Raw genomic sequence first — 456617 nt, 5'->3', positions numbered from 1 at the left:
TGGACCGTTGTCACACTGTGGAGTTGTCCTGTCTCGGATGCCGGAGCGTCCGAGCATCCCAGAATACCACCCGGACGGCCGGCTCACTCCAAGAGGAAGTAGTCGCGCGCGAGCGGCGCGACCTCCAGCGCCTGCGCCTCCGCCTCGCCGACCCACCGGAGTTCGGCGATCTCCGCCGCGACGCGCGGCTCCTGGCGACCGAGGCGGACCTCGAACACGTCCGCGACCACCGTATGCCCGGCCTCGTTCGCTGCGGCCGCCCGGAAGACACCCCGGGATCGGAGGTCGTCGACGGCGACGTCGACACCGAGCTCCTCGCGCAGCTCGCGGACGAGCGTCTCGGCCGGGCCCTCCCCCGTCTCGGGCTTGCCACCGGGCTGCATGAAGGCCGTCGTGCCCGTCTTGCGGACCAGCAGCAGCCGTCCGGAGGCGTCGCGGATGACGGCGGCCGAGACCCGGATCGAGCGGTCGGAGGCGTCGTCTGCGGCGGTCACGCCTGAACGCTAACAGGCTCGGCATCCGACTCGACGTACAATCTCGTGTGCTTCCCGACACTCTCTCGTCCGACACGGCGATCGATCCCGCCGATCTCGCCACCACTCTCCGGGTGCTCGCGACCCTCCCCTCCCTCCCCCGGACGCACCCCGACTTCATCGCCGTCCGGCAGGCGAGCGCAGCGATGTTCAAGGCGGCGAAGAAGGAACGGCGCCGCGAGATCCGTGAGGCCGTCGCGACCGCCGACCGCGAGGTCGTCCACGCGACGGCGACGGGAGCGCCGGACCGCATCGACGACGAGACGCGCGGCATCCCCATCGCCGCCCGCACCGCGGCCCCCATCGCCGGCGTCCTCAAGAAGGCGCGCGGCTGCTACATCTGCAAGCAGCCGTACAGGATCGTCGACGCCTTCTATCACCAGCTCTGCCCCGACTGCGCGGCCCTCAGCCACGAGAAGCGGGATGCCCGGACCGACCTCACCGGCCGGCGGGCGCTCCTCACGGGTGGGCGCGCGAAGATCGGCATGTACATCGCGCTGCGCCTGCTGCGCGACGGCGCCCACACCACCATCACGACGCGGTTCCCGCGGGATGCCGTGCGCCGGTTCCGCGCACTGCCGGACTCGGCCGAGTGGATCGACCGGTTGAAGATCGTCGGCATCGATCTGCGCGACCCGGCGCAGGTGATCGCCCTCGCCGACGACGTCGCCGCTGCAGGCCCGCTCGACGTGCTCATCAACAACGCGACGCAGACGGTTCGCCGCTCCCCCGGCGCCTACCAACCGCTCGTCGATGCCGAACTCGCACCGCTCCCCGACGGCCCGCTGCCCGAACTCGTCACCTTCGGGCACACCAACGACCGGCACCCCGAGGCCCTCGAGCGGTCGGTGAGCGCGCACCCGATCCTCGCCGCGGCGGCCGATCGCGCCGACGTGCTCACGCGCGAGGCGATGGCCGCCGGGTCGACGTCGCTCGACCGTCTCGCCGCGGGGACGGCGATCGACGCCGGCGGTCTGATCCCCGACCTCGATCACACGAACTCCTGGGTTCAGCGCGTCGAGGAGGTGGATCCGCTCGAGATGCTCGAGGTCCAGCTCGCGAACACGACGGCGCCGTTCCTCCTCGTGTCCAAGCTCCGGCCCTCGCTCGCCGCGAGCCCCGCCCGGCGGACCTACATCGTCAACGTCAGCGCGATGGAGGGTGTCTTCGAACGCGGGTACAAGGGCCCCGGGCATCCGCACACGAACATGGCGAAAGCCGCGGTCAACATGCTGACCCGGACGAGCGCCCGCGAGATGTTCGAGAGCGACGGCATCCTCATGACGAGCGTCGACACCGGATGGATCACGGACGAGCGGCCGCATCCGACGAAGGTGCGCCTCGCGGAGGAGGGGTTCCACGCCCCGCTGGACCTCGTCGACGGGGCCGCTCGCGTCTACGACCCCATCGTCCGTGGCGAAGCCGGCGAGGACGTCTTCGGCGTCTTCCTCAAGGATTACGCGCCGGGCCGCTGGTGATCCCGTTCCCCGCTCCCGGGACCCGCGTAGTGGTGCGCTATCTGCTGCCCGACGGGCAGGCGACGGACGCCCTCGGCGAGCTCGTGTCGGTCGAACCCGACGTGATCGTCGTCGACGGCAAGCGCGGGCTCGAACGCATCGGCCGCACGGCGGTCATCGCCGCCAAGGCGGTCCCACCGCCCCCGGAACCGCGGCCACGGAGGCCGACGGCCTGAGCGTCACTCCCCCAGACGGTTGCGGCTGCGCATGGCCCGCTCGGCCTCGCGCTTGTCTTCGCGTTCGCGGATCGTCTGACGCTTCTCGTACTCGCGCTTACCCTTCGCGACGGCGATCTCGACCTTCGCGCGCCCGTCCGAGAAGTAGAGCTTGAGCGGGATGAGCGTGTACCCGCCGGCGGCGACCGCGTGGGAGAGCTTGACGATCTCGTCCTTGTGCAGGAGCAGCTTGCGCGTGCGCTTGGCGGCGTGGTTCGTCCAGTGACCCTGCGAGTACTCGGGGATGTGCACGGCGTCGAGCCAGGCCTGGCCGCCGTCGATGAACGCGTAGCCGTCGCTCAGGTTCGCACGCCCCTGGCGCAGCGACTTCACCTCGGTGCCGGTCAGCACGAGACCGGCCTCGTATGTCTTCTCGATGGCGTACTCGTGGCGCGCGCGACGGTTGGTCGCGATGACCTGTTCCCCGCGTTCCCTGGGCATGATGACTCCTCGACGCGGCCGCGCTCCGCGCGCGACCGGCCTGCCAGTCTAACGGAGGCCTGCGCTCAGGTGCGCAGCCATCGGCGGATGGCGAAGCTGGCCGACAGCGCCGCCAGCACGAGACCGAGGCCCACGATCAGCGGGATGACCAGCAGCGCATCCCGTCCGTCGATCCACGTCGTCACGAAGTCGATCTCGTCGACGAGGAACCCGTGCACGCCGTACTGCACGCCGAGCCAGACCGCGACGCTGGCGAGTGCCGAGCCGATGAAGGCGGCGAAGACGCCCTCGAGGACGAACGGCGTCTGGATGAACCGGTTGGATGCCCCGACGAGACGCATGATGCCGAGTTCCTTCCGCCGCGCGTAGGCCGACAGCCGGATCGTGGTGGCGATGAGGAGCACGGCCGCCACCAGCATGAGCCCGGCGATCCCCACCGCGAAGTACGTCGCGATCGTGAGCGCCGAGAACAGCGGCTGCAGATACTCCATCTGGTCGGTCACCCCCTCGACGCCCTGCGTTCCCGAGAACGCCTCGTCGATGACATCCGTCTGCGTGGGATCCACGAGGTTGACCCAGTACGTCTCGTTCAACTGGGCCGGGGTGATGAAGTCCTTGTAGTCCTCGCCCATGAGGTCGAGGACGTTCTGGTAGGCCTCCTCGCGCGTCTCGAACCGGACGCTGCGGACGATGCCCTCGAGTGCCGGGCTCTCGAGCTTCTCCTTGACCGCGGCGAGCTGTTCGTCCGTCGCCTCGCCGTCGCTGCAGGTGGTCTCCGTGGACCCGTCGCGGCACATGAAGATCGCGACCTGGGCGCGCTCGGCCCAGTACCCCTGCATCTTGGCGATCTGCATCTGCATGAGCAGGGCGGCGCCCACGAACGTGAGCGACACGAAGGTGACGAGGATGACGGAGATCACCATCGACGCGTTGCGACGAAGACCCGTGAGGGCCTCGCCGAGGACCAGGCGGACTCTCATGCGGTGGGCCCCACTTCGTCGTCGTCGCGGTGCCCGAGACCCAGACGGTCCGCTGCCCCGAGCCCGTCGATGTCGCCGAGGTCGATGTCGGCGGGGGTGATCGGGATGCCTCTGGTGCCCGTGTCCGGCTCGGACGCCGCCGCCCGGGCCGCGGCATCCGTCTGCACCTCGGTTACCGGGGGCGGGTCCTGCACGACGGGGACGGCGGGCAGCACCGTCTCGGGCTGCGGAGCGGGAGGTTCGATCGGGTCCGGGAGGGGCTCGACGCCCCCCGCGTCGCCGGTCGCGATCTGCTTCTGCAGTTCGAGGACGGCCGTGAGCGCCGCCGTGGCCGCCGCGCCCTTGACCGTCTCGGGCGTGAGGACGGGCAGGCCCGATGTGTCGCCGTAGCCGCCGTGGCGCTCGTCGCGCACGACCACGCCGCCGCGCAGCTCGATGACGCGGCGCTGCATCTGGTCGACGAAGCCCGCCTCGTGGGTCGCCATCACGACGGTCGTCCCGCCGGCGTTGATGCGGGCCAGCAACTGCATGATGTCGATGGACGTTCCCGGGTCGAGGTTTCCCGTCGGCTCGTCGGCGAGCAGGATCTGCGGCCGGTTGACGATGGCCCGCGCGATCGCGACACGCTGCTGCTCACCGCCCGAAAGCTCGTGCGGCAGGCGCTTCTCCTTGCCCGCCAGGCCCACCAGGGCGAGGGCTTCGGGGACGGACTGCTGGATGAACGCGCGACTCGACCCGATGACCTGCAGCGAGAACGCGACGTTCTGGAAGACGGTCTTGTTCGGCAGCAGACGGAAGTCCTGGAAGACCGACCCGATGTGACGACGGAAGTAGGGGACCTTGCGCGTGCTCAGACCGCGCACATCGCGTCCGAGGACGACGACGCGACCGTCGGAGGCGGTGTCCTCGCGGAGGATGAGGCGCAGGCACGACGACTTCCCCGAGCCCGACGCGCCGACGAGGAACACGAACTCCCCGCGCTGGACATCGAACTCAACGTCGCTGAGGGCGGGTTTACTGGTGCCGCGGTACTTCTTGGAGACCTTTTCGAAGCGGATCATGGCCAGACGAGCCTAAGCGGCGGGGCCGCCGCATCCGTCAGCGACACTCCCGCGCGCTCAGGGGGCTGACAGGGTTCCCCGGACGATCGAGTCGCCCGAGTGACCGGGATCCCCGTCGACGTCCTCCTGCGAGATGTCGACCACGGTGAATCGCGACAGGTCGACGTCGTCGGGGATGTCGAAGGAGCCCGAGCTGCCGTCGAGCACGCCGAGGCTGATCAGGTCGCTGGCGTCCGACGTGAGCAGCCACACCTCGCGGTAGCCGTCATCGGGGACGGATGCCGTCAGGTCGACCACGACGCGGTCGTGACCGTCGACACGCTCGAGCATCGCCTCGCCCTGGGCGCCCGCCCAGGTCGGGAAGCCGTCGAGCCGGGCCTCGGAGATGATCTCGGGACGCGGGGCGATGCCCCCCGCCATCCAGACACCTGCCACGATCGCCACGACGGCGACGGCCGCTCCCGCCATCACGAAGAACACCGGGCGACGACTGACCCGCCGACGACGTGCGACGTGCCGGGTGCCGGCCGACGGCGCCTCGGAGGGACGGGACGCCGGTTCGTCGGGCGTCGCCTCCGGTGCGGTCGACGGCTCCGACGGCAGAGCGAGTTCGCTGCGGATGGACTCCCAGACGCGGTCGGGGGGCGTCAGGAGCTCCTCGCCGGTGCGGGTCGCCCGACCTGCGGTGACCGCGCGCGCGAACGAGGCGACTTCGGCGGAGCAGTCCGCACAGGTATCGAGGTGGTGCTGCTCGTCGGCGGACGGCTGCTCCCCCATCGCCAGGAGGGCGGCGACCTCGGGGTCAAGATGTGACATGGTGCGCCTCCAATCGGGTTCGCAGGCGGGTGAGACTTCGTCGGATGTGGCTTTTGACGGTGCCGAGCGGCATCCCCAGTCTGTCGGAGATCTGCTGGTGGGTCAGATCCTCGTAGAACGCCAGCGCCAGGACGGCACGGGCGTCGGGCTCGAGCTGGGCGACCTCGTCGGCCACGAGCATCGCGTCGGAGACGTCGTGTTCGGCGACCTCGTCGGGGACGACCGCCTTCAACGCCTCCTCGAGACGTGCCGCGCGGGCACGGGCCTCGTGGGCGTCGGCGATGCGGCGACGCGCGATCGTGATGAGCCACGCGCCGAGAGGCGCCCCGTCCAGGCGGTACGACGACCGGGAGGTCCACGCCGAGACGAACGTGCGCTGTGTGACGTCCTCCGCCTCGGTCGTGTCGCCCAGCGAGCGGACGGCGAGGGTGTACACGATGCGCGACCACCGGTCGTACATCGCCTTCACCGCGGTCTCGTCACCCGCCGCGAAACGCTCAGCGAGGTGGGTGTCGTCGTCGACGGCCTGCTCCTTCCGTGCGGCGAGCCGAGGCGGGGCCGTGATGGTCACGACTGCGCCCTCGCAATGAGCACCACGTTATCGCTGTAGGTGCGGGTCTGCTGATCGAAATCACCACCGCAGGTGATGACGGCGAGGGTCCGCGGACCCTCACGGGTGAACAGATCGTCCACGGGGAGCTCCGCGCGGGGAATGTACGTGACCGACTCGGTGACGTAGGTGGTGACTGTGCCGTCGGCATCCGTCACCGTCACCTCGTCGCCCTCCTTCGCCTCACGCAGTCTGGCGAGCGGTCCCACACCGTACTCCCGGTCGTCCACGTGGGCGGCGATCACGGTCGTGCCTTCGGCGTCGGCGGGGGCCTTGCCGAAGCGGTACCACCCCGCGATCGACGGACGTTCCGGGATCTCCATCTCGCCGGTGTCCTGCACCCCGACCGCCTCCACCGGCATGTCGACGTCCAACGACGAGATGGCGAGCCGCTCCGGTGCCGGAGCGCGCACGACGGCCTGCGGAGTGGCCGGAGCGACCGGGACGGAGACCTGCGGCGTGGGAGCCGCCGGTCGAGGGGAGACCGTCCCGGTCGCGCCCGAACCGGTGTCGGAGGGGGGTGATCCCGCCTCCGACACCGGTGCACAGGCCGCCAGCATCAGGGCCGTCAGCGTGACGGCGATGATCGACAGGCGGCGCATGTCAGGACCTCAGCGGCGCCCAGCCGAGGTACGGGCGACGAGCACACCACCGGCGACGAGGCCGGCGATGAGGGCGGCACCGCCGACGATCAGCCAGCCGTTCGGGCCGTTCTCGGCGACGAGGCCCGCCGAACCCGTGTTCACACCGTCGGGGCCGGAGTGCAGACCGTCGATGGTCTGCGTGGCGAGGGCGAGGTTGCCGTCCTCGGCCGAGCCCCAGGCGTAGGCGATCGTCAGGACGCCCTCCTGGACCTCGACGTCGGCCGGGCCGATGACCGGGTCGGTCGTGCCCTCGAGCGCGACGGCCGCGCTCACCGTGCCGGCGGGCAGGTCGAGCGATTCCTCGTTGGGGTTGGTGAGGCCGGTGATGACCGCTTCGCCGCCGGCGAGCACGTCGACCGCGGGAGCGGCGGCTACGTGGCGCACCGTCAGACGACCCTCACCCGCAGCGGTCTCGGCGGTGTCGTTCGTGAACAGGTTCGCAGTGGGGGTGCCCTCGGCGTCGAGGTGCGCGACCGCGGTGTAGTTCATGCCGGCCTCGAGGGTGAGGTCGATGGGGCCGAGGACCGGGTCGGAGTCGTCGGTGGCGTCCGCGGCGGTCAGCGCGACCGAGTAGGTTCCGCCGGGAAGCTCGAGCGGACCGCCGAGGTCACCCGGCTGGAAGTCGTCGATCGTCAGGTCGCCGTTGACGTACACGTCGACGGGGGTGTCCGGGATCGCGTGGAGCACCGCGAGGTCGGCCGTGTCCGACGTGGCAGCGGATGCGGGGGCGAATGCAGCGAATGCCACGGCGGCACCGAGGGCGACGCCCGCTGAAAGTGTCTTGCGCATGGGAACTCCTTCTGATTCGGCGCGAGGTGTTCGCGCTTTCACAGAGGTATTCCCGCGGTCCACCGACTTTGGATGCAGGTGGATGGAAAAATCTCGAAGAGATTCCTCCGCGTCGACTCAGTCGTCGTCGTCCTTGCGCTTGCGCCAGCGGATGCCGGCCGCGATGAAGCCGTCGAGGTCGCCGTCGAACACGACCGCGGGGTTGCCCACCTCGTGTCCCGTGCGCAGGTCCTTCACGAGTTGCTGACCGTAGAGGAAGTACGAGCGCATCTGGTCGCCCCAGCTCGCGGTGATGGTGCCGGCGAGCTCCTTCTTCTTCGCCGCCTCCTCCTCCTTCTGCAGCAGCATGAGTCGGGTCTGCAGGACGCGCATCGCGGCCGCGCGGTTCTGGATCTGGCTCTTCTCGTTCTGCATCGAGACGACGATGCCCGTCGGGATGTGGGTCAGTCGCACGGCCGAATCGGTCGTGTTGACCGACTGTCCGCCGGGCCCCGACGACCGGAACACGTCGACGCGGATGTCGCCCTCGGGGATGTCGACCTCCTGGGCCTCCTCCATGACGGGGATCACCTCGACGGCCGCGAAGCTCGTCTGGCGCTTGTCGGCGGAGCCGAACGGGCTGATGCGTGCGAGGCGATGAGTGCCGGCTTCGACCGACAGCGTGCCGTAGGCGTAGGGGGCGTCGACCTCGAAGGTGGCGGACTTGATCCCGGCGCCCTCGGCGTAGGACGTGTCCATCACCTTGACGGGGTACTTGTGGCGCTCGGCCCAGCGCAGGTACATGCGCATGAGCATCTCGGCGAAATCGGTGGCATCGTCGCCGCCGGCGCCGGAGCGGATCGTGACGACCGCCCCGCGGTCGTCGTACTCGCCGTCGAGGAGCGTCTGCACCTCGAGCTGGCTGATGACCTTCTCGAGGTCGGCGATCTCCCGGCGGGCCTCCTCGGCGGAGTCCTCGTCGTCCATCTCCTGCGCGAGCTCGACGAGCACCTCGAGGTCGTCGAGCCGCTGCTCCACCTCGGTGACGCGCTTGAGCTCGGACTGGCGGTGGCTGAGGGCGCTGGTGACCTTCTGTGCTTTCTCGACGTCGTCCCAGAGGTCGGGGGCGCCCGCCTCTTCGGACAGACGGGCGATCTCGGCGGAGAGAGCGTCGACGTCGACGACCGCCTTGATCTCACCGAAGGTGGAACGGAGGGCCTGGATGTCCGCAGACGGATCGAATTCAAGCATGACACTCCAGAGTAACGTGGATGGGGATGACCGACCGCCCCGACTCCCCCGCTGCTCGAGATGTGCTCTGGCGATTCGGCCCCATGGTCTATGCACCGACCGCCCTGTTCGCCATCGGCGAGGGTGCGGTCCTCCCCCTCATCCCGAGTCTCGCCGGCTCCCTCGGCGCCGACGTCGCCCTCTCGGCGCTGATCGCGTCGATGCTCGTCGTGGGCCAGCTCATCGGGAACCTCCCCGCCGGCTGGGCCGTCACGCGCGTCGGCGAACGGGCCACGATGATCGCCGCCGGAGCCCTCGCCCTCGTGGTCTCCCTGACGGCCGCGCTCCTGCCGTCGCTGCCCGTGTTCGCCGGCGCCGTCTTCCTCATCGGGTTCTGCGCCGCGGCGTTCGGTTTGGCGCGGCACTCCTTCATGACGACGCGTGTGCCGGTGCTGTTCCGCGCCCGCGCCCTCTCGCTGCTCGGCGGCACGTTCCGGCTCGGCATGTTCACCGGCCCGTTCATCGCCGCCGCACTCATCGGATTGTTCGGCGACGAGCGGGCGACCATCTGGTTCTTCGCCGTCTGCCTCGCGGCCCTCATCGTTCTCGTCACCTTCGGTCCCGATCCGGAGAAGCAGTTCGTCGCGCAGCCCGCGCACAGTCATGACGCCGAGGACTCGGGCGAGCCGGTGACGGGATCGATCCCGGTGGCCGAGCGCATCGGCGTGTTCCGGACGATGTGGCGGCACCGGCGTGTGCTTTCGCGCGTGGGACTCGCAGCGGCGTGCCTGTCGGCCGTGCGTTCGGCCCGTCAGGTGGTGCTGCCGCTGTGGGGCGTGTCGATCGGCCTCGACGCGCAGACGATCGCCCTCGTCGTCGGCATCTCCGGGGCGCTCGACTTCGCCCTCTTCTATGCGAGCGGCCAGGTCATGGACCGCTTCGGACGCCTCTGGGCCGCGCTGCCCGCGATGATCCTGATGGGCAGCGGCTTCCTCGCCCTTTCCGTCACCCACGACGGAGCGTCCGCCGAGATGTGGTTCGCGATGTTCGCCGCCGTCCTCGGCGTCGGGAACGGATTGTCCAGCGGCATCCTCCTCACCATCGGTGCGGACCTCGCTCCGAAGGACGATCCCGCTCCCTTCCTCGGGTCCTGGCGGACGCTGACGGATGCCGGTGGTGCCACGACCCCGCTGATCGTGACCGGCATCACCGCGATCTCGTCCCTGTCGTTCGCCGCCGGGGCGGTCGGTCTGATCGGCCTGCTGGGTGCCGTCGCCTTCGTGCGCTGGTTGCCCCGTTTCCTGCCGCACGTGGACCGCCGCTCATGACCGGTGTCGTCGGTGCGCAGGCCGACGTGTGGCCGAGCGGGATGGCGCGGGATCAGGGCGGCGGTCTGCCTGAAGCCGGGTGAACAGTTCGACGGCGTGACGGGCAAGCTCCTCCGTAACATCATGTTGTCCATCGCGGAATGGGAGAGGGAAAACACGAAAGAGCGCGCAGCAGAAGGCAGAGCGGCCCGAGTGGCGAAGGGTGAGCGCAAGCCCCGAGCCAAGACTGCACTCACGCCCGAGAAGATCGCAGCAGCCAAGACACTGCGCGGTGAGGGCAAGACGGTGGATGCGATCACGAAAGCTTTGGGAATGAGCCGCGCGTCTGCTTACAGAGCATTCGGTAGCTGAGTATCTGTCGCGGTCGGTTCTGGAAGCTCGGTCCCACGGCAGGCTACGACGCCACTCCCCGGATCCTAGAGAGTGGCGTCGCGCGGCGGCGAATCAGGCCTTAGTTGTTCTACGCAGCTTGAGGATCGCCATCACAGCCCCGACCACGATGAGAAGTCCGCCGATCGCGCCGATCCAGCCTAGGACGGGATCGGTGGACACGTAGAGCAGGCCCGCGATCAGCAGTGCGACACCGATCACGGCGAGGATTACTTGCAAGAGGATGCTGTTCCTCATGTCCTACTTCCTGAATCGAGCGGTGGACTTCCAGAAATCTTTGCACGGACCGTTGATTGCAGCGTAGCCACTCAGGGCTCCACCGAGGATTGCCAACACGTTCTTGCCGAGGATACCGCTAGCGAGCGACGAGCCGCTTCCCGCAACTCGGAAGTAGCAGTCCTCTCGAAGCTTCTGCTCTTTCGATGTCAGCTTTGGTCCGACCGTTACGTACTTCGGTTGCTTGGTCTTCGGGTCGATGTAGCAACCCACTGACGATGAGCAATAGCTCGACGACGAGTTCCCCGAGCATCCGACTGAAGGCGAACAGTAGGACGACGCTTCGGCCGCGGTCGCTCCGCCGAACACCATCGTCAAAGCAATGACGACGCCCAGCAACTTCTTTTTCATTTGCCCCCCTGGCACTCTCGGATCGACTTCGCGGAGCCAACGCCCCCCGACAGGCCAGTTGTAAGCCGAGGCGCGCGCTACGAGCAACGCAAACATTCTTGGCTTGCGAAGGCCCGCTCGCCTTAGATAGATTCGATGTTCCTCCAGCCAGTGGAGTAAAACCCACAATGCACACAGAGCGATGTCACGATGCTTACAGGACCGCGTTGCTGTCTCACCTCGCCCAAGCTCTCCGAGAAAAACGCCGCAGTGCGGGGCTGAGTCAAACGGAGGTCGCTCAGCGTGCGGCCGTCTCTGTAGTCAGCTACCGAGCATTGGAATCCGAGACGAACTCGGCCACGAATCCGCGTATCGACACCGTCATCCGCATCGTTGCGGCACTCGGGTTGCCGATCGAAGTGATCCTCTCGGGCGTTCCGTCACGCGAATGTCGAGACGCCTACCCGCCATGCGGCTCGAGCGAACAACTAGTGAGTTCGGCCGGGACCTGAACCCGTAGGCGAATTCAGGCGTCTAGTTTGGGCCGAAGAGGTCGTCTGGTCCGCCAAGGGCTGAGGGGAAGGTCAGAAGGCGGCCCTCTGCTGTCGATGCTAAGAAGCTGGTGAGGACTGAGAAACGGGGCTCGCCCGCATCTGGGATCAATGACCCAGTAATCTCTCCGCATGGTCACTTATCTCGCAATCGACGGTTCCGTGCAGGAAGAGTCGGACGCTCTGACCGCAAGGCACTTCAAGGTTCGCTTCGATCTTGCGCCCGCAGTCGAGGTCGATGTGGACGAGACTGGGACAGGCGGATGGGCGATCAGCCGGCTGCAGCGAGGGATGAGGATTCACTATGGCGAAATAGCCACACGTGACTTTGCCTTCTTCAGGTCGGGGAGCCACCACAGCTACAACCACTTTCACGAAGCCGTGTGGGATGCGATCAAGCCCGCGGGAAGGACGACCACCTGAAAACACAGCGGTGTTCGGCTGGTGGCTCTGGGCATCGCCCCTTCAGTCGACTGAATTGGTGTCATCACCCTTGGACGCATCAATGAATGGATGGCCGGTTAGCGACGAGATGTGGTCGGCCCTGTCCTCTGACCTGCGGCGCTATGGGTGGTCTGTTGGCAGAGGTTCCGACTCGATGACCGGCCTGATGAGGCGCCTCGGTGATGTCCGCTTCGGGGGGACTCTGGTCCCGAAGGATGCGCGCAGCGCGCGCCCTGACTCTCTCTCCGGCACGTACGGCCGTGGGAAGTTCCCTTGGCACTCCGATGGGGCAAATGCGGCTTCACCGCCTCGGTGGCTTGCCATGTACTCCGAGGCGCCGTCAACTGTGAAGACGGAGATCTTGGATCCGGACGATACTTTGAAGAAGTTGCTGCGCCGGACGACTTTGATAACCCAGTCCCACTCTCACCCGCCCGTTCACAGGCTCGCGATGTTCGCTATCGGTGACGTCGAACGTATACGGTGGGATCCGCGTTCGTGTCCGCCGACGGACCCGTCTCTCGTCGATGTCGTCGAGAGCCTCCCCGCCAGCGGCAGCGTTGACTGGGTGGGTGACACGTGGGTTATCGTCGACAACTTCCGGTGCCTTCATCGACGGTTGGATGCCACGTTCGATCCTGGTCGCAAGTTGGTGCGATATTACTCGGAGTGAGCAAATGATCTGGGATGCCGAGGCATACCTTGCAAAGGCGCAGAACTACTTTCAGCGGGGCGCGTCCCGGCCGAGCAACGAGGAATCGCTGGTCTGGAGCGTTCTTGGCCTCGAATTTCTAGCAAGGGCAGCGCTGGCGAAGGTGTCGCCGGTCCTCAATGCGGCTATGGAGGGGCCAGCGATTCTCGATTCCCTCGGATTCCCGGACCCCCAGGGAAAGCGCATCCAATCGGTGCCGATGCATACGGTGCTTGTCAGGTTGCCGATTGTGGTTGCGGATTTTACTCCCGACCGGGTGAAGGATTTTGAGTACCTCCTGGAACTTCGTAACGCAGAACTGCACACGGCCGCGGTTCGCTGGGACGAGCCAGTCTCCTCGTGGTTGCCAAAATTGACACGCACGATCGAGCCACTTGCGCGTCACCTCGGCACAACTGTCGAGAACCTGCTCGGTGACGAACTGTCAGAACAGGGTAGGCAGTTTGTTGATTCCGACGACAAGAAACTGCTCCAAGAAGTACGGACGCGAATCAACAGCGCCCGCGATTTCTGGAGCCGGCTCACTGAAGAGGAGAAGGAAGCGCGTCAGCCTTCGGTCTTTGCACTCGGCGGGTGGAAACAGAAGTGCTCCGCCTGTGACAGCGCGATTATCGTTGATGCGACGCCGGTCCGATCATCCCGGCCCTACATTGACGACGACGGCGACACGGTTTCGAAGGTCGAGTACGTTATCACCGGGGCCTCCTGTAACGCGTGCGGATTGGTCCTGACCTCGACTGGCGAGGTGCACGCGGCTGGGATGCCTCAAACGTTCGACGAAATCGAGGTGCAGGAGCTAGCTCCGGAACAACCTGATTACGTCGATTACGACTACGGGAACGACTAGCAGGTACGTACGTTTTGAGTCTGGACGAAGGATGGAGCGCAGGGCCGCGCGGAGCACTCTGAACTCGCGCGAGTAACACGTGCCCGCAGTCCGCACTGCCATGATGACGCTATGGAACTTCTTCACGGGATTGGGTTCGGTGGGTACCGCAGCTTCCTGTCCGATCCGATCACACGGCTCTACCCGCTAGGAAAGATCAACCTCATCGCGGGTCAGAACAATTCTGGCAAGTCCAATGTGCTGCGGATCATTCATGGCATGTTGCAGAACTCGGAAGACGCGTTCAGCGACTTGGAGGTCACGGGCCCTTGGGACCGACCCTCTGGCGACAAGGAACACCGTCTTCGATTCGAACTCGCCCTGAGCGAGGCCTTCCTTAAGCGCACCGTCCTTCCGACGTTCGGTGACGCCGGACGCTACTTCGCGGACGTCATAGATGGTATCGAAGGCCTGTCTGAGGGGCATCCGATCTGGTTGGAACTGGAGAATCGATCGCTTTCCATCCGATCTGCATCACTCACGAACGAGAGGCAATGGGTCGAGGCCGTCTATGAGCGGATGAACGGGAGATCTCGGAACGCCGCCAGAGCCCTGTTCTCCGGCTTCTTTCACTCATTCGCAGGCGACTATCTGTCCCCTATCCACACGACCCTGAAGCATGCCCTCTCTAAGTTCGAATTCCCTGGCGTTCGGACGGTTACAGGTGTCCGCGAAGTTGGGAAGGATAATAACGCGCAACTATCGCTCACGGGCGCAGGCATCAAGGACCGACTCCACCGTCTGCAAAGCCCAGCGACAGATCGCCTGAGCGACCGCGAAGTCTTCAAGGCTATTCAAAGATTCACTCAGACAGTGATGGATGATCCTGACATCTCCATCGACATCCCGCACGACCTCAGCACGATCCACATTACCCAGGACGGGCGAACGCTACCCATCGAGAACTACGGCACGGGGGTCCACGAGGTTGTGATTCTCGCGGCAGCAGCGACCATCGTGCAGGAATCGGTCATGTGTATCGAGGAGCCGGAGGTCCATCTGCACCCCATGCTCCAGCGGAAATTGCTGCGCTATCTCAGCAGCGAGACAACCAATCAGTACTTTGTTGCTACCCACTCGGCTCATCTTCTGGATTCGTCGATTGGCTCCGTCTTCCACGTACAACGAGTCGAAGGCTCTTCGACCATCAACTACGCGGGAACCGCTGCTCATCAGAGTGCGATTTGTGCGGACTTGGGCTATCGACCTTCAGACCTCGTTCAGAGCAACGCCATTATCTGGGTGGAGGGTCCCTCCGACCGCATCTACGTGAAAGCCTGGATCGACGCCCTCGCTCCGAACGAGTTCGTCGAGGGTCTGCACTACTCGATCATGTTCTACGGTGGCAGGCTGCTGAACGGACTCAGCGCTGACGACCCGACAGAGGTCTCAGAGTTCATCTCTCTTCGGAGACTCAACCGGTACATGGTCGTAGTGATCGACAGTGACCGGGGGTCGAAGTACGCGAGGATCAATGACACGAAGAAGCGCATACAGGAGGAGATGGCGCAGGACCCCACTTCCAGTTATGCCTGGATCACTGCCGGATACACCATCGAAAATTACGTGCCATGGGAAAAGCTGTCCGAAGCAATCCGGGCGGTGCATCCGAAAGCGAAGCTTGGAAATGCGCCAGGCCGCTACGATAACCCGCTGTCGTCAGACGTGGTTGGCTTGAAGCAGCCCAACAAAATTGGCATAGCTCGAGAGTTGCAAACCTCGTGGTCGAACGAGGGTCCCTGGACTCTCAAGCTCGATAAGTCTGTGCTCAAAGTGATCGACATCATCAGACGTGCCAATCCCGTCGGGTGATACTACGCTCGGGGTCATGGCTCGTAAGAAGCAGACAATCATCACCTTCACCGACGATTTCGACGGGAGGGAGATTGCGAAGGAAGACGCAGTTTTTGTGAAGCTGTCATACGCCGGCAAGAGCTATGAGCTTGACCTTTCGCAGGAAAACGCACGCAAGCTGGATGACGCAATCGCACCGTTCCTGAAGAACGTCAGCCCCATTGGTGGGCGTAGCGCCTCCTCCAAGGTCAGCCGTTCGGGCAAGCGTCAGGACCTGGATGCTGTGCGGGCATGGGCACGTGCAAACGGACACACGGTTTCTGATCGTGGACGTGTCGCGCAGTCCATCCTGGATGAGTACGAGGCGGCGAACCGATGAGGGACGCATTCGCTACCTACGTCCAGAATGGTCAGGGTGTCGAGTTTGTTCTGATGAACAACGAGCGTATCCGAGCCCAAGTCGCTGACTGGGACACGGTTGGCGTCTGGTTCATCAACTCGAACCACATGAGCTTCTTACCGTGGACGAACATCAGCTTGGTCCACACCTTGCCTGCTGGCACGGACGCGTAGTCCATCTCAACACGGTGAAGCCCCTCAGATCGCTCTGGGGGGGCCTCCTGCGTGTCTGTGAGGCTGGTACCTCACAATCTCGCTATGGTCATGCGCGATGAGCTACCTATTTGACCTCCGCGTGAAGCTTCCAGAGCCGAGGCCAGCATGGAAAGTATTCGCGGACGCAGAACGCGTGATTGAAGCTTCGGTCGGCTCCGTGTGGTCCGACCTCAGGGTTGAGTACGTCGCATTGACGCCAGACTTCACCAAGTTCCGGGAGTCAGATTGGGTCAGTCTCCGGGCGACTGTCGAAGGGTATCGAGGTCCGATCCGGTCGTTGCGTATTCTCACTTCCGGCGAAGCCTTCACGATCACAACCGTGTGGCTAGACGAGGACGCGAAGGCGACAGGCGTTGAATTTCACGCAAGTATGGACAGCCGCGTTGACTCTGAGCGCATCGAATATGCCCTGGACGAAAACATCGAGGCACTAGGAAGGCGAAAAAGCTCCAACTGGTATGGTGCTACGTCGCGCAAGTCCCGTTCGCATCACGTGACAGCGGGTGAGTTGGATTCCGATGGACCGTCAGTCATCAGAGCCCGAAGCCTCCGGACCCGGTTCCGCAGACTGATCGTCATTTACAGAGACCAGATCATCATCGGCCTTGCTACGGGCTTTGTGGCGTCCATCTCCATCATCGTGCTTCAGCTTCTGAAGGTGATCCCGGTACCGAGCTAACAGTTATGTGTGTTTGACACATCCGGCCAGCCGGGCACGTCGCCCCGCTCGTCGTCGCGGACGTCCCCGAGCACGGCACCCCAGGCGGTGCGCACGCGGGACAGAGTGGAACGGATCATGATGTTCTCCTTTCGGTCAGGTGTCAGCCGACCCCGAGCCGCAGCATGACGATGCCGGGGAAGACGGCGAAGAGGACGCTCATCGGCAGCAGCAGGAAGACGATCGGGAAGAGCATCGCGATCTCCTTCTTGCCGGCGCGTTCGATGAGCGAGCGTTTGGCGTCCTCGCGGGCGTCGCCGGCCTGCGCCTGCAGGACCCCTGCCAACGGCGCACCGCGGTCGATGGCTGCGACGAGGTGCTCGAGCGCGCGCGACAGTGCCGGCACGTCGAGCCGCCGGCCGAGGTCCACGAGGGCGTCCGACAGGTTCGACCCGGTTCCGCTGTCAAGGACGGCGCGGCGGATCTCCGCCGTCAACTCCCCCGAGCCGATCTCTCCGACGCGGCGGAGGGCGTCGCAGAGCCCCTCGCCGGCGGCGAGGCAGAGCGAGAGGAACTCGAGGAGCGTCGGCAGCTCCTCCTCGACGCGCGCCCGCCGTCGATGCCCCGCCGACGTCAGCCGCAGATCCAGCACGGCCGCCGCGGCCGCCCCGGCCACCGGAGGCAGCAGGACGGCTCCCGGACTCATCCGGCCGACGAGGGCCAAGAGGACCAGGACGGCCCCTCCCGCCAGCGCACCCACCACGATCCAGGTGAGTTGCCGCGCACGGGACCCGGCGGCATCCTGCGTCCAGCCGGCCTGCCGCAGCCGCTGCTCGAGACGGGCGGCGCCCCCGAACGCGGCCATGAACCGATCGCGGCGCGTGCGCCAGTCCGTCCCAGCGGATTCGAGGGGGGTGAGACCGCGCGGGTCGGCGATGTCGCGGAGGTAGGGTGCGATGCGCCGCGACAGCGTGGGCGCCGCCAGCCGTGGCACGCGGGTCGCGACGAGCACGACACCCGCCGCGAAGGCGCCGCCGAGCACGATCGCGAGCGCGAGCTCCGTGAGCGCGCTCATGCGAACCACCTCCGAGGCTCCGGGAGGCGTCCGATGCCGACCATCAGTCGGAACGCGACCACCGAGACAGCGGCGCCGAGCAGGATCACCGCGACGCCCTCGGGGCCGCTGTAGGCCGTCGCTCCCTCGGGACGCAGGGCGAGCAGGCCGAGGATGATCCACGGCGCGACGACGCCGAGCACCGCGGCCCCGCGGATCCACGACTGACGCGCTTCGATCTCGGCACGCAGCGCCGCGTCCGCCCGCACCGAGGCGGACAGCGCGCGGAGGACGCTCGTGAGCTCCGCCCCACCGACCTGACGGGTCATCCGGAGCGCCTCGATGATGCGGTCGGCGACCGGATCGGCCAGCCGGGCCTTGAGGCGCAGCGTGCTCGAATCGAAGTGCCCCGACGCCGACACGTCCGACGCGAAGGCCGCGAACGCGGGGCGCAACGGCGGCGGCCCGACCTCGCCGAGCGCGGAGACCGCGTCGGGAAGCGACATCCCGGACCGTACCGAGGCGACCAGGAGGTCGCACACGTCGGGCCACAGCTGACGGCGGCTCTTCTGGCGCCGGCGGGCGCGACCCCGCAGCCACCCCGCGGGCGCGAAGAATCCCGCCACGGCTGCGACGGCCGCGAACGCGGGCAGGGCGGTGACGAGCCAGACGATCGCCCCCGAGAGCGCCGCCGCAGCACAGGACACCGCCGCGAGGTGCCCGGGCGTCGCATGGCCGAATCCGGCGCTCTGCAGGAGACGAGCAGATGCCGCATCGCGCCGTACGGGCGCCGGCGCCCCCGCGCGCGGTGGCCAGAGCCAGGGTGACAGGGCGAGCAGAATGCCCGCCGCGAGTGTGATGCCGAGGAGGACGGTCATGCCGGAGCACCCCCGAAGAGCGTGCGGGTCTCGACCACGCCGTCGACGACTCGGCCGGTCGGCGCGACGATCTCCACGACGGCGCGGCGACCGTCGGCATCCCGCCGGCAGTGGACGACCAGACCGACCGAGGCGGCGATCGCGGGCAGGAGGAAGTCACGGTCGATGTTCCGCCCGGCCAGCAACGGGAGCGAGCCGAGCTTGCGGAGCGCGTCGGGCGCCGAGTTGGCGTGGATCGTGGCGGCGCCCGGGACGCCCGTGTTCAGGGCGAGCAGCAGGTCGAGGGCCTCCGCATCGCGGACCTCGCCGACGACGAGGCGGTCGGGCCGCATGCGGAGCGCTTCCTTCACGAGCCGGCGCAGCGACACCTCGCCGGTCCCTTCGAGGCTGGGCTGGCGACCCTGCAGCGCGACGAGGTCGGGGCCTGCGCGTTCAACTCGAACGTCTCCTCGACCGTCACGATGCGGTGGTGCGCGGGTGCGGCGGCGATGAGGGCTCCGAGCAGCGTGGTCTTGCCGGCGTGCGTCGCGCCCGAGACGACGACGCTCGTGCCCTCGCGCATCGCGGTGCGGAGGATCGCCGCCGCCTCGGGGGCGACGGACCAGGCGGTGACGAGGTCGTCCAGGGTACGGAAGCGGGTGAGGAACTTCCGGATGTTCACCGCCCAGTGCCGGCGCGTGATGTCGGGGATGACGACGTGCGTGAGGGTCCCCCTGATACTGCCTTTGGCTAGCGGTGAAGCTACTTGTCGTCCGGTCTGCTGACTGAGCGAAAGTAGGCGGCTGCGGCGAGTCCGACCAGCGCGATCGCGAACCCGCCGCTGCCGAGCGCGACCCCTGTTGAGATCAAGCCTGAATCCGCTCGCACGGCGCCGATGATGACAATCACCACTCCAGCCAAGAGCGCCAGCACGCCGGCGCCGCCGCTAGCCGAAAAGTAGATCGCAGGGAGCCCTGACGTCGCGCGCCGTGTCCGAGCTGCACGGATTGTCGCCTGCCTACTGCTCTCTTGATCGGAGGAACCCGACGCACGAGCCGTCCTCCACATCCGCACTCCGCGGACTACACCCACGACCCCGGACACGATAAGGGCCGAGAACAGCACCCAGGAGGGAACCCCCCAGCGAGTCGTCTTCTCGAGGTCCAGGAAGAGTAGGCAAGCGATGCCTCCCAGACTGGCGAGCGCACTCATCACGATTAGCAACTGTGCTGTTGCGCGATCCCGAGGTGCGACGGGGTTGTATCCCATGCCAGAAGAGTAGAGACGGTCGCGACGAGAAGCCATCAACCGTTTCGTCAGTGCTAGCGATCCCCTGCCCGCAGGGCTACGACGAGGCAGCGCACCTGCCAAGCCAGACCGAGAACTGCCGGCAGGAACAGCAGCGCGACCACCAGCCACTGCGGTATTGAGAAACTCACACCGGTCGAAAGGGTCCAGATGAGCACTCCGACCAAGTAGACCAGCAGGAGAGCGAAGATGCAGACACCTATAGTGTGGAACCGAGGACAACGTTCAGCCATCGGATCGCTCATCGCCTGCGGCGCGACCCCAACCACGGCACCCTCGCTTGCCATACCGCGACATTCGCAGCATCGCTCCGGCCCGTCTAGGGGTAGCGCTTGGGTACTGTCGGCTCCGCAGTAGGACGTGCGTCCAGATCCCCGTGCTTCCGCGGCAAATGTGCGAGCAGGAGCACCGACGCGGGAACCCCGACTGCACCCGCAGTGCAGTGAGTTCCTCGGACCCGGCCCGGCTCGAACGGGCAGCCACCCTCTCCGAACTACCGGCTGGGCGCACCCTTGTCGATTAGACCGGCACCGTCTGCGGTGGGACCAGAAGCCAGCTCCGTCGACGCGAAGTCAAGGCGTTTGCGCACCTTCAACATCTCTAGTCCCATTTCCGTCAGCGACCAATAGTCAGCCTTGTCCGCGACCGGGTGACGTCGCTTAGAGGGCTCCATGAGGCCCAACATCACGAAGTCACTCAGCATCGCATTGCGGGTGTTCACAGGAATGCTGGACGGTTTGAGGTCTGCGGCGGCACCCTCCACTGGCGTGAGTCGCCGCGTGTTGACCCTGACGATGTCGTCGATGTTTTCGTCCGAAGCCTCGGTCACCATGTTCGGAGCCAAGAGCCGGAAGAGCGTTGAGTACGCGAGCGGGCGAGCCTCAACCCAGTCCGCATCCCCGGGGAAGCGAGCGGAGTAACTCCACTGGTTTCTCGCCATCTGAGCCCAGAGCTCCGTCAATTCCGCGGCCGCGTCTCGCTCTGCATCCTTCTCGAGATGAGAAAGCCTCGTGCGAAGCTCCGCATTCTCGGCACTGAGGCGAGAGATCTCGGCGGTCACTTCGGGGCCGAGCGCTGAAGATGCTCGGACCCAGCCGATGCGTGGCTGCGCGGTCATGGCTTTGACTAGCGCCACGCTCGCCTTCCCGTACAAGTCGTCAGCGTTAGACCAGAATCCGACGGGCTTAGAGCGGACTAGGCTGCGGAATTCTTCGAGAAGGTCCACGGCCTCCGCATCCTTCTCGAACCGATCCGCGGGCCAGGACGCCTCCGGGTCGATCACAAACCCGATAGTCGGTATACCTTCCGCGACGGCGTACTCGTACTCCTTCCGCGTGTAACTCATCGCGCCGTCACGTGATCCGTAACGATGCGCGAGGATCACGACGTAGTAGTCGCTTTCCCGGATATTGCGAGCAATTGTCTGCCACTGTTGTTCGTCGGCAGCGCTGAACATCTCCATACCGACGGGTATGTGACCGAGCTCGAGGATGCCTTGGATGACTCGGTCCCGCTCGGCTTTGAGATCTTCGTACGTGGAGCTCACGAAGATCTGATACTTAACGGCCACTTTCCCCCCGATCACTGCCTTGCGGGCTGAATCTATACGACCGCCCCGACATGCGCCCAGCTGACCAATAAGCACCGTTCTATCGGTTCGCGCAGGAGGACGTGCAGGCGCGACCCGTCCGGCAGCGACGCGTCGACGAACGGTTGGCTGAGGTCGACGCGGCGGCCGGTGGCGTGCAGCATCCGCTCGACCAGGTCGCGCACAGCCGCGTCGGTCAGGACGATCGGCGCGCGTTCGCTGCGCCCCTCGCGGGCGACGTAGACGCGGTCGGGCGCGTTGATCCAGATCTCCTCGACCTCCGGGTCGTCGAGGAGCGCCTGCAGGGGGCCGTACCCCGCGACGGTCGACAGGATGTCGCGGACGGACCCTGCTTCGTCCTCGATCACCTCCACGCCCCGCGCGAGGGCGAAGTCGTTGTGGCGACGCACCTCGGCGCGAGCGATGAACGCTGCGCGGTCGGGGTCTCGCGACGGGTCGACCTGCTCGCTGCGCAGCCGCTCGCGCACCCGCTCGGCGACCGCGGCGAGCCCGCGGGTCGAAGTCGGGGCGGACGCGATGCTCATGGCCAGGGATCCTCGCAACCCGACCCCGCCCGGCGCGGGAGTTATCCACACGCCACCGGCTCCAGGTGGACTGCGGACGACCCTTCGGCGGGAGGCGAGAATCGAAGGATGGACGAAACGCGACGTGTCGAACTGCCCGTGCTGTACTTCGGAACCCCGGTCGCGTTGATCACCACGGTGAATCCCGACGGGTCCTCGAACATCAGCCCGATCTCCTCCGCCTGGGCGCTGGGCGACCGCTACATGCTGGGGCTCGGCGCCGACGGCCAGGCGGTCGCCAACCTCCGCCGCCTCGGCGAACTCGTGATCAACCTGCCGTCATCCGACCTCGTCGGCGCGGTCGAGGCGATCGCGCCGACGACGGGGCGGAACCCGGTGCCCGAGGCCAAGAGACCCGCCTACCGCCACGAGCCCGACAAGTGGACCCTCGGGGGTCTCACCCCGCTCCCGTCGGACCAGGTGACGGCGGCACGTGTGGCCGAGTGCCCGGTGCAGATCGAGGCTCGTGTGGCGCAGATCGTCGGCATCGACGGTGGCGACGCCGTCGCCGTGGAGGCGCAGGTCCTGCAGGTCCACGCGCACGAAGGGATCCTGCGGGAGGGGCAGGACCGCGTGGACACCGACGCGTGGCGACCGCTGTACTACGGGTTCCGCCACTACTTCGCGCAGGGGCCGCATGTCGGCGCCAACTTCCGGGCGCCGCTCCTGGACGATCCCGCGCTGACCTGACCAGGTCCGCATCGCCGCGCGATTCTCGGGATATCCCTCTCAGGTGTCTCCCACCGCGCGCTCTAGACTGAACGCACCAGCGGGAGTGGTGAAATCGGCAGACACGCAGGATTTAGGTTCCTGTGCCTTCGGGCGTGGGGGTTCAAGTCCCCCCTTCCGCACGAGGCACCCGCGTGCCTCACACCTTGCGCCCATCCGTCGGCGGGCCCACCGCCGCGAATCGAAGGACCTCCGTGCACCCCTTCGCACTGCTTCCCTGGCTCGACCCCGAGACGATCATCAACGCGGCCGGCCCGTGGGCCCTCGTCGTGGTCTGCTTCATCGTCTTCGCCGAGACCGGCCTGCTCGTCGGCTTCCTGCTGCCGGGTGACACCCTGCTCATCATGGCGGGTCTCCTCTCCAACCCGGTCACCCACGCCCCGAATGGCGTCTTCGGGATCAACGTGTGGGTGGTCGGCCTGCTGATCGGCCTCGCGGCGTTCCTGGGCGGCGAAGTCGGCTATCTGATCGGTCGCAAGGGCGGACCCGCCGTGTTCGAACGCAAGGAGTCGGGCCTGTTCAGCCGTAGCAACGTCGAGCGCACCAACGCGTTCTTCGAGCGCTACGGCGGCGTGACGGTCATCCTCGCCCGTTTCGTGCCGATCGTGCGCACCTTCGCCCCGGTCGCCGCCGGCGTCGGCAAGATGGCATGGCACAAGTACTCGCTCTACAACCTGATCGGCGCCGTGATCTGGGGCTTCGGTCTGACGGTCGTCGGTTACCTCGTGAGCCTCATCCCGGGCGTCGGCGAGTTCGTCGCCGAGTACATCGACGTCATCCTGCTGGTGGCGGTCGCCGGCACGATCATCTTCATCGTGTGGCACTACTTCGCCGAGAAGCGCAAGGTCAAGCGCGAGATGGCTGCCGGACCCGACGGTGTCACCGACCGGGCCGAGGCGCAGCAGCTCGTCCTCGAGCCCGAGGCGTTCGACGAGCGCCCCGACGGGGAGAGCCGCCGCTCCTGATCAGGAGGCCTTCTTCTTCGCGGGCTTTTTCTTCGCCGCCGCCGGCTTCGTGTCGGCGGCGGCGTCTTTCTTCCCAGCGTCCGTCTTCCCGCTGCCCGCGCGCGCGGCGCGGCTCTTCTCGACGCTCGCCCGCAGGGCCTCCATCAGGTCGATGACCTCTCCGCCGGAGGCATCCGTCTTCTCGCCGAAGGTCTCGGCCGTGTCGAACGCGTCGCCCTTCTCGAGCTTCGCCTCGATGAGGGTGCGCAGCTCCTGCTGGTACTCATCGGTGAACTCGGTCGGGTCGAAGTTGCTCGAGAAGCTGTCGACGAGGGATGCCGAGAGCTCCAGCTCCTTGCTCGAGATCTTGACCGGCTCATCCAGCACCGGGAACGACGCCTCACGCACCTCGTCCGCCCACAGGAGCGTCTGCAGCACGAGCACGTCGCCGCGCACGCGGAGCGCCGCCAGCCGGGTCTTCTGCCGCAGCGCGAACCGGACGATGGCGGTGCGGTCGGTTTGCTCCAGCGTCTGCCGCAGCAGGACGTAGGCCTTGGGGCTCTTCGAGTCGGGCTCGAGGTAGTACGCCTTGTCGAGCGTCAGCAGGTCGATCTGTTCGGTCGGCACGAACTCGACGACTTCGATCTCGCGGCTGCGCTCGCTCGGCAGGGCCGCGAAATCGTCGGAGGTCAGGACGACGGTGCGCTCGCCGTCGTCGTACGCCTTGTCGATCTCGGCGTACGGGACGACCTCGCCGTCGATCTCGCAGATGCGCTGATACCGGATGCGGCCGCCGTCCGCGGCGTGCACCTGGTGCAGCGACACGTCGTGGTCCTCGGTCGCGGAGTACACCTTGACGGGCACGTTCACCAGGCCGAAGGTGAGGGCGCCTTTCCAGATCGCTCGCATCACACCAGTAGACACCCGTCACAGCCGGTTGCGACAGGGCTTGCGCACTACTCTGGGCCCATGCCAGCCGCACCGCAGGAGGTCGTCGTCGACGGACGCCGCCTGCGGCTGACGAATCTCGACAAGGTCATGTACCCCGAGACGGGGACGACCAAGGGCGAGCTCATCGACTACCTCACCCGCATCGCCCCGGCGATGCTGCCGCACCTCGCCGGTCGGCCGGTCACCCGCATCCGCTGGCCCGACGGCACCGGCGAGGGCTCGTTCTTCGCGAAGCTCCTCGAAGCGGGGGCGCCGCCCTGGGTCTCGCGGCGGCCCATCGAGCATTCGACCGGCGCGAAGGACTACCCGCTCGTCGACGGGATCCCGACTCTCGTCTACCTCGCGCAGGTCGCCTCGATCGAACTGCACGTCCCGCAGTGGCGCTTCGACGCCACCGGCGGACGACGGAACCCCGACCGTCTCGTCCTCGACCTCGACCCGGGCCCGGGCGCGGGGCTCGCCGAGTGCGCGGAGGTAGCGCGGTGGGCGCGCGCGATCCTGATCGACCTGGGGATGGACCCGGTGCCCGTCACGAGCGGCAGCAAGGGCATCCACCTGTACGCCCCCCTCGACGGATGCCGCACGAGCGACGAGATCAGCGCCTTCGCGAAAGAACTCGCCCGCCTGCTCGAAGCCGACCACCCCGACCTCGTCGTCAGTCAGATGTCGAAGGCCGCCCGTCCCGGCAAGGTGTTCCTCGACTGGAGCCAGAACAACGGCAAGAAGACGACGATCGCACCGTACTCGCTGCGGGGCCGCGACCGGCCGACCGTCGCCGCGCCGCGCAGCTGGGACGAGCTCGACGACCCCGATCTGCGCCACCTGCTCTTCGAAGAGGTCCTCGAGCGGGTGGGCGAGGTCGGCGACCTGTTCGCCGCCCTGGCGCCGACGGATGCCGGGCCGCTCGCCTCGTACATCGCGAAGCGCTCCGCGGCGAAGACGCCGGAGCCCGTGCCGGACTCCCCCGCCGGCGCACCGTCCGCCGGCACGGCGCGCTTCGTCATCCAGGAGCACCACGCCCGTCGCCTGCACTACGACCTGCGTCTCGAACGCGACGGCGTGCTCGTCAGCTGGGCGGTGCCGCGCGGCATCCCGGACTCCCCCTCGACGAACCACCTCGCGGTCATGACCGAGCCCCACCCGATGGAGTACCTCGGCTTCGCGGGCGAGATCCCGGCGGGCGAATACGGTGCCGGGTCGATGTCGATCTGGGACACCGGCACCTTCGCGCTGGAGAAGTGGCGCGACGACGAGGTGATCTTCACCGCGACCGGTCGCGAGGGCGGCCCGCTCGGCTCGGTGCGGCTCGCACTCATCCGCACGAACGGCGACGGCGAAAAGTCGCAGTGGCTGCTGCATCGGATGAAGACGGATGCGGCGCCCCCCGCATCCGCTCCTCCGGCACCCGCGTCGCCGCCCTCCCCCGCCACGCCCCTCCCGCCCCCGTCGCCGATGCTCGCGACGATCTCCACCCCTCCCCTGGCGCGCCGCGCGGCGGAACGATGGGGAGCCTGGGTCGAGTTCAAATGGGACGGCGTGCGAGCGCTCGGCATCTGGGACGGACAGGCGTTGCGGCTGCGGGCCCGCAGCGGCACCGACATCACGGCGCGCTACCCCGAGCTGACCGCGGCGGCGGCGTTCGGTCCGGCTCCCTGCGTGGTCGACGGCGAGATCGTCGCCCTCGACGAACGCGGTCGACCGAGCTTCTCCCTGCTGCAGCACCGGATGCACCTGACGAAGGCGCCCGAGATCGAACGCGAGGCGCGGCGGATCCCGGTGCAGTACCTGCTGTTCGATGTCCTCGAAATCGACGGGACGGATGCCGCGCCGCTGCCCCTCGCGCAGCGGAGAGAACTCCTCGAACGGCTCGCCGCCGATGCGCACGAGCCGATCGTCCTCCCCCCGATCGCGGACGACGTCGACGACGCCCTCGCCACGGCGCGCGCGATGGATCTGGAGGGTGTCGTCGTCAAGGACCCGTCGTCGGTCTATCGACGCGGTCAGCGCAGCGACCAGTGGCTCAAGGTCAAGCTCACCCTGATGCAGGAGATCGTGATCGGCGGCATCCGTCCGGGCAAGGGCGGTCGCGCGGGTGAAATCGGGTCGCTCCTGATGGGGATCCCGACGCCCGACGGGCTGCACTACGTCGGGCGTGTCGGCTCCGGCTTCGGCGACGCGACTCTCGCACGATTGGATGCGGCGCTCACCCCCCTGCGCACCGACGAGAACCCGTTCGTCGACGTCGGCCGGGAAGAGGCATCCGATGCGCTCTGGGTGCGCCCCGAGCTCGTCGGCGAAGTCGAGTATGCCGAGGCGACGCCGAACGGGACCCTCCGCCACGCCCGCTGGCGCGGTCTGCGACCCGACAAGACCCCGGACGAGGTCCGGATGGAGGACTGACCGGCGTCAGGCGTGGGCGTCGTGTTCGACGTGCCCGGCGGGTTCGAGCTGGAACGTGGAGTGCGCGACGTCGAAATGCCGGGACAGGCAGGACTGCAGCTGCGACAGGAGTGCTCCGGCGCGATCGTCGGCGAACCGATCGGGTGCGACGACGACGTGGGCCGTGAACACCGGCGCGCCCCGCGTGAGCTGCCACACGTGGACGTCGTGGACGTCGACGACCCCCTCGGTGCCGAGGATGTGGTCCCGGATGTCGGCGACCCTCGTCCCCGCCGGCGCGCGCTCCCCGAGCACGGCGAACACCTCGCGCAGCAGGGCGACGGCACGGGGCACGATGAGGGCGGCGATGAGGAGGGAGGCCACGGCGTCCGCCGGCATCCATCCCGTCAGCCAGATGACCGCGGCGGCGAGGATGACGACGACGGAGCCGACCAGGTCGCCCAGCACCTCGAGGTAGGCGCCGCGGACGTTGATGCTCGTGCGTTGAGCGGCGCTCAGGACGTAAAGCGAGACGCCGTTCGCGACGAGGCCGATGACCGCGACCACGAGCATCGGCAGCCCCTGCACCTCGGCCTCGGCGGGGTCGACGAGGCGCGAGATCGCCTCGACCGCGATCCATCCGCCCAGCACGATCAGGATGACGGCGTTGAGCAGCGCGCCGAACACCTCGGCCCGCTGGTAACCGTAGGTCTGGCGTTCGTCGGCGGGACGCGCCGCCACCGACGCCGCGATGAGGGCGATCACGAGACCCGAGCTGTCGGTGAACATGTGCCCGGCGTCCGCGAGGAGCGCGAGCGATCCCGTGAGGATCGCGCCGACGAGCTGGATGACGAGCACGGTCGCGGTGATGCCCAGCGAGACGGCGAGCAAGCGGCGGGGATGTCCGCCGCGGATGCCGGTGGGCGCGTGATCGTGCATACCTCGAGGGTAGGGCGGGGCGGCCGCCCTCCCGCCCGGTTCGGGCTACTCGGGAATGAGTCCGATTCTCAGGCTCAGCGGTGTGCGCGGGCGTGGGTCAGAGCGCGGCGAGGAGCGGCGCCAGCGCCTCGAATGCGCGGGCGCGATGCGACGTCGCGTTCTTCTCCGCCGCCGACAACTCCGCGGCCGTGCGCCCGCCGGCGTCGTCGGGCAGGAATACGGGGTCGTAGCCGAATCCGTTCCCACCCGCGGGAGCCGCCGCCAGCCGGCCCGGCCAGATCCCCGTCACCGCGTGCTCCTCGCCGCCCGGGACGACGAGCGCGATCGTCGACACGAACTGGGCCGTCCGATGCGCGTCGGCGATGTCCGAGAGTTGATCGAGCAGCAGCTCGTAGTTCGCGACGCCGTCCTTGCGGTGCCCGGCCCAGTAGGCGGAGAACACACCGGGCGAGCCGCCGAGCACGTCGACGCTGATCCCGGAGTCGTCGGCCATCGCGGGAAGCCCCGTGTGGGCGGCCGCGGCGCGCGCCTTGATCAGCGCGTTCTCGGCGAACGTCACGCCGTCCTCGACGGGCTCGGGTCCGTCGTAGCCGACGACCTCGAGGTCGGGCCGCGTCGCGGCGACGATCGCACCGAACTCCTCGACCTTGTGCGCGTTGTGCGTCGCCAGGACGATGCGGCTCACGCGCGCTCCTGCGCGAGGGCGGCGAGCTGGATGTCGCGGAGGTCGCCGCATCCGTTCACACCGAGGTCGAGCAGCGCGTCGAGCTCCCGCTTGTCGAAGGGTGCCCCCTCGGCGGTGCCCTGCACCTCGACGAACAACCCGCGACCGGTGACGACGACGTTCATGTCGGTCTCGGCGCGGACGTCCTCGACGTAGGCGAGGTCGAGCATGGGCTCACCGTCGATGATCCCGACCGAGACCGCTGCCACCGAGTCCAGGAGCGCCTTGGCGTTCTTCCCGACGAACCCCTTGGCCCGGCCCCATTCGATCGCGTCCGCGAGGGCGACGTAGGCGCCCGTGATCGCCGCCGTGCGGGTGCCGCCGTCGGCCTGCAGCACGTCGCAGTCGATGACGATCGTGTTCTCGCCCAGCGCCTTCGTGTCGACGACCGCGCGGAGCGCGCGACCGATCAGCCGGGAGATCTCGTGGGTGCGGCCGCCGACCTTGCCCTTGATGGACTCGCGGTCGTTGCGGGAGTTGGTCGCGCGGGGCAGCATCGCGTACTCGGCGGTGACCCATCCCTTGCCCTTGCCGGTCAGCCAGCGGGGGACGCCGTTGGTGAAGGATGCGGTGCACAGCACCTTCGTGCCCCCGAAGGAGATGAGGGCCGACCCCTCGGCGTGGGCGCTCCAGCCGCGTTCGATCGTGACGGGGCGCAGCTGGTCGACGGCGCGGCCGTCGGCACGGGTGGTCTCGGTCATGAGGTCTCCTTCGGTAGGTCGATGGCACCGGTCTGGACGAGGCGGACACTGCTCACACCGCGTCCCATCAGCCGGTCGGCGAGGCGGAGGAAGTCCTCGGCGGAATCCCCCGTCGCCTCGTACACATGCGTCGGTTCCGCGTCGGGTCCGGCCAGCAGGTCGCGCGACACGAGCTGACGGTAGACGTCCTTCGCGGTCTCGGTGTCGCTCGAGACGAGCGACACGTCCGGGCCCATCACGTAGCTGATGGCGCCCTCGAGGAACGGGTAGTGGGTGCAGCCGAGCACGAGGGTGTCGATCCCCGCGTGACGCAACGGCGCGAGGTACTCCTCGGCGACGCGCAGAACGTCGGGCGTGTCCGTGACCCCCGCCTCCACGAAGTCGACGAAGCGCGGACAGGCCTGGGCGAAGACGCTCAGACGCTCGTTGACGCCGAGCATGTCCTGGTACACCCCCGAGCCGATGGTGCCCGCGGTGCCGATGACGCCGATCCGCCCGTTGCGCGTGGTCGAGATGGCGGTGCGCACGGCGGGGCCGATGACCTCGACGACGGGCACGTCGTACCGCTCCCGCGCATCGCGCAGGAGTGCCGCCGACGCGGTGTTGCAGGCGATCACCAGCATCTTCACGCCCTCGTCGACGAGGGCGTCGAGTACCTCGAGGCCGTAGCGACGCACGTCCGCGATCGGTTTCGGTCCGTACGGGGAGTGCGCCGTGTCGCCGATGTAGAGCACCGATTCCCGCGGCAGCAGCTGCGAGACGGCCCGGGCGACGGTGAGGCCGCCCACTCCGGAGTCGAAGATCCCGATCGGTGCGTCCGTCACGATCGTCCAGCCTAGTCTCGCGCGGGGGTCCGCTCGCGCGTGGCTAGAGTGACGGCATGGGCATGTCCACGGCGCTGCTGACCGACCGCTACGAGCTCACGATGCTGGATGCCGCACTGCGCGACGGCACCGCCGACCGCCGCTGCGTGTTCGAGCTCTTCGGCCGCCGCCTCCCGGGCGGACGCCGCTTCGGCGTGGTCGCGGGAACCGGGCGACTGCTCGCGGAACTCGCCGACTTCCGGTTCGAGGAGGCGGAGCTCGCCTTCCTCCGCGACAACCGCATCGTCAGCGCCGAGACGGTCCGCTTCCTCGAGGACTACCGCTTCGGCGGGACGATCAGCGGATACCGCGAGGGAGAGCTCTACTTCCCGGGCTCGCCGATCCTCACGGTCGAGGGCTCGTTCGCCGAGGCCGTGATCCTCGAGACCCTCGCGCTCAGCATCCTCAACCACGATTCGGCGGTCGCCACGGCTGCGGCGCGCATGAGCATCGCTGCCGGCGACCGTCCGCTCGCCGAGATGGGGTCGCGCCGTGCGGCGGAGCGCTCCGCCGTCGCCGCGGCCCGGGCCGCCTACATCGCGGGCTTCTCCGCGACGAGCAACCTCGAGGCCGGGCGCACCTGGGGCATCCCGACCATGGGGACGGCCGCACACGCGTGGACACTGCTCCACGACACCGAGGAGGACGCCTTCCGGAGTCAGATCGACGCGCTCGGCACCGACACGACGCTGCTCGTCGACACCTACGACATCCGCCAGGGCGTGGAGACGGCGATCCGCGTGGCGGGCACGGGCCTCGGAGGCGTGCGCCTCGACTCGGGCGACCTCCCGACCGTCGCCGCGTCCGTGCGCGCGCAGCTCGACGAGCTCGGCGCCATGGGCACCCGCATCACCGTGACGAGCGACCTCGACGAGTTCGCGATCGCGGCACTGGCGGCATCCCCCGTCGACGCCTACGGCGTCGGGACCTCGGTCGTGACGGGATCGGGCACCCCGACCGCGGGCATGGTCTACAAGCTCGTCGCACGGCAGGGCACCGACGGCGGGTGGGTCTCCGTCGCGAAGGCCTCGACGTCGAAGGCCTCCGTCGGCGGACGCAAGGCCGCGTTCCGCACCCGCGTCGACGGGGTCGCGACGGGCGAAGTGGTCGCCGTCGCCGCCGGCTTCGACGAGCTCGACACGCCCGCCGCCCACCCCGACGCCCGTCCGCTGCAGGTCGCTCTGGTCCAGCACGGCGAAGCGGATGCCGCGCACCTCGGACCCGAGGGGGTCGCCACCGCACGGGCGCATCACCTGCGCGTGCGGGAGGAGCTGCCCGTCACCGCTCTCGCGCTCAGCCGCGCCGATCCGGCGCTGCCGACGATCTACGAGGTCAGCGAGGCGTAGATCTCCTTGCATGTGGGGCACACCGGGAACTTCTCGGGGTCGCGCCCCGGCGTCCACTTCTTGCCGCAGAGCGCGCGGACGGGCTTGCCGGTGATCGCCGACTCGAGGATCTTGTCCTTCTTGACGTAGTGCGAGAACCGCTCATGGTCACCCGGCTCGATGGACTCCTCGCGGATGAGCTCCTCGAGCTCACGGTCGAGTGTGGCGAGGCCGCCCTGATCCGGGCTGTCGATCGGCGTGCTCATTCCCCCGAGTGTACTGCCGGCGGGACCCTCGTGGACGGGGGTCAGTGCGTTTCGGCGAACTCCATGAGGCGGCTCGTGCGGTGCTCGAAAACCGCCCCGCCGACGGCGATTCCGACCGCCATCACCGTCACCCCCACGCCGATGCCGGTCCAGAAGGACGTCCACGCGGCGCCCTCGTCTCCGCCGAGCGCGAGCCAGCCCGACCACAGTGCGGGGACCGAGAGGATGATCGCCCCGAACAGCACCGACGCCTGGGCGACCGATCCCCCTGTGCGCTGCGGCTGTTCGAACGGTCCTTCTCCCGGACGCGAGACCGCGTAGGGCGCGGCCACGGACGCCACGGAGCTGAGGCCGAGGCCCGTCGCGAAGAGGGAGACGCAGACACCGACGAGGGCCGGGAGCACCGCCCACCGCCCGTGAACCCAGATCGAGAGGGTGATGGCGAGCGCCAGGAGCGGCACCCCGAGGAGCAGGACGGGGACGAGGCGCCCCACCCGGTCGGCGACGCCGCGGACACCGGCGGAGATGTGCAGCCAGATCCCGGTCGAGTCGTACGCGAGGTCGTTGTGCACGAGCCAGCCGAGGAACAGCGCGAGGATCGGCGGCGGGATCAGCGCGACCGTCGACAACGGCACACCCACCACCAGGAGCGGCAGCACGATGAGGACGGAGGCGATGGGGACGACCACGATGTTGGCCAGGTGACGAGGGTCGCCCGACCAGTACACGATGCTGCGCGCGGCGATCGCGCCGCCGGGGGTGCCGGGCATGACGGCGAACCACCCGAGTCCGCGACGTTCGCGCACCGGTACCTCGCGCTCCGTCGCGCTCATCATGATCTGGACGAGCAGCCGCCACGCACCCGCGAGCGCGAGCACCGTCACGAGGCCCACGAGGACCGAGACGACGAGGTCACCGCCGGTGCGCAGCGGGATGGCGACGGCTGCCCCGAGTGGCGTCGCGCCCAGCGCCTGCGCCGCCTCGGTGAGCTGCGAAGGCAGTCCCCCGGACCACTCGAGCGAGAAGGCGAACACGGCCACGGGGATGACGACGATCGCGGCCGCTGTGACCATCAGGCCCGTGAGCTGCGGGGATCTCCGCTCGCGGAGGGCGAGCGCGGAGACGGCCATCGCGCAGCGCGAGGCGAGGACGTTGGTCGCGACGAACAGCACCGCCGCGAGGACGGCGAGGGCGGGCGACGCGCCGTGACCGATCCACGCCACGGACATCGCGACCGCGACGGCGATCGTGACGAGTCCCGGCAGTCCGAAGGGGGATGCCGCCACCACCGACCACGCGACGATCCGAGGCTCGACGCCCGTCACGACGAACCGCCGGGGGTCGAGAGGATCGTCGGCGCCCGTGAAGAGCGGGACGAGGAGGAAGCCGCCGACGATGAGCGATCCGCCCACGACGACGAGCGTCGCCGCATCCGCATCCGGAACGCGGTCGAGCCGGACGAGCGCGACGCACACCGCCGCCACGGCGACCGCGAGGATTCCGAAGGCGGCCAGGCGGCGGACGAGCACGCCCGGGCGGGCGTTCAGCGAACCCGCGAGCAGCGCGAGCCTCAGTCGGAGTACGTGTGCAACCACTCCAGGCCTTCCACGTCGCTGAGTCCCCCGGACAGCTGGACGAAGCGCTCCGCGAGGGTGTGATCGCCGCGGACGTCGTCGACGGATCCATGGGCCAGCACCTGGCCGGCGACGATCACGGCGACGCCGTCGCAGACGCGCTCGACGAGCTCCATGCCGTGGCTCGAGAGGATGACGGTGCCACCGCGCGCCACGTATGCCGTGAGGATCTCGAGGATCACCTCGCTCGAGACAGGGTCGACCGCCTCGAAGGGTTCGTCCAGCACGAGGAGGCGGGGAGCATGGATCAACGCGCCCGCGAGCATGATCTTTTTCGTCATGCCCGCCGAGTAGTCGGACACCGGCCGCACGAGCGCCGCGGTCAGATCGAAGGCGCGGGCGAGGTCTTCCGTCCGCTCGGCGACGACGGCCGGGCGGAGCCCGCGCAGGACGCCGTAGTAGTGCAGCAACTGCCGCCCGGTGAGGCGGTCGAACGTGCGCAGCCGATCGGGCAGGACCCCCATCAGCGCCTTCGCCGCGCGCGGATCCCGCTGCAGGTCGACCCCGCCGACGATGATCGTCCCGGCATCGGGCCGCAGCAGACCGGCGATCATCGAGAGGGTCGTCGTCTTCCCCGCGCCGTTGGGTCCGACCAACCCGTAGAAGGTGCCCGCGGGGATCTCGAGGTCGACGGCGTCGACGGCCCGCGTGCGGCCGAACGACTTCGAGACCTTCTCCAGTCGCAGTGCCGGGGCGGGATCGGATGCGTCGGCGCCCGCCTCGGCGCCGTCGAGGTCGAGGACGGCCGTCGCCGTCTCGGGCGCGGCGGCGTCGGTCGCCGGGTCGTCGTCCGTCGCGGTCTCGGCAGCCGGGACCGGCTCGGTCTCCGGCGCGGGCTCGACCTCGGGCTCCATCGCGGGCTCGGGTTCGAGCTCGGGGGCGGTCCCGGGCTCGGCTTCCACGGCGGGCTCGGTTTCGACGCCAGCCTCGGGTTCGACCTCGGGTTCAGGCCCGGATGCGGCGACGGGCTCGGTCTCGGCCGGAGCCGCGGGTTCGACCTCGGGCTCGCCGTCAGCCTCGGGCTCGGGCTGAGCCTCGAGCTCGGGTTCGGCCTCGGGCGGCACCTCCTGCTCCGACCCCGGCTCCGACGTCGCGTCGTCCTGGTCGGCGGGTGCCTCACCCGGGTGGCGAGAGGCCTCCTCGAACCGCGCAGCGGCGACGGCGGCCGGCACCTCGGGCTTGGGCGGCAGGGCCTGCGCGACCTCGTCGACGGGTACGGGCGGAGGCGGCGGAACCGGGTTGTCGGCGCCGGACACGGGAGCCTTCTTGCGGGGCGGTCGTGTCTTGGGAGGCGTCACCCCTCAAACTTAGCAAGCCCGACCGGTGCGACTTCCGGCGCACGCCACAGGGGGTCGCACTATCACGAATGCACAACGTCGGGCCAGGATACGGGCCCTTTTCAGGTGACACCGATAGCATCGAGGCGGCACGAAGATGTGTCTTTCCGATGTACGGACAGTGACCACATCGTCAGGAGCACCCCGTGACCAAGATCGTCATCCTCGCAGCCGGCATGGGCTCGCGCCTCGGCCGCAGCCTGCCCAAGCCGCTGACCGCGCTGAGCGACGGCCGCAGCATCATGGGGCAGCAGCACGACAACATCCGCGCGGCATTCGGGCCCAAGGCCCACATCACCACGGTGGTCGGCTACCGTGCCGAGACCATCGTCGAGGCCTTCCCCGACGTCGACTACGTCTACAACGACCGCTACGACCAGACCAACACGTCCAAGAGCCTGCTGCGCGCCCTGAAGGCGACCGGCAAGTCGGGGGTCCTCTGGATGAACGGCGACGTCGTGTTCGATCCGCGTGTGCTCGGCCGTGCCCTGGCGCTCATCGAGGCGGACCAGTCCTTCGTGACGGTGAACACGTCGAAGGTCAGCGACGAAGAGGTCAAATACACCGTCGACGCGGACGGCAACATCGCCGAGCTGTCGAAGACCGTCGTAGGCGGCCTCGGCGAAGCCGTCGGGATCAACTACATCTCGCGCGCCGACAAGCCGGCGCTCATCGCCCAGCTGGGCCACGTCGACAACCAGGACTACTTCGAGCGGGGTCTCGAGCTCGCGATCGCCGAGAACGGCCTGAAGCTGCGGCCCCTCGACATCTCCGACCTGTACGCCGTCGAGGTCGACTTCGCGGAAGACCTCGATCGGGCGAACCTCTACGTCTGAGGCAGCGGACGATGCGTCCCGGCGCATCCTGAGATCCACCATGAGTGACGTCCCCCGCATCCACTCCCTTCCGAACGGGGCGCCCTGGGCGGGCGGGCTCCCCCCGGAGGGTTCCCCCGAGCATCCCTGGATGATCCGACTGCTCGACCGCGTGCTCGCGGTGCAGCGGCCGGCCGTCCTCGCGCACCTGCGGACGATCCGCGCGCGCCATCCCGAAGCGACCCCGGCCGAGATGGGCCGGATCCTCGAGCGTCGTTACCTCGCCACCGTCACGACCGGCGGTGCCGCGGTCGGCGCCACGGCCGTCGTGCCCGGCATCGGCACGGGCGTGACGCTCGCGCTCAGCGGTGCCGAGACCGTCGGATTCCTCGAGGCGACGGCGCTGTTCGCACAGTCCCTGGCGGAGGTGCACGGCATCCGCGTCAACGATCCCGACCGAGCCCGTGCACTCGTGCTGACCCTCATGGTGGGTCGCGAGGGTGTCGACCTGGTGAGCCAGTTCGCCCGCCAAGTGAGCGGCACCGGCCCGGCGCGCGATGCGTACTGGGGCCAGATGATCACGACGTCCCTGCCGCGAGCGATGGTCGGTCCCCTCATCGACCGCCTCAAGGGCGCCTTCCTCCGTCGATTCGCCGCGCAGGGCAGCGCGTCCCTCCTCGGGCGAGCCCTCCCCTTCGGCATCGGTGCCGTGATCGGCGGCGGCGGCAACCACATCCTCGGCCGACGGGTCATCGTCGGAGCCCGGCGCGCCTTCGGTCCGCCGCCGCTCGAGTTCCCGGCGGAGCTCACGGCCGTCGCTCCGCGTCGGCTGCCGCGATTTCGCAGGAAGCGACACGGCGACGACCCTGCCCTCAGCGGGTAGCGTGGCCGCGTGCTCCCCACCCTCGTGACCCTTCTGATCGCCAACGCCCTGTTCAACGTGCTCGTGTGGCCGACGTTCTTCCGTCGCGTCTCTCGCGACACACGGGCGCGGGACGCGCAGGGCCGACCGACCCGGTTCCTCGTCGTGCACGCCGTCCTCATCGGCGTCGCCCTGCTGCTCGCGGCGGCATCCCTCGTCGTCGGCGTCCTGGCCGCCACCGGCATCGGCAGCTGACCGTCGCGGGGCTGCACACCCGGCCCGGCGCGCGCAAGTGGTGTGGAGGCGGCGCCCGGACTGACTAGCGTTGTCGAGTGGTCACGACTCCCTCGCAGCAGCCGTCCGGCCGAATCCAGAGCTTGGACGGACTTCGCGGAGTGGCCGCCCTCGTCGTGCTCCTGCACCACTGGCTGCTGATCGCGGAGCCGCTGCTGGAGGGAACCGTCAGCTGGGCGGTCATCTCCCAGTCCCCCGTCAAACTCCTCACGGCCGGCAACGAAGCGGTCCTCGTCTTCTTCGTGCTCTCGGGACTCGTGGTGGTCCTGCCGGTCTTCAAGGAGAACTTCTCCTGGATGGGCTTCCTCTCGGCCCGCGTCGTCCGCCTCTACGGACCCGTCATCGCCTCGCTGGCCCTGAGCGCGATCCTGATCCTCTTGATCCCCCGCGACCCGTCGCGTATGCCGCCGGGGTCCTGGATGGCGGAGACGCACGCGGACAGCGTGTCGGCGGGATCGTTCCTGGCGCAGGCATCGCTCGTTCCGCGTCAGTACCCCCTCAACAACCCGTTGTGGTCGCTCCACTGGGAACTGCTCTACTCGATCGTCCTGCCGCTGGCGACGGCTCTGGCTCTGCTCGTGCGGCGGCACGCGCTCGCGGCGGTCATCGTCTGCTGCGCCCTCAGCGTCGTCGGGCGCCTCTTCGAGCAGAGCGAACTGCTCTACTTCCCCGTCTTCGTGATCGGGACGATCATGGCTGCGCGGATGCCGGACCTGCTCGCCTGGGTGGAACGTCCTCGCCCGCGCTGGTTCATGCCGCTGTTCACCCTGGTGAGCGTCCTCATGCTCATCGGCAGCTGGCTGGCGCGCCCGATCTTCCCCAGCGGCACCGACCTCAACCACCTGCTGTGGGCGTTCGCCGCACCGGGAGCCGCCGGCATCGTGCTGGTCGCGCTCGCGTGGGGGCCGGCGATCCGCCTCTTCGAGACACGCCCGATCCAGTGGCTCGGCAAGATCTCCTTCAGCCTCTACCTCGTCCACGTGCCGGTGCTCGCCACCCTCGCCTTCGCGTTCGGATCCGAGGCCTGGGGGCTCGTCGGTCTTCTCGGCATCCCCCTCAGCCTCCTGGTCGCCTGGGGGTTCTACGAGGCGGTCGAAGCTAGAATGCACAAGGCGGCGCGACGCGTTCACCGAGCAGTTGCGGCGCGAGCGCGTCGCCGGGCCGGAGAAGTCGCGCCCTGACCTGCCGTCGACGAGAGCACAGCACCCCTCATGCGTTCGCCCCTTCCGCCCGCCGTCACCCGTGCCATCCGCTCCGCCCTCACCCGCGCCAAGCGCGTGCCGACCTCCGAACTCATCGCCTGGTCCCGGTCGCGGCCGATCCGGCATCGGACGGTCCTCTACGAGTCCTTCGCGGGCAACGGTGCGCTCTGCAATCCCGAGGCGATCTTCCGGGCCCTCCTCGCCGATCCCGAGTTCGCCGACCTGACGCACATCTGGGCGATCAGTGACGCGGATGCCGCAGCCGCCCTCCGCGCGGAGTTCGCCGGCGACCGGCGGGTCGAGATCGTCTCCCGGGGCAGCGGCGCCTATTGGCGTGCGGTGTCGACCGCGGGGTACCTCATCAACAACGCGACCTTCCCGACGGCCTTCAGCAAGCGGGTGGGGCAGGTCTACCTGAACACCTGGCACGGCACCCCCCTGAAGCTGATGGGCTTCGACATGCCGGGCGGCGCGCGGGAGTCCGCGAACACCCTGCGGAACCTGCTGAACGCCGACTACCTCCTCGCGGCGAACCCCTTCATGGCCGAGACCATGTACGAGGACGCCTATCAGCTACGCAACGTCTACCGGGGCGCGATCATCGAAGAGGGCTACCCCCGCATCGACCGTCAGCGGATGCCCGAGGCGGAACGCGTCGCCCGGATCGCCGACCTCGGGAGCCGTCTCGGCGTCGACCTCGCAGGCCGGCGCATCGTCCTGTTCGCACCGACGTGGCGCGGCAGTTCTTTCCAGGCGCCGGACGCCGACCTCGCCCATCTCGCCGACCAGGCGGCGGGCCTGCAGCGACAGCTCGGCGACGACGCCGTCGTCCTCCTCAAGACGCACCAGGTGGTCCACCGCGCGGCCAGCGGCATCCAGGCACTGCGTCGCCTGCTCGTCCCCAACACGACGCCGACCAACGTACTCCTCGGGCTCGCGGACGCCCTCGTGACCGATTACTCGTCGATCTTCTTCGACTATCTCGCGACCGATCGGCCGATCGGCTTCCTCGTGCCCGACGGCGACGCGTACGGCGCCGAGCGCGGCACCTACATGCCGCTCGACGAACTGCCCGGTCCGGTGCACACCGACCCCGAGGCGCTCGGGCGCGACCTGGCCGCGCTCCTGGCCCCCGGTGCTCCAGCGCACCCGCGATACGCGGACTGGGCCCGCCGCTTCGTACCCCACGAGGACGGCGGAGCCACGTCGAGGGTCATCGACGTCGTGTTCCGGGGCCGCACCGCCGAGCGCCGGGTCCGCCCCGTGCGCCGCGACGAGCGTCCGCGCCTGCTGTTCTACCTCGGCGGCATGCGTCTGAACGGCATCACGACCGCAGCCGTCAACCTGCTGAACTCGCTCGACACCGAGAAGTACGACGTGACGGCGCTCATGGCGTTCCCGCGCGGCGCGACGACCACGCACAACCAGTCGCGGCTCGACCCGGGCATCCGGCAGGTCTTCCGCGTCGGCGGCATGAACGGGCTGAAGGCCCGTCAGATCATGCGGCGCGTCGCCGACGTCAGCACCGACCCGCTGCGAGCCCACCGGCGACTCGGCCACCGCACGCTCTGGCGCGACGAGTGGACGCGCATCTTCGGGTCCGCCAAGTTCGACTGGGTTGCCGACTTCAGCGGATACAGCCCGTTTTGGGCCCACCTGATGCTCCACTCGCCGCGCGCCGTCCGCGCCATCTGGCTGCACAACGAAATGGCCGCCGATCGCGACCGCACGGTCAACGGCAAGCAGCCGTTCCGCCGCTCTCTCGGCCGCGTGTTCGCGATGTACCGGGCCTACGACCAGCTCGTCTCGGTGTCGCCCGCCCTCACCGACCTCAACCGTGCCGAGCTGGCGGAGTACGCCCCCGGCGACCGGTTCGTCACCCTGCGGAATCTGCCCGACATCGTGTCCGCGACCGCACTCGACGAGCGCGACGAGGATGGCGAGGAGCCGGAGGAGGATGCCGCACTCGGCGAGACGCTCGACGCCGCCCTCGCGGTGCCGGGGATCCGCAGGTTCGTCACGGTCGGACGACTCTCAACCGAGAAGAACCACGCGCGCCTGATCCGCGCCTTCGCCCTCCTGTCCGCGACCGAACCCGACACCCAGCTGCTCATCGTCGGCGGCGGGCCCCTCCGTCGCGACCTGGAGCAGCAGGTGCGCGACGCGGGACTCACCGGGCGCGTCATCCTGACCGGGCCGCTGCGGGACCCCGCATCCGTCATGCGGCGGTGCGACTGCTTCGTCCTCTCGAGCGACTACGAGGGCCAGCCCATGGTCCTCATCGAAGCAGCGCAGCTGGGCCTCCCGATCGTCTCGACCGCCTTCGGATCCGCCCGCGGTGCGCTCCCCGGCGACGACATGCACATCGTCGACCGCGAGGACACCGCCCTCGCCGCGGGGATGGCGGACTTCCTCGCCGGGCGCGTGGCACCGGCATCCCTCGACGTCGCGGCCTACACCGCCGAGGTGCTCGCCCAGTTCGACGCTCTCATCCCCCGTACCCCCGGCGCGTCGTGACCGTCGACGCCCCTGTGCCGGCGCCCGGATCGGGAGTCACGTTCGTCATGCCCGTGCTGAACGAACGGGACTACCTCGAGCGCGCGGTGCAGACGGTCCTCCAGCAGGACGTCGACGGACCCGCGGAGCTCATCCTGGCGCTCGGCCCCTCGAGCGACGGGACGACGGAGCTCGCCGGGCGACTGGCCGCGGCGGACCCCCGCATCCGTCTCGTGGAGAACCCGCAGGCCGACATCCCGGTGGCCCTGAACCTCGCGATCCGCGCTGCGCGGCATCCCACGATCGTGCGGGTCGACGCGCACTCCGAACTCGCCCCGGGATACACGCGGCGCGCGCTCGCCACCCTCGAGCGCGCTCGCGCCGCGAACGTCGGCGGCGTGATGCGCGCCAACGGGCGCACCCCGTTCCAACGCGCGGTGGCGATCGCCTACAACTCCCCCGCCGGCCTCGGCGGCGGGGCGTATCACGTCGGGGCGCCGGAGGGCCCGGCCGAATCGGCCTACCTCGGCGTCATGCGACGCGAGGTGCTCGAGGAAGTCGGGCTGTTCGACGAGTCGATCCGCCGCGGCGAGGACTGGGAGCTCAACCTCCGCATCCGTCGCGCCGGCTACCGCGTCTGGTTCGACCCCCAGCTGGCCGTGACGTACTGGCCGCGCGAGAGCTGGGCGCGCCTGGCGCGGCAGTTCGTCGCAACGGGAACCTGGCGCGGTGAGCTCGTCCGCCGGTTCGGGCGGCTCAACTCGCTCCGCTTCTTCGCTCCGCCCGCGTTGGTCGCCGCCGTCGTGGCGAGCCTCGTGATCGCGGTGCTGCAGGTCACCGGCCTGGTGAGCGGTGTCGCCTCGGCGGTCCTGTCGCTCGTCCACCTGCCGATCGCGCTCTACATCCTCGGCGTCCTCGGCTTCAGCGTCGTCGCCGGGCGGTCGTTGCGGGAACGCGCCTGGCTGGCCCTGGTCCTGCCCACCATGCACCTCTCCTGGGGGGCGGGCTTCCTCGTCGGCCTCGTGCGGGGGGCGAAGGACACGATCGACACGTCGCGGTTGGATCGCAACACGCCCCTGCCGTGACGACGGCCGCCACGGCAGCGGTGAGGCGTCAGTCGCGCGAGATCATCCCCTGGTCGAACAGCCGCGCGACGACACGCTCGGCGGCGCGGCCGTCGTCGCGCGCGTTGAACCGTGCGCTCCAGGAGGCATAGCGCTCCGCGAAACGCTGGGGAACGTCCGGATCGTTCAGTCCTGCCGTCAGCTCGTCCTGCGTCGCCGCGAGCGGCCCCGGTGCCCGTTCGGCCAGGTCGAAGTAGAACCCGCGGAGCCTGCCGCGGTAGTGCTCCAGGTCGGGCACGAAGAAGTGGACCGGTTTACCGGTGGCGGTGAAATCGAACATGACGGACGAGTAGTCCGTGACGAGCGCATCGGCCGCCAGGAGGAGCGCCGAGATGTCGGGGTACCCGGTGACGTCGACGACACGGGGCCCCGTCGCATCCGCGCCCGGGAGGAGGGTCCGCGAGTGGCCTCGCACGAGGACCGTGGCCCCGGCATCCTGCGCCAGCTTCTCCAGGTCGAGGAAGTCGACCATCTGCTCGCGGTCGTCACGCCACGTCGGTGCGTAGAGGAGGACGCGCTCGTCCGGCCCGACGCCCAATCCGCGGCGGACGGCGTCGCGATCCCCGGTGAGCAGCACGTCGTTGCGGGGATAGCCCTCCACCCACACGGGCCGCCGGCCGAAGGCGTAGGCGGTGCGGAGGATGCGGGCCGCGTACGGGTTCTGCGCGAGCAGCACGTCCCACCGCCGGCTCTCGCGGACGACGGCGAGAGCACGACGAGGGTCGAACCCGGGCCGGTCGAGGGCGAGCCGTTTCAGCGGTGTGCCGTGCCAGGTCTGCAGGACGCGTTGGCCGGGACGCCGGACGAACCGACGGCGCAGCCAGTCGTTGACGACGAGCAGGCGCGCCGCACCGCGCGCGCGCCACCACTCCGGGGACCCCTCGACCACGGGGACGGCGCCGGGCGGCGCCTCGACCGACCGGTCGACGACGCTCCAGTAGCGGAGGACGGTCGGGGCCATCCGCGCGATCTCGGCGTCGATCGCCCGCGGGTTGCAGCTGGCGTTGCGGCCGTAGAAGCTCTCGAAGAAGACCGCGTTCTCGAGGTCGTCCGATCGGTCGGCGTAGGCCCGCTCGAGCGCAGCCTGCCCGGCGGGCGCGGCGTCGGCCTCGGTCAGCGGCGGGCCGACGATCACCTGCCCGTCCCGGACCTCGACGGCGAGAGTCTCCGCCACCGTGCGCGCCAGCGGAGCGATCTCCACAGAGCCCGGCGCGGAACCGTCGAGTTCGAGGCGGTAGGTGCCGCTCGGGAGCGCGAGCTCGGGCCTTCCCCACCGCGACACCCGCAGCGGGAGGAGGGCGCGCCAGCCGGCATCCGTCGTCGAGATCGACGCGGCGGAGACGGCTCGAGGCCCCGCGGTACGGAGCCCGGCAGGAGCGGGGCCGCGACCCTCGAACTGCAGCGCGTCCCCGGCCACCAGCGACACTCGGATCATCCTCGACCCCTTCCCCGGCGCGTGGTCGACAGTCCGCGGCGGATAGCGGCGTGGACGCGCTCGGCGTTGCGGCCGTCGCGGTAGGCGTGGACCTGGGCGCTCAGCGCCTCGGCACGCGCGACACGGCGCTCGCGCTCGCGGTCGTCGCCAAGCACCGCCGTGACCTGCGCCATGACACCCGTCCAGTCGACGGCGACGTCCTCGCCCGCGACGTCCCGGTAGCGACCGTAGAACCCGCGCTCGGCGGCGTAGCGGGCCTCGTCCGGCGCGAAGAACACCACCGGTACCGGCACGAGCGCCGTGTCGTAGACGAGCGACGAATAATCCGTGATGAGGACGTCGAGGGCCGGGAGGGCCGGGGTCACGTCCGGCAGCAGGTCGGAGCCGAGCAGACGGATGCGGTCGCCCGCCGCCCCGGCGCGGTACTCCCCCGCCCCCAACGGATGCGATCGCACGAGCAGCACGGCGTCGACGCGCTCGAGTGCGTGCGTGATCGTCTGCCACTCGCTCGCGGTCGGCACGGCCGGGTCGGGCTCGCCGTCGCGCCACGTCGGCGCGTAGAGCACGACTCGGGCGCCGCCGAGCGGCCCCACGAGCGACTCGACGTCCGCCCGGGCCTCGGCGGCAGAGCGCCCGCTCGAGAGCACGTCGACGCGGGGCTCGCCCGTGACGAGCACCTGGTCGTGACCGAGCCCGAACGCCGACTCCAGCCGTCCGCGGACGAGGTGCGAGGCCGCGGGGAGCAGACGGATGCGTCGCTGGGTCCGCCGATAGGCGGTCCGCAGGAGGCGGGCGAGCCCCGGGATCGGCAGGGGGGCGTGCGCCGTGACCTTGGAGTCGAGACCGAGTCGCTTCAACGGGATGCCGTGCCAGAGCTGCACGAGGTAGGACCCGGACGTGGCGTAACGGTTCACGTCACCGGCGCCGTGCGTGACGACTACGACGCGAGCGCGCGCGGTGAGCCAGAAGCCCCGCAGCCCGCGTTTGGGGGCCGACGGGATGCCCGCTCGGCGCGCGGCATCCGCGTCGGCATCCGACCCGGTGAGCCACACCGCACGTTCGCCCGCAGCGGCCGCGACGTGCCACAGCGCGAGGGCGCCCTCGCCGATCCCGACGGCGGAGCCGAAGACCCACAGGTCCCGGGAGCGCGGGATGACACGGGTGAGGACGAGCCCGAGGACGTGGAGCGGGAGCCTCATCACCTGGGCGGCATTGCCCGACGCGAACGAGAAAGACCCCACCCCGCGAGCCTATCGCGGGGTGGGGTCGTGACTCGGACGGGCTACTCGGTCAGCTCGCCGAGGGTGACATCGGCGCTCTGCGTCTTGCCGTCGCGGACGTAGACGAGACTGGCCTTCGCGCCCGCCGCCAGCGCACGGACCTGGGCGGTCAGATCGGTCGCGTCGCGGACCGGGACGCCGTCGAACTCGGTGACGACGTCGCCCGCCTTCAGACCTGCCTGCGCCGCGGCACCACCGGAGGTGACGTCGCTGATGAGGGCCCCCGCGACGGTGCTGTTCTCGGCGTCCGCGGCGTTGCCGACCATCGCGCCGAGCAGACCGTGGCTGGCGGAGCCGTCCGCGATGATCTCGTCCGTGACCCGCTTGACGATGTTCGACGGGATGGAGAACCCGACGCCGATCGATCCCGCCTCGCTCGAGGAGGACGAGCCGCCGCCCGCCGTCGCGATCGCGACGTTGATGCCGATCAGGTCGCCGGTGTCGTCGACGAGCGCACCGCCGGAGTTGCCCGGGTTGATGGCCGCGTCGGTCTGGATGACGGCGATCGAGATCGTGCCCGAGGATCCGGAGCCGCGCTCCTGACCCTGGCCGAAGTCGAACTGGAACGGCGACTCGCCGTTCTGGCCCTGGTCCTGCTGCTCACCGGAGTCGGGGACGGCCGAGGACGCGATCTGGATCGAGCGGTTCAGTGCGCTGACGATACCGGTGGTGACGGTGTTCGACAGGCCCAGTGGGGCGCCCACGGCGACGGTCGTGTCACCGACGTTGAGCTTGCTCGAGTCGGCGAAGGTGATCGGGGTCAGCTCGCTCGCCCCCGTCAGCTTGATCACGGCGAGGTCGTAGATCGGGTCGGTCCCGACGATCTTCGCGTCGTACACGCGGCCGTCCGACGTAGTGACCCGGAGGGCCGCATCCGAGCTCGCGCCGTCGAGGGTGACGACGTGCGTGTTCGTGACGACGTAGCCGTCGGAGCTGAGGATCACGCCCGATCCGGTGCCGCCGCCGTCCGACGACGTCGCACTGATCGTCACGACGCTCGGCAGGGTCTTGGCCGCGATCCCCGTCGTCTGGTTCACGTTGTCGGGATCGTTGACCGTGACGGTCGTCGATCCGCGCGAGACCGAGGTGCTGCTGTTCGCAGCGAACATGTCGTTGCCGATCGCGGCACCGCCGAGACCAGACACCGCGCCGACGATGGCCGCGGCGACGAGGACGGCGACGATCTTGCCGGAGCCGACCTTGGCCTCGGCCGCACGGGGCGCGTGAGCGTCGGGCTGGGGTGCGGTCGGCTGACCGGAGAAGCTCGTTCCCGGTGCGTGCTGTCCGCTCGCCTGCGAGCCATGCGAGAACCAACCGCCGCCCGCGTGCGGGGCGCCGGATGCCTGCGGGCCGGCGGCCGACGGACCGGCGGCCGACGGACCGGCGGCGCCCGAGTCGGGCAGCGGCGGACGCGGCGGCACGGGGGCGCCGGACGTGTTCGGGTCGGGGATGTTCGAATCGCTCATGGGACTGCTCCTTCTTCGAGGCGACTTCAGAGTGCTCCCGGAGTCTGTGGATCAGCTATGCCGACCCTCCGATCAGCCTATGGGAGTGGATGACGCCCCGGGTCGCGCCCGCGGAAGCTGCCCGGCGCCGGGCGATACGCTGGGCCGGTGCTGCACATACCCGGTGCCTGGCAACGCGCAGCCCGCGGCGCCGGCCTCCTCTCCCCCGACGGGACGCTCGCGGCGACGATCTTCGCGGAGATCACCGCCGCCGCCGTCCGCCACGACGCGATCAACCTCGGCCAGGGCTTCCCCGACGAGGACGGTCCCGCCGAGGTGCTCGCCGCTGCCGTCGACGCGATCCGTTCCGGCGTCAACCAGTACCCGCCGGGACGGGGGATGCCGGTGCTCCGAGAAGCCGTCGCGGATCACCAGCACCGCTTCTACGGCATCGACCTCGACCCCGAGCGGCAGATCCTCATCACGGCGGGAGCGACCGAGGCGCTGACGGCGACCCTCCTGGCCCTGCTCGACGGACCGGACGACGAGGTGGTCGTCTTCGAGCCCTACTACGACTCCTACGCCGCCGCGATCGCCCTCGCGGGGGCCCGGCTCGTCCCGGTGCCGCTGCGCTGGCCCGCCCTCGAACCCGACCTCGCCGATTTGCGCGCGGCGGTCGGCGAGCGGACCCGGATCATCCTCGTCAACAACCCGCACAACCCGACCGGAACGGTGTTCTCCGCCGAGGTGCGCGCCGAGATCGTGCGCCTGGCCGCACACCACGACGCCCTGATCGTCACCGACGAGGTCTACGAGCACCTCGTGATCGACGGGACGCACACGCCGATCGCGACGCTTCCCGGCGCCGCCGAACGGACCCTCACGATCTCCTCGGGCGGCAAGACCTTCCGCACGACCGGATGGAAGGTGGGGTGGGTGAGCGGCCCGGCTGACCTCGTCGACGCCGTCCTCGCGGTCAAGCAGTATCTGACCTATGTGAACGGCGCCCCCTTCCAACCCGCGATCGCCGTCGGCCTCGGGCTGCCGGACGCCTACTTCGACGACCTCGCCGCGACGCAGCGGGAGAGGCGGGACCTGCTCGGCGAGGGCCTGATCGCCGCCGGCTTCGACGTGTCGACGCCGGCCGGGTCGTACTTCACCGTCGCCGACGTCGGTCCCCTGCTGGACGCCGGAGAGGATGCGGCCGGGTTCTGCCGCACGCTGCCCGGACGGGTGGGGGTCGCCGCCATCCCCCTCACCGCCTTTGTGTCCGAGGGCCATCGGGCGGACTACGCGGGCCTCGTGAGGTTCGCGGCGTGCAAGCGGACGGACGTCATCGCCGAGGCGGCGCGGCGCCTCGCGGCATCCGCTCGGTGAAACCCGTCCGGGACCTCACTCCCGTGGCACGACCCGGTAGCGGCGCAGCGCGAGCGCCGGGTTGACCCGCCGCACGCGGTCGACCACCGCGGCGTCGACGGCGGCCACCGCGACATCGGTGGCGGTGCCGATGGAGGCCACCGGGACCCCCAGCGGATCGATGACAACGGAGTGCCCGACGCCGAGCGGCGGTGGGTGATCGGCGCCGGCCACGTAGAGGGTGTTCTCGATCGCTCGCGCCTGCAGGAGCGTCCGCCAGTGATCCTCCTTGAGCGGGCCCCGCACCCACTCGGCGGCCACGAGCACGACGTGTGCGCCGGTGTCGGCGAGGATCCGGGCGACTTCGGGGAAGCGGAGGTCGTAGCAGGTCATGAGGGCGAAGCGGATGCCGTCCACCTCGAACGTCTCGGGCGTCTCGATCCCGCCCGGCTCCACCCAGTCCGATTCGCGCTGCCCGAACGCGTCGTAGAGGTGGAGCTTCCGGTAGCGCGCGACGACACCGCCGGCGTCGACGGCGACGACGGTGTTGCGCACGCGATCGCTGCTCGCGGCCCGTTCGACGAGGCCCGCGACGATGTGGACGCCGTGGCGGGCGGCGAGGTCCGTGAGCGCCGTCACGAAGGGGCCGTCGAGGTCCTGCGCGTGCGCGGCGAGCGAGGCGTCGAACGGGTCGACGAAGTAGCTCGAGTACTCGGGGAAGAGGACGATCCGCGCCCCGCGCGAGGCGGCGCGCGCGACGAGGGCGGAGATCGTGTCGAGGTTGGCCGCGTCATCGGCAGCCGGCGCGAACTGCGCGACCGCGAGGCCGAGCGGGGTGACGGTCATGGAGTGCCTTCCGAGCGACGGCGCGTGACGAGCGGGACGATGAGCCAGAGGGCCGCGATCACGACGGCCAGGCCGACTCCCGCCACCCAGGATGCCGCACCGCCCACGACGACGTCGAACACGAACGCGACGACGCCGACCAGCAGGGCCGACACCAGCACGAGCGCGCCGATCATGCAGAGATGACCGAACCGGACGATGGCGGGCTTGGCGCGACGGGCGAACAGGATGCGGTGCACCGAGACGGGGGCCAGGGCGACCACGGCACTCAGGGCCGAGAGGATCACGAGCACGAGGTATCCGAGCCGCTGCGAGGACCCCAGATCGCCGAAGGAGGGTTGGAACGCGAGGGCGAGGAGGAAGCCGGTGAGGATCTGCGTGCCCGTCTGCAGCACACGCAGCTCCTGCAGCACCTCGTTCCAGTTGCGGTCGGCCCGCTCGTCGCGGGTCTCGTCCCGCCCGTCGGGCTGCGCGTCGGCGGAGGCATCGGTGTCGCGGCGGACCATGCGTCCCATCCTGCCGACAACGGGCCGCATCCTCGGACCGATTCGCGTGCCCGCGAAACCCGTGCTAGTGTTTTCTCTTGTGCCGCGGGGTGGAGCAGCTCGGTAGCTCGCTGGGCTCATAACCCAGAGGTCGCAGGTTCAAATCCTGTCCCCGCAACAAGAAGAAGAAGGCGTTCCCTCTCCGGAGGGGACGCCTTCTTCGCGTTCGGACGACGGATCGAGCCGTCACTCCGGCAGCATCGCCCGCTCCATGTCGGCGAGGAACCGCACGATCGTGCGCAGTTCGTCGTCGGAGTACGGTTCGGTCGCCTCCCGCATCCGCCGCAGCCGTTCCCCGAAGTGCTTCCGGAAGGTCGCACGCGCCTCGTCGGTGAGCGCGACGATCCGCGACCGTCGGTCGTGCGGGTGGGGCTTGCGGACCAGGTAGCCGTCGGCCGTCAGCCGGTCGAGCAGTTTCGTCGTCGATGCGGTCGAGATCGCAAGGTGCGTCGCGAGATCGTGGGGCTTCACGACCTCGCCGTGCTGCTCGCGGATAATGAGCATGCGGAGGGCCGCGAGGTCGGTCGTGTTCATGTCCATGTCGCCGCGCATCGAGGCGTACATTCGGTCCAAGGCGTCCGAGAAGGCCCGCACCGCCTCGAGCGCGCCGAGTACAACGACGTCGCGCTCGTTGGCCGGAATCCATGGTTCCGCCACCATTGGACACCTTTCCGGTCGGTCTGTAGCATGTCGATTGATCGCTAGATAATCTAGCAAATTACGGAGGAATCGTGTCGGACATCGAATACGTCGTTCTGCTGGACGACGACGGACGCGACATCGGCACGGCTCCGAAGGCTAGCGTGCACGGGACCGACACCGCACTCCACCTCGCCTTCTCGTGCCACGTCTACAACGATCGCGGGCAGCTGCTCGTCACTCGACGCGCGCTCAGCAAGGCCGCCTGGCCAGGCGTCTGGACGAACTCCTTCTGCGGACACCCCGCCCCCGCCGAACCCGTGCTCGACGCCGTCCACCGTCGGGCGGCGTTCGAGGTCGGCCTCACCCTCCGCGACGTCTCCCTCGCCCTCCCGCTCTTCCGGTACCGGGCCACGGACGCCTCGGGCATCGTCGAGCACGAGATCTGCCCCGTCTACGTCGCCTACACGGACGACGAGCCGCGACTGAATCCCGACGAGGTCGCCGAGGCCCGCTGGGTCGACCCCGCCGATCTGGATGCCTCCCTCACGACGACGCCGTGGGCCTTCAGCCCGTGGCTCGTGCTGCAGGCGCAGCAGCTCGAGCTGTTCGCCCCCCACGAGCAACGGAGGGCCTCGTGATCGGCCTGCCCCCCGCCGTCTGGCGGGAGATCGACGATGCGCTCGAGGTGGCGCTCGAGCGGCTCCGGGTGCGCTCGGCGGCGCTCGGCGAGGCATCGGCGGCTCTCGGGGACGCCACCGCGGCCTCTGCGACGGGGGGCAAGCGCCTCCGGCCCGCGCTCGTCGTCGCCGCCTTCGAGGCGTTCGGCGGTGATGCCGGCCGCTCCCCCGGCCTGTGGCGCGTCGCGGCCGCCTTCGAACTGCTCCACGCCGCCTTCGTCGTCCACGACGACCTGATCGACGGCGACGTCGAGCGGCGCGGCATCCCGAACGTCGTCGGCCGCTTCCGCGAACGCGCGCGCGTGCGGGGCGGGGACGAGGACGAATCGCGACTGCTCGGGTCGGCGGCGGCGGTGCTCGCGGGAGACCTGCTCCTGTTCGAAGCGACCCGGCTGATCGCGACGGCACCCGTCACGTCACCCCAGCGTGCGGCTCTGTTCATCCTGCTCGACGACGCGGTCCTCGTCTCGGCGGCCGGGGAGCTCGCCGACGTCGAACAGTCCATCGGCGCGGACCTGCCGCCGACGGACACGCTCCTGCGCACCGCGCGCGACAAGACGGCCTTCTACTCGTTCCAGGCACCGCTGGCCGCCGGCGCCCTGCTCGCCGGCGCGAACGACGACCAGCGCGCGGCGCTCGAGGCGGCCGGGTCCGCCATCGGTGTGGCGTTCCAGTTGGCCGACGACCTGATCGGCACCTTCGGCACCCGTGCCGAAGCCGGGCGCGAACCCGGGGCGGACCTGCGCGCCTCGAAACGGACCCCCCTCATCGCGATGGCGGCCGAGACCGAGGCATGGCCCCAGATCGCCTCGGCCCTGGCGATGGCGCCCACCGGCCCGATCGCGATCGAACACGCCCAGCGCGAGCTGACGGCGAGCGGCGCCCGGGAACGCACCGTCGAGATGATCGCGCAGACGCTGCGCTCCGCGCGGACCCTCGCCGCCGACGCCGCGCTCCCCCGCGACGCCGTCGTCCTCCTCGCCGCACTCGCTGCCGCCGTGGAGGACCGCATCCCCCGATGACCGACACGCTCTACGACGAGACGGCGGTCGCCGCCGCGGCATCCGTCATCCGCGCCTACTCCACGTCGTTCGGCCTCGCGACGAGCCTGCTCGGGCCGCGCGTCCGGCCGCATGTGCGGAACGTCTACGCCCTCGTCCGCGTCGCCGACGAGATCGTCGACGGCGCAGCCTCCGCCGCGGGAGTCCCGCTCGGCGAGCAGCGCGACGTGCTCGACGCACTCGAAACCGAGACCTACGCCGCGATCGAGCGCGGCTTCAGTGCGAACCTCATCGTCCACGCGTTCGCGCGGACGGCGCGGGAGTGCGGCATCGCGCGGCACCACATCGAACCCTTCTTCGCGTCCATGCGCACCGACCTCGAGCGCGCCGAGCACGACGAGGCGTCGCACGACGACTACGTCTACGGCTCGGCGGAGGTCGTCGGGCTCATGTGCCTGCAGGTGTTCGTGAACGCCGGCGCGGGAGTCCCCCGCGACCCCGATGCCGTCCTGGTCACGGGGGCCCGTCGGCTCGGCGCGGCGTTCCAGGACATCAACTTCCTCCGCGACCACGCCGACGACGCCGGGCGGCTGGGACGGGACTACCTCGGTGTCAGCGACGGCGCGACGCGCCGCCGGGAGGTGCTCGCCCGCATCGACGGGGACCTGGATGCCGCGGCCGCGACCATCCCGCTCCTCCCCGCCGACTGCCGGGTCGCCGTCGCCACCGCGCACGGCCTCTTCGCCGAACTCACCGAACGGCTGCGCCGCACCGAGGACCTCAGCGTCCGGGTCCGCGTGCCCACGCCGGTCAAGGCGGCGATCGCCGCCCGCGCGGCCGTCGCGCACCGTCGACCCCTCACGCCTCGCACGACACGACAGAATCGGAGAACCCCCGAATGAGCCGGCGTATCGCGATCATCGGTGGCGGCATCACAGGCCTGGCGACCGCGGCGCTGCTCGCCGACCGCGGTGACCGGGTGACCGTCTTCGAGGCGTTGGACGACGTCGGCGGGCGTGCCGGGAGCTGGGAGAAAGACGGTTTCCGGTTCGACACCGGCCCGAGCTGGTACCTCATGCCCGAGGTGTTCGACCACTTCTTCGCCCTCCTGGGCACGAGCGCCCGGGAACAACTGAACCTGGTGCGCCTCGAACCGGCCTACCGCGTCTACCACGAGGGCGAGCGGGAGCCCTTCGACGTCGTGTCGGGACGGGATGCCGCCGTCGCGGCCTTCGAGGCGCGCGAACCCGGCGCCGGCGCCGAACTGGCGACGTACCTGGACTCGGCGGGCGAGATCTACGACCTCGCCGTCTCACGGTTCCTTTACGACCCGTATGTGTCCCTCAAAGGCCTCGCCCACCCCGACGTCCTCCGCAAGCTCGGCACCCTTCTGCCGCTGCTCCTGCGCCCCCTCTCGACCCACGTCGAGAAGAAGTTCTCCGACCCCGTGCTGCAGCAGGTGCTGGGTTACCCGGCCGTCTTCCTCGGCGGATCGCCCTACGACGCGCCGAGCCTGTACCACCTCATGAGCCACCTCGATCTCGACGACGGGGTGCTCTATCCGCGCGGGGGCCTCGTGCAGGTGATCCGGGCGATCGCGCGCCTGGCCGAAGGCCGGGGCGCCGAGATCCGCACCGGCACCCCGGTCGAACGGATCCTCACCGAGGGGGGCCAGGCCACCGGCATCCGCCTGGCCGACGGCACCGTCGTCGCGGCCGACCACGTCATCTCGACGGCGGACATGCACCACACCGAGACGGTCCTCCTCGAGCCGGAGCTGCGCTCGCGCAGCGACGCGTGGTGGGACAAGCGCACGCCGTCGTTCGGCGCGCTGCTCATCCTCCTCGGCGTCGAGGGCGAACTCCCCCAGCTCGAGCACCACACCCTCCTGTTCACGAAGGACTGGAAGGCGAACTTCGACGCGATCTTCGGCGAGGGAGCCGCAGACGGCATCCCGGACCCCGCGTCGCTCTACGTCTGCCGCCCCAGCGCGACGGACGACGACGTCGCGCCGGCCGGGCACGAGAACCTCTTCGTCCTCGTCCCCATGCCCGCCGCTCCCGAGCTCGGCCGCGGCGGCGTGGACGGCGCCGGCGACCCCCGGATCGAGGCGGCCGCCGACGCCGTCATCGCGCAGATCGCCGACTGGACGGGCGTCCCCGACCTCGCCGACCGCGTCCGGGTGCGTCGCACGATCACGCCCGGCGACTTCGCCGCGGACTTCGGCTCGTTCCGGGGCGGGGCGCTCGGACTCGCGCACACGCTCCGACAGTCGGCGATGTTCCGACCGGGCCTGCGCTCGAAGGTCGACGGACTGCTCTACGCCGGCCAGACCGTGCTCCCCGGCGTCGGCCTGCCCATGTGCCTCATCTCGGCGGAGCTCGTCGTCAAACTGCTCGACGGCGACACCTCCACGGGGCAGCTGCCCACCCCGGCGCACGCGAAGGGCTGACCACGGTGGCGGGACTGTACCTCGTCGCCCTGATCGTCTCGGCGCTCGGGGTGCTCGCCGTCGACCTCCGGCATCGCCTCGCCCTCGGTGCCGCCCCCGGGAGGACGCTGCTGCTCATCGCGTGCGGCACGGTCTTCCTGCTCGTCTGGGACATCGCCGGCATCGCGAGCGGCGTCTTCGTCCGCGGCGACAGCCCGCTGCTGCTCGGCGTGGACCTCGCCCCGCACCTCCCGCTCGAGGAACCGGTCTTCCTCGCCTTCCTGTGCCACCTGACGCTCGTCGTGCACGCGATCGCCCTGCGTGTCGCCGCGCGGCGACGTGCCGGGCGGGAGGCGGCGTGACGTATCCGCTCCTCGTCGTCCCGTTCGCGCTCGTCACCGTCGTCGTGACCCTCGTCTCGGCGCGGCGCCCGGGTGCCAAGGCGCGCCTCACGGCCTCCCTGTGGACGGCGCTCGTCCTCATCGCCTTCACCGCGGTATTCGACAACCTGATGATCGCGGCCGACCTGTTCACCTACCCCGAGCAGCACATCAGCGGCATCCGCATCGGGCTCGCACCGATCGAGGACTTCGCGTACCCGATCTGCGCGGCGTTCCTGCTGCCCGCGATCGGTGCCCTCCTTCCCGCGCCCCGCCTTCGTTCGCAGCGGGATGCCGCATGAGCCCGGCGCTGTTCGTCCGTCAGCTGTTCGTCTCCTCACGACCGGTGAGCTGGATCAACACGGCGTACCCGTTCGCCGCGGCGTACCTCCTCAGCGCACGCGAAATCGACCTCGTGCTGGTGATCGGGACGATCTTCTTCCTGATCCCGTACAACGTCGCGATGTACGGCGTCAACGACGTGTTCGACTACGAGTCCGACCTCCGCAACCCCCGCAAGGGCGGCGCGCACGGAGCCATCCTCGACAAGCGGCTGCACCCCGCCGTCCTCTGGGCGTCCGTGCTGCTCTGCGCCCCGTTCGTCATCGCCCTCGTGATCGCTGGGCCCCCGGCATCCTGGCTCGTCCTCGGCCTGAGCCTGCTCGCGGTCGTCTTCTACAGCGCGCCGCCGCTCCGGCTGAAGGAGCGGCCGTTCGCCGACTCGATCACCAGCAGCATCCACTTCTTCTCGCCCGCGGTGTACGCGCTCGTCCTCACCGGCGCGATGTGGACGCCGCAGCTCGTCCTCGTGATCGTCGCGTTCGCCCTCTGGGGCGTGGCGTCGCACGCGTTCGGCGCCGTGCAGGACGTCGTCGCTGACCGCGAGGCGACGATCTCCTCGATCGCGACGGCGCGCGGCGCCGCGTGGACCGTGCGGTTCTCGCTCGTCGCCTACGCGGCCGCCGGAGCGCTCATGCTCGCCACGGAATGGCCGGGACCGCTGGCCGCGATCGTCGCCATCCCGTATCTCGTCACGGTCTGGCCGTACCGGTCGATCCGTGACGCGGATGCCGCAGCCGCCACCCGCGGCTGGGACCGCTTCCTGTGGCTGAACCAGATCGCCGGGTTCCTCGTCACGCTGCTGCTGATCTGGTGGTGGCTGCTCGTGCGCTGAGCCGCCACCACCCGATCGGTCGGGGTCACTCCCCGTCGAGCTGGATCAGTCGGTCGATGATGTTCGTCAGCCGCTCGTCCTGCTCGCCGTAGGCGGCCCAGTCGCCCTTCTGCATCGCATCGTCGCGGGCGAGCATGACCTCGCGCGCCTCCTGCAGCAGGCGAGCGGTCTCGTCGCCGACACCGGCCGGCGGCGTGGAGGTGCCGTCCGTCGGCTCCGGCGACGGGGTCGCGCCGGGTGTCGCCGACGGCGTCGGGGTCGTCCCGTCGTCGCCCGCGGTCGCGCCGGAGTCGCCGCCGAAGAGCTTGTCGAGTGCCTGCTGGAGGGTGTCCTCGAAGGCGACCTGCTTGCCGAAGGAGACCAGGATCTTCCGCAGCTGCGGCAACTGCGTTCCGCTGGAGGCCTGCACGAAGACCGGCTGCACGTACAGCAGGCCGCCGCCGACGGGCAGGGTCAGCAGGTTGCCGTTCAGGACGTCCGACTGGCCCTGCTGCAGCAGGTTGACCTCGCGGGCGACGCTCGCGTTCGAGCGGAACTCGTTCTGCACCTGTCCGGGACCGGGAACGGACACGTCCGCCCCGATCTCGAGCATGCGGAGCGTGCCGTAGTCCTCGCCCTTCTTGCCGGCCTCGGATCCCGCGTTCGAGTCCACCGCGAGGTAACCGAGCAGCACGTTGCGCTCGTCCTCACCGACCGAGGCGGGGATGAACGAGGTGAACATCGAGAACGAGGGCTTGTCCTGCCCCGGCATCTGCATCGTCAGGTAGTACGGCGGCTGCAGGTTCGCCGGCGTCACCGGGTCCTGCGGCGTGCGCCAGGCGTTGTCGCGACGGATGAAGGACTGCGCGTCGTCGACGTGGTAGGTCCCGAGCATGGCGCGCTGCACCTTGAACAGGTCCGTCGGGTAGCGCACGTGGCTCATGAGGTCGCCGGACATCTCGCTCACCGGCTTCAGCGTCGACGGGTAGATCTTCTGCCACGCCTTCAGCAGCGGGTCCTGGTCGTCCCACGCGTACAGCGTCACCGAACCGTCGTAGGCGTCGACGGTCGCCTTCACCGAGTTGCGGATGTAGTTGACGTCGTCGAGCGCGACGCGCGGCTGCGTGTTGGTCGTGTCCGAGATCGCATCCCGCAGGCTCACGATCGAGGAGTACGGGTAGTTGTTGCTGAGGGTGTAGCCGTCGATGATCCACACGACACGACCGTCGACGACGCTCGGGTAGGGGTCGCTGTCGAGCTCGAGGTACGGCGCCACCTTCTGCACGCGATCGCGCGGGTTGCGGTCGTAGAGGATCTGCGACTTCTCGTTGATGCCGTCGGAGAAGAGGATGTCGGTCGACTGGAACTTCAGCGCGTACAGCAACCGGTTGAAGGGGTTGCCGATGTTCGGGCCGCCGTCGCCCGCGAACGTCGTACGGGTCTGGTCGGCGCCGTCCTCACCGCGGGGGTAGTCCAGCTCGACGGGGTCGCTGCCCTCGGGAGCTCCGACGATCGAGTACGGCGGCGACGACTCGCCGAAGTAGATGCGCGGTTCGTACTCCTCATTCTGCGTGAGGTCGCCCGCGGTCGGGATGCCGCGCTCGAGGAAGACCGGGTTGCCGTCGTCCGTGCGCTCGTTGCCCTTGGCCGCGACGACACCGTAGCCGTGCGTGTAGACGAGGGTGTTGTTGTACCAGGACTGCGCGGTGCCCAGCTGGTCGAGGTTGAGCTCGCGCACCGAGACGACGGCATCCTGCGTCTTGCCGTCGATCTCGTACCGGTCGACGTCGAGCGGGTTCTGGAACTGGTAGTACGAGCGGTACTGCTCGAGCTGACGCACCGTCGGACCGATGATGGCGGGGTCCATGATACGGATCGACGCCGTGGTGTCGGCGTCCGCGCGGAGCTGCCCCTGTTCGGCGGTCGTGACCGCCTCGTACGGGGTCTTCTCGAGCCCATTGATGCCGTAGGCGAACTTCGTCGCCTCGAGGTTCCGCTCCACGTAGGGCGCTTCGTAGGTCTCTAGGTTCGGCGCCACCTGGAACTGGCTCACCGCCCACGGGTAGGCGACGCCCACCACGAGCGAGGAGACGATCAGGAGCGCGGTGCCGATGAGCGGGAAGCGCCAGCGGCCGATGATCGCGGTGACGATGAACAGCGCCGCGACGATGGCGGCGGCGACGGAGAGGATCGCAAGTCCCGGGATGACCGCGTTGACGTCGACGTAGCTCGCGCCGGTGAAGCGCTCGCCCTGCGTCGTGAGGGTCTTGTACTGGTCGAGCCACAGGCTCACGGCCTGCACGGCGAGGTAGAGCGCCGCGACGATGGCCAGCTGGATGCGGGCGGCCTTCGAGATGCGCAGCTCGCGCTGGCCGACGCGCACCGATCCGTAGAGGTAGGAGACGACGACGGTGACGAGCAGGCAGATGAGCAGGACGGCCGAGGCGAACCCGAGGACGACGCTGTAGAACGGCATCTGGAACAGGTAGAACCCGGTGTCCAGACCGAACTGCGGGTCCTTCTGGCCGGTGGAGACGCCGTTCGCCCAGAGCCAGACCGTCTCCCACTGCGCGGAGGCCGCGAACCCGGCGAAGAAGCCGAAGAAGACCGGGATGCCCCACATCGCCAGGCGTCGTAGCGGTTCGACGACCTCCTGGTAGTGGTCGAGCTGCGAACTGAGTCGCGCGTAGACCGGACGGAGCCGGTAGGCGAGCTGGATGGCCGCGAACACGGGCAGCGCCATCGCGGCGAAGCCGACGAGGAACATGACCACGCGGGCGGTCCACTGCGTCACCAGGACGCCGTCGAAACCGAGTTGCCGGTACCACTGCCAGTCGGTGTACAGGCCCGCGAACGCGAAGAACGCGATCACCAGGGCGACGAGCACGCCGACGGTGATGGCGATCGTGCGACGAACGGGGTTCGGAGGGGTGGACGTGGCAGGCCCGGCAGGTGTCGAGGTCACCCTTTCATCCTAGGCGGGGGTCATCGGGCGCGCGGCCGGGGCGCGGTGCGCTCTGGGCGGAATCGCAGGGGCGGGATGCCGCGCTCAGCCGACCGTGCACACGGGCAGGTCGTCGACGCCCTCCCCCGTGCGGATGGCGTCGAGGGCGGCGAGCGAGTCGTCCAGGGTCGCGACCGGGATGACGCGCAGGTCACCCGGGATGTGCCCGACGACCTCGTCGCAGTTGCGCTGCGGGGCGAGGAAGTAGTCCGCACCGGCATCCAACGCTCCGTAGAGCTTCTGACGGATGCCGCCGATCGGACCGATCGTGCCGGCCGAGTCGATCGTGCCGGTGCCGGCGACCTGTTCGCCGCCGTTGAGCTCGCCGGGGGTCAGGGTGTCGATGATGCCGAGGGCGAACATCTGACCGGCGCTCGGACCGCCGATGCGGTCGAGCTGGATCGTCACGTCGATCGGGAAGTCGAAGTCGCGGGCCGTCGTGATCCCGATGATCCAGACCGGGCCGTCCGCCGTCTCGCTGCGCACCGGGGTGACGGTGACCGTGCGCTCGGCGTCACCTCGTCGGATGACGAGCTCGACCGGGTCGCCGCCGCCGTCGTTGATCACGGAGCGGAGCTGCGCCGTGTCGCCGATCGGGGTCCCGTCGGCGCTCACGATCTCGTCGCCGACCTCGAGGATCCCGCTCGAGGGCGAGTCCTCCGTGAGGGCGCCGACGCCGACGTGCGAGCGGACCTCGTAGCCGAGCTGCGTGAGCGCCGCCGCCGCCGCCTCCTTCTGCGAGTCGACCATCAGGGCGGCGTTCTCCTCGTTGCGCTGCTCGGTGGTCGTCCCGGCGGGGAACACCTGGTCGATCGGCAGGACCGCCTGGGACGGGTCGAACCACGCCATCGCCAGCTCGAACCACGAAGGGGTGCGTTCGCGGTTGCCGGCGATCTGCACGGTGGTGAGGTCGAGGGCACCGGCCGTGGGATAGGTCTCCGCGCCGCGGACGGAGATGAGCGGGACCTCTTCTCCGTCGGTGTTCTCGGCGGAACCGAGGGTGTTGACGACGGGTCCCTGGCGCTGGATGACGAACCCGGTCGGGAGGAAGCTCAGCACCAGGAGCGCCACCAACGCGATCACGAGCGCCCAGACGCCCACGGAGAAGCGACGCGACCCGCCGGACCGCCGCGGGTCGGTGGAGCGCGACGGGGTGGCGGTGGCGTCCTCGAAAAGCGACACGCGCGTCCTTCCTCCGGCGCTCGTTCGCGGCCGGCGTACACGGGATGTCTCCCGCTCGGACCGGGCGGAGAAAACCTGCCATTAGCGTAGAACGAGACGTCTCCCCCCTGCTGAAAGGCGCCTGACATGACCGATGACGCGGACCGGACCGGCGACGATCTCCCCGGCGACGACGACCTCGCCGAGATGCTCCGCCGGATGCTGGGCGGTCAGGGCGGGATCGACCCCGACCAGCTGCGGCAGCTGTCGGGGATGGGGATCGACCCGGCGATGATGCAGAACATCATGCGCCAGTTGCAGGCGGCGATGGCAGGAGGCGACGGCGACGACGGCGTGGACTGGTCGGCGGCGAAGACGCAGGCGCTCCACATCGCCAACCGCGACGGACTCGGGATCACGACGGGGGCGCGCACCGAGTTCGACCAGGCCTTCGCGCTGGCCTCGCTCTGGCTCAGCGAGGCGACGACGATCGGCGAGCTCGCCCAGACGCCCCGCCCGATCACCCGTGGGCAGTGGGTCGAGGCGACGCTCCCCGTGTGGCAGGAACTCGCCGAGCCGGTGGCGACCTCGATCAGCGACGCCCTCATGGCGGCGCTCGAGTCGCAGACCCCGGAGGAGATGCGTCCGGCCATCGAGGGCGCCGGGCGCCTGATGCGCCGCGTCGGCGGGGCGCTGTTCGCCGGCCAGCTGGGCGCGGTGATCGGCAAGCTCTCGCTCGAGGTGGTCAGCGGCGGCGATGTCGGCATCCCGCTCATGCCCACCGGCGAGGCCGCGATCCTGCCGCAGAACTTCGCCGACTTCGGACGCGACCTCGAGATCGAGGAGGACCAGCTCGCCCTCGTCCTCGCCACCCGGGAACTCGCCCACGCACGCCTGTTCCGTCACGCGAAGTGGCTGCGGCTGCACGTCATCTCGCAGGTGACCGACTTCGCGCGCGGCGTCCACGTCGACACCGACGCGCTCGAGGACCTCGCCTCGCGGTTCGACCCGTCCTCCCCCGACGAGCTGAAGGCCGCGATCGAGAGCGGCGCCCTGCTGCCGCAGCGCTCCGAGGCGCAGGTCGCGGCCCTGACCCGGCTCGAGAACCTGCTCGCGACCATCGAAGGCTGGGTCGACGTCGTCACGGCGGACGCGACGACCCGCGTGCCCTCCGCCGACCGCATCGCCGAGGCGGTTCGCCGTCGCCGGGCCGTCGGAGGTCCTGCCGAGCAGGCGATGGCGTCGCTCGTCGGCCTCGAGCTCCGTCCGCGACGACTCCGGGAGGCCGCGGCCATGTGGCGCGCCGTGACGGATGCCGTGGGTTCCGCTGCTCGCGACGGTCTCTGGGACTACCCCGACCTCATGCCCACGGCCGAGGACATCGACGAACCGGCGGGACTCATCGCGCGACTGCAGGCGCGTCAGCGGGGCGAGGAGCCCGAGCGCGACGCGTTCGACGACGCGCTCGAAGCGCTGCTCGACGAAGAGGCCGGCGGACAGGACGACCCGTTCACGGGCGACGCCGCGGGCGGGGACGACGGTCCCACTGGGCCGCGCCCCGTCTGACCCGCGCCTCCTCCACAGGCCCCGGCCCGCGCCCATGGCACGACGGGCCTGTGGAGGGCACACCCGCCGGCGGCGGCATCACGGCCAGAATCGCGGCATGCTGCGTCTCGCCCCCTCCCACCCGCCGCTGTGGCGCACACCCACCAGCGTGCAACTCGGCATCGACGACGAGCGCCCGCTCACGGGCCTGCAGCCCTGGCAGGAACGTCTGCTCGACGCGCTGGTCGACGGCATCCCGGACGGTCGCCTCGTACCGCTCGCGCGGGAACTGGGCGCGGGCCCGGGTGAGGCGAACGCCTTCCTCAGCCGCATCCGAGACGCCCTGGTCGCCGACGCCGCGCCGGTCCCGCCGGTCCGCATCGAGCTGCCCGCCGACCTCGGCCACGACGACGAGACGACCCTCGTGGCGGGCCTCGCGGCCGCGGGTCTCGAGATCGCCGCGTGCGAGCGGTGGGCGCTGCCGCCCGGGCCGGGCCCGGTCGTGGTCGTCGCCGCCCAGCTGATCGATCCGCACCGCGCGGCGCGCCTCGCGGCGGAGGACACCCCGCATCTGCCGATCGAACTCGCCGGCGACCGTGTCGTCGTCGGCCCGCTCGTCGTGCCGGGCCGCACCGCGTGCATCGCCTGCCTGCACGCCGATCGGCGCGACCGCGACCCGGAATGGCCGCTCGTCGCGGCTCAGCTGCTCGCGCGCCCGTCCGTCGCGACCGAGCCGCTCCTGCTGGTCGAGGCGGCGGCGCTGGCCGCCCGGTTGCTGCGCACCGGCGACGCGGGACGGTCGGTCGTCCTCACCGCGGCGGACGGACAGCGCGAGACCCGCGCGCACCGCCCTCACGCAGCGTGCCTCTGCCGATCTCCTGAAGGAATCTGGAGCGCTGACGCTCCCGGTTCCCCGACCGTCGAGCCCACGAGAGCGACAGCGTACGCGCGGCCCGCGTGACACCCACGTAGGTCAGGCGACGCTCCTCGTCGATCTGCTCGAAGCTCGTCGCGTACGAGATCGGGAGCAACCCCTCGCTGAGGCCCATGAGGTGCACGTGCGGCCACTCGAGGCCCTTCGCGGCGTGCAGCGTCGCGAGAGTCACCGTCCGCATCGTCGGCTCGTGCTGCGCCTTGGCGCGCGCCGTCAGCTCGTCGGTGAACGCGCGGAGCGTCGTGCCCTCGGGCGCCTCCTCGGCGAGGCGGAGCACCGCGGCCCGCGCCTCCCAGGCGTCGCGCAACGCCCCGCCCGCCGGCGGCGCCTCGTCGGTCAGCCCCAGCGACCGAAGGACGTCGCGGACGGTCGCGAGGAACGATCCCGACAGCGGCGCCACAGAGGCGCCGCGCAGGGCGAGGAGGGCCTGGCGCACCTCGGGCAGGTCCCAGAACCGCTTGCCGCCGAGGACGGTGGCGGGGATGCCGCGGGCGGAGAGCGCGGCCAGCAGCGGCGCCGATTGCGCGTTCAGCCGGTACAGGACGGCCACGTCGTGCGGGTCGACTCCGGAGGCGAGCTGCGCGGCGATCCGCGCGGCGATACCCTCCGCCTCCGCGGCGTCGTCGTCGTATGCGGTGACCTCGGGGGCGGGCCCCGCGGGTGCGGGGGTCGAGAGCTGCAGTGCCCCGGGGCGCCCGCGCATCAGCTCGTTGGCGACCGCGAGGACCGCGGCATCCGATCGGTAGTTGCGCTCCAGGCGCACGACCGTCACGTCGTCGTCCCGCGTGGCGAAGTCCAGGAGGTAGCGGGGATCGGCGCCGGCGAAGGAGTAGATCGTCTGGCTCGCGTCGCCGACGACGCAGAGGTCGCGGCGATCGCCGAGCCACAGCTCCAGCAGCCGGTTCTGCACCGGCGACACGTCCTGGAACTCGTCGACCGTGAAGTGCCGGTACTGCTCGTGGACGGCGGCGGCGACCCGCGGCTCCGACTCGATCATGCCCGCGCACGCGAGCAGCACGTCCTCGAAGTCGAGCTGACGCCGCTCGTCCTTCAGCTTCTCGTAGGCGCGCTGCAGGGCGATGAGGGGGTCTAGGGCCAGACCCGGGATGCCGCCGGGGCGATCGACCGCGTACTGCTCGATCGAGCGCATCGTGACCTTGCGCCATTCGATCTGCGACGCGACGTCGCGGAGGGTGGAGGCATCCAGCCGCAGACCGATCCCGTCGGCGGCGTGCGAGAGCAGTCGCACCTTGCTGTCGACGATCGCGGGAGCGGTGTCGCGCGCCACCTGCGGCCAGAAGAAGTTGAGCTGCGCGAGCGCGGCGGCGTGGAAGGTGCGCGCGGCCACACCCTCGACGCCGAGGGCGCGCAGCCGGCCGCGAAGTTCACCGGCGGCCTTCGTCGTGAAGGTCACGGCCATGACGCGCTGCGGCGAGTACGCGCCGGTGTCGACGCCGTGGGCGATCCGGTGGGTGATGACCCGCGTCTTGCCGGTCCCCGCGCCGGCGAGCACGCAGACGTGCCCGCGCAGCGTCGACGCCGCTTCGCGTTGCCGCTCGTCCAGGTCCGCGAGGGGGTCGACGCTCACTCCCCCACCCACCGCAGGATGAGGCTGCGCGCGATGGACGCACGGCCGGGCAGGCGGATCTCCCCTCGGCCGGCGAGGGCGTCGCGGATCTCGTCGCGGGTGAACCAGCGGACGTCGAGGATCTCCTCGCCGTCGGCGCGGGCCTCCGCATCCGCGACGGCGTGGGCGGTGAAGCCGAGCATGAGCGAGCGCGGGTAGGGCCACGCCTGCGACCCGCGGTACACGATCCGATCGAGACGGACGCCGGCCTCCTCCGCGACCTCACGCTCGACGGTCGTCTCCAGCGATTCGCCGGCCTCGACGAACCCGGCGAACGTCGAATAGGTGGGGATGTCGCCCCAGGCCGCGTTCCGGCCGAGCAGCAGACGCTCGCCGTCGGCGCTCGCGACGGCCACGATCACGGCGGGATCCGTCCGCGGGAAGTGCTGCCGGCCGCACTGCAAGCAGCGTCGGGACCAGCCGGCCTGCTCGACGCGCGTCTCTCCGCCGCACGCGGGGCAGAACGGCGCGTCGATCAACCACCGCCCGATGCTCAGTCCCTGCACGAAGCGTCCGGCCTCGTCGGCGAGGAGGTCGCCGCCCACCGCGCGGAGCCCCGCCCACTCGACGCCCGGGATCACGGGCTCGTCCGCGGATGCCGGGAGCGCTGCGACGACGACGGGCCGGTGCGCGTCGTCGCGGCCGAGGAAGGCCCACACGGCTCCGTCCGGGACGGCGTCGGGGGCGACCCAGTGCAGCGTCGACGGGCCCCCGACGGGGGCGCGGTCGCCGTGCAGCAGCAGCACGCGGGTGTCGGCATCGGTACGGATGCGGTCGAGCAGACCGTCGTCGAGTCGCTCCTGCGCCGCGCGGTCGATGACCGCGCGCGCCAGGGGCGGCGGGACGTCCTTCGTCGTCATCGAGGACCTCTCTTGCGGGCGTGGCGCCGGTGCGCGGGGGCGTGCCCCGCCTACCCTGGGGGGCATGGCACGCTCTCCTCTCACTCTAGCCGCGGCTGCCACGGCGGCTCTCTCGCAGGCGACGGGTGTGCGCACGGCCATCACGGGCGCCGCGGCCCTCACCGAGGGAGCGGGCGGGCGTTTCGACAGCGCCGTCATCCACCTCGACGACGGCTCGCGCCTCGTGGTGCGTGTCCCCGAGAGCGACGAGGCCGAAGCCGAGGCCGTCCGGGAGACGACGGCGCTGGCCGCCCTCACGGCGGGGGTCCGCGCCATGCTGCCTTTCCTGGCTCCCGAGCACGTCGGACAGGCGCGCCTCGGCACCCGCACGGCCCGCGTGCAGACCTACCTGCCGGGCTACCGGGTCGACGCCTCACACGTCCCGCCGGGTCGCGGGGTGGCGACCGCCCTCGCGGCGGCGATCGCCGGCATCCACGATCTGCCGTCCTCGATCGTGCAGGGCGCGGGGCTCCCCGCCCGGACCGCGGCGCAGGTCCGCACCGACACCGAGCGTCTGCTCGACCGCGCCGAGGCGACGGGCCGTCTGCCGTTCGGCCTGCTCCGCCGCTGGAGCCGCGCCGTCGCCCTCGACGCGCTCTGGCACGTCGAGCCCACCGTGACCCTGGGCGGCGTCGACCCGTCCGCCTTCACGCTGACCGACGTCGACGGGGTCCCGACGGTCTCGGGGCTGCTGACGTGGGGCGGCCTGAGCATCGGAGACCCGGCCGAGGACCTGCGCTGGATCGCGAGCGCCCCCGACGCGGCATCCGACGTCGTCGTCGCCTACAGCGCCGCCGCTGGCCGCTCCCCCGACACCATGCTCGCCGAGCGGGCCCGCCTGCACGCCGAGCTCGAGTTCGCGAAGTGGCTCGTCCACGGACACGATTCCGCCTCCGAGACGGTGACCGCGGATGCCGTGGCGCTGCTCGAGTCGCTGGATGAGAGCGTCCGCGACGAACCGCCGATCGGCAGCGGGACGATCAGCGTCGACGACGCCATCGCCGCGCTCGGGCGCGTCCCCGCCGGCGCGGCCGAGGCCGTCGACACCTCGATGCACACCGACGCCTACGACCCCGGTCTCATCGACGGCCTCCTCGACGAGGACGCCGAAGCCACGGCCGCGCCGGCCGCGTCTGACGCCGTCGACCAGGAGACCGAGCCGATCGAGTTCAGCGACTGGCCGGGGACCGACGACGCACCCGCCGCCGAGGAGAGCGATCCCGACGACGCCGCGAAGAACGCGCTGCGCCGGTGGACGGGCACGGCCTGACCCCTCCCCGGACCGCCCACCGGTTCAGCCGCGCAGGATGAGGCCGTCGGCGACGTAGAACAGCGCGACGTCGATCCGCTCCGTCGGCACGCCGTGCTTCGCGTGGTACGCCCGCCGGTAGAGCTCGAGCTGCAGCATCCGCTCGGTGCGCTCCGCCGCGGTGCGGGGCGGGCGCCCGGTCTTCCAGTCCACGATCTCGATCCGATCGCCCCGGCGGTAGACGGCGTCGAGCTTGCAGATGACGACGTGCGGCCGGCCGTCGCCGAGCGGATCCGGTTCGACGAAGTCGATCTCGGTCTCGACCTCGATCGGCTGCAGGTCCCCCCACTCCGAGGCGAGGAACGCCTCGCGCAGCCGGTCGAGCGCCTCGGCGTCCGCCGGCGACGCCGAGGTCGCGTCCTCGTCGTCGTCCCAGAGGACGTCGTCGGCCGACCGCGCGCGGCCCACCAGTCCGGAACGCTGCTCGACCCACGCGTGGAAGAGCGTGCCCAGCCGCGTCTGACGGTAGGGTCGCTCGGGCAGCGGCCGGGCCGCCGCGATCGCAGCCGCGCCGTAGTCCGCCACGAAGTCCTTGAATCGGGATGCCGGGATGCGCGTCGGTGCGTGCGGCGACCGCCCCGCGGCCCGGGCGGCCCGCTCGGCCAGCAGGAGCTCGAGGTCGCGCGTGGGTGTCGCCGGGGCGGCCGCCATCGCCTGCCGCACCCGCGCCGCCGCATCCCGCACCCGCGCCGACCGCGCCCCGAGCGGGTCGATCGGCCACTCGAGGGTCGCCCGCGCCCCCTCGTACGGGTTCTCCGTCGTCTCCGACTCGGGCAGGGGCGCCTCGAGTTCGTCCGCGATCTCACGGACGAACCGGCTCACGACGCGCGGCTTCTTCGTCCCCGCCCAGGGGGACGCCGAGATGAGCAGGTGCTCGCGCGCCCGGGTCACCGCAACGTACGCGAGCCGCCGTTCCTCGGCGAGGTGTCGCTCGCGGATGCCGTCCTTGAACGCCGCGTGCTCCCGTTTGAGATCCTGCTGCGTCGGCGCGTCGTGCGCCGACCACAGGAACGCGGGCAGCCACTCGCGGTCGCCGCGGAAGGAGTACGGCAGGACGCCGAAGCCGAGCCATCCCTGCGCATCCCGGAGTGCGGCGGGCAGCTCGTCCTCGACGGCACGGACGACGGCGACGGCATCCCATTCCAAGCCCTTGGATCCGTGGATCGTCAAGAGCTGCACGACATCGTCCTCGGGCGGTTCGGTCCGGGGCGCGAACTCGTCGATGCGCTCGGCCCGGTCGAGCCAGGCGAGCAGGCTGGGCAGCGAGCCGCGCTCGTCGGTCTGCAGGAACCCGTGCAGCTCGTCGACGAACGCGCGGAGCTGATCGGAGGCCGTACGCGCGGGTCCGCGCGACTCGTTCGCCGCGAGCTCGATGTCGAGGCGGAGCTCGTTCTCGACGAGTCGCACGAGCTCGGGGATGGGAAGCCCCGCGGCCCGGCGCAGACCCGCGAAGACGGCTCCGGCGTCGCGCAGCCGCTCGCGGGCGGCGGGGGTGAATCCGGCCAACCACCCGTGGTCGGGCTTCTGCCGCGCGACGAAATCGAGCGCGGCGACGAGCGAGCCGCCCTCGTCGCCGGCGGAGGCGCGGATGATCTCGGCGAGCTCGGTCGGCAGCGGTTGCAGCGCGGTGTCGTGCCGCACCAGCCGCGCCGCGACCTGCGCGAGTTCGCGGAGGTCCGCGAGCCCCACGGACCACCGCGGGCCGGCGAGCAGCCGGATGAGCGCGGAGCCGGACCGCGGATCGCTGATGACCCGCAGCGCGGAGACGACGTCGACGACCTCCGGAGTCGAGAGCAGTCCGCCGAGCCCGAGGATGCGGTGAGGGATGCCGCGACGCCCGAGCGCGTCCGCGAAGCGCAGCATGTGCTTCTTGCTGCGCAGCAGGATCGCGCCCGTCGTCGCCCGTCCCGCGCGGTGGCGCTCGTCCCGGACGTCCGCGAACCACGCCGCGACGGCATCCGCCTCGGCGTCGAGGTCGTCCTCCACCACGATGTCGACCCGCCCCGCCGGCGCCCCCGGGCGGGGCCGGAGGGAGCCCACCTCGACGGGGGCGTCCAGCGGAGCGAGCACCGCACCTGCGGCGCGCAGGACGTCGACGCCGTTGCGCCAACTGGTGAGGAGCGCGTAGCTGCGACCGGCGGCATCCGGATCGAACGAACGGGCGAAGTCGCCCAGGTTCCCCGCGCTCGCCCCGCGCCAGCCGTAGATCGACTGGTGCGGGTCACCGACGGCCATGACGGCGGTGCCCCGGAAGAGCGTCGCGAGCAGGTCGGTCTGCACGACGGACGTGTCCTGATACTCGTCCAGCAGGACGACCCGGTACCGCTCGCGCAGCTCCGCGGCCACCGCCGGATGCGACCGGACCACCTGCAGCGCCCCGGCGACCTGATCGGAGAAGTCGATGAGCCCGCGGCGGCGCTTCTCGGCCTCGTACGTCCGCGCGAGGGCGACGAGCACGGACAGTCCCGACACCTTCTCAGCCGCCGTCCTCACCTCGGCGTAGACGGAGGTCCCGGCGCGCTGACTGGGACGCTCGAGGACGTCCTGGAAGGCCGTCGAGAACGCGTCGAGGTCGTCCAGCGCGACCAGGTTGTCGACGCTGTCGCGGGCGATCCGCAGCGCCGCGTCGATGATGGTCGACGGACGCTCGGCGCGATCGGGCAGCCGGGGGTCGTCGGAGGAGAGCACGACCTGCCGCATGAGCAGCCACGCCGCCGACTCGCTCATCACGACCGCCTCGGCATCGCGACCGATGCGGACGGCGTTCTCGCGGACGATGGCGTCGGCGAAGCTGTTGTACGTCGACACCGCGGGCCGCTCGAGCAGCGTGTCCGCCCCGTCACCGCCGGGCGACTCTGGTGCGAGGGCGTCGAGCGCCGCATGCCGAGCGGACTCGGGAGCACCGGACCGCTCGAGCTCGCCGAACACCGCGAGCCGCCCCTCGGCGTGGAGCCGACCGAGGTGCGGGAGCAGGCCGCGCCGCTCGAACTCCCCGAGGCGACGCAGCCGCGAACCGATCCGTTCCGCGAGTTCGCCGGCGGCCTTGCGCGTGAAGGTGAGCCCCAGCACCTCGTCCCGGCGCACGAGTCCGTTCGCGACGAGCCAGACGACACGACCGGCCATCGTCTCGGTCTTGCCGCTGCCGGCGCCCGCGACCACGAGCGCCGGCGCCAGCGGCGCGGAGATGACGGCCGACTGCTCCGCCGTCGGCGGGAACTGCCCGAGGGCCGCCGCGACGGCCTCGGGACTCAGGAGTGCGGGGGTCACGCCGAGCTCACCGGTCCGATCGTGTGGATGCGGCAGAGTCCGCGGGTGTGGTCGTCACGGCAGTGCTCCTCGAACGGGGCGACGAACGACGTGCCGCGCATGATCCTCACCGCCTCGTCGACGCGGCCCAGGAACGCGGCCCGCGTCTCGTCGTCGAAGGGCTCCTGCCGCGGCTCGGCGTACGGGCCGTGGCGAGTGCCCTTCAGGACGAGGAGTTTCGCACCCCCGGGCTCCGCTCCCGCCGCCGCGGGGATCGCACCGCGCTCGAACGCCAGCTGGTAGGCCGCGAGCTGCGGGTTCTCCAGGGCGGCGCGCTCACCCGTCGCCTCGCTGCGCCCCGTCTTCAGGTCGACGATCACGACGCGTCCGTCCCGGGTGCGTTCGACGCGGTCGATGTACCCCGAGAGGATCGCCGGGTGCGCGGCATCCGGCACCGGGAGCTCGACCTCGAAGTGCGGTTCGGCGCCGACGAGCGTCGTGCCCGCCCGCTCGGTGTCGCGCAGGTACGCGGCCAGCCGGGTCACGAGGTCCCGCGCGCGACGGCGCTCCGCCTCATCGATCCAGGGCGCCTCGAACTCCAGCTGGGACCAGCCGTCCTCGACGTAGGACCACAGCGCCTCCTCGTCCGCCGTCGCGACGTGCTCGAGCGCGCCGTGCAGCAGCGTCCCGAGACCGGCGACGGCGGTACCGGGATCCCCGCCGAGGTCGCCGATCGCCCAGTCGAGCTGGCACTGCTCGAGGGCGTGGATGCGGGAGGGCGACACGCGCAGCGGCGCGACGTCGAGATCGCGCAGCGGCGCGGTGCTCGTGGGTTCCGCGAGGCCGTACCACTGCGCCGGGTCCGCGCCCGGCACACCCGCCGCGGCGAGGAGCGCGAGCTGGCCCGCGGCATCCTCCCGGTCGGATTCCGACGACCGCGGGTCGGTGAGCCGGCGGCGGTGCGCGGCGACGAGTCCGCGCAGGGTGAGCGGGTGCTCCGCCGAGCGCGGCGCCGGAGAGGCGGGCGGGAGGAGGTCGAACAGGACGCTCGGACCGGTGTCGTCGTCGTCGACGGCGGTGACGATCAACCGGGAGCGGGCGCGCGATACGGCGCGGGCGAACAGCCGCAGCTCGTCGTGCAGCACCGCGCGACGTCGGTCGGCGGTGTCGAGGTCGGTGTCCTCCTCGGCCAACCGCGCCGTCTCGAGGAGGCTCCCCCGCAGCCGCAGGTTCGGCCAGACGCCGTCCTGCACGCCGGCGACGACGACGGTGTCGAACTCGAGGCCGAGCGCCGCGGCAGGCGTCGAGATCTGCACGCCGCTGGCGTCGGTGCCGGTGCGGAGGCGATCCTCCGCGACCTCGGAGTGCAGCAGCGCGCGCAGATGGTCGATCGGCGCGGTCCCGTCCTCCCGCTCGCCGTGCCGCTTGGCCGCTTCGAAGAGCGCCACGACGGCGTCGAGGTCGCGGCGGGCCTGGTCGGCCAACGGTCCCTGGCCGTCGGCCAGCGTGCGCAGCTGCCGCTCCAGCCCGCGCTGCTCCCACACGGTCCACAGCAGCTCGTGCGCCGTCGCGCCCGTCCGGATCTGCTCGGCGACCTCGGCCAGCGTGCGCGACAGTCGCGCGGCGCGCCGGGCCTCCGGGGTGTCCACGACGTCGAATTCCACGGGATGACGCACCCCCGACGCAAGCAGCTCGCGCGCGGACCGTTCGCCGCCGCGGCGCAGCTCCGCGTGCCGCAGCGCCGCCCGGAGCCGGCGGAGTTCGACGGGGTCGAGACCGCCGCCGACGAGCACGTCGAGCACCTCGTCGTCGCTGCGTGACTCCGCGGAGACGGCCGCGAGGTCGACCGCCCGGAGGAGATCCCGGACGATGGGCGTCTCGGCGAGGGCGCGCGCGGGCCCCACCGCCCCGGTCGGGACGTCGCGCGCCGACAGCTCCGCCTCGAGCGCCGTCACCTGTCGGGAGTCGTGCGCGATGACCGCCAGCTGCTCCCAGGGGACGCCGTCGTGGACGTGCCGTTCGCGCAGCAGGCGTGCGATGAGGTCGACCTCCTCCGCGCCGGAGCGGAGTGCGAAGGCGCGCAGGCTCTCGTCGGGTTCGACCCCGACGGGCGGATGCCGGTGGGCGACCAGTCCCGCGGCGCCGATGCGCGAGGTGACCTGGGCAACGAGGTCCCGCTGGGCGGGCGTGCCGCGGTGGATGCGGTCCAGGACGTGCGTCCGCGTGGCGAGACGGGCGAAGTTCTCCGGGCGCGCGCCGCGGAAGGATCCCGAGCCCACGTCGGGGTCTCCGAAGGCGAGCACGGCGATCCCCCGCCGTCGGCACGCCTCGAGCAGTTCCACGCCGCCGAGGGTCAGCTCCTGCGCGTCGTCCACGAGGATCGCCCGCAGTCCCGCCACCGCGCCGAGCGCCGGCGAGCCGGCGGGGGCGTTGCGGAGGAGCCCGACCGCCTCGCGCACGAGCCCCGCCGCGTCGCGGTGGGCGCCGCGCATGCGCGCGCGGACCGAGCGGTACTCCCGCGCGAACGAGGCGAGCGACGCCCAGACCGGACGGTCCGTCGCCGCCGCGCGCGCGGCGAGTTCCTCGGGCTCGATGCCGAGCGTCGTCATCTCGGCGAGGAAGGCACGGATCTCGGCCCGGAGCCCCGGAGTGCTGCGGATGTCGGCGGGCAGCCATTCCGGCCAGCGCGACGGGCCGTCGGCCTCGTCCTCGGCGTCGCCCGCCAGCAGATCGCCGATGATCCGGTCCTCGTCGGGCCCGGTGAGCAGCTGCGGCGGTTCGTCGCCCGCGTGGACCGCGTGCGACCGGACCACCTGGTAGGCGAAGGCGGGGACGGATCGCGCGAGCGGACCGCTCGTGGCGACGCGCACGCCGACCGCGAGCCGGTCGCGCAACGCGGTCGCGGCCGTCCGTGTCGGGGTGAGCACGACGACCTCGTCGGGACGCATCCCGTCGTCGATGAGTGCGACGACGCGGGAGACGAGCGTCGCCGTCTTGCCCGATCCCGGCGCACCGATCACGACACCGGATGCCGCCGGTTCGAGACCCACGACGGCCTGCTGCGCCGTGTCGAGGGCGAACGGCAGGTCGGGCATGGGCTCCACGCTAACCGGAGCGACGGACACCCGCCCCGCAGCGCCCCGCGTGGCGCCGACGGGCCGTTCGCCGACAGCGAGCGGCCCGCGCGTCCGGGCCGGGAGCCGGTGTCGTAGGCTCGAGACGCGCCCGGAGACCCGGGCCGGGAAAGGCAGGCATCACCGTGGAGATCCGCATCGGCATCGCGAACTCGCGCGAGCTCGGCTTCGACTCGAACGAGACGGCCGACGCCGTGAAGCAGACCGTCACCGCCGCTCTCGACAGCGGCGCGACCTACGTGACCCTCACCGATTCCAAAGGCGCCACCTACGTCATCCCCACGGCCGGCATCGCGTTCGTCGAGGTCGGGACCGACCAGTCGCGTCGCGTGGGCTTCGTCGCCTGACATGCTCGTCGTCCTTGCGCTGGTCTTCGGGGCGATCGCGGGGACGGCCGTCCACTTCGCCCTGCCGCAGCGCTCGCTCCGCGGCGTCGCGATCGGGCCGCTGCTCGGCGCCGCCCTCGGCACCGCGACGTGGACCGCACTCACCTGGGCGGGTCTCGGGCCGGATGCGGCGTGGATCTGGCTCGCCAGCATCCTCGTGCCGATCCTGCTCACCGCGGCGGTCCTCGCGCTCCTCACCCGCAGGCGGGCGGCGCGGGACGCCCGGACCCGTCACGAGCTCGGCATCGCCTGATCCCGGCGCACACCCGCCGCCCTCCGCGGCTCGCCGCCGGTCTCAGGCGTCGAGGCCGATGCTCGTCATCCGGCGCGAGTGGGCCCCCAGCAGCTGGGTGAACACCGGCTCAACCTGCTTCTCGTCGTCGACGTCGAGCGCTCCCGGGCGCTCGGTCGTGCTCGACCGCAGCGCGCCGCGCGCGACCAGGAGGGTGTCGCCGACGAGGCGCCTCCCCCACAGGCTCAGCAGGGAGCGCAGTTCGTCGTCGTCCGAGATCGCGTCGGTGATGATGCCCACGAGCGGGGCGCGGTCGGCATCCGCTCGGAGGATCGCGGCCGCACGGCGTCCGGTCTCGCCGTAGCTGCCGGACAGGGACAGATAGAAGTCGTCGAGCAGGCCCGCCGTCAGGTGGACCGACAGCATCGTCTCGAGGGGCCGCGCGCCGTGGGTGGCCCGGCGGAAGGCGTCGAGGGGCTCGCGGAACGGCAGCATCAGCTCGAGCGGGTCGTCGCCGCGGTCCCGGATGAGGGCGACGAGTGCCTGGTGCTTGAACAGCGCGGCGCCGGCCGCGCGGGAGAGCGACTCCTTGTGCCCGAGCTCGGGGCTGCGCTCGATGAGCGAGCTGAGGGTCTCGACGTAGCCGAGCTGCAGGTAGGCCGCCTGACCGAGATAGGTGGCGAGGTCGGGAGCGAGCTGCTCGAAATCGACGCGCCGGACGTCGCTCGCCTCGTCGCGCGAACGCAGCCGCAGGGTGCGCCCGGGGGGCCGCCGTCGCTGCCAGAACCACCTCACCACGGCACCAGCCTACGGGGCGCGGCGGCCCCCTCCGGTAGGGTGGTGGGGTCCCGGCGTCGGATCGGGACCCCGCGCCTGGGGCTGAGTGAAGGGCGTGGACCCCTCATCACGGCGGCATCTCACCGCCAGACAGGCACGGAAAGCATGACCACGTTCGCAGAGCTCGGCGTCGACCAGGACATCGTCGACACCCTCGCCGCCAAGGGCATCGTCGATACGTTCCCCATCCAGGAGCAGACGATCCCGCTCGGCCTCCCCGGCCAGGACATCATCGGCCAGGCCAAGACCGGCACCGGCAAGACCTTCGGCTTCGGCATCCCCGTCGTCCAGCGACTCGGCCTGAACCCCGAGCCCGGCGTCAAGGCCCTCATCGTCGTCCCGACGCGCGAGCTGGCCGTCCAGGTCTACGAGGACATGGACATGCTGACCTCCGGCCGGGCCACCAGCGTCGTCGCCATTTACGGCGGCAAGGCCTACGAGGGTCAGATCGATCAGCTCAAGGCCGGCGCGCAGATCGTCGTCGGCACCCCCGGTCGCCTCATCGACCTCAACAACCAGCGACTCCTCGACCTCTCGAACGCGACCGAGGTCGTCCTCGACGAGGCCGACAAGATGCTCGACCTCGGCTTCCTCCCCGACATCGAGAAGATCTTCCAGAAGGTCGCGCCCGTCCGCCACACCATGCTCTACTCGGCGACGATGCCCGGGCCGATCGTCGCCCTCGCGCGCCGGTTCATGTCGAACCCGATCCACATCCGCGCGAGCGACCCCGACGAGGGCCTCACGCAGGCCAACATCAAGCACCTCGTGTACCGCGCGCACTCGCTCGACAAGGACGAGGTCATCGCCCGCATCCTGCAGGCCGAGGGCCGCGGCAAGACCGTCATCTTCACGCGCACCAAGCGCGCTGCGCAGCGCCTCGTCGACGAACTGAACGACCGCGGCTTCAGCGCCGGGGCGGTCCACGGCGACATGAGCCAGGAGGCGCGCGAGCGCTCGATGGCCGCGTTCAAGGCCGGCAAGCGGGACGTCCTCATCGCCACCGACGTCGCCGCCCGCGGCATCGACGTCGACGACGTCACCCACGTCATCAACCACACGATCCCCGACGACGAGCAGACCTACCTGCACCGCGCCGGCCGCACCGGCCGCGCCGGCAAGACGGGCATCGCGGTGACCTTCGTCGACTGGGACGACCTGCACAAGTGGGCCCTCATCAACCGCGCGCTCGACTTCGGCCAGCCCGAGCCGCTCGAGACGTACTCGTCGAGCCCGCACCTGTTCGAGGACCTCGACATCCCGGCCGGCACGAAGGGCCGCATCACCGCGGCGCCCAAGGCGGCCCCCGCACGGTCGAGCGCCGCTCCCGCCCGCGCGGCGGACGCCGCCGCCGACGCGTCCGGCGAGGCGGGCACGCGCCGTCGCCGCCGCCGGCGTTCCGGCAGCGGCGAGGCGAAGGTCGGCTCCACTTTCGCCGAGGGGACGGATGCCGCGGCATCCGACTCGTCCTCGGCATCCACCGACGGCGCGGACCGCGCGGTCGACGGTGCCGGCACGCACGACGGCGCCGGCAAGGAGCACCACGACGGCAAGCCCGCACCGGCGCGCCGGCGGCGCCGCCGTCGGGGCGGATCGGGCGCAGGCGCGCCCGTCGCGGGGGCCTGATTCCGCTCGTCGCGCTACGGCGTGACGATCGAGCTGCCCGACCCGAGCGCGACGATCCTCGCGATCGCGTCCTCGGACGTCGTGTTCTCCCCCGGCACGTTGGGCTTGCCCCGGCCGTGGTAATCGCTGGAGCCGGTCGCGATGAGGTCGTGCTCGGCGACGAGGCGCCGCAGTTCCCCGAGCGCGGGTTCGACGTTCTCGCGATGGCCGAGCTCGAAGCCCGCGAGGCCCGCGTCGAGCATGTCCCGCACGAGCCGGTCGGGCAGGAGCCCGGCGCGGCCCGCCGGGTGCGCGATCACCGGGACTCCCCCGGCGCCGGCGACGGCTGACACCGCCGCGACCGGATCGGGCGCGTAGAGGGCGACGTAGTAGTCGCTCCGAGGGGACAGGATGCCGCTGAACGCCTCGCCGCGGTCGCGGACGTGGCCGCGGGCCACCAGGGCGTCGGCGATGTGGGGCCTGCCCACCGTCGCCCCCTCGGCGGTCTGCGCCTCGATGTCCTCCCACGTGAGGTCGTAGTCGCGGCCGATCCGTTCGGCCATGGTGCGCGCACGGGAGAGCCGGGAACGACGGATGCGGTCGGTCAGGGCGCGCAGGCCCGCATCGTCCGGGTCGACGAGGTAGGCCAGGACGTGCACGCTCCGCCATTCGTGCCGCGCCGAGAGCTCCATGCCCGGCAGGAACGACATGCCGAGCGACACGGCCGCGTCCGCGGCCTCCGCCCATCCCGACGTCGTGTCGTGATCCGTCAGCGCGGCGGTGCGGATCCCGTGACGGTGCGCCGCGGCCATGACCGCCGCGGGCGGCTCGGTGCCGTCGGAGTGATCGGAGTGCAGGTGCAGGTCGCCGGGTCCGAACGGGCCGGACGGAGCGGAGGACCCTGCGGACATGGACACGAGCGTACCGCGCGCAGAAACTCCCCAGCCTCCCCGCCTAATGTCGTGGTGTGCTGCGACTGACGGGGATCCTCTTCACGATCGCCACCGCCATCGTCGCCGCCGTCCTGACCTGGCCGCAGTTCTTCCGCCTCGAGCAGACCTTCCCGATCGCGCAGCTGGTGTCGCTGCGCCCGGTGCTCGCCGTCGGCTTCGCCGTGCTGGCGCTCGTCGGCCTGCTGATCTGCCTCGGGCGCCGCACCCGCGGCTTCGGCGCCGGACTCGCGATGATCGGCCTCCTCGCGAGCGGAGCGAACGTCGGCATCCTCGTCGTCCGCGGCGTCGGGACGACGGGCCTGCCCGAGAAGACGGCGGACAGCATCCGCGTCATGACGTGGAACACCGCCGGCCCCGCCACCGACGTCGATGCGATCGTCACGACCGCCATCGCGATGGACGTCGACATCGTCGCACTCCCCGAGACGAACGACGACACCGGCGAGGCGATCGCGATCGCGATGCGCGAGCGCGGCAACCCCATGTGGGTGCACGAGGAGAACTACCAGGGCTGGGACGCGACCTACACGACCCTGCTCATCTCCCCCGACCTCGGCGACTACGCCGTCGTCGAGTCCGACGCATCCGGCACCACCAACACCTCGGTCGTCCCCAGCGTCGTCGCGATGCCCGTCGACGGCGACGGTCCGATCGTCGTCGCCGTCCACGCCGTCGCCCCGCGCCAGGGCGACATGGACCACTGGCGCAGCGACCTCCGCTGGCTCGCCGACCAGTGCGCCAGCGACGACGTCATCATGGCGGGGGACTTCAACGCGACGGTCGACCACATGAGCCGGCTCGGAACCGACGGCGGCACGATGGGCCGCTGCCACGACGCGGCGACGGCGACGGGCAACGGCGCCGTGGGCACGTGGGACACCGCGTGGCCGGCGCTGGTCGGCGCGCCGATCGACCACGTGATGACGACGGATGCCTGGCGGCCGACCGGGTCGGTGGTCGTCACCTCGCTCGACGGTTCGGGCGGCGATCACCGTCCGGTCATCGTGCAGGTGGAGCGGGCGGGCTGACGTCCCGCGCGGTCGGTGGGAGACTGGGAGGATGACCACCGACGATCGCGACACCATCGCACCGGAGACCACCGAGACCGCGGCCGCAGCGACCACCAATCGCAAGCAGCCCTTCCCCGCCGGCTTCCTCGACTCCATCTCGACGGGCTGGGCTGAGCGTCCCGCGTCGCTGCCCGAGCAGCGCGCCGAGGCGCCGTACGCCGCAGCGCGCCGCGCGGCGGTCTCCGCCGCGTTCCCGGGCTCGCGCCTGGTCGTCCCCGCAGGCTCGTACAAGCAGCGCTCGAACGACACCGACTACCCCTTCCGCGCGCACTCCGCGTTCTCGCACCTGACGGGGTGGGGCGCCGACGCCGTCCCCGACTCGGTGCTCGTGTTCGAACCGACCGGCGACGGCCACAACGTCACGCTGTACCTGCGCGAGCGCGCCGATCGGACGACGACCGAGTTCTACGCGGACGCCGCGATCGGCGAGTTCTGGATCGGCCCGCGCCCCGCGCTCGACGCGGTCGCGGCGGACCTCGGCATCCCCACAGCGCACATCGATGCCTTCCAGAGCACGGCGGAGGACCGCACGGTCGAGGTCGACGACGAGCTCACCCGGTTCGTGTCCGAGCTGCGCCTCGTGAAGGACCCCTACGAGATCGCCCAGATGCGCCTCGCGGTCGAGGCGACCGGCCGGGGGTTCGACGACATCGTCGCCGAGCTCCCCCGCATCATCGACACGCCCCGCGGCGAGCGTGCCATCGAGGGCGTCTTCCACCTGCGCGCGCGCACCGACGGCAACGGCGAGGGGTACGACACGATCGCCGCTTCGGGTCCGCACGCCTGCTACCTGCACTGGACCCGCAACGACGGCGCGGTCGTCCCCGGCGACCTCGTGCTGATCGACGCGGGCGTCGAGGTCGACAGCCTCTACACGGCCGACATCACCCGCACCCTGCCTGTCTCGGGGACGTTCTCCGCCGTGCAGCGCCGAATCTACGACGCCGTCCTCGAAGCGGCGGATGCGGCCTTCGCCGCGGCACGCCCCGGGGTGAAGTTCCGCGCCGTCCACGAGGCGGCGATGGCCGTCATCGCCGCCCGCACGGCCGAGTGGGGCCTGCTCCCCGTGACCGCCGAGGAGGCGCTCCACGCCGACAAGGGCGGGCAGCACCGCCGGTACATGGTGCACGGCACGAGCCACCACCTGGGCATCGACGTGCACGACTGCGCGCAGGCGCGGCGGGAGATGTACTACGACGGCGAGCTCGAGCCCGGCATGGTCTTCACGATCGAGCCCGGGCTCTACTTCCAGATCGACGACCTCACGGTCCCCGAGGAGTACCGGGGCATCGGGGTGCGGATCGAGGACGACATCCTCATGACCGAGAACGGCCCGGTGAACCTGTCGGCGGACATCCCGCGCACCGCGGACGAGATCGAGGCCTGGATCTCCCGCGCCCGCTCCTGAGAACGCCTCGATGTCCGCCGCCGGGTACACCCCGCCGCCGTCGTTCACGACCCGCCCGCAGCTGACGGGGACGTTCGGCATGGCCGCGTCGACGCACGCCACGGCGACCGCGACGGCCATGGCGGTGCTCGAGCGCGGCGGGAACGCGTTCGACGCCGCGTGCGCGGGTGGGTTCGTGCTGCACATCGTGGAGCCGCACCTGAACGGTCCCGGCGGCGACCTCGTCGGTCTCTTCCAACCGGCGGATGCCGCGACCCCCACGGTCCTCATGGGCCAGGGCTCGGCGCCCGCCGGCGCGACGATCGCGCACTTCCGCGCCGAGGGCCTCGACCTCGTGCCGGGCGCGGGGGGACTCGCCGCGGCCGTGCCCGCCGCCGTCGACGCGTGGCTGCTGCTGCTCCGGGACCACGGCACGTGGTCGCTCGCCGACGTCCTGTCGTTCGCGATCGGGTACGCCGAGGACGGCCACCCGCTGCTCCCCGCGGTGTCGGCGACCATCGGCCGGGTCGCCGACCTGTTCCGGGAGCACTGGCCGGCCTCCGCCGACCTGTGGATGCCGGGCGGCGCCCCCGCCGTCGCCGGCGCCCTGCATCGCAACCCCGCCTACGCCGCGGTCCTCCGCCGCCTCGCCGCGGTGGGCTCGGGCGACGACCGGGGCGCGGCGATCGACGCGGCGCGCACCGAATGGCGCCGGCTCCTCGGCGACGCGTGCGACGTACTCGCCCGCCCGCACCGGCACTCCAGCGGCACCGACCACGCCGCGGTGCTCACCCGTGAGGACCTCGTCGACCCGCCCGCCACGTACGAGGAGCCCCTGTCGGCCTCGTTCCGCGGCCGCACGGTGTTCAAAGCGGGGGCGTGGACGCAGGGCCCCGCACTCCTCGAGGCGCTCCGGACCCTCGACCCGCTCCCCGACGACCGCCTCGATCCCGCGACGACGCCCGGCGCGCACACCGTCGTCGAGACGCTCAAGCTCGTCCTCGCCGACCGCGACGCCCACTTCGGCGACGGAGCGGATGCCGCGGCCCTCCTCGCCGACGACGTCCTCACCGCGCGTCGGGCCGACCTCGGTGATCGGGCCTCGTCGCAGTGGCGCCCCGCGCGCCTGGCGGATCGGGATCCGTGGCGCCCGCCGCTCCGACGCGACGGCGCCGCCGCCGCCGCGGGTACGGGGGAACCGACCGTCGCCCGTTCGGGAGCGACCCGCGGGGACACCTGCCACATCGACGTCGCGGACCGCTGGGGCAACGTCATCGCCGTCACGCCATCGGGCGGGTGGCTGCAGTCCTCCCCCGTCATCCCCTCGCTCGGCTTCTGCCTCGGGACGCGCCTGCAGATGACGTGGCTCGACGAGGACTCGCCCGCGGCGCTGCGCCCCGGCGCACGTCCGCGCACGACGCTGTCGCCGACCCTCGTGCAGGACGGCGACACCCGCATCGCCATGGGAACGCCCGGCGGCGATCAGCAGGACCAGTGGCAGCTGCCGATGCTCCTGCGCATGTTCGTCGGCGGCTACACCGCGCAGCAGGCGATCGACGCCCCCACCCTCCACACGACGGGCATGGTCGACTCGTTCTGGCCGCGCACGTGGGACCCGACGGGTGTCGTCGCGGAGGACCGTCTCGGCGACGAGGTCATCGGCGGCCTCGCCGACCGGGGCCACCGGGTCACGCGCGCCGGCGACTGGTCGCTCGGACGGCTCTCGGCCGTCGGGGTCGACCGGGCCACCGGCATCCTGTGGGCGGCGGCGAACCCCCGCGGTGTGCAGGGTTACGCCGCGGGGCGCTGAACCCGCTCGCGCAGCCACGGGAGCGCGGCCGACGCGGTCGCCGCACCCACTTCGTCCGCCGGCAGAGCGCGGCCGGCGACCTCGAACGAGTGCCGGGCACCGTCGAACCAGAGGATGTCCGCCTCCCGGCATGAGGCGACCGCGGCCTCCAGGTCGGCGAGCGGCTGCAGGAACGGGTCCTTCGTCCCCGACAGGAACAGCTGGGGCGCGGCGACGGCCGGCAGGTGCGCCGTGCGGGCGTTCTCGGGCTTGCCCGGCGGGTGCAGCGGATAGCCGAGGTACACGAGCGCGTCGGGGGCGATTCGACCCTCCGCCGCGGCCATCGACGCCATCCGCCCACCGTAGGACTTGCCCGCCGCCACGAACGGGATGCCCGGGGTCAGGCGACGGCAGAACTCCTCGACGGCGGCCCACGTCTCGATCGCGTGCGCGGCGGGCCCCGGCATCCGTCGTCCCGCCTGGCGGTACGGGAAGTCGAACCGCACCGTCGTGAACCCGGCGGCGGACCAGGCGGCTGCCGCGCCGGCGAGGAAGGGATGCTCGTGCCCCGCACCGGCGCCGTGGGCGAGCGCGACGATCGCCCCGGGCTCGGGGGCGGCGTCGATCGTCGCGGCCAGTTCGACCCCGCCCGTGGGCAGGGTGACCGGGATCATCGCGGCGCGTCGGGAGCGGGAGGCTGCGCCGGTGCGCCACCCTGCTGCGGCGCGGTCGGCGGCGGCGTCACGGGCGGGAGGGGCGCCGGGTCGACTCGCTCGCCGTACCGGGGCGGCTCGGCCGGGTCCACGTGTTCGCCCTGCGCGGGTGCCGGGGCGGGGTCGACGCGCTCTCCCGCCGCGGGGACGGGAGCAGCAGGGTCGACTCGCTCGCCGTAGCGCGGGGGCGCCGTCATGTCGGTCGGCGGTGTCGGCGGGGCGCTCGGGGCAGCCGCGGCGCCGAGCAGTTCCTTGGCGCGGCCGAAGCTACGGGGCAGCACCGTCACGTCGTAGTGGTCGGCGATGACCTGGGTCACCGAGGTGAAGTCGCGACGACGGCGCAGGATCGAGTAGCTGATGATGCTCATGAGCATGCCGAGCGCGATGCCGACGAGCATCACGCCGACGAACAACTGCAGCGCGGCGCCGGGGCTGCCGAGCACGAAGATCGCGGCGAACAGCAGACCGAGCAGGACGCCGTTGATCGCGCCGGACCGCGCCGCGGTCGCGTATCCCAGCCGACCGGTGACGCGTTCGACCGAGCGCAGCCCGCGGCCGACGATCGCGATGTCCTGCGCCGGGACGTCCGCGCCGATGAGGGTCGACACCGACTTCTGCGCCGCCTCGTACGACGAGTACTCCGCGACCGTCGCACCGTGTTCCTTCGGGGCCCCACCCATCATGCTCATGGCCTCAGTCTCCCACGCGAGCCTTTGCGTGGGCGCAGGGAGCGCGAGGGATCCGCCGACTACGCTGGTCGGGTGAGTACGCAACGGGTCTTCGTCGCGCGCCTGACCGGGTGCGCCGTCTTCGACCCCGCGGGCGACCGTCTGGGGAAGGTCCGCGATGTGGTCGTGATCTACCGCAAGGACGACCCCCCGAGAGTGGTCGGGCTCGTGGTCGAGATCCCCGGCCGACGCAACGTGTTCCTGTCCATCGGACGGGTCACCTCGATCGCCAGCGGCCAAGTCATCACGACCGGCCTCATCAACGTCCGCCGCTTCGAGCAGCGCGGCGGCGAGGTGCGTGTCATGACGGAGCTCATCGGGCGCAACGTGCACCTCACCGACGGGTCGGGCTCTGCTGTGATCGAGGATGTCGCCATCGAGCGCGACCGCCTGGGCGACTGGCAGGTGGGGCAGTTGTTCCTGCGCCGCCCCAAGACCAGCGCGTCGCCGTTCGCCAAGGGGCCGACGACCTTCGCGCAGTGGAACGACGTGCGCGACGAGCAGGTCGCGGGACAGACGCAGTCCGCCGAGCTGCTGGTCGCCTCGTACTCCGAGCTCAAGCCCGCCGACCTCGCCAACACGCTTCTCGACCTCCCCGAGGAGCGCCTGCTCGAGGTGGCCGAGGAGCTCCCCGACGACCGTCTCGCCGACGCCCTCGAGGAGATGCCCGAGGACGAGCAGGTGCACATCCTCGAGGCCCTCGGCGACGAACGCGCCGCCGACATCCTCGACGCGATGGAACCGGACGACGCGGCCGACGTGCTGGGTCAGCTGTCGGATGCTCGCGCGGGACAGCTGCTGGACCTCATGGAGCCCGAGGAGGCCGAGGACGTCCGCGCCCTCCTCGAGCACGGCCCCGACACCGCGGGCGGTCTCATGACCAGCGAGCCGATCGTGCTGTCCGCCGACGCGACCGTCGCCGAGGCGCTCGCCCTCATCCGCCGGCACGAATTGCACCCCGCCCTCGCGGCGGCCGTCTTCGTGACCCTGCCGCCCTACGAGACCCCGACGGGGCGCCTGCTGGGTGTCGTGCACTTCCAGCGGATGCTGCGCTACCCGCCGCACGAGCGGCTGGGCGCCATCATCGACGACACCGTCGAGCCCGTCACCGTCTCGGCCAGCGCCGCCGAGGTCGCCCGCCTCCTCGCGAGCTACAACCTCGTCTCGCTGCCCGTCGTCGATCAGGCCCGCCACCTCGTCGGCACGGTCACGGTCGACGACGTGATCGACTACCTGCTGCCCGACGACTGGCGATCGCAGGACGCGCCGCAACAGGGTCCGGAGGTGCGGCGATGATGGCACGCGCGCCGAAGTCCGGGTTCGAGGCGCCCCGCGGCCGGCGCACGAGCGTGCTCAGCCGCACCCCGCAGCCCTCGCGCGACCGCTTCGGCCGGTTCACGGAGTGGATCGCCCGGGCGATGGGGACCCCCGCGTTCCTGCTCATCCTGACGCTCTTCTGCGTCGCCTGGATCGTCTGGAACACCGCCGCGCCCGAGGGACTGCGCTTCGACGACGCGGCGCTCGGTTTCACCGCCCTGACGCTCATGCTGTCGCTTCAGGCCTCGTACGCGGCTCCCCTCATCCTCCTCGCCCAGAACCGGCAGGACGACCGGGACCGCGTGCAGATCGAGCAGGACCGACAGCGGGCCGAGCGCAACCTCGCCGACACGGAGTACCTCGCCCGCGAGGTCGTGGCCCTGCGGATGGCGCTCACCGACATGCAGGACGAGATGATCAGCCGCGACGTGCTCCGCCAGGAGCTCAAGGCCCTCATCGAGCGTCTCGACGAGCGCGACCAGCCGGGCGACGACGCCCGCTCCTCGTGAGCGCCTCCGCGACGGCCGACGACGTCCGCCGTGCCGTGTCCGCCGTCGTCGACCCGGAGTTGCGGCGTCCGATCGGCGAGCTCGACATGGTCCGGGAGATCACGCTCGACGCGGGGACGGCGCACGTCGGCATCGCCCTGACGATCGTCGGATGCCCCGCCGCGGACCGCATCGAACGCGACGTGCGTGATGCCGCGGCATCCGTCCCGGGCGTCGGCGACGTCCGCGTCGACGTGGGCGTCATGACGGCGGCGGAGCGCTCGGCCCTCGTCGAGCGGATCCGCGGCGCGCGTCGCATGCCGTTCACCGCCGACGCGCTGACCCGCGTCATCGCGGTGACGAGCGGAAAGGGCGGTGTGGGCAAATCCACCCTCACGGCGAACCTCGCCGTCGCCCTGGCGACGCGAGGGTTGGCCGTCGGGCTGATCGACGCGGACGTGCACGGCTTCTCGATCCCGGGACTCCTCGGCCTCATCGGCGAGGACGGCCGCCCGCCGCAGCCGACCCGCCTCGACGACCTCATGCTGCCGCCGGTCGCCCACGGCGTGAAGACGATCTCGATCGGGATGTTCCTTCCGGAGGGCTCCTCCCCCGCCGTCGCCTGGCGCGGGCCGATGTTGCACCGCACGGTGCAGCAGTTCCTCACCGACGTGCACTTCGGCGACCTCGACGTGCTCCTCATCGACATGCCCCCGGGGACCGGGGACGTGGCGATCTCCGTGGGTCAGCTCCTTCCGCACGCCGAGGTCCTCGTGGTGACGACGCCGCAGGCGGCCGCGGCCGACGTCGCCGTCCGCAGCGGCGTCGTGGCGCGTCAGACGGGCCAGCGCATCGTCGGCGTCATCGAGAACATGGCGGCCTTCGCCCTTCCCGACGGCACCCTCGTCGACGTGTTCGGCGCCGGCGGCGGGGCGGCGGTCGCCGCCGCGCTCTCGACCGACGACGCCGAGGTGCCGCTCCTCTGCTCGGTCCCGCTGAGCCCTGCCCTCCGCCGCGGCGGCGACGAGGGCGAACCGGTCGTCCTCGCCGATCCCGGTGATCCCGCGGCGCGTGCGATCGCGGCGGTCGCCGACACCCTCGCTTCGACCCGCTCCTCGCTCGCCGGTCGCGCCCTCCCCGTCTCCCCCGCCTGAGGAGGGACGGATGCCGCCGGTCAGGTGGCTTCGGAGTCGAACGGGACGACGCCCGCATCGACCGCATCGACCGCCGTCGTGACCTCGGGTGCCGGAGGCGCCGCGACCGCGGTCATCGCCGCCGCCCCGGCGGCGACGGGCTTCACGGGAGCATCGTCGATGAGCGCCTCGCGGATGATGCGCCGGGGGTCGTACTGCCGCGGATCGAGCTTGCGCCACTCGATCTCGTCGAAGTCGTCCCCCATCTCCTCCTTGACGCGGGTCCGCGCGCCGTCCAGCCAGTCGCGGACGCGGCGCGTCAGACGTGCGAGGGAGGCCGCGTAACCCGGGAGCCGCTCGGGCCCCAGCAGGAGTGCGGCGATGAGCGCGATGAGGAGGATCTTCTCCAGATCGAGCCCGTTCGACATGCTTCCCAGGTTACCCGTGCGCCTGAGGGTTGCGGCATGCAGGCCCGCCTAGGCTGGGCGGAGGAGGTTCACCACATGGGAGATCACGAGGCGGTCCGCAGGTTCGCTGCCGAGGCGACGGTCGAACCCGATGCCATCGCCCGGGCGCGAGCGCACGCCCTCGAGATCGGCGCGAATCCGATCAGTCCCGAGGTGGGCGCGCAGTGCGCGGTGATCGCCGCGGCGAGCCGCGCGCTGAACATCGTCGAGATCGGCACCGGAGGCGGCGTCTCGGGGCTGTGGCTGCTGCACGGGTCCCCCCGGGCGACGCTCACGACGATCGACAAGGAGCCCGAGCACCTCGCCGTGGCGCGGAAGGCGTTCACCGACGCCCGCGTCCCCGCCGCCCGCGCGCGCTTCATCACGGGCCGCGCCGCCGACGTCCTGCCGCGGATGAACGAGGCCTCCTACGACATCGTCCTCATCGACGCGGACCCGGACGGCGTCATCGAGTACGTCGAGCACGGCCTCCGGCTCGCCCGGGCGGGCGGAACCGTGCTCGTCCCGCGGGTCCTCGCCGGCGGCGCCGTCGCCGACCCGGTCCGTCGCGGCCCTCTCGAGACGGCGTACCGCTCGCTGATCCAGGAGACCCAGGCCTCCCCGGCGGTCCTCGGGGCCCTCTCGATCGTCGGCGAGGGACTCCTGCAGCTGACGACCGTCGCCGACGCGAACTGATCCCGACGCACGCCGGATACGCCGAAAGGCCGGTCCCCACGGGGACCGGCCTTTCGCATCGAGTCGGGGTCAGGCGGCGCCGACGACCCCGCTGAGAACACTGTGGAGTTCCTTCGCCTCGTCGTCGTTCACCGAGACGACGAGTCGACCGCCCCCCTCGAGTGGAACACGCACGATGATGAGGCGGCCTTCCTTGACGGCCTCCATAGGTCCGTCTCCGGTGCGCGGCTTCATGGCTGCCATTGTGGGGCTCCCTTTCGTCTTCGGCCTTCCCCATTAGTCTACCCAATGGGCTGATCGCCTTCGGCGCGCGCGCCTCTCAGCGGACGCTTATCGTCACGGAATCCGGTAGAACGTGTCGCCCAGCGCGAGCATCTCGTGGATCCACAGCCACTGCCCGCCGAGGCACAGCACGAGCATCCCGATCCGCCACCATCGAGAGGGCGGTACCGCCACGGCGGCGGCCACGGGCGTGAGGGGCAGCAGCAGCCGGAACACGCTCGACTGCGGGAAGAACACCGCGAGCAGGTAGACGAGGTAACTCGCGCTCCACAGCCGGATCTCGGGCCCGAGACGGCGCACTTGGGGCGCCCGCACGAGGAGCGCGGCGGCCCCCAGGACCAGGACGGCGAGGGCGATCGGTCCGAGCATCGGCGGCAGCCCCCAGATGCCGAACCAGAGCGAGGATGCCTGCACGAAACCGGCGAAGGGGACGAACCGCTCCTCGGAGCCGACCCAGCTGCGCCGCCAGGCGAGCTCGGTCTCGAGGTACGCGGAGGGATCCCCCGTCGCGACACCGGCGATGACCTGCCAGGCGAATCCCACGATCGTCGCGAGGGCGCCCAGGGCGATGATGTGGACGATGTGCGGGGTCGGCAGCGGATCGACGCGCCGCCGCATCCACCGATGGATCCCGTAGAGGCCCAGCAGCAGGGCGAACGCGAGCACCCCCGGCCGGGTGAAGCCCATCAGGACGACGAGCGGATAGATCCAGCCGAACCGCCGGCGCTGGAGCGCCCACAGTGCAAGGAACAGCCAGACCAGCAGGAGCGACTCGGCGTACCCCATCTGGAACAGTGCGGCGAGCGGACCGTTGGCGAAGAGCACCACCGCCCAGAGCGACGCCGTCTCGCCGAGGCGTCCGCGCAGCAGCACGAAGAGCACCACGGATGCCGCGTACCCGGCCACGAGCGCCAGCACCACCGCTCCCGCCGGGTAGCCTCCGAGGACGGCGCCCAGCGTCCGGGCGAGCACGGGGAACAGCGGCATGAACGCCCACGCGTTCTCGGTCACCTGCCCGGTGTCGTTCACCGGGAGCTCGGACGGGTAGCCGCGATCGGCGATCACCCAATACCACTGGGCGTCCCATCCCATCGCGAGCGACGGGATGGTGGCGTCCGCGCCGAAGCGCGAGGTGGGTCCGGAGAGGCTCGCCGCGGCCCAGAAGAACAGGGTCGTGACGAGGCGTGCCGAGAGGTAGACGGCGGCGACGGTGCCGGCGACGGAGGCTGCGGACCTCAGTCGCCGCTCAGCCATGCCCGCAGGCCCCGCTCGACGTCCTCGATCTGCGCGATCGGCACGCGCTCCTCGTCGTGATGGGCCAAGTGCGGATCGCCCGGGCCGTAGTTGACCGCGGGAACGCCCATCGCCGAGAACCGAGCGACGTCGGTCCAGCCGTACTTCGGCTTCGGCACCGCGCCGACCGCCGCGACGAACTCCCGCGCGAGCGGCGCGTCGAGCCCTGGCCGGGCCCCCTCGGACAGGTCCACGATCTCGACCTCGAAACCCGCCAGGACGTCGCGCACGTGCGCCTCGGCGGCGGCGGCATCCCGGCTCGGAGCGAAGCGGAAGTTGACGTCGACCTCGCATGCGTCGGGGATGACGTTGCCGGCGATGCCGCCGCGGATCGCGACGGCGTTGAGGCCCTCACGGTAGAGCAGTCCGTCGACCTCGATCTCGCGCGGCCGGTACTCGGCCAGCCGGGCGAGGATCGGAGCGGCCTTGTGGATCGCGTTCTCGCCGACCCACGCGCGGGCGCTGTGCGCGCGGACGCCGGAGGTGCGCACGACCGCGCGGAGGGTGCCGTTGCAGCCGCCCTCCACCTGCCCGTCGGAGGGTTCGCCGAGGATGGCGAAGTCCGCCGCGAAGAGGTCGGGACGGGATGCCGCGAGCCGGTTCAACCCGTTGAGGTCGGCGGCGACCTCCTCGTGGTCGTACCACATCCAGGTGATGTCGACGCGGGGATCGGTGAGCTCGGCGGCCAGTTTCAACTGGACGGCGACACCGGCCTTCATGTCGACGGTGCCACGGCCCCAGAGGTACGGCTCGCCGTCGACCTCGATGTCGCGGGTCGGGACGTTGCCGTTGATGGGGACCGTGTCGATGTGCCCGGCGATCGCGACACGCTGCGCGCGCCCGAGGCGGGTCCGCGCGACGATCGTGTCGCCGTCGCGGTGGACCTCGAGGTGCGGCAGCTCCGAGACGGCCTCGAAGATGGCGTCCGCGAGGACGGTCTCGTCGTCCGACACGCTCGGGATGTCGCAGATGGTCCGTGTCAGGTCGACAGCGGTGGAGCGGAGGTCGAGCCGGGGCATGACGTCGAGTCTAACGACGGCCCGATAGCCTGGAATCATGAGTGACGCACGGTGGGTCTGGGGCATCGGTCTGGCGACGACGAGCGAGGACGGCACCGTCCTCGACACCTGGTACCCCGCACCGGCTGTCGGCCGGGCGCCCGCCGAGGTGGACACCACCGACCTCGCCGCCCACGCCGGCGACGACGAGCGGCGCGCCGTCACCGTCGGTGTCGTCGTCGTCGAGATCGACCTCGACGCGCCCCCCGCGGGCACCTCCGACGCCTACCTCCGCCTGCACGCGCTCTCGCACCGCCTCGTCGCCCCGAACGAGCTCGACCTCACCGGCATCTTCGGGCACCTGCCGAACGTCGCGTGGACGAGCGCCGGACCGATGCACCCGCAGGATCTCACCCGTCTGCGCCCGACGCTGCAGCGCGCCGGCATCCAGGTCGCCGGGATCGACAAGTTCCCGCGGCTCACCGACTACGTCGTCCCCTCGGGCGTGCGCATCGCCGACGCCTCGCGCGTCCGGCTCGGGGCGCACCTCGCGCCGGGGACCACGGTGATGCACGAGGGGTTCGTCAACTTCAACGCCGGGACGCTCGGCGCCTCGATGGTCGAGGGACGGATCTCGCAGGGTGTCGTGGTCGGCGACGGCAGCGACATCGGCGGCGGCGCGTCGATCATGGGCACGCTCTCGGGCGGCGGCAGCCACCGGGTCTCGATCGGTCGCCGCACCCTGCTGGGCGCGAATGCCGGCATCGGAATCTCCCTCGGCGACGACTGCATCGTCGAAGCGGGTCTCTACCTGACTGGCGGGACCAAGGTCGTCCTCGTGGGCGAGACGCCGCGGGCCGACGGCACTGTCCCGACGGCGAAGGCCGCCGAATTGTCGGGGCGCAGCGGCATCCTGTTCCGGCGCAACTCGCTCACGGGCGCCGTCGAGGCCGTGCGTCGCGAGGGCGTCGGGGTCACCCTCAACGCCGACCTGCACGCCTGAGGGGTCAGCCCTTCAGGACGGCGGCCCGCGCCTCGCGGTGCTCCTCGTCGCTGATGATGCCGCGCGCCCGGAGACCGTCGAGTTCGATCAGGCGCTGCTCGATGGTCGGCACGGCAGGGGTCGGCGCGGCAGGCGGTGCCGCGACCGCCGGCTCGGATGCCGCGGGCGCGAGCGCGTCGCTGCGCAGCACCTTGGCGGCGATCTGCGCATCCACGGTCAGCGGGTCGATTCCCGCGTCGCTCAGGATGCGGTATTTCCGCGCGCGGATGACGAGCCCGAAGACCGCCCCGACGATGCCGAGCACCAGGACCAGGCCGAAGACGGCCGAGAACCCCGACGCCATCCCGTCCATGCCGGTGGGATCCATGACCCCGCCGTCGTCCATGCCCGGCGGCACGCCGATAACCCCGTCATCGATGTACCCGCTGTCGTCGACGAAACCCGAATCGTCGAAGGTCAGTCCTACCCCCGGCATCCACCCCATGGGCACACCCTAGCGGGGTGCGGGGCGTGCGTCAGCGGGAAACGGGGTAGTCCCGCTCCGTCGCTCCCGTGTAGAGCTGCTGCGGGCGACCGATCTTGGTCTGCGGGTCGTTCTGCATCTCGCGCCAGTGCGCGAGCCAGCCGGGAAGCCGACCGATCGCGAACAGGGGCGTGAACATCCGCGTCGGGAATCCCATCGCCTTGTAGATGACGCCGGTGTAGAAGTCGACGTTCGGGTAGAGGCGACGCTCCTTGAAGTAGTCGTCGTTGAGCGCGATCTCCTCGAGCTCGTTGGCGAGGGCGAGGAGCGGGTCCTCGACGCCGAGCTCGCGGAGGACCTCGTCGGCGGACTCCTTGACGAGCTTCGCGCGCGGGTCGTAGTTCTTGTAGACGCGGTGCCCGAAGCCCATGAGCTTGACACCGTCTTCCTTGTTCTTCACCCGCTCGACGAAGCGCTGCACGCTCTCGCCCGAGTCGCGGATGCGCGCGAGCATGTCGAGGACGGCCTCGTTCGCGCCGCCGTGGAGCGGCCCGTAGAGCGCGTTGATGCCGGCCGAGATCGACGAGAACTGGTTGGCACCGGTCGACCCGACGAGCCGCACGGTCGAGGTCGACGCGTTCTGCTCGTGGTCCTCGTGCAGGATGAGCAGCCGCTCGAGCGCCCGCGACATGACGGGGTTGATCTCGTACGGCTCGGCGTTGTTGCCGAAGTTCAGCTTGAGGAAGTTGTCGACGAAGCTCAGCGAGTTGTCGGGGTAGAGGAACGCGTGCCCGATGCTCTTCTTGTGCGCGTACGCCGCGATCACGGGAAGCTTCGCGAGCATGCGGATCGTGTTGAGCTCGACGTGCTCCGGGTTGTGCGGGTCGCTCTGGCCCTCGTAGTAGGTCGAGAGCGCGGCCGTCGCGGCCGAGAGGACCGACATCGGGTGCGCCGTGTGCGGCAGAGCCGAGAAGAAGTGCTTGAGGTCCTCGTGCAGGAGCGTGTGGCGCCGGATCTTCTCGTCCCAGCCGGCCAGCTCGTCCGCCGTGGGCAGCTCGCCGTAGATGAGGAGCCAGGCGACCTCGAGGTAGGTGCTGTGCTGGGCGAGCTGCTCGATCGGGTACCCGCGGTACCGCAGGATGCCCTGGTCACCGTCGATGTACGTGATCGCGGACTTCGTCGAAGCGGTGTTCACGAAGCCGTAGTCGAGCGAGGTGTGCCCGGTCTGCTTCGTGAACGTCGAGAAGTCGACGCTCGGCACCCCTTCGCTTCCGGCGACGAGCGGCAGCTCCGCGGTCGTGTCACCGATAGTCACGGTGGCCTTCTGAGGGGTGTCCGCGTTGGTCACGAAGCCTCCTTGCGGTCGTCGGGAGCGGTCTCTACAGCCTAACGGGGAGATGGCGCCTCTCCTGACGCGCCCAACGGATCGCGGCATCCGTGAGAGGAAACCTACGAAAGGCTACGATCCCGCGGATGCCGTCAGCCGCCCCGCAGCGGCGGCGATGCGCTCGTCGGTCGCGGTGAGCGAGAAGCGCACGTGCTGCGGGTGGTGCGCGCCGTAGAAGTGGCCGGGACCGGCCAGGATGCCGAGCTCGGCGAGCCGGCCGAGCGACGTCCACGCGTCCTCCCCCGCCGTCGCCCAGAGGTACAGGCCGCCCTCGCTGTGGTCGATCCGGAACCCGGCCGCCTCGACGGCGGGCTTCAGCACGTTGCGCCGCGCACGGTACAGCGCGCGCTGGTGCTCGACGTGCGCGTCGTCGTCCAGGGCGGCGACCATCGCGTCCTGGACGGGACCCGGGACCATGAGCCCGAGGTGCTTGCGCGCCGTCACGAGCCCCGCCACCAGGTCGGTGTCGCCCGCCAGGAACGCGGCGCGGTACCCGGCGAGGTTGGACTGCTTGCTGAGCGAGTAGACCGACAGGAGCGCGGTGAGGTCGCCCTCGGTGACCCGCGGATCGAGGACGCTCGGCACCGCGGCATCCGCCCACGGTCCGTCCCAGCCCAGCTCGGCGTAGCACTCGTCCGAGGACAGGACGGCACCCAGCTCGCGCGCGCGGCGCACGGCGCGGCGGAGCTCGTCCACGCGCAGCACCCGCCCGTCGGGGTTGCCGGGAGAGTTGAGCCACACCAGGCGGGTCGTCTCGGGCCATTCGCCCGGATCGTCCGAGGCGAGCGCGGTCGCGCCGACGAGGCGCGCACCGACCTCGTACGAGGGGTAGGCGGCGCGGGGGTGCACGACGGTGTCGCCGGGGCCGAGCCCGAGGAGCAGTGGCAGGAGCGCGACGAGCTCCTTCGAGCCGACCGTGGGGATCACGTGCGCGGCAGTCAGGCCGGGAACGCCGCGGCGCCGCGCGTACCAGGCGGCGATCGCTTCGCGCAGCGCCGGGGTGCCGACGGTCTGCGGGTAGGCGTGCGCATCGGTCGCACGCCGCAGCGCATCCGCCACGACGCCGGGCGTCGGATCGACGGGAGAGCCGATGGAGAGATCGACGATGCCGTCAGGATGCTGCCGTGCCCGCGCTGCGTACGGTGCGACGGCGTCCCACGGGTAGTCGGCGAGGTCGCGGACGCTCATGGACGCTCAGTGCGCCTGCGGCGGAAGACCCGCGATGACGGGGTGGTCCTTCGCGATCACACCGACCTTCGCAGCACCGCCCGGCGAGCCGATGTCCTCGAAGAACTCGACGTTCGCGGTGTAGTAGTCCTGCCATTCGGCGGGGAGGTCGTCCTCGTAGTAGATCGCCTCGACCGGGCAGACCGGCTCGCATGCACCGCAGTCGACGCACTCGTCGGGGTGGATGTAGAGCGACCGCTCACCCTCGTAGATGCAGTCGACGGGGCACTCGTCGATGCAGGCACGGTCTTTGACATCCACGCACGGGAGAGCGATCACATACGTCACAGGACGAGTCTAGTTCGTGGAACGGAGGCGGGATGCCGACGGCCACGCGACGACGAGCGCAGCCACGAGCGGCACGACGAAGGTCCAGATGAGCCCGGGCGTGATGGTCGCACCCTCCGGTGGCGCCGGGACGACGACCGAGCCGCCCGGCCCCTCGTTGGCGAAGAGGAGCGTCGCGAGCATGGCGCCCAGGCCACAGGCCAGAGCCGACGCGCGCTCCCCCGTGAGGATGCGGACGGCGACCAGCAGGGCGATGAAGCCGAGCGAGGCGACCAGCAGCCCGACGGGGACCACACCCCACACCGCCGCTTGACCGATGGTTCCGGCCACGCCGTAGACGACGCCGATGACGGCGGCGAGGATCCACGTGGCGACGCGGGCGAGCAGGGCGTTCACCACGACAGTCTAGGCGCGCACCCTGGGGCGATCACGCCGCCCAGCCCCACAGGCGCAGGAGCGCCGCGGTGGCGGCGGCCGCGACCACGACCACGAGGAACGGCGCACGGATCACGAGCAGGCCGGCGGCCACGAGAACGGCGGGCAGCCGCGCATCGACGACGACCGCCTGGCCCGCACCCAGCGTCTGCACGACGACGAGAGCGGCGAGCAGGGCGACGGTGAGCAGGTCGATCGTCCGCGACGGGCGCGGCGCGTCGAACCACGCCGGCGGCACGAGATACCCCACGGTCTTCAGCGCGACGCAGACGATCGAGGCGAGCAGGATGGCGTGCCACAGGGTCATGACGCGGCCTCCGTGGTGGTCTCGCGGGCGCCGAGCCAGTTCGTCCAGCCGACGACGAGTGCGACGACCGCGGCGACGAGGACGGGAAGCCCCGGCATGAGCAGCGGGGTCGAGATCGCCGCGACGACGGCCGCCGCCGCCCCCACCGCGATCGCCTGACGCCGGCGCAGACGCGGCCAGAGAAGTGCGAGGAACGCCGCCGCGGCCGCGGCATCCAATCCGTAGGTCCGGACGTCGCCGAGGACGTCGCCCAGCAGCGCTCCCGCGAGGGTCGTGAGGTTCCAGCCGAGGTAGATGCCGATGCCGGTCACCCAGAAGCCGATGCGGCGGGCACGGCCATCCGTCTGCGCCAGCGCGACCGCCGTCGATTCGTCGATCGTGAAGTGGGATGCCGCGGCCCGCCGCCAGAAGCCCGTACCCACGACCGGCGACATCCGCAGTCCGTAGGCGACGTTGCGCATGCCCAGCAGTCCCGCCGACGCGATCGCCGCGCCCGGGAGACCTCCCCCGCCGATCACACCGACGAACGCGAACTGCGATCCGCCGGTGAACATGAACAGGCTGAGGACGCAGGTCTGCCACACGTCCAGACCCGAGCCCACCGCGAGGGCGCCGAAGGACACCCCGTAGGCGCTGGTCGCGAGGACCACCCCGAGGGAGTCTCGCCACGCCCCTCGGGTGGGCTGCTCCTCCCCCGTCACCGCGTCAGGAACCGGCGTCCTGGCGCTTCAGGCGCGAGGCGGCGCGGCCGCGCTCGGTCGCGTCGAGCACGACCTTGCGGATGCGCACCTTCTCGGGCGTGACCTCGACGCATTCGTCGTCGCGGGCGAACTCGAGGCTCTCCTCGAGGGTGAGCACGCGCGGCGGCGTCATCGACTCGAAGGAGTCCGAGGTCGACGAACGCATGTTCGTGAGCTTCTTCTCCTTCGTGATGTTGACGTCCATGTCGTCGGCGCGCGAGTTCTCGCCGATGACCATGCCCTCGTAGACCTCCTCGGTGGGCTGCACGAAGAACGACATGCGCTCCTGGAGAGCGATCATCGCGAACGGCGTGACGACGCCGGCGCGGTCGGCGACGATCGAGCCGTTCTGACGGGTCGAGATCGCGCCAGCCCACTCGTCGTAGCCGTGCGAGATCGCGTTCGCGATGCCGGTGCCGCGCGTGATGGTGAGGAACTCGCTGCGGAAGCCGATGAGACCGCGCGAGGGGACGATGAACTCCATGCGCACCCAGCCGGTGCCGTGGTTGGTCATCGTCTCCATACGGCCCTTGCGGCCGGCCATCAGCTGGGTGATGGCACCGAGGTGCTCCTCGGGCGCGTCGATCGTGAGGTGCTCGAACGGCTCGGTGAGCTTGCCGTTCTCGTCGCGCCGGGTGACCACCTGCGGCTTGCCGACGGTGAGCTCGAAGCCCTCGCGGCGCATGTTCTCGACGAGGATCGCCAGCGCGAGCTCACCACGGCCCTGGACCTCCCACGCGTCGGGCTGGCCGATGTCGACGACCTTCAGCGACACGTTGCCGATGAGCTCGCGGTCGAGGCGATCCTTCACCATGCGGGCGGTGAGCTTGTGCCCCTTGACCTTGCCCATGAGCGGCGAGGTGTTGGTGCCGATCGTCATCGAGATGGCGGGGTCGTCGACCGTGATGGCCGGGAGGGGACGGATGTCCTCGGGGTCGGCGATGGTCTCACCGATCGTGATGTTCTCGAAGCCCGCGATCGCGACGATGTCGCCGGGGCCGGCGGACTCGGCGGGGTAGCGCTCGAGCGCGCGGGTCATGAGCAGCTCGGTGATGCGGGCGTTGCTCGTCGTGCCGTCCGCGCGCACCCAGGCGACGGTCTGCCCCTTCTTGAGCGTGCCGTTGAAGACGCGCAGGAGGGCGAGACGGCCGAGGAACGGCGAGGAGTCGAGGTTCGTGACCCACGCCTGCAGCGGAGCCTCGTCGTCGTACGACGGCGCGGGCACGTGCTCGAGGATCGCCTCGAACAGCGGCTCGAGGTCGTCGTTGTCGGGCAGCGAGCCGTTGTCCGGGCGCGTGCGCGAGGCGGCGCCGGCGCGGCCCGAGGCGTAGACGACGGGGACGTCGAGCAGCGCGTCGATGTCGAGGTCGGGCACGTCGTCCTGCAGGTCGGAGGCGAGACCCAGCAGCAGGTCGTGCGCCTCCTCCTCGACCTCCGCGATGCGGGCGTCGGGACGGTCGGTCTTGTTGACCAGGAGGATGACGGGGAGCTTGGCCTCGAGCGCCTTGCGCAGGACGAACCGGGTCTGCGGAAGCGGGCCCTCGGAGGCATCCACCAGCAGGACGACGCCGTCCACCATCGACAGGCCGCGCTCGACCTCGCCGCCGAAGTCGGCGTGACCGGGGGTGTCGATGACGTTGATCGTGATCGGCTGCTCGGTGTGGATGCCGTTGTACGTGATCGCCGTGTTCTTGGCGAGGATCGTGATCCCCTTCTCACGCTCGAGGTCGTTCGAGTCCATCGCGCGCTCTTCGACGTGCGCGTGCTCGCCGAACGAGCCGGTCTGGCGGAGCATGGCGTCGACGAGCGTCGTCTTGCCGTGGTCGACGTGCGCGACGATCGCGACGTTACGGAGGTCAGGACGGAGGGCGTGCGCCATGAAGGGAATTCCTTGCAGAGAGGGATGATGCCGGGATGCCGGCAGTCCACTTTACCGCAGCCCACGACACGCCGACGGGGCGAGGACCTATCGGTCCCCGCCCCGCCGTGCATCAGGTGATGCGGGTGAGCGATGCTCGGATCACTCGGTGTAGCCGACCAGCGACCAGTCGATGTTCTTGAACGTCGCCGTGCCGTAGTTGGCGAGACCCTCGTCGGTCGCCACCACCTCGGGGTACGGGTAGATCGGAACGCTCGGGAGGAAGTCGGCGATCACCTCGTTGATCTGCTTGGCGATCTCCAGACGCTTGGTCTCGTCGAGCTCGGCGTTGGCCTGCTCCCACAGGTCGGCGAGACGGTCGTCCGTCACGCGCGCGTAGTTCTGCGGCGAGTCCGCCGGCGTGTAGATCGTCTCAGCGGACGAGATCGGGAACAGCGTGCCCTGCCACCCGAACGTCACGGCCTGGAAGTCCCCGGCCTCGATGTTCGTGAAGTAGTTCTCGCTGGGGACCTCGTTGAGGGTGACCTTGACGCCGATCTTGGCGAGGGCGTCCTGGACGCCCAGCGCGCGGTTGATGTTCGACTGCGTGCCCGCGGGAACGGTGATCGCGAACTCGAGCGGCTTGCCGTCCTTCGTCCAGGAGTCGCCCTCCTTGGTCCAACCGGCTTCCTCGAGCGTCTCCTCGGCCTTGGCCGGGTCGCTGCCGATCTTCTCGTCGAAGACGTCGCTGTAGCCGGCCTGGCCGGGCATGAAGATCCAGTCGCCGAGCGTGGTCGCCGGGGCGCCCAGGGGCTCATTGGCGACGCGGGCGATCAGCTCGCGGTCCATCGCCATACCGATGGCCTTGCGGACGTTGACGTCGTCGAACGGCGCCGCGGTCGCGTTGAAGGTCAGGTGCGACCAGGTGACACCGCCGGAGCGGCCGACGACGGATCCTGCCTTGGCACTGGCGGTCTCCAGGGCGTCGGGCGTCTGGATCTCGATCGCGTCGATCTCGTCGTTGGAGTAGGCCTGCGGCAGGGTCTCCTGCGCGATGACCTTGAAGGTGATGCTGTCGAGCTTCGGCTTGTTAGCACCCCACCAGTTCGGGTTGGGGACCAGCTTGAAGATCTTGGCGCTGTTGTCGATCGAGTCGACGACGTACGGGCCCGCGGACGGGACGGCCTCGGACGCGAAGCCGCTGTTGAAGGCCTCCTTGTCCTTGGCGATGTCCGCCGGGAGCACCGGGGTCAGGAACAGGCTCGGCCAGTCGGCGTAGGCACCCTTGAAGGTGACCGTGTACTCGAAGTCGCTGACGACCTCGGCCTTGTCGATCGCGTCGAACACCGACGACGGGACCGTCTCGTAGCCGTCGGCGGCGCCGCCGGCGGCGGCGTAGGTGGCGACGTAGTCCTCGGCGGTGATCGGCTTGCCGTCGGGCCACACGGCCTTCTCGTTGAGCTTGACCGTGACGACCTGGGGCGACTCGCTCGTCAGTTCGATCGAGGTGGCGTAGTCGGGGTTCGCGGTCCAACTGCCGTCGTCCGCGACGACCCACATCGAGGAGAGCGTGGGCTCGAGGAGCCGCTGGACGTCGACGTTGGCCGCGAGTGCGTGGTTCGGGTTCCAGCTGCCCTCGTCCGTCGGGCTGCTCGTGACGGAGAGGTTGAGCGTGCCACCGTCGGTGAGGTCGCCGTAGTCCACCGTCTCGTAGCCGACCAGGGGAAGCGATTCGGGCGACGCCGAGGAGGACGGCGACGGCGACGACGTGGTCCCGCCAGCACAGGCGGTGAGCATGAGAGCTCCCGCGCTGAGCACAGCAAGACCCGCAAGTGCTGTCTTACGGATCATGTGCATCTACTTTCTTCTTGGGTCCGCCGGAAAAGACGGAGTTCAGGGGTCAGGTGACGACGAGGACGTTCTTCTCGACGTGGTGGCAGGCCACCTCGACGCGGCCGCGCCGCGCCAGATCGGGGTACTCGCCGAGGCAGAGCCGCTGGTCCTCTTCGGGAAGGAGACGGAACAGCGGGCAGCGGGTGCGGAAGCGGCATCCCTGGATCTCCACGGCCGGGCTCGGCAGGTCGCCGTCGAGCAGCACGCGTTCCCGGGTGCGCTCGATGTGCGGGTCCGGGATCGGCGCCGCCGACATGAGAGCCTGGGTGTACGGATGGCGCGGGTTGCTGAACACCTCCGCGATCGGTCCGGACTCGACGATCCGGCCCAGGTACATGACCGAGACGTCGTCGGCCAACTGCCGGACGACCGCGAGGTCGTGGGCGACGAAGACCATCGACAGTCCCAACCGGTCGCGGAGGTCCTGCAGGAGGTTGATGACACCGGCCTGGATCGACACGTCGAGGGCCGAGACCGGCTCGTCGAGGACGAGCACCTTCGGGTTCGTCGCGAGGGCGCGGGCGATGCCGATGCGCTGGCGCTGACCGCCGGAGAACTCGTGCGGGTAGCGGTCCGCCATCGCCGGGTCGAGGCCCACGAGCTCGAGGAGTTCGACGACGCGCTCGTCGCGCTGGGCCTTGGGGACGTCGTGCACGAGCAGCGGCTCGGCGATGACCTCGCCGATCGGCAGGCGCGGATCGACGGCGGCCGCCGGGTCCTGGAACACGATCTGGATGTCGCGGCGCAGCTCCCGACGTCCCTTGCGGGTCAGCGAGGCGACGTCCTTCCCGTCGAAGGTGATCCGCCCGCCCTGCGGGGCGGTGAGCTCCATCATCTCGAGGATGGTCGTGGTCTTGCCGCATCCCGACTCGCCCACGAGGGCGAGCACGCGCCCCTCGCGGAGGTCGAAGGAGACACCGTCGACGGCCTTGACGTCACCCACGCGACGACGGAACACGCCGCCCCGGTAGAGCGGGAAGTGCCGCTTGAGGTCGCGCACCTCGACGATAGGAGCCTCCGTCGTCTCGGCGACGACCTCGGCCGGCAGCGGCTCGGGCCGCGGGAAGATGTCGGAGCGCCGGAGGACACCCTCGGCGAGTTCGTCCGAGCGGTGGCACGCGGCGAGCTGCCCGACGGCCTTCCCGGCGGGGACGAGCTCGGGCTCGACCTCGTGGCACACCGCGATCGCGGCGGGGCAGCGTGCGGCGAAGGGGCAGCCCTTCGGGAGCGAGGCGAGGGACGGCGGGCGACCCTCGAGCGGGACGAGGCGTTCGGTGCCGGCGGTGCGGATGTTGGGCACCGATCGGAGGAGACCCACCGTATACGGCATGACGGGCTCGCGGAAGATCGTCTCGACGCTGCCGTACTCGACCATCTTCCCGGCGTACATCACGCCGACGTTGTCGGCGTGACCGGCCACGACACCGAGGTCGTGCGTGATGAGCGACACGGCGGCACCCGTGATCCGCTTCGCCTCCTCGAGCACTTCGAGGATCTGCGCCTGGATCGTCACGTCGAGCGCGGTCGTGGGCTCGTCCGCGATGATCAGCCGCGGGTTGTTGGCGATCGCGATGGCGATCATCGCGCGCTGCCGCATCCCGCCCGAGTACTCGTGCGGGAACGCCTTGGCGCGGCGCGGGGCGTCGGGGATGCCGACGATCTTCAGGAGCTCGACGGCGCGCGCGGCGGCGGCCTGCTTGCTGAGGGCCGAGTCGTGCAGTCGCAGTGCTTCGGCGATCTGGTCGCCGACGGTATACACGGGGGTCAGCGCCGACAGCGGGTCCTGGAAGATGATCGCCAGTTCGCGGCCGCGGATGCGGGAGAGCCGCCGGTCGTCGAGCGACAGCAGGTTCTGCCCCTGGAAGAGGATCTCGCCCTCGATCTGGGCCGTGTCGGGGAGGAGACCCATCACCGCAAGCGAGGAGACCGACTTGCCCGAGCCGGACTCGCCCACGATCCCGAGGAACTCACCCTCGTGGATCGTGTAGCTGACGTCGCGGACGGCGCGCACGGGTGACCCGTCGCGCTGGGGGAACGTGACGGAGAGGTTCTTGACCTCGAGGATCGGGCGGCCGCGTTCGCGGGCGCTCGTCTCGATCGAGTGCAGCAGTTCGTCAACCACGGTTGGCTCCGGAAGTGGGGTCGATGGCGTCGCGCAGAGCATCGCCGACGAGGCTCAGGCTCAGGAGCAGGACGACGAGGGTCGCCGCGGGGAAGACGAACAGCCAGGGTCGGGTGGCCGCGGCGGTGTTGCCGGCGGCGATGAGGGTGCCGAGCGAGACTTCGGGCGCCTGCACGCCGAAGCCGAAGAAGCTGAGGCTCGTCTCGGCCAGGATCATGGCGCCGACACCCAGCGTGGCGTCGATGATGAGGAGGGATGCGACGTTCGGGACGACGTGGCGGGTGACGACCGACCACGTGCCGAATCCCATGTAGCGGGCGGCCTTCACGAACTCGCGCTCACGCAGCGAGCGCGTCTGCGAACGGATCACCTGCGCCATGATCATCCAGCCGAACAGCGCCAGGAAGAAGGTCATGACGATCCAGCCGGACTCCCGGAAGAACGGGAAGAGCAGCACCAGGATGAAGAACGCGGGCAGCACGAGTAGCAGGTCGATGAACCAGGCGATGACCTTGTCGCTCCACCCGCCGACGTACCCGGCGATCGCTCCCACGAAGCCCGCGATGAGCGTGGCGAGCGGCCCCGCGACGAAACCGACGATCAGGGAGATACGCAGGCCGGCCATCGTCTGGGCGAACAGGTCGTAACCGAGCGTGTCCGTACCGAACGGGTGCGCGGCACTCGGCGCCTGGTTGAGGGAGAAGTAATCGCGCGTGGTGTGCGAGATCGGCCAGACGAGCGGACCGACGACCGCCCACAGGACGATCGCGACGAGGACGATCGTGCCGATCCAGAACTGCTTCGACGAGCGCAGGCGCTGCCAGATCAAGCGCGAGCGCGTGAGCGGCTTGCGGGTCTTCTGATCCGCGGAGACCGAGAGCTCGGCGACCTCGGCGGACTGTTCGAGAGGGATGACCATGATTACCTCCGCACGCGCGGGTCGAGGGCGGCGTACAAGACTTCTGAGAGGGTCGACGAGCACAGGATCAGGACCGCGACGAACATCGTCGATCCCGCCACCGCGTTGATGTCGTCCTGCTGCACGGCTTGGATCGTGAGTTCGCCCATCCCGTGCCAGCCGAACATGATCTCGAGCATCGTCGCCCCGGCGACCAGGGTGCCGAAGCTGTAGGCGAAGAACGTCGACATGGGGATGAGCGCGACGCGCACACCGTGACGCACGAGGGCGGACCCGCGGGTGCGGCCCTTCGACCGCGCGGTGCGGATGTAGTCCGCGCCGAGGACGTCGAGCATCGCGCTGCGCTGGTACCGGCTGTACGAGGCCGCTGCGCCCAGGATCAGCACGAGGGTCGGCAGCAGCAGGTGCGAGAGGCGGTCCCCCAGCTGCGGCCAGAACTCATTCGGGATGCCCGGCGAGTACTGACCGGTGAACCGGATGATCTGGGACCCCGCCGCCTGGTTGAAGTAGGTGGCGAGGATCATGAGGAGGATCGCCATGACGACGGTAGGGGTCGCGAACAGCAGGTAGGACGCCGCCGTGACGATGCGGTCGCTCGTGCGGTACTGGCGCACGGCGCCCCAGACGCCCAGGATCACGCCCAGGATGGCGCCGATGATCGAACCCACCAGCAGCAGCTGCAGGCTCACCCCGGCGCGGACGAAGATCTCCTCGACGACCGGCTGATTGCCCGTCGTGAGGCCGAGCGAACCCTGGGTGAAGAGATTGCCGAGCCACCGGAAGAGGCGGAGCAGGAGCGGGTCCTCGGGGTTCACACCCCAGCGGTCCAGGATGCCGTCGATCGTCGACTGCGGAACCGGAGGGTTCCGCTGCAGGAACCGTCGCTCAGGGACGAGTCCGATGCTCGCGAGCACGTACGCCAGCGACGTGGCGACGAGGGTGAGGATCGCGTAGTTCAGGATTCTCCTGATCAAGTACAGCGTCACGCGTCTCGGGTGTCCTCTCCGGCCGTTCCGGCGTCGAGGACGCCTTGCCTAACGGGGCTTCGCTGCCCCGCCCGCACAACGCTAACAAACATGCCCACAGATCCGTCGAAACGGTGAACAGTTCGTTTCACGATCTTTACTTCACGGATGCACAAGTGTCACAGAGGCGATCGTGAGGGCCGCGAGGGCGACTCCCACGAGGAGCGCGGGGACGTCCCAGCGCGAGGTCGCGACACGCTCGGAGGGCGTCGCCGCCTCGCGCAGCGCTTCCATGACCAGCGCCGCATCCGCCGACGGCTCGGGCGTCCGCGTCATCCGTCGGCGCGGGGGGAACGGTCCGCCCCAGCAGTCGATGCGCCGGCCGCCGACGAGGACGACACGCAGCTGCGCGGACTGCACGACCTCCTCGACCGAGGACCACGGCAGATCGTGGATCCGGAGCGCGTTGATCACCACGGCACCCTCGCGATCGGCCCTCACCTGCGACCGCCAGAAGAGCAGCCACGCCCCCCAGCCGATCAGCAGGAGCGGGGCGGTCCACTTCGCCAGGAAGAGCCAGCTCCCCCGCACCGCCGCGTCCCCCAGGAAGAAGGCGAGCATCGCGACGACCACCCAGAAGGACAAGAGGGTCGACGAGGCACGGAACACCCGAGGGCGGAGGAAGCGAGCATCGCGCCCGCCTCCCCCGCCCTCGGTGTGGTTCGTCACGCACGCCCCCCGAGCGGGATATCCGCACCGGGGATCGCGTCGAGAAGACGACGGGTGTACTCCTGCGTCGGCGAGGCGAAGATCTCGTCCACCGTGCCCTGCTCGACGACACGGCCCTGCTCCATGACGCACACGAGGTCCGCCGCGACCCGGACGACGGCGAGGTCGTGGGTGATGAACAGGTAGGTCAGGTCCAGCTCGGACTGCAGCTCCGCCAGCAGGCGCAGGATCTGGTCCTGCACGAGCACGTCGAGCGCCGACACCGCCTCGTCGAGGACGACGATCGACGGCTTCAGGGCGAGGGCTCGCGCGATCGCGATGCGCTGACGCTGACCGCCCGAGAGCTCGTTCGGGTAGCGCCACGCGACCTCGCGCGGAAGCGACACCTGCTCGAGCAGCTCGAACACGCGGTCGCGTCGGGACTTCTCGTCACCCACGCCGTGTACGCGAAGCGGCTCGGCGATCAGCGCACCGATGCTGCGGAGTGGGTCGAGCGACCCGTACGGGTCCTGGAAGACCGGCTGCATCCGGCTCCGGAGCGAGAAGATCTCCTTGCGACTCATGCCCGACGTGTCGGCGCCGTCGATGATCACGGAGCCGCTCGTCGGCTGCTCGAGCTGGAGCACCATCTTCGCCACGGTCGACTTGCCCGACCCCGACTCCCCCACCAGCGCGAGGGTTTTGCCCTTGGGGATCTGGAAGGAGACCTGGTCGACGGCCCGGAACGGTTCGCTGCGGAACCCGCCCGAACGGATCTTGTACTCCTTGACGAGATCGCGCACCTCCACGACGGGCTTCGCGTCGACGACCTCGCCGAGGTGCTCCACGCCGCGCCGCTCGGCCACGGCCTGGATGCGCTGCGACGCGAGGCTCGGGGCAGCGGCCACCAACCGCTGGGTGTAGGGGTGCTGGGGGTTCTCGAGGATGACCCGGCTCGGGCCCGCCTCGACGATCTCACCCTGGTTCATCACGACGATCCGGTCGGCGCGCTCCGCCGCGAGTCCGAGGTCGTGCGTGATGAAGAGGACGGAGGTGCCCTTCTCACGGGTGAGCGAGGCGAGGTGATCGAGGATGACCCGCTGCACCGTCACGTCGAGCGCGCTGGTGGGCTCGTCGGCGATCAGGAGCTTCGGGTCGGCGGCGAGACCGATGCCGATCAGGGCGCGCTGCCGCATCCCACCCGAGAACTGGTGCGGGAACTGGTGCATGCGCCGTTCCGCATCGGCGAGCCCGGCCTGCTTGAGCACCTCGATCGCGCGCTGCCGCGCCTGCCTGCGGCTGGAGGCGAGACCGTTGGCGCGCACGGCCTCCTCGACCTGGAAGCCGATCGACCAGACCGGGTTGAGGTTCGACATCGGGTCCTGCGGGACGTAGCCGATGTCGCGACCACGGATCGCCTCCATGTCGCGACGGCTCGCCTTCGTCAGGTCGACCCCGTCGAGCAGGATCGATCCGCTCGTCACCTTGCCGGTGCCCGGAAGCAGGTCGATGACGGCCGCGGCCGTCGTCGACTTACCCGAACCGGACTCGCCCACGATGGCGACGGTCTCTCCCGGGAAGACGTCGAGGTCGACCCCGTGGAGGACCTCGCGCTCCTTCTTGCCGTTCGAGAAGGCGACCTTCAGGTCGCGGATCTGGAGAAGGGGTTGCGACACGGCGCTCTCCTTGTGGCTACCGCGCAGCGAAGCGCGGCTGGACGGGTTCTCGGTGGCGCTCATCGCTGGGCCCTCGACTTCGGGTCGACCGCATCGCGCAGGAGCTCGCCGAGCGTGATGAACGCCAGGACCGAGACCGTCAGCGCGAGCGACGGCCAGAACAGCGCCAGCGGCGCGGTGCGGATCGAGGACTGCGCCTGGCTGATGTCGGCGCCCCACGACACACCGCCGAGACCGACACCCAGGAACGACAGCGTCGCCTCCGCGACGATCGCGGTGCCGAGGCCCAGGGTCGTCACGACGATGACGGGCGCCATCGAGTTCGGGATGACGTGCGTGAGCAGGGTGCGGAAACGCGAAAGCCCGATCGAAAGGGAGGCCATCACGTAATCGGACTGCTTCACCCGCAGCACCTCGGCACGCGCGATACGCGCCGTGCTCGCCCACGAGAACCCGCCGATCGCGAGTGCGAGGACGAAGACGTTCTTGTGCTCGGCGAGCACCGACATCACCACGACCGCCGCGACGATGTAGGGGATCGTGAAGAAGATGTCGCCGACGCGCGAGAGGAGTGAGTCGAGGAATCCGCCGTAGAAGCCCGCGAGGGCGCCCATGATGAGGCCGATGACAGTGGAGATGACCGTCGCCAGGACACCGACCGACATCGAGATACTCGTGCCGTGCACGACGCGCGACCAGATGTCGCAGCCCAGGAGGTTGAAGCCGAGCGGATGCCCCGGCTCGGGGCCGGCGTTGCTCTTGCCCAGCACGCATGCACCGCCGGACGGGCCGACGGACGTGAACAGGGTCGGGGCGACCGCCATGACGACGATGATGAGGCAGAACACGACCGAGATCCAGAACGTCGGACGGCGACGGAGGTCACGCCAGGCATCCAGCCAGAGGTTGCTCTTCTTCTCGCTCAGGCGGAGCTGGTCGACCACGACCGTCTCGGTGCGGGCGGGCGCCACGTAGTGGGTGGTGTTACTTGACATAGCGGATCCTCGGGTCGAGCAGGCCGTACAGGAGATCGACGACCAGGTTCACCAGCACGTAGATGACGACGAAGATCGTGACGAAAGACACGACCGTCGGGGTCTCATGGCGGATGATCGCGTTGAAGAGGGTGTTCCCGACGCCGGGCACGTTGAAGATGCCCTCGGTCACGGTGGCTCCCACCATGAGGACGCCGAACTGCGTGGCCGTGTCGGTCACCATCGGGATCATCGAGTTGCGCAGGACGTGCACCGGGATGACACGGCGACGCGACAGGCCCTTCGAGTAGGCGGTCCGCACCCAGTCCTGGCCGAGCGACTCGATCATCGAAGCGCGTGTGAGGCGCATGCTCGAGGCGTAGATGCTGAGGCCGAGGACGATCGCCGGCAGCCAGAGGTCGCCCCAGTCGTTCTGCCCACCGACGGTCGGCTTGAACCAGCCGAGCTGCACGCCGAGGAAGTACTGGGCGAGGAAGCAGAGCACGAAGATCGGGATGGCGATGAAGATCAGCGCCGTCACGAGGGCGCCGTTGTCGAAGATCGAGCCCTTCCACACCGCCGACAGGGCGCCGATGATGAGCGCGAGCACGAACGCGATCGCGACGGACATGATCGCCAGGCGCATCGTGATCGGGACGGTGCGGGCGAGGACGTCGTTCACGCTCTGCCCGGAGAACGTCGTCCCGAAGTCGAAGCGCAGGATACCGCCGAGATAGTTCGCGTACTGGACGATGAACGGCTCATTGAGCTTGTACTGGTCGCGGATCGCCTCGATGACGGCCTGCGGCGGCTGCTTGTCGCCGAAGAGTGCGGCGACGGGGTCGCCGGGGAGTCCGAAGACCATGTAGTAGATCAACAGGGTCGCGCCGATGAAGACCGGAATGACCTGAAGGATCCGTCGGAGGATGTAATAGGCCACCCTCGGCCCCCTTCCAGGGAAAAGACGTATCAGTGCTGACGCACGAAGAAGGGCCCCGCTGCGCGGTGCCCCTGTTCACCCAATACTCAGCCCGTCGGCTGTGAGAACGGTGAGATGGTCGGGTCACGCCGCGAGGCGGTGACGGGTGACCGTCACCGCCTCGCGTGAGGTGATGCTGTGTGCGGGTTACTTGGTGATCTCGTAGTAGAGCGGCACCGAGTTCCAGCCGAACTCGACGTTCTCGACGCCGTCGGCCCAGCCGCCGTTCACGTTCGAGTACCAGAGCGGGATGGCCGGAAGGTCCTCGAACAGGACCGACTGCGCCTCGAGGAGCGTGGCGTTGCGCGCCGCCTCATCCGTCTCGCTGATGCCCTTGGCGATCAGGTCGTCGAACTTCGCGTCCGAGTACTTGCCGTCGTTCGAGCCGGCACCGGTCGCGTAGAGCGGGCCGAGGAAGTTGTACAGACCGGGGTAGTCGGCCTGCCAGCCGGAACGGAACGCGTCGACCTTCTCGTTGTCGCGGGCGTCGAGGTAGGTGGCGAAGTCCGGGAAGGGCTGGCCGACGGCGGTGATGCCGAGCGTGCCCGAGATCGAGTTCGCGACCGCGTCGACCCACGTCTGGTGGCCGCCGTCGGCGTTGTACGAGATCGTGAAGTCCTCGCCGTTGTAGGGCTTGATCGCGTTCGCCTGGTCCCACAGCTCCTTGGCGAGCTCGGGGTCGTACTCGAGGACCTCGTTACCCGGGACCGAGTCGCTCCAGCCGTCGATGACGGGCGAGGTGAAGTCCTTCGCAGGCGTGCGGGTGTCCTTGAAGATGACCTTCGTGATCTCTTCGCGGTTGATCGCGTGCGAGATCGCGGCGCGGCGGAGCTTGCCCTCTTCGTCCGTCTGGAAGCCGTCGAGCCACTCCGGGATCGTCAGCGACTGGAAGATGGCGGCGGGCTGGTTGACCGCGCGACCGTCGAGGTCGGACTCGTAGGTCTCGAGCGCGCTCTCGGGGATCGCGTCGAGCACATCGAGGTTGCCGGCCTGCAGGTCCTGGTAGGCACCCTCCTGGTTCGCGTAGAAGACGATGTCGAGGCCACCGTTCTTCGCCTTACGCGGACCGTCGTAGTCCTCGTTCGGGACCAGGTCGATGCGGACGTCGTGCTGCCACGCGCCTTCCTCGGCCAGCTTGTACGGGCCGTTGCCGATCGGGTTCTCACCGAAGGCCTTCATATCGTCGAACGCGACGGACGGGAGCGGCGCGAAGGCCGAGTAGCCCAGGCGCTGCGCGAAGTCGGCGGCTGGCTTGTTCAGCGTGATGGTGAAGGTGTGGTCGTCGACCTTCTTGAGACCCGACAGCTCCGAGTCCTCGTCGTAGCTGAAGCCCTCGATGTCCTCGAAGAAGTACGACGAGTTCTGCTTGTTGGAAGCCAGCGCACCGTAGTTCCACGCCTTGATGAAGCTGTCGGCAGTGACCTCTTCACCGTTCGTGAACGTCAGGCCCTTGCGGATCTTGACGGTGAGCTGCGTGGGCGAGTCCGTGGTGATCGACTCGGCGGCGTCATTGACGACCGAACCATCGGCCGCGTAGGAGATGAGGCCCGCGAAGATCGAGTCGATGACCTTGCCACCACCGGTCTCATTGGTGTTGGTGGGGATGAGCGGGTTCTGAGGCTCGGAGCCGTTGGTCGTGATGACCGCATCCGTCGAACCGCCGGTGCCCTCGTTCCCGTTGCCGCTGCCGCCGGTGTTGCTGGCGCAGCCGGCGAGAACCAGGCTGGTGGCGCCGAGCAGGGCGAGGCCCGCGACGCCGATCTTGTTGCGCTTCAAAGTGTCCTCCATGAGACCTAATGAAAGCCCGGGTCGAGGCTTCGCGACCCAGGCGTGATGAGAAGCACACTAAGCAGCTTGAGCGCAATGCGACAAATCTCTCACAAGACCGTTACACAGCCTTTACTTGAGAAGCCGTCGATGAAGCAGTCTGATCGGTGGGCCCATCGGCATCCCACTCATACGAAGTCGTGCCATTCTGACCGGATGGCAGCGTTCACGGACCTCCCCACGGATTCCTCCCCGCGGCGGCGGGCACGCCTGTGGTGGGAGATCGCCATCGTCCTCTCACTCTCGCTGGGGCGCTCCGCGGTGTACTCCGTGCTCTCGCTGATCGAGGCGCTGACCCGTGCACCCCTGAGTGATCAGCAGACCTCGCTCAACCCGGGCGCCGCGCCGTCGGAGGTGTGGGATGTCATCTCGCAGTTCCTGTCGGCGCTGTTCGGTTTCGCGCCGGTCGCGCTCGCGATCTACCTGCTCTGGGAGCCCGCCCGGTCGGGCTTCGCGAAGATCGGCCTGACGTTCGAGAGGTTCGGCCGGGGCCTCGTCGGCGGCGTGCTGCTCGTGCTCGTGATCGGCGTCCCGGGCCTCGTGCTCTACGCCGTCGGGCGCGAACTCGGGATCACCGTGCAGGTGGATGCCTCGCCGCTGGACTCGTCCTGGTGGACCGTGCCGCTCCTGCTACTCGCCGCCCTCCGGGCGGGGCTGCTCGAGGAGGTCATCATGGTCGGCTACCTGTTCGACCGCCTGCGCCTGCTCGGCTGGAACACCTGGACGATCATCCTGTCCACCGCGGTGCTGCGCGGCTCATACCACGCGTATCAGGGGTTCGGTCCCCTGATCGGCAACATGGCCATGGGCGTCGTGTTCGGCTGGGTGTACTCGCGCTGGGGCCGCGTCATGCCGCTCGTCGTCGCGCACGTGCTCATCGACATCATCGCCTTCGTCGGGTACCCGCTCGCCGCCGCGTGGTGGCCCGGGGTGTTCGGCCCGCCCGGCGGCTGACGCGCGGCATCCCGGGCCTGGGTCTTCTTCCCGCGAGACTGCACGGGCGGGCCGAGACGGCGGCGTGGCGCCGCTGTCTCGCGCGTCGGGTGCAGTCTCGGGGGGGGATCGGTGAGGCGGGGCGGTTCCTCCACCGCGGGCGCGGGGGGCGGGGTGTCCACGGGGCGGAGCGCGAGCGGGGCGCTGCCGGGGGCGGGTCTGGAGCATCGGGGGTATGCCCGCGATCGCCCGCCCCCTGCCCTTCGTCCGTCCCGCGCCCGTCGCCTGCCCCGTGCCGCTCCTGCGGGCGCGGGACGTACCGCACGCCGCGCGCGTCGCGGCTCGCGGTGAGCTCGTGTCCGTCGTGCGCGGGGTGTACGCGCCGGCGGGGTTGTGGCGGAGGCTCGCTCCATGGGACAGGTACCTCGCGCGCATTCACGCGACACTCCTCACGCACCCGGGGCTGGTGCTGAGCCACGAGTCGGCCGCGGCGATCTGGGGGATGCCGGTGCTCGGCGACCCCGGCGTGGTCCACGCTCTCGGCGACCCGACCCGCACCTCGCGCCTGCACGCCGGCCTCCGGATGCACACGACGACGGGAGCGCGGGACGTCGTCGACCTGGGCGGGTTCGCCGCGGTCGCACCCGCGGACTGCGCCGTCGACCTCGCGCGGGCTCGGCACGTGGTGGTGGGGCTCATCGCGGCGGATGCCGCGCTGCGGCTGGACCCGGCGGCATCCGTCGAGTCGCTCGTCGAGCAGAACGAGCACCGACCGAGTTCGCGGGGGCGCCGCATCGCCCGGTGGCCCCTGCATCGTGCCCGGGCGGAGGCGGAGTCGACGCTCGAGTCCGCGAGCCGGGCGATCATCGAGCTGCTCGGCTACGAGGAACCCGAGCTGCAGACCGAGTGGAGCGGGCAGGGCGCGACCGACCGCACCGACTTCTGGTGGCCGGGGGCGGGAGTCGCCGGCGAGGCGGACGGCGACCTCAAGTACGACGGCCGATTCGGCGACCCCGGAAGGTTGTTGCGCGCGCGCCGCGAGCGGGACCACCGCCTTCGGTCACGAGGCATCCGATCGGTCGTGCACTGGGGATGGTCCGATGTCGCCGACCCCGATGCGCTGGACGGCATCCTGCGCGGCGCGGGCGTCCCGCGCGTCGCGCTTCCCGACGCGTACCGCCTCGCGACCGCCCGGACCGCCCTCGGCTCTCGCCACCCCGCCGCGAGACTGCACACGCGCGCCGAGACCGGGGTCTGAACCCGCTGTCTCGACCACCGTGTGCAGTCTCGCGGAAATGGGGGGCGCGTGGGTCAGGCGAAGGCCTCGATCGGCGGGCAGGCGCAGACGAGGTTGCGGTCGCCGTAGGCGTTGTCGATGCGGCGGACGGGCGGCCAGTACTTCGTGCGCACGATGCCGGGCACGGGGTACACCGCGGTCTCGCGCGGGTACGGGTGCGCCCACTCGCTGGTGATGACGGATGCCGCGGAGTGCGGCGCGTTCACCAGCGGGTTGTCGTTCGCCGGCCACTCCCCCGCGGCCACCGCATCCGCTTCGGCCCGAATCGCGATCATGGCCTCGACGAACCGGTCGAGCTCGGCGAGGTCCTCGGACTCGGTCGGCTCCACCATGAGCGTCCCGGCAACCGGGAACGACATCGTCGGCGCGTGGAAGCCGTAGTCGATGAGCCGCTTGGCGACGTCGTCGACCGTGATGCCGGTGGCCTCCTTGAGCGGGCGCAAGTCGAGGATGCACTCGTGCGCGACGAGTCCGCCCTCCCCCGCGTACAGCACGGGGTAGTGCCCCTCCAGCCGCCGCGCGACGTAGTTCGCCGCCAGCACGGCCGCGGCGGTCGCCTGCCGGAGCCCCTCGGCGCCCATCATGCGCACGTACGCCCACGAGATCGGCAGGATGGATGCGGAGCCGTAGGGCGCCGCCGACACGGGACCGCCGTCGAAGACGTGTCCGCCGGCGTGCTCGGCGCGCTGCGCCATCGGGTGCGAGGGCAGGAAGGGCGCGAGGTGCGCCTTCGCCGCCACCGGACCGACGCCGGGCCCGCCGCCGCCGTGCGGGATCGCGAACGTCTTGTGCAGGTTCAGGTGCGAGACGTCGCCACCGAGGTCGCCGAACCGGGCGAACCCGAGCAGCGCATTGAGGTTCGCGCCGTCGACGTACACCTGACCGCCGGCGTCGTGCACCGCGCCGGTGATGTCCATGACGTCGTGCTCATACACGCCGTGCGTCGACGGGTAGGTGATCATGAGCGCCGCGAGGTTGTCGGCGTGCGCGGCCACCTTGGCGCGCAGATCGGCCAGGTCGACGTTGCCGGCCTCGTCGCACGCGACGACGACGACCCGCATCCCGGCGAGGACGGCGGATGCCGCATTGGTGCCGTGCGCGGACGACGGGATGAGGCAGACGTCGCGGTGCACGTCGCCGCGGGAGTAGTGGTAGCCGCGGATGGCGAGCAGGCCCGCGAGTTCGCCCTGCGAGCCGGCGTTCGGCTGCAGCGAGACCGCGTCGTACCCGGTGACCTCGGCCAGCCACGCCTCGAGCTGCTCGATCATGACGAGGTAGCCGGCGACGTCGTCCGCCGGGGCGAACGGGTGCACCCGGGCGAACTCGGGCCACGACACGGCCGCCATCTCGGTTGCCGCGTTGAGCTTCATCGTGCACGAGCCGAGCGGGATCATTCCGCGGTCGAGCGCGTAGTCACGGTCGGCGAGCTGCTTGAGGTAGCGCATCATGGCGGTCTCGGACCGGTGCGTCGTGAACACCGGATGCGTCAGGTAGTCGTCCGTGCGGCGGAGCGCCTCGGGCAGGTGGGCGTTGCGGTCGCGCAGCGGCACGAACACCTTCGACGAGTCGACGCCGAAGACGGATGCCACGGCCTGCAGGTCGGCGACGGTCGTCGTTTCGTCGACGGAGATCCCGACCGAATCGCTGTCGCGGAACCATAGCTGGTAACCGCGCCGCCGCGCCTCGGCGATGACGTCCTCGGCGCGCCCGGGTGTGCGGACCACGAGCGTGTCGAAGAAGGCGTCGTGGAGCACGTCGGCGCCGGCCTCGACGAGCCAGTCCCGCAGCAGCGACGCCTTGGCGGTCGTCTCCTCGGCGATCCGCTTCAGGCCGTCGGGGCCGTGGTAGACGGCGTACATCGAGGCCATGACGGCCAGCAGCACCTGCGCGGTGCAGATGTTGGAGGTCGCCTTCTCGCGGCGGATGTGCTGCTCACGCGTCTGCAGCGAGAGTCGGTACGCCGAAGCGCCCGACGCATCCATCGAAACGCCGACGAGACGGCCGGGCAGCTGACGCTCGAGCCCCGCGCGCACCGCCATGTAGCCGGCGTGCGGGCCGCCGAAGCCCATCGGCACGCCGAAGCGCTGCGTCGTGCCGACGGCGACGTCGGCGCCCATCGAGCCGGGCGAACGCAGCAGCGTCAGGGCGAGCAGGTCGGCCGCGACGACGACGAGACCCTTGTGCGCCTGCACGGCCGCGATGACCTCGGACGGGTCCCAGACCCGCCCGGTCGCGCCCGGGTACTGGACGAACGCACCGAAGGCCTCGGGGACGTCGGCGAAATCGGTCTCGACGATCTCGACGCCGACGGCGGCGGCGCGGTGGTGCAGCAGCGCCTTGGTCTGCGGCAGGGCGTCCGCGTCGACGAGGAACACGTTCGACGCGGACTTCGAGGCCCGGCGGGCCACCAGCATCCCCTCGACGACCGCGGTCGACTCGTCGAGCATCGACGCGTTCGCCGTCGCGAGCCCGGTGAGGTCGGTCACCATCGTCTGGAAGTTGATGAGCGCCTCGAGCCGGCCCTGCGAGATCTCGGGCTGGTAGGGGGTGTACGCCGTGTACCAGGACGGGTTCTCGAGGACGTTCCGCTGGATGACGGACGGCGTCAGCGTGTCGTAGTAGCCGAGGCCGATCATCGCTCGCGCCGAGCGGTTCTGCGACGCGAGGTCGCGGAGCTCGGCGAGGGCCTCGGCCTCGGTCGCGGCGGGCGGGATGATGCTCGCGCGCTCGGCGACCTGGATCGCGTCGGGGACGGCGGTGCCCATGAGATCGTCGACGGACGGACGCCCGAGGACGCGGAGCATCTCGGCCTGCGCGACCGAGTCGGTGCCGATGTGGCGATCGCGGAAGGCCGAGCTCACGCCTCGCCGCCCGTCAGCGCGACGTAGGCGTCGCGGTCGAGGAGGTCGCCCGTGGGCGCGCCGTCCACGCGGATCTTGACGAGCCACGCGTCGAACGCGCCGGCGTTGACCGAGGACGGGTCGTCCACGACGGCGTCGTTGATCTCGACGACCTCGCCGGTCAGCGGGGCGTAGAGCTCACCGACCGACTTCGTCGACTCGATCTCGCCGCAGGTCTCACCCGCGGTGACGGTCGTGCCGACGGCGGGCAGCTCGACGAAGACGACGTCACCGAGCTTCTCGGCGGCGTAGTCGGTGATCCCGACGGTCGCGACGTCGCCGTCGAAGGCGATCCACTCGTGCTCGGCGGTGTAGGACAGGGCGGTCAGGTCGGTCATTTCTGTCTCCGGTAGAAGGGCAGGGCGGTGACGGTCGCGGGGATGCGGGTCCCCCGGACGTCGATGGTCAGGGCGGTGCCCTCAGCGGATGCCGAGGGGTGGACGAGGGCCATCGCGACGGGATGGCCGAGGGTCGGGCTGAGGGCTCCCGAGGTGATCTCGCCGACGGTGTCGTCGCCGGCGAGCACGGCGTACCCGGCGCGACCGGCGCGGCGGCCCTCCGCGACGAGCCCCACGAGGACCGGAGCGCCGTCGAGGTCGCGGGCGGCGAGGCCGTCCTTGCCGACGAACTCCTCCTTGTCCGTGACGACGACGCGGCCGAGCCCCGCCTGTGCCGGCACGATGTCGCGCGAGAGCTCGTGGCCGTAGAGCGGCATCCCCGCCTCCAGGCGCAGCGTGTCGCGCGCGGCGAGTCCGGCGGGGACGAGCCCTGCCTCGCGGCCTGCCTCGGTCACAGCCTGCCAGAGCCCCTCGGCGACCTCGTTCGGGACCATGAGCTCGAAGCCGTCCTCACCGGTGTACCCGGTGCGCGCGACGAAGAGGCTGCGGCCCTGGAACGAGCCGCGCGCCCACGAGTAGTAGGTCATGTCGGCGAGGGCGGGGGCGACGTCCGCGATCCCGGCGGTCGACTCGAGGATGCCGCGGGCTTCGGGGCCCTGCACGGCGATGAGCGACATCCGGTCCGTGAGGTCCTGGATGCGGGCATCGCCGAGGTAGACGGCGGTGAACGCGGCCGCGACCTCGGCGCGGTTGCCGGCGTTGGAGATGACGAGGAACTCGTCGTCGGCGATCCGATAGACGATGACGTCGTCGACGATGCCGCCGTCGGCGGCGAGGACGAGGGAGTACTTCGCCTTGCCGACCTTCATCGTTGACAAGCGGCTGGCCAGCGCGCGGTCGAGGAACGTCGCGGCATCCGGTCCGTCGATGCGGAACTCGGCCATGTGCGAGATGTCGAAGATCCCCGCCGCACGGCGCACCGCGTGGTGCTCGGCGAGGTCCGACGTGTAGCGGACGGGCATGAGCCAGCCGCCGAAGTCGGTGAAGGACGCGCCGAGCCGCTCGTGCAGCTCGTGCAGCGGCGATCGCCGCGGCTCGGTCGTGGTGTCGGTCATGCCGTCTCCGCTCAACATTCCACGACGCTGACCGCGAGGCCGCCGAGCGCCGTCTCCTTGTACTTGCTGCTCATGTCCCGCCCCGTCTCGCGCATGGTCACGATGACCTCGTCGAGCGACACGCGGTGGGTGCCGTCGCCCCACAGCGCCATCTTGGCGGCGTTGATCGCCTTCGCCGCGGCGATCGCGTTGCGTTCGATGCACGGGATCTGCACGAGACCGCCGATCGGGTCGCACGTGAGACCGAGGTTGTGCTCCATCGCGATCTCGGCGGCGTTCTCGACCTGGCGCGGCGAGCCGCCGAGGACGTCCGCCAGGCCCGCTGCCGCCATCGACGACGCCGAGCCGACCTCGCCCTGGCAGCCGACCTCGGCGCCCGAGATGGACGCGCGCGCCTTGTAGAGGACGCCGATCGCGGCGGCCGTCAACAGGAACGGCACGACCACCTCTTCGCGGGGGCGCGCCGGCGCGGCGTAGTGGGTCGCGTAGTGGAGCACGGCGGGGATGATGCCGGCCGCGCCGTTCGTGGGAGCCGTGACGATCCGTCCGCCCGACGCGTTCTCCTCGTTGACGGCGAGAGCCACGAAGTTCACCCACTCCTGCCAGAGCGCGGGATCGTCGCCGGTCGGGTCGTCGCGGCGCAGGCGCGCGTGCCAGGCCGGAGCCCGTCGCGGGACGCGCAGGCCGCCCGGCAGCATCCCCTCGCGCGCCGCCCCGGAGGCGACGCTGCCCTCCATCACGTCGGCGAGGTGGAGGATGCCGGAGACGATGTCGTCGTCGGTGCGGGAGACCCGCTCGTTGCGCCGCTGGACCTCGGCCATCGAGACGCCCTCGCGCTCGCAGTGGGCGAGGAGTTCCGCCGCCGTCTCGAACGGGAACGGCACGGGCGCCGGATCCGCCGTGCCGGCAGCCTCACCCTCGCGGACGATGAACCCGCCGCCGGTCGAATAGTAGACGGCCTCGTCGAGGAGGACGTCGTCCGCGTCCCACGCCTGCAGCCGCAGTCCGTTGGTGTGCGCGGGCAGGATCGTCAGCGGGTGCAGGACGATGTCGTCCTCGCACAGCGGCACGTCGCCCGTGCCGCCCAGCCGGACGCGACGCGCCTCGGCGATCGCGGCGGTGCGCTCCTCGACCTCGGCCGGGAGGACCTCCTCCGGCTGCAGTCCCTCGAGTCCCAGCAGCACGGCGGTCAGCGTGCCGTGGCCGCGTCCCGTCGCCGCGAGGGAGCCGTACAGGTCGACCCGCACACGCGCGGCGCGGTCCGCGTCGATGCGCGAAACGAAATCGGCAGCCGCGCGCATCGGACCCACCGTGTGCGAGCTCGACGGCCCGATGCCCACGGTGAACAGGTCGAAGACGCCGATGCTCAGGGACATCGTGTCGACCCGGCGGAGGGGTGAGGTGAGGGGAACAACGGAACTCCTGACGGCGCAGCGGGATGCGGGTGAGTTCCTCCCCCTCTGTCATCGGCCTGAGAGATTTCGCGGGCCATGCCCGCTTGCCCCGTCGGCGGGCACCACGAGGGTGCCGCTTTTCAGAGTGACCATGTCGGCTCGGTACGGGGGCCTGAGAGATTCCGGGGAGGGATTGCTCCTTCGGCAGCCACGAGGGCTTCTCCCGAGCAGACGCGATGGTCCGGTGTGCGGTTGTGAGCGCGAGCCTATCACCGGGGCCCGCCGCGCCGATACGGCCCGGTCAGTCCGTCGTGCAGGCGCCGGAGGAGACGGTCGCGTCGCCCGGCGAGACCTGGAGCGCGGGTCGCAGTTCGGCAGTCGTCATGGCGTACCCGCGGGTCGCGTCGTCCTGGCCGCGGGCGAAGACCACACCGGCCACCTCGCCGTCCTCGGTGAGGAGGGGACCGCCCGAGTTACCCGGACGCACGTTCGCCTCGAGGGCGTAGATCTCGCGCGGCTGCGAGCTGTCCTCGTAGATGTCGGAGACGACGGCGCTGCCGACCGAGAGGACGTAGGCCGCACTGCTCGTGAAGGGACCGCCCAGCGGGTAGCCCTGGACGGCGACGGGGGTCCCCGCCGCGACCGGGTCGACGATCTCGAGCGGTGCCGCGTCGAGGCCGTCGACGCTGATGACGGCGAGGTCGTCGATGGGATCGAAGTAGACGATGCGGCCCTCCTCGGCATCCCTTCCCGGCAGTTCGACCAGTGGCTCGTCGACACCGGCGACGACGTGGGCGTTCGTGACGACGAGATCGGGCGCGGCGACGAACCCCGACCCGGTGAGCGACGCACCGCACGCGTAGGCGTTGCCGCTGATGCGTGCGACGGATGCCGCGGCGCGCTCGAGCGCGGGATCGTCGAGCGAGACGGGGGGCGCCGTCGGCTCCACCTCGGGCGCCAGGAGCTCCCCGACGCGCGGGATGCCCTCGTCGACGATGAAGCCGCGGAACTCGGCGAGCGCGGAATCGACCGCCGGCGGGGTGAGGGCGTCGATGGCGCCCAGGACGCGGGAGGACGCGACCGCGGGGGCGACCACCGGCATCCCGGAGCCGACGATCGCGCCGCTCGTGAGCAGCAGCACGACGGCGGCCGCGGCGGTGTTCACGACGCCGCCGAGGATCCGGTCGAGCGGGGCGAGCCGCGCGCGGTCGACGCCACGGCGCAGGCGTCTGCCGACGGCCGTCCCGAGCGCGGCGAGGAGGGCCACGATGCCGAGGGCGATGATCGCCAGCACGAGGCTGCGATACTCCCAGCCCGTGAAGGCGGGCGCGATGACGGGGGTGAGCCATACGGCGACGACGGCGCCGAGCACGATGCCGACGAGCGTGCCGGCGGTGGCCACGAGGCCGCGCAGGAGTCCGCCGAACAGTGCGGCGATGAGCACGAGCACGACGATGATGTCGACGACGAGCACGACGGGCCTCCCTTGACGAGTCCGCCCGGGAGAGCCGGCGGTTCCTCCCAATCAGCGTAGGCCGCCGCTGCTGGGAAATCGGTTCGTGTTGCGGTTCTGGTCATGTCGACTCTAAGATCGACGTCGGCAGTTAAGGTCACCATGACAAGAACAACCTCCCCTCCCCCCATCGGCGTCGCCGTCTCGACCGTCATCTTCCGGTTGCGGCGCGAGGCCGACGACGCGCGCATCGAGCTCCCCCTCGTCCGCCGCACCCGCGATCCCCACGAGGGTCAGTGGGCGCTCCCGGGCGGCTGGGTCGACCCCGCGGAGAATCTCGAGGCCACCGCGTCGCGCACCCTCGCCGAGACGACGGGTCTCACGCCCAGCTACCTCGAGCAGCTGTACGCGTTCGGCGACGTCGGCCGCTCCCCCGGGCGCGTCGTGTCGATCGTCTACTGGGCGCTCGTGCGCGAGGACATCGCCCGGGCGACCGAGCAGCACAACGTGGCGTGGTTCGACGCGACCGCCCTTCCGGCGCTCGCGTTCGACCACAACCACATCGTCGACTACGCCCTCTGGCGCCTGCGCAACAAGGTGGGCTACAGCCGCATCGCGCACGGCTTCCTGCCCGACCGCTTCACCCTCGCGGAACTCCGCGAGGTCTACGAGGCGATCCTCGGTCGCCGGCTCGACCCCGCCAACTTCCGGCGGCAGGTCGAGGGGTCGGGCACCCTCATCCCCACCGACGACTTCCGCACGGGCAGCCACCGGCCCGCGCGGCTGTACCGCTACAACCAGGACGTCGAGCTGGCCGATCGCGGCCCGCTCCCGCAGTGAAGGACCCGAACCGACATGAGCGCCACCCCCGTCACCCTCCAGCCCCGCCCCGTGGACCCCCGCCCCGTGGACCCCAGCGTCGACCACGAGATCCAGGCGATCGTCGCCGGTGAGCTGACGACCGAGACCTGCACCACCGACCTCGCCGCAGGCCCCTGGACCTTCGACACCCGCCCCGGGTACGGGCCGGGCTCGTCCATGGGCGACGTCATCCCGACCGGGGCTCCCCGCCAGGGCGAGCTCCCCGCCGAGTACCGCGAGGCCGGCGAGGAGGAGCTCGCCGCACGGATCGTCGCCGCCAAGGCGACACTCGGCGACCGCGTCGTGGTGCTCGGGCACTTCTACCAGCGCGAAGAGGTCGTCACCCACGCGGACTACGTCGGCGACTCCTTCCAGCTGGCCAACGCGGCGCTCGAACACCCCGAGGCGGAGGCGATCGTCTTCTGCGGCGTCCACTTCATGGCCGAGACCGCCGACCTCCTCTCCCGTCCCGAGCAGTCCGTCATCCTCCCGAACCTGGCCGCGGGCTGCTCGATGGCCGACATGGCCGACATCGACCAGGTCGAGGAGTGCTGGGAGCAGCTCGCCGACGTCTACGGCGACATGGACACCCCGGATGCCGAGGGGCTGCTCCCCGTCATCCCGGTCACCTACATGAACTCCTCCGCGGCGATCAAGGGCTTCGTCGGTCGTCACGGCGGCATCGTCTGCACGTCCTCGAACGCCCGCACGGTGCTGGAGTGGGCGTTCGCCCGCGGCCGGCGGGTCCTCTTCTTCCCCGACCAGCACCTGGGGCGCAACACCGCGAAGGCGATGGGGGTCCCGCTCGAGCGGATGCCGATGTGGAACCCGCGCAAGCCCCTCGGCGGCTCGACCGAGGCCGACCTCGAGGACGCCCGCGTCATCCTGTGGCACGGGTTCTGCTCGGTGCACCGCCGTTTCACCGTCGCCCAGATCGCCCAGGCGCGCGCCGAGCACCCCGGCGTCCGCGTGATCGTCCACCCCGAGTGCCCCATGGACGTCGTCGACGCGGCCGACGAGGCGGGGTCCACGGACTACATCCGCAAGGCCATCGCCGCCGCGACCGAACCGACGACGTTCGCGATCGGCACGGAGATCAACCTCGTCCAGCGCCTCGCGGCCCAGTTCCCGCAGCACGAGATCTTCTGCCTCGACCCCGTCGTCTGCCCGTGCTCGACGATGTACCGCATCCACCCGGGATACCTCGCGTGGGTGCTCGAGGGTCTCGTGGCCGGCGAGGTGCGCAACCGCATCCACGTCCCGTCGGACGTCGCGGTTCCTGCGCGGGTCGCCCTCGAGCGGATGCTGGCGGCGAAGCCGTGACCACGGTCGTCGTCGTCGGATCGGGGATCGCGGGCCTCACCGCGGCCCTGGACGCCGAGGCCGCCGGCTGCCGGGTCACCCTCGTGACGAAGGCGGCGCTGACCGAGGCGAACACCCGCTACGCGCAGGGCGGCATCGCCGGTGCGCTCTCCCCCGCCGACCGCACCGCCGACCACGCGCGCGACACCCTCGTCGCGGGAGCCGGCCTCGCCGATCCGAGCGCGGTCGCCGTCCTGGTCGAGGAGGGTCCCGACCGCATCCGCGAACTGATCGCCGCCGGTGTCGACTTCGACCGCGACGAGACGGGAACCCTGCGGGGCGGGCTTGAGGGCGCACACTCCTTCCCCCGCATCCTGCACGCGGGCGGCGACGCGACCGGCGCCGAGATCCAGCGTGCCCTGGTCGCCCGGGTGCGGGCGAGCCGCGTGAGCGTCCGCGAGCACGCGTTCGTGACGGAGCTCGTGCGCGAGCACGGCCGGGTCGCAGGGGTCGAGCTCCACGGCGGCGAGCGGATCGAGGCGGATGCCGTGATCCTCGCCACGGGCGGAGCGGGCGAGCTCTTCGCGCACTCCACGAACCCGATCGTCGCGACGGGGGACGGCGTCGCGCTGGCGGCGCGCGCCGGCGCCGCGGTGCGCGACCTGGAGTTCGTGCAGTTCCACCCGACCGTGCTCGCGGTCGGCGAGGCGCTCCTCGTCTCGGAGGCCGTCCGCGGCGAGGGCGCGGTCCTGCGCGACGAGACCGGCCGGCGCTTCGCCCTCGAGGCGCACCCCGACGGCGAACTCGGTCCGCGCGACGTCGTCACGCGGGCGATCGCCGGCGCGATGGCACGGCAGGGGGGCCGGCCCGTCCTCCTCGACGCGACCGGCCTCCACAGCAGCGACCCCGACCGCCGCGCGGCCTTCCTCGCGGCGCGCTTCCCGACGATCGACGCCGCGGTCCGCGCCGGCGGCCTCGATTGGGCCCGCGAGCCGATCCCCGTCACCCCGGCCGCGCACTACCTCATGGGCGGGGTCGTGACCGATCTCGACGGCCGCACCGACGTCCCGGGTCTCTACGCGGTCGGCGAGGTCGCCCGCACCGGGGTCCACGGCGCCAATCGGCTCGCCTCGAACTCGCTGCTCGAAGGCGCCGTGTTCGGCGCGCGCGCCGCGGCCGCCGCGGCGACCGACGCGGGGCGCCTCTGGCCCGTGCCCACGGGAGCGCCGGCATCGCCCGTCGATGAGCCGGCGGCCGCCGGCATCCTGCATCCGCCGTTCTCGCGGCGTGCACTGCAGGACCTGATGTGGGCGGATGCCGGCGTGTCCCGCGACGGCACGGGGCTGATGCGCGCGGCCCGGACGCTCGCCGCGTGGCGGGCGGAGGCGCCGGCGCCGGTCACGGTCCGCGCTCACGAGGACGCGAACCTCCTGCAGGTCGCGCAGCTCGTCGTCGCCGCGGCGACCGCACGCACCGGATCCGTCGGGTCCCACCTGCGCACCGACGATCCCGCCGCCCTCGCCGCCCCGACCGCCCGCACCGACCTGGAAGGCGCTGCCTGATGCTCTCCCCCGCCGTCATCGAGACGACCGTCCGCGCCGCCCTCGCCGAGGATGCGCCGTGGGGCGACCTCACGAGCGAGGCGCTCATCCCGGCATCCGCCACTGCGACGGCGGAGCTCGTCGCGCGCGAGTCCGGCGTGTTCAGCGGCGGCGAGGTCTTCGCGGCGGCCTTCACCCTGACCGATGCGCGCGTGGCGGTCGACGTGCGCGCCGCGGACGGGACCCGGTTCGCCCCCGGCGACGTCCTCGCGGTCGTCACCGGCCCCGCGCGTGCGGTCCTCACCGCCGAGCGCATCGGCCTGAACTTCGCCCAGCGGATGTCGGGCGTCGCCACGCTCACGGCGCGCTACGTCGACGCGGTCGCCGGCACCGGTGTGCGCATCGCCGACACGCGCAAGACGACCCCGGGCCTGCGGGCGTTCGAACGCCACGCGGTCCGCAGCGGCGGCGGCGCGAACCACCGGTACTCGCTGTCGGATGCCGTGATGGCCAAGGACAACCACCTCGCCGTCCTGGTGCGCTCCGGGATGTCGGTGACCGACGCCCTCCGCGACGCGAAGACGCGGCTCCCCCACACGACGCACCTCGAGGTGGAGGTCGACCGCCTCGACCAGATCGAGGCGGTGCTCGCCGCCGGGATCGGCACGATCATGCTCGACAACTTCTCGCTCGCCGACCTGCGGACCGGTGTCGCTCAGGTCGCCGGACGCGCGACGGTCGAGGCGTCGGGCGGCGTGTCGCTCGACACGGTCCGCGCGATCGCGGAGACCGGCGTGGACGTCATCTCCGTCGGCGCCCTCACCCATTCGGCGCGCGCGCTCGACCTGGGGCTCGACGTCCGCATCGACGAGGCCTGACGTGCTCTACCTCGACCACGCCGCCTCCGGCCCGGTGCGCGCCGAGGTGCGCGAGGCGATGCTGCCGTTCCTGGGCGACCGGTTCGGCAACCCGTCGAGCCACCACACCGTCGGGGAGGACGTCGCGGGTGCGCTGGAGGACGCGCGGCGGCGGGTGGCCGCGGTGCTCGGCATGCGCCCGGGGGACGTGGTCTTCACGTCCGGGGCGACGGAGGCGAACAACCTCGCGATCAAGGGGGTCGCCGTCGCCGCCCTCCTGCGTCACGGACGCCCCGGCCACGTCGTCACCACCGCGATCGAGCACGAGTCCGTCCTCGCCTCGGTCGACCACCTCGAACGCGTCCACGGCGTACGGGCGACCCGCCTCCCGGTGGACCCCCACGGTGTGCTGGACCCCGCGGTCCTCGCCGGCGCGCTCCAGGACGACACGGTCCTCGTGTCGGTGGGGTACGCCAACAACGAGATCGGCACGGTGCAGGATGCCGCGGCCCTCGCCGCCGTCACTGCGGGCAGCCGCATCCCCCTCCACCTCGACGCGGTGCAGGCGGCGGGATGGCTCCCGCTGTCGGGGACCGGCGCCGACGCCCTGTCGCTCGCGGGCCACAAGATCGGCGCGCCCCAGGGGATCGGCGTCTTGGCGATCCGCGGTCGCGTCCCCCTGGAGCCCGTCCTCCACGGCGGCGGTCAGGAGCGCGATCGGCGCAGCGGCACGCAGAACATCGCCGGCGCGGTCGGATTCGCCCTCGCGCTCGAACTCGCCGAACGGGAGCGCGACGCCGCGTCCGCCCGGGTCGGCGCCCTCCGGGACGCCTTCGTCGCCCGCGTGCAGACGCTCGTCCCCGAAGCGGTCCCCACGGGGCATCCGACCCGTCGCCTCCCCGGCACCGCGAGCTTCACGTTCGCGGGGGTGAGCGGCGAGGCCGTGCTCCTCGAACTCGAACGCCGCGGGGTGGTCTCCTCGAGCGGTTCGGCCTGCGCGGCGGGCAGCGACGAACCGTCGCACGTCCTCGTCGCGCTCGGGATCGCCCCCGAGGTCGCGCAGACGTCCGTGCGGTTCAGTTTCGGCCACCATGCCGCGGGCGACCCGACCCGGATCGCCGACGCGGTCGCGGCCTCCGTCGCGGCGGTACGATCGCGGTGATGAGCTCCCCGACCGTCACCGTCATCGTGCCCGGCCGCGATGTCGGCGCCTTCGTGGACGAGGCCCTCGCCTCCCTCCGCGCCCAGACCCGCAGCGACTTCCGCGCGATCCTCGTCGACGACGCCTCGCGGGACCGGACGGCCGAGGCCTTCGCCGCCACCGCGGCGGCGGATCCCCGCTTCCGCCTCGTGCGCCACGAGGTCGCCCGCGGCCTCGGCGCATCGCGCAACGAGGCGCTCGAGCTCGTCGACACCCCGCTCGTCGGCTTCTTCGACGCCGACGACGTCATGACCCCTCGCGCGCTCGAGATCCTCGTGGGGAGCCTCGAGGCCTCCGGCAGCGAGGTCGCCGTCGGCGCGTACGTCCGACTGCGAGCGGATGCCGCGGGTCACTACGCCCCCGGGGTCGTGCAGCCGTGGGTCGCCGCCTCGACCTCCCCCGCCCGACGCGGCACGAGCCTGGGCGAACACCCCGACGTCTCGGGCAACATCGTCGCGTGGTCGAAGGTGAGCCGCCTGGACCTCTGGCGCCGCGAGGGCCTGCGGTTCACGGAGGAGAAGGCCTACGAGGACCAGGTCGTCGCGCAGCAGCTCTACACAGCGGCCCGCGGCATCGACGTGGTCCCCGACGTCGTCGTCCACTGGCGCGAGCGCGCCGACGGCACCTCCATCACGCAGCGCCGTCACGCGGTCCCCGTCCTGCAGGACTACCTCGACGGGATGAGCGGCGGCCTCGCGGTCCTCGACGCCGCCGGACGCACCGCCGCCGCGCGTTCGCGGGTGCGCCTCATCCTCGGAATGGACGTCCCCGCCCTCGTGCGGGTCGCCGAACACCACCCCGACGACGCCTACCGGAAATTCCTCGGCGCGTTCACCCGTGGACTCACCGAGCGCGCCGAGCGCGACGGCATCCCTCTCGACGAGGACTCCGCGGCGCTCCGGGCCGCCGCCCTCGCCTGGTGACGCGCGGGCGCGGTGCGGATCAGACCGCGCCCTCGATGCGACCCGCTGCGATCTGCTGAGCGGCGAGCTCCGCGTAGAGACCGCCGAGAGCGAGGAGCTCGGCGTGCGTGCCGGACTCGACGATGCGCCCGCCGCTCACGACGTGGATGACGTCCGCGGCGACGACCGTCGAGAGCCGGTGCGCGATCGACAGGGTGGTGCGCCCCCGCGCCGCCTCGTCGATCGCCTCCTGCACGACGCGTTCCGAGACCGTGTCGAGCGCCGAGGTCGCCTCGTCGAGGAGCAGCACGGGCGGGTCCTTGAGCAGCACGCGCGCGATGGCGATCCGCTGCTTCTCCCCGCCCGAGAGCCGGTACCCGCGCTCGCCGACGATCGTGTCGTACCCGTCTTCGAAACCCGCGATGACGTGATGGATGTTGGCGGCGACGCACGCGGCCTCGATCTCGGCATCCGTCGCCTCCGGCCGGGCGTAGCGCAGGTTGTCGCGGATCGAGGCGTGGAAGAGATACGTCTCCTGCGACACGATCCCGATCCGGTCGATGATCGAGGCGTGCGCGAGGGTGCGGACGTCGGCACCGGCGAACAGCACCGTGCCCGCCGCCGGTTCGTACAGACGCGGGGCGAGGTAGAGGATCGTCGTCTTGCCGGCCCCCGACGGTCCCACGAACGCGACGTGCTGGCCCGGCTCGGCGACGAAGGACACGCCGTCGAGCGTCGCGGGGCTCTGCGGACCGGCATCCGGGTATCGGAAGGACACGTCGCGGAACTCGATCCGTCCGAGCGGACCCGGCGCCGCCGTCACGTCGATCGCGTCGGGGCGGTCCGTGATCGCGGGGCGCAGGTCGAGGTACTCGAAGATGCGGGCGAACAGGGCGCGCGAGGTCTGGACGTCCAGCGCCACGCGCATGAGGCCCATGAGCGGCATCAGCAGACGCGCCTGCACCGTCGTGAAGGCCACGACCGCACCGGCCGTGATCGCGGGGCCGTCGCCCGAGATGAAGAAGCCCGCGACGAGGTAGATGACGGCAGGCACCGAGGACATGATGATCTGCACGACGGCGAAGAAGCCCTGACCGCTCATCGCCTGCCGCACCTGCAGGCCGATCTGCGTGCGGTTCTCGGCGGCGTACCGTTCGGACTCCGCGCGCTGGCGGTTGAACGACTTCGACAGCAGGATGCCGGAGACGCTCAGGGTCTCCTGCGTAATCGCGCTGAGCTCGGAGAGGGACTCCTGCGTCTGCCCCGCGATGCGCGCCCGCACCTGGCCCACCCGGCGCTGGACCAGCACGAGGATCGGCATCATCACGACGGCGATGATCGTCAACCGCCAGTCGATCAGCACCATCGCGACGAGCGCCGAGATCACCGTGACCGTGTTGCCGAGGATGCTCGTCACCGTGTTGGTGAGCACGCCCGAGACGCCGCCGACGTCGTTCTGCAGCCGCGACTGGATGACGCCCGTCTTCGTGCGGGTGAAGAAGCCGAGGTCCATCGCCTGCAGGTGCTCGAACATCCGCACCCGCAGATCGCCCGTGACCCGGTTGCCGACGGTCGAGGTGAGCCAGGTCTGCGCGATGCCGAGGCCCGCGCCGAGCACGAACAGCGCGATCATCGAGAGGACGAGGACACCGAGCAGGCCGAGCCTCGGCGACGAACCGTCGACGGGGAAGAGCGCATCGTCGAAGATCCGCTGCACGAGTAGAGGCGGGATGACGCCCACCGCCGCACCCGCGACGACGAGGACGGCCGTCACCGCGAGCCGGCGGCGGTACGGCCGGAACAGCGCGGCGACGCGGCGGCCGAGGTCGGGGACCTCGGGAGCCGACGCGTTGCGGCGGCGCTGGGCCTCCTCGTCGACCGCGCGGAACCCGCCCCGCCCGCCTCCGGGTCCGCCCATGCTCATCCCGTCACCATAACCCCGCGCCGGGGTCGCGGCGCCGGCGCGGGAATGCCCGGCTCACAGCATCCGTTAAGCTGAACGGCTCGCCCGGGCCCGGCACCTCCGCCGCATCCCGCCCACTCGAAGGATCCTCGTGCCCCTTTCGGACACCGCTTCCACTCCCGTCGTCCCGACCGATTCGCGACCCGCCCGAACCGGTCCGGTCATCGCACTGCTCGTCGTCGCCGCATTCGTCGTCATCCTGAACGAGACGACCATGTCGGTCGCACTGACCGACATCGTTGCGGACCTGGGCATCACCGTCGCCACGGGTCAGTGGCTGACCACCGGCTTCCTGTTGACGATGGCTGTCGTCATCCCGTTGACCGGCTTCCTGCTGGAGCGCTTCCCGCTGCGCTCCGTCTTCTTCGCCGCGATGAGCCTGTTCGCCGCCGGCACGCTCATCGCCGCCCTCGCCCCCGGTTTCGGCTTCCTTCTCGTGGGCCGCATCGTGCAGGCCAGCGGCACCGCGATCATGCTGCCGCTCCTGTTCACGACGGTCCTCAACATCGTCCCGCCGTCGCACCGCGGACGGATGATGGGCCTCATCTCCGTCGTCATCGCGGTCGCGCCGGCGATCGGCCCGACCGTCTCCGGACTGATCCTGTCGACGCTGACCTGGCACGCGATCTTCTGGGTCATGCTGCCGATCGCCCTCATCGCCCTGGGACTCGGAGCGGTGTGGGTCAAGAACGTCACCACCACGCGACCCGATGCGCGCTTCGATCTGCTCTCGGTGCCCCTGTCGGCCTTCGGGTTCGGCGGGCTGATCTACGGCTTCAGCGCGATCGGCGAATCGGCATCCGGTCACACCCCCGTGCCCGTCTGGATCCCGCTCGCCGTCGGCGCCGCATCCCTCGTCCTCTTCGTCCTGCGCCAGCTCCACCTGCAGAAGACCGACAGCGCCCTCCTCGATCTCCGGACGTTCCAGACGCCGGCCTTCTCGCTCGCGATCGTGCTCGTCGTCATCGTGTTCATGGCGCTGTTCGGCTCGATCATCCTGCTCCCCATCTACCTCCAGCAGGTCCTCGGCCTGGACGTGCTCGGGGTGGGGCTCGTGCTGCTCCCCGGCGGCATCCTCATGGGCGCGATGGCGCCGTTCGTCGGCAACGCGTTCGACCGCTTCGGACCGACCCCCCTCGTGATCCCGGGGATGCTGCTGGCCGCCGCGGCCCTGTGGGGCATGACGTTCTTCGGTCCGGACACCGGTGTCGCCTTCGTCATCGCGGTGCACCTCACGCTGAGCCTGGGGCTCGGACTCACGTTCACCCCGCTCATGACGTCCGCGCTCGGCTCGCTCCCCCGCCGGTTCTACCCCTACGGTTCGGCGACGGTGGGCACGCTTCAGCAGGTCGCCGGCGCCGCCGGCACCGCCGTGTTCGTCGCGATCATGACCGTGGTCACGGCCGGTGCCATCGCCGACGGCAGCGACGAGGTCATCGCCAAGGCCGACGGCATCCACGCCGCGTTCCTCGTCGGTGCGATCGTCGCCACGGCGGCGGTCGCCCTCGCCCTGTTCGTCCGCAAGCCCGCCGAGGGCGAGGTCGATCTCCCGGCCGCGGCGCACTGATCCCCGCCGCGCCTTGACGCCGCCGGGCGGGGAGCCGTCAGTCGATGCTGCAGCTGCCGCCGCCGCAGCACCCGGCGCCCTGATCGAGGATCTGGAGCGACGGCTTCTCGTCCGCGGCATCGGTCGTCGTGGGGACGGGCTGCAGGTTCGGGGTCGGCAGGTTCGAAGTCGCCATGTCGATCAGCCTACGCCGCTTAAACGCGGGCAGGGCCGCCGTCAAGGGCCCGCCACCGGCGCGGGCCGCGGCGTAACGTGCGGGCCATGAGCAGCACCGACGGAACCCTCAGCGGAAAGCGTGTCGCGTTCGTCGCGACCGACGGATTCGAAGACAGCGAACTGACCTCGCCCTGGCAGGCGGTGACGGATGCCGGCGCCACCGCCGTGCTCGTCTCCCCCGACGCCGGCAGCATCACCGGCAAGAACGGGCACGAGCAGCGGGTCGATGTGACGACCGAGGAGGCGGAGGCCGCGGACTTCGACGCCCTCGTCCTCCCGGGCGGTGTCGTGAACGCGGACGACCTGCGCCTGGACAAGGCCGCCGTCCGCCTCGCGCGCGACTTCTTCGCGCAGCACAAGCCGGTCGGCGCGATCTGCCACGCGGCCTGGCTGCTCGTGGAGGCCGACGTCCTGGGCGGGCGCACCCTGACGAGCTACCCGAGCCTGCGCACCGACCTCGTCAATGCCGGGGCGACGTGGCAGGACGAGGAGGTGGTCGTCGACGCCGGCCTCGTGTCGAGCCGCACCCCCGACGACCTGCCGGCGTTCGACGCCAAGCTCGTCGAGGAGATCGCCGAAGGACGTCACGCGGCGCAGACCGTCTGACCCACCGGATGCCGCACCCCCGCAGGCGCGCGGGGTGCGGCATCCGTCGTCTCAGCTCTCGTCCGACCGGGTCCGGCGACGGGAGAGGACGATGCCGACGACGACGGCGATCACGGCGACCGCGATCACCGAGCCCACGACGACCGGAAGCAGCGCACCGTCGTCGCCCGGGAGGGCCTCACCGGCGACGTCGTCGGAGGTGATGGGGGCGCCGCCGCCGACCGTGAACGGGATGGTCCCGCTGATGGGGTGCCCGTCGCTGGAGACGACGCGCCACTCGACGACGTAGCCGGCGGCCGGCAGCTCCCCGTCGAGCGCCATCGTGAGGGTGTTGGTGTCGATGGTCGGATCGCCCTGCGCCCAGTCGCGCCCCGCCGCGTCGAAGACGGCGACCGTCGCCCCCTCGGTCATGATGGCAGCCGAGTACGTGAGGGCGATCTCCGCGGGCGCCTCGGCCAGGTCGGCGCCGGCGCCCGGGGAGCTCCCGACGAGCTCGTCGTGCGCTGCGGCGGGGTTCGCGACGGTCAGGACCGCCGCCAGAGCGACGACGATGCCGGCGAGAACGGCGCGGACGGAGGCGGGGAGGGACGAGAGGACGCGCATGCCTCGATTCTCCCGCGTCCGGCTGTGCGGGAGGTCTGTGCGACCGGCGCTAGCGACCGCCCCCGTCCGGCGCAAGGCGGGCACGACGCGAGGGGCTGCGGGGTAGCGTTCACGGACGACACGACGAGAGGACCGGCGATGACCAACGACACCGCAGGAGTCGACAAGCCCGAGGACCGTGGCGCGCCGAGTGCCGAGTACGACGTCCGGGTGAGCGAGCACGACGGGGTGACGCGCATCGACATCGCCGACGACGCGATAGCCCGCCCCGGGCCCGGACCGGGTCAACCCGAGGCCGACGAGGACTGACCCGCGCGCGTCAGAGCCCGAGGAGCTCGTGGGGCGTCGTCCCGTAGCTCCGCAGGTGGTCACGGGTGAGCCCCGTCTCGGTGAACCCCCAGCGTGAGGCGATCTCGGCCACGGTCACCGTCCCGTCGACGGGGGCGCGCAGAATGTCGGCGTGCGCGGCATCCAGCCGGACCGCCGTCAGGTGCTCAGCGGGGGTGCGTCCCGGAACGGAGTGGGTGCGGAACGCGCGGTCCAGCGCCGCCGAGCCGACACCCGCCGCAGCGGCGGCGTCATCGATCGTGATCGGCAGCGAGGCGTGGTCCTCGAGGAAGGCCACTGCCGTCCGGTAGGCGGCCTGCTGCTGCGCGATCGTCTCGCGCCGGACGCGGGCATCCTCGACGGCGGCGAACGTTTCGAGGGTGGTGACCGCGAGCGAGCGGAAGACGGACGCGCGGACGAGGTCGTTGCCGAGGAGGGACTCGGTGTCGAACGCCAGCGCTGCGGCGGAGCGCCACGCCCGGGAGAGCGCCGGAGTGGACGGGGCGGTACCGCCGAATCGCAGCGTCAGGGTGTCGTCGTTGTACACCGTCCGCGCAACGTCCGTCAGGACCTCGACGGGGAGCGCGACGACACGGACCCGGGCGTCCTGGAGCCGGCAATCCAGTGTCCCCGGCTGGAACAGCACGGGAGCCTCGGCGGTGCCTCGGACGCCGTCGACCTCCCATTCGTAGCGGTCGTCACTCTGCACGACGATGACGGCCTCGAGCTCGCACGATGCGCTGTAGCCACCCTCCACCTGCAGCCGACGGAGGCCGAATCGCTCATCGCCGGTGCTCGATTCCTCGAACACGAGGTCGTCGGCGTCGAGCTGGACGTTCCCGTAGCTGCGGCGGATGTAGGCCTCGGCCTCACCGAGGTCCGCGGAACGAAAGTGCTCCTCGAGCACGGTCATGGGGTCTCCTCACACCGGTGCCTGCGTTCCATCCTATGATCCGCCCGCGTTCTCCGGGCCAGCGGGGTCGATGTGCGCAAAACGGATATCCGTGCGCATAATGGATACACCGCCGCAGAAGGAGCACCGTGGGAAAGTTCATCTACAACGAACGCATCCGTGTCGATTTCGAGGACCGGGTGCTCGCCCACCTGCAGGTGGTCATCACGACCAAACTGCGCCGCGGCGAGTCGTTCACGTTCATGTGGCGCAACGACCAGAGCCTCGGCGACGGCCGACAGGTCGTCTGGCTCCACCCGGGCGCCGACCTGAACTTCCAGTACTTCGGGAGCCGGCAGCCGAGCCTCAACCCCGCCTGGCTCGACGCGCTCAGCTACGTCGCGAACTCCCCCTCCGGCCTCTACCTCGTGCCCGAGCCGCAGGGAAGCGCCGCGGCCGGGGTAGGGTCATCGGAGCGGATCGGGTGATCCGGCGCCGGGTCGGCAGGAGAATGCGGCATGGGCGTTGACGTCGATCCGAAGGTCCGCGACGAGACCATCGTCGCGAGCGACGCCGCCGGAGTGCAGAGCGCCGTCGCGCAGCTGAGTACCCGGATCGCCATCCGCGACATCGGCTCCCCCCTCTCCCTCCGGCAGCGGATCGTCGGTGACGACCGCCTCCTGCTGACCTCGTTCGGCATCGACACCCACCTGCACGTCGAGTCCGCCATCACCGGCGCGGTCGCGATCGCCCGGCGCCGGGAGGGCGACCTCCGCACCGTCACCAACGGCGAGGAGGTCGACGCGGGCCGGCCGTTCCTGCTGCGGCCCGGGCGAGCCGAGTCGTGGTCGCGCGAGGTGACGGCCGACATCCTCAGCGTGGATCTGCCCGCCCTCGGCGCCTTCACCGGTCACGACGAGTCCGCACTGCACTTCGGTGCGACCCACATTCTCTCCGCCGAACTGCAACGGCACTGGGACCTCACGATCGACCACGTCACCCGTGTCTTCGACGATCCCGAGCTGCTGCACAACCCCCTCATCCGTCAGGCCGCCGTCGATGCGGTCTTCGCCGCGACGCAGCACGCGTTCGACATCCGATCGGTCGCGGACCGGCCCGACACCCGCGCCGGAACGGATGCCGTCGGCCGGGCGACCGCGTTCATCGACGCGCACCTGGCCGACCCCCTCAGCGTCGGCGACATCGCGCGGGCCGCGCGCCTCAGCGTGCGGGGGCTGCAGAACGCCTTCGCGCGCGTGCTCGACACCACACCGGCCGCGTACGTGCGCGGCGCACGTCTCGCCGCCGTCCGGGCGGAACTGGTCGCCGCCGAACCGCCGCAGACGACGGTCGCCGACGTCGCCCGGCGCTGGGGCTTCGCCCACCTGCCGCGCTTCGCGCAGCACTACCGCGCGGAGTTCGGCGAGCAGCCCAGCGAGACGCTGCGGCGCTCCCGCTGATCAGTCCCAGCCGAGGTAATCCTCGATCTGGAAGGCCGTCTCCCCCGGGTGGGTCATGGGGAAGAGGTGGCCGGCACCGGGCAGCCGCACGACGCTCGTGCGGTCGGCCGCGGTCGCCTGCAGATCGTCGCCGTTCGCCGGCGGTGTGATCGCGTCGTCGGCGCCCTGGATGATGAGGATCGGAAGGGATGCCGCGAGGGTCGCCCAGTCCGCGACCGGGGTGGAGGCGAGGGCGCCGCTCTGCAGGTCCTCGACCTCGAGGTCGCGCGAGCGGGCGAACACGTCCCAGGCCAGCGCGGTGTCGATCCCGGGGCCGACGAGGGTGCGGACGGCATCCGCGTCGGGGGCCTCGACCGGCGTGGCGAAGGCGGTCTGGAGAGCGCGGGCGGCGTCGTCTTCGAGCGGACGCGTCGACTCGACACCAAGGAGCAGGACTCCGCTGACCCGGCCGGGGTGGTCGAGGGCGACCGTTCGCGCGACCGCGCCGCCGAACGCATGACCGCCGATCCACGCCGCGGCGATCCCGAGGTGGTCGAGGACGTCGATGACGTCCTGCGCCAGGTCGTGCATCGACACTGCAGCGGGGCCGGGGCGGCGCGAACCGATACGGACGATCCGGAACCCCTCCTCCTCGAGGATGCTCGCGAGCCCGCCGAGGTAGGCCACGTCGAGGCCCTGAGCGGGGATGAGGACGAGGGCGGGACCCTCCCCCTCGTCGATGAACGGGATGGCACGAGCCTCGGCGTCGAACACCTGGCGCTGGATCTGTGACATGGGAGAGGTCCTTCAGTTGTTGAAGCGGAACTCGACGACGTCGCCGTCCTGCATGACGTAGTCCTTGCCCTCGAGGCGCGCCTTGCCCTTGGCCCGCGCCTCCTGGACCGAGCCGGTCGCGACGAGATCCTCGAACGAGATGACTTCGGCCTTGATGAAGCCCTTCTCGAAGTCGGTGTGGATGACGCCGGCGGCCTGCGGCGCCTTCCATCCCTTGCCGATCGTCCAGGCGCGGGCCTCCTTGGGGCCGGCCGTCAGGTAGGTCTGCAGCCCGAGGGTGTCGAACCCGACCCGGGCGAGCTGGTCCAGGCCCGACTCGTCCTGCCCGGTCGAGGCGAGCAGTTCCGCAGCATCCTCCGGGTCGAGTTCGGCGAGTTCGGACTCGATCTTCGCGTCGAGGAAGACGGCCTGGGCGGGCGCGACCAGCGCGGCGAGTTCCGCCTTGCGGGCGGCATCCGTGAGGACGGCCTCGTCGACGTTGAAGACGAAGATGAACGGCTTGGCGCTGAGAAGGCCGAGTTCGCGGATGGGCGAGAGGTCGATCCCGGATGCCGAGAGGAGCTCGCCGCGCTGCAGCGCCTCCTGCGCGGCCTTCGCCGTCTCGAGGACCGAGGGGTCGAGCTTCTTGCCGCGCACCTCCTTCTCGTAGCGCACGATCGCCTTCTCGAGGGTCTCGAGGTCGGCGAGCTGGAGCTCGGCGTTGATCGTCTCCATGTCGTTCTTCGGGTTCACGGCCCCGTCGACGTGGACGACGTCGTCGTCGGCGAACCCGCGGACGACCTGGGCGATCGCGTCGGCCTCGCGGATGTTGGCGAGGAACTTGTTGCCGAGGCCCTCGCCCTCGCTCGCACCGCGCACGATGCCGGCGATGTCGACGAACGACACCGTCGCGGGCAGGATGCGCTCGGACGAGAAGATCTCCGCGAGGGTGTCGAGCCGGGGGTCCGGCAGGTTCACCACGCCGACGTTCGGCTCGATCGTCGCGAACGGGTAGTTCGCCGCGAGCACGTCGTTCTTGGTGAGGGCGTTGAAGAGGGTGGACTTGCCGACGTTGGGCAGTCCGACGATTCCGATGGTGAGAGCCACGGGCATCCACTCTACGCGGCGGGCGCGCGGCGCCGCGCCCGCCGGTCCCGGTTCCCGGCGGCGCGCCTCCGCCGGGGCGGGCCTGCCGGCGGCGAAGGTGAGGGCATGCCCTTGGACTTCACCGCGATCGACTTCGAGACGGCGAATCCCTCCAACGCCTCGGCGTGCGCCGTGGGAGTGGCCCGGGTCCGGAGCGGTCGCGTTGTCGCCTCGGAGGGCTGGCTGATCCGTCCCCCGGCCGGCCACGACCGCTTCTTCGAGGTCAACGTCGGCATCCACGGGATCCGCGAGTCCGACGTCGCGACGGCCCCCACCTGGACGGAGCAGCTGCCGCGCCTGCTCGATTTCGTCGGCGACGACATCCTCGTCGCCCACAACGCCGGCTTCGACATGCGGGTCCTCCGCACCGCGTGCGAGGTCACCGGTCACGTCCCGCCGGAGGCCCGCTACCTCTGCAGCCTGCACGTCGCCCGCAAGACGTACGACCTCCCGTCGTACCGGCTCCCCTTCGTCGCCGCGGCCGCCGGCCACCTCGACTTCGCCCACCACGACGCCACCGCCGACGCGCTCGCATGCGCGCAGATCGTCATCGATGCGGCCGCCCGCGCCGGGGCGGGCGACCTCGTCGAGCTCGCGATGCTCCTGGGCGTCCGCATCCCGCAGATTCCCTCCGCCGTGCCCGCCACCGCCGCCTGAGACCCCTCGCCCGCGCGGCGCCGACGGATGTCGGAGGCCTGGGGCACCATGACGGACATGGATGCCGTCTTCTCCGTCGTACTCGCCGTGCTCTGCCTTCTCGCCGGCGCCGTCGCCGCGGGCGCGGTTGTCTCGGCTCGTGAGGCCGGGCGGCGGGGCGCGCTCCAGGCGCAGGCCTCGGCGGCCGAGGCGGCCCGTGACGCCCTGCAGGTCCAGCTCGACCAGCAGCGTTCGCTCCACCGCGACGTGACGGCCCGCATCCACGCCGAGCAGGCCGCGCGCGACGAGCGGGAACGCCGCGAGCAGACGGTGCTGCGCGCGCTCGCCCCCGTGCAGGAGACCCTCGCCGCGATGCAGCTGAAGGTCGATCACCTCGAGCGCGACCGGCAGGAGCAGTTCGGATCGCTGGCCGAGCAGCTGCGCCGCGCCCAGGAGTCCGACGAGGCGCTGCGGGCCACGACCGAGTCGCTCGCCGGCGCTCTGCGTTCCAACGGCGCGCGCGGTGTGTGGGGCGAGACGCACCTGCGCCGCATCGTCGAGTCCGCGGGTCTCACGCGGTACGTCGACTTCGACACGCAGACCTCGATCTCGACGGATGCCGGGGCGGGGCGCCCCGACATGATCGTCCGCCTCCCCGGCGACAAGGCGTTGGCGGTCGACGCGAAGGCACCGTTCGACGCCTATCTCGAGGCCAGCGCCATCCCCGTGACCGCCGTCGGCGAGGAGGCCGCACGGCGCAGCAGACTGCTCGCCCGGCACGTCGCTGCCGTGCGCGGCCACATCGACGCCCTGGCCAAGAAGAAGTACTGGGCCGGGATGCCGTCGAGCCCCGAATTCGTCGTCTGCTTCATCCCGAGCGAGTCGCTGCTCGCCGCCGCCCTGGAGGAGGACCCGACCCTCCTCGAGTACGCGTTCGGTCGGCGGGTCGCCCTCGCCTCGCCCGTGAATCTGTGGGCGGTCCTCAAGACCGTCGCCTACACGTGGACCCAGCAGGACGTGTCCACCGAGGCGCGCCGGCTGTTCGATCTCGGCAACGAGCTGTACCACCGGCTCGGCTCGCTCGCCGGTCACGCCGACGACCTCCGGCGCGCGATCGAGCGCACCGTCGACAGCTACAACCGGTTCGCCGGATCTCTCGAGACCCGCGTCCTGGTGAGCGCCCGACGGTTCCCGGGGATCGACGACACACAGCTGGAGGCGCTGCCGTCGCCGACCACGATCGAGTCGACGACCCGCCGACTCACGGCTCCCGAACTGCTCGAGGATCGCGAGCAGTCGGCCGATCTGGGTGAGCTGCGCGGACGCCTCGCGAGCGACTGAGTGCTCAGGAGGGGAAGAAGGTCATGAGACCCACGACGCCGATGGACACGGCGAGGAATGCGCCGATGAGCCACCACGCGTTCACTTCGTGCCCGGGGGGCATGCGACGGCGCAGGAGGACGTCGGGACGGCGCGCCGGGTCATCGACCACGGCGATCGGTGCTGTCACGGGACGCACACCACCGGTCGCCTGACCCACGATCGGGATCTGGCCCGTCGGGGTGACGGGGAGGTGACCCGTGAGCGAGAGCTGGCCCGTGCGCGGGTCACTGGATGCGGTCGACATGTGAACTCCTGGGGGCGGTGGCGAGTGCCGGGGACAACTGACACCACGGTCCATTGTGCCAGAGGGGTCGCGCCGGATCCTGGGTTGACGCTCAGCGCGCGTGTCCGCTATGACGTCTCGGCGACCGGTCGGGTCAGAGCCACTTCGAGGTGAGGTGCTCCGACGAGATCCGTCGCAACGTGCCCGAAGCCCCACGCAGGACCACGCTCTCGGTGTAGACGAAGTCGCCCACCCGGCGCACCCCCGCGACCAGTTCGCCGTTGGTGACACCGGTCGCGACGAAAAGGGTGTTGTTCCCGCGGACGAGGTCGTCCGCTTCGTACACGTGGTCGTCGAGCCGGAGACCCGCATCGATTCCCCGCTGCTTCTCGTCGTCGTCGCGCGCCCACAGCCGCCCCTGGATGTGACCCCCGAGCGCCTTGATCGCGCAGGCCGTCACGATGCCTTCGGGGCTGCCGCCGATCCCGACGCACATGTCGGTGCGGGCGTTGTGCCGCGCCGCGTTGATGCCGCCGGCGACGTCGCCGTCGCTCATCAGTCGCGTGCCGGCGCCGGCTTCGCGGATCTCCTCGACGAGCTTCGCGTGGCGCGGCCGGTTGAGGACGGAGACGACGAGTTCGTCGACGGGCTTGTCGAGCGCCTTCGCGAGGCGACGGATGTTCTCGGCGATCGGCAGGCGGATGTCGACCACCCCGACGCCGGCGGGGCCGGTCACGATCTTGTCCATGTAGAAGACCGTCGAGGCGTCGAGCATCGCCCCGCGGTCGGCCACGGCGATGACGGACAGGGCGTTGTTGCGCCCCTCTGCGGTGAGCGTCGTGCCGTCGATGGGGTCGACGGCGATGTCGCACTGCGGTCCGCGCCCGGTACCGACACGCTCACCGTTGAAGAGCATGGGGGCGTTGTCCTTCTCGCCCTCGCCGATGACGATGACGCCGTCGAAGTTCACCGTCGTGAGGAAGGCGCGCATGGCGTCGACGGCCGCACCGTCGGCGAGCTCCTTCTTGCCGCGCCCGATGAAGGGGACGGAGCGGATCGCGGCCGCCTCGGTCGCGCGGACCAGCTCCAGCGCGAGGTTGCGGTCGGGATGCAGCGGACTCATGTCGGCAGTCAGGCTCACCATGGGCTCAGCCTAGGCCCGGCCTCCCTCGTGCCCCGCGGATTCCGTGGTGACGGACACGAAGGAATGCCGATTCTTTCCATCGGTGAAGAGAGCGGCCCCGCGCGATGCGCCGGGCGACCCCGAGCCGGAGCGGATGCCGACCCTTCGATAGAGTTGGCCTGAATCCACACCCCTTCCCGAGGAGCTCACATGCCCGTCGCCACCCCTGACCAGTACGCCGACATGCTGGATCGCGCGAAGGCAGGCGGATTCGCCTACCCCGCGATCAACGTCTCGAGCTCGCAGACCATCAACGCGGTCCTCCAGGGCCTGACCGAGGCCGGCTCCGACGGCATCCTCCAGGTCACCACCGGCGGCGCCGACTACTTCGCGGGCCACACGGTCAAGGGCCGCGCCACCGGCGCCCTGGCCTTCGCGAAGTACGTCACCGAGGTCGCGAAGAACTACCCGATCACCGTCGCCCTCCACACCGACCACTGCCCGAAGGACGCTCTCCCCGGCTTCGTCCTCCCCCTCATCGAGGCCTCCGAGGCCGAGGTCAAGGCCGGTCGCAACCCGATCTTCCAGTCGCACATGTGGGACGGATCGGCCGTGCCGCTGGACGAGAACATCCAGATCGCGCAGGACCTGCTCCCGCGCATGAAGAACATCAACGCCATCCTCGAGATCGAGGTCGGCGTCGTCGGCGGCGAGGAGGACGGCGTCGCGCACGAGGGCTCGAACGACGCCCTGTACACGACCGTCGCCGACGTGACGAAGGCCGTCGAGGCGCTCGGCCTCGGCGAGAACGGCCGCTACATCTCGGCGCTGACCTTCGGCAACGTCCACGGCGTGTACAAGCCGGGCGGCGTGAAGCTCCGCCCCGAACTCCTGGGCGAGATCCAGGAGGGCATCGCCGCGCACTTCGGCACCGGCCCGAAGCCGCTCGACCTCGTGTTCCACGGCGGCAGCGGCTCGTCCGACGAGGAGATCGCCCTCGCGGTGAGCAACGGCGTCGTGAAGATGAACATCGACACCGACACCCAGTACGCCTTCACGCGCTCGGTCGCCGGCTACATGCTGTCGAACTACGAGGGCGTCCTGAAGCTCGACGGCGAGGTCGGCAACAAGAAGCTGTACGACCCGCGCGCCTGGGGCAAGGTCGCCGAGTCCGCGATGGCCGAGCGTGTCGTCGCCGCGACGCAGCAGCTCGGCTCGGCCGGCAAGTCGCTCGGCGCCTGAGCAGAGCGACCCCCACGACGAAACCCCGGTCCGCACGGACCGGGGTTTCGTGTCGCCGGGCTCAGTACTTGGCGGTGCCGAGGACGTCGCGCGGGTATAGGGCGTAGCGCACGCCGTCCACGGTGAAGGCGGTGTGCAGGTGGGGTCCGGTCGAACACCCCGTGGAACCGACGGACCCGATCCGCTGTCCGGCGGCGACGGTCTGACCCGTCTTCACCGAGAAGGCGCTGAGGTGGGCGTACACCTGCTCGAGCCGCATCCCGTCGACCGTCGAGGTCACGACGACCTCTTTCTGCTTCGTGGTGTTGGGCGCCCAGGAGGGGCAGCCGGTCCGGATCCACACCTCGCGCACCGAGACGGTCCCGCCCCGCATCGCGTAGACGGGCGTCCCGGTGGGCGCGGCGATGTCGTCGCCGCTGTGGCCCGAGTAGGTCGTGAAGGTGCCCGAGGGGCGCAGCGGGTACGCCCACCCGTAGCGGCCGGGCACCGACGGCCCGGCGGCCGTCGCGTCGGGCTGGGCGGACATCGCCGCGCTCGTCCAGAGGTCGTCGCCGTCGGCGTCGACGAGCCGGAGCACTCCGTCGTTGCCGAGGATCGCGGCCCTCGCCTCGAGCCCGGCGGTCTGGGAGGACCATACCGAGACGCCGCGCTCGTCGAGCAGGAGCAGCTCCCCGTCGCCCGAGAAGAGGAGGCTGGCGTCGAAGGTGCCGGTCGTCCGCGCGGTCCTCACGAGGGCGTAGTCACGCGTGAGCGCCACGTTGCCGTCGCCGCGCAGCCCGAACGTGTAGCGACCGTCGGGTGAGGTGAGCATCACACCCGGACGGAGAGTCGTCCCGGGGGTCATCACGGACCCGAGCGAAAGGGCCACGGCTTTGCCCGCCGAGGTCGTCGTGACGCTCCGATGATTCTTCTTGACGGCGGTCACCGAGACGCTGACCGAGCGGCCGGCGGCCCACGTCGGGACCTCCCAGCTCGTCCCGGTGGCGCCCTCGATCGCTCCGCCGTCGACCCGCCACTGCACCTTCAGCTGCTCGGGCGCCGGTAGCCACGTGCCCGGGCTCACGGTGAGCGTCTTACCCGCCGCGGCTGTCCCGGTGATGGTCGGCTTCGGTGTCGACGTGAAGGGGGCGAGCACGCCGATCCCGGCGGAGGTGCGAACGGCCGGGCTGTAGCCCGCCTTCGTGCCGGTGACGCGCACCGCGACGGTGGTACCGGCATCCGCTCCGACCAGACGGTACGTGCGCGCCGTCGCTCCCGCGATCGGGGCGCCGCCGCGGAGCCACTGGTACGCGAGTGCGGTCCCCGCGGGAGCCCAGGTGCCGGGGGCCGCCGTCAGCGTGGCGCCGACGGTGCCCGCGCCCGAGATCGTGACGGCGGACGGCGGCGTCAGAAGGCGCGCCACGACCACCCCCGCGCTCGTGCGCACGAGGGACGTGTACCCGGTCTTGGCAACGGTCACGCGGACCGACAGGGTCGCGCCGGCATCGGCGGTCGCGGGGGTGTACGTCGCCCCCGTGGCGCCGGTAAGCACGGCTCCCCCGCGCATCCACTGGTAGGCGACGGTGACGGGAGCGGGGCCGAACCCGACGACGGTCGCCGTGAGCTTCGCCCCGACGGCGGGGGTTCCGGTGACGGCCACCGTGCCCGCGGTCAGTGCCGCGGCGGTCGGCGAGGGGGTCGCGGCGGCGGGGGTCGCTGCGGGAGTGGATGCCGCCGTGGCGGGCCCGCCGGCCAGAAGCAGACCGATCGTCGCGGCCAGAGCGACGGCGGTGGAGGCGATCCTCCGGGGTGTGCCGGTCACGATTCCCCTCCCGAGATGACGCACGCGAGGGAACACCCGCAGCAGCCGTAAAAGTACCAGGTGTTAGGAACCGAGCGCGAGGCCCCGCACGAGGCCCGGGTCGCCGAAGATCGGGATCGCGAGGCAGACGCTCACGATCACGAACGTGACGATGGCGCCGACGAGCGGGATCCACCAGCTCGCGCGGCCCTTCGCGAGCGACCACCACGACAACCCCGCGGTGAGAACCCAGCCCACCGCGAAGACGGTCGCGCCGACCCCGCCCCACAGCGCGCCCTGCGCCGTGTTGGTGAACTCCCCGTCGACGCCGGCGACCTCCATCCAGGTCTTCGCGAACGACGTGAAGTCCACGAGTTGCGGGATCGCGCCGATGACGGTCACGAGGCCGTAGGCCAGGAGCGCCACGGTGATGATGCGGTCCGCCATCCGCGTCGGACGGGCCGCCACGGTCGTCGCCGGGGCGGTGGGCGGATGCGGCGGGTCGACGGGTGCCGCCGGTTCCGGCTCCGGCTGCCGGGTCGCGGCGCGCTGCTGCTCGGGCGTCGCGTACTCCCCGTACTGCGGTCGCGGTCGGGGGTCGTCGCTCACGGGCGGGTCCGTCCCCCGAGGGCACGGTCGTCGGGGCGGCCGGAGCGGTCCTGACGGAGTTCCTTCGGCAGCGAGAACATGAGGTCCTCCTCCGCCGTCTTCACCTCGGCGACATCCCGGTACCCCGCGCCGGCGAGGTCCTCGAGGACCTCGGTCACGAGCACCTCGGGGACCGACGCGCCCGAGGTGACACCGACGGTCTCGACGCCGTCGAGCCACTCCTGCTTGATCTCGTGGGCGTAGTCGACGCGGTACGCCGCCTTCGCGCCGTACTCGAGGGCGACCTCGACGAGCCGGACGCTGTTGGACGAGTTGGCCGAGCCCACGACGATGACGAGGTCGGCATCCCTCGCGACCTTCTTGATCGCGACCTGACGGTTCTGCGTCGCGTAGCAGATGTCGTCGGAGGGCGGGTCCTGGAGGTTGGGGAACCGCTCGCGGAGGCGGCGGACGGTGTCCATCGTCTCGTCGACCGACAGCGTCGTCTGCGAGAGCCACACGACCTTGTCGGGGTCCTTCACCTCGACGGTGTCGGCCTCTTCGGGCGAGTTGACGACGGTGACGTGGTCGGGCGCCTCACCGGCGGTCCCCTCGACCTCTTCGTGACCGTCGTGCCCGATGAGGAGGATCTCGAAGTCGTCGCGTGCGAACCGCACGGCCTCGCGGTGCACCTTTGTGACGAGCGGGCAGGTCGCGTCGATGGCCTGCAGTCCGCGGTCGGCGGCGGCGTTCACGACCGCGGGCGAGACGCCGTGCGCGCTGAAGACGACGTGCGCGCCCTCCGGGACCTCGTCGACCTCGTCGACGAAGATCGCGCCCATCGACTCGAGCTCGGTCACGACGTGGATGTTGTGGACGATCTGCTTGCGCACGTAGACGGGCGCGCCGTAGCGCTCGAGCGCCTTCTCCACCGCGATGACGGCGCGGTCCACGCCCGCGCAGTAGCCGCGCGGAGCGGCGAGGAGGACGCGCTTGGAGCCCTGGACGGGGAGGTCGACGAGCCGCCCGCGGGCTCCCGGGATTCGGGGCATCGGCAGCGAAACGGCAGGTGAGGTCACCCCTCGATTGTACGAAGCCCCGGCTGGGTGGGGGACGTGTGCAGCAAGATGGGTGTCCGTGACGACTTTCCAGACCGAGCCGGGCGCCGTCCCGCCGCCGGACGCCGTGCACCCGCGGGACTCCTCCCCCGACACCCCGACCTCGGTCTCCCGCCTGAACGAGACCATCCGCGACTTCGTCCAGAAGTGGGGATCGGTCTGGGTCGAGGGCGAGATCACGGCCTGGAACCTGCGGGGCGGTCATGTCTTCGGGCGCCTGAAGGATGCCGCCGGCGACGGCATGCTCTCGTTCCGGATGTGGTCCTCGACGCTGCAGCGCACCCCCGACGACCTGAAGATCGGCGACCGCGTGATCGCCTGCATCAAGGCGGACTACTTCACGAAGACCGGAGATTTCACCTTCACGGTCTCGTCGATGCGCCACACGGGCCTCGGCGACCAGCTCGAGCGGCTCGAACGCCTCCGCGCCACGCTCCGGGCCGAGGGACTGTTCGATCCCGCACGCAAGAAGCCCCTCCCCTTCCTCCCCCACGTGATCGGACTGATCACGGGCGAGCGCAGCGACGCCGAGAAGGACGTGCACCGCAACGCCGAGCTGCGCTGGCCGCACGTCGTCTTCCGCACCGTGTACGCCGCCGTCCAGGGCGACCGCTGCGTCCCCGAGACCCTCGCCGCCCTCCGCACCCTCGACGCCGATCCCGAGGTCGACGTCATCATCATCGCCCGCGGCGGCGGCGACCCGCAGTCGCTGCTGGGGTTCAGCGATGAGCGCCTGGTGCGCGCGGTGGCCGCGGCATCCACCCCCGTCGTCTCGGCGATCGGACACGAGAACGACCATCCGCTCCTCGACGAGGTCGCCGACCTGCGCGCGTCGACCCCGACCGACGCGGCCAAGCGCGTCGTGCCCGACGTGTCCGAGCAGCGCGCGCTCGTCCAACAGCTGCGCAGCCGCGCCCGCACACGCCTGACCCAGCGCGTGTCGCACGACATCGCCGCGCTCGCCCAGCTGCGCTCGCGTCCCGTGCTGCGGGACCCCGAGTCGATGCTCACCGGTCGCGCCCAGGAGGTCGTGGCGCTGTCGTCGCGCGGGCGCGACGTCATGCGACGGCGATGGGATGCCGCGGCCCGCACGACGGCGGAGCTGCGGGCGTCGCTGCGCGCCCTCTCCCCCGGTGCGACCCTCGACCGCGGGTACGCGATCGCGCACCTCCCGGGCGGCGCCATCGTCCGCGACGCCGCGCAGGCCCCCGTCGGCACGGACGTCGTCGTCACCGTCGGTCGCGGCTCCTTCGCGGCGCGCTCGTCCGGCGAGGTGTCGGAGGCCGGGGCGGAAGGCCCGTGACCCGCGAACTAGGATGGAGGCCATGACGACCGACGCCGGGGATGTGTCGACCCTCTCCTTCGAGCAGGCCCGCGACGAACTCGTGCAGGTGGTCGCACAGCTGGAGCAGGGCTCCCCCACCCTCGAGGAGTCGCTCGCCCTCTGGACCCGCGGCGAGGCCCTCGCCGCCCGCTGCGAGGAATGGCTGCTCGGCGCGAAGCGACGCCTCGACGAGGCGCGTCCCGACGGCGGAACGGCGCCCTGATGGCCCGGCCCCGCATCGTCGCCGAGCTCGGCCGACCCGAGACGCCGGAGGAGACCGCCGCGCGCAAAGCCGCAGCCTCCGAGCGCTACCGCTCGAGCAAGACCTTCCGCAACCTCATCGCCGCGCTCATTGTGTGCGTCGGCATCATGGCCGTCGTCTACCTCGGGGTCCCCCGCGGCACTCCCGCCGACATCCCCGAGGCCGACGTCCCCGCCGCCGCCGCAGAGGCGGAGCGGACCGCCGGGCACGGTGTGATCGTCCCCACCGCGCCCGACGAGTGGCGCGCGAACTCCGCGAAGGTCGAGGGCGGCGAATGGCGCGTCGTCTACGCGCCGTCGACCGGCTACGTCGAGGTGACGCAGGCCTTCGCCCCGCCGGAGGGCTGGGTCTCGCGGGAGCTCGGCGGGTACGCCCCGACCGGGACGACCACGATCGACGGCATCGAGTGGGACGTCTACGACCTCCCCAGCGCCGTCGACACCATCGACTACGCCCTCGCCACCACGGCGGGCACCGACACCGTCGTCATCGGCCTGGCCGCCTCCACTGACCGCGGCGCCGCCGAGACCGTCGCCGCGAGCCTGGGCGACCAGATCCGCACCCTGAGAGAGGAGCTCCGTTGAGCACGACGACCCCCGCAGACGTCTGGACGGCCATGCTGGAGGGCAACCGGAGATTCGTCGCCGGTGAGCCGCGGCATCCCCGGCAGGACGCCGAACGCCGTCACGAACTCGCACACGCGCAGCGTCCGACCGCTGCCCTGTTCGGCTGCTCCGACTCGCGACTGGCCGCCGAGATCATCTTCGACGAGGGCCTCGGTGACCTGTTCGTCATCCGCAACGCCGGCCAGGTCGTCTCCGACTCGGTCGTCGGCAGCCTCGAGTACGCCGTCGCCGTGCTGAACGTCCCGCTCATCGTCGTCCTCGGCCACGACGAATGCGGCGCCGTGCGCGCGGCCATCGACTCGACCGCGGCGGATGCGCCCGCCCTGCCCGCGAACATCTGGCGACAGGTGGCCCCCATCGTCCCGGCCGTCCGACGCGTGCTCACCGCCCACGAGGGCGCCACGGCGCATACGGTGGATGCCGAAGAGGTCGGCCGCGAGCACCTCCGCGACACCGTCGCCGGCATCCTGCGCTCGTCCGAGCTCATCAGCGAGGCCGTCGCGGAGGGTCGCGTCGCGATCGTCGGCGCCAACTACCGCCTCGCCGACGGCACGGCGATCCCCGACGTCGTCGTGGGCGACGTCGCCTGAGCTCAACACCCCGCACGACAGTCACTGAAACGAGGACGTGAACGACCATGACTGAGCCGACCGAGTACCGCATCGAGCACGACACGATGGGCGAGGTGCGTGTTCCGAAGGACGCGCTCTACGCCGCGCAGACCCAGCGCGCGGTGGAGAACTTCCCGATCTCGGGCTCCGGCCTCGAGTCGACGCAGATCGCGGCCCTGGCACGCATCAAGAAGGCGGCCGCGCTCGCCAACAAGGAGCTCGGCACCCTCGACGGCGCCATCGCCGACGCGATCGCCTGGGCGGCGGACGAGGTCGTCACCGGCGCGTACGACGAGCACTTCCCGGTGGACACGTACCAGACCGGCTCGGGCACCTCCTCGAACATGAACATGAACGAGGTGCTCGCCACCCTCGCGACCCGCAAGCTCGGCGCTCCCGTCCACCCCAACGACCACGTCAACGCCTCGCAGTCGTCGAACGACGTGTTCCCCACGTCGGTCCACATCGCCGTCACGCAGGCCCTGATCGACGACCTCATCCCCGCCCTCGACCACCTCGCCGTGGCGCTCGAGGAGAAGGCCGAGGCGTGGAAGAGCGTCGTCAAGAGCGGCCGCACCCACCTGATGGACGCCACCCCGGTCACGCTCGGCCAGGAGTTCGGCGGGTACGCGCGTCAGATGCGTCTCGGCATCGAGCGCGTGCAGTCGGTCCTCCCCCGCGTCGGCGAGGTCCCGCTCGGCGGCACCGCCGTCGGCACCGGCATCAACACGCCCCTCGGGTTCCCGCAGAAGGTCATCGCGCTGCTCGCGGCCGAGACCGAACTGCCGATCACCGAGGCGAAGGACCACTTCGAGGCACAGGCCAACCGCGACGGGCTCGTCGAGGCCTCGGGTGCCCTGCGTACCATCGCCGTCTCGCTGACGAAGATCAACAACGACATCCGCTGGATGGGATCGGGGCCGAACACCGGTCTCGGCGAGCTCCACATCCCCGACCTGCAACCGGGCTCGTCGATCATGCCGGGCAAGGTCAACCCGGTCGTCCCGGAGGCGACCCTCATGGTCGCCGCCCGCGTCATCGGCAACGACGCGACGGTCGCCTGGGCCGGGGCATCCGGGTCCTTCGAACTCAACGTCGCGATCCCCGTCATGGGCACGGCCCTGCTCGAGTCGATCCGACTGCTCTCCAACGCGATGCGGGTCCTCGCCGACAAGACCGTGTCGGGTCTCGTGGCGAACGAGGAGCGCGCGGCCGCCTACGCGGGCATGTCGCCGTCGATCGTGACCCCGCTCAACAAGCTCATCGGCTACGAGGCCGCCGCGAAGATCGCGAAGCACTCGGTCGCCAAGGGGATCACGGTGCGCGACGCGGTGATCGAGCTCGGGTACGTCGAACGGGGCGAGCTCACCGAGCAGCAGCTCGACGAGAAGCTCGACCTCCTCTCGATGACCCACCCTGGTTGATAATCGGAGCGTGAACAGCGCCGCCGCACCACCGCGACGGGGCACGCCGGGACTCGGGATCCTTCTCGCGGTCGCCGCGGCGGGCCTCGTCGGAGTGGGTGCGGCAGCGTTCGTCGTCGTCCTGCTCACCGCCCCGCAGGCAGCCGGCTGGACGGCGCTCGTGTGGGGCGCGACCGCCGTCCCCGCCCTCGCGGGCGTGGGCGTCGTGGGGTGGGCCGTGCTCGAACGGCGGGGTGCGGCATCCCTCCCCTCGGGTGACACGGTCGAGGGGGCGTTCGAGAACCAGCGACGCCTGCTCGACGACGTGCGTCACGAGCTGAAGACGCCCATCACGATCGTGCGCGGTCACCTCGAGATGATGGATGCCGCCGACCCCGACGACGTCGAGGCGATCCGCTCCCTCGGGATTGCGGAGCTGGACCGCATGACACGCCTCATCGGCGACATCGACGTGCTGGCCGCGGTCGAGGGCGGGCAGTTGTCGACGGGGGACGTGGACCTGGCCGCCCTCACGCAGCGGGTCTTCGAGATGGTCGGGGTCATCGGCGATCACGCGTGGCGCGTCGAGCAGTGCGCGGACGGGGTCATCCGCGCCGACGGCGACCGCCTGCTGCAGGCATGGCTGCAGCTGGCCGACAACGCGACCAAGTACTCCCCCGCCGGCACCGCGATCGAGATCGGTAGCGCCGTCCACGCCGGCGGCGCGCAGCTCTGGGTGCGCGATCACGGCCCCGGCATCCCCCCGGCCGTCCGTCACCGCATCTTCCGCCGCTTCGACCGCGGCACCGGCAAGCGCCACGTCGGCGGTTCCGGACTGGGACTCGCGATCGTCGATGCGATCGCGAAGGCGCACGGCGGGCACTGCGCCGTGGCGGACACCCCCGGCGGCGGTGCTACGTTCACCCTGGAGATCCCGACCGGCACCCGGGGCGCCCTGCCGTCCCCGATCCGCGCCGGCGACGTCCTCCTGCAGCGAGAGGCCACTGAATGACCCGCATCCTGATCGTCGACGACGAACCGCACATCGTCTCGCTCGTCTCGCGCGCCGTGCACGCCGAGGGCTACGAGGCCGTGGGGGCCGACGACGGCCCCGAGGCCCTCGAGATCGCGCTGGCGGGCGAGATCGACCTCATCGTCCTCGACGTCGGGCTGCCGACGATGGACGGTTTCGACGTCCTCCGCGAGCTGCGCGGCTCGGGCGACACGACACCGGTGATCATGCTGACGGCCCGCAGCGGCACGAGCGACACGATCGAGGGGTTGGATGCCGGGGCAAGCGACTACGTCCCCAAGCCGTTCGCGGTCGCCGAGCTCATGGCGCGGGTCCGCTCGCGCCTGCGCGACAGCGCCGCGAGCGCGCCGACCACCCTCACGCGCGGCGGGGTGACCCTCGACATCCTCGGCCGTCGCGCCACCGTCGACGGACGCGACGTCGAGCTGTCGTCCCGCGAGTTCGCCCTCGCCGAGCAGTTCCTGCGCAACCCCGGCGACGTCCTCACGCGCGAGGTGCTGCTGAGCCGTGTCTGGGGTCTCGACTTCGACCCGGGCTCGAACGTCGTCGACGTCTACGTGCGCTACCTCCGTGCGAAGCTCGGCGCCGACCACATCGTGACGGTCCGGGGCGAGGGCTACCGCTGGGAGTGAGCGACGGACACGGCGACGCCCCCGGCCGATCGGTCGGGGGCGTCGCCGGTGCGGACGGGGTCAGCTCAGCTCGCCGGCCTCCAACAGGTCGGTGACGAGTGCGGCGATCGCCGAGCGCTCCGACCGCACGAGGGTCACGTGGCCGAACAGGTCGTGGCCCTTCAGCGTCTCGATGACCGACGCGATGCCGTCGTGACGGCCGACCCGCAGGTTGTCGCGCTGCCCCACGTCGTGGGTGAGGACGACGCGCGAGTTCTGGCCGATGCGGCTGAGGACCGTCAGCAGGACGTTGCGCTCGAGCGACTGGGCCTCGTCGACGATGACGAACGCATCGTGGAGCGACCGACCGCGGATGTGCGTGAGCGGCATGACCTCGAGCATCCCCCGCGCCACGACCTCCTCGAGGACGTTGCCGGTGACGACGGACCCGAGGGTGTCGAAGACCGCCTGCCCCCACGGATTCATCTTCTCCTGCTGGTCGCCGGGCAGGTAACCGAGCTCCTGACCGCCCACCGCGAACAGCGGCCGGAAGACGATGATCTTCTTCTGCTGCTGCTTCTCGAGCACCGACTCCAGTCCCGCGCACAGGGCGAGGGCCGATTTGCCGGTGCCGGCGCGGCCGCCCAGCGAGACGATGCCGACCTCCGGGTCGAGCAGGAGGTCGATGGCGATGCGCTGCTCGGCGGAACGCCCGTGCAGGCCGAAGACGTCGCGATCCCCCCGGACGAGGCGGTAGGAGCCGTCGCCGGTGACCCGGCCGAGGGCGGAGCCGCGCTCGGAGTGGATGACGAGACCGGTGTTGACGGGGAGCCCGCGCACGTCCTCGCTGACACCCACCTCGCTGTCGTAGAGGTCGCTGACCTCGTCGCCCGACAGGTCGATCGAGGCGATACCGGTCCATCCCGAGTCGACGGCCTGTTCGGCCAGGTACTCCTCGGCGTGCAGACCGAGCGAGGCGGCCTTCACCCGCATCGGGAGGTCCTTCGAGACGACCGTGACCGCCTGACCCTCCTGGCTCAGGTGCATCGCGACGGAGAGGATGCGGGTGTCGTTGTCGCCCAGCCGCATCCCCGCGGGGAGGACGGTGGGGTCGGTGTTCGTGAGCTCCACGCGGAGCGTCCCGCCGGCGCCGACCGGTACGGGGAAGTCGAGTCGGCCGTGTTCGACCCGCAGCTCGTCGAGGTGGCGGAGGGCCTGGCGGGCGAAGTAGCCGATCTCGGGATCGTGACGCTTGCGCTCGAGCTCCGTGACGACGACGACCGGCAGCACGACGGAATGCTCAGCGAAGCGGAACAGCGCGCGCGGATCGCTCAGCAGGACGGAGGTGTCCAGCACGTACGTGCAAAGATCCTGGTCCTGGGCCGCGTCCGCGGTCCCGTCCTGGTGCTGCTGCTTCTCAGGTGCTCGTGTGGCCACAACCCACTCCCGCCCCGGGTGGAATCCACCCGGCAGTCACGAGTCGACCTGGGGTCACGAGTCGTGAGAGGCCGACTCGAACAGGCGCTTTGCCCGTTGGGATGAACGTAGGCGCCCCGAGCGACGCGGCGGCGCCGCGACACGCCGCCGGATGTGTCGGATGCGTGAACTCTTCGTGTCAGCCGAGGAGCGGCAGCACGGCGGCGGGCGGGGAGACGATAGGACCCGACTGGGAGGCGGCGAGAGCGCCCTCGAGGAGGTCGAAGGCGGCGTCGGAGGTGCCCGCGTGCGCGGAGACCCGGATGAGCCCGTCCCGCACGGTCGCGATGACACCCGCGTTGGCGAGTTCGGCGGCGATGACCCCCGCGCGCCCCGGCTCGGGGGCCAACGCCACGATCCCGGCGTGCCGGTCGCGATCGGTGAGGACCGGGATGCCGTGGGCGTCCGCGATCGCCATGACCCGTCGCGCGTTCTCGGCGACGAGCCCCGCGACGGCCGAGATGCCGGCCTCCGTCATCTCGCGCAGGGCGGCGCTCAGGCGACCCGCGGCCTGCGGGTCCGGACGCGAGACGGCGTACGCGGCGGCGCCCGCCCTGGGCGGACCCACCTCGAGGTCGCCGAGTTCCGCGTCGGTTCCGGCGACACCCGCGAGCACCGGGGCGATGCGTTCCCGGGCGCGGGCCGTGAACCGCGCGAAGCCCGTCCCGCGGCCGGCGCGGACCCACTTGTACCCGTGGCCGGCGACGACGTCGGCGGCTGCCCAGTCGACGTCGACGACGCCGAACCCCTGGATCGCGTCGACGATGAGCAGTCGGTCGCCCACGACCTCCCTCAGGGCGGGCAGGTCGGCGAGGTACCCGGTCCGGTAGTCGACGAGGCTGACGGCCACCGCCGTGACCTCGTCGGTGAGCGCGTCGCGCACGGCGTCGGGGGTCACGCACACGATCGCGGGATCGAGCTCGCGGAGCGTGAGGGCGCCGCGGATGTCGGCGGCGCGGCGGGCCGCGACGGGGATCGTCGGGTACTCGTTCGGTGAGAGGACGACCGACCCCGACAGGCCGAACATCGCGTGGAACAGCGCGTCCGTCGTGGACGGCGCGAGGGTGACCTCATCGACGTCCGCCGCGAGCACCTCGGCCACGAGCGCGCGGGCCTCGTCGACGTGGCCGGCGACGAGGTCGATGCCTGAGGGCCGACCGGTGGCCGAGGCCTCCTCGTCCGCACGCGCTTCCTGCCGGACCGCGGTCGACAGGGGCCCGAAGGAGGCCCAGTTGAGGTAGCCGGGTTCGACGTCGAAACCGGCCAGGTATGACTCGAGATCGCTCACCGACCGATTTTCCCACGGATGCCGGGGGCGCGTCTCAGCTGCCGAAGCGCCGATCGCGGTCGCCGAAGTCGCGGATCGCGCGCAGGAAGTCGACCTCGCGGAGGTCGGGTCCCAGGGCTTCGACGAAGTAGAACTCGCTGTGCGCCGACTGCCAGAGCAGGAAGTCGCTGAGCCGCTGCTCGCCGGAGGTGCGGATGACGAGATCGGGATCGGGCTGCCCGCCGGTGTAAAGGTGCTCGCCGATCTGTTCGGGCGTCAGGCTCTCAGCGAGCTCCTCGAGGGAGCCGCCCTTCTCCTGATGCTTCGAGATGATGCTGCGGACGGCATCCACGATCTCGCCGCGCCCGCCGTACCCGACGGCAAGGTTGACATGCAGACCGGTGTTCTCGCGGGTGCGCTCCTCCGCCGTCCGGAGACCGTCCGCCAGCACGGACGGCAGCACCTCGGCGCGGCCGACGTGCTTGACCCGCCAGCCCGGCTCGTGCGAGAGCGTCTCGGCGAGGTCCGCGATGATCTCGATCAGATCGGTGAGCTCCTGCGAATCCCGTTTGACGAGGTTGTCGGTGGAGAGCAGGTACAGCGAGACGACCTGGATGCCGAGCTCGTCGCACCAGCGGAGGAACTCATGCATCTTGGCGGCGCCCGCACGATGACCGTGAGAGACGGTGGTGTACCCGAGCTGACGCGCCCACCGACGGTTGCCGTCGATCATCATCGCGACGTGATGCGGCACGGTGCCCGCGTCGATCTCCCGACGCAGCCTCGAGCTGTACAGGCGGTACAGCAGACCCCGTCCTTGAGTCGAGGAGGCGCGGGTCACACGGCTACGCTACTCCGGCCCGCCGATCGCGGTGAGCAGGGGCGCGTATTCAGCCTCGCGCATGGCGGCGAGCGTAGGCTCGTCGCGTGACCCGACACGATGCCGACGGCGGCGCCGAGATGCCTCAGCTCCCCCTCCTCGAAGCGGGTGCGGTCGATGCCCAGGTGGAGGTCCGACCGACCTGGCGCGGCTGGATCCACGCCGGAACCTTCCCCGTCGCGATCGCCGCGGGCGTCGTCCTGATCGCGCTCGCACAGGGGGCCCCGGCGAAGTGGGCGGCGGCCGTGTTCATGGTCACGTCGCTTCTGCTGTTCGGCAATTCGGCGCTGTACCACCGGTTCGACTGGGGGCCGCGGACCAAGGTCGTCCTCAAGCGCATCGACCACGCGAACATCCTGCTGCTGATCGCAGGCACGTACACGCCGATCGCGACCCTCGCCCTCGCCCCCGGGCAGGGCACGCTGCTGCTCGTCCTGGTGTGGTCGGGTGCCCTTCTCGGCATCCTCTTCCGGGTGTTCTGGATCCACGCGCCCCGCTGGCTCTACGTCGCCCTCTACCTGCTGCTCGGCTGGGCCGCCGTCATGTACCTCGGCGACCTGCTGCGGGCGAGCGTGGCGATGATGGTGCTCGTGATCGTCGGTGGCCTGCTCTACACCGGCGGCGCGGTCGTGTACGCGATGAAGCGCCCGAACCCGTGGCCGGGGCACTTCGGGTTCCACGAGATCTTCCACGTCTGCACGGTGCTCGCGTTCCTGTGCCACTGGAGCGCGTGCCTGTTGATCTCGCTGCAGCCCCTCAGCCCTTCGCTGGGTCTTCCGGGCTGACGTCGCCCGGCGCGGCGCCGGGGTCGTCCCCGGGGCCCTCGCCGCGTGCGGCCGCTTCCTCCGCGTCGAGCATCTCGTTGACGTCGGAGCGGTACTGCGCACGACGGATGCGGCGGAGCATGTCGATCGCGAGGAGCACGATGACCACGGCCACGATCGCGATCGCGATGAACCCGGCGACACCGGGGGTCACCGCCTCCGGCGGGGGCGTCGTCGGGGTGGGACTCGGCGAGACGGCGAGCCATCGCAGATCCGGCATGTGACCTCATTCCTCAGCCAGAGCGAATAGCCTGGAATCCCAGCCTAGAACGGATGCCGCATGACCCTGACCGACGTCGACCGCAAGCTGGCGGATCGGTACGGCCGCACGCGTTCCGCGGCGTCGCGTCGGTGGACCTGGGTGGTCATCGGGGTCATCGCCGTCGCCGCGACGGGGCTGCTGGGGTGGACGACCGTCTCGAACGCCGTCAACTCCGTCGACGCCGACACGACGGGCTTCACCCTCGTCGACGACCGCACCGTCGAGGTTCGTGTGCAGGTGACCGTGAATCCCGGCACGGCGGTCGCCTGCTCGCTGGAGGCGCAGGACGCCGAGCACGGGATCGTCGGCTTCACGGTTGTGGAGGTCCCGGCATCCGAGGATCACTCCCGTATCATCACGGAGCGGATCCCGACCACCGCGCGCCCCACCACGGGTTTTGTCCGCTCCTGCTGGATCATCTAAGCTGAAGGTTCTCGCGCCCCGGTGACTTGCCGGGGCGTTTGGCTTACCCATCGACCGCACCGGGAGATCACGTGTCCGAGACGTTCCTGACCCAGGAGGCCTACGACCGCCTCGCCGCCGAGCTCGAGGAGCTCTCGACGACGGGCCGCGAGGAGATCGCCAAGCGCATCGAGGCCGCCCGCGAAGAGGGCGACCTCAAGGAGAACGGCGGCTACCACGCGGCCAAGGACGAGCAGGGCAAGCAGGAGGCGCGCATCCGGACCCTTCAGCAGCTGCTGAAGGACGCCAAGGTCGGCGTCGCCCCCGAGTCCGACGGCACCGTGCAGTCGGGCACCGTCGTCACCGCGATCGTCGCCGGCGGCGAAGAGGTGTTCCTGCTCGGCAACCGCGAGATCGGCGCGAACAGCGAGCTCGACGTCTACAGCGAGGCCTCCCCCCTGGGCGAGGCCATCATGGGCCTGCGCGAAGGCGAGAAGACGAGCTACACCGCTCCCAACGGGCGCGAGATCACCGTCGAGGTCGTCAAGGTCGAGACCTACTCGGGTCAGTGACGCGGGCGGGTCGATGACCCGGGTGCGCCGGCACGCTCAGTTCGGGACGACCGTCGGGGCGTAGCCGGCGTCCTGCAGGATCGCGAGGACCTGCGCGCGGTGCTCCTCGCCGCGCGTCTCGACGCTCAGCTGCAGGATGACCTCGCTGATCTGCAGTCCCTGTCCGTGGCGGGTGTGCAGGACCTCGATGACGTTCGCCCCGACCACCGACAGCAGCTCCGACACCCGAGCCAGCTGACCGGGACGGTCGGGCAGCGGGATCTGCAGCGTCATGTACCGTCCGGATGCCGCGAGCCCGTGCGCGACGACGCGCTGCAGCAGCAGCGGGTCGATGTTGCCGCCCGAGAGGATCGCCGCGGTGGGACCCGACGCGGTCACCTTGCCGGTGAGGATCGCCGCGACACCGACGGCGCCGGCGGGCTCGACGACCTGCTTCGCGCGTTCGATGAGCACGAGGATCGCGCGCGCGATGTCGTCGTCGCTGACGGTGACGACCTCGTCGATGAGGTCGCGGATGATGTCGAACGGGATCGCGCCGGGCCGCTTGACCGCGATGCCGTCGGCGATGGTCGGCGAGGTGCGCTCCGCGTCGATCGGGTGACCGGCGATGAGCGAGCCGGGATAGCCCGCGGAGTTCTCGGCCTGCACGCCGACGATGCGGATCGTGCGGCCCTCCGCCGCGGCGCGGGCCTTCGCGGCGGCGGCGACTCCCGCCGCCAGTCCCCCGCCGCCGATGCCGACGACGATGGTCTCCAGGCCCGGGATCTCGTCCATGAGCTCGAGCCCGAGGGTGCCCTGGCCGATGATGATGTCGTGGTTGTCGTAGGGCGGGATGAAGACCGCACCGGTCCGCTCGGCGAACTCCTGCGCGAGGCGGAGCGGGGTCTCCACCGTCGCGCCCTCGAGGACGACGTCGGCGCCGTAGCCCCGCGTGGCGAGGAGCTTGGGGACGGGGACGCCGAGCGGCATGAAGATCGTCGCGGGGATGCCGAGGGTCTGCGCACCGAGTGCGACACCCTGCGCGTGGTTGCCCGCTGAGGCCGCGACGACGCCGCGCGAGCGCTCCTCCGCCGTCAGGCGCGACAGCCGGTAGGTCGCCCCGCGGATCTTGAACGACCCGGTGCGCTGCAGGTTCTCGAGCTTGAGGTGCACGGGCGCGCCCAGCACGCCCGAGAGGAACTCCGAGTCCTCGACGGGCGTCCGCGAGACGACGCCGGCGAGTTCGGTCGCGGCGGTCTCGAACTCGGCCAGGGTCGGGGCGGCGATCTTCGCCTGATCGGTCACGCGGTCATCCTCCTGCGTCGCGGCACGGTACTCCAGATGAGGTCGTCGGGACCGGGGTCCACCGGTTGCTCCCACCCGCGCCGCGAGAGGTAGAGCCAGACGACGTTGACGAAGGCGGCCAGCGGCACGGCGAACACCGCGCCGGCGATCCCCGCGACCATCGCCCCGCCGGCAACGGCGAGCACGACCGCGAGCGGGTGCACCTTGACTGCCGAGCCCATGAGCAGCGGCTGCAGGACGTGGCCTTCCAGCTGCTGCACGCCGAGGACGATGACGAGCATCCACAGGGCGATCCAGGGTCCGTTGTAGACCAGGGCGAGGAACACGGCCAGGGCGCCCGTCAGGACCGCGCCGACGAACGGCACGAAGGCGCCCAGGAAGACGAGCACGCCGATGGGAGCCGCCAGCGGCACCCCGAGGAGCGCGGCACCGACGCCGATACCGATGGCGTCGATGGTGGCCACCAGCAGCTGCGTCCGCGCGTAGGTGATGACGGTACGCCAGCCGGCGCGGCCGGCTCCGTCCACGGCGGATCGTGCGCGCACCGGGAAGAGGCGCACCGTCCACCGCCAGATGCCGCCGCCGTCGGCGAGCGTGCAGATGAGGATGAACAGGGTCAGCAGGATGCCGGTGGCCACATGACCGAGCGTGGAGCCGATCGCCAGGGCGCCCGAGAGCAGGAGTTGGGCCTGCTCCTGCAGGATGCCGAACGCCTGCCGGACGGCGTCGTCGATCTGGCCGCCGGTCAGGTGCAGCGGCCCCTCGATGAGGTAGTCGCGGAACTGCGCGATGCCCTGGACGGTGCGGTCTCGGACGGAGGCGGCATCCTGCGTGATCTGCCAGATGGCGATCCACAGCAACCCGACGACGACGGCGATGGTCAGCAGCAGGGTCAGGATGAGGGCCAGCCAGCGCGGCAACCGCCGCTGCAGCAGCCACGAGAACAACGGCCACACGAGGGCGGTGATGAGGATCGCCGCCAGCAGCGGGATGATGAGCAGGCGCAGCTGGATGACGATCCACACGAGCACCGCGATCGCCGCGGCGAGGACGAGGAAACGCCACGCGTAAGCGGTCGCGATCTTGAGACCCCGCGGAACCGTCTGGGACACCTCGGTGGAGACGGTGCGCGCGCGGAGCGCGTCGAAGAACCCGTTCCGGTGCTTGTCGTCGGTGCCGCTCACTGGGCCATCCTAGGACGTGCGCCCCGGGCGACGCGGCGCGTCAGAACTGGATCCGCGGCGGCTCGGCGATCGCCGCGCCGTCGACCACTTCGAAGAACTCCCGCTCGCCGAATCCGAGTCGCCTAGCGAAGAGGTTGTTCGGGAAGACCTTGATCTTCGTGTTCAGCTCGCGGACGCCGCCGTTGTAGAACCGGCGGGACGCCTGGATCTTGTCCTCGGTGTCGACCACGGCCTGCTGCAACTGCAGGAAGTTCTGGCTCGCCTGGAGCTGCGGGTAGGCCTCTGCGACGGCGAACAGCGACTTCAGCGCCTGCTGCATGTGGCCTTCGGCGACGCCCGCATCGGCGGGGGTGGTCGCGGTCAGGGTCTCGGCGCGCGCCTGAGTGACGTTCTCGAAGACCGCCTTCTCGTGCGCCGCGTAGCCCTTGACGGTCTCGATCAGGTTGGGCAGGAGGTCCGCGCGGCGCTTGAGCTGCACCGTGATGTCGCTCCACGCCTCATCGACCCGCACGTTCAGGGCGACGAGCGAGTTGTAGGTGGCCCAGAGGTAGACGCCGACGATGACGAGGAGGGCGACGACGACGAGGACCGGGATGAGGATTTCCATGAGTCTCCGATCGATAGCCTGATCATCCTAACGAGGCCGACCCGGTGGATGCGGGCGCCCGGCCGTACTTCCCAGGCGTTGCACACGGGGTGCGACTTGTAGTGTCGGTGGGGTGACGGGTCTGCGCACGCATCGGTACCTCCGACTCGCCCTCGTCGGCATCGTCGTGGCCCTGGCGGCATCCGTCCTCATCGAACTGATACGCAGCGGCGGGCAGCCCCTGCCGTCCATCAGCGACTACTACTACTCCCCCGCGGGCGGCGTCTTCGTCGGCGCGCTGACCGCTGCCGGCGTCGCCCTGCTGGTCCTCTCTGGCCGCGACACGGAGTCCATGCTCCTCGACATCGCCGCCGTGTTCGCCCCGCTGATCGCCATCGTCCCCACCGGCTACCGCGGTGAGCCGTCCGTCCCGTCGGAGGTCCTGCCCACCGTCCGGAACGGGGTCGGCGTGTACCTGACGATGGTGACGATCCTCGTCGCCCTGGGCATCGTCCTGGCTGCACGCGGGGACCTGGCCTGGCGACGGGTGGCGATCGTCGGGGGCACCGCGTCCGCGGTCGTCATCGCTCTCGCGACTCTCGCATTCGCCCCGGGCCCTGCGGCTGTGTTCCCGTTTCCCGGTGGGATCAACCTTCACCTGGTCGCGACGGTCTGCTTCTTCGCGATGTTCGCGGCGATCCCCTGGGTGACGTCCTTCGGCGAGGATCCCCCTGCGGCGGGGTATCGCCGCGTCTACCTCGCGGTGTCCATCGTCATCGCGGCGGCCCTCGTCACGACGGTCGGCGCGGCGATCGCGAACCCGGACACGGTGGGCGTGCTGATCGGCGAAGCGGTCGCCCTGGGCGCGTTCGCCGTGTACTGGACGGCGCAGACTATCGAACGATGGCAGGATGCGGACCCGCCCAGCATCCTGCCGCGCTGACCGGATGGCCGTGCCCCCGCTGGGACTCGAACCCAGACTGAAGCGATTTTAAGTCGCCTGCCTCTGCCATTGGGCTACGGGGGCCTCCGTCAGGGTATCCCGGAACACCAGAAGACCCCCGCCCCGGCGGAAGCCGGAACGGGGGTCTCACGGACGCGTGGTCAGCTCGCGGCGACCTTGCCGGTCTTCTCCGCGGCGACCGTCTTCGGGTCGATCGCGGGGGTCTCGGGGGCGGCCGGACGCGGACGCGCGGCGAACTCCTCGAAGACGTACCGGGGGTTCTGCAGCGTCTCCATCGAGACGTTGTCGCGGCCGAGCCAGAAGTTCTGCCACCAGTCGCCGACGACGCGGAACTTGCGCTCGAAGGTCGGCATGGCGAGACCGTGGTATCCGCGGTGCGCGATCCAGGCGAAGAACCCCTTGATGGCGATCTTGCCGGACTGGAAGACACCGTTGTAGAGCCCCAGGCCCGCGACGGCGCCGAGGTTCTTGTGGAAGTACTCCTTCGGCTCCTCGCCGCGCAGGACGGCCACGACGTTCTTGGCGAGCAGCTTGCCCTGACGGACCGCGTGCTGGGCGTTGGGGACGCAGAACCCGCCGACACCGCCGCCGGAGAGGTCCGGGACGGCGGAGACGTCACCGGCGGCCCAGGCGCCCTCGACGACCTCTTCGGGCGTGCCCACCCGCAGGTCGGCGCGCGTGCGCAGACGGCCCCGCTCCTCGACGGGCAGGTCGCTGCCGCGGACGACGGTGGGGTTCGCCATGACACCGGCGGTCCAGATGATCACATCGGTCGGGATCACCTGGCCCGTCGAGAGCTCGACGTTGCCGTCGACGGCGCCCTTGACCTGGGTGTCGAGGTGGACGTTGGCGCCGCGCTTGGCGAGGTCCTTGAGGACCCACTCGCTCGTCTTGAGCGACACCTCGGGCATGATGCGCCCCATCGCCTCGATGAGGTGGAAGTGCGTCTCCTCGAACGAGATCGTCGGGTAGTCCTTCAGCAGCGCGCTCGCGAAGGCGCGCGTCTCGGCGAACACCTCGATGCCGGCGAAGCCGCCACCGACGACGACCACCGTGAGCAGACGGTCGCGCTCGGGCCCGGGAGGCAGGTTCGCGGCCCGGTCGAAGTTCGTGAGGATGCGGTCGCGGATCGCGACGGCCTCTTCGATCGTCTTCAGGCCGATCGCGTTCTCGGCGATGCCGGGGATCGGGAAGGTGCGCGAGACGGCGCCGGCGGTCACGACGATCTGGTCGTACTGCTCCTGCCACGGCTCGCCGACCTCGGGCGTGATCGTCGCCGTCTTGCTGGCGTGGTCGATGCCGGTGACCTTGGCGATGACGATGCGCGTGCGCTTCAGGTGGCGACGCAGACCGACCACGACGTGACGGGCCTCGATGCCGCCCGCCGCGACCTCGGGGAGGAACGGCTGGTACGTCATGTACGGAAGCGGGTCGACGATCGTGACCTCGGCCTCACCCTTGCGGAGGTGCTTCTCGAGCTTCCACGCGGTGTAGAAACCGGCGTAGCCGCCCCCGACGACCAGGATCTTGGGCACAGTGGTAGTCACAGTCGGAAGAACTCCTTGATTCAACGGCTCGGCGGTCGCGGGGTGCGCGCCGATCGGATGCGCCGGGCAGCAGCGGTGACCCCGAGCACGATCAGTATAGTCCCCAGGCTGACCACGATCAGCGGCACCGTCCCGTAGCGCAGCGAATCGCTGCTGGGCAGGAGGGGGGACGCGGCCGAACTCGGCGGCTCGGCCTCGGGCAGCGGTGCCACCGTGTAGGGGGTCGGGGTCGGGCTCGTCTGCGGGGTGGATTCGGCCCGACGGTAGAGCCGGATCCACTCGCGGAGGTCGCCCATCGGGTTCGCCGAGACCTTCGCCACCGGAGCGGAGACCGCCTTGGCGGCGTTGATCAGGCCGTACCCGTACAGCGGGTCGGGCACCTTCTTCGCGCGCTCGCTCGGCGTCGCGGTGGCGATGATCCGCTTGATCACGTTCGCGGCATCCAGCTCGGGGTGCGCCGACCGCACCAGGGCGGCGACACCGGCGACGATGGGGGCCGCACCGCTCGTGCCGTCCCAGATGACGAGGTCGCCGTTCGCGGAGACACCCAGCAGCTCCTCGCTCGGCGCCGAGATGCCGATGACGATGCCCTGCGTCGAGGCCGTCCGACTCGCGCGTCCCTCCCGGTCCACGCCGCCCACCGTCAGGACGCCCGGGATCGTCGCGGGGGCGCCGACCTCCTCGGTGCCGCTCTCGCGGTTGCCGGCGGCGACGACGACCACGACGTCGTGGTCGAACGCGTAGAGGAAGGCGTCGTCCCACGAGCGGTCCCAATCGAGGGTGTTCGTCGTGAACGAGAGGTTGATGACGTCGGCGCCGTGATCGACCGCCCACCGGATCGCCTCGGCGACCTGATCGACGAACGGGACGCTCGCCGAGCTGCCGAAGCCGATCGAGAGCGACAGCAGATCGGCCTCCGGGGCCACCCCGATCATGCCCTTGTCGGCCGCCGTCCCCCGGCCCGCGGCGAGGGAGGCGACCCAGCTGCCGTGGTTCCGGTCGCTGTCGCCCACGGGCGTGCGGCCGTCGGCCTTCCCCACCCCCGAGAAGTCGGCTCCCCCGACGACGGCACCGTCGAGTTCCTTCGGGCCTTTGCCGATGCCCGTGTCGATGACGGCGATCGTCGTCCCGGCGCCCTTGGTCGTCTTCCAGGCGTCGGAGATCCCGTACTCCTTCAGCCAGTACTCCATGTTCCGCACCGGATCGACCGGCGGGGGCGTCGGCGACGGGGCGGGCGCGGCCGCCGTGAGCACCGCCGTGACGGCGACGACGGCGGCGGCGAGGAGGGCGCGGACTCCCCTCATCCGGTCACCCTCGGCGTCGCGCAGGTGCACCGCTGCGGCGACCACGAGCCGCGCGCGAGGGCGATGTCGCCGATCGGGTTCACTCCAGGACCGGCGGCGAGCGAGTGCGCGGCGAGGGCGTGCAGGCACTTCACGCGGGTCGGCATCCCGCCCGCGGACACGCCGGCGATCTCGGGGACGGCACCGTGCACCTCGCGGTCGGCGAGATAGGCGTCGTGGGCGCGGGCGTAGGACGCCGCGAGGTCCTCGTCGGCGGCGAGGTCGTCGTTCAGCTCCCGCATCACCTGGGTCGCCTCGAGGGCCGACATGGCGGCCGTCGCCCCCGGATGGGTCAGGTAGTAGAACGTGGGGAACGGGGTGCCGTCGGGCAGCCGCGGTTCGGTGGCCACCACCGTCGGGTTGCCGCAGACGCATCGCGCCGCGATGCCGATCACGCCGCGCATGGGGCGCCCCAGCTGCTCACGCATGGTGTCGTGATCGGCGGCTGACGCGGGCGAGAGTGTCGGATGAGGCACCGGTCAAGGGTACCGGGCGACGCGCGTGAGAGCTGGGCGTCAGCCCGGGGCGACGGTCTTCGCGAGTCCCGCCTCGGTCACGGAGCGCAGGAACTGCGTCATCCAGTCGCGCTGCGTCTCCTGGACGTCGTCGCTGACCGGGCGCTGCGCGGGCTCGATCGGGTCGGTGGGGAGGTCGTCCGCGACGAGGTACACGACTTCGCCGGGGCGCCGGTAGTACAGCCGTTCGCGGGCCTGGGCGACGATGTAGGCCTCGTCGCGCCACCGTTCGCGCTCGCTCGTCAGCTGCGTGATCTCGTCTTTCGTGGCCTGGACGTCGTGGGTGAGCGCCGCGATCTGCTGCCGCTGGTCGACGTAGGTGCCGATCGTCGGGACGAGGACGAACGCCGCGAGCACGACGAGCCCGAGCATGATCCCCATGAACCCCGACATCCGGATGCCGCCGACCCAGTCGCGGACGTCGACGCGTCGGCCCGATCGGGGCGTGCGATCCTCGCCGCGCGGGGTCCGGGACGCACGGGAAGGGGGAGCCGATGGTCTGTCCACGGCTCCCCCTTCTCGTCGGTGTCTGTGCGGTGCGCGTCAGGCGGTGAAACGCGGGAACGCGGCGGCGCCGATGAACTCCGCAGCCTCGCCCAGGTCTTCCTCGATGCGCAGAAGCTGATTGTACTTCGCGACGCGCTCGCTCCGAGCGGGCGCGCCCGACTTGATCTGACCCGAGTTGACGGCGACGGCGAGGTCGGCGATCGTCGTGTCCTCGGTCTCACCCGAGCGGTGCGAGAGCATCGTGGTGTAGCCGGCGCGGTGCGCGACGTCGATCGCGTCGAGCGTCTCGCTGAGCGTGCCGATCTGGTTCACCTTGACCAGGAGCGAGTTCGCCGCTCCGCGCCTGATGCCGTCGGCCAGGCGCTGCGGGTTGGTGACGAAGAGGTCGTCGCCGACGAGCTGCACCTTCTTGCCCAGGCGCTCGGTGAGGGCGGTCCAGTTCTCCCAGTCGTCCTCGGCGAGGGCGTCCTCGATCGTCACGATGGGGAACGAGTCGACCAGGTCGGCGTAGTAGTCGGTGAGCTGCTCGGCGGTCCAGTCCTTGTTCTCGAGGCGGTAGACGCCGTCGTTGAAGAACTCGGTCGCGGCCACGTCGAGGCCCAGGGCGATCTGCGAACCGGGGGTGAAGCCGGCCTTCTCGATCGCCTTGACGAGGAAGTCGAGGCCCTCGCGGTTGCTGGGGAGGTCGGGGGCGAACCCGCCCTCGTCACCCAGGCCCGTCGCGTAGCCGGCGGCCTGCAGCTCCTTCTTCAGGACCTGGTAGACCTCGGCGCCCCAGCGCAGCGACTCGGAGAAGCTCTCGGCGCCGATCGGGGCGAGGAAGAACTCCTGCATGTCGATGCCGTTGTCGGCGTGCTCGCCGCCGTTGATGACGTTGAACAGCGGAACGGGCAGGACGCGCGCGTTCGGTCCGCCGAGGTAGCGGTACAGCGGCAGGTCGGCGCTGTCGGCGGCGGCCTTCGCGACGGCCAGCGAGACGCCGAGGATGGCGTTCGCACCGGTGCGCGACTTGTTCTCGGTGCCGTCGGTCTGGATCAGGACCTCGTCGATGAGGCGCTGCTCGCTGGCCTCGAGGCCCTCGATGGCGGGGCCGAGCTCGTCGATGACGGCGTTCACGGCCTTGAGGACGCCCTTGCCGCCGTACCGGCTCTTGTCACCGTCACGGAGCTCGTACGCCTCGAAGGCGCCGGTGGATGCGCCGGAGGGGACGGCTGCGCGCTGGACGATGCCGTCGTCGAGCAGGACCTCCACCTCGACGGTCGGGTTGCCGCGCGAGTCCAGGATCTCGCGTGCGCCTACTGCCTCGATCAATGCCACGGGGGTTTCTCCTTGCTTGTGGAGGATGGAACGGGAGCGTCGTCGGTCCGTCCCCGAGTCTAGTGAGCCGCGGGATGCCGCACAGGACCCGTCGTCACACGACGAGCGCGATCGCGATGCCGTCCCACCCCTTGCGGTCGAGGGTCTGCAGGGCGGTCGCCTCGAACCGGGGGTCGTCGCGGAGCATCGCGAGACCGGCGCGGACGCCGTCGACCTGGGCCCCGGCATCCGTCTCCACCACATGCCCGGAGCGGACGACGTTGTCGACGACGACCACGGTGCCGGGGCGGCCGAGCCGCGCTGCCCAATCGAGGTAGACGGTGTTCGACTCCTTGTCGGCGTCGATGAAGACGAGGTCGAACGGCTCGCCGCCCTCCAGGGCCGGCAGGACGTCCGCCCCGCGCCCCTCGCGCACCTCCACTCGGTCGGCGACCCCGGCGCGCTCGAGGTTGCGTCGGGCCACGGCGGCGTTGTGGGGCTCGGCCTCGATCGAGACGACGCGCCCCTCGGCGGGGAGCGCGCGGGCGAGCCAGATGGTCGAGTAGGCACCGAGGGTCCCGATCTCGAGCACGCGCCGCGCCCCCGTCATGCGCGCGAGGAGGTGGAGCAGCTTCCCCGAGAGCGGCGCGACCTCGATCTCAGGAAGCCCCTCCTCGGCGAGCGAGGCGATCGAGGCGGCGAGCGCGTCGTCGTGGGCGATGAGGGTCGACGTCAGGTAGTCGTCGACGTCGTTCCAGCGAGCGGGGACCGGATCGTACGGGTGTGGATGCGCCATGCCGCCACTCAATCGCCCCGGCGCGCCGGCGTCAACGCGGCGTAGGCGCTCAGCAGCCCCGCCGCGGTCGCCGCGTCGTCGACGGTGACCGTGAGGGTGCGACCGTCGCTGCGGCGCACCACGAGCCCCTCGCCCGCGCGCAGCACGACGCCCTGGCGCCCGCCGCCGGGCCAGCGGATGCCCCACCCGCCGAACTCCCCGAACGGCGAGACCTGGACGACCTCTGCCGAGACGATGTCCTGCGTCGGGACGTGCACACGCGGCCATCCCGCCGCCGAGACGGCGGTCAGGCCGTCCGGGTCGACGCGCACGTGGAAGCGCAGGGTCGTGGCGACGACGACGAACAGCACGACGACGACCAGACCGGAGATGATCGCCGTGACGAGGTCGCCGAAGAAGACGACGGGCAGGACGGCGAGGCATCCGATCGCGAACGCGATCCACAGGACCACGGCTCCCCCACGGGCGAGGCTGACCCCCTGCATCCAGACGACCCGCTCGCCCGCGCGGACCGGCACCTCGGCGGTCGGCATCGTCGGGGTCGGACGCCACGGGACGCGGGGTTGCACGGCCCAGCCGATCGATCCCGCGGCAGCGGCGGCGAGGAGCACGCCCGGCAGGAGCAGCACGGGGAGAGCGGCGTCCGCCTCCGCCCGTCCGACCTGGATGCCGAGGGTCGCGACGCCGAGGCCACCGATGAGCACGGCGAGTCCGAACGCGACGGCTCCCAGGAGGCGGTAGGCGAAGCCGTGGTCGCCGCGGCGCAGCCCGCCCACGCTGGCTCCGAAGAGGGTCGCGGGGAGCCCGAGGCCGAGGAGCGCGGTGACGAGCGGGACGGTCCAGGCGGGAGCGAAGCCGTCGGGCTGCCCCGTCCACCCCCAGTGGGTCGCGACGACCGCGGGCGCCGCCGGGAGGAGCAGCACCTGCGCGACGACCGCGACGAGGATCACGACGGCGGGGAGCACCAGGGCGACGAGGGTGAATCGGCGGCGGACGACGGTCAGGGTGTCAGTGGTCACGAGCAGCCTCCTTGACGAGAGCGGACAGGGTGTCGGGCGAGACGCCCAGGGCACGGGATTTGTCGACCAGGGCCGCGATCTCGGCTCGCAGGCCCGCGAGGTCCGCCCCGGCCGGGGTGACCACGGCGCCGCGGCCGCGGCGGAGGTCGATGAGGCCTTCGTCGCGGAGGTCCTGATAGGCGTGCAGCACCGTGTGGAGGTTCACCTGCAGCGCCTCGGCGACTTCGCGTGCGGCGGGCAGCCGCTCCCCCGCCGCGAGACGGCCGCCGGTGATCTCGGCGCGGAGCCCGGCGGCGATCTGCGCGAACAGCGGAACGGTGCTCTGTGGGTCGACCCGAATCAACATACGGTAATTATAGCTCAACTAGAACTAGTCGGGTGTTCGCGCCACTCCGGTACGCTCGCGCCGTGTCCTCCCCCGCTCTGGCGCGCCGCCTCGGTCTGGGCGACGCCGTCGTCATCGGTCTCGGCTCGATGATCGGCGCGGGCGTCTTCGCCGCTTTCCCGCCCGCCGCGGCCGCCGCCGGCGCCGGGCTGCTCGTCGGACTGGCGCTGGCCGCCGTCATCGCGTTCGGCAACGCGACCTCGACCGCGCAGCTCGCGGCCGTCCATCCGACCTCCGGCGGCGTGTACGCCTACGGGCGCGCGGAACTGGGGCCGTGGTGGGGCTTCCTCGCCGGCTGGGGCTTCGTCATCGGGAAGACGGCCAGCTGCGCCGCGATGGCGCTGACCTTCGCGGCCTACGTCGCGCCCGCGGGGTGGCAACGACCCGTCGCCGCCGGCGCCGCCCTCGCGCTCGGCGCCGTGAACCTCTTCGGGATCACGCGGACGGCGCAGCTGACACGCGTGCTCGTCACGGTCGTCCTGATCGTGCTGACCGTCGTCGCCGTGGCGGGCTTCACGGCACCGAGCGCGCCCGGTCCGCTCTGGGGTGACGGAATCGCCGGATCCGGTCCCCTCGGCATCCTGCAGGCGGCGGGCCTGCTGTTCTTCGCGTTCGCCGGCTACGCCCGCATCGCGACCCTCGGCGAGGAGGTGCGCGACCCCGCCCGCACGATCCCCCGGGCGGTCGTGCTCGCCTTCTGCGGCGCCCTCGTCGTGTACGCGGTCATCGGTGTCGTCGCCCTCCGCACCCTCGGACCCGACGGGCTCGCCGCGTCCACTGCGCCGCTCGTCGCCACCGTCGAGGCCGCAGGGTGGGATGCCGCGGCTCCGGTCGTCCGGATCGGTGCCGCCGCGGCATCCCTCGGCGCCCTGCTCGCCCTCATCGCCGGCGTCGGACGGACCACCTTCGCGATGGCGCGGGAGGGAGACCTTCCCCGGATCCTCGCCGCCGTGGACGCGCGTCACCGGGTGCCGCGGAACGCCGAGGTCGCGGTCGTCCTGATCGTCGTCGCCGTCATCGCGCTCGGCGACATCCGGGGCGCGATCGGCTTCTCGTCGTTCGGCGTGCTGCTCTACTACGCGGTCGCCAACCTCGCTGCGTTCCGCCAGCGGGGCACGGCCCGCCGGTACCCGCGGTTCCTGCAGCTCGTCGGCGGCGTCGGGTGCGTCGTCCTCGTCGTCACCCTGCCGTGGCCGTCGGTGCCGATCGGGGTCGGGGTGCTGCTGGCGGGATGCGGCTACCGGTTGCTGCGTCTGCGCCGCCGCGCGTGATCGCGTCGCGCACGACGGGCAGGAGCGCCTCGGCCGTTCGCCGGTAGCCCAGCGCGCTCGGGTGGAACCGATCGAGGCTGAACATGCCGTCGGGGTCGATCCGGAAGAACGGACCGACCGCGCGACGAAGCGACACCACGCCGGCGCCCTCGGCGCGCGCCCGGTCGGCCTGCGCCGTGGCGAGCTGCTGCGACGCACGGGAGCCGATGCTGCGCAGCGGCTGCGGCACGGCGCGGAGGGCGCCCAGGTCGGGGCACGTGCCGACCACGACGGCGGTGCCGACGGCGCGCAGTCGGCGGATCGCCTCCGCGAGGTGGGCCGCCGCCACGGCGACCGGCACCCGGTGCGTCACGTCGTTGCCGCCGACGATGATGACGGCGGCATCCGCACGGTAGTCCGCCGGGAGCGCGTCGATCTGGCCGGCGAGGTCGGCCGATTCCGCACCGACGACCGCCCCCGTCCGCAGCCGCACGGGCCGGTCGAGCTCCCCTGCGAGACCCTTCGCGAGGCGTCCCCCGAGGGTCTCCTTGCGGTGCTGCGCCCCGAGACCCGCCGCGATCGAATCGCCGAGCAGCAGCAGCTCGAGCGGCGTGCCCCCGAGTCCGGCCCGCCAGACCCGGTCGGCGGTCGGGGCGGCGTCACCGAGCGGCTTGCCGATCCGCCGCCGCGCGATCGCCGCCTGTCGCGCGAGCGCGACCCGGGTGCCGAGGACGACGGCGCCGACGACCACGACGGCGGCGGCAACGGCGACGGGGAACGGAGTCCGAGCGGAACGTGGCACCACCGCATCCCACACCGCCCCGGTGAACGACGGGCGACGTCGCGGTGACGTGCGCGATCAGGTGCTGGCGGGCGAACGGAGGGAGTCCACCGCGGCGGCGATCCGCTTCTCGCGGGTCTCCGACTTCTTCGCGTCGACGACGGAACGAGCGACCTCCTTGCGACGCGACGGCGCGAGCGCATCGAACGCGGCGCGCACCTGCGGTTCCGCGTCGAGGGCGGCCGCGAGGTCGTCCGGAACGTCGACTTCCCGCTCGTCGGTGTCGAGATCGATGGTCGCCTCGACCTCGTCCCCGATCTCGACCCCCAGCTCGGCGCGCGCCGCCTTCGACATACCGATCAGGTTGCGCCCGCCCATCACACCGAGACGCAGGCGCGCGGTGCGCCCCGCGATCGTCACCCGGACCGCGGCCCGCTTGCCGCCGCCGAGGGCCTCGACCTGTTCGTCTGTCAACTCGATCGCGGTGGCGGGGCCGTTCTTCGGCAGCACGGTGCGGACTGTGAGCGTCATGCGCGGAACGCTAGCAGCGCCGCGCAGCGCTGTCAGCCGAGCGGACGCAGCTCGATCGACGCGGACGGGACGCCTGCGGACACGGTGCCGAAGGACGTGTACCCGTCGGCGGCGGACCGCTCCAACAGCCCCTTGAGGTTCTTCGTCCGCTGCTCGAGGCGCACACGCGCGCCCTGCGCGACGAAGAACGCCTTGTGGCCGGCGAGCTCGGCGAGGGGGACGTCGCGGTCGGCGATGAGGACGACGGCAGCGGATGCGGCATCCTCCCCCGCTCCGACGAGGTCCACGATCCGCTCGAACCCGATGGAGAAGCCCACCGCCGGCACGTCCTGGCCGAGGAAGCGGCCGATCATGCCGTCGTACCGGCCACCGCCGCCGAGCGAGTAGGAGACCGAGGGATGCGCGAGCTCGTAGATCGTGCCGGTGTAGTAGCCCATGCCGCGCACGAGGAACGGGTCGAAGTGCAGGGGCACGTCGGTGGTCCCCCGCGCGGCGGCGACCGCGTCGCCGATGCCGACCAGGTGGCCGACGATCTCGTCCGAGACGCCCTCGGGGAGCGCCTTGCGGATCTGCGCTTCGCCGAAGGGCAGGTACTCGCGCGTCTGCGGACGGTTCAGGAACGCCTCGAATGCGGTGACGGCGCCCTCGTCCGCGCCGCGGTCCCGCAGCTCGGCGACCACCCCGGCCGGCCCCACCTTGTCGAGCTTGTCGATCGTGATGAGGACGCCGGCGCGGTCCGCCTCGGCGAACCCGAAGGCGGCGAGCATCGCGTCGAGGGCGCGGCGGTCGTTGATGCGGATCGTGCCGCCCTCGAGACCGAGCGCCTCGAGGACGTCGAGGCTCGCCGTCAGCAGCTCGACCTCGGCCCGGGCCGTCGCGTCGCCGATGATGTCGATGTCGCACTGCACGAACTGGCGGTACCGCCCCTTCTGGGGCCGCTCCGCGCGCCACACCGGCGCGATCTGGATCGCGCGGAACACGGACGGCAGCTGTGCGCGGTTGGTCGCGTAGAACCGCGCGAGCGGCACGGTGAGGTCGTAGCGCAGCCCCAGGTCGGACAGGGCCGCCGGGTCGTCGGCGGCGGCGCGGATGGCCTCGGCGTCGAGCCCGCGACGCAGGACGTTGAAGGCGAGCTTCTCGTTGTCACCGCCGATCCCCGCATGGAGCCGCTCGTAATCCTCGACGACGGGGGTCTCGATCTCGTCGAACCCGTGCGCCCGGTAGCGGTCGCGGATGACGGCGAGGACCCGCTCGCGGCGGGCTTTGTCGGCGGGTAGGAAGTCGCGCATGCCGCGCGGCGGATTCACGGAGGGCACGGCCCTAGTCTCTCAGACCGCGCTCCCGGGGCCGCGCCCGCGAGCCCCCGGGCGCCTCAGCGGGACTCGGCCGCGCGGACCTCCTCGGCGAGCGCGCGCAGACGCTGCCGCAGGGCGCGCTCGGCATCCCATCCGGCATCCCTCGCCTGCGCGACCAGCGCCAGCAGCGCCTCGCCCAGCTCCGCCTCGTCGGCGGGCGACGGCGCCGGTGGCGGCGGTGTCACCCCGACCTGCGCCGCCTTCCCGAGCATCTTCTGCGCGAGGGCGAGCGAGGGCATGTGCATCGGCACCCCGTCGAGGACGCTCGTGCGGGTGCGCTTCTCGGCCGCCTTCGCCGCGTTCCAGTGGATCAGCACCTCGTCGGGTGTCGTCGCGACGGCGTCGCCGAACACGTGCGGGTGGCGACGGATCATCTTCTCGGCGAGCGCCGCGGCGACGTCGTCGATGTCGAACGGATCCGTCTCGTCGCGCGAGGCGATCTCGGCGTGGAAGAGCACCTGCCACAGCAGGTCGCCGAGCTCCTCCTTGAGATCGGCGCGGGTGCCCGCTTCGACCGCGTCGACGAGCTCGGCGGCCTCCTCCTGCAGGTAGGGCACGAGGTCGGTGTGATCGATCCGCTGGGTCCAGACGCACCGGTCCCGCACGGCGCGCATCGTCTCCGCTGCCTCCCGCAGGTGGTCGCGGCGGGGTTCGCGGGGCTCGTCCGTCATGACGGACACGATACGAGGGATGCCGCGGGCCGGGGTGATCGCCCGCGGCGAGGGCCCGGCGGACCGCCGCGCGTAGGGTGGGACGGTGACCCCCGCTCCTACCGCCCCGGGTCCCACCGCACCCGCGCAGGCGACCCACGTCTCCCTCCTGACACTCAGCACCTTCGTCGTCGGCTCCATGATCGGCGCGGGGGTCTTCTCCCTCCCGGCGACCTTCGCCGAGTCGACCGGAGTCGCGGGCACGCTGATCGCCTGGGCGATCGCGGGCGGCGGCATGTTCATGCTCGCGCTCGTCTTTCAGCGGCTCGCGGTCCGCAGGCCCGACCTCGACGCGGGCATCTTCAGCTACGCGAAGGAGGGGTTCGGCAACTACGTCGGCTACTTCGCCGCGTTCGGCTACTGGGCGAGCGCCTGCGTGGGCAACGTCTTCTACTGGGTCTTCATCACCGGCACCCTGGGCGCCGTCCTCCCCGCGCTCGGCGAGGGCAACACACCGCTCGCGGTGGCGATCTCCTCCGCCGGCATCTGGCTCTTCTACGTCCTCATCCGTCGGGGCGTCCGCGAGGCTGCGGCGCTCAACCGGATCGTCACGATCGCGAAGACGGTGCCGATCGTCGTCTTCGTCGTGCTCTGCCTCACGGTCTTCGACCCCGCCGTGTTCGCCGCGAACTGGTCAGGCGACCCGGGCACCGGCCTCGGCGAGCAGATCCGCACGACGATGCTCGTGACGGTGTTCGTCTTCATCGGGATCGAGGGGGCGACCGTCAACTCGCGCCACGCGCGACGCCGATCGGATGTCGGACGCGCCACCGTCCTCGGCTTCCTGAGCGTGCTCGCCGTCTTCGCCTCGGTCACGGTGGTCTCGTACGGTGTCATCCCGCGTGCGGAGATCGCGGGGCTCCGCCAGCCGTCGATGGGCGGCGTGCTCGAGGCCGCCGTAGGCGGCTGGGGGGCCGCGTTCATCGGGTTCGCGCTCGTCGTCGCGGTGCTCGGCGCCTACCTCGCCTGGACCCTCATGGCCGCCGAGGTGCTGCTGTCGGCGGCGCGCGCCGGCGACCTGCCCCGGTTCCTGCGGCGCACCAACGCGAAGGACACCCCCACCGGCGCCCTCACCCTCTCGTCCCTCCTCGCGCAGGCGATGCTCGTGGTCGTCCTGTTCGCGCAGAACGCCTTCGACGCGGCGCTCGAGCTCACGAGCGCGCTGGCTCTCATCCCGTTCTTCCTCTCCGCCGCGTTCGCGCTCAAGCTCGCCGTGCAGGACGGTCGCCGGGGTCGTCTCGGCGATGGGATTGTCGCGGTGCTCGCGACGCTCTACACGCTGTACCTGCTGTGGGCCGCGGGGGCGACGTACCTGCTGCTGTGCCTGGTCATCATCGTCCCCGGCACGATCCTCTTCGTCATCGGCCGTCGCCAGCAGCGGGCGCGGGTGTTCACACCTCTTGAGGCGGTCTTGTTCGCCCTGGCGACGATCGGCGCCGTGGTCGCCGTCGTGCTCATCGCGCAGGGCATCATCGCCGTGTGAGGTTAGCGGGCACCGGCATCCACCGTCACGCGGAAATTGTCGCTCGCAATCCTCGCTAACGTGAAACGGTGCACGAACCGACCCCCACCGAAGCCATCGACCTCGTCGGACGTTACGAAGCCGAGCAGGAGATCCCCGAACGGATGCGCGCCGACGTGCGCACGCTCGGCGCGCTGCTCGGGCGCGTGCTGCGCGAGAGCGGTTCGCCCGGTCTGTTCGAGGACGTCGAGCGACTGCGCGTCGCGACGATCCAGGCGTACACCGACCCGACCCCCGAGGCGTTCGCGCGCGCGGCATCCATCGCGGACGCCTTCACCCTGGAGCGCGCCGAGGAGGTCGCCCGCGCCTTCACCTGCTACTTCCACCTCGTGAACCTCGCCGAGGAGCACCAGCGCGTGCGAGTCCTCCGCGAGCGCAGCGGTCGCGGCGACACCCGCGACGCGGGCGACTCGATCGTCTCGGCGTACCGGCGGCTGTCCGAGGAGATCGGGCAGGAGGGCGCCCTCGAACGACTGCAGGGCCTGCGTTTCCACCCCGTCTTCACGGCGCACCCGACCGAGGCGCGGCGCCGTGCGGTGTCGAACAGCATCCGTCGCCTCGCCGATCTGCTGCGCGAACGGGATGCCGCGGAGGCCGACAGCCCCGACCGCCGCCGCGCCGAGCGCCGCATGCTCGAAGAGGTCGACACCCTCTGGCGCACCGCGCCGCTGCGCGCCGAGAAGCCGTCGCCGACCGACGAGGTGCGCGCCGTCATGGCGATCTTCGACGAGACGCTGTACACGTCGATCCCGCACGTCTACCGCCGCATCGACGACGTCCTGCAGGGGGAGGATGCCGGGGCCCGCCCGCCCCTCGTGCGCCCCTTCATGCGCATCGGCTCCTGGGTCGGCGGCGACCGCGACGGCAACCCGTTCGTGACCGCGAAGACGACGCGCAAGGCCGCCGCGATCGCGAGCGAGCACGTCCTGCTCGGACTCGAGCACACCGCGAACCGGGTGGGGCGCACGCTGACCCTCGACGCCGAGTCCACCCCGCCCACGCCGGAGCTGCTCGCACTGTGGCAGCGGCTGAAGGATGCCGACGAGGAGGCGGCGGCGGAGATCGCGAAGCGCTCCCCCAACGAGCCCTACCGCCGCATCATGCTGCTGCTCGCCCGCAAGATCGCCGCGACGCGCACCCGCAACGCGGACCTCGCCTACCGCGATCCCGAACACCTGCTCGCCGACCTGCGGGTCCTGCAGGATTCCCTCGTCTCGGCGCGCGCTCCCCGTCAGGCCTACGGACACCTGCAGCACCTCATCTGGCAGGTCGAGACCTTCGGGTTCCACCTCACCGAGCTCGAGGTGCGCCAGCACTCAGCCGTGCACGCCAAGGTGCTCGCCGAGCTCGAAGCGGGCGGTGCGCGCTCGGAGCTGACCGAGGAGGTGCTCGAGGTCTTCCGCACCATCGCGTTCCTGCAGGACCGGTACGGGCCGCGGGCCGCGGGCCGCTACATCGTCTCGTTCACGCAGTCCGCCGACGACCTCGCCGCCGTCCACACCCTCGCCCGGCACGCCGTGGGTCCCGACGGCACTCCCCCGGTGCTCGACGTCATCCCGCTGTTCGAGACGTTCGCGGACCTGCAGGCCGCCCCCGGCATCCTCGCCGAGATCGTCGACCACCCGGCGTTCGCGTCCCGGCTCGAGGCGACCGGTCGCCGGCTCGAGGTCATGCTCGGCTACTCCGATTCGTCGAAGGACGTCGGCCCCGTCGCCGCCAACCTCGCCCTGTACGAGGCGCAGGCGGAGATCTCGGCGTGGGCGGTCGAGCAGCGCATCGAATTGACCCTGTTCCACGGCCGCGGCGGCGCCCTCGGGCGCGGCGGCGGACCGGCGAACTCCGCGATCCTCGCGCAGCCGCCCCACTCCGTCGACGGCCGGTTCAAGCTCACCGAGCAGGGCGAGGTCATCTTCGCCCGCTACGGCGACCCCGCGATCGCGATGCGCCACATCGACCAGGTCGCCGCCGCGACCCTGCTCGCCTCGGCCCCCTCGATCGAGGACCGCAACCGGTCCGCGGCCGAGCGCTACGCCTCGGTCGCGGCGACGATGGACGCGGCCTCGCGCGAGCGATTCTTCTCCCTCGTGAAGGCGCCCGGCTTCGCGCCGTGGTTCGCCCAGGTGACCCCGATGGAGGAGATCGGGCTGCTCGCGCTCGGCTCGCGTCCGGCGCGCCGCGGCCTGTCGGTGGAGTCCCTCGCCGACTTGCGGGCGATCCCGTGGGTGTTCGCGTGGACGCAGGCTCGCATCAACCTCGCCGGCTGGTTCGGCCTCGGGACGGCGCTCGACGCCGTCGGCGACGAGGCCACGCTGCGGGGCGCGTACGAGGAGTGGCCGCTGTTCCGGACCCTCATCGACAACGTCGCCATGAGCCTCGCGAAAACCGACGACCGCATCGCCCGTCACTATCTCGAACTCGGCGACCGCGACGACCTCGCCGCGCTCGTCCGCGACGAGATGACCCTCACCCGCGACTGGGTCGTGCGCCTGACCGGCGGCACCGAGCTGCTGTCCAACCGTCCTGTGCTGGGGCGCGCGGTGAAGATGCGGAGCCCCTACGTCGACGCGCTCTCGCTCCTGCAGCTGCGCGCGCTGCGCGGACTCCGCGAGACGCAGGCGGGCGGCCAGGTCGACCCCGACCTGCAGCGGCTGCTGCTGCTGTCGGTCTCGGGGGTCGCCGCGGGACTGCAGAACACCGGGTGAGCCCCGGCATCCCTCGGTTCCGCGCGTCCCGCCCCCTGACGGTTCTCCGTCGCGGGCGGGACGCGTCGTCTCAGGCGTCCGCGGTCTCGGCGACCGGGAGCGGGAAGATCTGATCGAGCAGCTGCGCCGTCCACGCGATGAGGTCGGCGTCGGCGAGCGGCTCGCCCCCGGCGGTCGGCAACGGGACGACCATCGCCTCGCCGCCCGAGACGACCTTGGCCTTGGGGTGCAGGCGCTGCAGCCGGACCCGGATCGAGTCCGGGATGTGCGCCGGCGCGATGCGGAGGTTCGGTCCCATCGCGACGACGTCCGACAGGCCCGACTGCGCGGCGCGGCGACGCAGCCGCGCGATCGAGATGAGGCCCTCGACCTCTGCGGGCGGGGCACCGTAGCGGTCGGTGAGCTCCTCGAGCACGAGGTCGATGGCGTCGTCCGCCGCGGTGACGGATGCCGCGGCCGACAGCTTCTGGTACGCCTCGAGGCGCAGCCGCTCGCTGTCGATGTACGACTCGGGAATGCGCGCCTGCACGGGGAGCTCGAGCCGTAGCTCGGTCGGCCCCTCGGTGTCCTCCCCGCGGAAGGTCGCGACCGCCTCGCCGATCATCCGCAGGTACAGGTCGAAGCCGACGCCGGCGATGTGACCCGCCTGCTCGGCGCCGAGGAGGTTGCCCGCGCCGCGGATCTCGAGGTCCTTGAGGGCGACCTGCATGCCGGACCCGAGATCGTTGTTGACGGCGATCGTCTCCAGACGGTCGGCCGCGGTCTCGCTGAGAGGCTTGTTCTCGTCGTAGAGGAAGTACGCGTAGGCGCGCTCGCGGGCGCGTCCGACGCGACCGCGCAACTGGTGCAGCTGAGACAGACCGTACTTGTCCGCGCGGTCGATGATGATCGTGTTCGCGTTGGCGATGTCGAGGCCGGTCTCGATGATGGTCGTGGAGACGAGGACGTCCGCCCGCCGCTCCCAGAAGTCGTCGACGACCTGCTCGAGGGCGTGCTCGCCCATCTGCCCGTGGGCGACGACGATGCGCGCCTCGGGGACGAGCTCGGCGAGCTGCGCCGCGACCCGCTGGATCGACGAGACCCGGTTGTGGACGAAGAAGACCTGGCCCTCGCGCAGCAGCTCACGACGGATGGCGGCCGCGATCTGCTTGTCGCTGCGCGGTCCGACGTAGGTGAGGATCGGATGCCGCTCCTCAGGCGGTGTCGCGAGCGTCGACATCTCGCGGATGCCGGTGACCGCCATCTCGAGCGTGCGCGGGATGGGCGTCGCGCTCATGGCGAGGATGTCGACGTTGGTCTTGAGCTTCTTCAGCGCGTCCTTGTGCTCGACGCCGAACCGCTGCTCCTCGTCGATGATCATGAGGCCGAGGTCCTTGAACACGACCTTCTCCGTGAGGATGCGGTGGGTGCCGATGACCATGTCCACCGTGCCGTCGGCGAGTCCGGCGATGGTGTCCTTCGCCTCCTTGGCGGTCTGAAACCGCGACAGCGGCCGCACCTTGACGGGGAAGCCCGCGAACCGCTCCGTGAACGTCTCGAGGTGCTGCTTGGACAGGAGCGTGGTGGGCACGAGCATCGCGACCTGCTTGCCCTCCTGGATCGCCTTGAAAGCAGCGCGGACGGCGACCTCGGTCTTGCCGAAGCCCACGTCGCCCGAGAGCAGTCGATCCATCGGGATCGGCTTCTCCATGTCGGCCTTGATCTCGTCGATCGTCTGCAGCTGGTCGGGGGTCTCCGCGAACGGGAACGCCTCTTCGAGCTCGCGCTGCCACGGCGTGTCCGGCCCGAACGCATACCCCTTCGAGGCCATCCGCGCCGAGTACAGCTTGACGAGCTCGACGGCGATGTCGCGGACGGCGCGGCGGGCCTTGCCCTTGGCGGCGGCCCAATCCGACCCGCCCATCTTCGACAGCTGCGGCGCCTCGCCGCCGACGTACCGCGACAGCAGGTCGAGCTGGTCGGTCGGGACGAAGAGCTTGTCGCCGGGGTGTCCGCGCTTGGACGGCGCGTACTCGAGCACGAGGTACTCGCGCTTGCTCTTGACCGCGTTGCGACCGCCCGAGGAGACCTCCCGCTGCACGAGCTCGACGAACCGGCCGATGCCGTGGGTCGAGTGGACGACGTGGTCGCCGGGCTTGAGCTGCAGCGGGTCGACGACGTTGCGTCGACGCGAGGCGAGCTTCTTGACGACGCGCGAGTCGGCGCCGATCGTGCGTCCGTAGAAGTCGCTCTCGGTGAAGACGGCGAGCTTGGCGTCAGCGAAGAGGAATCCTGCTTCGAGGGTCGCGACGGTCGCGACCGCGATCCCGGGGTCGGGGACGTCGGTCACCGCGTCCGCGGCGCGCGCGGCGAGCCCGCGTTCGGCGAGGACGTCGCGCGAGCGGTCGACGAGGCCGGTTCCGGATGCCGCGACCACGACGCGCCAGCCCGCGCTCAGCAGGTTGCCGATGTGCTCCGTCGCGCCGTCGATGTTGCCTTGGAACGAGGGGACGGCCGAGGCGGGGATCCGAACCGCCGCATCCGCACGCTCGACGAGGCCCTCGGCGACGGCATCCGACGCCCCCGAATCGAAGGTGCTGAGCGTCCACCACACGCCTTGACGGGAGGCGGAGGCCTCGCGCAGCTCGGGGGGGGTGAGGAAGTCGCCCGCGCCGAGGTCGACGGGGCTCTCGGCGCCGGCGGTCGCCGCGCTCCACGCGGCTTCGAGGAACTCGCGGTTCGTCTCGGCGAGCGTCATGGCGCGGGTGACGGCGCGCTCGGGGTCGACGACGGCCACCGCCGCGCCTTCGGGCAGGTAATCCACGAGCGGAAGGACGGCGTCGGCGACGGCGGGGAGCAGCGACTCCATGCCCTCGACTGGGATGCCCTGGCTCATCTTCTCGAGCATGGTGCCGAGCCCCGGCATCCGATCCCGCAGGGCGGCGGCCCGCTCGCGGACGGCGTCGGTGAGGAGGAGCTCCCGGCTCGGGAGGAGGGTCACTTCGCGCACCTCGCCGGATAGGGAGCGCTGGTCGGCGACGGAGAACGCGCGGATCTGATCGATCTCGTCGCCGAAGAAGTCCACCCGGTACGGGTGGTCGGCGACAGGCGGGAACACGTCGAGGATGCCGCCGCGGACGGCGAACTCGCCTCGTCGCGAGACCATGTCGACCCGGTGGTACGCGAGTTCGACGAGTCGGTGGACGATGTCGTCGAGCTCCTGCCCGCGGGACCCGAGCTCGAGCCGGACGACACCGGCATCCGTCAATCCCGCCGCGATCGGCTGCAGCGCGCCGCGGACGGACGCCGTGACCACGAGGGGGGTGCGACCGTCCCAGTCGGCCGCATCGCGGAGGACGCTCAGCCGCCGGCCGACGGTCTCGGCGCTGGGGCTGAGACGCTCGTGCGGCAGGGTCTCCCATGCCGGGAGGTGCCGGACGACGGCGTCGGGCAAGAGGCACTGCAGGGCCGCACCGATGCTCTCAGCGCGCCGCCCCGTGGGGGCGACGAGCAGCAGGACGGGAGGCCGTCCCGACGCGGCGCGTCGCTCGAGGAGTCCGGCGAGCAGCGGAGCGTCGAGGCCCGTCACGGCCGAGAAGTCGACATCCGATCCGGCGCCGTCGAGGGCCTCCCGGAAGCTGTCAGCCTGTTCGAGGGCGCGCACGATCCCGGGAATTGTCACCGGGGAAGTCTACGCGGCCCGTCGGACACCGGGGTCGGCGAGGCGGGCGCGGTGCGGCGTGGGATCGAACATGGGTTCCCCTTCGGTCGGGCAGATACGAGTGTTAGTTCGAAGATACGACTTGACCACTACCTGCGCCAGTCCTAGAATAGAACAAATGTTCCCCTCCGAAGATGACTTCACCACCTCGCTGATGGCGATCGTCGATGACGTCGCGAGGGTGGCACGCGAGGTGGGGTCCGCGCAGATCGCGGAGCTGCGTCTACTGGCCGCCGCCGGCCGTCTCGCCGAAGCGCAGACCGCGCAACGCAACGCCCGCGTGCAGGTGCACGACATGGCACTCCGGTCGATCGCGGGCGAGGTCGGCGGCGTGATGCGGGTGACCGATCGGACCGTGCAACGCCGGATCGGTGAGGCGCGGACGTTGATCGAAGGGTTACCCGCGACGGTCAAGGCGTGGGAGCAAGGTCGCATTGTGCGGGGCCACGCGATCACGATCGTGGAGACCGGGACGAGCCTGCCGGCAGAGATGTGGGCGGAGTTCGAACAGCTCGCGATCTCACGGTGCGAGCGGGACACCCCGAACCGTGTCCGGGGACAGTTGGAGATCCTCGCGCTCCGGATGCACCCGCGCTCGTTCGCCGAGCGGCATGAGGAAGCCGCCGCTGGGCGTTGCGTCCGGATCGTGCCGGGACAGAACGGGATGAGCGACGTGGTCGCAACCGTCCCGACGGTGATCGCCGAGGGCATCCACGACCGACTCACGCAGCAGGCGCGGGCCATTATCGACACCCGCGACGAACGGATTGCCGTTCGCGGCGGTGCGGGTGTTGCGTTCGGGGAAGCCGCCGCGACGCGCACTGGTGACGAAGAGGGCAACGACGATGACTCCGCCGCGATCATCGCCACCGACCAGCGCTCCATCGACCAGGTCCGCGCTGACGTGTTCGCCGACTTGCTGCTGGCGGGAACACCCGCCCTCGATGACACCCGCGACACCACCGCTGGCCCGCTGGGCGCGATCCGCGCGCGCGTGCAGGTGCTCATCCCCGCCGCGACGCTCACCGGAGAAGACGACGGGCCCTGCGACCTCACCGGGCGCTCCCCTATCGACCCCGCGACGGCGCGCACCCTCGCCGGCGGCAGCGGGATGTGGGAGCGCCTGTTCCACGACCCGACCACCGGGGTCACGGTCTCGACAGATTCGTACCGGGTCCCGTCGGGGATGCGCAGGTTCCTGCAAGCCCGGGATCAACACTGCCGGTTTCCCGGGTGCCGCGTCGCCGCGATCCGTTGCGAGGTGGATCACACCCACGACCACGCGCTCGGCGGCAGAACCGAACTCTCGAACCTGGCGCACCTGTGCCAGAGGCATCACTCGATGAAGCAGTTCACCGCGTGGAGAGTGCGACAACTCAAGGGTGGCGTCCTCGAATGGACCTCACCCCTCGGCAGGACCTACAGAGAAGACGTACCGACACCGGCCGTCGCCTTCACCCCTGCCGCACCACCACCACCGCCACCCGGGGCGACAGAACCCGCACCCTTCTGAGACAACCACGATTCCGGGATCGCGACACCCCTCCCGCCGAGTCGCCAGTCGCGCTCACGACACGTCAGCGTCGACCGCGCGGGCCTCACTCGCACTCTTCAACCGCGCCAGGTGATACCGCCACCCTGCCGCGTGTTCCGACGGCAGCGAGTCCGGAGTCCCCACACCCGAGAATCCCGACTCGGTCAGTCTCACCGGCGTCGAATCGCCGTGACCGACGAGCTCGATCTCGACGTCGAGAGGGCCATCCCACCCGTCTTCCGACCAGCGGAAGCCGAGAACGTGCGGTTCCACACAGTGGGTGACGCTTCCCGACGCGACGCCCTGACGCCCGTCTTCGACCCACGTCTCCACGAGCGGCGAATCGACAACCGCCTCGAAGCGCATCTCCGGCCACCACGCGCTCCGACCGACGGTGAGACACCGCCAGACATCCTCCACGGACGCACGGATCTCCGTCACCACCGTCAGCGAATCGCCAACCACGTGATCACACCATCGACCACTCAGGCGCGCGGCGCGTGATGGCGCTGCTGCGCGGCGAGCAGCCCCTCGTCGACGAGCTGCTCCACGGCATCCGCCGCATCGGCGATCGCGATGGGGAGGTTCGGGCGTTCCGCGGCGCCGAACGGATCGAGCACCCAATCGGCGGGGTCCTGACGCCCCGGCGGACGCCCGATGCCGACCCGCACCCGAAGGAACTCCGGCGTGCCGAGCGCCTTCGCGACGTCACGGACGCCGTTGTGCCCGCCGTGACCGCCGCCGACCTTCAGCTTGAGGGAGTCGAAGGGGATGTCGAGTTCGTCGTGCACGATCACGACCCGCTCCGCCGGCACACCGTAGAAGGCCGCGAGCGCCGACACCGGACCACCCGACACGTTCATGAACGAGTTGGGCTTGGCGAGCACCAGCTTCGGCCCCCCAGGTCGCAGCCACGTCTCGGCGACCCGCGCGTTCGCTTTGTGCGAGCGCAGCGTCTCGGAACGCCGTCGCGCGAGCTCGTCGATCACCATCTGCCCGACGTTGTGACGCGTCGCCTCATAGCGCGGACCGGGATTCCCGAGCCCCACGATCAACCAGGTGTCGGCCATGACCGTCCCTTCCGACGACGAAGCCCGTCGCAGCAACAGCGGCGACGGGCTTCGAACGTGTTCGTCTTACTCGGCGGATTCCTCGGCGGCAGGCGCCTCGTCGCCCTCGGCCTCGGCCTCGGCGCCCTCCTCGGACGCCTCCGCCTCGTCCTCGACGGGAGCCGGCGGCAGCGCGACACCGACGACGAGCGTGTCGGCCTCGGTCACCAGCGTGGCACCGCGGGGCAGCGTCAGCTCACCGGCGGTGATGTGGGTGCCGTCCTCGAGGCCCTCGACCGAGACCTCGATGTTCTGCGGGATGTGGGTGGCCTCGACCTCGAGCGCAACGGTCGTGTTCTCGAGCGTCGCGATCGTGCCGGGGAACGGCTCGCCGACGACGGAGACGGGGACGTCGACCTGGATCTTCTCGCCCTTCTTCACGACGAGGAGGTCGATGTGCTCGATGATCTGGTGCACGGGGTCCTTCTGGACGTCCTTGACCAGCGTGAGCTGCTGCTTGCCGGCGATCTCGAGCTCGAGCAGCGCGTTGGCGCGACGGATGAGCAGCGAGACCTGGTGGCCCGGAAGCGCGACGTGCACGGGGTCCGTGCCGTGGCCGTAGATGACAGCGGGGATCTTGCCGGCCGCGCGCAGACGGCGGGCGAAGCCCTTACCGAACTGCTCGCGCAGCTCGGCGACGACCTTGGTGTCGGTCTCAGTCGACATGAGTGTTCTCCTTGCGGGCCATCACGGCCCAGTCAATCGGGGCCGGTACGGCCTCGTCTGTACCCGGGCCGATGCGGCCCAGACGTGGTCTGTGGTTCGACTCGAACGCATGCGCGTGAGGAAAGCCGCGAAGCCTGCTTCACCGCGTCGATCACGGATGCGCCGCATCCCTCGCCGAAGTTCGAGACGAGTCTATCAGCGCGCCGGATACGATGGAATCTCAGCCCCTCACCCCCGAGACACGGAGGACCCATGGACTACGGATGGATGTCGCACGCACTGCTCTGGTTCGTCGGAGCTCTGAGCGCGGCCACCGCCGTCTGCGTCGTCGGCGCCTTCTTCTCGATGGGTCGCAGCTACAAGGACTGACCGCGTCACACGCGATCGCCCCTCTCGGTCCAGCGGATACAGTGACCGGAGGGGACCGCCGGTCACCGGCACCCACCCCATTCCGCTCACACCTCACGTAGACCTGGAGCCCCGTATGTCGTCGACCCCCTCTCCCACCGGCCCCTCGACGGATCAGGATCAGGCTCCGCACGAGGCGACGCAGCAGCACGAGGGGGCTCCGCAGCCCGAAGAGGTCGACCGTCCCACCCACCCCGAATCGGCGTCGACCGGTTCTGCGCAGGGTCCGGCGAACATCGGTGTCGTCGGTCTCGCGGTGATGGGCTCGAACCTGGCCCGCAACCTCGCGTCGCGCGAGGGCAACACGGTCGCGGTGTTCAACCGGTCGCGGTCGAAGACCGACGAGCTGCTCGAGGCGCACCCCGAGGCCGAGTTCGTCCCCGCGTTCACCTACGAGGAGTTCGCCGCGTCGCTGCAGAAGCCCCGCACCGCGATCATCATGGTCAAGGCCGGCAAGCCGACGGATGCCGTCATCGACGAGCTCATGCGTGTGTTCGAGCCCGGTGACATCATCATCGACGGCGGCAACAGCCTGTTCACCGACACGATCCGCCGCGAGAAGGCGGTCTCGGAGGCGGGCTACAACTTCGTCGGCATGGGTGTCTCCGGCGGCGAGGAGGGCGCACTCAACGGTCCGTCCCTCATGCCCGGCGGCCCCGACGAGGCGTGGGTCACCCTCGGCCCCATCCTGAAGTCCATCGCGGCGGTCGCCGAGGGCGAGCCGTGCGTCACCCACATCGGCCACGACGGCGCCGGGCACTTCGTCAAGATGGTGCACAACGGCATCGAGTACGCCGACATGCAGCTCATCGCCGAGGCGTACGACCTCATCCGCCGCGGCACCGGCAAGTCCCCCGCGGAGATCGCGGACATCTTCGCTGAGTGGAACACCGGTGAGCTGGAGTCCTACCTCATCGAGATCACCGCCGAGGTGCTCCGCCAGACGGATGCCGCCACCGGCAAGCCCCTCGTCGACGTCATCGTCGACCAGGCCGGCGCCAAGGGCACCGGCGCCTGGACCGTGCAGACCGCCCTCGACCTCGGCGTCCCCGTCTCCGGCATCGCCGAAGCCACTTTCGCCCGCTCGCTCTCCAGCCACCGCGAACAGCGCGACGTGGCCGGCGGCCTCCCCGGCCCCTCCCCCGAGGACTTCACCGTCACCGACGCCGACGCGTTCATCGAGCAGGTGCGCCTGGCCCTCTACGCCTCGAAGATCGTCGCGTACAGCCAGGGCTTCGACGAGATCCGCGCCGGCGCCGCACAGTACGGCTGGAACATCGACCTCGGCGCCGTCAGCAAGATCTGGCGCGGCGGCTGCATCATCCGCGCCCAGTTCCTCAACCGCATCGCCGACGCCTACGACGCCCAGGCGGACCTCCCCGTCCTCCTCACCGCCCCGTACTTCGTCGAAGCCCTCGGCCGCACGCAGGACGCCTGGCGCGAGGTCGTCCGCATCTCGGCATCCGCCGGCATCCCCGCCCCCGCCTTCAGCTCCTCCCTCGCCTACTACGACGGCCTGCGCGCCGACCGCCTGCCCGCCGCCCTCATCCAGGGACAGCGCGACTTCTTCGGCGCCCACACCTACAAGCGCATCGACAAGGACGGCACCTTCCACACGCTGTGGTCCGGCGACCGCAGCGAGGTCGAAGCCGAGGACACCCACTGAGCCGCAGCGACACCGCGCTGCGCGTCCACCGGGCCGCCGCGCGCATCGTCCTCGCCATCCTGACCGCCCTCTACGCGTGGGCGGTCGGCTGGATGACGCTGCGCGCGGCGCCGTACGGTTCCGACATCGCGTCGGGACTGAACCGGCTGCTGGAGTGGTTCGCCGAGCGTCCCTCGACGGCCTGGATCACGTTCGACCGCGTCGAGTTCGGCGCGAACGTCGCGATGTTCGTCCCCCTCGGGGTGATCGCCGTGCTCTGGTTCGGCGTGCGCGGCTGGTGGCTGGCGCCCATCCTGGGGGCGCTCGCCAGCGCGGCGATCGAAACCCTGCAGGCGCTCCTGCTCGACTCCCGCGTCGCCGACGTCCGCGATGTGATCGCCAACACGCTGGGCGCCGTCATCGGGATGTGTCTCATGCTGCTGCTCGCCTTCCTGCTGTCCCCGCCGCATCCGCGGCGGCAGCAGGAATACCGAGCATGACCGAAGCCGGGGCATAGCGCGGTCATAGGAAGGTCATGAGAATGGAGTCATGACCATGCCTGCCCCCGTTCTCCAGCGCCCCGACGGCTCCCCCCTGCGCGTCCTCGTCGTCGACGACGAGCAGATGTTGACCGACCTGCTCTCGATGGCCCTGCGGATGGAGGGCTGGGAGGTGCGTACCGCCGGTTCCGGCTTCGACGCCCTGACCGCCGCGCGGGAGTTCGCCCCCGACGCGATGGTGCTCGACATCATGATGCCCGACCTCGACGGGATGTCGGTGCTGCAGCGTCTGCGCCAGGGCGGCGACGACGTGCCGGTGCTCTTCCTCACCGCGAAGGACTCCGTCAGCGACCGTGTCGCCGGGCTCACCGCCGGTGGTGATGACTATGTCACGAAGCCGTTCAGCCTCGAGGAGGTCGTCGCGCGGCTGCGGGGGCTGATGCGCCGCGCCGGGGCATCCGCCGGCGCCGCCGACCCGATCCTCCGCGTCGGCGACCTCACGCTCAACGAGGACTCGCACGAGGTCTTCCGTGGCGACGACGAGATCGAGCTCACCGCGACCGAGTTCGAGCTGCTCCGTTACCTCATGCGCAATCAGCGCCGTGTGCTCTCGAAGGCGCAGATCCTCGACCGCGTCTGGAACTACGACTTCGGCGGCCGCTCGAGCGTCGTCGAGCTCTACATCTCCTACCTGCGCAAGAAGATCGACGCGGGCAAGGAGCCGCTCATCCACACGGTCCGCGGCGTCGGCTACATGATCAAAGCGAGCCAGTGAGCACGACGTCCCGTCGTCGCCGTCGGCACCGCTGGAGCCTGCAGGCGCGGCTGATCACGGCGGTCGTGTCGTTCGTGTCGGTCATCCTCATCACCGTCGGACTCGGCACCGGTACCGTCCTCGAGTCGATCCTGCGTGAGAACCTCGACGCGAAGGTCACCGGCGTGCAGGACTCGATCGCACTCGACTACAACCACCGCGCCGACCAGATCCTCGAAGCGAGCCCCCGCCCGGAGCGGGGCACCCTGCTCGTCGTGAACAACCTCGCCGGCCCGACCGCCGCGTACGTCGATGCGGAGGGTGGCGTCCGGACCCTCGACACCCGCAACATCCAGATCAGCGCCCAGGACGGCAACGACTGGGCCGACGCCACGGTCGCGGGTCTCGGGGACTACCGGCTGCGGATCGGCCCGTACTCCAGCATCTTCGGGTTGCCGACCTCGGAGGTGACGAGCGTCAGCGCCCGCATCGTCACGACCGTCGCCCTCCTCACCACCGGCGGCCTGCTCGTGCTCGCCGCGGTCATCGCGCTCCTCATCCGCAGCGCCCTCGCACCCCTGCGCTCCGTCGCGTCGACCGCCTCCCGGGTCGCGGCGCAGCCCCTGGCGGAGGGTGCCGTCACGATCACCGAGCGCGTTCCCGACGAGGACACCGACACCCACACCGAAGTCGGTCAGGTGGGGCACGCCCTGAACACCCTGCTCGACCACGTGGAGACCTCCCTCGCCGCGCGCCAGCGCAACGAGGAGCGCATGCGCGCGTTCGTCGCGGATGCGAGCCACGAACTGCGCACTCCCCTCGCCTCGATCCGGGGGTATTCCGAGCTCTCGCTGCGCGGCATCCGTCACGCAGAAGCGAGCGGGAACACGGCCGCCGGTGTCGTCGCCGACACCACCCGCGAGTCGCTGGAACGCATCCAGGCGCAGTCGCTGCGCATGACGGCGCTCGTCGAGGATCTGCTGCTGCTCGCTCGCCTCGACGAGGGGACCGAGCTCGTCTACAGCGCCGTCGATCTCACCCGCCTCGCCGTGGAAGCCGTCTCGGACGCGCGGGTGGCCGGCACCGACCACGAGTGGGTGCTGGAGGTGCCCGACGAGCCCGTCATCGTCGCCGGCGACGCCGGACGGCTGCATCAGGTGGCGGCGAACCTGCTCGCCAACGCACGGGTCCACACCCCCGCCGGCACCCGCGTGACGACGACCGTGGCGTCGGAAGACGGCGACGCGGTCCTGCGCATCCACGACGACGGGCCCGGTATCGACCCCACCGTCGTCGGGGACCTGTTCGAGCGGTTCTCGCGCGCCGACTCGTCCCGCGCGCGCCAGACCGGCGGCACGGGGCTCGGGCTCTCGATCGTCAAGGCGATCGTCGAGGGCCACGGCGGCCGTATCGCCGTGGCCTCCGAGCCCGGCTCGACGACCTTCGAGGTGCGGATGCCCGCCCGCCCCGACTCCCCCGCTCAGTAACCGCTGAACGCGTCCGTCGTGATCGACTTCGCCCGCTCGAGGGCCGGGGTGAGGGTCGCGATCAGCGCCGGCGGGCCCGACACGTAGGCGTGACGGCGGTTGATGTCGGGAACCAGACGCAGCAGCCCGTCGGCGTCGAGACGCGAACCGCCCGCCCACGTCCAGTCCGTCGGAAGGTCCGCGGGTTCGTCGCGCGTGACGACGATGACCGGGATGCCGGCGGCCTCGAGGTCGCCCCGGAACGCGAGCTCCTCGCTGGCCGAGGCGACGTAGACGAACACGACGTCGCGTCGCTCCTGCGTGAGGCGCAGGTGACGCAGCTGGGACACGAACGGCGTCACGCCGATGCCCGCCGCCACCATCAGGACGGGCGCGTCGGCGCGTCGCGGCAGGACGAAGTCGCCCCAGATCCCCGTGATCGCGAGCTCGTCGCCGGGTTCGACCGTGGCGAGCGCCTTCTTGTAGCTGGACTGCGATCCTTCGCGCATCGCGATCTTCACGAGCGGCAGCTCCGCCGGCGACGACAGGATGCTGAATTCGCGCCGGGTCCCACGGGAATCGGGGTGCGCGTGGGGGACCTCGAGCTCGAGGTACTGCCCCGGGGCGAAGCGGACCGGGCGCTCGGCGCGGAAGCTGTACTCGCGCACGCTCGGGGTGAGCGGGGTGCGTTCGACGATCGTCAGCCGCACGGCTGTACGCATTGCGAAGACGAAGGCGACGAGGTTCCCGACGAGGAGAGCGCGCTCCTGGCCAAGGGTGATCTCGCCGAGGGAGATCGGCCACCCGGCGAGCACACCGACGACGGCCGCCACGACGAACTGCTGCCAGCGGCGCGGCGGCAGGGTGAGCGGCTCCGAGAGCATGAACGCGCCGAGGAACAGGAACGGCGACGACAGGACGATCGCCGAGAACGTCATCCCCGGGTCGAGGGCGAACCCCGCCGACTGGGCCTGCACGATCGTGCGCAGCGACGCGACCGCGATCGCGATGATGAGGAACAGGCCGACGACCCGCACCTTCTCGGTGCGCACGAGCACGACCAGCCCGAGGAGCAGTACCGGCAGGGCGAGCAGCGGGTTGCCGACCCACCACGCCGCCGACCCGAGGTCGGGCGCCCAGATGCTGATGATCGTGAGGGCCGTCGCGCCGACGGCGGCCGGGTTGAAGATGTGCCGGCCCTGCCAGGCGAGAACGTACTTGGATGCCGAGGCGAGAGCGCCTGCGACGGCGACGCCGACGAGCGGCAGCGGCTCGAGGGTGGGGCGCAGGACGAACACGAGGATCAGCGCCGTGATGAGGGCGGATTCGATCCGCCACGGGCGGCGGACGATGCGCTGGGCGACGGCGTCGACGAGGGCGATCGAGACGGCCAGTACAGCGAGCGTGACGACGAACTCCAGCGGCGCCACCGACACCCCGCCCGCGAGGGACACCGCCAGGGTGATCACGGCCAGCGCCGAGAGCGCGAAGAGCACGAGGCGGTACATGGACAACCTGCCGAGGACGCCGAACACGCGACTCCAGGCGGCACTGAGGGATGAGATCACGAGAACAACTCCGCTTCGCATCGGGGGGACCATTCGACGGAGCCGTCGGTGCGCATGCGCACCCAGGCGACTCCCCATTCTGCGGCCAGCCGGGGGCCGCCGTCGAAGAACAACGCCGTCGCGACCGCATCCGCCGTCATGGCATCGGGCGCGACCGCCCAGGTCGCGGCGTAGGCGCGCACCGGCTCACCGGTGCGCGCGTCGAGGACGTGGTGCAGCCCGTCGCCCCACGCGCGGCGGTTGACCGCCGAGGCGCAGAGGGCGGCATCCGTCACCTGCCACACCCCGATCGCGCGGGACGTGTCGTAGGGGTGCTCCAGCGCGATCCGCTGGGTCGCACCGCGGACCGCGATGTCGCCGCCCGCATCGACGACGGCGGCGCCTTCGGGGATCCTGGCGATGACGAGGTCGACGAGGCGTCCCTTGCCGAGGGCGCCCACGTCGAGGACGGCGGGCTCCGTCAGGTGGAGGACGGCGTCCGACCAGTCCACGATCGCCCGCCAGTCCTGCGGCGCGGCGACGGCGCCCCGGTCGATCAGAGAGTATGCGGCGTCGTACCCGCGGCGCGCGAGGCTCTCCCCGACGAGCGGGTTCACGGCGCCCGAGGTGGCGGAATCGAGCGCGTCGTAGGCGTCGAGCATCGGCCCGGCGTCGGCGGGCGCGGGGACCTCGCCGCCGCTCTCCCCCAGCCGCCGCACGAGCGAGTCCTCGCGGAAGCGGGACCACTCGCCGTCGAACACGGCGATGGCGTCCGTGATCTCCTCACGGACGCCATCATCCAGGGGGTCGGCGGTGTCGATCCGCCAGACGGTGCCGATCGCCTCGAACGTCCAGGAGTGGACGAGCGGGCCGGCGGAGGTCATGATGCGGCTTCGGTCCGGATCTCGGCCACCGCCGCGTTGAAGCCGCCGCTGGTGAGGGACGAGCCGCCCACACGGTCGACGGACAGGTCGTCGAGGTTCTTCCCGACGACTTCGTCCTTGATCCCGCCGATGAACTCGCTCTGGTACTGCTCGGTCTCGCGGGCCTGCGGGTCGCCGGTCACCTCGACGGCGGTGACCTTGTTCGACTCGAGCGTCAGCGTGACGCTGATCTTCTCGACGGTCTCGGGCGTCTGGTAGGTGCCCTCGGCCGTGTAGGTGCCGTCCTTGTACGTCCCGGAGGACGAGCCCGCGTCGGCCGAGGCCGGCGGCTGCGAGGACGTCCCCTCAGCGGTCGTCTGGCCGGCGCACCCGGCCAGCAGGGCGAGCCCTGCGACGGATGCGGCGGCGGCGCCGACGCGGATCGGTCGGGGTACGGCGGTGGCGCGGATCATGAGAGGTCCTCCTTCTGTCGTGCCCGCCCGGTCGAGGGCGCGGGGCGGTGATCTCAGGAAAGCGGGCCCCGACAGGGCGATCCTTGCAGGAGTCTATGGATCTCCTGCGAACCGGAGGGAGTCGTCCCTCAGGCTGCGCCGTCGAACATGCTCGTGACCGAACCGTCCTCGAAGACTTCGCGGATGGCACGGGCCAGCAGCGGCGCGATCGGGAGGATCGTGAGGGCCGGGAAGCGCTTCTCGGGGGGCAGCGGTACGGTGTCGGTGACGACGACCTCGTCGATCGAGGGGTCCTGCAGCCGCTCGGCGGCGGGGTCGCTGAAGATCGCGTGCGTCGCCGCGACGATGACACGCTCCGCGCCGTTGGCCTTGAGCGCCTGGGCCGCCTTGACGATCGTGCCGCCGGTGTCGATCATGTCGTCGACGAGCAGGCAGACCCGGCCCTCGACCTGTCCGACGATCTCGTTGACCGTGACCTGGTTGGCGACGTTCGGGTCGCGCCGCTTGTGGATGATGGCGAGCGGTGCGCCCAGGCTGTCGGACCAGGTGTCGGCGACGCGCACGCGGCCGGTGTCGGGCGAGACGACCGTGAGCTTGGCGCGGTCATCGGCCGACAGCGTGTTCTGGAAGTACTCCAGCAGCACGGGCTTGGCGAACAGGTGGTCGACGGGACCGTCGAAGAAGCCCTGGATCTGCGCGGCGTGCAGGTCGACGCTCATGACGCGGTCGGCGCCGGCCGTCTTGAACAGGTCGGCGACGAGGCGGGCACTGATCGGCTCACGCCCGCGACCCTTCTTGTCCTGACGGGAGTAGGGGAAGTACGGCGCGACGACGGTGATCCGCTTCGCGGATGCGCGCTTGGCGGCATCCAGCATGATCAGCGTCTCCATCAGCCACTCGTTGACCGGCGGCCCGAAGCTCTGGATCAGGAAGAAGTCGCAGCCGCGGATCGACACCTCGAAGCGGGTGAGGATCTCCCCCGAGGCGAACGTGCGGTGCTCGGTCGGAACGAGCTGGGTGCCGAGCGCTGTGGCGACCTCGGCGGAGAGCTCCTCGTGGGAGCGACCCGAGGCGACGACGAGCCGCTTCTTGGTCTTGGCCACCAGGCCCGGGGCGATCCCGCGCTCGGTGTCGAGGTCAACCGTCTGCTGCTTCTTGCGACCCATCGCCAGCTTCCTGTGCGGACCGGGCGCGAGCGGCGGCTTCTGCCGCTCCCGTTCCCGGTCGATTGTTCTCGACCCACCCGGCGATGTTCCGCTGGGGGGCGATGCTGAGCGCGAGGGCGCCGGCCGGAACATCCTTGCGGATGACGGCTCCCGCACCCGTCTTCGCGCCTTCACCGATCCTAACGGGCGCGACGAACACGTTGTGCGAGCCGGCGTGCACCTCGTCGGCGATCTCGGTGCGGTGCTTCGTGAGGTCGTCGTAGTTGGCGGTGATGGCGCCGGCGCCGAGGTTGACGCCTCGCCCGATCGTCGTGTCGCCGACGTACGAGAGGTGCGGGACCTTGCTGCCCTCGCCGATCGTCGAGTTCTTCGTCTCGACGAACGTGCCGATCTTGCCGCGCTCCCCCAGCTCGGTGCCGGGTCGGACGTAGGCGAAGGGTCCCACGGTCGCGTCCGCGCCGATGACGGCGAGAGTCGCGTCGGTGCGGGTGACGGTCGCGCCGCGCCCGACCTCACAGTCGACGAGGCTCGTGTCGGGGCCGACGGTCGCGCCCTCGGCGATGCTCGTCGCGCGCAGGATGTGGGTGTTGGGGAGGACGGTGACGTCGGGCGCGAGGGTCGCCGTGACGTCGATCCACGTCGTGGCGGGATCGAGGATCGTGACCCCGGCGAGCTGCCAGCGACGGACGGTCCGCGCGTTCAGCAGTCGGCCCACCTCGGACAGCTGCACGCGGTCGTTGACGCCGTACGTGACGGTCGGGTCCTTCGCGACGGATGCCGCGACCCGCCGCCCCGCGCGGCGCAGCAGCGCGACGGTGTCGGTGAGGTACTTCTCGTTCTGCGCGTTCGCCGTTCCCACCTGCGGCAGGTGCTCGCGGAGCGCGGCGGCGCCGAACACGTACATCCCCGCGTTGACCTCGCTGACGGCCGCTTCGTCGGGCGAGGCATCCTTCTGCTCGACGATGCGCGCCACGCTGCCGTCGCTCTCGCGGATGATGCGGCCGTACCCGGTGGGGTCGTCGACGACGGCGGTCATGAGGGTCGCGTCGGCCTGCGCGTTGCGGTGCTCGGACACGAACGCGCCGAGGGTGTCGGCGTCGGCGAGGGGGCAGTCGCCGCTCAGTACGAGGACGTCGCCCTCGAAGCCGGCGAGCGCGTCCAGGGCGATCTCGACGGCGCGGCCGGTGCCGGGGATCTCATCCTGGTCGACCACAACGACCTCGGGAGCGACGCCGAGGACGGCCGCCGCGACCTGGTCGCGCTCGTGACGGACGACCACGACGACGTGCGCCGGGGCGAGGTCGCGCGCGGTGTCGAGCACGTGTCCGACGAGCGGACGGCCGCTGATGCGGTGCAGCACCTTCGGGAGCGAGGACTTCATCCGTGTCCCCTGGCCGGCGGCGAGGATGACGACGGCGAGGCGGGGGTCGAGCGCGTTCTTGGTCATGCTCCGCCGCCAGGACTCGAACCTAGACTTCACAGCTCCAAAGGCTGTCGTGCTGCCATTACACCACGGCGGACCGCGGCGCTCCGGGGTCCGGTGGCCGCCCGACAAGTCTGCCATGCGCGCGCGGGCGGCCCACCTCGGACACGGGCGCCGCAGCCGCTCTGCGATGATGAGGGGATGGCTCCCGAACACGACGAGGTCGACCGGATCGTGAGCGCCTGGATCGCGCAGCGACCCGATCTGGACTTCTCGCCGCTCGAGGTGCTCTCGCGGGTGGACCGGCTGTCGCGCCACCTCGACCGCGCCCGTCGCGAGGCCTTCCAGCGCAGCGACCTGGAACCGTGGGAGTGGGACGTGCTGTCGGCTCTCCGCCGCGCGGGCGAGCCGTACACGCTCAGCCCCAAGCAGCTGCTGCAGCAGACGCTCGTCTCGAGCGGCACGATGACCAACCGCATCGACCGGCTCGTCGACCGTCGCCTCGTCGTGCGCGCGGCCGACCCCGGCGACGGCCGCGGTGTCTTAGTGACTCTCACCGAGGAGGGGCGCAATCGGGTGGATGCCGCGATCACCCGCCTCGTCGACGCCGAGGCCGAGCTCCTCGGCCAGCTCTCGCGCGCCGACCGGGACCGGCTCGCCGCGCTCCTGCGCAAGCTGAGCCTCGGATTCGACGTCTGATCCGCGATGGCGATGCGCGCACCCCTTCCCGTCCGTGACGGGGTCGGTCCCACGCGTCTGCGTGTGCCGCGGACCGGGCCCTGGACGACGATCGCGGACTACGTGACGGGCCGGTTCGCGCACATCGACCCCGAGATCCTCCTCAGCCGCTTCGACCGGGGCGAGGTGGTCGCCTTCGACGGCACGCGACTCACGCGGGAGACCCCGCTCGGTGCGGAGGACTTCATCTGGTACTACCGGGAACCGCCCGACGAGCCCGACATCCCGTACGAGGTGACGGTGCGCCACCTAGACGACGATCTGCTCGTCGTGGACAAGCCGCACTTCCTCCCGACGACGCCCGGCGGCGGCTTCCTGCGCAATTCGGCGCTCGTCCGACTGCGACAGCGGTTCGACAACCCGGATCTGACGCCGATCCACCGCCTCGACCGTGCCACCGCCGGTCTCGTCATGTTCTCCGCGCGCCCCGCGACCCGCGGCGCTTACCAGACCCTGTTCGCCGACCGGGCCGTCGAGAAGGTCTACGAGGCCGTCACCGCCGTCCCCGCCGGTGGGATGCCGGAGCTCCCCCTCGTGATCCGTTCGCACCTGACGAGCTCCCGCGGGAGCCTGCGGGCGATCGTGCGCGAGGACCGCGAGCCGAACGCCGAGACGCGCGTCGAGGCGATCCGGGTCACGGCCGACCGCGCGCACCTGCGGCTGCACCCCCGGACCGGGCGCATGCATCAACTCCGGTCGCACCTCGCCGGGATCGGTCTCGGCATCCTCGGCGACCGGTTCTACCCCGACCTGCTCGACGAGGCGCCCGACGACCCCGACCGCCCGCTGCAGCTCCTGGCACGCGAACTGCGCTTCGTCGACCCGCTGTCGGGCCGTCCGCGCGAGTTCACAACCGGGCTCCGCCTGCGCGAGGCGCCGCCCGCCTGATCAGCCGAGCTGCTCGCTCAGCTCGAACCAGCGATCCTCGGCCTCGGCGACCTCGGCCTCCATCGCGGTGATGTGCTGCATCTTCTCGCCGAGCCCGACGTAGTCGGCCTGGTCGTGATCGGCCAGGGCCGTACGCGCAGTGGCGATCTGATCGCTCAGCTTCGCGATGCGGCGCTCGAGGCTCGTGGCCTCCTTCTCGGCCGCGCGTCGCTCGGCTCCGCTGAGAGCGGATGCCGGTGGTGCCGCGGCATCCGCCTGTCGTCCCGCGCTGGGCGCCGCGCCCGTCGCCTGCGGCTGAGCGGCCCGCAGGCGCAGGTACTCCTCGATCCCGCCGGGCAGGTGCCGGAGCGTACCGCCCATGACGGCGTACTGCTGATCGGTGACGCGCTCCATGAAGTAGCGGTCGTGCGAGACGACGATGAGGGTGCCCGCCCACGAGTCGAGGAGGTCTTCGATGGCGGCGAGCATGTCGGTGTCGAGGTCGTTCGTCGGCTCGTCGAGGATGAGAACGTTCGGCTGGTCGAGGAGGATCAGGAGGAGCTGCAGGCGGCGCTTCTGACCACCCGACAGGTCTTTGACCGGCGTCGAGAGCTGAGCAGACGAGAATCCCATGCGCTCGAGCAGCTGACCCGGCGTGAGCTCCTGCGCCTTCGACCCGGCCCCGAACGTGTACGTCGTCCGCAGGCGCGAGACGACGACGCGGACGGGCTCGTCGAGGTGCGGGTCGAGCTCGTCCATCCGCTGCGTGAGGGTGGCGACCTTGACCGTCTTGCCGTGCTTGACGCGTCCGGCGGTCGGCTGGACGGCACCGGAGACGAGGCCCAGGAGCGTCGACTTGCCGGCCCCGTTGACGCCCAGGATGCCGGTGCGCTCCCCCGGCGCGATGCGCCACTCGACGTCGCGCAGGATCTCGCGGCCGTCGTAGCTGACCCCCGCGTCGAGCAGGTCCACGACGTCCTTGCCGAGCCGTGCGACGGCCAGCGATTGCAGCGAGACACGATCGCGAATCTCGGGGACGTCGGCGATGAGCTCGTTGGCGGCGTCGATGCGGAACTTCGGTTTGCTCGTGCGCGCGGGAGCACCCCGGCGCAGCCAGGCGAGCTCCTTGCGGGCGAGGTTCTGCCGGCGCGCCTCGATCGAGGCGGCCTGCCGGTCGCGCTCGACGCGCTGCAGGATGTAGGCCGCGTAGCCGCCGTCGAAGGGCTCGACGATGCGGTCGTGCACCTCCCACGTCTTCGTGCAGACCTCGTCGAGGAACCACCGGTCGTGGGTGACGACCATGAGCGCACCCGAGGCCGCCGACCACCGTCGCTTCAGGTGCTCGGCGAGCCAGGCGATGCCCTCGACGTCGAGATGGTTCGTGGGTTCGTCGAGCGCCAGGACGTCCCAGTCACCGGTGAGCAACTGCGCGAGGGCGACACGACGGCGCTGACCGCCCGAGAGCGTGCCGATGGCGGCATCCCAGTCGAGGTCCGAGAGGAGACCCGCGATGACGTCGCGCACGCGCGGGTCGCCGGCCCACTCGTGCTCGGGTCCGTCGCCGACCACCGCGCGACCCACGGTGAGGTCGTCGGGCAGCACGTCGGTCTGCTCGAGCACACCGATCGTCACGCCGCCGCGCACCGTCACGCGGCCGGAGTCCGGCTCGCGCCGCCCCGCCAGCATCGCCATGAGGCTCGATTTGCCGTCGCCGTTGCGGCCGACGATGCCGATGCGGTCGCCCTCGTCGACGCCGAGCGACACGCCGTCGAAGACGACCTTGGTCGGGTACTCCAGGTGCAGGGCCTCGGCCCCGAGAAGATGTGCCATCGCCTCCAGGCTACGCGGCGCGCGGTGGGTGCTTGCTCAGTACCAGAAGCTCAGTCGCGGCGTGGTGGTCGAGGCGAACACGCGGGCGAGGCGGTGCGCGTCGTCGGTCTCGATGCGTCCCGCGCGGGCGAGGGTGACGGGCGAGACGCCGCCGAGCAGGATCGCCGACAGCTCTGCGACCCCCAGAGTCGCCCGCGGGATGCCGAGGGGCGCCTCGTCGACCACGTCGACGCCCGGCTCCGCGCCCGCCGACAGGACGAACGTGCCGTCGGCGATCCCGAGCGGATCGGTGACCTCGAGCGCCACCACGTCGTCGACGTCGTACCCGCGGGCCGCGAGCACCGTCGGGACGTCGAGGATGCGCAGGTAGTGGTGGTCCGCGATCGTGATGCGGGCGGCGCGCTGGTCGGCGATCATCCACCAGAGCGGCTCGTCGAGCGAGAGCTCGCTGGCCCGGACGGTGCCGATGAGATCGAGCGAGAGGAGGAAGCGCCAGAGCCCGGCGTAGGCGGCATCGGTCACCGCCAGAAGCTGGTGCACCGTGGCGTTCGAGGCGGACCAGTCGTCGTCGTTCTCGCTGACCGAGTACAGCGCGACACCCTCGACCTCGCCCTCCGGCGAGCGGTACTGCACGGCGCGGAGTCGCTCCGCCTTCTCGGCGTCGGGCCGCGTGCCGTACGTGCGGTCCCAGTGCCCGCCCGGCATCGCGATCTCGCCGGGCGAGGCGAGCCGCGTGCGCTCGTGCAGCGCGGCGGCGGCATCCCTCGCCTGCTCGCGCGTGACGTAATCGAGCCGGCCCGGTGCGACAGGCCCGATCCACCCGGCGCGGCGCGTCCGGATCTCCCACGAGGTCGCCGCCGCGGCGGGGGCGAACCCGAACCGGCCGTAGATGCCGGACTCGCTCACCGTCAGGCCCGCGATCGGCGCGCCCTGCGCCACGGCGGTGCGCAGCTCCCCCGCCATGACCCGCGAGAGCAGACGCCGGCGGCGGTGCGTGGGCGCGACGGTGACGGCGCTGATCGCGCACATCGGGATGGCGGCACCGCCGGGCAGGGCGAGCTCGGCGATCCACGACGCGAACGTCGTGACCGGCTCGTCGGGCTGGACGGCGCCGGGGTCGTACACACCGATCTTGCGACGGTAGCGGCTGCGCGCGAACGCCTCGCCGCGCTGCAGGTCGTTGCGTTCGCCGTCGAGGAAGCCGCGGGCCACGGCATCCGTCCACCTGTCCGACGCGGCACGGTCGTCGTCGCCGACGCGGGCGATGCGGAGGCCGTCGGCCTCGATCGCCGCGCGGAGGGTCTCGTCGAGCGGAGCGGAGTGGAAGGCGTCGCCGAGGGAGGTCATGCGTTCCAGGCTACGGGGAGCCGCCGACGCGCGTCAGAGGATCCGCGTGCCGGCGACCGGTCCCGTGACCGCGTGGGAGGTGTGCCCCTGCTCGGCCAGACGGGCCGCGATCCCGTCCGCGTGCGCGTCGTCGGCCGCGAGGAACGCGACCGTCGGGCCCGATCCCGACACGAGTCCGCCCAGGGCCCCGGCGGCCAGACCCGCGTCGAGCACGTCGGCGAGAGCCGGACGCAGGTGGACGGCTGCCAGCTGGAGGTCGTTGCGGATCGCGGCGGCCAGGGCCGCGGCATCCCCCGACCGCAGGGCGCGCAGCACCGCGGGATCGACCTCCGGCATGAGGCGGCCGGGACGGATATCGGCCGTCTCGCGCAGCCGGTCGAGGGTGCCGTAGACCTCGGGGGTCGAGAGCCCGTCGCCGTCGGTGACGAGCACCCATGCGAAGCGGCCGCGGCCGAGCGCCGGGGCGAGCTCGTCGCCGCGCCCGGTGCCGACGGCGGTGCCGCCCAGCAGCGCGAAAGGCACGTCCGCGCCGAGTCGCGCGCCGAGCGCGTGGAGCTCGGCGGTCGACAGGCCGGCGTCGATCAGCTCGTTGACGGCGACGAGGGCGGCGGCGGCATCCGCCGACCCTCCGCCCATGCCGCCCGCCACCGGGACGCCCTTGTGGATATGCAGACGGATGCCGCCCTCCCAGCCGACCGCCTCGGTCACGGCGCGCGCCGCACGGAGCGCGAGGTTGCGCTCGTCGAGCGGGACGCCCGACACGTCGACGTCGCCGGTCACGGTGAGGTGGAAGCCGTCGTCATGCGAGGCCCAGAGGTCCTCGAACAGCGACACCGCCTGGTAGACCGATGCGACCTCGTGGTAGCCGTCGTCGCCGACGGCTCCCACGTCGAAGAAGAGGTTGAGCTTGCCCGGCGCGCGCACGTGCACGCGCCGGGCCGGGTCGATGCTCAGGCTCACGCGTTCGCCGAGTCGGCCCACAGGTCGACGTCGATCGCACCCGAGAGCGCGTCGATACGAGCGAGCTCGTCGTCGTCGAACGGGGCGCCCTCGGTCGCGGCGAGGTTCTGATCCAGCTGCTCGGGCCGCGAGGCTCCGATGAGCGCCGACGTCACGACATCGTCGCGGAGGATCCACTGGATCGCCATCTGCGCGAGCGTCTGGCCGCGCTGCTGAGCGATGTCGTTGAGCCCGCGCAGGGTGTCGAGCGCCTTCTGGTTGAGCTGCCCGTCGGGCAGCGAGAATCGGCTCTGCGCCCGGTCGGCCGTGCCGTCGCCGAGGTACTTGTCGGTCAGCAGGCCCTGCGCGAGCGGCGTGAACGCGATCGCGCCCATGCCGGCGGCGCGCAGCGAGTCGGTCAGACCGTCCTCGACCCAACGGTTCAGGATCGAGTACGAGGGCTGGTGGATGACCAGCGGCGTACCGAGGTCCTTCGCGATGGCCACCGCCTCCTCGGTGCGCTCGGCGCTGTACGACGAGATCCCGACGTAGAGCGCCTTGCCCTGCCGGACGAGGGTGTCGAGGGCACCGATCGTCTCCTCGATGGGGGTCACCGGGTCGGCGCGGTGCGAGTAGAAGATGTCGACGTAGTCGACGCTCATCCGCTTCAGCGACTGCTCGGCGCTCGCGATGAGGTACTTCCGCGAGCCGTTGTTGCCGTAGGGGCCCGGCCACATGTCGTATCCGGCCTTCGACGAGATGAGGATCTCGTCACGGTAGGGCGCGAAGTCCTCGCGCATCATGCGCCCGAAATTCGTCTCGGCGGACCCGAACGGCGGGCCGTAGTTGTTCGCCAGGTCGAAGTGGGTGACGCCCCGATCGAAGGCGTGGCGAAGCAGAGTACGCTGGTTGTCGAAGGGGATGTTGTCCCCGAAGTTCCACCACAGTCCCAGCGAGATCGCCGGCAGATACAGGCCGCTCGAGCCGACCTGGCGGAACGCCCCCGCATCGTAGCGGGAGGATGCCGCCTGATAGGGGCGGTGGGTGTCGCCGTTGCGCGACGGAGGGAAGCGGTCCGCGTAGTCGGTCATCCCCCCAGGCTATCGACGATGGGCACCCGAAACGTCGGTGAAACGACGGAGACCTAGTCTTGTCCGACCGGAGACGCACACAGAGGGAGAACATATGGCGCGACTGACTGCACTGCCGACCGAGGGTGGTTCCTGGACCGCTCTCCTCGAGCGCGAGGACATCGTCCTCATCGGAGGCATGCTGCACCTGCGCCATGACGACACCACCCCCGAGCAGGCGCGCATCGACGACCTGCTGCTGATCGCGGACACGCTGGCGGATGCCGGCATCCCGCACCTCCTCATCCGTCACTCGGGCTCCGTGCCGGGCCTCGTCGTCGACCTCGCCCACCGGGCTCGCGCCCTCGCCGCGCTCTCGGACCGTGCCGTCACCGAGCCGCTCTACGCGAAGGCGAAGGGCGGCACGCCGGTGCCGTTCGGCGAGCTGCGCCTGCGCGCCTCGGGTCCCGCCTCGGTGCGGGTGTTCCGACCGCGCGTCGCCGGCGAGCTGCGCTACGGCGCCGGCTACGGCGTGCGCGTCGAGTTCTGGCGCTTCGGCGAGGAGCTCGTCGAGGCGCCCCACGCGAACGACCTCACGCGTCGCGTGTTCGCCGCCGAGGACGTCGAACCGGCCACGGTGGAGCGCTACGGGCGCACCTGGCAGACCCTGGACGGGATGTTCGACCCGCACCCGGGCGACGTCACGCACGAGATCGACATGGTGTTCTCCTGGGTCGACGGGTCGTCGTCGGAGTTCCAGCGTCAGCGAGCCGCGCAGCTCTCGGAGTACGTCGTCGGCGACGGCGACGACGGCCCCGCCCGCTACCGCCACGTCGACGAGCTGCGCTACGCACTGCGGAGCGTCCACATGTACGCGCCGTGGGTGCGTCGCATCTTCATCGCGACCGACTCCCCCGCCCCGGCGTGGCTGCTCGACCACCCCAAGGTGACGATCGTCCGCAGCGAGGAGTTCTTCGAGGACCCCGCCGTGCTCCCGACGCACAACTCGCACGCCGTCGAAGCGCAGCTGCACCGCATCGAGGGCCTGTCCGAGCACTTCCTCTACTCCAACGACGACATGTTCTTCGGGCGGCCGCTCTCCCCGGAGCTCTTCTTCTCCCCCGCCGGCGTCTCGTCGTTCGTCGAGTGCGATGTCCGCATCGGCACGGGCCCGCGCCGCGTCGCCCGCAGCGGGCACGACAACGCGCTGCGCCTGAACCGCGAACTGCTGCAGGAGCGCTTCGGCCGCACGATCGTCCGGGACCTCGAGCACTGCGCCGCGCCCCTGCGCCGCAGCATCATGTTCGAGCTCGAGCGGGAGTTCCCCGAGGAGATCCGGCGGACGGCGGCATCCCGCTTCCGTTCCGCGACCGACGTCTCGGTGACCAACTGCCTGTACCACTACTACGCGCAGTTCACCGGCCGGGCGATCGCCTCGACGGCACCGCGGGTGCGGTACTTCCAGACCACGCAGGCGGCGTCGCTGCGGCGCATGGAGAAGCTCGCCGAGCGCGGCGACGTCGACATGTTCTGCCTCAACGACGGCGGCGACCACGAGGTGCCCGAGCCCGTCCGGGTGCGGGCCGTGACGGGGTTGCTCGAGCGCCTCTTCCCGATCCGTGCGCCGTGGGAGGACCCGGCCGTCAGTGCAGCGCCGGCACGCCCGGTCGAGCTGCACGCGTGACCGACCCGCTGACACCGGCTTCCCGCAGGCGGCGCTGAGCCTCGTCCGGGTCGATGTACTCGAGCGGCGCGGAGACGTCGATCGGGACCACCGAGTGGACGACCGTGTCGTCGTAGACGTGCACCATGTTGTACGCCTGCGCGCCGTCCTGCGGCCGCGTGCCGCCGACAGGAACCGTGAGGTCCTGCGCGTAACACGTCGATGAAGCGACCGAGACGGGGATGCCCGCGAAGGTCGCGAAGGTCGAGTAGTGCAGGTGGCCCGCGATGATCGCGCGCACGTCCGTGCCGCGGAGGACCTCGGCGAGGCGGCGCTGGTCGCGCAGCTCGACGCTCGCCGCGAGCGGCAGCACGCTCGGGACGGGCGGGTGGTGCATGGCCAGCACGGTGCCGAGCGGTGCCGGAGTGGCGAGGACATTGCGCAGCCAGCGGAGCTGCGCGTCGGACAGTTCGCCGTGGTGGTGCCCGGGCACGCTGGTGTCGAGCGTCACGATGCGCAGGCCGTCGAGCTCGTCGACGCGGTCGTAGGGCGCCGTCGGGTCGGCGGGGGTGTCGTCGAGCAGTCGGGAACGGAACGCGCCCCGGTCGTCGTGGTTCCCCATGACCCACAGCAGGCGGGCGCCCAGACGCTCGGCGAACGGCTCGACGAGCGCGCGGATCGCGTCGTATGCCGCGACCTCGCCGAGGTCGACGAGGTCGCCCGTGAAGACGACGGCGTCGGGGGCGATGCCGCTGGACTCGATGGCCCGGAGGGCGGCGGTGAGCGAGGCCTCGCCGTCGACGCTGTCGAACAGGCGGGGGCCGGGACCGCGCAGGTGCGTGTCACTGAGGTGGAGCAGGATCCGTTCGGCGGCCGGATGCTCGGCGCGGCGCATGGTCACTTCTTCCGTCGGTGCGGAGGCTCGGGTACCCCCGCCTTGCTCCGAAATGTTACCGGCATGTTTCGGGAACGCGCGGTGAACGACGCGCGAAGACCTCGCGACCGGATGCCGCCGGCTCAGGCGCGGGCGATGCGGACGAAGTCCTCGATCGTGAGTTCCTCGCCGCGCGCGGTGGGTGCCACGCCGGCGCGCTCGAGCACGTCGCTGGCCGCCGCGGAGGAACCACCGAGGACGCCGGAGAGCGCCTGACGGAGCATCTTGCGGCGCTGCTGGAACGCGGCGTCGACGATGGCGAAGGTGCGGAGTCGCTCCTCCTCGGTGCCGCGGGCATCGGTGTCGCGCTCGAATCCGACGAGGACGCTGTCGACGTTGGGGACCGGCCAGAACACCTGACGCGAGACGGTGCCGGCGAGACGCCAGGTGCCGTACCAGGCGGCCTTGACGCTCGGGGCGCCGTAGACCTTCGAGCCGGAGGGCGCCGCGAGGCGTTCGCCGACCTCCGCCTGCACCATGACGACGCCGCGCTGAATGGTCGGGAAGTGCTCCATGAAGTGCAGGAGCACGGGAACGCTCACGTTGTACGGCAGGTTCGCGACCAGGACGTCGGGGTCGCCGGGGAGCTCGCTCACGCGCAGGGCGTCCTCGGCGACGACGGTGAGCGCACCGTCGGGCACGCCGTGCGCCGCCGCGGTGGCGGGCAGGCGTTCGGCGAGGCGGTGGTCGATCTCGACGGCGGTCACCGGCGCGCCGGTCTCGAGGATCGCGAGGGTCAGCGACCCGAGGCCCGGCCCCACCTCGACGACGCGGTCGGCGGAGGTGACCCGCGCGGCAGTGACGATCTTGCGCACCGTGTTCGCATCGACGACGAAGTTCTGCCCGAGCTTCTTGGTCGGGGTGACGTCGAGGTCGGCGGCGAGGGCGCGGATCTCGGCGGCTCCGAGGAGGGTGACGGGCATGGGTTCCAGCCTACCGGCGCCCCGTCCCGCCCCTCAGCCGGCCGCGGCCCGAGCGGCGGCCGGCAGCGCCTCGACGATCCGGCTGATCGCGGCGTCGTCATGCGCGGCCGTGACGAACCACGCCTCGAACGCCGACGGCGGCAGCGACACGCCGCCCTCGAGCATCGCGTGGAAGAAGCGACCGTAGGCGTCGGCATCCTGCGACGTCGCCGTCGCGTAGTCGGGCACGCCGTTCACGACGGACTCGCCGAAGAAGATGCTGAAGAGGGTCCCCGCCCACTGCACGACGTGGGGCACCCCGGCATCCGTCAGAGCAGCGGATGCCGCGTCCGCGACGGTGTGCGCGACGGCGTCGAGCGTGCGGTACACCGCGTCGTAGGCGTGCGTGAGGGTCGCGAGGCCCGCGGCGACGGCGACCGGGTTCCCCGACAGCGTGCCCGCCTGGTAGACGGGACCGGTGGGCGCGAGGAGGTCCATGATCTCGGCGCGACCGGCGACCGCGGCGACGGGGAGGCCGCCGCCGATGACCTTGCCGAAGGCGATGAGGTCGGGCACGACGTGCTCCCCCGCCGCCTCCAGCACGCCCGCGTACCCCGAGCGCGACGAGCGGAAGCCGGTGAGCACCTCATCACTGATGAGGAGCGCGCCGTTCCGATGCGCGATCTCGGAGAGGAACGCCGTGAAGCCCGGCGCGGGCGGGACGACACCCATGTTGGCGCCGGCGGCCTCGGTGATGATCGCGGCGATCCGGCCCTCGTGCGCGCGGAACACCTCTTCGACGGCGGCGCGGTCGTTGTAGCCGATGACGAGGGTCTGCGCGGCGATGGGCGCAGGCACGCCCGCGGACCCTGGCAGGGCGAGGGTCGCGAGGCCCGAGCCGGCCTGCGCGAGCAGGCCGTCGGAGTGCCCGTGGTAGTGCCCGGCGAACTTGATCAGCAGGTCGCGCCCGGTGGCGGCGCGGGCGAGACGGATCGCCGTCATCGTCGCCTCGGTGCCGGTCGAGACGAGCCGGATCTTCTCGGCGGCGGGGACGCGCGAGCGGATCTCCTCGGCGAGCTCGGTCTCGGCCGCCGTCGGCGCTCCGAACGAGAGCCCGCGCTGGGCGGCCTGCACCACCGCGTCGATCACGGCAGGGTGCGAGTGACCCAGCAGGGCGGGACCCCAGCTGGCGACGAGGTCGACGTAGTCGCGGCCGTCGGCATCCGTCACGTAGGCGCCCTGCGCCGACACCATGAACCGCGGCGTGCCGCCGACCGAGCCGTAGGCCCGGACCGGCGAATCGACGCCGCCGGGGATCACTCCGCGGGCACGGTCGAACAGCTCCTGATTGCGGCTCATGCGAGTTCCTTCCCGGCGCGCAGCCAGTGCGCGACCTCGACGGCCCAGTAAGTGAGGATGACGTCGGCACCGGCGCGGCGGATGCCGAGCAGGCTCTCGCCGATGGCGCGCTCGCGGTCGATGAGGCCCGCAGCGGACGCGTGCTCGATCATCGCGTACTCCCCCGACACCTGGTACGCCCACACCGGCACGTTCGAGCGGTCCGAGACCCGGGCGAGCACGTCGAGGTAGGGCATGGCGGGCTTGACCATGACGACGTCGGCACCTTCGGCGATGTCGACGAGCGCCTCCTCGACACCTTCGCGCGCGTTCGCGGGGTCCATCTGGTAGGTCCGGCGGTCGCCCTGGAGGGTCGACTCGACGGCGTCTCGGAAGGGACCGTAGAACGCCGAGGCGTACTTCGCGGAGTAGGCGAGAATCGCGACGTGCGCGAAGCCCGCGGCATCCAATCCCGCGCGGACCGCGGCCACCTGGCCGTCCATCATCCCCGACAGTCCCAGCACGTCGGCGCCGGCGCGCGCCTGCGCGACACCCATCTCGGCGTAGACCTCGAGGGTCGCGTCGTTGTCGACCGAGCCGTCCGCGGCGAGCAGCCCGCAGTGGCCGTGGTCCGTGAACTCATCGAGGCAGAGGTCGGCCTGCACGGTGAGGCGTCCGGCGGCCGCGCGCGCGGCGACCGCGATCGCGCGGTTGAGGATCCCGTCCGGGTCGGTCGCGCCGCTGCCGACCGCGTCGCGGACGGCGGGGACGCCGAAGAGCATGATCCCGCCGAGGCCCGCGGCCGCCGCCTCGTCGACGACGTCGGCGATCGCTTCGAGCGGATGCTGCGACACCCCCGGCATGCTCGCGATCGGCTGCGCCTCAGTGATGCCCTCCTTGACGAAGACCGGCAGCACGAGCTGCGAGGGCACGAGGTGGTGCTCGGCGGCGAGGCGGCGCAGCGCCGGCGTGCCGCGCAGACGGCGCAGGCGACGGGTGGGGAACGAGGTCATGACGACTCCTTGACGGGGAGGTGGGCGTCGAGCTCGGCGATCAGCGCGTCGATGCTCTGGGTCTGTGCGGTGTGCCCGACCGTGAATCCGAGGACGGCCGCGTCGCGCGACGTCCCCGGTCCGATCGAGGCGACGAGGGTGGATGCCGGGAGCCGCCCGACCTGGCGGCGCAGCTCCCTGCCGACGCTCAGCGAGGTGAGCAGCACGACGTCGATGCCGCCGGAGCGGAGCGCGTCCGCGACCTCCGGTTCGAGGTCGACGCCGACGGTCCGGTAGGCGATGCAGACGTCGACGGCGAAGCCGCGCACCTCGAGCTCGTCGCTGACGACGGCCTGGGCGAGGTCGCTGCGCACGACGAGCGAACGCCCGGTCGCGGCGGGATACCGGTCGGCGCACCACTGGGCGGCGAGTGCGGCCGCCGAGGACGCCCCGGCGGGGACGAAGTCGACCTCCCACCCGGCCTCGGTCACGGCGCGCGCGGTGGCCCTGCCGACGGCGGCGATCCGGGTGGTGTCGGGGATCCGCACCCCGTGCTGCCGCAGCTGCTCGACGCTCGCAGCGCTGGTGACGAACAGCCAGGCGTACGCCCCCGCCGACAGCGCCGCGAAGGCGCGGTCGCGGGCGGCGGTGTCTCGCGGGGCGGCGGAGGAGATGAGCGGTGCGATGACGGCGTCCGCGCCGCGGGCGTGCAGGTCGGCCGCGACGCGGTCGCCCCACGCCCCGCCCCGGGGGACGAGGACGCGGGTACCGCGGAGTCCTCCCGAGGTCATCGGGAGGTCCCCGCGAGGTCGGCGAGGTCGGCGGCACCGCCCTCGAGGAGTTCGGCGACGACGTCCGCCGCGGCCGCGTCGACGTCGACGTGCCAGTCGAGCCGACGCGAGGCGGCGACCGACCGCGAACCGTCCTCGGCGTAGACGTGCGCGACGAGCGTCACGACGTCGCCGTGGTGCTCCGCGTCGATCGCGACGGGCGCGGCGCACCCCGCCTCGAGACGGCGCAGCACGGCGCGCTCGAGGTGGGCGGCGAGGGCGGTGTCGGCGTGCTCGATGCGGCCGACGGCGTCCGCAACGACGGTGTCGCCTTCGCGGATCTCGACGGCGAGCGCCCCCTGGGCGGCCGAGGTCGGCCAGTCGAGCACCTCGGTGATGGCGCTGTCGCGGCCGATGCGACGGAGCCCCGCCTCGGCGAGGACGATCGCGTCGTACTGCCCGTCGGCGACCTTGCGGAGCCGGCTGTCGACGTTGCCGCGGATGCCCTCGACCACGAGGTCGGGTCGGCGCGCCCGCACCTGGGCGACACGACGCGGCGAACCGGTGCCGACGCGCGCGCCGGCCGGGAGCTCATCGAGGGCGAGGCCGTCGCGCGAGTGGAGGATGTCGCGCTGGGATGCCCGCACGGGGACGGCGCCCACGACGATGCCGGGGTACGGCGCGGTCGGCAGGTCCTTCATCGAGTGCACGAGGAAGTCGCACTCGTCCCGCAGGAGCGCGTCCCGCAGCGCCGTCGCGAACACGCCGGTGCCGCCCATCTGGGCGAGCGGCCCGGTGAGGACGTCGCCCTCACTGGTGATGGGGACGAGTTCGACGTCCCGCCCGGATGCCGCGGCCACGGCATCCGCCACATGCTGCGACTGGGTCGTCGCCAGCAGGCTCGCGCGGGTGCCGAGGCGCAGGGGGGCGCTCACGGCGCCACACCCGACAGTGCGGGCTGGAAGCCGAGTCGCTTGTTCTCGCAGCATCCCGGACGGCACACGTCGTACCAGGGACCGAGGTCGGTGACGGCGGGGCGCTCCGCGGCGGGGGTGCCCTTCAGGCGCTCCTCGACGAGGTCGACGAGACCTGCGACGTAGTCGGGGTGGGTGCTGGGGGTCGCGGTGCGGACCGCGACGAGTCCGAGCTCCTCCGCCGTCTCCATCGCCTCGGTGTCGAGGTCCCACATGACCTCCATGTGGTCGCTCACGAACCCGAGCGGCACGATGAGCACGGCCTTGCGGCCACGGCCCGGCAGCTCCTGCATCGCGTCGTTGATGTCGGGCTCGAGCCACGGCACCTGCGGCGGGCCGGACCGGCTCTGGAAGACGAGCTGCCACGCGCCCGGGAACCCGAGCCGCGAGACGACCTCCTCGCCGACCGCGAGGTGCTGCGCGACGTACGCCCCGCCGGGGCCGAAGCCGCGCTCGGGCGGGCCGGAGCGGTCGGCGTCGGAGGTGGGGATGGAGTGCGTCGAGAACAGGATCTCCACCTCGTTCTCGAGGTCGGTGATCCCGCGCTCGGCGAGTTCGGCGATGCCCGCACGGATGCCGTCGACGAAGGGCGCGACGAACCCGGGGTGATCGAAGAACTGGCGCACCTTGTCGATCTGGACGTCGGTCTGGTGTCCGGTGGCCTCGACGGCGTCCGCGAGGTCCTCGCGGTACTGCCGGCACGACGAGTACGAGCTGTACGCGCTCGTGGCGATCGCCAGGAGCTTCCGCCGGCCGTCCGCGACGGCCGCGTCGATCGCGTCGGTGACGTACGGCATCCAGTTGCGGTTGCCCCAGTAGACCGGCAGGTCGAGTCCGCGTGCGGAGAGCTCGGCGTCGAGGGCGGCCTTCAGCTCGCGGTTGTGCTCGTTGATGGGCGACACCCCGCCGAAGTGGCGGTAGTGGTGCGCGACCTCCTCGAGGCGTTCGTCGGGGATGCCGCGACCCGCCGTGACGTTCCGCAGGAACGGGATCACGTCGTCCTGGCCCTCGGGACCGCCGAAACCGAGGAGGAGGATGCCGTCGTAGGCGACGGGGACGGTGGCGTGGGGCTCACCGGCGCACGTGCCCTCGGTCGCGTTCGGGATGACGCAGCCGTCGGCGACGACCACTCCCGATGCGCGGGGCGGCTTGGGACGGAACTCCGCGCCCGGGGACCCGATGTTCTGCGCGCTCATGAGAGCACCTCCGCCAGTTCGTCGATCTCCACGCGCCGCCCGGTGTAGAACGGCACCTCCTCGCGTACGTGACGCCGTGCGTCGGTCGCCCGCAGCTCGCGCATCATGTCGACGAGGCTGATCGGGTCGTCGCTCTCGAGCGGCAGCAGCCATTCGTAGTCGCTCAGGCCGAACGTCGACACGGTGTTCGCCACGACGTCGCGGAAGGCGGCGCCCTTGCGGCCGTGCTCGGCGAGCATGCGCGAGCGCTCGTCCTCGGGCAGCAGGTACCACTCGTAGCTGCGGACGAACGGGTACACGCAGAGCCAGCCGCGGGGGTGCTCGCCGCGCAGGTAGCCGGGGACGTGCCGCTTGTTGAACTCTGCCTCGCGGTGCACGCCCATCGCGCTCCACACGTTCGTGAAGGCCGCGAGCACGGGGGTGCGGCGGAGCTCGCGGAGGGCTTTCTGGAGGGCGGCCGGGTCCTCGCCGTGCAGCCACACCATGAGGTCGGCCTCGGCCCGCATCCCGGTGACGTCGTAGAACCCGCGGAGGGTCACCTCGGCGGCGGGCAACGCGTCGACGACCGCTCGCAGCGTGTCGATGCCCGCCGTGGAGGCGGCGGCGCGCGGACGGGGGCCGGCGAGGATCGCGAAGAGCGTGTAGCCGAGGCCGGGGGCTAACACATCGTCAGCGGACATGACGTACTCCTTCGGAGGGGGTGGGGTGGGACAGCAGTTCCGCCGCGAGGGCGCGAGCGTGAGGGATGACCGAGGCGAGGCCGGTACCGGCGGCGACCGCCCCGATCAGACGGATGCCGCGGGAGGCGGCGGCGGTGCGGACGGCGGCCTGCAGCTCCGGCGTCACGACCGCATCCGACCAGGAGACCGGCACGACCTCCAGCACGTCAGCGGGGTTGACAGCGACGCCCGTGAGGGTGCGGACGGCCGCCGCGACCTCGGCGGGGGTGTCGAGCCCGCCGGCGCCGGCATCCCGGGCGGACAGCCGGACGACGTGGACGCCCGCGGGCACGGCGGCCGCGGCCCACTCCCACTTCGCGTCGACGTGGGTGAGGGCCTTCGCAGCCGAGGGCACGTCGGGCGCGGCGATGACACCGGACCCGACCGGGTGACGATCGAGCGCAGCCGACGCGACCGCGGCGACGACCAGGCGGACGGGAGCGGCCTCGGGCGCCGTGACGCCGAGCAGGCCCGCGGCGGACACGGGGCCGGTCGCGAGGACCACCTCGCCCGCCGTGAGCGTCTCGCCGTCGAGGACGACCTCGGCGCCCGCCGACGTCGGCCGGATCCCGCGGACGGGCGCACCGGTGCGGATGACGGCGCCCGCGCGGAGGGCCGCGATCTCGAGCTCGGCGGCGAGGCGCCACAGGCCACCTTCGACGCCGCGCACAGCGGAGCCCGCACGGGCCTGCGGCGCGAGGGTGTCGACGGCGGCGGTCAGCGACCCGAGCTCGCGGAATCGCTGCCAGAGGGCCGGGTTCAGGGCCGAGAGGGTGACCGCTCCCGCGCTCTGCGAGTAGACGCTCGCGCAGAGGGGTTCGACCAGACGGGCGGTGACGGCCGGTCCGAACCGGGCCGTCGCGAGCTCGGCCAGCGTCGGCTCGGGCCCCTCGAACATCCGCGGGTCGAGCGGGAGGTCGCGCTCCTGCGCCGCATGACGGGCACCGGCGCGACCGAGGACGCGGGTCACGTCGGCCGCCGTGGGGTCCGCCGGCATCCCGATCACCGCCCGTCGGGGCAGCGGTGCGCGTCCGACGCGCCCCATCCCCCGGCGGAACGCGACGTGCGCCCCGGCGGGCCGGGGCGCGGCGAACTGCACGGCCAGCCGCGCGTCGGCCGCGAGGTCGGCGACGCCGGTCGTGCGGGTCGCGAAGGACTCCGCACCGAGGTCGAGCTCGACTCCCGCGACGACGCCGCGGCGCAGCATCCCCCCGACGGCGTCGCCGGCTTCGAGCACGACGACGTCGCGACCGGCGCGGGCCAGTTCCCACGCCATGGTCAACGCGGCGACACCGCCGCCGACGATGACGACGTCGTGACGGCGGAGGGCTCCGGTCACGGCGCCCGCCAGTCGTGGACCGTCCGGACCACCGCCGAGATGGCGTCGGGGTCGGCCTCCATCGGCACGCCGTGACCGAGGTTGAACACGTGCGCGCGGGCGGCGAGACCGGCCCCGAGCACGCGGTGCACACCCGCCGTCCGCACCGGCTCGGGCGCGAACAGGAGTGCGGGGTCGAGATTGCCCTGGATCGTCAGGTCGCGGCCGATGCGGCGACGCGCCTCGTCGAGCGGAACCCGGTAGTCGACGCCGAGCGCATCGATGTCGGGGGTCGCCATGTCGGCGAGGATCTCGCCCGTCCCGACCCCGAAGTGCACGAGCGGCAGCCTGTCAACGCCCTCGGGCAGCGGCAGCGAGCGGGCGTGCGCGAGCGCGGCGACGGATGCCGGGAGCACCGACGCGCGGTAGTCGTCGGGGTTCAGCCCGCCCGCCCACGAGTCGAACAGCTGCCCCGCGCTCGCCCCCGCCTCGATCTGGAGGGCGAGGAAGCGGCCGGTGACCTCGGCGAGCCACATCGTCAGGTCCTGCCACGCGGCCGGGTCCTCGTGGATGAGGCGTCGGGCGGCGAGGTGGTCCTTCGACGGGCCGCCCTCGACGAGGTAGGCCGCCAGGGTGAACGGCGCGCCGGCGAACCCGATGAGCGGCAGCGGCTCGCCGCGCTCCTCGGACAGGTCGGCGAGCATCGCGGTCGTGCGGCCCACGGCATCCGCGATGACCTCCCCGCGCTCGGTGACGAGGGCGGGGTCGATCGCGACGGTGCGCGCGATGTCGGCGGGCGTCCGCAGCGGCTGCGAGAAGACCGGACCGCGACCGGCGACGATCTCGACGTCGACGCCGATGAGGGCGAGCGGCACGATGATGTCGCTGAAGAAGATCGCCGCGTCCACGCCGTGACGGCGCACCGGCTGCATCGTGATCTCGCTCGCGAGCGCCGGGTCGAGGCACGCGTCGATCATCGAGCCCTGCGAGCGGAGCGCGCGGTACTCGGGGAGGGATCGCCCCGCCTGCCGCATGAACCAGACGGGGGTCGTCTGCGGACGATCGCCCAGCAGCGCCCGGACGAGACGGGACTCGCGGGTGCGCGCGGCGATGAGGGGGTGGCTGAGGCCGGGAATGATGGACTCCTCGAATCGGTTAATCGATATACTAATCGTGATCCAAGGGGGTTCTCCGCACCGTGCTCGTCTGCCTGACCGCGCATCAGCGCTCCACGCCGTTCGATTCCCTCGAGCGGCTCTCGACGGTCGGAGACGACCTCGCCGAGCGCCTGTCCGCGGTCCACGAGTCGGTCCGCGGGGCGGTCGTGCTCGCGACCTGCAACCGGTTCGAGGCGTACTTCGACCTCGCCGAGGAACCCGACCTCGCCTCCCCCGTCCCCGCGATGGATGCCGCGATGGAGGCGATCGCCGGCGCCGCCGACATGGACTACCGGTCGCTGCGGGAGAACGTCGACTTCGCGCACGGCAACCAGGTCGCCCACCACCTCTTCACGGTCGCGTCGGGACTCGACTCCGTCGCCGTCGGCGAGGACGAGATCGCAGGGCAGGTGCGACGCGCCCTCGAGGCCGCGCGCGGCCGTGGCCTGACGACCGCGCCGCTCGAGCACCTGTTCCAGCGCGCCACCGAGACCTCCCGCGCCGTCAAGAACACGACGCGGCTCGGTGAGTCCGGGCGTTCGCTCGTCCGTCTCGCCGTCGACCTCGTGAGCCCCCGCGTCGACTGGGCGACCGCACGCGTCCTCCTCGTGGGCACGGGCCGCTACGCCGCGGCGGCCCTCGCCGCCCTGCGAGCAGTCGGGGCCACCGACATCCGCGTGCACTCGCGGTCGGGGCGCCAGAAGTTCGCCAATCGCGAGCACCTCGTCCACGTCGGCGTCGACGACTACGCCGCCGAGGCCGCAGCCGCCGACATCGTCGTCACCTGCACGGCGACGACCGACACCTTCGCCCTCGACGCCTTCTCTCACGCGACCGCCCGCGCCGGGAGCACCCGTGCGCAGGTGATCATCGACCTGGGCCTGCCCCGCAACGTCGACCCCGAGGTGGCGCTGCTGCCCGGCGTCGAACTCCTCGACCTCGAGACCATCCGACTGCACGCCCCCGTCGACGAGGCCGAGACCGTCGGCCAGGCGCGCGAGATCGTCCAGGCCGCCGCCAAGCGGCACGCCGCCGCCCGGCGCGTGCACGAGGTGTCCCCCTCGGTCGTCGACCTCCGCCGGTTCGTGCACGGCGTGCTGGACGAGGAACTCACCCGCGCACGACGGCGCGGCGACTCGGCCGAGGTCGAGACGGCGCTCCGCCACTTCTCGGGGGTGCTGCTGCACCAGCTCATCGCACGCGGCCACACCCTCGCCTCCTCGGGTGCCGGTCCTGAGTGGGCCGCGGCGGTCCGCACCGTGCTGCCCGGGCCGCGCGAGGGCGCCTCACCGGACGAGGGCGAGCAGCCGTGAGCGCGAGCGTCACGCTGAAGGACATCGCGCGCGCCGCAGGCGTGTCGACGGCGGCCATCAGCCAGGCGCTCAACGATCGCGGCAGCATGCGCCCCGAGACGCGGGAACGCATCAAGGCCATCGCCGCCGAGCTCGGTTACGTCCCCAACCGCCACGCCGCGGCGCTGCGCAGCGGACGGACGATGACGGTCGGGTTCGTCATGGGCGACGACCCCGACGACGACCGGCGCGGCGAGCTCCAGCGCGCGCGCAAGCTGACCTCGCTCGTCCGGGCCTCCGCGGCCCACGGGTTCACCGTGACCGTCCTCCCCGACTCGACCCCCGACCTCATCGCCGGCACGACGCTCGACGCGCTCTATGTGCCCGATGCGCGCGGCAACCGGGAACTCCTCCTTGCGGCCATCGCCCGCGGCATCCCGATCGTCGCGGACGACCAGTTCGTCGACGGATCCCGCGGACTCAGCATCCGCACCGGGTACGACGCGGCCGTCCGGGCGGGACTCGACGAGCTCGAACGCGCCGGCGCCCGCCGCATCGCGTTCCTCACCGAGGACGGCGGCGCCCCCCGCGACGAGATCGGACGCGCCGCGTACGAGATCTGGAGTTCGGTCCGCGGCCGGGAGCCGCTGGTGCGCGCCGTCGACGCCTCGCGGCGCACGCTGCCGCGCCTCATCACCGACGTCCTCGCCGACGGTGCGGACGCGATCTTCGCCGGAGCCGAGGATGGGCCCGACGTCTACCTGCAGCTCGAGGAGATGCGCCTCGTCATCCCCCGCGACGTGCAGCTCGTCGCGCTCTGCTCCACCGACTGCGCCGTCAACCGCCGCCTCGGCGTGACGCACGTCTGCATCCGTCCCGACCTCGCGGCCCAGGCGATGTTCGACACTCTCCCCGGCGCTCTGCTCGACGACGGCCCCCGGGTGGTCGACCTGCCGTGGGAACTCGTGCCGGGGTCGACGACGCGCCCGCCGATGGCCGTCGCCCTGCCTCAGTCCGTGAAGGCGCCGTAGACCTCGAGCGTGTTCTGCGCGAGCTGTGCGCACAGTTCCTCGAGGGGGATACCGAGCTCGGCGGCCAGGAACCGCACCGTCACCGGCACGAGGTACGGGGCGTTGGGGCGGCCGCGGTGCGGTGTCGGGGTGAGGAAGGGCGCATCCGTCTCGACGAGGATCCGCTCGCGCGGGGTCACGGCGAGGGCGTCCCGCAGGTTCTGCGCGTTCTTGAACGTGACGTTCCCGGCGAAGCTCAGCCAGTAGCCGCGGTCGGCGCAGTACCGGGCCATGTCGGCATCGCCCGAGAAGCAGTGGAAGACGGTGCGCTCCGGCGCGCCGACCCGCTCGAGGGTCTCGAGGACGGCCTCGTGCGCGTCGCGATCGTGGATCTGCATCGCGATCCCGTGCCGCTTCGCGATGTCGATGTGCGCCTCGAAGCTCGCGACCTGGGCGGGGATCCCGTCCTCGTCGGTCCGGAAGAAGTCGAGACCCGTCTCGCCGACCGCCCGCACGCGCGGCTGCGCGGCGAGCTCGTCGATGACGGCGATCGCCTCGTCCAGCCGCCCGGCGGCCGCGTACGCCGGCGCCTCGTTCGGGTGGACCGCGACGGCGGCCAGCACCGCGGGGTGGGATGCCGCAGCCCACGCCGACCAGCGCGAGGACTCGATGTCGCCCCCCGCCTGCACGACGCCCACGACGCCGACCTCCGCGGCGCGGGCGAGCTGCTCGTCCAGGCCGCGCGGCTCGTCGCCGTCCTCGATCTCGAGGTGCGCGTGGTTGTCGTAGACGGCGACCGGGAGCGGCTCCGGCGCATCCGGCCACCGGACGTCGCGCGCGGACTTCTCGCGCTGGCGGACGTAGGTGCTCGGGTCGTCCGTCATGCGCTCTGCTCGACGCGCGGGAACAGCGGCGCGAGCGTGCCGACGCGGGTACCCGCCGGCAGCTGCCCCCACGTGCCCGCCTCGCGCAGCGGCTGCGCCGTCACCTCGCCCGGAGCGCCGAGCGCACCCCAGAGGATCGCGGTCGACTGCGGCATGACCGGCGAGAGCAGCACGGCGAGCGCGCGCAGTCCCTCGGCGGCGGTGTAGAGCACGGTCGACAGACGCTCCCGGTTCGCGTCGTCCTTCGCGAGCGCCCAGGGCTCGTTCTCGGTGATGTAGCCGTTGAGCTCGTCGACGATCGTCCAGATGGCCGAGATCGCCTCGTCGGGGCGGAAGGCGGTCATCGCGGCATCGGCGGCGGTCGCGGCATCCGCCACCGTCCGCTGCACCCGGAGGTCCAGCTCGGTCGGCTCACCCGGAGTGGGCACGACACCGTCGAAGTAGCGCCCGATCATCGCGATCGTGCGCGAGGCGAGGTTGCCGAAACCGTTGGCGAGCTCGGCCTGGTAGCGCGCCGAGAGGTCCTCCCACGAGAACGAGCCGTCCTGTCCGAACGCGATCGCGGAGAGGAAGTAGAACCGGTACGCGTCGGAGCCGAAGACGTCGGTGATCTCGGTCGGCGCGATGCCGGTGAGCTTCGACTTCGACATCTTCTCGCCGCCGACGAGCAGCCAGCCGTGGGCGAAGATGCCCTTCGGCACCTCGAGACCAGCGGCCATCAGCATGGCGGGCCAGATGACGGCGTGGAAGCGGAGGATGTCCTTGCCGACCACGTGGTAAGCCGGCCACCGCCGCTCGAACTCCGCCGGGTCGTCGCCGTAGCCGACGGCCGTCGCGTAGTTCAGGAGCGCGTCGACCCATACGTAGATGACGTGCGACTCGTCCCACGGCACCCGGATGCCCCAGTCGAACGCGGACCGCGAGATGGAGAGGTCCTTCAGCCCCGACCGCACGAACGAGACGACCTCGTTGCGGGCGGAATCGGGACGCACGAAGTCGGGCTGGCTCCGGTACAGCTCGAGCAGCCGGTCCTGGAACTCGCTGAGCTTGAAGAAGTAGTTCTTCTCCTGCAGCAGCTCCAACGGCTTCGAGTGGATGGCGCACACCTTGAGGCCCTCGAAGGGACCCGTGCCGTCGACGATCTCGGCCTCGGGCTTGAACTCCTCGCAGCCGACGCAGTACAGCGCCTCGTACTCGCCCGCGTAGATGTAGCCGCTGTCGTAGAGGGCCTGCACGAATTTCTTGACGCGCTCCTCGTGGCGCGGCTGCGTCGTGCGGATGAAGTCGTCGTTGGCGACGTCGAGGGTCTTCAGCAGCGGGAACCACGACTCCTCGACGAGCTTGTCGACCCACTCCTGGGGGGTCACCCCGTTGGCCGTCGCGGCGCGGAGCATCTTCTGCCCGTGCTCGTCGGTGCCCGTCAGCATCCAGGTGTCATCGCCTGCCTGCCGGTGCCAGCGCGCGAGGGTGTCCACCGCCACCGACGTGTACCCGTGCCCGATGTGGGGCAGATCGCTCGGGTAGTAGATGGGGGTGGTGATGTAGAAGGAGCCGCCGGAAGTCACCTGGAGATTCTACGGGCGACACGGCGGGCCTCCGCCGATCATGACGAGCGCTCAGGCACTGGCGCGCGGCACGAGGGTCGTCGGGAGGACGATCGACTCCCCCGCGCCGCCGTCGATGACCTCGAGCAGCACCTCGACCATCCGGCGCGAGATCTCCGTCCACGGCTGGCGCATCGTCGTGAGGGGCGGATCGGTGGTCGCCGCGAGCCCCGAGTCGTCGAAGCCCGCGACCGCGACGTCGTCGGGGACACGCCGGCCCGCCTTGCGCAAGGCGGCGATCGCGCCGACGGCCATGACGTCGGATGCCGCGAAGACCGCATCGATGTCGGGGGCGCGCTGGAGCAGACGCGTCATGGCGGCCTCCCCGGCGTCGCTGGAGTACACGTCCTGCTCGACGAGCGCGGAGTCGAACCGCTCCCCCATCTCGTCGCGGAACCCGATGAGGCGGTAGCGTCCGCCGGGGGTGTCGTCGGGGCCGGTGATGATCGCGATCCGCTCGTACCCGCGGTCGAGCAGGTGCCGGGTCATCGCCCGCGCGGAGGCCTCCTCGTCGACCGAGACGGTCGGGACGTGCGCACGGTCGCCGAGGGGCACGCCGGAGCAGACGGTGGGCACGCCCGCGCTCGTGAGGGCGGCCAGCAGCGGGTTGGACTCGTGCGAGGAGATGAGCAGGACGCCGTCGACGTGACCGGCGCGGACGTAGCGCTCGATGTTCGCGTACTGCGAGGGGTGCTCGGCGATGAGGAGCACGAGCGTCATGTCGCGGGCGGCGAGCGCCTCGGTCGCTCCGCGCAGCAGCAGGGCGAAGGTGGGGTCGGCGAACAGGAGGTGCTGAGGCTCGGTCAGGAGGAACGCGACGGAGTTCGCCCGGCCCGTCGCGAGCGCGCGGGCGGCGTGACTGACGGTGTAGCCCGTCGCCTGGATCGCCGCCTCGACCGCGATGCGCGAGGCCTCCGAGACCCACCGGCCGCCGTTGATGACCCGGGAGACGGTGCCGTGCGAGACACCGGCGACCTCGGCGACGTCGCGGATGGTGGGACGTCTGCGCTCGGAGGGGAGGACCACGCGCCGACTCTATACCCGGTGAGGCGCTCGCTCCGTCGCGACCTGGGACCGGTCACAGTTCGGTAACGGGGCCGGGGTCGCGCGCGACGGCCGCATAGACTCCGAACGAACCTGTTACCGGTCCCAGCCCCAATCCCCGGAGGCCGCGCCGTGACACGCCCGATCGATGAGGATGGCACCCGAGCATGACGAGCCCCGCCTGGCCGCGACTGGAGGGCATCGCCTACGGCGGTGACTACAACCCGGAGCAGTGGCCGCGCGAGGTCTGGGACGAGGACGTGCGCCTCATGCGCGAGGCGGGCGTGAACCTCGTCAGCATCGGGATCTTCTCGTGGGGGCTCCTCGAGATCCGCGAGGGCGAGTTCGACTTCGGGTGGCTCGACGACGTCATCGCCCTGCTCCACGCGAACGGCATCGCCGTCGATCTCGGCACCCCCACCGCCTCTCCCCCGGCCTGGTTCTTCGCGCAGTACCCGGACGCCCGCGCCGTCACGAAGGACGGCGTCCCGCTCGGCTTCGGGGCCCGCGGCATGGTCTCGCACTCCGCTCCCGAGTACCGCGCCGCGATCGCCCGCATCGCCGGCGCCCTCGCCGAACGGTACGGCGACCACCCCGCCGTCGTCCTGTGGCACATCCACAACGAGTACGGCGTCCCCGTGGGCGAGGACTTCTCCCCGCACGCCGTCCGCACCTGGCGGCGGTGGCTGCAGGAGAAGTACGGCACGATCGCCGGGCTCAACGCCGCCTGGGGCACCGCCTTCTGGGGTCAGCACTACGAGGAGTGGGACCACGTCGGCGCCCCCGCCACCGCACCCTCGACGATCAACCCGGCGCAGAAGCTCGACTGGGCCCGCTACACCGACGCAATGCTGCGCGAGTGCTTCCGCATCGAGAAGGACGCGATCCGCCGGCACGCGGCGCAGCCCATCACGACGAACTTCATGGCCAACCAGCACCACGGCGTCGACCTCTGGGCCTGGGCCGACGAGGTCGACATCGTCTCGGACGACCACTACCTGTGGGCCGCCGATGAGGAGGGCGAGATCGGACTCGCGATCGCCGCGGACCTGTCCCGCTCGGTCGGGGGCGGGAAGCCCTGGATCCTCATGGAGCACTCGACGTCGGCCGTCAACTGGCAGCCGCGGAACGTCGCGAAGCGTCCCGGCGAGATGGCCCGCAACTCGCTGAGCCATTTCGGCCGGGGGGCCGACGGCATCCTCTTCTTCCAATGGCGCGCGGGACGTTCGGGCGCCGAGAAGTTCCACTCCGCGATGCTCCCCCACGCCGGCGTCGAGTCCCGCGTCTTCCGCGAGGTCGTCGACCTCGGCGCGAAGCTGGGGCGTCTCGCCGAGGTGCAGGGGTCGCGGGTCGAGGCCGACGTCGCAGTCCTCTGGGACTTCGAGTCGTTCTGGGCGCAGGACCTCGAGTGGCGCCCGTCCGAGGACGTCAGCCACGACGAACGCATCCGTGCCTTCTACGAGCGGCTGTGGCGCGACGACCTCACGGTCGACTTCGCCCTCCCCGGTCACGACCTCTCGCGCTACCGCATGGTCGTCGTGCCCTCGCAGTACCTCTTGACCGCCGCGGATGCCGCGAACCTCACCGCCTACGTCGCGCAGGGCGGCACGCTCGTCGTCTCGTTCTTCTCGGCCGTCGTCGACGAGAACGACGCCGTCCACCCGGGCGGGTACGGCGCGGTGCTGCAGGACGCCCTCGGCGTGCGCGTCGAGGAGCACCTGCCGCTGCGCCACCGCGACGTCGCCGGCATCCGCTTCGGGGACGAGGACTTCGCGGCCGACGTCTGGCAGGAGGACCTCGTCGTCACCACCGCCGAGGTCCGCGCCGTCTACACCGACGGACCCGCCGGGGGACGCCCGGCGGTCACCCGCCACGGGCACGGCGAGGGCGTCGGCTGGTACATCAGCACACGACCGGATGCCGAGGGCCTCCGCGCCATCATGCGCGAGGTCTACGCCGACGCCGGCATCGCGGTCCCCGGCACGCCCGACGGCGTCGAGACGATCCTCCGTCGCGGCGACGCGGCGGACTACCTCGTCGCCATCAACCACGGCACCGACGAGGTGTCGCTCACGACCTCCGGAACCGACCTGCTCACGCAGGCCGAGATCCGGGACACGCTGGTGCTCCCCGGGGGCGACGTCGCCGTCGTCCGTGTGGCGCACACAGCTCCTCGGGGCGATCGATGACCGATCACCCCGCGACGGGACACCGTCGAACGCACTGAGAGAAAACCCGTCGCGGCCACCCGGCTGCGGCGATCACACACCGGTCGTGACGGCGCGACCTCGCCAGAGGCCCGCCGGATCGACCACATCCGGAAGGAAGATCCATGCGCAAGATGGGTATCGGCCTCGCCGCACTGGCGGCGGGCTCCCTCCTGCTGGCCGGCTGCGCGAGCAGCACCGGCACCGCCCCGGCTCCCGCGGAGTCGGAGGCCCCGATCGACGCGAGCGGTGTCACCCTCACCGTCTGGACCGACGAGAACCGCAAGCCGGCGATCGAGGCGGCGGCGAAGACGTTCGAGGACGAGACCGGCGCGAAGATCGAACTCGTCCAGAAGAACTTCGAGGACATCCGCAACGACTTCACCAACCAGGTCCCCACCGGCGAGGGCCCCGACATCACGATCGGCGCGCACGACTGGCTGGGAAGCCTCGTCCAGGCCGGTGTCGTCTCGACGGTCGACCTCGGCGAGTCCGCGGCGAACTTCGAGAAGGTCGCCACCGACGCGTTCACCTACGACGGTCAGACCTACGCACTGCCGTACTCGCTCGAGACGATCGCGCTGATCCAGAACACCGACCTCGTCGGTGAGGACGCCCCCGCGACCTTCGACGACATGATCGCCGCGGGCACCGAGTCGGGTGCCGAGCGTCCGTTCGTCATCAACACGGCGGGCCAGACCGGTGACGCCTACACGATGTACGGCCTGCAGACCTCGTTCGGTGCGCCCGTGTTCGTCCAGGACGACTCGGGCTCGTACACGAGCGAGGTCGGCATGGGCGGCGAGGCCGGCACGGCGTTCGCGACCTGGCTGGGCGAGCACGGCGAGAAGGGCTCGGGCGAGATCTCGACCACGATCGACTACGACACCAACAACGAGCTCTTCGCCTCCGGCAAGGCCGCGTACACGATCCAGGGTCCCTGGGCCGTCGAGACGCTGACCGCGCAGGGCGCGAAGATCAAGGTCAACCCGATCCCCTCGGCCGGCGGCGAGACCGCATCGCCGTTCGTGGGCGTGCAGGGCTTCTACATCTCCGCCGAGAGCAAGAACGCCCTCGTCGCGCAGGAGTTCCTGACGAAGTACCTCGCCACCTACGACGCGCAGAAGGCCCTCTACGAGGCCGACCCGCGCATCCCGGCGTGGTCCGAGCTCGCCGAGGAGGTCTCCTCCGACCCCGTGATCGCCGGCTTCGTCGCGTCGTCGCAGAACGGCGTCCCCATGCCGAACATCCCGCAGATGGGTTCGGTCTGGGACCTGTGGAACGCCGCCCAGGTGCAGATCATCAAGGGCGCCGACCCCGCGGGGACGTGGACCAAGATGGTCTCCGACCTCGAGGCGACGATCGGCTGACATCCGTCCGGGGGCGGGGCGCATCACCCCCGCCCCCGGGCACCACTTTCCTCGAGAGGGAGACGACATGACGGCTCTGCAGAGCCCCGCCCCACCGGAAGAGGCGCCCGCGCCCGCCGAGTCGCACGCCCGGCGCTGGTCCGGTCCCGGCTGGGGCTTCCTGGTCAAGCTGGTCCTGATGGGCCTCATCAACGCGGTGGGCCTGCTCGGCATCATCGCCGCGTTCCAGGCGGAGTCCTGGATCGTGTTCGGCGTCGCGGTCGCGCTGCTGCTCGCCGCCGACGTCGTGTACTTCACCAAGCGCGCGCTGCCGCTGAAGTACCTGCTCCCGGGACTGTCGTTCCTGCTCGTGTTCCAGGTCTTCATCTTCCTGTACACCGGCTACATCGCCTTCACGAACTACGGCGCGGGCCACATCGGCTCGCAGGAGCAGGCGGTCGCCGCCTCCCTCGCCCAGGGCGAGCGCCGCGTCGAGGGCGCGCCCACCCTCCCCCTCACCGTCGTCGAGCGCGGCGGCGAGCTCGGCTTCGCCGTCGTCGAGGACGGCGAGATCCTGGCGGGCTCCGCCGACGAGCCGCTCAGCGCGGTCGGTCCCGCCCCCGCCTCCGGCGCCGCGACCCAGGTGCCCGGATGGAACGTCGTCCCGCGCAACCAGATCATCGGCGACCAGGCGACGCAGCAGGCGGTCGTCGACCTCCGCGTCCCCGTGTCGGACGACCCGAACGACGGGTCGATCCGCACCCGCGACGGGTCGAGCGGCGCGGTGTACCTGTCGACGATGACGTGGGATGCCGGGGCGCAGACCATCACCGACAGCGCGACCGGCCTCGTCTACCACGCGACCCCCACCGGCAACTTCGTCGCCGACGACGGGACCGCCCTCCCGACCGGGTGGGTCGTGAACGTCGGGTTCGCGAACTTCGTCGAGCTGTTCACCAACCCGGCGATCCTGGAACCCCTCGGCCTCGTGACGGGGTGGACCTTCGCCTGGGCGGTCCTGTCGGTGCTCATCCCGTTCGCGATGGGCCTCGTCTTCGCCCTGATCTTCAACGATCCGCGGGTGCGGGGGCGGAAGGTCCTGCGGACGCTGTTCATCCTCCCGTACGCGTTCCCCGCCTTCATGTCCGCGCTGCTGTTCCGCGGCATGTTCAACGCGGAGTTCGGCGTCATCAACGAGTTCTTCTTCGGCGGCCAGAACATCGACTGGCTCGGCGACCCGTGGCTCGCCCGCGCCGCCGTGCTCTTCGTCAACGTGTGGCTGACCTACCCGTACTACTTCCTGGTGTGCACGGGTGCGCTGCAGGCGCTGCCGCAGGACGCGCTCGAAGCCGCCTCGATCGACGGCGCCGGCCGGTTCCGCCAGCTGCGCGCGATCATCCTGCCGCTCGTGCTCGTCTCGACGGCGCCGCTGCTGATCTCGTCCTTCGCGTTCAGTTTCAACAACTTCACGATCATCTACATGTTCAACAACGGTGGGCCGGCGATCCCCGGCGCACCGTACGCACTCGGCTACACCGACATCCTCATCTCCGCGATCTACGACATCTCCGGAGTCTCCGGCGGCGCGGCCGACTACGGCCTCGCGAGCGCCCTGTCGATCCTCGTGTTCCTCGTCGTGGGCGTCGTGTCGGCCCTCGCGTTCCGTCAGACCAAGAAGCTCGAGGAGTACCAGTGATGTCCGCTCCCTCCACCGCCGCCACCACCGCGGCGATCACGACCGGGTCCGCTCGCTCCGCCCGTCCCGCCGCGCGGCGCCCCGGTCAGCGCAAGCGCTGGGTGCTCGAGGTCGGCTGGAAGTACCTCGTGGCCGCCGGCATCCTCTTCTACGCGATGTTCCCGCTCGTCTACGTCCTGTCGGCGTCGTTCAACCCGAACGGCACCCTCTCGGCGGCCAACGCGCTCTTCTCGGTCGTCGACATCGGCAACTACACGGCGCTCGGCGGCACGAGCTACTGGGCCTGGTACGGCAACACCCTGCTGGTCGGCGGCGCGTCCGCGGCGGGAGCCGTCCTCATGGGCGCGGCGGCGGCGTACGCGTTCTCGCGGTTCCGCTTCGCGGGGCGGCGGGTGAGCCTGACGGCGCTCCTCATCGTGCAGATGTTCCCGCAGGCGCTCGCGTTCGTCGCGATCTTCCTCATGCTGCTGACCCTCGGCGAGGTGTTCCCGGTGCTCGGGCTCAACTCCAAGCTCTCTCTCATCTGCGTCTACCTCGGCGGCGCGCTGGGCGTGAACACGTTCCTCATGTACGGGTTCTTCAACACGATCCCGATGGAGATCGACGAGTCGGCGAAAATCGACGGCGCGACGCATGCGCAGATCTTCTGGCGCCTCATCATGCCGCTGGTGACCCCGATCCTCGCGGTCGTGGGGCTCCTCGCCTTCATCGCGGCGTTCGGCGACTACATCATCGCGAAGATCGTGCTCGTCTCGGAGGACAACTGGACACTCGCCGTCGGCATGTTCCAGTGGGTGTCGAACCAGCTCGCCAGCAACTGGGGACTGTTCGCCGCGGGGGCGATCCTCGCCTCGGTGCCGGTGCTCGCCCTGTTCCTGTCGCTGCAGCGCTACATCGTCGGCGGGCTGACCGCCGGGTCCGTCAAGGGCTGAGCGGCTTCTTCGCCGCGACGGCGGCCCGGTAGAGGTCTCGCGAGGGAAGTCCCGTCTCGCGCGAGACCTCGCCGGCGGCATCCTTCAAGCGGATGCCGGAGGCCACGAGGGCCTGCACCTGGGCGAGTGCGTCGTCCTCGCTGACGGCGCGGACGCTCGCCCCCTCGACGACGACGACGATCTCGCCGCGGACGCCCGCGGCGGCCCACTCCGCCAGCTCGCCGAGCGGGCCGCGGACGACCTCCTCGTGCAGCTTCGTCAGCTCGCGGCAGACGGCGGCGCGACGGTCCGCGCCGAACGCCTCCGCCATCGCGGCGAGCGTGTCGGCCAGGCGGGACGGCGCCTCGAAGAAGACCATCGTGCGGGCCTCGGAGGCGAGCGCACCGAAGACCGTCCGCCGCTCCCCCGCCTTGCGCGGGGCGAACCCCTCGAACGTGAACCGGTCGGTCGGCAGCCCTGCGAGGGCGAGCGCCGTGATGACCGCGCTGGGACCTGGGAGGGCCGTCACGTCGACGCCCTGCTCGACCGCCGCGGCCACGACCGCGTACCCGGGGTCGCTGACCGTCGGCATGCCGGCGTCGCTGAGCAGCAGGACGTCCTCGTCGGCGGCGAGCGCGACGAGTTCCGCGGCGCGCTGCTTCTCGTTGTGGTCGTGCAGGGCCACCAGGCGGGGGCGGTTGGCGATCCCGAGCGCCTGCAGCAGGCGCTGCGTCGTCCGGGTGTCCTCGGCGGCGACGATCGTCGCCTCCTCGAGGGCGGTGCGCAGCCGCCCCGTCGCGTCGCCCAGGTTACCGATGGGGGTCGCGGCGAGGATCAGCACCGCCCCAGCATAGGCTGGTCGCCGTGAGCTCGACCGCGGAACCGCTCCTGCCCGCGGTCCCCGCGCGGCAGAGGTTCGGCGTCCGTCTCGACGATGCCCGGCGGCGACTCGCGGCCGACGTGATGCTCCGCCGCCGACTCGCGTGGCTCGCCCCGCTGGCGGTCACCCTGCTCGCCGGCATCCTGCGCTTCTGGAACCTCGCTCACCCGCACGCGATCGTCTTCGACGAGACGTATTACGTGAAGGATGCCTGGAGTCAGTGGAACCTCGGGTACGCGGCCACCTGGCCAGACGGCGCCGACGCCCGGTTCACGGACGGCGAGACGGACATCTTCCTCGACGTGCCGAGCTTCGTCGTCCATCCCCCGCTCGGCAAGTTCCTCATCGGGGCGGGGATGGCCCTGTTCGGCCCGACCTCGTCGTTCGGGTGGCGGTTCGCCGTCGCCGTGGCCGGCACCCTAGCCGTCCTCGTCCTCTACCTCATCGCCTGGCAGCTGACCCGCTCGGTGCTCTTCAGCTCGGTCACCGGCGGCCTGATGGCGATCGACGGGCTCGCGATCGTGATGAGCCGGGTGGCGATCCTCGACATCCTGCTCACCTTCTTCGTGCTGCTCTCGGTCTGGTTCGTGCTGATCGACCGCCGGCGTCACCTCGACCGGCTCGCCGAGGCGATGCGACGACGGGATGCCGCGGGCCGGGCTGCCTGGTGGGGCCCTGTGCGGTGGGGGCGGCCGTGGCTGTTCGCCGCGGGGATCGCCGGCGGCGCGGCGTGCGGCGTCAAGTGGTCGGGCGCGTGGGTGCTGGCGGCGCTCGGACTCTACGTCGTCGTGAGCGACGCGCTCGCGCGGCGACGGCTCGGCATCCATTTCTGGCCGGCGGATGCCGTGCGGCAGGGAGCCGCGGCCTTCGTGATCCTCGTGCCGGTGGCGGTCCTCGTCTACCTCGCCTCGTGGACCACGTGGCTCACGACCGACGGCGGCTACGAGCGGCACGCCGTCGATGCGAACCCGGCCCGCGGCTTCTGGTCGTGGGTGCCGCTGCCGCTGCAGAACCTCTGGCACTACCACCAGACGATCTACACGGCGACGGCGGAGATCACCTCGTCGCACCCGTACGCGAGTCCGGCGTGGCAGTGGCCCCTGCTGCTGCGGCCGACGTCGATGTACGCGAACAGCACCGCCGACGGCGTCGCCGGGTGCGCGAGTGCGCGCGGGTGCATCGAGATCCTGTACTCGATGCCGAACCCGCTGCTGTGGTGGCTCGGGGTGCTCGCCGTGCTCTGGCTCGCCGTGCACGGCGTCCGCACGCGCGACTGGCGCGCGGGGATCGTCCTCGTCGGCGTCGCCGCGACGTACGTGCCGTGGCTGTTCTACCCGAGCCGGACGATCTTCCAGTTCTACACGGTGCTGATCCTCCCCTTCCTGATCCTCGCGCTCGCGTTCGCGCTGCGGGAGATCGCCGGGTCGCCGCACGCCGACCCCGACCGGCGGGCGGTGGGGCGCCGCACGGGACTCGTCATCCTCGGCGTCATCGTCGCGGTCTCGGCGTTCTGGTACCCGCTGTGGTCGGCGATGCGCATCCCGTACGAGTTCTACTGGGTGCACAACTGGTTGCCGGGATGGGTCTGAGCACCACCCGTCAGTAGGCTGGGGGCGTGTTCCGCTACCCCACCCCGACGCTCGCCGCCGAGGCGGGGTACGCCATCGCGGGCGACCGCTTCGCGATCCTGCTCGATTCCGGTGTCGCCGAGGGCGTCATCGCCCGGCTGTGGAACGCCGCCGCCGCCGACACCGCCGTCCTCGAGGACGTGCTGAGCGTGCTCGTCGCGGGCGGCATCCACGACCTTCCCGACTTCGCCGTCGCGGAGTTCCCCGACGACGGCGCCGATGCGGTCCGCGTCGCCGTGCGCGGTGCGGCGATCGTCGAGACCTCCGACCGCACGCGCGTCTCGGGCGCCGATGCGCGCACGTGGATCGAGACGGCGCTGGCGGGGGCCGTCGGCATCCGTCTGGCGCTCGGATCGGGACGCACCGGCGGCGACCTGCTGCCCCTGGGTCTCGGCGTCACGCGCGCCGACGAGCTGTCGTGGGGACGCCCCTTCCCCGCCGGACGCGAGCCCGACGCCGACGTGACCCCGGCCGCCGCGGGCGAGGCGCCCCGTGGGACGGCGGCGCCAGTGACGGTCGCGATCCCGACCGTCGCCGCCGCCGCGCCCGCCCCCCACGCCGCACCCGCGCGCGGCGAGGAGATCGACGTCCTGCAGACGATCTCGGTCGACCGCAGCCTGTTCGCGCGTCCGTTCGACGACGACGAGGAGCTGGAGCTCCCCGACTTCCTCCGCGAGGACGAGCGGCCGGCCGCCGTCGCCGACGCCCCCGACGACCGGACGCTGTTCGGGTCGCGACGCGGATCCGCTGCGACGGCGTACGCGCTGCGACTGCCGGGAGGGCGCAGCGTGCCGCTCGACCGTCCCGTCGTGCTCGGCCGCAGCCCGCGACCCGCACGCCACCCGGGGGCCCGGATCGAACCGGTACCCTCGCCGCGCAAGGAGATCTCGGGGACGCACCTCGAAGCGGTCCTGGACGGCGACACGCTCGTGGTGCGCGACCTGGACTCGACCAACGGCACGATCGTCCGGCCGCCGACGGGCGCTGCGGCGCTCCTGCGCGGCGGGGCGGCGTCGCGGGTGCCCCTCGGGACCGAACTCGACCTGGGTGACGGCGTGACCGCCGTGTTCGACACCGCCGGACCACTGACGGCGGGATGACGCACGGCGTGTCCAGCAGGCTCCCCTCCACCCCGCCCGGACTGTCGGGCTTCACCTACGTGCGGCCGCTCGGCGCGGGCGGCTTCGCGGACGTGTTCCTGTTCGAGCAGAACCTGCCCCGCCGTCCCGTCGCCGTGAAGGTGCTGCTGGAGGACGTCGTCGACGAGAACGTGCTGCGCATGTTCAACGCCGAGGCCGACGTCATGGCCCGCCTGAGCGCGCACCCCTCGATCCTCACGATCCACGAGGCCTCCGTCTCGGCCGACGGCCGTCCCTACCTCGTCATGGAGTACTGCCCCACGTCGCTGACCCACCGGTACCGCCGCGAGGAGATCCCCGTCGCGGAGGTGCTGCAGCTCGGTGTGAAGATCGGCTCGGCCCTCGAGACCGCCCACCGGGCGGGCCTGCTGCACCGCGACATCAAACCCTCCAACATCCTCGTGACGGCGTTCGGGTCCCCCGTGCTCTCCGACTTCGGCATCGCGGCCGCCGTCGAGGGCAGGCCAGACACCGAGGAGGTCTTCGCGATGTCGGTGCCGTGGTCGGCGCCCGAGGTCGTCGACGAGCGGGTCTCCGGCTCCATCGCCGCCGAGGTGTGGAGTCTCGGGGCGACGGTCTACTCGCTGCTGGCCGGCCGCAGCCCGTTCGAGCGTCCCGGCCGCGGGCAGAACACCCGGGAGCAGTTGAAGGCCCGCATCCGCAAGGCGGTCTACACGCCGGTGGGCCGCGCCGACATGCCGCCCGAGCTCGACGCCGTCCTCGCGCGCGCCCTCAGCCGCGACCCCGCCGCGCGCCACCCCTCGGCGGCGGCCTTCGCGCACGACCTGCAGATGATCCAGCACCGGATGGGGCTCCCGCACACACCGCTCGAGGTCGCCGTCGACGAGTGGGCGTCCGCGGGTGCCCACGTCGATTTCGCCGATGACCGCCCCCGCGGTCCCGTGCGGCCGACCGTCGCCCACGCGTCCGCGCGTCCCGAGCGCCGACGCGCCGCCTCGCCGCGACGCCCGGACGAGGGCACGGTGCTCGCGGGCGCCGAACCGGCCCCGCGGATGCGCCGCGGAACCGTCGTCGCCCTGGCGATCGGCGGGATCGTGCTGGCCGGCGCCGGCGCCGGCGCGACCTTCCTCCTCCTCGGCGGGGCCGGCTGAATGTCCTCACCCCAGCCCGACCGGCCTCGCGTGCGCCGATCGACGTGGATCGGCGCCGGTGCGGTCGCCGCCATCGTCGCGGTGGTCGGCACGCTCGCCGTCGTGTGGCCCGGCTACGATGCCCAGCAAACGCCCGTCGAGGACCCGACGGTCTGGGCGCTCCAGACCGGCGCCGGCAGCGGCTACGCCCGGGTGAACCTCGACCTCGCCGAGGTCGACACCGTCAAACAGGTCGTCAACGGCACCCAGGTCGCGCAGACCGCCGACCGGTTGTTCGTCTTCAGCGAGGGCGGCTCGGCGTTCTCCGACGTCGATCTCGCCCAGCCCGCCGACCTGACCGGTGAGGACGAGGACGCCTCCTCGCCGACACCCGCCGGCACAGTCGAGATCGTCTCCGCGGGCGACGCCCTCGTCTACCGCACGGAGGGCGGCGGCGTGTTCGGGGCGACGCTGTCGGGGGGCGGCGCCGCCTCGCCGATCGACCCGTACGCCGAGGTGGAACGAGAGCCCGGCGAGCAGGCGCCGCGCTTCGCGGCATCCGCCGTCGCGGTCGACGCCGACGGTGTCGTCTACGCCTACTCGGCGGCCGAGAGCGTGGTCGTGCGCGCCGAGGCGGCGACCGGTCGCATCCTGGGGCAGGACCCGACCCCGATCTCGCCCGTCGACGCACAGGTGAGCGCCGTCGACGGCCGCTGGGTGCTGTACGACGTCGCGACCGGCGAGGTCGCCGTGCAGGACCGCGACGACCTCGCCGACACGACGCCCGTGAGCGGCGCGGTACTGCAGCGCGCCGCGACCTCGGGGGACGCCGTCGTCATCGCCGACCCCGGCGGCGTCACGCGGATTCCCCTCGGCGCGGGCGATCCCGAGCGCGTGCTGGACTCCCCCGGCCTCGGCACGCCGGCCGTCCCCGTGGCCTCGGACGGCGTCGTGCACGCCGCGTGGCTCGGAGACGGCGCCGGCGGAGGCACGCTGTGGTCGAGCAGCCGTCCGGCCGAGACGACGCCGCTCGACTACGCCGGCGCGGACATCGGCGACGGGGTCGACCCGGTCTTCATCGGCAACGGCTCGCGCCTGGCCCTGAACGATCGCGGCTCCGGCTGGGTGTGGCGCCTGCCCGACGGCGCGCTGATCCCGTCGTCGCAGCAGTGGCGGGTCGAGGACACCAGCGAGGCCGCGCCGCAGAACGACGATCCCGTCGAGCGGGTGCTCGACCCGAAACCTCCCGTCGCCGTCGACGACGCGTTCGGGGTGCGCGCCGGCTCGGTCGCCCTGCTCCCCGTCCTGCTGAACGATCACGACCCCAACGAGGACGTCCTCAGCATCGACGTCGGCGGCATCGAGGGGGTCGACGCGGCGTTCGGCTCCGTCGCCGTCACCGGCGCCGAGCAGCAGCTGGCGTTCCGCGTCGCGCCCGACGCGACCGGGACCACGAGCTTCCGCTACCGCGTCACCGACGGCACGTCCGCCGGCGGTCAGCTCTCCGAGTACGCGACCGTCACCCTGCGGGTCGTCGCGGAGGAGGACAACGCAGCGCCGGTCTGGTGCGGGGTGGAAGGATGCCTCGCCACCTGGCCCGCCCCGTCCGTGGCCCCCGGCGGCACGGTGTCGGCCGACCTGCTGCGCGGCTGGGTCGACCCCGACGGCGACCCCGTCTACCTCGCCGGGATCGAGGGCGCCCCCTCGGTCGGGACGGCCACGACCTCGCCCGAGGGCGAGTTCACCTACCAGCATCCCGATCCGAGTGCGACGGAGGCCGCCAGCATCCCCGTGTCGGTCGTCGTCTCGGACGCGCGCGGCGCGACGACGACGCAGGCCGTCACGATCCGCGTGACCCCGGCACCCGAGCTGCGCGCGGAATCGTTCGCCGCGACGGGTGTCGTGGGCGAGCCGCTCGACATCGACCTCTCCCCCCACGTGAGCGGCGCCTCGGGCGCGCTGACGATCGGCTCGCTCGTCGCCCTCGACACCGCGCGCACGACCGTGACCCCGAATGCCTCGGCGCTGCGGATGACCTTCGACGCCCGCGAGGCGGGGTCCTACGTCGTCCAGTACACCGTGCGCGACGGCGCGGGTGAGGCCTCCGCCCTGGCCCGCATCACGGTCCGCGACCCCGACGACACCGTCGTGACGACGCCCCCGTTGACGGCGTTCGTCCGCCCGGGCGAGGACACCACGATCGACGTGGCGTCGGCGGCATCCAATCCCGCCGGCGTCGTCCTGCTGCTCGAGGACATCCGCCCCGACAGCGACCCGACCGCCGCGCTCAGCGTCGACCTCGTCGGCCAGAGCCTGCTGCGGGTGAGCGGCACGACCGACAACGGCGGCCCGGGCCGCCTCGGCGTCGTGCGCTACGGGCTCACCGACGGCCGCGACGGCGGCGCTCCCCTGGCCGAGGGCGAGATCACCGTCATCCTGCTGCCGGCGGGATCCGCCGAACCGCCCATCGCCGTCGACGACACGGTGACGGTGCGCGGCGGCACGCAGATCGACATCCCGGTGCTGGAGAACGACCACGCCCCCGCCGGCGCGCTCATCGCGATCGATCCGTCGTCGATCGTGAACGAGACCGGCGGCGGACTCGCCTTCGCCTCGGGACGGATGCTGCGCTATTTGGCGCCCCGCGAGGCGGGCACCTACGCGCTGACCTACACGATCTACCGCCTCGGCTTCCCCGAGGTGGTCGACACCGCCCGGGTCACGGTGACGGTCACCGGCGGCGACGACAACCGCGACCCCGTTCCCCGCACCCTCGAGGGAAGGGTCGTCGCGGGCCAAGCGGTCGCGATCGCGTTCGACCGGTACGGGGTCGACCCCGACGGCGACGACGTCGCGCTCGACGCCATCACGACCCAGCCCGCGGAAGGCTCGGCGACGATCTCGGCCGACGGCCGGTCGATCGTCTACACGAGCCGCGACGGCGCCGCGGGGCAGGTGCGGTTCCAGTACCGGGTGAAGGATGCCCGGGGTCGCACGGGCGCCGGCGAGGTGCGCATCGGCGTCATCGCCCAGCAGAGCGACCCGAGCCCCGTCACGTTCAGCGACTACGTCCAGGTGCAGGCCGGAGCCGACAGCACCGTCGTCGTCCGCCCCGCCGACAACGACGTGGACCCGTTCGGGAGCACGCTCGGCCTGACGGGCGTCACGCCGAACGCGCCCGAGGACAGTCCCGAGTACGCCGCGCTTTCCGAGCGCATCACGGTCGCCGACGACGGCGCCGTAACCGTCGTGGCCGGGACGGCCCTCGGGACCTTCTCGTACTCGTACGAGGTGTCGAACACCGACGGCGACACCGCGATCGGGCTGCTCGTGGTGAAGGTCGTCCGCGACCCCGTCCCCGATCATCCGGTGATCTCCGACACGGTCCTCTCGATCGAGGACCGCGACGGTTTCCCCCGCGGCGTCGATGTCCTGAGCGGCCGGGTCGCCTGGAATGCGGGAGACCCGTCGGGACTGTCGCTGCGGCTGTGGGGCGAGCAGCGAGACCTCCGCGTGTCGGGCTGGCGGATTTCGGGGCCACTCCCCGAGCGCACCCGCCTGATCCCCTTCACCGTCACGGGGACCGCGTACGACGGCAGCGAGGTCACGACGTACGGCTTCCTGCGGGTGCCCGGGACGGACGACATCCGGGTGGCCCTGCGCGCGGACGTCGACCCGCTGCGGGTGCGCGAGGGCGAGAGTGTCGAGACGGACGTCGCCGACCTCGTGGCGCTGCCGGACGACGCCGTCCTCGTCGTGGACGCCGACGGCACGAAGGCCGGCGGGGCCCGGGCGGACGCCTCCTGCCGCGTCGTGTCGGGCACCGTCGTGCGGTACGCGGCCGGGCGCGGGGCGCCCTGGCGGGATTCGTGCATCGTCGCGGCCCGCGTCGCCGGCCAGGACCAGCCGACGTATCTCGCGCTGCCCATCGAGGTCGAGGCGGAGATCCCGCAGCCGTCGCTGCGCAGCGCCTCGCTCGGCGTCCGTCCCGGCCAGACCCAGACGTACGACCTCACCCGGATGGTGCGGTGGGCGGGAGTCGCCGACGAGAACGCCCTCGTCTTCGACGTCGCCTACGGCGGGGACCAGTTCGAGGTGGCCGCCGACGGCGCCGTCGTCTCGGTGACGGCCCTCGACGAGGCGCGTCCCGGCCGCGAGGAGCAGGTCCGGGTCTCGCTCCCGAGCCACCCCGACGCGAGCCCCGCGAGCCTCGTGCTCACCGTCGGACCGTCCCCCTCCGCGCTCCCGCGCGGCGGATCGGCGGTGCAGACCTGCTCGCAGTCCGACGGGCGCTCCTCGTGCACGATCGAGGTGATCGGCGCCGACGGCGAGGTGAACCCGCTCCCGGGCACCCCCCTGCGCGTGGTCGCGGCGGCGAGCGCCGGCAACTGCGACGGGGTGAGCTTCGCGCCCGCGGGCGACCGCGCGGTGCGGGCGAGCTGGCGATCGGATGCCGAGGGGGCGGCGCGCTGCGCCGGGACCTTCGTCGTCGAGGACGCCCAGGGCCGCCAGTCCAGCGGCGATCGCAACGGGTCGGTCGTGCTCGACCTGCGGGGACTGCCCGCCGACCCCACCCGACTGGAATGGACCGCCTACACGGCGGATTCGGTGACCCTGCGGGTGACCTCGGATGCCGCCTCCTACCCGGCCGTCGAGGGGTACCGGATCACGACGGGCGGCCGCGAAGTCGCCTCGTGCCCGGCCTCGGGCAGGTGCGAGCCCATCGCCGCGCCCGTGGGCGAGCAGCGGGTCTACGAGGTCCGGGCGGTCAACGCCGTGGGCACCTCCCGCGGGACGGTCCGCACCGAGGCGTGGTCGTACCGTCCCCCGGCGCGGCCGACCGGAGCGAGCTTCGACCCCGTGCCGAACGGCCGCGACGGCGGACGCGCGACCGTCACGATCACGGGACTCGACGACACGACCGGGAGCGTGCGACTGCAGGGCGGCGTCGCCGGCAGCGCCGCCCAACCGGTGCGGGACGGCACGGCGGTCTTCACGGGCTACCGCATCGGCTCGAACGAGGCGCAGACCCTGACGGCGACCCCGCTCACGGAGTTCGAACTGCCCCGCGTCGCCGGCGGGTCGAGCGAGGGGCGCTCCCTCGACCTGCGCGCCCACGGCGTCGGAGCCCCGACCGTGACCCTCACCCAGACGACGACCTCCGACTCCATGACCGTCACGGCGCAGGTCACCGCCGAGAGCGACGGCACCGAGCCGCTGTTCGGGTTCAGCGACGAGTCGGCCGCGGCCTGCACCCCCGACAGCCGCGAGTCCCGCCGGACCTTCGCGGCAGAGCCCTTCCGCTCCAAGACGGTCTACGCCTGCGTCACGAGCACGTATCAGGGCCGCGACGGCTTCGGCGTGACCACCGGCGAGATCACCGGCCGACCGACCGGCAACGTCAGCGCACCGGGTGAGCTCACCTACACCGTGTCGCCCACCCCGACCGGCGACCAGGGGTCGGGCTTCACGTATGCGGCGAGCGCCCACAGCGATCCGGGCGCGCCGCCGTTCGAGGACGCGCGCCTGCGGTACCTCCGCAATGGACGAGTGGTCGATGCGTTCGCCCCGCGCCTGAACGAGCCCGGCGACCGGTGGGCCGCGCAGTGGTGCGACACCTTCGTCGGCATCGCGGTCGAATGCTCCGACCCGACCCCCATCGTGCCCGCCCGCGGCAGCGCCGACTGGCCCGTGTTCGTCGCCACGAGCAACCTGCCGTCGTGCCGGTCCGACGAGGACACCCCGGACTGGTTCCCGAGCGGCATCGGCGAAGACGTGGCATCCGTCCGCAAGGATGTCACCGAGGGAGAACTCGGACCGCTGCGGGTCGAGTACACGATCCGGTGGACCGGCGCCCTGCGCGAACTCGATCAGCTGACGGTGGGCATCGACTGCGCGCAGATCCCGCCGCCCGCCGAACCTCCCCCGGCAGACTCGGATCCCACCGAGCCCACCGACACCACGCCGCCGGGCACGGAGGCACCATGACCTCCCCCGCCCCGCGACCCGAGAGGACCGAGATGACGATCACCCAGGAGCAGAGCGCCTGGTTCGCCGACACCTTCACGAAGCTCGTCGACAACGTCGAGCAGGTCGTGCTCGGCAAGCGCCACGTCATCGAGCTCGCCTTCACGGCGATGATCTCCGAGGGGCACCTGCTGCTCGAGGACTACCCGGGGACAGGCAAGACCTCGCTCGCCCGCGCGATGGGGCGCTCGGTGCAGGGCACGAGCTCCCGCATCCAGTTCACCCCCGACCTCCTCCCCGGCGACGTCACGGGGATCACCGTCTACGACCAGCGCCGCGGCGAGTTCGAGTTCCACCAGGGACCGATCTTCGCGAACGTCGTGCTGGCGGACGAGATCAACCGCGCGTCGCCCAAGACGCAGTCGGCGCTGCTCGAGGTGATGGAAGAGGGCCACGTCACCGTCGACGGCGTCACGCGCGGCGTCGGCGTCCCCTTCCTCGTCGTCGCCACCCAGAACCCCGTCGAGCAGGCCGGCACCTACCGACTGCCCGAAGCGCAGCTCGACCGCTTCCTCATGAAGACCTCGCTCGGCTACCCCGACCGCGCCGCAACCATCCGGATCCTCGACGGGTCCGGCGACGGCCCGCGCGAGGTCGGCCCCGTCATCACGCCGCAGGGCGTCGTCAGCATGGCCGACATCGCCCGCGGCGGCTACCTCAACCCCCTCGTCCTGGACTACATCGCGCGCATCGTCGAGGCCACCCGGCTCGCCCGCGAGGTGCGCCTGGGCGTGAGCGTGCGCGGCGCCCTCGCCCTCACGAAGGCGGCCCGCACGTGGGCGCTCGCGCACCGCCGGACCTACGTGACCCCGGACGACGTCAAGGCGCTCGCCGTCCCGGTGCTCGCGCACCGGTTGATCCTCGACCCCGAGGCGGAGTTCGACGGCGTCACCGCCGAGGCAGTCGTCGGCCAGGTGCTCCTGGACGTCGTGCCGCCCTCGCAGCAGGAGCGCGCCGACGACCGCGGTCAGCGAGAGAACGTGTGAGTTCGTCCACCGAGTCGCGACTGACCCGGACGTCGGCGGCGACCGGGTACACCCGCACGGGCTTCGAGGGCGGACGGGGCACCGCCGTGCTCGCCGTGCGGAGCCTGCACGGGTGGCGCCGACTGCGCCGCGCGGCCGCCCGGGTGGGGCGCTCCGTCGCTGACACCGTCTCGCCCGCGGGCTGGGTCGTCGTCGCCGTGGCGGTGATCGGACTCGCCGCCGGCGTCGCCTTCGGGCTGCTCGAGTTCGCCGTCGCGGGCGGGGCGGCGGCGCTCCTGCTGCTCCTGTCGGTGCCGTTCCTGTTCGGCGCGCGCGCCTACGAGGTGACCCTGCGCCTGGCCCACGACCGCGTCGTGGCGGGCACACCCGTCGAGGGGCGGCTCGTCGTGGCGAACGTGGGCCGCCGGACGGCCCTGCCCGGTCGCGTCGACCTCCCCGTCGGCGACGGGCTCGTCGACGTCCACGTTCCCCTGCTGCGGCCCCGGCACGAGGTCGCCGAGACCGTCGTCATCCCGACGCGCCGACGGGGCATCGTGACGGTCGGCCCCGCGCGCACGGTCCGCGGGGACCCCCTCGGCATCCTCACCCGCGAAGCGACGTGGCAGGAGACGCACACGCTCTACGTGCATCCGGTGACGACGGCGCTGCGCAGCTCCGCGACCGGGCTCATCCGCGACCTGGAGGGGAGCCCCTCACGGACGATCGTCGACGTCGACTTCTCCTTCCACGCGCTCCGCCCCTACGTCCCGGGCGACTCCCCCCGTCAGGTGCACTGGAAGTCGACCGCGAAGACGGGCGCCATGATGGTGCGCCAGTACGAGGAGACCCGCCGCTCCCGCATGATCCTCGTGGTCGGGCGCGGCGGCGACGAGTTCGCCGACGACGACGAGTTCGAGCTCGCGGTCAGCGCCGCGGCATCCATCGGCGTCCGCGGGATCCGCGACGGCCGCGACGTCGCCGTCGTCACCGGTGCCGAGATCCCCGAGTTCGCGCGCGGCCGGATGCGGACCTTCCGAACGCTCACGACGATCTCGACCCGGACCCTGCTCGACGACTTCGCCGGGCTCGACCGAGGCGTGAATCCGAGTCCGCTGCGCGAGGTCGCCTCGCTCGCCTCGACGCGCCACGGCGACGCGTCGATCGCCTTCCTCGTCTGCGGATCGCCCCTCACCCCGACGCAGCTGCAGAGCGCCGCGCTCGCCTTCGGCCCCGAGGTGGCCGTCGTCGCCCTCGTGTGCGCGCCGACGGCCGAGCCCGGCATCCGGCGGCTCGGCAGCATGACCGTCATCTCCATCGGGCTGCTCGACGACCTGCGTCAGCTGCTCGCGAAGGGCGCGCAGTCGTGACCGCCCCAGTCGAGGTCGTCCCGCCGCGCCGGGCCCGGCGGCGCCGGAACCCGTCGCGTGCGGGCTTCTTCGTCGGCCAGGCGCTCGTCCTCGATCTCGTCCTCGCCGTCGGGGCCGTCGCGACCTGGCCGATCTACCGCAGCACCGCCCTCGTCGTCGCCCTGACCGTCGGCATCGCCGCCGGTCACCTCGTGGCCGCCCTCGGCACCCGCTGGCGCTGGTCGGGCTGGTGGATCGCCCTCGCCGCCCTCGGCGCGTACATCGCGCTCGGGGTGCCGGTGGCCGCGGCGGGGTCGCTCGCCTCGCCCGACGCCGCCGTCGACGCCCTCGTCGACGTCGCGACCGCCCCCGTCACGGGGTGGAAGGACCTGCTGACCCTCGACCTCCCGCTCGGGTCGTATCAGGCGACACTCGCCCCGGCCCTCTTCCTCTTCCTCGGCTGCACGGTAGCCGCGCTGTCGATCGCGTGGCGCAGTCGTCGGCGGTGGATGCCGGCGGTCGCCCTCGCGCTCCTGCCCACCGTCTTCGGGGTCGCCTTCGGCGCGCGCTCGCTCGCCTCGCCCGTGCGGGTCGGCCCGGTCGCGGTGCAGCCCGAGACCCTGCTCGGTGTCGCCGCGATCGTCACGGCGCTCGTCGCGGTGGTGTGGCGGTCCGGTCACGACCGGCGCCGGGCCCTCGCCACGGCGGCCGCCGCCTCCGGGGTGGCGCGCGGCCCGGGCGGTCGCCGGCGCGGGCTAGCGGCGCGCGTCGGGACCGCGACGGGCATGGTCGTCGTGGCCGCGGCGGTCGCCGCACTGTGGGGGCCGTGGGCGCTCGCGGACCAGCCGCGCGAGGTGGCGCGGAGCGTCGTCGACCCGGTGCTCGAGCTCGAACGCGCGCCGAGCCCGCTCGCCGCGTACCGCGCCTCGTTCGGCGATGACCGCTTCGACGAACCCCTCTTCACCGTCTCCCCCGCCGCCGGCGCGGAGCGGGTACGGCTCGCGACGCTCCCCTTCTACGACGGCCGGACGGTGCGCGCGGTCGACCCGCAGGCGGGCCTCACCGACCCGGCGACGGCGTTCACCCGCGTCCCGTCCCGGCTCGACCCGGCTGGCACCGGCGAGATCGACCTGACGGTGCGCATCGACGCCGGCACGGGGATCTGGGTGCCGACCGTCGGCGACCTGCGCGCCGTGTCGTTCGACGGTCCCCGCGCGGCCGAGCTCGCGGACGGCTTCTTCCACAACGCCGCCACGGGTGCCGCGATCGAGATCGCAGGGAACGGTCTGCAGACCGGGGACGCCTACCGGCTCGCCGCATCCCCCTCCGAGGCGGCGGGACCCGTGGCATCCCTCACCCCGTCCCGCAGCGGACCGTCCCTGCCGGCGGAGGTCGTCCCGGCCTCGCTGACGGAGTGGATGGAGAGCCAGGATGCCGGTACGGGCGGCGCGGCCCTCGAGACGCTCGTCGACCGCCTCCGCAGCCGCGGCTACCTGAGCCACGCGCTGCAGCTGCCGGGAGGCTCCGTCCCCGCCTGGATGCGGGAGCTCGACGGGGCCGGCTTCCAGCCCTCCCGCGCCGGGCATTCGGCCGACCGCATCGGGACGCTGTTCACGCAGCTGCTCGAGCGCGAGGCGCAGGCTCCCGGCGGCACGGACGCCGACCTCGTGGCCGCCGTCGGCGACGACGAGCAGTTCGCGGTCGCGGCGATGCTCATCGCCGACCAGCTCGGGTTCGACGCCCGGGTCGTCGTGGGGACGCGGCTCGCTTCGGACGAGGACCTGCCCGTGTGCGACGAGGGACGATGCCGCGGCGGCGATCTCGCCGCGTGGGTCGAGGTGGCGGATGCCGCGGGGGGCTGGCTCCCCGTCGACGTGACCCCCCAGCACGAGAGCTTCCCGTCGCCCGATCTCGAGCAGCGGCGCGATCCCGAGAACCCGACCGAGGTGAGCCGGGAGGACGCCGAGCCGGTGCTCCCCGCCGACGCGTCGCCCTCCGACGGCGATCAGAGCGCCCCCGAGGCCGCCCCGCAGGAGCGCGACCTGTCGGCGCTGTGGGCCGCGGTGCGCGTGGGCGGCGTCTCGCTGCTCGCGGTGATCGTCCTCGTCGGCCCGCTCGTCACGATCCTCGCCGTCAAGGCGCTGCGGCGGCGTGGCCGCCGGCGTGGCGACGTCGCCGCGCGCTTCACCGGCGGCTGGGAGGAGTACGTCGACACGGCGGTCGACCACGGGTACCCGGCTCCCGCCCATCTGACGCGCCAGGAGCTCGCGCGCCTGTTCGCCGGCGACGCGGAGGAGGCGGCGGGCACCCGCCTGGCGACATGGGCGGACCGGTCGGTCTTCGACGTGATGCCGCCGACGGCGGCCGAGAACGAGGAGTTCTGGCGGATCGTCGCGGCCGAACGCGCGCGCTTCGCGGCGGAGAAGGGCTTCTGGGCGCGGCTGCGCGCGCGCCTGTCGCTGCGCTCGTTGCTCCCGCGCGGACTGGCCGCGCGCCGATAGGGTGTGCGGTGCGGGATCGACGGAATCGATGACGGAGGGCCAGGACGGATGCAGAGCATGACCACGGAGATCCCTCTCGCGACGACGGCTGCCGAAGCGGCCGGGGCCGCCGCCGGTCTCGCCGTCGCGTCGCTGCTGGTGGCGTTCGTCCAGCTCGTCCTCGCCGCCGGTGTCTACGTGTGGACCGCCCTCGCGCTGAGCGCCGTCTTCCGGAAGGTCGACCGACCCGCCGCGCGCGCCTGGATCCCGGTGCTGAACCTCTGGACCCTGTTCGAGGTGGCCGGGATGAAGGGATGGTGGGCGGCGGTCCTCGTCGGCGGGGGCCTGCTCACCACGATCCTCGCCTCGGTCCTCAACGCGGTGTTCGTCGCGTCGGCGCAGAACGCCGCGTTCGGCGGCTCGGGCGGCGACGCCGCCGGTGCGCTCCTCGGCGCGACGGTGGTGCCCCTCGTCCTCGTGCTCCTCTTCGCGGCGGGAGCGATCATCCTCCTCGTCCGCATGATGGGCCCCCTGAACCGCGGGTTCGAGCGGGGCGGCGGGTTCGTCGTGCTGGGCGTCCTCCTGTTCCCCGTCTGGGCCTCGGTCATCGGGTGGGGCTCGGCGCAGTGGCACGGCCTGCCACGCACCGGACTGCCGCCGACGCCGTTCGCGGGCGACGCGCAGCCGACGACGGCCGCGGCATCCGTCCTGTCGGACACGACCGCCTTCGCGCCGCCCTCGACGACCCCCTTCCCCGCCGCCGCACCGGTCACGCCGTGGTCGCCGCCGCCGCTCGCGCCGGCCCCCTCCGCGGCTCCCGCCGCCACGCCGGCGGCCCCGGTGGCGCCGCTGCCGCCCGCCCCCGCCCCCGCGGCGACCGAGGTCGAGGAGCACACCGTGCTCGCGGCGCACCGACGCCCGAGCGCCGCGCTGCGGCTCCCGAACGGGCAGACGGTCCCGCTCACCGCCGATCTCGTCGTCCTCGGTCGCAATCCGACGCCCCCGGCGCAGGCGCCCGGTGCCCAGCCCGTCCCCGTCGACGACGCCACCCGCACGGTCTCGAAGACGCACGCGCTGCTGCGCCGCGGCGAGGACGGCTGGAGCATCACCGACCTGTCCTCGACCAACGGCGTGATCGTCGGCGACGGCGACGCCGAGATCGCGGTGGGCATGCCGGTCCCCGTCTCGGGGCGGTTCCTCCTCGGCGACGCGGAGCTGTTCCTCGACGCAGGAGCCCGATGACCTCCCCCCGTCCGCTGCACGTCGAGGTCATCAGCGGATCGCTCACCGACACCGGACTGCGGCGTCGGGTGAACGAGGACGCGCACCTCGCGAGCTTCCCCGTGTTCATCGTCGCCGACGGCATGGGCGGTCACGAGGCGGGTGACCGCGCCGCGGCCGCCGTCGTCGACGCCTTCCGGGGGTTCGTCGGCCGCGGCGACGTCGCGCCCGAGGAGGTCGCCGAGGCCGTCCACGCCGCCCACCGCGCCGTCGGCGCGATCGCCCGCGGCACCACCCGCGGCGCCGGGTCCACGCTCACCGGAGTCGTGGCCGTGCAGCAGGGCGGGGAGCCCCGGTGGCTCGTCGTCAACATCGGCGACTCCCGCGTGTACCGCCTGCTCTCCGAGCGCCTGGAGCAGGTGACCGTCGACCACTCCATCGCGCAGGAGATGGTGGATGCCGGGCGCCTGACCCGCGACGAGATGTCGACGTTCGAGGGGCGCAACGTGATCACGCGCGCTGTCGGCGGCGAGCGCAGCCCCGCCGACTTCTGGCTGCTGCCGGTGGTCACCGGGGAGCGCATCCTCATCTGCTCGGACGGCCTCTCGGGCGAGATCACCGACGAGGCGATCCGGGCGGGCCTGCTGAGCGGCGCGTCCCCGGCGCAGACGACCGGGGCGCTCATCGCCCAGGCTCTCGCCCACGGCGGCCGCGACAACGTGACGGCGATCGTCGTCGACGTGGTGGGGGGCGGCATCCACCCCCGCCTCGAGGACACGACCGGCGGCCTCGTCACGAGCGAACCCGCGACCGGCACGATCGAGGTCGAGACGGTGCCGTCGCGGCGGAGACGCCATGACTGACCCGTTCGAGGACGAGACGCGCCTCGCGCCCCGCACGCGCCGCGAGCTGCGGGCCGAGCGCGACGACGACACCCGGCTCGTCGCACGTCGGGCCGAGACGGGTCCGGTCGCGGCACCGGAGGACGCCGACGAGACGCTCCTCGCCGAGCGGCGCACCGACGAGGGCACCCGGACGACGGCCCGACGCGTCGGGCCCACGACGACGGCGGGGACGTCCATCGCCCACGGCCGCGCCGACACGCCGCGGACCGCCTCGGCGCCGGGCACGCTCGTGTCGCAGCCGGTCTACGCGCCTCGGCGCGGAGAGCCCGCCGCGCCCGTCGTGCGGACCCCGGTCGCGCCCCCGGTGTCCCCGGCGCCCGCACCGGCGCGCCGGTCGCGCACAGGGCTGCTGCTGCTCGTCGGCCTCGTCGGCACGGCGGTAGTCGCCGGCGCCGTCTGGGGCATCATCGTGCTCGTTCAAGGGGGAATGTGATGACGGAGGACGTCGAGATGACGGCCGAGACGGAGGCCGCCGAGCTCGGGATCGAGTTCTGCGGGGAGTGGTTCCACCCGACGCCGGGTGAGACCTTCTCCATCGGTCGCGACGCGGACCTCGTCATCGACACGAACCCGTACCTGCACCGCCGGCTGCTGGAGATCGAGTCGTCGCAGGGCATGTGGTGGCTCACCAACACGGGAAGGTCGATCTCGGTCGCGCTCGCCACGGCCGACGGCGCCTACCAGGCGATGCTCGGTCCGGGAACGCGGGTGCCGCTCGTGTTCCCCGAGCTCGTCGTCATGTTCACGGCGGGCGCGTACACGTACGAGTTCACGATCCGCAACGGCGCCGCCCGCTTCACGGGGCGCACGTCCCCGCTCGAGGGCGACAGCACCGACGGCGGCACGACGATCGGCGCGGTCCCGCTGACGGCCAGCCAGCGACTGCTGCTCATCGCGCTGTGCGAGCCGATCCTGCGCGGCGGGATGATGGGCTCGAGTCAGATCCCCACCTCGGCGAAGGCCGCCGAGCGCTTGGGCTGGCCGCTCACGACGTTCAACCGCAAGCTCGACAACGTGTGCGACAAGTTCGACCGCGAGGGGGTGCAGGGCCTGCGCGGCGGCGCCGGCAAGCTCGCGACGAACCGGCGCGCGCGCCTCGTCGAACACGCCGTCCTCTCGCGCCTCGTCACGGCGGCCGACCTGCCGCTGCTGTACGCCCCGCAGACCGCCGACCGCTGAGCCGGGTCCGGCAGGCGGCGGGCGACCGCCGGCATCCGCCCGCGCGATAGCATCGAAGGCTGTGTCCGCACCCGCCCCCGTCCTCTCGTATCCCCCGGAGCTGCCCGTCAGCGCCGCGCGGGAGGAGATCACGCGCGCCATCGCGGAGAACCAGGTCGTCATCGTCGCCGGTGCCACCGGGTCGGGCAAGACGACGCAGCTGCCGAAGATGTGCCTCGAGCTCGGGCGCACGCGCATCGCCCACACGCAGCCCCGCCGCATCGCCGCCCGCTCGATCGCCGAACGCCTCGCCCACGAGGTGCAGGTGCCGCTCGGTGGGGCGATCGGCTACAAGGTCCGCTTCACGGACGAGGTGACCGACGCCACGCAGGTCACGCTCATGACCGACGGCATCCTGCTCAACGAGATCCACCGCGACCGTCTGCTGCGCCGCTACGACACGATCATCGTCGACGAGGCGCACGAGCGCTCGCTCAATGTCGACTTCCTGCTGGGGTACCTCGCCCGCATCCTGCCCGAGCGTCCCGACCTGAAGGTGATCATCACCTCGGCGACGATCGACCCCGAGAGCTTCGCGGCGCACTTCGCCGGGGCCGCGCCGGACGGCGAGCGCGTGCCCGCCCCGATCATCGAGGTCTCGGGCCGCACCTACCCCGTCGAGATCCGTTACCGCCCGCACGACGCCGCGTCCGAGGACGACGTCGACGGGCTGCTCGCGGCGCTCCGCGAGCTCGACCGCGAGCCCGACGGCGACGTGCTCGTCTTCCTCCCCGGCGAGGCCGAGATCCGCGACGCGATGGATGCCGTCCGCGGCCTCTACGCGAAGGATGCGCGTCCCACCGAGGTGCTGCCCCTGTTCGGCCGGCTCAGCTCCGCCGAGCAGCACCGCGTGTTCGAGCCGTCCGCGGTCGCCGGGGTGCGGCGGCGGATCATCCTCGCCACGAACGTCGCCGAGACCAGCCTCACGGTCCCCGGCATCCGCTACGTCGTCGACGCCGGCACGGCACGCATCTCGCGCTACAGCGTGCGGTCGAAGATCCAGCGCCTGCCGATCGAGGCGATCTCGCAGGCCTCGGCGCAGCAGCGCTCGGGGCGCGCCGGCCGCACGTCGGCGGGCATCGCGATCCGCCTCTACGGCGAGGACGACTTCACCGCGCGGCCGGAGTTCACCGAGCCCGAGATCCTCCGCACCTCGCTCGCGTCGGTCATCCTGCAGATGCTCTCGCTCGGGTTCGGCGACGTCACGGAGTTCCCGTTCCTCACGAAGCCCGACAGCCGCGGCGTGAAGGCCGCGGTCGAGCTGCTCACCGAGCTCCGCGCCGTGACGGGGCGCACGGGCGCGCTGCGACTGACGGGCCTCGGCCGGCGGATCGCCCGTCTGCCGATCGACCCCCGCTTCGCGCGGATGCTGCTGGAGGCCGAGAAGCTGGGCGTCTCGCGCGACGTCCTCGCGATCGTCGCGGGTCTGTCGATCCAGGACGTCCGCGAACGCCCCGAGGAGCGCCGGGAGGAGGCCGACCGGCTGCACGCGCGGTTCGTCGACCCGACGAGCGACTTCCTCACCTTGCTGAACCTCTGGAACCATCTCCGCGAGCAGCAGCGCGAGCTGGGTTCGAGCGCGTTCCGGCGCCTGTGCCGCAGCGAGCACCTCAACTACGTCCGCGTCCGCGAATGGTTCGATGTGCACCGGCAGCTCAGCACCCTGTCGCGGTCCGGATCGCCGAAGGATGCACCGAGGCAGCCCGCCGGCGCCGCCGACCCCGATGCGCTGCACCGCGCGATCCTCTCGGGTCTCCTGTCGCACATCGGCATCCTCGACACGCGCTCGGTCACGACCGATCCCGCCAAGAAGAACGCCCGCAAGCCCCTGCCGCAGTACCGGGGTGCCCGCGGCGCATCGTTCGCGGTCTTCCCCGGCTCGGGCCTGCGCAAAGCCTCGCCCGACGCCGTCATGGCCGCCGAGCTCGTCGAGACCTCGCGCCTGTTCGGCCGGACCGTCGCGGCGATCGACCCCGCGTGGGCCGAGGACCTCGCCGGCGATCTCGCGCACCGCAGTCTCAGCGACCCGCACTGGTCGAAGGATGCCGGTGCCGCCGTCGCGGCCGAGAAGGTGACGCTCTTCGGGGTCGAGATCATCCCGCGCCGGCGCGTGCAGCTCGCCCGCCGCGACCGGGACCTGGCGCGCGAACTGTTCCTGCGCCACGCACTCGTCGAGGGCGAGTGGAACAGCCAGCACCTCGACAAGCGGCTCACCGCGTTCGAGCGCCGCAACGGCGAGCTCCGCCGCCAGCTCGAGCGCATCGAGGAGCGGGAGCGCCGCCGCGACATCCTCGTCGGCGACGAGGCCGTGTACGCCTTCTACGACGCGCGCGTGCCGCACGACGTGTTCGACGTCCGCTCGTTCGAGGCGTGGTGGCGCGAGACGCAGCCGCGCACCCCGAAGCTGCTCGACATGACCGAGGCCGACCTCCTCGGCGAGTCCGGCCGCAACGACGAGCGCGACTTCCCGGCGCGCTGGCGTCAGGGCGACCAGGTGCTGTCGGTCGCCTACCGGTTCGAGCCGGGCGCCGCCGACGACGGCGTCAGCATCGTCGTGCCGCTGGCCCTCCTCGCGCAGCTGCGCCCCGACGGTTTCGACTGGCAGGTGCCCGGGATGCGGGACGAGCTCGTCACGGCCCTCATCAAGGCGCTCCCGAAGGCGATCCGGCGCCACGTCGTCCCGGCCGCGGACTGGGCGGCGACCCTCGGCGACGAGCTGCGCGGCTCGGGGCCGGAGGACACCGACGGACTCCCGGCATCCACCCTGCGCGCGGCGCTCGCCGCACGCATCCAGCGCGTCGCGCACCAGCCGGTGACCGAGCGCGACTTCGACCTCGAGCGCGTGCCCGCCCACCTGACCGTCTCGTTCCGCGCCGTCGACCAGCGCGGGCGCACGGTGGGCTCGTCCCGCGATCTGCGCGAGCTGCAGGACCGCCTCGCCGGTCGCGCCCGCGAGTCGGTCGCCCGGTCGCTCAGCCCGCAGAGAGGGCCGCAGCCCTCGGCATCCTCCGCCGCGGCCGTCGCGGCCGCGAGCGCGCCGATCGAACGCACGGGCATCACGACGTGGGACGTGGGCGACCTGCCCGCCGTCGTCGACACGAAGGTCGCCGGCGGTGTCGTCCGCGGCTACCCCGCCCTCGTCGACGCGAAGGACGCCGTGTCGCTGCGGATCGAGGCGACCGCCGAGCGCGCGGCCGACCTCACCCGCGCGGGCGCGCGGCGCCTGCTGCTGCTCGCCGTCCCCTCCCCCACGGCCTACGTCATGGACCACCTGACCGCACCCGAGAAGCTGGCCCTCGCGGCGTCGCCGTACCCCTCGGCGAAGGCGCTGATCGAGGACGCCCGGGTCGCCGTGGCCGACGCCGTCATGGGAGACGCCGTCATCCGCACCGAGGCCGCGTTCACGGCCGCCCGCGACGCGTTCTCGAGCCGCGTCGTCGACGAGCTCTTCCAGACGGTGTCGCTCGCCGCCCGCATCCTCACCCTGCAGCGCGACGTTGAACGCGCCGTCAAGAACCAGAACTCGATGACGCTGCTCGCCGCCCTCGGCGACGTGAAGGGTCAGCTCGCAGCGCTCCTGCACCCGGGCTTCCTCTCCCGCACCGGCACCGCCCGTCTCGCGCACCTGCCGCGTTACCTGCAGGGGGCGAAGGACCGCGTCGACGCCCTTTCCGACAACCCCGGCCGCGACCGCCAGCGGATGACCGAGTACGAGCGCGCCGCAGCCCTGTTCGCGGATGCCGGGGGCGCCCTCCCGCTCCCCGTTGGCGCTCCCGCGCACCTGGTCCACGCGCGGTGGCTCCTCGAGGAGTTTCGCGTGAGCCTGTTCGCGCAGCGCCTCGGCACCGCCGAGCCCGTGTCGCTGCAGCGGATCTCGAAGGCGCTCGCCGAGCGCGGCTGAGTTCAGCCGGCCCGCAGCAGGTCGCGGTAGAACTCGATCCCCCGCAGCCACGACCCCACGCGGATGCGCTCGTTGTGCGAGTGCAGGGCCTCCCGCTCGCCGCGCGTCAGGTGGAACGGCGTGAACCGGTACACGTGATCGCTGATCGCGGTGAACCACCGGCTGTCGCTGGCGCCGAGCTGGATGTAGGGCGTCGGGACGACGTCCTCCCCGAGCGCCGACGCGGTGGCGGCGACGAGGCGGTCCCATGCGGGACCCGTCCACGGCGACACCGGCGAGGGCTCCGAGGCCGACGCGACGTCGACCTCGACGTGGCGGTCGGCGATGACACGACGGATGCGGGCGGCCGCCGACGCGGCCGTGTCGCCCGGCAGCAGCCTCACGTTCACGCTCGCCCGGGCGGAGGTGGCGAGGACGTTCGCCCCCGCAGCGCCGGCGAGCTCGGTCACCACCGCCGTCGTCCGCACGAGGGCGTTCAGCTCGGGACCGAAGCGCGGGAAGACCTTCGCGAGCAGTCGCCCCGTCACGCCGATGCTCGCGAAGACGGGCCGCAGCGGGCCGGTCGTGTGCGGGGCGACGGTCTCGAACATCGCGCGCACGGGCGGCACGAGACGCGTCGGGAACGGCCGGCGGTGCAGCCGCAGCACGGCCCGCGCGAGCCGCGCGGTGGCGGGGTCGCGGGGCGGGGTCGAGGCGTGCCCGCCGAGCTCCCGCGCGGTGAGGTGCACGGTCATGACGCCGCGTTCGGCGACGCCGATGACGGCGGTGGGCACGTGCACCCCGGGGATCGCGCCCTCGACGACCGCGCCGCCCTCGTCGAGCACGAGCGAGGGCCGCACGCCGCGCTGCCGCAGGACCTCGACGATGGCCTGGGCGCCGTCGCCGGCGACCTCCTCGTTGTGGCCGAAGGCGAGGTAGACGTCCCGCTGCGGCGTGAATCCCTCGGCGACGAGGCCGTCGACGGCTTCGAGGATCGCGACGAGCGCGCCCTTGTCGTCGACCGCGCCGCGCGCGTGGATCTCGGCGTCGTCGCCCGTCCCGACCGTCTCGGCGCCGAACGGGTCGCGGTCCCACTCGTCCACGACGACCGGCACGACGTCGATGTGCGCCATGAGGACGAGGGGAGCCGCGGCATCCGCTCCGCGCCAGCGGTAGAGCAGCGAGTAGCCGCCGACGACCTCGCGCTCGAGCGCGCCGTGGAGCGCGGGATAGAGCCGCTCGACGGCGTCCCGGAAACGGACGAACGGTGCGCCGTCGGCATCCGGTTCCCCCGGCGGCATCGACACCGTCGGGATCCGTAGCAGCTCGCGGAACCGGTCGAGGGCGGCGGCGTCGGGACGGGTCACGATCCGACTCTAGATCCGGCGCGCACGCTGCGCCGATAGGCTCGGGCGATGACCTCTCTTCGCTGGGGAATCCTGGCCACCGGCGGCATCGCGCACGCCTTCACCTCGGACCTGAAGACGGCGGGACGCACCGTCACCGCGGTCGGCTCGCGCCGGCTCGACTCCGCGCAGGCGTTCGCGGAGCAGTACGGGATTCCCCACGCCCACGGATCGTACGAGGAACTCGTCGCCGATCCCGAGGTCGACATCGTCTACGTCGCGACCCCGCACAGCCACCACCTCGCGGGCGCCGCGCTCGCCCTCGAGCACGGCAAGCACGTCCTCATCGAGAAGCCCCTCACGCTCGACGCCGACCAGGCGGTCGCGATCCGCGACCTCGCCGCCGACCACGGTCTGCTCGCGATGGAGGCGATGTGGACGCGATACCTCCCCCACATGGTGCGCCTGCGCGAGATCCTCGCCGATGGCGTCATCGGCGAGGTCCGCCTCGTGAGCGCCGACCACACCCAGAACATCACCGACGACCCGAGCCACCGCCTCAACGACCTCGCGCTCGGCGGGGGCGCGCTGCTCGACCTCGGCATCTACCCGGTCTCGTTCGCCTGGGACGTCCTGGGCGCACCGGCCGAGATCCGCGCCACGGCGCAGCTGGCCGCGACCGGAGCCGACACCGACGTCGCGATCGCGATGGTGCACGCGAACGGCGGCGTGTCCTCGCTCCTCACCTCCTCGCGCGCGGCGGGCGCCAACGCCGCGCAGGTCGTCGGGACGAAGGGACGCATCGAGATCGACGGCGTCTTCTACGCGCCGACCACGTTCCGCGTGTTCGGGGCGGACGGGGCGCTCGACGAGGAGTTCCGCACCGAGATCGACGGCCGCGGCATGCAGTTCCAGGCCCTCCACGCCGAGCAGCTCGTCGCGCAGGGGCGCACCGACGGTGACATCCTCCCGATCGACGAGAGCGTCGCGATCATGGGCACGCTCGACGAGATCCGCCGGCAGATCGGCGTCGTCTACCCGCGCGGCTGACGCCGCGGCTCAGGCCGGGTCGCCGAGCTCACGGCGACGCCGCGCGAGTTCCGCGCGCAGCCGCTCCTCCTCGATCTCGCGCTCGAGGTCGGCGAGCTGCTGCTCGGTCGAGCGGGCCTCGTGCGCGCGCACCGGCGGCGGGGCGGGTTCGCTCGCCCAGGGGGCGAACTGCGGCGGACGGCTGACCTCGCGCCGCGGGTACTCGCGCCCGATCGCGAACCACAGCACCGTCCCGAGGAACGGCAGCAGAATGACGACGAAGAGCCAGACCGTCTTGGGCATGTGCTTCACGAGGCTCTGATCGCGCGTGATGATGTCGACCAGCGCGAAGATCATCCCGGCCAGTACGACGAGCGAGACCAGATAGGGCATGCGCCGAGTCTATGAGTCAGCGGTGAACGACCGCATCCCCTCCTCCGCGTCGGGAAGAGGGGATGCGGTGGGCCGGCGAGCGGACCGATTCAGCCGGTGGTCAGGGCACCGATGAGGCCGCTCACGACCATGTAGAGACCCACGGCGCCGCCGCAGATCCACATAGTGATCCGCGCGGTCGTCGGACCGGGTCGGTCGAGGTCGCCGCCCGTGGGCAGGTTCTTCGCCATCTCAGTGGCCTGCCCGACGCTTGTTGTAGACGTCGAAGGCGACGGCGAACAGCAGCACGAGACCCTTCACGGCCTGCTGCCAGTCGATGCCGATGCCCATGATCGACATGCCGTTGTTCAGAACACCGATGATGAGACCACCGATGATCGCGCCGCCGATCGTGCCGACACCGCCCTGCACCGCCGCGCCGCCGATGAAGGCCGCCGAGATCGCCTCGAGCTCGAAGCCCTCACCCGCCTTGGGGCCGGCGAGGTTGAGGCGCGCGGTGAAGATGAGGCCCGCCAGCGCGGCGAGGACACCCATGTTCACGAAGAGCCAGAAGTCCACCCGACGCGTCTTGATGCCCGACAGTTCCGCCGCGTGGCGGTTGCCGCCGATGGCGTAGATGTGACGGCCGAAGACCGTGCGGTTCATCACGATGCCGTAGACGAGCACGAGGACGGCGAGCACGATCAGGGTGACCGGGATGCCCTTGTACGAGGCCAGCGCGAGGGTGAACCAGCCGATGACGACCGCGACGAGCGCGAGCTTGGCGATGAACCAGATGAGCGGGTCGACGTCCTGGTCGTACTTCTGACGGCCGAGGCGCGTACGGACCTGCTGCACCGCGAGGGCGACGATGGCGACCGCACCGATGACGAGGGTGAACAAGTCGGGGTCGGACTCGCCGAACAGGCCCGCGAGGAAGCCGTTGCCGAGCGCGCGGTACTCCGTCGGGAACGAGCCGATGTTCTGGTTGCCGAGCACCACGAGCGCGAGGCCGCGGAAGATCAGCATGCCCGCGAGGGTCACGATGAAGGCGGGGATGCCGACGTACGCGACCCAGAAGCCCTGCCAGGCGCCGACGAGGGCACCGATCAGGAGCGACAGGACGATCGCCAGACCCCAGGGCAGACCCCAGTGGACCGCCAGCACACCCGACACGGCGCCGATGAAGGCCGCGACGGAACCGACGGACAGGTCGATGTGGCCGGCGATGATGATCATCACCATGCCGATCGCCAGCACGAGGATGTACCCGTTCTGGACGACCAGGTTCGACAGGTTCTGCGGACGCAGCAGGATGCCGTCGGTGAGGATCGCGAACAGGACGACGACCGCGATCAGGGCGATGAAGATGCCGTTGCGGCCGAGGTCGGACAGGACCGTCGCCAGCCAGCGGGTGACGCGGTTGTCGGACGGATGGATGCCGCCGCCGGCGGCGGTCTCCGTGGAAGTGGTGTTGGACATGTGTGTCTCCTGCCCCGTCAGCGGGGCTTCTCCATGGTCATGAGTTTGAGGACGTGTTCGGGGGTGGCCTCGCTGATCGGCACCTCACCGGTAATCCGACCCTCCGACAGCGCGTACACGCGGTCGGAGATGCCGAGGAGTTCGGGAAGCTCCGACGAGATGACGATGACGCCCTTCCCGGCGGCGGCGAGCTTGTTGATGATCGTGTAGATCTCGTACTTCGCTCCGACGTCGATGCCGCGGGTGGGCTCGTCGAGGATGAGCACCTCGGGGTCGGAGTAGATCCACTTCGACAGGACGACCTTCTGCTGGTTGCCGCCCGAGAGCTTCCCGGTCTTGGCGAGCACGGTCGGCGCCTTGATGTTCATGCTCTTGCGGTACTGGTTGGCGACGGCGAACTCCTCGTTGTCGTCGACCAGCCCCGCCTTCTCGAGCTTCTTCAGCGACGCCATCGAGATATTCCGCTTGATGTCGTCGATGAGGTTGAGCCCGTAGGTCTTGCGGTCCTCGGTGGCGTACGCAAGTCCGTTGGCGATGGCCTCCGAGACGGTGCGCGTGCGGATCTCCTGGCCGCGCATGAAGACCTTGCCCGAGATGCGGGTGCCGTAGCTGTGGCCGAACAGGCTCATCGCGAACTCGGTGCGGCCGGCGCCCATGAGGCCGGCGATCCCAACGATCTCGCCCGCGCGGACCGTGATCGACACGTCGTCGACGACGACACGGGTCGGGTCCTGCGGGTGGTGCGCGGTCCAGTTCTCGACACGCAGCAGCTCGTCGCCGATCTGCGGTTCGTGGTCGGGGTAGCGGTGCTCGAGGTCGCGACCCACCATGTCCTTGATGATGCGGTCCTCGGTGACGTCGGACTTCGCGATCGTCTCGATCGTCTTGCCGTCGCGGATGACCGTGACGGCGTCGGCGACCTTCTTGATCTCGTTCAGCTTGTGGCTGATGATGATCGACGTGATCCCCTCCTCGCGGAGGCTGAGGATCAGATCGAGCAGGTGATCGGAGTCCTCGTCGTTCAACGCGGCGGTCGGCTCGTCGAGGATGAGGAGCTTGACCTCCTTCGAAAGCGCCTTGGCGATCTCGACGAGCTGCTGCTTGCCGACACCGAGCTGGTTGACCTTCGTGGTGGGGTTCTCGCGCAGTCCGACGCGCTTGAGCAGCTCCGCCGCCTCGAAGTTGGTCTTGTTCCAGTCGATGAGACCGCCCGCGCCCGTGCGCTCGTTGTTGAGGAAGATGTTCTCGGCGATCGAGAGGTAGGGGCTGAGGGCGAGCTCCTGGTGGATGATGACGATGCCGCGCGCTTCGCTGTCGCGCAGGCTCTTGAACTCGACGACGTCGCCGGCGTAGTGGATCTCGCCGTCGTAGGTGCCGTGCGGGTAGACACCCGACAGCACCTTCATGAGCGTCGACTTGCCGGCGCCGTTCTCGCCGCAGATGGCGTGGATCTCGCCGCGCCGGACGGCGAAGTTGACGTTCGACAGCGCCTTCACGCCAGGGAACGTCTTGGTGATGCCGCGCATCTCGAGGATGGTCTCGGTCACGATCTCCGACTTCCGTGAGGGATGGATGGGGGTGCGTCGGCGGCGAGGCGAACCTCGCCGCCGACGCGGATGGTCAGTGGCGGACCCGGGTCAGAGACCCAGCTCCTCCGCCGTCCAGTAGCCCGTGTCGACGAGCGCCGACTGGACGTTGTCCTTGACGACCGGGACCGGGGCCAGCAGGTACGACGGGACGACCTTGACGTCGTTGTCGTACGTGGTGGTGTCGTTGGTCTCGGGCTCTTCGTCGTTCAGCACGGCGACGGCCATGTCCGCGGCGACCTTTGCCAGCTCGCGGGTGTCCTTGAAGATCGTCGCGTACTGCTCGCCGCTCAGGATGGCCTTGACCGAGTCGACCTCGGCGTCCTGACCGGAGATGATCGGCCACTCCTCACCGACGGAGTAGCCGGCGTCGGCGAGAGCCGAGATGATGCCGCGCGAGATGCCGTCGTAGGGCGACAGGACGGCGTCGACCTGCGTGCCGTCGCTGTAGTTGGCCGTGAGGATGTCCTCCATACGGCTCTGCGCGGTCTCGCCGTCCCAGCGGAGCGTCGCTGCCTGCTCGATGCTCGTCTGGCCCGACTTGACGACGAGCGTGCCGTCCTCGATGTAGGGCTTCAGGACGTCCATGGCGCCGTTGAAGAAGAAGAACGCGTTGTTGTCATCCAGCGAGCCGGCGAACAGCTCGATGTTGAACGGCCCCTTGGGCGCGTCGTCCAGCTTGTTGCCCTCGAGGTCGGTCAGGCCGAGACCGTTGAGGACGGTCCATGCCTGCTGGTTGCCGACGAGCTCGTTGTCGAACGTCGCGTAGTAGTCGACGTTCTCGGTGCCCTTGATGAGGCGGTCGTAGGCGATGACGGGGATGTCGGCATCCGCAGCGTTCTGCAGCGCCTCGGTCAGCGTCGTGCCGTCGATCGAGGCGACGATCAGCGCCTCGGCGCCCTTGGTGATCATGTTCTCGATCTGCGAGACCTGGGTGGGGATGTCGTCCTCGGCGTACTGCAGGTCGACCTTGTAGCCCTGGTCCTCCAGTGCCTTCTTGACGGCGTCGCCGTCCTGGATCCAGCGCTCGGAGCTCTTGGTCGGCATCGCGACGCCGATCAGACCGCCGTCGCCGCCGCCCTCGTTGCCGCCGCCGCTGGTGCCACCGCCGTTGCCGCCGGCGCATGCCGTGAGTGCGAGGGCGCCGGCTGCGAGGCCGACGAAGATGATCCTCTTGAGTTTCACTGTGATTCCTTTCCCGTTGACTTCGGTGTCGTGGTGTTCGGTTGGTGCATGACCCCTGCCGGGGTCCTGTGGGTGGTGGCCGCGCCCGGTATCGGGCTACCGGCGGCCGTCGGTGATCGGTTCCCGCAGGTCGCGAGCGCGGCCGGAGAGGTCCGCGATCGTCTCGGGCGAGAGGGGTTCGGTGGGTCCGCCGACCGCGGCGAGAGCGGCGGTGCGGGCAACGCCTTCGAGCACCTGCGCGACACGGGCCGCCTCGCGGGCGGAGCCGGCCGTGCAGAAGGCGCCGAGACCTGCGACGAGGACGACGGAGGCGCCGTCGCCGCGGAGCGCCTCGACGAGCGCCGCCGGGTCGACGCGCGGACCGGCGAGGACCGGGACGGTGCCGCCGAACTCGCGGGCGGACTGGGCGGTGACGCAGGGGATCTCCTGCCCGCGCGCCGCCCAGGCGGCCGCGTGGCCGGTCTCGAGGTGGACGAGGGCCATCGTGTCCGGGAGCTCGCGGAGCACCGTCGCGTAGAGCGCGACGTCGGCAGGTCGTGCGCCGCCCTCGCCGGGCGTCCCGGCGACGGGGGTGCCGGTGAGGGTGAGGACCATCATCCGCTCGGGCGCGAGATCGTCGTCGGCGTCCACGGGTCGGGTGACGAAGAGGTCCGCGTCGGGGACGCGCTCGCACAGCGTGGCCGAGACGAGGCCACGGCGGGACAGGTCGACCAGGAGGGATGCCACTCGCTCGCGGATGCGTGCGACGGCCACCTCGGTCTTCACCCCGCTCACGTAGCGCTCGTCCTTCGACGCCATTGCCGACTCCCTCGTCCTGCGCGGTCCGATTCACTCGGCCGGGTGACGGCCATGTGACCGTTCACATCGGAGACTATGCACCCAAGGCCGCGGCGATGTCAAACACGACGCGCCGAGAGGGTCAGAGTCGGGCGACCGCCGCCGTCGACGACCGGACGACGAGCTCCGGCATGAGCATGGGAAGCGCTGCGGACCCCGCCTCGTCGAGCAGGATCTCGACGCACCGCCGGCCGAGTTCGGCGAAGTCCTGACGCACCGTCGTGAGCGGCGGCCAGAAGTGGCCCGCCTCGGGGATGTCGTCGAACCCGACGATGCTGATGTCGCGCGGACAGTCCAGGCCCTCGTCGCGCACGGCGTGCAGGAGCCCCAGCGCCATCTGATCGTTGGAGGAGAAGATCGCCGTGAAGTCGCGGTACCGCAGCAACTCGCGCCCGGCGTAGTAGCCGAAGTCGGCGGTCCAGTCCCCCAGGATCGGCGCGGTCGTGGCGATGTCCCACGCGCTGATCTCCTCGAGGAAACCCGTCATGCGGGCCTCCGCCTCCATCCAATCCTGCGGCCCCGCGAGGTGGTAGATCGAGCGGTGGCCCAGTTCGATCAGGTGGCGTGTGGCCAGTCGGGCGCCCGCGACCTGGTCGACGGCGACGGAGTGGCCCGCGTCGGGATCGGTGGACTGCAGCGTCACGAACGGCACGTCGACCGCGTGGGCGGCGATGGCCCGGATGACGCGCACCTGGGGCGCGATCACGACGAGGCCCTCGACGGACTGGGCCATGAGGTGCGAGATGCCGTCGGGGATGGACTGCGGGTCGCCGGGGTCGATGTTCGCCGTCGACACCCAGTAGCCCCGCGCCTGCGCGGCCGCTTCGATCGCGGCGATGGAGGCGGCCGGGCCGTACTGCGTCGCCGACGCGGCGAGCACGCCGATCGTCCGCGATCGGCTCGTCACCAGCGCGCGGGCCGCGCGGTTCGGACTGTACGAGAGATCCCGCATCGCCGCCAGGACCCGGTCCCGGGTCTCCGGCCGGATGCTGGGGTGGTCGTTCAGGACGCGGGACACCGTCTGGTGCGAGACCTCCGCGAGGCGCGCGACATCGCGGATACTCGGTCTCCGGCCGGCGGCATCGTCGCTCATCGGGCCCCTTGCTGAATGTTCACGGTCACATCGATTCGACGCCATTATGCACGTCGCGACCCCCAGGGCACCTTACTCCCCTGTCGTAGCGGGGCCTCGCGTGTGACAAGGCGGCCTGTCACATCGCGCCCGCTGCCGCCTAAGCTGACCGCATGTCCGACCTCTCGCGCCACCTGCCCCTCAGCAACCGGGAGCGCACGGACGAATCCGCGGTGACGGGCGACTGGCGCGAGGCGCTCGCCGACGTCGTCGTGCTCGCAGCGGCCCTCGCGCCGTCGCCGGACGACGCCGACCGCTTCCTCACCGGGGCCGGTCTGGGATCCTCCACGGGGACACCCCTCACCGAGGTGGCGGCGGGGATCCGCGGCGGCCGGCGCCGCCGCATCCGCTCCCTCGTCGACGCAACACGCGCCCTGCTCGTCCTCGCAGGCGATCGCCCGGTCGCGCTCCCACCCACCCTGAGCGGGGCCGTCGCGCTGTATGCCGTCACACGCATGCCCTTCGAGCGGCGCGCCGCCGTCGCCGGGTCGACCCTCTCCGCGGACGACGCCGGGTGGTCGCTCGGGCGCGGCCCGGGGCGGACGGCGACGGCCCGCGACATCCTCGACTTCGTCCTCGGCCTCAGCGACACGGTTCCCGGAACACCTCGCGGCCCCAAGCTGTAAGACTGGGGGGATGCCGGATTCCTCCACTCCTCGCGTCGCGGTCTACCTCGATTTCGACAACATCGTCATGAGTTGGTACGACCGGGTGCACGGTCGCAACAGCTACTCGCGGGACCGGCAGCGGATCACGGCGGATCCCGACGAGAAGGAGATCGCCGACCGCCTCGCGGCGGCGATGATCGACGTCGGCGCGATCATGGACTACGCCGCCTCGTTCGGCACCCTCGTGCTCACCCGGGCCTACGCGGACTGGTCGTCGCCGGTGAACTCCCTCTACCGGCAGCAGCTCGTCGCCCGCGCGGTCGACCTCGTGCAGTTGTTCCCGGCGGCGGCGTACGCGAAGAACGGTGCCGACATCCGCCTCGCCGTCGACACCGTCGAGGACCTGTTCCGCCTCGAGGACCTCACCCACGTCGTCATCGTCGCCGGCGACAGCGACTACGTCCCGCTCGCGCAACGGTGCAAGCGCCTCGGTCGCTTCGTCGTCGCCGTCGGGGTCGCCGGCTCCACGGCCAAGTCGCTCGCCGCCGCGTGCGACCAATTCGACGCGTACGACGCGCTCCCGGGTGTGACCCTCGCCCTCCCCGAGCCCGCACCCGAGGCCGCGCCCAGCGCGGGTCGGCGCCGGCGCAAGACGGTCGACCCCGTCGAACAGCTCCTCTCCCGCGCGCTGCGGCTAGAGCACGAGCGCACCGACGAGGAGTGGGTCCATCTCTCGGCCGTCAAGAACCTGCTGAAGCGCATGGATCCCTCCTTCAGCGAGAAGGCGCTCGGCCACCGCTCCTTCTCGGACTTCGTCAAGGACCACCCGAAGGTCGCCGAGCTCGACGAGACCACCAACATCGTCCGCGTGCGCCTCATCGACGCCGCCTGACCCGCCCGGGGCCGGTCGTGCGCCCCGCGCGGTAGGGTGTCCCCGTGGCTCGCCGGTCAACACCGCCCGGCTCGCAGTCCTCGCTGCGAGAAGCGAATCGTGCACGTCTGCTCGATTCGCTCAAGCGGCATGGGCGCCTGACGCAGATCGAGCTCGCGGGCGCGACCGGCCTCTCCCCCGCGACGGTGTCGAACATCGTCAAGGAGCTGACCGCGACGGGCGTCCTCCACACGTCCTTCACCTCGCGGAGCGGGCGGCGGGCGACCCTCGTCTCGCTCGCCCGCCAAGTCGGCCTCGTCGCCGGTGCGCACTTCTCGACCCGCAAGCTGCACGTCGCGATCGCGGATGCCACGCGGTCGGTCGTCGCGGAGACCTCGCTGCCGCTGGCACCCGACCACCGGCACGACGCCGAGCTCGACCGGCTGAGCCTGCTCCTGGGCGACATGGTCGAGGGCCTCGGCGGCTCCCTCTCCGACCTCTTGGCCGTGGGCCTGGCGCTCCCGGCACCCGTCGATCCGCGCACCTCCGTCATCTCGACTCCGGGGCTGCTCCCGGGGTGGGACGGCGTCGACATCGCCCGCAGCCTGTCGGCCCGCATCGGCCGTCCCGTGCACGTCGACAGCGAGGCCAACCTCGGCGCGCTCGCCGAGGCACGCGAGGGCGCTGCCCGCGGCGCCTCCTCCTCGGTCTACATCACCGTCGGGCACGCCATCAGCGCGGGACTGCTCGTCGACGGCGACCTCTTCCGCGGGGTGAGCGGCCGCACCGGCCAGATCGGCCACATGACGATCGACGAGAACGGTGCCCGCTGCCGCTGCGGCAACCGGGGCTGCCTCGAGACCGTGGCGGCCGGCCCGGCGCTGCTCGCGGGCTTCAGCGAGACCGACGGCATCCATCGTCTCCGCGACCTCGTGACGGCGGCGGGCGACGGCGTCGCGGCGGCGCAGCGGACGATCGCGGATGCCGGGCGTCACATCGGCATCGCCGCGGCGAGCCTGTGCAACCTCATCGACCCCGAACGCATCGTCGTAGGCGGCGAGCTCGCGCGGGCAGGAGAAATCCTCCTCGCACCGCTGCGGCACTCGCTCGAGCGTTCCATCCTCGGCGGCGGAGTGCCCGAGATTGTGGCCTCCGACTTCGCGGAATGGGCCGAGACCCGCGGGGCCATCGCGCTCGCGCTCGATCACGTCGCCGTCGACGCCGAACTGGTCGCGTTCCCCGCATGAGACGGCTGCTCGCCGCCCTCGTCGTCGTGGGGGCCACGGCCGCCGCACTCTCGGGATGCGCGCTCCCCGACACCGCGTCCGGCCGCACCACGATCGCCCTGCTCCTCCCCGACAAGAAGACCGCCCGCTACGAGACGTTCGACCGACCGGTGTTCGAGGAGCGCATCGCCGAATCGGGCGACGCGCAGGTGCTGTACACGAACGCGGATCAGGATGCCGCGCGGCAGCAGCAGCAGGCGGAGTCCGCGCTGGCGGCGGGTGCCGCCGTCCTCGTCCTCGACCCGGTCGACGGTCGCGCGGCGGCGTCGATCCTCGCGGCGGCGACCGCCGAGGGCGTGCCGGTCGTCTCCTACGACCGGATGATCGTCGGCGGCGGGAAGCCGGCGTACTACGTCTCCTTCGACAACGAGCGCGTCGGCGAGCTGCAGGCCGACGCCCTCGTGGCGGGCCTCGAGGGCGAGGGTCGCACCGACGGCGGCATCCTCATGGTCCACGGCTCACCGACCGACAGCAACGCCGCGCAGTTCCGCGAGGGCGCGCGCCGGGTCATCGCCGACGCGGGGCTCCGGATCCTCGCCGAATACGACACTCCCGACTGGAGTCCCGACAAGGCGCAGGCCTGGGTGGCGGGGCAGATCGCCCAGTACGGCGACGAGATCGTCGCGGTGTACGCCGCCAACGACGGCACCGCGAGCGGCGCGATCGCGGCCCTCCGCGCGGCCGACGTCTCGCCCGTCCCGCTGGTGACCGGTCAGGACGCCGAGCTCACGGCGCTCCAGCGCATCGTCTCGGGCGACCAGTACATGACCGTCTACAAAGCCCTGCGGACCCAGGCGACGATCGCCGCCGACGTCGCGCTGCAGCTCGCGAGCGGTGAGCGCCCGGCGGGCGACACGACCGTCGACGGCATCCCCGCGACCCTCCTCACCCCGGTCGCCGTCACCGTCGACGACATCGCCGACACCGTCGTCGCCGACGGGTTCTGGACCGTGCAGGACATCTGCACCCCCGCCTATTCCGAGGCCTGCGCTGCGGCGGGGCTGGAATGAAAGCACCCGCGTGAGCGTCTCCTCCCGTCGCACCGGCGACCACGTCCTCACGATGCGCGGCATCGACAAGCGCTTCGGCGCCGTGCGCGCGCTCAACGGGGTCGACTTCCGCGTCCGCGAGGGCGAGGTGGTCGCCCTCGTCGGCGACAACGGCGCCGGCAAGTCGACGCTCGTGAAGGTCCTCGCCGGTGTGCACCCCGCCGACGCGGGCACGATCGAGCTCGACGGCGACGTCGTGCAGCTCTCCACCCCCGCCGACGCGCAGGACCTCGGGATCGCGACGGTGTTCCAGGACCTCGCCCTCTGCGAGAACCTCGACGTCGTCGCGAACCTGTGGCTCGGTCGTGAGCTCCTCGAACGCGGTCGCCTCGACGAGGTCGGCATGGAGGAGCGGACCTGGATGCTGCTGCGCGAGCTCGCCGCGAAGATCCCCTCCGTGCGGGTCCCCGTCTCCACCCTGTCGGGGGGCCAACGGCAGACGGTCGCGATCGCCCGGTCGCTCATCGGCGAGCCGCGCATCGTCATCCTCGACGAACCGACCGCGGCCCTGGGTGTCGCCCAGACCGCGGAGGTGCTGAACCTGATCGAGCGCCTGCGCGACCGTGGTCACGGCGTGGTGCTCATCAGCCACAACCTGACCGACGTGCTCGCCGTCGCCGACCGCATCGTCGTGCTGCGCCTCGGGCGCAACAACGGCGAGTTCGACGCCGAGGAGGCCACGAGCGAGGTCCTCATCGCCGCGATCACGGGCGCCCTCGACGTCGCGAGGCCCGCGCCGCTCCCCGACGAGCCCCGCGCTCCCGTGATCCCGCTCTCCGGGGCCCGGCGCCGGACGGACGGCGACCGGTGAACCGCGACGCGGGGGTGGTCGCCCTGACGCTCGCCCGGGTGCGGTCGGGCGACGTGGGGCGGATGCCGGTGGTCGTCGCCCTCGTCGTCATCGCGGTCGTGTTCCAGACGCTGAACCCGGTCTTCCTCACGAGCCGGCATCTCAGCGACCTGCTGATGCAGTGTGCGGCGATCGGCACGATCTCGCTGGGCATCGTCCTCGTGCTCCTCATCGGCGAGATCGACCTGTCGGTGGGTTCGATGTCGGGTGTGGCCGCCGCGATCCTCGCCGTGGGCGCGGTCCAGCTGCAGTGGCCCCTCCCCCTCGCGATCGGTGCGGCGATCGCGGCGGGGTGCGTCGTGGGGGTCTGCTACGGGGTGCTCCGCACGAAGCTCGGCCTGCCGAGCTTCGTCGTCACGCTCGCGGGCCTGCTCGGTCTCCTCGGCGTCCAGCTCTGGGTGCTGGGCGACGCGGGGTCCATCAACCTCCCGTTCGATTCGTGGATCGTGCAGTTCGCCCAGCAGATGTACCTGCCGCACTGGCTGGCGTACCTCCTCGCCGTGGGGACCGCGCTCGCCTACACGGCGACCCTGCTGCGTCGCGCGCGACGCCGCGCCGCGGCGGAGCTCGAGAGCGAGCGGACGCTCACGATCGTCGTGCGCGGAGCGCTGCTGCTGATCGGTCTCGTCGGCGCGTGCTGGTATCTGGGACTCTCGCGCGGCGTCGGCGTCATGTTCGTGGTGTTCGTCGTCTTGGTCGTGGCCGCCCACCTCGCCCTCACCCGCACCCGGTGGGGGCGGTCGGTCTTCGCCGTGGGCGGATCGATCGAGGCCGCCCGACGCGCCGGCATCCGCGTCGACCGCGTCGTCGTCTCGGTGTTCGTGCTCTGCTCGGCCCTCGCGGCGACCGGCGGGGTGCTCGCGGCCGCGCGGCTCGCCGCCGCGAACCAGAGCACCGGCGCGGCAGACACGAACCTCAACGCGATCGCCGCCGCCATCATCGGCGGCGCGTCCCTCTTCGGCGGCCGCGGCTCGGCCTTCGCCGCGCTGCTCGGCGTCGTCGTCATCCAGGCGATCTCGTCGGGGCTGACGCTGGTGAACCTGAGCTCTGCCGTGCAGTTCATGGTCACCGGGGCGGTGCTGGTCTTCGCGGTCGCCCTCGACGCTGTGACCCGTCGGTCGCGGCTCGGATCGGGCGCCGGATAGCGCGTCGCACGCGCGCCGCGGGGCGCGGTCGGGCCGCCGCCCATCGGGTCGTCGGCGGTGACGAAAGCGTTATGTTCACATCTTGACTTCATTTCGTGAACGCATCAAGATCATCGTCAAGCGCGATGCCGCGCTCGTTTGATTTCACTGTCGAAAGGCGAACGATGAAGAAGTCCCTGTCCGTCGCAGCAGTCCTGGGGGCCGCTGCACTCCTGCTCGCCGGCTGTTCGTCCGCGAGCACCCCGGCACCCGCGGGCTCGAGCGGCGGCGCCGAACCGGCCGAAGCCGGCCGTGCGTGCGTCATCCTCCCCGACGCGGCGTCCTCGCCCCGCTGGGAGAACTTCGACCGCAAGTACCTGGATGAGGGGCTCAAGGCCGCCGGCTTCGACGTCGACATCCAGAACGCGCAGGGCGACACCTCGAAGTACGCCACGATCGGCGACCAGCAGCTCACCCAGGGCTGCGGTGTCATGATGCTCGTCGACTACAACGGCGCCGCCGTGGGTGTCGCCACCAAGGCGAAGTCCCAGGGCATCCCCGTCATCGCCTACGACCGCCCGTTCCAGGGCGCCGACTACTACGTGTCGTTCGACAACGTCGAGGTCGGCCGACTCGAGGGCCAGACCGTCCTCGACGGTCTGAAGGCGGCCGGCAAGGACCCGAAGACGGCCGTCGTCTACTACATGGGCGGCGACCCCACCGACGGCAACGCGGCCATGTTCAAGAAGGGTGCCGTCGAGGTCATGGAGGCGGCGGGCATCAAGCCGACCGCCGAGCCTCCGGGCGTCTGGGACGGCGCCAAGTCGCAGACCAACTTCGAGCAGGCGCTCACCGCCAACGGCGGCAAGGTCGACGGCGTCTGGGCCGCCAACGACACCAACGCCGACGGCGTCATCAAGGTGCTCCAGGACCGCGACCTCACGGGTGTCGCCGTCTCGGGCCAGGACGCCAACGTCGAGGGCCTGCGCAACATCCTCACCGGATGGCAGACCGCGACGGTCTACAAGCCGGTCAAGGATGAGGCCGAGGCGGCGATCAAGGTCGCGACCGACCTGCTGAAGGGGTCGACGCCGTCGGCCGACCAGAAGCTCGAGGACGGCACGCCCTACATCGCGGTGACCCCGCAGCTCGTCGGGCCCGACAAGGTCAAGGACGTCGTCGCCGCCGGTGACGCCTCGGCCTCGGACGTCTGCTCGGGCGAGATCGCCGGCGTCAGCCTCGCCGACAAGTGCGCCGAGTTCGGCGTCGAGTGATCTGACGAGGGTGGGGATGCCGCGACCCGCGGCATCCCCACCCTCCCTGTCTGCGCGACACCCCGACCTCTCAGGAGAACCCGCATGAGCGAACCCATCATCGAACTCCGGCGCGTGACGAAGTCCTTCGGCCCGGTCAGCGTCCTCAAGGGCGTCGACCTCACGGTCCGACCGGGCATGGTCACCGCCCTCGTCGGCGACAACGGCGCCGGCAAATCCACCCTCATCAAGGGCCTCGCCGGTGTGCAGCCCTACGACACTGGCGAGATCCTCGTCGACGGTCAGGAGCAGTCGCTCCGGACCCCGCGCGAAGCCGGTGCGCTGGGCATCGAGGTCGTCTACCAGGACCTCGCGCTCTGCGACAACCTCGACATCGTCCAGAACATGTTCCTCGGCCGCGAGGAGGTCATCGGCGGGACGTTCGACGAGGGCCGCATGGAGAAGGAGGCCTCCGACACCCTCCGCTCCCTCTCGGTGCGCACCGTCAAGAGCGTGCGGCAGAAGGTGTCGAGCCTGTCCGGCGGTCAGCGGCAGACCGTCGCGATCGCGCGCGCCGTGCTGAAGAAGGCGCGCGTGGTCATCCTCGACGAGCCCACCGCCGCCCTCGGCGTCGCGCAGACCGAACAGGTCCTGAACCTCGTCCGCCGCCTCGCCGACCAGGGTGTCGCAGTGGTCCTCATCAGCCACAACCTGGCCGACGTCTTCGCGGTCGCCGACGACATCGCGGTCCTCTACCTCGGCCAGATGGTCGCGCAGGTCGCCACCATCGAGACCACCCGCGACGACATCGTCGGCTACATCACCGGAACCAAGGTCCCCCCGGGCGTGCAGCTCGTCGGGACCTCCACGATCCCCGTCGGAGGCGACGCATGAGCACCAGCACCCGGACCGCGGCGGCACCCGACCCCGTCGTGAGCGATCTCATCGGCAGCGGTGTCGAGGGCGGCGTCGGCGACCAGGTACGCGCCTGGCTGCAGCGGGTGCGCGGCGGCGAGATGGGCGCGCTCCCCGCCGTCGGTGGCCTCGTCCTCCTCGTCATCCTCTTTAGCATCCTCAGCCGGTTCTTCTTCACCCCGGTGAACTTCGCGAACCTCATGAGCCAGGCGGCATCCCTGGTCGTCCTCGGCATGGCGCTCGTGTTCGTGCTGCTGCTCGGCGAGATCGACCTGTCGGCCGGTGTCACCGGCGGCGTGGGCATCGCGTCCTTCGTCGTCCTCAACGTCAAGCTCGACATCCCCTGGCCGATCGCGCTGGGGCTCGGCCTGCTCATCGGCTTGGCGACGGGAGCCCTGATCGGCTTCCTGGTGGCGAGGATCGGCATCCCGTCCTTCGTCGTCACGCTGGGCCTGTTCCTCGGGTATCAGGGCCTCGCCCTCCTCATCATCGGTGCGGGCGGTCTCTACCCGATCGAGGCTCCCGAGCTGCTGGCCCTGCAGAACGGCCGGCTCCCGGTCTGGGGCGGCTGGGTCATGCTCGGCGTCATGGTGCTCGTCTCGGGCGGACTGTCGTTCTGGGACCGGCGCCGCCGGACCCGGGCGGGCGTCCCCAACCGGCCGATCGCGCTCGTGTGGGCCAAGCTCGCGGTGCTCCTGATCCTCGGCGGCGCCGCGGTGTTCGTCCTGAACCTCAACCGGTCGCAGTCGATCATCCCCATCGAGGGGGTGCCGATCATCGTGCCGGTCGTCCTCACGATCCTGTTCATCGGCACGTTCGTGCTCGACCGCACCAAGTTCGGACGGTACGTCTACGCGATCGGCGGCAACGCCGAGGCCGCGCGTCGCGCCGGCATCAAGGTCCGCTGGGTGAAGTGGTGGTGCTTCGTCATCGCCTCGGGCCTGTCGGTCGTCTCGCTGCTGTTCAACCAGACGCGTGTCGGCTCGGTCGACGGCGCGGTCGGACGCGACATCGTCCTCTCGGGTGTCGCGGCGGCCGTCGTCGGCGGTGTCAGCCTGTTCGGTGGCCGCGGACGGCTGATCCACGCGGCGATCGGCGCGCTCGTCATCGCGATCATCATCAACGGGCTCGGCCTGCTGCAGATGGATGCCGGCTTCAACCTGCTGGTCACGGGCGGCGTCCTGATCCTCGCCGCCACAGTCGACGCGCTGTCGCGTCTGCGGACCGGGGGCGTCCGCACCTGACCCTCCCCTGTACGAAGGAGGCCCCCGTCCGCGCGGACGGGGGCCTCTCTCGTCTCAGCCGCGTGCGGACCCCTCATCCCGCGTCGACCACAGCGCCCAGGCGATGAGGACGGGCTGGAAGAGCAGCCGCGCCCAGCGCGCCTTGTCGCTGTCGAGGCGGAAGCCGTCGCGCTTCCCCAGGGCCTGGCCGATGTTGCCGGGGAAGATCGCGACGAAGAATGCCGCGAGGATCGCCCCGACGCGGCGCCGCTCCTTCGGGAGCGCGACGAGAGCGGCACCCAGCATCATCTCGACGGCGCCGGAGGCGACGACGACACCGTCCTTGTCGATCGGCAGCACCTCGGTGACGAGGTCCGGCACCTGCGCCTGGAACTCCTTCCGAGCCCAGAACAGGTGGCTGAGGCCGGCGAACACCATGGCGCCGGCGAGTACCCAGCGTGCGAGAGTCTTCATCGTCCGAGTATCCCCCGGGTGAGGGATGCCGCGGCCCGGCGATACGCTCGATGAGTGACCTCCGCCGCGCCGTTCCCGTTCGCGCGGCTGTCCCGACTCCCGGATCTCGAGGCTCCGGGGCTCGTCGCCGCCGACGCCGCCGACCGGCTGATCCTCGACGAGTCCGCCGACGCGCGCGCCGCCGCGGCCGCCGGGGAGATCGCGGTCATCGGCGACGCCTACGGCGCCCTGGCCCTCGGCGCGGCATGGGACGGGGGCACCGGCATCCGCGTCCATCAGGACACCCTCGCCAGCGAACGCGCACTCGCCCGCAACGCCGCGGCGCTGGGCCTCACCGGGCACGTGTCGTCGCTCCCGTTGAGCGCGGGGCTCGTCTCGGGGGCGCGGGTCGTGCTGCTGCGCCTGCCGCGGTCCCTCGACGCGCTCGACGACATCGCCGCGCTCATCGCAGCCCACGCCCACCCGGACGTCGTCGTCTGGGCGGGCGGACGCCTCAAGCACATGAGCGTCGCCATGAACGACGTCCTCGCCCGGTACTTCGACCGGCTCGACGTGACGCTGGCGCGACAGAAGTCGCGCGTGCTCGTCGCCCGCGGGCCGCACGACGGCCACGACCCCGTGCCGGCGGAAGGCGACGCCGACGGCCTCGCCCTCCGCGCGTTCGGCGGCGCGTTCGCGGGCGCGCGGCTCGACATCGGCACGCGGCTGCTGCTCGCGCACCTGCCGCAGGACCCGGCCGGCGGCGGCGCCTCCGACCCGCTCATCGACTTCGCGTGCGGCACGGGCGCCGTCGCCGCGCACCTCGCCCTCGCTCACCCCGGGCGGCACGTCTACGCGTCCGATCAGTCCGCCGCCGCGGTGGCCTCGGCGCGTGCGACGGCCGCGGCGAACGGCGTGGGCGACCGCGTCGAGGTGGCGCGCGACGACCTGCTGCAGGCACGGGCGGATGCCTCGGCATCCTTCATCGCGCTGAACCCGCCCTTCCACAGCGGGGCCGCCGTGACCGACCGCCTCGCCCCGCGGATGTTCGCCGACGCGGCGCGCGTCCTGCGGCCCGGCGGCGAACTCTGGTGCGTGTGGAACTCCGGGCTGCGCTACCGCGGCGCGCTCGAGCGGATCGTCGGACCCACGCGGCAGGCGGCTCGCGACGCGAAGTTCACCGTGACGGTCTCGACGCGGCGCTGACCCCCGGGATCACCGTCCGCCCGGCGGCCCGACGAGGAGCAGCACGACGTAGAGCGCGACGACGGCGACGACGATCAGCGCCACGAGGACGCCGGCGTGGCGCAAGAACCACCGCAGCAGCCGGTCGATCGGCCGCCGGTCACGCGGGTCGGCGGTCTCCTCGAGCCGCCAGTGCCCGTCGAGGCGTCCCGTCCGGCGCAGCCACATCTCCATCGGCAGGGTGGCGTAGGGGACGATCGCCGATCCCACCGCGAGCAGCGCCACGCCGAGGTGCCACCGGTTGTTGAGGGCGACGAGGATCGCCGTCGCCCCGTAGGAGAGGAAGACGAACCCGTGGATGCCGCCACCGATCGTGACGGCGACGGCCGGACCGCCGACCGCGCGGATGATGAGGCCGGCGATCAGGAGGGTCCAGGAGAACAGCTCGGCGATGGCGAGCACGCGATACAGGGAGGCGGGGGTGCGGAACACGCCTTCAGCCTAGCTGAAGGATGCCGCGCCACCTGTGCGCGCGCTGTGACGGCTCCGCACGGTGACCACTCACCGGCGTGTCGACCAGAGCGCCCAGGCGACCAGGAGCGGCTGCAGGAACAGGCGAGCGAACCTCTTGGCGTCGGAGTCGAGCCCCGGCACGTCGCGTCCGGTGCGCCAATGGTGCACGTTGCCGGGGAAGACCGCGATGAACAGGCCGGCGATCGCGAGACCCACGCGCCGGCGCTCGCGCGGGAGCAGGAGGAGCGCGACCCCGAGCAGCGCCTCGATGACACCCGACACGACGACGATGGTGTCCTTGTCGGTGCGCAGCAGCCGGGTCGCCCAGTCCGGCACCGCGATGCGGAACCCGCGGCGGAGGACGGTGAGGTGACCGGCCCCGGCGGCAACGAGGAGAGCGGCCAGCGCCGAGCGCGCCGCCGCGCGGAGCGGGTCCCGCGGTGCCGCGCGCGTCATTCGACGACGCCGGCGCGGATGCCGTCGAGCGACTCCGCGACCCTCGGATGCGCCTGCGCCAGCGCGCGGTCGAGGGCGGCGAGGCGTTCCTGCGCGTCCTGCAGGACCTTCGCACCGCGGGGCGTCACGCTCAGGTCGCTGGCCGCGCCGGCCTGCGCCGTCGCGTCCGCCACGAGGCCGTCGTCGACGAGGGCGTGCACGGCGGCGTGCGCCGACTGGACGGTGATGCGGGAGCGGCGTGCGAGCTCCGAGAAGGAGATGCCGGGCTCGGCGCCGATGTGCCCGAGCAGACCGAACTTGCGGGTCGAGATGCCGAGGTCGCGCAGCTCCGCGGCGAGCTGCGCCTCCCACGAGGCGGAGACGGCGAGCAACGCGATCACCGGGCTGAAACGCGGAGCATCCTCGGTCGGGGTATCTGCCACGCGAGCAGTCTATGAGTCAAGAGAGCGGCCGTCCGTGATTGGCGTGGCCGGGAGCGGTCCCGGCTGCCAATACAATCAGCGCTATGATGCGCGCGAACGCCCATCCCACCGCAGCCCTGGCCGCTGCGGCGATGGCGTTCGCCCTGGTGACTCCGGCAGCCCCGGTGGCCCAGGCATCCGCCGCAGCGCCGACCCCGGATCACCACCGGACGCACCTCAGCGTATCGGCGACCCTGGCCGAGCTGGCCTCCCTCGATCACGACGGCGTGACGGCGCTGCTGGACCGCACGCCCGGGCTCATCGCGACGCTGCTCACACAGACCTCCGCTGCCGACGCCGCGGTCTGGTGGGCCGAGATGGATGCCGCGCGCCGCGACGACCTCATCCGCACGGTCCCCGTGCTCATCGGCTCGCTCGACGGCATCGACGCCGCCGACCGTGTCCGCGCCAACCGGTACGCGGCGCGGGCGCGCCTCGCGCGGGTCGACGAGCGGTTGCATCAGGTGAGTCGCCGGGGCGCGGAGGGAGACGCGGCACTGCTCGGCGATTTGTTGCTCGAGCGCCGGTACCTCACGAAGGTCGTCGCCGGGCAGGTGCGCCTCTACCTCTACTCCCCCGAGCGCGGAGCGATGATCGAGATGGCGGGCGATCCGTCGACCGCTGCCGGCATCCTGCTCGTCGTCCCGGGGACGAACGCGTCGGTGCGCAGCTTCATGGTGGAGGACCCGGTCACCTCGTTCGCCGACTGGCAGGTCGCCAACGCCGACCCGGGCGCCCCCGTCGTGGCCTTCACGGTGCTCGCCGCCCCCATGCCGCAGATCTCCCTGAATCTCGCGTCGGGGCCGCAGAACAACACGATCGCCACGGCCGCGGGTGCCCACTACGCTCGCATCGTGAAGGGAATCGAGGTCGCTCTCCCCGGGCTCCCGACGCTCAGCTACGAGCACAGCGCCGGGTCGCAGGTCGGCAGTTCGGCCGAGATGCACGGCGCCCGTTTCGACGTGCGGTTCCTCGCCGGCGGCGTGGGGGCCACCGACGGCTACCGCCCCGTGACGGGGACGACCTACTACGCCGCGCAGGCCGCCGAGGACGTCAACCGGTACTACGCGGGCTTCCAGGTGGGCGACATCGGGTACGGCGTCGGCCCCGAGGAGATCCCCGGGGTCATCGTGCTGGACCCCGGGTACACCGAGCAGCAGGCGACGGGCTCGGTCGGCGCGATGCTCCTGCAGGGACTCGATCTGCACAACCGGCTGTTCAGCGGCGACGGTCACACGAACGGAACCGTCCTCAAGGACGTACGCCTGCTCCTGGCCTCGCTGGCCCGCGGAAGCAGCGGCTGATGCGCGCCCGGTCCGGCGCAGCGACGATGCTGCTCGTGACCTGCCTCATCGGTCTCACCGCCTGCTCCGCGGGAGCGGGGCCGTCGTACGCGGACGTGCGCGCCCAGGCCGAGGACGCGGTCGCCGAGATCGTTGCCGCCCTCCCCGACGGCGCCGAGTTCGTCCCCGACGGCGGGGCGAGCGCGCAGTCGTGCGAGTCGGAGGTCAGCCCGGGCGGCCCGTCGACGGGCGAGTTCGCGACGATCCACGGCGCCGTCACGCTGCCGGAGGGGACGGATGCGGCGGCCACGGTGACCGAGCTGCCTGCCACGCTCGGCGAGGGCTGGGCACTCGAACCGGCCGGCGTCGAGCTCGACATCGCGACCGTGCGATTGAGTCGCGCCGAGACGAACGTGTCCGTCGACGTCACGGAGTCGACCGTCGACGGCCGCCCCGGCCTCGATCTGCTCGCCGTGTCGGAGTGCGGCCGCGCGGGCTGAGACGCGCCGGCTGAGGCCGACCCGGTCCGCTCGCCGATGCAAGGGATCCGATGCGACACCCCGCGCTGACGCCTGTCCCACCGACGTGTCGCCTTGAATCCATTGCATCCGTGAACAGCGCGGCACCGACGAACCTCGGGCGGATTCCGGCATCCGCTCGCGGAGCATCACGAGCGCTGTCAGGGGCTGACGCAGGACTCGGTCGGCGATCGGACGGCCGAGGGGTGCAGGTGCCGCGCATTTACCGCCTCAGACGGTGCGACGCAACCCCGGTACGACTTGCTCGACCCGCTCGCACAGTGGCGCTCCCAGGACAGGAGTCCTCGAGCAAGGGAGCAACTATGTCAGTCGGATATGGACCCACGGGTACCGGTGGCGCCGACGCCGGGTCGGGGAAGACCGAGACCGTGAAGGATGAGGCATCCGCCGTCACCGGCACCGCGACCGACGCGGCGAAGGATGTCGCCCACACCGCCAAAGACGAAGCAGCGTCCGTGGCGGGCGAGGCGAAGTCGCAGCTGAAGGACCTCTACGCGCAGAGCCGCACCGAGTTCTCGGACCAGGCGGCGCAGCAGCAGGAGCGAGTCGCGAGCGGGCTGAAGGCCGCGGGCGAGGAGCTCGGATCGATGGCCCGCAACGCGGAGGGCGGCGGCATCGCCACCGACCTCGTGCAGCAGGTCTCCGACCGCCTCACCGGCGCGGCTGCGTGGTTGGGTGACCGTGACCCCGCCGCCCTCCTCGACGAGGTGAAGCGGTTCGCGCGGCGACGCCCCCTCGTCTTCATCGCCGGCGCGGCCGTCGTGGGTATCGTCGCCGGGCGACTCGTCCGGGCGATGGCGTCGCACGACGACAGCGGCACGGCGACCTCGCGGGCCTCGCTGGCCCCCGCCCCCGCGGCGGCGGCGGTCCCGGCATCCGCGCCCGCCACACCCGTCGACGGACGGGACCCGGCCTACATCGACCCGATCGCGGCCGACACGACCGGTGCACTGCCGCCGTCGGACACGCCGCTCTACGACGAGTCGGCCGGTTTCCGCGGCGGCGCAGACGAGAGGGTCACGGATGAGCGACGCGACACCTTCTGAGCGCAAGGCCGCGTCGACCTCGCTCGGCGACCTGCTCGGCGAGGTGACACGCGACCTGTCGACGCTGATGCGGCAGGAGATCGCGCTGGCGAAGGCAGAGCTGAAGGACTCGGCCACGACCTCCGCCAAGGGTGCCGGCCTGCTCGGCGGTGCCGGGTACGCGGCATCCATGGTCGTCCTCTTCCTGTCCCTCGCGCTGTGGGCCGCCCTCGCGACCCTCGTCGGCTGGGGCTGGTCGGGCGTGATCGTGGCGGTCCTGTGGGCGATCATCGCGGCGATCCTGTACGCGGTCGGCCGCAAGCAACTGAAAGAGGTGCAGGGCGCGCCGCAGACCGTCGAGACCCTGCAGGAGATCCCAGAGACATTCAAGAGAAACGAGGAGAACCGATGAGCGATTCACCTGACGCGATCCGCGCCGACATCGAGCGGACCCGTGCCGAACTCGGCACCGACGTCGACGCCCTGGCTGACAAGGTCAACCCGTCGAAGATCGTCAACCGCCAGACGAGCAAGATCAAGGGCGCGGTCGGCTCCGTCCGCGACCGGATCATGGGCGCCGCCGACGACGCCGGCTCGTCCGCGCACGACCTCGCCGGGTCCGCGCACGGCGTCGCCCACGACGTGAAGGCCAAGGCGGAGGGCAATCCGCTCGCCGTGGGCCTGATCGCCTTCGGCGCGGGGCTGCTCGCCGCATCCCTCATCCCCGCATCCGCGAAGGAGAAGGAGCTCGCCGAGACGGCGAAGGAGCAGGCGCAGCCGCTCGTCGACGAGCTCGGGGAGGTGGCGAAGGATGCCGCGAGCCACCTGAAGGAGCCGGCTCAGGATGCCGCGACCGCCGTCAAGGAGCGGGCCCAGGAGGCCGTGCAGACGGTGAAGGACGAGGGTTCCGACGCCGCCGGGACCGTCACCGACCGCGCCCAGGAGGCGCGGAGCAACATCAGCGAGAACTGAGAGGAGACATGATGAGCGATCCCATCGCGGACAAGCCGAGTCAGGCCGAGGGCGACATCGGCGACGACGACATCACGAAGGACGAGCAGGAGTCCGACGAACAGGACGACTGACCGCACGGGCACCCGCGCAGCGAACGACGAAGGCCCCCGGCATCCGCTCATGCGAGCGGTGCCGGGGGCCTTCGTCAGTGACTCAGAAGTCCCAGTCGTCGTCCTCGGTCGCGACGGCCTTGCCGATGACGTACGACGATCCCGACCCACTGAAGAAGTCGTGGTTCTCGTCGGCGTTCGGCGACAGGGCCGACAGGATCGCCGGGTTCACGTTCGTGACCGTGGCGGGGAACATCGCCTCGTAGCCGAGGTTCATGAGCGCCTTGTTGGCGTTGTAGTGCAGGAACTTCTTGACGTCCTCGGTCTGGCCGATGCCGTCGTAGAGGTCCTGCGTGTACTGCACCTCGTTGTCGTAGAGCTCGTAGAGCAGCGAGAACGTGTAGTCCTTGAGCTCGTCGCGCTCGGCCTGACCGAGGGTCTCGAGTCCGCGCTGGAACTTGTAGCCGATGTAGTACCCGTGCACGGCCTCGTCGCGGATGATGAGGCGGATGATGTCGGCCGTGTTCGTCAGCTTCGCCTTCGACGACCAGTACAGCGGCAGGTAGAACCCCGAGTAGAAGAGGAACGACTCGAGCAGGGTCGAGGCGACCTTGCGCTTGAGCGGCTCGTCGCCCCGGTAGTAGTCCATGACGATGCGGGCCTTCTTCTGAAGGTTCTCGTTCTCGACCGACCAACGGAACGCGTCGTCGATCTCGGGCGTCGACGCGAGCGTCGAGAAGATCGACGAGTAGCTCTTCGCGTGCACCGACTCCATGAACGCGATGTTCGTGTAGACGGCCTCCTCGTGCGGGGTGATCGCGTCGGGGATCAGCGAGACGGCGCCGACGGTGCCCTGGATCGTGTCGAGCAGCGTCAGGCCGGTGAACACGCGCATCGTGGTCTGCTGCTCCTCGGGGGTGAGCGTCGCCCACGACTGGATGTCGTTGGACAGCGGCACCTTCTCGGGCAGCCAGAAGTTGTTCACGAGGCGGTTCCACACCTCGAGGTCCTTGTCGTCCTGGATGCGGTTCCAGTTGATCGCCTGGACCGAGCCGAGGAGCTTCAGGGGTTCGGGGGTCATGTCTTCTTCCTCTATCGAATCTCGGCCGGTCAGAGCATGCAGGAGACGCACTCGGTCATGTCGGTGCCCTCGAGCGCCATCTGACGGAGACGGATGTAGTAGATCGTCTTGATGCCCTTGCGCCAGGCGTAGATCTGCGCCTTGTTGATGTCGCGCGTGGTGGCGGTGTCCTTGAAGAACAGGGTCAGCGACAGGCCCTGGTCGACGTGCTGCGTGGCGGCGGCGTAGGTGTCGATGACCTTCTCGTAGCCGATCTCGTACGCGTCCTCGTAGTACTCGAGGTTGTCGTTCGTCATGAACGGCGCCGGGTAGTAGACGCGGCCGATCTTGCCTTCCTTGCGGATCTCGATCTTCGACGCGATCGGGTGGATCGAGCTCGTCGAGTTGTTGATGTACGAGATCGAGCCCGTCGGCGGGACGGCCTGCAGGTTCTGGTTGTAGATGCCGTGCTTTTGGATGGATGCCTTCAGCTCGAGCCAGTCCTGCTGGGTCGGGATGTGGATGCCTGCGAAGAGCTCCTCGACCCGGGCCGTCGCCGGCTTCCACTCCTGCTCGGTGTACTTGTCGAAGAACTCGCCCGAGGCGTACTTCGAGTCCCAGAAGCCGTCGAAGACCTGACCGCGCTCGATGGCGATCTTGTTCGAGGCCTGCAGCGCGTGGAACAGCACCGTGTAGAAGTAGATGTTCGTGAAGTCGACACCCTCCTCCGAGCCGTAGTGGACGTGCTCGCGGGCGAGGTAGCCGTGCAGGTTCATCTGGCCGAGGCCGATGGCGTGCGACTTGTCGTTGCCGTCCTCGATGGAGCGGACCGAGCGGATGTGGCTCTGGTCGCTGACCGCGCTGAGGGCACGGATGCTGGTCTCCACCGTTCCGGCGAGGTCGCGGCCGTCCATCGCGAGGGCGATGTTCATCGAGCCGAGGTTGCAGGAGATGTCCTTGCCGATCTGGTCGTACGAGAGGTCCTCGTTGAACGTCGTCGGCGTGTTGACCTGCAGGATCTCCGAGCAGAGGTTGGACATGTTGATCCGGCCCTTGATCGGGTTGGCCTTGTTCACCGTGTCCTCGAACATGATGTACGGGTAGCCCGACTCGAACTGGATCTCGGCGAGGGTCTGGAAGAACTCGCGCGCCTTGATCTTGGTCTTCTTGATGCGCGCATCGTCGACCATCTCGCGGTACTTCTCGGTGACCGAGATGTCGCCGAAGGGCACGCCGTACACCCGCTCGACGTCGTACGGCGAGAAGAGGTACATGTCCTCGTCGTTCTTCGCGAGCTCGAACGTGATGTCGGGGACGACGACACCCAGCGACAGCGTCTTGATGCGGATCTTCTCGTCCGCGTTCTCGCGCTTGGTGTCGAGGAACTTCATGATGTCGGGGTGGTGGGCCGAGAGGTACACGGCACCGGCGCCCTGACGCGCACCCAGCTGGTTCGCGTAGCTGAAGCTGTCTTCGAGAAGCTTCATGACGGGGATGATGCCCGACGACTGGTTCTCGATCTGCTTGATCGGGGCGCCCGCCTCGCGGATGTTCGAGAGGAGCAGGGCCACGCCGCCGCCGCGCTTGGAGAGCTGCAGCGCGGAGTTGATGCCGCGGGCGATCGACTCCATGTTGTCCTCGATGCGCAGGAGGAAGCAGGAGACGAGTTCGCCGCGCTGCGCCTTGCCGGCGTTGAGGAAGGTGGGGGTGGCGGGCTGGAAGCGGCCCGACAGGATCTCGTCGACGAGCTTCGTGGCGAGGTCCTGGTCACCGGCGGCGAGGGCGAGCGCGGTCATCACGACGCGGTCCTCGAAGCGCTCGAGGTAGCGCTTGCCGTCGAAGGTCTTGAGCGTGTAGCTCGTGTAGTACTTGAACGCGCCGAGGAACGTGTCGAAACGGAACTTCTGCGCGTAGGCGTGGTCGTTGAGCCACTGGATGAACTCGAACGGGTACGCGTCGATGACGGCGCCCTCGTAGTACTCCTTCTCGACCAGGTAGTCGAGCTTCTCCTTCAGTGAGTGGAAGAAGACGGTGTTCTGGTTCACGTGCTGCAGGAAGTACTCCCGCGCCGCGCGCTTGTCGGCGTCGAACTGGATCTTCCCGTCCTCGCCGTAGAGGTTCAGCATCGCGTTCAGGGCGTGGTAGTCCATGCCCTCGAAGCGCGCCTCCGTCTTGAAGGCCATATCGGTCACTGCAGCTTCCACCAGTCTTCCAATCCGCCGCTCACGCGGTCGACGTCCTCGGGCGTGCCGAATACTTCCAGCCGGTACAAGTGCGGCACCTGACACTTGCGGCTGATGATGTCCCCGGCGAGGCAGAACGACTCGCCGAAATTGCTGTTTCCTGCGGAGATGACTCCGCGGAGCAGTCTCCGATTGCCCTCGTCGTTGAGGAAGCGGATGACCTGCTTGGGAACCGCGCCCTTCTCTTCTCCTCGGCCCTGGCCGCCCCCGTACGTGGGGGTGACCAGGACGTAGGGCTCCTCGACGTGGAGCACGGGTTCGGAGGAGTGGAGCGGGATGCGGCGTGCCGGCATCCCGAGCTTCTCGATGAAACGTGCGGTGTTGCCCGACACGCTCGAGAAGTAGACGAGCAGCGGCACGTTCGTCACGACGGCCGCGCTCATCGCTCAGACCAGGCGCGAGGCGAGCTCGTCGATCTTGTCGGGACGGAAGCCCGACCAGTGGTCCTCGTCGGTCACGACGACGGGGGCCTGCAGGTAGCCGAGCGACTTGACGTGCTCGAGCGCCGCCGGGTCCTCGGAGAGGTCGAGGACCTCGTAGTCGATGCCCTTGGAGTCCAGCGCGCGGTACGTCGCGTTGCACTGCACGCAGGACGGCTTCGTGTACACAGTGATCGCCATTCGTCGAACCTCTCTCGTCCTCCGGAACCCGTCGCGCGGGGTCCATCTCGTGTGAAATCTGGGGGTGAATCCATCGGCCGGAAGGCTGGGAGCCCGCCGGGAGCTCAATACTACATATGGGTACGGACACCGGGAAGCACCACAAGGGGTAGTAGTTACATCCGTGTAGTTTTTCCGCCGTCCTCCACAGGTACAACACAAGTTCTCCACCGTTTCATCCCCAATCCGGCAGGTCCGGAAGGGGGTCGAAAAGGCCAGGATTCCGGCCGAAACCCTTCCGGGACCGGACGGTTGTCCACAGGTCGCACGGTAGAGCGGGCCACCGACATCCGATTCCGGGACCGGTCGGCGTGTCGGGCGTGTCGCGGCGTGTCGCACGGGCCCCGCACGCCCGTCGGACGTCGTCGGCGGTCGGTACCATGAAGGGGTGGCGGGATACTCGGAACTCCTGCGCGTCCCGGGTGTCGCGCGCATCATCGCGGCACAGTTGACGGCACGGTTCCCGAGCGGGATGACGAGCCTCGCCGTCCTCCTCCACGTCGAGCAGTCGACCGGGTCGTACGGCGCCGCCGGCATCGTCCTCGCCGCACTGTCGATCGGTCAGGCGATCTCCGGCCCGGTGACCAGCCGGTGGATGGGTGTCTGGGGGATGCGGCGCGTCCTCACCCTCACCGCCGTCGTCTGCGCCGCCGCCGTGTTCGCCCTCGCCCTCAATCCGTTCGGGATGCCGGGGTTCGTCGTGTTCGGCTTCATCGCCGGCATCGCGAACCCGCCCGTGCAGCCGGCCGTCCGCACGATCTACCCGAAGATCGTCACCTCGCGGCAGCTGACGCCCCTCTTCTCGTTGGATGCGAGCCTGCAGGAGATCATCTGGATCTTCGCGCCCGTCGTCATCACCCTCGTCGCGACCCAGGTCGGCACCGTCCCCGCGCTCCTGCTGATCGTCGTCATCCTCATCGGCGGATGCGCCTGGTTCATCGCCTCACCCGAGGTGGGGCGCGTCCGCATCCCCCGCAGCCGCCGCGGCTTCGGTCGCGTCCTCGGCAAGCCCGTCGTGCTGCTCTCGACCGTGACCGGCTTCCTCCTCGTGGGGGCGTGCGCCGCGGTCGAGGCGGGCGTGGTCGCGACCTTCGGGCACGAGGGCATCGAGGCGGGTCTCGTCCTCGCCGTCTTCGCCGTCGGCAGCCTCGCGGGCGGCCTCGGGTTCGGACACATCCCGATCGGCCGCTGGGCGATGGCCCGCCGCCTCACGATCGTGGCTGTCGGGGTCACCCTCGTCATCATCAGCCTGAACGCCTGGTGGATGGGCGCCTCGCTCTTCGTCGCGGGCCTCGGCATCGCCCCGGCCCTCGCCGTCATGTTCGCCATCACGAGCGCGAGCGTCCGCTTCAGCGAGACCGCCGAGGCCTACGGCTGGATCGGCACCGGCCAGCTCATCGGCGCCGCGGCCGGCTCGGCCGTCGCGGGGTTCCTCATCGACGGCATGGGGGCGGTCGGCGCCTTCTTCGCCGCGTCGGCGTTCGCCGTCGCGGGCGCGCTCGTGGCGGCGGTCTTCGTGCGCGGGTTCCCCGACCTCCGCGGCCGCGACGCGAGCCCGATCCCCGACACCGAGCCGGTCCCCCTCATCACCTGAGCGCGGTCAGCGGATCCGCCCGAGCAGGAACAGCAGGGCCTGACCGTAGGCGTCGGCGGGTTCGGGATGCCGGAAGCGGTGGGGCGCGGCATCCACTTCGATCTCGACCTCGTGTGTGTCGGGCAGGCGCCGCAACGCGCGGAACGTCCCCCGCAGCAGCTCGCGCAGCTGCGCCTCGGAGGGCAGCCACAGGGCGTCCTCGAGCGCGACCGAGTCGAGCGCCCACTCGGTCGTGCCGTTGAAGGCGAGCAGGTCGCCGGTCGGATAGCTGCGCGCCTCGACGGTCATCTCGCTGACGGTGTAGACGTCGGCCTCGAACTCGGGCTCGTCGAGCTGGAACCGGTCGCCGGAGCGGGGACGCCAGGTCAGGCCGCTCGCGCGCAGCTCGCGTGCCAGGTCGGTGGAGATCATGCCCCCATCCTGGCCCGGCACCGCGGGCCGGGGCCCGTCCTAGGCTGAGAGCATGCCGTCACCCGTCACCCTCCCCCGCCTCGGTTGGGGCGACCCGCGCGCGCCGCGGCACGCCCTCCTCGTCCACGGTCTGGGCTCGAACGGCGCGCTCATGTGGCGCTACGCCGTCGCCCTCGCCGACACTGGCTGGCACGTCGAGGCCGTCGACCTGCGCGGGCACGGCACCGCCCCGCGCGCGCTCGACTACTCGATCGCCGCGTACGCAACCGACCTCGTCCACACCCGTCCCGCCGGCGACGGGACGTGGGACCTCGTCCTCGGCCACTCCCTCGGCGGCGCCGCCGCGACCGTCGCTGCGGCCGACGCGCCGACGTGGACCCGCCACCTCGTGCTCGTCGACCCCGCCATCCACCTCTCCGACGAGGACCGTGAGAGCGTCCGCGCGAGCCAGGAACAGGCGTTCGCCGACACCTCGATCGCCGCCGTCCGCGCCGCCCACCCCGGGTGGCTCGAGGTGGACGTCGAGCTGAAGGCGATCGCCGCCGCGCAGGCGAGCCGTTCGGCGGTCGAGGCGACGGGCGCGCAGAACACCCCGTGGGATGTGCGGGAGGCGGCATCCCGTCTCACCGTGCCGACCCACGTCATCGCCGGCGATCCCGCGGTGTACTCCATCTTCACGGGGGCGCTCGCGGCCGAGGTGCAGCAGAACCCGCTCGTGTCGATGGCCGTCGTGCCGGGCACGGGGCACTCGCCCCACCGCGATGCTCCGGATGCCGCCGCGCGGGCCCTGCTCGACGCGGTCGCCGCCTGGGGGCTGGACGCATGAGCTTCGACCCGGCTGCCCACCTGCCCGACGATCTGCTCGCGCGCATCCGCTCGCGCGCGGCCGCCGTCGACGCCGAGAACGTGTTCCCCGAGGAGGACCTCGCCGACCTCCGGGCGGCGGGTTACCTCGCGATCCTCGTGCCGACGGAGTTCGGCGGTCCGGGACTCGGCCTGCGCGAGGCATCCGTCCTGCAGCAGCGGCTCGCGGGGGCGGCGCCGGCGACCGCGCTCGCGATCAACATGCACCTGGTGTGGACCGGTGTCGCGAAGGTGATGTCCGACCGGGGCGACGACGCCCTGCGCTTCCTGCAGGAGGGCGCCGCCCGCGGCGAGGTGTTCGCCTTCGGCATCAGCGAGGCGGGCAACGACCTCGTGCTGTTCGGCAGCGACACGGATGCCGCGCCCCGGCCCGACGGCTCGTACGCCTTCACGGGCACCAAGATCTTCACGTCGCTCGCGCCGGTGTGGACGCACCTGGGGCTCCACGGCCTGGACGCGTCCGACCCCAACGACCCGCGGCTGGTGTTCGGCTTCGTCCCGCGCAGCGACGCCGTCGTCACCCGCGACGACTGGGACACGCTCGGGATGCGAGGCACCCAGTCGCGCACGACCGAACTGCACGGCGCGGTCGCCCCCGCCGACCGCATCGTCCGGAAGCTGCCCGTAGGGCCCAGCCCCGACCCGCTCGTCTTCGGCATCTTCAGCGCGTTCGAGATCCTGCTCGCCTCGGTCTACACCGGCATCGCGCGCCGTGCCCTCGACCTCGCGGTCGAGACCGCGCGCGCCCGCACCTCGAAGAAGACGGGCCGCTCCTACAGCCAGGACCCCGACATCCGGTGGCGGGTCGCCGACATGGCCCTCGCCTACGACGCCCTGCCCGTGCAGGTCGAGACCCTCGCCGCCGACGTCGACGGCCTCGTCGACCACGGCGCGATGTGGTTCCCGAAGCTGTCGGCGATCAAGCACCGCGCGGCGGTGACGGCGAAGCAGGTCGTCGACGAGGCGATGCTCGTCGCAGGCGGCTCGTCGTTCTTCACCCGGAGCGAACTGAGCCGGCTCTACCGCGACGTGCTGGCCGGCCTGTTCCACCCGTCCGACCCCGAGTCGGTGCACGGCGCGCTCGCGAACGCGTGGCTGGGTCCGCTCGAGCCGTGAGTCGCCCCGGCGCGTGAGGGGCGCCGTGGCAGGATGGCCGAATGGCCCGCATCCCGTACGGCTCGCTGAGCACCGCTGATCAGCAGCGGTATCGCGGGCTCCGCACCATGAAGGCGGTCGCGCTCGGCGCACTGCTGTTCATGGCGATCGTCTTCGTCATCGCGTTCATCCTCGAGAAGGACCTCTCGGGCTGGGGGTACGTGCGCGCGGCGGCCGAGGGCGGCATGGTCGGCGCGCTCGCGGACTGGTTCGCGGTGACGGCGCTGTTCCGGCATCCGCTCGGCATCCCGATCCCGCACACGGCGATCATCCCGCGGCGCAAGGACGAGATCGGTCGCACGCTCGGCGAGTTCGTCGAGACCAACTTCCTCGAGGGCGGCGTCGTCCGCCAGAAGCTCGAGTCCACGCACATCGCAAGGACCGCGGGCACCTGGCTGCAGGACCCGGCACACGCGAAGACCGTCGCGGCCGAGGCGTCGACGATGGCCAGCGGCATCCTGACGGCGCTGAGCGACGACGAGGTGCAGGATCTCATCAGCGACCTCGCTCACGAGCACCTGCTGAGCCCGTCGTGGGGTCCGTCGCTCGGGACGTGGCTCTCGCGGGTGGTGGATGCCGACGCCCACCGCGGCGCGGTCGACCTGGGCGTCGACAGCATCGCCCGCTGGCTCGACGCGAATCGCGAGGCGTTCGACGGCCTCGTCTCGCGCCGTCTGCCGTCCTGGGTGCCGTCGGTCGCGATGCGCCTGGTCGACGACACCGTGTACCACGAGGCGACGAAGTTCGTCGCGGCCGTGCAGCGCGACCCCGAGCACCCGGCGCGCAAGGCTCTCGACCAGTACCTCGAGCGTCTCGCCGACAACCTGCAGCACGACCCCGAGACCATCGGCCGGCTCGAGGGCGCGAAGAGCGCCGTCTTCGACAGCCCGCGGGTGCGCGCCCTCGCCGCCGACGCGTGGAACACCGCGAAGGCGGGCCTGCTGCGCTCCCTCGCCGACGAGGACAGCCCGCTCCGCCGTCGCGTGACCGCCGCGCTCGGCGACCTCGGCGACCGGCTCGCGACCGACACGGCCCTGCAGGAACGCGTCGACAAGCGCATCGCGGATGCCGCCGTCTTCCTCGTCGACCGCTACCGCCACGACATCGCCTCGATCATCACCGACACCGTCGAGCGGTGGGACGCCGACGAGACGAGTCAGAAGATCGAGCTGCAGGTCGGCCGCGACCTGCAGTACATCCGCCTCAACGGCACGATCGTGGGCGCCCTCGCCGGTCTCATGATCTTCACCGTCGCCCACCTGCTGCTCCCCTGACGATGGCGCTCTCCGCAGACCCGCTCTGGCCGCGCGCCGGGGACTGGCCGGCCCCGGACGGGCGGGGGGATGCCGCGATCCTCGGCCTGCCCGCCTTCCGAACGTCGCTCTCGCCCACCGGGGCGCACGCGACACCCGCCGCCGTGCGCGAGGCGCTGCGCCGGTTCAGCCCGACCCTGCTCGGCCCTCCCCCCGTCGACCTGAACGAGGCGCTCCGGATCGCGGACGCCGGTGACGTCGCCGACCCCGACGGGCCCGAGGGCGAGGCGCGCGTGCGCGAGCGCGTCCGCGGGCTGCGCGCGGCATCCGGTCTCGTGATAGCCGTCGGCGGCGACAACTCCGTCACCTACGCGACCGCACAGGGCGCGGGGGTGTCGGGGCTCATCACCCTCGACGCCCACTTCGACCTGCGCGACGGGGTGTCGAACGGCTCCCCCGTCCGCCGCCTCGTCGAGGACGGTCTCGACCCGCGACGCATCGTGCAGATCGGCATCGCGGACTTCGCCAACTCGGTCGCCTACGCCGAGCGCGCCGCCGACCTCGGCATCACAGTCATCACCCTCGACGAGGTGCGCCGCCGCGGCGCCGAGGACGTCATGATCCAGGCGCTGTCGATCGCGGGCACCGCCGGTGACGTGCACCTCGACATCGACGTGGACGTCTGCGACCGCTCCGTCGCGCCGGGGTGCCCGGCATCCGTCCCCGGCGGACTCGAGGCGTGGGAGCTGCGCGCCCTCGTCCGCGCGGCGGCCGGGGATCGACGCGTCGTCAGCGCCGACGTCGTCGAGGTCGACGCAACGGCGGATGCCGCGGACGGCCGCACCGTCCGACTCGCGGCGCTCTGCGTCCTGGAACTGCTCGCCGGAAGGGCCCTCGCATGATCACCCTCATCCTCGTCCGTCACGCCAAGAGCGACTGGGGCACCGGACTCGACGACCACGAACGTCCGCTGAACGACCGCGGGCGGCGCGATGCCCCGGTCATGGCGCGACGGCTCGCCGCGACCGGCGTGCGACCGGCCCGCATCCTGTCGTCGACCGCCGTGCGCGCGCGGACGACGGCGCAGACGTTCGCAGACGCCCTCGGCGTTTCGGTCGAGACGGATGAGGGCCTGTACGGCGCGCCGGGCTCGCGGCTGCTCGCGACCGCCGCCGCGAGCGGCGTCACCGACGTCATGGTCGTCGCGCACGACCCGGGGATGACGGTGCTCGCCGAGCAGCTGTCGGACGGCGGGATCGGCGCGATGCCGACGTGCGCCGTCGCGACCTTCGTCTGGGACACCGACGATTGGGACGTCGCGACCGCCGTCCCGCCGGCGCGCTGGAACCTCGACACCCCGCGGGACGTCAGCGGCGACTGATCACCTCGCCGCCGCGGTACACGCGGTGGACGAGCGGCACCCCCGGCCGGTAGGCCAGGTGCCGCCGGCTCGGCGCGTCGAGGACGACGAGGTCCGCGCGCGCACCCACGCCGAGGTGGCCGACGTCGCCGCGGCGCAGCGCCCGCGCACCCCCGGCGGTGGCCGCCCACACGGCCTCGCCGACGGTCATCCCCATCTCGCGCACGGCGAGGGCGATCATGAGCGGCATCGAGCTCGTGAACGACGAGCCCGGGTTGCAGTCGCTCGCGAGCGCAACCGTGACGCCGGCGTCGAGGAGCCGGCGTGCGTCGGGGTACGGCTGCCGCGTCGAGAACTCGACCCCCGGGAGGAGCGTCGCGACCGTGTCCGACGCCGCGAGGGCCGCGACGTCGGCATCCGTCAGATGGGTGCAGTGGTCGACGGATGCCGCGCCCAGCCGCACCGCGAGCTGCACGCCCGGCCCCTCGCCGAGCTGGTTGCCGTGCACGCGGACGCCGAGCCCGGACGCCGCACCCGCCCGGAGGATCCGCTCGCTCTCGGCCGCGGTGAAGGCGCCCCGCTCGCAGAACACGTCCACCCACCGCGCGTGCGGGCGGACCGCGGCCAGCATGGCGTCGCACACGAGATCGACGTACGCCTCGCGGGCGGCCCCCTCGGGGACGACATGCGCCCCGAGGTACGTGACCTCGTCGGTGACCTCGGCGGCCAGCCGGGCGAGGCGTTCCTCGCCGTCGAGGGTGAGCGCGTACCCGGTTTTGACCTCGAACGTCGTCGTCCCCTGCGCGTGCAGCTCGGCCACGAGCGCGGCGAGACGGGCCCGCAGCTCGTCGTCCGTCGCCGCGCGGGTGGCGGCGACGGTGCGGCGGATGCCGCCCGCGGCATACGGGACACCCGTCATCCGCGCCTCGAACTCGTCGGCGCGGTCGCCCGCGAACACGAGGTGCGTATGGCTGTCCACGAAACCCGGGATGACCGCCCGCCCGCCGAGGTCGACGCGCGTGATTTCGACCTCCGACCGCGAGACTGCAGCGGCAGGCCGAAGCATCCGCGACAGACCGCTGTCTCGGGCTCTGACTGCAGTCTCGGCGTCGGAGGCGGCGCCCGCCCACGCGACGCGACCCTCGTCGATGAGAAGGGCGGCGTCGGCAATGGTCGCGGTGGGGGCCGCGGCATCCGCGTTCGTCGTCAGCTCGGCGATGCCGGTGAGGAGCGTCGCCATGTCACGCGTCCAGCATGGGGACGGTCAGGCCGCGCTCGCGGGCGACCTCCTTCGCACGGTCGTACCCGGCGTCGACGTGCCGCATGACACCCGTGCCGGGATCGTTCACCAGGACCCGCGCGAGCTTCTCGGCGGCGAGGGCGGAACCGTCGGCGACGGTGACCTGCCCGGCGTGAATCGAACGCCCGATGCCGACGCCGCCGCCGTGGTGGATCGACACCCACGCCGCCCCCGACGCCGTGTTGAGGAGCGCGTTCAGGAGCGGCCAGTCGGCGATCGCGTCCGAGCCGTCGGCCATCGCCTCGGTCTCGCGGTACGGGCTCGCGACCGACCCCGCGTCGAGGTGGTCTCGGCCGATCACGATCGGACCCGACAGCTCACCCGAGGCGACCATCTCGTTGAATTTCAGGCCCGCGAGGTGGCGCTCTCTGTAGCCGAGCCAGCAGATGCGCGCGGGCAGGCCCTCGAAATGCACCTTCTCACCGGCCTTCTCGAGCCAGCGGTGCAGCGCTGCGTCGTCCGGAAAGAGCTCCGCTACGGCGCGGTCGGTCTTCGCGATGTCCTCCGGATCTCCCGAGAGCGCCACCCAGCGGAACGGTCCCTTGCCCTCCGCGAACAGCGGCCGGATGTACGCCGGGACAAACCCGGGGAAGGCGAACGCGCGGTCGTACCCGCCGAGCTCGGCCTCGCGGCGGATCGAGTTGCCGTAGTCGAAGACCGCGGCCCCGGCATCCTGGAACCCGACCATCGCCTCCACGTGCCGCGCCATCGACGCCCGCGACCGCTCCGTGAACCCCTCGGGATCGGCGGAGGCCTGCGCCTTCCACTCCTCGAATGCGACGCCCGAGGGCAGGTACGCGAGCGGGTCGTGCGCGCTCGTCTGGTCGGTGACGATGTCGATCGGGATGCCGCGGCGCAGCAGCTCCGGGAACATGTCCGCCGCGTTCCCCACGACGCCGATCGAGCGCGCCTCGCCCGCCGCCTTCGCCGCGAGCGCCCGCTCGACGGCCGCATCGAGATCGGCGGTGTGCTCGTCGAGGTAGCCGTGCTCCACGCGTCGGCGCAGACGCGACTCGTCGACGTCGACGACGAGGACCGCTCCCCCGTTCATCGTGACCGCGAGCGGCTGCGCGCCGCCCATGCCGCCCGCGCCGCCGGTGAGCGTGAGCGTCCCGGCGAGCGAGTCGCGGCCGAGCGAACGCGCGACGGCGGCGAACGTCTCGTACGTGCCCTGCAGGATGCCCTGCGTGCCGATGTAGATCCACGACCCCGCCGTCATCTGGCCGTACATCGTCAGGCCGAGGTGCTCGAGCCGGCGGAACTCGGGCCACGTCGCCCAGTCGCCGACAAGGTTCGAGTTCGCGATCAGCACCCGCGGCGCCCACTCGTGCGTGCGGAACACGCCGACCGGCTTGCCGGACTGCACGAGCAGCGTCTCGTCGGGTTCGAGCTCGTCGAGCGTGCGGACGATCGCGTCGTACGCCTCCCACGTGCGAGCCGCCTTGCCCGTGCCCCCGTAGACGACGAGGTCCTCGGGGTGCTCGGCGACCTCGGGGTCGAGGTTGTTCATCAGCATCCGCTTTGCCGCCTCGGCGCCCCAGCTCTTCGCGGTTCTCTCGGCGCCTCGCTCCGCTCGGACGCTGCGGGTGGTCGTGTCGGTCATGCCTGTTCTCCTTCGAACGGTTCTGCCCCCGAGCGGAGATCCGCGCTCGAGCGGACGGATTCGGGGGAATTCGTCCGCGCGGCGGCGGATGTCCGCTCGACGGCTGGTCCGAATGCGGTGCGGGCGATCTCGCCCGACACCACGAGCTGCGTCACGGCCTCGAGGTCGGGGGCGACGAAGCGGTCCGGTCCCGGTCCCTCGACGACCGTGCGGACGAGGTCGCGCACGGCGCCGGTGACCGGCGCGGGCTGCAGGGGGGCGCGCAGGTCGAGGGCGCGGCATCCCGTCACCACCTCGATCGCGAGCACGCGCGCGAGGCCGTCGATCGCGCGGCGCAGCTTGCGGGCGGCGGCCCAGCCCATCGACACGTGGTCCTCCTGCATCGCCGACGACGGGATCGAGTCGACGGATGCCGGCACGGCGAGTCGCTTGAGCTCCGAGACGATCCCCGCCGCGGCGTACTGCGCGATCATCAGGCCGCTGTCGACGCCCACCTCGTCGGCGAGGAACGGCGGCAGCCCGTTGCTGCGCGAGCGGTCGAGCGCGCGGTCGGTGCGGCGCTCCGAGATCGAGGCGATGTCGGCGACGGCGATCGCGAGGAAGTCGAGGACGTACGCGACCGGCGCCCCGTGGAAGTTGCCGTTCGACTCGACGCGACCGTCAGGCGTGACGACCGGGTTGTCGACGGCCGACGCCAGCTCGCGCTCCGCGACCGTGCGGGCGTGGTCGAGGGTGTCGCGGGCGGCGCCGTGGACCTGCGGCGAGCAGCGCAGCGAGTACGCGTCCTGCACGCGGGTGCAGACGGCCGGGTCGCGGTGGCTCGCGACGATCGGCGAGTCGGCGAGGGCGTGCCGCAGGTGCGCGGCCGAGACTGCCTGGCCGGACTGCGGACGCAGCGCCATGAGGTCGGCCGCGAAGACGGCATCCGTCCCCAACTGGCTCTCGACCGACAGGGCGGCGGCGAGGTCGGCGGTCGCGAGCAGGATGTCGAGATCGGCGAGGGCGAGCGCCAGTATCCCGAGCATCCCGTCGGTGCCGTTGATGAGGGCGAGCCCCTCCTTCTCCTCGAGGACGAGGGGACGGATGCCGGCGGCCGCCATAGCGTCGGCGGCGTCGACCTTCGTGCCGTCAGCCGTGCGGACCGGTCCCTCGCCGAGCGCGGCGAGCGCGATGTGCGAGAGCGGAGCGAGGTCGCCCGAGCAGCCGAGCGAGCCGTACTCGTGCACGATCGGGGTGATGCCGGCGTTGAGCATCGCCGCGTACGTCTCGACGACGACCGGGCGGACACCGGTGCGACCGGTCGCGAGCGTCTGCAGGCGCAGCAGCTGCAGGGCGCGGACGACCTCGCGCTCGACCTCGGGTCCCGTGCCCGCCGCGTGCGAGCGGATGAGGCTCGCCTGCAGCTGACGGCGCCGGTCGGGGGCGATGAACGTCGTCGCGAGCGCGCCGAAGCCGGTCGAGATGCCGTAGTGCGGCTGCGGGTCGTCGGCGAGCCGCTCGATGAGGGCGCGGGTCTCCGCTGTGCGCGCGAGCGCGGCGTCGGAGACCTCGACGCGCGCGTCGTGCCGGGCGACGGCGACGACCTCGGCGGGTGTGAGCGGGGCGTCGCCGAGGGTGACGGTGGTGAGGACGGGCATGGTCCGATTCCATCGGCTGCGCCGCTTTGGCGGGCGGCGCGCGTGGCATCCTGTGTCTGTGATCTCAGACAAGCCGCGGGCGCCGATCCCAGACAAGCCGCGGGCGCCGATCCCAGACAAGCCGCACAAGCCGCAGGTTCCCGCCGCGGATCAGACGCTCCGCATCCTGAGCTTCCTGGCGCACCAGCGCGGACCGGTGGCGGCGCAGACGATCGCGAGCCATCTCGGCATCCCGCGGTCGAGCGTCTACCACCTGCTCGCGGCGATGGCCGCGCACGGGTTCGTCGTGCACCTCGAGGGCGACCGACGCTGGGGACTCGGCACGGCCGCGTTCGAGCTCGCCGGCGGGTACGCGCGGCAGGAGCCCCTCGCCCGCCTTGGCCGACCGATCGTCGCGCAGCTCGCCGACCGCGCCGGCGAGAGCGCGCACCTCGCCGTCATGACGGGCCGCGACGTCCTCTACATCGTCGAGGAGCGCGCGCCGCGACGGCCCGCGCTCATCACCGATGTGGGCGTCCGCCTTCCCGCGCACCTCACCGCGACCGGGCGCGCCATGCTCGCCGCGCTCCCCCGCGAGCAGGTCCGCGCGCTGTTCCCGGATGCGGCATCCCTCTCCCCCCAGCGCACGGGTCGTGGACCCGGCCGCCCGGGCGAACTGCGCGAACTGCTGCGGCAGACCCGCGCCGCGGGGCACGCGAGCGAGGACGGCGAGGTCACGCTTGGCTTCCGCTCGGTCGGCGTCGCCGTCCGGGACCACGCCGAGTGGCCCGCCGCTGCGATCGCCGTCACCTGGGCCGAGGACTCCCCCGCCGATCCGGAGCGTCTCGCCGCACTTGCGGCGGACGCCGCCGCAGACCTCTCCCGCCGCATCGGCCGCCGCTGAGGTCACCCCCGCGGCCCCCGAGCTGCCGTACGGCGGAGATTTCCAGCGACGCGCGGAGAATGACGCCGGCAGGCGCGGCGTGTCGTCAGGATCTCCGCAGCAGCGACCGCACCGCGGTACCCGGTCGCGCGGCAACCCCGCCTCAGCGGACGACGAGGCGCGGCTGGACCAGCACGTGCCCCTCGCCGTCCCCGGCGGCGCGGCGCTCGATGCGGCCACCGCTGCCCATCAGCAGGTCGAGGGTGCCCGCGGCGACCAGCTCGGGCAGCTGCTCGACGCTCGACAGGCCCAGGGCCTCGACCGCGGGGGTGTTGTCGAACCCGATGATGAGCACGTCCGGCCGCTGCGCCGCGACGGCCGCGACGTGCGCGCCGACGGCGAGGGTGTCGCTCGCGCACACGATCGCGTCGACTGCCGTCGTCGCCAGCAACTCCGCGACCTGCTCCCTCGCCTCGGCGACCCGCTCCTCGGCCGACAGGCGCAGGTCGGGGCGGGCACCGGCATCCGTCATCGCCTCGCGCCACCCCCGCTCCCGGTCATCACCCGTCGGCGACCCCGCGGGCCAGCCGAGGAACGCGACGCGCGGTCCGACGGTGAGGGCGTGCTCGGTCGCGGCGCGCGTGCCCGAGGCGCCGTCGACGTCGACCCACAGATGCGCACTGTCCTCGGGCGACGCGACGTCCCACGGGCGGCCGAACGACACGAACGGCACGCCGCGTTCGGTCAGCCACGCCAGCCGGCGGTCGCCGTACCGCGTGCCGGTGACGACGACGGCTTCGACGTCGCCGGCGTCGACGAGCTCCGACATGCGCCGGATCTCCTCGTCCTGATCGGATGCCGCGTACACGAGCACCCGCAGGCCGCGGTCGCCGGCGCGCTCGGTCAGCGCGTGCACGAAGCGGTCGAGCACGACGCCCGAGATGCCGCCCGCATAGGGGTCGAGGTGGATGCCGATGGTCGCGCTGCGGCGCGTGCGCAGCCGGCGCGCGGAGGCGTGCGGCGAGTAGCCGAGGCGGGTGATGGCGTCCTGCACCCGCTCGCGGGTCGCGGTCCTGACGATCGCCGGAGTGTTGAGCACATTGCTCACGGTCTGGCGCGAGACACCCGCGAGGGCCGCGACGTCCTCGATCGTGATCGACTTCTCACTCACCGGCGCACCCCCTTGACATGGACGGACCCACCCTCTTACGTTGGGCATCATTCCACAATTTGATCGTTCAAAGTCGACCGAGATCAGCACGGTCGGAACGATCGACGGCACCGGGATCGAAGGAGATACGGACATGCGACACAGCAGATGGATGGCGCTCGGCGGCATCGGGATCGCGGCGACACTGGCCCTCGCCGGATGCGGCGGCTCGGGCTTCGACGACGGCCCCGCCGCTTCGGGAGAACCGACCGACGCGGGCGGGCTCACCTCGTCCGACGACGCGCTCACGATCATGATCGGCTCGTCCGGTGACGCCGAGACCACGGCGGTCAAGGACGCCGTCGCCGCCTGGTCGGAGGAGTCCGGCGTCGACGCCGAGGTGGTCGCGGCCACCGATCTCACGCAGCAGCTCTCGCAGGGCTTCGCCGGCGGCAACCCGCCGGACCTCTTCTACCTCGCGACCGAGCTCCTGGCGGGCTACGCCGACAACGGGTCGGTCATCGCCTACGGCGACATGCTCGAGAACAAGGACGACTTCTACCCGTCGCTCGTGCAGAACTTCACGTACAACGACCAGTTCTACTGCGCTCCGAAGGACTTCTCGACGCTGCAGCTGATCATCAACAAGAACCTGTGGGACCAGGCGGGACTGACGGATGCCGACGTCCCGACCGACTGGGATTCGCTCGCCGCCGCGGCGAAGAAGCTCACCTCGGGCGACACGACGGGCCTCGTCTTCAGCGGCGAGTACCAGCGGGTGGGCGCCTTCATGGCCGAAGCCGGCGGACGGCTCGTCTCGGAGGACGGCACGTCCGCCGTCGCCGATAGCCAGGAGAACATCGACGCCCTCACCTACGTGAAGGAGCACCTGGCCGACGGCACGTTCGCCTACGCCGCCGATGTGGGCGCGGGCTGGGGCGGTGAGGCGTTCGGCAAGCAGCTGGGCGCCATGACGATCGAGGGCAACTGGATCACCGGTGCGCTCGGCGACTACCCCGACGTCGACCCGCTCGTCGTCGAGCTGCCCGCCGGCCCCGCCGGCAAGGGCACCCTGCAGTTCACGAACTGCTGGGGCATGGCCGCCGACAGCCCCAACCAGCAGGCCGCGCTCGACCTCGTCGAGTACCTGACGAGCGCAGACCAGCAGCTCGCCTTCTCGAAGGCGTTCGGCCCGATGCCGTCCGTGCAGTCGGCCGCCGACCAGTGGACGACCGACAACCCGGACCTCGCTGCGTTCCTCGCCGGTGCGGACTACGCCCAGGGCGTGCCGACCAACGACGGCGTCTCGGACGTGTTCACCGACTTCAACGCGCAGCTCGCGACGCTGAAGGACGGAGACCCGGCGACGATCCTGCAGTCGGTCCAGTCCAACCTCGAGGCGATCGTCGGCTGACATGTCGACGCCCGTCTCCACCGAACGGGCACCCGAGAAGCTCCCTCGCCGCGACCACCGCGCCCGCGGTCTGCGTCGCGGCGAGGGAGTCGCCGGGTGGCTCTTCGTCTCCCCCGTCGTCGTGATCCTCGGGGTGTTCCTCTTCCTCCCCGTCCTCATGGCGCTCTGGGTGAGCGTCTCGGACTGGGGCGGCCGGGGCAGCCCCCTCTCCCCCAACGTCAACTTCGTCGGACTCGACAACTACGCCGAGCTGACCTCGGGCCAGGGGCTGCGCAGCCGCGACTTCGGCACGGCGCTGCGGAACAACGCCTGGTACGTCTTCCTCGTCGTGCCGCTGCAGACCGCGCTGTCGCTGTTCCTCGCGGTGCTGGTCAGCCGGCGGATGATGAAGGCGCGCGGCTTCTTCCGCACCGCCTTCTACTTCCCGTCGGTGACGAGCTCGGTCGCCATCACGGTGCTGTGGATCTTCCTCTTCAGCGCCGCCGGCCCCGTCAACGCCCTCATCGCCGCCGTCACCGGCGGCAAGGGGCCGAACTGGTTCAACGACCCCCGCGGCATCGTGCACCTGTTCCTCGGCCTCTTCGGGGTGGATGCCGCGCCCGCCGCGATCTCGCAGCCCGGCTTCCTCGGCCTGTCGGGGTGGGACTGGATCGCCGGACCCTCGGTCGCGATGAGCGCCTTCATCCTCATGGCCGTCTTCACGACGAGCGGCACGTTCATGCTGCTGTTCATCGCCGCCCTCCAGAACGTCGGCTTCGAGCTGACGGAGGCGGGGATGATGGACGGCGCGAACGCGTGGCAGCGGTTCTGGCGCATCACGCTGCCGCAGCTGCGGCCCACCCTCTTCACCGTCATCACGCTGGGCCTCATCGGCTGCTGGCAGGTGTTCGACCAGATCTACACGGGCACGAAGGGGCAGCCGGGAAAGACGACGATCACCCCCGCCTACCTGTCGTACACGTCTGCCTTCAGCAACCAGGACTGGGGCATCGGCGCGGCGATCGCGTTCATCCTGTTCCTCATCATCATCGCGTTCACGCTCTTCCAGCGCTGGATCCTGCGGGAGCGGCCCGTCTCGAAGCGACGCATCCGCGCGTACACCCCGAAGGGAGCACGGTCGTGACCGACAGCCGGACCCTCGCCCGCACGAAGACGCTCACCGATGCGCCGATCGACGCCACACCGTCCCGACGCCGGCGCCTCACCCCTCGCTCGGTGACCGGTCAGGTGCTGCTGTACGCGGTCCTCGCGGCGCTCGCGCTCGTCTACATCTACCCGTTCCTCGTGCAGGTGGCGACCTCGTTCAAGAGCGAGCAGGAGGCGGCATCCAATCCGATCTCGCTGATCCCGCAGACCTTCACGACCGCCGCCTACGAGCGGCTGTTCCTGAACAGCGACTTCCCGCTCTGGTTCGCGAACTCGGCGGTCGTGACGATCCTCGTGACCCTCGGACGCGTGTTCTTCGTGTCGATCGCCGGGTACGCCCTCGCACGGTTGACGTTCCGGGGCCGCGGCGTCATCTTCGCGCTCGTCGTCGCCGTGATGGCCGTGCCGGCGGTCGTGCTCCTCATCCCCCGCTTCCTCGTCCTGAACCAGCTCGGGATGTACGACTCGTACGCGGGCATGGTGCTGCCCCTCCTCGTCGACGCGGCGGGCGTGTTCATCATGAAGAACTTCTTCGAGTCGATCCCGCCGTCCGTCGAGGAACAGGCGCGCATCGACGGGGCCGGCACGTTCCGGGTGTACTGGTCGGTCGTCCTGCCGATGGCGCGCCCCGCGCTCATCACGATCGTGATCCTCTCGTTCCAGGGATCATGGAACGAGCTGACCCACTTCATCGTGTCGGTGCAGGACCCGGACCTGTTCACCCTCACCCGCGGGGTGGCGAGCCTGTCGTCCGGTCAGCTGAGCCAGGGCACGCAGTACCCGTTGAAGCTCGCGGCCGCGGCGCTCATGACGATCCCCGTCGCCGTCGTCTTCTTCCTCTTCCAGAAGCGCATCATGAACACCTCCGAAGGAGCAGTCAAGGGATGACCGCAGGCCTCCAGCCCTTCCTGTCCGACGCCGTCGTGGCCCTCCGCGCCCCCACCCAGGTGTGGTCGCGGACCGACGGCGAGCTCGGCACCGGCTCGATCGACGGCGTCTTCCACGGCGACACCCGGTACGTCCGCGCGACCCGGGTGCGCTACGGGACGGATGCCGCGACGCACGCGCCGGAATGGATCTCACGGTCGGCGGATGCGGCATCCGATCTGCGCTTCGAAGCGCTGCTGCGACGCCTGGACGACCGCACGCCCGACCCGAAGATCCGGCTGACGCGGCGCCGCATCGTCGCGGACGGCCGGGTGACGGAGGAGTTCACGCTCGTCTCGCACCTCGACGAGCGGGTGCCGCTCGTCCTCGAGGTCGCCGTCACCCCCGACGCGACCTCGATGCAGGACGTCAAGTCGGGAGCCGCGCCGGCCGCGGCGGTCGACCGCGCCCTCGCGGGCGACGCCGTCGAGATCACCGCCGGTGATGCGTCGATGCGGCTGTCGGCTCCCGGCGCGGCGGTCGCGGCATCCGAGGACGACATCGTCCTCACCTGGCACCTGGAGTGCCCGCCGCGGGCCAGGATGACCGTCTCGTGGCGCCTCGACCTCGACGACCCGTCGCTCGTCGTGCGCGGGACGTCGCGCGACGCCGGCTGGGCGGTGCCCGAGGCCCCGGGCGCCGATCCCCGCCTGCACCGTTGGCTGCGGCAGGCCCTCGACGACCTCGATGCCCTGCGGCTGACGCTGCCCGGCAGCGCGGACGAGTTCTTCGCCGCCGGCGCGCCCTGGTTCTTCACGCTCTTCGGGCGCGACTCGCTGTGGGCGGCACGGCTGTTCCTGCCCGTGGACCGGGGCATGGCGGCATCCACTCTGCGCGTCCTCGGTCGCCTGCAGGGAAACACCGCCGACCCCGAGACGGCCGAGGAACCCGGCAAGATCGCGCACGAGCTGCGGGCCGGCACGCTCACGATGCCCGGCGAGGGCATCTCGCTGCCGCCGCTCTACTACGGCACGGTCGACGCGACCCCGCTGTGGGTGACGCTCCTCGCCGAGGCGCACGCCGCCGGGATGCCGGTGGCCGAGGTCCGGGACCTGCTCCCCACGATGCACGACGCGCTCGACTGGATGATCGCCGCAGCGAACGCCGACGGCTTCCTCGACTACGTCGACGAAACCGGTCACGGCCTCTCCAACCAGGGGTGGAAGGACTCCGGCGACTCGATCCAGTGGCGGGACGGTTCCCTCGCCGCCGGGCCGATCGCCCTCTCCGAGGTGCAGGGTTACGCCTACGAGGCGGCGACGAAGGCGGCCGACCTGCTCGACGCCCTCGAGGAGGACGGGGCGGAGCGCCTGCGCACCTGGGCGGCCGAGCTGCGCCGCAGGTTCCGCGAGCGCTTCTGGGTCGAGACCCCCGAGGGCCGCTACCCGGCGATCGCGCTCGACCGCGACGGCCGGGCGGTCGACACGCTGACCTCGAACGCGGGCCATCTGCTGGGCACCGGCATCCTCGACCCCGACGAGGAGCGCGCGGTCGCCGACCTCCTCGTCGGGCCGTCGATGTCGTCGGGTTTCGGTCTGCGGACCATGTCGACGGATGCCGCCGGTTACTGGCCGCTCAGCTATCACGGCGGCAGCGTCTGGGCGCACGACACGGCCATCGTCGCTCGCGGCATGGCGCAGGCGGGGCTCCGGTCGCACGCGGACGTGCTCGTCGACGGAATGCTCGCGGCCGCCGAGGCGTTCGGCTACCGCATGCCGGAGCTGCACGCCGGTGACGCCGCGAGCGACGTCACCGTGCCGGCCCCGTATCCGGCGGCGTGCCGACCGCAGGCGTGGTCGGCGGCAGCGGCCGTCGTGTGTCACGAGATCGTCACGCGCACCGGCTGACAGCTCCCCCGGTTCGGGTGGAGACTGAGGTCCGACTCGACCCCCGGAGGATGCATGGCGCGCAAGCTCGCCTCGATCGCGGACCACATCGGCAGGATGGGGCGCACCCGCATGGGCGCGCTCCTGCTGCTCCTGGCGACGGCGGCCGCCATCGTGTGGGCGAACGTCTCCTCGGGCACCTACCACGGCTTCTGGGAGACGCACCTGTCGATCGGGCTCGGTGACATCCGACTCGACTTCACGCTGCACGCGCTCGTGAACGACGCCCTGATGGCGATCTTCTTCTTCACGGTCGGCCTCGAGGTGCGGCGCGAGTTCGCGATCGGCGAGCTGACCAGCTGGTCGCGCGCCGTCGTGCCCGTCGTCGCCGCCGTCGCCGGCCTCGCCCTGCCCGCGCTGCTGTTCGTCCTCATCGCCGGCCCCACGGGGAACGCGGATGCCTGGGGCGTCGTCATCTCGACCGACACCGCCTTCCTCGTCGGCGCCCTCGCGCTCATCGGGCCGCGGGGGTCGGGGCGCCTGCGCGTGTTCCTGCTCGCCCTGGCCGTCGTCGACGACATCGGGGCGCTCAGCATCATCGCCCTCGTCTACACCGACACCTTCACCCCGATGCCGCTGCTCGTCGCCGCCGTCGGCCTCGTCGGCATCTACTTCGTCCGGTACCTCCGCGGCGGGCGCGGGCCGATCTACGCGACCCTCGCGATCGTCGTGTGGCTCGCCTTCCTCGCCTCCGGTGTGCACCCGACGCTCGCGGGTGTCGCCATCGCGCTCCTCGTCCCCGTCTACCGCCCCGACCGCCGCGACGTCGAGCACGCGCTCGAGCTCGCCCGCACCTTCCGGCAGTCGCCGAGCACCGAGTACGCCCGCGCGGCGGCGAACAGCCTTCGCGAGTCGATCTCGATCAACGAGCGGCTGCAGACCGCATACGCGCCGTACGTCGCCTACGTGATCCTGCCCCTGTTCGCCCTCGCGAACGCGGGCGTGACGCTCAGCCCCGAGATCCTCGCAGCGGCCGCGATGTCGCCGCTCACATGGGGCATCGTCGTCGGCCTCGTCGTCGGCAAGTTCGCCGGCATCTGGGGGTCGACCGCCGTCCTGAAGGCCCTTCGCATCGGCGACTTCGGTCCCGGGCTCTCGCTCGACCGCATCGCGGGCGGCGCGGCCCTCGCCGGCATCGGCTTCACCATCTCGCTGTTCATCATCGACCTCGCGATCGAGGACCCCGACGCGCAGAACGAGGCGCGCGTGGGGGTGCTCGCGGCATCCGTCCTGGCCTTCGCCCTCGGCGCACTGGTCTTCCGCGTCGCGGATGCGCGCCACCCCGAGGAGGAGGTCGGGCAGACCCTCGTCCGCCCGGTCGACCCGCGGCGCGATCACATCTTCGGCCCTCTCGACGCTCCCTACGAGATCGTCGAGTACGGCGACTTCCAGTGCGGTTTCTGCCTGAAGGCGTCGGGGTCGATCCAGGAGGTCATGGCCGAGCTCGGCCCGAACCTGCGCTACGTCTGGCGGCACGCGCCGCTCACCGAGCAGCACCCCAACGCGCTCGCGGGCGCCGAGGCGTCGGAGGCGGCGGCGAAGCAGGGCAAGTTCTTCGAGTTCGAGCGGGGCCTGTTCGCCGACCAGGACAACCAGCTGCCCTCCGACATCGTGCGGCTCGCCGAGAAGCTGGGGCTCGACGTGCCGAAGTTCGAGCGTGACCTGACCGCGCCGGACGTCGCGAGCCGCGTCCGCGACGACATGTTCGACGCCGAGGCGATGAACATCCGTTCCGTGCCGACGTTCTTCGTCAACGGCCGCCGGCACACCGGCCCGTACGACGCCCAGTCGCTCATCCGCGCCTTGCAGTCGGACGCCGACGAGCCGGTCGCGCCGGCGGGTCGGTAGGTTGATCGGCATGACCGAAGAGACCGCTCCCACCGCGATGGACGCCATAATGTCGCCCGACCTGTCGGACGCGCACTGGCACCGACTGATCGCGGCTGCCGTCCCGCAGGACGTCGAGGTCGGCGACTACGTCTTCCGCACCGGCGAGGCGGGATACGACCTGATCTTCGTCGAGAGCGGCGAGGTGGAGATCGTCCGCGACGCCCTCCGATGGGTCGGCGAAGCGGTGATCACGACGGTCGGTCCCGGGCGGTTCGCCGGCGAGCTCGGCATCCTCAACGGTCAGAGCGCGTTCCTGTCGGCGCGGGTGACGCAGGCGGGTCGCGTGCACCGGCTCTCGCGCGCCGCCCTGCGCGAGATCATGAGCGAGGACGACGAGCTCTGCGACGTGATCCTGCACGCGCTGTGGGCCCGGCGGGAATCCCTGCGCACGGGTCCTGCCGCGATGACCCTGAAGTTCGTCGGGACGACGACCTCGAACGACTTCCTGTCGCTCCGGCGCTTCGCCGAACGCCTCGACCTCGTCCACAAGGCGGTCACCTTGGCGCCCGACGAGCTGCCGACGCTCGACGGTCACGACGTGTCGCCCGAGGACCTTCCGGTCGCCTACGTCCAGGGCGAGCCGATCCCCCGCGCCACCCCCGGCCTCGTCGCCGAGCGCCTCGGACTCAGCTACCAGGCCGAGTCCGACGAGATCGTGGACCTCGTCGTCGTGGGCGGCGGGCCCGCGGGACTGGCCGCCGCGATCTACGGCGCCTCCGAGGGCCTCAGCACGGTCCTCCTCGACGCCGTCGCCCCCGGCGGGCAGGCGGCATCCACGTCGCGCATCGAGAACTTCCTCGGGTTCCCCTTCGGCGTGAGCGGCGGCGACCTCATCGGGCAGGCGGTGCTGCAAGCGCTGAAGTTCGGCGTGCGGGTGTACGCACCGTGCGAGGCGGTCGCCCTCGACCAGGTCGGTGCGGATCTGCTCGATGTGACCCTCGCCGACGGCCGCGTGATCCGCGCGCGGAGCGCGATCGTCACCTCCGGCGCCGCGTACCGGCGACTGGCCCTCGACCGTTGGGAGGACTTCGAGCGCTCGGGCGTCTACTACGCCGCGACACCCCTCGAGCTCCGGCAGGTGCAGGGCAAGCCGGTGGTCGTGGTCGGCGGGGCGAACTCGGCGGGTCAGGCGGCCCTCTATCTCGCCGCGCACGGGTCGCCGGTGCACCTCGTCGTGCGCGGTGGCGACCTGCGCGCGCGCATGTCGAGCTACCTCGCCGACCGGCTGGCCGAGGATCCGCGCGTGCGGGTGCACACCGCATCCCACGTCACCGGACTCGACGGCGACGGGACGCTCGAATCGGTCACGATCGACTCGGCCGGCGCGGTCGATGCCCGCGGCCTGTTCTGCTTCATCGGGGCGGACCCGGCCACCTCGTGGCTGCCGACGCTCGATCGCGACACCGACGGCTTCATCCGCACCGGGACCGACGTCGCCGTGCAGTCCATCGCGCAGTGGCGGGACCTCGGGCGGGAGCCGTTCCCGTTCGAGACGTCGGCACCGCGGGTGTTCGCGGCCGGCGACGTCCGCCGCGGATCCATGAAGCGCGTCGCCGCCGCGGTCGGCGAGGGCTCGAGCGCCGTCGCCTCCGTCCACCGCGCTCTCGCCTACTGACCGGAAGGAACCGGATGAGCTCCGACATCGACACCAACGCCGCCCCGTCGGGGAGCGGCTGCCGGGAGTGCGACGAGCACGAGGGCTTCTGGGTGCACCTGCGCCGCTGCGCGTCGTGCGGGCACGTGGGATGCTGCGACACGTCGCCCGGGCAGCACGCGACGGCGCACTTCCGCGAGACCGGGCACCGGCTCGTGCAGAGCTTCGAGCCCGGCGAGGACTGGTACTGGGACTACGTCGACGAGGCGATGTTCGAGGGTCCCGAGTTGGCGCCGCCGACCAGCCACCCCGCCGATCAACCCTCCCCCGGGCCCCGCGGACGCGTGCCGCTGAACTGGCGCGAGCTCATCCACACCTGAGCTCGACGGCCGGTCCTCACACGACGGAGACGACCCGGCCGCCGGTGAGGCGGACGAGCTCGTCGAACGTCATCGGGAAGACCGTGTGCGGGGTGCCGCCGGCCGCCCAGATCTGCGGGTAGCGGGCGAGGTCCTCGTCGACGAGGGTCTCGAGCGGCGCGGGGTGCCCGGTGGGCGCGACGCCGCCGATGGCCTGGCCGGTCGCCTCGCGCACCTGCTCGGGGGTCGCCCGGCTGATCCTCCCTCGCCCGATGCGATCGGCGAGGACGGCGGTGTCGACGCGGTGGGCGCCGCTGGTCATCACGAGCAGCGGGACGCCGTCGCACTGGAACACAAGGCTGTTGGCGATCGCGCCGACCTCGACTCCGAGGGCGGCGGCGGCGAGCGCCGCAGTGGAGGCGGCATCGGGCAGGACGACGATCTCCCCCGGGATGCCGGCGGCCCGCAGGGCGTCGTGCACGAGGCGGCTGCGCGCGCTGAGGTTCTCGGTCACGGGGTCAGCCTCTCGCCAGGATCTCGCCGTGGGGCATGAGCAGCCAGCCGTCCTCGGACGCGGCCCACTCGCGCCATCCCGCCGAGATGCGTTCGAGGTCGGCCCGGTCGGCGATGCCCTGTTCGAGCGCGTGGTCGGCGTACGAGGAGTGCAGGGCGCGGTCGGCCCACGACCCTCCCCACCAGGCCCGCTGCTCGTCGGTCTCGAACAGCCAGGTCGACGCGCTCACGGCGACGTCGGCGAACCCGGCCGCGCGCGCCCACGCCTTGAGGCGCCGTCCCGCCGAGGGCTCGCCGCCGTTGGTGCGCCCCATCCGCAGCAGCAGGTCGAGCCAGTCGTCGAGCGCGGGGATGTGGGGGTGGATGATGATGCCCGCATAGTCGACCTCGCGCGCGGCGACGAGCCCGTCCGGCCCCGCGACGCGACGGAACTCGCGCAGGGCGTCGACGGGACGTGCGAGGTGCTGCAGCAGCTGGTGCGTGTGCACGATGTCGAAGGACCCGTCCGCGGCGTCGAGGCGGTAGGCGTCGGCGGTCGCGAAGGTGACGTTCGTGACGCCCTCGGCCGCGGCATGGTCCTGCGCCTGGGCGACGACGTCGGCCGACGCGTCGACGCCGACGACCCGGCCGGGGGCGAGGCGGCGCGCCAGGTCGACGGTGATCGTGCCGGGGCCCGCGCCGACGTCGAGGAGCGAGGCGCCGGGGCGCAGGTGCGGCAGCAGGTACCCGACCGAGTTCTCCGCCGTCCGCCAGGTGTGCGCCCGCAGCACGCTCTCGTGGTGGCCGTGGGAGTACCGCTCGGTCTGCATGGTCGACAGCCTAGGCGTCGAGCGATATGCGAGGCAGAATGATGACGGATGCCGCACATCGGCGGCATCCGCACCGCAGCGCCCACAAGGCCCGCCGAGAAGGAATGCAATGACGCACACCCTGCCCCTGCCCGATCTCACCCACGAACGCGTGGAGGTGATCACGGGTCGGCGCAGCGGACTCGTCGTCACCGTCGCCCTGCACTCCTCGGCGCTCGGCCCCGCCCTCGGCGGCGCCCGCCTGTGGCGCTACCCGCACTGGTCCGATGCGATGGGCGACGCGCTGCGGCTGTCGGCCGCGATGACGCTCAAGAACGCGACCGCGGGGCTGGATGCCGGGGGCGGCAAGTCGGTCATCGCGCTGCGCGAGGGCGACACGCTCGACGCCGATCGTCGACGCGCGGCCTTCCTCGACCTCGGCGACGCCGTCGAGTCGTTCGGCGGCCTGTACCGCACGGCGGAGGACGTGGGCTCGACGACGGAGGACATGCTCGTCGTCAGCGAGCGCACCGCCCACGTCGTGGGGCTGCCCGACTCGGTCGGCGGCTCGGGCGAGCCCGCCGGTCCCACGAGCCGCGGCGTCTACGCCGCCCTCCGTGCGACTCTCGAACGCGTCGCGGGGTCCCCCGACGTGGCCGGCCGCCGCATCACGATCTCGGGCCTCGGCCAGGTCGGCAGCCGGCTCGCCGTGCGTCTGTCGGGCGAGGGCGCGCTCCTCACGGTCACCGACGTGAACCCGGCGAAGATGTCGCTCGCGGCGGAGCTCGGCGCGACGTGGGTCGAGCCCGGCACCGAGCACCTCGTGCCGGCGGACGTGTTCGTCCCGGCCGGTATCGGCGGCGTCCTCGACGACGACGTCATCGACGCGCTCGCGGCGAAGGCCGTCTGCGGACCCGCGAACAACCCGCTCGCCGACCGCTCGGGCGCCGCACGCCTCGCGGACCGCGGCATCCTCTACGCCCCTGACTTCGTCGCGAACGCCGGCGGCGTCATCTACCTCGACGTCGAGGCGCGGACCCCCGGTCACCGCGATGAGATCGCGACCCGCATCGACGGCATCGGCGACACGCTGCGCCGGCTGTTCGACGACGCCGCCGCACGCGGGGTCACCCCGCTCGACGCGGCCGAGGCCTACGCGGCCGAGCGGCTGGCGGCCGGCAGGCGCGAGCCCGCGGCGGTCTGATCGCACGTATCGAGGCGGATGCCGGTGCTCCCGGCATCCGCCTCTTTACGTGGCGTTCGTGCCCGGCCATACTGAGTGACCACCGGACTTGTACATCTGTACAACTTTGGTCCGCCACACGGTCCACACACGGGAGGCCTCATGCCGGGAGCCATCGTCATCACCGGAGCCAGCTCGGGGATCGGCGCCGGATTCGCGCGCCGCTTCGCCGCGCGGGGGTACGACGTCGTTCTCGTCGCGCGACGCACCAACCGCCTCGAGACCCTCGCCGAGGAGCTCCGCGGGCTGCACCGCGTCGAGGCGACCGTTCTGGCCGCCGACCTCGCCGACCCGGCGGCACCGGCCGCGATCGCAGCGGCGCTGGACGAGCGCGGCATCCACCCGGCGGGCCTCGTCAACAGCGCCGGGTTCGGCACGGCATCTCCCTTCGTGGCCGAGGATGCGGCGCGGGTCGCCGCCGAGGTGCAGGTCAACGTCGCGGCGCTCACCCTGCTGACCCGGGCGCTGCTCCCCCACCTGATCGCCGCGCGCGGCGTGCTCGTCAACGTGTCGAGCAACGCCGGCCACCAGCCGCTGCCGGGCCTCGCCGTGTACGCGGCGACGAAGGCGTACGTCACCTCGCTCACCGAGGCGATCTGGCAGGAGACGCGCGGCACCGGCCTCCGCGTGCTGGCCCTGTGCCCGGGGCCCACCGAGACGGAGTTCTTCACGGCGGCGGGCTCCGAGACCTTCAAGGTCGGTGCGACGAAATCCGTCGACGACGTGCTCGACGAGGCGTTCGCCGCCCTCGACGCCGCGAACCCGTCGCCCGTCCGCACCGTCGGCGCGGCGAACCGGGTGCAGGGCTGGGCTGCCCGGGTCTCGCCCCGTCGTCTGCGCCTGTGGGTCGCGGCCCGCGCGGTGGGGAGCGCCTGATGCGCCGGATGCCGCCCGAAGAGCGGCGTGACGAACTCATCGCCGCCGCGATCCGGGTCATCGCCCGGCGCGGCGTCGCGGCGGCGACCACCCGCGCGATCACAGCCGACGCGGGCATGCCGCTCGGTGCGTTCACCTACATCTTCGGCACGCAGGACGAGCTCATGACGGCGGTCATCGACACGGTCATCGAGCAGGAGCGTTTCGCCGCCGAGTCCCGGGCGATCGATCCGACGTCGATGGTCGCGGCGCTCCGCTCGGGTCTCGAGGGCTACATCGACCTGCTCGAGCGCGACCCCGACCACGAGATCGCGCTCCTCGAGCTCGCCCTCGTCGCACGCCGTCGCGACCCCGCCGGCCAGATGCGCGCCCAGTGGGAGACCTACTACCGGGCGGCCGAGCAGGTGCTGGTCTACGCGGCCGAGATCACCGGCAGCCGCTGGACCCAGCCCGTCGCCGACCTCGCCCGCCACCTCGTGGTCGTCGTGGACGGCCTCACGACGACGTGGCTCGCCGACGGGGACTCGGATGCCGCGCGTCGCACGGCCTCGTTCGCTGCGACGGCCCTCGCCGCGGCATCCGCCCCACTCGGGGCACCGACCGAAGGGAGCACCCGTGCTGACTGAGATCGACGACCGCGTCCTCGCCGCGGTCAACCTGCACGCCGTCCTCGGCGCGCTGCCTCGGCTGTCGGAGGTCGCGCCCGAGGCGTCGACGCTGCTCGCGGACCTGCCGCAGCCGGTGATGCTGACGGTGCGGGTGGTGGGGGGCGACACGCTCGGGCTCGTGTTCGCGCGGGACGGCGTCCGCCGCGCCGACGGCGAGGTGCCGGGTGCGGCGAAGGCGACGCTCGTGTTCCGCTCCCCGGGGCGCCTGAACGCCGTCCTCGACGGGCGCGGCTCGCCGCTCCCCCTCGCGGGCCCCGCGGGCCTGCGGTTCCTCACCCGCGTGTTCACTCCGCTCAGCGACCTGCTCGGCCGGTACCTGCGCCCGTCCGACGCCGACCTCGCCGACCCGGCGTTCACCGACGCGCACCGCACGATGCTGCTCGAGGTGGCGGTCGGGGCGATCGCCGTCGTCGCGAACCGCGACCGCTCGGGCCGGTTCAGCGCCGCGCAGATGAGCGACGGCGACCTCGACATCGCCGTCGGCGACGCCCTGCGGCACCGGCTGCGCGTGCGCGATCACACGGTCTCCCGGGTTCCCGTGACGGATGCCGCGCCGCGGGCGGTGTTCCGGTTCGCCGACCTGCAGACCGCCGGCGACGTGCTCGTGGGGCGCGAGAGCGCGCTCGCGTGCGTCGGCGACGGGCGCATCGCGATCCGCGGCTACATCCCCCTCGTCGACAACACGAGCCGCATCCTCGACCGCGTCGGCCACTACCTCGGAAAGTGAGCTCCCCCGTGTACACCTTCGACAAGAGCCTCGCCGCCTTCCGTCGCGCCCAGCGGGTGATCCCCGGCGGCATCCCGGGTCACCTCGGTCCCACCGAGGGGCTCCACCTGCCGAACGAGGGCTTCCCGAAGTTCGCCGTCCGCGCCGAGGGCACCCGGTTCTGGGACCTCGACGGCAACGAGTTCATCGACTGGATGTGCGCGTACGGGCCCAACGTCCTCGGCTACAACGACCCGGACGTGACCGCCGCGGCGCAGGAGCAGGCGAAGAAGGAGGACGTCGTCTCGTTGCCGTCCACCGTGATGATCGACTTCGCCGAGCTGCTGGTCGACCAGGTCGCCAGCGCCGACTGGGCGATGTTCGCCAAGAACGGCGGCGACACGACGACGCTCGCGATCATGACGGCGCGCGCCGCGACGCTGCGGAAGAAGGTCGTGTTCGTGAAGGGCTTCTACCACGGCGTCGCCCCGTGGACGCAGAAGCTCGACTACCCCGGCGTGCTCGAGGAGGACGTCGCGAACAACCTCTACGTGCCCTGGAACGACATCGAGGCGCTGCGGACGTTGCTCGCCGAGAACCGCGGCCAGGTCGCGGCGCTCATCTCGACGCCGTACATGCACGGCAACTTCGTCGACAACCAGCTGCCCGCCGAGGGGTACTGGCAGGCGGTGCGGAGGCTCTGCGACGAGCACGGCGTCGTGCTGATCATCGACGACGTCCGCGCCGGGTTCCGCCTCGACCTCGCCGGCAGCGACCACCACTTCGGGTTCGAGGCCGACCTCATCTGCTTCTGCAAGGCGCTCGCCAACGGGTACAACGTGTCGGCGCTGCTCGGCAAGGACTCGCTCAAAGAAGCGGTGAGCTCGATCACCTACACGGGCAGCTACTGGATGAGCGCCGTCCCCTTCGCCGCGGGCATCGCAACGCAGCAGAAGCTCCGCGAGCTCGACGCCCCGGCGCTGTTCGAGCGGCTCGGGCGACGGCTGACCGACGGTCTCACGGAGGCCGCCGCCGACGCCGGGTTCACACTCGTCGCCTCCGGCGCACCGGCCCTGTTCTACCTGCGCGTGGCCGACCCGGCGGATTCGCTCATGCTGCACCAGGACTGGATCGCCGAGTGCGTGCGGCGCGGGGCCTACCTCACGTCGCACCACAACCACTTCCTCAACGCCGCAGTGACCGAGGCCGACGTCGACCGCACCGTCGAGATCGCCGCCGACGCCTTCGCGGCGCTGCGCACCCGCCACCCCGCGACGGTGTGAGGTGAGCGCGACGATCGCCCCGGCGACCACCGGCGGCGTCCTGACAGTCGCCGGCGTCTACGGCCTGCAGGGACTCGGGTACGCCGTCATCGTGACCGCGCTGCCCGCGTTCCAGGAGCGCACCGGACTGGATGCGACCGGCATCGCCGTGATCCTGCTGGGCGTGTGCGTGACGGCCGCGCTCGGGTCGCTCACCGCCGACGCGATCGCCCGCCGTGCCAGCAGCCGGCACGGGGTCATTGCGGGCCTTTCCCTGCAGGCGGCCGGGCTCGTGGCGACGGCGTTCTCGCCGGGGACCGCCGTGCTCGCGGCATCCGTCCTGCTCTACGGACTCGGGCTGGGCCTCATCGACGCGTCGTCGAACATGCAGGGCGTGCTGGTGCAGCGCGGGCGGGGCACTCCCCTGCTGGGGCGGTTCTTCGCGACGCTGACGGCGGGATCGATCGTCGGCGCGCTCGGGATGGCCGGGATCCTCGCCGCCGGGGCGCCGGCGTTCGCCACGCTCGTGGCCGCCGCGGCCCTGCAGGTCGCGTTCCTCCTCGTGTGCGGCCGGCGGCTCAGCCGCGAGCGCGCCGCGCGCAGCGCACACTGGAGCGGCCCGCGCGGCCCCCGGCTCGACGGGCGCGCGATCACGGTCGTCGGACTCGTGATCCTCGCCGCCTACACCGTCGACTCCGCGGTCAGCTCGTGGAGTTCGGTGCACTTGCTGGCGATCGGCGCCGCCGGCGCGCTCGCCCCCGTCGGTCTCGCCGCATATCAGGGGGGCGTGCTCGCGGCGCGACTGGCGACGGATGCCGTGGTGCGGCGCCTCGGCCGCGGCCGACTGCTCGCGATCGGCTTCGTGCTCGGGGTGACGGGCGCGATCGTGGTGGCAGCGGTGCCGACCCCCGCGGTGGCGATCGGGGCGTTCGCGGTGAGCGGCCTGGCCGTCGGGGCGCTCGTCCCGCTCGCCTTCGGTCTCGCGGGAGGCATCGATCCTGCGCGCAGCGACGAGGTCGTCGCCCGCGTGAACCTGTTCAACTACGCGGGCGCGGTCCTCGGCGCCGTCGGCGTCGGGGTGCTCACCGACGTGACCGGGTCGGGTCTCGCCTTCCTGCTGCCCGCCCTGCTCCTCGTCGCCGCCGTCCCCGCCTGGCGCCGCGCCCCCGCCTGACCCGCGATCAGGCGCCGAGCGACGCGCGCAGGGATCGTTCGAGCTCGGCGAGCAGCAGCGCACGCTCCGCCTCGGAGGCGGCGAACGCCTCGTGCAGGACGGCGTCCGCCGAGGCGAAGGCGACGCGGGCGACGGCCGCGCCGCGCTCGGCGTCGACGCCGTCGAGCACACCGGCCAGGCGCAGGAGGGTGTGGACGCGGTCCGCCATCGCGCGCTTGTGGCGGCGTCGCGCGGCATCCGCCTCGGCCGAGATCGCGACGGTCCCGAGCGAGCGAGCCGATCCCTCATCGAGGTAGACGTCGGCGACGGCGCGCAGGACGCGTCCGACCGGGTCCTCGGTGCGCGGATCGGTGCGCATGCGCTCGATCGCCTCGTCGAGCAGCCGCTCGAGGCGCTCGTGGTACCGCGCGACGATGGCGCCGAGGATCGCCGCACGGTCGGGCAGGTACTGGTAGAGCGCCCCGACGCTGACCCCCGCCTCGGCCGCGACGCGCGGCAGCGTGATGACGTCGACCCCCTCGGTCAGGACGAGGGCCTCGGCCGCCGCGATCGCCTGCGTCACCTTCTGCCTCGAGCGCTGCTGCGTGGGCGTGCGGCGCAGCGCGAGTGTCGCCCAGTCCTGGGCGTCGGCGGCGTCAGCGGTGTCCATGAGAATCAAACTTGACTTTGGTTAGTGGTGGCGGCAACGTTAGCAGCATGACGACGACGTCGCACCATCACGATCTCCGCGCGTCCGTGGCCGCGGCATCCCGCACCCTCGCCGAGCACGGCCTCCTCATCGGAACCGCCGGCAACGTCAGTGCGCGCCGCGGCGACGTCGTCGCCGTGACGGCGACCGGCGCGGTCCTGGCGGACGCGACCGTCGACGACGTCACCGTGGTCGACCTGAGCGGCGCGGTGGTCGAGGGATTCCTCGCGCCGACCTCCGAGCTCGCCCTGCACCTCGGCGTGCTGCGCGCAGCGCCCCCGGACCGTGTCGCCGCGGTCGTGCACACCCACGCCCCGAAGGCGACCGCGCTTTCGCTCGTTCTCGACGAGCTGCCCGTCGTGCACTACCAGCAGCTCACCCTAGGCGGTGCCCTGCGCGTCGCGCCGTTCCACGCGTTCGGCACACCCGAGCTCGCTGCGGCCGTCGGTGCCGCCCTCGACGGCCGCCTGGCCGCGCTGATGGCGAACCACGGCGCCGTCGCGCTCGGCCCCGACCTCGCCGGCGCGATCGAGAACGCCCTGCTCCTCGAATGGCTCGCCGACCTCTACCTGCGCGCGGCCGTCGTCGGCGTGCCGCGTCCGCTCGACGACGCTCAGCAGCAGGCGGTCATCGCCCATGCGACACGGCTCGGCTACGGCACGACGAAGCGGGTGTCGGCGTGAGCGGCGTCGGCGAACTCGTCGCGCACGGCCGCTCGGCCGACGTCCACGCGCTGACCGCGGACACCGTGCTGAAGGTCTACCGCGACGACTGGCCGGGCGAGGCGATCGATCGCGAGGTCGAGGACGCGACCGCCGCGTTCGACCTCGGGCTGACCCCGATCCGCTGTCACGGCAGGACGGATGCCGGTGGCCGCCGCGCCGTCGCGTTCGACCGCATCGAGGGGGTCGCGCTCACGACGGTCGCCGAGAAGAACCCGCTGCGGATGCGGCGGGTCGCCCGGTCGCTCGCCCGGGAGCACGCCCGCATCCACCGTGTCGCGACCGATCGCTTCCCCGACGTCCGCGACGTCGCGGCGGACCTCGTCGGCACGGCTCCCTTCGGCGCCCTCACCGCGCGCGAGCGGAGCGCCCTGCTCGACCACCTCGCCTCGCTCCCCGGGGGCGACAGCGTGCTGCACCTCGACTTCCACCCCATGAACGTCTTCCGCCACGGTGGCGGCATCGCGACGATCGACTGGCAGTCGACGGCGTGCGGCGACCCCGCGGCCGACGTCGCGATGACGCGGCTCCTGTTCACCGAGGCCGAGCTCTTCCCCGGCGCCTCGCGTGCGCAGCTGCTCGTCTACGGGGCGGCGCGGGGGGCGATGGGGCGCATGTACCTCTCGGAGTACCTGTCCGTCACGGGGATGACCACGGCGCGGCTCGACCGCTGGGCGACGGCGGCGCGGGTGCTGCGCCTCGGGATGCTCGACATCCCCAGCGAACGGGAACGGCTGCTGAGCGGCATCCGCTCGGTGATCGCGCGATGACGACCACGGTCCGGCGGTCGCTCCCGGGGCCGGGCGAGACGGTGGACGTCCTCATCGTCGGGGGCGGGATCACCGGCGCGGCGATCGCGTACGAGGCGGCGAGCCGCGGCCTCTCGGTCGCGCTCGTCGAGAGGGGCGACTTCGGTGCGGCGACGTCCGCCGCGACCGGCAAGCTCATCCACGGGGGTCTGCGCTACCTCAAGAACCTCGAGGTGGGACTCGTCCGCGAATCGCTCGCCGAGCGTCGCACCCTCTCGCGGATCGCGCCGGGACTCGTCTCCCCCATCGCGATGGTGCTCCCCGATCCGGGGCTCCTCGAGCACGTCGGCCTGACGGCGTACGACGTGCTGTCGTTCGACCGCAACCGCGTCGCCGAGAGCCACCGCATCCCCCGTCACCGCACTCTCGACCGCGGCGAGCTGCGTCGACGCGGGCTCGGGCACCTCGAGAGCGGCATCCTCTTCCACGACGCGATGATGCTCTCCCCCGAGCGGCTGACGTTCGCCTTCGTCCGTTCCGCCGTCGCGCACGGCGCGCAGGTCGCGAACCACGTGCGCGCCGACGGCCTCATCGCCGGCGCGGGCCGCGTGCGCGGCGCCCGGGTCACCGACCTCGTGACGGGCGCCGAGCACGAGATCCGGGCGCGGATCACGGTGAACGCGAGCGGACCGTGGGCTCACGACGTGCTCGCGGCCGAGGGGCTGCTGCAGGATGCCGCGGGGCCGCGGCCCGCGGTGCGCTCCGAGGGCATCTACCTGCTCACGGAGCCGATCACCGAGACGATGGTGCTGACGGTCTCCTCGGCCGGCCACTTCAGCTTCGCCCCGTGGCGCGGCCGCACGCTCATCGGCCCCACCGAGACGCCGTACACGGGTGAGGTGTCGCAGTGGCGGCTGACCCGCGAATCGATCGAGCGGTTCCTGCGCGACATCAACGCCGCGGGCCGGCTGCCCGTCGAGCTCTCGTTCTCGGACGTCGTGGCCGCCTACGGCGGTCTGCGCCCGCTCACCGAGACGAGCGGCACCGACACCTACCGCGCGTCCCGTGCATCGGAGCTCGTCGACCACGCGCGGGACGGCGTGCCCGGCATCGTCACCGCGACGGGCGGCAAGTACACGACCGCGCGGGCGTTCGCCGAGAAGACCGTGCCGGCGCTGGCGCGCGCGATCGGCCGGACCGCTGCGCCGAGCCGCACCGCCGACGTCCCGCTGGACGGCACCGATCTCATCGACACCGGGACGACCGACCTGATCGACCGGCTGTACGGATCGGATGCCGGTGCCCTCCGTGCCATCGCTGCCGAGTCGGCCCTGCTGTCGCAGCCCGCGACCGACGACGGCGAACTGCTCGCGGGGGTCGCATTCGCGGCGCGCCACGAGGCCGTGGAGCACCTGACCGACATCCTGCTCAACCGCACCGGAATCGGCCGCCGCGGCGACCCGGGAGAGGACGTCCTGACGGCGGCCGCGGACGTCGCCGGTGCAGAGCTCGACTGGACGCCCGACCGGCGCGCCGCCGAGCTGGACGCCGCGCGCACAGCCGTCCGCCTGCCGGACTGAAGACGCCAGAGACAGCGAAAGACCCCCGCGAGCGGGGGTCTTTCCGGTGGTGGACCTGAGGGGATTCGAACCCCTGACCTCTTCATTGCGAACGAAGCGCGCTACCAACTGCGCCACAGGCCCGGAAGCCTCAACATTACCACGACCGAACGGGCCGCTCGAACGCGAGGCGGGGTCTCACTGCCCCGATGCGCGGCGTGCGAGCAGCTCCCGCACGTGCGCCTCGATGCGGTCGTCGTCGGCCGGTCCGGCGAAGGCGACCTCGGCCGCACGGGTGCGACGGGCGGTGTCGATCGACGGCGGCGCGGCCTGCGCGGCACGCTCGCGCATCGCCTCTTCGACGGCCGCCTGACGCAGCGCCTCGCGCGCCTCGGACGCGTCGAGCACCGCCGCGGCGCGGGAGCCCGCCGAGGCGGTGAGCGGTCGCGGAAGGGTGCGCGGCGTCCACTCCGCGCGGTCGGACTCGAGTGCGACGTCCTGCACGGCGCCCGGGGCACGCACGACCTCGGCGGGGAGGACGCGGGATGCCGCGCGTCGCGCGACGGTGTCCATGCGTGCGAGCACGAGCAGGCTCGACGCGGCGACGACGGCTCCGACCGCGAGCAGGGTCCACCCGGCGCCGATCGCGCCGAGGTAACCCCCGACACCGGCCGCGACGACGGCGAGGACACCGACGATGGTCGCGGTCAGCCGCACGCGACGACGTGCGCGCGCACGCCGCGCCGCCGGCAGCGCTCGGGCCGCGGCGGCCTCCGCGATGGCACGCTCGCGGGCGATGGCGGCATCCGCTCGGGCTTTCTCGCGTGCCGCCTCGGCGTCGGCGATCGCACGACGACGGTCGGCCTTCGCGAGCTCGCGGTCGAGCGCGGCCTGCGCCTTCGCGGCAGCCAGTTCGGCGCGTGCGGCCTCCAGGCCGACGCTCTCCTGCTCGGCCTGCACACGACGCGCGAGGCGCTGCTGTGCGAGCGCGGTGCGCGCGTTGAGCTCGAGGCGCACCTCGCCGGGGGTCTCGCTCGTCTCGGCGAGGACGCGGAGAGCCTGGTTCAGACGCACGGCGTTCCGTTCGGCAGCCTGGTACTGGTACCGGCTGTGCCACGAGGGCAAGAGGTACAACAGCCACAAGAGGACGGCAACGAGGACGATCACCCCGCCACCCATCACCTGCTCACCCATGCCGCTCACCGTATGTCGCCGGAGCGGTACGGCCCGGCATCCGCTGGGCGTGTCTGAACTTCTGGTTGAGGGTTAACGGTCCGACGGAGGGATGGATGCCGCATCCTGCGGCGCGCGCCCCGCCAACCACCGGTTGAGGACGCCCTCCCGGACCTCTTCGCGCACGAGCGCGAACGCGTAGTGGTCGCGCCACTCGCCGTCGATGTGGATGTAGCGCCGCCGCAGCCCCTCGTAGCGGAAGCCGAGCTTCTGCACGACGCGCAGGCTCTTGGCGTTCTCGGGGCGGATGCAGATCTCCATCCGGTGCAGACGCAGGTCCTCGAAGCAGACGTCCGTCGCGAGCGCGACCGAGGTCGGCGTGATGCCCTTGCCGGCGAAGCGCTCACTCACCCAGTACCCGATCGTCGCCGACGACAGCGACCCGCGGGCGATCCCCCACACGTTCAGCTGCCCGGCGATCTCGCCGTCGTACTCCATGACGAAGGGCACACCGGTTCCGTCGCGGTACTGCTGCAGCAACCGGCGCACCCCGCTGCGCATGTCGAGCGAGATCGGACCGTCCGGGCTCGTGGCCTCCCACTGCCTGAGCCACGACCGGTTCTGCACCAGTTCGGTCTGCAGGGTCTTCGCGTCACGCGGGCGCACGAGCCGGATCGAGATCGGACCGTGCGCGCGCACGACCGGCCCGTCCATGCCCATCAGTGACGCGTCGGGTTCACAGACCCGATGCGAAGTCCTTGATCCACGGCCGGAGCTCGGCGCCCAGGTCCTCACGGTCGACCGCGAGCTGCACGATCGCCTTGATGTAGTCGGCGCGGTCGCCCGTGTCGTAGCGGCGACCGCGGAAGACGACGCCGAGGACGCCGTCGGTCGAGGCGAGCTCCTCGAGCGCGTCGGTCAGCTGGATCTCGCCGCCCTTGCCGGGCTCGGTGCGCTCGAGCACATCGAAGACGCCGGGCGTCAGGACGTAGCGGCCGATGATGGCGTAGTTGGAGGGGGCGTCCTCCTTCTTCGGCTTCTCGACGAGGCCGGTGACCTTGACCACGTCCTCCTCGTCGGTCGCCTCGACGGCGGCGGCACCGTACATGTGGATCTGGTCGGGCGAGACCTCCATGAGCGCGATGACGGTCAGGCCGGTCTTCTTGTTCTGCTCGAGCATCTTCTCGAGCAGCACGTCGCGCGCGTCGATCAGGTCGTCGCCGAGCAGCACCGCGAACGTGCTGTCGCCCACGTGCGAACGGGCACGCAGCACCGCGTGACCGAGACCCTTCGGCTCGCCCTGACGGACGAAGTGGATGTCGGCCATGTCCGACGAGTCCTGCACCCGCTTGAGCTTCTCGTGGTCGCCCTTCTTCGAGAGGTTGGACTCGAGCTCGGGGACGGAATCGAAGTGGTTGGAGATGTTGTTCTTGTTGCGCCCCAGGATGATGAGCACGTCGTCGATGCCGGCCGAGACGGCTTCCTCGACGACGTACTGGATCGCGGGCTTGTCGACGACCGGCAGCATCTCCTTCGGCATGGCTTTCGTGGCGGGCAGGAATCGCGTACCCAGACCCGCGGCAGGGATGACGGCTTTGATGCGCTCGGCAGACATGACCCTCACCCTACAGATCAGTCGGGACCGTGATGTGACACGACGGGGACGGCGGGCGTGTCCCTTTACAATCGGACCATGACCGGCCCCGTGGACAGCGAGAAGCGCGCGCTGCGCGCCGAGCTCCGCGAACGCCGTCAGCAGCGCTCGGCCGGCGCCCTCGAAGAGGCCGCCGCCGGCATCCGGACCCAGCTCGACGCGCTCGTCGCCGACCACGGCGTCCGATCCATGTCCTGCTTCCTCTCGACGACGACCGAGCCCGGGACGCGCGAGTTCATCGCCGCTGCGGTGGCGCGCGGCATCCGGGTCCTGCTGCCGGTGACCCGTGCCGACGGCCTGCTCGACTGGGCGGTCGCCGAGCACGAGGGCGATATCGCCGAGGGCATGTTCGGTCTGCCCGAACCCGTGGGCGAACTGCTCAGCCCCGTCGCCGTGAACGACGTCGACCTGCTCGTGATCCCCGCGGCCGCCGTCGACCGCAGCGGGATGCGGCTGGGCTGGGGTCGTGGCTACTTCGACAAGACGATCGGCTCGATGGAGAAGTGCCCGCCCGTCTACGCCGTCATCTTCGACTCCGAGCTGGTCGACGAGGTCCCGCGCGAACTGCACGACCAGCCCGTCTCGGGGGTCGTCACCCCCACCCGCACCGTCCGCCTTCCCCTTCGCTGAGTCACCCGAGGTCCCATGCCCACCTACGCCTATGCCTGCACCGCGTGCGGCCACCGTTTCGACGCCGTCCAGTCGTTCTCCGACGCCGCTCTCACCGAGTGCCCCGAGTGCGGCGGTGTCGTCCGCAAGCAGTACGGCTCGATCGGCGTGACCTTCAACGGCTCGGGCTTCTACCGCACCGACTCGCGCAGCACCAGCTCCGCCGCATCCTCTGGCGAGAGCTCGGGTTCTTCGACATCATCGAAGAAATCCGAAGCGTCCGCTTCGCCCGCCCCCGCGGGTTCGTAGCCCCGGCTCCGTGCCGGCGGAGGAAGGAGGAGCCGTGATCCAGGGCTTCAAAGACTTCATTATGCGCGGCAACGTCATCGACCTGGCGGTCGCCGTGGTCATCGGCGGTGCGTTCACCGCCATCGTGACGGCCATCGTCGACAGCGTCATCACGCCGCTCATCGCACTGTTCTACAAGCCGGCGGAGAACGGCGACGTCGGGCCGACGTTCACGGGTCTGCACGGGGACGAGGTCACCTTCCCCCTGGGCAACCTCCTCACCGCGATCATCAGCTTCTTCGCCGTCGCGCTCGTCGTCTACCTCGTGTTCGTCGTCCCGATGAACAAGTGGAAGGAGCGTCAGGCCGCCAAGGCCGGCGTCGTCGAGGAGGAGGCGAAGCTCCCCACCGAGGCCGAGCTGCTCGTCCAGATCCGCGACCTGCTCGAGAAGCAGGGCAGCGCGCCCGGACCGGCCACGCGCCGGTCGGCCGAACCGCCGTCGCCGTCGATCTGACGCGTCAGTAGTGCGGCGGGACGTCGTTCCGCAGTCGTTCGTCGTTCGGGCCGGATGCCGGGGGTTCCCCCGCGTCCGGCCCGTTCGGCGTCTCGGGAGCCGGGTCCGAGCCCGGCGCAGGGGTCAGCCGCGCACGACGGGACCCCGGCACCCGCTCGACGCGCTGGCGCTCAGTCGACATCGATCGGCTGGGTGGATCCGGGGGCGGACGGCGTCTCGGGCTGCACGCCGATGACCCCGGCGATGCGGAGAGCCACGGCGGCGGGATCGTTGTAGACGTCGAACGCGTGGACGCGCACGTAGTGCCAGCCGAGGCGGCGCAGCAGCTGCGGTCGCCGACGGAGCGTCTCGCGCAGGCTGTCGTGCGTGCTCTCGGGATCGATGTCGGCCACGACGGCCTTGCCCTTGTACTGCGCCACGAGCGGCAACTGTCCGCCGCGATAGTGCACATCGACCGAGACACCCAGGCTCCGCAGGTGCTGGGCGAGCGTCAGGGTGAGCGGATCCGCCAGGTCCTCGAGTCGTGCGTCGCGCCCGCGGGCGGCGATGCGACCGAGGATGGCCATGAGGGTCGCGGCGCCGAAGGTCAAGCGCCCCTCGTCGAAGGCCGACGGCCGGATCGACGAGACGATCACCATCGACCGCCGGGCGCGGGTCATGCCGACCGTCAGCAGCCGCTCGCCGTCGGGGGTGGACAGGTCGCCGAAGTCGCTGAGGACGCGGCCGTGCTTGGTCAGGCCGAACCCGAGCGAGAAGATGACGCGGTCGCGACTCTCGGCGACCGACTCCTCGAGGCCGAGGACGGCGAACGGCTCGGCGGTCTCGCGGCCGACGAAGTCGGCGACGTCCGAGCGCCCCGCGAACGCGCTCGCGACCGCCGCGCGGACGCGTTCGGCGTGACGCGCCGACGCGGTGACGACCATGAGCGACTCGGCGGGACGGTTGATCGCGTGCTCGACGACGAGCGTGACGACGCGGGCGACCTCGGCATCCGGGCTCTCCACCGCCCCCGTGTCGGGGTTCGGCGCGCCCGTGCCGCCCTCGACGTAGTCGACGCTGAGGCTGCCGCGACCGAGGTACGACCCGGCCCAGGGCAGCGAGCTGATCGCACCGCCGTAGAACGCGTCGTTGACGAGCTCGGCGAGGTCCTCTCCCCCGGCGCGGTAGCTGCGGGTGAGGGTCTCGACGGGGATCAGTTCGCTCAGTCGCTCGAAGACGCTCGTGTCGTCGAACGGCACCTCGGGCGCCTCGGGGTCGTCGCCGCGTCCCGACCAGAGCCGGAACGGCGTCGGCTTCTGCGTCACCGGGTCGCCGAAGACGACGATCTGCCGGGCACGGCGCAGCGCGGGCGTCGCCTCGGCGAGGCACAGTGCGGCCGCGTCGGCGATGATGACGACGTCGAATTCGGGATGATCCGGCACGTGCGGCACCTCGTAGGGCGACGCGAGCCAGACCGGTGCGAGCACGCGCATGAGGCTCGGCGCCGAGGCGACGAGCTCCGACGCCGACGCGGTGCCGCCGCGCAGCGCCGACTTCAGCGAGGCCGCCTCGCGCGGCTCGTCGACGATCGCGATGCGCCACCGCTTGGCGAGTTCTGAGGCCAGCAGGGGGCCGGACGACGAGGCGTGCGCTTCGTCGACGAGACGGAAGTCGCGCTCGAGCCGGTCGAGCACCGTGGTGTTCGCGCCGAGCAGGGCACGATCCGAGCGCAGCATGGCCTCGAGCGCGGAGCGCCACCATGCGTACTCGAACTCCGCGGCCACCTCGGACTCGGGGACGTGGCGGGTCGAGAGCTCCATGAGGAGGGGCTCGAGACCGAGCTGCGCGAGTTCGCTGCGCAGCGCAGCACGCTCGACGAGGTTGTCGAAGACATCGGATGCCGCGGCGAGGCCTGCAAGCGTCCGCAGCAGCTGCGGGATCGGCAGGCTCGCCAGCGGCTCGGTGCGACCGAGCGCGCGGTCGAGGTCGGCGAGGTCGGCGTTCGCCCGCTGCCACGCGGCCGCGACGTCGTCGAGGCCGATGGGGATCTCGGGCGTGACGCCCGCGTCGACGAGCTGCTGCCATTGCGAGCGCTGGTTCTGCACCCGCAGGAGCGCTTCGTGCATGTCGGTGACGTGCATGCCGGGCCGCACGTACTCCTTCGACAGGCGGCGCAGCCGCCTGCGGTTGGCCGTCGTCATCTGCGCCGAGTCGCGACGCGACGAGTGCGCGGCGATCAGGTCGGTGAGGGGGCGCTCGAACACCGTGGGGCTGAAGCGGTCGAGCGAGGCGCGGATGCCCTGCAGCAGTTGCACGTACGAGCCCATCTCGGCGATGGTCGTGAACGGCCGCATCCGCGTCTGGCCGATCAGCTCGTAGCCGCGCTCGAGGAGCGCGGGCACCTCGGCGCGGTGCAACCGGCCGGCGAGCGCATGCGCGGCGCGGGCCTCGTCTGTCGTCGAGAACGCCACGCCGTACCAGGGCGAGTCGTCGGGTCCGATGCGGAACTCGCCGAGGCGAGCGGATGCCGCGAGTGCCTCCGCGGCCTCGACGCGGCGCGTCGCGAGGCGCTGCACCGTCGCGAGATCGAAACGCGTGGTGGCACTCGGCTGCGGCTCGTGGTCGGCGATGCGGGTGAGTTCGCGCAGCGCCTCGAGCGGGGAGACGCCGACCGAGGCGTGACGCTGGGTCAGCGCGGCGCGATAGTCGCGCAACACCGTGCGCAGGCGGACGAGGGCGTCGTCCACCTCGGCGACCTTGGGCTGCTCGGCCTTCTCGTTGCGGGCGATCGCGCGGATAAGGTCGCGGTGCAGCCGGGTCGGGGACACTGCGAGGCCGGGCAGGCCGATGCCGGCCAGCCGGTGGCGGACGCCGTCGAGGGTCGACCGGCGGGCGCTCACGACGAGCACGCGCTTGCCCGAGCGGACGAGTTCGCCGACCGCGTTGATGACCGTCTGCGTGCCGCCCGTTCCGGGGAGGGTGTGGACGGCCAGCGACTGCCCCTCGGTGATGCGGGCGAGCACCGCCTCCTGCTCCGCATCTGCATCGAGGATCAGGCGGTCCGAGGCGGGCGTGCGGTCGTCGGGGCCGACGGCGTCGGGCTGGGGGCGCACGAACGAGAGGCGCTCGCGATCGGCGGGGTGACCCGCGAGCGCGTTGAGCACGGGGTGGTCGAGGTCGACGGCATCCCGCTCCATGTCGGAGGCGACGTCAGCGAAGGTCGAGACCACGAGCCGCGGCTGCACCGTGAAGGTGGGGACGTGCGCCGTCAGGGCGCGCAGCCGGTCGATGACGGGCTGCGGCTGGAACACGCCGCCGTCGTAGGCGAGGGCGGCGAGCGCGTCACCGTCGAGGTCGACGCCGAAGTGCAGGCGCGCGGCGGTCACGAGTTCGGGGTTGACGCGGAACAGGCCGTGAAGGCGCAGGTCGAAATCGGTGTGGTGCCGGCGGATCGTCAGGGGGCGCAGCAGCACGGGAGCCATGCAGCTCGTGCTGCCGATGCGCCACGAGGCCATGCCGATGGCCAGATGCACGGTGTCGAGGCCACGCGCCGTGCGCAGTTCGACGTCCTTCGACGTGATGCGCTCGGCGGCCAGACGCGCGGTGCGGAGGGCCACCTCGTCGCGGAACATGTTCGACAGCAGGGTGGGACGACCCGTGATGAACTGCGGCAGGCTGCCCGGGTGGGCCTTGGTGATGTCGATGCCGGCGTCGCCGTCGTCGCGATAATGGAGGAGCGTCGAGGCGCCGCCCAGTTGTGCGGCCTCCTCGCGCAGTCGCTTGCGCTCGGGGACGGCCGCGTGCATGACGAGGACCTCGGGGTCGGACAGCGTCACGTCCGCCGGGGTCACCGCGGGCATCTGCTCGGCACTCTCGCCGCGCACAGCACCGCTCTCTGCTCGCCACACACGGAAAACACTAGGCGCGTCGAGCCCGGAAAGCGGGATCGACGGCCGAGTTTCGCGGATCGACCCTCACTCGGACGCCGATTCCTCCACATCCGGGTCGGGATGCCGGTTCTCCCCCGCCCGCTCCTCCCCCGTTCTCGGCGTTTCGCCCCGCAGCCATGATGAGGTCATGACGATCGCAACCTACTCGGTGCACCCGACACCGATCGGCGAGGCCCTCCTGGTGACGACCGAGGAGGGTCTCGTCGCGCTGTCGGTGCTGGACGGCCCGGCCTACGCCGAGGTCTCCCGGCTCAGCCTGCTGCTGCACACCGTGCCGGTGCCCGACGAAGGTCCGGCGGCCAACGCGGCGACCGAGCTCGACGAGTACTTCGCCGGCACGCGGCGGGCCTTCTCGGTGCCGCTCGACTGGCGACTCACAGCGGGTTTCACGCGGCAGGCACTCGAGGCCATCGCCGGGATCCCGTACGGCGAGACCGCGTCGTACGCCGAGATCGCCATCGCCGCGGGGTCCCCGCGGGCGCATCGCGCGGTGGGGACCGCGTGCGCCCGCACCCCCTGGTCGATCGTGCTGCCCGCTCACCGTGTGATCCGCAGCGACGGATCCCTTGGCGAGTACGGCGGCCGGCCCGAGCACAAGCGGTTCCTCCTCGATCTCGAGGAGCGGGTCGCGGGCGCTCCGGGCCGCGCATGACGGAGGCGGGCAGGGACGTGTAGGCCGTCCCTGCCCGCCTCGTCGCGGCATCCGCTCTTAGTGGTCGACCGCCTTCTCGGCGCCGTACCCGGTCAGCGAGCGGACCTCCATCTCAGCGGCCTTGGTGGCGTCCTCGGCCTTGCGGGAGGTCACCGACCCCAGCCAGCCGAGGAGGAAGCCCACCGGGATCGAGACGATGCCCGGGTTGTTGAGCGGCCAGATCGCCGTGCCGACGTTCTTGAACACACTCGTCTCGGTGCCCCAGAACACGGGCGACAGGACGATGAGCACGATCGCGGTCGCGAGTCCCCCGTACATGCTCCAGACGGCGCCGCGCGTCGTGAACTTGCGCCAGAACAGCGAGTACAGGATCGTCGGCAGGTTGGCCGAGGCAGCCACCGCGAAGGCCAGCGCGACGAGGAACGCCACGTTCTGCCCCTGCACGCCGATCCCGCCGAGGATCGCCAGCACGCCGATCACGATCACCGTGCGACGGGCCACCTTCACCTCGCCGTCCGGCGGGACGTTCCCCTTCTTCACGACGTTCGCGTAGATGTCGTGCGCGAAGGATGCCGCGGCCGTGATCGTGAGCCCGGCGACGACCGCGAGGATCGTGGCGAACGCGACCGCCGAGATGAACCCGAGCAGCACCGGTCCGCCGAGGGCCTCGGCGAGCAGCGGCGCGGCGGAGTTGACGCCACCGGGTGCCGCCTTGATCGTGTCGGAGCCGACGATGGCCCCGGCGCCGTAACCCAGGACGAGCGTCAGCAGGTAGAAGAGGCCGATGAGCCAGATCGCCCAGACCACCGAGCGACGCGCCTCCTTCGCGGTCGGCACCGTGTAGAAGCGCATGAGCACGTGCGGCAGTCCCGCGGTACCGAGGACGAGCGCGATCGCGAGGGAGATGAAGTCCCACGGGTTGGCGCCGTACTGCAGGCCCGGGCCGAGGATCGCGTCCTGCGGGTCGGTCGCCGACTTCTGCACCGCCGACTCGAGCAGGGTGTCGAGGCTGAAGCCGTTGATGGCGAGCACCCAGATCGTCATGACGATGGCGCCGCCGATGAGCAGGAACGCCTTGACGATCTGCACCCAGGTCGTGCCCTTCATGCCGCCGATGAGCACGTAGACGATCATCAGCACACCGACGACGGCGACGACGATCGACTGCCCGATCTGCTCGGTGATCCCCAGCAGCAGCGAGACGAGACCACCCGCACCGGCCATCTGGGCGAGCAGGTAGAAGAAGCAGACCGCGAGCGTCGTGATCGCCGCGGCGAGTCGCACCGGACGCTGCTTCAGACGGAACGAGAGCACGTCGGCCATCGTGAACTTGCCCGTGTTGCGCATGAGCTCGGCGACCAGCAGCAGCGCGACGAGCCACGCGACGAGGAAGCCGATCGAGTAGAGGAACCCGTCGTAGCCGTTGATGGCGATGGCGCCGACGATGCCGAGGAAGGATGCCGCCGACAGGTAGTCGCCGGCGATGGCGAATCCGTTCTGCGGACCCGTGAAGGAGCGGCCGGCGGCGTAGTAGTCGGCGGCCGTCTTGTTGTTGCGACTGGCGCGGATGACGATGAACAGCGTCACGGCGACGAACGCGCCGAAGATCGAGATGTTGAGGACGGGGTTGTTCGTCGCGGCGCCGGCGGGGGCCGCGGCGAGGAGAACGGGGGTCATCGGGCCTCCTGCCGTTCGAGGTCTGCCCGGATCTCGGAGGAGATGGGGTCCAGCTTGCGGTTCGCGAAGGCGACGTAGCCCATCGTGATGGCGAACGTGGTGACGAACTGTCCGAGGCCCAGCAGGAGGCCGATCGTGATGTGACCGAACACCTCCTGCGCCATGAAGTCCGGAGCGAAGGACGAGAGCAGGACGTAGACGAAGTACCAGATGAGGAAGAGCACGGCCAGCGGGAAGACGACGCTGCGGTGCTTCTTCTTCAGCTCGACGAACCGCGGCGATCGTTCGACCGCGACGTAGTCGATGGCACTCCCTTCCACGCCTCCGTGGGGTGACTGGGACGACATGTGGCCTCCTTGCCTCATGGGGTGAGCGACGGTGCTCGCACGGGCCGTTCCTGGGAATCGGCCGCGTGGTAGGTTCGACCGTACGAAGGCGGCAGAGGTGCCGTCACCCCCGGAAGTAGGTACGCGTGGGATCGTCGGTCGAGAGCGATGCGGACACGCGGCTCGTCTCCCGAGCCGTGTCGGATCTGGCTCGTCAGACGCGTTTTCCCGTCGTCTTCGGCGGTCTCGAACGCGGCGGCGCCGTGCACGTCACCGCGATCTCCGGCACCCGCACCCGCAGCATCGAGGGACTTGTCGTCGAAGCCGGTCGCGGTCTCGGCGGTGCCGCGATGATCGAGAAGCGACCGCGCCTCGCCCTGGACTACCGCACCGCGCGCACGATCACGCACGACTACGACCGCGCCATCCTCGGCGAAGGCATCTCGACCCTGCTGGCCGTGCCCGTCGTCGTCACCGGCCGCCCGCGCGGCATCGTCTACTGCGGGTCGTGGACACCCGGTCCCGTCGGCGACCTCGTCAGCCGGCCCGCCTTCCGCGCCGCCGACATGCTCGCGACCGAGCTGCGCGTCCGCGAGGAGGTCGACCGTCGCGTCGCCGCGCTGACGCCCGCCGCACCCGCCCTGCCCGCCTCCGCGCAGGAGGATCTGCGCGAGAGCTACGCCGAGCTGCGGAGCATCGCCGCATCCGTCACCGACCCCGACCTGCGGGAGCGGATCGCGGCCGTCGAGAAGCGCCTCGCGGGGATGTCGCGACCCGCGGCGGCCGAGGCATCGCTCGACGTCGCCCTCTCGCCGCGCGAGCTCGACGTGCTCGCCTGCTGTGCCCTCGGAGCCACCAATGCCGAGATCGCCGCGTCGCTGTCGCTGCGCGAGGGGACGGTCAAGTCGTACCTGCAGGCGGCGATGGCGAAACTGGATGCCTCGACCCGCCATGCCGCCGTCGCCAAGGCGCGCCGGGCCGGACTTCTGCCGTAGCGGGCACGCGCGCCACTAGGGTGAGCGCATGGCCCGCAAAATCGTGCATCAGCTCGTCGACGACCTGGACGGCACCGTCCTCGAGGTCGGCGACGGAGAGACCGTGCTCTTCTCCCTCGACGGCACCGCCTACGAGATCGACCTCACCCACGACAACGCGAACGCCCTGCGCGACGTCCTGGCGCCGTACATCGACGCCGCGCGTCGTGTCTCGTCGCGCGGGACGACCTCACGCGCGGCCACCTCGTCGAACGGCGGCGGCCGCAAGCAGAAGCGAGCCGGGCAGCGCGATTACGCACCGATCCGCGAGTGGGCCGCGAAGAACGGCTACCAGGTCTCGGAGCGCGGTCGCGTACCGGCTCAGGTGCTCGACGCGTACGACGCCGCGCACTGACGGTCGCCGCGCCGCGGCATCCCCGCCCGATCAGCCGAGGACGAGGCTGACGGCGATGACGAGCATGATGACGGCGATGCCTGCGTCGAGGATGCGCCACGCGCGCGCGGTGCGCAGGAGCGGCGCGAGGTAGCGCGCGCCGTAGCCGAACACCACGAACCACAGGGTGCTGCCGGCGACGCCGCCGGCGAGGAAGAACCAGCGCGCGTCGCCGTGCGTCGCCGCCACCGACCCCAGCACGACGGTCGTCTCGACGATCGCGTGGGGGTTCAGCCAGGTGACGGCGAGGATGGTCAGGAGCGTCGCTGTCTTCGTCGCCGCCCGCGGCCGGACGAGGACGGTGCCGGGGGCCGCGGCATCCGTCGCCCCCTCCGGCTCGGCGGCCTCGAGGCTGCCACCGCCGCGCCAGGCGCGCCGCGCGCTCACGACGGCGAACCCGACGATGAACGCCGCGCCGGCCCACCGCGCGATCGTCTCGAGCCACGGGTGCGCGGTGACGAGGGTCGCGACGCCGGCGACACCGAGGGTCTGCAGGATCGCGTCGCTGACGACGCAGACGAGCACGACGATCCCCACGTGTTCGCGCCGCAGACCCTGGCGCAGCACGATCGCGTTCTGCGCGCCGATCGAGACGATCAGACCGAGGCAGAGTCCGAGGCCCGAGAGGAGGGCGGCGAGTTCGGCGGTCACAGGTCCCACGGTAGGCAGCTCGTCTTCTGCAGTACAGCGAAGGATTCTGCATCATCTGAAGCATCGCTTCACTACGCTGGTGGCGTGGACATCCCGTTCGAGCACCTGCGCACGCTGGCCGCCGCCGTCGACGCCGGCACGCTGGATCGCGCGGCCGCACGGCTCGGGATCACCCCGAGCGCGGTCAGCCAGCGCATCCGCGTCATCGAACAGCGGGTCGGACGGGTGGTGCTGCGACGGACCAAACCGGTGACCGCGACGGAGGCGGGCGAGCCGCTCGTGCGTCTCGCGCGTCAGCTCGACCTGCTCGAGCACGACGCGCGCGCCGCCCTGGGCGACGACGCGGGCTCCGCGGTGGTGCCGCTCGCCGTCAACGCCGACTCGCTCATCACGTGGTTCCTACCGGCGCTCACCGCCGTCACCGCCGCGCACCCGGTCACGTTCGAGCTGCACCGCGAGGACCAGGAACGCACGGCGCAGCTGCTCGCGGCGGGCACGGTCATGGCGGCCGTGACCTCGCAGCGCGACGCGGTGGCCGGATGCGTCTCCTCACCCCTGGGGCGGATGCGGTACACCGCCGTCGCGACGCGGGGCTTCGCAGATCGGTGGTTCCCGCGGGGGCTCGGGCGCGCCGCGCTCGAAGCCGCACCGCGCGTCGACTTCGACCGTCACGACACGCTGCAGAGCGCGTTCGCGCAACTCCACGGGGCCCGGCGCGACGCCCCGCGACACATCATCAGCGCGTCGGCCGAGTTCGCGCAGGCGATCACGATCGGCCTGGGGTGGGGGATGCTGCTGCCCGGCCAATTCGAGGCGGGTGTCGCCGACGGCTCGCTCGTCATTCTGGCCGACGACACGGTCGAGGTCCCCCTGTTCTGGCAGCGCTGGAACCTCTCGTCGCCGCTCCTCGAGACGGTCACGACGGCCGTCCGCGAGGCCGCGGAACGCTCCCCCGCCGTCGGCTAGCGCGCGCCTCGGGCCGCGTCAATCCCCTCCGCCGCCCGGGCGCGCGGGGCGATGGTGATCACCTGGGATACGTGTCGACGGGGTGAGCGGAACGAGGTGCAGGACATGTTCGTGGATTCGGAGACGCTGCGCGCACTGCCGACGCGTCGACCGGCGGATGCCGCACCCCGAGCGTCGCGCATCCAGTGGGACCTGATCGCGGAGGACCGCTACGAGGTCCGGATCGCCGGCGAGGTCGCCGGCTACATCGACGTCGTCGGTGCGGTCTACGTGGTCCTCAGCGGGCCGCGGTACGACCGGGCCGAGGAGGTCGCGCAGACGCTGGTCTGGTCGACGGCCACGACCGCACTCGACCAGCACCGCGCCCGCGGCTGATCAGTCGTCCGCACGGTCGGCCGCCGACCGAGCCTTCGTCGCGGCGGCACGGGCACGGCGGCGCTGCTCCCCGAGGTCCTCGACCTCGGCGCGTGCCCGCTCTGCCTCGTCCTCGAGACGGGCGCGTTCCCGGTCGAGTTCCGCCAGGCGGTCCTCGAGCGACGACGCCCGCTCCTGCGCCGCCCGCCAGCGGTCCTCGATGCGATCGAGGTCGCGCTCGAGACTCTCGGCGTGACGTCGCGTCTCGGCCGCTGCTCGCGCGGCCTCGCGGGCCGCGCGACGCTCGGCGAGGTCGTCGGTCGGCTCGGGCCGGGCTGAGGCGACGTCGAAGGGTCCCGAGACCGCGTCGGAGAGGTCGGGCGCGTCCATTCCGGTCGCCTCGATGGGGCGCAGCAACCGGGCGCTCGCGACGGCAGCGGCGGCATCCGGATCCCGCAGCGCGGCGTCGAGGGTCTGCTCGACGGCGGAGCGGACGGCGGCGCCGACGTCGGCACCCGCCTCGGCGGCGAGGGTGACGGCGCGGTCGACGAGTCCGCGGAGGATGCTGCGGCGCCGGCGCGCGAGGTCGGCGAGAGCGGCGCCGTCACCGGCATCCACCGCTTCGCGGAACTCGTCGGCGAGGTCCGCCGCCGGCGCGAGGGCATCGGGGTCGTGGGAGGCGAGCAGGTTGACGATCCACGCGGCGACGACGGGCTTACGGAGCTTGCGGATCGCCGCCGCCAGCTCGCGGTCGGCCGCCTCGGCCGCGGCCTCGGTGCGCAGCGCGACGAAATCACCGGCGGGAGCCACGCTCAGCCGCGTGGCGACCTGGATGAGGCGCGTGTCGTGATCCGCAGCGGTCATCTGCCCATCCTCCCCCAGGGGCGGTGCGGTCAGCCCGCCCAGAAGACCGCAAGGCCGTACACGACGAGGCAGACGGCGAGCGGCGCGATCGCGGCCGGCCGACGTCGCCGCATCCCGAGAATCGCGACGCACGCCGACAGCGCACCGACCACGGCGAAGCCGATCGTCCGCGGCCATCCCGTCTGCGTTAGGACGACGCCGTCGCCCGAAGCCGCCCGCCACTCGCAGCGGCGCCCGACCGGCCACGCCGTCGCCTCGGCGGAAATCAGCGCCACCTCCGACACGGCGACGCCGGCAGGAATCTCAGCCGCGAGGCAGCGGGCGTCGGCGCTCTCGCGGGTGTCGAGCCAGAGTCCCCCCAGGAGGATCGCTCCGGTCAGCACCGCGACGACCAGCATCACCGCCGTCGCGAGACGCACGACTCGGACGCCCGCTCAGAGGCCGTTCGCGACGGCGGCGGCGGCGCGCATCCAGGCGTCCTTCGTGCGCGACTGCAGGGCGTCGTACCGGATGCGGCCGGCCTTGAGCGCGTCGTCGAACGGGATGATCTCGACCGCGCGGACGTGCCCCTCGAAGCCGGCGGCGATGCGCTGCGCGGCGCCGATGCCGGCACGCTCGGACTGCCCCACGACGACCACGGCGCCGTCGGCGAGGCGGCGCGAGTGCTCGTCGCGCTTGCGCAGCGCGTCGAGGAGGAGGGCGGCGGATTCGGCCGACTCGGGGGCGGCGAGGGTCGGGACGACGAGCTGATGCGCCGAGTCGATCATGCGCAGCCAGCGGTCGGCCGACTCATCGTTGCCCGAGTCGAAGATGACCATGCGGTAGTACCGCGCCGCGACCTGCGCGAGCAGGTCGAAGTCGGCGGTCGTGATGCGCTGGTCGGCCGCGAGCAGTTCGGGGTTCGAGCGCAGCACGTCGTAGCGGTCGACGGACTGGTGATGAACGAATCGTGCGATGTCGGAGACGGATGCGGTCGCCTCGAGCAACCGCGATGCTTCGGGGAGCAGGTCGCGGATCGTCGTGTCGTAGTCGCCCTGCTCGGTGCGCCACCCCAGGGTGCCGCGGGTGTCGTTGTTGTCCCACGCGAGGACGTTGCCGCCGCCGTGGCGCGCGAACACCGCCGACAGCACCGCGGTCGTCATGGTCTTGCCGACGCCGCCCTTGCCGTTGGCGACGGCGATGGCGCGGCATCCGGCCCACTGACGCGAGACCGCCTTCTCGCGCTCCGCACGCGCGAGTTCCGCCTTCGACGGCTTGATCGGGATGCCGATCCGCACGAAGAACGAGCGCCAGCCCGAAACGGTGGCGGGGTGGACCTCGGGAGGCTCGATGAACGAGGGACGGGACCCGTTGGAGGCGGATGCCTCGAACGCGGTCTCGGGCGCGGGTGCGCCGTCGGTGGGGGCCGGCGCCTCGGGCGTGGCGGTCGCTGTGTTGTGCGGTTCGGCTGCGGGCTCCGGTTCGTCCGCGGGCTCCGGCTCGGCTGCGGGCTCCGGCTCGTCCGCGCGCGCGACGTCGACGGGGTCGGTTCCCGTCGCCGGGGCGGCTGCGGGGATCTCGGTCACGCGGGCGGGCGCCCATTCGGCCGGCGCCGCATCGTCCTCGTCGAGGTCGTCGTCGTCCCCGCTGTCGAAGACGGGGGGCCGCTCGGCGGACTCGGGGAGGGGGCTCGACGACGGCGGGAAGAACGCCGGAACCTCGGCGACGAGCGCGGGCTCCGCGCCATCCACCTCGGGCTCAGCCTCCGCGGCGGGAGCGTCGTCCTCGTCAGCCTCGGCCTCGTGCACCGGCTCGGGGTCCGTGGTCCACCACGCCTGCTGGCGCAGCTCCGCACGGGTGACGGTGCGGTCATCCACCTCGACGTCGATCTCGCCCGAAGGTCCCACGATCAGGCGATGCTCACCGCGGTCGCCGCTCGTGCGCAGTTCGATCGCCGTGCCGGCGGCCGCGGCATCCGCTCTCACCCGGTCGACGATGAGGCGGCGCACGCCGTCGGCGTCAGGAGCGTCGAGGGTCTGTTCGGCGCCGTCGACCGTCGTGAACCGTGCCGACCCACCGGTGACGTGCGCGGAGGCGTGTGTCGGTTCACTGCCAGTGCTCATGGATTCCTCTCGGTGCGCGACGGACGCGCTCCCACGCTATCGCGCGCGACGCCGAAATCCCCGGTGGACGGGCAGAGTCGCCGCGTCAGGCCGCCCGGCCACCCGAGGCCGGGGCGGCTTTCCGGACCAGCACCGCGTTCCGCGTACGGATCAGCCGCTCCATGTACGGGCGCAGCAGGAGCGGTTCGACGATCACCCCGAGCAGCGGCGAGCGCAGGGTGACGGTGTCGGTCATGACCGTGACGTCCCCGTCCCGCTCGAACCGGTGCTCGTGACGGAAGACCCGGAACGGTCCGCGCACCTGCTCGTCGACGAACCCACGCGGGCGCTCGAGCGCGGTGATCTGCGAGGTCATCGTCCACATCACGCCGAAGTGGCGGGCGCGCCAGGTGACGCTCTCCCCCAGCCCGATCGTCCCGCTCGTCACCCCGGCGACAGCGCGCTCGTGCGACCGCCGCATGGAGTCGAGGTGCGCGTCGATCGACAGCGAGAGGTCGAACAGCACCTCCGGCGCGCAGCGCACACGCGTGACCTCGGTGAACGTGGTCCCGACCCTACGGGTCACGGCAGCAACCGCGACACGAGGACGTCGATGGCATCGTCCACGTCGAGACCGTCGTCGAGCGGCTGGGTCAGCCGGTCGAAGACCAGACCGTCCACCGCGAAGTGGAACAGGGCGATCTCGACGGCGCCGCCCGGAAGTCCGGCTGTGCGGTTGAAGGCGACGTCGTCCTCGAAGGACCGACGCCGCCACTCGGCGAGCGCGCCCGCCACGTCGGGACGACGCGCGGCCTCCAGCCGCAACTCGAAGAGGGCGAGGGTGACGTGCGGGTCGGCCATCAGACGACGGACGATGTCGCGGACGTACTCCCCGAACAGCTCGCGTCCCGGCTGACGACGGCGCAGGAGCGCGGACACGGCCGGGTCGGGGGTGAGCCGTTCGCCTATCCGCTGCACGAGAGCGAAAATGAGGTCCGCTCTCGTGGCGAAGTAGTTCGACGCGGTACCCCGAGGTGTGCCGGCGGCGGCGTCCACGGCGCGATGCGTGAGGCCTCGGGCGCCCTCGGTGGCGAGGACGCGGATCCCCGCATCCGCGAGGGCGGCGCGTCGTTCCTGGTTGCGGACCATGAGGTGACTCTAGCGATGCCACGACAGATGTCGTACGTTGACCACGACAGAAGTAGTGATTGGAGATGCCATGCGCGAGCTGGTCTATTACGTCGCCGTCAGCCTCGACGGTGCCATCGCGGGACCGGGCGGTGAAACGGACGCGTTCCTGGCGGCCGGCGACCATATGACCGTCCTGTTGAACGAGTTCCCGGAGACGCTCCCCGCCCACGTCGCCGACGCCTTCGGCATCCCACTCGCCGCGGGACGTTTCGACACGGTGATCATGGGCCGGGACACCCTGAGGCCGGCACTCGAGATCGGAGTGACGAGTCCCTACCCCCACCTGCGACAGATCGTGGCGACGCGCGTGGACGGCGGCGGGTTCGACCCCGACATCGCCGTCGCCCATGAGCCGCTCCGCACCGTGCGGGAACTGAAGCGCGAGCCAGGTGGAGACATCTGGCTCTGCGGCGGTGGCGAGCTCGCCGGTTCACTGCTCCCCGAGATCGATCGGCTGATCCTCAAGCGCAATCCGGTGGTCTTCGGCTCCGGCATCCCCCTGTTCGGGGAATCCGCGTTCGAGCCACGATTGTTCGATCTCGTGGGGACGCGAGCGTTCGATTCCGGAGTGATCATCGAGGAGTACGTCGCCCGACGATGAGAGTCCTACACGACGTATCGCGTGCTCGGCCGCCCGGCGGTCGCGTAGTCCATCGTGCGGCGGGCGGCGCCCTCGTCGGCGAGGTGCTCGAGGTAGCGCCGGCAGCTCACCCGCGAGAGGCCGAGCTCCGCGGCGAGGTCGGCGGCCGTCCCGCCGCCGAGGCGGCGCAGCGCGTCGTGCACGAGCTCGAGCGTCTCGCGTGTGAGCCCCTTCGGCAGCGAGCGCCGGGCGGAGGGCCGCATGACGGCGTCGATCCGGGTCTGGTCGAGGGTGCCGCTGGATGCCGCGGCTCCGCGCTCGGCGATGACGTCGTCGATCCGCTGGTGCAGGTCGTGGGCGGTGAACGGCTTCACGATGTAGTGCCGCACGCCCATGAGGCGCGCGTCGCGGACGGTCTCGACGTCGCGGGCCGCGGTGACGGCGACGACCTCGGGCTGGCGGACGGCGGCATCCGCTCTTACGGCGCGGAGCGCCTCGATGCCCGAGAAGCCGGGCAGGTGTACGTCGAGGAGCACGAGGTCGGGTTCGAGGGAGCGGATGGCGGCGACGGCATCGGGACCGGATGCCGCCGTGCCGACGAGTTCGCACTGCGGATGGGCGTCGACGAAACGGCCGTGCAGCTGGGCGACGGCGGGGGCGTCGTCGACGACCAGCACGCGGAGGCTCACGAGACCCTCGCGGGGACGGGGAGGACGACGGCGAAGCGCGCCCCGCCGAGGGCGGACCGGCTGAGGACGACGTCGCCCGAGTGGCGGCGGGCGATGCGGCGGACGAGGGCGAGGCCGACGCCGCGGGTGCGGGCGCTCGGATCCTTCGTGCTGACGCCCTCGTCGAAGACCCGGTCGGCGAGCGCGGGATCGACGCCGGGACCGCTGTCCTCGACGATGACGCTGACGCCCTCGGCGCCGGCGTGCACGGCGAGCGCGAGCGTGTCGCCGGCGCGGCACGCGTCGAACGCGTTGTCGACGAGGTTGCCGACCACCGTGACGAGGTCCCCGGTCACCGCAGCGGGGACCATGCCCTCGGCGTCGATCGAGAAGGTGATGCCGAGCTCGCGCGAGCGCGCGAGCTTCGCCGAGAGGAGAGCCGCGAGCTCGGGGCCCAGCTGCTCGCTGGCGGCGCCGATGTCGAGCGAGCCGCCCGGCTGCATCCGCGCGATGAAGTCGCGTGCGTCGTCCCAGGCGCCGAGTTCGAGGAGCCCCGACACGACGTGCATCGAATTGGCGAACTCGTGCGCCTGCGCGCGCAGTCCGTCGGTGAGCGACTGCTGGCCGTCCATCTCGCGGACCGCCTGGTGCAGTTCGGTGTGGTCGCGCAGCAGCAGGGTGCCACCGACCGGCTTGCCGTCGTCGTCGTACAGACCCGTCGCGCGGGCGATGAGCGGACGCTCCCCGGCGAGGACGAGCCGCCCCTCGCGCTCCCCGTTGACGAGGACTTCGTGGATCGGTCCCTCGAGCACGTCCGAGGCCTGCTCGCCGATGAGCGGTCCGGCCCCGAGCAGGCGCACGGCGGCGTCGTTCGCGCTCGCGACGACCCCGTCGCGGTCGACGCGGACCACCCCCTCCGACAGACGGTGCAGCATCGTCTCGCGTTCGGCGACGAGCTCGGCGATCTGCTCCGGCTCGAGGCCCAGGATGCGACGACGGATGAGGGCGGCGACCCCGGCTGCACCGAACACGCCGACGACGGCCGAGCCGCCGAGCGCGAGGAGCAGCCACGGCAGCCGCGACTGCACGTCGGCGGCGAGCTCGGACTCGAGCACCCCGACGGAGACGGATCCGATGATCTCGCCCGAGACGGCGCCGCCGGCGTACAACGGCACCTTCACGCGGTACGACTCGCCGAGCGTCCCCGTCTCGGTGCCCGACCACACCTGACCCGACAGCGGTGCCGACGGGTCGGTCGACACGGCCTCGCCGATGCGGTCCTCGTTCGGATGCGAGTAGCGGATGCCGGCGGCATCCGTCACGACGACGTAGGTGAGATCGGATGCCTCGCGGATGACCTCGGCGAGCGGTTGGATCGTGGCGCTCGGGTCGGGGTCGTCGAACGCCTCGGCGATGGAGGGGAGCCTGCTGATCGAGAGGGCCACCCCCACCATCCGCTCCCGGTAGGACTCGCGGATCGATCCCTCCTGCAAGGAGATCGCGACGACCCCGGTGATGACGATGACGACGCAGACGATGAAGGCTTGCAGCAGCAGCAGCTGCCATCTCAGCGACATCGCTCGGGGCACGCGCTCATTCTCCCCCGGAGCGCCCCGTCGCGCCCACCCCGGACGGGACCAATACTTTCCGAACTCCCACTTAGTTCCGCAAGCGCGACACCGACGTCGCCGCTGCCTAGCGTCTGTGCGAACGGACGTCGGGGCGAGGATGCCTCGACGGAACTCGAAGAGGAGTCCCCCCATGCGCAAGTCCTTTGCGATCATCGCCCTCGCGGGCGTCGCCGCCCTCACCCTGTCCGGCTGCAACCCCCGCGGCGCTGCCGTCGGCGGCGGCGGAGCGGGGTCCGAGGAAGCGGCGGCCCAGGTCGACGACGTCAGCATCATCGTCCCCGCCGACCCCGGCGGCGGCTGGGACCAGACCGGCCGCGCCGTCTCGGCGGTGCTCACCGACGAGGACCTCGTCGGCACGGCCGCCGTCACCAACATCGGCGGCGCCGGCGGCACCGTCGGCCTCGCGAGCCTCGCGAACGAGAAGGACCCGTACACCCTCATGGTGACCGGCCTCGTGATGGTCGGCGCGGTCGAGACGAACGCCGCCGAGAACCGCATCGAGGACACCACCCCGATCGCGCGCCTGACCGAGGAGCCGCTCGTCGTCGTCGTTCCCGCCGACAGCGAGTACCAGACCCTGCAGGACCTCGTCGACGCGGTCGTCGCGGACGGTCAGTCGGTCACGATCACCGGCGGTTCCGCCGGCGGCGCCGACCACATCCTCGCGGGTCTCCTGCTCGAGGAGGCCGGCCTCGACGGCGCCGGCATCACCGAGAAGCTCAACTACATCCCGAACGCTGGTGGTGGCGAGGCGGTCTCGCTGCTGCTCGGCAACAACGCGGCGGCGGGCATCTCGGGTGTCGGCGAGTTCGCCGAGTACGTCGAGTCCGGCGACCTGCGCGCCCTCGCCGTCTCGAGCGACGAGCCGGCCCAGCTGCTGCCCGACGCCCCGACGATGATCGACGAGGGCTTCGACATCACGTACACGAACTGGCGCGGCCTGCTGGCCCCCGGCGGCATCAGCGACGCGGATGCCGAGGGCCTTGTGAACCTCGTCACCGAGATGCACGAGTCGGCCGCCTGGCAGGAGGCGCTCGAGACCAACGGCTGGACAGACGCCTTCCTCACCGGCGACGAGTTCTCGACCTTCGTCGACGAGAACGTCACCGATGTGACGAGCACCCTGAAGAACATCGGTCTCGTGTCATGAGCGAGAGCACTCTGGACCGGGGTGCGCAGGAGACTGCGCGCCCCGGCTGGGGGGCGGACCGCATCGGCAACCTGATCTTCGCCGGCGTGATCGTCGGCCTGGGCGTGTTCGCCCTGGTCGGCGCGTTCTCGATCCGCGTCCCCGCCGGCGGGGTGATCGGCCCGCAGGTGTTCCCGTTCCTCGTCTCGGCGATCCTCCTCGCCTCGGGTGCCTTCCTGGTCGTCGCCGCCGTGCGCGGCAAGGTCGCCGCTCCCGAGGACGGCGAGGACATCGACCCGAACGCGGCGACCGACTGGTGGACGATCCTCAAGCTCGTGGGACTCGTCGTCGGCGTCATCGTCCTGCTCGAGATCCTCGGCTGGTGGATGGTCGCCGCGCTCCTGTTCGGCGGAGCGGCCTGGACCCTCGGCGCCAAGCGGCCGTGGGTCGCCTTCCTCGCCGGGCTCGTGCTCGGCATCGGCACCCAACTGCTGTTCGGCGAGGGCCTCGGCCTGTCGCTGCCCCGCGGCATGGCCTTCGACTGGTGGTACGGCCCCGGTCCCCTGTTCGGCTGATCGGAAGAGATCATGGACGCACTGAACTCCCTCATGGAGGGCTTCGCGACGGCGCTGCAGCCCGAGTACCTCCTCTTCGCCTTCATCGGCGTGATCGTCGGCACCGCCGTCGGCGTCCTCCCCGGCATCGGTCCCGCGATGACCGTGGCGCTGCTGCTGCCGCTGACCTACTCGCTCTCCCCCACCGCCGCGATCATCACGTTCGCCGGCATCTACTACGGCGGCATGTACGGCGGCTCGACCACCAGCATCCTGCTCAACACCCCGGGCGAATCGGCGTCGGTCATCACCGCCATCGAAGGCAACAAGATGGCCAAGCTCGGCCGGGGCGCCGCGGCGCTCGCGACCGCAGCGATCGGCTCGTTCGTCGCCGGGACGATCGCGACGGCGTTGCTGACGCTGTTCGCCCCGATCATCGCGCGCTTCGCGGTGAACCTCGCGCCGGCGGACTTCGTCGCGCTCATCGTCGTCGCCTTCATCACCGTCGGCGCGCTGCTCGGCTCGTCGCCGGCGCGCGGTCTCGCCTCGCTCGGCATCGGCCTGCTCATCGGGCTCATCGGCACCGAGGTGACCACGGGGCAGGCGCGCTACACCCTCGGTGTCCTCGCGCTGTCAGACGGCATCAGCGTCGTGCTCGTCGCGGTCGGCCTGTTCGCGATCGGCGAGGCGTTCTACGTCGCTGCCCGTCTGCGGCACGGACCGATCCCGGTGATCCCCGTCACCCGCGGCTGGCGCAACTGGATGACCCGCGAGGACTGGAAGCGCTCGTGGAAGCCGTGGCTGCGCGGCACGTTCATCGGCTTCCCCGTCGGGACGATCCCCGCCGGCGGCGCGGACGTCGCGACCTTCCTCTCGTACGCGAGCGAGAAGAGCCTGTCGAAGAACAAGAGCCAGTTCGGTCGCGGTGCGATCGAGGGCGTCGCCGGTCCGGAGGCCGCGAACAACGCGGCTGCGGCCGGTGTGCTCGTGCCGCTGCTGACGCTGGGACTGCCGACGACGGCGACCGCGGCGATCATCATCACGGCGTTCCAGTCGTACGGCATCCAGCCCGGTCCGCAGCTGTTCCAGAACCAGGGCGACCTGGTGTGGGCGCTCATCGCGAGCCTCTACATCGGCAACGTGCTGCTCATCATCCTGAACCTGCCGCTGGCGGGCATCTGGGTGAAGCTGCTGCAGATCCCGCGCCCCTACCTGTACGCGGGCATCATCACCTTCGCCGTCCTCGGGGCGTACGCGGTCAGCTTCTCGACGCTGGACATCGCGATCCTGCTGATCGTCGGGGCGCTCGGGTACTTCATGCGCCGGTTCGGTTTCCCGATCGCGCCGCTCATCGTCGGACTCATCCTGGGCCCGATGGGCGAGCAGCAGCTGCGCAAGGCGCTGCAGCTGAGCCAGGGCGACCTCGCCGACCTCGTGCTGCACCCGTTCGCCGCCGTCGCGTACTCGGTGCTCGTGGTCATGCTCGTCGCGGGTCTGTGGCTCAAGCGCCGGCAGAGCCGGTACGAGCGCGCGCTCGAGGCGTCGCTCGCCGCCGAAGAGGGACACCCGCAGGCGGCCGTGGACCGGATGTGGGATGCCGGTGACCGCCCGACCGACGTGCGCACCGACACGATCCGGGCCGAGCTGGCCGCGGCCGCCGCGAAGCGCGAGGCGCGCGAGCGTCAGGGCCGCCGGAGCACCGGCGACTCAGGCGGCGGCGCCGGCTGAGCAGCGGCATCCGCCGACGCCCGTCCGATCCCCGTGATCGGGCGGGCGTCGCCGCGTCGGTGCCACTACGGTGAGACCGTGCGAACCATGCTCGGCCTCACGTGGCGCCTCCTCGTGCGCCACTGGCCGGCGCTGCTCGCGTGGTACCTGGCCGGGACGCTCGGCCGGTACGTCGGCCTCGAGGTCGCCGGGTACGTCGGCGGCTACACCGCGCTCGGCGGCATCCTGCTCCTGCCGTTGGCGATCCTCGCGAAGCTCATCAGCCTCGTCGCGATGTTCCTCGTGCTCCGCGACGGGATGGTGCGGCTCGGTGCGATCGCACCTCCGCCGACGGAGCCGCGCGCTCGTCGGGTGGCGTTCCGCGACGCGATGCTCTCCTCGACTCTGCCCTTCATGGCGGTCTACGCGGCCCTCGGCTTCCTGAAGGAGGACTTCGCCGTCTACGTCGACACGGCCATCCAGGTGAAGCTCGGGCGCGGCTTGACCGGAGTGGTCTCAGGTGTGGAGGTCGACACCTCGGGAACCGTGACGGCGCTCACCTGGGAGCCGTGGACGATCGCCGTCGTCGTGGCCGCGTTCGTCGGCCGCTGGGCCTGGGGACGGTGGAACGGACGTCTGCCCCGCTGGACGGGGCTCGCCGCCACCTACCTCGAGGGCCTCTGGGTCTTCCTGACGGTCCTGTTCGTCAGCGACCTCTTCGGTCGTGTCACGTCCTGGGTGCAGTCCCGCCGTGCGATCGAATGGCTCGGCGACCTGCGCGAAACGGTCGGAACGTGGTTCGCTCCGCTGGGATGGGCGTGGGATGGTGTGGCCCTCGTCGTCGGCGAGGCGGTGGGGCTGATCGCCGTACCGCTGGCGTGGCTGACCGTCGCCGGTGTCGTCTACGGCCAGGCCGTCGCGCCGAAGGGCGTCCAGTGGCGCGGCGACCTCGTGCGCCGCGCCAGGGAACGCTACGGCAGCCTCCCCCAGCGCCTCCGCCGCCGGCTGGGCGACATCGGGGCGGGAGTCGGGGCGAGGTTCCAACCCATCTGGCGTGCGATCGTACTGATGTGGCGCGGCGGCCCGATCCTCGTGGGCGGCTACGTCCTCGCCTACGTCGTGATCCAGCTCCTCGACCCGCTGCTGACGTTCGGGGTGACGCGAGCGGTCGGACCGCACGGTGTCGACGACTTCTGGCGCGGAGCCGGTGGACTGCTCCTCGGCATCCCGGCCCTCGTCATCGAGCCACTCCGGGTGTCTCTCATCGCCGGTGCGTACGACGCCACGGTCGGCGCGCTGATCGGTGCACCCGTCGTCGCGTCAGGGCACGACGACGAGTCGAACGTAGCGCGGCAGCTCGTCGACGAGCGTGAACTCGACGCCGAGCTCTCCCGTGACGTCGTCGGGGACGATGAAGGGCACGTCGATCGTGAAAGGCCCGTCCGGGAATGAGTCGGCCCTCGGGTCGGCCGGGCAGAACGTGTAGAGCCGCCAATCCCAGCGGAGGATCTGGTGGTCGGCCTCCCACAGGCGCCCCTGTCCCCCGAGTTCACGCAGCACCGGGATCGAGCACGCCGTCGACGCCCCGTGCCGGTCGACGGGCACGCTGACGGCGACCACCTTCGTGTCGGGCGGCAACTCGACGTCCGGGACGGTGATCTCCTCCGCCTTCGCAGGACCGAACGTGATCCCGTCGAAGTCGATCGTGGTGCCCGCGTCGGCCGTCACGGCGAACGTCGGCCGCCCCTGCACCTGCTTCCAGAACTCCCATCCGCCGGCGACTCCGACCGTCAGCGGGACGAGGACGACGACCGCGAGCAGCGCGCGCCGGTTGCGGCGCCACCACGCGCTCACAGTCCGCCTCCCACGGTCGGGCGGAGCTCGCGCGCATCCTCGCGCGGAAGCTCGGCGAGGTCGAGCGTCATCTCGATGACCGAGTCCAGCCTCACGTCTCCCGCCTTGGACGCGAAGCGGATGGTCGCCTCCGACCCGGTGGCCTCCTCCGGCAGTTCGAAGGCGAGGCTCCCCGTCGTCGTGATCCCCGCCCCGAGAGGCTCGCTCAGCAGGGACTCCGGTCGCTCGCTGGCCCGGTAGGTGCGACCGTCCACATCGAGGGTCGCCGTTCCGAGGAGGGCGCGCTCCTCACTCGTCTTGGCGGACAGCGCGAGATCGACGACCAGCCAGACCCCCTTCGCGGTCCACCCCCGGCGATCCGAGGCGGTGGTCACGAGGACGACGTCGTCGACTGTGACGATCAGTTCCGATCCGACGGCTCGCTCCCCGAGCCGGGCCTCCGTCACGAACGAGGCTTCGGTGAACTCTGGGCCGGGCGTGACCTTGGTCACACCCCACGCGGCGACGAGCAACGTGATGCCGATCGCCCACACCGCCCACGGCCTCACTGCTCGGCCCCCGTCTGCTCGGCGTCGGCCCCGGCACCCACGTCGGTGACCGGAATCGCGATGCGCGCCGTCACGACCGGATCGGACCAGACGTCGCCCGAGAACACGACCTGACCCTGTTGCAGGGAGAAGTCGCGCAGGTCGAGCTCGATCTGATCGCCGGCGGCGAGTTCGTCCTCGTCGATGACCCAGGTCACGACGAGCTCGGCCTGCAGGCCCGGCTGCAGCCACGGCTCCTTCGTCCCGTCATCGAAACGGGCCGCGGCCACGGGTTCCGGGTCCGCAAGCGAGGGCGCGCGGAGCATCCCCGTCAGGGACGCGTCGTTCTCCGCCGGCACCGCGCGATCCCACGTGTTCTGGGCGGTCACGACGACGGCGAGGACCCGCTCTCCGTTCTCGGCGTTCGCCGATGCCCCGGCTTCGGGGAACGAGTCGATGAGCACCGCACGCTCGACCGTGAACGCGAGCATGTCGTTGCGGTGCTCCTGGCCCGCCTGCAGGGTGGCGATGGGGGGTGCGGCGACGGCTTCGAGCCCGCCGAACGCGGCCGCGGCGCCGAGGAAGACGGCGGTGACGATGCCGGGGAGCCACGCGGTGGGGACCCGGTCGGTGACCTCGCGCAGCCACCGGGCATTCCGCGGGGAACGGCTGTCCCGCGGGTCGTCTCCGGAGGCTGTCACGGCGTCATCCTAGCGACGCGGGTACCGGCATCCGTCCCTCTCATGCCGACAGCGCGAACTCCTCGGCCGGGGGCGTGGTCTCACGGGTGCGCGGCAACGACAGCCCGATCGTCGTGCCCCGGCCCTGCTCGCTCTCGATCGTGATCTCGCCGCCGTGCGCGTCGACGATCGACTTCACGATGGACAGTCCCACGCCGATCCCCTGCACCGCGTTCTCCCTGGCCGTGCTCGCCCGATAGAACCGGTCGAAGACGCGCTGCTTGTCCTCGGCGCTCATCCCGACGCCGGTGTCGGAGATCGAGATGACCGCCCGTCCGCCGTCGCCGGCGACGCGCACCGTCACCGAGCCGCCGCGCGGCGTGAACTTGACGGCGTTCGTGAGGACGTTCTCGACCGCCTGCTCGATGCGGCGCGCGTCGAGTTCGGCGACGACACCCTCGCCGTCGACCGAGAGCGTCACCCCCGCCTGGGTCGCGAAGGGCGTCACGACCGCGACGGTCTCCTCCACGAGCGCGACGACGTCGACGGGCGCGGGTGCCAGCACCATCCGCTTGTTGCCCGCGGTGAGCAGCTGCGCGACGCGCTCCAGCAGCACGTCGCCGTTTCGTGCGATCGCGTTCAGCGCCTGCGCGACGCCGAGCCTCTCGGCATCCGCCCCCAGCGTCTCGACGACGTGCTCCGTGTATCCGACGACGGAGGTGAGCGGGGTCCGCAACTCGTGCGAGACGGTGGTGAGGAACTCCTCGCGCGCCTCGACCGCGTCGGCGAGGTCGGTCACGTCGTACGCCGCGATCACGGTGCCGAGGAGTGCGCCGTCGGGTCGGTGGACCTGCCGCGACGACGAGAGGATCGCGATCTGGTCCCCCTCCGGACCGCACCACTCGAGGTGGTTGTGGATGACCTCCCCGCGCAGCGCCCGCGGCACGAGCTGCTGCTCGCACGGGACGGGCGTCGTCCGATCGCCTCGGCACACGTTCGGCCCCGCGTACGGCGGATCGTCGAAGCGGAACCCGACCGTCTCGGCCAGCTTCTGCGCGGCGCGGTTGGCGAGCACGAGGCGCCCGTCCGCGTTGTAGAAGGCGACGGCGCCGTTGACCGTGTCGAGCACGGTGCGCAGCACGAGCTCGTCGTCGCGCGACTGCGCGAGGGTCGACGCGAGGGATTCGGCGGTGTCCTGCACGTCCTGCCGGCTCCGGCGGAAGCTGTTCGCGCCGAGGTGGATCCCGACCGAGATGCCCGTCGTCAGGATCGGGAGCGTCATGAGGTTGAGGAGCATGAGCGGCGTGGAGATCGCCTCGACACGCAGCACGAGCGGCAGCGCGGAGATCAGGATGCCGCCCAGGAAGACCAGCGAGAGGGCCTGCCAGCGGTACCGCAGTGCGATCCACGCGAACGGCATGAGGCAGAGCACACCGACGGTCGGGATGTAGCCGAACAGTTCGGCGCGCACCAGCGCCACCGAAACGACGTCGACGAGCGGAACGACGATGCCCCACGGCGTCAGCAGCCAGCCGCGCCGCGACGGGACGAAGGCGACGGATGCCGCGACCGCCGCGCCCGCGCCGGTGAACAGCAGCGGCGACGTCCACAGGCCAGGCACCGCCAGGCCCGCGGCGACGACGACGAAGAGCGTCCCCGCGGCGAACGGCAGCTGCAGCCTCAGGAAGAGGTCCCTCGGAACCATCGGCTTCCACATCGGACGATCGCTCACATCGGCCCCCTTGTACCAGACGAACGCCGGGATACCCCCGCCCGCGGCCGGGGTTCGTCCACACCCCGGGATCGTGTCAGAGTACGGGGGTGGAAATTTCCGTGCTCGTGGTTGACGACGACGACGACATCGCTATGCTCCTCGTCTCCAGTCTCGACCGCGCCGGGATCGTGGCCGGCCGCGCCGGCAACGGCCGGGAGGCGGTCGAACGGGTCGTCGCCGACCATCCGTGCGTCGTGCTGATGGACTGGATGATGCCCGGCACCGACGGCATCCAGGCAGCGCGTGAGATCCGGGCCGCCGGCATCCCGCAGCCCCACATCATCATGCTCACCGCGCGCGTCCACAGTTCGGACCGCGAGGAGGCGCTCCGCGCCGGGGTCGACGAGGTCGTCGCCAAACCCTTCCGTCCGCGCGAGATCGTCGCGCACGTGAAGGAACTGCTCGCCGCGGTGGCCTGACGGCGCTACGCCGTCAGCGGACATCCCCCCGCAGGGGGACGCGCATGTCGGCGGGTGGTGGCACTCTGAGACTCATGCTCGGAACCCTCCTGGTGCGCTACCTGCGCACCTACCGCTGGCTGGTAGTCGGGGTGCTGGTCTTCCAGTTCGCCTCCGCCATGGCCGCGCTCTACCTCCCCCGCCTCAACGCCGACATCATCGACAACGGCGTCACCCGCGGCGACATCGGCTACATCTGGTCGCACGGTGTCCTCATGCTGACGATCGCCCTCGGGCAGATCGTCGCCTCGATCATCGCCACGTTCTTCGCCGCCCGCGCCGCGATGGCCGTCGGGCGCGACATCCGCCGCGACGTCTTCCAGCGCGTCAGCGGGTTCTCCGAACGCGAGGTCACGCAGTTCGGCGCCGGTTCGCTCATCACCCGCAACACCAACGACGTCCAGCAGGTGCAGATGCTGGCGATGATGGGCGCGACGATGCTCGTCACCGCGCCGCTGCTGGCCATCGGCGGCATCATCATGGCGCTGCAGCAGGACGTCGGACTCAGCTGGCTGATCGGCGTGTCGGTGCCGACGCTGCTGGTCGTCGGCATCCTCATCATCAGTCGGATGGTGCCGCTGTTCCGCAGCTACCAGAAGAAGCTCGACGCGGTGAACCGCATCATGCGCGAGCAGCTCACCGGCGTCCGCGTCGTTCGCGCGTTCGTGCGCGAGCGTATCGAGGAGGAGCGCTTCCGGGGCGCGAACACCGACATCATGGTCGTCGGCCGCAAGGTCGGGTCTCTTTTCGTCCTGATGTTTCCGCTCGCGATGCTCATCCTGAACGTCACCGTCGTCGGGGTCATCTGGTTCGGCGGCATCGAGGTGAACGAGGGGTCGGTGCAGATCGGCACACTGTTCGCCTTCATGCAGTACATCGGTCAGATCCTGATGGGTGTGCTGATGGCGACGTTCATCACGATCATGATCCCGCGCGCCGCGGTGTCGGCCGACCGCATCGGCGAGGTCCTCGCGGTCGAGGGCGGACTGGTGAAGCCCACCCAGCCCGTGTCGGTCTTCCCGACGCCCGGCACCGTCGAGTTCGACGACGTCACTTTCACCTACCCCGGAGCCGACGAGCCCGTGCTCTCGGGGGTGAGCTTCTCGGCCGCGCGCGGCGAGACGGTCGCGATCGTCGGATCCACCGGCGCCGGCAAGACGACGCTCGTGTCGCTCATCCCGCGGCTGTTCGACGTGACGAGCGGATCCGTCCGGGTCGCGGGCGTCGACGTGCGCGAGGCGGACCTCGACCGGCTGTGGCAGGGCATCGGCCTCGTCCCGCAGAAGGCGTTCCTGTTCACCGGCACCGTCGCCTCGAACCTGCGGTTCGGCCGCGAGGACGCCACCGACGACGAACTGTGGCACGCGCTCGAGATCGCGCAGGGTCGCGACTTCGTCGAGGAGATGGACGACCGCCTGGGCGCCCGCATCGCGCAGGGCGGCACGAACGTGTCGGGCGGGCAGCGGCAGCGCCTGTCGATCGCCCGCGCCATCGTGCACCAGCCCGACATCCTCGTCTTCGACGACTCGTTCTCGGCGCTCGACCTGTCGACCGACGCGAAGCTGCGCCAGGCCCTCTGGCGAGAACTGCCGCAGGTGACCAAGATCGTCGTCGCGCAACGCGTCTCGACGATCACGGATGCCGACCGCATCGTCGTGCTCGACGGCGGCCGGATGGTGGGGGTCGGCACGCACGACGAGCTGCTGGCCACGAACGACACCTACCGCGAGATCGTCGAATCGCAGCTGGGGGTGGACGCATGAGCGCGCCCGAGAAGGAGATGACCGAGGAGGAGCGCCTCGAGGCGGAACTCGCCGAACAGGCCCGCCTGAACAGCGGCGACTGGGACTCCGTCGCCCCCGGCAAGGCGTCGCAGTTCGGCCCGAGCTTCTTCCGCATGATCGGGCTGCTCTCGCCCTACAAGTGGTGGTTCGGTCTCGTCACACTCGCCGGCGCCGTCGGCGTCGTGCTCGCCGTGATCGCGCCGAAGGTGCTGGGCGAGGCGACCAACATCGTCTTCGAGGGGTTCCTCTCGAACTTCCTCGGGCAGAACCCGGCGCTGGCGGGGCTCTCGCAGGACGAGGCCGTCGCGGCGCTGCGCGCGCAGGGGCAGGACGATTTCGCGAACATCGTGGGCGCGATGCAGAACTACGCCCCCGGTGCCGGGGTCGACTTCGACGCCCTGAAGGTCGTCATCACCTGGGTGCTCGTGATCTACGTCGTCTCCGCGGTCCTCACCTGGATGCAGGGCTATGTCATCAACGTGATCATGGTCCGCACGATGTGGCGCCTGCGCGAGCAGGTCGAGGCGAAACTCAACCGCCTGCCGCTGTCGCACTTCGACCGCGTGCAGCGCGGTGAGCTGATCTCGCGCGTCACCAACGACATCGACAACATCACCCAGACGATGCAGCAGTCGCTCTCGGGCGCGCTGACCGCGATCCTCACGGTCGTGGGTGTGCTCGTCATGATGTTCTCGATCTCGTGGCAGCTCGCCATCGTCGCGCTCGTCGCCCTGCCGCTCATGGCGATCATCTTCGGTATCATCGGCCCGAAGTCGCAGAAGGCGTTCGGGGTGCAGTGGCGCAAAGTCGGTCGCCTCAACGCCCGCGTCGAGGAGTCGTTCTCGGGGCACTCGCTCGTGCGGGTCTTCGGTCGTGAGGCCGACGCGCAGGCGAAGTTCCAGGAGGAGAACGAGGAGCTCTTCCAGGCGGCGTTCAAGGCGCAGTTCCTGTCGGGCATGATCATGCCCGGCATGACGTTCATCGGCAGCCTGACCTACGTCGGCATCGCCGTGCTCGGCGGCCTGCAGGTCGCGAGCGGCCAGCTGCGCCTCGGCGACGTGCAGGCGTTCATCCAGTACTCGCAGCAGTTCACCCAGCCGCTGTCCGAGCTCGGCGGCATGGCGGCGGTCGTGCAGTCGGGCACCGCCTCGGCCGAGCGGGTGTTCGAACTGCTCGACGCCGAGGAGCAGGAACCGGATGCCGCCGACGCCCCCGCCCGGGGCGACGGGCGCGGTGTCATCGAGTTCGAGAACGTGAAGTTCTCGTACACGCCCGAGCACCCGCTGATCACCGACCTGTCGTTCCGGGTCGAGCCCGGGCAGACGGTCGCGATCGTGGGCCCGACGGGTGCGGGCAAGACGACGCTCGTCAACCTGCTGATGCGGTTCTACGAGCTGGACGGCGGACGCATCCTGCTCGACGGCCAGGACATCGCCCACCTCTCCCGTGACGACGTGCGCTCACGCACCGGCATGGTGCTGCAGGATCCGTGGCTGTTCGCCGGGTCGATCCGCGAGAACATCCGGTACGGGCGCGAGTCGGCGACCGACGACGAGATCGTGGATGCCGCCGTCGCGACGCGTGTCGACCGTTTCGTGCGCTCGCTCCCCGACGGCTACGACACGATGCTCGACGAGGACGCCTCCAACGTCTCCGCCGGCGAGAAACAGCTGATCACGATCGCCCGGGCGTTCGTGGCGCAGCCGGCCGTGCTGATCCTCGACGAGGCGACCTCGTCGGTCGACACACGGACCGAACTGCTCCTGCAGCACGCCATGGCGGCGCTGCGCGAAGGACGCACGTCGTTCGTGATCGCGCACCGGCTCTCGACGATCCGCGACGCCGACCTCATCCTGGTGATGGAGCACGGCGACATCGTCGAGAAGGGCACGCACGACGAGCTGATCAAGGCGCAGGGTGCGTACTACCGCCTGTACCGGTCGCAGTTCGAGCAGGCGCACGACGATCTCGTCGACGCGCCGGTCGAGGAGAATGCGCCGACCGAGTGAGCCCGTCTCACCCGCGGGCGGTCCGCCGTGTCACGACGGCCGACCGCCCGTCGGGTGCGACGTGCCAAGCGGCGCCGACCCCGGCGACGGTCGGATCGCCATCCGTGTCGGTGACGACCAGCGCGGTGTGCTCGTCGACGGCGTAGCCGACCGGGACGAGTCCCGCGGCCACGGCGGCGGTCAGCCGGGTGACCGTGCCCCACTGGGCGGCGTGGACGTCGACGGCGAAGGGAACGAGACCCAGCCCGGGGACGACGAGGAGCTCGTCCTCCTCTTCGCCTGCATCCTCACTCGCGACGGGCACCCCGTCGAGCAGCCACCCGCCGACGAGGGCCTCGGATGCCGCGATCGCCGCGCCGGCCGAGAAGCCGACGTACGGCATCCCACCCGCCACGCGCTCCCGCACAAGGGGTGCGATGTCGGCGAGGGCATGTGCGTACGCGGGCGTGAGCCCGCCGCCGACCATCAGGGCGTCGAGGTCGTCGAGGACGTCCGGGGCGAACCGCTCCCCCTCGACGACCGTGGCGACCCGGACGTCCGAGGCGCCGGCGAGTTCGAGGACGCGGGAGAAGCGGGGCACCGAGACGGCGTCGTCCGGCTCGAGGACGAGCAGGAGACCGACGGCGCCGCCGTCGAGGGCCGGGGCGACGAGCGGGACGAGATCGCTCTCGTCACGCCCGCCGCCGATGAGGTGGATGCGCATCATGCCGCCACCGCCAGTCCCTGACGGTAGCGCGCGTACTGGCGCCGACCGATGCAGGCCCACAGCAGCCGAGCCAGCAGCGGCAGGTTGGACGCGACCCAGTGGGCGGCTCGATCCTCTGGAAGCGAGGCGATCAGGTAGCCGAGCTGTATGAACATGAGGTCCTTCGGTGTGTGAGCAGACCCCATCTCCCCGAGCCTGTTCCACTCAGTCTGGCTGAAGACACGCTCGGCGAACGGGAGGATCAGTTCCTCTTCCTGCCCCAGGTGGGCATCGAGGGTGAGGCGGATCCGTTCCAACAGCCCTGACACGGTGCCGTCGTCGGCGCCGCCCCGGGCATCCCATGCGTCGATCCCGGCGTTCAGATCGGCGAGCAGCACGGCCATGGCGGCGTGCTGGCGACGCATGGCGTCGACGTGCAGGCCGCAGGCCGGCGCGCGCTCGGCGAGGTCGTCCCAGAGGAGCGTGTCCTCCGTGTGGTGATGGTGGTGCAACATGTCGGCGATCATCGCGATGTGGGCCGACACGTTGCGGCGACGCTGCGGCTGATCGTCGCCGACCGTCCGGACGAGGCACCCGGCGCCCACGTACAGCGAGCGGAGCAGGCGATGCACGAGCAGCATGTCCGACGTGTCGCAGCGGACGGCCGAGGGTGTCGCACCGGTGGCGGGAAGTGCGGTGGCCATGATGAGCGTCCTTCCCGGCTCAGACCGACGCGCCGAGACGCGCGGCTCGGATCCCGGCGAACATGTACGCGACCCCGGCGACGATGGTCGACGAGATGGCGAAGACCGGCTCGAGTTCGGGGGCGGCCATCATCCCCATCAGACCGACGACCGACAGCAGCAGCAAAGATGCGTTCCACCACGCCATCACCCGGTGCCGCCACGCGGCGATCGCCAGAAGGACCGGCCCCGCCAGGACGGTCGGGATCGTGAGCAGGCTCAGCAGCGCGGCGTTCTCGTCGATGGCGGCGAGACCCTCCCAGCCGAAGGCGGGGTAGATGAACAGGATGGAGTAGGCCGACAGCGGGATGAAGAGCATCCCGACCCAGGTCAGCTGAACGCCGAGCACACCCAGCGGCGACCGCCGGAACTGCGCCAGAAGCGAGCTGAGGCCGGCCATGATGAGCAGCGCACCCGCGGCGAAGAGCACCTTGGCGGCGATCTCCGTCGGCGAGTCCAGGCCCGGGGTCGATCCGAAGAGGTTCAGGATGTGGCTGAGGGCGTACACCCCGCCACCGGCGGCGAGGGTGAAACCCCGGGCACGACGGCTAGGACGCCAGTCGCGAGCGGGGGCGATCTCGACGGCTGCCGGAGCGGGGACAGGGAGCGATTCGACGATCATGATGTTCCTTCGTGTGAGGCGCCGCGTCTCGGCGCATCACCCAAGGTAGGAATCCGGCGGTGCCCGGATCGGTTCGGATCCGCCGGTGCAATCGCTGTGCAATCTCAGGTCGTGCGTGTCAGGAAGCCGCGACGAGGAACTCCATGACGGCGCGGACGCTCATGCCCGCTCCGGCGGCATAGGCGGCGTCCCATTCGACGTCGGTGAGCGCGGCCCGCGCGGCCGTCCTCGCCTGCGTCGTGTACTCCCCGTCGGAGCCCGCCGGGTCGTAGCCGTGCCGCGCCCCGACGGTGTCGACCGCACCGAGGACGGTCGCCGCCGCCTCGGCGCGGTCGAGACGGACGAAGGCGGCCGCGGCCGCCCCGATGGCGGCGAAGGCACTCGTGACATCGCCGGATTCCAGGGACCGCAGGGCGCCGGTGCGCAGGATCGCGACGGCGTCGGCGGGTCGACCGACCTCGGTCAGCACCTTGCCGGTGACGAAGCACGCCCCCTTCACAACCCAGGAATGGCCGAGCGCGATGCCGGTGCGGTAGGCGTCCGCCAGGACGTCCAGCGCCTGCGACGGGCGGCCGAGCAGCCGGAGGGCGTCCCCGCGGATCATCTGCACGTCCAAGCGGGCCCACGCGGCGTCGTCCGGGATGCGGTCGGCGTGACGGCGCGAGGTCGCGAGATGTTCCTCGGCGTCATCGTCCTCCCCGGCGCCGGCGGCGAGATACGCGAGCATGACGTGCGCGAGCGCCGGCCACTGGGGAGCTGCGGCGCGATCGGCGACGGCGGCGAAGCGGTGCGTCATGCGGACCGTCTCGAGCGGGTCCGGCCCGACCGCGCGCAAGAAGGCCGCCGCGTGGAGGATCGCCGATTCCCTGTCGGGGTCCGGGTCGCCGGGCAACGAGAGCACCCGGTCGATCGTGGCGACGGCGTCGGCTCCGAGGCCGCGCTCGTACCAGTACCACGCGAGGGAGGAGACCAGGGCGACGGCGGATGACCGATCTCCGTCCGCGACCATGCGGGTGAGCGCGTCGTCGAGGTCGGCACGCCACACGGCGAGGGTGGCTTTCGCGCGGAGCACGTCCGGCGTGCGCAGCCGCGATGACACCTGGGCGGCGAGATCGATGAGGTAGTCGGCACGGCGGTCGCGCCAGCCGTCCAGGTCGACCTCGACCGCGCTGCGCCGCACGTGACGACGCACCGCGTCCAGGACCCGGAAGCGCCGCTCGCCCCACTCGACGGCGAGCGGCGCCACGAGCGAGCGGCGCGCGAGGGCCGCGGTCGCCTCCCGCGGGTCGAGGTCGTCCCCGGCGCAGATGCGGGCGACCGCGTCGAGCGTGAAGGAACCGGCGAACTCCACGAGCTGCCCGAGCACGGTGCGTTCGGACGCGGTCGTGAGGCGCATCGACCAGGCGATGGCGTCATCGATCGAGTCGTGCCGTCCACCCGCCGAACGCACAGGCGCCTCGAGGGAGGCGATCACGTCGTCGAGCGACAGGACGTCAAGACGAGCGGCGGCGAGCTCGATCGCGAGCGGGAGACCATCGAGGCGTTCGCACAGCTCACGCACCCGGGCGAGGTCCGCCTCGGTCCACGAGACGGCGCCGTTCACGTCGGCGGCGCGCTGCTGGAACAGGGTGACCGCGTCCGTCACGGCGCCGCCGACGAGCGGTTCGACGGCGATGACGCGCTCCCCCGGCATCCGCATCGCCTCTCTGCTGGTGACGACGACGTGAAGCCCCTCGCAGCGCTCGAGCAGGGCCGACGACAGGGCCGCGGTCGCGCCGAGGACATGCTCCGCGTTGTCGAGGAGCAGGAGAGCCCGGCGTCCGCCGAGGAGCCGCGCCATGGCTTCGACGGAGTGATCCGCGGCCCCGAGTGCGTCCGCGACGGCGCCGCGGACCTGGTCGGGACCCGGCACGGCCGCCAGATCGACGAGTCGCTGGACGTCATCGACCTCGGGGCCGGCGCGCCGGGCGGCCTCGATGGCGAGGCGCGTCTTCCCGACGCCGGCGGGACCGGCGAGTGTCACGAGCCGGGACTGCGCCCGTCCGCGTGCGACCGCGTCGAGCTCGCTCTGGCGGCCGATGAACCGGGTGAGCGGGATCGGGATGCCGGTGCGGTCGACCCGGCGCCGGTCCGGGTCTTCGGCACCGGCCGGCGCCGGCTCCTGCCGCACGATCGCCGCTCGGAGGTCGCACATGTCGCCGGCGTCGCGGTGGGCGTCGATCACGTCGAGCGCTTCCGACGTGCGACCCGAGGCCGAGAGCGCCCGCGCCTGGAGCCGGACGACCTCTTCGTCGGGCGGGCGCTGCGACAGGTAGCCGGCGAGGGCGGCCGCCGCGATCGCGGCGTCGCCCGCCGAGAGTCGTCGCCGGGCGAGCTCGAGGACAGCGGTTCGGCGGCGTCCGTCGAGGTCGGCGACGATGCGCCCTGCGAACGGGAACTCACGCAGGGATGCCAACGGTGGACCGGTCCAGAGCGCTTCCGCCTCCGCGAGGCGTTCGACCCGCGCCGGATGATCCGGATCGGTGTCGACGAGCTGCCGGTACCGCACGACGTCCACATCGTCGGGCGCCACGTCCAGCCGATACCCGTGACGACCGTTCGAGAGGACCTCGCCCCAGCCCCTCGCGCGCAGCCGCGAGATGTGGGCCCGCAGACTGGAGACGACGGATGCCGTGGGGGTGGACCACAGATCGAGGAGGAGATCCTCCGTAGCGATCGGCATGCCCGGAGTGAGCGCGAGTCGGGCGACGATCGCCTGCGGAATCGCCCCACGCACCTGATCGGGCCCCTGCGAGACGGTGAAGCCGCCGAAGAGACCGATGCGCACGCGTCAGCCTCCCGACATCGACACAGCCGGCCTCACTCCCGGCAGCCGGTCGATGATCGCGACGACGGCGTCCCAGTCCATCCGGCGCCCCGCGGTCACGGCGCGCGTGAACTCGTCGGCTCGCAGGCCCGCCGAGACGAGGGCGCGCAGCCGGGCGGCATCCTCACCCTCGGCGGTCATGGTCGAGTAATCGTAGCGAAGTCCGAGTTCGTCGACGGCGCCGAGGAGCATGGCGCCCTCCTCGTGCCGCTCGACGGCCGCTGCGGCGGCGGCGAGCGCGTGGAGTACGGCGAGCGCACCGGCGGCATCCTCGTCGGCCCGTGCGGTCAGCACCGCCGTCCGCCCCACCGCGACCGCGTCGCGGGGGCGCCGGGCGTCGATGAGCGTCTTCACCACGACGTACGAGGCGGACGTGACCATCCAGGTGTATCCGATGGATGCGGCGACGCGGTGCGCCTCGGTGAGTTCGCGCAGGGCATCGTCGAGGCGTCCCTCCGACCGCAGGACCTGACCGTGCGACATGCGGTACTCGCTGACCGCCCACGGGGCGGCCCGCTCGTGCAGGGTGGCGGCCTGCGCGAGCAGGCCCGCACCGGTCTGGACGTCGCCGAAGAGGGAGCGTCCGTACCCGGCGCGACTGAGGGCGACCATCTGGACGGATGCGTCGTCCGCCGCGATCGCGAGGCGCAGCGCGTCGGCGATGGCCGTGAACGCGGCGGGCGCGTCGCCGAGCTGATAGGCGAGGTTGGCGAGCTCGATGTTCGCCAGTGCGTCGGCGCCGGCGTCGGACTCGCCGGCCAGCGCCAACGCTTCGTCGATCCACCGGCGCCCCTCGGCCAGCCGCCCGCGGAGGTATCGATGGTGGGCGAGCCCGCCGGCGAGTCGGACGGCGCCGAGGCGGTCGCCGGCCGCGAGGTTGTGCGCGTGAGCGAGGTCAAGGTCGGCCTGGAAGCCGTCGAGGATCGCAGCGGTGTCGCGCCCCTCGAATGCGCGCAGTGTGGGGGCTGCGCGGTACGCGAGGTCCGAGAACCATCCCCGGTGCGCCTCGTGCCACGCCGAGGCGAGCTCGGGGTCGTCCTGTGGCGTCAGGGCCTCCTTCATGGCCTCGAGGACACGGAAACGGCGCCGTCCCGTGGCGGTGCGGTCTGCCGCGACGAGAGACCGGGAGACGAGCCGGTCGACGAGGGAGTCGGCCTCGGCCGGCCGCATCCGCATGATCCCTGCGACCGCCTCGACGGTGAAAGGTCCGGCGAAGCGTGCGACCGCGTGCAACCCGGCGCGGTCGGCGGAGTCGAGCAGTGCGACGGTCCACTCGATCGCCGACTGCAGGCTCGAGTGCCTGCCAGGAAGCCCCGGGACCGCGCCGAGGCCCGCCCGCACCTCCTCGATGCCCAGGACGTCGAGGCGGGCGGTGGCTAGTTCGATCGCCAGCGGCAGCCCGTCGAGCGAGTCGCACAGAGCGCGGGCGGGGAGCTGCTCATCCTCGGCGAAGGGACGTCCGCCGCGGGCGTCGACCGCCCGTTGCTCGAAGAGCTGCCACGCCTCGTCGGCATGGTCACCCGCGAGAGGACGGATGACGACGGTGCGCTCACCGGGGGCGCGCAGCGCCTCCCGACTGGTCACCACGACCCTCGCACCGTCCGGATCAGTCAGGACGGCGTCGATCACGACAGACAGCGCGCCGATGACGAGGTCCGCGTTGTCGAGCAGGAGGAGGGCACCTGCGCCGTGGAGGCGCCGGACGATGGCGTCGACCGATGCCTCCGGCGCGCGCACGACCGTCGCGATCGCTCCGATGACGCCGTCGGGCTCGGCGATGTCGGCGAGATCCACCATGTACTGCTCCCGGTCCACCCCTGAACGGCGGGCCGCTTCGACGGCGAGGCGGGTCTTGCCGACACCCGCCGGCCCCACCAGTGTGACGAGCCGGTCGGTGTGCGCGAGGCGCGCGAGCCGCGCGAGGTCCACGGACCGTCCGACGAAGCGAGTCAGCGGGATGGCGATCCCCACTCTTCGGACGGCGGGAGCCGGGGCGGCCAGGGGCGAGACGACCGCGGGATCGAAGCGGATGACGGCTGCGCGCAACTCGTCGAGCCGGCTGGACAGCCGGATCCCGCCGTGCTCCTGCAGCCGGTCGCGCAGTGCGTCGATGACCGCGACGGCGTCCGACGTCCGGCCGGCCCGTGCCAGCGCCGTCGCGAGCGTCCGAACGGGGCGCTCGCGCAGCGGATGCCGGGTCGTCGTGTCCGAGAGGACGGCCGTCGCGAGCCCCACATCGCCGAGTCGGAGGGCGAGGTCGCCGAGCTCCTCCTCGAGGAAGGCGCGCTCGTCGGTCACCTCGCGCTGCAGGCGTTCGACGTGAGGATGGTGCTCCAACCCGGGCAGGGGTGTGCGTGCCAGCTCCGCGGTGGCGGCGATGAGGGTCCGCAGTCGAGCGGCGTCATCGGTGGGGGCCTGGGTCACCGCGCGCCGACAACGGAGGAGATCGACGTCGTCGACGGAGGCGTCGAGCAGGTATCCGCCGCGCTCACCGACGATCGCATCACGAAGGCCGTTCAGGCGCATGCGCGAGACGTGGGCACGCAGTGTGGAGACCACGGCAGGGGGTGGGTCGGTCCAGACCGAGGCGATGAGCTCGTGTGTCGGAACGGGCTCGCCCGGTGTCGTCGCCAGTCGGGCGAGGATCGCCTTGGGATGGTCGCCTCCCAGCGGGACGTCCCGCCCGTCGGCGCGGACGCGTAGCGGCCCCAGCAGGTCGATCTCCAGGTCCATCGGCTCCCTCTCGTCGCGTAATAGCGCCCACTCGCGACGATATGACCCCGACACGAGGCATCCGCCGCCCGTCGACCGCGTGCAATGTCGGTGCAATCTCGTGGAATACGTCGGTCGGCCCGCGTCGTTCCCCCTCAGCATGAGCCTGTACGAATCCGCTGTCTTCGGTGATCTGGACCTGTCCAACCGCGTCGTCATGGCGCCGCTGACCCGCACGCGTGCGGGCGACGACGGCGTCCCGACCGACGACATGGTCGAGTACTACCGCCAGCGCGCGGGCATGGGACTCATCGTGACGGAGGGCACGTGGCCGGTGCGCGAGGGGATGTCGTACCTCGGCCAGCCCGGCATCGAGACGCCCGAGCAGATCGAAGGCTGGCGCCGCGTCGCCGAGGCCGTGCACGCCGAGGGGGGCACGATCGTCATGCAGCTCATGCACGGCGGCCGCGTGTCGCACCCTGCGATCTCGGGCGTCGACCGTGTCGTCGGCCCGAGCGCGATCGCCTCGCCCGGCGAGGGGCGCACACAGGACGGCAAGGTCGCCCTACCGGTCCCCCATGAGCTGAGCACGGCGGAGGTCGCCGAGGTTGTCGAGCAGTTCGTCCAGGCGGCGCGCAACGCGATCGCCGCGGGGCTCGACGGTGTCGAGGTCCACGGCGCGAACAGCTACCTCGTGCACCAGTTCCTCTCCCCCGAGTCGAACGTCCGCGACGACGTCTACGGCGGGTCCCCGGAGAACCGCGCACGTTTCGCCGTCGAGGTGACCCGTGCGGTCGCCGACGCGGTCGGTGCGGGGCGCACCGGCATCCGTCTCTCCCCGCAGCACCAGATCCCCGGGGTCCTGGAGACCGAGGACGCCGACGCGCTCGCGACGTACACCGCGCTCGCGCAGGGCCTGGCTCCGCTCGGGCTCGCGTTCGTCGACCTGCTGCACGCCGACCCGAAGAGCACGATCGTCCAGCGGATCCGGCACGAGGCGGCCGCACCGTCGATCGTGAACTCCGGCTTCGGCACGGTCACGACGCGTGAGGAGGCCGAGGAGCTCGTGCTCGAGGGCTGGGCCGACGCCGTGGCCGTGGGTCGCCCGGCGATCGCCAACCCCGACCTGCCGCTGCGGTGGGAGCAGCGCGCCGAGCTCAACGAGCCGCGTCCGGAGTTCTTCTACACGGGTGGGGCCGCCGGCTACACCGACTACCCGTCGCTCGCCGAGGTGCGCGCGGAGCGCTGAGCCCGGTCAGTCGCCGGCGACGAAGTCGTATTCCTGGAAGTCGCGCACCTCGTGCTGCCAGCGGCTCTCGACGAACGCGACGTGGTCGGGGTGCTCGTTGTACGCGTCGTAGGCGGCCTGGTCGTCGAAGAGCATCGTGAACTGCCAGCGCAGGTCGCTCTTGTCGCTGACCTGACGGTTGATGCGGAACTGCTGCACGCCGGGGATCGCCGACAGCGACCGCTGGGCGTCCGTCAGGAACGTCTTCTCCTCCGAGGAGCCCTCGGCGTGGTGCAGCGCGAACACGACGGTGTGCTGAATGGTCATGGTGACCAAGGCTAACCCCGACCGGTCAGTCGGCGGCGATCTGCCGGCGCACCTCGTCGATCGTCGCGAGCACCGAGACGACCTCGTCATGAGGGTGCAGCGGCGATTCGACGAGCCCCGCACCGACGAATGAGGCGAAGGCCGTGGCCTGGTAGCCGAGGCCGTCGTGGACGGTGGGGAGCGCGTCGTCGTGCCACACCTCCTCGTCGGCACCGTGCAGCTGCAGCCGCAGACCGGTGGGGCCGTAGAACGGCGCGAGGACGTCGAGCCGTCCCCGTGAGCCGAACACCGTCGCCTCGACGGGGGTGACCGCGCCGAAGGTGGTCGTGAGCGCGGCCTGCGCCCCGGCATCCGTCTTCAGGGCGATCGTCGCGCTGTCGTCGACACCGGTGGGAGCGAGGGTGCCGACCGAGCGGATCGTGCTCGGCGGCCCGATGATGGACGACGCGAACGCGACGATGTAGACGCCGAGGTCGAGCATGGCGCCGCCGCCGAGGGCGGGATCGAACATGCGGCTGGTGGGGTCGAACGGGACGAGCGAGCCGAAGTCGGCGCGGACGAGGTCGATCTCGCCGAGGGTGCCGGCGGCGAGCACCTGCCGGATGACGTCGGCCTGCGGCAGGTAGCGCGTCCACATCGCCTCGGCGACGAGGACGCCGGCGGCACGGCCCGCGGCCAGGATCTCGGTCGCGTCGGCGGCCGTGAGGGCGATCGGCTTCTCGATGAGGACGTGCTTGCCGGCCGCGATGGCCGCCAGCGCCTGCTCCCGGTGGAGCGGATGCGGGGTGGCGACGTAGACGACGTCGACCTCGGGGTCGCCGACCAGGTCCGCGACCGACCGGTGCACGCGGCCGATTCCGTGGGCGTCGGCGAACGCGCGGGTCTTGTCGGCATCCCGCGCGGTGACGGCGACCGCGCGCTGCCCGGTGTGGGCGTGGAGGGCGTGCACGAACCGGTCGGCGATGCCGGTGCCGATCACGCCCCACCGCAGGGCGGGGACGGCGGCGGGGTCGATCAGGCGGGGTGCGGGGAGGAGAGGCATCCCGCCATCCTGCTGCATTGTGCGCGCGGCGCACCCTAGGCTCGCGATGTGCACGATTGGACTCTCGACGATGACGTCCCGTGTCTCGAGCGCCCCCACGAATATGCAGGACAGGATCGCGTGTCGATCATCATGTGGTCGAGCACGGGCACGCGCACGGAGCAGCTCGCTGTGCTCGAGGAATGGATAACCTTCCTCCGGACGCCACGCCCCATCGTGCAGCTGCACCTCGCGGGGTGGTCGAACGACCGCATGATCAGGGCTCTGTCGGCCCAGACGAACGTTGTCGACCTGCGCGTCGAGCGGGGCCGCTACATGGATCTGTCCGTGATCGGGGCGTTGCGGCAGCTCGAGACGCTCTCCATCGGCTGGGCGACGTCGCTCACTGATCTTCGACCGCTGATGGCGCTCGGTCGTCTCCAGACGTTGCGAGTGGAGGGGGCCGCGGGGCTCCGGGACTACGCCCCGATCGGCACCCTGACGGGCTTGCGAGATCTGCAGGTCGGTGTAGCGACGGACGGCAGGACGAGCGCCGACTCCCTCGAGTTCGTTCGCCACCTGCGTGATCTGCGCTCCTTCGCGTGGGAACCGGGGGTCGTGAGCAACGATTTCACGCCGCTCCTGTCGATGGGCGACGTGGACGAGATCGAACTGCGCGAACACCGCGGGATGTATCCGTCGATGGCTGACCTCGAAGAATCCCTGCCAGGACTCGCGCGCACGCGCGCCGCGGCCGCGGACGCGTACGACCCTGACCCGTGGCATTTGTCGGACTTCCGGGATTTTGTGTTCGACGAGACTGCGGAGCCCGACGAGTCGCTCCGTGGTCCCATCTCGGGCATGGCGTACCGGACGTTCACTCGCACGGCGCGCACGCGATCAGAGCACTTCTGGATCCGGGTGACCTCGCCCTCCCTCGACACGAAGACGCCACCACAGGTCGAGCGTCTCATCGACCAGTGCGCGTTCGCCGGCGATGCCGCCGGCCCCCTCCTCCTCTGGGACACTCCGATCCCGCGTGCAGCCCGGGACGACATCGACGGATGGTTCGCCGGCAACGCAGACAGGTGGGCGCCGAGAGCCCGTCCGAAGACCCTCGACGTCAGGGATGTGGAGCCGCTGCCGGATGAGGAGTTCTGGCCTCGTCTCGAAGTTTTCGACGGGCGCTTCGACGGTGTCCGGAAGCATCGCCGTTTCGAACGTGAACTGGCCGCGCGCGGCGAGGACTTCGTCCTGCGTTGGACGCAAACTCTGGGTCTGCTTGCGGCGCGGGCGCTGCCCGCTGCGCGAGCGATCATCGCGTCGGACCGGACACTTCACGGAGAGGAACTCGCCGTCGTGGGGTCCTTGATCGGACGAGGGCGCGACAACTTCGAGACCTGTCTTGCGGACCCGGCGTCGTGGACACGACCGGCCAATCTGGACATGGCCGCCGTCGTCGTCCACCTGGGTCAGGGCATACTGCGGCACAAGAGCGAATCGATCGAGATCATCACGGCGTTCTCTTCCGAGATCCGACGCTCACAGGACGAAGATGAGATGTCGGAACTCTTCGACGAAAGCGATCGGCGGTACCCCATTCTCACCAGTGCACGCGCCGTGGTGAGAGTCGACGGTGCCGACCGTGAGCGGCTCGTCGCCTTCGACACCGCCGGGATCGAGGAGCACCTCTGGGAGGCCGCGGCCGAGTCGGCGGTTCTGTCCTTCGGTGGGTCGGTGATCGCCGGCCCTGAACTGTCGACGACGTGGATGGACTGGGACACCGGTTTCGGGCGAGCGTTCACAGTCCGACGCCGGTCATCGACCCCCGACGACGACTACATCGCGCGATACGCCGGGATCTGAGGCACGGCCTCGTCCCCGAACCCGGCGTCAGACGTCGAGCAGTCCGTCGCGGACGACCACGACCTTGCCCACGGTGCGGCCCGCCTCGACGTAGGCGAGGGCGGCGCCGGCCTGCGAGAGCGGGAAGGTGCGCTCGAGGTGCGGGGTGAGACGCGCGGATGCCGCGAGCTCGACCAGCTGCGCCGTCGTCTCGGTACGGGTGACGGCGGTGATCGGGCGGAACCGCCCGCGGGTGACGGCGGAGCGCAGGATGCGTCCGAAGGGTCCGAAGAAGGGATGCCCGTCGCCGCCGACCAGGGCAGCGGTGCCGCCGGGGGCGAGCAGGTCCCGGAGGACCGTGAGGGGCGGCTCGCCGGCGATGTCGACGACGGCGTCGAACCTGCCGCGGGGCAGGTCGCTGAGTTCGAGCGCGCGGTAGTCGAACGTCCGAGCGGCTCCGAGCCGCTCGAGCACGGGTCGCGCGCGCTCCCCGCACGTCGCCCACACCTCGGCGCCGCGGTCGGCGGCGAGCTGCACGAGGAAGGTGCCGACGCCGCCGCCCGCTCCTGCGATGAGGACGCGCGCGCCCGAGCCGAGGCGGCAGGCGTCGAGGGTCTGCACGGCGGTGTTGCCGGCGATGGGCAGGGTCGCAGCGATCGCGGGCGCGACCGTCTCGGGCAGGCGGGTGAGGCGCTTCGCCGGGACGACGACGCGGTCGGCGAGGGTCTCGCGCCCCGACCCCACGACGGCGTCGCCGACGGCGAACTCGGTGACGCCGTCGCCGACGGCGAGCACGGTGCCGGCGACGTCCATGCCGCGGCCGCGGATGCGCGGTCCGCGGAGGCCGAGCGCGACGCGGACGAGTCCCGGCTCACCGCGCATGAGGTGGATGTCGCCGGAGTTGAGGGCGACGGCATCCGTCTGTAGCAGGACCTCCCCGGCGCGCGCTGCGGGGACCGGGACGGTCTCGGGGCGGACGGCGTCGGCGGAACCGTAGCGGCGCTGGCGCCAGACGGTCATGGTGTCGGTCATGGATCAGTCCTTCGGGTACTGGAAGGCCGCGTCGAAGGGGACGTCGAGGACGCGGACGATCTGGAAGGCCATCTCGAGCGAGGGCGAGTACTTGCCCTGTTCGATGGCGATGAGGGTCTGGCGGGTCACGCCGACGGCGCCGGCGAGGTCGGCCTGGGTGAGCCCGCGGTCGGTGCGCAGCTCGCGGATGGCGTTCGTGACGCGTGTGGGCTTGACCATCAGACGAGCCCGCGGCGGTAGGCGACGACGCGGGCTATGCCACCGACGACGGACGAAAGGGCGAAGCCCGCATAGAGGGTGTTCGCGATCCAGAACGGGGCGGCGTCGATCGCGCAGAGGGCGATGCCGACGACGCCGCCGATGACCAGGAACGCGACACCGACGCGGTCGCCCATCTGCGTGATCGCACGGTCGCGTTCGTCGGCGGCGTTCTCGCCGCGGAGGGACCCGCCCTCAGCGACGACACCCCAGATGATCGTGACGACGATGGAGATGACGATGCCGCCGATGATCGTCCAGAGCATGGGTCCGAGCCAGTCGACCTCCGGGAGGGGGGTGGATGCCGCCCGCCCCGCGACGACCGCGGCGTAGACCGCGATGGCGATGAGCGAGACGACGAGTCCGACCCACGCGGCGCGTTCCTCACGAGCCATGCTGCACCTCCAATGTCAGGAATGTTTGACATCAGGAGGATGGCACGTCGACCGTCGTCGTGTCAAGAATCCTTTACATCGCGGAGGGGCGCCGTACTTTCGCGCACGGTCAGCGACGTAGCGAGTTCGACGTGACGAGACGACGGGTCTCGTCCCTCCGTCATGACGCGGATCGTCTGCACCGCCATCGCCCCCATCCCGTCGAGGTGCTGATGGACGGTGGTCAGCGGGGGCGTCGTCCATGCCGCCTGCGGCGTGTCGTCGAAGCCCGTCACGCTGAGGTCCTCCGGGACGCGCACGCCGAGCGCATGAGCCGTCGCGAGCACACCGACGGCGATCTCATCGTCGCCGGTCATGATCGCCGTCGGCGGCTCCGCGAGCGTCAGAAGGTCGCGCGCGTGCGCGGCGCCCGTCGCGACCGCGAACTGATCGGCCCGGATGAGGTCGGGGTCCACGCTGATGCCGGCGGCGTCGAGGGCGGCCTGATAGCCGTACAGACGATCACGCGCGGCGACGGACACTTCGGGGCCGCCGATCCACGCGATCCGGCGGTGCCCCAGCGCGAGGAGGTGTTCCGTAGCAGTCCGCGCCCCTGCCCAGTTGCTCGACGCGACACTGACCATGCGGTCGTCACTCGTGCCGACCGGGTCGACCATGACGAACGGCAGACCCGCCTGACTCGCGGCGTCGATGAGAGCGTCGGGCGCAGGCAGCGTCAGCGCGATGATGCCGACGGCACCAGCGGCGACCTGTTCGCCGACCCAGTCATGGGCGACCGCACGCTGGGTGCGTGATCGACGGTCGGGAGGGAGCCGCGTCAGCAGATCGAATCCCGACTCCGCGGTGGCGGTGAGCACGCCCTGCAGCACCCCGAGGATGTACGGGGATGCCGGGACGTCGAAGACGACCGCGATCGCCCGCCGCGATGGGACGACCTCGGTGGTCGTCGTCGGCCGATACTCGAGCTCCGAAACAGCCGCCAGCACCCGTTCGCGCGTCTGCAGGGAGATGTCATTCCGACCGTTGAGCGCCTTGGACACCGTGGCGCGGGACACCCCTGCCATCTGTGCCACATCGGCGAGTGTTGCCCGACGTCCGCGTTGCCCTGTCATCGCGCTCCGAAACTATTTCGCTACAAATTTTGTTGCCGCTGCCGCACTAAGCGGGCTAACGTGACGCTCGTCGCCGGTTTGACACGCATAACGCCGATTCCGATGACACTAGAGATCGCGAAACATTTTCGCAAGCCTACACGCACAACACGACCAAAGGAGGTCGCGTGACCCTCGTGACGACGTCCCCGCTCAGGATCGACGACCGGATGCCGGTGGACGCCCCGCTCCGCCACGTGTGGAGCGAGTGCATCGGCGCCGGGCGCGCCAACGAGGCGCTCCGCGCCGACTGGCAGGCGCACTTCCGGGAGGCCGTCACGACGCTGGGCGCGCGCTACGTGCGCTTCCACGGCCTGTTCCACGACGACATGTTCGTCTACCGCGCATCGAACGGCGGCGGCTTCGGGCCGCCCACTCCCCTGCCGGCACCCGTGTACACGTTCGCGTACGTCGACAAGGTCTTCGACATGATCCTCGACACCGGTGCCCGACCCTTCGTGGAGCTGGGTTTCATGCCGCGGGAGCTGGCGACGGCGACCGAGACGCTCTTCTGGTGGAAGGCGCACTGCAGCCCGCCGAAGGACATGCAGGCGTGGGTGGACCTCGTCACGGCGACGATCGAGCACTGGATCGAGCGCTACGGCATCGAAGAGGTCCGCACGTGGCCCTTCGAGATCTGGAACGAGCCGAACCTCGTGCCCCACTTCTGGACCGGCACCCGGACGCAGTACTTCGAGCTCTATGAGGCGACGGCGCGGGCGATCAAGGCGATCGATCCCGCCCTGCGAGTCGGCGGACCGTCGTCGTCGGTGTTCGTCCCCGATGCCCGGTACGACGGCGAGTATCACGACAAGTCGCGTGAGGCGGCGACGGCGGAGTCGTCCGACCCGTCGTCACTGCCGTGGAAGCCGGTGTGGATCCACGAACTCATCGTCTACTGCGCCGAGCGCGATCTCCCGATCGATTTCCTCTCGACCCACCTCTATCCCACCGACTTCGCGTTCGACACCCAGGGACGCGGGCGCCCCATCAGTCGCGACCGCGATGCGACGTACAACGACCTGCGCATGATGCGGCAGATCATCGCCGACTCGCCGTTCCCGGACGCGGAGCTGCACATCACCGAGTGGTCGACCTCCCCCTCGAGCCGTGACCGGATGCATGACACGGTCTTCGCGGCGACGTACATCGCCCGCTCGTTCCTGCAGAACCACGACCTGGCCGATTCGATCGCGTACTGGACGTTCACCGACGTGTTCGAGGAGGGGGGCGGCGGCATCGGTCCGTTCCACGGCGGGTTCGGCTTCGTGAACGAGCAGGGCATCCACAAGCCGACGTTCCACGCCATGGCGATGTTGAACCGCCTCGGTGACCGCGTGCTGCTCCAGACGGAGGACGGGATCCTGACGACCGGTCCCACTGACGACAGCGTCGTGGGCCTCTTCTTCAACTACCCGGATTCCATGGGCGAACGCTCGGTGGGCTCCGCGAACAGCTACGTGCACGCGCGTGCGCTCGCGGACGAGGGGCCGGCTCGCGGCATCCGTCACCGCATCGAGGGCTTGCGACCGAGCGCCGCCTACACGGTCGAAGTCCTCGACCTCGAGCACGGCAACGTCGCTGAGGAGTGGCACCGACTCGGCGAGCCCCTCAACCTCAGCCGCGAGCAGGTCGACCACCTCTCCCGAGTCGCGGACGACCTGGACCGCCGCGTCCTCGAGGTCGGCGCCGACGGGACGCTGACCCTCGACGTGATCCTCGCCCCGTGGGCCGTCCTTTCCCTCTTCGCCTCATCCTGACCACCCCGACACCCGATACGACGACGTAACGAAAGGAACTGCCATGCGACACCGCAACGCCGCACTCGCGGCATCCCTCGGTCTGACCGCCCTCCTCCTCACCTCCTGCTCCGGCGGGGGCGGCGGTGGCGGCGGCGCTGCAGAAGAGGCGACCGAGGACAACAAGCCCGAGAAGCTCACCGTCGCCGCCTGGATGGACTTCCCGCCCGAGCTGCTGCAGTCCTTCGAGGACGAGTACGGCATCGAAGTGGTCGTGAACTCCTTCCCCGACGGGGCCTCGGCGCAGACCGTGCTCCGCAACGGTCTCGCGTCGGACGGCGCAGGTCTGTCGGACGTGCACCTCATCGAGCTCGACTGGTGGACCGAGATGATGGCGGTCCCGGAGGACTGGGTGGAGCTCCCCGCGATCGACGACCGCTGGGTCGATTGGAAGGTGACGCAGGCCACGGTCGACGGTGCGATTCGCGGCTACGGGACCGACATCGGACCGCTCGGCATCGCGTTCAACCAGCGGATGGTCGACGACGCGGGGCTCGCATCGGACCTCGACGGGTTCAGCACCCTCATCGGCGGGGATGCCGCGACCTGGGAGACGTTCCTCGATGCGGGTCGCGAGTACGTCGACACGTCCGACAACTACTTCATCGACTCGCTCTCGAGTGCGTTCCAGGCTGCCATCAACCTGTTGCCCGATGCGTTCGAAGACCCCGAGTCGGGCAAGCCCTACGACATGGCCGGCAATACGGCCGTGCAGGAGCTGTTCATGACCTTCGCGGAGGCCGCGGACGACGGCATCTCGGCCGGCATCCCGATCGGTCACGCGGACTGGGGCGCCGGGTTCCAGAATGAGCAGTGGGCGACCGTCGTGACGCCCGCGTGGATGGCAGGGATCATCGCCGAGAACGCCGACGGCATCGACGGATGGCAGGTCTCGGGTACCTTCCCCGACGGCGGGGGCAACTGGGGCGGATCGTTCTTCTCCGTGCCGTCGACCGGCGAGAACACCGGATGGGCCGTGAAGCTCGCCGACCACCTCACCTCGGCGGACGCCGCCGTGCAGTGGTTCCACGAGACCGGCCAGTTCCCCTCTCAGCTCGAGGCCATCGAGAACCCCGACATTGCCGAGACGGAGAACCCGTTCTTCGGAGGCCAGCGGCTCGGTCAGGTCTACGGCGATCTCGCCGCGGCCGCGGGGGACGCAGCCGCAGGTGGATACCGCGGTGAGAACTTCGCCGGCATCCAGACCCTGGTGACCGACGGCGTCCGCCTCGTCGAGGCGGGCAGCGCGAGCCCCGAAGAGGCGTGGGCCTCGGTCGTCAGCGACTTCGAGGCGCTCGGCTTCGACACCGCGGACTGACATCGTGGCCGTCGTCTCCGACTCAGCGACGCGGCCCTCCCCGCCGGAGGCCTCGCCCCGTCCGACGCAGCGCTCCGTGCGCCGCGTCGGATGGGGCCAGCGCCTCTCGCGCTGGGACGTCAAGCTGTCGCCGTACCTGTACGTGTCGCCGTTCTTCGTGCTGTTCGCGGTGTTCGGCGCCTTCCCGCTGCTGTTCAACGTGGTCGTCGCTCTGCACGACTGGCACCGTCGCACGGGCATGGGCGACTTCGTCGGGATCGACAACTTCACGTGGGTGCTCCGGCAGCCGTTGTTCTGGCGTTCGCTCGAGAACACGGTGTCGATCTTCCTATTGGGCGGTGTGCCGCAGCTGATCCTCGCGCTGCTGATCGCCGCGGTCCTCGACCAGAACCTCCGCTCCCGGACCTTCTGGCGGATGGGGGTCCTGATCCCCTTCGTCGTCATGCCTGTGGCGACGTCGATGATCTTCGGGCAGGTGTTCGGCCAGTTCGGCATCCTCGTCCCGAACCTCCAGGAGCTGGGGCTGTTCACCGATTCGAGTTCACCGTTCTTCGAGAACCGGTTCCTCTCGCACGTCGCGATCGGGTCCATGGTCGTGTTCCGGTGGACCGGGTACAACGCCCTCATCCTGTTGGCGGCGATGCAGGCCGTCCCCCGCGACCTGTACGAGGCGGCGACGGTCGACGGTGCCGGCCGGCTGCGGCAGTTCTTCTCCGTCACGATCCCGAACATCCGCCCCACCCTCATCTTCGTCATCCTCACCATGACGATCGGCGGCCTCGAGATCTTCGATGAAGCGCGCCTCTTCGACGGCGGTGGCACCGGAGGCGGTGCGGGCGGCGTCGACAATCAGTGGACGACCGTGATGCTCTACCTCTACAACCTCGGCTTCGGCGAATGGCAGGACCGACTCGGGCAGGCGGCGGCGGTCGGATGGATCTTCGCGGTCATCATCCTGATCATCTCGCTGGCCAACTTCGTGCTGACGAGGCGGATCGCATCGTCGGATGCCGCGGTGCCGCGTGCGCGGCGTCGGCGAGCGGGCGGCCGCCCCGTTCAGCCTCTTGCGGGCGACATCACCGAGCAGGCGATCGGAGGAGAGCGCCGATGAGCACAGGATTCATCGAGAACACGGCCGGTGCGGGGGCCGCACGTTATGCGAAGAAACGCGCCGAGAAGGGCCGCTCCGTCCGCGCCCGCTCGTCCGAGAAGCGTCCCGGGTGGGTCACGTATCTCTTCCTCGGTGTCGTCATCGTCCTGTCGATCTTCCCGCTGTACGCGGCGGCGATGTACGGCTCGTCGACGACCACCGAGATCACCCGCGCCGTCGGGTCCCTGCCGCGCTGGCTGCCGACCTGGCGTCTGCTCGAGAACTTCGGCGAGGTGTTCTCGGCCGAGCAGTTCAGCATCTGGCTCGCGTTCGGCAACTCTCTGCTGGTGGCCGTTACCGTCAGCGCGTCGGTGGTGTTCTTCTCGACGCTCGCGGGCTTCAGCTTCTCGAAACTCCGCTTCCGCGGGCGACGGGCCCTCTACGTGACCGTGCTGGCGACCCTCATCATCCCGGCGCAGGTGGGCACGATCCCGCTGTTCGTCATGATGAACGAGTTCGGCTGGATCGACTCGGTGCTGGCGCTCATCGTGCCGGGGCTCGTGGGCGCGTTCGGCGTCTTCTGGATGACGCAGTACCTGCAGGAAGCGCTCCCCTACGAACTCGTCGAGGCGGCGCGGGTCGACGGAGCGTCGATGTTCCGCACGTTCTGGTCGATCGCTCTCCCTGCAGCTCGGCCTGCGGCGGCCACGCTCGCCCTGTTCACCTTCATCGGATCGTGGAACAGCTTCTTCTGGCCTTCGGTCGTGATGCGGTCGCAGCTGACGATGCCGCTCGTCGTGCCGCAGCTGCAGGGCGCGTTCACATCGGACACGGGACTCGTCATGGCGGGTGTGTTCCTCGTCGCGGTGCCGTTGCTGCTCGTGCTCGCGATCGCGGGCCGTCAGCTGGTCGCAGGAGTGATGGCCGGCGCCGTGAAGGGCTGAGCCTTCACGGCGCCGGGACTCAGGCCGTCGACCAGAGCGCAGCCCACTGCGTCGGCGCCAGCTCACGCGGAAGGGAGTCGTGCTCGACCCCGGCTCGGTCGAGCACGCGCCGCGCGGCGGGCCGCGGCATCCGCCCGACCGTCGAGAGGATCGCCGCCATCCCCCGTCCGCGCGCGGTGAAGACGTCGCCGACGAATCGTTCGTAGGCACGGCGCTCTGCGAGCGGGACGAGCGGTGAGCCGCGGCGGGTAATGGAGAGGATGCCGCCATCGACACTCGGCATCGGCCGGAACGCGCGCGCCGGAACCCTGCCGTGCAACGCGAACGCGAACCACGGCGCCGCCTGTGCGGTGAGGAGGGTGCCGCCGCCGACGCCGGCGCGTTTGCGCGCGACCTCCCACTGCGTGAGGAGGACGGCGTCGCTCCAGGCCGGTCGTTGCAGCAGTCGCCGCAGGATCGGGGTCGTGAGATGGAACGGGACGTTGCCGGCGATCACCGGAGCGTCCAGCGGATGCCGCAGCGCGTCGGCGAGCTCGACGCGCACCGCCGGGTGCCGGCGCTGGAGCGCGGCGACGCGGCGCTCGTCGATGTCGATCGCGGTGAGGTCGCGGCCGAGCCCCGCGAGCGCGGTGGTCAGTGCCCCACCGCCCGCGCCGATCTCGAGTATCGCGCCGTCGGTCGCCGCGACGAGCGCAGTGATCCGGTCGATGGTGGGCTGGTGGATCAGGTAGTTCTGGCCGAGTTCGTGGCGGCCGCCGTGAACGGAACGGGTACGCATGAGCGCTCCAAAGGAAGATTCGGAGCACCCCGGTGAGCGGGTACGGGAATGGACGCGCTGCCGGGGTGCGAGGACATCCCGGAAGACGGCGCGATCACGCGGAGATCTCGACGCGCCGTCAGGCGCGGCGGTCGCGGATCGAGTAGACGAACGCCGTCATCGGCGCTGCGAATATCGTTCCCATGCGCCCGAGTCTAGCGCGCCGCCTTCAGGAGCCCCATCGCGTCGAGTGCCTGCTGCAGGGCCGGGGCGATGTGCTCGGCGTAGGCGACGGTGAGGTGGGTCTGGTCGTACTTCGTCGGGATCGTTCCGGCGAAGGGCGGACAGACGTCGTCGGCGCAGGTGAACGGCAGCGACGATAACGCGTGGCCGCCGTCCGTCTTCGCCGACGACTCCGAGATCGCCTCCATCGTGCGCCAGGTGCCGTCGACGGCGCTGTCGCACGCCCGCGGCGACGAGGTCGGTGTGAAGCAGGCGGCGAGGCTGACGCCCTGCGGCGGCGGGGCGAGGAAGAGCATCCGATCGCCCATGTCGTAGGTCGCGGCCTCGCGGCGCTGCGCGGCGATCAGCGCGTCGGCCGACAGGTCCTGACCGGCGACCGTGTGACCGAGGGTGAAGGCGTTCGACATGACGACGAGGTCCGGGCGGTCGGCGAGGATCATCGCCCGCACGGCGGCCTTGCGCTCCTGGCAGCTCGCCATCACCCGCGGGTCGTCGTTCTCGACGAGCACGTCGGTGAAGCGGCATCCGTACATGCCCATCGCCGTGACGCGGATGCCGCCGGCACTGTCGTCGGCTATCCGCCGGAACGCGGGCGCGTAGGCCATCGCGGTCGAGTCCCCGACGAGCCAGATGTGCACGGGCGCGTCACCGCTCCCCCATGAGCACCCCGCCGGATCGGGCGTCGGACCCGGGTCGAAGCAGGCATGCGCCGGGTTCGCGCCCGACGACGCCGCCATGACCTCGTCGAGCGACGGGGTGAGCGTCGGCCACGCGTCGGCGGTGACGGCGGCGGCGAGCTCGGCCCGGAGGTCTGCTCCGGGATCCCCCACGACGGCGGGAGCGGATGCCGCGGGTGCGGCCTCGGGCATGGTGACACGCGGCCCGTGGCCCGACGCGGTGACCCACAGAGCGCCGGCGAGCGCCACGATGACGAGTCCCGCGGTCGCGAGGAAGACCTGCGCGCCGAAGCGGTCGCGCCAGGCGCTCATCCGCGCAGGCTCCGCGGCGATGATGGTTTCGGCCGGTGCCGGCGCGGTCGCGGCGACAACGGGCGCCTGCACCGCCGGCGGCGCGCTCGGGCGGGTCTGTCCCGGGTAGTACCGCGTCCCCGGCGTCCATCCGGCCGGGCGGGTGGTCGCGGCGAGCACCGGCGGTGTCACGGGCGCGGCCGGCGCCGGGATCGGCTCGGGTGCGGGTGCGTCCGACGCGGCGACCCGCGGCATCCCGCCGAGGAACGGTGCGTACCGGAGCGGCTGCTCGACGATGAGGTACGACGCGACGCCCAGGACGAGTGACGCGCCGAGGACGATCCAGAGGCGGGCCGCGGATGCCGGGAGCAGCACCTCCGCGAAGACGACGACCGGGAAGTGCCACAGGTAGAGCGAGTACGACGCGTCGCCGACGAAGACCGCGACCGGGTTCGACAGCGGGACGAGGTGGCAATGGCGTGCGTCGCCGCCGACGCCTCCTGCGAGCACCAGCGCGGTCGCCGCGACGGGCGCGGCCGCCCACGGCGCGGGGAATCCGCCGGCGGCGGGGTCGATCAGCACGAGCGACGCGACGATCGCGGCGAGGCCGGTCCACTGCAGCGCGCCGCCGAGACCGCGCGGCAGGCGGCGCAGGAGCGGTGCCAGCGCGGCGACGAACGCTCCGACACCCAGCTCCCACGCGCGGGTGAGGGTGGAGAAGTAGGCGACGGTCGCCTGGGTGTCGGTCTGCACGAGGGCCCACGCGAAGGATGCCGCGACGACGGCAAACGCGACCGCGCCGGCGACGAGACGGATCAGACGACGGCCGGCGACGCCGAGCAGCAGGAGCAGCAGCACCGGCCAGACGAGGTAGAACTGCTCCTCGACGGAGAGCGACCAGAAATGCTGCAGCGGCGAGACGGCGCCGGTGTCGGCGAAGTAGTCGGTGCCCTGCGCGGCGAGGTTCCAGTTCGAGGTGAGGGCGGCGGCCCAGGCGGCATCCCACAGGGTCTGCTCGCCGCGGGTGCGGTTAAAGAGGAACCAGCCGGCGGTCGCGACGGCGATCAGGACGACGACGGCGGCGGGCAGCAGCCGTCGCGCGCGTCGCGCGTAGAACCCGGCGAGCCGGATGCTGCCGCTCCCGCGCGCCTCGCGCAGCAGCATCCCGGTGATGAGGAAGCCGGAGATGACGAAGAACACGTCGACGCCGAGCACGCCGCCGGCGGGCCACCCGGCCGCGTGTGCGCCGATGACCGCGACGACGGCGAGGGCGCGCAGGCCCTGGATGTCGCGGCGCGGTGCAGCGGGAGTCGGGGTGTCGGTGTCCATGTGGAGCCGACGGAGAGTCTATGGGATCGGTCCCAAGACCTCAGGCCGGGCCCGCATCGGCCAGCCGTGCTGTAGCCGATTCGGCTACTTCGCCTTGACGGTGAAAGAGATCGTCGGGCCGAGCGTCCGCTTGAACTTGCTGCCCTTCGACGGCGTGAACCGCACTGAGAGCGAGTGCGATCCCACTTTCAGCTTCTTCGACAAGGTCAGAGACCCTTTGCCCTTGGCGATCTTCGCAGTTCCGATCTTCGTCGATCCGCTGTAGACCGTAGCCGTCCCCGAAACGCGCGAGCTCACGGAGACAGTCAGCTTGGCGGGGGCCTTGCCGTACACCTGAGATGACTTCGAGACGCTGGCCTTCACATTCGGCGCGTTGCCCACTTTGAGCGTGAGCGGTTCGGTCACACCACCCGTCACGTATCCGTCGCCGACGACCTTCAACCGCAGTGTCGCGCTGGTGTAGAGAGACTGAGCAGTGATCGTGGACGTCATGACGTCCGGGTAGGTGGCGTATTTCCCTCCGGCCCATTCCCACCTCTTCGACACGCGTTCCTGCAGCTCGACGGGGTTGTCCACACCGGGCCACCCGACGCGGATCTTGAGGGGCTTCATGTCGGCGCCCTTCTTGACGTACCACGTGCCGGTGGGCCATCCGGAGAACGACGTCTTGCCTTTGCGCACCTTCAGGGTGATCGTCGGGCTGTAAGCCTTCGTGTAGGTCACGTAGTCGTACTCGGGTCCGTAATAGTCGCTCTCGGAGTCTGTCCGGAAACGAATCTTGTAGGTGCCCGCCGGGAAAGCGGTGTAGTCGTTGGCGACCTCATTGAGATCGACGGCCTCGCTCGTCGTCAGGCACTCGTCGCCGGTGGCCGGGTCATAGAGGAAGAGCGAGCTCTTCTCCCGCCACTTCCCTTCGTCCCATAGCTCGACGTACACATCGCGGCCGCATCCGGGGACCTTGATGGTCACCGGCGCCTCTGCGTACGGGTTCACCGTTAAGGAAGTCCGAGAAACCGTGATGCGCCCCTCGACGACATCACCATCGGCGGCGACGGCTGCACCGGGCGCGACCATGGCCGCTCCTACCAACCCCAGTGACGTGATGATCGCGACGAGCGCGCGGCGCAGACGTGTCATTGCTCCCCCTGAAACCGAACGCACGCGGCGAGCGCTCGTGTGAACGAGACCCCAGATCCCGTCCCGGGCCGACCCGACGTGGGGACGGCCCTCTCCGGAATCTAGTGGTTCGGTTCGACGCTCCGCCACTCTCGGTTCGAGGCGGATGCTGCTCGGTCCCCCTCGACCACGACCTCGTCCCCCACGCGCACGACTCCCCCGCCGCCATGCACCGGTAGGAGCAGGATGCCGAGGGTCGGCTCGTCCTGTCCGAACTCGGTCGTCAGCAGGCGCAGCAGGCGCGCATCGCGCTCGCCCGTGTCCGGATTCGCCGTGATCGCAGCGCACCGCCCGATCGGACGCTGCACCTCGAACTCCACCTCGCCGATGCGCACCCGGCCCGACCAGCCGAGCTCCGCCCACGCCTCGATCCCCGAGACGACGATGTTCGAGCGGAACCTGCGATGGTCGACGGATGCCGGGACCGCGGCATCCACCTCCGCCACCGAACCCTCGCCGTGCAGCGAGACGTACCCGCGGGCTCGGTCCTGGAAGCGCGACGTCACCCCGTCACCGACGAGGCGCAGCGGCAGGACGCCAGGGCGGTCGAGCAGCCGCGCGTCGGAGGTTCCCCGGACGAACGCGGTGACGGCGTCTTCGAGCAGCCGCCGCCCGGCGTCGTCGAGGCCCGCCTCGGCGAGCGTCGCGTCGCCGTCGCTCAGGCGCACGCGCCCGTCGTTGAACTGCATCCGCACCCGCGCGAGCGACGGGAAGTCCATGAGCGCGAGACCGCGGCTCTTCGGCCAGGAGTCGAGACCGTCGGCATCCTCCGGCTCGGTCGCGTCGGCGAAACGGAACGCGAGCACGCGGTCGCCCGCGACCCGCCCATCGTCCTGCACGAGGAGCTCGGAACGCGGCTCGGGGGTGAAGCCCTTGATCGGGTAGCGGAACAGTTGCGAGACGACGGGCACACGCCCACTCTGCCGCACGTCAGACCTGGTGGTAGTGCCGCACGCGCTCGTCGCGGTCGACGAGGAACTCGTCGTCCTCGGGATAGAACACGGCCTTCTCGATGTCGTCGCCGGCGAACGCCGCGATCACCTCGAGGCTCTCCCAGCGCGAGACGGTGGTGATCTCGGTGCGCCCGTCGCCGAGGTCGCGCGTGAGCAGCCAGGCGTCGAGGTTGCCCGGTGTGGCGCGATAGGCGCTCATCCCGGTGCGCTCGACATAGTCGGCGTACCGGTCACGGTCTTCGGTGCGGACGACGCCGGTCCACATGCGCACGATGCTCATTCGTACATGTCCGTCCAACTCGCGATGTCGACGCCGTGGTTGTCGGGTGAGGCGAGCGTCCACCAGGCCGGTGCGTTCGCGTCGTCGACGAGACGCCCACCGGCCGCGATCGCGGCATCCACCCTCGCCTGCGCCTGATCGGCGGGGACGAAGACATCGAGGTGCGTCCGCCCCCGGCCCGGGGCATCCCCGGTCAGGGGATTGAATGCGAGAACCGGCCCTGTTCGCAGCGGATCCGCCGCGTCGGTGTCGCCGACGGCGTCGTACCCGAGGGCGGCGAGGAAGAACGGGCGCACGTCGGCGCCGGAGTGCTCGGCCACGTAGACGCCGACGCTCTGGACCCGCGCGGGATCCGGCGAGAGTCCGAGGGATGCTGCGCCCTCGGACACCGCTCGGGCGAAGTCGGTCGCGGCAGCCGGGATGCCGTCCTCCCCGCTCGGCACGCGGACGACCACCGCCTCGGGCCGCAGGTCGACGTCGGGACTCACGTCGTGTCGCTCGGCCGCGGCCACGGCCATCGGAACGAGGCGCGACGCCTCGACGAGCGAAGGAGCCACGAAGACGGCTTCAGGCCCGATCGCCGTGACGCGCCAGTCGGCGACGCCGGGCGCGCGATGGAACTGTGCGGGAGAGATACTCGTCACCCGCCCACCATGACAGAGGCGGGCGGGTGACGCGAGGGGTCAGCTGCCGAGCTTCGAGAGCTCCGCGAACTCGTCGTCGCTGAGCTCGATGACGGCGCCCTGCAGGTTGTCCTCGAGGTGCGCGACGCTCGACGTGCCCGGGATCGGCAACATGACCGGCGAACGCTTCAGCAGCCAGGCGAGCGCGATCTGCGCCGGCGTCGCGTTCTTGCGCTCGGCGATGTCGGTGAGCGGCGAGTCGGCGCCGGTGAGTCCGCCGGTCGCGAGCGGGAACCAGGGGATGAACCCGATGCCCTGCTCCTCCGACCAGTCCAGAAGGGCCTCGGCGTCGCGGTGCTGCAGGTTGTAGAGGTTCTGGACCGTGACGATCTCGGCGATCTCCTGCGCGGCCTTCACCTCGTCGACGGAGACCTCGGATAGGCCGATGTAGCGGATCTTGCCCTCGTCCTGCAGCGCCTTCAGCTCGCCGACCTGGTCCTCGAGCGGGACCTTCGGGTCGATGCGGTGCAGCTGGAACAGGTCGATGCGCTCGAGGCCGAGACGCCGCAGGCTCATCTCGGCACCCTGGCGCAGGAACTCGGGGCGCCCGAGCGGCGGCCACACGTTGGGGCCGGTGCGGGTGAGGCCGGACTTCGTCGCGATGACGACGTCGTCGGCGTATGGGTGCAGTGCTTCCTTGAGGAGTTCTTCGGCGACGTACGGGCCGTAGGACTCGGCAGTGTCGAAGAAGTTGACGCCGAGCTCGACGCTGCGGCGGAGGACGCGGATGGCCTCGTCGTGATCCTTAGGCGGACCCCAGACGCCGGGTCCGGTGAGCTGCATCGTGCCGTAGCCGAGGCGGTTGACCTCGAGGTCTCCGCCGATGCGGAACGTGCCGGACGACTGTGCAGGCTTCGTGTTGTTCGTCATGCGGGGTTCCAGCGCATCGGGGCGCCGGAACATTCCCGCGTCAGCTCTTCGCGCCGGTGAACGCGAGCGCGCCGCCGAGCCCGATCATGAGGATGCCGCCGGTGCCCGACAGCGCAGAGAGCCGCCGCGGCGAGCGACCGAACCACGTCCGCGCCGTGCCGGCGGCGATCGCCCAGGTGCTGTCGCAGAGGATCGCCAGCACCTGGAAGATCAGGCCCAGAAGCAGCAGCTGCAGCCAGACCGGGCCGGCTTCGCGCGCGACGAACTGCGGCAGGACGGCGACGAAGAACGCGATGGTCTTCGGGTTCGTCAGGCCGACGACGAACCCCTGGCGCAGCAGTGTGACGGTGGATGCCGCGGTCGGCCGCCCCTGCTCTGCGCGGTGACGCCGATGCCGGATCGCCTGGACGCCGAGGTAGACGAGGTAGATCGCGCCGACGATCTTGATCGCGGTGAAGGCGACGACCGATGAGGCGACGATCGCGCCGACGCCGAAGGCGACGAGGAGGATTGCGGGGATGTTCCCGAGGGAGTTGCCGAGCACGCTGAGGATGCCGGCGCGGCGGCCGAGTGCGATCGATCGCCCCACGACGAACAGGACGCCCGGCCCCGGGATGACGATGATCACGATCGACGCCAGGGCGAAGGCGAGGAGGTTCTCGATCGGCATCATGAGGGAACGTTATCGCGGCCGGCATCCGGCTCCGACTCTGCCGTCCAGACGCCGATCGGGCGAAGCCCCTCGGACGATTCGATGAGCATCTCCAGGTCGCCGAGCGCGGGCCAGCCGCCGAGCGCTCCGAGGTCGCCGCCAGACTCGTACCAGGCGTCGCGTTGCTCGGGCGTCCAGTCGCCGCCTTCATCGACGAAGAGGCTCGCGAGCACACCGTCCGTCACCACGAGCCGCACGTCGAAGGTCACATCGCCCAGGGCGCGGAACCGACCGACGACGGGGAACGTCGCGTCCGCCGGAACGGCCCGCGGCAGGTCGACGTCGACCTGGAGTTGCGCGACCGGCCAGAACCCACCGTCGCTGTCGTCGAAGACCAGACGCTGCGCATGCGCGAGCTGGGCGCGGAGCTCCGGTGCACCGAAGAGATCGGTGGCGGCGAGTAGATGCGCGGCGAGGGCGCGGACGTCCTCCGGCAGGTCGACGGCGGCTTCGTGCACCTCGGGGGTGTCCTCGTTCCCCGGAGCGTCGAGGGTTCGGCTCGCCCACCATGAGCCGAAGGCGAGGACGGTCCCGCCGGCTGCTAGCCAACGGCGCGGATGCCGGGCGCCTGTGCGCGCGATCGCGTTCTGCACGCGGGCGTCCACCGCTTCGCCCGCATCGGCGAAGCCGAGGGCCGCACCGGCGGCGCCCGCGACGAGCGCCGCCCGCCCGACCGGCGGCACGGCGCCGCTCGGATCGCTGCTGCGGAATCCGACGCCGACGGTCCAGGCGGCGAGCCCAGCGTTCGCCAGCCGGTAGACGAGGCGCTGCCCCACCGTGAGACGGCGGGGGTCGATGAGGGTGAGGACACCGACGACACACGACGACACGACGCCGTGGGTGATCGAGGTCGGATCGTTCAGGGCACGAAGAGCTGAGCGGATCGGCATGATCCGAGGGTAACGATCGCCGACGCCGCGCCTCGGTCCGCTCTGATCTGCGAGCATCGAGGTATGCACTCCATCACGACGGCGCAGCTGGCCGAGGCCTCCCCCGCGAACATCATCGACGTGCGCGAACCCGACGAGTTCGCGGCCGGCCACGTGCCCGGCGCGCGCAACATCCCGCTCGCGACGGTGCCCGATCACGTCGACGAGTTGCGCGAGCTCGACGACCTGCACCTCATCTGCCAGGCCGGTGGGCGCAGCGCCCGCGCGGCCGCGTTCCTCGAGCACCACGGACTCGAGACGACGAACGTCGAAGGCGGCACGGGCTCGTGGATCGCGGAGGGTCGCCCGGTCGAGCGCTGACGCTGCTTCAGGCCCGATGCATGAGGCGCTCGGGCGTCGGGTAGAGCTCGAAGCCGAACTTCTCGTAGAGACCGTGCGCGTCGGCCGTGACCAGCAGGATGCGCTTCAGATTGAGCGGCTCGAGTGTGGAGACGACCGTCCCCGCGAGCGCCTGTCCGACGCCCCGGCCACGCGCGTCGGGCGACACGTAGACGTCGCAGAGCCAAGCGAAGGTCGTGTGGTCGGTCACCACGCGGGCGTACCCGACGAGAGCGCCGTCCTCGTCGAGGGCGCCGAAGTTCATCGAGTTCCGCGCCGCACGATCGACGAGGTCGCGGCTGCGCCCGAGCGCCCAATACGCGTCCTCGGACAGCCAGCGGTGGACGACGTCGAGGTCGATCTCGGCGAGGTCGGTCGTGACCCTCATGCGGTTCCCCCGTTGGTCGGCCAGGCGACGGATGCCGCCGGCCACCGCGACGTGCGCAGTTCGGCGAGCGCGTCGCGCTGACTCTGCACGGCCTGCAGCGAGTCGGTGCGGAACGCCGTGGCGATGCTCACCTCGCGCCAGTACTCGTCCCAGCTGCGGTAGGTGCTGAACGCTTTCTCGGCGAGCGGCTCGAGGAGGGCCCATGTCTCGTCGGCGGTGAGGTAGCCGGCCACGTAGGCGTAGCGGATGCCACCGATCCCCCGTTCGATGTCGGCGGCGAGCAGCAGCCGCGCCGGGCGCTCGTCGGTGCCCCGCAGCAGGTCCTGGATGTCGAAGACGGGCAGGTCGGTGAGCGCGGCGACACGGGACATCGTGTGCTCGGCGTTGTCGCCGTGGGCGACCTCGACGAAACGCTGCGAGTTGAGGCCCATGACGAGGGTGTCGGCGACGAGCAGCTCGGCGTCGGCCTTCGTCACGACCTTGAACTGCTCGTCGAGGGCGCCGCGGAGCTGCTTGAGCGGCGTCATCGGCAGCGCGAACCACGGCGTGCCGTCCTCGCCGTCCCGGTGCTTCGCACGCAGATCCTGCGGAAGCTCGGCGAAGGTCGGCGTGAAGGCGAGCGAGGCGTTCCAGCCGCGCACGGCGAAGTCGCTCGCGACGTCGAGCGCGAGGATCTGCTGCTGGCGTTCGGTGAGCGGCCGACGACCGGATGCCGCGACGTAGGCGAGCTGGGCACGGCGGGGAGCATCGGCATCCCTCACCGCGAGGACGATCGACGCGATCAGCAGGCCGAGGCACATGCCGATGAAGAAGGCGAAGAAGTTGAGGCCGATGTCGGTGACGTCCCAGACCATGGACAGGACGAACGCGGCGATGCCGAAGGGGGCGGCGATGAGCGTCACCGGGAGCGCGCGCCGGCGCATTTCGGCCGGGTCCGCTTTGCGCCTCGCCTCCAGCATCCGCGCATAGCGACGACGGGACCGGACGGGGTACTCGACGTCACCGGGGTGGTTCTGCAGGGCGTTCACGGCTTCGGCCACCGGACCATCCTGGCACCGATGGCGAGCCCCGCCGCACCTCAGGCGACGACGACGAGCGTGTTGAGCGAGTCCGCCGGCAGGGTGACGTCCAGCGCCCGCCCGTCGATGAGGAACGACATCGGCATCTCCTCGGCGAGGTCGTTCTGCACGACGATGACGAGGCTGCCGTCCGGGTTCCGGAACGCCAACTGGTTCTCGTGGCCGGTGTAGCTGAGGGTCGGGATGCGGCGCGCACCGGGCGCGACGAAGTGCGACACGTGCTTCAGGACGTAGTGCTCGTGCGTGAACTCGTACGAACGCGTCTCGGGGTTCACGACGACGAGCGAGTTCTGCGCCCAGCCCCACCGGCTGACGCCGCCGCGCAGGAGCGACATGTTCCAGTACATGTAGGCCGTCGCGCCGTGGAGCAGGAAGTGCTTCATGAGGAACCAGGCGTGCCGCGCGAGGCGCCAGTCGTTGCGGCCGTCGCCGCACTCCTGCTCGGTCTGGTAGATCGTCAGGTCGGGATGGTGGCGGTGCAGGTAGGGCACGGCGCCCTTGCCGGCCCATTGCGCGCCGATGCCGGTGATCCACCGGGCCGCATCCCCGTCGGTGAGGACCCGCTCGACCAGCTCATCGTCGGCGCGCTCGAGGGTGCCGAGGAAGACGTCGACGCTGCGACGGGCCATCTCGGGGCCGAGGTGGCGGATGAACGCGGCGAGGCCCTCGGGGGTCCACGTGCAGCTCGGGAAGATCTGCGCCGAGTTGAACTCGTTCTGCGGCATCACCATCGTGACAGGGATGCCGAGGTCGGCATACGCGTCAACGAAGCGCCCGAAGTAGGCGGCGTACGCGGCGAGTGTGTCGTCGTCGAGGCGCATCATGTCGGTGCCTTCGGCGCCGAGCTGGTCGTCGCAGATGCCGTTGTCGACGCCGGCGGCGATCGGACTGCCCTTGGCGCCGGCGTAGTGGCCGTTGGTCTTCATCCAGGTGGGCGGGCTCCACGGTGACGCCCAGAGGGTGAGGTCCGGCTGGTGGCGTTGCGCCGCCCGGATGAAGGGCACGAGGGTCGCGTGATCGTGCTCGATCGAGAAGTGGTCGAGGGCGAGGTCGTCGGGGGTCTCGTCGTAGCTGTACCAGTCGGTGGAGAAGTCGTTCGCGCCGATCGGCATGCGGCAGCGTGTGAGGCCGAGGCCGACACCGGGGGCGAAGAGTTCGCGCAGGACGGCATCCCGGTCCTCCTCGGTGAGGTGGGCGAGGGAGGTCCAGCCGAGCTCGTTGAACGAGGCACCGAACCCCTCGATCGTCTGCTGCGGGTCGTCGGTCTGCAGCAACACCGACGGCATCCCGCGCACCCCGCCGATGGACGGCACGGCGAGGTCGCGCCAGGGCTCGTGCTGCGTGGTGCTGATCCAGCGGACGGATGCCGACGGCGCCATGTGCTCTCCCGTGAGTGGTGTCCGATCACGGTAGCGCAAAATCCCACGCGTGTTGGATTTTGCTCAGTAGGCTGGGGCCATGACGTCGAGCAAGCGCGGCCCGTACGCGAAGACCGCTGCGCGGCAGCGCGAGATCCTCGACGCGGCGGGCGAGGTGTTCGCGACGCACGGCTACCGCGCGGGGTCGCTGAAGGACATCGCGGATCGGGTCGGGATCGATGCGTCGACGATCCTCCACCACTTCGCGAACAAGAGCGTGCTGCTGCAGCGGGTGCTCGAGGACCGCGACACCCGGAGCCTCGGCGACGCGGCCCCCGATCCGGCAGCCGGTCCCGCCGACACCCCCGCCGCCCTCCTGCGGCTGGCCCGAGCGAACGAGAAGATCCCGGGGATCGTCGAGCTCTACACGCTGCTGGCCGCCGAGTCGGCGACGCCGGAGCACCCGAGCAACGAGTACTTCTTCCTGCGCTACGCGCGAGTGCGCGCGGAGTTCACCGCAGCGTTCCGCGAGATGGCGGATGCCGGGCTGCTGCGTCCGGGCGTCGACGCCGAGTTCGCGGCGGTGTCTACGCTGGCCCTGTGGGACGGCCTGCAGGTGCAGTGGATGCACGACCCCGACGCGATCGACATCGTCGGGACGCTGCGCCGGCAGCTCGAGCTGCTGACGACGGTCGAGCTCGACGAGGAGGAGACACGATGACGCAGCCGCAGACGACGCCCAAGAACGGGCTCGCGATCACGACGCTGATCGTCGGCATCTTCGCGTTCCTCACCGGACTCATCCCGTGGGTCGGCCTGCTCCTAGGCCTGTCGGCGTTCGCGTTGGGAGTGTTCGCGCTCACGCGCGGCCAGTCGAAGCCGCTCGCGCTGACGGGCGGGTCGCTCGGCGCGGTCGCGGCGATCACCGGGCTGATCTCCACGATCGCCCTGATGGCGTGGCTGATCGGGGCGCCCGGCAGCGCCTGACTCTTCACCGCCGGCACTCCGCACCACTACGGTGACGACATGAGCGACACGGCAGCAGGGTGGTACGACGACGGTTCGGGCACGATGCGGTGGTGGGACGGCAAGGCCTGGACTGAGCAGACCCAGCCCGCTCCTCCCCCGCAGGGTGGTCTCGGCGGCTTCATCGCGCAGGCGCAGGCAGACGCTGTCGCGGGCGCGCAGCCGCGGCAGGCGCCGGCCGGTATGAGCTACGTCGTGCTGCAGGTCGTGCTGAAGGAGAAGATGTGGGGCGCGGGGTCGAACAACCTCGTCGAGCTCGAGGCGGCGATCAACCGGCAGGCGGCGCTCGGCTATCGCCTGCACACGATCACGACGGCATCGTCCGGCAGCACGGGCTTCGGCGGCGGTGACCGTATCCAGGCGACGATGGTGTTCGAGAAGCTGGTCTGACCGGTCGGCTACCGGCCCAGGCGACGCAACCGCAGGCGCGCCATGTCCTGCGCGCGGGGTCCCGACCCCAGCGCGCGCTCGGTGACGCGCAGGACGATCCGCGTCGCCGTCTTCACGGGGAGCCAGGAGCGGCGCAGGCCCAGCATCCGTCGGATGCGCGGCGGGAAGGTCGCGACCGCGGCGGCGAACAGCACACGGTAGGCGACGCCCATCATCCCGGGGAAGGGCGGTTTCTTGAGGAACCGGACGACGTCGTCGACGCGCTCGTCGCGGCGGAGTTCGCCGCGGTCGAGGAAGCCGTCGATCTCGGCGCGGAGGGCGGCGTCGGTGAGCGGTGGGTCGGTGACACGCATGAGACGGCCGGCTGTCGCCCAGTCGGCGACGTAGGCGTCGGGTCCGCCGGGGATGGGTCCGCCGTACGCCTGGTGGCTGCGGAGGAACGCGTCGGTGAAGGCGAGGTGCACCCAGCGGACGAGGTCGGTCTGCTCGGCAGTGTAGGTGCGAGCGGAACCGTCGCCGGCGACGTACTCGCCCTGCACGCGGCGGTGGAATCTGCCGACGCGGGCCGTCTCGGCATCCGCTTGCTCGGTCGAACCGTAGGTGAGGGTTATGACCCAGCGGACGGTGCCGGTGAGGCGGCCGATCGGGTCGTCGCGGTAGCGGGACCAGTCATGCACGCCGGCGAGGGCGCCCGGGTGGAGGGCTTGGAGGAGCAGCGCGCGGATGCCGGCGACGAGGGTGCCCATGCCGGCGTGGACCGTCCAGGCGGGGCCGTTCTCGGCGAAGTACCCGGCGTCGTCGCCGTCGGCGAGGGCGCGGACGTACGGCGCCATTCCGGTCGGGTCGCCCGCGAGGGCGGTGAGCACGCGGCCGCGGATGCGGGTCAGGTAGGGCGGTGCGGACGTCACCCTTCCAGCGTGCCATCGCCGGACGGCGCCAGGGCCGTGTGGGTCTGCGAGCATCGAAGGACGGACGAGAGAGGACGACGCATGACTGACGGACTGATGCTGGACCTGAGCGGCAAGACCGCGGTGGTGACCGGTTCGACGCAGGGCATCGGGCTCGCGATCGCGCGGCGGCTCGCCGAGGCGGGCGCGGACGTCGTGATCAACGGACGCAGCGACGAGCGGGTGTCGCAGGCGGTCGCGTCGCTGAGCGGGCTTCCGGTGCGGGGCGTCGCCGCGGACGTGACGACTGCCGAGGGTGCGCAGGCGCTGGTGGATGCCGCCGGTGGTGTCGACATCCTCGTCAACAACCTCGGTGTCTTCGGTTCGACGCCGGCGCTCGAGATCAGCGATGACGAGTGGCGACGGTTCTTCGAGGTGAACGTGCTGAGCGCGGCGCGACTGACGCGGCTGGTGCTGCCCGGAATGACGGAGCGCGGCTGGGGTCGCGTGCTGAACATCGCGAGCGACTCGGCGGTCGTCATCCCGGAGGAGATGATCCACTACGGCGCGTCGAAGAGCGCGCTGCTCGCGGTGTCTCGCGGGTTCGCCAAGGCGGCGGCGGGGACCGGTGTCACGGTGAACTCGGTGATCGCCGGGCCGACGCACACCGAGGGCGTCGAGGAATTCGTGTACGAGATGGTCGACCGGTCGCTCGACTGGGAGGCGGCGCAGCGCGAGTTCATGCGCACGGCGCGTCCGCAGTCGCTGATCGGCCGACTGATCGAGCCCGAGGAGATCGCGAACATGGTCGTGTACCTCGCGTCGCCGCTGGCGTCGGCGACGACCGGTGGCGCGCTGCGCGTCGACGGCGGGTACGTGGACAGCATCCTGCCCTGAGGCGGTCGTCTCAGCGCAGTCGCGACTCAACCTCGCCGGGTGTGAGGTCGTATCCGGTAGCGGTCTCCCCGGACCAATTGATCCCGACCAGCAGACCGTCGCCCGTCAGACCCGGAAGCCACCTCGCTCTGAACTCTTCGAGGGTCAGTCGTATCGGAGTGAACGCTCGGTAAGTGGAAACGCCTTCGATGATGCGTTGAGCGCGGGTCTCGAGCGACCAGAACGGCATCGCACGACGTCCGTCGGCGTTTTTCGGCGCGGGCACCCCACCCTCGTCCGAAATCGTGAACACCTCTTGGTGGGTGAGCACCTCCGAAAAGAAGGACGACATGTGCGCCGCGCTCACGGTCATCGGTTCGCCTCCTTGCTTTCCGTAGCACAGAGACACCATTCCACCAGCCTGAGCCCCTCGCCGACGCCGCGATCATCATGACCTTCATCAGCATGACCGTTTGGCCGCTCGGGACTCTCGCGGTCCTGGCGCGCAATGGGGAGGAGTCTCCATCGCGACCGGTTGCGCGGCATCCCTATGCTGGCATGGCCCGACAATGACGATGGATGCCGTGCGGCGTGACTTCTGGGGGATGGATCGCCCCGCGCGACACATCGACGGATGCCGTGCGGCGTGAACGTGTGGGGACGGTTCACGCCGCGCGGAGTCGGGCGACTTCGACGCGGCGCTCCGTGCGCGCGGTCGGGGCGCCCTGATCAGAACGGCGCCGGATCGTGGGTGTGCGGTGCCCGCCTGGCAGGTGTGAACGCGACGGCCGGTGTGGGTGCGTCTTCGCGGTAGATCCTGCCGAGGGGTGAGGTCCATTCGAGGACGCCACCCCCGAGTTGTCGAACCCGCCAGGCGGTGAATTGTTTCATCGAATGGTGCCGCTGACACAGGTGGGCGAGGTTCGCCCGTTCGGTGCGGCCGCCGAGGGCGTGGTCGTGCGTGTGGTCGATTTCGGAGCGGATGGCGGGGACGCGGCATCCGGGGAATCGGCAGTGCTGGTCACGGGCACGCAGGTGGCGGCGCAGCGGAGAGGGCACCCGGTAGGTGTCGACGGCGAGCACCGTGTGGGTGACCGGGTCGGTGACGAGGCGCTCCCACGAGGGGGTGTCGCCGGCGAGGCGCCGGGCGGTGGCCGCGTCGGTGGGGGTGCGTCCGACGAGGTCGCACGGCGCCTCGGTGCCGGCGAGGGCGAGCGCGGGGATGACGACCTGCACGTGGGCGCGGATGGCTCCGAGCGGGCCGGCGGTCGTGTCGCGTGTGTCGTCAAGGGCCGGCGTTCCGGCGAGCAGGAGGTCGGCGACGACGTCGGCTCGGACCTGATCGATGGTTCGGCCGTCGGTGTCGACGACGTCGCTGGAGCGTTCGGTGCGCGTGTCAATGACCGCGCGGGCCTGGCGGGTGAGCCGGTCGTGGATGCCTTCGGCGATCACGGTGGGCACCGTGGCGACGACGTCGCTCATGCCGTTGCGGCCGGGGACAAGGCGCACGGCGCGGTGGGCGGCGGCATCCTGGTGGCGCTCGCTGAAGGTGCGCGGGTGCATCTGCAGGGCGAGCATCTCGATCTCGGCGCGCACCCGGTTGGGCGTGTCGCGCCGGCAGCGCTGGATCGCGACGGCTTCGAACGGCAGACGGATGTCCGGCGGAAGGTCAGCGCCGGCGTCGACGATGATGTCGACGTGCGCGCGGGTGATGGAACCGGCGCGCCACGCCGCGAGCGAGGCGGCGTAGTCCTCGACGATCGTGCGGGCGCGGGTGATGCGGCGCTGCACGGCACGGTCGGTGAGGTGCATGAGCCCACCGAGCTCGGCGGCGATCGCCCGCAGCGCCATGTCGTGGGCCTGCACACGGGCGGGCGAGTCGGCGGCTTGCTGCTCGGCGAGCTGTCCCGCCCGGGCGAGCACCTGCAGTTGCACGATCTGCGCCTGGGTGAGGAGCTTCTCGGCCAGGACCGCCTCGTGCGCGATGTCGGCGAGGGGCGCGAGGCGTTCCCGCGTGCCGATCGTGCCGTGCCAGGTGGTCATAGTCCCATTGTGGTGAGGGCCTCCGACATCGGTTTCGGATGCCGGGGCGACAGCGGGCGAGCGAGATCAGACCGCGCCGAGCGTCACTCCGCGAACGCCTCCGCGAACGGCCGCGGCGCGCACCCCTTCGGCTGGGTCGGGCGCTCCCCCGGATCCGGCAGCGGCGGTGTCGGCATCGTCACGTCTGCGCCGGACGTCAGCTCCACCGGCTCGCCGAAGTGCCGGATCGTCAGCGGCGCGCCGGCACTGATGCGATAGGTCGTGGCATCCGGCGTGATCTCGAGACGCAGGGTTCGACCGTGCCAGCGGATGCCGAACGCGAGCCCCGTCAGCTGGTCCGGCACCCGAGGGGCGAACCGCAGTCCGTCGGCCGTGTCTCGCATGCCGCCGAAGCCGGCGACGAGCGCCGTCCAGATGCCGCCGAGAGACGCGATGTGCAGGCCGTCCTCGGCGTTGCCGTGCAAGTCGTCGAGGTCGATCGTCGCGGCTTCGGCGAGGTAGTCGGCCGCGAGCCCGAGGTGCCCGACCTCGGCGGCGACGACCGCCTGGATCGCCGCCGACAGCGAGGAGTCGCGCACGGTCAGCGCCTCGTAGTAGCGGAATGCCCGCGCCTTCTCGTCCGCCGTGAACGCGTCGCTGCAGAAGAACAGTGCGAGCACGAGGTCCGCCTGCTTCAGCACCTGCTTGCGGTAGAGCTGCACGTACGGGTAGCGCTCCTGGAGCAGCTCGTCGCCGGGGGTGTCGGTCTCGAAGTCCCACCGCTCCAGCTCGGTGAACCGCGCCGCCTGCGGGTGCACGCCGCGTTCCTCGTCGTACGGCACGTGCATCGCGCCGGCCGTGCGCACCCACCCGCCGATCTCGCCGTCGTCGACCCCGAGATCACGGGCGAGATCCGGATGCCGACGCGCGGCATCCGCGGCGGCTTCGAGATTCGCCCGGGCCATGAGGTTCGTGAAGACGTTGTCGTCGTAAAGCGCGGTGTATTCGTCGGGGCCGGTGACGCCGTCGATGTGGAAGCGACCGTCGGCGTCGGTGCGGCCGAGGGACTGCCAGAGGCGGGCGGTCTCGATCAGGATCTCGAGGCCCGCGTCGCGTTCGAAGTCGACGTCGCCGGTCGCGCGGACGTAGTGGACGACGGCGGCGGCGATGTCGGCGTTGATGTGGAATGCGGCGGTGCTGGCGGGCCAGTATCCCGACGACTCGCGTCCGTCGACGGTGCGCCACGCGAACGCCGCACCCCGCAGGTGCAGCTGGCGCGCGCGATCGCGGGCGTGGTCGAGGGTGGCATGGCGCCAGCGGAGGGCTTCCCTCGCGGCATCCGGTGCGGTCGCCGTGAGGACGGGCAGGACGTAGGCCTCGACGTCCCAGAAGACGTGGCCCGCGTAGCCGGCGCCGGTCAGCCCCTTGCCGGCGACGGAGCGCTGCTCGGCGCGCGCCGCGGCCTGGAACACCGAGAACAGCGCGAACCGCGCTGCCTGCTGCAGTCGGGGCTGCCCGTCGACGCGGACGTCGGCGCAGGTCCAGAAGTCGTCGAGGCATTTGCGCTGCGCGGTGGCGAGGCCGTTCCAGCCGTCCCGCATCGCATCGGCGACGGCGGCTTCGGCGCGGTCGCGCAGTGCGGGCGCCGAGAGTCCGGTCGCCCATGCGTGCCCGACGATCTTGACGACCTCGACCCGTTCGCCGGCTGCGAGGCGGGCGCTTATGGTGGTGCGCGCGAGGTCGTCGGATGCCGCGGTGCGCACCTCGGCGGTCGCGCCCGACACGAGGTGGTCCATGCTGACGGCGACGCCGATCCCGCTGTTGCGGGTCTCGTGGACGAGGGTCGCGGCGCTGCCGAAGACGAAGCTGCCCGCGCTGCGCAGCGGGGTCTCGAGGATGTCCTGCACGCGCGGATCGGGGTGCGGCTCGGGCAGGGGTTCGTTCGCGACCAGCTCGGACTGGACGGTGATCGTGACCGGGTCGTCGACGGCTTCGACCTCGTATCGGACGGCGGCTACGGAGCGGTGGGCGAGCGAGACGATGCGGGTCGAGCGGACGCGGACGGTGCTGCCGGCGGGCGAGGTCCAGGCGAGCGTGCGTTCCAGGGTGCCGGCGCGGAAGTCGAGGTGCTGCTCGTGGTCGTGGAGGGTGCCTTCGCGGATGTCGAGGGGTTCGTCGTCGACGGTGAGGCGGATGACCTGGCCGTTCGGCACGTTGATGACGCTCTGGCCCGATTCGGGGTAGCCGTAGCCGTCCTCGGCATAGGGCATCGGATGCTCCTCGAAGACGCCGTTGAGGTAGCTGCCGGGAACGCCGTGGGGCTCCCCTTCGTCGAGCAGCCCACGCCAGCCGATGTGCCCGTTGGCGAGGGCGAAGACGGACTCGCGATGCGGCAGGCGGTCGACGTCGACGCCGCTGAGGCCGATGCTCCACGGCGCGATGTCGAAGGGCAGGGGGCGGGTCATGGTGTCACGGTAAAGCACGGGGACGTTTCGCCTGGAAGGGTTGCAGCGGGCGACCGCGGCCGTATCCTCGCCGGCCGCATCATCGCCGGTTGTCGCTGCGGGTAGCGTCGTCGCATGCCCAGCGATGACATCGACCCTGCAGAGACGCCGCTCGCCGAATGGGTGGACCGTCTCGCCCAGGCGAAGGGCGCGCCGGGCGGAGGCGCCGCCTGCGGCGTGATGACGGGCATCGCAGCGGGGCTGCTCGGGATGGTGGCCGCCTACACCGCTGACGACCTCGAGGCTCGACGGGCTGAGCAGCGACTCAGCGACAAGCGGGGCCTGGCGATGAGGGCCGCCGAGGAGGACGGCGTCCGGTCCGCGGGTTTCGGAGCGGCTCTCGCGATGGAGCAGGGCCCCGACCGGGAGCGGGCGGTCCGGGGAGCGACGGTCGACGCCGTCTCGTCTGTGCTGGATGTCGGCCGGGTCGCGGCATCCCTTCTCGAGGAGGTCCGCTTGCTGGCCGACATCGGCAATCCGCACGTCGAGGCGGATCTCCGCGTCGCGGTGGAGGCACTGAGGGCGGCGCTCGAAGGCACGAACCACACGGCGCGAGCCAACCTCGACCTCCTGTCCAGGCATCGGACAGCGGACGACCACCTCGACCCACAGGTCGCCGATCTCGAACGGGACCTCGTCGACCTCGCCGAGGCGCGGGAGCAGTGCGACCGCATCGTCGCGGGCTGGGCGTCCGAGTAGGCCGGCGAGCTCGGCGGACCGGGCGCGCCTCACCCATACACCCGCCGGAACACCACCCGCTGCCCCAGCGTCCACGTCACCGTCGTCAGCAGGTACACCCCCGCCGCGAGCGGCACGAACACCGCGACGACCGCGGTGGCGAACTGCAGCGCTCCCAGCACACCCACCGGCATCCCCTCCACCGGTTCGGCCCGGAACGCCCGGCGCGTGATCTCACCCACCGCCGCGATCGCGAGGACGAGGCATCCGATCACCAGCCAGGTCGCGGGGTCGGCGGTTCCGGTCGTGACGGCGTGCAGCAGGCTCGTGCCGAGCGAGACGCCGAGCAGCGTCTGCGACAGCAGCTCGTTGGCGTTCCCGGCGATGCTCGCGTGGATGAACACGGAGTACAGCAGCCCGACGATCGGCGCCTGGATGAGGATCGGCAGGCAGCTCGCGAACGGCGACACGTTCTCGGAGCGGTAGAGCGCCATCGTCTCGCGTTGCAGGCGTTCCCGGTCGCCGCGGTACCGGGTTTGGATCTCGCGCAGCCGCGGCGCGAGCCGCATCCGTGCCTGGTCGGCTTTGGCTTGCGCGATGCCGGCGGGGATCAGCGCTGCCCGCACCACGAGGGTCACGAGCACGATGGCGAGCGCGCCGGCGAACGCTCCCGTCCAGGGGGTGAGCAGCGAGGTCAGGGCGAGCAGGCCGCGCGAGGTGAGGTCGAGCAGGGTGGAGATGACAGGCAGGGTGGTGATGTCCACGGGGTTCCGTTCGTCGGAGCGATCAGGGTCGGCTGATCGGCCGCGAACGGATGCCGGGGCACACGGTGCCCGGACGGTTCGACGCTACGCGGCCGCAGTCACCTGACCGGGCCCGCGACGGCGGACGTGTCCGGCCGCGTCGGGATCGCTCTGCGCGAGCGGTGCTGTGAGTTCGATGCGACGGGTCGGATGCGGCGCCGCCCCGCGCGTGCCCGCGTGCACGGCGGTCGCGAGGAGCGCGAGCGTGAGGACGGCGAGCGCGAGCAGCGCGACAGTGAGCGCGGAGCCGCTCAGCGACGGATCGACGGCGACGAGGAGCCCGAGGACCTCGAGGACGACGCGCAACAGGTCGTGGATCGTGCTCACCTCCCGTCGCGTCGTGTGGACCTCAGGCTAACGGAGCCTCACCCGAGCTGCACCATCTCGGCGCTGCGCTCCCAGAGTTCCTGCGCGAGGCGCGGGTCGGTCGCGAGTCGGTGCGTTTTCGTGACGCGGTCGTTCTCGTAGTAGGCGCCTGGCAGCCAGTCCCCGCGCGGGGTGCCGTCGGCGAGGAACACGAGGCGTTTGCCGCCCTCGTCGGTCGTGGTCAGCAGGCGGCGTGCGAGGGGGCTGTGGTACATCCACCGCAGCGCTCCGCCCGTGTTGCCCGCGAAGTTCGTCGCCACGACGCCGGGGTGGAACGCGACCGCCGAGACGCCGTCGCTCCCCCACCGGCGCTGCAGCTCGCGGGTGAAGAGGATGTTCGCGAGCTTCGCGTTGCCGTACGCCCGCCACCCCGAGTACCGGCGAGCGGCGTCGAGGTCGGTGACGTCGAAGCGCGAGAACAGTCGCGCCGCGGCGCTCGCGGTCTGAATGACGGATGCCTCGCTTTCGACCAGCCGCTCGCGCAGCAGGTTCGTGAGCAGGAACGGCCCGAGGTGATTCACCTGGAACGTCTGCTCGAACCCGTCGCCGGTCAGCTGTCGCTTGCCGAAGACCCCGCCCGCGTTGTTCGCGAGCACGTCGATGCGCGAGTACGCGTCGAGCAGCTCCCCCGCGAGCCGGCGCACCTGCGCCAGGTCGGAGAAGTCGGCGAGGTGGTACGGCGTGCCGAGCTCAGCCGCGACGGCCCGGGTCTTCTTCGGCGAACGGCCGACGAGGACGACACGGTGGCCCCGAGCGACGAGCTGACGGGATGCCGCGGCCCCGATCCCGTCGCTGGCTCCGGTGATGACGATGGTGCGCATGGGGTGAGTGTCACATGTGGGCGGCTGTCGAGCGTCGCCTTGACGACATGAGAGATGTGTGACTGCGGGCCGACGGTCGGGACAAGACGCGCGAGCCCAGGGGTCCCTATCGAGGAGCAGCAACCCCTGGAGGGACTCGAACACGACTGAGCATAATGCTCAATCACACGTGAACCTGCGAGAACAGCGGAATTACGCGGATCTTCAAGGACCGGGACAACATTGAGCGACCGGTGAAAGCAGGCTGCGGCAAACCGTTTGCGGTCAAAATGCGGGCAAGAATCCCCGGAAAATCAGTGACCACGGGCGACCGAGGGGAGGGCTCGGCGGGTGTCCATGCTGTACGACTTCGGGTGGTTGAGGGTTCCGTCGAGCAGAGGGTCGGCGTCGGGGCTCAGCCGCTGGTGGCCGCGCTCTTCCCCGGTGACTGGGTCGTGCCCGGTGAGCCAGACGCGAAGGCCGCCGGGGGAGAGCTCGTCGGAGGTGATGACGCCGTTCGCCACGATGAATCGCGAGACGGTTGAACCGGACGTCGCACTGTACGCTTCGAGCGCGTCAACGCCGGGAGAGCGCTCCAGGTGGGCATCGCAGGTGCCCTTGAGCGCGTAACCGATCGCCTGTCGAACCCCTCTGGACTCGACACCTCGCTTCCATCGCTCGAGGCCTCCTCGCATGCCGACAGAATAGGACGCGTTTTTGTATTTGTCCAGGGATTTTTCTGATGTGCAAGTACGTGTAGCGGAGTGCTTCTAAAGAGCGTCCTGCACCCTGGGTGCCTGCGTGCATCGCTCTTGTCAACGGAGCGTCTCGACCGTCGTGCCCGATGAAGAGGGCGGTGCGTTCCCCGCTGAAGCAGTGCTGGCGAACCAGCCTTCGATCATGCGTGCCTCCGATTCGAGGCTAGCGCCGGTCACGGCCCGCTGATGCCAGCCGCGTGCGACGCAGGTCTTCAGGAGTGCGCACAGCCTCACGCCATAAGCCGCTCCAGGTACACCTCGGCGGCGCCGCGTGAGAGTTGGTTGTGCCACTTCTGGTTCGAGTAGGTCCGAAGACAGGAGCTGCAGCTCGTCTCCGGTCCGCATTCGCAGGTTGCGGCGATCTCGAGCGAGCGCCGCAGAACCGACTCCATGTTCTCGGCGATCAGGATCGCGTAGCCCGCGCCGCCGGGCACTGTGTCTATGAGCACGAGTTCGGGCATCCCGTGGGCGAGGCCTCCCACGACCGAGCCGTCGACGTTGTCCTGCGCGATTTGGAGAGACTCGCTCACGGCCTGAAGCACTGCATAGAGCACGGAGTACGCCATGGCTCGACGCTCACCGACCGTGGATCCAGCCCACGGGACGCCGAGGGCGATCCGCACAACGTCAGTCTCGTACCGATGGCCGAGTGTCCATGGGTGGAAGTGACCGCCGCACGGCTTCTGGGTGCGCACGTTGACGTGCGACTTCGGCGCCTCGCCGAGCGCCGTGACACCCGCGCCACACCACTCGCACAGACGGTATCCAAGCTCGCCCGGGCCGAGATTCAGTCGCACCAGCCGCGCACGCTCCTGCACCTCGCACTCGACAGGGACGCCACCGAGCGTGAGAGTCCGCTTGGAGGTGCTCCTGCCAGGCTCGGCCACATGGGTCTCGCCCCGCCAGCTCGTGCGCGGCGGCGCGTCACCGGGCTTCCCGGGTGAGGGCGAGGTGACGAATCCGAAACGCGGCTCCATGTATTTCCGCCGCGCGCCGTCGGGAACCGTGCCGCAATCCGGACATCCGCCCAGATCCTCGCCGAGCTTCTCCCAGTACCGACCGCAGTTTTCGCACGTCGCGAAGAAGAACGGCTGCCACTCTCGGTTGTGACGCGTCGCGACTCCCGCTGACGTCCACAGTTGTCCGCCCGCGATGATGGCTGCGCCCGGGGCGTACTCGAAGATGGCCTGAGACAGATCTCGGGTGAGATCGAGATCGGATGCCGAACCGGGCGCACCCAGCGGTGGCTTCATCTCGACTGTGTCGACGGGGAATCCGTACTTCGGGATGAGGTTGTGGTTCGCAAGGTAACCAAGAAGAGGTGCGCTTCGGATCGTGTCGAGAATGCGACCGTAGCGGTCTCCGAGGAAACCCTTGCGCGACTGGTAGGCAGCAAGGGACTCCTCCTCGTAGAACTTGGTTTCCTCTCGGTGCTCCTGTTGAACGGCGATGAGCAGCTCGCGCAGATCGCGTGACCACCCATCCCATTTCGTCAGGTCGGTGCCCCGGATGGACGCCGGAAGCACATCGTCGATCGCAGCCTGAAGCTGGGTGTCGGGAAACTCGACGAAGTCCGCGAATAGGTCAGCGCCCGTCGGCTGACCGGCTGGGCTGTCGAAGAAGTCGCCCACCGTTCGATATATGGCCCCGGCACTTGCCAGCTGCTCCCGGAAGAACCGCGCGAGGGCGATTGAGTAGATGTGCCGCTCGGCGATTCGGTCATTGTCGATGGGCACCACCGGCGGCCGCACTGCGCCGCTGATCATCTGCTCGGGGCGCGCGAACGCGGCGAGATCGTGCGGCCGCCGTTGCGCGTAGGTCAGCGCGAGGGCGGCGTTGTCTGACCGCCGGCCGGCGCGACCGGCCCGCTGGACATAGTTCGACACGGTGGGAGGTACGTTGCGCAGGACGACGGACTGCAGTTCTCCGACATCGACACCGAGCTCGAACGTGGTCGAACATGAAAGCACATTGACCCGACCGTCGATGAAGTCCTGCTGGATCTCTGCGGCCCGCTCGGTACTCCACTGCGCGGTGTGTTCCATCGCCGACAGGGGTATCGGGACGAGCCGTCGGTAGATGGTGCGGTAGTGATCGTCGTCGTGCTCCTCCCTGGGCGCCCACGGCTCAAGCGAACCCGTGCACCGATAGGTCGGGCAAACTCCGCGGACGTCCTCGGCGGTCACTGCACGGCATACCGCACAGCGCCACACGGCGTCTGCCCCGGTGACGAGTCGCGCCTCGAACATGCGTGGGTTCAGCCGCACCAGCTCACCCAGCACCGGGTCGATCGTCCTCTCGAACCAGGCTGCGGTCGCAGCTGCGGGGTGCGTGAGAGCGTCGAAGACGCCGCCGAGGAAGTCGTCGGCCTTCGAGGGGTCCGCCCCGAGCGCTGCGAGCACCCGCCCGAAGTAGTCGGACCGAGCATTCCGCCCGCGCGTGGGCACCCAGCTGAGGATCTTCTTCTTTGCGTCGGCGCCGTGCTTTCGGGCATAGATCGGGCCGAGGCGCGGTTCGAAGATCTCGTCTTGCAAGTTGACGAACTCGAGTCCGGCGACGGCGCCCTGATGCCGCAAGGAGTCCAGGAGCGTCTGGCACAGCGCGCGAATCTCGTCGCGGCTGAGCCCCAGAGCCGTCAGCGGCGGCATCAGCGGTAACTCACCGAGATCGCGCAGTCTCCAAGCGACCAAACCGACTCCCTCAAGGGAGATTCGCCGATCGAGACCCATGAGCTCCGCCTGCAGCCAGGTCTCTGCCGTGCGCTGTCGAGTGAGCTCCGTCTCCGAGGCATCGAACACGCCCGCCTGCGATGCGAGATTGCTCGTGAGCGCGGCGATGTCGGTGCAGGCCGCCGCATTGCCGCCGAACTGACCCTTCTGCATCGCTGTGTAGAGAATCCTGCGCTGCAGCAGCCTTCCGTAGGTGTCTTTGAGATACGGGGCGAAGAAGGCTGCCTGCTGGCGGCTGTCACTGAAGGCGAGCAGCTTGCGGCCGCCACCCGGCAGGTTCACCTGGTCCGCAGATGCCGCCGGAAGCTCGGGATAGAGCGCAGTCACGAGCACCGACACCGAGGCGTCATTGCCGCTCTCGAATCGACGGATCAACCGCGGCCGGTTTCCGCCGCAGTGCACGCACTTGCGTGGACTCTCCACCGAACGGCCGACCTGCACGATCGTGCGTGTGGCTGTTCCCCCGCAGTCTGCGTTCGTGCAGGGACTGCCGACGTTCTGGCTCAGGCCACCACACCGCGGGCAGAGCGCCACCACCGTTCCCGTGCCTACTCCTGCGCGCCCGGACTGCTCGTCGAGCAGCACGACGTCTTCGTCGAATTCGGCTTCGTCACCGGCCCCGAGAGAGAACCACGCGATTCGCTGATCATCGCCGCTCTTGGGCGAGATCCGCCGCGTCCTGCCGGTGATCTCCACCGAGCCCACGAGGTGGACGGCGCCGCACATCTGGCACGCGGCCATCTCGAACGCCTGCCAGCCACAGGTCGCGCAGCGTTCGTGGCGGCTGAGTGTCACGTGCGGCCCATCGGGTGACAGGCAGAGAAAGGCACCCTCGGTCGCGCGGGCGAACAAGTGGTACTTCGCCGACAGCACGGGCTCTCCGTCGGTGGTGCGCTGACTCGCCCCCCAGGTGACCAACCGCGTGATCTCGTCCACCGACGGCGGCGCGGCCGGGTCGAGTCGGTGAGCGATGTCGCCGACGGTGCGGGCTCGGTCGCCCGCAAGGGAGCGAATCCCCGCAAGCCGTTCCTCGCCGATCAGTGCACCGGCGATATCGGTCGCGGAGCTTCCGCGCGTCCGAGCAGCGGCCAGCAGCATGTCAGCGGAGTCCGTCGCCAGCTCCTCCGAGCTGAACCGACCCCACGTCGGCGTCCCCCCGAATTCCACACGACGCGCGGTGATCACATCGGCGGGCCCGTTCTCGCCCGTGGCGAAGGGTAGCCCGAACAGGTCCTCGGCGAACTTCGCGGCTCGTGCGACGTCGTTGCCGACGGTCGCGCTCGTGGCGATCGCCTGGATGCCCGCGCTTCCGCCAACGCGTTCGCGAAGTCGGCGAAGAAGGAACCCCACTTCCGCGCCGGAGGCCCCGTCGTACACGTGCGCCTCATCCACGACGATGAACTGCCACGTGCTCTTGCCGCCGGGTGACGCGAACAGCTCCATGTCTTGAGGGCGGAGCAGGAGATACTCAAGCATCGCGTAGTTCGTGAGGAGGAGGTGCGGCGGCGTCTCACGCATCTGCTCTCGGCTGAGCAGTTCGTTCGGCAGCATGGACTGCCCCGGGAACTGCTTGCTGAAACGCTTCCGCGCGTACTCGGTGGTCTGCTCGGTGTCGCCGGTATAGCGACCGAAGGTGATCTGCGGGGTGTTCGCGAGCAGTGAGCGCAGCCGCTTCAGCTGGTCGTTGGCGAGTGCGTTCATCGGGTAGAGCAGGATCGCTCTCACCCCGGCGCCGAGCGTGCCCGCCTCGTGTTCACGCAAGAGGCGGTCGACGATCGGGAGGAGGAAGCTCTCCGTTTTGCCCGATCCTGTTCCCGTCGCGACGACGACATTCCGCCCGCTGTGAATCGCCCGGATCGATGACTCCTGGTGCGAATAGAGCGGCCGATCGAGGGGAAACGACGACGACGCGACTGAGGCGAAGCTCTTGCACAGGATGCCCTCGGCGATGAGGTCGGCGGGGGCGGCGCCCTTGACGAACGGCGGTGTCGCCTCGAGATAGGGGCCCTTCACGAGCTGTTGCGTCGCCTCAGCTTCGATGGCACGGTTCAGTGCGATCGCGATCTCGGCGTCGCTCGGCGTCACCAGCGAACGCAGATAGCGGCGGTACGCGCTCGAGACGGTCGCCGATACTGCTACCGGGTCAATTGCTGCGGTCATTCTCGTTCCACCTCGTGATCCAAAGCTCGGCGAGGCCGAGGTCTTGCTGGACGATGCCGGGGGCAGCCTCTGCGAGTCGCATGTAGGCCTTCCGTAGCTTGATGAATGTGCGGCCGGATGCGGAGCCGCCTCGCGCAGCGCTCCTGGCCACGAAGGCGCATGCCAGCGACAGCACAGGCAGACTCATCCACCCCTCGTCGCTGGCCCGCACGTCGATGGGAGTGGTCGCGTAGTCGCCGATGTCGGACGTGACGGCCGCGCGCGCTTCAGCGATGAGCCCTCGCGACACCGCGATCACCGCCTCCATTGCACGATCTCGCCTCGCGTCGAACAGCTGCTTGCTCGCCTGCGCGCGCGAGTCCCTATCCAGAAGACCCTGCGGGAGGAGGTTGGCGACCGCCATGATCGCATCGATGCGGTCTTGGGGCATCCGATCGAGCGCTCGCTCATTGGGCCCGAACCTGCCTACCGCCGCGAACGAGTCGACTCCATCGTCGAGGATCGTCAGGGCCGGGTCCCCGGCGTAGGTGGTCAGGTTCGCGCGGAACTGCTCTCGACCTTCGCCGATGTGTTCGTCGCTGTCGGCGACGATCCCGAGGGCGGGACTGAAAGACCACAGCAGGTCTGAGGACTCCCAATCCTCGCGGGGAACCTTCACGACGTCTGCTTCGACGAAAAGCCGGAAGAGGTCGTGCGCGTCAGCCTGCGAACGCAGCACCGCATCCACGACATGAACGCGGCTCGATCGGACCGACTCTGCGAGTTCGCTGCGGAGCCGGTCGACATCTCGTCGCATCGCGAATCTCGGCACCAGCGTGTATATGTTCAGCGCGATGTACAAGCTCGTGTCCGAGGCGGGGCACGGCCCACGGCCCGCGAGCCAGCTTCTGAAACCGGACTCGGGCTCGTCAATGGGCTCGACCGCGTCGCCCCATTCGGCGATGAACGCATTGCGCGTCGACCAGTCGGGCAGATCCGGCACGTCGAATGGCACCCACGGGTTCGCGACGTAGACCACGAACGTCGCGGCGCCCTCACGGAGCACCTCCTCGGGAACCGTCGCACTGGTCGCACCCGCCGCGAAGTCGATCCGCGTCGGCTTCTGCCACGGGGCGTAGCGCGGGTATGCGAGGGCCATGAGCCCTTCAACGGGTTGCGCCTCCTCGAGCGACAGCACGCCGTCAGTGACCGTCGCGCCCGACGCGAGCAACTGGGGCCTCACATAAGCAACGGGAATCGAGCGATCATCCACAACCAGCCGAAGCTGCGCGAAACGATGGGCCTGGAGCGTGTCGCTCAACTTGCCGAGCGAGAAGACCCGCGACTCACCCGTCTGCTGGCTCGAGTCGATCGCCTGTACCAATCGGTCGGCGGCGACTGCGGCGAGCTGTGTGTGGCGTGTACCGCGAGGCACATCGACGCGCAGCGTGGTATCACGCAGAAGCTCGAGGTCGAGCGGGATCGGGCCGCCGGACTTCCCCCGTGAGATCGCGCCGACGGCACTGACTGCCATCGAGGGGAGCCGGGCCGTGAGCTCGAGCTCGCCCGTCGATGACCGCAATGTGACCGCGCGGCGCCAACGACGAGGTTCGAACGCGAGCCGAGTGCCCGGAGCACCTGTCTCCCCCGCCCGCACAAGCAACTCGGCGTCCTCGAGGCCCTGCCCGTCCGACCGCATCCATCGAAAGGTGGTCGAGGATTCCGTCGATGCGCCCTGCGCGATGGCTGCGCTGAGGAATGCTCCACGACCCCAGGGCCCGCGAACCGTGATGATGAAGTCGCCAAGCATCGGCCCGGCTCCCTCGGGCCACGCATCGACAGTCCGCGACTCGCCTGCGACGGTGAACTCCTGAACGGCCACCACGTCGCCGGCGACGGATGCGATCGAGACGCGCCAGTCGAGGGTCCCTTCGCTTCCCGTTCCGGGCAACTCCACGAGCGGCGGGGCGTCGAGCACGGGGCGCCCGTCGCGCGTCTCGAGATGTGGAATGCGGGCGCCTTCGATGAGCCGCGGGCGCCGAATCGTGGACACGTACCGCGCCCGCGTGGCGTCGGCGAGCGACAGTCTGGCAGCCGCCGAGAGGTCGAGCGCGGCGAAGGTCCACCCGTGCCAGCCGTTCGGCGCCGGAGCCTCTTCGACGACGACCAGCGGCGAGTCAGAACTCAGTCGATCTGCGATGGCGCCATCGCTCTCGTTTGGAAAGGCGACCCACACGCGCCCGCGAGGCAGGGTGTTGCGCGCGGGAATGAGCTGCCGGGAATCGCCGTCGAAGACGAGGAGTGGATCGTCGACGTCGACGACGTCGAGATCCCACGTCTGATCCGACGGGGAGACCTGGACCACAGCACGCTTGACGGGCGCACGGACGCTCACGAACTTGGAGGCGACGGGGTCACCCGGCCAGGGCGCCGGAGATTCGACGCGCGCGCCCATCCCGTCGGCACTCACGACCCACTCCACGTCCGACTCGGTGAATGCTTCGAGCGGCGGCAGCTGCACCTGCACTCCCCGCTGGGGTGAGAACGAGATTGACGGTGCCGAATCGACGGGCCGCCGACTCCTGTCCCGTCGGCGCGCGCCGGGCCTGCTCTCTCCCAGGGCATCGGAGATCTCCCGAAGGATCGCAGGTGGCAGCCCTGTGTCTGCCGCCGTCGGGTGCCCGAGCTCGTCGATTGCGACGAGGCACCGCTCGACGAAGTCCTCCGCGATCTCCCCGGTCTCGGTGAGGAAGAGCCAGGTCGGCACGTCGATGCCACGCGAGATCGCGACGCGTTGGGAAGACGCGGCGATCCAGGACACGAAGCTGCGTGCATCGCCGGAGGGATTCTGCGCATCCCAGCGTGCGAGCACCTTCGCGAACTGCCCGGTGCTCTTGATCGGGATGCCGCCATGGAGCAGGATCTCGCCGACGTGCCGCCGCGTGGGCAGCGTGAACCGCGAGAGCCCCAAGGTCTGCAGTCCGTATCGGAATGACTCCGCAAGCTCCGCCTGCCGGTTCCCATCGCTCGACGCGTCGAAGGTTGCGAAGACGTGGTCCCAGTAGTTGCCCGCGTCGTAGTCGCGCGCGCCGACCGCGCAGAGGCCCGCGAGCAGAACGGCACGGTAGCTACGGGCGAGGCGTGTCCGTTCGCCGGCCGACGGAAGCCGAACCCAGTTGAGCCCATAAATGCGGAATGCTGCGAACGCTTCCTCCGGGTCGACGTTCGCCTCGGCCACGAGCGAGCAGCCGACCATGCGCTTGCGCCAGTCGCGCTCCCACTGATCGAAGATCTCGTTTGTGACGACCACCATGTCGATTCCCGATCCGCAGCTCTCTAGACGTAGGTGCGCGCCGCGGGCTCCGAGTACAGTCCCTCCACGGACCCCTCCCAGGCCCGGATGACCGACCGCGTGTCACGGTCCTTCAAATCGAGCACCTTCATCTTGCCGCCCGCCTTGGCGACAGCCTCGATGCGGTGGAACCGGTCGCCGAACTCGTGGGCGAAGTCGGCGAGCGCGCGCAGTTTCACCACCGAGTCCGCGAGGTGATGACCGTGCGGGTCGACGATCGACGCCTTCACTTCGCCGCCGACCTCGTTGAAGAAGAGGAAGTCCGGATGCATGGAGCGCCAGTTGCCCACGTCGTCGCGGTAGACCACGCCAAGGGAGTCCACGGCCGGGCGTGACGGGTTCCGATACCAGGCGAGGGAATCCACCCGCGCGATCTCAGTGCCGACGACTTCCTGCTCCCACACGTTGAGCGAGCCAATCGGGAAGTCACCGGCGGCATCTGACATCAGGTGCTTCCGCACCACGGGCGCCTCGACCTGTTCGAGCAACCCGTCCGGATCTGCCACAGCGAACCCCTCGACGCGCGTGCGCGGGCGCCGCAGCGCTGTCAGCTGCGGGTCGGCGGCGAGGGCGCGAATGTCCTCATATATCTGCTGCCGCTCGTCGCTCAGCCCACGAATCGCGACGCGGTGATGGTCGAACAGTTGGGCCGCTGCTTGGTTCGCCTCACCGTCGAGCCGCTCGCGAATCTCCTTTACCGTGGCGAGCGTCGCGGTCGTGACGTAGGAGTCGCGAAGGTCGTCGGCGTCTCCAGCGTGGTGTTTGAGGTACGACGTCGCCAGCTCGCCGCCGAACACCTTCTTCGCGAAGTCGAAGGCGACGCCGATCGCGCGGTCGTCCGCTCGTTCCACGAAATCGTCGTAGGTGATCTTCGTCGTTCCGCGGGAGCCGACGAGGCTCTGGCCGTGCACATTCCAGATCTCGGTGACGGCGTCATCGAGCTTGCCCTTGAATCGGACGGCGTACCCGTCGAGCACCGCATGCATCTCCTCAATCCGGGAACGCACCCGCTCGTAGTCCTTCGCGTCACCGGCGACCAGCCAACTGCCTGTGTCGGGCGCGACCTTTGGTGCCACCACGATGAAGTCGGGGAGCACCGCAGTCGCCGCGGCATCCTCGAATCCCGGGAACGGAACCGCAGCACGATGAATCAGCGTTGCGGCGGAATGCTCCACGGCGCGGTCGTGCGCGGCCAGCAACTCTGCTGCCATCGTCGTGACGTCGGTGCGTGCGTCACGGATGACGACCGACTCTGGCCTGTCGAGCCCGAGCTCACCCACGGAGCGAGTGGCGATCTGCGACGCGAATCGCTCGTCCCGGACGAGACGTTCGAACACCATGGCACGCATCCAACGCGCCTCAGGGATGCCCGCCCCCCTGTCGGGCTTGCCGAGGTGCGCCGCCAGCGTGCGGCGTGCCCGGCCCGTGATCATCGGATCGGTGCCACGGAACCGCGCGCACGCAGCATGCGTCGACGCGGCCACAGCGCTGGTGCCGCCTCCCAGTGCAACTGACATAGCTACCTTTCCCCTTTGTAAGGCTAGCGGGTCGTTTGCGGCCGCGAGGAGCGGCGTATCAATAGGCGGCGGGTCGGGTTCGCATGGATCGTCAATGTGTCGTGCCGAGCCGCTATCGTGGCGACGGGGAGCTATGGAAGCATTCGAACAGTTCGTGGCGCTTGCGATGGAGTCGGAGGGCCTCGTTGTGTCGAGCGCACTCAAGTTCAACGTGCGCCGCAGGACCCGCAAGCAGGCGTACGACGAATACCGGACGCACGGATTCGAGGTCGACCTCGTCGGTGCGCGCCGAGACAAGCTAATCCTCGCGACGGTGAAGTCGTTCTTCGGCTCGCAGGGAGTAGCCGCCGACCACGTGTTGGGCAACGACGCAACCTATTCCAAGTGGTACGCCCTGCTGAATCAGGACGACGTTCGCGAGAGCGTGGTCAAGGGAGCCGCAGAGCGGTTCGGCTACGACCTCGACCAGATCGAGCTGCGGCTTTATGCTCGGCGGCTCTCAACCCCTGCCAGCGAATCCACCATCCGTGCGTGGGCGGCGGAACAGCACGTGGGCGGTGGCGTTGTGAAGGTGTATGACGCCCGCAGCGTTCTGCAGGCCGTTCGCCAGGCCGCGAGATCCAAGCAATACCGCGACAGTGCAGTGTTAGCCACGCTCAAAGTCCTCGACGCCACAGATTCACTTCGTCCGCTATCGTCCGAGAACTGATGGCCTCCCTCATCGCGTGGCTCGATGCGTCGAGCGAAGAACAGCGCCGCATGCGCGACATCATCCGTCTCTTTTCGGAGCGCGAGAGTCGCGATGAACTCGGCCTCGGCCAGATACGAGACACGATCGCGGACTCGCTCTTCCCTGGCACGTCAACGCTGCTCACCCGTGCGCGGTATCTGCTATTCGTGCCGTGGGCGTACCAGAAGGCCTCACGGCGCCCGAACCCCGCGGCGGATGCTGACCGGTATGAACGCGACATCATCCACGCGGTGAAGGACTCGGGCGACTACGCGGGACTCCTCGGGATGCAGGCCGGCGAGGCGTTGAAGAACCTCCCCTCAGCGATCTACTGGTCGATGCTGCGCCACTACCGCGTCCTCACCGATGCCTCACTGTCGCGCGACGATGCCCTCCGACTCGACGGAATGAGCACTTCCGGCGACGATTTCGGCGACACGTCTGACAGCCGCTTCCACGCATGGTCGACGACGCTGCCTTCGGCTCCCGAAGGCTTTCCTAAGTCGATCCCCGACGGGTTCGCGCTGCGGCCGGACGAAGCCGCGTGGTTGCGTGACCGGATCCTCGACGAGGCAGCAGGATCGCTGTTCGCTCACCTCGCCGTGGAACGCCCCACCGGCGAGAGCCCGGCGCCGTGGGCAGACGCCGCCGCTCTCGCCGTCGACGGCGAAGCCCACGAGATGCTCGCCGATGCGCGCGCGTTCTCGGCCCTAATGCACGGCGCGCAGCTGCTCTACAACCTGCTGCTCGCCGAGGAGTATCGGGATGCTGGCTACGACAGACTCAGCGATCCGAGCGAGGGGTTCCGCGAACGGCTCACCCAGTGGTCCGACGGACTTCCCTCGATGGTCGACCTCACGACATGGAACCTCGACGCACTGCTCGCCCGAGTCGAGCTGACGCGAGGTTCACCGATCAACCTCAACTCCCGTCGCTTCGTCCGGGGTTGGCGCGATCTCCTCGTCGAGCAGGGAATCGAAGTGCTTGTCGACAGCGCAGCGGCCCGCGCCTTCATGACCCGACGCGAGCGGCAGCATAAGGGCGCCCAGGCACGTCTCGGCAACCGCGCCCGCCTCGCGACCTGGGGCGGCAGCTCCGGCGCGGGCGCGCTGGTGTATCGGTGGCCGCAGGTACGCGGCATCCTTCTCGACATCCATGACGGTCTCGAACGCACATCGGAGATGACGGATGCTTGAGCCACAATCTCGCGCGGCCCTCACCGAGCAGCTCAAGCCGCCTACGGGATTCGAGCTCTCGCATGCTGTCGGCACCACGTTCACGCTCGACCTGGCCACCGCGCTCGCGGTGCCGCTGTCGTTCGCCTCGCATCGACTGTCAGCACAAGACGACACGCTCGGCGTTCTCGACGCGATTCGCCGCGCCGCCGACCGCGTGGACGTATTCGCGCAGGCTGGCGAGATCTCGATGGGCGCCCACTCCGACCTCGTCGCATTCCTCGAGCCGATGGTGCACCCCGTTGCCCTCCGCCGCGGCCTCTTCCATCCCAAGGTGTGGTTCCTGGAGTATCGCGCGGGCGAGCGCACCGCCTACCGATTTCTGTGCGCGAGCCGCAATCTCACGGCCGACCGCAGTTGGGATGTCATCGTGCGCCTCGACGGTGAGCCCGCGGCCGACGGACAGAAGCGCGAAGCCGCCGCGGTGAACCGTCCACTTGTCGAGCTGCTGCGCCGATTGCCGTCTCTCGGTGTGCACGATCTCGATCCCAACCGGTGGGCACGCATCGACGAGCTGGCTGAGCGCTGGCGCAACATCCTCTGGGAGCAGCCCGATCCGATGCGCAGCATCGTGTTCCACGTCTTCGGGGTGCCCAGCGCCACCGCGCCCGACCTGCACGGCAAGCGCGCGCTGATCATGTCACCCTTCCTGTCAGATGACGGACTGCGGACGTTGCGGTCCGGCGTTCGCACGGAGACGCACGTTCTCTCACGCGCCGAGAGCCTCGACCGACTGCTGCCTGGCTCCCTCGATGCCAAGCTCTCGACGTACGTATTGGACGAAGCCGCGACCTACTCCCCGGACGACGCTGACGACCACGGGGGGTTCGTCCCTCCCGGCGACCGACTTGCGGGCCTGCATGCGAAAGCCGTCGTCGTCGATCGTCTGGACGGCGCTCACGTGTTCCTGGGGTCTGCGAACGCAACGGATGCCGGCTGGCAGAGCAATGTCGAGGTGATGGTCGAGTTCGTCGGACCTATCCCGAAGGTCGGGGTGCAGGCAACCCTGGACGCCCTCGGTGAGCTGAAGCAGGAGTACGCCACCACGGGAGGTAGTGAGCCAGACGCCAAAGAGGAGGCGGCGCGCATGCTCGAAGCCCTTGTGCGCGCGCTCGCGGGTGCGCGCTTCTCCGCCCGCGCGCTCCCCGCGGATCCGTACGCGCTGCGGGTATGGGCGGACGATTCCGTCACGTCGGCCTTGACCAGTCGCGCCGGCGACGTCTCGGTGCGGTGGCACCTGCTCACTCGTCCCGACCTGGGAAGCAGCATCATCAGCGCGTCCGAATCAGAGGGCGTCCTGCTTGAGGGGATTCCGCTCGCCGACATCAGCCCATTCGTTGTTCTGGTCGCTCGCGACGTCGCCGGCAACGAGCGTCGCACCATCGTTCTCGCACGGCTGCTCGACGACGTCGAGAGCCGGCACGATGCGATCATCGCGCGCCAGCTCACCGACCGTTCGTCGTTCGTGCGCCTCCTGACGCTGCTCTTGGAGTTGTCCGGTGCGTGGGCGCTGACGGCATCCAACTCCGGCGTGGCCGGCTTCTTCGGAACCGCGCATGCCTCCGGCACCGGCACCGGTCTGTTCGAGGCACTCGTACGCGCCGTCGGCGAGGGCCACCACGGACTCGCCGACGCTCGGCGCATCATCGACTACCTGCGCGAGCACGACCACGACGCCGTACTGCCCGACGGCTTCGATGAGCTGTGGAGTCAGGTCTGGTCAGCGCACCTCGACCTGACCGGAGGTCACGCGTGAGCACTGTCGACGTCGACGCGGTCATCGCGGGGCTGAAGGGCTTTCAGCGAGATGCCGTCGATCACGTCATCGAGCGGTTCTATGGTGTCGCGTCCGGTGATGCATCCGGTCGCTTTCTCGTCGCTGACGAAACAGGACTCGGCAAGAGTATCGTCGCGCGCGGTGTGATCGCGAAGGCGATCGAGCACCTGCAGGATGTTGACCACGTCGACCGCATCGACATCGTCTACGTCTGCAGCAACGTCGATCTAGCGACCCAGAACCTGCGCCGACTGAACGTGACGGGCGATAAGCACATCGGCATGGCCACCCGTCTCACGCTGCTGGCGAAGGAAAGCCGACGCCTGTCGGAGAAGACATCGGATGCCGGGAAGAAGGTCAACCTCGTCTCGTTCACACCGGGTACGTCCTTTAGCGAAGGCGGGTGGCGGCAGGGGTCAGCGCCAGAGCGAGCGATGCTGACCGTGATTCTCGACAGGATCGCGAACCGCACCGACTCGGACCGACGGGTCACGCGTCTGCTGATGCACGGCACCGTGAAGACGGCCAAGCGGTTCGACCAGTGGTATGTCCAGCCGTTGCTGCGCGAACTCGCTGGTGAGCCTGACCCGCGGATCGTGACAGCGTTCACTCGCATGATCGAGGCGGACGGCTCCCTTGCCCGCTTTATCGCGCTCCGCGACGAGGTTCGACGCAAGCAGTCTGTCCCGGGCGAGCTCTGGCATCGGAACCACGACCTCATCGCCGAGTTTCGCCAGTCGCTAGCCAAGGCCGGTGTCGACACTCTGGAGCCGGACCTCATCATCCTCGACGAGTTCCAACGGTTCCGGCACCTGCTCAACCCACAGTCCGGCGACGCCGCCGAACTCGCCCACGCTCTGTTCGAGCATCCCGACGCGAAGGTTCTGCTGCTCTCAGCAACGCCGTACAAGCCGTTCACCAACAGCGACGACGCCGAGGACGACCACTATCAGGACTTCCTCGCGACGGTGCGCTTCCTTGCGGGCGGGGCACCCGGGGCCGAAAGAGAGGTTGCCGCGGCGCTTGCGACGTACCGCCAATCACTCGTGGTCGGGGGTGACGCGGCTGCCTCGGCTCGCCGTGTCAGCGAGGCACTGACACCGCTCATGATCAGGTCAGAGCGACCGCCCATCGGTGAGCGCGAAGATCTCGTCGCCGTGCGGCATTTGGCTACCGGATCCCCAACCGCGGCCGACCTCCGTGAGTGGGCATCTTTGCGTGCCCTTGGGCGCACCGTCGATTCGCCGATCGACCTCGAGTATTGGAAGTCGATTCCCTACTTCGCCAGCTTCATGGATGGCTACAAGGCGGCAGATCGCGTCAAAGCCGCGTTGGATGGACCCGACGCGGAGAACGTCGGCTCCCTTCTCGCGACGACTCGGTCGCTCGAGGCGGGCGCGGTCGCCTCGTTCGATCCGGTCGACCTCGGCAACGGACATCTGCGTGCACTCGCGGACGAGACGCTGGAGCGCGGGTGGTGGCGGCTGCTCTGGGTCCCACCGACGATGCCGTATCTCCAACCCGGGCCGATCTATGCGCCAATGTCGGACGGATCCGTGACAAAGCACGTGGTGTTCTCGGCCTGGACCGGAGTACCCACCGCGATCGCATCATTGCTCAGCTACGAGGCAGACCGCCTCGCGGCGGGTGATCGAGCGCTCCTCCGCGAGAACACACCCGATGCCCGAAAGGCGGTCGGCGCACGCCTGCAGTACCGGCTGGCGGAAGGCCGGCCGGCCGCAATGTCGACACTCGCGCTTTTCTGGCCCCACCCGGCCTTGGCCGAGCTCGGTGATCCCTTGCAAGCCGCACGAACCGCCGGCGCGACCGTGGCGGCAGATACTTTGCTCGCTACCGTCGACGCGAAGCTCACCACAGGTTCGGAGACGGACCAGGTTGCAGAGGCCGTGTTCGCATATCCCGGGATGCTGCCGGCAGAACTCGAATCGGCGACAGCAGAGCGGCTCGTCGAGTCTCGCGCCGAGGAGGGCCGCATCGGCGGCCTCCTGGAGCACGTGCGGCTGGCGCTGGAACCGTCGTCGAACGGTGTCCTCTCACACCCCGACCTCGCACGCATGGCCGTCCACTCGCCCGGCAACATTGCGTGGCGCGCACTGCGCACCGTTGCCGGGCTCAGCGTCACCCCCGACGGACTCTGGGCTGCCGCTTTCGAACTCGTGCGAGGCATCCGTACGCTCTTCAACCGCACCGAATCGATCGCGCTGCTTGTCACGCTGTACGGCGATGAGCAACCGTTTTGGCGAAGCGTGCTCGACTACTGCGCCGACGGCAACCTGCAGGCCGTCATGGACGAGTACATGTACCAGTTACTCAGCGAGACAGGCGGCGGCGACCTCGACGATGCCGGGCTCGCGGCTCTCTCTCGCCGCACGGTCGAGTCGATGGAGCTTCGCCCCGCCCGGTACGTTGCTCGCGACAACACGACGGCACGTGACGAGATTCCCATGATGGCGCGCTTCGCACTGCGGTACGGCGGCAAGTACGCCACCGAGTCGGATGACACGTCGGGGGTGCGCCAGGCCGAGGTGCGGGCCGCGTTCAACAGCCCGTTCGCACCCTTCGTGCTTGCGTCGACCAGCGTTGGTCAGGAAGGGATCGACTTTCACTGGTGGAGCCATTCCGTTGTGCACTGGAACCTCCCCTCGAATCCGGTGGACTTCGAGCAGCGCGAAGGCCGCGTCAACCGCTTCGCGGGTCACGCCGTCCGCAAGAATGTCGCTGAGTCGCACTGGCCCGATGTGCTGGCCTCCGACGACGTGCGCGCGTGGCAGGTCGCCTTCGATGCGGCAGCGGACGTCGAGAATGAGCTCGGCGAGTTTTCCCCTTGGTGGCTCTACCCGGGTTCTGCACGCATTCACCGCGTGATCGCGCAGTATCCACTCAGTCGCGACATCGCCAAGTACGAGCGACTGCGCAGCGCCTTGACGCTCTACCGGTTGACGCTGGGCCAGCCTCGCCAGGAGGACATGGTCGACATGCTCGCAAAGCGCGGCGTAGACGGTGAGTCGGTGCCGACGATCGACCTCAGACCGCCTCGCCGGCAGTCGTAAATCGGTATCTGGCTTCGGCGCACGCCGCGCTAGTCTGGCGGCGACGATGTCCCGTTTTCTGGGGAGGACGACGACGTTGATCGGACGATCGAAGCGGATCCGCGTGCGCGGAGTACCTGCGGACTTCCGCGTGCCGCCAGGCTGGCCGAGCCCGACCGACAAGTGGATTCGCGACAACGCGCTGTGGCAGCCTCCGGAGGGCTGGACACCCGTACCGAGCGTGGCCGCAGCGCCGTCACAATGGCGGTACTGGGTGCCGAACAAGCTGTGGGCGCAGACAACGGGGGCGTACTACGCCTCGATCGCGATCTGGGCGCGTCTCTCAAACTGGTGTGCGGCACTGTGGCTCGTGGCATTCGCCGGCGCCGCGTTCCTCGGATTTTCGCCGATGCTCCGGATCGTTGCGTGGTCCGCTGCGGCGGCGGCGTCGCTCGCATTTCTCATCGTTCACTAGTCGCTCAAGGCCCGGATGTCGAAGACACTGCTTGTTCAGTTCGCGGTCGTGGCACAACGGGGCCGGCAGCAGCGACTCACACGCAAGTACCAGCGCTATCTGACGGCGATGACATGACCCTGGATGAAGCGCGCGCCTACCTCGGTGTCACGACTGCGGCATCCGTCGAAGAAATTCGCGACGCATTCCGGCGTCGGGCGCGGGCGCTGCATCCCGATCTCCGTCCGGACGCCGATGACGCAGATCGAGCGCGGCTTGGCCGAGAGTTCCACAACGCGCGCGAGGCCCGCGACATCCTTGTCCGCTACGTCAGTGACCCGCTGCGGAAGGAACCGCCGCGGTCTGATGAGCAGAAGCCGACGCGCTCATCGGCGGGCCCGCGCATGGTCCCACCGACAGCCTCGGGGTCGCCACAACCGACTCCGCCCCCGCCTCGTGTAACGATGCGATTCGACGAGTATGTGGCATGGACGGACGCGGCCGGGTTCGGGCCTGGCGTTCGATCGCCCCGCTATGTCGACTGGACACGGGTAATCGTCTGGTCCACACTCGGCCTCGTCGTCGCCGCTCTTGTGGGTGGAACGATCATCGCGCTCGACTCCATCTGATCGATAGGTTGATCACGTGTCGTCGTCCGCCTTTCGCCTCCGCGCTGGTGACATCGTCACGCGTGCAGATCTCGTGGTGGAGCACGGCGGGAGCGTCCAGTCTGGCGGCATCGTTCCGAGCAACACGTCCAACTCCGTCTTCGTGTTCACGGACCCTGCCGAAGGCACCCAGTTTGGGTACGTCTACGATTGTTTCTCTCAGACGTCGCGCGCAGGCCGTTGAAGGCCCTCATTTTCGGCCCGCCGAAATATCAGAATGCGGGCAAAGAATGACTGTGCCCCTGGAGGGACTCGAACCCCCAACCGTTTCCTTAGGACGGAACTGCTCTTCCATTGAGCTACAGAGGCTGGCCCGTCGAGTCTACCGACCCCCCGACGTCCGGTAGGTTCGCGACATGACCGTCCGGCGCGCTCTCCCCCTGCTCGCCGCGGCCGCGGTGCTGCTCACCGGGTGCGCCGGCCAATCGCCGCCACCGCACGATCCGCCCGCCGGACCGCAGCTGCCGCCCGCTGGAGGTCAGCTCGACTACCAGCTCGGCGGCGCGTACGACCCACCCGACGGGGTCGACATCGTCGTGCGCGACCGGGCCGCGGCATCCGTCGATGACCTCTACTCCGTCTGTTACGTCAACGGCTTCCAGACGCAGCCGGGTGAGCTCGACGCCTGGCCCGACGATCTCCTCCTGCGCGATGACGACGGTGAGCCGGTCATCGACCCGGACTGGCCGGACGAGGTCATCCTCGACACCCGCAAGGCAGACGAGATCGCGAAGATCGTCGGACCGTGGATCCGCGACTGCGCGTCCGACGGGTTCGACGCCGTCGAGTTCGACAACCTCGACACCTACACCCGCACCGACGGCGCCCTCACCCGCGACGACGCCCTCGACCTCGCGACCCTGCTCGTCGACACCGCGCACGACGTCGGACTCGCCGCCGGACAGAAGAACGCCGCCGAGGATGCCTCCCTCCTCCACTCGCGCGCCGGCTTCGACTTCGCCGTCGTCGAGGAGTGCGCGGCCTACGAGGAGTGCTCCGCCTACACCGAGGTCTACGGCGACCACGTGCTCGTGATCGAGTACACCGACAACCTCCCCCGCCCGTGGGACGAGGTCTGCGCCGACCCGGAGACACCGGCATCCGTCGTCCTGCGAGACCGGGACCTCGTCACGCCGGATGACTCTGCGTATGTGTTCGAGACCTGCGGCTGAACGTCGCGGCTACTCGTCGGCGAACTCTGACCGACCGATGTAGAGCGTCGTCAGATTCAGCGCCTTGGCAATCGTGTCGAGGAAGTCCTCGTTCGTGAGGAACCACTCCTTTCCTACCTCGCTGCGATTGAGGCCACGGCGCCGCGGATTACCATGCCCCGCAGTGTCGAGAAGCTGATGGAACATTCGCTCCGTGTGAACGAGCTCCGGTGTCCCGACGGAATAGACACGGAGGAGCGCGAGCGGTTCTGGCATGTGGGCTCTGGCTCCACTCGAATGCTGCTTAATACGGGCGCTGACATCCTCGGCGCGCCCGACCTTGATGAGGGTGTTGCCCCGAGCGTGATCGACGGGGCTCTCGAGATACCAACCGTAGGAGAACGCATAGATCCCGGGAACCGCACGAAGCCGCTCCAAAGTCGAGAGAGCGTCGCGTTCCTGCTGCTCGTTGTCCTCGACCTCCTGAACGGTCTGCCCAGCGTCCAACTCGGCTGCCTCGACGGCAGATCGATGCGCCAAGAGAAGCTGCATGGCGTCGCGAGACAAGACGTCACGCCCGGCTTTCACCAGAGAGTTCAGCGAACTGAGCGTCGCCTTCCGAAGCGTGGACCCGCCTGGCACCTTGCCGTGCAGAGCAGCGTTGGCGTACGTCCGGTAGGAGTAGACAAAGCCCACGGTTGCGACATTGAGCTGCTGAGCGATCTCGTCGGGCGCGAAGCCCTGCTCGTCCAGCCGGAATACCTCACCGAGCCGTCCGTCGTTGTTCCGTATGAGGTTCGCGATCTCTTCCGTCGGGCTCAACGGCGGCACCGCTTCGGCAGCGTCATAGGGCATGTCTGTCACAAGGCGAGGTTACGTCGTGCTTCTCGTCCCTTCACCTCATCGGGCGGCGCACCCACCACCCCGTCTGCCAGACTGCCCCCATGCGCCGCGCCTCGACGATCCTCGCCCTCGCCACCACGGCGCTCCTCGCGGCGGGATCGCTCACGGCGTGCTCGGCCATGGAAATCGTCGCGACGAGCGACAAGCCTGCCGAGACCCCCGCAGCACCCGAGCCCGCCGACCCCGCAGGCCCCCACGCCCCCGACTGGGAGGGCCTCCCCTCCGAGCCGGTCTCCCCCGCGGAGTACGCCGACACCTACATGCAGGCGAACCCCAACCACATGCTGCACCGCGACCTCGACGGCATCCTCGAGTACTACCGCGCCGCGGCGACGGCGTTCCCCTTCCCGCTCCCGGCCGGGTACTCCTTCCCCGTCGACCCGGGCTACTACGACCGCCCCGAAGACGGGCCGAACTGGGCCGAGGTCGTCACCGCCAACCGCATCTGGAGCTACTTCGAGTACGCCAACGTCGACGCCGCGCGCGCCGCCTTCGACCGGGGAGACGACGATGCCGCCATCGGCTACCTCGACGTCGTCCGCGATGCCTACCTTTCGGACGCGTTCCCGAACAACTACGCAGGCACGTCTCCCGAGGACTGGTACGACGGCGTCTACAGCGGCATGCGCGAGGGCGACTTCACCCTGCAGGAGAATTTCATTTTCAACCCGTTCCCGTGGGAGCCCGGGCAGTCCTGACGCGTCACTCCGTCGGCGGCTGCTCACCCTCGTTCTTGCCCGACCCGGTCTCGCGCCGCAGATGCACGAAGCCGGCGACGATCAAACCGAGCGCCACGGGAACGAACAGCAGCTTCACCCACCACTCCGCGCCGTTCAAGAACAGCCCGGGCGCCACTCCGGCGAACGTCGCTCCGACGAAGTACCAGACCGCGACAGGTACCTCAGCCTTCTCTTCCGTCATGGTTCATTCCTTCCGCGGTTCGAGGCTAGGCCTGGCCGCACACAGCGGACCTCCCCCGCGCGACGGATTCAGTCGGCTACGTTGCGCTCCTGCTGCATCATCTGCTCGAGCTCGGCGATCCGCTCGCGACGGTCGTCCGCCGATGCCGGGTGCAGGTCCCGCAGGAAAGCGTTGAAGATGGCGCCCGCCGCCGACTCGTCGACCTCCAGGCGCGCAGCGATCGCGGCGACAGCCTCGTCGTCGGTCGTCGTCCCCTCGAGTGCGGCGACGATGTCCAGGAGGCGGGATGCGGCATCCGACACCGCGCGTTGCTGGTTCAGTTCCTACGTCATCTCCCGCAGCGACCAGCCCGAGTCCTCCCACCTCTCGCTCGGACGAAGGGCGTCGATGGATGCCGCGGTGACGATGATCGGCAGCGGCTCGCCCTTCACCCGAAGCGGCACCAGCCACGCGTGCAGGGTCGCTTCGCCCGGCTCTAACTGCGCCCACGACCCCCGGTCGATCACGACCGGGACGCGCGCGTACTCACCGGGTTCGAGCGCCACCGCCGGCGTCCCGTCGGAAGCAGCCCAGTGCATCACAACGCGCGACTCTTCCGGCCCCGCCACCGCACCGACGACGTGGAACGCGGCGCCGTCAGGTTCCCACCGCCGCTCCCCCTCATTGACGATGTCGATCGCGAAGCCGTCGGGCCCGGCATCCGTCCGCTGACCTGCCGGCCACCGCAGCGCCAAGCCGCGCCGCCGCTCGGCGTAGCTTCCGCGAAGCCGCGCGGGGCTTTCCTCGGCCCAGACGCTCTCGCCCTCGTGGACGGTACCCACCCACCACGTCTGACGGTCAGCGTCGGCCGGAGCGCCGATGACGGCGCTCGACTCGTGTTGCCGAAGGATCCGCCACCCCTGCGCCACCGGCACCGGAATCGGGTCGGCACCGCACCTGCGCACGAGCTCGACGAATGGTTCACCCTCACCCTCGAGCGCAGCGGGGTCGACAGCGTGATGGTGGAGTCGCGGCAGCTCATCCTCAGGATCCATGCCGTCATGCTCCCACGCGTGCAATCCCTCCCTCACGCCGGCAGGCGCCGCCGCCGCACCACGAGGCCAACCCCGACCGCCGCCATCACCAGCAGCGCGATGCCGGCCCACATCCAGCTCCCGTAGGAGAGGCCCACCGGCGGCGCCGCATCCCGCACATTCTGCGCGAACCGGGCCGACACGATCTCCGCCACCCGGTCGATCGGCGTCGCCACACGGATGTCGTCGAACCGCGCGGAACCCACCGGCGTCACCATCCCCGCCTCCAGCGTGTACCAGGCGGCGATGGTCGGGTCTTCGATGACCGTCGTGCCGGCAGCGACCTCGGCGAGCGCCGCGGCGGTCGCGGCATCCCCGTCGACTCCGGCGAACGTCGCCTCGGAATCCGGCGTCTCACGCCACACCCGGTAGACACCGACAGCCTCGCCCGACGCGGACAGGACCGGCGCCACCCACTCGTCCATCGCCGACACCGGGTCGCCCGCCTCCCCCGCGATCAGCGACGCGCTCCACGCGTGCACCCGGTGCACGGTGCCGATGGATGCCGCATCCGCGAGACGTCCAAGGCCGCTCGCCTCGTCCGACCCGAGCGCGACCGACTCTTCCACCGAGAACGCGGCGACCACGTCGGCGGGAGTGTCGCCCTCAGCAGCCGACGCCGCGGACGCGCCGACGGCGAGCAGACCCAGCACCGCCACGACCGTCACGACGATCCGCCACCGCCTCGTCCCACTGCCGGCCATGCGTGCCCCTCCGCCCGAGCGATCCCCTTCCGCTGAACGTAGCGCGGGGGGGTCAGGCGCGGGATTACGATCCGGCCGCGATCGACACTTCAAACCTAAAGGGTGTAGGTTAACTCCTCGTGCCCCGCGCGAACCTCTCCCCCGACGCCCTCACCCGGGCGGCGCTCGACCTCATCGACGCCGACGGACCGGGCGCGCTCTCGATGTCGGCGCTCGCCCGCCGCGTCGGTGTGCAGACCGCCAGCCTCTACGCGCACGTCCGCGACCTCGCGGCGCTCCGCAGCGCCGTCCAGGCCGCCGTCTTCACCGAGCTCGCCGACACCATCGGCGAGTCCCCCACCCTCCGCGAGCTCGCGGACGCGCAACGCACCTACGCGTTCGCGCATCCGGCGCGCTGGGCGATGATCTCGCAGCCGGTCGACCGCAACGAGATCACCGCGCCGGCGGCATCCCGCATCTCGGCGCTCGTCGTCGGCTCGCTGGGCGACTACGCGCTGCCCGAACGCGAGACCGTCCACGCGGTGCGCTTCGCGAGCGCCACGATCGCCGGCTACCTCGCCCTCGAATCCGCCTCGTCGTTCGCCCACCGCGACGAGACCACCGACACCTCGTGGAACCGCGCCCTCGACGCCCTCGACCGCGCGCTCCGCACCTGGACCACCAAGGACCCCGCATGATCGACATCACCCTCGACACGACCACCGTCCGCGGACTCGCCGAGCTCGAACCCACGAGCCGCGGCCTGCGCCTGCACCGCCTGCCCGCCTGGGTCCGCACCCAGTACCCCGAGCCGCAGCTGCTCGGCGTCGAGGCGCAGCCCGCCGGCGCGCGCATCGCGGTGCGGACCGCGGCATCCCGTCTCGAACTCGACCTCCACTCGACGCGCGCGACCCTGCGCGGACTCTCGCGCCCGCGCGGACGCGTCGACGTCCGCATCGACGGCGCCCTGCACGCCAGCGTCGAGCTCGACGGCGGCGACACTCTCGACACCGACCCGGCCACCGGCATCCGCCAGCTCGTCGAAGGACCGGCCCAGCGCATCACCGTCAACGGACTCGACCCGCGCGACAAGCTCGTCGAGCTCTGGCTGCCGCACAACGAGGCGATTGAGCTCATCGCGCTGCGCGCCGACGCGACCGCCTCCCCCGACACGACCGAGCCACCGCGCTGGGTGCACCACGGCAGCTCGATCAGCCAGGGCTCCAACGCGACGCAGCCGAGCCGCACCTGGGTCTCGCTCGCCGCCCGGCATGCCGGACTCGACCTGCGCAACCTCGGCGTCGGCGGCAGCGCGCAGGTCGACCCCTTCATGGCGCGCGTCATCCGCGACAGCCCGGCCGACGTCATCAGCGTCGCGCTCGGGATCAATGTCGTCAACGCCGACGCCATGCGGCTGCGCGCGTTCGTCCCGGCGGTGCACGGCTTCCTCGATACCATCCGCGACGGCCACCCCGAGACGCCCCTGCACCTCATCACGCCGATCTGGTGCGGCATCCACGAAGACACCCCCGGCCCCGGCATCATCGAGCCCGAATCCTTCGCCACCAGCACGCTGCTCTTTGGCGCGGCCGGCACCCCCGGCGACACCGCCGGCGGACGCCTCACGCTCCGCGTCATCCGCGACGCCCTCGGCGAGGTCTACGCCCGCCGGAACGACCCGAACCTGCACCTCGTCGACGGCCTCACCCTCTACGGCGAAGCGGATGCCGCCACCCACCCGCTCCCCGACCGACTCCACCCCAGCCCCGAGGCGCACCGCCTCATCGGCGAGCGGTTCGCGGCGATCGCGTTCTGAGCGGGCCGCTGAGCCGGCCCCCGTTGGGCGCCGAATCACCACTCGCGTGCCGAATCACCACGGGAATGCGCCCACCTCGATGGTGATTCGGCAGTCGGGTGATGATTCGGCGCAGGATGCCCCCGCCCGAACGCTCTCCGAACCCCGCAGGACGCCGCGACCCGCCCGCCGCCCGGACCCGGACGCCACCCCGACCCGGACGCCGCCGACCTCAGCCCTTGTACTGCGCGAGCTGCAGCAGGTTCCCGACGGTGTCGCTGAACACCGCTGTCACCACCGGGCCGTGATCGATCGGCGCCTGCGTGAACTCGACGCCCAGCCCCTGCAGTCGGTCGTGCTCGGCCGCGACGTCGTCGACACCGAGGACGAAGAACGGGATGCCGTCCTCGAGCAGCGCGTCGGTGAACGGCGACACCGCGGGGTGACCCTTCGGCTCGAGCGACAGCTGGGTGCCGTCGGGCGAGGCCGGGTCGACGACGGTCAGCCAGCGGAACTCCCCCATCGGGACGTCGGCGGCGACGGTGAAACCGAGCTTCTCGGTGTAGAACTCGAGCGCGCGCTGTTGGTCGTCGACGAACACGCTGACGGTCTGAATCTTCATGAATCTCCTGACGGAAGGGGCCAGCGTTCCGCGATCTGCGCGAGCGGCCGGGTGTCGATGGTGTGGAACTTGAACTTGCCGCGACGCTCGCTGTGCACGAGCCCCGCCTCTTCGAGGACGGCGAGGTGCTGCGACACCGCCTGCCGAGTCGGCGTCACACCCCGCTCGGCGAGACGGACGCACAGCTCGAACAGCGTCTGCTCGTCGCGCTCAGCGAGGTCGTCGAGGATCATCCGACGCGTCTCGTCGGCGAGAGCCCTGTAGACGTCGCCCATGCCGCGAGTATAGGTAAGTACCTACTTGCCTATCAAGACCTCGTCCTAGCGAAACGGTCGCACCGGCCGATAGCGTGCGCGTGTGAGCGATGCTGCGCAGCCCCACACCCCGTCACGTCGAGTCGTCGCTGCCCTCCTCGCGGCAACGGCCCTCCTGCTCTCGGCATGCGCGCCCACCTGGGAGCAGGCGGTTCCGGCCATCGGCTACGCGATGTGCTCCGACGACCCCGAGCTGATCACCATCACCTACGAGTCCGGGCGCGGAGTCGAGTCCGCCGAGGCGCGCCAGGCCGGAACCCTGGGGCAGGTCTTCCTCTCCGTCTATCTCACGGGCTCGGGCTCGTACCCGGCGGACGCCTCGCCGGCGACTCTGGTCGCGCAACTCGACGGGCCGCTCTACGACCGCTCCGTCGTCACCCTCGACGGTCAACCCGTCCCCGAGGTCGACTGCTGACGGCGCCTCAGCCCACCGGATAGTCGACATACGCGAACCGCGACCCGTCGGGGGTCCAGCTGTTCACGTTGATCGTCCCCTGCCCGCCGAACACCGTCGCGACGGTCTCGGGATGCCGCCAGTGACCGTTCCGCACGAGCCGCAGCTCGACCTCGAGATCGGCCGGGTGCCCCTGCGTCCCCGGCGGGAAGCTGATGTAGACCGCATCCCGGCCCGTCGGCGACGGGTGCGGGAACCAGTTCACGCGGTCGTCGAACGTCAGCTGCTCGAGCTGCGACCGGTCGCGGTGCATCCGCGCGATCTGGGCGTGCCCGGGCGTCTCGGAGAACTGTTCGGTGTTCAGGTAGATCCACGATCCGTCGGGCGCCCACTCGCTGCCGTCGGCGACCTCGCCCGTCGTGAGCGCCTCATCATCCGACCCGTCGATCCGGGCCGTGCGCAGGTCAGCCGACAGCACCCGCCCGTCGTCGATCGACAGCGCCGTGTACGCGATCCACGCGGCATCCGGGCTCACCCCGTGAAGGAAGTGCATGAACGGGTCGTCCGGATCCGTGATCCGCACGCCTTCTCCGCCGGCGCGCGGCGCACGGTAGATCTGGCCGTCGTTGGCCGACAGCAGGATGTCGGCCGTTCCGGGCACCAGCACGTGATCGTTGTTGATGGGTGGGATGCCGGTGAGCGGCACTTCGCTGATATCGCCGGCCTCGGCATCCGCTTCGAGCGACCACAGCTTGCCGGCACCGTTCAGCAGTAGACCCTCCGGCGCCCAGTTCGGCGCTTCGAGCAGGATGTCGTCGGTCTCGAACACGATGCGGTCGGTGCCCGTGACGACGTCGTACACGTGCACGCGGCAGCGCTGTCCGTCGAGGGCGAAGTCGCGCGGCGGAAAAACGGTGATGGCCATGCCTCACCGTATCCGGCGGTCAGTGGTCGTCGTCGAACCCCTCGTTCTCGGTGCGCATGTGCTCTACATGCGCCTTCGTGAGTTGATCCTTCGGCGTCTGCTGCACGACTGACCACTCCGGGTCGTCGGCGGAGCCCCCGAGGACGCACTCCTGGTAGTACTGCCCGAACTCGTTCTCGGCGAGGATCGTCACGTACCACTGCGGGTCGACCGTGCGCTCGTACGCCGTCGGGTCCCCGACCTGCGTGTCGCCCGCGCCCAGCCCGTTCCGCTGCTCGGCGGCGCACAGCTGGCCCGCCTGCGCGGCGCTCATTCCGGCGGCATCGGGATCGGTGCCGGTCGGCGGCTCGACGGGACGCGTCGCCGGCGGACCGTTCGGCGTCGGGGTCGCGCTCGGCGTCGGGGTCGCGCTCGGCGTCGGCGACGCGGAGGGCGTGGCCGACGGGGACGGCGCAGACGCGGTCGGTGCCGGAGACGACACGGATGCCGTGGGTGTCGGCACGGGCTCGGGTGCGCACCCCGCGAGCAGCAGCGCCGCGACGGCGGCGAGCGCACCGGTACACGCGCCGGCCACCGGCATCCTCATCCGCGCCATCGTTGCCTCCCCGAGAGATCGAGGCTCCAGTGTCTCACCGGAGGTCGTCAGGGGTCTGATTCTCCTCGCGCGCGTTGAACCAGCCGAGCCAGCCCGTCTCGGTCTGGACGACCTCGTACGGCTCGCACGCGAACACCGTCGACGGCAGCGGTTCGCCGAGCTCGCCGTAGCGGTCGTCGAACGGCAGCGCCAGGCGCTCCTTCTTCTCGCACCCCTCCGGAGCGCTGCCACCCTCGACGGCGATGACCGAGTTGGTCTCGTTGTTCGTCGCGGTGTTCTTGATCTTCGTGGCATCCGCCGGGATCCACTCGGGCATGGCCACCCCGACCCAGCCCTTCTCGGCGGCGGCGCGGTCGACGAACTCCTCGGAGTGCACCTTCTCGAGCACGTCCATCGGGTTGCAGGCGGCGAGGGTCAGGGCGAGCAGCGGCGCGACGAGGCCGGCAGCAGCAGCGAGACGGAGACGGCGGGATGACGAGGATGCAGTGCGAGAGGACATGACTCCAGCCAAGCCGCTGCGCCGCCGCGGGGAATCGGCCCGCGTGATGACCCGCGTACGCCGGGCGGATGATCCCGGGAGTCAGTCCGCGACGGTCCTCCGCAACCGCATCGTGCTGTTCCTGTGACAAACGTGTGTCTTCCCTAAGAGATAGGTTAAAGATTCATATGGCACGCGGGGCGGACGGGGACATGGTCCGCACCCGACCCGCCGTGCTGCTCCACCGCACCACCCTGGGGGTTCTTCATGACCACTACTCCGCCGCCGTATCAGGGCGCGCCCGCTCCGGCTTCGCAGCCGATTCAGCAGGCACCTGTCAAAAAAGCCCGCAACACAGTGGGCATCGTCGCGCTCATCATCGCGGCGATCGGCTTCATTTTCGCTTGCATCCCGGGCGCTCTCATCGTCGGATGGGTCCTGCTGCCCGTCGGATTCATTCTCGGCATCGTCGGACTCTTCATGTCCGGGAAGCCCAAGTGGCAGGCGATCACAGCGGTGATCGTCTCGATCGTCGGCACGATCGTGGGTGTGATCGTCTTCGTGACCGTGGTCGCTACCGCCTTCAACGACTCGTTCGGAGGCTCCGAGTCGTCCGTCGGCGACTCGACGGTCGTCGAGGAGACCGACGAGGAGCAGCCTGCGGACACCGAGGAAGCTGCTGGCGATGAGGTGGGAACTCGCGCCAACCCCGCACCTCTCGGTGCTCCGATCGAGGGCGAGGACTGGACGGTCGTCGTCAATTCCGTCGATCTCGACGCCAACGAGGAGGTCGCCGCGGAGAACGAGTTCAACGAGCCCGCCGACGAGGGCACCGTCTACATCTCGGTCAACGTGACGATCACTTACACCGGCAATGACCCCGACGGGCAGTCTCCCGCCTTCGTCGGGATCGACTACGTGACCGCAGATGGTGTCACCGTCGATGCATTCGAGAAGCTCGTGGTCGGTCCGGACGAGCTCGATTCCTTGAGCCCGCTCTACGAGGGAGCCTCTGCAACCGGCAACCGCACCATCCAGGTCCCCGCGCCTGCAGACGGCGTCCTCGCCGTCAGCCCGGGCATGATCGCAGACAAGATCTTCGTCGCGATCAAGTGACATCGCTGAAGTGGGCGGAGGCCGGGGCTGTTGCCTCGGCCTCCGCCCACTTTCATCTGAACTGAGTTCTGCGCGGTTCAGATGACGCCCGCAGTTCGCTCCCGCGAACCTCCGTAAACCGTGTGAGTGCCGCGGTAAGGCGTGTCAGCGGTTGCAGGACGATCCGATTCTCGGAATCGTGGCCGGCTCACGCCCGCAATCCACGGAAGGGAGCATCATGCTCACTCTCACCGAGAACGCCAGCAGTGCCGTCAAGAGCCTCGCCTCGCAGATCCCCACCGAGACCGGTGGAATCCGCATCGCCGAGGCCGCCGACCCGCAGAACGGGTACGCCCTCTCCCTCGCCCCGGCCCCCGCCGAGGGCGACACCGTCGTCGAGAGCGACGGCGCCCGCGTGTTCGTCGACCCGGCCGCCGCGGTCGCGCTCGACGACCGCATCCTCGACGCCCGCGTGCAGGAGGACGGCGCCGTCGGCTTCGCCCTCGCGCAGGCCGTCTGAGCCCAAACTTCCCGAGAGCCCCGGACCGATCGGTTCGGGGCTTTCGCGCGTCCGGGCCGGGTCAGAACGAGGCGCCGATGCGCTTGCGGAGTCTCCGCATATCCACGGATGCCGGAATCGTCCACTCCCCGCCACCGCCGTCGAACTCGATGCGCACCACCTGCGCACGCTGGTCGATGTCGTCGAGATAGGAGATCCGCAGCGCCTGTGATGAGACCGCGACGCCCGTCAGCTCGAGCTCGCCGAGCGTGATGGTGCGGTGATCGACGATCGCTTCCGCCGAGATCTCCTCGCCGCGCGCCATCCCGTCCGCCGCGCCGTCGATCAACCGGAAGCGACCGTGGATGAAGCGCGGGCCCCGGAGAGCCTCGCGCACTCCCACGACCGCCTCGCCGAGGAACTCGAGCACATCAGCCAGCATCCGCCGATCCTCGCACCGATCGGCGTCAGCTCGTCACGCCATGCGGTCGACGCGCGCTTTCGCCTTCGCCGGGCGGGCGATCGCCTGCACACTCGCGACGATGCAGGCGCCGCTCGTCGCGAGGAGCACGACGGCTCCGATCAGCATCAGGACACCCAGCACGATCACGGGCATCGGGTTGGTGATGAACAGCACCCCGAGGATCGCGAAGCCCGCCGCGACGACGAGGAACACGAGGCTGATGAAGATCGCGATGAACGCGCCCGAGCCCATCTGCTTCCGCTGCATCGCTGCGTTCCGTTGTGCCTGGTTCGACATGGTGGCCTCCGACCCTCGATCGTCCCCTCACGGTACGGGCGCGGGTCGACGCGATCCCAGGGGTTGCAATCTCGGCAGGAACACTCCTGCGATGATGGACGCGTGCGCCCCTCCCGTCTCTCCCGCGTCGCTCGCGGCGGAGTCGCGGCATCCGTCGCCACGTGGGCCGCACTCCTCTCGCACGTCGCCGCCGGCGGCGCGATGCCGGGCTGGCTCGGTGTCGCAGTGCCGCTCGTGCTGTCGGTCGCCGTCTGCACCGCCCTCGCGGGACGCCACCTGTCGCTCGTCCGGCTCGCCGTCTCGGTGACCGCGAGTCAGCTGCTCTTCCACACGCTGTTCGTCCTGGGCGCCGTCACCCCGTCGGGCGCGGCGCACGCGCACCACCTGCCCGTGATGACGGATGCCGCGGCCCCCGCCGCGATGCACGCCGACCCGCTCATGTGGGTCCTGCACGGGGTCGCCGCGCTGGTCACCGTCGCGGTGCTGCACCGTGGCGAGCGCGCGGCGCGGCGCCTGCTCGCCGTCGCGGCGGACCTCGCCCGCTGGGCGCGCCGTCGCATCCTCGCCGCCGTCCTCGTTCTCGGCGCCGTCGACCGGCCCGCTCTCGCGGCGGCACCCGCCACCGTGCCGGTGCTGCGCTCGGTCGCCCTCCGGGTTCCGGCCCGACGCGGCCCACCGCGCGCGCTCACGATCTGACCCGCGCCGCCGTCCCGCTCTCGATGAGGGATGCCGCGGCGCGCTGCGCCGTCCGCCGGCGCGCTCCCCGCCGCCTCGGCATCCCCTCTTCTCTTCGAAAGCGATCATGACCGCCACCCTTCCCACCCCTCCCCCCTCTCCCCCTCGACCCGCGCGACGTCCCGGCTGGTTCGGTGCACTGCTCGTGCGCCTGCACTTCTACGCCGGCATCCTCGTCGGGCCGTTCATCCTCGTCGCCGCGCTCAGCGGCGCGCTCTACGCGATCGCCCCCACGATCGAGCAGGCCGTCTACGCGCGTCAGCTGCACGCACCCGCCACCGACACGCAGCTGACCCTCGGCGAGCAGGTCGATCTCGCCGAGGCGCACGTGGGCGACGCTGCGAGGTTGTCGGCCGTCCGCCCCGCTCCCGAGCCGGGCGACACGACCCGCGTGATGTTCGCGCAGGACGGTCTGGGCGCGAGCGAGTCGCGCGCCGTGTTCATCGATCCCGGCACCGGCGAAATCCGCGGGGACGAGACCGTCTACGGCACGAGCGGATCGCTGCCGCTGCGCACCGCGATCAGCACGTTCCACCGCAACCTCGGGCTCGGTGAACCCGGGCGCCTGTACAGCGAGCTCGCCGCATCGTGGCTTGGCATCGTCGTCGTGGCCGGAGTGATCCTGTGGGTCATCCGCATCCGGAGGGCTCGGACGAAGAAGGACTTCGTGCGCCCCTCGCGCGTGCTCACCGGGTACCGTCGGGCGTTCAGCTGGCACACCTCGGTCGGGATCTGGGTCGCGCTCGGCGCCGTGTTCCTGTCGGCGACGGGCATCACCTGGTCGACGTACGGCGGGCAGAACGTCACCGACCTGCGCGCCGCACTCGACTGGGGCACGCCGGCGGTCTCGACGAGTCTCGGAGGAGGAGGTGCGGCCGGCGACGAGCACGCCGGGCACGGCGCGGCATCCGCCGCTCTCTCCGTCGACCCGCGGACATTCGACGACGTGCTCGCGGCGGCGCAGCGCGTCAACATCGACACCGGACTCGTGCAGATCACACCGCCGCCCGCGCCAGATCAGGCGTGGAAGGTGCAGGAGATCGACCGCGGCTTCCCCGGGCACCTCGACGCCGTCGCGATCGACGGCGCCACGCTGCAGCCGGTCGACCGGGTCGACTTCGCCGACTTCTCCCTGCCGGCCAAGCTCGCCTCGTGGGGCGTGTCGATCCATATGGGCACGATGTTCGGCCTCGCCAACCAGATCGTCATGCTGCTGCTGGCCGTCGGCATCGCCGGCATGGTCGTGCTCGGCTACGTCATGTGGGTGAAGCGCCGCCCGACCAAGACCGCACGGTTCGGGATGCCGCCCCGTCGCGGTGTGCTCGACGGCGCCCCCTGGTGGGGAGTCACCGCCGTGGTCGTCGGCGGGGTGCTGATCGGTCTCGCGCTGCCGCTCGTCGGCTGGACGCTCGCCGCGTTCGTCGTGGTCGACGTCGCAATCGACGCGATGCAACGGCGGCGCGCGGCCGCCGCGTGAGGCGCGGGGTGCGGCACCGGTCACCGGAAGTCCCGCGACCGGTGCTGCACCCCGACCCGCAGGTCCTCGAACGCGTCGGCGACGAGGTTGGTGACGCCCTCAGGTGAGCGCTCGAGCATGCCGCGCGCGATGAGGGCGGGACTGTCGCGCAGGATGCGGCGGTACCTGTTCCACACCCCGACCGAGCAGATCACGTTCATGACGCCGTGCTCATCCTCGAGGTTCAGGAACGTGATGCCGGATGCCGTCGCCGGCCTTTGACGGTGCGTCACCAGACCCGCGACCTCGATGCGCCGCCCGACCTCGTGCTCGCGCATGCCGCGTGAGGTGATCACCCCGCGCGCGTCGAGCTGCGACCGGTAGTGCGTCAGCGGGTGGTCGTCGGCCGACACCCCCGTCGCCCACAGGTCCGCGGCGAGCACGTCGTAGCTCGACTGGTCGGGGAACAGCGGCGGCTGCACCGAGACGAGCGAGCCCTCGAGGAACTCCTGCCGGTCCTGCGCGGCATCCCCCGCCAACCAGATGCCCTCGCGGCGCGTGATCCCGAGGCTCTCGAACGCGCCCGCCGTCGCGAGCGCCTCGAGCTGCGCCGCCGTCGCGCCGGTGCGACGCACGAGGTCGCGCAGGTCCCGGTACGGACCGGATGCCTCGCGTTCCGCCACGATCTTCGTCGCCAGCGGCACGCCGATGCCCGTGATCGAGGCGAGCCCCAGCCGCACCGCGAAGTTCCCGTCCCGCCGATGCGCCGCGGACTCGTCCGGCAGCGACCGGTCGAACTCCGGCACCGGCGGCTGGATGCGGTCGGTGCACGAGTCCCGGCCTGTCGGCGGGCGGCGGTGCCCGGCATCCGCCCCGGCGCCTTCGGCCCTTGCACCCCCGGCATCCCGCCCTTCGGCATCCCGCCCTTCCGCATCCCCACCTTCCAGCGGAGATCTGCGCTCCCGAGGAGGAATCCCGCCCGAAACGTCCTCGGCACGGCCGATCTCCGCGGCAAGGCCGATCCCCGCGCGACGGCCGATCTCCTCGGCACGGCCGACCTCCGCGGCAAGGCCGACCTCCGCCCCAGCCTCGCCCCCGTCCACTGGCTCGAGCCCCGCGTCCACCCCGGACGCGTGCAGGTCCGGACGGCGCACCTCCACCCCGTGCCGGCGGGCGTCGGCGGTGAGGGTCGCGGGCGAGTAGAAGCCCATCGGCTGCGCGCGAAGCAACGCGGCGAGGAACGCCGCCGGATAGTGCAGCTTCAGCCACGACGACGCGTACACGAGCAGCCCGAACGACAGCGAGTGACTCTCGGCGAAACCGAAGTTCGCGAACGCCTGGATCTTCACGTAGATGTCGTCGGCGGCCTTGCCGGTCAGGCCGTTGCGTGCCATCCCCTCGTACAGCTTCTTCTTCAGCGAGTCGATCCGCTCGATCCCGCGCTTCGACCCCATCGCGCGGCGCAGCAGGTCGGCATCCTCCCCCGACAGATCACCGACGGCCATGCCCATCTGCATGAGCTGCTCCTGGAACACCGGGATGCCGAGCGTCCGCTCCAGCACCGGCTTGAGCTTCGGGTGCGCGTAGGTGATCGGCTCGTCGCCGAGCTTGCGCCGCACGAACGGATGCACCGCGCCACCCTGGATCGGACCCGGACGGATGAGCGCGATCTCGACCACGAGGTCGTAGAACTTCCGCGGCTGCAGGCGGGGCAGCAGTCCCATCTGCGCACGCGACTCGACCTGGAACACTCCGATCGAGTCCGCCCGGCACAGCATGTCGTAGACCGCCGCCTCCTCCTTCGGCATGGAGTCGAGGTCCCACTGCTCCCCCGTCGCGACCTCGATCATGTCGAAGCAGTACTGCAAGGCGGCAAGCATCCCGAGCCCCAGCAGGTCGAACTTCACGAGCCCCATCCACGCGGCGTCGTCCTTGTCCCACTGGATGACGGTGCGGTTCTCCATGCGCGCGTGCTCGATCGGGACGACCTCGCCGACCGGACGATCGGTCAGCACCATGCCGCCGGAGTGGATGCCGAGGTGCCGCGGCGCTTTCAACAGCTCACCCGCATACTCGACCACCCGCTCCGGGATGTCGTGGTCGGGCGGGGTGTCGAGCACCGCCCCCCAGCGCTCGACCTGCTTCGACCAGGCATCCTGCTGCCCCGGAGAGTGCCCGAGCGCCTTCGCCATGTCGCGGACGGCGTTCTTCGGCCGGTACTGGATGACGTTCGCGACCTGCGCCGCCCGCTCGCGCCCGTACGTCTCGTAGACCCACTGGATGATCTCCTCGCGCCGGTCCGAGTCGAAGTCGACGTCGATGTCGGGCTCCTCGTCGCGCAGCGCCGACAGGAACCGCTCGAACGGCAGGTCGTAGAAGATCGAGTCGATCGCCGTGATGTCGAGCAGGTAGCAGACGGCACTGTTCGCGGCGGACCCCCGTCCCTGACACAGGATGCCGCGGCGCCGCGCCTCTTGCACGATGCCGTGCACGATGAGGAAGTAGCCCGGGAAGTCCTTCTGCTCGATGACCCCGAGCTCCTTCTCGATGCGCGCGCGGTTCGCGTCGGTGGCATCCGGGTACTTGCGGGGAACCGCCTCCCACACGAGGTGCCGCAGCCACGTCATCGGCGTGTGCCCCTCGGGGACCTGCATCTTCGGGAGTGCGGGCTTCGCGCGGCGCAGCGGGAAGGCGAGCTCGTCGGCGAGCACGACGGTGCGCTCGATAGCCCCCGGGTACCGCCGGAACCGCCGCGCCATCTCGGCGCCCGACCGCAGGTGCGCGCTCGCATGCGAGGGCAGCCAGCCGTCGAGCTCGTCGAGTCCGCGGTTCGCCCGCACCGCCGCAACCGCCGCGGCGAGGTGCACCTTGTCGGGCACGGCGTAGTGCACGTTGTTCGTCGCGACGACCGGCAGCCCGCGCTCGGCGGCGATGGCGGCGAGCACGTCGTTGTCGCGCGAGTCCGTCGGCGCGCCCTGGTCGATGAGCTCGACGTCGACCCGCTCGGGCCCGAACAGGTCGACGAGCCGGTCGAGCTCGTACGCCGCGGCGGCCGGGCCGTCGGCGGCGAGCGCCTGCCGGACGGCGCCCTTGCGGCATCCGGTCAACACCTGCCAGTGCCCGCCCGCCCGGTCGGCGAGGTCGTGCAGGTCGTACACCGGGCGCCCCTTCTCACCCCCCGACAGCTGCGCGTGCGTGATGGCGGCGGCGAGTCGGTGGTAGCCCTCCTCGCCGCGCGCGAGCACCAGCAGGTGCGTGCCGTGCGGATCGGGTTCGCCGTTCTGCGGACCGGGCAGTCCCAGCGACAGCTCGGCCCCGAAGACGGTCTGCAGCTGCAGGTGCTCGGCCGCCTCGGCGAAGCGGACGATGCCGTAGAACCCGTCGTGGTCGGTGATCGCGAGGGCGTGCAGACCGAGGCGTTCCGCCTCTTCGACGAGGTCCTCGGGTGAGGACGCCCCGTCGAGGAACGAGAACGACGAGTGCGCGTGCAGCTCGGCGTACGGCACGGCATTCCGCGGCCGCTCGATCTCGGGCGCACGGTACTTGCCGCGCTTGTGCGACCACGCCGGACTGTCGCCACCGTCGGTGCCCGCCGGCGCACCCTCGGGACGGCGCCGGTCGCTGAGGATCCGCTCCATCTCCGACCACGAGACCGACGGGTTGTTGCCCCAGCCCATCAGTCGTACCTGCCCTCGGCGTGCCAGACACCCTCTTCGCACACGAGCAGCCAGGCCGTCTGCGCCTCGTCGACGATCTGGAACCGGTGCGCGCGACGGGCGCGGGCGGCATCCCACCCCCGCTCCATGACGGGCCACGGTCCCGCCCACGACGCGATGCGACGCGGATGCCGGGGCCTGCGTGCCCCCGACGCGTCCGGCGCTCCGGGGAGGATGAGTGCGACCGGTTCGGCCGTCAGCTCGCCGCGGCCGTCGACGGCGACCATGTCGTCGTCGCGGTCGATGACGGCGACCGGCACCGGCTCGGGGAACACCGTCGCCGGCAGCGGGTCGGGCAGGCTCCCCGGCCACGGCCGAGCCCGCTCGGCGATCACGGCACGGTCCCCCCACGGCACGAGCACCTGCCGCTCGGCGAGCCAGCGCCCACCGCCGACCTGCGGGGTGACCACCCCGGTGTGCCCGAGCATCGCCTGCACGCGCGAGAGCGCCGAGTGCACGCGCTCCTCGGGACCCGAGCCGAACAGCCCCTTCACGTGATGGGATGCCGCATCCACCTTCTCGGGCGCGATCCGCACCTTCGCGACGGCGCTCTTGAGCCCCCGCTCGGCGAGCTGCCAGCGCACCCGGTCGACGACGGCCGCCGCATCGAACGCCCCCGGATGCAGCCACACCCGCTCGCTGTGGTCGCCGCGGTCGCCCGTCAGCGCGACCCGCAGCTCCGTGCAGACCAGGTCGACGGCGCCGAGCCCCGAGATGAACTGCTCCGCGGCGAGCCGGATGCCGAACGCGACCTGGTCGGCGATCTCGAGCGGCGGCTCGAAGCTCACCTCGCGCTCGAGCTCGGGCGGCGGCGTGCGCGGCTGCACCGGCTGCGAATCGAGCCCCGACGCGAGCGCATGCAACCGCGCCCCACGGGGACCGAGCCGTTCGACGAGCCGCTGCGGCGGCAGCGCGGCGAGCTGACCGAGGGTGTGGATGCCGAGACGCGCGAACAGGCTCGCGATGCCCTCGTCCTCGAGCGCGGTCACCGGCAACGGCGACAGGAACCCCGCCGCGCCGCCCGGCGGCACGATCCGCAGCGGCGCGTCGGCGCCGGTCGCCCGCGCCGCCTGCTCCGCCGTGAACGGACCGTCGCCCACCCCCGCCCGCACGTCGAGCACGCCGAGCTCGGCGAGCGCGCCGGTCAGTGCGGTCGCCGCGCCCGCCTCGCCGCCGTAGAAGCGGGCCGGACCCTTCACCCGCAGCGCGCACAGCCCCGGCTCGCGCAGCTGCACACCCGGGGCGATCTCCTCGAGCCGCGCGATGAGCGGCGCGAACGTGCGATGGTCGCGCGCCTCGTCGGCGTCGACGACCTGCAGCTGCGGGCACCGCGCCTGCGCGTCGCGGCGCCGCATCCCCCGCCGCACCCCGTCGCCGCGCGCAGCGGGCGACGTCGCCGCGACGGTCCCCTTCGCGAAGACGGCGATCGGCTGCGCGGCGTCGGCGAGGCCCTCGCGGGCGAGCGCGACGACCGGCCAGTCCGGCACCCACACGACGAGGCTGCGGACCGGCTCGGTGCCGGTGTCGACGAGCGCGGGATCCATCAGCTCACCGCCCGCATCGGCAGGTCGACCACGGGAGCGACGGGCTGCGCGCGCACCGCGATCGCCCCGTCGGGGGCGGGCAGCAGCATCCGCGACGACCGCGGCACCGGAAAGCGGCGGCTCGTCACCGTGACGGTCAGTTCGCGCCCCTCGAGCACGCCGTACCCGTCGCCGAGGCCCGACCACCGCGCATCCGTCACGTCGATCATCGCCTCGGTCTGCGGCCACGGACCCTGCACGAGCAGCACCACGCCGCGCTCGCGCATGCGGGCCGCGAGCCGCGAGATCTCGGCATCCTTCGCTCTGCTCGGCGGTCGCACTGCGACGACCGGCAGCACGTCGGCGATCGTCGCCGTCACCGCGAGCCAGCGCGGCCCCGGCTCGGGGATCAGCACGAGGTGCGAGAGGTCGACCCCCGCTTTCTCGGCTGCCTCGGCGCCGAACCCCGGCATCCCGACGACTCCGCACCAGCTGCCGGTCTGCGACGGCTGCGCGAGCAGGCCGAACAGCAGCGACATCGATCCGCCGATCGCGTACGACGAACCGGGGCGCAGTCCCCCGCCCGGCAGCAGCTCGGCCAGGGCAGGATGGGTGGGAAGGGGCGGCGCATCGAGCTTGCGCCCCTGGATCTCTGCCATCTGCGCACGCAGCCGCTGCACCTCTTGGGCAGTGGCGGTGTTGCGCACGATGGATCTCACCTCGACATGGTAGAAGCTTTGTTCGAGTGACTCAAGCGGTCGAGTTCGAAGATACGCTCGGCCTCCGACATCGCTCCCACCCCGGCCTCATACCTCGCGGACGCTGACCTCCGGCCGCAGGTCCATCCGTCGCAGCAGTTGCGCGTTGAGCGCGACGACGACCGTGGACAGCGACATGAGGATCGCGCCGACCGACATCGGCAGCACGAACCCGACCGGTGCCAGTACGCCCGCCGCGAGCGGCACCGACAGCAGGTTGTACCCGGCCGCCCACCACAGGTTCTGCTGCATCTTGCGGTACGACCGGCGCGACAGCGCGATCACCGAGACGACACTGCGCGGATCGGATCCCGCCAGCACGACACCCGCCGAGGCGATCGCGACGTCGGTGCCCGCTCCGATCGCGATCCCGACATCCGCGCGGGCCAGCGCCGGTGCGTCGTTGACCCCGTCCCCGACCATCGCGACCGTGCGCCCTTCCGCCTGCAGGGCGGCGACCGCATCGGACTTGTCCTCGGGGCGCACCTGCGCGAACACCCGGTCGATCCCGAGCTCGTCCCCGACCGACCGCGCGACGGCCTCGGCGTCGCCGGTGATCATGACCACCTGCACGCCCATCCGATGCAGCGTGTCGACGGCCTCCCGCGACTCGGGCCGCACCTCGTCCGCGAGCTTCAGTCCGCCCACGACCGCGCCGTCCCGGACGACGTGCAGGATGATCGCCCCGTCCGCGCACCACGCCTCGGCGGCATCCACCTCGCTCGCCCCGATCTCCTCGAGCAGGCGCGGGCCGCCGACCCGCACCGACGCACCCTCAACGGATGCCGTGACCCCCACCGCGGGCGACGACGAGAACCCCGTCGCCCTCGGCACGCTCAGCCCGCGCTCCGCCGCGGCGCGGACGATCGCGCGCGCCAGCGGGTGCTCGCTGTCGGCCTCCGCCGCGGCGGCCAGCGCGAGCACCTCGTCGGCCTCGTTCACCCGAGCGGATGCCGCGACCTCCGCGACGACCGGCTCGCCCTTCGTGAGGGTGCCGGTCTTGTCGAACAGCACCGTGTCGACGGTCCGCATCGCCTCGAGGGCGAGACGGTCGGTCACGAGCACCCCGCCGCGGGCCGCGCGCTCGGTCGCGATGGACACGACGAGCGGGATCGCGAGACCGAGCGCGTGCGGGCAGGCGATGACGAGGACGGTGATCGTCCGCACGACGGCCTCGTCCGGCATCCCGATCAGGGTCCAGACGAGCGCCGTCACGACGGCGGCACCGAGCGCGAACCAGAACAGCAGCGCCGCCGCGCGGTCGGCGATGCGCTGCGCCCGCGACGACGAATTCTGCGCGTCACTGACGAGGCGACGGATGCCGGCCAGCGCCGTGTCGTCCCCGGTCGCCGTGACCTCGACGCGCAGTCCGGAGTCAGTCGCGACAGTGCCGGCGGTGACGGAGTCGCCCGCGCCGCGCGCGACGGGACGGGACTCGCCCGTGATCATCGACTCGTCCATCTCGGCGCGCCCGTCGACCACACGACCGTCGGCGGGAACGCTGCCGCCGGGCCGCACGACGACCACGTCGCCGACCCGCAGCTCGCCGGGCGCGACGGTCACGACCGCATCGCCCTCGACGCGCTCCGCTTCGTCGGGCAGGAGCGCGGCCAGCGAGTCGAGCGCCGAGCTCGTCTGCGCGATCGATCGCATCTCGATCCAGTGCCCGAGCAGCATGATGACGATGAGGAGCGCGAGCTCCCACCAGAACTCGAGTTCGTGGTGCAGGATGCCGAGGCTCGCCCCCCACGACGCGAGGAACGCCACGGTGATCGCGAGGGCGATGAGGAGCATCATGCCGGGCGAACGGCGTCGCAGCTCGGCGACCGCGCCGGTCAGGAACGGCCGGCCGCCCCACACGAACATCACGGTTCCGAGGACGGGGGCGACCCACCGCATCCACCCCGGCACCTCGTACCCGAGGATCATCGCGAACATCGGCGAGGCCGCAACCACCGGGACCGCGATCAGGAGGTTGATCCAGAACAGCCGCCGGAACTGCCCGACGTGGTCACCGTGCCCGCCGTGCATGTCATGGCCCTGATGCCCGGAGTGGACATCGTGGCCCGCGCGCATATCGTGCTCCGCGTGCATGTCGCTCCTCTCGCTTATACCCCATAGGGGTATATACGGCCCAACGCGAGCCGTCCACGAGTATTCCGGCCGAACCGCCTACGCGGCGAGCGCCAGGTACGGCTCCCACGCGGGATCGGTGCGCTCGGTCCCCCGCACGCGCCAGCCGGCGCCGCGCGGGGCCGACGGCGTCCAGCGCAGCTCCCAGTGCATCTCCTGGGGCGTCCGGTCGCCCTTCACGTTGTTGCACCGCAGGCACGCGGCGACGAGGTTCTCCCACGAGTCCGCTCCCCCGCGCGACCGCGGCAGCACGTGGTCGATCGTCGTCGCGCTCTTGCCGCAGTAGGCGCACCGGTTGCCGTCGCGCCGCAACACCCCGCGGCGCGTGACGGGCACGCGACGCCCGGCGGGGATCCGCACGTAGCGGGTCAGCACGATGACGGCGGGGCGGTCGTACACGTCACGGGTGCCCCAGACGGGGTCCTCCTCGACGCGCTCGATGATGGTGGCCTTCTCCGTCATGACGAGCACGAGCGCTCGTTTGAAGGAGACGACGGCCAGGGGTTCGTAACCTGCGTTCAGCACCAGGGTGCGCATGGGGTGTCCTCTCGAACTGCCGTGACGGCTTCAGCGGCCTTCCGTTGCGTCGACGCGGCACGGGTCGAGAGGGGTGCGGGCACGAAAAAAGGCGCTGTCATGATGACAGCGCCTTCATCGCACGACCGACGTCGTGGCAATCGTGCACACGATGCCGCAGCACATGCCGACCTAGCGCATTCCGGTTGCGAATGCGGGGTTGGATGTCCATGCGGCTCCCCTCGGCTCGAACGAGCGTCGGGGTCAGGGTAATACACCCAGGGATGCCCGAGGGCGAACAGCAGACGAACGGATGCCGTGTGTCGTCAGCCCGCGTTGGCCTGCAGCCAGGACTCGGCGTTCGTGTATCCGCCGTTCACGCGGATCTCGAGGTGCAGGTGGGTGCCGTTGGCGCGGCCGGTGTCGCCGACCTGACCGATCAGCTGCCCGGCCGAGACCTTCTCACCGACCGAGACGCGACGCGTGCCCCAGTCCATGTGCGCGTAGAGCGAGGTGACGCTCGTGCCGCCGATGTTGTGGGCGATCTTCACGTACACACCCCACCCCGGTCCGGACTCGGACGAGGCGACCACGGTGCCGTCGGCGACCGCGTAGATCGGCTCACCGCGACCGACCATGTAGTCGGTTCCCTTGTGACCGGCGTACGGACGGCCGAAGTTGTTGAAGTGCGCGAGCGGGCGACGGACGGTACCCGATCCCGGCGCGACGAGCGGCACCGACGACGAGAAGCTCGACGACGATGAGCTCGAGTTGGAGCTCGAACGCGCGGCGCTTGCTGCCGCGAGGCGCGCGGCGAGAGCCGCCTTGGCAGCCTCTTCGGCCGCCTTCTTCGCCTTGGCGGCCGCGATCTCCTCGGGCGTCGTGGCGGAGTACCCGCCGCGCTCGAGCGTCTCGGGGCTGCCCTCCGAGGCGACGACGAGCGACTGCGCGTCGTCGGCGGAGACCTGCTGCAGCGTACGCGCCTCGGCGACGTCGCCGCGGTCGGCCGCCGCGAAAGCGGGGATGGCCACCGTTGCGACCATCCCGGCGACGGCGGCGACGGTGACGAAGCTGCGGACGGGATGCGGGCGGGTGGCGGTCGAACGGGTCGCGGGCGCTTTCGCAGCGACGCGGCGGCTCAGACGACCTTTGCGGGGGGCCGTCGACGCCTCAGAAATCTCGTTCGACGGGTGGAACTCTTCAGCCAAGCTGTCCTCCGGCGCCTCCGCATCCCTGCTGGCAGGATGCTGGCTCGTCGGCACTCAGTGTCGGGCACAGATGTACGGGGCACTTCGCGAATGACGAGCCGGAGAGGCAACTCGCGGAGCGGTCCGTGGCGGGCTTCTCGCCGATGGACTCTCCGAGGCTACCCGAAGGTAACGAATATGTCACGCTCCCGCCCCCGAACCGAGGGCCGGTGACGACGGCTCAGATCTCGCGGACGTCCACGAGGAAGATGTGGGAGGCGACCTCGACGGGCAGCTCGAGGGCCTCGTCGACACCGTCCATCTCGACGAGGACGTACCCCTCGTTGAAGCGGAAGGCGCCCGTGCGTCCGGGGACGACACCCGCGTCGCGCAGCTGCGCGAGCAGTTCGGGATCGACCTGGATCGGCTCCGCCAAACGCCGCACGCTGCCGGTGATCGGGCCACCGGCATCCGTCAGTCGGCGGACCAGACCCACGACACCGCTGTCGAATGCGTTCGCCGGGACGTCGCCCAGCTGGTCGAGTCCCGGGATCGGGTTGCCGTACGGGGACTCGGTCGGGTGATCGAGCAGCTCGATGAGGCGACGCTCGACGAGCTCGCTCATGACGTGCTCCCAGCGGCACGCCTCTTCGTGGACGTAGGCCCAGTCGAGACCGATGACGTCCGAGAGCAGCCGCTCGGCGAGGCGGTGCTTGCGCATGACGTCGACGGCCTTCTGGCGCCCCGGGTCGGTGAGCTCGAGCTTGCGGTCCTCCGACACGACGACGAGACCATCGCGTTCCATGCGCCCGATCGTCTGCGACACCGTCGGACCCGAGTGCCCGAGGCGCTCCGAGATGCGTGCGCGGAGCGGCGTGATGCCCTCCTCCTCGAGCTCGAGGATGGTGCGCAGATACATCTCGGTGGTGTCGATGAGGTCGGTCATCAGTGGCCTTTTCGCGCGGGAGACAGTGCGTTTCCAGCCTATCCGGCATCCGGTCACTGGGCGTCACGCGACCGAGGCCGCCGATGCCCGCGCCCTAGACTTCTCGGCATGGCGACTGTGACCCTGCCCCCCGAGTTCCTGCCCGTCGACGGACGCTTCGGCTGCGGCCCGTCCAAGGTCCGAGCCGAGCAGCTCGAGGCGCTCGTCACGCAGGGTGCGTCGCTGTTCGGGACGTCGCACCGCCAGGCCCCCGTGAAGGACCTCGTCGGCCGCACGCGCTCCGGCCTCGCCGAGCTCCTCCGCCTTCCCGACGGCTACGAGATCATTCTCGGCAACGGCGGCTCGACCGCGTTCTGGGACGCCGCGGCGTTCGGCCTCATCGAGAAGCGCGCGCAAAACCTCGTGTTCGGCGAGTTCGGCGGCAAGTTCGCCGCCGCGGCGGCCGCCCCCTGGCTCGAGGCGCCCGACGTGCGCAAGGCCGAGCCCGGCACGTGCGTCGCCCCCGAGGCGGTCGAGGGTGTCGACGTCTACGCCTGGCCGCACAACGAGACGTCGACGGGTGTCGCAACCGCGATCACCCGCGTGCACGGCGACGACGGCGCCCTGACGGTCGTCGACGCGACGAGCGCCGCCGGCGGCATCGACTTCGACGTCACCGAGACCGACGTCTACTACTTCGCGCCGCAGAAGAACCTCGGCTCCGACGGCGGCCTCTGGTACGCCGCGGTGTCGCCGGCCGCCATCGAGCGGATCGAGCGGGTCGCGGCATCCGGTCGGTACATCCCGGAGTTCCTGAGCCTGAAGAACGCGCTCGACAACTCGCGTCTGCAGCAGACCCTCAACACCCCCGCGATCGCGACCCTGCAGCTCCTGGACACGCAGCTGCAGTGGATCAACGGGAACGGCGGTCTCGCGTGGGCGGGCGCCCGCACGGCGGAGTCGTCGGGTGCGCTGTACGAGTGGGCGGATGCGGCATCCTTCGCGACCCCGTTCGTCCAGAACCCCGCGGACCGCTCCCCCGTCGTCGTCACGATCGACTTCGACGAGTCGGTGGATGCCGCCGCGATCGCGAAGAGCCTGCGCGCCAACGGCATCGTCGACACCGAGCCGTACCGCAAGCTCGGCCGCAACCAGCTGCGCGTCGCGACCTTCGTCTCGATCGAGCCGTCCGATGTGCGGACGCTCATCCAGGCGATCGACTACACGGTCGAGCACCTCGCCGACTGACCCGGTTGTACGACGGCGGCCCCGAGGAGCGATTCCCCGGGGCCGCCGTCGTCTGACAGTGGATGCCGCGCGTCAGTACTCGCGCAGCGACTCCCGCGACTCGTCGTCCTCGTCGTCGCCCTCGTCGACCGACTCGTCGTCATCATCCGGCTCAGCGTCGTCGGCCGTCTGCTCGGCATCGGCGGCGGTGTCGTCGAGCTCGTCGATGTCGACGCCGTCGACGTCTCCGGCGTGCAGGATCGGCGACCCGTCGCTGTCGAAGTCGGCCGCATCGAGGTCGTCGGCGTCCTCCGCGTCGTCCTCGTCCTCATCGGAGGCGTCGTCGTCCTCGTCGTCCTCGGACTCGTCGTCCTCGCCCGCCGCGGCCTGGGCCGCCTGGTACTCGGCCAGACGTTCGGCCCACGGCAGCCACTCGGGAGCGAGCAGCGCGCCGTCGCCGGGAAGCAGCTCGACTTCGAGCACGGTCGGCTCGGCGCCCTCGACGACCGCCACGCTGACGGTCCAGAACCACCCGGGATAGCCGTCCATGCGGTTGGCGAACCGCAGCGAGACGACCCCGCCGTCCTCGACGACGTAACCGGCGGCCTCGCCGATCGTCGACTCCGGAGTCACCTCGCGCAGCGCTGCGCGCGCGAGGTCGTGCGCGTGGAACAGCCGCTCGTCGACGACGATCGGCTCGTCCGGAGCGGACTCCGGCTCCTCGACCGCCGCAGGCTCCGCCGCGTCAGACTGCTCGACCTCGGCGGGCTGCTCCGCCGCTGCGGGCTGCTCCGCCTCCGCGGGCAGCTCCGCCTCTGAAGGCTGCTCAGGCATCGAGGTCATCGGCAACCTTGCGCAGGATCGCCGCGACCTTCTTGCCGTGCGACGTGCTCGGGTAGCGGCCATGACGCAGGTCGCCGCCGATGCCGTCCAGGAGCTTCACGAGGTCCTCGACGATGACGGCCATGTCGTCGGCCTTCGGACGGTTGCGCTTGCTGAGGCTCACGGGTGCGTCGAGCACACGGACCGCGAGCGCCTGCAGGCCGCGGCGGCCGTCGGCGACGCCGAACTCCAGGCGCGTGCCGGGCTTCATCGTGGTGGTCCCGGCGGGGAGCGCCGTCGCGTGCAGGAAGACGTCCTGACCGTCGTCGTCGGTGATGAAGCCGAACCCCTTCGCCTCGTCGTAGAACCTGACCTTGCCGGTGGGCATGTGTCGAAACCTCGCTGCTCGAGCCCGCGTGCGGGCATGGAAAAGTGGGACCGTCTCAGCCCCACGACCAGACTACGGCACCCCGGCGAGCCGCTACTCTGATCGGATGAGCACTCCGCCCTCGGCCGGCGATCTTCCCGTCCGTCGCATCGACCGCATCCTGGCGTTCATGTCCCTCGGGCTGCTGGTGCTCTCGGTCGTCTGCTTCTTCTCGATCATCATCGCCTCCGGCCCGGGCGGCCTCGAGCAGGCCGACTTCGCGACCGGGTTCTGGCCTGTCGTGACGCTGATCGTCTATATCGCGCCGCCGATCGCCTTCGCGCTGCTGCTGACCCTGCTGATCATGACCTTCGTGCGACGGGGACGGGCCAACAAGGGTCGTTGACGTGACCGCATCCGACGCTCGTGCTCTCGCGACCCGCCTCGCGACACTCGATCCGGACGCCCTCGCCGCCCTCTTCGACGCCCGCCACGTCTCCCCCCGCACCTCCTGGACCGACTTCTTCGACGCCGCTGACGCCCTGCTCGATCCCGCGCAGCTGACCCGTGCACTGGCGGAGGTGTCCGACGTCGACGCCGCCGCCCTGCGCGCGGCCGTGCGAAACGGCGTGGCTGTCTCCCCCGCCGTCCGGGACGGCCTGGTGGGCCGCGCGCTCGTCGACGACGCCGGACGCCCCTATGAGGCGGTCGCGACGGCGCTCGGCTCGGCGACCCCCGTCACCGCCCCGACGGTCTTCGACGGCGGAGCGGAATCGGATGCCGCGAGTGCCGAGCGCGCCTTCGACGCCGTCGCCTCGCTCGCCGACATCCTGCACGCCGCCTCGCGCAGCCCGCTCGGACGCATCGGTTCGGGGGCGCTCAGCGCCGGCGACCGCCGCCGCCTCGTCGAAATCGGAGCCGCGCACACGTCGGAGGATGCCGACACCCTCGTCGCGATCGCGGCGCACGCGGGACTGCTGTCGGGCTCGGAGCGGACCTGGACGGTCTCCGACGCGGGGACGCGGTGGCTCGGAACGCGCACCCTCGAGCGCTGGCTCGACGTCGCCCAGCGTCTGCGCGACCGACTCCCCCGCGCGCTCCGCACGCCCGACGGCGGATGGCGACCCGCCGCCGAGTGGCCCGGTGCTCATCCGTTCGACCCGGCGTGGCCCGATCGCGTCAGCCACCTCGCCGCCATGCTCACGCAGTGGGCCATGACCGCCCCCGACGGCACGCCGCCCACCTGGGCGGCGGGACTCGCTGCCGGAGCGGATGCCGACGCCAGCACCCTGCGCTCCCTCCTCCCCCACGAGGTCGACAAGGTCTACCTCCAGAACGACCTGACGGCGATCGCCCCTGGTCCGCTCGAGCCCCGACTCGACCAGCGCCTGCGGACGACGGCGCGGCGCGAATCGCGTGCGCAGGCGGCGACGTACCGGTTCACGGCCGAGACCATCGGCGCCGCCTTCGCCGCCGGCGAGACCGCGGCATCCCTCACCGCCTTCCTCACCGACCTGTCGCTCACGGGCGTGCCGCAGCCGCTGGCCTACGAGATCGAGCGCGCCGCCGCGCGGTACGGCCGTCTGCGCGTCGGACCGGACTGGCAGGGGTACACGCGGGTCTCGGGCGATCCGGACCTCCTCGAGGCGATCAACGTGGACCAGGCGCTGCGTCCGCTCGGACTCGTGCTCGACGGCGACGACCTCGTCACACGCACGAGCCCCGAGACGACCTACTGGATGCTCGCGGACGCTCGCTATCCCGTGCTCGCCGTGGACGCCGACGGCGCGCCGCGCGCGCTCGGCCGGCACGAGGCGGTCGAGGACGCCGCACCCGAACCCCCGGCATCCGAGCGGTACCGCACCCTCATCGAGACGCTCCGGGCGAGTCTGTCGGACGACGCGGATGCCGCCTGGCTCGAACGCGAGCTCGACCAGGCCGTCCGCACCCGCGCGACGATCGAGATCACGGTGCGCATGCCGGACGGTTCCTCGCGCGACGTGACGCTCGAGGCGGCGGGTCTCGGCGGCGGACGGCTGCGCGGCCGCGACCGCGCCGCCGACGTCGAACGCACCCTCCCGCTGTCGAGCATCGTGAGCGTGCGCCCGGCCTGACCGGTCCCGAAGCGTCGCACATGGTCGTTTCGGCGCCGACACCGCGACCATCTGCGACGCCTCGACGCACTGTGGCCGGTCGGGCCGGGGCGACCGGCGGGGCCGGTAGACTCGTCCGTTATGGCTGACGGCCCCCTCATCGTCCAGAGCGACCGCACCGTGCTGCTCGAAGTGGCGCATCCCGACGCGGAGAACGCGCGGCACGAACTCGCGATCTTCGCCGAGCTCGAACGCGCCCCCGAGCACATCCACACCTACCGCGTGACGCGGCTGGGCCTGTGGAACGCCCGCGCCGCAGGCCACGACGCCGAGGACATGCTGGCGACCCTCGAGCGGTGGGCGAAGTTCCCCGTGCCGCCGTCGGTCTCCATCGACATCCGCGAGACGGTCGGCCGCTACGGGCGCCTGGTCATCGAGCGCGACGACGAGGGCACCCTCATCCTGCGCTCGACCGACAAGGCGGTGCTCGCCGAGATCGCGCGCAACCGCCGCATCCAACCGCTCCTCATCGCCCACCCGACGCCCGACACCTACGTCATCGACGCGTGGGCCCGCGGTCAGATCAAGCAGGAACTGCTGAAGATCGGCTGGCCGGCCGAGGACCACGCCGGCTTCACCCCGGGCACCCCGCACGAGATCGAGCTGCACGAGGACGGCTGGACCCTGCGCCCCTACCAGCGCAAAGCCGTCGACATCTTCAGCGAGGGCGGCTCGGGTGTCGTCGTACTCCCCTGCGGCGCGGGCAAGACGCTCGTCGGCGCCGCGGCGATGGCCGACACGAAGACGACGACCCTCATCCTCGTGACGAACACCGTCAGCGCCCGGCAGTGGCGCGACGAGCTGCTCAAGCGCACCTCGCTCACCCCCGAGGAGATCGGCGAGTACTCCGGCCAGTCGAAGGAGGTCAAGCCCGTCACGATCGCGACGTACCAGATCCTGACGGCGAAGCGGAAGGGCGAGTACGCCCACCTCGCGCTCCTCGACGCGCTCGACTGGGGTCTCATCGTGTACGACGAGGTGCACCTGCTTCCCGCCCCCGTGTTCAAGCTGACCGCCGACCTGCAGGCACGGCGGCGACTCGGCCTCACCGCGACACTGGTGCGCGAGGACGGCCGCGAGGGCGACGTGTTCAGCCTCATCGGGCCCAAGCGGTTCGACGCCCCGTGGAAGGAGATCGAGGCGCAGGGCTTCATCTCGCCCGCGGTCTGCTACGAGGTGCGCATCGACCTGCCGGCATCCGATCGCCTCGAGTACGCGGCCTCCGCCGACGACGAGCGGTACCGCCTCGCGGCGACCGCGCACGCCAAGATCGACGTCGTCCGCGACCTCGTCGCCAAGCACCAGGGCGAGCAGATCCTCGTCATCGGGCAGTACCTCGACCAGATCGACGTGCTCTCGGAGGAGCTCGGCGCTCCGAAGATCACCGGCTCGACGCCCGTCGACGAGCGCGAAGAGCTGTTCGACGCGTTCCGGCACGCCCGCATCCCGGTGCTCGTGGTCTCAAAGGTCGCGAACTTCTCGATCGACCTGCCGGATGCCTCGGTCGCGATCCAGGTGTCGGGTTCGTTCGGGTCGCGCCAGGAGGAGGCGCAGCGCCTCGGGCGCCTCCTGCGTCCGAAGACGAACGGGCACAAGGCGAGCTTCTACACGCTCATCGCCCGCGACACCGTCGACCAGGACTTCGCGCAGAACCGCCAGCGGTTCCTCGCCGAGCAGGGCTACAGCTACACGATCCTCGACGCCGACGACCTCCGCGCCGCCTGAGCGACGCGGAGGTTCGGCGTCAGTCCGACGACGAGGACGACCCGGATGCCCCGCCGTCGCCCGACGGGCCGCTGGTGTCCGACGACGAGCCCCCGTCCGAGGCGGTCGGCGTCGGGTCCGGGCTCGGCGCGGAGTCAGGGGCGGGGGCGGGCGCGTACTCGCCCCATCGCGGAGCCTGGTGAGGCTCGAGCGGCGGCCCGGAGTACGGCTCGGCCGGCGGCGTCGGCTGCGGCTCGGGGACGAGGGGCGGCCGCCCGTACACGGGAGGCTGGCCGTACACAGGCGGCTGCCCGTACACCGGCGGCTGACCGTATACCGGCTGCTGCCCATTCATCGGCGGCTGGCCGTACACAGGCGGCTGGCCATACACCGGCTGCTGCCCATACATCGGCGGCTGGCCGTACACAGGCTGCTGTCCGTAGATCGGCTGCCCGTAGACCGGCGGAGCGTAGACGGGCTCGGGTGCGGGTGTCAGACGCAGCGTGCGGCGACCGTCGCCGCGGCGCCACAGCCACTCCACGACCCCGACGTAGATGCCGATCATCACGAGTGACGACACCAGGCCGAGCACGGTCGTGTCGGTCGCGTTCGCGTCGCTGAGACCGAAGACCGAGAACCCGAACGCGACGATGTTGTTGATCACGTGCAGCGCGATGGCCGCCTCGAGTCCCCCGGTCCGCCAGGTCAGCCAGCCCGCCGCGATGGCGAACGCGGCCACGCTCGTCTGCCCCAGCACGTCGTACACGTGCCCGAGGACGAACAGCGGCACGGGCAGGAGGATCGCCCAGGCAGGATGCCGCAGCCAGCGCCCGACCGTCTGCATGAGGTAGCCGCGGAAGACGTATTCCTCGGCGGTCGCCTGGAACGGGACGAGCAGCAGCACGACCAGGAGCGACGCGACGAACGACGGGTTGTCCTGCGGCGCGACCAGGTCACCGCTCGAGCCCTCCTCGACGGGGATCAGGAAGGTCAGCGCCGACACCACGATGTAGACCACGACGGCGGCACCGGTGCACACCAGCATCCATCGCCACCGCAGCCGACCCGCGACCGACGAGATGTGGCCGATCCGCTTGCCCGCGACGATCCACGAGGCGAAGAGGTACGACGGCCAGAGGATGGCGAGCGAGAGGAGGATGACCGCGAGCCCCACCGGATCGGTGACGTCCATGACGGTGAGCCGCCTCAGCATCACCTCGGCACCGGCGCCGGGGTCCGCGGCGAACACGAGGATCCCGAAGACCAGCCCGATCAGGAGCGAGCCGACGAGGAAGAAGACGACACCGAGGATGCCGGTGACGAGCGGCACCCACCAGCCGCGGCGCTGTCGCGCGAAGACGAGCCGGTGGAACGCGAGACCGGAACCGGTCGCGTCGGCGGGAAGGGGCTGGGGAGGTCGGGGCTGCGGAACAGTCACCGTTCCATCCTGTCCCACGCCGGGCGGGGATCGTACCCTGAGGCGACCCGACGCCGGAATGTCCAGCAAACCGATGGATTCCGGTGCCAGTATGGGCTCATGACCGCTGCGCGAATCCTCGTCGTCGACGACGAGCCGAACATCCGGGACCTGCTGGTCACGAGTCTTCGGTTCGCCGGATACCAGGTCCGCGCCGTCGCGAACGGCGCCCAGACCATCTCGGCCGTCCTCGAGGAAGAACCCGACCTCATCATCCTCGACGTCATGCTGCCCGACATGAACGGGTTCAGCGTCACCAAGCGCCTCCGCGGCGCGGGCTACACCGCCCCCATCCTCTTCCTCACCGCGAAGGATGCGACCGAGGACAAGATCGAGGGCCTCAACTCCGGCGGCGACGACTACGTCACCAAGCCCTTCAGCCTCGACGAGATCGTCGCCCGCATCCAGGCGATCCTGCGCCGCACGATGCAGGCCGACGAGGACTCGATCATCAAGGCCGGCGAGATCACGATGGACCAGGACACGCACGACGTCCAGGTCGGCGACGTCTCGATCGACCTGTCCCCCACCGAGTTCAAGCTGCTGCGCTACCTGATGCTCAACCCGAACCGGGTGCTGAGCAAGGCGCAGATCCTCGACCACGTGTGGGAGTACGACTTCAACGGCGACGCCGGCATCGTCGAGAGCTACATCTCCTACCTGCGCCGCAAGATCGACCCGCACTCCTCCGAGCCGCTCATCCAGACCAAACGCGGCTTCGGATACATGCTGAAGGCCGACCGCACCGCCTGAACGGAGGCGCCCCCTGGGCCCGACCGAGAAGCAGGACCGCGTCACCCGATGGTGGCGCGGCCTCAGCCTGCGCGCGAAGGTCACCGGCGTCACCGTCAGCGTCCTCGCCTTCGGCATGATCGGCGCCGGCGTCGGCACCATGATCTTCCTGCGCAACGCGCAGCTGAACGCGGTCGACCAGTCGCTCACCCAGACGGTCACGACCGACATCGCAAGCAACCTCATGAACGTCGACCTCGACGACGGCGAGGCGACCTTCACCCCGATCGCGGCGGCGCCGACCGACTTCTCCGTCGCCGTCTACAGCGGCAAGGGCGACGGGCGCCTCCTCGCCGTCGCGGGCGGTGACTCCTCGCTCTCCCCGCCGCAGTTCCCCTCGACGTTCTCCCTCGATCAGACCGTCCTCAACGGGACGGCGCCCTTCGACCTCGCCTCGGCCGACGGCACCGTCCGCTACCGCGCCAGCGTCGACACCCTGCCGATCCCCGGCTCCCGGGACTACTACACGCAGCTGGTGGCGCTGCCCCTGAACGACGTCAACCGCACCGTCGCCAACTACATCGGCATCTACACGGCGCTCGCCCTCTTCACGATCCTCTGCAGCGCGGTCCTCACCCGCGGCCTCGTCACCCTCGCGTTCCGCGGTCTCGGGCAGGTCGAATCGACCGCCATGACGATCGCGAAGGGCGACTTCAGTCAGCGCATGAGCGACATCGCTCCCGGCACCGAGGTCGGGCGCCTGAAGACCGCGATAAACGTCATGCTCGACCGCATCGACGAGGCCCTCGGCGAGCGGGACTCCACGGTTGAGCGGATGCGGCGCTTCATCGGCGATGCGAGCCACGAACTGCGGACCCCGCTCGTGACCGTCCGCGGATACGCCGAGCTCTATCGGATGGGCGCCATCCAGAACCCGGAGCAGACGGCGCAGGCCATGGAACGCATTGAGAAGGAGGCGATCCGGATGGGGGCCCTCGTGGAGGACCTCCTCGCCCTCGCGCGTCTCGACGAGCAGCGCGACATCGCCGTGGTCCCGGTCGACCTCCGGCCCATCGCCCGCGACGCCGCCCTCGACGCCCGCGCGGCGGCGCCCGATCGCGAGGTCACCTTCACCGGGCAGGCGCCGAGCTCGGCGATCCCCCTCGCCATGCTCACCGAGCCCGACCCGGCATCGCCCAAGCGCCGCGGCGGACCGATCGCCGGCGCCGGACGACTGCTGCGCCGGCGGGGCCGAGCGGATGCCCCGCCCCCCGCACTGGAGACGTCGCCGATCGTCGTGCCCGTCGTCCCCGCCACCCCGGCGCCGATCGTGCTCGGCGACGAGAACCGCATCCGGCAGGTCGTGGCGAACCTCCTCGGCAACGCGCGCCGCTACACCCCCGAGGGCTCGCCGATCGAGCTCTCCGTCGGCGCGGACCTCGAGACCGCGCGCGGCTGGATCGCGGTCGCCGATCACGGTGAGGGCATCCCGGAGCAGATCCGCGCCAAGATCTTCCAGCGCTTCTGGCGCGCGGACTCCTCGCGCACCCGCGAGACCGGCGGGTCGGGGCTCGGACTGTCGATCGTCGCGTCGATCGTGGCGACCCTGCAGGGCACGATCGAGGTGACCGACACCCCCGGCGGCGGCGCGACGTTCACGGTGTGGCTGCCGCTCGCGGTCGACCGGGCGACGGCCGGCGCCGCACTCGATCTCGCGACCCAGCCGCTGCCGCGCGCCCCGCGACAGGATGCCTGACACCTCCTCCCCAGGCACACGTCCTTCGCCGGCGTCCCCAGGGCCGCGGCCTGCTCGCGGATCGCTCCTGCCCCGCTCCTAGCGTGGCGGCATCCGATCGAAAGGAACCGTGATGTCCACCTTCACCGTCGACAGTGACGCCGTCCTCGCCGCCACCAGCACGATCCGTGCCACGGGCGACCGTGTCCAGTCCGAGACCACCGCGATGCTCGGGCACCTGACCCAGCTGCAGGGGTCGTGGACCGGGAGCGCGTCGGTCGCCTTCCAATCCGTCGTCGAGCGCTGGCGCGCAGCGCAACGCGAACTGGATGCCGCGCTCGCCGACATCAGCACGGCGCTCGGCGCGGTCGGTCAGCAGTACGCGCAGACCGAGATGGCCGCGGCCGGCATGTTCCGCTGACCGTCGGCGGACGACGAAGGGCCCCTCCCGGAGGAGGGGCCCTTCGTGCTGACGAGACGTCTCCCGCCCGTCAGGACGCGTCCTCGTCTTCCTCCGCGTTGAAGTGGGACGCGGTGTCGCTGTGCCCGGCGGCGACGCCGTCCGGATCGGCGGGGATGGTGCCGTCCTTGCCGAGACCTCCGGGCTTCTCGGTCCCGTCGCTGTCCGAACCGTTCCGCGGGGGCGCGTCGTCGGCGTGGGCGGCGGAGTCATCGTGGTCTGTCATGGGAACCTCCTCGAATCGACGTGACGGCCCGTGCGACGCTGCGCGATGACGACCACCACTGCTGCGTGCTCGACGCCTGGACCCAGACTCGTCCGCTTCGACTGAGAAGGATGCTCCCTTGACTTCTGCACGAGACTCTGCGGAAGCCTGGGCCGTAGCCGGACGACGAAGGGCCCCTCCCGGAGGAGGGGCCCTTCGTGAGCCGTTCAGCGGTGGATCAGAAGTCCATGCCGCCGGTCGGGTCGCCTGCCGGCGCCGGAGCCTTCTCGGGCTTGTCGGCGACGACGGCCTCCGTGGTCAGGAACAGACCGGCGATCGACGCGGCGTTCTGCAGCGCCGAGCGCGTGACCTTGGCCGGGTCGATGATGCCCGCGGCGAACATGTCGACGTACTCGCCCGTGGCGGCGTTGAGGCCCTGGCCCGCGGGGAGCTCGGCGACCTTGTTCGACACGACACCGGGCTCGAGACCGGCGTTCAGCGCGATCTGCTTCAGGGGAGCCTGGATGGCCACCTTGACGATGTTCGCGCCGGTCGCCTCGTCGCCCTCGAGCTCGAGGCTCGCGAACGCCTTCTCGCCGGCCTGGATCAGCGCGACGCCACCACCGGGGACGATGCCCTCCTCGACGGCCGCCTTCGCGTTGCGGACGGCGTCCTCGATGCGGTGCTTGCGCTCCTTGAGCTCGACCTCGGTGGCCGCGCCCGCCTTGATGACGGCGACGCCACCGGCGAGCTTGGCGAGGCGCTCCTGCAGCTTCTCGCGGTCGTAGTCGCTGTCGGTGTTCTCGATCTCGCGACGGATCTGGGTCACGCGACCCTCGATCTGCGACGCGTCACCGGCACCCTCGACGATCGTGGTCTCGTCCTTGGTGATGATGACCTTGCGCGCACGGCCGAGCAGGTCGAGGGTGGCGTTCTCGAGCTTGAGACCGACCTCCTCGGTGATGACCTGGCCACCCGTGAGGATCGCGATGTCCTGCAGCTGAGCCTTGCGACGGTCGCCGAAGCCGGGGGCCTTGACGGCAGCCGACTTGAAGATGCCGCGGATCTTGTTGAGCACGAGGGTCGCGAGAGCCTCACCCTCGACGTCCTCGGCGATGATCAGGAGCTCCTTGCCGTCCTGGATCACCTTGTCGACGACGGGCAGAAGGTCCTTGATGTTCGAGATCTTCTGGTTCGCGATCAGGATGTAGGGGTCCTCGAAGACCGCTTCCTGACGCTCGGCGTCGGTGACGAAGTAGGGGTTGATGTAGCCCTTGTCGAAGCGCATACCCTCGGTGAGCTCGAGCTCGGTGCCGAAGGTGTTGGACTCCTCGACGGTGACGACACCTTCCTTGCCCACCTTGTCGATGGCCTCGGCGATCAGGGCACCGATCTCGGGGTCGGCAGCCGAGATGGATGCCGTCGCCGCGATCTGGTCCTTGGTCTCGATCTCCTTCGCGCCGGCGAGCAGCTCGTCGGAGAGAGCCTTGACGGCCTTCTCGATGCCCTTCTTGAGGGAGATCGGGTCGGCACCGGCCGCGACGTTGCGCAGACCCTCGCGCACGAGCGCCTGAGCGAGGACCGTGGCGGTCGTCGTACCGTCACCGGCGACGTCGTCGGTCTTCTTCGCGACCTCCTTGACGAGCTCCGCGCCGATCTTCTCGTACGGGTCGTCGAGCTCGATCTCCTTGGCGATCGACACGCCGTCGTTCGTGATCGTGGGAGCGCCCCACTTCTTCTCGAGCACGACGTTGCGGCCACGGGGGCCGAGGGTCACCTTGACGGCGTCGGCCAGGGTGTTGAGGCCGCGCTCGAGGCCGCGGCGGGCCTCCTCGTCGAAAGCGATGATCTTTGCCATAAGTGTGTCGTCCCTCCCGGACGTGAGGTTCAGTACCGTGCCCCCAGGGACTGGGAGCGGGATAGTTCTGGCACTCAGGATGAGTGAGTGCTAAATCATTCTGGCACTCGACCCTAGGGAGTGCAAGCCGCGCGACACCGGCTCGCGCTACCGTGGCACACGCCGCGGCGAGCACCGCGGCGACGGCCTCCTCACCGCACGGAGGAATGGATGACGACGTCCGCAAAGGTCCCCGGATGAGCCGCCCCGCCATCCGTGCACTGGTGCGCGAGGCGACTCTCGCCGCGTTCGACGACGCCGTCGCCACCCTCGACGGCGAGCACCTGTACGCCGTCGCTCTGACGACCGACGACGGCGGCATGAGCCCCGGTCTCTGCCTCACCACGCTCGAGCATCTCCGTGCCCGTCGATCCGATGCCGCCGAGAACGGCGATCTCTCGGAGCCCGGCTACGAGGCTTACCTCCGCTGGGACACCGCCGAGTGGCGGGATGAACTGGTCGGGTGGGAGCACTTCGACGCCGTCGCGCGGGCCATCGACGAGGCCGACGACGACGCGGAACTCAACCCGCCCGAGCTGAGCGGGCCGTTCCTCGCCCGCTACGCGGGCTGACCGACCGGCGTCAGGCGACGACGCGGACGGATTCGGCCTGCGGGCCCTTCTGCCCGGTTCCGACGGTGAACTCGACGGCCTGACCCTCTTCGAGCACGCGGAACCCCGACATCTCGATGTTCGAGTAGTGGACGAAGACATCCTGTCCGTCGCCGAGCGTGATGAAGCCGAAGCCCTTCTCGGCGTTGAACCACTTGACGGTTCCCTGGGTCATGCGCATCTCCTGAAGCTGTGGGACACCCGAAATGCTAGCCACGGCCCCGTGCCGGATCCGGCGGTTCCCGGCTTTGTTGACACTCCCGAACCGAAGTGTTTACGGCGGCGAAACACGCGACGGCCGAGTCGCCGCGGACGGGCTCACTCCGAGCCGAAATCGAGCCCGACGATCACCACGAGCTGCGATCGCGGATCACCGCCGGCGCTCGCCGTCTCGGGCGGCGCGACGACCTGATACGTGTCGTCGAGGGAGACCTCGGCGCCGCCGATCGCATCCGCCAGACCGCGGGCCGCAGCCTCATCGGCGGTCGAGCCGTAATAGACGGTCGTGGTCGGGAAGTCGTCGGAGCTGGCGTTGCTCTCCTGGACGTCCGCCTCCGCCCACCCGGCGGCGATCACGTCCTGGCGGACGGCGTCACCCAGCGCGGCGTCGGGGGTCGCGTTCAGCACGAGCACCTCGTACGACGTGTCCACCTGCGGAGCGACCACCTGCGACGACGAACCGGGCGCCGAACGGGCACTGAAGTCCAGACGACCGGTCGCGAACAGGGTGCTGAGCACCCCCGCCGCGACGATGGCGACGGTGGCCACCACAGACCACAGCACGATGACGCCGACGCGCAGCCGCGGGGTCTCGGCGCGGTGCGCCCCGATCCGAGCCGGACGGGCCGGGAGGTCGTCGAAGCGATCCTTCACTGCGGAGCGCGCCGCGGTCTCGGACGGGTCCGCGGCGGTGGGCTGCTCTGGCTCGGGCGGGGAGGTCGGAGACGGCACCCGAGAATGCTACCGGGCGGATGCCGGGAGCACCCTGGAGCGGGTGCGCCGCTCCCGCTCCTGCGCAGTCTGCAGCCGCCGCAGACGGTGCACGAGGACCGGATCGTAGGCGACGGCATCCGCTGATTCGAGGATCCGCCCCAGCAGCTGGTAGTAGCGCGCAGGGGTCAGCGAGAGCTCGGCGCGCAGCGCCTCCTCCTTCGCCCCGGAGTGCCCGTGCCAGCGCGCCTCGAAATCGAGGACGGCGCGGTCGCGATCGGAGAGGGGCACTCCCCCACGTTACGACCGAGATCCTCCGACACCCCGGAACATCGGGGCGGTTCGTCCGGTTGAATATGTCGAGGGAAGGAAGAACACATGAGCTATCGCGTGGAGAAGACCGACGAGCAGTGGCGGGAGGAGCTGACTCCCGAGCAGTACGCCGTCCTGCGGCAGGCCGGGACGGAGCGCGCGTGGACGGGCGAACTCCTCGATGAGGACCGCGCCGGCCTGTACACCTGTGCCGCGTGCGGCGCAGAGCTGTTCCAGAGCGGCACCAAGTTCGACTCGCACTGCGGCTGGCCGAGCTTCTACGAGTCGGTCCGCCCGGAGGCCGTCGAGCTCATCGAGGACCGCAGCCACGGCATGGTGCGCACCGAGGTGCGCTGCGCGAACTGCGGCTCGCACCTGGGGCACGTGTTCCCCGACGGTTTCGGCACCCCCACGGGCGACCGTTACTGCATGAACTCGCTGTCGCTGTCGTTCACCCCGAAGAACGACTGACCTCCGGGGCACCGCCCCGCTTGCAGGCCGCGCCGACACCGTCAACCCCGGTGTCGGCGCGGCGTCGTGCGTTTAGCGTGGCCTCGAGCGCGGTGAGGGACGCCGCGGTCGGAGGATGCACATGCCCGACACCACCGACCACGCAGACGACCTGCTGGGCGGCCGTTACCGTCTCGGTGAGACGCTCGGCCGCGGCGGCATGGCTGACGTCCACCGCGGCGAGGACGTCGTCCTCGGCCGAGAAGTCGCGATCAAGGTTGTGCGCTCGGGGGCCGACGGAGTCGCCGCCGACAGCCGTGCGCGCGGCGAGGTCAGCGTGCTGGCGGCGCTCAACCACCCGTCGCTGGTGACGCTCTACGACGCGCAACTCGACGCGGACCCGCCTTACCTCGTGATGGAGCTCGTCGACGGACCCACCCTCACGACGCGCATCGCCCGGTCACCGTTGACCCCGTCCGCGGCGGCGACGATGGCCGCCGAGCTCGGCGAAGCCCTCCACGTCGCACACGGCGCCGGCGTGGTGCACCGCGACGTCAAGCCATCCAACGTCCTGCTCGCACCGTCTCACCTCCCCGATCACGAGTTCCGCGCCAAGCTCGCCGATTTCGGCATCGCGTATCTCGTCGACACCGCACGGGTGACGAACCCCGGCGAGGTGATCGGCACCGCCGCCTACCTTGCTCCCGAGCAGGTACAGGGCGTCGATCCAGCACCGCCCGCCGACGTCTACGCCCTCGGCCTGGTCCTGATCGAATCCCTGACAGGGAAGCGGGCCTTCCCCCACGCGGCCGGCGTCGCCACCGCCCTCGCCCGACTCGAGGCCCCACCGGAGATCCCTGCGGAGCTCGACCCGGATTGGCGGGACCTGCTGCGCGACATGACGCGCATCGACCCGGCCGAGCGGCCCACGGCCCTCGACGTCGCGATGCGCGCACGCGCGCTCGCCGCGACCACGTCCGACGCCCGCACCGAAGCGCTTCCCGCTGCCGGCGCGGTGGCCGCCGGCAGTGCCGGCGCAGCGATGGCGGCGGGCTCTGTCGACCATGCTCCGGATGCGGCGACCGAGGCTCTCCTGCCCGCCGGGGCCGCCGCGAGCGACGCCGCTCCCCCTCCAACCACGCCCGCGACGGCCCCCACCAGTGTGCTGGCGGCCGCCTCCAGCGCTTCGCCTGCAGCCGAGGCGACGCGCACCATCGACGCGGCGCCCGCCTCGGCAGCCCCTGCCGAGGGCCAGCCGGCCGAACGCCGGCCCCGCCGACGCTCGCGGCGCCGAGCGACGGTCTGGATCACCGCGGCCGCCGCGGCGGCGCTCGTCGCCGGGACCGGCGGCATCCTGGCCCTCACCGCCGGCGGCGACGAGGTAGCTCCCCCCGACCCCGCTCCCGTCACCGACCCGACCCCGGACGTCAGTCCGACCGCCCCGCTCATCGAGGACGAGGCCCCCGACGAGGTCGACACCGTGAGCGACACGGACACAACGGACGAGCCGGGACCGACGCCGACGCCCGAGGTGACAACCGAGGCGCCCGACGAGGAGGCGACACCGGACGAGGGCGCCACGGAGCCGGCGGAGGAGACGGCCCCGACCGACGACGCCACCGACGACGAGGGCACCGTCGACGACAGCACGGTCGACGACAGCGTCACGGACCCCGTCGAGCCGAGCCCCGCACCCGTCGACGGCGCGGTCACCGAGCCCGACCCGGCCGACAGCCCCGCTCCCGCCGAACCGTCGCCCGCCCCGACCGGCTGACCGCGTCAGCGCCGGACGGGCCAGAACGCGGCGACGAACACCGAGGCCAGTCCGATGACGACGGTGACGGCCTCGATGACGACCCCCGGTCCGGCCGGCGCAGGCCAGAGCACATCGAGAGCCAGTGACGCGAGGAGCTGCCCCGACACCGCGGCCAAGCCGAACAGGAGCACCCCCGTGCGGGCGACGAGGGCGGCCGACAGCATGATGTAGGCCACGCCGAGCGCACCGCCGAGGTAGAGCCACGGCTCCGAGGGCAGCGGCGCCGGTGGTCCGTCGACGATCGTCACGACGACCGCCAGCACCGCCAGGATCGCCGTCCCCAGAGTGAAGTTCACGAGCGTCGCCGTCACCGGGGTCCCGACGCGCACCCGCAGCCGGCCGTTGGTCGCCTGCTGCCAGGCGAGCCCCGCTCCGACGACGACGGGCAGCACGACCATCCAGACGGGCACGCCCGCCAGCCCGTCCCCCGAGATCAGCACCACGCCCACGGCGGCCAGGGCGAGCGCGCCGCCGACCAGTCGCGGCACCGTGACGGCGACGACCCCGCCGGGCCCGTACCCCACCCGGTCGAGGATCAGCCCGCCCACCGTCTGCCCTGCGACGATGCCGACCGTGAACAGCGACACCCCCACGATCCCGACGGCGACGGCCTGGGTTCCGACGGTCAACGCTCCCGCGGCGCCGCCCACCAGCATCCACCACGGAATGCTGCGCTCGCGGATGCCGCGGCTCAGCAGGACCGCACCGCGACGCCCGCCCGGGGTCAGCACCGAGACGAGAGCGATCAGCAACAGACCGCTGCCGAACGAGATGACGGCGGCCACCATGGCGTGCTCGAGACGCACGCCGAGCTGACCGTTGATGCGCGCCTGGACGGCGGTGAGGACGCCGACCGACACGGCACCCACCAGGGCGGGCGCCAGCGAGGTCCGCGCGGACGGGCCCGTCACGCGAGCCGACTCAACCGAACAGCGCCGCGGCTTCTTCGTAGCGGTGCGCCGGCACGGTGTGAAGCGACCCGAGCGCCTCCGCGAAGGGCACCCGCACGATCTCAGTGCCCTGCATGGCGACCATCTGGCCCCAGGCGCCGTCGACGACGGCGTCCGCGGCGTGCAGGCCCAGACGTGTCGCGAGGACACGGTCGAAGCCCGACGGCGACCCGCCGCGCTGGATGTGGCCGAGGACGGTCGCGCGGGTCTCGATGCCCGTGATCCGCTCGATCTCGGGGGCGAGGATCTCGCTGATGCCGCCGAGGCGGGGACGGTTGAAGGCGTCGAGCCCCTTGTCGCTGTACGCCTCGTCCATGCCGGTGAGGGTGAAGCCCTCCGAGACGACCACGAGCGGCGCACGACCGCGGTCGTGGGCCTTCTGGACCTGCTCGGCGATCTCGTCGATCGACATCGGGTGCTCGGGGATGCAGATGACGTGCGCGCCGGCCGCGATCCCGGAATGCAGGGCGATCCAGCCCACGTGACGACCCATCACCTCGGCGACCATGCAGCGCTGGTGCGAGTCACCGGTCGTCCTCAGGCGGTCCATCGCCTCGGTCGCGATGTTCACCGCCGTGTCGAAGCCGAACGAGTAGTCGGTGGCGTGGAGGTCGTTGTCGATGGTCTTCGGCACACCCAGGACGTTGATGCCGTCCTTGTGCAGCCGGTCGGCCGCCGCCAGCGTGCCCTCGCCGCCGATCGCGACGATGCCGTCGAGACGGTGGCCGTACATCGTCTTCGAGATGTTCTCGGCGCCGCCGCGCGGGCCCTCGTAGGGGTTCGTCCGGCTCGTGCCGAGGATCGTGCCGCCGACCTTCGACAGACCCTTCACCTCGTGGCGCGTGAGCGGGAAGAAGTCACCGTCGACCACGCCGCGCCACCCGTCGCGGATGCCCACGAACTCGATGTCGTACGTGGTCGTGCCCTTCAGCACGATGCCCCGGATGACGGCGTTCAGTCCTGGACAGTCGCCGCCGCTCGTGAGGATACCGATCTTCATGAGGGGTCCTTAGGTGATCTCGGGTTGGTGCTGGGGGCGACGCTGCCTCGATGACACTATCGCCGCGACGGCGTCGCCTGCCAGCCGAGCGGGCTCAGGCGGCGCCGAGCGCCTGCCGCAGCAGGTGCATGAGCGCCGACAGCTGCACGGAGTCGCTCGAGGTCGGGTCGACCGCATCGCCGTCGAGGGCGCGCTGCGCGAGACCCTGCTTGCTGTCGATGAGCTCGGCGATCTTCGTGTCGATCGTGTGCGCCGCGATGATGCGCCACGCCGTGACCGGCTCGCCCTGACCGATGCGGTGCACGCGGTCGATCGCCTGCGTCTGCTCGGCGGCCGTCCAGCTGAGCTCGGCGAGCACGACGTTCGAGGCGGCCTGCAGGTTGAGGCCGACACCGGCCGCCGTGAGCGAGCACACCGCGATGGCGACGTCGGGGTCGCCGTTGAACGCGTCGATCGCCTGCTGGCGGACGGGCGTCGTCTGGTCGCCGCGGATCGAGACGGTGCGGAGCCCCGCCGAGGCGAAGTGCGCCTCGGCGGCATCCATCACGTCGATGTGCTTGGCGAAGAAGACCACCTTGCCGACCGAGCGCTGCAGCTGCGCGGCGTAGTCGGCGGCGAGCTGCGCCTTCGCCTGACCGATGCGGCGGACCATCGTGAAGACGTTCTCGGAGCCGGAGCCGGCAGCCTTGGCCTCTTCGAGCTCGCCGTGCGCGACGAGACGCACGATGTCCTCGTCGGCCTCGCCACGGACGACGCGGTCGCCGCGGGCTTCGATGATCCGGCGGTACTTCGCCGCCAGACGCTCGCCCAGCTCGCGCTCGGCGGCGCGGATCGACCGGCCGTACTCGTCGTCCAGCTCGACGGGGAGGTCGGCGACGAGCTTGTCGGGGAGGTCGGCGGCGACGTCCTTCTTCTTGCGCCGCACGATGCCCATCGAGATGACGGCGGAGCGGGCCTCGGGGTAGAACGCCTTGTCGGCGGGGGTGAGGCCCGTCTCGTCGAGGCGCGCCATCAGCTCGGGCCCGGGCTTCTCGCCGTTGGTCCAGCCGAGGAAGCGCCAGATCGCGTCGAAGTCCTCGACGTCGTTGATGAGCGGCGTACCCGTCAGGGCGAGCAGCAGCGGATCGCGCACCTGCTCGCGGATCCGCGAGGCGAGCGCGAGCACGTTGCGCGAGCGCTGCGACGTGAGGTTCTTGATGAAGTGGGCCTCGTCGACGACCACGCCCTTCAGCCCGATCGAGCTGAGCCAGGACAGGTGGCGATCGAGGATCTCGTAGTTGACGATGAAGACGTCCGCGAAGGCATCCATCGTCTCGCCGTCACCCTGGATCACCGTCGCGCGACGTTGCGGGGTCCACCGCTCCACCTCGCGCGCCCAGTTCATCTTCACGACGTTGGGGACGACGACCAGCAGCGGGTAGGCGTCGGCGACGGATGCCGCGAGCACCGACTGCGCCGTCTTGCCGAGACCCGGCTCGTCGGCCAGCAGGAAGCTGCGGTGCCCCGTGCGGACGGCCTCGAGGAACCGCGACTGGTGCGGCATGACGTCGAGCCCCTTGGGCGAGATGCGGTCGAACTCGGGGACGGGCGGCAGGTCCATGGACGCGGCCCCTCCCCCGGCACCGGTCTCGAACGCCTTGTACAGCGGGCCCATCAGTTCCCACCCGTCGAGCCGGCGTCGCGGCGTCGCGACCGGCGCGCGCAGTGCGACGTCCGGGGCGAGGAACGGGTTGGCCTCCTTGCGGGCCTCGACCTGCGGCGGCACGACCTGACGGTCCGCGATCGCCTCGGGGACGACCGGAGCCTGAACGGGCTTCGCGTCGGTGATGATGAGCTCGTCCTCGGGCAGCTCGGCCCCGGACTCGAGGAGCCAGTCGCGGCGCATGCGACGCGCGACGGGCGAGGCCGCCTGGTCGACTTCGAGCAGCTGGATGAGCGAGGTGTCGCGAGCGGCGGTCTTCGCGAGGATCGTCGCCACGCCGTCCAGACGCTTCAGAAGCTCGGCGCGCGCACCGTCGGCGATGTCGGACGCCGCCTTCACGCGGGCGCGCTCCTCGCGCACGAGGAAGGCGATCACCTGGAACTTGACGCGGTTGGTCGGCCCGAGCTTGCCCCGCTGGGCCTTGGCCTCGACCTCGCGCACCTTCCGGGCGAGGATCGGGATGAGGGGTGCCTCGTCGTCTCGGCGCGACGATGATCCCCGACGACGCCGAGCGGCGGTCTTGGGGGCGGTGGCTGCCGTGGTCGGCATGCTCCTCCTGAGCGTGACACCGGCAGATGCCGGCGAGCGTCGTACGAGACGACGGTCTGCGAGGCCGCGAGGTCGGTCGCGACACGAATGTGGTCCCCGGGTCGTCACGGCTGCGGGTACTCGCTTCTGCGAGCTGCGGCGACGGGACGGGCCCTTCCCCCTCATTCTAGCGCGTCGCGGTCCCGGGCTCCCACCGCGACTCGGCGGTGCCGCGCGCGGTGCCGCGTACGCTGGTGTCATGCCCACCGAACGCGAACTCGCCGCCACCATCGACCACGCGATCCTCAAGCCGGAGCTCACCCGCGCGGACGTGGACGCCGAGCTCGACATCGCCGCGGAATGGGGTGTGTTCAGCGTCTGCGTGCGCCCGAGCGACATCCCCCACGCCGTGGCGCGCCTCGACGGCACCGGCGTCGCGGTCGGCACGGTCATCGGGTTCCCGCACGGCACCACCTCGACCGCCGCGAAGGTGGCCGAGACGCGACAGGCGATCGCCGACGGCGCGAGCGAGGTCGACATGGTCGTCAACATCGGCGCGCTGCGCTCGGGCTTCGACGACGTCGTGGTCGAGGACATCCGCGCGGTCGTCGCGGCCGCGGAGGGCCGCGTCACGAAGGTCATCCTCGAGACGGCCCTGCTCGACGACGAGCAGATCGAGCGCGGCAGCCGCCTCACCGAGGCCGGCGGCGCCCACTTCGTGAAGACCTCGACCGGATTCGCCGGCGGTGGGGCCACGATCCCCCACGTCCAGCTCATGCGTCGCACCGTGGGTGCAGGCGTTGAGGTGAAGGCCTCCGGCGGGGTGCGCAGCTACGCCGACGCGATCGCGATGCTCGAGGCCGGCGCGACGCGCCTCGGCACGAGCGGCAGCGCCGTCATCCTCGGCGAAGCGCGTCGCATCGACGCCGGCGACGAGGCGACCGGAGCGGTCGACTCCGGCTCCTACTGACCGGCACGGCTCGCCCCGCGCCGCTCGGACTCAGGCGCCGGGCTGCAGCGCCGCCCGCACCTCGGCGACGTCGGCATCCATCCGCTCGATGAGGGCCTCGATGCCCTCGAAGCGGACCATGCCGCGGATGCGGGCGGTGAACTGCACCTGCACCGTGTGGCCGTAGAGATCGAGGCCGGTCCCATCGAGGACGTACGCCTCGACCTGACGCTGGGGCACGTCGTCGAACGTCGGGTTCGTGCCGACCGAGACGGCGGCCGGGTATCGCGTCGCGGCGCGGACGCGCCCGGCATCCGTCCCCTCGTCGATCAGCCAGCCGGCGTACACGCCGTCGGCGGGGATGAATCCCTCGGCATCCGTCGACAGGTTGGCGGTCGGGTAGCCGAGCTCGCGACCGCGCTTGAGCCCGTGGACCACCTCGGCGCGGACGGCATGGGGGCGCCCCAGCAGGCGGGCGGCGTCCTCCACCTGGCCGGCGGCGAGCATCTCGCGCACCCAGGTCGACGAGACCCGGCGTCCGCCGCCCTGGACGTCGCCCACGACGTCCACCGTGAACCCGTGGGTCTCGCCGAACGTCGTGAGGAAGGCGGGATCACCCGCTCCGCCGCGTCCGAAGCGGAAGTCGACCCCCACCATGACGCACACCGCGTACAGGGCGTCGACGAGGATGCGCTGCGCGAACTCCTCGGGCGCGAGCGCGGCGAGTTCCTCGTCGAAGCGCAGCACGAGCACCGCGTCGACACCGGCCTCGGCGAGCAGGGCGATCTTCTGATCCACGCTCACAAGGGGTTCGGGACAGCGGTCCGGTCGAAGCAGGGCGAGCGGGTTGCGGTCGAAAGTGACGGCGACCACGCGTGCGCCGTCGTCCATCGCGGCCACGCGCGCGCGGTCGATGACGGCGCGGTGCCCCGAGTGCACGCCGTCGAACTTGCCGATCGCGACGACACTCGGGCCGAAGCCGGCGGGCACCTCGGCGGGATCGCGGAAGACGATCACGCGGCGCCCTCCGCGGCGGACCGGGCGTGCCGGTGGGTGATGAGCCACCAGAGCCCCAGGAAGGGCAGCACGAGCGGGACGAGGACGTATCCGATGCCGTACCCCGACCACACCGTGGGGTGGTCGAAGAGCTCGGGATGCGTGAGCGAGAGCGTCCCGACGACGAGCACACCCACGAGTTCGAAGACGATCGCCGCCCACGCGACGCGGTACCACCGCTCGGACGCGCTGAACACGAGCGCGAGGGTGGCGAGGATGTAGACGAGCGCGGCGAGGGCCGACAGCGAGTACGCGAGCGGTGCGTCGTCGAACTCGCGGACGATCTGCACGAACGAACGACCCGTCGCGCCGAGGGCCATGATCGCGTAGACGACCACGAGCACACGGCCGACACCGGTCATCCGACGCGGGGAGGCGGCCGACGGAGCGGTCGAGGTCGGCGCGGTCTCAGGCATGGCCCCTCAATCCTACGACCGCCGCGGACGCGGCCTGGCCGGGGTCAGGCGACCTGCACCGTCCAGATGACGTTCATGCGCCAGATCATGATGGCGATCGCGAACGCGGCGACCCCCATGACGACCGTGCTCCAGCGACCCCGTTCGATGAGCGCCCAGGCGACCGCGGCCGGCGGGATGAGGACCGCCGAGACCAGGTAGACCCAGAACTCCAGCAGATCCCCCGTCGGCGGGTTGCCGGCGAGCGGGGCGATGATCGCGATCACGACCTGCACGATGAGCAGCAGCAGGACGAGCGCCTGCGTACCCACGGAGAGATCGCTCGGGCGACGGCCGGCGAGACCCAGCACGGTGCACAGCAGACCCGCCGCGCACGCGACGGCGATCTGGACGACGGTGAACCACGCGATCACGGCTGCTCCTCGGGCATGTTCATGAGGCTCTTCACGTCGTCGCCGCGACGGCCGACGATCCCGACGAGCGCACCGTCGGGCGCGATCGCTGCGGGTGTGTCGGTCGGCAGGCGGTCCGCCGCCCCGACCAGACGCTTGCCGTGACGGAGATCGCGCGCCTCGTCGGCGGTGACCGCGAAGGTGCCGAGAAGGGATGCCGCGACACCCGCGGCATCCTGCAGCGGGATGTCTTCGGTCAGCTCGGTGACGGCGTCGGCGACGTCGAACGGACCGATCCGCGTGCGCCGGAGCGCCGTGAGGTGCCCGCCCACGCCGAGGTCCGCGCCGAGGTCGCGGGCGAGGGCCCGGATGTACGTGCCGCTCGAGCAGTCGACGACCACGTCGACGTCGACGACGTCGCCGCCCCGACGGATGCCGCGCACCTCGAACCGGCTGATCAGGACATCCCTCGCCTTCAGCTCGACCTGCTCGCCCGCGCGCGCGAGGTCGTACGCGCGGCGCCCGCCGACCTTGATCGCCGAGACGGTGCTCGGCACCTGCGAGATCGGTCCCGTCAGGGTGCGGATGCCGCGGTGGATCGCGTCGTCGGCGACACCACCGGCATCCGCTCTGGCGGTCTCGACACCGTCGGCGTCGTCGGAGTCCGTCGTGACACCCAGGCGGATGGTGGCCTCGTAGGTCTTGTCGAGTCCGACGACGTAGGTGAGCAGCCGCGTGGCGTGACCGACGCCCAGGACGAGGAGCCCGGTCGCCATCGGGTCGAGGGTGCCGGCGTGGCCGATCTTGCGGGTGTTCAGGGCGCGGCGCGCCCGCGCCACGATGTCGTGGCTCGTCACGCCGCCCGGCTTGTCGACGAGGAGTATCCCGCCGCTCCCCTGGCTCTGCTGCATGGCTTCCAGCCTAGGCTGGAGCGGTGCCCGACCTCGCCTCGCCGCTCATCGCGTGGTACCGCGAGAACGCCCGCGACCTGCCCTGGCGGCGCGACGGCTTCGGCGCGTGGGGCACGCTCGTCAGCGAGTTCATGCTGCAGCAGACGCCCGTGTCGCGGGTCGTCCCGCGGCTCGAGGAGTGGCTCGCGCGCTGGCCCACCCCCGCCGACCTCGCGGCCGCTCCCCCGGCCGACGCGGTGCGGCTGTGGGCGAACCTCGGCTACCCCCGCCGGGCGTTGTGGCTGCACCGCGCGGCGACGCAGATCCGGGACCGGCACGACGGGGTCGTCCCCCGCGACGTGGACGCCCTGCTCGCCCTCACTGGGATCGGCGACTACACGGCCCGCGCGGTGGCAGTGTTCGCCTACGGGGACCGGCATCCGGTCGTCGACACCAACACCCGTCGCGTCCTGGCGCGCGCCGTCGACGGCCGGTCGCAGCCCGGATCACCCGCGAAGGCGGACCTCGCGGCGATGGCGGCGATCCTGCCCGCGGACGACGAGGACGCCGCGGTCGTGAACGCCGCCGCGATGGAGCTGGGCGCGATCGTCTGCACGGCGCGTGCGCCGCGGTGCGAGGCGTGCCCGCTCGCGGCCGTCTGCGCCTGGCGGGCGGCGGAGTACCCCGACACCGGCGATGACCGGCGCAAGCAGGCGCGCTACGAGGGCAGCGACCGCCAGGCCCGCGGAGCGATCCTGAGGGCGCTGCGGGATGCCGAAGGCCACCCCGTCCCTGCGGACGAGGTGGCCTCGGAGTGGCCCGATGCGGCTCAGCGCGACCGGGCCGTCGACTCGTTGATCGCCGACGGGCTGGTGGAGGTCACGGACGGTGCCCTGCACCTGCCCCGCTGACCGGACCGCTCAGTCCTCGTCGTCGCTCTCGCGCGGCTTGACGTACGGGTCCGCCTCGCCGGCGTAGGTGCCGCCGGCGGCGGTCGCCGCCACGGCCGCGTCGCGCTCGCGCGCCTCGCGCAGCAGGTCCTCGATGTGGCCCGCGTTCTCGGGCAGCCCGTCGAGGATGAACTCCAGCGACGGCGTGAGGCGCGTGCCGAGCTGACGCCCGACCTCGCTGCGCAGCATCCCGGTCGCGGCCTTCAGCGCCGCAGCCGTGCCCTCGCGGGCCTCGTCGTCGCCGTAGACCGTGTAGAAGACCGACGCGTGCTGCAGGTCGCCCGTGACGCGCACGTCGGTGATCGTGACGAATCCGAGCCGCGGGTCGCGCAGCCCCTTGTCGAGGCGCTCCGCGATGAGCACGCGGATGCGGTCCGCCAACCGTGCCTGCCGTTCCCCAGCCATAGTCCTTCTCCTTCTCTACCCGGCCCGCGATACGGCTGGCCGGAAACTGCGGAGGACTCGGATGTCCGTCCGAGGCAATCGGGGCAGGGGCCCCGCTCTTGCCGAGGACGGACATCCGAGTCCGTAGCAACACCGTGGATCAGCCGCGCGGCTTCTCCACCATTTCGGTCGTCTCGATCTCGTCGCCGACCTGGATGTCGTTGTACTTGCCGAGGCCGATACCGGCTTCGAAGTCCGTACGCACCTCGGTGACGTCGTCCTTGAACCGGCGCAGCGACTCGATGGCCAGGCCGTCGGCGATCACGACGCCGTCGCGGATGACGCGCGCCTTGGCGTTGCGCGTGATCGTGCCCGAGCGGACGATGACACCGGCGATGTTGCCGAACTTCGAGGAGCGGAACACCTCGCGGATCTCGGCGACACCCGACTGCACCTCTTCGAACTCCGGCTTGAGCATGCCCTTGAGGGACTGCTCGACGTCGTCGATCGCGTTGTAGATGACCGAGTAGAACCGGACGTCCACACCTTCACGGGCGGCGCGCTCGCGGGCCTTCGTGTCGGGACGGACGTTGAAGCCGATGACGATCGCGTTGTCGATCGTCGCCAGGTTGATGTCCGACTCGGTGATCGCACCGACACCGCGGTGGATGATGCGCAGCTGAACGCTGTCGTCGACCTCGATCTTGAGCAGCGACTCCTCGAGCGCCTCGACGGCACCGGAGACGTCACCCTTGATGATGAGGTTGAGCGACTCGACCTTGCCCTCTTCGAGAGCGCGGGTGAAGTCCTCGAGCGAGATGCGCTTGCGGGCCTTGGCCAGCTGCGCGTTGCGCTCGACCGCTTCACGCTTCTCGGCGATCTGGCGGGCCATGCGGTCCTCTTCGGTCACGATGAAGACGTCACCGGCGCGGGGCACGGAGTTCAGACCCTGCACCTGGACCGGACGCGACGGGTAGGCCTCGTCGACCGCATCGCCGTTCTCGTCGATCATGGCGCGGACGCGGCCGTACGCGGTGCCCGCGACGATCGCGTCGCCGACACGGAGCGTTCCGGACTGGATCAGCACCGTGGCGACCGAACCGCGACCCTTGTCGAGCTTCGCTTCGATCGCGACACCGCGCGCCGCCTTGTTCGGGTTGGCCGTGAGGTCCAGGCCCGCGTCGGCGGTGAGGAGGACGGCATCCAGCAGTGCCTGGATGTTCGTGCCCTGACGAGCCGACACGTCGACGAACATGACGTCGCCGCCGTACTCCTCGGCCACGAGACCGTACTCGGTGAGCTGCTGACGGACCTTCGCCGGGTTGGCGTCGGGCTTGTCGACCTTGTTGACTGCGACCACGATCGGCACGTTCGCCGCCTGGGCGTGGTTCAGCGCCTCGACCGTCTGCGGCATGATGCCGTCGTCGGCCGCGACCACGAGGATCGCGAGGTCGGTCACCTGCGCACCGCGGGCACGCATGGCGGTGAACGCCTCGTGACCCGGGGTGTCGATGAAGGTGATCGCGCGCTCGATGCCCTCGTGCTCGGTCCAGACCTGGTACGCACCGATGTGCTGCGTGATGCCGCCGGCCTCGCCTGCGACCACGTTGGTCTGGCGGATGGCGTCGAGCAGTCGGGTCTTACCGTGGTCGACGTGGCCCATGACGGTGACCACGGGAGGACGGATCTCGAGGTCGTCCTCGTTCTCGGCCTCCAGCTCGGCCTCGAGGTCGAGACCGAAGCCCTCGAGGAGCTCTTTGTCCTCGTCCTCGGGCGAGACCATCTGGATCTTGTAGCCGAGCTCCTCACCGAGGATCTCGAACGTCGCCTCGTCCAGCGACTCGGTGGCCGTGGCCATCTCGCCGAGGTTGAAGAGGATCGTCACCAGGGTGCCGGGCTGGACGGTGTATCCGCGCAGCGCCTCGAGCTTGTCGGCGAAGTCCGCGATGGACGCGCCGCGGCGGAGCCGGATGACCTCGCCGTTGCCCTTCTGGACGTTGACGCCGCCGACGACGGGCGCCGACCGCATCTCGAATTCCTGCCGCTTCGCCCGACGCGACTTGCGCTGCTTCGACTTGCCGCCGCCCTTACCGAAGGCACCGGCGGTACCGCCGCCGGGTCCACGACCACGACCGCCGCCGCCACCGGGACGACCGGCGAAACCACCGGCCGGGGCGCCCGGACGCGGAGCGCCGAAGCCGCCGCCGCCGGGGCGACCGGGACCACCCGGACGCTGCTGGAACGGTGCACCCGGACGACCGCCGCCACCGGGACGACCGGCGCCGCCGGGACGCGGGGCACCCGGACGCGGGGAGCCGGGACGCGGCGCCTGCGGGCGCGGGATGTTGCCGGGCGTCGGACGCTGGCCCATGCCCTGCGCCGAGGCGAAGGGGTTGTTGCCGGGACGGGGGCCGGCGGGACGCTGACCCATGCCCTGCGAGCTGGCGAAGGGGTTGTTGCCGGGGCGCGGAGCGCCGCCGGGACGCGGGGCCTGCGACGCGGGCTTCGCGGGTGCGGGGGCGCCCGGCTTGGGCGCGCCGCCCTCGGGGGCCGACGGTGCGGGCTTCTCAGCGGCCGGCTGAGCGGGGGCCGCAGGCGCGGCGGGCTCGGGGGCCGGGGCGGGCTTGGGTGCCGACGGGCGCGGACCGGGGGTCGCACCGGATGTCGGGGCCTTGGCCGCGGGCTTCGCGGGCGCGGCGGCGGGTGCCTTCACGCCTTCCGCCTCGAGGGCGGCGCGGAGCTTGCGAGCCACGGGGGGCTCGATGGTGGATGAGGGGCTCTTGACGAATTCGCCGAGCTCCTTCAGCTTCGCGAGGGCGACCTTACTGTCGACGCCGAGCTCGGAAGCGATCTCGTGCACGCGTGGTTTTGCCACAATTCTCCTGTCTGGGGCCCGCCCCGGACAGGGCGGACCGTCATTCGCGGACGGGTCTCATTTCGAGCCGTTCACTTTGTGTCCATAGCCGTTCAGCCGTTTCGCTGGAGGGATTCTCTGGTGGTCCGCGCATCCAGTCCCGCTGTGTCCAGCGGAGTGGATGCCCGTAGTGCGCGTCCGAATGCGCGCCGCTTGAGAGCGGTCATCACGCAGGTGTCCGTGTCATGCACCCACGCGCCCCGACCCGGCAGGACGGCCTTCTCGTCGATGACGAGGACACCGTCCCGGGCCACGATGCGGAGCAACGAGGACCGGGGGGCACGCGCGCGGCATCCCACGCACGTTCGAACAGGTTCCATCCTACCGCGTCAGGACTCGTCGAGAATGCTGTCGGGCTGGATGTCGATCTTCGCGCCGGTCAATTTCGCGGCGAGCCGGGCGTTCTGGCCTTCCTTCCCGATCGCCAGCGACAGCTGGTAGTCGGGGACGAGGGCACGCACGGCCTTCGTGGCCTGGTCGAGCACGAAGCTCGAGGTGACCTTCGCCGGCGAGAGGGCGTTCGCGACGAACTTCGGCAGGGTCTCGTCGTAGTCGACGATGTCGATCTTCTCGCCGCCGAGCTCCTCGGTGACCGCGCGCACGCGGCGGCCCAGTTCGCCGATGCAGGCGCCCTTCGCGTTGACGGCGGGGTCGTTCGCCTTGACGGCGATCTTGGTGCGGTGGCCGGCCTCGCGGGCGAGCGAGACGATCTCGACGACACCCGACGCGATCTCGGGCACCTCGAGGGCGAAGAGCTTGCGGACGAGACCGGGGTGCGTCCGCGAGACGGTGATCTGCGGCCCCTTGAGACCCTTCGAGACCGAGGTCACGTAGACGCGCAGGCGGGAGCCGTGGGCGTAGTCCTCGCCGGGGACCTGCTCCTCGGGAGGGAGGATCGCCTCGATCGTGCCGAGGTCGACGTGCACCATGCGCGGGTTCGGGCCCTGCTGGACCACACCCGCCACGATGTCGCCCTCCTTGCCCTTGAACTCGCCGAGCACCGCGTCATCGGCGATGTCGCGCAGACGCTGGCTGATGACCTGCTTGGCGGCGAAGGCGGCGATCCGGCCGAAGTCGTCCGGCGTCGACTCCTCCTCGCCGATGACGGCGCCCTCCTCGTCGCGCAGCGGGA

At 71.0% G+C, this 456617-nt stretch carries 426 protein-coding genes, 6 tRNA genes, 1 pseudogene and 2 riboswitches (1 of these 435 cut by a window edge); of the genes and pseudogenes, 193 read left to right on the top strand and 240 right to left on the bottom strand.

Going from position 1 to position 456617, the window contains the following annotated elements:
* Positions 1-83: 83 nt before the first annotated feature.
* Positions 84-494: an NUDIX hydrolase gene (locus AYL44_RS03715; RefSeq protein WP_064001889.1), complete on the bottom strand. Its 411-nt coding sequence runs from the start codon at positions 492-494 to the stop codon at positions 84-86.
* A gap of 47 nt (positions 495-541) precedes the next feature.
* Between AYL44_RS03715 and AYL44_RS03710 the strand changes: the two genes are divergently transcribed.
* Both AYL44_RS03710 and AYL44_RS03705 read left to right on the top strand, forming a co-directional pair.
* Positions 542-2011: an SDR family oxidoreductase gene (locus AYL44_RS03710; protein ID WP_064001888.1), complete on the top strand. Its 1470-nt coding sequence runs from the start codon at positions 542-544 to the stop codon at positions 2009-2011.
* On the top strand, positions 2008-2226 hold the full coding sequence (locus AYL44_RS03705) for a hypothetical protein (protein ID WP_419865910.1): 219 nt from the start codon (positions 2008-2010) through the stop codon (positions 2224-2226). Before AYL44_RS03710 ends, AYL44_RS03705 begins: the two co-directional genes overlap by 4 nt.
* Positions 2227-2229: 3 nt before the next feature.
* Here AYL44_RS03705 and smpB read toward each other — a convergent pair whose 3' ends face one another.
* The 8 genes from smpB to prfB form a co-directional block, all read right to left on the bottom strand.
* Positions 2230-2706, bottom strand: a complete 477-nt coding sequence (gene smpB / locus AYL44_RS03700; RefSeq protein ID WP_064001887.1) for an SsrA-binding protein SmpB — start codon at positions 2704-2706, stop codon at positions 2230-2232.
* A gap of 65 nt (positions 2707-2771) precedes the next feature.
* Complete coding sequence (gene ftsX / locus AYL44_RS03695; protein WP_064001886.1) at positions 2772-3686, bottom strand: permease-like cell division protein FtsX; 915 nt, start codon at positions 3684-3686, stop codon at positions 2772-2774.
* Positions 3683-4747 (bottom strand): cell division ATP-binding protein FtsE, encoded by a 1065-nt coding sequence (gene ftsE, locus AYL44_RS03690; RefSeq protein ID WP_064001885.1) that lies wholly within the window; start codon positions 4745-4747, stop codon positions 3683-3685. Before ftsE ends, ftsX begins: the two co-directional genes overlap by 4 nt.
* 57 nt (positions 4748-4804) lie before the next feature.
* Positions 4805-5563, bottom strand: coding sequence for an anti-sigma factor (locus tag AYL44_RS03685; RefSeq protein ID WP_064001884.1), 759 nt, complete (start codon positions 5561-5563; stop codon positions 4805-4807).
* Complete coding sequence (locus tag AYL44_RS03680) at positions 5550-6128, bottom strand: RNA polymerase sigma factor (RefSeq protein WP_419865914.1); 579 nt, start codon at positions 6126-6128, stop codon at positions 5550-5552. The genes AYL44_RS03685 and AYL44_RS03680 overlap by 14 nt, the downstream gene beginning before the upstream one ends.
* Positions 6129-6130: 2 nt before the next feature.
* The gene (locus tag AYL44_RS03675) at positions 6131-6775 is read right to left on the bottom strand and encodes a class F sortase (protein ID WP_064001882.1); all 645 of its coding nucleotides are present in this window, start codon (positions 6773-6775) and stop codon (positions 6131-6133) included.
* A gap of 9 nt (positions 6776-6784) precedes the next feature.
* Complete coding sequence (locus tag AYL44_RS03670) at positions 6785-7606, bottom strand: DUF4397 domain-containing protein (protein ID WP_064001881.1); 822 nt, start codon at positions 7604-7606, stop codon at positions 6785-6787.
* Between the two features lie 117 nt (positions 7607-7723).
* Positions 7724-8836 (bottom strand): peptide chain release factor 2, encoded by a 1113-nt coding sequence (gene prfB, locus AYL44_RS03665; protein WP_064001880.1) that lies wholly within the window; start codon positions 8834-8836, stop codon positions 7724-7726.
* 26 nt (positions 8837-8862) lie between these two features.
* Here prfB and AYL44_RS03660 point away from each other — a divergent pair, with 26 nt between their 5' ends.
* Both AYL44_RS03660 and AYL44_RS14510 read left to right on the top strand, forming a co-directional pair.
* A complete protein-coding gene (locus AYL44_RS03660; RefSeq protein ID WP_064001879.1) occupies positions 8863-10143 on the top strand; it encodes an MFS transporter in 1281 nt (426 codons plus the stop codon).
* A 3-nt stretch (positions 10144-10146) separates the two neighbouring features.
* Positions 10147-10494 carry a recombinase family protein gene (locus AYL44_RS14510; protein ID WP_331709475.1) on the top strand — a complete coding sequence of 116 codons (348 nt, stop codon included), beginning with the start codon at positions 10147-10149 and terminating at the stop codon, positions 10492-10494.
* Positions 10495-10587: 93 nt separating this feature from the next.
* Here AYL44_RS14510 and AYL44_RS03655 read toward each other — a convergent pair whose 3' ends face one another.
* Positions 10588-10770, bottom strand: coding sequence for a hypothetical protein (locus AYL44_RS03655; protein WP_064001878.1), 183 nt, complete (start codon positions 10768-10770; stop codon positions 10588-10590).
* 557 nt (positions 10771-11327) lie between these two features.
* Between AYL44_RS03655 and AYL44_RS14875 the strand changes: the two genes are divergently transcribed.
* The 6 genes from AYL44_RS14875 (at position 11328) to AYL44_RS03625 (ending at position 16820) form a co-directional block, all read left to right on the top strand.
* The gene (locus AYL44_RS14875; RefSeq protein WP_082886082.1) at positions 11328-11651 is read left to right on the top strand and encodes a helix-turn-helix domain-containing protein; all 324 of its coding nucleotides are present in this window, start codon (positions 11328-11330) and stop codon (positions 11649-11651) included.
* 171 nt (positions 11652-11822) lie between these two features.
* On the top strand, positions 11823-12113 hold the full coding sequence (locus tag AYL44_RS03650) for a hypothetical protein (protein ID WP_064001877.1): 291 nt from the start codon (positions 11823-11825) through the stop codon (positions 12111-12113).
* Positions 12114-12811: 698 nt separating this feature from the next.
* Positions 12812-13693, top strand: coding sequence for a hypothetical protein (locus AYL44_RS03640; RefSeq protein WP_064001875.1), 882 nt, complete (start codon positions 12812-12814; stop codon positions 13691-13693).
* Between the two features lie 111 nt (positions 13694-13804).
* Complete coding sequence (locus tag AYL44_RS03635; protein ID WP_064001874.1) at positions 13805-15544, top strand: AAA family ATPase; 1740 nt, start codon at positions 13805-13807, stop codon at positions 15542-15544.
* Between the two features lie 16 nt (positions 15545-15560).
* Positions 15561-15905: a histone-like nucleoid-structuring protein Lsr2 gene (locus AYL44_RS14355; protein ID WP_082886081.1), complete on the top strand. Its 345-nt coding sequence runs from the start codon at positions 15561-15563 to the stop codon at positions 15903-15905.
* A 369-nt stretch (positions 15906-16274) separates the two neighbouring features.
* The gene (locus AYL44_RS03625) at positions 16275-16820 is read left to right on the top strand and encodes a hypothetical protein (RefSeq protein ID WP_064001872.1); all 546 of its coding nucleotides are present in this window, start codon (positions 16275-16277) and stop codon (positions 16818-16820) included.
* Between the two features lie 142 nt (positions 16821-16962).
* Here the strand turns inward: AYL44_RS03625 and AYL44_RS03620 are convergent, their stop codons facing one another.
* The 5 genes and pseudogenes from AYL44_RS03620 to AYL44_RS03585 form a co-directional block, all read right to left on the bottom strand.
* Positions 16963-17874, bottom strand: a complete 912-nt coding sequence (locus AYL44_RS03620) for a type II secretion system F family protein (protein WP_064001871.1) — start codon at positions 17872-17874, stop codon at positions 16963-16965.
* Entirely contained in the window at positions 17871-18731 is an 861-nt protein-coding gene (locus AYL44_RS03615) for a type II secretion system F family protein (RefSeq protein ID WP_064001870.1), read from the bottom strand. Before AYL44_RS03615 ends, AYL44_RS03620 begins: the two co-directional genes overlap by 4 nt.
* Positions 18728-19443: pseudogene (locus AYL44_RS14350) on the bottom strand (CpaF family protein); the annotation flags it as partial. The pseudogene AYL44_RS14350 and the gene AYL44_RS03615, both read right to left, overlap by 4 nt.
* Before the next feature lie 1068 nt (positions 19444-20511).
* Positions 20512-21564 (bottom strand): DUF4062 domain-containing protein, encoded by a 1053-nt coding sequence (locus tag AYL44_RS03590; RefSeq protein WP_197471576.1) that lies wholly within the window; start codon positions 21562-21564, stop codon positions 20512-20514.
* Positions 21565-21620: 56 nt separating this feature from the next.
* Positions 21621-22151, bottom strand: coding sequence for an ATPase, T2SS/T4P/T4SS family (locus tag AYL44_RS03585; protein WP_064001865.1), 531 nt, complete (start codon positions 22149-22151; stop codon positions 21621-21623).
* A 108-nt stretch (positions 22152-22259) separates the two neighbouring features.
* Between AYL44_RS03585 and AYL44_RS03580 the strand changes: the two genes are divergently transcribed.
* The 3 genes from AYL44_RS03580 to AYL44_RS03570 all read left to right on the top strand — a co-directional run bounded on the left by AYL44_RS03580 (position 22260) and on the right by AYL44_RS03570 (position 23884).
* Positions 22260-22880 carry a flavin reductase family protein gene (locus AYL44_RS03580; protein ID WP_064001864.1) on the top strand — a complete coding sequence of 207 codons (621 nt, stop codon included), beginning with the start codon at positions 22260-22262 and terminating at the stop codon, positions 22878-22880.
* A gap of 79 nt (positions 22881-22959) precedes the next feature.
* A tRNA-Leu gene (locus tag AYL44_RS03575) sits at positions 22960-23041 on the top strand.
* Between the two features lie 72 nt (positions 23042-23113).
* On the top strand, positions 23114-23884 hold the full coding sequence (locus tag AYL44_RS03570) for a DedA family protein (protein WP_064001863.1): 771 nt from the start codon (positions 23114-23116) through the stop codon (positions 23882-23884).
* On the opposite strand, the gene AYL44_RS03565 is transcribed toward AYL44_RS03570, so the two are convergent.
* Entirely contained in the window at positions 23885-24772 is an 888-nt protein-coding gene (locus AYL44_RS03565; RefSeq protein WP_064001862.1) for a Ku protein, read from the bottom strand. It abuts the gene before it with no gap.
* Positions 24773-24832: 60 nt separating this feature from the next.
* Between AYL44_RS03565 and AYL44_RS03560 the strand changes: the two genes are divergently transcribed.
* Positions 24833-27214 carry an ATP-dependent DNA ligase gene (locus AYL44_RS03560; protein WP_064001861.1) on the top strand — a complete coding sequence of 794 codons (2382 nt, stop codon included), beginning with the start codon at positions 24833-24835 and terminating at the stop codon, positions 27212-27214.
* 6 nt (positions 27215-27220) lie between these two features.
* Here the strand turns inward: AYL44_RS03560 and AYL44_RS03555 are convergent, their stop codons facing one another.
* The 4 genes from AYL44_RS03555 to murI all read right to left on the bottom strand — a co-directional run bounded on the left by AYL44_RS03555 (position 27221) and on the right by murI (position 30381).
* Positions 27221-28132, bottom strand: coding sequence for a cation diffusion facilitator family transporter (locus tag AYL44_RS03555; RefSeq protein WP_064001860.1), 912 nt, complete (start codon positions 28130-28132; stop codon positions 27221-27223).
* Positions 28133-28229: 97 nt separating this feature from the next.
* The gene (gene rdgB / locus AYL44_RS03550) at positions 28230-28868 is read right to left on the bottom strand and encodes an RdgB/HAM1 family non-canonical purine NTP pyrophosphatase (protein WP_064001859.1); all 639 of its coding nucleotides are present in this window, start codon (positions 28866-28868) and stop codon (positions 28230-28232) included.
* Positions 28814-29557, bottom strand: a complete 744-nt coding sequence (rph, locus tag AYL44_RS03545) for a ribonuclease PH (RefSeq protein WP_064001858.1) — start codon at positions 29555-29557, stop codon at positions 28814-28816. The genes rdgB and rph overlap by 55 nt, the downstream gene beginning before the upstream one ends.
* Positions 29554-30381, bottom strand: a complete 828-nt coding sequence (gene murI / locus AYL44_RS03540; protein WP_064001857.1) for a glutamate racemase — start codon at positions 30379-30381, stop codon at positions 29554-29556. Before murI ends, rph begins: the two co-directional genes overlap by 4 nt.
* Before the next feature lie 56 nt (positions 30382-30437).
* On the opposite strand from murI, the gene AYL44_RS03535 reads away from it, so the two are divergent.
* Positions 30438-31766: a nicotinate phosphoribosyltransferase gene (locus AYL44_RS03535; RefSeq protein WP_064001856.1), complete on the top strand. Its 1329-nt coding sequence runs from the start codon at positions 30438-30440 to the stop codon at positions 31764-31766.
* On the opposite strand, the gene AYL44_RS03530 is transcribed toward AYL44_RS03535, so the two are convergent.
* Genes AYL44_RS03530 through AYL44_RS03520 form a run of 3 tightly spaced genes read right to left on the bottom strand, consistent with a single transcriptional unit; the run spans position 31745 to position 34943 of the window.
* Complete coding sequence (locus AYL44_RS03530; protein ID WP_064001855.1) at positions 31745-32011, bottom strand: DUF3039 domain-containing protein; 267 nt, start codon at positions 32009-32011, stop codon at positions 31745-31747. The genes AYL44_RS03535 and AYL44_RS03530 overlap by 22 nt on opposite strands.
* A gap of 41 nt (positions 32012-32052) precedes the next feature.
* The gene (locus AYL44_RS03525; protein ID WP_064001854.1) at positions 32053-33606 is read right to left on the bottom strand and encodes a hypothetical protein; all 1554 of its coding nucleotides are present in this window, start codon (positions 33604-33606) and stop codon (positions 32053-32055) included.
* The gene (locus tag AYL44_RS03520) at positions 33582-34943 is read right to left on the bottom strand and encodes an ATP-binding cassette domain-containing protein (protein WP_231872716.1); all 1362 of its coding nucleotides are present in this window, start codon (positions 34941-34943) and stop codon (positions 33582-33584) included. The genes AYL44_RS03525 and AYL44_RS03520 overlap by 25 nt, the downstream gene beginning before the upstream one ends.
* Before the next feature lie 185 nt (positions 34944-35128).
* Here AYL44_RS03520 and AYL44_RS03515 point away from each other — a divergent pair, with 185 nt between their 5' ends.
* From AYL44_RS03515 to AYL44_RS03490, 6 genes are all read left to right on the top strand, one after another.
* Complete coding sequence (locus tag AYL44_RS03515; protein WP_082886078.1) at positions 35129-35818, top strand: NTP transferase domain-containing protein; 690 nt, start codon at positions 35129-35131, stop codon at positions 35816-35818.
* 40 nt (positions 35819-35858) lie between these two features.
* Positions 35859-36680 carry a hypothetical protein gene (locus AYL44_RS03510; protein WP_064001853.1) on the top strand — a complete coding sequence of 274 codons (822 nt, stop codon included), beginning with the start codon at positions 35859-35861 and terminating at the stop codon, positions 36678-36680.
* A 9-nt stretch (positions 36681-36689) separates the two neighbouring features.
* Positions 36690-36914 carry an SCO4848 family membrane protein gene (locus AYL44_RS03505; RefSeq protein ID WP_064001852.1) on the top strand — a complete coding sequence of 75 codons (225 nt, stop codon included), beginning with the start codon at positions 36690-36692 and terminating at the stop codon, positions 36912-36914.
* Between the two features lie 77 nt (positions 36915-36991).
* Positions 36992-38134 carry an acyltransferase family protein gene (locus tag AYL44_RS03500; protein WP_064001851.1) on the top strand — a complete coding sequence of 381 codons (1143 nt, stop codon included), beginning with the start codon at positions 36992-36994 and terminating at the stop codon, positions 38132-38134.
* A 30-nt stretch (positions 38135-38164) separates the two neighbouring features.
* On the top strand, positions 38165-40672 hold the full coding sequence (locus AYL44_RS03495; RefSeq protein WP_064001850.1) for a glycosyltransferase: 2508 nt from the start codon (positions 38165-38167) through the stop codon (positions 40670-40672).
* On the top strand, positions 40669-41736 hold the full coding sequence (locus AYL44_RS03490) for a glycosyltransferase family 2 protein (protein WP_064001849.1): 1068 nt from the start codon (positions 40669-40671) through the stop codon (positions 41734-41736). The genes AYL44_RS03495 and AYL44_RS03490 overlap by 4 nt, the downstream gene beginning before the upstream one ends.
* 28 nt (positions 41737-41764) lie before the next feature.
* Here AYL44_RS03490 and AYL44_RS03485 read toward each other — a convergent pair whose 3' ends face one another.
* Genes AYL44_RS03485 through AYL44_RS03475 form a run of 3 tightly spaced genes read right to left on the bottom strand, consistent with a single transcriptional unit; the run spans position 41765 to position 45956 of the window.
* The gene (locus AYL44_RS03485; RefSeq protein ID WP_064001848.1) at positions 41765-43210 is read right to left on the bottom strand and encodes a CDP-glycerol glycerophosphotransferase family protein; all 1446 of its coding nucleotides are present in this window, start codon (positions 43208-43210) and stop codon (positions 41765-41767) included.
* Complete coding sequence (locus AYL44_RS03480; protein WP_064001847.1) at positions 43207-44451, bottom strand: CDP-glycerol glycerophosphotransferase family protein; 1245 nt, start codon at positions 44449-44451, stop codon at positions 43207-43209. The genes AYL44_RS03485 and AYL44_RS03480 overlap by 4 nt, the downstream gene beginning before the upstream one ends.
* A gap of 41 nt (positions 44452-44492) precedes the next feature.
* Positions 44493-45956 (bottom strand): S1C family serine protease, encoded by a 1464-nt coding sequence (locus AYL44_RS03475; RefSeq protein WP_064001846.1) that lies wholly within the window; start codon positions 45954-45956, stop codon positions 44493-44495.
* Between the two features lie 147 nt (positions 45957-46103).
* On the opposite strand from AYL44_RS03475, the gene AYL44_RS03470 reads away from it, so the two are divergent.
* The gene (locus tag AYL44_RS03470) at positions 46104-47312 is read left to right on the top strand and encodes an aminotransferase class I/II-fold pyridoxal phosphate-dependent enzyme (RefSeq protein ID WP_064001845.1); all 1209 of its coding nucleotides are present in this window, start codon (positions 46104-46106) and stop codon (positions 47310-47312) included.
* Positions 47313-47327: 15 nt separating this feature from the next.
* Here AYL44_RS03470 and AYL44_RS03465 read toward each other — a convergent pair whose 3' ends face one another.
* Complete coding sequence (locus AYL44_RS03465) at positions 47328-48137, bottom strand: carbon-nitrogen hydrolase family protein (protein ID WP_064001844.1); 810 nt, start codon at positions 48135-48137, stop codon at positions 47328-47330.
* Positions 48134-48643 (bottom strand): DUF6328 family protein, encoded by a 510-nt coding sequence (locus AYL44_RS03460; RefSeq protein WP_064001843.1) that lies wholly within the window; start codon positions 48641-48643, stop codon positions 48134-48136. Before AYL44_RS03460 ends, AYL44_RS03465 begins: the two co-directional genes overlap by 4 nt.
* An 83-nt stretch (positions 48644-48726) precedes the next feature.
* On the opposite strand from AYL44_RS03460, the gene AYL44_RS03455 reads away from it, so the two are divergent.
* Positions 48727-48800, top strand: a tRNA-Met gene (locus AYL44_RS03455).
* Between the two features lie 68 nt (positions 48801-48868).
* Here the strand turns inward: AYL44_RS03455 and AYL44_RS03450 are convergent.
* Positions 48869-49342 carry a MarR family winged helix-turn-helix transcriptional regulator gene (locus tag AYL44_RS03450; RefSeq protein ID WP_064001842.1) on the bottom strand — a complete coding sequence of 158 codons (474 nt, stop codon included), beginning with the start codon at positions 49340-49342 and terminating at the stop codon, positions 48869-48871.
* Between the two features lie 71 nt (positions 49343-49413).
* Here AYL44_RS03450 and idi point away from each other — a divergent pair, with 71 nt between their 5' ends.
* From idi to AYL44_RS03415, 7 genes are read left to right on the top strand one after another with little or no spacing between them, the layout of a single operon-like run.
* Positions 49414-49962, top strand: coding sequence for an isopentenyl-diphosphate Delta-isomerase (gene idi, locus AYL44_RS03445; RefSeq protein ID WP_064001841.1), 549 nt, complete (start codon positions 49414-49416; stop codon positions 49960-49962).
* The gene (locus AYL44_RS03440; RefSeq protein WP_064001840.1) at positions 49959-51023 is read left to right on the top strand and encodes a polyprenyl synthetase family protein; all 1065 of its coding nucleotides are present in this window, start codon (positions 49959-49961) and stop codon (positions 51021-51023) included. The genes idi and AYL44_RS03440 overlap by 4 nt, the downstream gene beginning before the upstream one ends.
* Positions 51020-51904 carry a phytoene/squalene synthase family protein gene (locus tag AYL44_RS03435; RefSeq protein WP_064001839.1) on the top strand — a complete coding sequence of 295 codons (885 nt, stop codon included), beginning with the start codon at positions 51020-51022 and terminating at the stop codon, positions 51902-51904. Before AYL44_RS03440 ends, AYL44_RS03435 begins: the two co-directional genes overlap by 4 nt.
* Complete coding sequence (gene crtI, locus AYL44_RS03430; protein WP_064001838.1) at positions 51901-53454, top strand: phytoene desaturase family protein; 1554 nt, start codon at positions 51901-51903, stop codon at positions 53452-53454. Before AYL44_RS03435 ends, crtI begins: the two co-directional genes overlap by 4 nt.
* Before the next feature lie 5 nt (positions 53455-53459).
* The gene (locus AYL44_RS03425; RefSeq protein ID WP_064001837.1) at positions 53460-53795 is read left to right on the top strand and encodes a lycopene cyclase domain-containing protein; all 336 of its coding nucleotides are present in this window, start codon (positions 53460-53462) and stop codon (positions 53793-53795) included.
* The gene (locus AYL44_RS03420; RefSeq protein WP_064001836.1) at positions 53792-54115 is read left to right on the top strand and encodes a lycopene cyclase domain-containing protein; all 324 of its coding nucleotides are present in this window, start codon (positions 53792-53794) and stop codon (positions 54113-54115) included. The genes AYL44_RS03425 and AYL44_RS03420 overlap by 4 nt, the downstream gene beginning before the upstream one ends.
* Positions 54112-54987 (top strand): prenyltransferase, encoded by an 876-nt coding sequence (locus tag AYL44_RS03415; RefSeq protein ID WP_064001835.1) that lies wholly within the window; start codon positions 54112-54114, stop codon positions 54985-54987. Before AYL44_RS03420 ends, AYL44_RS03415 begins: the two co-directional genes overlap by 4 nt.
* A gap of 25 nt (positions 54988-55012) precedes the next feature.
* Here the strand turns inward: AYL44_RS03415 and AYL44_RS03410 are convergent, their stop codons facing one another.
* Entirely contained in the window at positions 55013-57931 is a 2919-nt protein-coding gene (locus AYL44_RS03410) for a UPF0182 family protein (protein ID WP_064001834.1), read from the bottom strand.
* An 84-nt stretch (positions 57932-58015) separates the two neighbouring features.
* Positions 58016-59152, bottom strand: coding sequence for a PDZ domain-containing protein (locus AYL44_RS03405; protein ID WP_064001833.1), 1137 nt, complete (start codon positions 59150-59152; stop codon positions 58016-58018).
* Between the two features lie 126 nt (positions 59153-59278).
* Here AYL44_RS03405 and AYL44_RS03400 point away from each other — a divergent pair, with 126 nt between their 5' ends.
* The gene (locus tag AYL44_RS03400) at positions 59279-60697 is read left to right on the top strand and encodes a zinc-dependent metalloprotease (protein ID WP_064001832.1); all 1419 of its coding nucleotides are present in this window, start codon (positions 59279-59281) and stop codon (positions 60695-60697) included.
* Between the two features lie 788 nt (positions 60698-61485).
* On the opposite strand, the gene AYL44_RS03390 is transcribed toward AYL44_RS03400, so the two are convergent.
* Both AYL44_RS03390 and nudC read right to left on the bottom strand, forming a co-directional pair.
* Positions 61486-63198, bottom strand: a complete 1713-nt coding sequence (locus AYL44_RS03390; protein WP_064001830.1) for an ATP-dependent helicase — start codon at positions 63196-63198, stop codon at positions 61486-61488.
* A complete protein-coding gene (nudC, locus tag AYL44_RS03385; protein ID WP_064001829.1) occupies positions 63195-64097 on the bottom strand; it encodes an NAD(+) diphosphatase in 903 nt (300 codons plus the stop codon). Before nudC ends, AYL44_RS03390 begins: the two co-directional genes overlap by 4 nt.
* A gap of 64 nt (positions 64098-64161) precedes the next feature.
* Here nudC and AYL44_RS03380 point away from each other — a divergent pair, with 64 nt between their 5' ends.
* Complete coding sequence (locus tag AYL44_RS03380) at positions 64162-65406, top strand: phosphotransferase (protein WP_231872715.1); 1245 nt, start codon at positions 64162-64164, stop codon at positions 65404-65406.
* Positions 65407-65430: 24 nt separating this feature from the next.
* Here AYL44_RS03380 and AYL44_RS03375 read toward each other — a convergent pair whose 3' ends face one another.
* Positions 65431-68712, bottom strand: coding sequence for an ATP-dependent DNA helicase (locus tag AYL44_RS03375; RefSeq protein ID WP_064001827.1), 3282 nt, complete (start codon positions 68710-68712; stop codon positions 65431-65433).
* Positions 68709-71786 carry an ATP-dependent helicase gene (locus AYL44_RS03370; protein WP_064001826.1) on the bottom strand — a complete coding sequence of 1026 codons (3078 nt, stop codon included), beginning with the start codon at positions 71784-71786 and terminating at the stop codon, positions 68709-68711. The genes AYL44_RS03375 and AYL44_RS03370 overlap by 4 nt, the downstream gene beginning before the upstream one ends.
* Before the next feature lie 164 nt (positions 71787-71950).
* On the opposite strand from AYL44_RS03370, the gene AYL44_RS03365 reads away from it, so the two are divergent.
* Entirely contained in the window at positions 71951-72172 is a 222-nt protein-coding gene (locus tag AYL44_RS03365) for a DUF3107 domain-containing protein (RefSeq protein WP_064001825.1), read from the top strand.
* A 1-nt stretch (position 72173) separates the two neighbouring features.
* Positions 72174-72464 (top strand): hypothetical protein, encoded by a 291-nt coding sequence (locus tag AYL44_RS03360; RefSeq protein WP_064001824.1) that lies wholly within the window; start codon positions 72174-72176, stop codon positions 72462-72464.
* A gap of 42 nt (positions 72465-72506) precedes the next feature.
* Here AYL44_RS03360 and AYL44_RS03355 read toward each other — a convergent pair whose 3' ends face one another.
* Positions 72507-73241 (bottom strand): ferritin-like fold-containing protein, encoded by a 735-nt coding sequence (locus tag AYL44_RS03355; RefSeq protein ID WP_064001823.1) that lies wholly within the window; start codon positions 73239-73241, stop codon positions 72507-72509.
* Positions 73242-73385: 144 nt separating this feature from the next.
* Here AYL44_RS03355 and AYL44_RS03350 point away from each other — a divergent pair, with 144 nt between their 5' ends.
* Positions 73386-74906 carry a DEAD/DEAH box helicase gene (locus AYL44_RS03350; protein WP_064001822.1) on the top strand — a complete coding sequence of 507 codons (1521 nt, stop codon included), beginning with the start codon at positions 73386-73388 and terminating at the stop codon, positions 74904-74906.
* Between the two features lie 14 nt (positions 74907-74920).
* On the opposite strand, the gene AYL44_RS03345 is transcribed toward AYL44_RS03350, so the two are convergent.
* Positions 74921-75796, bottom strand: coding sequence for a PHP domain-containing protein (locus AYL44_RS03345; protein WP_064001821.1), 876 nt, complete (start codon positions 75794-75796; stop codon positions 74921-74923).
* 56 nt (positions 75797-75852) lie between these two features.
* Here AYL44_RS03345 and AYL44_RS03340 point away from each other — a divergent pair, with 56 nt between their 5' ends.
* Genes AYL44_RS03340 through AYL44_RS03330 form a run of 3 tightly spaced genes read left to right on the top strand, consistent with a single transcriptional unit; the run spans position 75853 to position 80105 of the window.
* Positions 75853-76866: an endonuclease/exonuclease/phosphatase family protein gene (locus AYL44_RS03340; protein ID WP_064001820.1), complete on the top strand. Its 1014-nt coding sequence runs from the start codon at positions 75853-75855 to the stop codon at positions 76864-76866.
* Positions 76867-76897: 31 nt separating this feature from the next.
* Entirely contained in the window at positions 76898-78316 is a 1419-nt protein-coding gene (locus AYL44_RS03335) for an aminopeptidase P family protein (RefSeq protein WP_064001819.1), read from the top strand.
* Between the two features lie 10 nt (positions 78317-78326).
* On the top strand, positions 78327-80105 hold the full coding sequence (locus AYL44_RS03330; protein WP_064001818.1) for a gamma-glutamyltransferase family protein: 1779 nt from the start codon (positions 78327-78329) through the stop codon (positions 80103-80105).
* Here AYL44_RS03330 and AYL44_RS03325 read toward each other — a convergent pair.
* Positions 80087-80758, bottom strand: a complete 672-nt coding sequence (locus AYL44_RS03325; protein ID WP_064001817.1) for an alpha/beta family hydrolase — start codon at positions 80756-80758, stop codon at positions 80087-80089. The two genes, AYL44_RS03330 and AYL44_RS03325, sit on opposite strands and share 19 nt — an antisense overlap.
* Positions 80755-81486 (bottom strand): general stress protein, encoded by a 732-nt coding sequence (locus AYL44_RS03320; protein WP_064001816.1) that lies wholly within the window; start codon positions 81484-81486, stop codon positions 80755-80757. Before AYL44_RS03320 ends, AYL44_RS03325 begins: the two co-directional genes overlap by 4 nt.
* Before the next feature lie 72 nt (positions 81487-81558).
* Here AYL44_RS03320 and AYL44_RS03315 point away from each other — a divergent pair, with 72 nt between their 5' ends.
* From AYL44_RS03315 to AYL44_RS03305, 3 genes are read left to right on the top strand one after another with little or no spacing between them, the layout of a single operon-like run.
* Positions 81559-82821: a magnesium transporter MgtE N-terminal domain-containing protein gene (locus AYL44_RS03315; protein ID WP_064001815.1), complete on the top strand. Its 1263-nt coding sequence runs from the start codon at positions 81559-81561 to the stop codon at positions 82819-82821.
* The gene (locus AYL44_RS03310) at positions 82821-83351 is read left to right on the top strand and encodes a DUF1003 domain-containing protein (RefSeq protein WP_064001814.1); all 531 of its coding nucleotides are present in this window, start codon (positions 82821-82823) and stop codon (positions 83349-83351) included. Before AYL44_RS03315 ends, AYL44_RS03310 begins: the two co-directional genes overlap by 1 nt.
* Complete coding sequence (locus AYL44_RS03305; RefSeq protein ID WP_064001813.1) at positions 83348-84484, top strand: Mrp/NBP35 family ATP-binding protein; 1137 nt, start codon at positions 83348-83350, stop codon at positions 84482-84484. Before AYL44_RS03310 ends, AYL44_RS03305 begins: the two co-directional genes overlap by 4 nt.
* Positions 84485-84504: 20 nt before the next feature.
* Here the strand turns inward: AYL44_RS03305 and AYL44_RS03300 are convergent, their stop codons facing one another.
* Entirely contained in the window at positions 84505-84891 is a 387-nt protein-coding gene (locus AYL44_RS03300; protein WP_064001812.1) for a hypothetical protein, read from the bottom strand.
* A 75-nt stretch (positions 84892-84966) separates the two neighbouring features.
* On the opposite strand from AYL44_RS03300, the gene AYL44_RS03295 reads away from it, so the two are divergent.
* Positions 84967-85605 (top strand): O-methyltransferase, encoded by a 639-nt coding sequence (locus AYL44_RS03295; protein ID WP_064001811.1) that lies wholly within the window; start codon positions 84967-84969, stop codon positions 85603-85605.
* A 69-nt stretch (positions 85606-85674) separates the two neighbouring features.
* On the opposite strand, the gene AYL44_RS14325 is transcribed toward AYL44_RS03295, so the two are convergent.
* From AYL44_RS14325 to dapE, 3 genes are all read right to left on the bottom strand, one after another.
* The gene (locus AYL44_RS14325; protein WP_064506455.1) at positions 85675-85848 is read right to left on the bottom strand and encodes a DUF3117 domain-containing protein; all 174 of its coding nucleotides are present in this window, start codon (positions 85846-85848) and stop codon (positions 85675-85677) included.
* Positions 85849-85941: 93 nt separating this feature from the next.
* A complete protein-coding gene (locus AYL44_RS03290) occupies positions 85942-87141 on the bottom strand; it encodes a hypothetical protein (protein ID WP_064002457.1) in 1200 nt (399 codons plus the stop codon).
* Positions 87123-88199 (bottom strand): succinyl-diaminopimelate desuccinylase, encoded by a 1077-nt coding sequence (gene dapE, locus AYL44_RS03285; RefSeq protein ID WP_064001810.1) that lies wholly within the window; start codon positions 88197-88199, stop codon positions 87123-87125. Before dapE ends, AYL44_RS03290 begins: the two co-directional genes overlap by 19 nt.
* Before the next feature lie 37 nt (positions 88200-88236).
* Between dapE and dapD the strand changes: the two genes are divergently transcribed.
* Positions 88237-89181 (top strand): 2,3,4,5-tetrahydropyridine-2,6-dicarboxylate N-succinyltransferase, encoded by a 945-nt coding sequence (dapD, locus tag AYL44_RS03280; protein WP_064001809.1) that lies wholly within the window; start codon positions 88237-88239, stop codon positions 89179-89181.
* Between the two features lie 4 nt (positions 89182-89185).
* Here the strand turns inward: dapD and AYL44_RS03275 are convergent, their stop codons facing one another.
* From AYL44_RS03275 to AYL44_RS03195, 17 genes are all read right to left on the bottom strand, one after another.
* Positions 89186-89665: an SHOCT domain-containing protein gene (locus tag AYL44_RS03275; protein ID WP_231872714.1), complete on the bottom strand. Its 480-nt coding sequence runs from the start codon at positions 89663-89665 to the stop codon at positions 89186-89188.
* A 31-nt stretch (positions 89666-89696) separates the two neighbouring features.
* The gene (locus AYL44_RS03270) at positions 89697-90992 is read right to left on the bottom strand and encodes a citrate synthase (protein ID WP_064001808.1); all 1296 of its coding nucleotides are present in this window, start codon (positions 90990-90992) and stop codon (positions 89697-89699) included.
* A gap of 111 nt (positions 90993-91103) precedes the next feature.
* Entirely contained in the window at positions 91104-92219 is a 1116-nt protein-coding gene (dapC, locus tag AYL44_RS03265; protein WP_064001807.1) for a succinyldiaminopimelate transaminase, read from the bottom strand.
* Positions 92220-92225: 6 nt separating this feature from the next.
* Positions 92226-92546, bottom strand: coding sequence for a ferredoxin (gene fdxA, locus AYL44_RS03260; protein ID WP_064001806.1), 321 nt, complete (start codon positions 92544-92546; stop codon positions 92226-92228).
* A 9-nt stretch (positions 92547-92555) separates the two neighbouring features.
* Positions 92556-92942 (bottom strand): DUF6113 family protein, encoded by a 387-nt coding sequence (locus AYL44_RS03255; protein ID WP_064002455.1) that lies wholly within the window; start codon positions 92940-92942, stop codon positions 92556-92558.
* Between the two features lie 31 nt (positions 92943-92973).
* Positions 92974-93288: an AzlD domain-containing protein gene (locus AYL44_RS03250; protein ID WP_064001805.1), complete on the bottom strand. Its 315-nt coding sequence runs from the start codon at positions 93286-93288 to the stop codon at positions 92974-92976.
* The gene (locus AYL44_RS03245) at positions 93285-93989 is read right to left on the bottom strand and encodes an AzlC family ABC transporter permease (protein WP_064001804.1); all 705 of its coding nucleotides are present in this window, start codon (positions 93987-93989) and stop codon (positions 93285-93287) included. Before AYL44_RS03245 ends, AYL44_RS03250 begins: the two co-directional genes overlap by 4 nt.
* Before the next feature lie 4 nt (positions 93990-93993).
* Entirely contained in the window at positions 93994-95907 is a 1914-nt protein-coding gene (typA, locus tag AYL44_RS03240) for a translational GTPase TypA (RefSeq protein WP_064001803.1), read from the bottom strand.
* 141 nt (positions 95908-96048) lie between these two features.
* The gene (locus AYL44_RS03235; protein ID WP_064001802.1) at positions 96049-97737 is read right to left on the bottom strand and encodes an ABC transporter family substrate-binding protein; all 1689 of its coding nucleotides are present in this window, start codon (positions 97735-97737) and stop codon (positions 96049-96051) included.
* Positions 97738-97786: 49 nt separating this feature from the next.
* A complete protein-coding gene (locus AYL44_RS03230) occupies positions 97787-99901 on the bottom strand; it encodes a dipeptide ABC transporter ATP-binding protein (protein WP_231872713.1) in 2115 nt (704 codons plus the stop codon).
* Positions 99894-100820 carry an ABC transporter permease gene (locus AYL44_RS03225; protein WP_064001801.1) on the bottom strand — a complete coding sequence of 309 codons (927 nt, stop codon included), beginning with the start codon at positions 100818-100820 and terminating at the stop codon, positions 99894-99896. Before AYL44_RS03225 ends, AYL44_RS03230 begins: the two co-directional genes overlap by 8 nt.
* A 2-nt stretch (positions 100821-100822) precedes the next feature.
* The gene (locus tag AYL44_RS03220) at positions 100823-101806 is read right to left on the bottom strand and encodes an ABC transporter permease (protein ID WP_064001800.1); all 984 of its coding nucleotides are present in this window, start codon (positions 101804-101806) and stop codon (positions 100823-100825) included.
* Positions 101807-101947: 141 nt separating this feature from the next.
* On the bottom strand, positions 101948-102514 hold the full coding sequence (locus tag AYL44_RS03215) for a hypothetical protein (protein ID WP_064001799.1): 567 nt from the start codon (positions 102512-102514) through the stop codon (positions 101948-101950).
* Positions 102511-104232, bottom strand: coding sequence for an ABC transporter ATP-binding protein (locus AYL44_RS03210; RefSeq protein WP_064001798.1), 1722 nt, complete (start codon positions 104230-104232; stop codon positions 102511-102513). Before AYL44_RS03210 ends, AYL44_RS03215 begins: the two co-directional genes overlap by 4 nt.
* Positions 104229-105164: an ABC transporter permease gene (locus tag AYL44_RS03205; protein ID WP_064001797.1), complete on the bottom strand. Its 936-nt coding sequence runs from the start codon at positions 105162-105164 to the stop codon at positions 104229-104231. The genes AYL44_RS03210 and AYL44_RS03205 overlap by 4 nt, the downstream gene beginning before the upstream one ends.
* Positions 105154-106083, bottom strand: coding sequence for an ABC transporter permease (locus AYL44_RS03200; RefSeq protein ID WP_064001796.1), 930 nt, complete (start codon positions 106081-106083; stop codon positions 105154-105156). The genes AYL44_RS03205 and AYL44_RS03200 overlap by 11 nt, the downstream gene beginning before the upstream one ends.
* 186 nt (positions 106084-106269) lie before the next feature.
* Positions 106270-107910, bottom strand: a complete 1641-nt coding sequence (locus AYL44_RS03195; protein ID WP_231872712.1) for a peptide ABC transporter substrate-binding protein — start codon at positions 107908-107910, stop codon at positions 106270-106272.
* Between the two features lie 195 nt (positions 107911-108105).
* Here AYL44_RS03195 and AYL44_RS03190 point away from each other — a divergent pair, with 195 nt between their 5' ends.
* Together AYL44_RS03190 and AYL44_RS03185 are read left to right on the top strand one after the other, a co-directional pair.
* The gene (locus tag AYL44_RS03190; protein ID WP_064001795.1) at positions 108106-108903 is read left to right on the top strand and encodes a CPBP family intramembrane glutamic endopeptidase; all 798 of its coding nucleotides are present in this window, start codon (positions 108106-108108) and stop codon (positions 108901-108903) included.
* Positions 108904-109117: 214 nt separating this feature from the next.
* A complete protein-coding gene (locus AYL44_RS03185; protein ID WP_064001794.1) occupies positions 109118-110140 on the top strand; it encodes a hypothetical protein in 1023 nt (340 codons plus the stop codon).
* Between the two features lie 53 nt (positions 110141-110193).
* Here the strand turns inward: AYL44_RS03185 and gcvP are convergent, their stop codons facing one another.
* From gcvP to AYL44_RS03160, 5 genes are all read right to left on the bottom strand, one after another.
* On the bottom strand, positions 110194-112983 hold the full coding sequence (gene gcvP / locus AYL44_RS03180) for an aminomethyl-transferring glycine dehydrogenase (RefSeq protein WP_419865913.1): 2790 nt from the start codon (positions 112981-112983) through the stop codon (positions 110194-110196).
* A 53-nt stretch (positions 112984-113036) separates the two neighbouring features.
* A complete protein-coding gene (gene gcvH / locus AYL44_RS03175; protein ID WP_064001792.1) occupies positions 113037-113417 on the bottom strand; it encodes a glycine cleavage system protein GcvH in 381 nt (126 codons plus the stop codon).
* The gene (gcvT, locus tag AYL44_RS03170) at positions 113414-114532 is read right to left on the bottom strand and encodes a glycine cleavage system aminomethyltransferase GcvT (RefSeq protein ID WP_064001791.1); all 1119 of its coding nucleotides are present in this window, start codon (positions 114530-114532) and stop codon (positions 113414-113416) included. The genes gcvH and gcvT overlap by 4 nt, the downstream gene beginning before the upstream one ends.
* A gap of 11 nt (positions 114533-114543) precedes the next feature.
* Positions 114544-115908 carry an L-serine ammonia-lyase gene (locus AYL44_RS03165; RefSeq protein WP_064001790.1) on the bottom strand — a complete coding sequence of 455 codons (1365 nt, stop codon included), beginning with the start codon at positions 115906-115908 and terminating at the stop codon, positions 114544-114546.
* A gap of 74 nt (positions 115909-115982) precedes the next feature.
* Positions 115983-116076: riboswitch (glycine riboswitch) on the bottom strand.
* A riboswitch (glycine riboswitch) is annotated at positions 116077-116162 on the bottom strand.
* 65 nt (positions 116163-116227) lie between these two features.
* The gene (locus AYL44_RS03160; RefSeq protein ID WP_064001789.1) at positions 116228-117400 is read right to left on the bottom strand and encodes a MarP family serine protease; all 1173 of its coding nucleotides are present in this window, start codon (positions 117398-117400) and stop codon (positions 116228-116230) included.
* 141 nt (positions 117401-117541) lie between these two features.
* Here AYL44_RS03160 and AYL44_RS03155 point away from each other — a divergent pair, with 141 nt between their 5' ends.
* The 6 genes from AYL44_RS03155 to AYL44_RS03130 are packed head-to-tail and all read left to right on the top strand — an operon-like array spanning position 117542 to position 124064.
* Complete coding sequence (locus AYL44_RS03155) at positions 117542-118219, top strand: NUDIX hydrolase (RefSeq protein ID WP_064001788.1); 678 nt, start codon at positions 117542-117544, stop codon at positions 118217-118219.
* Positions 118220-118234: 15 nt separating this feature from the next.
* A complete protein-coding gene (nadA, locus tag AYL44_RS03150; protein ID WP_064001787.1) occupies positions 118235-119563 on the top strand; it encodes a quinolinate synthase NadA in 1329 nt (442 codons plus the stop codon).
* Complete coding sequence (gene nadB / locus AYL44_RS03145; protein WP_064001786.1) at positions 119560-121104, top strand: L-aspartate oxidase; 1545 nt, start codon at positions 119560-119562, stop codon at positions 121102-121104. The genes nadA and nadB overlap by 4 nt, the downstream gene beginning before the upstream one ends.
* Positions 121104-121961, top strand: coding sequence for a carboxylating nicotinate-nucleotide diphosphorylase (nadC, locus tag AYL44_RS03140; protein ID WP_064001785.1), 858 nt, complete (start codon positions 121104-121106; stop codon positions 121959-121961). The genes nadB and nadC overlap by 1 nt, the downstream gene beginning before the upstream one ends.
* Before the next feature lies 1 nt (position 121962).
* The gene (locus tag AYL44_RS03135; RefSeq protein ID WP_064001784.1) at positions 121963-123102 is read left to right on the top strand and encodes a cysteine desulfurase family protein; all 1140 of its coding nucleotides are present in this window, start codon (positions 121963-121965) and stop codon (positions 123100-123102) included.
* A complete protein-coding gene (locus tag AYL44_RS03130) occupies positions 123102-124064 on the top strand; it encodes a glycosyltransferase family 2 protein (protein WP_064001783.1) in 963 nt (320 codons plus the stop codon). Before AYL44_RS03135 ends, AYL44_RS03130 begins: the two co-directional genes overlap by 1 nt.
* A gap of 19 nt (positions 124065-124083) precedes the next feature.
* On the opposite strand, the gene AYL44_RS03125 is transcribed toward AYL44_RS03130, so the two are convergent.
* Positions 124084-125961 carry an ABC transporter ATP-binding protein gene (locus AYL44_RS03125; protein WP_064001782.1) on the bottom strand — a complete coding sequence of 626 codons (1878 nt, stop codon included), beginning with the start codon at positions 125959-125961 and terminating at the stop codon, positions 124084-124086.
* A 136-nt stretch (positions 125962-126097) separates the two neighbouring features.
* Here AYL44_RS03125 and AYL44_RS03120 point away from each other — a divergent pair, with 136 nt between their 5' ends.
* The gene (locus AYL44_RS03120; RefSeq protein ID WP_064001781.1) at positions 126098-127573 is read left to right on the top strand and encodes an MDR family MFS transporter; all 1476 of its coding nucleotides are present in this window, start codon (positions 126098-126100) and stop codon (positions 127571-127573) included.
* Positions 127574-127610: 37 nt separating this feature from the next.
* On the opposite strand, the gene AYL44_RS14670 is transcribed toward AYL44_RS03120, so the two are convergent.
* Positions 127611-127748, bottom strand: a complete 138-nt coding sequence (locus tag AYL44_RS14670) for a hypothetical protein (protein WP_197471574.1) — start codon at positions 127746-127748, stop codon at positions 127611-127613.
* Between the two features lie 86 nt (positions 127749-127834).
* Here AYL44_RS14670 and AYL44_RS03115 point away from each other — a divergent pair, with 86 nt between their 5' ends.
* A complete protein-coding gene (locus tag AYL44_RS03115; RefSeq protein WP_064001780.1) occupies positions 127835-128395 on the top strand; it encodes a type 1 glutamine amidotransferase domain-containing protein in 561 nt (186 codons plus the stop codon).
* Positions 128396-128446: 51 nt separating this feature from the next.
* Here AYL44_RS03115 and AYL44_RS03110 read toward each other — a convergent pair whose 3' ends face one another.
* Positions 128447-128998 carry a copper resistance CopC family protein gene (locus AYL44_RS03110; RefSeq protein WP_064001779.1) on the bottom strand — a complete coding sequence of 184 codons (552 nt, stop codon included), beginning with the start codon at positions 128996-128998 and terminating at the stop codon, positions 128447-128449.
* A 138-nt stretch (positions 128999-129136) separates the two neighbouring features.
* Here AYL44_RS03110 and AYL44_RS14665 point away from each other — a divergent pair, with 138 nt between their 5' ends.
* A complete protein-coding gene (locus tag AYL44_RS14665; protein ID WP_197471573.1) occupies positions 129137-129307 on the top strand; it encodes a hypothetical protein in 171 nt (56 codons plus the stop codon).
* A gap of 10 nt (positions 129308-129317) precedes the next feature.
* On the opposite strand, the gene AYL44_RS03105 is transcribed toward AYL44_RS14665, so the two are convergent.
* The gene (locus AYL44_RS03105) at positions 129318-130238 is read right to left on the bottom strand and encodes a helix-turn-helix domain-containing protein (RefSeq protein WP_064001778.1); all 921 of its coding nucleotides are present in this window, start codon (positions 130236-130238) and stop codon (positions 129318-129320) included.
* Between the two features lie 128 nt (positions 130239-130366).
* Here AYL44_RS03105 and AYL44_RS03100 point away from each other — a divergent pair, with 128 nt between their 5' ends.
* Together AYL44_RS03100 and AYL44_RS03095 are read left to right on the top strand one after the other, a co-directional pair.
* Positions 130367-130705 carry a hypothetical protein gene (locus AYL44_RS03100; RefSeq protein WP_064001777.1) on the top strand — a complete coding sequence of 113 codons (339 nt, stop codon included), beginning with the start codon at positions 130367-130369 and terminating at the stop codon, positions 130703-130705.
* 30 nt (positions 130706-130735) lie between these two features.
* Positions 130736-131677, top strand: a complete 942-nt coding sequence (locus AYL44_RS03095) for a helix-turn-helix domain-containing protein (protein WP_064001776.1) — start codon at positions 130736-130738, stop codon at positions 131675-131677.
* Here the strand turns inward: AYL44_RS03095 and AYL44_RS03090 are convergent, their stop codons facing one another.
* Together AYL44_RS03090 and ychF are read right to left on the bottom strand one after the other, a co-directional pair.
* A complete protein-coding gene (locus tag AYL44_RS03090; protein WP_064001775.1) occupies positions 131678-132451 on the bottom strand; it encodes an alpha/beta fold hydrolase in 774 nt (257 codons plus the stop codon).
* Positions 132452-132463: 12 nt separating this feature from the next.
* Positions 132464-133537, bottom strand: coding sequence for a redox-regulated ATPase YchF (ychF, locus tag AYL44_RS03085; RefSeq protein ID WP_064001774.1), 1074 nt, complete (start codon positions 133535-133537; stop codon positions 132464-132466).
* Between the two features lie 105 nt (positions 133538-133642).
* Here ychF and AYL44_RS03080 point away from each other — a divergent pair, with 105 nt between their 5' ends.
* Entirely contained in the window at positions 133643-134233 is a 591-nt protein-coding gene (locus AYL44_RS03080) for a 3'-5' exonuclease (RefSeq protein WP_064001773.1), read from the top strand.
* A gap of 57 nt (positions 134234-134290) precedes the next feature.
* Complete coding sequence (locus AYL44_RS03075; protein ID WP_231872711.1) at positions 134291-135553, top strand: DNA recombination protein RmuC; 1263 nt, start codon at positions 134291-134293, stop codon at positions 135551-135553.
* 4 nt (positions 135554-135557) lie between these two features.
* Here AYL44_RS03075 and AYL44_RS03070 read toward each other — a convergent pair whose 3' ends face one another.
* Positions 135558-135839 carry a hypothetical protein gene (locus AYL44_RS03070; RefSeq protein WP_064001771.1) on the bottom strand — a complete coding sequence of 94 codons (282 nt, stop codon included), beginning with the start codon at positions 135837-135839 and terminating at the stop codon, positions 135558-135560.
* 133 nt (positions 135840-135972) lie between these two features.
* A complete protein-coding gene (gene glpX / locus AYL44_RS03065) occupies positions 135973-136962 on the bottom strand; it encodes a class II fructose-bisphosphatase (protein WP_064001770.1) in 990 nt (329 codons plus the stop codon).
* 189 nt (positions 136963-137151) lie between these two features.
* Between glpX and fbaA the strand changes: the two genes are divergently transcribed.
* Complete coding sequence (gene fbaA / locus AYL44_RS03060; RefSeq protein WP_064001769.1) at positions 137152-138183, top strand: class II fructose-bisphosphate aldolase; 1032 nt, start codon at positions 137152-137154, stop codon at positions 138181-138183.
* A gap of 61 nt (positions 138184-138244) precedes the next feature.
* On the opposite strand, the gene AYL44_RS14830 is transcribed toward fbaA, so the two are convergent.
* The 3 genes from AYL44_RS14830 to AYL44_RS03045 all read right to left on the bottom strand — a co-directional run bounded on the left by AYL44_RS14830 (position 138245) and on the right by AYL44_RS03045 (position 141603).
* Positions 138245-139984: a peptidoglycan DD-metalloendopeptidase family protein gene (locus tag AYL44_RS14830; RefSeq protein ID WP_064001768.1), complete on the bottom strand. Its 1740-nt coding sequence runs from the start codon at positions 139982-139984 to the stop codon at positions 138245-138247.
* A 63-nt stretch (positions 139985-140047) separates the two neighbouring features.
* A complete protein-coding gene (locus tag AYL44_RS03050; protein ID WP_064001767.1) occupies positions 140048-140572 on the bottom strand; it encodes a DUF6264 family protein in 525 nt (174 codons plus the stop codon).
* On the bottom strand, positions 140569-141603 hold the full coding sequence (locus tag AYL44_RS03045) for a 4-hydroxy-3-methylbut-2-enyl diphosphate reductase (protein ID WP_064001766.1): 1035 nt from the start codon (positions 141601-141603) through the stop codon (positions 140569-140571). Before AYL44_RS03045 ends, AYL44_RS03050 begins: the two co-directional genes overlap by 4 nt.
* Before the next feature lie 85 nt (positions 141604-141688).
* On the opposite strand from AYL44_RS03045, the gene xseA reads away from it, so the two are divergent.
* Genes xseA through AYL44_RS03010 form a run of 7 tightly spaced genes read left to right on the top strand, consistent with a single transcriptional unit; the run spans position 141689 to position 147560 of the window.
* Positions 141689-142972: an exodeoxyribonuclease VII large subunit gene (gene xseA, locus AYL44_RS03040; protein WP_064002452.1), complete on the top strand. Its 1284-nt coding sequence runs from the start codon at positions 141689-141691 to the stop codon at positions 142970-142972.
* Positions 142973-142994: 22 nt separating this feature from the next.
* Positions 142995-143216, top strand: a complete 222-nt coding sequence (locus AYL44_RS03035) for an exodeoxyribonuclease VII small subunit (RefSeq protein WP_064001765.1) — start codon at positions 142995-142997, stop codon at positions 143214-143216.
* Positions 143216-143839, top strand: coding sequence for a DUF4245 family protein (locus tag AYL44_RS03030; protein ID WP_064001764.1), 624 nt, complete (start codon positions 143216-143218; stop codon positions 143837-143839). Before AYL44_RS03035 ends, AYL44_RS03030 begins: the two co-directional genes overlap by 1 nt.
* Before the next feature lie 32 nt (positions 143840-143871).
* Positions 143872-144471, top strand: coding sequence for a carbonic anhydrase (locus AYL44_RS03025; protein ID WP_082886124.1), 600 nt, complete (start codon positions 143872-143874; stop codon positions 144469-144471).
* Between the two features lie 47 nt (positions 144472-144518).
* The gene (locus AYL44_RS03020) at positions 144519-145916 is read left to right on the top strand and encodes a class II fumarate hydratase (RefSeq protein ID WP_064001762.1); all 1398 of its coding nucleotides are present in this window, start codon (positions 144519-144521) and stop codon (positions 145914-145916) included.
* A gap of 10 nt (positions 145917-145926) precedes the next feature.
* Positions 145927-146907 carry a sensor histidine kinase gene (locus tag AYL44_RS03015; protein WP_064001761.1) on the top strand — a complete coding sequence of 327 codons (981 nt, stop codon included), beginning with the start codon at positions 145927-145929 and terminating at the stop codon, positions 146905-146907.
* Positions 146904-147560 (top strand): response regulator transcription factor, encoded by a 657-nt coding sequence (locus AYL44_RS03010; RefSeq protein ID WP_064001760.1) that lies wholly within the window; start codon positions 146904-146906, stop codon positions 147558-147560. Before AYL44_RS03015 ends, AYL44_RS03010 begins: the two co-directional genes overlap by 4 nt.
* Positions 147561-147620: 60 nt before the next feature.
* On the opposite strand, the gene AYL44_RS03005 is transcribed toward AYL44_RS03010, so the two are convergent.
* From AYL44_RS03005 to AYL44_RS02995, 3 genes are all read right to left on the bottom strand, one after another.
* A complete protein-coding gene (locus AYL44_RS03005; protein WP_064001759.1) occupies positions 147621-148976 on the bottom strand; it encodes a PhoH family protein in 1356 nt (451 codons plus the stop codon).
* A 178-nt stretch (positions 148977-149154) separates the two neighbouring features.
* A complete protein-coding gene (locus tag AYL44_RS03000; protein ID WP_064001758.1) occupies positions 149155-150303 on the bottom strand; it encodes an aminotransferase class V-fold PLP-dependent enzyme in 1149 nt (382 codons plus the stop codon).
* A 34-nt stretch (positions 150304-150337) separates the two neighbouring features.
* Complete coding sequence (locus AYL44_RS02995; RefSeq protein WP_064001757.1) at positions 150338-151123, bottom strand: isoprenyl transferase; 786 nt, start codon at positions 151121-151123, stop codon at positions 150338-150340.
* Positions 151124-151242: 119 nt separating this feature from the next.
* Here AYL44_RS02995 and trhA point away from each other — a divergent pair, with 119 nt between their 5' ends.
* On the top strand, positions 151243-151947 hold the full coding sequence (trhA, locus tag AYL44_RS02990) for a PAQR family membrane homeostasis protein TrhA (protein ID WP_064002451.1): 705 nt from the start codon (positions 151243-151245) through the stop codon (positions 151945-151947).
* Here the strand turns inward: trhA and AYL44_RS02985 are convergent.
* The gene (locus tag AYL44_RS02985; protein ID WP_064001756.1) at positions 151919-152206 is read right to left on the bottom strand and encodes a hypothetical protein; all 288 of its coding nucleotides are present in this window, start codon (positions 152204-152206) and stop codon (positions 151919-151921) included. The two genes, trhA and AYL44_RS02985, sit on opposite strands and share 29 nt — an antisense overlap.
* A 60-nt stretch (positions 152207-152266) precedes the next feature.
* Between AYL44_RS02985 and AYL44_RS02980 the strand changes: the two genes are divergently transcribed.
* Positions 152267-152671: a DUF4307 domain-containing protein gene (locus tag AYL44_RS02980; protein WP_064001755.1), complete on the top strand. Its 405-nt coding sequence runs from the start codon at positions 152267-152269 to the stop codon at positions 152669-152671.
* Positions 152672-152742: 71 nt separating this feature from the next.
* Positions 152743-153222: a transcription elongation factor GreA gene (greA, locus tag AYL44_RS02975; RefSeq protein WP_064001754.1), complete on the top strand. Its 480-nt coding sequence runs from the start codon at positions 152743-152745 to the stop codon at positions 153220-153222.
* A 36-nt stretch (positions 153223-153258) separates the two neighbouring features.
* Here the strand turns inward: greA and ilvA are convergent, their stop codons facing one another.
* From ilvA to AYL44_RS02960, 3 genes are read right to left on the bottom strand one after another with little or no spacing between them, the layout of a single operon-like run.
* Positions 153259-154506: a threonine ammonia-lyase gene (gene ilvA, locus AYL44_RS02970; protein ID WP_064001753.1), complete on the bottom strand. Its 1248-nt coding sequence runs from the start codon at positions 154504-154506 to the stop codon at positions 153259-153261.
* Positions 154503-155690 carry an AI-2E family transporter gene (locus AYL44_RS02965; RefSeq protein ID WP_064001752.1) on the bottom strand — a complete coding sequence of 396 codons (1188 nt, stop codon included), beginning with the start codon at positions 155688-155690 and terminating at the stop codon, positions 154503-154505. The genes ilvA and AYL44_RS02965 overlap by 4 nt, the downstream gene beginning before the upstream one ends.
* 40 nt (positions 155691-155730) lie before the next feature.
* Complete coding sequence (locus AYL44_RS02960) at positions 155731-156297, bottom strand: LemA family protein (protein WP_064001751.1); 567 nt, start codon at positions 156295-156297, stop codon at positions 155731-155733.
* Positions 156298-156409: 112 nt separating this feature from the next.
* On the opposite strand from AYL44_RS02960, the gene AYL44_RS02955 reads away from it, so the two are divergent.
* Positions 156410-157219: a hypothetical protein gene (locus AYL44_RS02955; RefSeq protein ID WP_064001750.1), complete on the top strand. Its 810-nt coding sequence runs from the start codon at positions 156410-156412 to the stop codon at positions 157217-157219.
* Between the two features lie 11 nt (positions 157220-157230).
* Here the strand turns inward: AYL44_RS02955 and AYL44_RS02950 are convergent.
* The 9 genes from AYL44_RS02950 to AYL44_RS02910 all read right to left on the bottom strand — a co-directional run bounded on the left by AYL44_RS02950 (position 157231) and on the right by AYL44_RS02910 (position 164609).
* Positions 157231-157303 (bottom strand) — tRNA-Leu (locus tag AYL44_RS02950).
* Between the two features lie 77 nt (positions 157304-157380).
* Positions 157381-158775 (bottom strand): NAD(P)/FAD-dependent oxidoreductase, encoded by a 1395-nt coding sequence (locus AYL44_RS02945; protein ID WP_064001749.1) that lies wholly within the window; start codon positions 158773-158775, stop codon positions 157381-157383.
* A 32-nt stretch (positions 158776-158807) separates the two neighbouring features.
* The gene (locus AYL44_RS02940) at positions 158808-160091 is read right to left on the bottom strand and encodes a S8 family serine peptidase (RefSeq protein ID WP_064002450.1); all 1284 of its coding nucleotides are present in this window, start codon (positions 160089-160091) and stop codon (positions 158808-158810) included.
* Positions 160088-160558, bottom strand: coding sequence for a DUF501 domain-containing protein (locus AYL44_RS02935; RefSeq protein ID WP_064001748.1), 471 nt, complete (start codon positions 160556-160558; stop codon positions 160088-160090). Before AYL44_RS02935 ends, AYL44_RS02940 begins: the two co-directional genes overlap by 4 nt.
* Before the next feature lie 87 nt (positions 160559-160645).
* The gene (locus tag AYL44_RS02930) at positions 160646-161152 is read right to left on the bottom strand and encodes a septum formation initiator family protein (RefSeq protein WP_231872710.1); all 507 of its coding nucleotides are present in this window, start codon (positions 161150-161152) and stop codon (positions 160646-160648) included.
* Between the two features lie 36 nt (positions 161153-161188).
* Positions 161189-162469 carry a phosphopyruvate hydratase gene (gene eno / locus AYL44_RS02925; RefSeq protein WP_064001746.1) on the bottom strand — a complete coding sequence of 427 codons (1281 nt, stop codon included), beginning with the start codon at positions 162467-162469 and terminating at the stop codon, positions 161189-161191.
* A 94-nt stretch (positions 162470-162563) separates the two neighbouring features.
* Positions 162564-163244, bottom strand: a complete 681-nt coding sequence (locus tag AYL44_RS02920; RefSeq protein ID WP_064001745.1) for an O-methyltransferase — start codon at positions 163242-163244, stop codon at positions 162564-162566.
* Between the two features lie 8 nt (positions 163245-163252).
* A complete protein-coding gene (locus AYL44_RS02915) occupies positions 163253-164263 on the bottom strand; it encodes a DUF1648 domain-containing protein (RefSeq protein WP_064001744.1) in 1011 nt (336 codons plus the stop codon).
* Entirely contained in the window at positions 164253-164609 is a 357-nt protein-coding gene (locus AYL44_RS02910) for a GntR family transcriptional regulator (protein ID WP_064001743.1), read from the bottom strand. Before AYL44_RS02910 ends, AYL44_RS02915 begins: the two co-directional genes overlap by 11 nt.
* 62 nt (positions 164610-164671) lie before the next feature.
* On the opposite strand from AYL44_RS02910, the gene AYL44_RS02905 reads away from it, so the two are divergent.
* Positions 164672-165919 carry an APC family permease gene (locus AYL44_RS02905; protein ID WP_064002448.1) on the top strand — a complete coding sequence of 416 codons (1248 nt, stop codon included), beginning with the start codon at positions 164672-164674 and terminating at the stop codon, positions 165917-165919.
* Here the strand turns inward: AYL44_RS02905 and AYL44_RS02900 are convergent.
* The 4 genes from AYL44_RS02900 to AYL44_RS02885 all read right to left on the bottom strand — a co-directional run bounded on the left by AYL44_RS02900 (position 165828) and on the right by AYL44_RS02885 (position 169236).
* Positions 165828-166700, bottom strand: coding sequence for an SGNH/GDSL hydrolase family protein (locus AYL44_RS02900; protein WP_064002449.1), 873 nt, complete (start codon positions 166698-166700; stop codon positions 165828-165830). The genes AYL44_RS02905 and AYL44_RS02900 overlap by 92 nt on opposite strands.
* Positions 166701-166757: 57 nt before the next feature.
* Positions 166758-167210 carry a YdeI/OmpD-associated family protein gene (locus tag AYL44_RS02895; RefSeq protein ID WP_064001742.1) on the bottom strand — a complete coding sequence of 151 codons (453 nt, stop codon included), beginning with the start codon at positions 167208-167210 and terminating at the stop codon, positions 166758-166760.
* Positions 167211-167242: 32 nt separating this feature from the next.
* Positions 167243-168499: a histidine--tRNA ligase gene (locus AYL44_RS02890; RefSeq protein ID WP_064001741.1), complete on the bottom strand. Its 1257-nt coding sequence runs from the start codon at positions 168497-168499 to the stop codon at positions 167243-167245.
* Positions 168500-168582: 83 nt separating this feature from the next.
* Positions 168583-169236 carry a MazG family protein gene (locus AYL44_RS02885; RefSeq protein ID WP_064002447.1) on the bottom strand — a complete coding sequence of 218 codons (654 nt, stop codon included), beginning with the start codon at positions 169234-169236 and terminating at the stop codon, positions 168583-168585.
* An 85-nt stretch (positions 169237-169321) separates the two neighbouring features.
* Between AYL44_RS02885 and AYL44_RS02880 the strand changes: the two genes are divergently transcribed.
* Positions 169322-170758 carry a basic amino acid/polyamine antiporter gene (locus AYL44_RS02880; protein ID WP_064001740.1) on the top strand — a complete coding sequence of 479 codons (1437 nt, stop codon included), beginning with the start codon at positions 169322-169324 and terminating at the stop codon, positions 170756-170758.
* A gap of 68 nt (positions 170759-170826) precedes the next feature.
* A complete protein-coding gene (locus AYL44_RS02875) occupies positions 170827-173499 on the top strand; it encodes a phosphoenolpyruvate carboxylase (RefSeq protein WP_064001739.1) in 2673 nt (890 codons plus the stop codon).
* Positions 173500-173569: 70 nt separating this feature from the next.
* Here the strand turns inward: AYL44_RS02875 and mfd are convergent, their stop codons facing one another.
* On the bottom strand, positions 173570-177160 hold the full coding sequence (gene mfd / locus AYL44_RS02870; RefSeq protein WP_197471571.1) for a transcription-repair coupling factor: 3591 nt from the start codon (positions 177158-177160) through the stop codon (positions 173570-173572).
* Between the two features lie 157 nt (positions 177161-177317).
* Between mfd and AYL44_RS02865 the strand changes: the two genes are divergently transcribed.
* Positions 177318-178712 (top strand): HNH endonuclease signature motif containing protein, encoded by a 1395-nt coding sequence (locus AYL44_RS02865; protein WP_064001737.1) that lies wholly within the window; start codon positions 177318-177320, stop codon positions 178710-178712.
* A 54-nt stretch (positions 178713-178766) separates the two neighbouring features.
* Here the strand turns inward: AYL44_RS02865 and AYL44_RS02860 are convergent, their stop codons facing one another.
* The 3 genes from AYL44_RS02860 to AYL44_RS02850 all read right to left on the bottom strand — a co-directional run bounded on the left by AYL44_RS02860 (position 178767) and on the right by AYL44_RS02850 (position 180508).
* Positions 178767-179174, bottom strand: coding sequence for an SRPBCC family protein (locus AYL44_RS02860; RefSeq protein WP_231872709.1), 408 nt, complete (start codon positions 179172-179174; stop codon positions 178767-178769).
* Between the two features lie 44 nt (positions 179175-179218).
* Positions 179219-179803 (bottom strand): aminoacyl-tRNA hydrolase, encoded by a 585-nt coding sequence (pth, locus tag AYL44_RS02855; protein WP_064001735.1) that lies wholly within the window; start codon positions 179801-179803, stop codon positions 179219-179221.
* A 66-nt stretch (positions 179804-179869) separates the two neighbouring features.
* Entirely contained in the window at positions 179870-180508 is a 639-nt protein-coding gene (locus tag AYL44_RS02850) for a 50S ribosomal protein L25/general stress protein Ctc (protein WP_064001734.1), read from the bottom strand.
* Between the two features lie 484 nt (positions 180509-180992).
* On the opposite strand from AYL44_RS02850, the gene gndA reads away from it, so the two are divergent.
* The 4 genes from gndA to AYL44_RS02830 are packed head-to-tail and all read left to right on the top strand — an operon-like array spanning position 180993 to position 185302.
* Entirely contained in the window at positions 180993-182582 is a 1590-nt protein-coding gene (gndA, locus tag AYL44_RS02845) for an NADP-dependent phosphogluconate dehydrogenase (protein WP_064001733.1), read from the top strand.
* Positions 182537-183061, top strand: coding sequence for a VanZ family protein (locus AYL44_RS02840; protein ID WP_231872708.1), 525 nt, complete (start codon positions 182537-182539; stop codon positions 183059-183061). The genes gndA and AYL44_RS02840 overlap by 46 nt, the downstream gene beginning before the upstream one ends.
* A 49-nt stretch (positions 183062-183110) precedes the next feature.
* On the top strand, positions 183111-183836 hold the full coding sequence (locus tag AYL44_RS02835) for a response regulator transcription factor (protein ID WP_064001732.1): 726 nt from the start codon (positions 183111-183113) through the stop codon (positions 183834-183836).
* Positions 183833-185302, top strand: coding sequence for a sensor histidine kinase (locus AYL44_RS02830; RefSeq protein ID WP_064001731.1), 1470 nt, complete (start codon positions 183833-183835; stop codon positions 185300-185302). Before AYL44_RS02835 ends, AYL44_RS02830 begins: the two co-directional genes overlap by 4 nt.
* Here the strand turns inward: AYL44_RS02830 and AYL44_RS02825 are convergent.
* The 6 genes from AYL44_RS02825 to AYL44_RS02800 form a co-directional block, all read right to left on the bottom strand.
* Complete coding sequence (locus AYL44_RS02825) at positions 185296-186849, bottom strand: FAD-dependent oxidoreductase (protein WP_064001730.1); 1554 nt, start codon at positions 186847-186849, stop codon at positions 185296-185298. The two genes, AYL44_RS02830 and AYL44_RS02825, sit on opposite strands and share 7 nt — an antisense overlap.
* Positions 186846-187712 (bottom strand): FAD:protein FMN transferase, encoded by an 867-nt coding sequence (locus AYL44_RS02820; protein ID WP_064001729.1) that lies wholly within the window; start codon positions 187710-187712, stop codon positions 186846-186848. The genes AYL44_RS02825 and AYL44_RS02820 overlap by 4 nt, the downstream gene beginning before the upstream one ends.
* Positions 187709-188164 (bottom strand): FMN-binding protein, encoded by a 456-nt coding sequence (locus AYL44_RS02815; protein ID WP_064001728.1) that lies wholly within the window; start codon positions 188162-188164, stop codon positions 187709-187711. Before AYL44_RS02815 ends, AYL44_RS02820 begins: the two co-directional genes overlap by 4 nt.
* A gap of 128 nt (positions 188165-188292) precedes the next feature.
* Positions 188293-189330, bottom strand: coding sequence for a ribose-phosphate diphosphokinase (locus AYL44_RS02810; RefSeq protein ID WP_064001727.1), 1038 nt, complete (start codon positions 189328-189330; stop codon positions 188293-188295).
* Positions 189302-190777, bottom strand: a complete 1476-nt coding sequence (gene glmU, locus AYL44_RS02805) for a bifunctional UDP-N-acetylglucosamine diphosphorylase/glucosamine-1-phosphate N-acetyltransferase GlmU (RefSeq protein WP_064001726.1) — start codon at positions 190775-190777, stop codon at positions 189302-189304. The genes AYL44_RS02810 and glmU overlap by 29 nt, the downstream gene beginning before the upstream one ends.
* Position 190778: 1 nt before the next feature.
* A tRNA-Gln gene (locus AYL44_RS02800) sits at positions 190779-190850 on the bottom strand.
* Between the two features lie 104 nt (positions 190851-190954).
* On the opposite strand from AYL44_RS02800, the gene AYL44_RS02795 reads away from it, so the two are divergent.
* A complete protein-coding gene (locus AYL44_RS02795; protein WP_064001725.1) occupies positions 190955-191452 on the top strand; it encodes a MarR family winged helix-turn-helix transcriptional regulator in 498 nt (165 codons plus the stop codon).
* Positions 191453-191464: 12 nt separating this feature from the next.
* Entirely contained in the window at positions 191465-192379 is a 915-nt protein-coding gene (locus tag AYL44_RS02790; RefSeq protein WP_197471595.1) for a pseudouridine synthase, read from the top strand.
* Here the strand turns inward: AYL44_RS02790 and AYL44_RS02785 are convergent, their stop codons facing one another.
* Genes AYL44_RS02785 through mgrA form a run of 4 tightly spaced genes read right to left on the bottom strand, consistent with a single transcriptional unit; the run spans position 192380 to position 197565 of the window.
* Positions 192380-194188: an ABC-F family ATP-binding cassette domain-containing protein gene (locus AYL44_RS02785; RefSeq protein ID WP_064001724.1), complete on the bottom strand. Its 1809-nt coding sequence runs from the start codon at positions 194186-194188 to the stop codon at positions 192380-192382.
* A 36-nt stretch (positions 194189-194224) separates the two neighbouring features.
* Entirely contained in the window at positions 194225-195535 is a 1311-nt protein-coding gene (locus AYL44_RS02780) for a GNAT family N-acetyltransferase (RefSeq protein WP_064001723.1), read from the bottom strand.
* A gap of 33 nt (positions 195536-195568) precedes the next feature.
* The gene (locus AYL44_RS02775) at positions 195569-196495 is read right to left on the bottom strand and encodes a 4-(cytidine 5'-diphospho)-2-C-methyl-D-erythritol kinase (RefSeq protein ID WP_064002444.1); all 927 of its coding nucleotides are present in this window, start codon (positions 196493-196495) and stop codon (positions 195569-195571) included.
* A complete protein-coding gene (mgrA, locus tag AYL44_RS02770) occupies positions 196492-197565 on the bottom strand; it encodes an L-glyceraldehyde 3-phosphate reductase (protein WP_064001722.1) in 1074 nt (357 codons plus the stop codon). The genes AYL44_RS02775 and mgrA overlap by 4 nt, the downstream gene beginning before the upstream one ends.
* A 94-nt stretch (positions 197566-197659) precedes the next feature.
* On the opposite strand from mgrA, the gene AYL44_RS02765 reads away from it, so the two are divergent.
* A complete protein-coding gene (locus tag AYL44_RS02765) occupies positions 197660-199228 on the top strand; it encodes a stealth conserved region 3 domain-containing protein (RefSeq protein ID WP_064001721.1) in 1569 nt (522 codons plus the stop codon).
* Here the strand turns inward: AYL44_RS02765 and AYL44_RS02760 are convergent.
* The 10 genes from AYL44_RS02760 to hemE form a co-directional block, all read right to left on the bottom strand.
* Positions 199188-200102, bottom strand: coding sequence for a phosphodiesterase (locus AYL44_RS02760; RefSeq protein WP_064002443.1), 915 nt, complete (start codon positions 200100-200102; stop codon positions 199188-199190). The two genes, AYL44_RS02765 and AYL44_RS02760, sit on opposite strands and share 41 nt — an antisense overlap.
* Positions 200103-200224: 122 nt before the next feature.
* Positions 200225-201064, bottom strand: a complete 840-nt coding sequence (gene rsmA, locus AYL44_RS02755; RefSeq protein WP_064001720.1) for a 16S rRNA (adenine(1518)-N(6)/adenine(1519)-N(6))-dimethyltransferase RsmA — start codon at positions 201062-201064, stop codon at positions 200225-200227.
* A gap of 33 nt (positions 201065-201097) precedes the next feature.
* Positions 201098-202402, bottom strand: coding sequence for a glutamate-1-semialdehyde 2,1-aminomutase (gene hemL, locus AYL44_RS02750; RefSeq protein ID WP_064001719.1), 1305 nt, complete (start codon positions 202400-202402; stop codon positions 201098-201100).
* Positions 202399-203394, bottom strand: a complete 996-nt coding sequence (hemB, locus tag AYL44_RS02745) for a porphobilinogen synthase (protein WP_064001718.1) — start codon at positions 203392-203394, stop codon at positions 202399-202401. The genes hemL and hemB overlap by 4 nt, the downstream gene beginning before the upstream one ends.
* The gene (locus tag AYL44_RS02740) at positions 203391-204164 is read right to left on the bottom strand and encodes a uroporphyrinogen-III synthase (RefSeq protein WP_064001717.1); all 774 of its coding nucleotides are present in this window, start codon (positions 204162-204164) and stop codon (positions 203391-203393) included. Before AYL44_RS02740 ends, hemB begins: the two co-directional genes overlap by 4 nt.
* Positions 204161-205078 (bottom strand): hydroxymethylbilane synthase, encoded by a 918-nt coding sequence (gene hemC / locus AYL44_RS02735; RefSeq protein ID WP_064001716.1) that lies wholly within the window; start codon positions 205076-205078, stop codon positions 204161-204163. The genes AYL44_RS02740 and hemC overlap by 4 nt, the downstream gene beginning before the upstream one ends.
* The gene (locus tag AYL44_RS02730) at positions 205075-206313 is read right to left on the bottom strand and encodes a ferrochelatase (protein ID WP_064001715.1); all 1239 of its coding nucleotides are present in this window, start codon (positions 206311-206313) and stop codon (positions 205075-205077) included. The genes hemC and AYL44_RS02730 overlap by 4 nt, the downstream gene beginning before the upstream one ends.
* Complete coding sequence (gene hemQ, locus AYL44_RS02725; RefSeq protein ID WP_064001714.1) at positions 206310-206993, bottom strand: hydrogen peroxide-dependent heme synthase; 684 nt, start codon at positions 206991-206993, stop codon at positions 206310-206312. Before hemQ ends, AYL44_RS02730 begins: the two co-directional genes overlap by 4 nt.
* Positions 206983-208371 carry a protoporphyrinogen/coproporphyrinogen oxidase gene (locus AYL44_RS02720; RefSeq protein WP_231872707.1) on the bottom strand — a complete coding sequence of 463 codons (1389 nt, stop codon included), beginning with the start codon at positions 208369-208371 and terminating at the stop codon, positions 206983-206985. The genes hemQ and AYL44_RS02720 overlap by 11 nt, the downstream gene beginning before the upstream one ends.
* On the bottom strand, positions 208368-209489 hold the full coding sequence (gene hemE, locus AYL44_RS02715) for a uroporphyrinogen decarboxylase (protein WP_419865912.1): 1122 nt from the start codon (positions 209487-209489) through the stop codon (positions 208368-208370). The genes AYL44_RS02720 and hemE overlap by 4 nt, the downstream gene beginning before the upstream one ends.
* Before the next feature lie 59 nt (positions 209490-209548).
* Here hemE and AYL44_RS02710 point away from each other — a divergent pair, with 59 nt between their 5' ends.
* Together AYL44_RS02710 and AYL44_RS02705 are read left to right on the top strand one after the other, a co-directional pair.
* Entirely contained in the window at positions 209549-210820 is a 1272-nt protein-coding gene (locus tag AYL44_RS02710) for a glutamyl-tRNA reductase (protein WP_064001712.1), read from the top strand.
* Positions 210817-211830: a LacI family DNA-binding transcriptional regulator gene (locus AYL44_RS02705; RefSeq protein ID WP_064001711.1), complete on the top strand. Its 1014-nt coding sequence runs from the start codon at positions 210817-210819 to the stop codon at positions 211828-211830. Before AYL44_RS02710 ends, AYL44_RS02705 begins: the two co-directional genes overlap by 4 nt.
* On the opposite strand, the gene AYL44_RS02700 is transcribed toward AYL44_RS02705, so the two are convergent.
* From AYL44_RS02700 to AYL44_RS02690, 3 genes are read right to left on the bottom strand one after another with little or no spacing between them, the layout of a single operon-like run.
* Positions 211809-212693, bottom strand: a complete 885-nt coding sequence (locus tag AYL44_RS02700) for a TatD family hydrolase (protein WP_064001710.1) — start codon at positions 212691-212693, stop codon at positions 211809-211811. The genes AYL44_RS02705 and AYL44_RS02700 overlap by 22 nt on opposite strands.
* Positions 212690-214258, bottom strand: a complete 1569-nt coding sequence (gene metG / locus AYL44_RS02695) for a methionine--tRNA ligase (RefSeq protein ID WP_064001709.1) — start codon at positions 214256-214258, stop codon at positions 212690-212692. The genes AYL44_RS02700 and metG overlap by 4 nt, the downstream gene beginning before the upstream one ends.
* Before the next feature lie 51 nt (positions 214259-214309).
* Positions 214310-215323: a LacI family DNA-binding transcriptional regulator gene (locus AYL44_RS02690; protein ID WP_064001708.1), complete on the bottom strand. Its 1014-nt coding sequence runs from the start codon at positions 215321-215323 to the stop codon at positions 214310-214312.
* A 185-nt stretch (positions 215324-215508) separates the two neighbouring features.
* On the opposite strand from AYL44_RS02690, the gene AYL44_RS02685 reads away from it, so the two are divergent.
* From AYL44_RS02685 to AYL44_RS02670, 4 genes are all read left to right on the top strand, one after another.
* Entirely contained in the window at positions 215509-217530 is a 2022-nt protein-coding gene (locus AYL44_RS02685) for a beta-galactosidase (protein WP_064001707.1), read from the top strand.
* Between the two features lie 143 nt (positions 217531-217673).
* Positions 217674-218918, top strand: a complete 1245-nt coding sequence (locus AYL44_RS02680; protein WP_064001706.1) for a sugar ABC transporter substrate-binding protein — start codon at positions 217674-217676, stop codon at positions 218916-218918.
* 67 nt (positions 218919-218985) lie between these two features.
* The gene (locus tag AYL44_RS02675; RefSeq protein WP_064001705.1) at positions 218986-220593 is read left to right on the top strand and encodes an ABC transporter permease subunit; all 1608 of its coding nucleotides are present in this window, start codon (positions 218986-218988) and stop codon (positions 220591-220593) included.
* Entirely contained in the window at positions 220593-221525 is a 933-nt protein-coding gene (locus AYL44_RS02670; protein WP_064001704.1) for a sugar ABC transporter permease, read from the top strand. Before AYL44_RS02675 ends, AYL44_RS02670 begins: the two co-directional genes overlap by 1 nt.
* Here the strand turns inward: AYL44_RS02670 and rsmI are convergent.
* Positions 221515-222345, bottom strand: a complete 831-nt coding sequence (rsmI, locus tag AYL44_RS02665) for a 16S rRNA (cytidine(1402)-2'-O)-methyltransferase (protein ID WP_064001703.1) — start codon at positions 222343-222345, stop codon at positions 221515-221517. The genes AYL44_RS02670 and rsmI overlap by 11 nt on opposite strands.
* A gap of 23 nt (positions 222346-222368) precedes the next feature.
* Between rsmI and AYL44_RS02660 the strand changes: the two genes are divergently transcribed.
* From AYL44_RS02660 to hrpA, 12 genes are all read left to right on the top strand, one after another.
* Positions 222369-223973 carry a dolichyl-phosphate-mannose--protein mannosyltransferase gene (locus AYL44_RS02660; protein WP_064001702.1) on the top strand — a complete coding sequence of 535 codons (1605 nt, stop codon included), beginning with the start codon at positions 222369-222371 and terminating at the stop codon, positions 223971-223973.
* A gap of 26 nt (positions 223974-223999) precedes the next feature.
* Entirely contained in the window at positions 224000-225112 is a 1113-nt protein-coding gene (locus AYL44_RS02655; RefSeq protein ID WP_064001701.1) for an FHA domain-containing protein, read from the top strand.
* On the top strand, positions 225109-226263 hold the full coding sequence (locus AYL44_RS02650; protein WP_064001700.1) for a serine/threonine-protein kinase: 1155 nt from the start codon (positions 225109-225111) through the stop codon (positions 226261-226263). The genes AYL44_RS02655 and AYL44_RS02650 overlap by 4 nt, the downstream gene beginning before the upstream one ends.
* Entirely contained in the window at positions 226264-232230 is a 5967-nt protein-coding gene (locus AYL44_RS02645; protein ID WP_157532565.1) for an Ig-like domain-containing protein, read from the top strand.
* 32 nt (positions 232231-232262) lie between these two features.
* A complete protein-coding gene (locus AYL44_RS02640; RefSeq protein ID WP_064001698.1) occupies positions 232263-233255 on the top strand; it encodes an AAA family ATPase in 993 nt (330 codons plus the stop codon).
* Positions 233252-234601, top strand: coding sequence for a DUF58 domain-containing protein (locus AYL44_RS02635; RefSeq protein WP_064001697.1), 1350 nt, complete (start codon positions 233252-233254; stop codon positions 234599-234601). The genes AYL44_RS02640 and AYL44_RS02635 overlap by 4 nt, the downstream gene beginning before the upstream one ends.
* Complete coding sequence (locus AYL44_RS02630; protein ID WP_064001696.1) at positions 234598-237081, top strand: transglutaminase domain-containing protein; 2484 nt, start codon at positions 234598-234600, stop codon at positions 237079-237081. The genes AYL44_RS02635 and AYL44_RS02630 overlap by 4 nt, the downstream gene beginning before the upstream one ends.
* Before the next feature lie 57 nt (positions 237082-237138).
* Positions 237139-238302 (top strand): FHA domain-containing protein, encoded by a 1164-nt coding sequence (locus AYL44_RS02625; RefSeq protein ID WP_157532564.1) that lies wholly within the window; start codon positions 237139-237141, stop codon positions 238300-238302.
* A complete protein-coding gene (locus AYL44_RS02620; RefSeq protein ID WP_064001694.1) occupies positions 238299-239144 on the top strand; it encodes a PP2C family protein-serine/threonine phosphatase in 846 nt (281 codons plus the stop codon). The genes AYL44_RS02625 and AYL44_RS02620 overlap by 4 nt, the downstream gene beginning before the upstream one ends.
* A complete protein-coding gene (locus tag AYL44_RS02615) occupies positions 239137-239619 on the top strand; it encodes a hypothetical protein (RefSeq protein WP_064001693.1) in 483 nt (160 codons plus the stop codon). The genes AYL44_RS02620 and AYL44_RS02615 overlap by 8 nt, the downstream gene beginning before the upstream one ends.
* Before the next feature lie 17 nt (positions 239620-239636).
* On the top strand, positions 239637-240365 hold the full coding sequence (locus AYL44_RS02610) for a hypothetical protein (RefSeq protein ID WP_064002441.1): 729 nt from the start codon (positions 239637-239639) through the stop codon (positions 240363-240365).
* A 61-nt stretch (positions 240366-240426) separates the two neighbouring features.
* On the top strand, positions 240427-244305 hold the full coding sequence (gene hrpA, locus AYL44_RS02605; RefSeq protein ID WP_064001692.1) for an ATP-dependent RNA helicase HrpA: 3879 nt from the start codon (positions 240427-240429) through the stop codon (positions 244303-244305).
* A gap of 2 nt (positions 244306-244307) precedes the next feature.
* Here the strand turns inward: hrpA and AYL44_RS02600 are convergent, their stop codons facing one another.
* Positions 244308-245651 carry a M20/M25/M40 family metallo-hydrolase gene (locus AYL44_RS02600; protein ID WP_231872705.1) on the bottom strand — a complete coding sequence of 448 codons (1344 nt, stop codon included), beginning with the start codon at positions 245649-245651 and terminating at the stop codon, positions 244308-244310.
* A gap of 48 nt (positions 245652-245699) precedes the next feature.
* Between AYL44_RS02600 and AYL44_RS02595 the strand changes: the two genes are divergently transcribed.
* Positions 245700-246680: a Gfo/Idh/MocA family protein gene (locus AYL44_RS02595; protein WP_064001690.1), complete on the top strand. Its 981-nt coding sequence runs from the start codon at positions 245700-245702 to the stop codon at positions 246678-246680.
* A 9-nt stretch (positions 246681-246689) separates the two neighbouring features.
* On the opposite strand, the gene AYL44_RS02590 is transcribed toward AYL44_RS02595, so the two are convergent.
* From AYL44_RS02590 to AYL44_RS02565, 7 genes are all read right to left on the bottom strand, one after another.
* Positions 246690-247052: a PLD nuclease N-terminal domain-containing protein gene (locus AYL44_RS02590; RefSeq protein ID WP_064001689.1), complete on the bottom strand. Its 363-nt coding sequence runs from the start codon at positions 247050-247052 to the stop codon at positions 246690-246692.
* 89 nt (positions 247053-247141) lie between these two features.
* Positions 247142-247282: a hypothetical protein gene (locus tag AYL44_RS14655; protein ID WP_197471570.1), complete on the bottom strand. Its 141-nt coding sequence runs from the start codon at positions 247280-247282 to the stop codon at positions 247142-247144.
* Position 247283: 1 nt separating this feature from the next.
* Positions 247284-248513 (bottom strand): multiple monosaccharide ABC transporter permease, encoded by a 1230-nt coding sequence (mmsB, locus tag AYL44_RS02585; protein WP_064001688.1) that lies wholly within the window; start codon positions 248511-248513, stop codon positions 247284-247286.
* Positions 248514-248530: 17 nt separating this feature from the next.
* A complete protein-coding gene (mmsA, locus tag AYL44_RS02580) occupies positions 248531-250060 on the bottom strand; it encodes a multiple monosaccharide ABC transporter ATP-binding protein (RefSeq protein ID WP_064001687.1) in 1530 nt (509 codons plus the stop codon).
* Positions 250061-250150: 90 nt separating this feature from the next.
* Complete coding sequence (gene chvE, locus AYL44_RS02575; RefSeq protein WP_064001686.1) at positions 250151-251284, bottom strand: multiple monosaccharide ABC transporter substrate-binding protein; 1134 nt, start codon at positions 251282-251284, stop codon at positions 250151-250153.
* 96 nt (positions 251285-251380) lie between these two features.
* On the bottom strand, positions 251381-252082 hold the full coding sequence (locus AYL44_RS02570) for a class II aldolase/adducin family protein (protein ID WP_064001685.1): 702 nt from the start codon (positions 252080-252082) through the stop codon (positions 251381-251383).
* 121 nt (positions 252083-252203) lie between these two features.
* Entirely contained in the window at positions 252204-253214 is a 1011-nt protein-coding gene (locus AYL44_RS02565; RefSeq protein WP_064001684.1) for a LacI family DNA-binding transcriptional regulator, read from the bottom strand.
* Between the two features lie 152 nt (positions 253215-253366).
* Between AYL44_RS02565 and AYL44_RS02560 the strand changes: the two genes are divergently transcribed.
* From AYL44_RS02560 to AYL44_RS02520, 9 genes are all read left to right on the top strand, one after another.
* Positions 253367-253879, top strand: a complete 513-nt coding sequence (locus AYL44_RS02560; protein ID WP_064001683.1) for a hypothetical protein — start codon at positions 253367-253369, stop codon at positions 253877-253879.
* Between the two features lie 10 nt (positions 253880-253889).
* The gene (locus AYL44_RS02555; RefSeq protein ID WP_064001682.1) at positions 253890-254753 is read left to right on the top strand and encodes an NYN domain-containing protein; all 864 of its coding nucleotides are present in this window, start codon (positions 253890-253892) and stop codon (positions 254751-254753) included.
* A 44-nt stretch (positions 254754-254797) separates the two neighbouring features.
* Complete coding sequence (locus tag AYL44_RS02550) at positions 254798-255979, top strand: ROK family transcriptional regulator (protein ID WP_197471569.1); 1182 nt, start codon at positions 254798-254800, stop codon at positions 255977-255979.
* Positions 255976-257028, top strand: a complete 1053-nt coding sequence (locus tag AYL44_RS02545) for a substrate-binding domain-containing protein (protein WP_064001681.1) — start codon at positions 255976-255978, stop codon at positions 257026-257028. Before AYL44_RS02550 ends, AYL44_RS02545 begins: the two co-directional genes overlap by 4 nt.
* Positions 257029-257038: 10 nt before the next feature.
* Positions 257039-257878 (top strand): ATP-binding cassette domain-containing protein, encoded by an 840-nt coding sequence (locus AYL44_RS02540; RefSeq protein WP_064001680.1) that lies wholly within the window; start codon positions 257039-257041, stop codon positions 257876-257878.
* Positions 257875-259062, top strand: a complete 1188-nt coding sequence (locus tag AYL44_RS02535) for an ABC transporter permease subunit (RefSeq protein WP_064001679.1) — start codon at positions 257875-257877, stop codon at positions 259060-259062. The genes AYL44_RS02540 and AYL44_RS02535 overlap by 4 nt, the downstream gene beginning before the upstream one ends.
* A gap of 164 nt (positions 259063-259226) precedes the next feature.
* Positions 259227-260315: a sugar ABC transporter substrate-binding protein gene (locus tag AYL44_RS02530; protein ID WP_064001678.1), complete on the top strand. Its 1089-nt coding sequence runs from the start codon at positions 259227-259229 to the stop codon at positions 260313-260315.
* 84 nt (positions 260316-260399) lie between these two features.
* On the top strand, positions 260400-261188 hold the full coding sequence (locus AYL44_RS02525; RefSeq protein ID WP_064001677.1) for an ATP-binding cassette domain-containing protein: 789 nt from the start codon (positions 260400-260402) through the stop codon (positions 261186-261188).
* On the top strand, positions 261185-262453 hold the full coding sequence (locus AYL44_RS02520) for a sugar ABC transporter permease (protein ID WP_064001676.1): 1269 nt from the start codon (positions 261185-261187) through the stop codon (positions 262451-262453). Before AYL44_RS02525 ends, AYL44_RS02520 begins: the two co-directional genes overlap by 4 nt.
* 54 nt (positions 262454-262507) lie before the next feature.
* Here the strand turns inward: AYL44_RS02520 and AYL44_RS02515 are convergent, their stop codons facing one another.
* On the bottom strand, positions 262508-262906 hold the full coding sequence (locus AYL44_RS02515; protein WP_064001675.1) for a hypothetical protein: 399 nt from the start codon (positions 262904-262906) through the stop codon (positions 262508-262510).
* 54 nt (positions 262907-262960) lie between these two features.
* Between AYL44_RS02515 and AYL44_RS02510 the strand changes: the two genes are divergently transcribed.
* Positions 262961-264091, top strand: a complete 1131-nt coding sequence (locus tag AYL44_RS02510; RefSeq protein WP_064001674.1) for a class I SAM-dependent methyltransferase — start codon at positions 262961-262963, stop codon at positions 264089-264091.
* A 9-nt stretch (positions 264092-264100) separates the two neighbouring features.
* On the opposite strand, the gene AYL44_RS02505 is transcribed toward AYL44_RS02510, so the two are convergent.
* From AYL44_RS02505 to AYL44_RS02495, 3 genes are all read right to left on the bottom strand, one after another.
* Positions 264101-264562, bottom strand: a complete 462-nt coding sequence (locus AYL44_RS02505) for a DUF3817 domain-containing protein (RefSeq protein WP_064001673.1) — start codon at positions 264560-264562, stop codon at positions 264101-264103.
* A gap of 69 nt (positions 264563-264631) precedes the next feature.
* A complete protein-coding gene (locus tag AYL44_RS02500) occupies positions 264632-265039 on the bottom strand; it encodes a hypothetical protein (RefSeq protein WP_064001672.1) in 408 nt (135 codons plus the stop codon).
* Positions 265036-265461, bottom strand: a complete 426-nt coding sequence (locus AYL44_RS02495; RefSeq protein ID WP_082886071.1) for a MarR family winged helix-turn-helix transcriptional regulator — start codon at positions 265459-265461, stop codon at positions 265036-265038. The genes AYL44_RS02500 and AYL44_RS02495 overlap by 4 nt, the downstream gene beginning before the upstream one ends.
* Before the next feature lie 83 nt (positions 265462-265544).
* On the opposite strand from AYL44_RS02495, the gene AYL44_RS02490 reads away from it, so the two are divergent.
* From AYL44_RS02490 to AYL44_RS02470, 5 genes are all read left to right on the top strand, one after another.
* Entirely contained in the window at positions 265545-266804 is a 1260-nt protein-coding gene (locus tag AYL44_RS02490) for a hypothetical protein (RefSeq protein ID WP_064001670.1), read from the top strand.
* Complete coding sequence (locus AYL44_RS02485) at positions 266804-267283, top strand: hypothetical protein (protein ID WP_064001669.1); 480 nt, start codon at positions 266804-266806, stop codon at positions 267281-267283. The genes AYL44_RS02490 and AYL44_RS02485 overlap by 1 nt, the downstream gene beginning before the upstream one ends.
* Before the next feature lie 341 nt (positions 267284-267624).
* On the top strand, positions 267625-268368 hold the full coding sequence (locus AYL44_RS02480; RefSeq protein WP_064001668.1) for a hypothetical protein: 744 nt from the start codon (positions 267625-267627) through the stop codon (positions 268366-268368).
* Positions 268346-268759: a phage holin family protein gene (locus AYL44_RS02475; RefSeq protein WP_064001667.1), complete on the top strand. Its 414-nt coding sequence runs from the start codon at positions 268346-268348 to the stop codon at positions 268757-268759. The genes AYL44_RS02480 and AYL44_RS02475 overlap by 23 nt, the downstream gene beginning before the upstream one ends.
* Positions 268756-269319 carry a DUF3618 domain-containing protein gene (locus AYL44_RS02470; protein ID WP_064001666.1) on the top strand — a complete coding sequence of 188 codons (564 nt, stop codon included), beginning with the start codon at positions 268756-268758 and terminating at the stop codon, positions 269317-269319. Before AYL44_RS02475 ends, AYL44_RS02470 begins: the two co-directional genes overlap by 4 nt.
* A gap of 195 nt (positions 269320-269514) precedes the next feature.
* Here the strand turns inward: AYL44_RS02470 and nrdF are convergent, their stop codons facing one another.
* Genes nrdF through nrdH form a run of 4 tightly spaced genes read right to left on the bottom strand, consistent with a single transcriptional unit; the run spans position 269515 to position 273334 of the window.
* Positions 269515-270492, bottom strand: coding sequence for a class 1b ribonucleoside-diphosphate reductase subunit beta (gene nrdF / locus AYL44_RS02465; RefSeq protein WP_064001665.1), 978 nt, complete (start codon positions 270490-270492; stop codon positions 269515-269517).
* Between the two features lie 29 nt (positions 270493-270521).
* Positions 270522-272654: a class 1b ribonucleoside-diphosphate reductase subunit alpha gene (gene nrdE, locus AYL44_RS02460; RefSeq protein ID WP_064001664.1), complete on the bottom strand. Its 2133-nt coding sequence runs from the start codon at positions 272652-272654 to the stop codon at positions 270522-270524.
* 5 nt (positions 272655-272659) lie between these two features.
* The gene (nrdI, locus tag AYL44_RS02455) at positions 272660-273097 is read right to left on the bottom strand and encodes a class Ib ribonucleoside-diphosphate reductase assembly flavoprotein NrdI (protein ID WP_064001663.1); all 438 of its coding nucleotides are present in this window, start codon (positions 273095-273097) and stop codon (positions 272660-272662) included.
* 3 nt (positions 273098-273100) lie between these two features.
* On the bottom strand, positions 273101-273334 hold the full coding sequence (nrdH, locus tag AYL44_RS02450; RefSeq protein WP_018188439.1) for a glutaredoxin-like protein NrdH: 234 nt from the start codon (positions 273332-273334) through the stop codon (positions 273101-273103).
* Between the two features lie 427 nt (positions 273335-273761).
* Between nrdH and AYL44_RS02445 the strand changes: the two genes are divergently transcribed.
* Positions 273762-274967, top strand: a complete 1206-nt coding sequence (locus AYL44_RS02445; protein WP_064001662.1) for an MFS transporter — start codon at positions 273762-273764, stop codon at positions 274965-274967.
* Positions 274968-274973: 6 nt separating this feature from the next.
* Here the strand turns inward: AYL44_RS02445 and AYL44_RS02440 are convergent, their stop codons facing one another.
* Complete coding sequence (locus AYL44_RS02440) at positions 274974-275378, bottom strand: hypothetical protein (protein WP_064001661.1); 405 nt, start codon at positions 275376-275378, stop codon at positions 274974-274976.
* Positions 275379-275430: 52 nt separating this feature from the next.
* Between AYL44_RS02440 and AYL44_RS02435 the strand changes: the two genes are divergently transcribed.
* Genes AYL44_RS02435 through AYL44_RS02415 form a run of 5 tightly spaced genes read left to right on the top strand, consistent with a single transcriptional unit; the run spans position 275431 to position 280031 of the window.
* Positions 275431-276204, top strand: a complete 774-nt coding sequence (locus AYL44_RS02435) for an alpha/beta fold hydrolase (protein ID WP_064001660.1) — start codon at positions 275431-275433, stop codon at positions 276202-276204.
* Complete coding sequence (locus AYL44_RS02430; RefSeq protein ID WP_064001659.1) at positions 276201-277358, top strand: acyl-CoA dehydrogenase family protein; 1158 nt, start codon at positions 276201-276203, stop codon at positions 277356-277358. The genes AYL44_RS02435 and AYL44_RS02430 overlap by 4 nt, the downstream gene beginning before the upstream one ends.
* A gap of 41 nt (positions 277359-277399) precedes the next feature.
* Positions 277400-278671 (top strand): DUF445 domain-containing protein, encoded by a 1272-nt coding sequence (locus tag AYL44_RS02425; RefSeq protein WP_064001658.1) that lies wholly within the window; start codon positions 277400-277402, stop codon positions 278669-278671.
* Positions 278672-278673: 2 nt separating this feature from the next.
* Positions 278674-279552 (top strand): agmatinase family protein, encoded by an 879-nt coding sequence (locus AYL44_RS02420; RefSeq protein ID WP_064001657.1) that lies wholly within the window; start codon positions 278674-278676, stop codon positions 279550-279552.
* On the top strand, positions 279549-280031 hold the full coding sequence (locus AYL44_RS02415) for a SixA phosphatase family protein (protein ID WP_064001656.1): 483 nt from the start codon (positions 279549-279551) through the stop codon (positions 280029-280031). The genes AYL44_RS02420 and AYL44_RS02415 overlap by 4 nt, the downstream gene beginning before the upstream one ends.
* Here AYL44_RS02415 and hutI read toward each other — a convergent pair.
* The 3 genes from hutI to hutH are packed head-to-tail and all read right to left on the bottom strand — an operon-like array spanning position 280018 to position 284550.
* Positions 280018-281250, bottom strand: coding sequence for an imidazolonepropionase (hutI, locus tag AYL44_RS02410; protein WP_064001655.1), 1233 nt, complete (start codon positions 281248-281250; stop codon positions 280018-280020). The genes AYL44_RS02415 and hutI overlap by 14 nt on opposite strands.
* Position 281251: 1 nt before the next feature.
* Positions 281252-282913, bottom strand: a complete 1662-nt coding sequence (gene hutU, locus AYL44_RS02405) for a urocanate hydratase (RefSeq protein ID WP_064001654.1) — start codon at positions 282911-282913, stop codon at positions 281252-281254.
* Positions 282910-284550, bottom strand: a complete 1641-nt coding sequence (gene hutH / locus AYL44_RS02400) for a histidine ammonia-lyase (protein ID WP_064001653.1) — start codon at positions 284548-284550, stop codon at positions 282910-282912. Before hutH ends, hutU begins: the two co-directional genes overlap by 4 nt.
* Before the next feature lie 58 nt (positions 284551-284608).
* On the opposite strand from hutH, the gene AYL44_RS02395 reads away from it, so the two are divergent.
* On the top strand, positions 284609-285433 hold the full coding sequence (locus AYL44_RS02395; RefSeq protein WP_419865908.1) for an IclR family transcriptional regulator: 825 nt from the start codon (positions 284609-284611) through the stop codon (positions 285431-285433).
* A gap of 142 nt (positions 285434-285575) precedes the next feature.
* Here AYL44_RS02395 and AYL44_RS02390 read toward each other — a convergent pair whose 3' ends face one another.
* A complete protein-coding gene (locus AYL44_RS02390; protein WP_064001652.1) occupies positions 285576-286583 on the bottom strand; it encodes a LacI family DNA-binding transcriptional regulator in 1008 nt (335 codons plus the stop codon).
* A 133-nt stretch (positions 286584-286716) separates the two neighbouring features.
* Between AYL44_RS02390 and AYL44_RS02385 the strand changes: the two genes are divergently transcribed.
* From AYL44_RS02385 to AYL44_RS02355, 7 genes are read left to right on the top strand one after another with little or no spacing between them, the layout of a single operon-like run.
* Positions 286717-287976, top strand: coding sequence for a sugar ABC transporter substrate-binding protein (locus AYL44_RS02385; RefSeq protein ID WP_064001651.1), 1260 nt, complete (start codon positions 286717-286719; stop codon positions 287974-287976).
* Between the two features lies 1 nt (position 287977).
* The gene (locus tag AYL44_RS02380) at positions 287978-289099 is read left to right on the top strand and encodes a carbohydrate ABC transporter permease (protein ID WP_064001650.1); all 1122 of its coding nucleotides are present in this window, start codon (positions 287978-287980) and stop codon (positions 289097-289099) included.
* Positions 289096-290010, top strand: a complete 915-nt coding sequence (locus AYL44_RS02375; protein ID WP_064001649.1) for a carbohydrate ABC transporter permease — start codon at positions 289096-289098, stop codon at positions 290008-290010. The genes AYL44_RS02380 and AYL44_RS02375 overlap by 4 nt, the downstream gene beginning before the upstream one ends.
* Positions 290007-291896, top strand: coding sequence for a glycogen debranching N-terminal domain-containing protein (locus AYL44_RS02370; protein WP_064001648.1), 1890 nt, complete (start codon positions 290007-290009; stop codon positions 291894-291896). The genes AYL44_RS02375 and AYL44_RS02370 overlap by 4 nt, the downstream gene beginning before the upstream one ends.
* A 54-nt stretch (positions 291897-291950) precedes the next feature.
* Positions 291951-293783: a Na+/H+ antiporter NhaA gene (gene nhaA / locus AYL44_RS02365; protein ID WP_064001647.1), complete on the top strand. Its 1833-nt coding sequence runs from the start codon at positions 291951-291953 to the stop codon at positions 293781-293783.
* A 10-nt stretch (positions 293784-293793) separates the two neighbouring features.
* On the top strand, positions 293794-295440 hold the full coding sequence (locus AYL44_RS02360; protein ID WP_231872704.1) for an FAD-dependent oxidoreductase: 1647 nt from the start codon (positions 293794-293796) through the stop codon (positions 295438-295440).
* Positions 295441-295454: 14 nt separating this feature from the next.
* Positions 295455-295799, top strand: a complete 345-nt coding sequence (locus tag AYL44_RS02355; RefSeq protein ID WP_064001646.1) for a UBP-type zinc finger domain-containing protein — start codon at positions 295455-295457, stop codon at positions 295797-295799.
* A 16-nt stretch (positions 295800-295815) separates the two neighbouring features.
* On the opposite strand, the gene AYL44_RS02350 is transcribed toward AYL44_RS02355, so the two are convergent.
* Positions 295816-296292 (bottom strand): YbaK/EbsC family protein, encoded by a 477-nt coding sequence (locus AYL44_RS02350; protein WP_064001645.1) that lies wholly within the window; start codon positions 296290-296292, stop codon positions 295816-295818.
* Between the two features lie 4 nt (positions 296293-296296).
* Positions 296297-297100 (bottom strand): methyltransferase domain-containing protein, encoded by an 804-nt coding sequence (locus AYL44_RS02345; RefSeq protein ID WP_064001644.1) that lies wholly within the window; start codon positions 297098-297100, stop codon positions 296297-296299.
* Positions 297101-297209: 109 nt separating this feature from the next.
* Between AYL44_RS02345 and AYL44_RS02340 the strand changes: the two genes are divergently transcribed.
* The 6 genes from AYL44_RS02340 to AYL44_RS02315 all read left to right on the top strand — a co-directional run bounded on the left by AYL44_RS02340 (position 297210) and on the right by AYL44_RS02315 (position 303008).
* Positions 297210-298283: a Glu/Leu/Phe/Val dehydrogenase family protein gene (locus AYL44_RS02340; protein ID WP_064001643.1), complete on the top strand. Its 1074-nt coding sequence runs from the start codon at positions 297210-297212 to the stop codon at positions 298281-298283.
* A gap of 141 nt (positions 298284-298424) precedes the next feature.
* Positions 298425-299198, top strand: a complete 774-nt coding sequence (locus AYL44_RS02335) for an SDR family NAD(P)-dependent oxidoreductase (RefSeq protein ID WP_064001642.1) — start codon at positions 298425-298427, stop codon at positions 299196-299198.
* Complete coding sequence (locus tag AYL44_RS02330; protein ID WP_231872703.1) at positions 299198-299824, top strand: TetR/AcrR family transcriptional regulator; 627 nt, start codon at positions 299198-299200, stop codon at positions 299822-299824. Before AYL44_RS02335 ends, AYL44_RS02330 begins: the two co-directional genes overlap by 1 nt.
* Entirely contained in the window at positions 299814-300593 is a 780-nt protein-coding gene (locus tag AYL44_RS02325) for a hypothetical protein (protein ID WP_064001641.1), read from the top strand. Before AYL44_RS02330 ends, AYL44_RS02325 begins: the two co-directional genes overlap by 11 nt.
* Positions 300590-301855 carry an aminotransferase class III-fold pyridoxal phosphate-dependent enzyme gene (locus AYL44_RS02320; RefSeq protein WP_064001640.1) on the top strand — a complete coding sequence of 422 codons (1266 nt, stop codon included), beginning with the start codon at positions 300590-300592 and terminating at the stop codon, positions 301853-301855. Before AYL44_RS02325 ends, AYL44_RS02320 begins: the two co-directional genes overlap by 4 nt.
* A gap of 1 nt (position 301856) precedes the next feature.
* A complete protein-coding gene (locus AYL44_RS02315) occupies positions 301857-303008 on the top strand; it encodes an MFS transporter (RefSeq protein WP_064001639.1) in 1152 nt (383 codons plus the stop codon).
* 7 nt (positions 303009-303015) lie between these two features.
* Here AYL44_RS02315 and AYL44_RS02310 read toward each other — a convergent pair whose 3' ends face one another.
* On the bottom strand, positions 303016-303657 hold the full coding sequence (locus AYL44_RS02310; protein ID WP_064001638.1) for a TetR/AcrR family transcriptional regulator: 642 nt from the start codon (positions 303655-303657) through the stop codon (positions 303016-303018).
* 47 nt (positions 303658-303704) lie between these two features.
* Here AYL44_RS02310 and AYL44_RS02305 point away from each other — a divergent pair, with 47 nt between their 5' ends.
* Genes AYL44_RS02305 through AYL44_RS02295 form a run of 3 tightly spaced genes read left to right on the top strand, consistent with a single transcriptional unit; the run spans position 303705 to position 306747 of the window.
* Positions 303705-304379: a class II aldolase/adducin family protein gene (locus AYL44_RS02305; RefSeq protein WP_064001637.1), complete on the top strand. Its 675-nt coding sequence runs from the start codon at positions 303705-303707 to the stop codon at positions 304377-304379.
* A complete protein-coding gene (locus AYL44_RS02300; protein ID WP_064001636.1) occupies positions 304376-305188 on the top strand; it encodes a phosphotransferase family protein in 813 nt (270 codons plus the stop codon). The genes AYL44_RS02305 and AYL44_RS02300 overlap by 4 nt, the downstream gene beginning before the upstream one ends.
* Positions 305185-306747, top strand: coding sequence for a glycerol-3-phosphate dehydrogenase/oxidase (locus tag AYL44_RS02295; protein ID WP_064001635.1), 1563 nt, complete (start codon positions 305185-305187; stop codon positions 306745-306747). Before AYL44_RS02300 ends, AYL44_RS02295 begins: the two co-directional genes overlap by 4 nt.
* Positions 306748-306794: 47 nt before the next feature.
* Here the strand turns inward: AYL44_RS02295 and AYL44_RS02290 are convergent.
* The 4 genes from AYL44_RS02290 to galU form a co-directional block, all read right to left on the bottom strand.
* Positions 306795-306870: transfer RNA gene (locus AYL44_RS02290), tRNA-Ala, on the bottom strand.
* Positions 306871-306924: 54 nt separating this feature from the next.
* Positions 306925-307920 carry a hypothetical protein gene (locus AYL44_RS02285; protein ID WP_064001634.1) on the bottom strand — a complete coding sequence of 332 codons (996 nt, stop codon included), beginning with the start codon at positions 307918-307920 and terminating at the stop codon, positions 306925-306927.
* Positions 307921-307992: 72 nt separating this feature from the next.
* A complete protein-coding gene (locus AYL44_RS02280) occupies positions 307993-308613 on the bottom strand; it encodes a GNAT family N-acetyltransferase (protein ID WP_082886120.1) in 621 nt (206 codons plus the stop codon).
* A 22-nt stretch (positions 308614-308635) separates the two neighbouring features.
* Positions 308636-309514 carry a UTP--glucose-1-phosphate uridylyltransferase GalU gene (gene galU, locus AYL44_RS02275; protein ID WP_064001632.1) on the bottom strand — a complete coding sequence of 293 codons (879 nt, stop codon included), beginning with the start codon at positions 309512-309514 and terminating at the stop codon, positions 308636-308638.
* A gap of 78 nt (positions 309515-309592) precedes the next feature.
* Between galU and AYL44_RS02270 the strand changes: the two genes are divergently transcribed.
* From AYL44_RS02270 to mscL, 3 genes are read left to right on the top strand one after another with little or no spacing between them, the layout of a single operon-like run.
* Positions 309593-310183 (top strand): 5-formyltetrahydrofolate cyclo-ligase, encoded by a 591-nt coding sequence (locus AYL44_RS02270; RefSeq protein WP_064001631.1) that lies wholly within the window; start codon positions 309593-309595, stop codon positions 310181-310183.
* A gap of 15 nt (positions 310184-310198) precedes the next feature.
* On the top strand, positions 310199-310471 hold the full coding sequence (locus AYL44_RS02265) for an FmdB family zinc ribbon protein (RefSeq protein ID WP_064001630.1): 273 nt from the start codon (positions 310199-310201) through the stop codon (positions 310469-310471).
* A 34-nt stretch (positions 310472-310505) separates the two neighbouring features.
* Positions 310506-310964 (top strand): large conductance mechanosensitive channel protein MscL, encoded by a 459-nt coding sequence (gene mscL / locus AYL44_RS02260; RefSeq protein ID WP_064001629.1) that lies wholly within the window; start codon positions 310506-310508, stop codon positions 310962-310964.
* Between the two features lie 4 nt (positions 310965-310968).
* Here the strand turns inward: mscL and AYL44_RS14650 are convergent, their stop codons facing one another.
* Together AYL44_RS14650 and AYL44_RS02255 are read right to left on the bottom strand one after the other, a co-directional pair.
* Positions 310969-311145, bottom strand: a complete 177-nt coding sequence (locus AYL44_RS14650) for a hypothetical protein (RefSeq protein WP_197471568.1) — start codon at positions 311143-311145, stop codon at positions 310969-310971.
* Positions 311135-314827, bottom strand: a complete 3693-nt coding sequence (locus AYL44_RS02255; protein ID WP_064001628.1) for an ATP-binding protein — start codon at positions 314825-314827, stop codon at positions 311135-311137. The genes AYL44_RS14650 and AYL44_RS02255 overlap by 11 nt, the downstream gene beginning before the upstream one ends.
* Positions 314828-315020: 193 nt before the next feature.
* On the opposite strand from AYL44_RS02255, the gene AYL44_RS02250 reads away from it, so the two are divergent.
* Positions 315021-315545, top strand: coding sequence for a methylated-DNA--[protein]-cysteine S-methyltransferase (locus tag AYL44_RS02250; protein ID WP_064001627.1), 525 nt, complete (start codon positions 315021-315023; stop codon positions 315543-315545).
* Between the two features lie 57 nt (positions 315546-315602).
* On the opposite strand, the gene AYL44_RS02245 is transcribed toward AYL44_RS02250, so the two are convergent.
* A complete protein-coding gene (locus AYL44_RS02245) occupies positions 315603-317222 on the bottom strand; it encodes a cation acetate symporter (RefSeq protein ID WP_064001626.1) in 1620 nt (539 codons plus the stop codon).
* Positions 317219-317569, bottom strand: a complete 351-nt coding sequence (locus AYL44_RS02240) for a DUF485 domain-containing protein (RefSeq protein ID WP_197471567.1) — start codon at positions 317567-317569, stop codon at positions 317219-317221. The genes AYL44_RS02245 and AYL44_RS02240 overlap by 4 nt, the downstream gene beginning before the upstream one ends.
* A gap of 125 nt (positions 317570-317694) precedes the next feature.
* Between AYL44_RS02240 and AYL44_RS02235 the strand changes: the two genes are divergently transcribed.
* Together AYL44_RS02235 and AYL44_RS02230 are read left to right on the top strand one after the other, a co-directional pair.
* Positions 317695-318543 carry a response regulator transcription factor gene (locus tag AYL44_RS02235; protein WP_064001624.1) on the top strand — a complete coding sequence of 283 codons (849 nt, stop codon included), beginning with the start codon at positions 317695-317697 and terminating at the stop codon, positions 318541-318543.
* Between the two features lie 28 nt (positions 318544-318571).
* Positions 318572-318937 carry a histone-like nucleoid-structuring protein Lsr2 gene (locus tag AYL44_RS02230; protein ID WP_064001623.1) on the top strand — a complete coding sequence of 122 codons (366 nt, stop codon included), beginning with the start codon at positions 318572-318574 and terminating at the stop codon, positions 318935-318937.
* Positions 318938-318967: 30 nt separating this feature from the next.
* On the opposite strand, the gene AYL44_RS02225 is transcribed toward AYL44_RS02230, so the two are convergent.
* Positions 318968-319627: a LysE/ArgO family amino acid transporter gene (locus AYL44_RS02225; protein WP_419865907.1), complete on the bottom strand. Its 660-nt coding sequence runs from the start codon at positions 319625-319627 to the stop codon at positions 318968-318970.
* Positions 319628-319711: 84 nt separating this feature from the next.
* On the opposite strand from AYL44_RS02225, the gene AYL44_RS02220 reads away from it, so the two are divergent.
* Positions 319712-320593, top strand: coding sequence for a LysR family transcriptional regulator ArgP (locus tag AYL44_RS02220; protein WP_064001621.1), 882 nt, complete (start codon positions 319712-319714; stop codon positions 320591-320593).
* Positions 320594-320698: 105 nt separating this feature from the next.
* Positions 320699-320968 (top strand): hypothetical protein, encoded by a 270-nt coding sequence (locus AYL44_RS02215; RefSeq protein WP_064001620.1) that lies wholly within the window; start codon positions 320699-320701, stop codon positions 320966-320968.
* On the opposite strand, the gene AYL44_RS02210 is transcribed toward AYL44_RS02215, so the two are convergent.
* The 5 genes from AYL44_RS02210 to AYL44_RS02190 all read right to left on the bottom strand — a co-directional run bounded on the left by AYL44_RS02210 (position 320969) and on the right by AYL44_RS02190 (position 325041).
* Positions 320969-321811, bottom strand: coding sequence for a hypothetical protein (locus AYL44_RS02210; RefSeq protein WP_064001619.1), 843 nt, complete (start codon positions 321809-321811; stop codon positions 320969-320971).
* A 29-nt stretch (positions 321812-321840) separates the two neighbouring features.
* Entirely contained in the window at positions 321841-322230 is a 390-nt protein-coding gene (locus AYL44_RS02205) for a hypothetical protein (protein ID WP_064001618.1), read from the bottom strand.
* Positions 322231-322245: 15 nt separating this feature from the next.
* Complete coding sequence (locus AYL44_RS02200) at positions 322246-323913, bottom strand: ParA family protein (RefSeq protein ID WP_064001617.1); 1668 nt, start codon at positions 323911-323913, stop codon at positions 322246-322248.
* An 85-nt stretch (positions 323914-323998) separates the two neighbouring features.
* Positions 323999-324478 (bottom strand): SRPBCC family protein, encoded by a 480-nt coding sequence (locus AYL44_RS02195; protein ID WP_064001616.1) that lies wholly within the window; start codon positions 324476-324478, stop codon positions 323999-324001.
* Complete coding sequence (locus AYL44_RS02190; RefSeq protein WP_064001615.1) at positions 324475-325041, bottom strand: TetR/AcrR family transcriptional regulator; 567 nt, start codon at positions 325039-325041, stop codon at positions 324475-324477. The genes AYL44_RS02195 and AYL44_RS02190 overlap by 4 nt, the downstream gene beginning before the upstream one ends.
* Before the next feature lie 70 nt (positions 325042-325111).
* Here AYL44_RS02190 and AYL44_RS02185 point away from each other — a divergent pair, with 70 nt between their 5' ends.
* Positions 325112-325684 (top strand): dihydrofolate reductase family protein, encoded by a 573-nt coding sequence (locus AYL44_RS02185; protein WP_064001614.1) that lies wholly within the window; start codon positions 325112-325114, stop codon positions 325682-325684.
* 5 nt (positions 325685-325689) lie between these two features.
* Here the strand turns inward: AYL44_RS02185 and AYL44_RS02180 are convergent, their stop codons facing one another.
* Together AYL44_RS02180 and AYL44_RS02175 are read right to left on the bottom strand one after the other, a co-directional pair.
* Positions 325690-326352 (bottom strand): response regulator, encoded by a 663-nt coding sequence (locus tag AYL44_RS02180; protein WP_064001613.1) that lies wholly within the window; start codon positions 326350-326352, stop codon positions 325690-325692.
* Entirely contained in the window at positions 326349-327920 is a 1572-nt protein-coding gene (locus tag AYL44_RS02175; protein ID WP_197471566.1) for an ATP-binding protein, read from the bottom strand. Before AYL44_RS02175 ends, AYL44_RS02180 begins: the two co-directional genes overlap by 4 nt.
* Before the next feature lie 172 nt (positions 327921-328092).
* Between AYL44_RS02175 and AYL44_RS02170 the strand changes: the two genes are divergently transcribed.
* The 4 genes from AYL44_RS02170 (at position 328093) to AYL44_RS02155 (ending at position 332804) form a co-directional block, all read left to right on the top strand.
* A complete protein-coding gene (locus AYL44_RS02170) occupies positions 328093-329112 on the top strand; it encodes a Bug family tripartite tricarboxylate transporter substrate binding protein (protein ID WP_064001611.1) in 1020 nt (339 codons plus the stop codon).
* Positions 329109-329666, top strand: coding sequence for a tripartite tricarboxylate transporter TctB family protein (locus AYL44_RS02165; RefSeq protein WP_082886069.1), 558 nt, complete (start codon positions 329109-329111; stop codon positions 329664-329666). Before AYL44_RS02170 ends, AYL44_RS02165 begins: the two co-directional genes overlap by 4 nt.
* A gap of 12 nt (positions 329667-329678) precedes the next feature.
* Positions 329679-331373: a tripartite tricarboxylate transporter permease gene (locus AYL44_RS02160; RefSeq protein WP_082886068.1), complete on the top strand. Its 1695-nt coding sequence runs from the start codon at positions 329679-329681 to the stop codon at positions 331371-331373.
* 87 nt (positions 331374-331460) lie between these two features.
* A complete protein-coding gene (locus tag AYL44_RS02155; RefSeq protein WP_064001610.1) occupies positions 331461-332804 on the top strand; it encodes a hypothetical protein in 1344 nt (447 codons plus the stop codon).
* A gap of 398 nt (positions 332805-333202) precedes the next feature.
* Here AYL44_RS02155 and AYL44_RS02150 read toward each other — a convergent pair whose 3' ends face one another.
* The 3 genes from AYL44_RS02150 to AYL44_RS02140 are packed head-to-tail and all read right to left on the bottom strand — an operon-like array spanning position 333203 to position 336145.
* Positions 333203-333754, bottom strand: coding sequence for a hypothetical protein (locus AYL44_RS02150; RefSeq protein ID WP_064001609.1), 552 nt, complete (start codon positions 333752-333754; stop codon positions 333203-333205).
* The gene (locus tag AYL44_RS02145) at positions 333751-334434 is read right to left on the bottom strand and encodes a hypothetical protein (RefSeq protein ID WP_064001608.1); all 684 of its coding nucleotides are present in this window, start codon (positions 334432-334434) and stop codon (positions 333751-333753) included. The genes AYL44_RS02150 and AYL44_RS02145 overlap by 4 nt, the downstream gene beginning before the upstream one ends.
* Before the next feature lie 40 nt (positions 334435-334474).
* Positions 334475-336145, bottom strand: coding sequence for a PAS domain-containing sensor histidine kinase (locus AYL44_RS02140; RefSeq protein ID WP_231872702.1), 1671 nt, complete (start codon positions 336143-336145; stop codon positions 334475-334477).
* Between the two features lie 89 nt (positions 336146-336234).
* Between AYL44_RS02140 and AYL44_RS02135 the strand changes: the two genes are divergently transcribed.
* From AYL44_RS02135 to AYL44_RS02125, 3 genes are all read left to right on the top strand, one after another.
* Complete coding sequence (locus AYL44_RS02135) at positions 336235-336606, top strand: response regulator transcription factor (protein WP_231872701.1); 372 nt, start codon at positions 336235-336237, stop codon at positions 336604-336606.
* Positions 336607-336680: 74 nt separating this feature from the next.
* Positions 336681-338408: an ABC transporter ATP-binding protein gene (locus AYL44_RS02130; RefSeq protein WP_064001606.1), complete on the top strand. Its 1728-nt coding sequence runs from the start codon at positions 336681-336683 to the stop codon at positions 338406-338408.
* Positions 338405-340438, top strand: a complete 2034-nt coding sequence (locus AYL44_RS02125) for an ABC transporter ATP-binding protein (RefSeq protein ID WP_064001605.1) — start codon at positions 338405-338407, stop codon at positions 340436-340438. Before AYL44_RS02130 ends, AYL44_RS02125 begins: the two co-directional genes overlap by 4 nt.
* A 7-nt stretch (positions 340439-340445) precedes the next feature.
* Here AYL44_RS02125 and AYL44_RS02120 read toward each other — a convergent pair whose 3' ends face one another.
* The 5 genes from AYL44_RS02120 to AYL44_RS02100 form a co-directional block, all read right to left on the bottom strand.
* A complete protein-coding gene (locus AYL44_RS02120) occupies positions 340446-341144 on the bottom strand; it encodes a Type 1 glutamine amidotransferase-like domain-containing protein (RefSeq protein ID WP_082886067.1) in 699 nt (232 codons plus the stop codon).
* The gene (locus AYL44_RS02115) at positions 341141-341827 is read right to left on the bottom strand and encodes a hemerythrin domain-containing protein (RefSeq protein ID WP_064001604.1); all 687 of its coding nucleotides are present in this window, start codon (positions 341825-341827) and stop codon (positions 341141-341143) included. The genes AYL44_RS02120 and AYL44_RS02115 overlap by 4 nt, the downstream gene beginning before the upstream one ends.
* Positions 341828-341846: 19 nt before the next feature.
* Positions 341847-342488, bottom strand: a complete 642-nt coding sequence (locus AYL44_RS02110) for a hypothetical protein (RefSeq protein WP_064001603.1) — start codon at positions 342486-342488, stop codon at positions 341847-341849.
* Positions 342489-342606: 118 nt separating this feature from the next.
* Entirely contained in the window at positions 342607-345315 is a 2709-nt protein-coding gene (locus AYL44_RS02105; protein WP_064001602.1) for an ATP-binding protein, read from the bottom strand.
* A 3-nt stretch (positions 345316-345318) separates the two neighbouring features.
* Positions 345319-348087, bottom strand: a complete 2769-nt coding sequence (locus AYL44_RS02100) for a BTAD domain-containing putative transcriptional regulator (protein WP_064001601.1) — start codon at positions 348085-348087, stop codon at positions 345319-345321.
* 139 nt (positions 348088-348226) lie between these two features.
* Between AYL44_RS02100 and AYL44_RS02095 the strand changes: the two genes are divergently transcribed.
* The gene (locus AYL44_RS02095) at positions 348227-349315 is read left to right on the top strand and encodes an alkene reductase (RefSeq protein WP_064002433.1); all 1089 of its coding nucleotides are present in this window, start codon (positions 348227-348229) and stop codon (positions 349313-349315) included.
* A 6-nt stretch (positions 349316-349321) separates the two neighbouring features.
* Here the strand turns inward: AYL44_RS02095 and AYL44_RS02090 are convergent, their stop codons facing one another.
* Together AYL44_RS02090 and AYL44_RS02085 are read right to left on the bottom strand one after the other, a co-directional pair.
* Positions 349322-349621: a Dabb family protein gene (locus AYL44_RS02090; RefSeq protein ID WP_064001600.1), complete on the bottom strand. Its 300-nt coding sequence runs from the start codon at positions 349619-349621 to the stop codon at positions 349322-349324.
* A gap of 25 nt (positions 349622-349646) precedes the next feature.
* A complete protein-coding gene (locus AYL44_RS02085; protein ID WP_064001599.1) occupies positions 349647-350663 on the bottom strand; it encodes a Gfo/Idh/MocA family protein in 1017 nt (338 codons plus the stop codon).
* Positions 350664-350783: 120 nt separating this feature from the next.
* Between AYL44_RS02085 and AYL44_RS02080 the strand changes: the two genes are divergently transcribed.
* Complete coding sequence (locus tag AYL44_RS02080; RefSeq protein WP_064001598.1) at positions 350784-352508, top strand: hypothetical protein; 1725 nt, start codon at positions 350784-350786, stop codon at positions 352506-352508.
* Between the two features lie 27 nt (positions 352509-352535).
* On the opposite strand, the gene AYL44_RS02075 is transcribed toward AYL44_RS02080, so the two are convergent.
* The 4 genes from AYL44_RS02075 to AYL44_RS02060 all read right to left on the bottom strand — a co-directional run bounded on the left by AYL44_RS02075 (position 352536) and on the right by AYL44_RS02060 (position 355245).
* Complete coding sequence (locus AYL44_RS02075) at positions 352536-353519, bottom strand: NAD(P)-dependent alcohol dehydrogenase (protein WP_082886065.1); 984 nt, start codon at positions 353517-353519, stop codon at positions 352536-352538.
* A 3-nt stretch (positions 353520-353522) separates the two neighbouring features.
* Positions 353523-353738, bottom strand: a complete 216-nt coding sequence (locus AYL44_RS02070; RefSeq protein WP_064001597.1) for a helix-turn-helix transcriptional regulator — start codon at positions 353736-353738, stop codon at positions 353523-353525.
* The gene (locus AYL44_RS02065) at positions 353738-354172 is read right to left on the bottom strand and encodes a hypothetical protein (protein ID WP_064001596.1); all 435 of its coding nucleotides are present in this window, start codon (positions 354170-354172) and stop codon (positions 353738-353740) included. The genes AYL44_RS02070 and AYL44_RS02065 overlap by 1 nt, the downstream gene beginning before the upstream one ends.
* A 62-nt stretch (positions 354173-354234) precedes the next feature.
* Positions 354235-355245 (bottom strand): LacI family DNA-binding transcriptional regulator, encoded by a 1011-nt coding sequence (locus AYL44_RS02060; protein ID WP_269454684.1) that lies wholly within the window; start codon positions 355243-355245, stop codon positions 354235-354237.
* Positions 355246-355451: 206 nt separating this feature from the next.
* Here AYL44_RS02060 and AYL44_RS02055 point away from each other — a divergent pair, with 206 nt between their 5' ends.
* The 4 genes from AYL44_RS02055 to AYL44_RS02040 all read left to right on the top strand — a co-directional run bounded on the left by AYL44_RS02055 (position 355452) and on the right by AYL44_RS02040 (position 360474).
* Positions 355452-357083, top strand: a complete 1632-nt coding sequence (locus AYL44_RS02055; protein ID WP_231872700.1) for a GH39 family glycosyl hydrolase — start codon at positions 355452-355454, stop codon at positions 357081-357083.
* 43 nt (positions 357084-357126) lie between these two features.
* Positions 357127-358440, top strand: coding sequence for an extracellular solute-binding protein (locus AYL44_RS02050; protein WP_064001594.1), 1314 nt, complete (start codon positions 357127-357129; stop codon positions 358438-358440).
* Between the two features lie 76 nt (positions 358441-358516).
* Positions 358517-359551: a carbohydrate ABC transporter permease gene (locus tag AYL44_RS02045; RefSeq protein WP_231872699.1), complete on the top strand. Its 1035-nt coding sequence runs from the start codon at positions 358517-358519 to the stop codon at positions 359549-359551.
* Entirely contained in the window at positions 359548-360474 is a 927-nt protein-coding gene (locus tag AYL44_RS02040; RefSeq protein WP_064001592.1) for a carbohydrate ABC transporter permease, read from the top strand. Before AYL44_RS02045 ends, AYL44_RS02040 begins: the two co-directional genes overlap by 4 nt.
* A gap of 19 nt (positions 360475-360493) precedes the next feature.
* On the opposite strand, the gene erm is transcribed toward AYL44_RS02040, so the two are convergent.
* From erm to AYL44_RS01995, 9 genes are all read right to left on the bottom strand, one after another.
* Complete coding sequence (gene erm, locus AYL44_RS02035; RefSeq protein WP_064001591.1) at positions 360494-361252, bottom strand: 23S ribosomal RNA methyltransferase Erm; 759 nt, start codon at positions 361250-361252, stop codon at positions 360494-360496.
* Positions 361253-361446: 194 nt separating this feature from the next.
* The gene (locus AYL44_RS02030) at positions 361447-363771 is read right to left on the bottom strand and encodes an acyltransferase family protein (protein ID WP_064001590.1); all 2325 of its coding nucleotides are present in this window, start codon (positions 363769-363771) and stop codon (positions 361447-361449) included.
* Between the two features lie 84 nt (positions 363772-363855).
* Entirely contained in the window at positions 363856-364908 is a 1053-nt protein-coding gene (locus AYL44_RS02025; protein WP_157532562.1) for a hypothetical protein, read from the bottom strand.
* A 101-nt stretch (positions 364909-365009) separates the two neighbouring features.
* Positions 365010-365858, bottom strand: a complete 849-nt coding sequence (locus AYL44_RS02020; RefSeq protein ID WP_064001588.1) for an MOSC domain-containing protein — start codon at positions 365856-365858, stop codon at positions 365010-365012.
* Between the two features lie 19 nt (positions 365859-365877).
* Complete coding sequence (locus AYL44_RS02015) at positions 365878-366180, bottom strand: hypothetical protein (protein ID WP_231872698.1); 303 nt, start codon at positions 366178-366180, stop codon at positions 365878-365880.
* The gene (locus AYL44_RS02010) at positions 366177-366824 is read right to left on the bottom strand and encodes a VOC family protein (protein WP_064001587.1); all 648 of its coding nucleotides are present in this window, start codon (positions 366822-366824) and stop codon (positions 366177-366179) included. The genes AYL44_RS02015 and AYL44_RS02010 overlap by 4 nt, the downstream gene beginning before the upstream one ends.
* A 39-nt stretch (positions 366825-366863) precedes the next feature.
* Entirely contained in the window at positions 366864-367733 is an 870-nt protein-coding gene (locus tag AYL44_RS02005) for an aldo/keto reductase (RefSeq protein WP_064002429.1), read from the bottom strand.
* Between the two features lie 40 nt (positions 367734-367773).
* Positions 367774-368406 (bottom strand): LysE family translocator, encoded by a 633-nt coding sequence (locus tag AYL44_RS02000; protein WP_064001586.1) that lies wholly within the window; start codon positions 368404-368406, stop codon positions 367774-367776.
* On the bottom strand, positions 368403-369335 hold the full coding sequence (locus tag AYL44_RS01995; protein ID WP_064002428.1) for a hypothetical protein: 933 nt from the start codon (positions 369333-369335) through the stop codon (positions 368403-368405). Before AYL44_RS01995 ends, AYL44_RS02000 begins: the two co-directional genes overlap by 4 nt.
* A 63-nt stretch (positions 369336-369398) precedes the next feature.
* Between AYL44_RS01995 and AYL44_RS01990 the strand changes: the two genes are divergently transcribed.
* Positions 369399-369695: a rhodanese-like domain-containing protein gene (locus AYL44_RS01990; RefSeq protein ID WP_064001585.1), complete on the top strand. Its 297-nt coding sequence runs from the start codon at positions 369399-369401 to the stop codon at positions 369693-369695.
* 7 nt (positions 369696-369702) lie between these two features.
* Here AYL44_RS01990 and AYL44_RS01985 read toward each other — a convergent pair whose 3' ends face one another.
* Genes AYL44_RS01985 through AYL44_RS01975 form a run of 3 tightly spaced genes read right to left on the bottom strand, consistent with a single transcriptional unit; the run spans position 369703 to position 372559 of the window.
* Complete coding sequence (locus AYL44_RS01985; RefSeq protein WP_064002427.1) at positions 369703-370101, bottom strand: GNAT family N-acetyltransferase; 399 nt, start codon at positions 370099-370101, stop codon at positions 369703-369705.
* A complete protein-coding gene (locus tag AYL44_RS01980) occupies positions 370098-371141 on the bottom strand; it encodes a DUF1266 domain-containing protein (protein WP_064001584.1) in 1044 nt (347 codons plus the stop codon). The genes AYL44_RS01985 and AYL44_RS01980 overlap by 4 nt, the downstream gene beginning before the upstream one ends.
* Positions 371142-371179: 38 nt before the next feature.
* Positions 371180-372559, bottom strand: coding sequence for a glycoside hydrolase family 30 protein (locus AYL44_RS01975; RefSeq protein WP_064001583.1), 1380 nt, complete (start codon positions 372557-372559; stop codon positions 371180-371182).
* Positions 372560-372638: 79 nt separating this feature from the next.
* Between AYL44_RS01975 and AYL44_RS01970 the strand changes: the two genes are divergently transcribed.
* The 3 genes from AYL44_RS01970 to AYL44_RS14345 are packed head-to-tail and all read left to right on the top strand — an operon-like array spanning position 372639 to position 373954.
* Positions 372639-373259, top strand: a complete 621-nt coding sequence (locus AYL44_RS01970; RefSeq protein ID WP_064001582.1) for a TetR/AcrR family transcriptional regulator — start codon at positions 372639-372641, stop codon at positions 373257-373259.
* Positions 373256-373525: a hypothetical protein gene (locus AYL44_RS01965; RefSeq protein ID WP_064001581.1), complete on the top strand. Its 270-nt coding sequence runs from the start codon at positions 373256-373258 to the stop codon at positions 373523-373525. Before AYL44_RS01970 ends, AYL44_RS01965 begins: the two co-directional genes overlap by 4 nt.
* Before the next feature lie 39 nt (positions 373526-373564).
* Positions 373565-373954, top strand: coding sequence for a DUF2510 domain-containing protein (locus AYL44_RS14345; RefSeq protein ID WP_082886063.1), 390 nt, complete (start codon positions 373565-373567; stop codon positions 373952-373954).
* Between the two features lie 8 nt (positions 373955-373962).
* Here the strand turns inward: AYL44_RS14345 and AYL44_RS01955 are convergent, their stop codons facing one another.
* Positions 373963-374916 carry an oxygenase MpaB family protein gene (locus AYL44_RS01955; protein WP_064001580.1) on the bottom strand — a complete coding sequence of 318 codons (954 nt, stop codon included), beginning with the start codon at positions 374914-374916 and terminating at the stop codon, positions 373963-373965.
* A gap of 39 nt (positions 374917-374955) precedes the next feature.
* On the opposite strand from AYL44_RS01955, the gene AYL44_RS01950 reads away from it, so the two are divergent.
* Positions 374956-375738, top strand: coding sequence for an SDR family NAD(P)-dependent oxidoreductase (locus AYL44_RS01950; RefSeq protein WP_064002425.1), 783 nt, complete (start codon positions 374956-374958; stop codon positions 375736-375738).
* 10 nt (positions 375739-375748) lie between these two features.
* Here AYL44_RS01950 and AYL44_RS01945 read toward each other — a convergent pair whose 3' ends face one another.
* From AYL44_RS01945 to AYL44_RS01935, 3 genes are all read right to left on the bottom strand, one after another.
* On the bottom strand, positions 375749-376090 hold the full coding sequence (locus AYL44_RS01945) for a DUF2750 domain-containing protein (RefSeq protein ID WP_064001579.1): 342 nt from the start codon (positions 376088-376090) through the stop codon (positions 375749-375751).
* A 356-nt stretch (positions 376091-376446) separates the two neighbouring features.
* Positions 376447-377760 carry an HNH endonuclease gene (locus AYL44_RS01940; RefSeq protein WP_064001578.1) on the bottom strand — a complete coding sequence of 438 codons (1314 nt, stop codon included), beginning with the start codon at positions 377758-377760 and terminating at the stop codon, positions 376447-376449.
* An 83-nt stretch (positions 377761-377843) separates the two neighbouring features.
* The gene (locus AYL44_RS01935) at positions 377844-380204 is read right to left on the bottom strand and encodes a glycoside hydrolase family 65 protein (RefSeq protein WP_064001577.1); all 2361 of its coding nucleotides are present in this window, start codon (positions 380202-380204) and stop codon (positions 377844-377846) included.
* 114 nt (positions 380205-380318) lie between these two features.
* On the opposite strand from AYL44_RS01935, the gene AYL44_RS01930 reads away from it, so the two are divergent.
* Positions 380319-380942 carry a cyclodeaminase/cyclohydrolase family protein gene (locus AYL44_RS01930; RefSeq protein ID WP_064001576.1) on the top strand — a complete coding sequence of 208 codons (624 nt, stop codon included), beginning with the start codon at positions 380319-380321 and terminating at the stop codon, positions 380940-380942.
* A 29-nt stretch (positions 380943-380971) separates the two neighbouring features.
* Here AYL44_RS01930 and AYL44_RS01925 read toward each other — a convergent pair whose 3' ends face one another.
* The 7 genes from AYL44_RS01925 to AYL44_RS01895 form a co-directional block, all read right to left on the bottom strand.
* Positions 380972-381685 (bottom strand): YidC/Oxa1 family membrane protein insertase, encoded by a 714-nt coding sequence (locus AYL44_RS01925; protein WP_064001575.1) that lies wholly within the window; start codon positions 381683-381685, stop codon positions 380972-380974.
* A gap of 84 nt (positions 381686-381769) precedes the next feature.
* Entirely contained in the window at positions 381770-382051 is a 282-nt protein-coding gene (locus tag AYL44_RS01920; protein ID WP_231872695.1) for a DUF6412 domain-containing protein, read from the bottom strand.
* Positions 382052-382089: 38 nt separating this feature from the next.
* Positions 382090-382911 carry an SDR family NAD(P)-dependent oxidoreductase gene (locus AYL44_RS01915; RefSeq protein WP_064001574.1) on the bottom strand — a complete coding sequence of 274 codons (822 nt, stop codon included), beginning with the start codon at positions 382909-382911 and terminating at the stop codon, positions 382090-382092.
* A 293-nt stretch (positions 382912-383204) separates the two neighbouring features.
* Positions 383205-383414: a hypothetical protein gene (locus AYL44_RS14740; RefSeq protein WP_064001573.1), complete on the bottom strand. Its 210-nt coding sequence runs from the start codon at positions 383412-383414 to the stop codon at positions 383205-383207.
* A 464-nt stretch (positions 383415-383878) separates the two neighbouring features.
* Positions 383879-388537, bottom strand: a complete 4659-nt coding sequence (locus tag AYL44_RS01905; protein WP_064001572.1) for a DEAD/DEAH box helicase — start codon at positions 388535-388537, stop codon at positions 383879-383881.
* Entirely contained in the window at positions 388521-391829 is a 3309-nt protein-coding gene (locus tag AYL44_RS01900) for a hypothetical protein (protein ID WP_064001571.1), read from the bottom strand. Before AYL44_RS01900 ends, AYL44_RS01905 begins: the two co-directional genes overlap by 17 nt.
* A 23-nt stretch (positions 391830-391852) precedes the next feature.
* Positions 391853-393589, bottom strand: a complete 1737-nt coding sequence (locus AYL44_RS01895) for a hypothetical protein (RefSeq protein ID WP_157532561.1) — start codon at positions 393587-393589, stop codon at positions 391853-391855.
* On the opposite strand from AYL44_RS01895, the gene AYL44_RS01890 reads away from it, so the two are divergent.
* From AYL44_RS01890 to AYL44_RS14640, 6 genes are all read left to right on the top strand, one after another.
* On the top strand, positions 393573-394094 hold the full coding sequence (locus tag AYL44_RS01890; RefSeq protein ID WP_157532560.1) for a hypothetical protein: 522 nt from the start codon (positions 393573-393575) through the stop codon (positions 394092-394094). The two genes, AYL44_RS01895 and AYL44_RS01890, sit on opposite strands and share 17 nt — an antisense overlap.
* Positions 394094-395311, top strand: a complete 1218-nt coding sequence (locus tag AYL44_RS01885; RefSeq protein ID WP_064001568.1) for a DUF6361 family protein — start codon at positions 394094-394096, stop codon at positions 395309-395311. The genes AYL44_RS01890 and AYL44_RS01885 overlap by 1 nt, the downstream gene beginning before the upstream one ends.
* Positions 395304-397106 carry a phospholipase D family protein gene (locus tag AYL44_RS01880; protein WP_064001567.1) on the top strand — a complete coding sequence of 601 codons (1803 nt, stop codon included), beginning with the start codon at positions 395304-395306 and terminating at the stop codon, positions 397104-397106. Before AYL44_RS01885 ends, AYL44_RS01880 begins: the two co-directional genes overlap by 8 nt.
* The gene (locus tag AYL44_RS01875) at positions 397103-400198 is read left to right on the top strand and encodes a helicase-related protein (RefSeq protein ID WP_064001566.1); all 3096 of its coding nucleotides are present in this window, start codon (positions 397103-397105) and stop codon (positions 400196-400198) included. The genes AYL44_RS01880 and AYL44_RS01875 overlap by 4 nt, the downstream gene beginning before the upstream one ends.
* A gap of 46 nt (positions 400199-400244) precedes the next feature.
* A complete protein-coding gene (locus tag AYL44_RS14645; RefSeq protein WP_197471565.1) occupies positions 400245-400652 on the top strand; it encodes a hypothetical protein in 408 nt (135 codons plus the stop codon).
* 113 nt (positions 400653-400765) lie between these two features.
* Positions 400766-401260 (top strand): DnaJ domain-containing protein, encoded by a 495-nt coding sequence (locus AYL44_RS14640; protein WP_197471564.1) that lies wholly within the window; start codon positions 400766-400768, stop codon positions 401258-401260.
* A 276-nt stretch (positions 401261-401536) separates the two neighbouring features.
* On the opposite strand, the gene AYL44_RS01860 is transcribed toward AYL44_RS14640, so the two are convergent.
* Positions 401537-401608: transfer RNA gene (locus AYL44_RS01860), tRNA-Arg, on the bottom strand.
* 47 nt (positions 401609-401655) lie between these two features.
* Here AYL44_RS01860 and AYL44_RS01855 point away from each other — a divergent pair.
* A complete protein-coding gene (locus tag AYL44_RS01855) occupies positions 401656-402471 on the top strand; it encodes an endo alpha-1,4 polygalactosaminidase (RefSeq protein WP_064001563.1) in 816 nt (271 codons plus the stop codon).
* Between the two features lie 9 nt (positions 402472-402480).
* On the opposite strand, the gene AYL44_RS01850 is transcribed toward AYL44_RS01855, so the two are convergent.
* Positions 402481-403305, bottom strand: a complete 825-nt coding sequence (locus AYL44_RS01850) for a GIY-YIG nuclease family protein (RefSeq protein ID WP_064001562.1) — start codon at positions 403303-403305, stop codon at positions 402481-402483.
* Positions 403306-403394: 89 nt separating this feature from the next.
* Between AYL44_RS01850 and AYL44_RS01845 the strand changes: the two genes are divergently transcribed.
* Positions 403395-404051: a hypothetical protein gene (locus tag AYL44_RS01845; RefSeq protein ID WP_064001561.1), complete on the top strand. Its 657-nt coding sequence runs from the start codon at positions 403395-403397 to the stop codon at positions 404049-404051.
* 4 nt (positions 404052-404055) lie between these two features.
* On the opposite strand, the gene AYL44_RS01840 is transcribed toward AYL44_RS01845, so the two are convergent.
* The 4 genes from AYL44_RS01840 to AYL44_RS01825 form a co-directional block, all read right to left on the bottom strand.
* The gene (locus tag AYL44_RS01840; RefSeq protein WP_064001560.1) at positions 404056-404274 is read right to left on the bottom strand and encodes a hypothetical protein; all 219 of its coding nucleotides are present in this window, start codon (positions 404272-404274) and stop codon (positions 404056-404058) included.
* A gap of 68 nt (positions 404275-404342) precedes the next feature.
* Positions 404343-404576: a hypothetical protein gene (locus tag AYL44_RS01835; RefSeq protein WP_064001559.1), complete on the bottom strand. Its 234-nt coding sequence runs from the start codon at positions 404574-404576 to the stop codon at positions 404343-404345.
* Positions 404577-404597: 21 nt separating this feature from the next.
* On the bottom strand, positions 404598-405308 hold the full coding sequence (locus tag AYL44_RS01830) for a hypothetical protein (protein ID WP_064001558.1): 711 nt from the start codon (positions 405306-405308) through the stop codon (positions 404598-404600).
* Between the two features lie 32 nt (positions 405309-405340).
* Positions 405341-406051, bottom strand: a complete 711-nt coding sequence (locus tag AYL44_RS01825) for a hypothetical protein (RefSeq protein WP_157532557.1) — start codon at positions 406049-406051, stop codon at positions 405341-405343.
* 119 nt (positions 406052-406170) lie between these two features.
* Between AYL44_RS01825 and AYL44_RS01820 the strand changes: the two genes are divergently transcribed.
* Positions 406171-406728: a TetR/AcrR family transcriptional regulator gene (locus AYL44_RS01820; RefSeq protein ID WP_064001556.1), complete on the top strand. Its 558-nt coding sequence runs from the start codon at positions 406171-406173 to the stop codon at positions 406726-406728.
* Positions 406725-407846 (top strand): GDSL-type esterase/lipase family protein, encoded by a 1122-nt coding sequence (locus tag AYL44_RS01815; RefSeq protein WP_064001555.1) that lies wholly within the window; start codon positions 406725-406727, stop codon positions 407844-407846. Before AYL44_RS01820 ends, AYL44_RS01815 begins: the two co-directional genes overlap by 4 nt.
* Before the next feature lie 211 nt (positions 407847-408057).
* Here AYL44_RS01815 and AYL44_RS01810 read toward each other — a convergent pair whose 3' ends face one another.
* Together AYL44_RS01810 and AYL44_RS01805 are read right to left on the bottom strand one after the other, a co-directional pair.
* The gene (locus AYL44_RS01810) at positions 408058-408447 is read right to left on the bottom strand and encodes a VOC family protein (protein ID WP_064001554.1); all 390 of its coding nucleotides are present in this window, start codon (positions 408445-408447) and stop codon (positions 408058-408060) included.
* On the bottom strand, positions 408444-408722 hold the full coding sequence (locus AYL44_RS01805; protein WP_064001553.1) for an ArsR/SmtB family transcription factor: 279 nt from the start codon (positions 408720-408722) through the stop codon (positions 408444-408446). The genes AYL44_RS01810 and AYL44_RS01805 overlap by 4 nt, the downstream gene beginning before the upstream one ends.
* Before the next feature lie 82 nt (positions 408723-408804).
* On the opposite strand from AYL44_RS01805, the gene AYL44_RS01800 reads away from it, so the two are divergent.
* Positions 408805-409176, top strand: coding sequence for a hypothetical protein (locus AYL44_RS01800; RefSeq protein ID WP_064001552.1), 372 nt, complete (start codon positions 408805-408807; stop codon positions 409174-409176).
* 7 nt (positions 409177-409183) lie between these two features.
* Here AYL44_RS01800 and AYL44_RS01795 read toward each other — a convergent pair whose 3' ends face one another.
* Genes AYL44_RS01795 through AYL44_RS01785 form a run of 3 tightly spaced genes read right to left on the bottom strand, consistent with a single transcriptional unit; the run spans position 409184 to position 411174 of the window.
* Positions 409184-410080: a TolB family protein gene (locus AYL44_RS01795; RefSeq protein WP_064001551.1), complete on the bottom strand. Its 897-nt coding sequence runs from the start codon at positions 410078-410080 to the stop codon at positions 409184-409186.
* A gap of 19 nt (positions 410081-410099) precedes the next feature.
* Entirely contained in the window at positions 410100-410654 is a 555-nt protein-coding gene (locus AYL44_RS01790; RefSeq protein WP_064001550.1) for a hypothetical protein, read from the bottom strand.
* Positions 410655-410709: 55 nt separating this feature from the next.
* Positions 410710-411174, bottom strand: coding sequence for a hypothetical protein (locus tag AYL44_RS01785; RefSeq protein WP_064001549.1), 465 nt, complete (start codon positions 411172-411174; stop codon positions 410710-410712).
* A gap of 246 nt (positions 411175-411420) precedes the next feature.
* Between AYL44_RS01785 and AYL44_RS01780 the strand changes: the two genes are divergently transcribed.
* Entirely contained in the window at positions 411421-412269 is an 849-nt protein-coding gene (locus AYL44_RS01780) for a hypothetical protein (RefSeq protein ID WP_064001548.1), read from the top strand.
* A 217-nt stretch (positions 412270-412486) separates the two neighbouring features.
* A complete protein-coding gene (locus tag AYL44_RS01775) occupies positions 412487-412768 on the top strand; it encodes a HesB/IscA family protein (protein WP_064001547.1) in 282 nt (93 codons plus the stop codon).
* Positions 412769-412829: 61 nt separating this feature from the next.
* Here AYL44_RS01775 and AYL44_RS01770 read toward each other — a convergent pair whose 3' ends face one another.
* Together AYL44_RS01770 and AYL44_RS01765 are read right to left on the bottom strand one after the other, a co-directional pair.
* The gene (locus AYL44_RS01770) at positions 412830-413189 is read right to left on the bottom strand and encodes a hypothetical protein (protein ID WP_064001546.1); all 360 of its coding nucleotides are present in this window, start codon (positions 413187-413189) and stop codon (positions 412830-412832) included.
* Positions 413190-413222: 33 nt separating this feature from the next.
* Complete coding sequence (locus tag AYL44_RS01765) at positions 413223-413507, bottom strand: hypothetical protein (RefSeq protein ID WP_064001545.1); 285 nt, start codon at positions 413505-413507, stop codon at positions 413223-413225.
* Positions 413508-413609: 102 nt separating this feature from the next.
* Between AYL44_RS01765 and AYL44_RS01760 the strand changes: the two genes are divergently transcribed.
* Positions 413610-414203: a hypothetical protein gene (locus AYL44_RS01760; protein WP_064001544.1), complete on the top strand. Its 594-nt coding sequence runs from the start codon at positions 413610-413612 to the stop codon at positions 414201-414203.
* Between the two features lie 106 nt (positions 414204-414309).
* Entirely contained in the window at positions 414310-415719 is a 1410-nt protein-coding gene (locus tag AYL44_RS01755) for a PepSY-associated TM helix domain-containing protein (protein ID WP_157532555.1), read from the top strand.
* Between the two features lie 20 nt (positions 415720-415739).
* On the opposite strand, the gene AYL44_RS01750 is transcribed toward AYL44_RS01755, so the two are convergent.
* The 7 genes from AYL44_RS01750 to AYL44_RS01720 form a co-directional block, all read right to left on the bottom strand.
* A complete protein-coding gene (locus AYL44_RS01750; RefSeq protein WP_064001543.1) occupies positions 415740-419375 on the bottom strand; it encodes an error-prone DNA polymerase in 3636 nt (1211 codons plus the stop codon).
* Positions 419375-420958: a DNA polymerase Y family protein gene (locus AYL44_RS01745; protein ID WP_064001542.1), complete on the bottom strand. Its 1584-nt coding sequence runs from the start codon at positions 420956-420958 to the stop codon at positions 419375-419377. The genes AYL44_RS01750 and AYL44_RS01745 overlap by 1 nt, the downstream gene beginning before the upstream one ends.
* Positions 420958-421644 carry a hypothetical protein gene (locus AYL44_RS01740; protein WP_064002422.1) on the bottom strand — a complete coding sequence of 229 codons (687 nt, stop codon included), beginning with the start codon at positions 421642-421644 and terminating at the stop codon, positions 420958-420960. Before AYL44_RS01740 ends, AYL44_RS01745 begins: the two co-directional genes overlap by 1 nt.
* A 99-nt stretch (positions 421645-421743) precedes the next feature.
* The gene (locus AYL44_RS01735; protein WP_064001541.1) at positions 421744-423789 is read right to left on the bottom strand and encodes a heavy metal translocating P-type ATPase; all 2046 of its coding nucleotides are present in this window, start codon (positions 423787-423789) and stop codon (positions 421744-421746) included.
* A 78-nt stretch (positions 423790-423867) separates the two neighbouring features.
* Positions 423868-424365 carry an HNH endonuclease gene (locus AYL44_RS01730; RefSeq protein ID WP_064001540.1) on the bottom strand — a complete coding sequence of 166 codons (498 nt, stop codon included), beginning with the start codon at positions 424363-424365 and terminating at the stop codon, positions 423868-423870.
* A 305-nt stretch (positions 424366-424670) separates the two neighbouring features.
* Positions 424671-425552, bottom strand: coding sequence for a M23 family metallopeptidase (locus AYL44_RS01725; protein ID WP_064001539.1), 882 nt, complete (start codon positions 425550-425552; stop codon positions 424671-424673).
* A gap of 220 nt (positions 425553-425772) precedes the next feature.
* Entirely contained in the window at positions 425773-426477 is a 705-nt protein-coding gene (locus AYL44_RS01720; protein ID WP_064001538.1) for a metal-dependent transcriptional regulator, read from the bottom strand.
* Between the two features lie 108 nt (positions 426478-426585).
* Between AYL44_RS01720 and serC the strand changes: the two genes are divergently transcribed.
* Positions 426586-427704, top strand: a complete 1119-nt coding sequence (serC, locus tag AYL44_RS01715) for a phosphoserine transaminase (protein ID WP_064001537.1) — start codon at positions 426586-426588, stop codon at positions 427702-427704.
* A 72-nt stretch (positions 427705-427776) separates the two neighbouring features.
* On the opposite strand, the gene AYL44_RS01710 is transcribed toward serC, so the two are convergent.
* Both AYL44_RS01710 and AYL44_RS01705 read right to left on the bottom strand, forming a co-directional pair.
* Entirely contained in the window at positions 427777-428526 is a 750-nt protein-coding gene (locus tag AYL44_RS01710; protein ID WP_231872692.1) for a DUF3027 domain-containing protein, read from the bottom strand.
* Positions 428510-428893: a cold-shock protein gene (locus tag AYL44_RS01705; protein WP_064001536.1), complete on the bottom strand. Its 384-nt coding sequence runs from the start codon at positions 428891-428893 to the stop codon at positions 428510-428512. Before AYL44_RS01705 ends, AYL44_RS01710 begins: the two co-directional genes overlap by 17 nt.
* A 106-nt stretch (positions 428894-428999) precedes the next feature.
* Between AYL44_RS01705 and AYL44_RS01700 the strand changes: the two genes are divergently transcribed.
* The 3 genes from AYL44_RS01700 to AYL44_RS01690 all read left to right on the top strand — a co-directional run bounded on the left by AYL44_RS01700 (position 429000) and on the right by AYL44_RS01690 (position 432750).
* A complete protein-coding gene (locus AYL44_RS01700; RefSeq protein WP_064001535.1) occupies positions 429000-429278 on the top strand; it encodes a hypothetical protein in 279 nt (92 codons plus the stop codon).
* 1 nt (position 429279) lies between these two features.
* Positions 429280-430986: a helicase-associated domain-containing protein gene (locus AYL44_RS01695; protein ID WP_064001534.1), complete on the top strand. Its 1707-nt coding sequence runs from the start codon at positions 429280-429282 to the stop codon at positions 430984-430986.
* 120 nt (positions 430987-431106) lie between these two features.
* Positions 431107-432750, top strand: coding sequence for a DNA repair helicase XPB (locus AYL44_RS01690; protein ID WP_064001533.1), 1644 nt, complete (start codon positions 431107-431109; stop codon positions 432748-432750).
* Between the two features lie 19 nt (positions 432751-432769).
* Here the strand turns inward: AYL44_RS01690 and AYL44_RS01685 are convergent, their stop codons facing one another.
* Complete coding sequence (locus AYL44_RS01685) at positions 432770-434167, bottom strand: CPBP family intramembrane glutamic endopeptidase (RefSeq protein WP_064001532.1); 1398 nt, start codon at positions 434165-434167, stop codon at positions 432770-432772.
* Between the two features lie 99 nt (positions 434168-434266).
* Here AYL44_RS01685 and AYL44_RS01680 point away from each other — a divergent pair, with 99 nt between their 5' ends.
* The 3 genes from AYL44_RS01680 to AYL44_RS01670 all read left to right on the top strand — a co-directional run bounded on the left by AYL44_RS01680 (position 434267) and on the right by AYL44_RS01670 (position 437094).
* On the top strand, positions 434267-434959 hold the full coding sequence (locus AYL44_RS01680) for a response regulator transcription factor (RefSeq protein WP_036311868.1): 693 nt from the start codon (positions 434267-434269) through the stop codon (positions 434957-434959).
* Positions 434960-435074: 115 nt separating this feature from the next.
* Complete coding sequence (locus AYL44_RS01675; protein ID WP_064001531.1) at positions 435075-436694, top strand: sensor histidine kinase; 1620 nt, start codon at positions 435075-435077, stop codon at positions 436692-436694.
* 112 nt (positions 436695-436806) lie between these two features.
* Entirely contained in the window at positions 436807-437094 is a 288-nt protein-coding gene (locus tag AYL44_RS01670) for a WXG100 family type VII secretion target (RefSeq protein WP_064001530.1), read from the top strand.
* A 70-nt stretch (positions 437095-437164) separates the two neighbouring features.
* Here AYL44_RS01670 and AYL44_RS01665 read toward each other — a convergent pair whose 3' ends face one another.
* Positions 437165-437359, bottom strand: a complete 195-nt coding sequence (locus AYL44_RS01665) for a hypothetical protein (protein ID WP_064001529.1) — start codon at positions 437357-437359, stop codon at positions 437165-437167.
* Between the two features lie 217 nt (positions 437360-437576).
* Positions 437577-439196 (bottom strand): chaperonin GroEL, encoded by a 1620-nt coding sequence (gene groL / locus AYL44_RS01660; RefSeq protein ID WP_064001528.1) that lies wholly within the window; start codon positions 439194-439196, stop codon positions 437577-437579.
* Between the two features lie 236 nt (positions 439197-439432).
* Here groL and AYL44_RS01655 point away from each other — a divergent pair, with 236 nt between their 5' ends.
* Complete coding sequence (locus AYL44_RS01655; protein ID WP_082886118.1) at positions 439433-439807, top strand: DUF4303 domain-containing protein; 375 nt, start codon at positions 439433-439435, stop codon at positions 439805-439807.
* 10 nt (positions 439808-439817) lie between these two features.
* Here the strand turns inward: AYL44_RS01655 and AYL44_RS01650 are convergent, their stop codons facing one another.
* From AYL44_RS01650 to AYL44_RS01640, 3 genes are all read right to left on the bottom strand, one after another.
* A complete protein-coding gene (locus AYL44_RS01650; RefSeq protein ID WP_064001526.1) occupies positions 439818-440021 on the bottom strand; it encodes a cold-shock protein in 204 nt (67 codons plus the stop codon).
* Positions 440022-440164: 143 nt separating this feature from the next.
* Positions 440165-440797, bottom strand: a complete 633-nt coding sequence (locus AYL44_RS01645; protein ID WP_064001525.1) for a LytR C-terminal domain-containing protein — start codon at positions 440795-440797, stop codon at positions 440165-440167.
* A 9-nt stretch (positions 440798-440806) separates the two neighbouring features.
* On the bottom strand, positions 440807-441067 hold the full coding sequence (locus AYL44_RS01640) for a DUF3263 domain-containing protein (protein WP_064001524.1): 261 nt from the start codon (positions 441065-441067) through the stop codon (positions 440807-440809).
* A gap of 87 nt (positions 441068-441154) precedes the next feature.
* Here AYL44_RS01640 and msrB point away from each other — a divergent pair, with 87 nt between their 5' ends.
* The gene (msrB, locus tag AYL44_RS01635) at positions 441155-441559 is read left to right on the top strand and encodes a peptide-methionine (R)-S-oxide reductase MsrB (RefSeq protein WP_064001523.1); all 405 of its coding nucleotides are present in this window, start codon (positions 441155-441157) and stop codon (positions 441557-441559) included.
* Between the two features lie 121 nt (positions 441560-441680).
* Complete coding sequence (locus tag AYL44_RS01630; RefSeq protein ID WP_064001522.1) at positions 441681-443312, top strand: serine/threonine-protein kinase; 1632 nt, start codon at positions 441681-441683, stop codon at positions 443310-443312.
* 5 nt (positions 443313-443317) lie between these two features.
* Here the strand turns inward: AYL44_RS01630 and AYL44_RS01625 are convergent, their stop codons facing one another.
* The 3 genes from AYL44_RS01625 to AYL44_RS01615 all read right to left on the bottom strand — a co-directional run bounded on the left by AYL44_RS01625 (position 443318) and on the right by AYL44_RS01615 (position 447555).
* The gene (locus tag AYL44_RS01625; RefSeq protein ID WP_064001521.1) at positions 443318-444265 is read right to left on the bottom strand and encodes a DMT family transporter; all 948 of its coding nucleotides are present in this window, start codon (positions 444263-444265) and stop codon (positions 443318-443320) included.
* Between the two features lie 10 nt (positions 444266-444275).
* Positions 444276-445304, bottom strand: coding sequence for an ATP-dependent 6-phosphofructokinase (locus AYL44_RS01620; protein WP_064001520.1), 1029 nt, complete (start codon positions 445302-445304; stop codon positions 444276-444278).
* A gap of 94 nt (positions 445305-445398) precedes the next feature.
* Positions 445399-447555, bottom strand: coding sequence for a DEAD/DEAH box helicase (locus AYL44_RS01615; RefSeq protein ID WP_064001519.1), 2157 nt, complete (start codon positions 447553-447555; stop codon positions 445399-445401).
* A 238-nt stretch (positions 447556-447793) separates the two neighbouring features.
* Here AYL44_RS01615 and deoC point away from each other — a divergent pair, with 238 nt between their 5' ends.
* Positions 447794-448504 carry a deoxyribose-phosphate aldolase gene (gene deoC / locus AYL44_RS01610; protein WP_064001518.1) on the top strand — a complete coding sequence of 237 codons (711 nt, stop codon included), beginning with the start codon at positions 447794-447796 and terminating at the stop codon, positions 448502-448504.
* 30 nt (positions 448505-448534) lie between these two features.
* Here the strand turns inward: deoC and AYL44_RS01605 are convergent, their stop codons facing one another.
* Genes AYL44_RS01605 through truB form a run of 4 tightly spaced genes read right to left on the bottom strand, consistent with a single transcriptional unit; the run spans position 448535 to position 451258 of the window.
* Positions 448535-449500, bottom strand: a complete 966-nt coding sequence (locus AYL44_RS01605) for a bifunctional riboflavin kinase/FAD synthetase (protein ID WP_064001517.1) — start codon at positions 449498-449500, stop codon at positions 448535-448537.
* The gene (locus AYL44_RS01600) at positions 449497-449955 is read right to left on the bottom strand and encodes a hypothetical protein (protein WP_064001516.1); all 459 of its coding nucleotides are present in this window, start codon (positions 449953-449955) and stop codon (positions 449497-449499) included. Before AYL44_RS01600 ends, AYL44_RS01605 begins: the two co-directional genes overlap by 4 nt.
* Before the next feature lie 44 nt (positions 449956-449999).
* The gene (locus tag AYL44_RS01595) at positions 450000-450368 is read right to left on the bottom strand and encodes a hypothetical protein (RefSeq protein WP_064001515.1); all 369 of its coding nucleotides are present in this window, start codon (positions 450366-450368) and stop codon (positions 450000-450002) included.
* Entirely contained in the window at positions 450365-451258 is an 894-nt protein-coding gene (gene truB / locus AYL44_RS01590) for a tRNA pseudouridine(55) synthase TruB (RefSeq protein ID WP_064001514.1), read from the bottom strand. Before truB ends, AYL44_RS01595 begins: the two co-directional genes overlap by 4 nt.
* A gap of 23 nt (positions 451259-451281) precedes the next feature.
* On the opposite strand from truB, the gene AYL44_RS01585 reads away from it, so the two are divergent.
* Positions 451282-452148, top strand: coding sequence for an adenine glycosylase (locus AYL44_RS01585; protein ID WP_064001513.1), 867 nt, complete (start codon positions 451282-451284; stop codon positions 452146-452148).
* 9 nt (positions 452149-452157) lie between these two features.
* Here AYL44_RS01585 and rbfA read toward each other — a convergent pair whose 3' ends face one another.
* The 4 genes from rbfA to nusA form a co-directional block, all read right to left on the bottom strand.
* Positions 452158-452592 (bottom strand): 30S ribosome-binding factor RbfA, encoded by a 435-nt coding sequence (gene rbfA, locus AYL44_RS01580; protein WP_064001512.1) that lies wholly within the window; start codon positions 452590-452592, stop codon positions 452158-452160.
* Positions 452593-452731: 139 nt separating this feature from the next.
* Entirely contained in the window at positions 452732-455446 is a 2715-nt protein-coding gene (infB, locus tag AYL44_RS01575; RefSeq protein WP_197471562.1) for a translation initiation factor IF-2, read from the bottom strand.
* A 92-nt stretch (positions 455447-455538) separates the two neighbouring features.
* Positions 455539-455805, bottom strand: a complete 267-nt coding sequence (locus AYL44_RS14335; RefSeq protein WP_082886060.1) for a YlxR family protein — start codon at positions 455803-455805, stop codon at positions 455539-455541.
* 9 nt (positions 455806-455814) lie between these two features.
* On the bottom strand, positions 455815-456617 hold the 3' portion of the coding sequence (nusA, locus tag AYL44_RS01570; RefSeq protein ID WP_064001510.1) for a transcription termination factor NusA. Its footprint extends 187 nt past the window's final position; the window shows 803 of its 990 coding nt (coding positions 188-990); its start codon lies beyond the right edge, outside the window; the stop codon is at positions 455815-455817.

Origin of the sequence: Microbacterium oleivorans (assembly GCF_001644225.1) — a bacterium.
GTDB classification, from domain to species: domain Bacteria; phylum Actinomycetota; class Actinomycetes; order Actinomycetales; family Microbacteriaceae; genus Microbacterium; species Microbacterium gawkjiense.
This window is presented reverse-complemented; position numbering and strand designations above follow the sequence as displayed.

Excerpts from the sequence above, each read along its gene's own strand:
- smpB (WP_064001887.1), bottom strand. The coding sequence starts at position 2,706 with ATGCCCAGGGAACGCGGGGAACAGGTCATCGCGACCAACCGTCGCGCG.
- ftsX (WP_064001886.1), bottom strand. The coding sequence starts at position 3,686 with ATGAGAGTCCGCCTGGTCCTCGGCGAGGCCCTCACGGGTCTTCGTCGC.
- ftsE (WP_064001885.1), bottom strand. The coding sequence starts at position 4,747 with ATGATCCGCTTCGAAAAGGTCTCCAAGAAGTACCGCGGCACCAGTAAA.
- AYL44_RS03685 (WP_064001884.1), bottom strand. The coding sequence starts at position 5,563 with ATGTCACATCTTGACCCCGAGGTCGCCGCCCTCCTGGCGATGGGGGAG.
- AYL44_RS03675 (WP_064001882.1), bottom strand. The coding sequence starts at position 6,775 with ATGCGCCGCCTGTCGATCATCGCCGTCACGCTGACGGCCCTGATGCTG.
- AYL44_RS03670 (WP_064001881.1), bottom strand. The coding sequence starts at position 7,606 with ATGCGCAAGACACTTTCAGCGGGCGTCGCCCTCGGTGCCGCCGTGGCA.
- prfB (WP_064001880.1), bottom strand. The coding sequence starts at position 8,836 with ATGCTTGAATTCGATCCGTCTGCGGACATCCAGGCCCTCCGTTCCACC.
- AYL44_RS03660 (WP_064001879.1), top strand. The coding sequence starts at position 8,863 with ATGACCGACCGCCCCGACTCCCCCGCTGCTCGAGATGTGCTCTGGCGA.
- AYL44_RS03655 (WP_064001878.1), bottom strand. The coding sequence starts at position 10,770 with ATGAGGAACAGCATCCTCTTGCAAGTAATCCTCGCCGTGATCGGTGTC.
- AYL44_RS14875 (WP_082886082.1), top strand. The coding sequence starts at position 11,328 with ATGCACACAGAGCGATGTCACGATGCTTACAGGACCGCGTTGCTGTCT.
- AYL44_RS03650 (WP_064001877.1), top strand. The coding sequence starts at position 11,823 with ATGGTCACTTATCTCGCAATCGACGGTTCCGTGCAGGAAGAGTCGGAC.
- AYL44_RS03640 (WP_064001875.1), top strand. The coding sequence starts at position 12,812 with ATGATCTGGGATGCCGAGGCATACCTTGCAAAGGCGCAGAACTACTTT.
- AYL44_RS03635 (WP_064001874.1), top strand. The coding sequence starts at position 13,805 with ATGGAACTTCTTCACGGGATTGGGTTCGGTGGGTACCGCAGCTTCCTG.
- AYL44_RS14355 (WP_082886081.1), top strand. The coding sequence starts at position 15,561 with ATGGCTCGTAAGAAGCAGACAATCATCACCTTCACCGACGATTTCGAC.
- AYL44_RS03620 (WP_064001871.1), bottom strand. The coding sequence starts at position 17,874 with ATGAGCGCGCTCACGGAGCTCGCGCTCGCGATCGTGCTCGGCGGCGCC.
- AYL44_RS03615 (WP_064001870.1), bottom strand. The coding sequence starts at position 18,731 with ATGACCGTCCTCCTCGGCATCACACTCGCGGCGGGCATTCTGCTCGCC.
- AYL44_RS03585 (WP_064001865.1), bottom strand. The coding sequence starts at position 22,151 with ATGAGCATCGCGTCCGCCCCGACTTCGACCCGCGGGCTCGCCGCGGTC.
- AYL44_RS03580 (WP_064001864.1), top strand. The coding sequence starts at position 22,260 with ATGGACGAAACGCGACGTGTCGAACTGCCCGTGCTGTACTTCGGAACC.
- AYL44_RS03565 (WP_064001862.1), bottom strand. The coding sequence starts at position 24,772 with ATGCGAGCGATCTGGAAAGGCGCCCTCACCTTCGGCCTGGTGAACGTG.
- AYL44_RS03560 (WP_064001861.1), top strand. The coding sequence starts at position 24,833 with ATGCCAGCCGCACCGCAGGAGGTCGTCGTCGACGGACGCCGCCTGCGG.
- AYL44_RS03555 (WP_064001860.1), bottom strand. The coding sequence starts at position 28,132 with ATGCACGATCACGCGCCCACCGGCATCCGCGGCGGACATCCCCGCCGC.
- rdgB (WP_064001859.1), bottom strand. The coding sequence starts at position 28,868 with ATGCGGCGACCTCCGCGACATCCAGCTCGCCGCCCTCGCGCAGGAGCG.
- rph (WP_064001858.1), bottom strand. The coding sequence starts at position 29,557 with ATGACCGAGACCACCCGTGCCGACGGCCGCGCCGTCGACCAGCTGCGC.
- AYL44_RS03535 (WP_064001856.1), top strand. The coding sequence starts at position 30,438 with ATGGGCATGTCCACGGCGCTGCTGACCGACCGCTACGAGCTCACGATG.
- AYL44_RS03530 (WP_064001855.1), bottom strand. The coding sequence starts at position 32,011 with ATGAGCACGCCGATCGACAGCCCGGATCAGGGCGGCCTCGCCACACTC.
- AYL44_RS03510 (WP_064001853.1), top strand. The coding sequence starts at position 35,859 with ATGAGTGACGTCCCCCGCATCCACTCCCTTCCGAACGGGGCGCCCTGG.
- AYL44_RS03495 (WP_064001850.1), top strand. The coding sequence starts at position 38,165 with ATGCGTTCGCCCCTTCCGCCCGCCGTCACCCGTGCCATCCGCTCCGCC.
- AYL44_RS03485 (WP_064001848.1), bottom strand. The coding sequence starts at position 43,210 with ATGATCCGAGTGTCGCTGGTGGCCGGGGACGCGCTGCAGTTCGAGGGT.
- AYL44_RS03475 (WP_064001846.1), bottom strand. The coding sequence starts at position 45,956 with ATGAGCGATTCGAACATCCCCGACCCGAACACGTCCGGCGCCCCCGTG.
- AYL44_RS03465 (WP_064001844.1), bottom strand. The coding sequence starts at position 48,137 with ATGACCGTCACCCCGCTCGGCCTCGCGGTCGCGCAGTTCGCGCCGGCT.
- AYL44_RS03460 (WP_064001843.1), bottom strand. The coding sequence starts at position 48,643 with ATGGTCCGCCGCGACACCGATGCCTCCGCCGACGCGCAGCCCGACGGG.
- AYL44_RS03450 (WP_064001842.1), bottom strand. The coding sequence starts at position 49,342 with ATGGTGGCGGAACCATGGATTCCGGCCAACGAGCGCGACGTCGTTGTA.
- AYL44_RS03435 (WP_064001839.1), top strand. The coding sequence starts at position 51,020 with ATGACCGACACGCTCTACGACGAGACGGCGGTCGCCGCCGCGGCATCC.
- crtI (WP_064001838.1), top strand. The coding sequence starts at position 51,901 with ATGAGCCGGCGTATCGCGATCATCGGTGGCGGCATCACAGGCCTGGCG.
- AYL44_RS03415 (WP_064001835.1), top strand. The coding sequence starts at position 54,112 with ATGAGCCCGGCGCTGTTCGTCCGTCAGCTGTTCGTCTCCTCACGACCG.
- AYL44_RS03400 (WP_064001832.1), top strand. The coding sequence starts at position 59,279 with ATGACCGATGACGCGGACCGGACCGGCGACGATCTCCCCGGCGACGAC.
- nudC (WP_064001829.1), bottom strand. The coding sequence starts at position 64,097 with ATGACGACGAAGGACGTCCCGCCGCCCCTGGCGCGCGCGGTCATCGAC.
- AYL44_RS03380 (WP_231872715.1), top strand. The coding sequence starts at position 64,162 with ATGGCACGCTCTCCTCTCACTCTAGCCGCGGCTGCCACGGCGGCTCTC.
- AYL44_RS03370 (WP_064001826.1), bottom strand. The coding sequence starts at position 71,786 with ATGCCCGACCTGCCGTTCGCCCTCGACACGGCGCAGCAGGCCGTCGTG.
- AYL44_RS03360 (WP_064001824.1), top strand. The coding sequence starts at position 72,174 with ATGCTCGTCGTCCTTGCGCTGGTCTTCGGGGCGATCGCGGGGACGGCC.
- AYL44_RS03350 (WP_064001822.1), top strand. The coding sequence starts at position 73,386 with ATGACCACGTTCGCAGAGCTCGGCGTCGACCAGGACATCGTCGACACC.
- AYL44_RS03345 (WP_064001821.1), bottom strand. The coding sequence starts at position 75,796 with ATGTCCGCAGGGTCCTCCGCTCCGTCCGGCCCGTTCGGACCCGGCGAC.
- AYL44_RS03335 (WP_064001819.1), top strand. The coding sequence starts at position 76,898 with ATGACCACCGACGATCGCGACACCATCGCACCGGAGACCACCGAGACC.
- AYL44_RS03330 (WP_064001818.1), top strand. The coding sequence starts at position 78,327 with ATGTCCGCCGCCGGGTACACCCCGCCGCCGTCGTTCACGACCCGCCCG.
- AYL44_RS03325 (WP_064001817.1), bottom strand. The coding sequence starts at position 80,758 with ATGATCCCGGTCACCCTGCCCACGGGCGGGGTCGAACTGGCCGCGACG.
- AYL44_RS03320 (WP_064001816.1), bottom strand. The coding sequence starts at position 81,486 with ATGAGCATGATGGGTGGGGCCCCGAAGGAACACGGTGCGACGGTCGCG.
- AYL44_RS03310 (WP_064001814.1), top strand. The coding sequence starts at position 82,821 with ATGGCACGCGCGCCGAAGTCCGGGTTCGAGGCGCCCCGCGGCCGGCGC.
- AYL44_RS03300 (WP_064001812.1), bottom strand. The coding sequence starts at position 84,891 with ATGTCGAACGGGCTCGATCTGGAGAAGATCCTCCTCATCGCGCTCATC.
- AYL44_RS03295 (WP_064001811.1), top strand. The coding sequence starts at position 84,967 with ATGGGAGATCACGAGGCGGTCCGCAGGTTCGCTGCCGAGGCGACGGTC.
- AYL44_RS14325 (WP_064506455.1), bottom strand. The coding sequence starts at position 85,848 with ATGGCAGCCATGAAGCCGCGCACCGGAGACGGACCTATGGAGGCCGTC.
- AYL44_RS03290 (WP_064002457.1), bottom strand. The coding sequence starts at position 87,141 with ATGGCTGAGCGGCGACTGAGGTCCGCAGCCTCCGTCGCCGGCACCGTC.
- dapE (WP_064001810.1), bottom strand. The coding sequence starts at position 88,199 with ATGCCCCGGCTCGACCTCCGCTCCACCGCTGTCGACCTGACACGGACC.
- dapD (WP_064001809.1), top strand. The coding sequence starts at position 88,237 with ATGAGTGACGCACGGTGGGTCTGGGGCATCGGTCTGGCGACGACGAGC.
- AYL44_RS03275 (WP_231872714.1), bottom strand. The coding sequence starts at position 89,665 with ATGGGGTGGATGCCGGGGGTAGGACTGACCTTCGACGATTCGGGTTTC.
- dapC (WP_064001807.1), bottom strand. The coding sequence starts at position 92,219 with ATGAGCGTCCGCGACCTCGCCGACTACCCGTGGGACGCCGTCGCACCG.
- AYL44_RS03250 (WP_064001805.1), bottom strand. The coding sequence starts at position 93,288 with ATGACCCTGTGGCACGCCATCCTGCTCGCCTCGATCGTCTGCGTCGCG.
- typA (WP_064001803.1), bottom strand. The coding sequence starts at position 95,907 with ATGGCGCACGCCCTCCGTCCTGACCTCCGTAACGTCGCGATCGTCGCG.
- AYL44_RS03235 (WP_064001802.1), bottom strand. The coding sequence starts at position 97,737 with ATGATCCGTAAGACAGCACTTGCGGGTCTTGCTGTGCTCAGCGCGGGA.
- AYL44_RS03225 (WP_064001801.1), bottom strand. The coding sequence starts at position 100,820 with ATGGTCATCCCTCTCGAACAGTCCGCCGAGGTCGCCGAGCTCTCGGTC.
- AYL44_RS03210 (WP_064001798.1), bottom strand. The coding sequence starts at position 104,232 with ATGAGCGCCACCGAGAACCCGTCCAGCCGCGCTTCGCTGCGCGGTAGC.
- AYL44_RS03205 (WP_064001797.1), bottom strand. The coding sequence starts at position 105,164 with ATGTCAAGTAACACCACCCACTACGTGGCGCCCGCCCGCACCGAGACG.
- AYL44_RS03195 (WP_231872712.1), bottom strand. The coding sequence starts at position 107,910 with ATGGAGGACACTTTGAAGCGCAACAAGATCGGCGTCGCGGGCCTCGCC.
- AYL44_RS03190 (WP_064001795.1), top strand. The coding sequence starts at position 108,106 with ATGGCAGCGTTCACGGACCTCCCCACGGATTCCTCCCCGCGGCGGCGG.
- AYL44_RS03185 (WP_064001794.1), top strand. The coding sequence starts at position 109,118 with ATGCCCGCGATCGCCCGCCCCCTGCCCTTCGTCCGTCCCGCGCCCGTC.
- gcvP (WP_419865913.1), bottom strand. The coding sequence starts at position 112,983 with ATGCTCCGCGTCCTCGGGCGTCCGTCCGTCGACGATCTCATGGGCACC.
- gcvH (WP_064001792.1), bottom strand. The coding sequence starts at position 113,417 with ATGACCGACCTGACCGCCCTGTCCTACACCGCCGAGCACGAGTGGATC.
- gcvT (WP_064001791.1), bottom strand. The coding sequence starts at position 114,532 with ATGACCGACACCACGACCGAGCCGCGGCGATCGCCGCTGCACGAGCTG.
- AYL44_RS03165 (WP_064001790.1), bottom strand. The coding sequence starts at position 115,908 with ATGTCCCTGAGCATCGGCGTCTTCGACCTGTTCACCGTGGGCATCGGG.
- AYL44_RS03155 (WP_064001788.1), top strand. The coding sequence starts at position 117,542 with ATGACAAGAACAACCTCCCCTCCCCCCATCGGCGTCGCCGTCTCGACC.
- nadA (WP_064001787.1), top strand. The coding sequence starts at position 118,235 with ATGAGCGCCACCCCCGTCACCCTCCAGCCCCGCCCCGTGGACCCCCGC.
- nadC (WP_064001785.1), top strand. The coding sequence starts at position 121,104 with ATGCTCTCCCCCGCCGTCATCGAGACGACCGTCCGCGCCGCCCTCGCC.
- AYL44_RS03130 (WP_064001783.1), top strand. The coding sequence starts at position 123,102 with ATGAGCTCCCCGACCGTCACCGTCATCGTGCCCGGCCGCGATGTCGGC.
- AYL44_RS03125 (WP_064001782.1), bottom strand. The coding sequence starts at position 125,961 with ATGGGCGGACCCGGAGGCGGGCGGGGCGGGTTCCGCGCGGTCGACGAG.
- AYL44_RS14670 (WP_197471574.1), bottom strand. The coding sequence starts at position 127,748 with ATGGCGACTTCGAACCTGCCGACCCCGAACCTGCAGCCCGTCCCCACG.
- AYL44_RS03115 (WP_064001780.1), top strand. The coding sequence starts at position 127,835 with ATGAGCAGCACCGACGGAACCCTCAGCGGAAAGCGTGTCGCGTTCGTC.
- AYL44_RS03110 (WP_064001779.1), bottom strand. The coding sequence starts at position 128,998 with ATGCGCGTCCTCTCGTCCCTCCCCGCCTCCGTCCGCGCCGTTCTCGCC.
- AYL44_RS14665 (WP_197471573.1), top strand. The coding sequence starts at position 129,137 with ATGACCAACGACACCGCAGGAGTCGACAAGCCCGAGGACCGTGGCGCG.
- AYL44_RS03105 (WP_064001778.1), bottom strand. The coding sequence starts at position 130,238 with ATGACCGTGCTCGAGGAGCACTTTCGTTCCGCGGACCTCGGTGAGGCC.
- AYL44_RS03095 (WP_064001776.1), top strand. The coding sequence starts at position 130,736 with ATGGGCGTTGACGTCGATCCGAAGGTCCGCGACGAGACCATCGTCGCG.
- AYL44_RS03090 (WP_064001775.1), bottom strand. The coding sequence starts at position 132,451 with ATGTCACAGATCCAGCGCCAGGTGTTCGACGCCGAGGCTCGTGCCATC.
- AYL44_RS03080 (WP_064001773.1), top strand. The coding sequence starts at position 133,643 with ATGCCCTTGGACTTCACCGCGATCGACTTCGAGACGGCGAATCCCTCC.
- AYL44_RS03075 (WP_231872711.1), top strand. The coding sequence starts at position 134,291 with ATGGATGCCGTCTTCTCCGTCGTACTCGCCGTGCTCTGCCTTCTCGCC.
- AYL44_RS03070 (WP_064001771.1), bottom strand. The coding sequence starts at position 135,839 with ATGTCGACCGCATCCAGTGACCCGCGCACGGGCCAGCTCTCGCTCACG.
- glpX (WP_064001770.1), bottom strand. The coding sequence starts at position 136,962 with ATGGTGAGCCTGACTGCCGACATGAGTCCGCTGCATCCCGACCGCAAC.
- fbaA (WP_064001769.1), top strand. The coding sequence starts at position 137,152 with ATGCCCGTCGCCACCCCTGACCAGTACGCCGACATGCTGGATCGCGCG.
- AYL44_RS03045 (WP_064001766.1), bottom strand. The coding sequence starts at position 141,603 with ATGCCCCGAATCCCGGGAGCCCGCGGGCGGCTCGTCGACCTCCCCGTC.
- AYL44_RS03035 (WP_064001765.1), top strand. The coding sequence starts at position 142,995 with ATGACGACCGACGCCGGGGATGTGTCGACCCTCTCCTTCGAGCAGGCC.
- AYL44_RS03030 (WP_064001764.1), top strand. The coding sequence starts at position 143,216 with ATGGCCCGGCCCCGCATCGTCGCCGAGCTCGGCCGACCCGAGACGCCG.
- AYL44_RS03025 (WP_082886124.1), top strand. The coding sequence starts at position 143,872 with ATGCTGGAGGGCAACCGGAGATTCGTCGCCGGTGAGCCGCGGCATCCC.
- AYL44_RS03020 (WP_064001762.1), top strand. The coding sequence starts at position 144,519 with ATGACTGAGCCGACCGAGTACCGCATCGAGCACGACACGATGGGCGAG.
- AYL44_RS03010 (WP_064001760.1), top strand. The coding sequence starts at position 146,904 with ATGACCCGCATCCTGATCGTCGACGACGAACCGCACATCGTCTCGCTC.
- trhA (WP_064002451.1), top strand. The coding sequence starts at position 151,243 with ATGCCTCAGCTCCCCCTCCTCGAAGCGGGTGCGGTCGATGCCCAGGTG.
- AYL44_RS02985 (WP_064001756.1), bottom strand. The coding sequence starts at position 152,206 with ATGCCGGATCTGCGATGGCTCGCCGTCTCGCCGAGTCCCACCCCGACG.
- AYL44_RS02980 (WP_064001755.1), top strand. The coding sequence starts at position 152,267 with ATGACCCTGACCGACGTCGACCGCAAGCTGGCGGATCGGTACGGCCGC.
- AYL44_RS02960 (WP_064001751.1), bottom strand. The coding sequence starts at position 156,297 with ATGGAAATCCTCATCCCGGTCCTCGTCGTCGTCGCCCTCCTCGTCATC.
- AYL44_RS02940 (WP_064002450.1), bottom strand. The coding sequence starts at position 160,091 with ATGAGGGGAGTCCGCGCCCTCCTCGCCGCCGCCGTCGTCGCCGTCACG.
- AYL44_RS02935 (WP_064001748.1), bottom strand. The coding sequence starts at position 160,558 with ATGCGTGAGCAGCTGGGGCGCCCCATGCGCGGCGTGATCGGCATCGCG.
- AYL44_RS02920 (WP_064001745.1), bottom strand. The coding sequence starts at position 163,244 with ATGGCGCATCCACACCCGTACGATCCGGTCCCCGCTCGCTGGAACGAC.
- AYL44_RS02910 (WP_064001743.1), bottom strand. The coding sequence starts at position 164,609 with ATGTTGATTCGGGTCGACCCACAGAGCACCGTTCCGCTGTTCGCGCAG.
- AYL44_RS02895 (WP_064001742.1), bottom strand. The coding sequence starts at position 167,210 with ATGACGCTCACAGTCCGCACCGTGCTGCCGAAGAACGGCCCCGCCACC.
- AYL44_RS02890 (WP_064001741.1), bottom strand. The coding sequence starts at position 168,499 with ATGCGCGACTTCCTACCCGCCGACAAAGCCCGCCGCGAGCGGGTCCTC.
- AYL44_RS02885 (WP_064002447.1), bottom strand. The coding sequence starts at position 169,236 with ATGACGGACGAGCCCCGCGAACCCCGCCGCGACCACCTGCGGGAGGCA.
- AYL44_RS02865 (WP_064001737.1), top strand. The coding sequence starts at position 177,318 with ATGTTCCCCTCCGAAGATGACTTCACCACCTCGCTGATGGCGATCGTC.
- pth (WP_064001735.1), bottom strand. The coding sequence starts at position 179,803 with ATGGCCGACACCTGGTTGATCGTGGGGCTCGGGAATCCCGGTCCGCGC.
- AYL44_RS02850 (WP_064001734.1), bottom strand. The coding sequence starts at position 180,508 with ATGTCGACTGAGACCGACACCAAGGTCGTCGCCGAGCTGCGCGAGCAG.
- gndA (WP_064001733.1), top strand. The coding sequence starts at position 180,993 with ATGTCGTCGACCCCCTCTCCCACCGGCCCCTCGACGGATCAGGATCAG.
- AYL44_RS02835 (WP_064001732.1), top strand. The coding sequence starts at position 183,111 with ATGACCATGCCTGCCCCCGTTCTCCAGCGCCCCGACGGCTCCCCCCTG.
- AYL44_RS02820 (WP_064001729.1), bottom strand. The coding sequence starts at position 187,712 with ATGACCTCCGCCGGCCCGCTCGTCCACTCCTGGACGTTCGAGGCGATC.
- AYL44_RS02815 (WP_064001728.1), bottom strand. The coding sequence starts at position 188,164 with ATGATCCGCGCCACCGCCGTACCCCGACCGATCCGCGTCGGCGCCGCC.
- AYL44_RS02810 (WP_064001727.1), bottom strand. The coding sequence starts at position 189,330 with ATGGGTCGCAAGAAGCAGCAGACGGTTGACCTCGACACCGAGCGCGGG.
- glmU (WP_064001726.1), bottom strand. The coding sequence starts at position 190,777 with ATGACCAAGAACGCGCTCGACCCCCGCCTCGCCGTCGTCATCCTCGCC.
- AYL44_RS02795 (WP_064001725.1), top strand. The coding sequence starts at position 190,955 with ATGGCTCCCGAACACGACGAGGTCGACCGGATCGTGAGCGCCTGGATC.
- AYL44_RS02790 (WP_197471595.1), top strand. The coding sequence starts at position 191,465 with ATGCGCGCACCCCTTCCCGTCCGTGACGGGGTCGGTCCCACGCGTCTG.
- AYL44_RS02785 (WP_064001724.1), bottom strand. The coding sequence starts at position 194,188 with ATGGCACATCTTCTCGGGGCCGAGGCCCTGCACCTGGAGTACCCGACC.
- AYL44_RS02780 (WP_064001723.1), bottom strand. The coding sequence starts at position 195,535 with ATGACCTCCCTCGGCGACGCCTTCCACTCCGCTCCGCTCGACGAGACC.
- mgrA (WP_064001722.1), bottom strand. The coding sequence starts at position 197,565 with ATGACCGACTACGCGGACCGCTTCCCTCCGTCGCGCAACGGCGACACC.
- AYL44_RS02765 (WP_064001721.1), top strand. The coding sequence starts at position 197,660 with ATGGCGCGACTGACTGCACTGCCGACCGAGGGTGGTTCCTGGACCGCT.
- AYL44_RS02760 (WP_064002443.1), bottom strand. The coding sequence starts at position 200,102 with ATGCGCCGCGCCGAGCATCCGGCCGCCGAACGGATCCTGCTCCACCTC.
- rsmA (WP_064001720.1), bottom strand. The coding sequence starts at position 201,064 with ATGCCCGTCACCCTCCTCGGAGCCGCCGAGATCCGCGCCCTCGCCGCC.
- hemL (WP_064001719.1), bottom strand. The coding sequence starts at position 202,402 with ATGAGCCGCAATCAGGAGCTGTTCGACCGTGCCCGCGGAGTGATCCCC.
- hemB (WP_064001718.1), bottom strand. The coding sequence starts at position 203,394 with ATGACCTCGTTCCCCACCCGTCGCCTGCGCCGTCTGCGCGGCACGCCG.
- AYL44_RS02740 (WP_064001717.1), bottom strand. The coding sequence starts at position 204,164 with ATGACCTCGGGAGGACTCCGCGGTACCCGCGTCCTCGTCCCCCGGGGC.
- AYL44_RS02730 (WP_064001715.1), bottom strand. The coding sequence starts at position 206,313 with ATGAGCGCGCAGAACATCGGGTCCCCGGGCGCGGAGTTCCGTCCCAAG.
- hemQ (WP_064001714.1), bottom strand. The coding sequence starts at position 206,993 with ATGTCCGCTGACGATGTGTTAGCCCCCGGCCTCGGCTACACGCTCTTC.
- AYL44_RS02700 (WP_064001710.1), bottom strand. The coding sequence starts at position 212,693 with ATGACGGACGACCCGAGCACCTACGTCCGCCAGCGCGAGAAGTCCGCG.
- AYL44_RS02685 (WP_064001707.1), top strand. The coding sequence starts at position 215,509 with ATGACGAGCCCCGCCTGGCCGCGACTGGAGGGCATCGCCTACGGCGGT.
- AYL44_RS02680 (WP_064001706.1), top strand. The coding sequence starts at position 217,674 with ATGCGCAAGATGGGTATCGGCCTCGCCGCACTGGCGGCGGGCTCCCTC.
- AYL44_RS02675 (WP_064001705.1), top strand. The coding sequence starts at position 218,986 with ATGACGGCTCTGCAGAGCCCCGCCCCACCGGAAGAGGCGCCCGCGCCC.
- AYL44_RS02670 (WP_064001704.1), top strand. The coding sequence starts at position 220,593 with ATGTCCGCTCCCTCCACCGCCGCCACCACCGCGGCGATCACGACCGGG.
- AYL44_RS02650 (WP_064001700.1), top strand. The coding sequence starts at position 225,109 with ATGACGCACGGCGTGTCCAGCAGGCTCCCCTCCACCCCGCCCGGACTG.
- AYL44_RS02645 (WP_157532565.1), top strand. The coding sequence starts at position 226,264 with ATGTCCTCACCCCAGCCCGACCGGCCTCGCGTGCGCCGATCGACGTGG.
- AYL44_RS02640 (WP_064001698.1), top strand. The coding sequence starts at position 232,263 with ATGACGATCACCCAGGAGCAGAGCGCCTGGTTCGCCGACACCTTCACG.
- AYL44_RS02625 (WP_157532564.1), top strand. The coding sequence starts at position 237,139 with ATGACCACGGAGATCCCTCTCGCGACGACGGCTGCCGAAGCGGCCGGG.
- AYL44_RS02620 (WP_064001694.1), top strand. The coding sequence starts at position 238,299 with ATGACCTCCCCCCGTCCGCTGCACGTCGAGGTCATCAGCGGATCGCTC.
- AYL44_RS02615 (WP_064001693.1), top strand. The coding sequence starts at position 239,137 with ATGACTGACCCGTTCGAGGACGAGACGCGCCTCGCGCCCCGCACGCGC.
- AYL44_RS02610 (WP_064002441.1), top strand. The coding sequence starts at position 239,637 with ATGACGGCCGAGACGGAGGCCGCCGAGCTCGGGATCGAGTTCTGCGGG.
- AYL44_RS02595 (WP_064001690.1), top strand. The coding sequence starts at position 245,700 with ATGACCTCTCTTCGCTGGGGAATCCTGGCCACCGGCGGCATCGCGCAC.
- AYL44_RS02590 (WP_064001689.1), bottom strand. The coding sequence starts at position 247,052 with ATGCCCTATCTGGTCTCGCTCGTCGTACTGGCCGGGATGATCTTCGCG.
- AYL44_RS14655 (WP_197471570.1), bottom strand. The coding sequence starts at position 247,282 with ATGGCGAAGAACCTGCCCACGGGCGGCGACCTCGACCGACCCGGTCCG.
- mmsB (WP_064001688.1), bottom strand. The coding sequence starts at position 248,513 with ATGTCCAACACCACTTCCACGGAGACCGCCGCCGGCGGCGGCATCCAT.
- AYL44_RS02570 (WP_064001685.1), bottom strand. The coding sequence starts at position 252,082 with ATGGCGTCGAAGGACGAGCGCTACGTGAGCGGGGTGAAGACCGAGGTG.
- AYL44_RS02565 (WP_064001684.1), bottom strand. The coding sequence starts at position 253,214 with ATGAGCGACGATGCCGCCGGCCGGAGACCGAGTATCCGCGATGTCGCG.
- AYL44_RS02560 (WP_064001683.1), top strand. The coding sequence starts at position 253,367 with ATGTCCGACCTCTCGCGCCACCTGCCCCTCAGCAACCGGGAGCGCACG.
- AYL44_RS02555 (WP_064001682.1), top strand. The coding sequence starts at position 253,890 with ATGCCGGATTCCTCCACTCCTCGCGTCGCGGTCTACCTCGATTTCGAC.
- AYL44_RS02545 (WP_064001681.1), top strand. The coding sequence starts at position 255,976 with ATGAGACGGCTGCTCGCCGCCCTCGTCGTCGTGGGGGCCACGGCCGCC.
- AYL44_RS02530 (WP_064001678.1), top strand. The coding sequence starts at position 259,227 with ATGAAGAAGTCCCTGTCCGTCGCAGCAGTCCTGGGGGCCGCTGCACTC.
- AYL44_RS02525 (WP_064001677.1), top strand. The coding sequence starts at position 260,400 with ATGAGCGAACCCATCATCGAACTCCGGCGCGTGACGAAGTCCTTCGGC.
- AYL44_RS02520 (WP_064001676.1), top strand. The coding sequence starts at position 261,185 with ATGAGCACCAGCACCCGGACCGCGGCGGCACCCGACCCCGTCGTGAGC.
- AYL44_RS02515 (WP_064001675.1), bottom strand. The coding sequence starts at position 262,906 with ATGAAGACTCTCGCACGCTGGGTACTCGCCGGCGCCATGGTGTTCGCC.
- AYL44_RS02500 (WP_064001672.1), bottom strand. The coding sequence starts at position 265,039 with ATGACGCGCGCGGCACCGCGGGACCCGCTCCGCGCGGCGGCGCGCTCG.
- AYL44_RS02490 (WP_064001670.1), top strand. The coding sequence starts at position 265,545 with ATGATGCGCGCGAACGCCCATCCCACCGCAGCCCTGGCCGCTGCGGCG.
- AYL44_RS02485 (WP_064001669.1), top strand. The coding sequence starts at position 266,804 with ATGCGCGCCCGGTCCGGCGCAGCGACGATGCTGCTCGTGACCTGCCTC.
- AYL44_RS02480 (WP_064001668.1), top strand. The coding sequence starts at position 267,625 with ATGTCAGTCGGATATGGACCCACGGGTACCGGTGGCGCCGACGCCGGG.
- AYL44_RS02475 (WP_064001667.1), top strand. The coding sequence starts at position 268,346 with ATGAGCGACGCGACACCTTCTGAGCGCAAGGCCGCGTCGACCTCGCTC.
- AYL44_RS02470 (WP_064001666.1), top strand. The coding sequence starts at position 268,756 with ATGAGCGATTCACCTGACGCGATCCGCGCCGACATCGAGCGGACCCGT.
- nrdF (WP_064001665.1), bottom strand. The coding sequence starts at position 270,492 with ATGACCCCCGAACCCCTGAAGCTCCTCGGCTCGGTCCAGGCGATCAAC.
- nrdE (WP_064001664.1), bottom strand. The coding sequence starts at position 272,654 with ATGGCCTTCAAGACGGAGGCGCGCTTCGAGGGCATGGACTACCACGCC.
- nrdI (WP_064001663.1), bottom strand. The coding sequence starts at position 273,097 with ATGAGCGCGGCCGTCGTGACGAACGTGCCGCTGCTCGTCTACTTCTCG.
- nrdH (WP_018188439.1), bottom strand. The coding sequence starts at position 273,334 with ATGGCGATCACTGTGTACACGAAGCCGTCCTGCGTGCAGTGCAACGCG.
- AYL44_RS02440 (WP_064001661.1), bottom strand. The coding sequence starts at position 275,378 with ATGATCTCCACCGACCTGGCACGCGAGCTGCGCGCGAGCGGCCTGACC.
- AYL44_RS02435 (WP_064001660.1), top strand. The coding sequence starts at position 275,431 with ATGCCGTCACCCGTCACCCTCCCCCGCCTCGGTTGGGGCGACCCGCGC.
- AYL44_RS02430 (WP_064001659.1), top strand. The coding sequence starts at position 276,201 with ATGAGCTTCGACCCGGCTGCCCACCTGCCCGACGATCTGCTCGCGCGC.
- AYL44_RS02425 (WP_064001658.1), top strand. The coding sequence starts at position 277,400 with ATGGCCCGCATCCCGTACGGCTCGCTGAGCACCGCTGATCAGCAGCGG.
- AYL44_RS02420 (WP_064001657.1), top strand. The coding sequence starts at position 278,674 with ATGGCGCTCTCCGCAGACCCGCTCTGGCCGCGCGCCGGGGACTGGCCG.
- AYL44_RS02415 (WP_064001656.1), top strand. The coding sequence starts at position 279,549 with ATGATCACCCTCATCCTCGTCCGTCACGCCAAGAGCGACTGGGGCACC.
- hutI (WP_064001655.1), bottom strand. The coding sequence starts at position 281,250 with ATGGCGACGCTCCTCACCGGCATCGCCGAGCTGACGACGAACGCGGAT.
- hutU (WP_064001654.1), bottom strand. The coding sequence starts at position 282,913 with ATGACCGACACGACCACCCGCAGCGTCCGAGCGGAGCGAGGCGCCGAG.
- hutH (WP_064001653.1), bottom strand. The coding sequence starts at position 284,550 with ATGCCCGTCCTCACCACCGTCACCCTCGGCGACGCCCCGCTCACACCC.
- AYL44_RS02385 (WP_064001651.1), top strand. The coding sequence starts at position 286,717 with ATGCGACACAGCAGATGGATGGCGCTCGGCGGCATCGGGATCGCGGCG.
- AYL44_RS02380 (WP_064001650.1), top strand. The coding sequence starts at position 287,978 with ATGTCGACGCCCGTCTCCACCGAACGGGCACCCGAGAAGCTCCCTCGC.
- AYL44_RS02370 (WP_064001648.1), top strand. The coding sequence starts at position 290,007 with ATGACCGCAGGCCTCCAGCCCTTCCTGTCCGACGCCGTCGTGGCCCTC.
- nhaA (WP_064001647.1), top strand. The coding sequence starts at position 291,951 with ATGGCGCGCAAGCTCGCCTCGATCGCGGACCACATCGGCAGGATGGGG.
- AYL44_RS02360 (WP_231872704.1), top strand. The coding sequence starts at position 293,794 with ATGACCGAAGAGACCGCTCCCACCGCGATGGACGCCATAATGTCGCCC.
- AYL44_RS02355 (WP_064001646.1), top strand. The coding sequence starts at position 295,455 with ATGAGCTCCGACATCGACACCAACGCCGCCCCGTCGGGGAGCGGCTGC.
- AYL44_RS02345 (WP_064001644.1), bottom strand. The coding sequence starts at position 297,100 with ATGCAGACCGAGCGGTACTCCCACGGCCACCACGAGAGCGTGCTGCGG.
- AYL44_RS02340 (WP_064001643.1), top strand. The coding sequence starts at position 297,210 with ATGACGCACACCCTGCCCCTGCCCGATCTCACCCACGAACGCGTGGAG.
- AYL44_RS02335 (WP_064001642.1), top strand. The coding sequence starts at position 298,425 with ATGCCGGGAGCCATCGTCATCACCGGAGCCAGCTCGGGGATCGGCGCC.
- AYL44_RS02330 (WP_231872703.1), top strand. The coding sequence starts at position 299,198 with ATGCGCCGGATGCCGCCCGAAGAGCGGCGTGACGAACTCATCGCCGCC.
- AYL44_RS02310 (WP_064001638.1), bottom strand. The coding sequence starts at position 303,657 with ATGGACACCGCTGACGCCGCCGACGCCCAGGACTGGGCGACACTCGCG.
- AYL44_RS02305 (WP_064001637.1), top strand. The coding sequence starts at position 303,705 with ATGACGACGACGTCGCACCATCACGATCTCCGCGCGTCCGTGGCCGCG.
- AYL44_RS02295 (WP_064001635.1), top strand. The coding sequence starts at position 305,185 with ATGACGACCACGGTCCGGCGGTCGCTCCCGGGGCCGGGCGAGACGGTG.
- AYL44_RS02285 (WP_064001634.1), bottom strand. The coding sequence starts at position 307,920 with ATGGGTGAGCAGGTGATGGGTGGCGGGGTGATCGTCCTCGTTGCCGTC.
- AYL44_RS02280 (WP_082886120.1), bottom strand. The coding sequence starts at position 308,613 with ATGGACGGGCCGGTCGTGCGCGCGCACGGTCCGATCTCGATCCGGCTC.
- galU (WP_064001632.1), bottom strand. The coding sequence starts at position 309,514 with ATGTCTGCCGAGCGCATCAAAGCCGTCATCCCTGCCGCGGGTCTGGGT.
- AYL44_RS02270 (WP_064001631.1), top strand. The coding sequence starts at position 309,593 with ATGACCGGCCCCGTGGACAGCGAGAAGCGCGCGCTGCGCGCCGAGCTC.
- AYL44_RS02265 (WP_064001630.1), top strand. The coding sequence starts at position 310,199 with ATGCCCACCTACGCCTATGCCTGCACCGCGTGCGGCCACCGTTTCGAC.
- AYL44_RS14650 (WP_197471568.1), bottom strand. The coding sequence starts at position 311,145 with ATGTCGACTGAGCGCCAGCGCGTCGAGCGGGTGCCGGGGTCCCGTCGT.
- AYL44_RS02250 (WP_064001627.1), top strand. The coding sequence starts at position 315,021 with ATGACGATCGCAACCTACTCGGTGCACCCGACACCGATCGGCGAGGCC.
- AYL44_RS02245 (WP_064001626.1), bottom strand. The coding sequence starts at position 317,222 with ATGACCCCCGTTCTCCTCGCCGCGGCCCCCGCCGGCGCCGCGACGAAC.
- AYL44_RS02240 (WP_197471567.1), bottom strand. The coding sequence starts at position 317,569 with ATGTCGTCCCAGTCACCCCACGGAGGCGTGGAAGGGAGTGCCATCGAC.
- AYL44_RS02230 (WP_064001623.1), top strand. The coding sequence starts at position 318,572 with ATGGCCCGCAAAATCGTGCATCAGCTCGTCGACGACCTGGACGGCACC.
- AYL44_RS02215 (WP_064001620.1), top strand. The coding sequence starts at position 320,699 with ATGTTCGTGGATTCGGAGACGCTGCGCGCACTGCCGACGCGTCGACCG.
- AYL44_RS02210 (WP_064001619.1), bottom strand. The coding sequence starts at position 321,811 with ATGACCGCTGCGGATCACGACACGCGCCTCATCCAGGTCGCCACGCGG.
- AYL44_RS02200 (WP_064001617.1), bottom strand. The coding sequence starts at position 323,913 with ATGAGCACTGGCAGTGAACCGACACACGCCTCCGCGCACGTCACCGGT.
- AYL44_RS02190 (WP_064001615.1), bottom strand. The coding sequence starts at position 325,041 with ATGGTCCGCAACCAGGAACGACGCGCCGCCCTCGCGGATGCGGGGATC.
- AYL44_RS02185 (WP_064001614.1), top strand. The coding sequence starts at position 325,112 with ATGCGCGAGCTGGTCTATTACGTCGCCGTCAGCCTCGACGGTGCCATC.
- AYL44_RS02170 (WP_064001611.1), top strand. The coding sequence starts at position 328,093 with ATGCGCAAGTCCTTTGCGATCATCGCCCTCGCGGGCGTCGCCGCCCTC.
- AYL44_RS02165 (WP_082886069.1), top strand. The coding sequence starts at position 329,109 with ATGAGCGAGAGCACTCTGGACCGGGGTGCGCAGGAGACTGCGCGCCCC.
- AYL44_RS02160 (WP_082886068.1), top strand. The coding sequence starts at position 329,679 with ATGGACGCACTGAACTCCCTCATGGAGGGCTTCGCGACGGCGCTGCAG.
- AYL44_RS02155 (WP_064001610.1), top strand. The coding sequence starts at position 331,461 with ATGCTCGGCCTCACGTGGCGCCTCCTCGTGCGCCACTGGCCGGCGCTG.
- AYL44_RS02130 (WP_064001606.1), top strand. The coding sequence starts at position 336,681 with ATGCTCGGAACCCTCCTGGTGCGCTACCTGCGCACCTACCGCTGGCTG.
- AYL44_RS02125 (WP_064001605.1), top strand. The coding sequence starts at position 338,405 with ATGAGCGCGCCCGAGAAGGAGATGACCGAGGAGGAGCGCCTCGAGGCG.
- AYL44_RS02120 (WP_082886067.1), bottom strand. The coding sequence starts at position 341,144 with ATGATGCGCATCCACCTCATCGGCGGCGGGCGTGACGAGAGCGATCTC.
- AYL44_RS02115 (WP_064001604.1), bottom strand. The coding sequence starts at position 341,827 with ATGGCCACCGCACTTCCCGCCACCGGTGCGACACCCTCGGCCGTCCGC.
- AYL44_RS02110 (WP_064001603.1), bottom strand. The coding sequence starts at position 342,488 with ATGATCGTCGAATCGCTCCCTGTCCCCGCTCCGGCAGCCGTCGAGATC.
- AYL44_RS02100 (WP_064001601.1), bottom strand. The coding sequence starts at position 348,087 with ATGGACCTGGAGATCGACCTGCTGGGGCCGCTACGCGTCCGCGCCGAC.
- AYL44_RS02095 (WP_064002433.1), top strand. The coding sequence starts at position 348,227 with ATGAGCCTGTACGAATCCGCTGTCTTCGGTGATCTGGACCTGTCCAAC.
- AYL44_RS02090 (WP_064001600.1), bottom strand. The coding sequence starts at position 349,621 with ATGACCATTCAGCACACCGTCGTGTTCGCGCTGCACCACGCCGAGGGC.
- AYL44_RS02085 (WP_064001599.1), bottom strand. The coding sequence starts at position 350,663 with ATGCCTCTCCTCCCCGCACCCCGCCTGATCGACCCCGCCGCCGTCCCC.
- AYL44_RS02075 (WP_082886065.1), bottom strand. The coding sequence starts at position 353,519 with ATGACCGACACCATGACCGTCTGGCGCCAGCGCCGCTACGGTTCCGCC.
- AYL44_RS02070 (WP_064001597.1), bottom strand. The coding sequence starts at position 353,738 with ATGGTCAAGCCCACACGCGTCACGAACGCCATCCGCGAGCTGCGCACC.
- AYL44_RS02065 (WP_064001596.1), bottom strand. The coding sequence starts at position 354,172 with ATGGCTCGTGAGGAACGCGCCGCGTGGGTCGGACTCGTCGTCTCGCTC.
- AYL44_RS02050 (WP_064001594.1), top strand. The coding sequence starts at position 357,127 with ATGCGACACCGCAACGCCGCACTCGCGGCATCCCTCGGTCTGACCGCC.
- AYL44_RS02040 (WP_064001592.1), top strand. The coding sequence starts at position 359,548 with ATGAGCACAGGATTCATCGAGAACACGGCCGGTGCGGGGGCCGCACGT.
- erm (WP_064001591.1), bottom strand. The coding sequence starts at position 361,252 with ATGCGTACCCGTTCCGTTCACGGCGGCCGCCACGAACTCGGCCAGAAC.
- AYL44_RS02030 (WP_064001590.1), bottom strand. The coding sequence starts at position 363,771 with ATGGACACCGACACCCCGACTCCCGCTGCACCGCGCCGCGACATCCAG.
- AYL44_RS02025 (WP_157532562.1), bottom strand. The coding sequence starts at position 364,908 with ATGACACGTCTGCGCCGCGCGCTCGTCGCGATCATCACGTCACTGGGG.
- AYL44_RS02015 (WP_231872698.1), bottom strand. The coding sequence starts at position 366,180 with ATGAGCATCGTGCGCATGTGGACCGGCGTCGTCCGCACCGAAGACCGT.
- AYL44_RS02005 (WP_064002429.1), bottom strand. The coding sequence starts at position 367,733 with ATGACGAACAACACGAAGCCTGCACAGTCGTCCGGCACGTTCCGCATC.
- AYL44_RS02000 (WP_064001586.1), bottom strand. The coding sequence starts at position 368,406 with ATGATGCCGATCGAGAACCTCCTCGCCTTCGCCCTGGCGTCGATCGTG.
- AYL44_RS01995 (WP_064002428.1), bottom strand. The coding sequence starts at position 369,335 with ATGCCGATCCGCTCAGCTCTTCGTGCCCTGAACGATCCGACCTCGATC.
- AYL44_RS01990 (WP_064001585.1), top strand. The coding sequence starts at position 369,399 with ATGCACTCCATCACGACGGCGCAGCTGGCCGAGGCCTCCCCCGCGAAC.
- AYL44_RS01985 (WP_064002427.1), bottom strand. The coding sequence starts at position 370,101 with ATGAGGGTCACGACCGACCTCGCCGAGATCGACCTCGACGTCGTCCAC.
- AYL44_RS01975 (WP_064001583.1), bottom strand. The coding sequence starts at position 372,559 with ATGGCGCCGTCGGCATCCGTCCGCTGGATCAGCACCACGCAGCACGAG.
- AYL44_RS01970 (WP_064001582.1), top strand. The coding sequence starts at position 372,639 with ATGACGTCGAGCAAGCGCGGCCCGTACGCGAAGACCGCTGCGCGGCAG.
- AYL44_RS01965 (WP_064001581.1), top strand. The coding sequence starts at position 373,256 with ATGACGCAGCCGCAGACGACGCCCAAGAACGGGCTCGCGATCACGACG.
- AYL44_RS14345 (WP_082886063.1), top strand. The coding sequence starts at position 373,565 with ATGAGCGACACGGCAGCAGGGTGGTACGACGACGGTTCGGGCACGATG.
- AYL44_RS01955 (WP_064001580.1), bottom strand. The coding sequence starts at position 374,916 with ATGCTCGCAGACCCACACGGCCCTGGCGCCGTCCGGCGATGGCACGCT.
- AYL44_RS01945 (WP_064001579.1), bottom strand. The coding sequence starts at position 376,090 with ATGACCGTGAGCGCGGCGCACATGTCGTCCTTCTTTTCGGAGGTGCTC.
- AYL44_RS01940 (WP_064001578.1), bottom strand. The coding sequence starts at position 377,760 with ATGACCACCTGGCACGGCACGATCGGCACGCGGGAACGCCTCGCGCCC.
- AYL44_RS01935 (WP_064001577.1), bottom strand. The coding sequence starts at position 380,204 with ATGACCCGCCCCCTGCCCTTCGACATCGCGCCGTGGAGCATCGGCCTC.
- AYL44_RS01930 (WP_064001576.1), top strand. The coding sequence starts at position 380,319 with ATGCCCAGCGATGACATCGACCCTGCAGAGACGCCGCTCGCCGAATGG.
- AYL44_RS01915 (WP_064001574.1), bottom strand. The coding sequence starts at position 382,911 with ATGCGCACCATCGTCATCACCGGAGCCAGCGACGGGATCGGGGCCGCG.
- AYL44_RS01905 (WP_064001572.1), bottom strand. The coding sequence starts at position 388,537 with ATGACCGCAGCAATTGACCCGGTAGCAGTATCGGCGACCGTCTCGAGC.
- AYL44_RS01900 (WP_064001571.1), bottom strand. The coding sequence starts at position 391,829 with ATGGTGGTCGTCACAAACGAGATCTTCGATCAGTGGGAGCGCGACTGG.
- AYL44_RS01885 (WP_064001568.1), top strand. The coding sequence starts at position 394,094 with ATGGCCTCCCTCATCGCGTGGCTCGATGCGTCGAGCGAAGAACAGCGC.
- AYL44_RS01880 (WP_064001567.1), top strand. The coding sequence starts at position 395,304 with ATGCTTGAGCCACAATCTCGCGCGGCCCTCACCGAGCAGCTCAAGCCG.
- AYL44_RS14645 (WP_197471565.1), top strand. The coding sequence starts at position 400,245 with ATGTCCCGTTTTCTGGGGAGGACGACGACGTTGATCGGACGATCGAAG.
- AYL44_RS14640 (WP_197471564.1), top strand. The coding sequence starts at position 400,766 with ATGACCCTGGATGAAGCGCGCGCCTACCTCGGTGTCACGACTGCGGCA.
- AYL44_RS01855 (WP_064001563.1), top strand. The coding sequence starts at position 401,656 with ATGACCGTCCGGCGCGCTCTCCCCCTGCTCGCCGCGGCCGCGGTGCTG.
- AYL44_RS01850 (WP_064001562.1), bottom strand. The coding sequence starts at position 403,305 with ATGCCCTATGACGCTGCCGAAGCGGTGCCGCCGTTGAGCCCGACGGAA.
- AYL44_RS01845 (WP_064001561.1), top strand. The coding sequence starts at position 403,395 with ATGCGCCGCGCCTCGACGATCCTCGCCCTCGCCACCACGGCGCTCCTC.
- AYL44_RS01840 (WP_064001560.1), bottom strand. The coding sequence starts at position 404,274 with ATGACGGAAGAGAAGGCTGAGGTACCTGTCGCGGTCTGGTACTTCGTC.
- AYL44_RS01830 (WP_064001558.1), bottom strand. The coding sequence starts at position 405,308 with ATGGATCCTGAGGATGAGCTGCCGCGACTCCACCATCACGCTGTCGAC.
- AYL44_RS01825 (WP_157532557.1), bottom strand. The coding sequence starts at position 406,051 with ATGGCCGGCAGTGGGACGAGGCGGTGGCGGATCGTCGTGACGGTCGTG.
- AYL44_RS01815 (WP_064001555.1), top strand. The coding sequence starts at position 406,725 with ATGATCGACATCACCCTCGACACGACCACCGTCCGCGGACTCGCCGAG.
- AYL44_RS01810 (WP_064001554.1), bottom strand. The coding sequence starts at position 408,447 with ATGAAGATTCAGACCGTCAGCGTGTTCGTCGACGACCAACAGCGCGCG.
- AYL44_RS01805 (WP_064001553.1), bottom strand. The coding sequence starts at position 408,722 with ATGGGCGACGTCTACAGGGCTCTCGCCGACGAGACGCGTCGGATGATC.
- AYL44_RS01795 (WP_064001551.1), bottom strand. The coding sequence starts at position 410,080 with ATGGCCATCACCGTTTTTCCGCCGCGCGACTTCGCCCTCGACGGACAG.
- AYL44_RS01785 (WP_064001549.1), bottom strand. The coding sequence starts at position 411,174 with ATGTCCTCTCGCACTGCATCCTCGTCATCCCGCCGTCTCCGTCTCGCT.
- AYL44_RS01780 (WP_064001548.1), top strand. The coding sequence starts at position 411,421 with ATGACCACTACTCCGCCGCCGTATCAGGGCGCGCCCGCTCCGGCTTCG.
- AYL44_RS01775 (WP_064001547.1), top strand. The coding sequence starts at position 412,487 with ATGCTCACTCTCACCGAGAACGCCAGCAGTGCCGTCAAGAGCCTCGCC.
- AYL44_RS01770 (WP_064001546.1), bottom strand. The coding sequence starts at position 413,189 with ATGCTGGCTGATGTGCTCGAGTTCCTCGGCGAGGCGGTCGTGGGAGTG.
- AYL44_RS01765 (WP_064001545.1), bottom strand. The coding sequence starts at position 413,507 with ATGTCGAACCAGGCACAACGGAACGCAGCGATGCAGCGGAAGCAGATG.
- AYL44_RS01755 (WP_157532555.1), top strand. The coding sequence starts at position 414,310 with ATGACCGCCACCCTTCCCACCCCTCCCCCCTCTCCCCCTCGACCCGCG.
- AYL44_RS01750 (WP_064001543.1), bottom strand. The coding sequence starts at position 419,375 with ATGGGCTGGGGCAACAACCCGTCGGTCTCGTGGTCGGAGATGGAGCGG.
- AYL44_RS01745 (WP_064001542.1), bottom strand. The coding sequence starts at position 420,958 with ATGGATCCCGCGCTCGTCGACACCGGCACCGAGCCGGTCCGCAGCCTC.
- AYL44_RS01735 (WP_064001541.1), bottom strand. The coding sequence starts at position 423,789 with ATGCACGCGGAGCACGATATGCGCGCGGGCCACGATGTCCACTCCGGG.
- AYL44_RS01730 (WP_064001540.1), bottom strand. The coding sequence starts at position 424,365 with ATGCGCACCCTGGTGCTGAACGCAGGTTACGAACCCCTGGCCGTCGTC.
- AYL44_RS01720 (WP_064001538.1), bottom strand. The coding sequence starts at position 426,477 with ATGACCGACCTCATCGACACCACCGAGATGTATCTGCGCACCATCCTC.
- serC (WP_064001537.1), top strand. The coding sequence starts at position 426,586 with ATGGCGACTGTGACCCTGCCCCCCGAGTTCCTGCCCGTCGACGGACGC.
- AYL44_RS01710 (WP_231872692.1), bottom strand. The coding sequence starts at position 428,526 with ATGACCTCGATGCCTGAGCAGCCTTCAGAGGCGGAGCTGCCCGCGGAG.
- AYL44_RS01705 (WP_064001536.1), bottom strand. The coding sequence starts at position 428,893 with ATGCCCACCGGCAAGGTCAGGTTCTACGACGAGGCGAAGGGGTTCGGC.
- AYL44_RS01700 (WP_064001535.1), top strand. The coding sequence starts at position 429,000 with ATGAGCACTCCGCCCTCGGCCGGCGATCTTCCCGTCCGTCGCATCGAC.
- AYL44_RS01690 (WP_064001533.1), top strand. The coding sequence starts at position 431,107 with ATGGCTGACGGCCCCCTCATCGTCCAGAGCGACCGCACCGTGCTGCTC.
- AYL44_RS01680 (WP_036311868.1), top strand. The coding sequence starts at position 434,267 with ATGACCGCTGCGCGAATCCTCGTCGTCGACGACGAGCCGAACATCCGG.
- AYL44_RS01675 (WP_064001531.1), top strand. The coding sequence starts at position 435,075 with ATGATCGGCGCCGGCGTCGGCACCATGATCTTCCTGCGCAACGCGCAG.
- AYL44_RS01670 (WP_064001530.1), top strand. The coding sequence starts at position 436,807 with ATGTCCACCTTCACCGTCGACAGTGACGCCGTCCTCGCCGCCACCAGC.
- AYL44_RS01665 (WP_064001529.1), bottom strand. The coding sequence starts at position 437,359 with ATGACAGACCACGATGACTCCGCCGCCCACGCCGACGACGCGCCCCCG.
- groL (WP_064001528.1), bottom strand. The coding sequence starts at position 439,196 with ATGGCAAAGATCATCGCTTTCGACGAGGAGGCCCGCCGCGGCCTCGAG.
- AYL44_RS01655 (WP_082886118.1), top strand. The coding sequence starts at position 439,433 with ATGAGCCGCCCCGCCATCCGTGCACTGGTGCGCGAGGCGACTCTCGCC.
- AYL44_RS01650 (WP_064001526.1), bottom strand. The coding sequence starts at position 440,021 with ATGACCCAGGGAACCGTCAAGTGGTTCAACGCCGAGAAGGGCTTCGGC.
- msrB (WP_064001523.1), top strand. The coding sequence starts at position 441,155 with ATGAGCTATCGCGTGGAGAAGACCGACGAGCAGTGGCGGGAGGAGCTG.
- AYL44_RS01630 (WP_064001522.1), top strand. The coding sequence starts at position 441,681 with ATGCCCGACACCACCGACCACGCAGACGACCTGCTGGGCGGCCGTTAC.
- AYL44_RS01620 (WP_064001520.1), bottom strand. The coding sequence starts at position 445,304 with ATGAAGATCGGTATCCTCACGAGCGGCGGCGACTGTCCAGGACTGAAC.
- AYL44_RS01615 (WP_064001519.1), bottom strand. The coding sequence starts at position 447,555 with ATGCCGACCACGGCAGCCACCGCCCCCAAGACCGCCGCTCGGCGTCGT.
- deoC (WP_064001518.1), top strand. The coding sequence starts at position 447,794 with ATGCCCACCGAACGCGAACTCGCCGCCACCATCGACCACGCGATCCTC.
- AYL44_RS01600 (WP_064001516.1), bottom strand. The coding sequence starts at position 449,955 with ATGCCTGAGACCGCGCCGACCTCGACCGCTCCGTCGGCCGCCTCCCCG.
- truB (WP_064001514.1), bottom strand. The coding sequence starts at position 451,258 with ATGCAGCAGAGCCAGGGGAGCGGCGGGATACTCCTCGTCGACAAGCCG.
- rbfA (WP_064001512.1), bottom strand. The coding sequence starts at position 452,592 with ATGGCTGGGGAACGGCAGGCACGGTTGGCGGACCGCATCCGCGTGCTC.
- AYL44_RS14335 (WP_082886060.1), bottom strand. The coding sequence starts at position 455,805 with ATGGAACCTGTTCGAACGTGCGTGGGATGCCGCGCGCGTGCCCCCCGG.